Raw genomic sequence first — 394,915 nt, 5'->3', positions numbered from 1 at the left:
GTCTTTTGGCGTTCTTTTTATCCTCTGTCTCTGGAAGAAATGTCATTTGCGTGTTATAATTATCATGATTACTCATAAAAAATCGTCCTTTCTTTTAAATGTTGTGGTGGTAACTTCATTTTAAAAGATCGGACGGTTTTTTTGTGTACTTTTTTTAATAAAAAAATGAAAAAGGGGCGCCAAAAAGTCAGTTATACTGACTTTTTGGACAGCCCCTTATATATTGTTGCATCCTTATGTAATAGAATGGCGTGGTTTTTTAATATTTATTTCAGCAATTATTTTTACAAAGCGCTTTTCTCTCCCTTTTGATTTTGACTATTTATGATCTTCCCGCGTTTCCTTCCCTAATACAGCATATACTGCAGCCTTTATCTCCTGATAAGACGTACAGCGGCAAATATTTGATTGCAGCCATTCTTCAATGACAGCATCATCAGCATCTGGATGCTTCCTTATTAAGCCTTCAATGTTCATAATAAATCCAGGCGTGCAATATCCGCATTGAAAGGCATTATTTTCAATAAATGCTCGTTGAACCGGTGAGCCCCTTAAGCCTTCTACCGTTACAATTTCTCTCCCTGCTGCTTCTAAACCAAGCATGATGCACGATTTCATTGGACAGCCGTCAATAAGTACTGTGCAAGACCCGCAATCACCATTCAAGCACCCTGGTTTCGATCCTGTCAGCCCAAAGTTTTCCCGCAAAACATCAAGAAGCGTATCCGCTGTTCGTATATCCGCATTTTTTGTTTGTCTATTTACTTTTAGTGTAACGGGAATGCGGTTATATTTCATGCTCACTTTTCATCACCTTCCAATGCTGTAAACATCTCCATCAACGTATTTTGAAACACAAATCGACGATATTCAGCTGAAGCTATCCAGTCATTAAGAACAGGCGCCGGCAATCGGTCAACAGCCTCTTTGATTCTTAATTCTTTAGGCATCGATCGATTATTCAAAATAGTTTCAATCGCTTCGGAACGAAACGGAAAAGCACACAGCCCGCTTACAGCGACACGAATATGTTCATCTTTTTTTATAGCGGCCAGCGTTAGCAGCGGATAATCGATAACATCAAGCTTACGTTTTTTTACAGTAAAAAAAGGCAATGACAGTATGCTGCGGTCAGTTAAAAACTGTACAATCCACTCATCTTCAGCCAGCTGCACTTCTTGCTCAAATATATTTGAAATAGGAACGATTCGAGAGCCGTTGCGCCCGGCAATTAAAACCCTGCTGTCCGCGAGCAAAAAAGGCAGCACCGCTTCTCTATAGATAATTTTGCCGCAAATATTCCCGCCGATTGTAATTTTATTGCGAGACGTACGGTCAGCGACTCTTCCGGCTGTTTGGCTTAACAGAGGAAAGTCACGGTCCTCTTCCAAATCGGTTAACGAAATGGATGAACCAATAATAAGGTCTTGTTCCGAATAACCGTAAATCCAAGTGTCTGGTATGCCTTTAATGTCAATGACCGAACCGAAAATGACTTGGTTTAACCGCGCCATTGTAATTAATTCAGTCCCGCCAGAGTAATATACCGGACGTTTCCCCCTTTCCTTAAGCATATGATAAAAATTGACAGCTTCCGCAAGCGTTTTTGGTCTGTAATATTCAAAATCAAAACCAATCATACTTGATCACCTGATTTCGCTCGCCAAATCAGCTCTGGTGTCAGCGGCAGTTGATTAAGCGGCACTCCAGCCGCCCGGGAAAGACTGTTCGCCAGTGCAGCCGGCATGCCAATAACCGCATGTTCGCCAATGCCGCGCAAACCATAAGCTGTTTCACGGGAAGGCGTGACAACAAAATCAACCGTATAATGAGGATTTTCCCCATAACGAAGCACTTTATATGTTCGAAACTGGTTATTCAGAACGACACCGTTTTTATCAAAAACAAACCCTTCACGGCTTGCGAAACTCAGCCCCATATGCATGCCGCCTCTCACTTGACCCCTGGCAAGTTCCGGATTAATGATCGTACCTGCGTCTATAACTGTTGCCGCTCTTAAGATTCGATATGTAAAGTCGCAGGCGTTCCATTCTACTTCTACCGCTTGTGCCCCAACTGTCCAATCCGGGCCCGGCACACCTTTTCCTGTTTCTGGATCTAAGAAGGTCATACCTGTTAAAGTATAATACCCTCTCCCAATCACTTGACCGCCGACGGCATTTCCATTGGGATATACATAACCGTAAGCGAGTTCTTTGAAAGCTAATCTTCGCTTAGGCTCATTTTTCACAAATACATAACCGCCGCTGATATCTAAGTCTTCCCTTGGAACTCGCAGAGCTTGAGAAGCCGTATCTTTCAACTGGCAAACGGCATCGTCGCAGGCTGCCAAGACCGCCCTTCCAGCCATCCAAAGCCCTCTTGAAGCAACAGTTTTCCAATGTTCAGGTGTAACGGAAGTATCTATGTCCATTTTTATAAAAACTTGTTGTGCATCTATTTTTAATCTCTCAGCAGCTATTTGTGCCAAAACTGATCGGCTGCCGGTACCAATTTCAATGACGCCGCAATTTAAGTTAACCGTCCCATCCGCATTAAACGTCAAAATAGCTCCTGATCCTGCATTTGTATCAATATTCGAGTTTTTCCAAAAACAACTAATCCCTTTCGCTCTGATTACATGGGGAGAAACTTCGATTCTATCCCCTTCATCCCAATCTATTAACTCAGCAACCCTTTCAATGCATTTTCTTGTATTGCCGATTTTACTTTCATTTAATACCACTTGCGTCGGGGATGTGTTGCCGGGCCGAATCGCATTTTTGCCGCGGAGTTCAACCGGATCCATAGCTAATTTTTCAGCTAGAACCTCTAGAGTCCGTTCAATGGCCAACGTTAATTCCGGATGACTAAAACCTCTGAAGGAAGTTGCGTACGGGTGGTTAGTATACAGGCAAAGCGAATCGCACCGAACATTGTCAATATGATAAGGCCCTGTACAATTTGTTGCTGCTGCACGGCTCATATCAACTGCTTTATCTGAATAAGCGCCTCCATCGAATAGAAAGATCATTTCAGCAGCTTGCAGAATGCCATTTTTATCAGCGCCGAGTTTCACCCAAGCATCTAAGCCAATATGAACTGGAGAAGTAATAAAATCTTCTTCTCTGGAATTTGTTAATTGGACTTTTTGGCCGCCGACCGCTCGAGATGCTAAGTAGGCAATAAATTCTAGCTGGACGGCTGACTTCCCGCCGTAGGCTCCGCCAACGAGCGGTGTATGCACCGTCATCCGGCCCTGGTCAATCCCAAAAATGTTATTAAATAATTTTTTAATGGTAAAAGGGACTTGTGAAGACGAATAGATAATGATATGGCCGTCTGGTAATACCTCAGCACTGACGCTGCGTGTTTCTATAGCACAATGGTCAGACGGCGGAAATGAGATTTTTGTTTCTGCCGTAACCGCGCTGGCATTCCAGCCTTGCTCCATATTCCCCTTTCTAATTTTAGTCACATTGCATATGTTAGTTCCCGGTATTGGGTATACATCTGCAATCTTTTCATATTGCCCGAGGTTTTCATGAACGAGCGGAGCGTCTTCTTGATAAGCTTGTGAAGGAGAATGAACAACAGGCAACGGGGTATATGACACTTTTATAAGATCTGCCGCACGTTTAGCAATAGCTAAAGTGTCCGCAATAACAACAGCGACAGGTTCACCATTATACCGTACTCGATCAACAGCAAGTATCGGCCGATCCTTAATTTGTTCACCTGTCAGCGTATGCGCCTCTTTGCCGGTTAAAATGGCCTGAACGCCTGTTATTCGAGAGGCAGCCGAAATGTCAATTTTTTTAACCAAGGCATGCGCAAAAGGGCTTGTCACCAGTTTGGCATGCAGGCTGTCAGCGGTTATCAGATCAGCTGTATATTTGGCCGTTCCAGTTACCTTTTCAATGGCATCTTTTCTAATCATACTGCGACCAATATTATACATTTGCCGTCCCCCTCACTCCAAAGATCAAATGAACATCTTATACTCATTTTATTTGCTGATATAGGTTTTATGTTAGAAATAACTACCGTCAAGGGGAACAGAACAGGGATCGCAAATGAATGATGGCGAGACATATTTTTTAAATAAACGGAATATTCATTATGGGTCAATGTACAAAAGAAAAAAGCACTATATGAGTGCTGAGGAGAATCATTTCATAACTATTGTTTTTTTAATGCCGGCGATTTCTTTCTTATTTTCCCAAAATGATTCTTTCAAAACATCAAGGTCCCATTTCAAGTGCTGCAATTGCCCGTCTATTTCTTTAAAATGATTTGACGTTTCTTTCTTAAACTCAACCATCTCGTCTTTGAACTTATACATTTCGTCTTTGAATTCATGCATTTCGCCTTTAAATTCTTTTATATCTGTCCATACAGCCGAAATGGTCTTGTCCAACCTTTCTAAATGCTCGAGAATCTTATCCTCTTTATTCATTTGCCGCCCCTCCTTTCAAATCATTTTATCATGGAAAAGAAAATATAGCTAATCATTTTCAGACCATATTCGACTTATTTTTCAGTACAACTGATATACCATCGTCCTTTTGAGAACGTCCTGGCATTGTATATATTTTCATCTTATTGTAAAAGCTATCTCTATAAGAAATTGCCGGGAGGAAGAAACATTGAACATAGCAAATTGGTTTACAGTTATAGGATTTGTTATCGCTGTCCTAGCGATTGTTGTTACTGGTATCACATTCTTAGTTATGTTTATAAAAGACCGTTCGCAAAATGAACATCCGGTTCTGCGCAATTATCCCGTATTAGGCAGGATGCGTTATTTTCTTGAAAAAGCCGGACCTGAGCTAAGACAGTATTTATATAGCGGCGATACTGAAGGCAAGCCTTTTTCCCGATATGATTATGAGCATATTGTCAAAGGCGCAAAATACAAGCGCGATGTCATCGGCTTTGGCTCTCTTCGCGATTTTGACGAAAAAGGGCTTTATATCCAAAATGCCTTATTTCCAAAGCAGATGGATGAATTGAAAATGGATAGTGAAACAACTTTTAAGGGAAAAAAATACGTTTTAACAAAAGATACACTTTTTACCCAAAGAAAAGAACATCTCGTACCCGAAGAAGATACAGCTTATCTTCTTCACGACGACGATGCGGTTATCATCGGTCCTCATACAAGACAGCCTTTTGTTGTTAAAGGCCTTATCGGCATGTCTGCAATGAGCTTTGGCGCATTGGGCGATCATGCCATCACCGCATTGTCTCATGGTCTAAACATAGCAAAAGGCACATGGATGAATACCGGGGAGGGCGGGCTGTCCCCATATCATTTAAAAGGCGGAGTCGATATTATCATGCAAATCGGCCCCGGTCTATTTGGCGTCAGGGATAAAGAAGGAGAATTTAATTGGGAGGCTTTAAAAGAAAAAAATGAAATCCCGCAAATTAAAGCTTATGAATTAAAACTGGCTCAAGGGGCAAAGGCTCGCGGCGGCCATATTGACGGCGAAAAAGTAACGCCGGAAATCGCAAAAATTCGGTTAGTGGAACCCTATAAATCCATTGATAGTCCAAACCGTTTCCATGAATTCGATAATATACCTGATATGTTTGATTTTATGGATAAAATCCGTGAATTTACAGGTAAGCCTGTTGGCATGAAAGTGGTTATTGGCAGCAATGCGACAGCCATTGAACTTGCAAAATATATGGCCGAGACAGGCAAAGGGCCTGATTTTATTACTGTTGACGGCGGTGAAGGCGGCACAGGGGCAACATTTACAGAACTCGCTGATACCGTAGGCCTGCCAATAAGATCCGCCCTTCCAATTCTTGATATTACTCTGCGAAAGTACGGTGTACGCGATCGCGTGAAAATTTTCGCTTCAGGTAAACTATTTTCGCCAGACCGCATAGCAATTGCGCTTGCCATGGGTGCGGATCTTGTTAATATTGCCCGGGGATTTATGATAACTGTAGGGTGCATTCAGGCGCTTAAATGCCATTCTAATGCTTGCCCTGTCGGTGTAGCAACGACGAATCCCCATCTACAAAAGGCCCTCGTCATTGATGAGAAAAAATACCGTGTTGCGAATTACCTTGTCACCTTACGCAAAGGTATATTCCGCTTAGCGGCTGCGGCCGGGGTTGAATCCCCTATCCATTTTCATCCTAAACACGTTATGTTCAAAGACGTTAATGGCGAAGTCACACCCCTTGAAGAAATATACGCTCGGATCGACAAGAATATTACCCAAGCTATTGAACGCCATGAAAAAAGAAAAGCTCAATAAATCATTAAGAAACCCGGGCAATGGCCGCTCGGGTTTTCAGTACATAAAATGGCCTGCTTAAGGAAAATCTACAAGTAACGAAAATTTTCGATTGCTGCCGTTTTGTCTATTCAAGAAAGGAAGTGAATGTTTTGGCTGACAAAAAAGAAAAAATTGAAGTGGATGAATTAAGACTATACGAGCCGACAAATTATGATGAAGTCATGGCCAATGAGGATCAGGATACAACTGCAAATATCACTGACAGCATGTCTGATCAATTAAACAGCGAGAGCTGAACGCCTCCGCACAAAGCAATCAGATGCCTTTATTTCGTCTGATTGCTTACTTTCTTTTTAGAAAAAATCATGATTGGCGCAATCTTTTTAAATCCTAATTTTAAGTAGAGAGGAAACCCCATCTCGCTGGACGCCAATATTCCTGTAGAAGCTCCCCGTTTTTTAGCTTCAAGAATCATTTTCGTACATAAAGCGGTTGCTGCTCCCTTTCCTCTATGTTTTGGAGCAGTGAAAATATTGTCAAAACAAGCTGTTCCATTAATAATCGAAAAGCGCCCGTGCGCAATAGGACGTCCAAACGACCTCGTGACATAATGATAAAGCTTTTCATCATGAATTTGCGATTCATTAATGGCCCAGCGGCTTAATTTATAATTGATTTGGGCAGCCAGCTTTTTATCTCTCACTTCACGAATTTGATATTTCACTTTTGAATTGAAACAGGCTTTTGTCAGATCAATGAGCATTAAATGTTCCCAGTGGCTAAATGTATAGCCCCTTTCCTCAAAATATGACAAAACAGAAAAGTTATCTGAAAATACGGTCACCATATGATCTAAATGCTGATAGTCTTTATCGTTAAAATAAAAACTATTCAAATGATCCTTTGTTATAAATAATTCATCTGTTCTTCCGCCTACATCCTCTCCGAAATCCACATGGACGTAAGATGGATAATAACAAATTTTTGTTCCTTTCGTTTGCCGGCAGTATATTAAACCTTTAATAAATTGCAACAGCAGTTTATCGTTAAGTTCAGCGCTTATTCTCTCCATCTGTCACACCCGCCCCAGCATCTATCTAATGATTAATGTCTCACTCAATTACCTATTCACGATTCATTGTGAAAAACCTTCTGAAGCTGCATAAAATTCTTATCCCTAAATATTTTTAGCATATTAAGAACACGGAATATATGATGATGTAATATTATTATATGTTTTAGCGGGAGTGACGAGATTTTTCCATTAAAAAAGAGACTGCCCAAAAGGAAGTCTCTTTAACATATTATAGTTTTACAACTTTTGAAGCTTGAGGGCCGCGGTCGCCTTCAGTAATGTCAAATTGAACTTTTTGACCTTCATCTAGAGTTTTAAAGCCGTCGCCTTCAATAGCGCTGAAGTGTACGAATACATCATTGCCTTCTTCAATCTCGATAAATCCAAAGCCTTTTTCTGAATTAAACCATTTTACTGTACCTGTTTTCAAAACGAAAACCTCCTAAAATTATTAAATATGCTAATCATTTATTATAAAATAAAAAATTCACATATTATAAAAAGTACCAAACAAAAGTGATAACCCTTTATAATATGTGAATTATAACCTTTATTTTGAACTATTTATGATAAGATCTATATATTCTCTTGCTTTTGAATATATACCATCATACTACACCAACCAATAAATGTCAAGTTTCTTCTGCCGAAAAAAAACAATAACGGGCATAGCGGTTAAACAAACCACTATGCCCGTCAGCGTGCCTAGGCGTCTGCAAATACACATATTAGTTCTGATTAACGCATGTTCCGGCAATCAGATCGTGCAGGGAACGATTATCGCAGCGAAAAATCATCATGATGATACTGATAATGAAAGCTATGCCAAAGGTCGCTATATAAATGGCAAAGCCGATATAACGCAAAATCATTGTTATGATGCTTACTCTCTTGCCGGACAATCTCTCTATTCGGATGCCAAGCAATCGCTTACCAACAGTATAGCCATTCCATACAATAGGCACAATAATAAGATAAATGACAGCCATTATATCCGAATATAAATTGCCGTGTTTCTTAAAAATACTGTTAATCACCACCGCTAAAACAAGTATGATGGCAATATCTAAAATAAAAGCGGTGACACGCCGCCAAAAACCGGCTGGATTTCTTCTGCTTGAAAAAAACACATCAACACTCCTCAAAAATTTTTATCCTGTTATTTGGAAGATGAATTTTTTTAGTATCAAAAGGTTAACACACTTGAATAGAATACTATTATTAAAAACCGTCAATGGGGTGTGTTGGCAATGACGAAAAAGCTTTTATTATTCACAGACCCTGGGATTGATGACTCTTTTGCGATTATGTATGCCCTGCTTCATCCCGATATTGACCTCGTCGGATTAGTCATCGATTATGGCAACGTTAGTCATAGGGAAGCTTTAGCCAATGCGGCTTATCTTCTTAAATTAGCGGATAGGGAGGATATTCCTCTCATCAAAGGCGCTAAAGGTCCGATAACCGGCATCCCGCCGCTCTATGCTCATGGTATTCATGGAACTGAAGGAATTGGCCCCATTAAAACTATACATATCCAACCGAAGCGTGTCTACTCTTTTCAAAAAGTCTATGAATTAATTTCGGCCTACGGCAAAGAACTGACCATCATCGCTATTAGTCCCCTGACATCTCTTGCCTTTGCTTACCTTGATGCTTCCAGTAATATAGCAGAAATAAAGGAAACCCTTATCATGGGCGGCGCTTTTTTCGTTCCCGGCAATGCTTCGCTTGTCGCAGAAGCTAATATGTACAATGATCCGCAAGCTGCGAAGATTGTATCCAAACATGGAACCCCGCTGACATTTTTCCCGCTCAATATCACTGACCATTTAATCATTCCAAGAAGCATGATCCATCAGATTGCCAATCAACATAAGAACCCGTTTGCACCAATAATTGGCCCTATAATGGATTTTTACAGCGATCAGTACAAGCATATTATGCCGGGCATTAACGGCGCGCCATTACATGACGCATTCCTGCTTTGTTTTTTTATTAATCCGCATTTTTTTGAAGGCATTCATCGCCAAGTATTTATCTTAACAGAAGACATAGCAAAAGGACAGACTATCGCCGATTTTCGTCCGAAGCCGAAAATGAAAAGCGGATACCCTGTCCATCGCATTCTCCTGAAATTCAATTATAATGAAATTATCAATGATTTTTATCGGGTGATGTTAAATCCTATTTTTTAGTCTTGCAACGCTTGATTTAAATCATTAACAAGATCATCGCCATCTTCAATGCCTACTGAGATCCGAATCAGCCCATCAGTTATCCCTAAAGCTTCTCTGCGGTCTTTCGGAATCGAAGCGTGTGTCATTTTTGCCGGCAATGATATCAGACTTTCCACTGCGCCAAGGCTTTCTGCTAATGTAAAATACTTTACGCGGCTTAAGACTTGTTCTGCGAGCTCCAGGCTGCCGACATCAAAGGAGATCATACCGCCGAACCCGCTTGCCTGATTCTTTGCAATATCATGACCAGGATGTTTAGAAAGCCCGGGATAGTAAACTTTCTTCACTTTTGGATGCTCAGTCAAAAAGCTGACAACTTTTTTCGCATTTTGTTCATGGGCTTCCATTCTTAACGCAAGTGTTTTAATGCCTCTCATTAATAGCCAAGCATCTTGGGGGCCCAATATCCCTCCGGTTGAATTTTGGATAAAATGCAATTTATCCTTTAGTTCAGTTGAATTAACAACAACCAAACCGGCAACAACATCACTATGACCGCCAATATATTTGGTTGCGCTGTGCACAACGATATCCGCACCTAAATCAAGCGGCTGCTGCCAATACGGTGTATTAAAAGTATTGTCAACGATAAGCAGCAGGTTATGCGCCTTTGCAATGTCAGATATTTTCCTTAAATCGGTAATTTTTAATAAAGGGTTAGTAGGCGTTTCGATATAAATGGCGCGTGTCTTATCATTTATAGCTGCTGTTACTTGTTCAGGGATGCTTGAATCTACAAAAGTTGATTCAATGTTAAAACGGTCCAATACATGAGACATGACCCGGTAAGTGCCGCCGTACACGTCATCTGTCATAATGACATGATCACCTGATTGAAGAAGCATCATAACAGCCGTAATAGCCGCCATGCCTGATCCGAAAGCAAACCCGGCGACACCATTTTCTAATTCTTTTATCAGCTCTTCCAAGGCAAATCTTGTCGGATTTCCGGTCCGTGAATATTCGTACCCGCGGTGCTTGCCGACTGCTTCCTGTTTATAAGTGCTGACTTGATAAATAGGTACACTAACGGCTCCTGTTAGTTCATCGGTATTAATTCCTGAATGGATCATCTTCGTTTTCGGTTTCATGATTTATATGCCTCCTTGATAGATCTTCTTGCTTAAATAACGGTCGCTGCCATCTGGAAAAATTGTGACAATATGTGTGCCTCTTGAGGCATTTTGTGCTTCGGTAAGCGACGCATAGAATGCAGCCCCTGAAGAACTGCCGACCAATAAACCTTCTTTCCGGGCCAAGTCTTTAACGCATTGAAAAGCATGCTCATCACTGACTGTATAAATGTCATTGATATATGCCTTGTTTAAGAAGTCCGGAATAAATTCCAAACCAATGCCTTCCGTTTTGTGGGGACCAGGCTCGCCGCCATTTAAAATCGAGCCTTCCGGTTCTACAATAACCGTTCTAACATGAGAATTTTGATCTTTTAAATATTTAGCGGTTCCCATAAAAGTCCCCGCTGATCCTGCACCCGCAACAAAAATATCAATTTGGCCATCCAATTGCCCCCAAATTTCCGGCCCAAGCGTTTTATAATAAGTTTCAGGATTGGCCGGATTATTGAATTGTCCGGGGCAATACGAATCAGGGATCTCTTTCAGCAATTCCTCTGCTTTCCTAATGGCCCCAGCCATTCCTTCTTCTGACGGTGTATGAACCACCTCTGCTCCTAACGCACGCATCAGCTCTTGCTTTTCCTCGCTAAACTTCTCAGGGACACAAAAAATGACCCGAATATTTTTGCCGATAGCTGCCAGTGCTAAGCCAATGCCTGTATTCCCTGCCGTCGGCTCGATTAAAGTACCCCCTTCAGGCAATTTTCCCGATTGAAGCGCATCATCTAAAAGCGCTTGGCCTAACCGGTCCTTAACACTTCCACCAGGGTTCAGATACTCAAGCTTTGCAAATAGCCGGACACCTTTCGGCAGGGAAAATGCTGTTATTTCAACCAATGGCGTTTGCCCAATAAGCTCATGTACATTTTTATAAACTTCCATAATTAAACTCCTCAAAAGGTTTGACCCTGCGAAATGGTCGTTATGATGAACATTGTTGATACACTGACTGATAAAAGCAAACTATACTTGGACGGTTAACCTATTGCCACTTTATTCAAGGTGCCGCTTTTTTGCTACCATTAGCCAGACAAAATCATTTAATTGTTTAAAAGAGACTTGAAAACCGTTCTTAGAAAACAATTTTGCCATGGTTTTCTTTAACGGATAATACTCCGTTTTTAAATCTTCGAGAAGATGATAGAATTGATTTTTTTTAGCATCATTAAGGATTTCTTGTTTTTTTACTTCATCTTCGAACATCGTATCCGCAAAAACAATTTTGCCTCCTTCAGGCAATAGTCGGCTGTATTTTGCCAGCGCTTGATCTTTTTCCGCATCCGTCAAATGATGAAAAGCATAGGTGCTGACAATGGTGTGAATCGGTTTATCGAAATCAGGAAAGTTCAAGAAATCACCTTTATAGAAAACTTGATCAGGAAGTTTTTCTTTTGCTTTTTCCATCATTTTAATTGACGGCTCAACCGCATAAACATCATGCCCTTTACTTAGCAGCTGTTTTGTCAAATTGCCGGTTCCCGGTCCAAATTCAAGAACCGTACCTTCACTGTGTTCTGCCACTTCATGCAATATATTCTCATAATTTTGGAAAACAGCCTTATACTCTTTATCTAAACCTACAACTGTTTTGTCATAGGTATGAGCCCAATCATTAAAGTGGTCAATAAATTCTAACCCCAAATTTTATCAACTCCATGATTTATTTCATTAATAATATAACATGTATCTCATTTAATTCATAGTATTATAATATGAATAGTTGGTTTTAAGGTGACAAAAGTTAATAGCTTCATAATGATTTCGGCGAGGAGCGGTGGTTTTGCTGTATTCAGTGTTGATTATCGCTTATCATTTATGAATGACTGATCCCCTTTTTCATTTGCTCTATTAACTCTCATTATCCCTATTCATTCATCATAAGAAACAGCGCTCCCCTCTTAACTGGGGGCAGCGCTTTATTCCGTCATTATTTCTGATACAAAATCGTTTGAGCAATACCGATAAAGTATTCAGATTCATCAATGATATGCTTCATTACCACTTTAGCCGTCGAATTTGTTTTAATGGGTTCACTCTCCTCCGTCAGCTTGCTGCAGAAGGCAATGAAATGTTTGCTCTGCTCAAGGCAATGACTGACAAGCGCCATTAAATCCTGATAAAGATGATAATTAAAGGGACCTTTGGAACGGTTGACTGTTTCAACAAAACGTACGACCCGATGGTGAGTTTCTGTCAGCGCCTTATCCCACTTCTCTAGCGCCTCCATATAGTTAGGCTCTAATCCTTTAACCAGCTCGCGAATGACGACTGTATGTTCTTCCTCTTGCTGCTTCCAAAATTCGCATTCATCCAAAACCCGAAGCGGCATTTGGCTACCATAATAATACTGCACGGTGTTCAGTCCTCCCTGTATTTATGTTCGGCTGTCCAGAACTATATCTTAGCAGCACAGGTGCTGGTTCGGCGAAATTGCCAAGATGCAATTCATCATTCTTTATTATTAATAAGCTTATTGAAAGGCTTGCCTGATCAGAACCTTGTTTCTTATTTTTATAGCTGCTGCTTTATATTTTTTACGTTCAACTAAAAAACCTGCCTCTTGGCAGGTTCTTAGTTTGATAAGTTATCCATGACTTCGTAAATCATATACGCGGCTAATTTAACTGTTTCTCCAGTATGATCTAATGAAGGATTAATTTCGGCTATATCAAAACTTAACACTTTTTTACTCGATAAAACTTCCTTTATAAGACGCCTTACGATTTTTGGGGATAAGCCAAAAGGTGAGGGAGCGCTTACACCAGGGGCATAACTATATCCAAAAACATCGCTGCAAAGCGTCAATATAATATGATCATTTGCATTGATAAAATGTTGAATTTTTTGAATGGATGCGTTAATATCTCCTTCTGTTAAAGCCTCTTCAGAAATATAGCCGCATCCATATGACTTGGCTACATCAAATAAATATTGTGTATTCCCAGATTTTTGGATGCCAATGCAAAAATATTGGGCATTGTGATATTGGTCGAGAATTTGTCTGAACATCGTCCCGGATGAGATCATATCGTCATACGGCCGCATATCAAAATGCGCGTCAATATTAATAATGCCGATATTCTCTTTATTTGAAATATAGCCTTGTGCACCTAGAAAATGTCCGTAAGCCACTTCATGGCCGCCGCCTAAAATGATTGGAAAAATATTAAGAGACAAAAGTTTGCTCACCGCTTCCCCCAACTCTGCTTGCGCTTTTTCCAGCTGTCTGTCGCCGCAGCTTATATTGCCAAAATCGAAAATCTTCATTTGTTTTGGAAAACTATATGGCAACGATGCCAAGCTCTTTCTTATTTCATCCGGTGCATGGCGAGCACCGATTCGCCCTTGGTTTCTCCGAACACCTTCGTCGCTTTTAAAACCGATGAGACCGATAGACAAGTCCGTTTGTTTGTCAGTAAAAGATGATAGATTTTCGGCCTGAATGACTTGATGAAGCCGAAACATTGTTTCATCCGTTTCACTGTCCATCCGTCCGGACCAAATGGATCGATTGGTTGCAGAGTACATTTTAGCCCCTCCATTATTGATGCATCTTATGAGACAAATATTTTTAAACATTCCTCTATTAAAATTATAAATAATTCTATGACTAATGGCTAATTTTTCTCTCAAAAAATACTCGCCGTGGCGGCGAGTTTTTATCCTTTAATTTTATTAAGCAATAAGTTCAGCGTTTCAAGTTCTGAATCTGAGATAACTTCCAACTGCTGGGACATATACTCAGTCTGTTTATCATCCATTTTTTTTATGAGTGCTGTTCCTTTTTCCGTTATTGTCAATTCTACAATACGGCGGTCTTTAGAAGAACGTTCTCTATTGATATAACCTTTATTAAGCAATTTATCTACCACTGTGGTCGCATAGCTTGCGGTAACCTTCATTTTTTTTGATAAGGCTGATACCATTTGCGGTTCTCCATCACTTAAGTGCTTTAGAAACAAAAATTCATGAAACGTAATTTCCTTCCCGAATAATTCACCAAGATCTTTTTGAAACTTTTTTAATAGGAAACGAAAATTCTCTTCAAACTGGTGGATCATTTCAATTCTTTCACTCAATTTCTTCTACCACCTTTATCACACTATAACGTAACTACACCCTTGTCCTCTCCCTTCCTATAAAGACACGGTGCGTTTACTGCATTTTTCATAAATATATTAAGTATAAAACCAACCGGGTTCCCGCTGACAAGGAAAGCGCAAACAACTTGGCAAAAAAATAAATGCATAACGTTAATTGATCGGCTTTATGATAGCAAATGTGCCCAACGAAAAAATATCAGCATTCATAAAAAGGAAGGGAAGAAGCAGTTGATCTCTTCTCCCCTATGAATCAGTAGCAGGACGATGCGCTTTATCATCAACTGCTTTCTTTTGCTGCTCTTTGATATCCGGCGGAACCGCACGCTTAATAAAGAGCGACAGAATCAAACCTAATACAGCGAACCCAGTGGCAACCATAAAGGCATCGTTAATCCCTTGGATCGTTGCCAGTTTGGTGACATTGCCTAACAGAAGGTTTTGAACAAGGCCATGTCCTGCACCTTGAGCCGCTGCACCGCTTGCCTCTAACCCTTGACCCAATGCATTAACCTGATTGTCGAAGTTTACATTGCTTGATGTCATGTTGTTAGAATAGTTTGCGATATGGAAGGTTGTTCTCGTCGACATGACCGTAACTAATAACGCTGTTCCTAATGAGCCGGCAACTTGTCTAACTGTATTGCTCATCGCCGTGCCATGAGCATTTAATCGTCTTGGCAGCGCATTTAACCCTTCAGTCATAATCGGCATCATTAACATAGACATCCCGAACATGCGGGCCATATATATGATTAACATCACATAATAAGGTGTCCGATCTGTTAACTGTGTAAATTGATATGTTGTAATAGCTGTAATGATCAACCCTACGATAGCCAGCGGCCTGGCACCGACTTTGTCAAATAACATGCCTGTAATCGGCGACATAATACCCATGATAATGGCTCCCGGAAGCATTAATAATCCGGACTCCAAAGGCGTAAATCCGCGAATGTTCTGCATATATACAGGTATAAGAATCATAGCCGCATACATGGCCATCGTTACAACAGCGTTAATCAATTGTGTTAAGGAAAATATGCCGTACTTAAAGACTCTAAAGTCAAGCATTGGCGATTTCATGGCTAATTCCCGCCAAATAAAAGCAATCAAACCAATGATGCCGGCGATTAGGGAAATGACAACTTTTGTATCTGACCAACTGTCGTTCCCTGCTTCACTAAAGGCATATAAAATACCTGCAAAACCAATGGTTGAGAAGATAACGCCCCAGATATCCAGTTTTGGATTTTTCAGCTCAAAGACATTTTTGAGGAAGACAAGGGCAAGGATAATATCTAAGATCGCAAACGGCAGGACAACCCAGTATAATAGCCGCCATGTCCAGTGTTCAACAATCCAGCCGGATAACGTCGGGCCAACAGCCGGGGCAAAAATCATGGCAACACCCATCATTCCCATTGCTGCACCGCGTTTTTCAGGCGGGAAGATCGTTAAGAAAACGTTCGTCATGAGCGGCATGATGATACCTGCCCCCATCGCTTGAACGACCCTTCCGACCAGCATAATGCTGAAGGTTGGCGTAATCGCGCAAATTAAAGTGCCGATAGCGAAAAACAGCATCGCACCAACAAACAATGCTCTTGTGGAGAACTTCTCCATAAGAAAAGCTGTAATTGGAACTAACACACCGTTTACAAGCATATAAATGGTCGTTAACCATTGTGCTGTGCTGGTTGTAATATTAAAATCGTTCATAATTTTAGGCAGCGCCACATTCATTAGCGTTTGGTTAAGAATAGCAACGAATGCCCCCATAATCAGAACAAAAATAATCGGTGCGGGTTTAATATCCATGCGCTGTTCTGAATCTTTCTGCTCGGTTACCATTGGCAGGTTCCTTGAGCTGCCTTTATTAAGTTCCTCTTCAGAATAGCTGTCCGTCACGAAGGCTTTGGCATTTCGAGTGACGGCTTGTTGGTGCTTCATTTGTCTTTCTGCCCTAGAATCACCGACATCATTCGCCGTCTCGGGTTGGTTTTTTCGTCTTCGTATCAGGAGGTTCATCCCAATGATAACTAAAATGACGAAGATCACATATCCAACTATGAATGCTGTCATCACTGATCCCTCCTTTCCGTCAAATTAGTTTTAGATGTGTACTTTCACTGTAACATTCATGCCTGGTTTTAATGAGACACCTTTGTAATTATCAATGGAGATTTTAACTGGCACTACTTGAGTAACTTTTTGATAGTTGCCGTCAGCATTAGACTGCGGCATCATTGAAAATGTGCTGGCTGTTGTTTTACCGATTTGTTCAACTCTGCCTGTGAATTTAGTATCTGGATAAGCATCAACATAGATATCTACTTTTTGATCTTTCTTCACATTATCGATATCAGTCTCATCAATATTCGCAGTGACATAAAGGTCGCTTAAATCATAAGCAGTCGCAATTGGCGTACCTGCACCGACAAATGAATTTTTAACAACTTTATTTTGAACGATCGTTGAATGTTCAGGCATTGTAATTGGCAATTTTTGCGTTTTGCCGTCTGGGCCTTGCGCTTCTACTTCACCGACTTTTTCATCTGCATCAAACGTATTGCCGACTTGACCGTCCCACTTGGTGAGTTTACCGGATGTCGGTGCTGCGATTGGAACAGACTGGCCATCAATCGTCGCGTTATCAGTTTTTACATAGTTGGCCGCTTGATCATAGTAATAGTAGCCGATGGCTCCACCGCCAATAAGTACAATAATGACAATGATATTGATGATAATCCCACGTGCTAAGCTGCTCATTTAAAGTTTTCCTCCTTTGGCTTATAAAAAAGATTAATTGTTTTTACATACAAGCTTAACTTTCGGGCTTTCACCTCCCAAAAGAATTAACCACACTATTTTCGCCACAAATAGTTAACCTTGTGAAGTAAAAAACAAACAAAAAAATAACCCTTGGCTCAACACAAATATCCACATGAAACGATGGTACAAGTGTATATTTATGTAAATGAACAAAAGTATTGAATCAAAAACCAAGGTTTATTGTTATCTATAAAAATAGTTAACAAGGTTAATAAATTGCTAACGAAATGTATATTACATCAAAAAAAAATAAAATGCAAGAGCTTTAAATCATTTTTTTGATAAAAGCTGACCGTATAATAAGGTTGGCTATCCCTTTGAAAATTTTATATACTAAATTCAACATTGATTCATTTATTAGAAAAAGAGGTTTTCAGCATGGGAAAGTATAATAGACGCCAACAACGTTTATTAGGCATCTTAATGGCTCTTATTGGCGCTGGGTTATGGGGGTTATCGGGAACCGTTGCCCAGCACCTCTTTCATCATTATCATGTCCCCGTCAATTGGCTCGTCTCGATCCGCTTAACCGTTTCAGGCTTTTTGTTATTAATGTTTGCTTTATCGGGAAAGAAAAGAAGTTATGTTTGGGAGATATGGCGCTTCCGCCAAAGTGTCTTGCAAATGGCGGCCTTTTCGATTTTCGGCATGCTGGGCGTACAATATACATATTTTGCTGCTGTTAATACAGGCAATGCTGCCGTCGCAACGCTGCTTCAATATCTAGCTCCTTTATTTATCGCAATCTATTTAATTATTAAATATTTCAGTTTGCCAAAGTTTTATGAGCTTTTCGCAATGGGATTGGCGCTTTTAGGCACTTTTTTGCTTTTAACAAACGGTTCACTTAACGATATGGCTGTATCTTACCGCGCTGTCATTTGGGGCGTATTATCAGGGATAACATCGGCCTTTTATACACTCGCCTCCGGCCGCTTAATAAAGAAATGGGATTCAGCCGCTGTTATCGGATGGGGAATGATGCTGGGCGGCATAACCCTTTATTTGATTCACCCTGTATGGCATGTCAATACTAATAGTTGGCAGTTATCAACGGTATTGATGATTGGCTTCGTTGTTATTTTTGGCACTTTAATCGGCTTCTATTTATTTATCGAAAGCTTAAAATTTATCTCTGCTAAGGAAGCCAGTCTGCTTGGATGCACAGAACCGCTTGCAGCTGTTTTTTCATCTGTTATCTGGCTTAACATAACCTTTGGACTATATCAAGCCATCGGTACAGTATGCGTCATCATGATGGTTATCATACTATCGATAAAACCTGACACACAAACTAACAAACAAGCAATAGAAAGAGCTAACGAACAATGAAGCCAAAGCGGAAAGCCATTAGAAAGCACCTCCAATTAGACGGTGTCTAACAATTGGGGGTGCAGTTCACAGTTTACGGAAGCGGTGTTTTTTACCTATAGTCCTCTTTCAATTCATTTAAGGAAACGACTTGTTCGTTTTCAGGCTCATCGAGCGGGTAAATTCTGGCTGTTTCATTTTTCTCATCGACGTCTTGAATATAAATGGACTGGCCATTGTAGGTTACATTAGCCATGACCGGCGAAGCGGCAATTTCTTTTGCACGCTGCTTATTCATGATGCGATCTTCCTTTCATACTCGGATTAAGGGAAGCAACCCTGGCGCTGTCTTTGGATTTTTTCGTTATCATGGTTGCCATAAATAACTTCAAATATTCATATCCATTTTTGTGATCTTAATGAAGCAGCTCTTTAGTATGAAAAGGATGAAGTTTTCCATTTACTGCAAAAGAGGCTCGGCCCGTTTCCTCCGAGACAACTAATACGACGGCATCACATACCTCTGATAAGCCAACTGCCGCTCTGTGTCTTGTCCCCAGCTTCTTTTCCCCTGTCTTTATATGTGAGAGCGGCAGTACATTAGCTGCAGAAATAATAGAATCAGATTCAATTAATACAGCGCCGTCATGAAGCGGGCTGCCTGGATAGAAAATCGACTCTAATAAAGAATAAGTAAGCGTGGCTCCGACAGGAATACCCGGATGGATGAATCCTTCAAGAGCATCTTTCCTTTTAATCACGATAAGCGCGCCGTGATGCCGATCAGATAAGTGCTCTACGGCAGCTATAATTGACGGATAGCCGTCCGTGTAAGGAGATAAATACGATTTTAAATAATATGAGGCTGCCTTTTTTTGCAGGTCGCCAATGACCTCTTGAATATGCTCACATTGCTGCAAGATGCAATCTTCATTGCAGTCGACTGATTTAAGGACTGACTGCATATCATCAATCACTTTATGTATATTTTCTTTAAGACATTGTTTCATCGTTGAATTAAGGCCAATTTCTTCCCGATCCATAGAAAATAACCCTCGATTCCTGAAGTTTCTACCGTTACTTTCTCCATTTTAGGCCCGGAGTATTCTGTTAGGCGCGGACAGACGCTTTGGTTCACTTTATATTTTGTTCCTTATTAACCTCTTTCGCAGAATTTGCTGGTGTTTCTTAAAGTATAAAAACGGGAGGCGACGCTAGGCCCCCCAGAATTTTCTTATCACTAATTCCTGTTGCTCCTGTTTCAAATGCAACGTTGCCAGGCTAACAAAAACATACGCTGCCAAAGAAAAGATAATCGGCAGAACAACAGGATTCATATGCAATAAATCAGGCCAAAACTTCTGAATCACAGTGTAAGACATAACACCTGAAATGATTGAAGCCAACGCTCCGTATGTATTGCCTTTTTTCCAATACAACCCTAATACTATCGGCCAAATAAAAGCTGCTTCCAACCCGCCAAAAGCAAATAAATTTAACCAGATTAACAAATGGGGCGGATGAATGGACATCACTAATACGATTATGCCGACAACAGCAGTTACCCACATGCTTAAACGCCTGACTTTTTGCTCTGATGCTTTTGGCTGAATATAATTTAAATAAATGTCTTTCACAAGCGATGAACTGACAAGCAGAAGCAAAGCGTTTACCGTTGACATAATGGCAGCCATAGGTGCGGCCAGGACAACTCCAGCCAGCCATGGCGGCAATACTTTCATCGCAAGCATCGGCATCACTTGATCGCCGATTTTAATTCCCGGCATAACTGCACGGGCAAAAACACCAGATAAGTGCATGCCTAACATAATAACGCCAACGACAATCGTTCCAATAATGACCGCCCTGTGCATCGATTGGGAGTTTCTGTATGACATTGCCCGGACTGTTACTTGCGGCAGGCCAACGACGCCAACACCAACCAGCAGCCAAAATGATGTAATATAGGAGGCCGAATATTGATGGTGCGGGCCATAAGGGGTTATAAGCCCAGGGTCAATAGACTTCAGTTCAGAAATAATATGGGACACACCGCCTCCTGCAACAATCGTTCCTATGAGAATAGTTAATGTCCCGACAAACATAACAATCCCTTGTATGGTGTCTGTAACGGCAACTGCCCGAAAACCGCCGATAGTGACGTAGACAAGGACTGAAACCGCAAAAATAAATAAAGAGGCTGTATAAGATAACCCCGTTAATGATTCAATCAGTCTGCCGCCGCCCACCCATTGAGATGCCATGGACGAAAATAAAAATATAATAATTGTTAGTGCCGATAAGATGACCACCCATTTACTGTTGTAGCGTGCTTTTAAAAAATCTATCAATGTCACAGACTGTGTTTTTCTAGCTATAATCGCAAATTTTTTACCAAGAACCATCAAAACAAAATAGCCCGTGACAACCTGAATCATTGCTAACAGCACCCAGCCAAGCCCGACATTGTAGGCTACTCCCGGTCCGCCGATAAAGCTTGATGCACTGCCGTATGTCGTGACCATTGTCATCGCTAAAATAAAGCCGCCAAGCTGCCGGCTTCCGAGGAAGTATTCTTGCAAGAAGTTATCGGTTCCTTTCATATGCCTTGCCGCATAGGCGCCTGCAATAAATATAACGATCAAAAACACGATCATCGGCAAGGCTACTGACCAATTCACTCGTCATCCCCTACCTTTTTAGTTTCATTATCTAATGGTATATCTTTAAAAATAAACTTAACAAGAATAATCACTAGCACTGTTACAACAACAAAGCCTAAAATGCAGCTGTAAAAAAACCATGCCGGAAACCCCAATATATAATGAAAGCTTTCCACAGGTTTTGAACCAAGACCATAAGCGAAACCGTACCACCAAATAAAATTAATAAGTGCAAGAATAACGCCAAAGAGTGCTTCACGGTTGGCTATTTTATATCTTGGATCTTCCTTAAATGGTTTTCTGTTAAATTGCTGCAACCCATTCACCTCCCTTAGCCTTTTAATATTGACATAATTCGCTATCTTTAACAATAGATCTGCTATTTTTAATCAATCATGGCATTTTCACGCATCCTGATTTGGCCGCCTGTGTTAAAGATGTCGAAAGGCGTCAGCCGGCCAGGTGTTTGAAAAGTTCTGGAAAGGCACGACCAAACAGCAAACTATCAGATGACGCGAATTAAGAAAAACAAAAAAAGAAGGCTTTATGCATCAAGCCTCCTACTAAAATTTCCTCGGCTTCATTTCTTCTTGAAGAACATACCAATTTTGCGTGAACGGCGACCCGAGGACCCAATAGCTGACGCCGCGAAGATGATATTGCACAGCTAAGTCATATTTCGCCTTAATGCTTCTAGCATCCTCAAACCACACTTCATGCTGGGTTCCTTGCTCATCAGTATAGCGGAAAAATGGGGACGCGGCTCTCGTATCATATTGTATTTCCGCATGATACTGCGCTGCACGTCTGACTGCACCATCAGGGCTGATATGTGATGCAAAAGTCCCTTGAACAAACGGCAGTTTCCAATCCCTCCCGTAAAGAGAGATCCCCATCATGATTTTTTCACGAGGAATGACCGTAATCGCATAATCTATGACTTTTTTTATTTCATGAATAGGAGAAATGGCCTGCGGGCTGGCGCCGGCCCACCCCCATTCATAAGTCATTAACACAATAAAATCTACAATTTGTCCTTGAGCAGCATAATCATGGGCTTCATATAATACCCCTTTTTGTTCACTAGAGGTCTTAGGCGCCAATGCCGTTGACACCAAGCAGCCGTACGGATGAAACTTATTAACTGCCCGGCGAAGAAACTGATTATAATGTTCCCTGTCATTCGGATAGATGTATTCAAAGTCAAAATTTACGCCCCTGTAATTTTTGTTCCTTAAAATATCTAAAATATTATTTAAAAGTTTTTCTTGCAGCTCATCACTTGAAAAGATTGCAGCCATTAAATCTGAGCTGAATTGGCCATTTTCCGAATTGGTCAATACCATAATCGGTAAAATTCTTTGCGAACGGGCAATTTGCAGCACGGCATTTTCCTGAGGTTTTTCTAATGTACCGTCGCGTTTGACATTATAACTAAACGGCATGACATAAGTTAAATATTTTCCAATCGTTCTAAGTTCCTGTTGGCCGGACGCACGAAAATTGGTCATATAGGCGTTCACTTCTTTAATTGGCCGTACAAACGGTATAGATAAACGTGTGCCGGGATAGATTCTATTTGGATTGGAAATAGAATTAACACGGGCGATAGCTTGAACGGTTGAATGATATTTTGCCGCAATCTTAAACAGGTTTTCACCACGTTGGACTGTATGTACCGGAATAAACAATGCTTGACCAGCATAAATTTGTGAAGGATCAACAAGATTATTTCTATCAGCTATCATTTCTGAAGTTGTGCCCCAAATGAAAGCTATCCGGGACAAGGTATCTCCGGGCTTGACGATATACTTTGGAAATGGATCTGGAATGATAAGCGCTTGACCGACCACAAGAACATTTGGATCAGACAGACCATTAATTTCAATAAGTGTGGTTATATCAGTTTTATAATGCCTGGAAATCGCAGAAAGTGTTTCCCCCCGTTTAACGACATGAATGTTCATCAAGTCTCCCCTCCCTAAAATTAACTCTTGTGTAAATGTATTAGTCAACGACATCATTTATGAACAGGAGGAAAATGGTTAACTTGACTATTAGCTTCTATTGAAAATAACGGCCAAGAGGAGTTATTCGATTATACCTGTTGCTTAGGTCGAACGGGTTGTGGAGGTCAGATCACCGCTAACGCAGGAAGAACAATATAATTTACTATTTAGAAATAAAAAAGCACCAATGACTTTTATTAAAACAGCCATATCTTTTCAAAAATATTAATCTTTTTCAAACCTTTCCCATGGTATAAATGCAAGTATAAAATGAAAATCATTATAAAGTTAAACCAAATTATCTTTTGCATAAAATTCAAAAGTATAATCAGCCATTTCTAAATATTGCTAGAATAACACAAACAAAGAACCATTTTCTTGGCATTGGGTTTCGCCGCCAAACTCACTCTCTCTTAACTAAAAGGATAAAAAAATATTTAACCTAGCCTGGCAGTATTATAATTTACAGCATTTAACTTGAAATTTCTCAGGCAGCATGTATTAAAAAAAGATAGCTATAACGAAAATAATTTCTAGAAAAAGCATTCCCCCGGCCATAAGCAGACGTTTTTTACGTTCAGATAGATCATCTCTTTTTTGAACGTATGAAGCCAGTTGTCGGACAAAAATATGGGCAGTTATGATTAACCCCAACGTAGAAAATCCTAATAAGAACATCATCTTTATTTATCCCTCCCTAAAAATTTCATATTTTAATACTTGCATATACCTCAATAACAAAAAGAAAAACAAAAAGCCGCAATTTTGGGGCAATAATCTTATTTAAACAATATCAGGGCAACTCTCAATAACTAGTATAAAAAAAGGTGGTGACCCCCAAAAGTTAGATTTTTTACCCTAACTTCCGGGGTGCAGTACCTCGGCTTTCTTCTTTATCAGCGGTTCCGCTAAGTAAACTTATGTCAACTAGCGTAAAAATTTATGCAGCAAAACACGTTAAGGATTTAAAAAGCCTTAACGCATTTTCTAATTTAATTAATATCCTAATATAAACCAGTGCTCTAAATTACTTGAGTTTAGCTACTGTTAATGTTAGATCTTGAAATAAAAAAATGCCCCCACTGAGAAATGAAGCAAAAACAGTATCTCCTTTTTTTAGTCGGACAACTTTAGCAAAATTAGCAAGCTCTAAATCGGAACCACCAGATAATTGAACGTTTCCTAAAAGTTTAGAGTCTACATAAATTGAAAGACTGCTGTTAATGCCTAAAACCCTGCCTGCAAAGTGGACAAGGTAGTCTCCTTCCTCTTCTACAATGATGCCGCCTTTTGGAGAAACACGAACACAATCTGTCAATAAAACACCATTTGTAAGCGGCAAGATGATCGGATTAGATAACATTCCAAATGCAAAGGGACCAACAGTTTTAAAGGCTACTACACCAGCGCATCCCTTTTTATCGTCATGTTTTTCTTTGAATTGACACTCAAGTTCACAATTTTCCTTTTTCAGAAGATTAGGCTTATCGTATACTCTTTCACCTTTTAGTTTTGCAACTGTTAAAGTTCCCTGTAAGATCACCACACCTTGATTGACTAAAACGTATACTTCATCACCTTTTCTGAGATGAACGATTTTAGCGAAATTCACAAAGTTTACACTAGTTGGGTTTCCCATAATCACACTGCCTAAAAATTTAGCGTCCGCAAAAATGGTTAATATGACAGGCGGTCCTCCTGGTGCTAAAACTCCTCGGGCTGAATATTTAACAAGATAATTACCGTCTTCCTCTACAAACAGACCGCCTGTTGGAGAAACATGAACGCAGTCTGTCTTTAAAACAGGGGATAAAAGCAGATCGGTAACAGGAAGGAAACCAAAAGCTGCTGTCGGAGCTAAACCTTTAACGACTCCGGCGCATTCGCTTTCAGATTTTTTTAAAATTGAGTGTTCTGAACAATCATCATCAAAAGCACTTGATTTATGCCCCATTTTATTACCTCCTTTCGTTATTAATTATCTTATTGGTTCTTTTTAATAATGGTATGGTCAAGGGTGGAGCAAAACGTTAAGCAGCACTAACAAACAAACCGATTCCCCAAAAATAAGAGGAACCGGTTTTGCTTTCTTATAAGAACGATTATGTAAACTCCCTCAGTTAGATGCGTTTATCCTCCAAATGCTCACTTATTCGCAGGATTTCAAACCACTTGTAAGAACAATAATCGATAAATGAATGAGTTTTGAACCTTTTGGCTACATGGAGGCATGCGGAAACGGAGGAGATTGAAGGAACCTCCATTCAACTCCATATTTGCGCGCACTCTCCACATTGCCCCTTAAGGCTATCCCTCCCATGTTTCAACGGGTCATAAGCCCTTTTATTCCTTCGTCATGCCTATCCAAGATGTGTATTCGGTATTGCTCGATCCTAACGGGTCTGTACCCTTTGTTTACATCATCCAGTTTGAGTTCCTACGAATAAGCCAACACTCGATGAATAACTAGTAAATGATCAATTATGCTGCGATGGGTGTTAAAAGCTGCATTTTTATAGAATTATAACTATATTTAAAACACCCTATACCGTAATATAGTTTAAGTGATTAAGCTATTTTTACATAAGAGCGCGAAAGTTAAAAATTGCAACAAAATACTCATCCCACCTCGTTGCTTAATAAATCTATTGCCTGATTTTCAGTGATACCCCTAATTAAACCCAGTTCACTTATAAAAATCTCTCTTGCGTTCTCCAGCATCTGCTTTTCACTTGAATTAAGTGATTTATTTTTGTTTATCCTCATTAAATCGCGTACAACTTCAGCCCCTTCTTGCATATTGCCTGTTCTAAGTTTTTCAGTATTAATCTTGTATCTTTCTTTCATTGAAAGAGTTGTATCGGTTAGACCATGATGAAAAATGTATAAAATGTTTTCAAGCGCAGCCATATCGGTAACTAAGCGAATCTGTGATTTGTGTACTTTTGCAGTTGGAATCATAACACGCATTTTATCTTTTAGCATATTTATTATAAAATACTGCTGTTTCTCACCTTGAATTTGCTTTACTTCTATTGCTTCAATAACTCCTACTCCCTGCATAGGATAAACAATGTAATCACCAACTTGAAACAATTGACCACCTCCAAATTTAAGACATCTTAAGTATACCACAAAACATCTAAATAAAAAATTTTATCATTTATTATTAATAATTTCAATAAAATGATCTCCTGAGCCGTTAGCAAAAAATTGGGATGGCCGCATAATGATGCGAAAGCATGATGAAAAGCAAACGAAATTCAAGAAAGCATTCAAATTCCGATTTATTTTTGAAATACAGTATCTTTTTATTTCAAATGTGGTATAATAAAAATTATTATTGTTGTTCGGATATAATTAATGATAGAAGAAATAACTTTTACAAGTCATTATCCTCTTGAATAATTATGTGGGAGCAGGAATAGTACAATATAATGTGTGCTAAGCACCTGGAGGAAAAAACATGAACAAAGGTACAGTTAAATGGTTTAATGCAGAAAAAGGGTTCGGTTTTATCGAGATTGAAGACGGAGAGGACGTATTTGTTCACTTCTCTGCCATTCAAGGCGATGGATTTAAATCATTGGATGAGGGGCAAGTTGTTACTTTTGACGTTGAACAGGGTAACCGCGGACCTCAAGCTGCTAACGTTGTAAAAGCGTAAAGATTGACAAGAAGGTTCTTCCCAAGATTGGGGAGACCTTTTTTAATTTACCCGGCTTTTTTATCGCGGCAGCAGATGCTCATTTAAACCAGCCCTTCTCCTTAAACCGGGAAACAGCTTCAATCCGGTTACTTACATCAAGCTTGTCAAGAATAACTGAAATATAATTTCGGACAGTACCGGTCGTAATATTAAGCTCTCCTGCAATTTCCTTTGTGTTTTTCCCGCCGGCAATAAGCTTAATCACTTGCTCTTCGCGGTCAGTCAGCGGGTTTTCCTCCCCGTAGGCGATATCAACTAGTTCCGGAGCATAAATTCGGCGTCCATCCATAATAATACGGATTGAATTCGCTAAGTCCTCACTAGGGCTGTCTTTGAGTAAATAGCCGCTTACCCCCGCTTTTCGGGCACGTTCGAAATAGCCAGTCCGGGCAAATGTTGTTAAGATAATCACTTTACAAGGATCATTTTTTAATACTTCAGCTGCATCAAGTCCGCTTTTTACTGGCATTTCAATGTCCATAATACAAACATCAGGATTATGCTGCTTTACTAAATTTAAGGCCTCTTCCCCGTTCCTCGCTTCCCCGACAACTTCCATATCTTTTTCCAAATTAAGCAGGGATCTCAGTGCTCCCAGCAACAATCGCTGATCCTCTGCAATTACAATGCGAATCATACCCAATCACCCCTGTTTTGTTTGTTTTATAAAATGAGGCACACGAAAAATAAGTGTCGTTCCATTTTTTGATATGGTCTCTAAGCTGCCGTTGACAAATTCCAGGCGTTCTCTCATACCGCAAAGGCCGTGCCCTTTGCAAGAATCTATTTTATCGGAAATACCCACGCCATTATCATGTACTTCAATAAGCAATTCATCAGCCGATTGCTTCATCTTGACATGGCAGGATGTTGCCTGACTGTGCTTGATCACATTGGTTACAGCTTCTTTCAAACACATGCTTAGTACATTCTCAATGAATAGCGATGTATTGGCGAGCTCTAAATCCCCTTCAACACCGAAATCCATTTGTGCAGCTTCCACAATTTGCCGAACTCGGATGATTTCATCCTTCAGTTTCGTTCCCCTCATATCGGAAACCATCTCACGAACTTCATTTAATGCCGTCTTTGCTGTTTGGTTGATATCGTAAATTTCATTTGCGGCTGTATCAGGATTGACATACATTAATTTCCTTGCCAAATCACTTTTCAATCTAATAAGTGAAAGTTTTTGTCCCAGTGTGTCATGTAAATCACGTGCAATCCGCTGACGTTCTTCGATCACCATCAGTTGAGAAATTCTTTTATTAGCGTCTTCTAATTGTCCTTCTAGTTTTTCTCTGTTGTTTCGATTATACATGTTGAATGGCATTAATATAACGCCTACGACACTGATTATAATAAACGGAAGCTGCGAAAAATACATTTCAGTTTCTATGACAAAACCGGTAGTAATCGCGGCAATTGTAGTAAGGAGATGAACCGCGTACAACAAGAAAAACCCAATTTTATTTTGAATATTGCCGATAAAAAAGGCTAAAAAAAGTGAAAAATAAACATATCCGAAATACAAAGTCATGAAAATGCTTATTGCCATCTCCAGACTCACCCATAAATAAACAAGCCGATTATTCGTAATAAAAGACAGCCGATAGGCGATGAAAAACAACAATATCATCAAAATGCCGAATGTCATTTCAAATAGTGATGAGGATCTAAAAATAAAATAGAAAGGCAAAATACAAAATATAATCCATACATAAGCGCTAAGACCCATACTTTTTGGAAAAATATGATACCAATTCCGCATAGCAGCCCCCTTTGTTGCAAAACATAGATGTCCACAATTTATATTTAAGTGAAAATATACTTTCTATTATAGCAGAATCATGTTTGCGAGTACCCTGCAATAAAAACCCTCCAATACAAATTGAAGGGCTGGGACCCAAATTATGTTTCTTGAATGCTCTGCCTATTTTTGGGTGTTGGCGATTTTGTTTTTCGAAGAAGAGGTTTTATCTCTTTAAAGCTTACAAACGACTTGTTTTCCTCATCAAACAAACGAAAACGTATCGATTTAAAACTAGAAGCAAGCGTAATTGTTGTTACTTGATGCAGCGATGGTGTAGATTGATGAGCTTTTTCAAGATTATAGTTAGGCACTTTTGGGTTCAGGTGATGAACATGATGGAATCCAATACTCCCGGTCATCCATTCAAGAACTTTCGGAAGTTTGTAATACGAGCTCCCGTCTATAGCAGCTTTCACATAATCCCACTCTTCTTCATTCTCAAAATAGGAATCCTCAAACTGATGCTGTACATAAAATAACCAAATTCCAAGCACCCCTGATACGTAAAGGATTGTGCCTTGAATGATAAGAAAAGCTTTCCAGCCGACTATCCATATTAAAACAGCAAAAATGACGGCAACCGAGAAATTGATTAAATACGTGTTCAGACGTTCCTTGCGTCTTGCCCCTTTTCGATTAAAACGGTTCTCTATTAAGAAAAGATAAAACGGCCCTAATCCAAACAAAACAAGCGGATTGCGATAAAGCCGGTAAGACAACCTGACCCAAAAAGAAGCTGAAAGATATTCATCAACTGTCATCACCCATATATCACCAGTGCCGCGTTTATCTAAATTTCCGTTCGTCGCGTGGTGGATGGAATGGCTGCGTTTCCACTTTTCAAAGGCGAAAAGGGTAATAATTCCTGTCATCGTACCAACAGCTTTGTTTGCTTTCCGGCTTTTGAAAAAAGACCGGTGCGTACAGTCATGGAAAATAATAAAGATCCGAACAAGAAACCCTGCTGCAACAATCGCCAATGCAAAGGTTAACCAAAGTGAAATTGATATACTTTGATAAGCAAGAAACCAGAGCAGAAAGTAAGGCAGCATTGTATTTATTAATTGTTTAATACTTGATTTTTTATCTGGATTTTCAAAAGGTGCGATATTTTTTCTTAACTGTGCTTGTTTACGTTCACTCATATTTTCCTCCTTAATGGAATGACTAAGCAAATTGCCATTATCTCTATAATAGAGAAAAGGCTCAAGCTGTAAAAGATATAAGTGTCAGGTAGCAGGTATGACAAATGTCATGTATGCCTGTCCTTTTGTTCTTATAAGAAGCATGATGATGTAAACTAGACCAAAATTTTATTAACATCCTGCTTGGAAGGCCGATCATATAAACGGAATTTATGGTAAATCGCGGATAAATAGCTTATCTATATCCCCGGGAAAAGTTGGGGTTTCTTTACAATTGACAAATTTCGCCGTTAATATATAAAAAATATCTTGTTTTAACAATGTTGTTATAGGTTTATTTTAATAGTTTATGACAATCATTACTTTTATTGTTAACTAATTGTTATATAGTTGTTACCACGGTAAACATAGTCTTTTATATGATTAATATAGAATACTACCTCAAGTCAAAAATCGACAAAGGACGTGATGACCATCAAGGCTAAAGGGTACAATATTGTATCCATCATTTCATTTATTGTTCCTATGGTTCTTTTCTATTTCAGCAATTTCAACCCGTCTGTTACTTGGATTTTGTTGACAACGCCAGTCATAGGCATCATCCTCACCTACTTTGGAAAAAAAGGCCCGTCCCGTGTTATCGCATTCTCCGGCAATCTTATCGCGATTATTATTTGTTCAAGTTCGGCTATCAGATTGATGTTTTTAGGCAAATAAGCAGCCTATTAACCGCCGCTGATATGATCAAAACAAAAGTGATTCGGCGCCATCCTATTTGCCGCCTCTTTCAGGCAACCCCGATATCGGCCCATTTAAAAAGACGTTCGGTAAGTATGCCTTTTCTTAGTTTGGATAATATATAAAATATACTATCCATTTATTGAAAAAACAGGGAAGTGGCATATTTGAACAAAGAGGGGAAAATTTCAACGTTTCAAATGGGATTGATGATGTATTTTATGGTCGGCGGAACATCCACCCTGTTAGTGCCTTCAATTGCCGCAAAGTATGCCGGACGCGATATGTGGCTTTCACCCATTTGGAGTGCCTTAATAGGATTTCTTAATCTATTTATTGCTTGGCAATTGTATAAAATTTATCCAAAGACAACAATCATAGAATCCACTAAAAAGATACTGGGCCGAGTATTGGGGGCTGTCTTCAATTTCTTCTTCTTGTTTCGCCTCATATACGACATGAGCATTATTGTGAGGGAATACGGGGAATTTATCCATGTGTTTCTCACTTATACACCTATCTATATTTTAATGGGAAGCCTTATTTTAGTTTGTTCCTTTGCTGTTTTAAGCGGCATCGAAGTGATAGCCAGGTGCACACAAATTTTTCTTCCTATCGTTATTCTTTTTTTCTTATTAATGGTTATCTTTATTATCCCGGAATTAAATCCAGAAAATATGCTGCCGATAATGGAAAACGGTTTAAAACCGTCATTAAAAAGTGCAGTATTTATAAACGAGTGGTTTGTTGAGTTCATTTATATATCATTTCTGTTTCCATTTTTGCAAAATAAACAAAAGGCCATTCGTTGGGGCAGCGTCTCCGTCTTAACGGTGATGCTGACCATGGTTATCGCGAACTTTGTGTGCCTCTTTTTATTAGGCGATATTACAAAGCAGTTTAATTTCCCGGTATATACGGCGGCCTCGTACATCAGCGTTGCCGACTTTGCTGAACATTTAGATGGCATTGTGATGGCCATATGGATATTGGTTGGATTTTGTCAATTAACCATGTGGCTTTATGCGCTGTCTTTTGGTGTCAGCCAATGGCTGAATCTTTCTGAATATCGGCGGGTTGTATTGCCCCTTGGCTTGCTTATTATTTTATTCAGCATATGGATAGCTCCTCATTTCGAATCATTAACCAGCACTCTTAATACTTCTTTCGTACCCTATACGTATGTGATGATGCTATTTTACCCCATGCTATTATTATGCATCGCATACATAAGAAAACGGCCGTTTCTAAATCAGAAAACCTAAAGTCTCTATTTTATTAAAATAAGCGCATGGTGAACGATAGAAAAAGCGGCAGCTCCCATTCAAAAAGAATGAGAGCTGTATGGCCTTTATTTGCTTAAAACAATAAATCCATATTTTTTAAAGATTTTCTGTGACTGGCCAGCCTGCAAAGCATCATAAAACGTTTTGGCCGCCTTAGGGTGCTTCGTATCTTTTATAATGCCTGCAGGGTAAAAAATGGCTGAATGGTCTGAATGATTTGCGGTTGCATCCATTTTAACTTTTTTAGATGTTAAAGCATCTGTCTTATAAACAATGCCTGCATCAACATTCCCTGTTTCTACATATGACAAAACTTGACGGACGTCCTTAGCCATCACTGTTTTCGGCTGAATGGCTTTCCATATATTTAAATGCTGCAATGTTTCTTTCGCATACTCCCCGGCCGGAACTGTCTGCGGTATGCCAATGGCAATCTTATGTATGTCTTTGTTCTTTAGATTTTTAAAGTTTTTAATCGAAACCTTGCTGTCGGCAGGAGTAATAAGCACAAGGCTATTGGCTAATAAACTTTTGCCTTCCTTAATCAGCCCCTTCTTAGCTAATTGATCATAGTTTTCCCGCGAGGCCGATATGAAAAGATCTGCGGGAGCCCCTTGTTCTATTTGCTTTTGCAAATCACCTGATCCGCCAAAATTGAATTTCAGCTTAACGTTTGGATGAGCTTTTTCAAATGACTTTTGAATATCGTCAAGGGCATCTTTTAGACTGGCTGCCGCTGAAATAGTCAGTGTCACTGATTCACGGTTGTTCTTTGTCTTTGCATCAGCTTGCTTTTCTGATGATTCGCTGTCTGGCGAACATCCAGCTGCGATAAGAATAAACATCCATAATGACAGCAATACGATGAAAATTTTGCGCAACTGCTCCTCCTCCTTTTATGATTAAAAACTATTTATACATCGCCATAACCTATTATAACTTAATATAATGAAATGAATGACAAAAACAATATAAAAATCAGTCATCAATCGATGCTTAACGATTTCGGCGCATTAAAAAATCCCCCTTGTTTTACCTTGAAGTAAAACGAGGGGATTTTTTTCATTTTCCCTTATGCTTTTGCTTAGCCTTTTGCCTTTTCATTTCCCATTTCTTTTCTTTTAATGCTTCACGGTGTTCTTTATGGCGCAATTGGCTTTCCTGTTTTCTCTTCTCAAAATCCGCTTTGATCGCTTCTTGGGCTTTTGTTGAAATGCCTTGCTTTTTCATCTCTTTAGCCACTTGACGCTGCAAGCGCTTAGGGTTTATTTTCTTTTGGGTTTTATTATTGACTTTGACCCCATCCTGTCCGCTGTTTTGAATGATAGACAGCAAACGGGAATTAACAAATTCAAGCACTTCAGCATCGCTCGGCTCCGCTCCGAAGACATGCCTGTAAGCTTTTAACCTGCTGCCTTCGCGGATTTCAATAATACCGACCCAGAACTGACCGTCATAGTAAATCGTCAATATCACAACGATTCCCTCCTCTAAATAAAATCCGTAGAATGATGGACATCCCGAGGAGGGGAAGGTTACTGACATCATAATCATGATGCATCCGGACTACCAACCGGATCGTGTTTTTACATTCTACATGATCATTATAGTCACTCGCTATAAAATTCTCAATATTACAGGTGCACAATATAGAAAAACAATAGGAACGTTTATGAAGCATTCATTTTTTGCATCGCTTTGTGAGGAATTGTACGTTCTTTTACCCTATACCATCCTTTTCCTTCATTCCCTTTGGTATAAATTTTCAAACACATGCCTTTTCTCAGCTTTTTATCCGCGATAACTGTAATTTTTTTATGTTTTCCATTTTTATCATAGCCGTTAAATTGATAGCGATATTGGTTTGCGCTGATCTTTTCTCCCTGATTATCCACCGCAGCAAAGTAATCTTTTGCTTTAACTTTTGAATTAATATTATCTACTGTAGCCTGAAGCCCTTCTGATTTAGAGTGAACATAATAACCGCCGCCCGCAAAAATGACCGTCAAAATGATTAAAACTTCAAATAAGCTTATAAAAAAGCGCCGCATATTAGCTCCCCCTTTTTTTGGTATGTGAGACTCCTTATGTTCTTTTCTAAAGGTTGAACGTCTTTTGATAATTTCAGTTTAATTCAGAGTATGTACGTGTTCCATTTATTTTGATTACAATTTCCGTGACTTATCTTACAAATTTGTAAGAAAAAAAGCACTCTTATTGTTGAGTGCCCTTACAGCATTTTATGAGCGGCTTGATTTAACCTTGCATGATTTAAAAAAAGCCTTCCAAAACTTTCAATCCTTCACTAATTCAAACAATTCAACAACCAAAATCGTCTCATCATTTAAACGAAAGCCATTTTCTGTATAATCTTTCCACGCTTGTCTATGATCCTCCTGAAATTGTTGAATGCTGGTGCCGTATCCTTCCCCTATCACTAGGCGAAGATCGGGGCTGCCAAAAGTCGTTTCAAAAACATCAGTGATTTTAATATTGCATCGGGGTTGGTTGTCTTTGTCATAGACTGTAACGACTTTGCCGGCTGACTTATAAGTTTCTTTTAACTCTCCTTTAGTATAGGCCTCCTTAGGCGCACATGTCGCTGTCTTTTTACCATCAAGGATGCGTCTGATCAGCCTTTCGCCTAACCCGTTGTCGCCGTCCCATCCGAACACCGATTTATACTTGCTTTCCTTGATTTTAGTGCTCAACGCCAATCCCCCCGTATATAGATCGTTCAGACTTCACAGCAAATGCTTTGCTAAAGAGTGTTTACCAAGAAAAATACAGATAATACTCATTTCGACCTATAATGCTAATATCCTTGTGACATTTTAAAATTAAAATCATTTGCCAACTGAAATCTCGCCATACATAAATAAACACCATCCTTTCCGTTATTTACAGAATGAATAGCGTTATTTTCATTTTTGGGGTGGCTTGATGGGCGTGAGGCAATACCTTCTAATCGATCACCTGCTTTTTCTGCCATGGCACACCATTCATTATATGTTTGCGAGATTTTCCTATACATCTGATCAAGACTTTGAAAATTCGGCCTGAATTTCTTTTAAAAATAGATCAGCAGCTGCGGAAAAAGCCTGATGCTTTTTCCAAACAACATTTAAGCCAGATTCGAGCCTCGGCTTTAGCGGTCTAAAACAAAGGCTGCTGTCACTAGACGTATTCACTATTTTATCCAGAACGACTGCATAACCAATCCCCTCTTCAACCATAATGGCGGCATTATATGCAAGATTGTATGTCGTCACTATGTTTAATTTATCAAAGTCTTCACCAAACCAATCGGCAAATTCATTTTTTGAAAAGGTCTGTTTTATAGCCTGGCGTGAACAGATCAACGGAACATTTAATAAATCCTCTGCCCGAATGGCATCTTTGAGAGCAAGAGGGCTGTCTTTCCTCATAACAACGCCCCAAACATCTTTGGTTGGGATATTGATATAATTGTATTTTGATAAATTGGCGGGTTGAATTAAAATACCAAAATCAAGCAATCCCTTGTCAAGCCGTTCAGTCACATCGTCTTCGTTTCCGCTGTAAAGGTGATACCGTATATTTGGATAGCTTAATTGCAGCTCTTTAACTACCCGGGCAATCTGTCTCATGGCGTCTGTCTCCCCGCCGCCTATATAAACATCTCCACTGATTGTTTCTTCCATGCAATTAAATTCTGCCTCTAATTTATCGGCCATATCAATAATTTCTTCTGCCCTCTTTCGAAGGTGCATGCCTTCAACGGTAAGAACGATACTATGACTGCTGCGAATAAATAGTTTCTTCCCCAACTCTTGTTCAAGGTCTTTTAATTGTCTTGACAAGGTTGGCTGTGTAATATGCAAAAAATCAGCAGCACCCGTCATACTTCCTTCTCTTGCAACAGCAAGAAAATATCGCAAAACTCTAAGTTCCATATCACACGCCTCCTTTAATGTTTTAGTATATACATTTTCTAAAATGCCCATCAAGCATATCTTGATATAAGATATAAGTATTTGGCATACGCAAAAGGCGCATCTAGAATAAATAACAAAGGATGAAAACAACAGTAAGAAAGGATGTATGCTAATATGTCTTCTATTCAAGATAAAGTTGTTGTCATTACGGGTGCATCAAGCGGAATTGGCGAAACGCCTGCCATGAAGCTTGCACAAGAAGGAGCAAAACGAGTGATTGCGGCTCGTCGATAAGACAGGAATTTTATGTTCGCGTTCGATCCCTGCACCTGCAAAAAAACGAGACAGCCTAATTTGACACAACTAAGATAGGAGTTGTTATTTTGGCAAAACGAAATCATTTGATTATATTTATATTAGCCATAGGCGTTTTCGGTATCATAAATACTGAAATGGGTATTATTGGGATACTTCCTTCTATTGCTGGCCACTTTGATGTCAGTGTATCAAAGGCAGGTTTGATGGTGAGTCTTTTTGCCCTTATTGTTGCAGTATCAGGTCCAACAATGCCGTTATTGTTTTCGGGCATAAATCGAAAGAAGGTCATGTTGCTCGTACTCGGTGTTTTCGTTTTAGGAAATATTGTTTCCATATTTACAACTAACTTTACTATTGCATTACTTGCCCGTGTCATTCCAGCCTTTTTTCATCCCATTTATTGTTCATTGGCTTTTACCGCAGCGGCCGCCACAGTGAGTGAGGAAGAAGCTCCAAAAGCTGTTTCTAAAGTCATGATTGGCGTATCTGCGGGTATGGTCATCGGTGTACCAATCGCAAGTTTTATTGCTAGTGCAGCTTCTTTGCAAACGGCGATGGCATTCTTTGCAGTTGTCAATGCTCTAGCATTCATTGCTACATTATTATTTATACCATCTATGCCCGTTAAGGAAAGACTTTCTTACGGTGCACAATTATCAGTATTAAAGAAATTACATACTTGGCTTTCCGTTGCGGCTGTCATTTGCATCAATTCAGCGATATTTGGCGTTTATAGTTACCTTGCTGAATATCTGAAAACTGTTACGAAAATATCCCCGAATACCATTAGTTTAATGTTAGTCATATATGGCGGAGCCAATATTATTGGAAACATAGCCGCAGGGAAGCTCCTGACTAAAAGTGCCGTCAAATCTGTAGTGGCGTATCCTTTTGTATTGGGAGCTGTTTACATCATATTATTCCTATTTGGACAGTTTACCGCACCTATGGCAGTCATTACCTTAATTTGGGGAATATCCGCTGGAACAGGGGCTAATATTAATCAATATTGGATGATGTCTGCGGCTCCTGAAGCTCCTGATTTCGCCAATGGGTTATTTTTAACGTCCGCTAACTTAGGAACAACAATTGGTTCAGCTGCAGGCGGATTATTTATATCAGAATTAGGCACACAATATGTCGTATTAGTTGGATTTCTATCGTTAATAGCAGGGTTGGTATTTATTCTGTTAAGAACCTATATCCATAGCCCTGCAAAAACAACTTTCTAGATAAGATTTTTAATGCCATTGCCGTCTTCTAAGCAATGAAATAAGAAATCATAATCAGCATGCCAGATGCCAATCAAATCTTCACACGCCGCGACAATATAAGATCCCGATTAAAGCTTCAATCATTTGTTAAACAGATACAGTTTACTCCCCTTCAAGCAGTCAGATTTTATTTTAATCTGTCTGCCGGAAGGGGAGCATATTAGAATGACTGATTGGTTTGTTTCGTGTTAATGGCTAATGTCAAGTTGGTAATTAATAAAATGCTGAAACACACAAACAATGTGGCCGCGTACTTAACCGCACTGGAATACCAATCATTAACATAAGACCAATAAGGGTTTCCAAAAACCAAACTTGGCAGCCTATAGGCAGTAAGGCAAATCGCAGCGATCAAAATAATGGCAGCAATGATTGTACAATAAGAAAGACCATTTCTAATATATACCCTTTGTTTTTGGTGCATCTGTCTTACTATTGTCACCAGCCGCCATAGCAATAATAAAATCATAGGACAGCAGAAAATCACTGCAATAGTGCTAACTCGATCTGCATAAACAAATTCGTCTTTATATTCTCCAAAGCCTTCCTTGCCGTGTAATATGTTATCGATTCCTTTAGCAATGGCCCTCGTATAAGGAGAGTTTGAATTGGCTAAAACGGCTATCCCGTTTTTGTTCTTCGGTTCCAATAAAATATAGGCTGAATTGTTTGGCAAATTCCCGCTGTGATAAATGATTGATTCATCCGGATCGAACATCCAGCCTGCAAAATAATGAAATTTATTATCATCAGATAAACTTATCAGCTGCAATCCCGGTATCTTAACTAATCCTAAATTAATAGCCATCCACCGTTCCATATCACGGCTGTCTAAAATGATATTCGCCGCCGGCCCTATGCTCTTATCCGCAGGCTTAAAGTATTCCCGCGGCGCCAAGAAGCTGACTTTATATCCTTTAGTCATATGATCGGGATTCGGTGTCGTCCTTACAGATGTATGGTTTAACCCTAAAGGATGAAAAACGGCCTGCCGCATCACATCCTCGTATTTTTTTCCAGTTACTGTCTCAATGATAAGGCCTAAAATATTAAAATTGATGTTCGAGTAAATAAATTTTTCGCCTGGCTGACTGCTTAAATTAATGCCAGCAACATGTTTTACACCCTTTTCAAGAGCATCATCGGCTGTCGAAACAGGTATTCTCAGAATGTCATCAGATGGTATGCCGCTGGACTGTTCCAACAGTTCCTTAACCGTTATCTGTACCGGCTTGCCGTTATAATTAACGTGAAACCAAGAGATATATTCAGATACGCTGTCATTCAGATTTATAAATCCAAGGTTGGCGAGCCTCATGATTTCAAGCCCGGTAAATGCTTTCGTCAAAGAAGCTAACTGAAACTTAGTGCTTCCCGAGACTCTTTTTTTAGATTTCATATCCGCATAGCCATAGCCCTTTTTATATATCGTTTGGCCATTTTTAATAATCACGACTGCTAAGCCGGGTATTTTGCCTTTTTTCATATCGTTAGTAATCAGCTGGTCAATTTTTTTCTGCTGATTTGTTTGTCCGTCTGCCAGACTTTTTCCAGAAACACCAATGATGAAGATGGATAGCGCCAAGAAAAAACATAATATCTTCTGCATATACGTCCCCTCTGCTGATCAATGCTGAATTGAAAAAATAAGCCTGTTTAACCGTTCTTCACGATACATGACATGGCATTTAGATTTTTTCTATCAGGCATACACATTACTTCGACCTTACAAAGCTATTATCCTGTTAAGGGGAGTCATCTTAAGACGCGGCAGCATTTATTGCTGAAATATAAAGGCAGTAAGCTTAGCCTACTGCCTGCTTAAGATTCTATTTTTTGCTTTTCTCGTTTGTTTGACGCCTTTTTTGGTCAAAATTTTTATAATTGCATTCTTCAACGGGACGCGTCGCATTCCCTTGGTCATCTGTACACCACGATTGAGACTGAAAAGCCAAAAACATGCCAACCCACTTGCCAGTCTCTTCAAAGTAAATTAAGACACCGCCGTCTTGCCATGTCCCGTTATCCTGCTGCCATTTCCCCACATTGCCTTGATTCATGTGTATGTCGTGAATGCCGTTGCCGGGCATAAAGTTAAAATATTGATCCGGCTGCCCCATTTCAGGACCCCATCTGTCGCCAAACGCGTAAACAACCGCTTTTTTATTTATAGCTTCTTGAAAATAATGATTAATTTTGTCATTTAAATCGTTATTAGGACCAGGAATATTGGCAGGAAGAGGGATCATTTTCTTTGGATCGAATAATTTTCCGCGTATATAATCCAATGCGATATCCGGATGATTATGATTAATTTCTGTAAAGCCAGTCTCTAGATGAGGCAGTTTTGTAATGTCGCCTGAATTAAAATCTTCGCTGACAAAATATAAAACTTCTGAAGGGGATGATTGCGATTTAATATTTATGGCAATCCGATATTTTGTACCCTGGTCATCCTCTATTAATACTTGGTAATGGGGACTGCTGTCACTGCCTTGCTTTGAGTCAATCGCTTTTCCTTTAAGCACACCATATTTTTTTAAAGGCATAAATTTTACCCTCCTTATAAGATGAATGCCTCCGGAACCATTTGAGCCTATTACAATCAACTAAAACATTGAATGAGGCATCCATGGTTTATTTAATATTTCGAGAACAATAACTTAAAACCCTTTAGTCAAATTGTTCTAAGCCATTGGCCGCACCAGAGGACAAAATCATTGTTATGCTGCTTTCTAGCATTCTTCGGCAAATGGAAAAGGATCACTTATCCAAATATATCATATGTCATTTCTGAAATGATTGATTTATAAAAAGCACGTTTGCAGCCTTTGACGATATCGCTCGAATATTTTCTAAACAAAAAAAAGCGCCTGACAAGACGCTTGAACCGCTTTGAAAAATCATTCATCTATTTTGAACATGAACGGATAAGCCATGCCTTTGCAAAATCAACAGCCTCGCGCTGACGGAATAAATAGGAGCGTGCTGAACCGGCTTTTCCCCGTTTTACAGGAATCACTTTTTCCATTTCATCTCCAATTTCTTGAAAACATTCTTCATCTAATGCAATATCATGGTAGGTGCTCCAAACCCGTTTGCCATTTTCTATTATCGGGGCTCCGGCTTGAATGGCTTTTCTGACGCCTGACCGATACTCGGCAAGATGGAAAGAGGTATTCGTATTATAGCCGGTTCCAAGCATAAGAATCCAACCGTCTTTTTCGTAAATACGGGCAAGAGGCGACCTTTCTCCTAACCCATTATCAAGCGAATGGCTATGGGTGATTGCTTCAGCATCTTTCCCCCACGCTGCAAATGAATAAGCCGGGTGATTGCTTCTATAAACAGACGGAAAAGTCCGGAAAGTTTCTGCAATCACTCCCATTCCTAATGTCGGCGTGATTTCCGATTCAAATGCTGGCATTTCCTTTCTTATTTTTTCATGCCAAGCAGTTGGTACGGGCGGATTTTCCCAGCAAGCAGGATCAGAATAATGGGTGGTCTGCGCCGGCATGACGATCGTTCCTTGCGGCGTAATAACATCCATCAGCGCTTGCACAACAGCAACAGGCCCGCCGCAGACCCATCCAATTGAACTCATCGAGGAGTGGACAATCACGGTCATTCCGGATGCCAAGCCAAGTTTACATAAATCTTCAGCAAGATTCATTCTCGTGCGCGGCTCAGGAGTATTTTCAATAATACTCTTTTCAGCCATTACTATAATCTCCTTTTTTTAGACTTAAAATTACTTTTTCATAATGCCTTTAAGCACAAAAGCAACGTTTGCCGGACGTTCGGCTAAGCGGCGCATGTTATAGCCGTACCAATCATCGCCGTATGGTACATAAATCCGCATATTATAACCTTCTTTAATGATTTCTTCTTGGCGTTCAGGACGAATGCCATATAACATTTGGAATTCAAACTGATCTTTCGGAATATTGTGCCTCTTAACCAATTCTTTGGTAAAACGGATGATCTCATCATCATGGGTAGCAATTGAGGTGAAGCGGCCTCTTAATAAATGGATTTGAATCAAATTTTTGAAATTTTGATCGACGTCTTTTTTATTTGGAAATGCCACTTCTTCCGGTTCTTTGTACGCGCCCTTAACAATCCGAAGCCGCGGTTGGTATTCATCTAGTTCATTAAGATCATCGATGGTCCGATACAGATAAGCTTGAATCACTGTCCCGATGTTATCGTATTCCTGTTTCAATTCTTTAAATACTTCCAATGTGACGCCGCATCGGGAATGGTCTTCCATATCAATTGTAACGAAAACGCCGTGCTGTTTCGCCTTATCCATAATTCGGCGCATGTTTTTCATGCAAAGCTCACGGCTGATATCCAGCCCCATTGATGTGATTTTCAGCGACAATTGCGAATCGAGATTGTGTTTATCTATAAATTCAATGGCCTCAATGCAATGATCCGTCATTTCATTGGCTTCTTTTTCGTTATCAACAAACTCGCCAAGGTGATCGAGCGTTATCGAAAATCCTTTTTTATTTAATTTACGGAGAGCGTCAAGAGAATCCTCAAGCGTTGCTCCAGCTACAAAGCGGCTTGCCCCTAAACTAAGACCGTACTTTTTGGCAAGCTTCGTCATTTTTTTGTTTTCCCCTAAGAACAAAAAGAAATTCCGCATCATTTGTTCAATCATGCTGCACCCTCCTAAAACGCTTTCATAAATTCTACTAGTTAAATATATCACAACATTGCTTCATTTTGGAGAGATTTACAAACAAATTCTGCAAATTTCCTTTTGGCGCAACTTTCTCATTGTCGAAAAATGCAATTATTGATTGCCGATAGAAGAGAAATGATTTCCTCTCCTATCGACAAGTTTCCAGGACTTGATATTAACATGATGGAACCCTTATTTCTTTAAATAGGTCCAGCCTTCTTTTTGGTATACTTTACCTTCTCTCATTAATCTGCCTAAAGCGCGTTTAAAAGCCGCCTTGCTTATGCCAAATCTTTCTTTTATGTCTTCGGGAAGACTTTTATCAGAATAAGGCATTGCTCCGCCGCGCCCTTCCAAGAAACGATATATCCTTTCCGCATCGTCGTCTATGGATTCATGGCTTCTGCCTAATAATGAAACATTTACAGACCCATCTTCCTTAACTTCAATAATTCTTCCTTCGACTTTTTGGCCGAGGCGCGGTTCTTCCTGCCTTTGGGATTTATGAATAAAACCGAGAAATCCTTCCTCAGTCATCATAAAAGAACCTTCCTTGATTAACCGGTAAACATATCCGTGAATATTCTTGTTAAAATCATCTTCTGCTGCGGGATGAGCGATTTCACGCATCACATTTTCCGTCGCCGGCACTGCAAATAAGCGGCCTTTTTTATCATTTTTTAATGTGCAATACAATTTATCTCCTTTGGCTGGCCATAATGTTTCTATTAAAGGCAGGTCATCCTTTGAAATCAGGATATCTTTATTGATGCCGATTGAAACAAAGACCCCTAATTGGCGCTTTGCCCCGGCGACTTCAACCCAGTCATAACTTCCGATTTGAACGGTCGGAATCGTCATCGTCGCTGACAGCCTTCCCTGATGATCCTGGTATAAAAAAACTGTCTGAGGTTCGCTTGCATCAAATCCTTCTTTTAACTCATTGTTATGTAACAGCACATCTTCTTGGCCATTTGATAAAAAGTAGCCAAAAGGCGCCTGGCGTGCAACTTTCAAGGTGTGAATGGTTCCTGCTTGTAATCTTGACATTGATAATCCTCTTTTCCCATATTTTCATTAATATCGTTGCCTTAACGGAAAGGAATCATAACATTTTCCCCTAAATCAGCATTGTATCTTTGCACAAAAAAACCAGCTTTACAGCTGTTTTTTAGACACTATTTAATCAAAATCGACTGAAGGCGTTTCTTCCAAGCCAATCTCGCTTAAATAAACAAGTCATGTCTGCTTTAATTATATGTTTTTTTCTCATTAACAAGATAGCATAATTTTCGCCAAAAGCATATGAGGCGGTCATCGAAATTAAGATCAATTCATCCTCATAGAAAATCCTATGATTATTTGAACCTTAAACAGATAAAGACCGCCGATTAGTCAAATCAATCACTTTTGTTGAAAACCATTGGCAAATGATCGCAAAGATAACAATTTTAAGATCAATAACAAGAGCGGTTAGTAAGAAAATGGATAGGTTAATCCAAAACATCGTCTGCCCCGGCCGCAAATGCCGTGATGAAGAAATTAATAATGCCGGCACAACCATACCGCCGCTTGATGCATCATACTTTATTAAAATGCCGACACCGATGCCAAAGAGTATGCCGCCCAATAGTATGTCCAATGCGATATGCAAATGAGGCATGTCAATGAACAAGCCCGCCCAATGAACGGTTACAGAAGTTACTGTAACTGCATACATCGTCCTTATTGTCCAAGCATAACCAAACCATTTAAACGCAAGAAACAGCATTGAAAAATTATTCAGCCATAATGAAAACCCTAAAGATAAAGGCAATAAATGGTTCATCAGAACAGCTATCCCTGCTGCACCGCCGGATGGAATATGATGCGGGAAAAGAAAAAGGGCCATTCCTAACCCTTGAACAAATCCCCCAATTGTCAGCATCATAAACCTTTTCATTTCTCTATTAAACATCGTCCGCTTAACTCCCGCCGCTAGAAATGGAATAAGGTTATTAAATTATATTTGTCCGCGTCCCGTTTTAGTCATTCAAATTTATGACGGGAGTTAAGCTAATAGAATATGTTTGCGAATGTTCCCCTTGCCATCGTCTTCTGAAAGCCAGTTGTCACTGTTCTCTCTTAATGAACAATAAAGGAAGGCACTTCAAGAAGGATCAGTTCATTATTATCAACATTTATTCTATTCATTTGATTAATATCACCATAATTGACAATAGAAATCAGCCCTCTGATCCACGAACCATGCCCAAAAGCTAACACTTGCTCATATTTCCTATAACATTGAATAAATTGGAAAATTCTATGCTCGAAATCAGCCAAACTTTCCCCTAATATCAGCTTCTTAGGATGAGAGAGCCAGTCTATATGGTTTTGAACGAACGTTTCTTTTTCCGTTCCTTCAAATTCCCCGAAATCCAGTTCATTTAATAAAGGCTCTGCATGAAAGTCAAATCCATAAACTTTAGCTGTTTGTTGAGTTCTTAATAATTCGCTTGCCAGTACACAATCAAACGGCTTAAACTTCTCAAGGATTTTTTTGTTATGACAAATGCCGGCCTTCTGATTTATCAATGACTTTTCATCAATGGCTGTGTTTCTTTTTCCTTGTAAAAGGCCCTTCTCGTTCCATTCAGTCGGCAGATGCCTAATTAACATAAGCCGCATCGGCTTTTTCCTCCATAAAAAAGGTTTCTGAACGAAGACCGAGCCGCTGGGCTTCCAATAATAATACATCATGGATTTTGACATTGCCAAGGTTGGCGTTTGCACCTATTTGATTAATAAAAAACATCTGACTCTTCGCATGCGGCGCTTCAAAAATAACTCTTTTGCAATCAACATTTTGAATCACATCAAAAATTAAGTTTTCTTTAATTTGGCCATTGCTTCGATATATACCGGCTGTTCCTGAATCTCTCCCCTCCGTAATCACATATTGGCAGCCTGCATCCAATAAGGCGGTTAATTCATGATTCCAATCAGGAGCGGCCATCTTTTTTTGAGTATCTTTAGAACCGACCTCGCCAATCACTTTAAAATCCTTCTTTAACCGCTGAACAAGCGCCAAACGTTCTTCAAGCGGAATATCTAAAATCCCGGTCGAGATTTCTATCCAATCTACATTGAGATCCTTTAAATATAACAAGTACTTATCCAATTTATTTTGCGAGTAAAATTTCTCAAAAAGCGTTCCTCCGCAATAAGGAATAACATTAAACGCTTGATATATGTTAATTTTTTCACTGATATGAGGTGTGACATAAGCTGATCCAATGCCGATTTTTGCCATGTCAATATACTCATGATAATCGGATAAAATGTTCTTGAGTTCTCCCAAAGGAATCCCGAAATCAACAATTGAAGTAATGCCGTATGTTCGGTTCTTTTTTGTTCTATAAGGCAATCTTAACTCGCCCAACGACTCAGCACCTCCCCTAAAGTATGCTGTATGTTATGCATCGAAACTAAAAAAGTGCCCATTTGCATATGAATAGAACGCTAAAAATTAGAAATGCTAAAAGAGCATCATTATTAAGGGAGGTGGTATATCTTGTCAAAGCAAAAACCAACAGGTCTGACCATTACAGCTCTTGGATCAATCCCGATGATCTTGGTGTTGGGGAATTCTATGCTGATTCCCATTTTGCCGAAAATGAAAGCCGTCTTAAATCTATCACAGTTCAAAGTAAGCCTGGTTATTACGGCATTTTCAGCTGCAGCGGCTATTTCTATTCCAATTATGGGCTATTTATCAGACCGTTTTTGCCGCAAAGCCGTGATTATCCCTTCTTTAATCCTGTTTGGCGCCGGCGGCATTCTGGCTGGATCTGCCGCGGCATGGTTTGGCGATTATGCTTACATATGGCTGTTAATCGGGCGTGTTATTCAGGGGATTGGCGGCGCTGGCACTGCCTATATTGCCATGGCATTGGCAGGAGACTTATTCAAAGGCGGCGAACAAAGCAAAGTCCTCGGCATCATTGAGGCATCCAACGGTTTTGGAAAAGTCGTCTCACCGATTCTAGGTTCACTCTTGGCATTGATTATTTGGTATGCCATCTTTTTTGCATTTCCTGTGTTTTGTCTTATTTCTATCCTCCTTACTTTATTTTTTGTTAAAGAAAAGGCCAAAAGTACGAAGCCCCTTTCACCGGGCGCATACACAAAAGGATTATTTTCTGTTTTTAAACATGAGGGATTATGGCTAATCGTCACCTATTTTACAGGGACTGCTTGTTTATTAACGTTATTCGGCATTTTATTCTATTTATCTGATATATTGGAAAAAAGATACCACATCAATGGTTTGCTTAAAGGATTCATTCTTGCCGTTCCGCTGCTTTTTATGACAACAACTTCCTATATTACCGGTGCAAAGATCATGAAAAAACTAAAATTGATGAAGATATTGATTGTGGCAGGATTATTATTAATGACGCTTTCATTTGCGATATTAGTCTTTTTCAGCAAATTGATTCCTTTTATTTCAATTCTTGCGGTCAGCAGTATTGGCACCGGCTTGGTTTTGCCATGTATAAACAGCTTTATTACAGGATCCGTTAATAAAGAGCTCCGCGGTTTTGTGACATCATTATACGGCTCTGTGAGATTTATCGGCGTTGCCGCAGGACCGCCGATCTATGGCTGGTTAATGGGCTGGTCAAGGTCAGGCATGTTTCTTTGCACCGCGGCATTAACTTTGCTGTCAGGGATATTGACGCTGCTTTTTATTCATGTCAGCGAAAACCAAACGACGGAAGAAACAACAACATCTTTGTTTCAAAAATTAAAGTTAACGACAAGATAAATCCTTTCCAAACGGCTTAGGTCTCGATAAAGAAGCGGCTATGCTTCCGAGAAGCACAGTCGCCGCAGATTAAGCAAAGGAGGTTGTTTTCATGGAAATTTACTTTTCGCCCGAATTAATCAAACAAGAGGCGCAAATATTAAATATCATTGACCAAGACAGTAAACCGGTCGGATATATGTCTTTTTTATTTGACGATAAGAAATTATACATTCATGGTCACCTTGAGGAAAAAGGCGTCAGCGAAGATTTTAAAGATCTTGTGAAACCCTATATCAAAGGGTTAATCAATTTAAAACCAGATTGTGAAGTTTATTCTTACTTATCGATCGGCGGAGAAAAGCTCGAACTTGAAAGCAGCGACAATCAGAAACAATAAGCAATGAAAAACCGGGCACCATGTCACCGGCCCGGCTTTTAATGCTTACTTGCCTATTTCAGGCAAGACTGTTTTTGCGATTTTCCCGTCCAAATCTTCATAATCATAATGTTTAATCGCCTCATATAATTCTTTCCTTGTTTGCATATCGTCAAGGCAATCTTTTTGCGTGCCCTTCTCCATAATTTCTGTAAAAACTCGTTCATAAGCTTTTGCCGCGACCCGCATTGAAGTGACAGGATAAATCACCATCTGAAAACCCCATGACTCAAATTGTTCCGCTGTATAGTACGGTGTCCGGCCAAACTCTGTCATATTAGCTAAAAGCGGCGCATGAATATTTCTGGAGAATTGGCGAAATTCTTCTTCACTATTCAAGGCTTCCGGGAAAATGCCATCCGCGCCTGCCTCAATATAGCATTTCGCCCGTTCAATTGCCGCATCCATGCCTTCAACGCCCTTGGCATCGGTGCGTGCAATGACAACCAGAGAAGGCGCCACTTCTTTAATCGCTTTAATCTTTTGCATCATTTCTTCGGCTGATACCAGCTGTTTGCCGTTTAAATGACCGCATTTTTTCGGCAGCTGCTGATCTTCAATTTGAACGGCCGCGACCTTTGCTTCAACCATCTCTCTAGCCGTTCTGGCAACGTTTAGCACGCCGCCGAACCCAGTATCAATATCAACCAATACAGGGAGACCCGCAGCCCTTACTAAATCACGCGCCCTGCCGGCAACCTCCTCGGAATGAAGCATCCCCAGATCAGGCAGACCCCGGCTTGCTGTATAGGCACCGCCGGATAAGTAAAGCGCCTCAAACCCAACCTTTCTGGCCATCAAAGCGGCCATGCCGTCGTGGGTGCCGGGAATCTTTAAAATTTCCGGCGACTTCATGCGCCTAAGAAATTGTTCGGCTAATTCAGCTTGGCTCCATACTTTGTCTATTAACCATGACATTTATCTGTTCCTCCAATATCATTCTTTAGATGACAAACAGTTTCATAAATTCATTGACAGGCGTATCTTCAAGACGCTTTTTATCCATTGTCAGTTCCAAAATCTGTTCCGACTTTTGCGACGGAAAGCGCGTCATTAAGTTTTCTTTATACTTTTCCATCAATTTAGGAATCGCTTCGCTGCGGCGTCTGCGGTGGCCGATCGGATACTCGACTTCTACCTCATCGGTTGACGTGCCATCCTTAAAGTAAACTTTAACGGCGTTGGCAATAGAGCGTTTTTCAGGATCAAGGTAATCCTTGCTGTATTGAGGATTTTCTGTAACGACCATTTTATCTCTCAATGCATCAATCCGCGGGTCGCTCGCCGTATCGGCTTCATAATGATCAGCCGTCAAATCGCCGTAAATAAGACCGACAGCCGTTACATATTGGATGCAGTGGTCGCGGTCTGCAGGATTGGTCAGCGGACCTTTTTTGTCAATAATTCTGATAGCGGCCTCATGCGTTGTGATGTCGATTCTATCAATTTCATCAAGACAATTCTTGACAATCGGATGCAATTGAATGGCGCATTCAGCTGCTGTTTGCGCATGGAACTCAGCCGGATAAGCAACTTTCAGCAGCACATTTTCCATAACATAAGAATCAAAAGGCCGTGCCAGCTTAATCTCCTGACCTTTAAATAGAACATCATGAAAACCCCATGTTTTAGCCGACAAGGCCGTTGGATAACCCATTTCGCCGTTGACCGCCATTAAAGCTAAGCGAACTGCCCGGCTCGTTGCATCTCCTGCCGCCCAGGATTTCCGGGATCCGGTATTTGGAGCATGGCGGTAAGTCCGCAAACTGGCGCCGTCAATCCAAGCATTGGACAAAGCGTTAAGCACTTGTTCTCGATTACCGCCCAGCATCGCTGTGACAACGGCTGTTGAAGCCACTTTAACAAACTGCACATGGTCCAGACCGACACGGTTTAAGCTGTTTTCCAAAGCGAGAACCCCTTGGATTTCATGAGCTTTAATCATTGCCGTTAATACATCTTTCATCTTCAGCGGCTGTTTTCCTTCAGCCGCGCGTGTCCGGCTGATATAATCGGCTGCAGCCAAAATCCCGCCTAAATTGTCTGAAGGATGCCCCCACTCTTTGGCAAGCCATGTGTCATTATAATCTAGCCAGCGTATCATGCATCCGATATTAAAAGCGGCGTGAACCGGATCCAATTCAAATTGTGTACCGGGAACACGAGCGCCGTTAGGGACAACTGTCCCCGGCACAATCGGCCCCAAATGCTTCGCGCATTCCGGATAGCGAAGCGCGAGCAGTCCGCAGCCGAGTGTATCTAATAGAACATCATGCGCCGTATCATACGCTTCCTTGCTTTCGATTTGATGATCAATAACATAATGCGCCGTTTCTATTAAAACTTGATCAAAGGCTTCTGATTTTGTTGGGTGTGTTTGTGTAACAGAACGAGTCATCACTTTTTTGCCTCCATTTACAAGATGTCAATATTTTAAATTTAACTAAAAGTTCCGGTTATGGATGAAGATTGCGCGGTCCAGTATAACGAATGCGCGGTCTAAACAAACGGTTATTTTCATGCTGTTCAATAACATGGGCGCTGATGCCAACTGTCCGTGCCGCTAAAAAGACCGGTGTATAAAGATCAATCGGAATATTCAAAAGGTAATACACAGGTGCAGCATAATAGTCCAGGTTCGGATACAGCCCTTTCTCTCGGCGCATCACATCTTCACCGATCTCGCACATTTCATAAAGATCATGGCGGCCTTTCTCTTCAGCCAATTTCAACAATGCCTGTTTCATCAACTGTGCGCGCGGATCCATTTTCTTCATGTATACCCTGTGTCCGAAGCCCATAATCCGTTCTTTATTTTGTAATTTTTTCATGATTAATGGTTCTATTTGATCAACAGTGCCGGCTTCCAGAAGCATTTTCATAACCGCTTCGTTTGCTCCCCCGTGCAATGTTCCCTTTAAGGAAGCGACAGAGCCGGTTAATGCACCATAGATGTCAGATTGTGTCGAAGCAATAACCCTTGCGGCGAATGTTGAATTTGGCATTTCATGCTCACTATAGACCATTAATGACTGATCAAACGCCTGCACTTCGCTTTCCGACGGTTCAGTTCCTGTAATCATATATATAAAATTGGCGCTGTAAGATAAATCTTTTCTCGGTTCAACTGGTGGCCGGCCCATTTTAAGATGATAACTGTTAGCAACAACAGCAGGCACTTTTGCCAAAAGGCGAATGGCTTTATGGCGGTTAGCTTCCTTTGACCGATCATCAAGCTCTGAATCAAAACCGGCTAAAGCAGAAATGCCTGTGCGAAGCGCATCCATGGCATGGGTTTCTTTTGGAAGGGCTTTCAAAATTGTCATAACAGCTTCAGGAATATCGGCATTTTCTTTCAGGTCTTTCTCTATTGCTTGACGCTCCAGATGGCTCGGCAGCTTTCCATCAAGCAATAATCCAACAACATCCAAATAACTGACTTCTTCGGCAAGTTCAATCAAATCATAACCGCGGATCACAATTTCTTCTGCATCAACATCAAGAAATGAAAGACTTGTTTCACTTGCAATGACACCTTCAAGACCCGGGCGATAATCCTGTTCAATAGACATTCAAGTTCCTCCCTTTTGTCAATTCAGAAAATAGGACAATTTAAACCGCTTTCTTCTTAAAAAGTATAATTGTATACAATTATACCGCCTAGTCTAATTGTATACACTTCAAAAATGAGTGTCAATTAAAAAAATTAAAATTAATCTTCCTTTGCGCCATTGGGATGGAAATAATTTCGCAATGTTTTTTTGGTCAATGCCAGGCTCCGCCTGATATGTGCGCGCATAGCCTTTTCCGCCTCTTCCAAATGATGTTCCCGTATGCAATTGTAAATTTCCCGATGTTCTTGAACAGGCAGCATCGGAACATATTGCGGGTTTAAATAACCGCCTAAGCGGCGATAGCGCTCAATTCGCGTGTTTAGCTGCTCCAAAAACCGGAGAGCTGTCTCATTTCTCCCAGCTGTATATAAAATATGATGAAATTCACTGCCGTGACGAATGAGGCTGATGTTCTTGCCTTTTTCCGCCGCCCGTTCCATAACTACAAGCACTTCCTCCAATTTTTCGATTTGTTCTGAGGATATATGTTGAGCGGCCTCTTTTGCGATTAAGCCTTCCAACACTTCGCGAACCTTGAAAACTTCCTCAGCCTCCTCAATAGTTACCGAGGCAACAGCAATTCTTCCGTTTGCCCGCCGGTTAATCAACCCCTCCAGCTCTAACCGATGCAAGGCCTGTCTTAGAGGCGTGCGGCTGATATTCATTTCACCCGTCAGCATCTCTTCGCTCAGCGGCTGATCTGGTTTGTAATCTAAATCAATAATCTTCTGCTTGATGTTATGATAGGCCGCATCGCTGACTGCTTGTCTTTTAAATTTTGTATGAGACATGATCATACGTCCTTCCCATCAATACGCTTTTTTTAAAAAGCATGGCTTTTGTATACATAAATACAAAAGTCCATTATTTATTAGTTTACACGAATCTTAAATTCATCGAAACATTCATTTAGAAGAAAAGGTACGCCAACGGGTTTATAAACAAAAAACTCCCGCTTATTCTTAAATGATGCGGAAGGTCATTGTCAAAGGCATTTCATGCTGAACCTCAATCCCCTGTATTTATTGGAATTTCTTTTTATAATGGGCCAATGCCAGAAGAGGCCAGACATATTCATAACAGTGATAATCGATATAGAATGCGCCTGCCATCCCCCTCCCTTTCGGATAAGAAGCTGTCCAATCCTTCTCTTTATGTTCGATTAGGAACTTTATCCCCCGGTTTATTTCCGGTGTTGCTTTGTTTTCTGCACTGATCAAAGCATCAAGCGCCCAAGCAGTATGGGTTCGTGTGCTTGCCTTTAATGGGACGTATCGTTTTTCGATATCGCTTCTTGAAGACTCTCCCCAGCCCCCGTCCGGATTTTGAATCGCGCAAAGCCATTTCAGACCTTTTTGAACGGAAGGATGCAGCGGTGAAATCCCGACAGCCAGCATTCCCGTAACAGCCGCCCACGTACCGTATATATAGACTCCCCACCTTCCGATCCATGAACCGTCTTTGTTTTGACTGCCTAACAGCCAGTTGACGCCGCGCTGAATTCTTGAATAATGAATATTTAACTGAGTGTCATTTCCGAAAAACTCTAGCGTACGGCCAGTTAAATCGACAGTCGATGGATCGGTAAGCAAATCTTTTGCTCCTTCGACCGGCAGTAAGTTAAGTATTTTTTTATCAACATTTTTTTCAAATGCCGCCCAGCCGCCGTCATTATTCTGCATTGAAATCACCCAGTCAATCCCGCGATCCCATGCCTCCCGGTAATCGGCCTGTTCGATCGCGGCAGTACGAATCGCTCTCAGACTGGCCGTTGTATCGTCATTATCGGGATTGATGGTATTAATATTAGAAAATCCCCACCCGCCCGGCGCTGCGTTTGGATTATGAATGACCCAGTCACCATATTTAACGTGCTGACGGGAAAGCAAGTATTGGTTGGCTTTCCGAATCGCATCTGAAGTGTAAGGAACGCCCGCCTCTTGCAAAGCATAGCTCATTAATGCTGTATTCCAGACCGTTGCCGTTGTATATTGGCAGTGTATGTGTCCATCAATTCGGCAAATCATTGATTTTAACCCTTGAATCGCACGCATAATCAGTGAATCTCTGCTGGAGTACCCCCTGGCCAACAAAGCGAAAATCATGAGAAAAGTTGAACTGAAATAACTGTAAAAAGTGCCGTCCGGCTCGATTCTCTCCAGCATATATTGTTCAGCCCGCTTTAAAGCCATTGCATGCAGATGCTCCGGGAGTCCGATAAGTTTATCAATGCCTTGATTAATTGCATCGACAATCGTATTGAAAACGCCGCGCTCGTCTGCAAAAAACCGTTCCTTTCTATTGCGCTCCTCTCTCCTTAAAAACAAATCTGTCAGATCAGGAGATTGTTCGGTAGTTTTGCTGAACTCGTAATTTGCGAGAATAAGAATCGGTACAATGTTAGCTCTCCCGTATACAGAAAAATCAAATAGGTTAATAGGAAATGAATGGGGCAGAAGCATGAATTCAACTGAAACCGGAAAAAACGGCCACCGATATTGACCCGTCATAGCCAGCATGATTTTCGTAAACATATGAACTTTCGTTATCCCGCCTTTGGAAAGGATAAAGTGTTTGATTTTTTGCATCTGCGGATCTTGCTTATCAAAATACCCTGAGTATAGAAGCGCATAGTACGCTTCAACCGTTGCCGTTAAATTGCCGTCTCCCTCATCATAAAACAGCTTCCATGATCCATTGGACGCTTGCTTAGAAAGAATGCGTTCTGCCAGCTGTTTAATCAAAACTTCATCATCTAATTCTAATGTCCGCAATAAGATAATCATATAACAATCTGTAGAAATGCCTGTTTCAAAAGGGTAATGCCAAGATCCGTCACGTTCTTGTTCCCTTACTAACTGATGGGTCATACGGTTGATTTCAGTGTTTAATTGATGCATCACATCATCAACCCTTTCTTAAAACTTTAAAAAATTGACATTCCATATCAATACATCTTTGTATTCATATTCGCTGTTAAGCGCAAATATTCATAAAGTAATGAAATGGATAAGGCCAATCGCAAAGGGATGATGCCGTTTTTGCTGTATTCATTTTCAGACGTTAAAAAAGAATTAAAGAGGAAAAGTAAAGGAAAGGTTTCGTCCAAACAGGCAATTTCATTATCTGAAGAGGAAAAAAAGCTGATTCACTTTATTAATAAACAGACTGAGAAATATAATCAAAACAACGTCACGCGAACGCATGCCTATTTTAACTTCTACCTCCAGCATCCTGACATCCACTGGGCATTTCTTGGACATATGGTATCGCGCAACGGCGGCTGGAATATGACCGATTTAAAAGGGGAGCTGTTTACGAAGCTGTTGTCCGAAGATGAACAGCGTGTCTTTTTTTCCTTTTTGGAGCGCGGCAACTGGCTGATATTTCAAGATGTTTACCCGCAGTTTTTGTTGTATGAACAGTGCCTTAAACGGAATAAAAAAATGTTTTACCTTCTCCCTTTTTTCGATGTTTCAACCTTTATGGAAACGATGTGGAATTATTTTTGGGAAAATCGCGACCCGTATCCGCTGTGCATTGCAACCATTATTAATGAACAACATTATTTGGAAAAAAGAGTGATGCAGAATAACTATTTTAAAAAAGCTGTTTTAAGCACTGTCGGTTTTAAACTTTATGACTTTTTTCGCTTTAACCATATTCTTTTTCCTTATTATGAAGAAGGAAGCAAAAAAGCTTTGCTTGTCGGCGAAACATCAAGACATTTCACGTCCGTCCACGAGCGGATTTTATTGGGGAAAAGGTTGTACGCCCTTTTATTTCGGCATAAAGACATTCTATCAGGCGCCTATCACTGGGCAAAAGACCATCCGCATACGGGTTCCAGAAAAGACTACTGGCCGCATTTATTTAATGATGTTAATGAGTCATTCCCCCGCGGGCTTTATAGGCGCCGCATTAAAAACTGCCAATTAAGAAAAGGAGCAGAGCGGCTGTACAGTCCGCCTTTAAAATATGCTTGGGCAAATGTTAATCATAAAAAAGCAGAAAGCGGGGATTGGTTTAATGACTGGCATGTGATTGAATACCTTACTGGCAAGGAAGTTGATTCCGATGGAAAGATTTATAATGAATACTGTAAAACGCTTGAAAAAATCGAACTTACGATTATGGCAAAAAAAGCTTTCCTCAGGGAAGAAGAAGAATCAAAATGAACGAAGAGCGCTGTTTGCAACGATCTCCCTTGTTTCTTTAATCGGGACTTATTTGGATTTAATATTCGTCGGCAAAAAAATGTATGCTTTTCCAATAAGACCCCTCCCGGATGTGTTTACTATTAATATAGCTTTTACACTATTCATATTGCCGGCTTTCACAGCGGTATATATACAGATCGCCAAACATTTGCATCCCTTTCTAAGGATCGTATTTATATTGCTGGCAAGTTTATTAGTGAGCCTGATTGAAGCCGTCGCCGAAAAGTGGGGTTTTTTCGCTCATAGTGCCGATTGGAACCATACTTATTCTATTTTCGGCTATGCAGTCTTTCTGTTCTTGATATATCAATTCTATCGTTGGCTTTTATAACAAATAGGACTGATTCAAAAAGGCATTTATAAGCGTCTTTTTGATCAGCCCTTTTTATTGCTTATGGTTTAACAAAGCGCTGCCTATACTTTCAGTTAATCAATTTCAATGGCACACGCGCTTGATGCAAAACTTTCTCCTGTGAAAAAGCCGTGTTCATGGCTATAATCAATTTGTGTTTCTTCGTCCAAATAACGTTTAGTAAATCGATCGATGCGAATTTGAATGCCATCAAATTTAATTATTTCATCGTTTCGGCGCGGTTCATCAAAGACAAGCGTAAAGTTCACGGATAATCCGCATCCGCCTCTAACATCGGCGTCAATCCGCGGAAGTTGTTTTTCTGTCATGATTTGTTCTTTGAGCTTGTTCAATGCTGATTCCGTCAGCTTTATAACCATTGAATCCCACCTTCTTTCAAGGCATTTTTGCCATACACCTTTATTTCAACTTGTCTGCCGACGCCCTCTCCGCTGTTGAAGAGCTTTATTGAACCGGCTATGCCAAAATAACTTTCGTGCACCGGGCTAATGCGCCTTCTTATACATGCGCCGGCTGTTGAAATAATGGATAAGCATCACAAATGGCTTTTGTTGTTGCTTTTGCTTGACTGAGAACATCCTCATCTCCTTTGTTTTTTAAGACATTCGCAATGACTTGCCCGATCTTCACCATGTCATCCTGCTTCATGCCCCGTGTCGTTAAAGCAGCTGTTCCCATGCGGATACCGCTCGTCACAAACGGCTTTTCAGGATCATACGGAATCGTATTTTTATTAACTGTTATGCCGGCTGCTTCTAATAATTTTTCTGCCTCTTTCCCGGTTAAATGCCAAGGGCGCAAATCTAAAAGAACAATATGATTATCCGTTCCGCCTGAGACAAGGGACGCGCCTTCATTTTTTAATGTTTCGCCAAGCGTTGCTGCATTTTCAATAATTTGTTTGGCATAGACCTTAAAGCTCGGCTGCAGGGCTTCGCGAAAGGCAACTGCCTTTGCGGCAATAACATGCATAAGGGGCCCGCCTTGAATCCCCGGAAACACCGCTTTATTTATTTTCTTAATCAATGCCTCATCGTTAGTTAAAATAAAGCCGCCGCGCGGTCCGCGCAAAGTTTTATGTGTTGTACTGGTAACTGCATCAGCGTAAGGCACCGGTGATGGATGAAGACCTGCTGCGACAAGTCCGGCAATATGCGCCATATCGACCATCAATTTAGCGCCGACTTGATCGGCAATGTCTTTAAACCTTTTAAAATCAATCGTTCTTGGATATGCGCTTGTACCTGCGATTATTAATTTCGGCTTTTCCTTTCTCGCAATGCTTTCCAGTTCATCGTAGTCAATCAATTGCGTATCTTTGCGAACCCCGTAAGAGACAATTTCAAACCATTTTCCAGAAATGCTGACAGGACTTCCATGAGTTAAATGGCCGCCATGTGAAAGATTCATTCCCATCACTTTATCCCCCGGCTGAAGCAGCGCATAAAAAACGGCGAGATTGGCTTGAGCGCCTGAATGAGGTTGAACACTGGCATATTTGGCATCAAAGAGCTGAATTAGACGTTCAATAGCTGCCTGTTCTGCGATATCAACAAATTCGCATCCGCCATAGTAGCGCTTTCCCGGATAGCCTTCCGCATATTTATTGGTCAGCACGCTGCCCATTGCTTCTAATACATCCTGGCTGACAATGTTTTCCGATGCAATGAGCTCCAAGGTTTGATGCTGGCGATGATTCTCCTTTTCGATGGCTTCATAAATGATTGAATCATTTTGTTTTAAACTCATTTTTACGCCTCCTCGTATTTTTTTGATAGTCATTAGAATATTCCCGATAATCGACGCAGACTTTCCTCGACTCTGAAAGTCAAGACGCTCCACTGCCTTTATATGCATAAAAAAGGACAGAAAAAGGCAGTGCAGCTTTCTCTACCCTTCTCTGTCCTTTGTACCTGAGAGTTTAACTCTATGATTGATAGAGTTCCCCTTTGGTGGCGTATTTCGCATACGCGCTCTCCAGAGATGCGTCCCGCTGCGGTTCGTCTGCCTGAGAGATTGGTTCCAAGGGTCTTTTTGGAACTTGCTCCTTCGGCGGCTTACTCAATGCACTCTCCCACAACCGTCATCCGCTCATATTAAGTCATTGTTACGTTTAGCATAATTGTTAACATTTAAAATGTCAAGCTATTCCCAAAATTTAAATAGCGGTATTCGATATTCCGAAAATTCCTCTTTGCTTTTAACTGTTTTCCCTTACAAGCTTTGTAAAAGCTGGTCCTTATATTCAAGCAAATTCACCGGTTTGCCATTATCTAATCTTGATTTTTCAGCCGCAAAAGCCATCAAATGACTTTCCACTGATGTACGGGCCGACGTAAGACCTTGATGACCTTGAAAATGGCGCACTTCATGAAGAAAACTTCTTATCAGTGCCGTATCTCCGCCGCCGTGCCCAGATTGCGGTGCATGAACATGGACTTCATTTTCTTCTTTCGTTAAAAAGTCATATACCATAAAACAATTTGTTTCCATATCACCGCGAATTTCACCTTTCGTACCCATCACTTGTATGTTTCGACTGATATTATGAGTTAATCCGCACAAACTAAATGCCGCAGTCGCACCGCCTTTAAATTCTAAATTAACGACTTGATGATCAACGACATTATTATCAGATTGATAGACACATTTTCCATATGGCCCTGTCTTTAACGCTTCAATAATACCTTCACGGGAGGTGTCTTCGGTTATTTTCCTTGCCCAATTGCGGCCTTCATCCAAATAAAATCCCGGTGCATAGAATGGACATTCATGATAAACCTCACAGCCGTCCAAACAATAAGCCGCTGATCCCTTCGGCGCGTTTTCCTTCCGAAAATGATTTAAAGACCCGAACGAGCTGACCCGCAAACACGGTTCGCCAATCAACCACGATAAAATATCCATATCGTGACATGACTTTTGCAAAATCATCGGACTGGTAACATCGGAACGATTCCAATTTCCCCGGACAAAGCTATGAGCCATATGTAAATAACCGACATTTTCATTGAGTTGAATGGAAATAATGCCACCAATTTTCCCCTCATTAATGACTCTCTTCATTGCCGACCAGTACGGTGTATATCTGAGTACATGACAAACGGTCAATAACCGGTTATGCTCTTCCGCCGCTTTCGCCATTTTCATACATTCTTCTGGAACAGGGGACATCGGCTTTTCAAGAAGGACATGATATCCTTTCGCCAAAGCGCGAATGGCCGGTTCAAAATGCAATCGGTCCAAGGTGCAGATCACCATTATATCCGCTAATTTTGGCTGTTCAAAAATATCTTCCCACGAGCTGTAGATCCGTTCCTTAGCTATTCGGTGGGTTTGCGCGAACCTGAAGCTTCTCTCTTCGTTAGGATCACATACAGCAACGAACTGCAATTCATTTGGATAGCTGACAGCATACGGCCCATAAGCATGCGCGCCTCTATCGCCGGCACCTATTAATGCGGCTGTGAGTTTTTTCATTTGCAGACCTCCCTATATCAAAGTTATATCATCTATTTTCCTTTAACTTGCCTCATACCTCTTTCTATTTTAATAAGCACACAATCCCATTGAAAGAATGCGTGCTTTCATGAAGTTTAATCTCTATTTATTCCAACTGCCGCCATTGTCCCAATAGTTATGAATTTCTTCAAGCGACCGTCCTTTTGTTTCAGGTGCAAGGATAAATATGAAGAACCAGGCAGCCAAAGATAGAATCATAAACACAAAGAACGTCCAGCCGCCGCCAAAGGCATGAAGCGCGCTGATGAACACTTGCGCAACAACGAAGTTGGCAATGAGGTCGGCTGTCAATAAAGCCGATGCCCCTGCAGCCCGCAAACGCGCCGGAAAACATTCGGATGCATAAATCCATACGAGGGAACCCATGCCAAAATTAAATCCCATATTGAAAACAAGCACGCTTAAGAAAGCTAAGTATATGCCTGCCCCATCGAAATGGCCTGCAAAAAATAAAACCGCCATTACAAGACTTGACATAACCATCGCTCCAATCCCAGTCAAGAGCGTTGGACGCCTCCCCCAGCGATCTACTAAAAAAAATGAGATGAGTTCTGCCAGAAGTGATGATACTTGTATAATAGCTGCTGATAGAATAGATGTTGAGGTTGCAAGTCCGATGGTTTTAAAAATGATAGGCGCGTAATAGACGATCGCATTAATGCCAGTAATTTGTACAAGAAATCCGAACACAATGACGAAAATCGCTGCCTTTAAAAAGCGTTTTTGAAAAATTTCCCGAAACCGTCCTTCATTCATTTTTAATTCCTCATCAATCTTCGCAAGTTCAGATGCAACATTATCAGGCGGTTCAATTTTTTGCAGCGTTTCTATGCCTTTCTCTCTTCTTCCTTTCATTAAATACCAGCGCGGTGTATCGGGAAACGGGATAAGAGCTAATGTAACAAGAAATGCTGGAATACACGAAATGCCAAGCATTAATTCCCAATTTCCTGAAAAAGAAAATCCGAAATCGATAAAATTGGCTGCGATAATACCGATAGTCTGGGCTATCTGGTAGCTGACTAGAAGGGAACCCCGTATTTTTGCCGGGGCAAACTCAGCAATAAATAGGGGAGCCGCAACCACGGATGCACCAATGCATAATCCTATACAAAAACGAACGGGCAAAAGCCACCATATCCCGACTGGAACAGCACTGAATAACGCAAAGACAGTAAAGCCTAATGCGATCAATAACATCATTTTCTTGCGGCCAATCGTATCCGCAATCCTTCCGCCGAAAACAGCGCCAATAATACTGCCCAAAACTGCTGTTGATGTGACCGCACCCTGCAGAGCCGGCGTTAAATGATATTGCTTGGTCAGAAACGGCAAGGCGCCGCTGATCGAGCCATTATCGTATCCATATATGACACCGACAGTTGCAGCCATAACGGCGACGATGCTGCCGAACTTTGGCGAATAATGCTTTTCTGCCCGAGCGGTTGTTTGTAAGCCCAAGCGTCATTCCCCCTTTTACCTTTTCCAATTTAATCAAAAATGCGCGTGGCACCTTAATCCTGCGCCAATCACCCCTGCATCACCTTTCAAAATACTCAGACAAATACGATCAATAAAACCCTCCTGCCCAGAGGTGAGATATGATCTTAACGCGGCTTTAACAGCGCCAATTAAATCAGGATTGTGATTGATTACGCCCCCTCCCAGGACAAGTCTGTCGGGGTCAAGAATACAGGCTACAGCATAAATGCCATTGGCGAGGCTGTCCGTCACTCTACTCATAACTTCCATAGCATGCGGCTCTTGATTTCTGTATGCCATCAAGATTTCCTTGCAGTTTTTTCTGACAGCGCTTACAGAAGAACTTAAAAAATGTTTGTTTTTATTGGAAGACAGCACTTTTTCGGCCGCTAATCTTTCAATCGCCGGTCCGGAGGCTATTGCTTCCAAACGATCTTCACAGCCCCCGGTTAGCGCGTTTTTTGCCATTGGCAGCATGCCGATTTCTCCAGCGAATCTCGCACCGCCGCGAATGAACGCACCGTTATGAATCGTACAGCAGGAAATACCGGTGCTTATCGTTAAGTAAACAAAAGTTGTTTCGCGCTCTTGCCCTCTCTTCACCCATTCAGCGAAAGCTGCCATATAAACGTCGTTGTCGATCACTGCCTTTTTTATAGGAAATTCTGCTAAAATGCGTTCCTTTAACGGAAAATCGGTCCATTCCAAGTTATTTTGAAAAAGCGCTATGCCCTTTTCAATGTCTACTTTGCCGGGAACGCCAATGCCGATGCCTTCAAATTCTTCGATCGGACAGCCCGATTGGCTGACGATATCGCTGATGCATTGGACGACTTGGCGAAACATTTTTTCTCGGTCCCACGGTATGCTGGGACGCTGGGTTCTAAAACAGCATTTGCCTGTTTCGTCGACTATTCCAGCTGCAATTTTGGTCCCTCCGATATCAACGCCTAAAGCATAAGGCACGAACATCACCTCCTTAGTTAGCCTTGTCTTTAGACTGGCTGTATTTTTTTAATTGTCACTTGATTGACTAATGATGGCAGCGAGCCGCTGTCTATCCTTCCGGTTGTATAGCTTAATGTTGCGGCAGTTCCGAATCCGGCTGACTTCCGTAATATCTCGGGCCATGGGAGCTGGTTGATAAATCCTAAAGCTAGCCCAGCTACAAGTGCATCACCGGCTCCTACTGTTGAGACCGGGTTAACTTTGGGAACACTGACCTTATAAATACACTCTTTCCGGATGGCTAAGAGACCCTTCTCTCCCCTAGATACAACCGCCGCTTTGGCGCCTTTGCGGCATAAATCATACCCGGCTTGAATCATATCGTTTTCTTCTCTTATTGCAGTTCCCATCCAACTTTCCAATTCTTGAACATTCGGTTTAATGACAGTCGGCTTATGATGCAGAAGATCTAATACTCGGCTGTCACTCGTATCAACGATAAAAGGAATATCATGCGAACATAATTCAGCAAATAACTGATCCAGCCATTCATTCGTTAACCCTTTCGGCAAGCTTCCCGATAAGGTTATGCAATCAAACGTTTTCGAGCGCAGCAAGTCTAATAATTTGTCAAGTAAACGGTTTTGCTGTTCTTGTGAAATGACAGGTCCCGGTTCCAACAGCTCTGTCACACTGTTATCCCTTTCATCAACTACGGCGATACAAGTTCTTGTATCCTCGCCAACTTCTACGCTTACTGGATAAATGCCTGACTCTGTCAATTGTTTAGCTATCCACGCACCGCTCGCGCCGCCCAGAAAGCATAGGCTATAAACTTCTTCACCAGCACTTCTTGCAATTCTTGCGACATTATTGCCTTTGCCGCCTGCTGTCTTGACTACTTCATAAGCCCGATTAACATGATGGGTATTAAATGATTTAACACGGCAGACCGTATCGACAGCAGGATTTAAATTAATGGTTAACAGCGGCATGATTCCACCCTAGAAGAGACATTTTTTCTTTTACCGCTTTGACATAAGCTTTGTGTGCCGGTTCAAGAATTTTTCTTGGATCATATTCATCAGGGTTTTCTTTTTGGAAATCTCTAATCGCTTGTGCCCAAGGCGCTTTTAATTCACTTGCGATATTAATCTTGCAAATGCCATAAGCGGTCACTTTTTTTATGTCTTCATCAGGGACACCGGAGGCACCATGTAAAACAAGCGGGACGTCTACTTTTCTATGGATAGATTTCAAGCGTTCAATATCAAGTTTTGGAGTATCCTTGTACAAGCCATGCTGAGTACCGATAGAAACAGCCAATGCGTCTACGTTTGTGATCCGGGCAAATTCACTTGCGTTGTCTGGATGGGTATAGAAAGCATCGCCTCCTTCTCCCGACACCGTGCCGACATGACCTATTTCTGCTTCAACAGACACTCCTTTAGGCCTTGCATAGGCAACAATTTCTTTTGTGCGCTTAACATTTTCTTCATAAGGCAATTTGGAGCCGTCATACATGACTGAACTAAACCCGGCATCTATACAGGCTTTAACACGGTCTATGTCTTTGCCATGATCATAATGAATCACTATAGGTATAGAAGACTTTTCTATAAGCCGCATAGATAGGCTTATCACATTGTCTATACCGCTGTTTTGAAGCGTAGCTTCTGTAATTTGCATAATTAACGGCGCCTGTTGCGATTCAGCCGCTTTGATCAGGTGCGGAATAATGTCCAAATAATGAGCATTAAATGCACCGATTGCTGCCGGCTTATCTTTTAATTCTGTTAAAACATCGTTTAACGTTGCTAATGGCATGGCATTTCCTCCTTACAGCTTAACGACTTGCGTAAGATTCCGCGGGCTGTCAATATTAAGCCCCTTTTGTTCGGCAAGATAGCAGCCCATTAATTGGACGATGACTAAGCCAATCAGACCCGCCTGTTCATTTGTCAAATGACTCACTTCAAAATCAAGTTCTGCATGAAGATTAGTACGATTGTTGCCGCTTGCTGCAATGACCATCGCTTTGCCGTGAAGTTCTTTTATTTCCTTCATTAATTGCAATTCTTCATGACAGGCTTCATGTGAAGCAAATAATGTGACGAACACATCTTTAGAAACAAGCGATTTTGGACCATGCCGATATTCGAATGGATGAAAGGCTTCCGAATTGGAAAGGGTCATTTCTTTCATTTTCAACATCGCTTCATTTGCGAAACCATACAGCATTCCGCTTCCCAAAAAGACAAATGTTTCAATCGGATTATTTTGAATGAACGCGCTTATTTTTTCTTCGCAGCGTTCAATCGTATGTGCAGCCGTTTCGGCAATCTGGCGGTCAATAGTTACGGCGCCCGCCAGCTGTTCTGCAGCATAGACCATTGTGATAAACATTGAAGTAAATGACCGCGTCATGACAATACTTTCTTCATCGGCCTCATTAACAGCTATGGTTATATCACTCATTTGAGCCATAGAACTTGATGCACGGCAAGTCACCGCTGATACAGGATATCCCTTTGCTTTTAGTTTTTTAGCGGCCGCAACCATTTCACTCGTTTCTCCAGACCTTGAAATCAAATGAAAAAGCTTTTTGGAAGGCCCATGCAAATAAGCGTTTTCATGAAATAAAATTTCTGAAGCCGGCAATGCAAACGCTCTCATTTTTAGTTTTTGAGAATAAACAAAAGCTAAGGCTTGGGCAAGGTAATAAGAAGTCCCGCAGCCGATAAAAAAGATTTCGTCGGCATTTTCCTGTTGAAGTTGATTGACAAATCGTTCGACCCTTTCAGGACATTGGCTAATGACCTTCTTCCAAATTTCCGGTTGGCTTTTTATCTCCTTATATGTGATTGTTTCTGAAACTGTCATAGGCGTGCTCCTTTTTAAAATGTTTTATCATTTGTAATTATCCTAAAATTACAATTAGAATATAACACTTATTGGGTTGTTGGGTCAAGTTGAATGTTAGAAAACATATAAGGAAATTCCCCCATTTTATAACAATTCCGTGTAAAACCGGCACCGATCTCCCCTGACGATCGAGCGGCAAAATTCCACAGGTCTACGGTCGGTGTCATAGCCTATCCGATCTAATAAAAGTGCGGGATACCCTGGCTTTACTTGTAAATATTGACTTTCATATTCCCTTATCAGAACCGGTTCGAACATTTCTTTTGCATTGGTGACAATCACACCGTATTCCTTTTGCATATACTCGTAAAGCGAATACTTTTGTATTTTTTCTTTATCTAACTCAGGAATAATGTTTTGCGGAATATAAGAGGTTTCTAAAATGATGGGTTCCTCTCTAGCGCATCTTAGCCTTTCTAAAGTAATAACAGACGCACCCTCCGGCAAATTTAAGTGTTCGGAAATATTTGGATCCGCTTCAGTTGTATTAATGCTGATAATGATATCTTTAGGTTCTAAACCTTTGGCTTCCATAACCTTACTAAAGCTGTAAAAACTTGATAATGATTGATCTAACTTTGGCTTTGCCACAAAGGTGCCTTTGCCTTGAATTCTGTGCAGCAGCCCTTCGGCGACAAGGTCGTCAAGCGCTTTTTTTACTGTATTGCGGCTGATCTTATATTCTTTTTGCAGCTGATTTTCTGAAGGAATCAATTCTCCCGGCCGCCATTGGCTTGATTCAATATTTTCCCTTAAAATTTCTTTAAGCTGATGATATAACGGAATAACGCTTGTATGATCTAACTCTTTCTTCATAAAATTTTTCTCCTCTGCCACATTTAATTTCTTTATAGCGTTTTTTGTCTCAATAATATATCAATAATCCTAGGCCGGAAACAAAGAGATGTCAAGATATTCTGATAAATGGAGAACCGCAAATATAAAAAAACCATAAGACGTTAATCTTATGGTTCATTGAGCTCTATTTACAACACAACGCTGACAATGACTGCTGACAAAACGCTGACTAATGTCGCGCCGTACAGCAATCTCAAACCAAAGGACGCAACGACATTGCCTTGTTTATCGCTGATGCCTTTTGTGGCACCTGCAATATTGCCGATAGATGAGAAGTTAGCAAATGAAACAAGGAATACGGAAATAATGCCGACAGTGCGCGAAGATAAATGCTGTTGAATATGCGTCAGATCAATCATAGCAACAAATTCGTTCGTTACAACCTTTGTGGCCATAATATTGCCGGCTTGTACGGCTTCGTGTGCCGGTACCCCCATAATGAATGCAAGCGGTGAAAAGATATAACCTAAAATTTGCTGGAATGAGATATGAAAGAAATACGTAAAAATATTATTGATTGCCGCCATTAAGGCTACAAAGCCGATGAGCATGGCTGCAATAATAACCGCCATCTTAAATCCGAGTAATATATACTCAGTTAACATTTCAAAGAATGATTCCTTTTTCGCTTCATTGATTTCTAGAATATCTTCCTCTTGGCTTACAGTATATGGATTAATGATATGAATGATAATAAAGCCGCTGAATAGGTTAAGAACAATCGCCGTAACAACGTATTTCGGTTCAATCATTTTCATGTATGAGCCGACAATTGACATAGAGACTGTCGACATTGATGAGGCGCAAAGTGTATATAACCGCTTTTTCGGCAGTTGGCTTAATTGATCCTTTACCGTGATAAATACCTCGCCTTGGCCAACGATGGCTGCCGCTACAGCGTTATACGACTCTAGTTTCCCTAAGCCATTGACTTTGCTTAATAGCCAGCCAATGCCTCTGATGACCAGCGGCAAGATTTTAAAATACTGCAAAATCCCAATGATAATGGCAACAAAAATAATTGGCAGCAAAACGGTTAAGAAAAACGGTGCTTCTCCTTTGTTTGCCAACCCGCCGAATACAAAGTTAATCCCTGCTCCCGCGGTTGCTAATAAACTAGCAAAGAAATCGGATAATCCTTTAGCTATGGCTTCGCCGAATTTTGTACTTAAAAATATATAGCTTAAAATTAATTCAATAATGATCATGACAATAATGGGCCGGTATTTAATCTTTTTTCGATCGCTGCTTACGAGAAGCGCGAGCAAATAAACAACGATTAAGCCCACTATAAATATTAGTATTTTCATTAACGGTCCTCCTAGTAAATAGGCTGTATTGGCTTCTTTCGGATGTCTAATATTATCATTATTTACTGATCAGTTTTTTTTAATAAGTCAATCATGTAGTCAAAAAACTGTTCCGCGCATACATCATATACGAGCTGCGCCGGACGGCCGCTTTCATCCTCTTCCGTCCGTCCTTGGCTCGGGCCGTCCGTATGAACCATGCTGTTCACTGTTTTTTTCTTGACTAATTCCGGCATGCCAATGGAGGCTGTTGTCAGTACATCCCATAGAAAATAGGTCGAATTCGTCACAAAGTAGACAAGCGGCGGCACCATTGCATAACATTGTCCGATAAAATCGATAGCCGGATATTTGCGCAGAGACGCCCAGCGGCCGCGCACTTCATTCGTAAGCGGGACTTGATTTGTGCTTTCCAAAGCAACCATGTCGACTTTAATACTGCTTTCCCATACGCGAGCAACAGCTTCCGGATCCCAAAAGGCATTCCATTCCGCCGTTCCATCATGCTCCGGCTCATGCACATTTCCTTCTTTTAAGAAAGTGCCTCCCATCCACACAAGCTTATCAATTTTTTCTTCAATGTCAGGAGCCTCGTCCAAAGCACGAGCCAAATCAGTCAACGGACCAGTAAATAAAAGCGTTGTTTTGTCTTCATTTTCTCTTATCTTATCAATCATATGTAAATGGGCCGGTTTCACTGCTAACGGCGTTCGAACGTCTTTTGTTTCATTTAAAATAGGAAGCGCATCAACATACCATGCATGCATCCGCCAATCAGCCGGAAACGGATTTTTCCCGCGGGAATCGGATTTCGCTACTTCAATCTGATATTTTCCAAACCGGTCGATTATTTTTCTGCTTGCTGATACGGCCGGAACCAAATAACAATCAGCAGGAATGACAGAAACACCAATAACCCTAATGTCTTCCATCTGCGTTAACATTAATAGTGATACGAGATCATCAACCCCGCCATCGTGATTAAAATATACTTTTTTTGTCAAAAAACCCCTCTCCTTCAAAAATGCTAAGATCAATCTCCCGGCGGCCATTTTCAAAACAATGTCACCAAGGTCTACTATAATGTAACTTTGTCCTTTTATCCATATAAATATGACATTTTCATTTAAAATTCGACATATTTTTAAATTCTGGATTTAAAAAGAAAAAACTCCCAACTTAGAGTTGAGAGAATAAAAGTGTTTATTGATTCTAATTGTCCTTGCTTGATAGTTCGACCTGCTTTTTGCGAACCATTTTGTATACTAATCGCGCTAGAAAAACAGCAACTAACAAAACAGCAATATAACTGAGCGGTTTAAGATACTGCTGCGCCGCTTCCCAATGCTGCCCCAGCTTCCAGCCAAGGAAAGTGATGATTATATTCCATGGGATGCAGCCTAACAATGTAAAAGTTAAAAACCGCTTTACATTCATTTGGGCAATGCCTGCAGGCAACGAGATAAAAGTCCGGATAACCGGTAACATTCTCCCAAAAAAGGCTGCCCAATCTCCGTATTTTGAAAACCACTGGTCAGCGATATCTAAGTGTCTCTGATTGATCAGTACATATCGGCCGTATTTCTCTAGAAGAGACCGGCCGCCCTTTTTCCCAATCCAGAAAGTTAGGACTGATCCAGCTACATTTCCTAAAACGCCTGCCAATACCACAAGCCCAAAAGTCAATTTTCCCTGTGCGGCTAAAAATCCTCCAAAAAGTAAAATGACTTCACTTGGGAGCGGTATACAGGCACTTTCAATAGCCATCCCGATAAAAATTCCCCAATGACCAAATGTCGTTATTAATCCTGTCGCTATTATTCTTAGCCATTCTATCATTTGATGCAGCATATTATTTTTGTCCTTTCCTTTTTAACTATGTAAACCTCTATTTTTTTGGCTATGATTTCGGAACACAAAGCACTTTTGACCAAAGTAATTAGTGGCCGTGTATAATACCGCCCCTAATAATGCGGCTGCGTCATCTCTTGGAAACGCTCGAAAAATCCTTGATGCCCAAGAACTGACAACCATGCTTAAATGATAAGAAAAAATATAGCAAAATCCAACAACTAGAATAAACGCCAAACTGCTTTTAGCCACAGATTTTTCGCTCTTAAAAGTATAAGTTCGATTAAGAATATAACTAACGACAGCCCCAATGCTATTCCCGCAAGCCGCTGCCATCAGGTAAGAAAAACCGAATCCGTGAAGGCATAAAAACATGATTGAGAGCCCAATGATAGTGTTGCATGCCCCAACCAGCAAAAAGCGCAAAAAGGACCGATTCACTTAATCACCGCTTTCTCCCGAAAAAATGCCATGATGCTGGGGTGAATGAACGTTGTGTTTGTATGGCAATAAATCTGTTTCTACAGTATATTTGGGCCGTCTTTTTGTTTCATTGAAAATCTTTCCTATATATTCGCCGATCAGCCCTATTCCCATCAGCTGCAGGCCGCCAATCAGCCAAATTGATATCATCAATGACGTCCATCCCGACTCTGTATGCCCGAGCAGCTCTTGAATGAAGGCATAGCCGGCGGCGCATAAGCTTAACAAAAACGAGAAAGCGCCTATCAAAGTGACCAATCTGATCGGTGCGACACTGAATGATGTAATCCCGTCAAAAGCAAATGACAGCATTTTCTTTAAAGGATATTTAGATGTTCCCGCAAACCGTTCTTTCCGATCATACATGACTTTAGCAGACTTAAAGCCAATAAGAGGAATGACTCCGCGCAGAAAGAGGTTGGTTTCCTTATAATGGCTTAATTCCTCAAGCGCCCGCTTCGACATTAGCCGAAAATCAGCATGATCCGGAATAAGGTTGATGCCTATTTTACGCATCAATCGGTAGAAACCTCTTGCCGATGCCCTTTTAAAAAAAGTATCTGTCTCACGGCTTTTGCGAACACCATAAACAATGTCATAGCCTTCATGAAACTTAATCATAAAATCTTTGATAACCGAAATATCATCTTGCAGATCCGCATCGATAGAAATCACGCAATCAGACATATTCTTTGCTTTTTCAAGTCCTGCCAAAAGAGCATTTTGGTGCCCTACGTTGCGGGAAAGCTTTATCCCCGTGACATAACGGTTTATTTTACTTTCTTCTTCTATTAAAGGCCAAGTCTCGTCAGTGCTGCCGTCATCAACAAAAAGGATTTTACTTTTAGCATCTATAAATGTTTGCTCTTGTAAATTTTCTAAGACGGAAGTCAGCTGTTTGGCCGTTTCTTTGAAAACTTCTTCCTCATTAAAGCAAGGCACGACAATGGTTAATATGGGGTGTTTCATATTCATCACCTCAATATTTATTTCACTTTATAAAGATAAATTTTCCAAGCCGACTGAGAATCGGTAAAAGACTTCATAAACTGAAGGCCATCTTGTCCCGCATTTACAATCGGAACAGCCGAAAAAATATACCTGCCGCCTAATTTCTTAAAGGCGTGCATATCTAACTGCAAATGATAAATTTTCTTGGCAGAACCCTTTTTAAACATCTCATTATTTCCTAATTCGGCTGTAAAGATATAGCATCTGCCGCCCCAATGATCAAAGTAGTCTTTCAATGTACGGTTTTTATCTAATTCCTTGGCAATCACTTTTCGGAACTGATGCTTATACGAAAGCGGGTAAAAGTTATTATAAGTATCAATCGTATAGAAACCGTTATATTGGGCAATGGCTGGATGAAGCCCGATGCTGGCTACACGATAAGAACTTTTTGGTTTTCCAATATAATGATCGATTGTTTCAAATAAGTGCGTTGAGTAAAATTGTTTGACAGATGGATAACCCGCGGCCCTATAACGAATTTCCTCGTTATAACAGAACAGCAAAATCAACTGAAGCGATAGAAAAATCATCGCAGCCTTTTTCCATCCTTTCCGCCTATACCAAAGAAAGCGGCACGCTAACGCAAAAGAAAGATAAATCACCAAAGGATGCAAGAAGTGAAATCTAGAAAAATTAAAGGTATCTAAAAGTGGAAATTTTGCTTTAATCGGCTGCCAGCCTTTATAAAACCAGAAAGCATACCAGACAGATAAAAGAAAGTTCAGCGCCATGAGGCAGATAAAATATTTTTCTTGTTTCCACGATTTTTCTTTAATAATCAAGCATAGAACAAGACATAATACAGGCAGAATAAAATAGGTATGCAGCGTCATCACATGGGTGTGGCCAAACAAAAAATTTTTAAAGGCCAAACGTATCGTATCCCAAAATCCGTTGGTTGACTCCAAAAATTCATTGCGGTTCGTTGGCGGCTGCGGAATTAAAAGCGAATAGACCAATCGATAATCAATCAAAAGATACAGTGCTGTCATATAAGCGATACTGAATAGGAAACGCCATTGCCATTTTCTTTTAACAAATAAATCACGGAGCCAAAAGAAACCCATTGCTGCTAGAAAAAAGAAAAAACCGAGAACAAAACTTGAATATAAAGGCAATAACGTCAGTACAAGCCAGTCCTTCCATGTCGAGCGTCTGGCTCTAATATTGAGAAAAGCCCATAATGCGAGGGGCATGCCTAAGGTGCTTAACATGCCCGACGGCCAAAAAGGCGTTAAGGCAAAAGCCAATGATACGCCGACACGAATAAAAGACAGTTCTTCTTCTTTGACAAAATAAGTTTTCAGCAATAAATACATCCCGATAAAAGCAAATACTCTTGTTATCGTTTGACTTAAAGCATACGCCGTCATTGTAGGAAATAATGCATATAGCCAAACAATACCGCTGAATTGCGAATCAAAAGCGTTACGCGGCAATCCATTGATGATCTGCGGTATGGCTGCATTCACATTTCCAAAAATCTCGCCGCTTCTCGCCAGCACTTTATACCAAGCGATATTAGAATCAAGATTATCGTGAATTCTTATATGTGCATCTTCTCCCAAAATATAGAGCGGCGAAAGATAAATGATAAGAATAAGCACAGCAGACAGGATATATTGCGTTTCTTTATTTAACCTCAACACATAATTCTTCATCTTCAACTCCTGACTTGATTTTCGAAAATTTAGCAGATTTTATTGACTAAAAGTTTGAGGCAGTGATCTAATGGTCCTCAAACCTTTAATCAACTTTCTTATTAAAAAAACAGTCTTTTCAGCTTGTAAGCTAATTTAATCGCAAGACAGACTGTAATATACATCCCTGCCCGACCCCGTTTCTGAAAGATATTGATCAGCTTGTTAAATAACGATAACACGCCTGAAATGATGCTTTCCCTATATTTTCGGTAGAGAAGGAATAAAATTGCAGCAGCCGCCGCAACGGCACAAATGATCAACAGATACTTTTTCGCAGAATTATAATACATATCCCAGCTTGGCCCTATGATTTTCCCAATGGATATGAATGCTCCAGTCCATATAAATGCCCCAATATAAGCATAGGTTGCATAGGTGCGAAATGGAATTTTAGTTATTCCGGAGAAATAACCTGTGAAATGTCTGACACCTGGAATAAAGTAAGCAATAATGATCACTTTGTTCCCAGATCTTCTGAACCAATTTGACATTTTTTCCAGCCGTTGAGAACCAATATGAATACGATCTCCATATTTTTCAAAAAACGGTGTACCCAGTTTATAACCGATCCAATAAGAAAATGTCATACCGGCACAACTGCCAAGTCCTGCCGCTATAATTGTCATTATCCAATTTAAATGCCCTTCGGAAATAAGGACGCCAGAATAACTCATTAGAACTTCAGTCGGCAACGGCAGCGCCAGCAATTCCAGCATTAACGATATAAAAAGAACCATGTATCCATATTGATCCATATAATGAATGACTACATTCACGGGTTGTCCCTCCTTCTTGGTTGAACCGTTCGCCTTGTTTATCTTTAAAAGCTCTTGTTTCAATCTTCATTAATCATAAAAAAGCATTACATGTTAAATGACGAGTTAATCTAAACAAAAGTTCATATGATTTAAGAAAAAAATCACGCATCCAATGGCCGAATGCTAAAAAGTGTTGATAGATCAGCCCTAAAAGTCTGTTACCTTCCTTTTATATTGGAAAGAATAAAAATGATTTTTTTGAACCTCTCACCGCTTCAATACCTTTGCGGTTGTTTGAATTGGGCGCCTTCTGATAAAGTTGTTTTTAAATTGAGTGAGTCAAGGAGTTATAAAATGCCGTTCATAACAGCTTGGATTGAACATTATGGTTATATCGTATTATTTTTATCCCCTATGTTAGAACTGCTTGCTCTCCCATTGCCCGGCGAATTCGCAATGGGCTACGCCGGCGTGCTTGCCTATCAGGGAAAATTAAATTGGATGTTATGTATAGCATTGGCATGTCTGGGGAGCTGCACCGGCATAACGCTTTCTTATTTGATAGGTTATAAATTAGCGCCTTTTTTCAATAAATACGGGCATCGGATTCACATGGGGCCGGAGAAGTTAGAAAAAATGTCCCGCTGGTTTATTCATTTTGGGAACAAGTTTTTAGTCATTGCCTGCTTTATCCCTGGCATTCGCCACTTTACAGGCTACTTTTCAGGCATCACTCGCATTTCTTTTCGAAGCTATGCGCTGTATGCCTATATCGGCGCTTTTCTATGGACGAGTTCTTTTATCTCCCTGGGTAAATTGTTGGGGCCCCAATGGCAGCAGTTTCACCATTCAATAAAAAAATACTTTTTAATAGGCAGTCTGATCATCATTATGATCTTGGCTTTATTCTATATGCTTAGATTTTATAAAATACAGATTAAAGAATTGATCATGTCCTTTCTGGGCAAAGGCGTAAAGCGATTTCGCTCCCTGCGCCGGCTCCGGTTTCTGATTGCCGGAACAATGATTTTACTCATAGGTTTTATCTGTCTCATCGGCAGCCTTACTGAAAATTATTTGAATAATGAATTCAAGCAATTTGACACGATTGCGATAACACTGGTTTCATTAATGTTTAATGAACATTGGGAGCCTGTGATGCATCAATTTCTGTTGCTGACGTCAGTTAAGGTGCTCAGCATTCTTATTATATTCACTCTTTTGTGGATTTTAATTAAAGGCAAAGAGCGAATGATTGAAGTAAGCTTTCTATTTATCATTGTTATTGGCGGAGAAATTTACGAAACATGCATCAGACGTTTATTTCATTATTTGCACCCGGTCCACCAGAATTTAACCCATAAAATCCTTTATCCGTTTCCTAGTGAACAGACATTGACAGGCTTTGTCCTGTACGGCTTGGCGGCCTTTATGCTGGTTCGGCATGCGAAGCGGGCATGGCTTCATACGTTTGCATTGACCGCAATAGTTATCGTATTGATCCTTATCGGATTAAGCCGCGTATACTTTAAAATCCAGTATCCAAGCGATGTCGCTGCCGGTTATGCTTTCGGCGGCGTATGGTTAAGCCTTAATGTTCTGGTCATGGAACTTTTTCGCTTTTCACGAAGATTCCATCAGCTTAGAGGTTAGAGTATTTTAAGGAAAAATGCGAATGATAAAGAGAAGGAGGTGAAATAAATGGCTGAAGCAATAGAACATAAACAAAATCAATATAATTGGTCAGTATGGGTAGGCTGGATTGGAATCGTTGCGGGCATCATTGCTTTTTTTATCGCCCCCATTTGGCTTGGCATTATCGCGATAATCTTAGGCATTGTTGCGATGTTCGGCAAGTCTATTGCTCTGGGGTGGTGGGCAATCGGCATTGGCATTGTCGCAATGATTGTTCGTTGGTGGTTTTTCTAGACCATTATTATCTAAGCTCTGCTGTCCTGCAAGCAGAGCTTTTATCATACAAAAGACACCTGGCACTTTGTGTGCCAGGTGTCTGATATACAGCCTATTAAGCCAAAACGCGGGTTAAATGAGGCACGATTTGTTTTTTCCGTGAAACAACACCTTTTAAAACGGCTTGATTATTTTCTAATGAAACATTAAAAGCTTTTTCGACTGCAGCGGCTTCCTTGCCAAACGCTACAGCGATTGAATCATTATTTAAGATATCAGTTACAACGAATAAAAATAAGTCTAGATTCTTTTCGTCAATGATATGTGTGATTGCCGATTCTAACGCCTCTTGACGGTTAATCACTTCGTTAGTGTCGACCGCATTGACTTGTGCAATTTCTACCTTATGGCTTCCCATTTGAAACTCTTTAGCGTCAAGAGTAATGAGCTGTTCAACTGATTTATCCCGCAAATCAGCTCCAGCCTTTAACATTTCCAGCCCATAGCTTTCAGGGTCTACTTCAGCAATTTTGGCCAATTCGTGCGCTGCGTCAATATCTTCTTGCGTGCATGTCGGCGATTTGAACAAGAGTGAATCAGAAATGATGGCCGAAAGCATTAAACCAGCTATTTCTTTTCGAATGGCTACACCGTTTTCTTTATACAATTTATTTAAAATTGTCGCTGTGCAGCCTACCGGTTCAGCCCGGTAATATAAAGGGCCTTTAGTTTCAAAATTAGAAATGCGGTGATGGTCGATGACCTCAAGCACTTGCACTTTGTCAATGTCATTGGCGCTTTGCTGACGTTCATTATGATCGACCAAAATGACACGGTCCACTTCATCTCCAACAGCTTCCACTAAGCGGGGCATGTCCATATTGAAATGCTTTAATACAAATCGCGTTTCTTCATTGATTTCTCCTAGACGAACAGCTTCTGTATTCCAGCCCAATTGATTTTTGAGTTCCGCATAAGCAATGGCAGAACAAATGGTATCTGTATCAGGGTTTTTGTGTCCAAAAACAAGTACTTTTTCCATCGTTTGTCTCCTTTGAAATTTTGAATGAGTGATTTCTTTTTATTTTTTTCTAGTTGTTATTTTATCGAATATCCACTTCATTGAAAAGCCTAATGACAGCCAGATGACGATAAGAAAAATCACAAACCCGATCAGAGGAAAATTAAAAGTTGACACAATCAGAACTGCACCGGTCAAAAATAATACCCAATCGGGTTTATCGCTCATTCCTTGAATTCGTTCTGTTATCCATTTACTCAATACAGCCATGCCAAGCACTAATGAAATAATGATAAAAAACAGAAGAAGTACAGCGATTGGAATGCCAACAATTGTCATCATTAACAACAGCATGACGGCTAAAATGGCTAGACTGGCAATGGCGCCTGTGGCCATCAGCCGGCCGGCTTGTTTGTTTATAATTTCCGCAGGGTTCAGCCTTTTTCTTAACAAGGTGCCGGCGATAACCGTTATCAGCACGAGCACAACACTCCCTGCCAATCTCAGCAGCCAGCTTCCAAATAATAGTACAGCACCGAGTATCAAGCTGTTTTGCATTTGATTATTTAAATTTAATGACAAGATGTCTTCAGTAACATGAGCGCCGGGCTCCTGCTTAATTTGTCCGCCCGCAACGAGAATAAATCCGCGTACATTCGCGGTGCGTTTAATATCCAAATTGCCGTTTATAACGATGACAGCCGTTCGAACGGAACCGCTAATTTCCGCATCATTGCCAAAAACAATCACATGCTCAACTTTTTGATGCTGCGGAACGATTGTCGTTTTGCTTTTAACGATGCCTTTGTCTTCGGCAAAAGCAGGGTGGATAAGTAATGCGGCTAGGATCACGATTAAGGACAAACCAATAAAATAACGATAAATTTTCATTTCACTCACCTTTTCACCCTGTTGTTTTCGTACCTAACAGACGGCTGACGGACCATCCTGAAATAATAATCAAAATTAAAGTCGTAATAATAAGCGCCCCTGTCAAATAAGGCATATCTAACGCTATGATCATGACAGCATGGGCAATTCTCGCACCGACGTTGAATAAAGTATATAAAACCCTTATGCAGGCATATAGGAAAGGAGATAAAGTCAATAAAACAGAGATAATGACACACATCCCGACAGCAAGAGCGGCCCAAAATTTCCAACTGAAAACTTCCTGCTGTTCTTGCTCTATTGTTTGAATTTTTCTTATGACTGCTTCCTCGAAGCTGATATCGGGAATGTCAATGCCTTGATAAAAAGACTGCATTTGCGCCTTAAGAAAGCGGAGTTCTTCAACTTCTTCTTGGCACTGTTTGCATGTTTTGATATGATCTTCAACTAATCTTCGCTCTTCGCCATTAAGCTCATCATCAATATATGGCGACAGAAGCTCTCCCATATATTCATGCATGTTCATCACCCCTTGTCATTTCTCTCTTTAAACTCGCCCGCGCTATATTTATTCTTGATTTAACGGTTCCGAGCGGGATATTTAATATATCGGCAATTTCACTATATGAATATCCTCTCATATCTCTTAAAATAAGGGCTGTTCGCTGCTCTTCAGATAATTTCTGCAACGCCTCATTGATCGTTAACTTGAGCTGCGTATGTTCCATGTCGGATTTTGGATTAGACAGCTGATGAGGCGCTTCATTCTCTGTTTGAAAAATCATCTTCTTTTTATTTTGCCTTTTCAAACTATCATGGCACAAATTCGTCACAATACGTGTAAGCCATGAAACAAACGCATACTCTTTTCCCAGCTTTGGCAAGTAAAAATAAGCCTTTACAAATGCTTCTTGCGCAATATCTTCAGCCTCCATCCGATCATTAACCATCGCATATGCATGGCGGAAAACCTGTCCTTTATATTTTTTTACTAATTCTGAAAAAGCGTCTTGGTTGCCCCGCTTAGCTTGCTGAATTAATTGGAACAGTTCCTGATCCACACGTATTCATCCTCTGTCTTCGATTCAAGTTCCTAATCTCAAACCGGTTCTAAATAAATAGACATAAAACATACGATAAAAGTTCAATAACATTTTATACTACAAAAAGTATATTTAAAAATAGCCCTTATTCTTTAGAATCTGGTTCTTGAATTCAAAAAAATAATGGTTTGTATAAACTTTTAATGCCGAATCACAGTCTATTTAAGAGGGGATGTTCAAAAAGTCCGGGAAACAGGCATTTCTGTACAAAAACAAAGCCCGGTGCTTGATGCCCATATCGGTCTTGTTTGTCCTCCTAAAAAAGACTATATATGCATTTTCAATGAGAACTGGACATTCAAAATGGTTATTTCAACAGAAATTGCAATCATTGGAGTGAAAGACATGCCAAATAAAATTCTTATACTGACAGGGCATTACGGCGAAGGACATAAGCAAGCTGCCTTAGCTATTAAAAAAGCGATTGATCATAAGCGCACCAATGCCCAAGTCACAATTATCGACCCGGCAAAAGAAACGCATCCTTTCTTAGATTCGGTCAGCCGGCGCTTTTTTATAAACGGCGTCAAAATATTTCCTTCCCTATATCATTATTTTTACGAAAAAACGCGTTATCTCAATTATGCGGGTATGATGTTAAAAGGCTTAAATCGAATCGGGGTTAACCGCGTTTTTGGATTGGTGTCACACATCGACCCCGATGTTATCGTCAGTACATGCCCGATTGCGGCCGGGATTATGTCAACTCTTAAAGAATATGGTTTAATAGATGTTCCAACAGTGACCGTTATAACAGATCATACGGTTCACAGCTATTGGGTCTACCAAAACACCGATATTTATATTGCGGGCTCCGAAGGTGTCCGGCAAGGTTTAAAAAAGCTAGGCATTAACGGAGAAAATATTAAAGTCACAGGGATACCTATTAACCCTAAATTTTCCGATCATTTTAATCGCCGCAGCCTAAAAGAAAAATACGGTTTAAAAGATGCACTGCCTACGATTTTGATCAGCGGAGGAGGATGCGGCATTTTAAAAGGCATCCTTTCCACATTGAAGGTTTTAGAAAAAATCCCCTTCAAAATACAGATGATTATCACCTGCGGACACAACCGCCGTCTTTATCATCGCATTAAACAACAAATGGAGCATTCAAAGCATGATATCTTCGTTACCGGTTTTGTAGATTATATGGAAGAATTGATGGCTGTTTCGGATATTATGATTACAAAGGCCGGCGGATTAACTGTTTCTGAAGCTGTTATGATGGCACTTCCCATGTTGTTGTACAAGCCGATCGGGGGACAAGAAAAGGATAACACAAAATTTTTAGTGAATAGAAAAGCAGCGCTTCTGGCCAACGATGATAAAGATTTATATATAAAAATCATCGAAATGCTGACAAATCCGGATCTGATTTCAACGATCCAGAATAATGTCCAAGCCATACAAACCCGAAAGGATCCAGCATCTCTTGCCGCTCAAGTCATATTAAATGCTTTGCCTAAACCATCTAAAATCTTATATTCGGAGGAATATTTATTATGACGACGCTTTTTGCAGGAAAACATCTCTTGGTTATGCTGATTTTCCTTGCCGTTTATCTATTATAAAATATAGGCCTTAAATGCCCTTTTTCTATCCTTATAACAAAATTGAGGACCATAGATAAACCCAGGGCGGTTACTGTCCTGGGTTTAATGATATTTCCTTTAATTCAGCTGAATCAAGGACTTGCTGCTATTTTTTAACCTTGATCATACCGGAGTACATGCTGTACATAGTCGATATCTCCATAGTTGTTCCATCCGTTTTTTTCGGCCATCATATGGGAGAATGTTGCCGCTACTTCATTAGAATAGCCGCCGTTCTTCTCAGCATACGGAATAAATCCCGGACCAAAATTATAAGATTGTACAGCTAGCTTAATATTTCCATGCGCTTCCTTAAGACGCTCGGCAAACGTTTTGACACCAACTTTAATCGATAGTTTCGGATCTTTAATACACCCGATATAACCGCAGTATGCTTCTGATGACTGCATAACATCTTCCAGCCGCCCGCCGCTTTCTTGCTGGATCATTGCAAGCAGTATCGGGACTTCATGTTCAACGCCGTACTCTTCGGCATACTTTGTGACAAGCGGCCGCCATTGGATCGTGCTTGCAGTGAGATTATTTTTTTGATTGTCTTGTATTTTTAAAGACAGCGGTACAACCTTCTCCAGTTCGGAATCTGATATTTTCAAATGTCGGCCGGCGGTTTTCTTTTCTTTAATGACAGATGCCGATTCTTCAGGGAATTTTATATTTTTTGTATCATATAAAGTCAGATTTGGCAGTTCATAGCCCAATAAACTGCGAATATCGCCTAAACTAAAACGAGGCGAAAATTCGAGAAAGCCAGACGATAGAGAAAGCAAATGGCGGCTATTGGGCAAGTCTGTAGCAAAATACGGATTTTCTTCCCCGAAAATATAGACGAGCTTCTCTATTGGCATATCACTAAACGATCGGTGCAGCGAAAATGAAGCAAAACGGCTTTTTACGAGCGATGACGTTAACAAGCTCAATCCCATAAAGGAAAATACAATTGCAGCAGCCATTATGACTATCATTTTTTTTAAATACAGCACTGAGAAATATTGGGATGAGAATCTCCTAATCATTTTATCACCCTTGTTTGATAATAGGATATTAGAAGACTATGTCCCAACTCTAGCAATTAGAACAGCAAGCAGAAAATCTTCTATAACATTTTTATCAATAACATAAAGGGCGTTCACATTTATTCAAAGACTTGATATTTAACAAGTTATACCCTAGCATTAAAAATATCGACTGAATATACGTGCCGCAAATGATATGAGAATTCGTTTTCAATGGAGTGAATGTTATGTCTAACAGTGAAAAGAGCGAGATACTGATACTAGCAGGACATTACGGAGAAGGACATAAGCAAGCTGCTTTGGCAATTAAAGAAGCTTTTAATCATAAATATACAGATATTCATGTGACTATCATCGATCCGGCAAAAGAAGTTCATCCCATTTTAGAATCTATCAGCCGGAATCTTTTTCTTCGAGGCGTGAAAGTCTTTCCTTCTATCTATAATTACATTTATGAAAAAACCCGTTACCCCAATGATTCAAGAACGCTTCTTAAAGGCATTAACCGCTTGGGAATAGATCATGTGTTTGAAATCATCTCAGATATACAGCCTGAAATCATTGTTTGTACTTGCCCCATTGCTGCAGGGATGATAGCAACCCTTAAAGAATATGGATTGATTGACATTCCTACAGTCACAGTCATTACAGACCATACTGTCCACAGTTACTGGATTTACAAAACAACCGATATTTATCTCGTTGGATCAGCTGTTGTCAGTCAAGGCCTGCAAAAATTAGGGATTGATAAAGAGCGGATTAAAGTCACTGGCATACCTATTAATCCTAAATTTTCAAATCATTTTAATCAGCAGGCTTTGAAGAAAAAACATCAACTTGATGAAAATCTTCCTACTGTTTTAATTAGCGGAGGGGGATACGGTATTATAAAAGATATCATTCCAGCTTTGAAATTAATGGAGCGAATGCCTTTTAAAATACAGTTCATTATCACATGCGGACATAACCATCGACTATATCAGCGAATGAAACAGCAATTGGAATCTTCTAAACACCATCTCGTTATAACCGGATATGTTGACTACATAGAGGAATTGATGGCTGTTTCCGATTTTATGGTGTCAAAAGCAGGCGGATTAACCGTTTCCGAAGCCATCGCTATGAACTTGCCGCTTTTGCTGTATAAATCAATTGGCGGACAAGAGCAGGATAATACCAATTTCGTGATAGACAGAAAAGCGGCCTTGCTGGCAAAAGACGAACACGATCTATATGCGAAAATGATTCAACTGTTAACTCACCCGGAATTAATATCGATGATCCAAAGAAACATCCAAGATTTAAAGCAGCAGCGCAATGCGGCAAGTCTAGCCGTTCAAGTCATACTAAAAGCCATGTCTCATAAATCCGCACTTCGTATACGGCAATTATTTTCCTTTGAATCCATTTAATCATACATAAAGGCAAATAAAGCAATAGAAAACACCTCGGTTCCGGAAACAGCCGAGGTGTTTTCATTATTTTTGTATATGCCGTCTCATACTCATACGATAGATATGCTTCACACCAATAACAAGCAAGAAACACAGCAATGAAAAAGTAATAATCGCTCCGCCTGTGGCGATGCTTAAATAATAAGATAAAACCAAGCCTATTAATACCGCTGCTTCTCCGAAAATAATGGACAGGAAAATGACTGATTTGAAGCTTTTTCCTATAAATATTGCCGTGGCAATCGGCAGCGTCATCATTCCGGTTACAAGCATCACACCCACAGCCTGAACAGATACCGATATTGTCAGCGCCATAAGCACCATAAAAATGGCATCAATCCATTTTTTGCGAATACCCGTGACTTGCGCATATTCGGCATCAAAAGTAATTAACAACAGCGGCCTGTAAAAGATTAACAGAATAATCACAACGATAAAACTGATGATGAGCGTGTTATTTAAATCGCTTTGGTTGACAGCAATCAGGCTGCCAAATAAGTAATTAAAGAAATCGGCATTGAATCCGTGCAGAATGCTGAAAAAAAGCGCGCCAAGACCAGTGCCGAAGCTTAAAATAATCGGAATGCTCATATCAGAAAAATCCCGGAAAACCTTCCTTAATAATTCAACAAGGAAAGCGCCGATAAGAGCAAATATGACACCATAAATCCGGGGATTAATGCCGCTTAAATACGGTACAGCCGAACCGATTGTTGAACCAATCGCAACCCCTGCCAGATTCATTTGCGAGAGCGATTCACTAATATGCGGCAGCCTTCTCGCAAAAATAAAAACACCGATCAGCGGGGTTATCCCGCCTATTAAGATACCTACTAAAAAGGCTGTTTTCATAAATGATAAATTTTGAAAGAACTCAATCACTTGACTTCCCACCAATAATTAAAATTTTACCGTTTCGTCGCTTGAATAACTGACTGGTTTTGAGCGGCTTATTGATTGAACGGTCTTTTTAATAAGCAAAACAATCATAAATAGAACAAAGGCAAGAACAACAATCGTTCCCCCTGTTGACCAGTTAAATTGATAAGAGACCACAAGACCGCCTATAATATCGAATTCGGCAAAGATGATTGAATAAATAAATACTTGCTTAAAACTTTTGGCTAACTGCATGCCTTTTGCGACTGGAATGATCATCATCGCAGACACCAGAAGAACGCCAACAATATTCATCGTGACAGAAACAACAAGAGCGACGATCATCGTAAATAAAATATCTGTCACTTGTTTTCCCCTTTTAGAAACAAGCGATCCTTCTTCATCAAACGTTAAAATCAAAAGCGGTTTGTAACATAAAATCACAAACCCCAGCACAATAACGAGCACAATTAAAACAACCAGAAAATCGGTATGGGAGATTGTAATCAAGCTGCCGAACAAGTAGCCGAACAAATCTTTATTAAAGGCATCAGCCAAACTAATAAAGACAACACTGAGACCGATGGCCGATGCCAGAATAATAGGAATAACAAACTCTCTATAAAAAGGGTACAGCTTCATCAAGGGACGGATGCAAAACGAACCGAGCACTGAAAATAACATGCCGATATAAAATGGATTGATAAAATAAAGAAACGGAAGGTATCTTTGCAAGGCAAGACCTGCCGCTATACCTGATAAAGCCATATGCGACATCCCATCAGCCATCAAGGACATCTTGCGCAAAACAATAAATACACCGATAACCGGACATATTATCCCAATCATTATCCCTGACAAGAAAGCATACCGTAAAAAATCAACTTGTAAAATGTCTTGAAGCATAGCCGTTCACCCTTAATGATGATGCTCAAGCAGTTCAAAATGCTGCCCGTAAGCATCAGTCAAAATTTCTTGCCTGTTCATTTCAAACTGCTTTGGATCTCCATGGTAATGAAGCCGTTTATTAAGACAAAGCACTTTATCTACTTTGGATGTAATCGTGCCGATATCATGAGAAACAAGCAAAATAGCTAACTTTTCTTTATGCATGGATTCTATTAAATCATAAAAGGCATTTTCGGATTTTGCATCAACGCCGACAGTCGGTTCATCAAGAATGAGCAGCTTAGGATTTCTGACGAGCGCCCTGGCAATAAAAACGCGCTGCTGCTGGCCTCCCGACAAACGGCCGATATTTTGTTTGGCGTAATCCTCCATACCGACTTTCTCTAAGGCTTCCCATACCTTCAGCCTTTCTTTTTTTCCAAACCATTTGTAAAATTTCATTTGACTGTATAATCCCATTGACACAACTTCAAAGACCGTCGCAGGAAAGCCCGAATTAAAACTATTGGACTTCTGGGAAACATAGCCTATCCAAGATAGCTTCTTAAACTTTGAAAGCGGCTGGCCGAACAGCCGAACTTCGCCATGATTCGCCTTGAGCAAGCCAAGAATAATTTTAATCAGCGTCGTTTTCCCCGACCCGTTCGGACCGACCAACCCGACGAATTCACCGGGTTCAATGCCAAAGTTAATGTCTTCAAGCACAGGTTTTCTATCATAAGAAAAAGAGACGTTTTCTAGATCAAGCACTGGTGTTTTAATCGTCATTCTAATCACTTCCTAAAGCGGTTTTCAAGCTTTTGAGATTTTCTTTCATGATTGAGAAATAGTCTTCACCTTTCTGTTGCTCCGCTTTGGTTAAATTTTCTATTGGATTTAATGTCAGCGGCTCAGCTCCGATTTTATCCTCAACCATTTTTCCGATTTTCGGATTGACTAATGTTTCGAACATGATATAGCGAACATGATTCTTTTGCGCAAAGTTAATGATTTTCTGGATTTGCTTTGGACTTGGCTCTTCATCTGGAGAAATGCCCGAAATCGCCACTTGTTTCAATCCATATCTATCGGCCAAATAGCCAAACGCCGCATGAGACGTGATAATATCTTTGCGCTTAACATTTTTTAGCGCGTCTTTATATTCTTGATTTAATTGATTGAATTTAGCGGCTAAAGCGTGATAATTTTTCTCGTACGCTTGTTTTCCTTTAGGATCAAGCTTAATTAACTCTTGTTCGATGACTTTTGCCATCTTTTCAGCTCTGACCGGGTCTTGCCAGAAATGAGGATCGGCACTTGTATTCGAATGGCGCTCGCCTTCATCCTCTCCGGCATGAGCCGCATTGGTTTGCTGCAAGGTTAATAAATCAACGTGTTTGCTCATATTCAAAAAATGCACCTTTGGGTTAACCGCATTTTTCGCATCATCAATCCACGATTCTATGCCGCTCCCGTTATAAATAATCAAATCAGCGTTAGCCATCTTCGCCATTTCTTTCGGTGTGGGTTCATAGGCATGCGGTTCAGCACCCGGCGGCAGAAGGTTCGTTACATTCGCCCTGTTTCCCGCAATCTCTTTAGTAAAGTCATAGATCGGGTACGTACTTGTCATAATTGATAATTTTATATTTGAACCTGAGCGCGATTGCTGTGCATGGTTATTTTCTTGGCTGCATCCTGATAAAACGAAACATAAGCTAACCGCCAGCCCAATCATCGCACTTATTATTTTCTTTGACACGGTGTTCCCCCCCCAGTTGTGCTGTTTAAATGATATCTATGTATCAATGTTATCGAACTAAATCGGAAACGTTACGATTTGTAGTTTAAAATTTTTTTGTGGATAAGTCAATATATATTTTTTAAAACGGCGATTCTGCGTGTTCTAAATCATCATCTGCAGTTTGATGCTGATTTTGTTTGTGAACAAATTAAATATTTTAAACATATGGATTGATTATTTATCATGCAACCCATAAAATCAAAGTATCTCCATGTGCTTTTTTTACATAATTTTAGTATGCCACAAACAATTGACGGGGGGATAAAACATGTCTTTTAATGCGCTTATTCATATGCATGGTGATTCATGGGCAATACTTGTGATTTTGTTTTTGCTGAGCGTCATCTTCAAGAAACAGAAAATAACGCTATGGCTGCAACGTTTGTTCTATATTGTTATGATCGTATCAGGCGTGGCAATGCTTGCAAAATTCGGCTGGCCGGGTCTTTTCATTATGAAAGGCATCTTGGCATTGATATTAATCGGATTAATGGAAATGATCGTTGTCCGTACAAAAAAACAAAAACCAGCGGCCGTTTTCTGGATTTTATTTATCATTATTTTAATTATCATTTTGCTCATCGGCTATCAGGTCATTGGCTAAATCAAAGATTGAGAGCTCGCTGCGATTGGCGCACCGGGCTCTTCTTTATTAAAAAGGGATTTTAGAGCATTGTTTTCTTCTGGTTCATCATCTGTATAAAACTTATAGATTTTTACGTCAATCTGCATTTATGCCCAGGGCCCAACCATTCTGCGATTTCTTTTATCATTTGTTCATAATTCATGCACCGCCCGCCGAAGCCTCTAACAAACCTCTCAGCAAGATCGGAAGCGCCGAATGTTAAAATTTGCGGGCAGCAGCATCCCACTTGAAGATCAGGCTCCAATACATAGGACGCCGAAAAAACACTGATCGTTGTATTTAAAAGAAAATCGTAGCAAATACCTTGTGTGACGGCGCCGCCCGCCTGGATTAACCGAAGCAGCCCGCAATGTGCGCAGCAAGCCACTTCTATTTCCCCATCATGTTTGATTAACCGGACACTCAGCCGTTCATCAATGTCCTTGTTGCAATATACACAGCGGTCATGAACAGTTCTTTCCCCTTCCTTTCCATGAGATGAAAGCGATATGCCGCCGAATGTCTTAACAACGATACCTTCATTAATAAGTGTTTGGACGTCACGGTGAATGGTCATTTCTGAAACATTTAACCTTTTGCTGAGTTCAGATATTTTCAAATTCTTTTCTTCGCTAATCCACTTTTTTATCAGTTTTTGCCTCTCAATAGGCAGCATATCCTTCACTCCTTTAATATGTATCTCTATTTATCTAAAAAAGCCTCAGTTTTTACAAAGAAGTGTCATAGCATCTTCACACTTTTCCATTCAGCGCTCGTTAAAGTCATTTAAAATAAAGTTATAGATTGTTATATTTTGTTTGATTATAACATATTGGCTTAACTTATTAGGAGGTGAAATAATGATGCTCTCAAACCGCGCCTTCCATAAACAAGTTTGGGTAAAACTGCTTGCTTGTTTTTTTGTTTTAGCTTTCTTTTTCTTGCCAAGCTTTCATGCGGACGCACATGCGAGCCTTGTCCAAGCCTCGCCTGACGCCAACAGCCAGTTATCGAAAGCGCCTGCGGAAATTAAGTTAACCTTTAATGAAAGGCTGGAAAAAGAACTATACTGGATTAAATTAATCGATCAAAAAGGCCGGGAAATCACTCAAACAAAAACACGCATGTCCAAGGACCAAAGGACACTGTCGTTAAAGGTGCCAAAACTTAAAAAAGGTACATATACCGTCAGCTATCATATTGTGTCTGCAGACGGCCATCCGGTAGAATCATCTTACCTTTTTTCGGTCGGCAACAGTGATTTAGACCAAACCGGGGCTGCCGCCGGCGCTGATCAAGAGCAGCATGTATCTATAGGCAATGCTTTGCTGCGCGCCTTTTATTACTTTCTATTACTTTCTTTAACCGGATGGATCTTCTGGCGGTTAATGATGAGAAAACACGGGTTTCCAAACCGTGAGACAGAGTCGTTTTGGTTCAAATATATCCAAGGGTTCTTTGCGCTTTCGGCTGTCTGTTTAGGATTTGTCCAATTATTCAGCGCCGTTGACTCTTTTAATTTATCATCAATAGGACATGCATTATTTAGCACAACCTTCGGCATTTCAGTGCTGATGCTGTTTTTCTTAGCCGTTTCTGCAATTTGCCTTCGCCGGCTGCCATGGTTTGATGCCTTATGGGTCATCGCGGCTGTTGTTTTTGAAGGATTTAACGGTCATGCACTGTCCCTAAAGCCGGTTGCCGTCAATGTTATTTTAGATATCATTCATCTTTTCGCGGCCAGCCTTTGGACAGGCGGTTTGTTATTGATCATCACCCATTGGCGCAAGGAACAGCTTAAGGACTTCGTACCGGTCTTTTCCAAAGCAGCATTTGTCAGTCTCATTGTCCTTGTCATCAGCGGTCTTTGGACAACGATAAACTTTTTGCCGTCCTTAACAGATTTGTTTGTGACAGCTTGGGGGATTTTGCTTCTTATTAAAACAGGTTGTGTCATTCTTGTTTTTGTTGTCGGAGCTGTTCTCAGAAACCGGTTGAAAAAGCAAGATGCCAAAGGATTTAGGCACTGGTTTAAATACGATTTCACGCTCATGGTCATTATTGTCATTATTGTTGGCGCACTGACCTATTCTAGTCCGCTTCCGAAAAATGAGCCATTCAAGCTTCATTCAAACAAGAACGGCCTGAATATGACAGCCATGATCACACCAAAGAATCCAGGTGTTAACAATACTTTTACGGTTAAAGTAAAGACAAAGCATGACCTCCAATATGTTCAATTGTATCTTAAACATGCTGGAAAGACCGACATTCCGAAAGTTAAGGTGCCGCTTAAAGGAAAGAAAACAAACGGCATTTATACTTATCAGGGGCAAGGTTCTTACTTGTCCGTTCCGGGCCAATGGACTGTCGAAATCAGAATCATGAATGAAAATGATGATGAGACAGTTTGGGATAAACAAATGAAAGTTTATCAAGTCAATCAATAGGAGGGATTATGTTGAAAAAACTATTATCCATACTAACGACGTTGTGTGCCGCAGTGTTTCTAACAGCCAACATTGCCAGCGCACATGTCACTGTATCACCTGATCAAGCGCCATCCAACAGCTATCAAAAGTTCACTTTCAGAGTGCCGACTGAAAAAAATATTCCGACTACAAAACTTAAAATCAGAGTGCCTGAGCAAGTGGACGTGAGTTTAATTGAACCTGTACCGGGCTGGAAATACAGCCTTGAAAAAAATAAAGACGGCAAAGTGACAAACATCACTTGGACAGCAGAAGGAAAAGGCTTGTCATCAACTGAATTTGGTGAATTCAGCGTTATGGGCAAAATTGCGGCAAACGCAAACAAGCTTGAGTGGAAAGCTTATCAAACATATAAAGACGGCAGCGTTGTCAAATGGATTCAAGAAGCCGGAGGAGATAATCCCGCACCGGTCACTAAAGTAGTCAAAGGCAGCGGCGAAGGAGATGATCATAACGCAGCAGCATCTGACAGCCAGGATAATCAGGCAGAGCCGAAAACTGCTGACAGCGGCTGGCCATTGTACCTCTCTATTATAGCGGTGGCAATCAGCATCATTGCCTTTATCATTACCCTGACTAAAAAGAAAAAATAATGATTAGAGCGCCAGAAGATTACCAGCTTCTGGCGCATGCTTTTATTCCGGCAACTCTGAGTCAATTTTACAGCCGGCCCCTCCCTTAAGCAAAAATAGCAGCCTAATGCTAAGGCTGCGAAAAAATCACTATGGCTCACTATTGAATGGGGCTGTCTGTCTATTTTTCTAATGCTGTGCTTACAATTTTCTCTACATGAAGATTGGTCGTATGATACAGCGGTACATTCACATCGTCTTGATGAATAAAATCTCCTTTAGTACAGCCGATCACAATGCTGTCAGCCCCATTATCAACAAGCCTTTGCATGATTTGAAGCGTATCCCGCCTTTCCCTTTCAGACACTTTGCCATGCTTTCGTTCGCTTAATATGATGTCATGAATCAAGTCGCGGTCTTCCTCATCAGGTATCACAACCTGCAGCCCGCGTTCATTTAATTTTTCAATGTAAAAGGTATCCTCCATTGTATATATTGTTCCGACCAGGCCGATTGTTCCGGCCCCTTTCTTTTCGCAAGCTTCAACAAGCGGATCAATAATATGGAGAACCGGTACTGCAATATGATGCTGAACCAAATCCGCCACTTTATGCATCGTATTTGAAGCAATAATGATTAAATCTGCACCGCCTTGTTCCAAAATTTTTGCCGCCTGGGATGTGACGCGCTCGACTTGATCCCATTTGCCCGTTTCAAGGTAATGATTGACATCTTCATAGTTCAAACTATTTATAAGGCACTTTGCAGAATGATTTTTGCCTAATTTCTGATTGACAAGCTGATTTATCCTTTCATAATAGGCAACAGTTGATTCCCAAGTTATGCCGCCAATGATACCGATTGTTTTCATATCACGTCACCTCGAAAGTTGTTTTTAATATAACAGTCTATGCTGCTATTCTCAATTTATCTCTCGGCGAATTGACAAAGATGTTAACAAATCCTTTGCCAGCCGCTTTTTATTTTGAGTTATTATGATGTTCGATGTTATTGGATGAAAACCCTTTATACCCGAGAATATTATTGCGAAAATCAGAACGGGATATCATATAAAGGGAATATTTATGCATTCCCGAAAATGAATCAAATTAAACTATGATTATCTTCATCTCGTTTTATTAGGAACTTACAATTGTTCCCCCGTTAACATGGAGAACTTGACCTGAAACATAAGCTGAATCTTCTGAAGCAAGGTAAACATATGCCGGCGCCAATTCAAACGGCTGGCCCGCCCGCTTCATCGGCGTATTATATCCAAATGTCTTGACATGTTCACTAGAGAAAGACGAAGGAATGAGCGGCGTCCAAATCGGACCGGGTGCCACAGCATTGACACGTATGCCTTTTTCAACCAAAGATAGTGCCAATGAACGCGTGAAGGACACTATCGCTCCCTTTGTCGATGAGTAATCAATTAAATGTTTTTCTCCTTCATATGCGGTTACAGATGAGGTGTTAATAATCGTATCGCCGCGGTTAAGATAAGGGAGCGAAGCTTTTGCCATATAAAAATATGAAAAGATATTCGTTTGGAATGTTGTGATCAACTGCTCAATTGAAATATCGATCAGGCTTTTTCTGGGAAATTGCACAGCGCAGTTATTGACTAAAATATTTAACCGGCCAAATGTCTCTATGGTTTCCTTGACCGCAGAATACGCCATATAAGGATCCCTTAAATCTTTTCTTAACAATAAACAGCGCCTGCCGAATGACTCAATCCGCATTTTGGTCCACTCGGCGTCCTCATCTTCACACAAATAGACGATAACAACATCGGCGCCTTCCTTAGCAAATGCAATGCTTGCGGCACGGCCTATTCCGCTGTCTCCTCCGGTTATAATGGCTACTTTATCCTTTAATTTTCCACTGCCTTTATAATGAGGATTTTCCGCTATTGGCGGCGGATCCATCACATATTCCAGCCCCGGTTGTTTGCTTTGATGCTGCGGCGGAAAAGTTATCGGAATATCAATGCACTCTTCTAATTTACCGTAATATGGATATTCAGGATACATTTGAGGCTCCTTTCCATAGGCCATTGTCTATGGTTAGGATATTCATTTTGAAGAATGATGTTCTAAGGAAATATCAGTTGCCGGTCCCGCCAAATTCTTCAGAAGTTAATGACTCCGCGTGAGTAAAGTCACATTCTTTAAGCGCCACGACCTTTGTTTTCTTAACAAATTTATAAATAAGCCATGTCATGATAAATAAAGGCAAACTAATATAAGAGACTAAAAGCCCCTGCCAGTCGACGGATGAACCAATGAAAGAGGTGTACCCCTGACCGGCAATAATCAACAAACATAGAATGAATGAAAAGATTGGACCAAATGGGTACCCCTTTGCCCGGTAAGGCAAGTTATTAAGATCCTTACCTCTGAAAGATTTCCGGAATTATTCATATTCTCCCTCGTTTTTTGAATTATCTGAAAAACAATGATCTGCTTTTCCTCAATCCTCTTCTCATGTTATGCATATCATTAAAAAAGCATGAGTGCGCCGTTTGCAGCTGAATATATTATATTTTGACAGTATTTCCGCTTGATCCTTTTAATGAAATGAGACGATAAAAGAAAATGAACTTTCTTTTGAAGGAATGATCAGAACAGTTCTTCTTCACCCCTCCTCCTTGAAAGTTTTTTTACTTTTTGGTAGAATGTGATTGAACTAATAAAACTGTTATTGTTTATTTAGTTTCAACCCAGGAGGACTGATATGAAAGATCGTATTATGCACGGATATATTGAAGAGATCAAAGATAAAGGCATGAAATTTACGATGGATGATTTGGCTGGCCGTCTTGGCATCAGCAAGCGAACCCTTTATCAACATTTTTCTTCAAAGGTTGATATCTTGGATGCTATTATTGAACAGACTTTTAATGATGTTGATGAACAAACGAAAAAAATTGTCGAAGATGACAGTTTATCCTTAATGGATAAAATCAAAGGTGTGATTACCGTTGTACCCAATCATGTTGAATTTCTCGACTTAAGAGTGCTTGATCAAATGAAAAAATATTATCCCGAGCAGTGGAGGATTGTCCATGCTGGATTAAATGATTGGGATGAACTCAGGGTACTGATCGAGCAAGGGATTCAAGAAGGCCTTATTAAGGATATGAATGTCGATCTTATCATGAAATTACTTATTGATTCTACAAACGCTACACTCGACCAAACATTTTTTCTAAAAAATAATATCTCCGTTCAAGAAGCATTGTCTTCAATTGTTGATATTTTGTTGCATGGTTTAGCTGTTGAGAATAAAAGTTAATTTTCTTTTATTCTTTTCTTTTAACATATGGAAACTACGAAAACAAAAATAGTTTTTAAAGATTTTGAGGTGACATTGTGTTTTTCAAAAAAACAATAAACCGGCAGCAGATGCTCGGTTTATGCATTGCTCTTTCCATTCTTTTTATGGATACAATGCTTTACAGCTTGATTATTCCGCTGATTCCATATTTAACGAAGACATTAAATGCTTCTTCAACAATGATTGGGTTTCTCGTCAGCAGCTATGCCATCGGTCTTTTAATCGCTACACCGCTGTTCGGCCCCTTATCTGACCGAATCGGGCGAAAAAAACCGATCCTCTTCGGCTTATCTGTTCTGATTATTTCTACGCTGCTCTTTTCGTTTGCGCATACCATGCCGTCTCTAATCATCGCCCGCTTTATCCAAGGGGTTGCCGCTGCCGCGAACGTCACTGCCTCGTTAGCGCTGATTGCTGATCTATTTCCGCAAAAATTGCGCGGGACAATGATGGGGATTGCCGTTACCGGTATATCCATCGGCTTATTATTAGGGGCGCCGATCGGCGGAGCACTGTTTGATGCCGGCGGATACATGATGCCGTTTTTAGTTATCGCAGGAATCGCTTTTTCTGTATTAGTGATTGTGCTCATCACTTTAGTTGAACCGAGTCATTATAAAGAGAAAACGACAAGCGCTATAAAGTTTTTGCGTCATCCTATGGTTCTATTTATTATCCTTGTCGTCCTCTTATCAGAAGCGGCAGTATCTTTATTAGAGCCGGTGCTTCCGGTATTTTTAACTGACCAGCTTCATCTTTCACCTTCAACAGTTGGTCTGTTATTTGGGGCTATGTCCCTGTCATATGGATTGGTTTCTCCATTATCAGGTGCTTTATCAGATAGATTTCATCCATTTATGATTATGATTATCGGTTTATTATGGTCAGCACTGACAATCCCTCTTATGATTGTTGCAAAATCGCTCTGGCAAGAAACCATTGCAATGATTCTCGTCGGCGCCGGCATAGGTTTTGCCTTGTCACCGACGCTTGGTTCTTTAGGGAAAATCGTTGACCGCGATGGAAGCTCTTCATATGGAGCTGCCTATTCCTTATTTAACATTTTTGATTCTATCGGCATGATGCTTGGACCGCTAATCGGCGGAATCCTTGCCGATTTATTACCGATTAAAACATCCATGCTGGTTGTCAGCGTCTCATTGCTTATTTTCGCAGCCTTACTGACAGGTATGCTAAAAATAAGAGAACGAGGCGTCTGAGGATGATAACTTGAAAAATTCTAGAAAGCGAGATGAAAGAATGACCCTCCGGATTTGTGAGGTTAATTCAAACAATTGGCGTGATATCGCCGCATTATCAGTTTCGAAAGATCAGTATGCATTTATTGAAGACAACAGTTATTCCTTAGCTCAATCAAAATACCATCCTGAATGGAAATCCGTCGCCATATATGACAATGAAACACCTATCGGCTATGGTATGTACGGAACTGATTTAAGAACGAACCAGGTTTGGCTTGACCGTTTCATGATAGATCAGCATTACCAAGGAAAAGGCTACGGCAAACGAGCTTTTCCGATGTTGATTGAACTGATCAAAAAAACTTACCAATGCAAACGAATCTATCTAAGCATTCATCCCGAAAATGACGCCGCCCAAAAACTTTATGAATCGTTCGGATTTAAACTTACCGGCGAAATGGATTGCGGTGAAGCGGTTATGATGCTTGATATTTCTCAATCCTTTTAATTTAAAGGCCAAGAAGCGCCCTTGAATTGTTCAAGGGCGCTTTTTTGCCGCCTGGATCATTGCATGGCATGTTATCATTTATATTAATCTCAAAATTGAAAGGGGTTTTCTATGATAATATCAATTATCATTATATTAATTCTTCTTGCTATTTTTTATTTTTTTGGAAAACCGCTAAGGTCAGATCAATATGTTTATCATTTTTTTAAAAAAAGCTGGGTGTACATTCTTCTTTTAATCATTGAAATATTGGCTACTATTCTTTTAAAATCTCTTTTTGGATCCAGTTTTATTGTAGCCATTCCTTATTGCTTATATATCTTTCAATGTCTTTTTCTTGTACTTGAAATGATTCCCGCCATTTTTTTCGATGAACATAAAAATAAACGTGCCGTTTTCCGTCTAATACTATCTTTTCTATTTGTTGTCATTCTAGGAATTGTTAGTTTAATTGCCCTTTTATCAATTACGTCTTGACAATTAGCTAACTTTTTTTTAACGCTTTGTAACACTCATGAAATTGCTCTTCTTTAATACATAGGTAGTTAGTAAACTCATATTCTTTACCCTCAATATCTTTGACAAGAATAGCAGGGCAAGGAATACCGATAATGGAAAAGCTTTTGCTTTTGAATTGAACAGTGGAGATTTCTTTTATAGGAATCGTGTTATTATTTATTGTGACATTATGATCATCAAAATAAATGGATTGGCGTATCCCTCTAAAGAAAAAAGTGATATATGTATATAACATGACAAGTATGCCGGGTACACCAATGATTAAAAATCCTTTGATCATCCACCTTTGGGTAGGATTGGAGATCGTATCGCGGAATATGAACACAAAAATACCTGCCACGGTCAAGAAAATAATAAGAAATAATCTCCAAATGTAAAGTTTTGTATCAAATTTCAAGTGCACTGCAGCCACTCCTTACAAATTATCAATGATTAAGCTATGTGTTCTTTTGTATATTCCGTTTTTACTTGCCATTAGAACGACAAGCACAACTGCCACAGTCGTTATAGGGTCAATTTAATGGCTTGTTAAGATCATTTGTTCAGGAATGATTTAAATAGAGCTAATCTTGGCATTTTATTAAAAAGACGTCCTTTTTCAAAAGACGTCTTTTTAATCGGCCATTCTTTCCTTCTCTTGTTCTGCCTCCGGTTCTAACCGCGGCAAAAAGAACGAAATGATAAATGCAATAATAGATAAAACTAAAACAAGTATAAAGATATCATGAATGGCTGATACAAGCATTTCTTTTAAAGAATGTTCGATAGCGTTTGTGAGCTTGACGGCATTTTGGGGATTAATCAGTTCATTTAGCTGACTGATACTCAGCTTTTCATTATGGGAATGATTATACGAGCTGACGCTTGAGTTAACGATCGAATTGAAATAAGTGCCCATCACCGCAACGCCGACTGTTTGCCCTACATTACGAAAGAACATATTAGAAGCCGTAGATGCCCCGCGCATTTTCCAACTGACCGAAGATTGAACACAAACCGTACAGAGAGTAATAAGCAATCCGCATCCAATACCTTCAATAGCAGTAATTAAATAAAATTGGATTTGGGAACTCGTAACCGACAGCATTGTAAACCACACTGAGCTGATAATAATAATGACCGTACCGATAATCGAAACGAACGTTGCCCCGCGTGTGATTAATAAACGGCTGCATAAGAAAGAACCAAATATCCAAGTTAGTGACATCGGGGTTAAAACAAAGCCCGAATTTGTAGCGCTGTAGCCAAGAATGCCTTGAACCCACATTGGGATATAGACATTAGCGCCCATCAAAATCGCACTCACTAACAGGGCAATGAAGTTAGCAATGATGATCACCCGTTTGCGAAGCAGTTCCAAAGGGATGATCGGATCTTCAGCCTTTCTTTCTATCAATATAAATAACCCGAGGAAAACGGCAAAAATCACATATAAGCTTATCATCCCGGGTGTCAGCCATTGTCTGTCCTCCCCCGCTTTCTGCAGGGCATATAAGAGTGAAAAAATGCTGACAGCAAATGTTGCAGCTCCCAAATAGTCGATGCTTTTCTTTTCTTTTTCCATCGTCTCTTTTAGACCTAAGCTAATCATTAACATCGTGATCAGACCAAAGGGAATATTAATAAAGAAGATCCAATGCCAAGATACTTGATCGACGAAAAAACCGCCGACAAGCGGTCCGGCTACACCGGCAATCCCCCACATCATGCTGATAAGACCGAGCATACTGGCCCGTTTCTTCGGCGGGTATATATCACCGATGATTGTTGTACTCACCGGCATAATCGCACCGGCACCGATGCCTTGAATCGCTCTAAAAAAAATCAACTGTCCCATTGATTGAGACAAGCCGCATAAAGTTGAACCTATTAAAAACAAAATGACACCGATATTAAAAATAGCTTTTCGGCCAAATAAATCCGTTAATTTGCCAAATATCGGTGTTGTTACAGCGGAAACAAGCAGATAAATAGAAAAAACCCAGTTCATGAGTTGAATGCCTTGCAAATCGCTGACAATTTTCGGCATCGCCGTGCTGACGACAGTTCCCTCAATAGCCGTTAAAAAAGTGCCGATCATCAGCCCTGCCATAACGATATTTTTGTTTGTTTTCTCCAACCCCATCCCCCTCTCATAACCATGATATTTAAGCAACAGATTAAATTCTAATCTATATCATTTCTAATATCAATAGAATAAGATCTGCAACAGTCATTTAAAGAAAAGCAAATCTTTATCGGGCGAATTTTGCGCCTATCATCATTTTATTGAATCTGTTAACCTGCCATTTTCCATACAATAAAAAGAACAGACAGCATATGTGCCTCACTGTCTGTTCCAAAATAATCGGAACTTTTATATTAATAAATTAAACAGTTTCTGATCCTTGTTAATTTCCATGTAAGAAAACCCATTTTCCTCCATTCTGCGGATTAACGGCGCATAATCTTCCTTATGTTTTAATTCAATGCCGACAAGCACCGGCCCCTTATCCCGATCATTCTTCTTTGTATATTCGAAGCGCGTAATATCGTCTTCCTCGCCGAGCACTTGGGTGATGAAACTGCGCAATGCGCCGGCGCGCTGGGGAAACTGAACAATAAAGTAGTGTTTGAGCCCTTCATGGATAAGCGAGCGTTCTTTAATCTCTTGCATGCGGTCAATGTCGTTATTTCCGCCGCTGATAATACAAACAACATTTTTCCCTTTAATCTGATCTTTATAGTAGTCAAGCGCAGCGATTGGCAATGCACCGGAAGGCTCCGCAATGATTGCATTTTCATTATACAAATCAAGAATGGCCGTACACACTTTGCCTTCAGGAACAACGATCATATCATCAAGGAGCTCGCGGCAGACATCAAAAGTCAGATTGCCGACTTTTTTTACGGCACAGCCATCGACAAATTTATCAATCTTTTCTAACTCAATAACTTTATCCCCGCCGATTGATCGTTTCATACCGGCAGCTCCCGCAGGTTCTATACCGACTACCTTAATCTCCGGACAGATGCTTTTCATGTAAGAGCCGACGCCGGAAGCCAATCCACCTCCTCCGATAGGGACAAAGACAAAGTCAATGGCATCTTCCATGTCATTGATGATTTCGACGCCGACTGTTCCTTGTCCGGTGATCGTCCGATAATGGTCAAATGGGTGGATAAATGTGCTCTGTTCTTCTTCGCATACTTTCATTGCTTCGTTAAACGAATCATCAAATGTATCTCCGGTTAAAATGACTTTGACAAACGGCTCACCAAAAAATTTAACTTGATTAACCTTTTGTCTTGGCGTTGTTGTCGGCATGAAAATTTTGCCGTAAACGCCTAGAATTTTGCAGCTGTAAGCAACGCCTTGGGCATGATTCCCGGCGCTTGCGCAAACAACACCTTTTTCTAATTCATCTTCAGAAAGGCTTTTCATTAAATTATAGGCGCCCCGTATTTTGAATGAACGAACAACCTGCAAATCTTCCCTTTTTAAATAGACATTGCAATCATACCGTTTAGATAATAATTCATTTCTTTGTAATGGTGTCTTAACGACAACATCTTTCAGTGTTTGATTCGCGATCATAATATCCTCGATGCGGATTTGGCTCAGTAATTTCGTCATGTTAAGATCCCTTTCTTATGTAGTTACTCAAAATCAGCACAAATATATTTAAGAAATATTTTAACATATTGTTTTATTTTGAAAAGACCAGCAAGCGCTAACAAACAAAAAATATTATTCTTTTTTATATTTTCTATCTGTTTTTATAACAAAGGCGAAGCAGCATAACTTCTTCCAAGTAAAAAAGGCTGGCCCGCACCAGCATTTTTCAACTCATGAGGACTATATATTTGCTTAATATTCCAATAATTTCTTTTTTAGGTTACAATTAAATAAACTTATTGTTTGAAGAGGTGTTGAACGTGCAGAGCGAGATTCAAAGAGAGCGAAGGCCTCATTACATGAAAACCTTCATTTCGCCTATTACACAATCGCGGGATTTTACTTTTCTGTGGCTCGGACAGCTGCTTAGTGTTTTCGGCAGTTCTGTAACATTGGTTATCTTGCCGATTATTGTCTATTCTTTAACAGGTTCGACAGTCATTATGGGTACAGTGATGGCGCTTTATATGCTTCCAAATGTTCTTGTACTGGCCTTTTCTGGAATTATTGTTGATCGCCTAAACCGGGTGAAAGTGATGATGTTTACTGATATCGTCCGTTTTATCATTATGATTGCAGCGATGGTTCTTATCCTGACCGGTGCATTGACCATTCAGATTTTATTCTTATTTGTTGCTGTTTACGGTTTAATGGACGGCGTATTTCAACCGGCTTATTCGGCGCTCCGGGCGAAAGTATTCGTACCAAAAATCAGAAATGCCGCAAACGCTTTAACGCAGATATCTAACCAAGGGGCCCGATTGATTGGACCTGCCGTCGGGGGGCTTATTGTCTCAACAGCTTCTTCAGGCATTGGTTTTGGATTAGACGCTTTAACTTATTTATTTTCGTTCGGCTGTCTTATTTTTCTAAGGCACATCACAATGAACAGACCGGAAACATCAGCAGCGCCATTTCATTTAAAAAAAGATTTTACTGAAGGGATTTCAGTACTTAAAAAACATCCTTGGCTGTGGATAACCATCTTAGCCTTTTCTTTCATTAATATTTGTTACGGCGGCGCAACAGCTGTCTTAGTCCCTTGGCTGCTTAATGTTCACTATCAATTTAAACCGTCAGCCTACGGCTTAGCGATGACTTTCTCCGGCATCGGCGCTATGGCAGCTGCTCTTATATTTGGTTCAAAAGATCGGTGGCATCATCGGGGGATGATAGCATACAGCGGCGTCTTGCTAAGCGGGTTGATGCTTTTTTCAATGGCGTTTATATCTTGGAAGCCCTTTCTTGTGTTCATTATGGCTGTTGAAGGCTTTGGCATCATGTTCTTTGGCTTGATCTGGGAAACGAGCTTACAAGAACTTGTGCCAGAGGAAGCCTTCGGACGTGTTGCCAGCCTTGACTTCCTGGGCTCATTTGCGCTAATGCCTGTTGGATATCTGGTTATTGGCTGGTCGGCGGACTGGCTTGGCCAAATTTCAGCGATGATTCTCTTATCTGTCTTAATTATTCTAACCGTTATAGCTGTTCTAACGGTGCCCAGCATTCGCCGGTTTGATTAAAAAAGAATCAGCAGAAGCCGCAGCGGCTTCTGCTTTATCAGCTATTCCTCAAATTTCTTTAATAAATACTTGATTGTTGCCACTGTTCCCATGCCATACAATGCATATCTGATGCCAGTCAACAAAACATGATAACCGATAGAACCGGCCTGAAGCCAGGATAAAAAAACACCTAATCCAAGAGCTATCATCGGGATATAACGATTTTGGATATGCGTTGTCTGATGAATGGCATAGAGAACGAACGCTAAAGCCGCATAGACCCCAAAATGAATGGATAATAAATCATCCATTTCAATCGCTCCCATAAGATTAAGGTTGAGGGTACAAAATGAGGAAGCTGATAATGAATATGAATGGTATAAATGATTTTGCACCCTCAATAAATCATATGCCGGCCTGTTGCAGACGATAGGGCCAAGCTATTAGGAGCAAAGTGGAAATCCGGACATTCTTTAAATAAATATCATAGGCAAACGCACATTTATAAAAAACCGTTATATTTGCTCTATTCAGCATTTGAAGGAGGGACATATGATACAGTATCTTTTTAAAGGAGTTGAATGTCATGGGCTACTTTGGTAAAGGCGTTTATGGTTATCCTGCCGGTTACGGATACGGATGCGGCGGATGCAGAGGTATTGGTTACGGCGGATACGGTTATGGTTATGGATGCGGCTATGGCTGCGGATACGGCGCTAACGGATTCGCGCTCATTGTCGTCCTATTCATCCTTCTCATCATTGTAGGCACTGCTTACGTATACTAAAATGGTTTATTAGGAGGCAAACCGCTTTGCCTCTTTTTTAAAAAAGGCTTTCGATGGCGCTGTTGTCCGTCGAAGGTCTTTCTTAAAGCAAAACCACCGTATTATTTCTTTTGCTTTAGTTTCTTAAACATGACGCCAATAATGATAAATAGCGGAAGCACACATAAGAGTATTAAAAAGTTCGCTATGATTGCCACGATCATGTCTCCTTTTATAAATTTGATCACCTTTATTATATCAAATGAAAATGACGAGAGATCTTCATCATTTGAACAAAAATTGAAAAAGGAATAACCGTTGTCATAAGAAACGGTTATTCCCATTAAAAGTTAATAGGACAATGTTTTCTGCAAGCGGTTAGTTTCAAAAATGACTTTTTCCTCGTCTATGGTTAAGCATTCGCCATTTCGGACAATCTCTTTTCCATTTATATAAACATCAGAGACATCTGACCCCTTTGCAGCATATAGCAAATGAGAGTAAGCTTCACTGAACGGTTGAAGATGAGGCTTATCCTTCGCTGCGATTGTAATGAAATCTGCATATTTCCCTGCTTCAAGAGATCCTGTGTCCTCCATGCCAATAACTTCAGCCCCAAGGCGAGTCGCCATTTGCAATGCTGTCGGCGCCGTCAGTTTTGTCGCGTCCTTATACGTGCCTTTTTGCAGCAGCGCACAGGTTCTTGTTTCTTCAAACATATCGAAATTATTATTTGAAGCGACGCCGTCTGTTGCAATACCGACTTTTATTCCTGCATCAAGCATGCTGCAAACATCGGCTATTCCGGAACCAAGCTTCAAATTACTGATCGGATTATGCGCCACCCTGACATCATACTGCTTCATCAGTTCACGATCTTCATCGTTAAGCACAACACCGTGAGCCATAACAGTCGGCTGGTCAAACAATCCTGAACGGCGAATATGTTCAACTGGACGAACACCATAGCGATTTAATATGTCTTTCACTTCATATTCCGTTTCCGAAATGTGAATGTGCCCCATGATTCCGTTTTCCTTAGCGATTCTGGCGCTTTCTTCCAACGCTTTAGGTGTGCAGGAATAAGGACTGTGCGGAGCCGCCATCGTCGTCAGCCGTCCATCCGCAAAGCTTTTATAATTTTTGGCGAATCGTTCGGCACCGGCTAAATTGGCACGCTGATCCTCTTCTGTGCCAAAGCTGAAAATAGTAAATGAGAAGGCACCGCGGACTCCCGTTTCACCGATGGTATGCATCACCGCGTCCACATCAATGCCATTGGGGTTAAACATATCCGAAAATGTTGTTGTTCCGTTTTTTACCATTTCAAGCAAACCAAGCTGAGTGCTGGTCTGGGCGATTTCCGTCGTAAATTGCGCTTCGAGCGGCCAAATCCTTGTTTCCAGCCACGGCTGCAATAACATATCATCGCCAATCCCGCGTAAAATCGTCATCACAATATGCGAATGGACATTAACGAGACCAGGCATCACCCATTTTCCTGACAAATCAACAATTCGATCGGCCTCTTGACATTTTTCTTCTGTTTTTGGCCCTATATATTTAATTTTTTCTCCTTCAACGAGCATCATCCCGTTTTCAAGGATGTCATTTTCATGATTCATTGTAAAAAAAGTCGCATTGACATACGCTGTCAATTTCATTTAAAAACCCCCAAAAATCAATGATATTTCAACATTATAATACAAAAAAGTATCATAGAGAAGCTATTTTTCATTGGATGATGGGGGGACAGTCCATGAATGCGATAAAAAAAGACTTCGAAAAAAGAAGTCTTTTCAGCCCCTTTATTATTCTTTTTTCTTAGGATCTTTCTCCGCTTTTTCAAGCACATATTTAACCGTTGCGACTGAACCTACACCATATAAGCCGTATTGAATGCCTTTCAATAAAACGTGCGGCGTGACTTCCCCTGCCTCGAACCAGGCAAATAAAAAACCTAAAATAACCGCTGCAATCGGAATATAGCGATTGTGTATCCCCGTTGCCTCATGAATAGCATAGAGAACAAAAGCTAAAGCAATATACGCTCCAAAATGGATTGAAAGCAAATCCGCCATCTTTTTCCTCCCTTTGCCCTCCGTCTTACTATTTGATGGTATGTTTGCCGATGGAACGTTTATGACTTGCGGCAAAGAGAAAAAATAAATTTTTGTTTAAAATGCCATTCATCGGGCAAAATGGGAATAAACACATTTACATAACGCAGATAAAAAGAAACCAGGCTATATCACCTGGTCTGAGAATCTTTATTATTAAATAACGAAGCAAATTGATTATTGCTCATTAAATAATTAAACAAATGCTTACTGATGATTTTACTTCCAAGCGCGTTTGGATGAATCCTGTCCCCCATTAAATTTTTGCTCTGTGCTTCCAAGTAAGAATAGCCAAGCGCACTCTGGTTAGATATATAGCCTGTATGATGCTGGTCTGCGTATTGCCTTAATACCTTTCTATATTGGTCCAGCCGCGTATTATCACCAAGAATAGCGTTAGGGCCGATTAATAATATTTCGGTTTTTTCTTTAATATAAGGATCAAGATAATTTGTTAAATCCTTACGATACCGGTCTGCACTTAAAAAACGCCGATCATTCATGCCTGCATTTAACATTAAAAGTTCAGGGTCGAGCTGTTTCAGCCATTCATCCATCATACGATTGTCAATTAACGCATGCCAGGCTAAACGGTCGCCGCCTTGGCCGATTCGGCTGACTGCAACGCCTTTTTTATTTAAGAATTCTCCCCCAAAGATCGCAACCTTTCCATTAATATGAGAAAACTCCAATTGTCCGTTATAGATGTTTTTCGGAAGATGGATAACCCCCAGACCCAATTTTGGGCTGTTTGTATTTACAGACAGCGCTTTATCGCTTTGTTTGTATCCAACATTAAAATGTCCGCCATGAGGCTGTTTCAAATAGAAAATTTTACCATAAGTCCAATGCCACTTTTTCGGAAACTTAACTGTCATCCAATTTAGCCAGCCTCCGGTCGTATACATGCCTTTCAAATCAAGGCTGTATTGTGACGGATATTGTCCGGGCGGCAAATCATTAATTTGCTTCATGCCGTTAGAAAAGTGGAACTCTCCATGTTCCTGCTTAAAATAAATACTGTCAAACGGAACATAACCCGGTCCGCCGTCTCCGAAATACTTATGCATCCTTGGAATAAAGTCATCAAGATAACGGCTTTTTTCTTTATGATAAATCGGGCCGTTTGTCAGGCTGTCAATTCCTGCTAAAATAAGCATCGGTTTCTGTTCAGTATTATAATGTGTTGAAACATTGTCCGATGATTCAACAGGACTATAGTAAGCCGACTGTATAAAACCAGTAATAATGACGACAACAAATACAAAGACTAGGGGCAAACCGATCTTTTTCATTACTTTCACGATACCACCACACATCTTATTCCATATTTACTGGAACTTCAATTACATAAATTATTTTGCTCAATTTCATTTGTGCCACACGCATTAATTAATACCATTTAAATACTCATTATAATCCCATTTAGTCCAAATGACCATGATAATTGATTAATTTAGCAAAGAAAAATTCACAATTTGCAACAAAACTGTAACACGGCATGTCCTATTATAAATATTCGCTGCAAGAATTTAAATAGATCTGTCCGGCTTTTTTTAAAATAGAATCCATCAAATTTAAACCCCCACACTGCTCTTTAATTAACCGAAACATTAAATAACACCCCCCTTTTAATCCCGAAAAAAGGCATCAGCCGTATCTTATCGGCTGATGCCTTTTTTTCGCAAGGAAAGGTTCAAATGTTCTTTTTTCTTTTAATACCAATAGCCGCCATACCAAGGTCTTGGGCGCCAGTAACCGCCGTACCATGGCCTTGGGCGCCAGTAACCGCCGTACCATGGCCTTGGCCGCCAGTAACCGCCATATCCGCCATAACCTCCATACCCAAGGCCATACCATGGGTAATAAAATGGATACGCTCTTGTATCTCCTGGGTTGACCGCCTCCTGCGGCATGGTTTGATTAGATGGATTTACCCCATATGAAGGACCATCGCTCACATAACCGTATTCATTCAAATTATTCATGTTTCCATATTCATTGTCATATCGGCTGACACTCCCAAAGTCATTCGGATAACCGTAATCTGGATAACTCGGTACATTGCCGAACGAAGGCGGATAACCGGCTATATTGCCAGAATCATTTCCATATGAATTGTCAAATCCATAGTCTGCTCCATCACTGATAGGGATATTTTCCATATCATGACCTCCTCATTAGTTTGAACCCAATTCACTGGTTAATATATGATAATAGGCTGTTAACGGAGCAGGTCCAAATCATTAAATTATAAAATCGGATTTCATCAGTATTGGCCATAACCATACCCGCAATCTCTCCGCCTGCGGCACTGACAATGCGGCAGTTGATGCTTTACCTCTTTTACCAATTCAAATGACGAATGTGCCCATCAGTCCCGAACGATTGTATAGGTTGATGCATAGTCCCCTGCCCTCTGTTCCATTTGCTGTTTTCTGTGAGGCTCGGATATGCGCAAAACATTCTGACCATTTAATAGGGGTGTTTTGGCATGTCGGATATTACTTTGTTGCCCCTTATCATAGTTATAGACTAAGTCAATGTTTTTTAGTTTCCATGAAATGGAGGGGAAATTTTTTGTCACGATCGCAAGAGTTTATCGACATACTGGGACAAATGCAACAGGCCTGGGATCGCGGAGAGGAGACTGCTTTGCTGACGGTCATTGATGTTCGCGGATCCGCGTACAGACAGCCGGGAACAAAGATGATGATGACAATGAACGGGTACATGTACGGCACAATAAGCGGAGGGTGTTTAGAAAATGATCTGTTAGTCTGGGTACAAAAAGCGATTCGTGAAAAAAAACCTGCGGTCATTAAATACGACTTGAGCGATAATGAAATCTGGAGTCTAGGCATTGGATGTAAAGGGACGCTTGAAATATTCATACTCCCAGTCACTAAGGATGAACCTTTTTGGCGTACAACACGACAAATTTTACAATCAGGACGAACGGTTTCCCTCGTTATGGAGGTCTCAAAGGGATGGCATGCGTTAATTGGAAAGGATGGGGCGTGCTGCGGAGAAGCGAAAATATTGCCTGATGCCGTGTATAAACAAGCCATTCATGAGATGAGCCATCAGACTAGAGCGAAGATTATAGAAATAGAAAACCACCGGTTCGTCATTGATGTGCTTCGGCCAAACGAACGTTTAATTGTTGCCGGCGCAGGTCCGGATGCCCAGCCTGTTGCCGCGTTAGCGTCAAAGGTTGGATTTTCCGTCATCGTTGTCGATCCTAGAGAGTATTGGAACAATGCCAAAAGGTTTCCATCGGCTGCTCATGCGGTTAGTGAGCCTGCAGAACTTCACTCAAGAGACGTTGCTCAATCATGGTGGGTCATTATGAATCATCATTTCGAACGAGACCGATCTGCCCTGCAGCTCGCACTGCAAAGCGATCCATATTATATTGGTGTCCTCGGCCCAATGGCGAGAACGAAAGAAATGCTTGATATGATGGGCTGCACCTTCACTAGCGGTCCGATTCATTCGCCAGTCGGTTTGGATCTTGGAGCCGAGACGATTGACGAAGTGGCAATCAGCATCGTTTCCGAATTGCTCTCCGTCAGAAATAATAGAAAGGGCGCCTCTCTACACGGCAAAAAGAAAATTCATGGCTAGCATAGGGGCAATTATTCTAGCGGCGGGAATGTCTAGGCGTATGGGTTTCCCAAAATTATTAGCAGATTTTAATGGAAAGCCGCTATTCCGTTATGCTGTGGAAACAGCTGTACAATCCGCCTTACAGCCGATAGTCCTGGTAGGAGGAGAGCGGGTCAATGCGTTAAGGCAACTTACTTGCGATTTGCCGATGGTACAGGTCATTGATAATCCTGAGTATTCAAAAGGAATGGCATCATCCTTAAAATTGGGGATTGCTAAAGTAACAGGACGTGTAGATGGAGCCATGATTTTCTTGGCCGATCAGCCGCTTGTTCCCGGAGAAGTGATCAGCGAATTGATCAAACAGTACAAAAGTGCACGAAACCAAGGCATTCAGATCATACGGCCAAATTATAATGGCATGCTTGGGCACCCTGTTTTATTCGATTCCCGGCTATTTAAAGCGTTTCATCAAATCAATGGAGATGAAGGCGGCCGATCAATTGTGTCAAACCACAATGATAAACTGCTGATTGTCAACTTTAAGAATCCGTATTGGGGAGCAGACGTAGATACACCGGAAGATCTGGTAAAATTGAAAAATATTCGCCCCTAGCCTTAAAAACAGATGAATCTGCGGTTCGTGCGTTTTAGAATAGAAACGGCCGCAGTGATGTTAATCGCGGGAAATCCCAAAAGTTTCATATTTTCTTTTTTCTATCTTGGCAATAAGCCAACCCCGAAAAGTGCCTTTGCCGCCAAACACTATTTAAAAAGCCCTTTATTTAAATGAAAATCACCCCTCATTTTTAAGCAAAATCATTATTTGTCCTTTACAAAAAAACATGATTTCCATAATATATAGTAAATCTTCAAAGGTGGTGAATGTTCATGGGTTACTGCGGCTGCGGAGGATACGGCGGCGGCTTTGGATACGGCGGCGGTTTTGCCCTCATCGTTGTCCTCTTTATATTGTTGATTATTGTAGGTGCTGCATGGTGCTGGTAAGTGATAAAATAAGTGGCGCTCTTAAAAGCGCCATTTAATTTTAGGTTTTTGATTTATCCTGTGAATAGACTGCAGCCGATGGGGGCAAATGACTCAATGGTTTCATATGAGCCGGATTCAGGCGGCAAAGTATCTTTTTCCACCCATTTTTCCAAATGATTAACAGCAGCCTCAAAGTATGGATGCACCGTTTGCTGTGACCCTTGGTTTGTTTTTAATAAGCCATCAACATGATTCCCCCGCGGAATTTCATAAAGCCGATGGTTTTCAGCAAAGCCTGCTTGTTTGACTAAGTGTTCATAGGCTTTTGCATGATGAATATAAGTAATCAAACAATCCCAATTGCCGGCTACAGATAATAATGGTTTAGTTAAATGCCCGGTATTAGCGAATTTTTCGATATGCTGCTGAAGTATGTCCGCTCTCGCTTGAAAAGGATACAGAAGCGGTGAAGGATCACGGAGCCAATCATTATGCCATTCTTTTTGGAAAGGTTCCCAATCCGAGTCAAGATTTCTGCCGTACAACCAAAGCGAATAAACCCAATAAGTTTTAAAGTACTGATGCCAATACGGTTCAGAGTCTGGATGCAAACCCGCCTCCAATAACTTTCCGTATGCCATAATACGTTCACGATCAGTATGATCCCCGCGCCAATTGGCATAAATCGGGTATTCTTGAACATACACCGGCAGACAGGTCAGCAAATGCCGGCTGTCAGGGTGCCAAAACACACCGGACCATTCGACACCTCCGGCAAATAATTCAGGATAACGTTCAAGCATGATTCTTGTTATATACCCGCCGTTGCTGACACCGGCTATATATGTATACATAGCCTTTCCACCATATACAGACTCCAGCATTTCCTGAGCTTTTAATGTCAATTGATAATAATGCTCTTTCCATTCTGTTATTTGCCTTTTCGGGTTTCTAAGCACCAGCCTTGGCGTTCCTTTGTCGCAAGCGGCAAAAGCGTAACCCTTTTGCAAAACAATATCGCTGAGCAATAAATCCATCGAAAACTCATTTCGCACCGCTGGTGTTGCGGCAATGATAAGCTTTCCATTCCAAATTTCCTTGTCCGGCAGTCTAATAACTGCTTGAGACTGGCCTATTTGACCTGTCCATTCTTTTCCCGGAACCTTTTTTTCAATTCGCGGACATTTCAAAACCAGTGACGCAGCATCAGAGTGAACCCCGATTCCTTTGGTTGTAAGATCCTGTACCGTTCGAAAATCATGATTGGCTGACACAATGCTCCCCTCCGCATAAAAAATTTTTATATTACAATATACCTCTAAACACCGATAATCAAAACATCAAATAACATTTGTGCCAATAAACTTCTGCATCTTCCTCTTGCATTGCATACAAAAAAACACCGCCATAAGACGGTGCTATCCCCTTTGATGTTCATGTTCTTGTATTTTTTTCACTTCAATTCTTTTTATGCTGTGAAGATCAGATTCTATGACCTTAAATTGATAACCAGCATAATTGACAGTCGTCCCCTCTTCAGCTTCCAGCTTTTCAGATAAAATCCAACCGCCGATTGTATCAAGGTCATCTTCTTCAATATTAATATTTAACAGCCGGTTAACTTCAGAAATAAGAACCTTCCCGTCAAGAATAACGGTATCATCATTGACTTCCTGTATCTCCGGTTCTTCATCTATATCATATTCATCACGAATATCTCCGACAATCTCTTCGATAATATCCTCAGCAGTGATTAATCCCGCCGTGCCTCCGTACTCGTCGACAACCACAGCCATATGAATGTTTTCTTTTTGCATTTTTACCAACAGTTCGCGGACCGGGGTCGTTTCAAGCACCGAGACGATCGGCCGAATATATTTATCAAGAGAATGAACCTCTTGATTCAAAAAATCCTCGAAGATATCTTTTATATTAATCATGCCGATAATCCGGTCTTTATCTCCCTCAGCTACAGGGAACCTTGTATATTTTTCATTTTTTAAGACTTGAATGTTATCCTCCATTGTATCATCTATATATAAACAAGCAATTTCTGTTCTGGGCACCATAATTTCTTTCGTCATTTTTTCGTCAAAGTCGAAAATGCGGTTCATATATTGAAGTTCTACCTTATTAATTTCCCCGCCTTTAAAACTCTCGGACAGAATGAGCCGCAATTCTTCCTCGGAATGCGCATTTTCCTGCTCAGAAGCAGGCTTAAACCCGAAGAGCCGCGTCACAATACGGGCAGCGCTGTTAAGAAGCCAAATAAATGGAAATGCAATTCGATTAAACCATATGAGAGGAATAGCCAGCATAAGCGTAATTTTTTCCGCCTTTTGGATGGCGATGCTCTTAGGCGCTAATTCCCCTAAAACGACACTCAGAAACGTAATAATGATAAAACTGATAATTGCGGATACCGACCTCGATGCGGTTTCGCCCAGATTGAAAAATTCAATCGCAGGCTTAAGCAAATGAGAAATAACCGGTTCGCCGACCCACCCTAAAACTAATGAAATAATGGTAATCCCTAATTGGGCCGCTGATAAAAATTCATCTAATTGATTGACTATCTGTTTCGCTGCTTTTGCCCTTTTACTGCCTGATGCAGCCAGCTGATCAAGTTTCGTCGATCTGACTTTAACTATTGAAAATTCAGCAGCGACAAAGAAAGCCGATAAAATAATTAAGATAATGACAGTAAATATACCAACTATGTCCAAATAAGCCCCCTACACGAGTGTGTAAGGGTTTCACCTCCGTTGAACTTTCCTTTTTTATATCTTATTCTACATTACTTTAATTTATTTTTAAAGTAAACGCGGCATTTGCAAAACATGAAACAGAACTTATTCATGTTTGATTCATTTTAATCATAAGATTTAATAAAGCTTGTACAATGGGTGATCTGATGGCGGACAAATTCGTTTCAATGATATTAGGAAGCCTATTTCTTTCTTTAGGCATAGATGGCTTTTTAGTGCCCAATCATTTACTTGACGGCGGGATCATTGGGATTGGGCTCATTTTCAAATATATTTGGGGCTTTAAAGTTGGCCTGACTATTATCTTGCTTAGTCTGCCTATCTATATTTTTGCTTGGTTTTACAATCGGCATTTCTTTTTCAATGGTATCCACGGCTTATTAATATCATCTTTCTTTATGGATTTGTTCTCTCCTGTAAAATCTTTTTTCCATATGCCTGCTTACTTTGCCGCTGTCATTGGCGGATGTCTTGTCGGCATCGGCGCAGGGCTTATGCTCAGAAAAAATTGCAGCACCGGCGGCCTTGATCTGCTTTCACAATTTATCGCAGAAAAGCTGTCTCTTAATGTGGGAGGAATTATTCTCATTTTTGACAGCGTCATTTTGCTGACCGGACACAAGATTATTGGTGTCAATTTCTTTTATTCTGCTGTTGTCATCTTGCTTGTTGCCCTTATGACCGTCTGCTTGACAAAAGAGGGCGCTGCGGGCAAAGCGTTTTTCTAAAACCGAGCGCCTCCTTCACCGATGATTGCCGTTAAGTGGATAAAGATTTAATGTGTTCTTCAACCTTTGTACTGTAGGTGAAATCTCCGTAACAGTATGGGTAGCGAAAATTGTCTTTATTTCCGCCGCAATTATAGACTTTTGGCTCTTTTCGAACTTGGATGATCGAAAATTCTTTAGCCAATTGTTCGGTATGTTTTCCACCATGTTTCTTTACAAAATCAATATAGCCGGCGCCCATATTATATGCTTGGATGACGGTGGGGAAATCCACGTGGTTTTGCTCCCCGTAAATCAGCATTCTCCGAAAGTGCTTGACGCCTTTTTCAATGCTTTGTTTTGGATTTTTAATCTCATTTGGAGACAGGCCCGCCGATTCAGATGCCTGCATCGGATCCCCGCCTTCCCCCCGGCTTTCCTGATGCATTAAAGCCAGAAGGACATTTGTATATTTTTCAAGGCGATATTTTGCCAATTCTTCTTTGATTAATGGCTGATATCTCTTAACATCTGCAAATGGTCCGCTATTCTTTACGGACGTTTTTTCATCGGAATGATTCATCAAGATCAGAGCAGTTAATGCGACGAATAAAAGGATGACAATTGCCAGAGATGCTTTAACCGTTTTCCACATAGCCTTCATGTCTCTCCCAAAAAATCTTTTAATCTCTCTATCATGTAAATATATTCTCTTTCGATGATAAACTAAAAAGCTAACCTATTTTCAAGCAAAAAACTCACGCATCCTCGTTTGCCATTATATGATCAGATTGTTTTCCTTTCACTATTTTAAGACAAAAACAACCATCAGTTATCAGATGTTATGACGAAAATTTATAAGACCTAAGTCCGATTTTTAGTGCAGGTTTTTGAAGGACTCTTGTTATGCATGCAATCTTCAAGTATATTAATCTTAATACCCACACTTTACCAAATTATATTTTCGAAATATTAATATAAGAAAGAAACAAGTGAACTTGGACATATAAAAAGGGGATTTTATATGGAAAATGGCTTGACAGACGCTGAAAAAGAAATTCTATTAAAGATTTATGAAGAAAAAATGCTTATTGAAGATATCTTAGAACGTTACCCATTAAATTATACTCAAAGAGATTTCATATTCAAACAATTAGTTTCAATATATAAAAAGGGGTGGATAGATGGCACACAGTGTTTAATTAAAAATAAAAAATAAACATTAAAATACGACAAAACCCGACTTCTCTTAATGGAAAAAGAAATCGGGTTCTTTTAATTAAATTATCTTGTCTTAGTTCAAGGTCTTGACTGTTGTTTGTTGTTCCCAGTAAAAATCATTTATAGGGAAAACTTTTATTAAAATTTCTCCCTAGTTGACAAAAGGCTTCCAGTAACGCTTTATTACATATCGATCGGTATAAAATGGTTAAATACCCCCAGCGCAACCATTGAATCTTTTTTGGTGGACGTCACATATACGGTAAATAACCCATAATCCTTAGTTGTCGTCTTTGTGTTAAGAGCTTTTTCGCCTACTAAAGTCACAATTCCTTTATCAAGCCGGGTATGCGGGGACTCTATCGCCTTGTCCTTTAGCCAGCTTATATATTCACTTCTCGTCGGATTCGTTGCAATCGCCAGCACCATGAGAACTACAGCAATAAACAGACATACATTTCCTTTTTTCATAAGATCATTCCCTGTTTTTTAGCTTAGCGGTGATTCGTCTTTTGCCAGAGCATACGCAAAGAAGGATTGCCGATTCTCGTCTTTACTTTATTATTTCCGTCAATATTGACCATTATTCTATATATCGCCATACTCCCAGCCTTTTATGCTTTGGCATTTTGTTTTCAAGCTTTTCGCATAATCGAATCCAACTGATCCATACTAATGTTGTACCATTAGAAAGGAGAGAAGCTTTATGCCGCAACAAGGTCAGCAACAGAGAAACAACGCAGGAAACATTTTTCTTCCTTTACTTGCCGCTATTGGTACAGGCGCTGCCACTTACTACAGTCTGAGAAACAATCAAAATGCAGGACAACAAATGCAGCAGCTTGCAGGAATGAACCAAAATAATCAGCAAAACCAATACTCCTAATTTTTTAAAAAAACAGCTCTGAGCCTTTATATGGCAGCAGAGCTGTTTTCAGCTATATTTTTGAGTAAGGACTGGCTCCCCAGCTTTTCTTTCTTTCTTTAAACACTTGAAACCCTGATAAAGAAAATGTTGGAATAGCCGCCATGCCTATAATAAGAAGCCAATCACGCAAATTTAACGGTACTGTGTGAAACACCGGCTGAAGAACAGGAATGTAAATCACGACAATTGTCAGCAATATCGATGATAGAACTGCCAGTACAAGGTATACATTTTCAAACGGATTTCTATGGAGCACCGAACGCTCGCTTCGGCAGTCAAATACATGGATTAATTGCGCCAAAACCAAAGTAGAAAAGGCTATTGTCTGTGCTTTGGCTAATTGATCAGGATATTGCTGGAGCGATACCCAAAAAGCGCCAATGGTGACTAACCCGATTAAAAAGCCGCGTGAAATAATTTTCCAGCCGAGCCCTCGCGAAAAGACGCCTTCGTCAGATTTTCTTGGTTTTCTTGTCATCACATCGTCTTCTGCTTGGTCAACTCCAAGGGCCATGGCCGGCAATCCATCAGTAACGAGATTGACCCAAAGGATCTGGATCGGCAGAAGCGGCAGCGGCAGAGAAAGCAGCATGGCAAACAGCATCACTAGAATTTCCCCTGTGTTGGAAGCGAGCAAGTAGCGGATAAACTTCCTGATATTCTCATATATATTTCTTCCTTCTTCAATAGCCGCACGGATCGTTGCAAAATTATCATCGCTTAATACCAATGATGAAGCTTCCTTGGCAACATCTGTCCCAGTATTCCCCATTGCTATGCCGATATTCGCCGATTTAATGGCCGGTGCGTCATTGACGCCGTCTCCGGTCATCGCTACAACATGCCCCCTTTTCTGCAGAGCCTTAACAATTTTCAGCTTATGCTCAGGTGATACACGTGCATAGACGTAAATATTTTCCGCCTTGCTGACAAGTTCACTCTCAGTCATTTTGGATAATGCAGAACCTTCAATCACTTCGCCGTTGTGCGGCAAAATGTTTAATTGTCTTGCGATGGCGCTTGCTGTGATGGCGTGATCCCCAGTGATCATAACCGTTTTAATGCCAGCCTTCTGACAGTCTCTGATGCTTTCCCTGACTTCAGGTCTTGGCGGATCGATCATGCCTTGCAGACCGATGAATGTCAGCCGGCTTTCGGCTTGTCCGGCATTAGAAATTTCTTGGGAGTTTTTGATAGGTTTATAAGCAATTGCGATGGTACGAAGCGCTTGTCTTCCAAGGTTTGTGATCGCTTCTTTTACTTTTTCAGTATGTTGTTTCTTGATGAGCTGGCGCTGCTTGTCCCATACAATGAAGTCGCACTTATTGAGCAAAACATCCGGCGCGCCTTTGGTCACAACAAATTTTTCTCCTGTTTTTGTTCTGACAATAATGCTCATCATCTTCCTAGAAGAATCAAAAGGAAATTCTTCAATAATATCGGCTTGTTTTAATAAATTTTCTTTGGCTAAGCCGGCTTTGAGTCCGCTGATTAGAAGCGCGCCTTCTGTCGGATCGCCATTTAAAGTGTATTCCTCTTCGCCTTCTTTTGTTATCAGTTCGGCATTGTTGCAGAGAACACCATAGGATAACAGCTGCATCAGCGTCTCCTCTTTTTCAACTTTTACTTGCTTGTTATCTTTAATAAACTCGCCTTTAGCTTTATAGCCGCTCCCTGTAACCTGCCATGTATGCCCGCCGGTCCACAAATGGGTGACTGTCATTTTATTTTGCGTCAGCGTTCCAGTCTTATCTGAACAAATAACCGTTGTACAGCCGAGCGTTTCAACCGACGGCAGCTTCCTGACAATTGCCCGGCGCTTAATCATTTTTTGTACACCGAGCGCCAAAGCAATGGTTACAATGGCCGGCAGCCCTTCAGGAATAGCCGCAACGGCAAGAGATACACCTGATAATACCATCTTATAAAGGTTATGTCCTTCATACACCCCGATGCCGACAACTAACACTGTCAACGCGAGGGAAATGATAATCAAAATCTTTCCAAGCTGCTCTAGCTTTAATTGAAGCGGTGTCATCAGCGTTTCAGCACTTTGGATTAAGTGAGCGATCTTTCCCATTTCTGTGTTCATTCCAGTACCGGTGACAATGCCTATTCCGCTGCCTTGTGTAACCATTGTCCCCATAAATGCCATATTCTCTTGATCACCAAGCGGAAGATCTTTTCCTTTTATAGATGCTGATGTTTTTTGAACAGGAACCGATTCGCCTGTCAGCGCCGATTCTTCAATATACAGCCCTTTGGTTGAAATGAATCTCATATCCGCACTGACTCTGTCCCCGCTTGTGACCTTGACAACATCACCAACAACGATATCCTTGGCTGAAATTGACTGCCATGAACCATCCCGCAGCACATTTGCCGTTGGAGCCGATAATTCCCGTAGTGCGGCAAGCGACTTCTCTGCTTTTATCTCCTGGATAAATCCAAGTATGCCATTGATCATAACGATGATAATAATGGCTGTCGCATCCAAGAATTCGCCAAGCAGTGCCGACAGCACCGTAGCCGCTAATAGAACAAGGACCATAAAATCTTTAAACTGGGAGAAAAACATAAGAAAGGCTGGTGTTTTTTTTCCTTCTCTTAACTGATTATGGCCGTCACGATGTATCCTTCTTTCACACTCTTCTTTTGACAAACCTTTATTAATATGGCTGTTTGTCTTTTTTTCGACTTCCTCATGTGAAAGCTCGTACCAGTTCATTCTCTCACCTCACAAGTTAACTTTTTGTACTATCAGATTATATGTAGGCAAATTCAAAATCATGCTAGATTAATAGCTGTTTTTAAGAGATGTTTTTTTAAAAATGCACTTTACCGAAATCTTTGCTAACATTAAACTATCATTGATACATCACTAAAAAAGACAAAAATAAGGAGATGAGATTTTGGCGCATAAGATTGATGTCAATCAATTATCCGTTGAAATATTAGAGCAAATTAACAAAATTTACGAGGATGAATTTAATCATGCCTTTGAGGAAATGAGAAACGCCCGGGAAGCTGGGCAATCAGGACTCGCAACCCTTCATTTTAAGCAAATAGAAGCTGTCAGACGGCATTGCGAAAGATTTACAATTGAATTGGTCAGCAGGGTGATCGAAGAGATTAAAGATTAAAGGACCAGTAAAGGACCAGTATTTGAGTATACTCATATCGGTGGTATCATCAGGATATAAAAAAACTTCCATTAGCGGCTTTCTCTAAACCGCTAATGGAAGGACTATATTTTTTGCCATTGCTGCGGGAACTAATAGCCTCTCTTTGCAAGAATTAATCCGCTGATCCCGCCAATTAAAGCTAATATAATGAGATAGGAAAATCCTATGGAAAAAGAAATGCCTAAAATATAAGTGCCGATCGCAGCAATGATATTTTGCAATCCATTGAGAAGCCCCGCGCCCATCCCAACACTTTTACTCGGAAACATGCGCTGCAGCGAACTCCATATTGTCGGAAGAACAACCCCGTTCATGGCGCTGGAAATTGAGATAAGAAGCATTGCCAAAACGATATTATCAGCATGCGTGCCAAGAAATAATCCCAAACCGGCTATCAAAGTCCCGGCACCCGCAAAAACTGAACGCTTCATCCATTTATCGCTTAAAAAGGCTGTTAAGATAATGCAGATTGTCATAAGGATATAAGGCATCATATACCAAAATCCGGTCATATGTACAGAAATGCGGCGCACTTCCATTAAGTAAGACGGAAGCCAAAAAAGAATACCGTAAAATACCGTCGCCATGCCAACCCAATTGATCAGCAGCAGCCAAAAATCTGTTTTTCTTAAAACTTGCCCGACTCTCACATTTTCCGCCGCTTCCTCAACGCGTCCTGCCTGAATGTAAGATAACTCTTTCTTAGATACAAACGCACTTTCTTCCGGACGGTCCTTGGCAATTAACCAAACGATCGGCACCATCATGATTAAGCCGATAAGAGCCATCACGATAAAAGGTGTCTTCCAAGTGCCGGAACTAAGAATCATCCATGTGACGAGAGGTCCGGTCATGATTGGTCCCATCGTCAATCCGAATTCCCAAAACATATTCGCGCGCGCACGTTCATGAGATGGAAACCAAGCTTTCACCCATTTTGAATTTAACGGCCAATGCATGCCTTCCCCAAGACCTAATAGGACGCGGGACATGATTAATGAAACCGAGCTCCAGATCAGCCCTGTAAATAATGTCATCACCGACCACCAGATCAATGCAAACAATGCTGTTTTTCGTGCACCAAACCGGTCACTGAAATATCCGCCAAATATGTTTGAAATACCATACATGAACAGGAATAGACTATTAGATAACGCAAGGGCGCCTTGTGTCACAACACCTTCCTTAACCATAAACGGTCCGGCAATTGAAATGTTTGTCCTGTCAATGTAGGAAATTAATAATAAAAACCATAGCGCAACAGCAAACCACCAACGGAAATTCGTTTTTTCGCCTTCCAGGCTGCTTTCATATGATAGATTTCGATTCGAAGACACCATATATTAACCGCTCCTCCCCATTGTATCCGCTTTCAAATCAGTATAAAAAAATTAGTCATACAAATTGTTGTTTCTTATGACGCCTTAAACGTTAAGGTTCATTGATTTTCTGATGTAAAACCAGTATAAACAAAGAAATTCGCTTTGTCTATACAATCTTTAGAATATTTGTATTTGTTTTATTTTATAACAACACTTATAATATGTATTACAAATTATTCAACTGGCTTTGCTGCAAACTTTTTCGAAAGAAAGGTGAAATAAAATGTACGACTATATCATTATAGGCGGCGGAATCGTTGGTTTGTCTGTGGGCTACGTCCTAAGCAAGCGCTATCCTCAAGCAAAGATGCTTGTCATTGAAAAAGAACGCATACTCGCGTCTCACCAAACAGGCCGCAACAGCGGCGTTATCCATTCGGGCATTTATTACAAACCAGGCAGTTTAAAAGCCAAGTTTTCAAAAGAAGGCGGCAAAAAGCTTCGAGACTTTTGCGATCAATACGATATTCCTTATGACATTTGCGGAAAAGTGATTGTGGCGGCAGAGAAAAAGGAATTGCCGTTGCTTGAGAACTTGTATGAACGCGGACGCCAGAACGGCCTTAACATCTCAAAGATCGGTCCCGAACAATTAAAGGATATTGAACCGCACGCTTATGGTCTGAAGGCTCTCCATGTTAAATCAACAGGGGTTGTTAATTATAGGCAGGTTGCGGAAAAGTTTGCCCAAATCATTCAGGAACGAGGAGGAACCATTTTATTAAATACAAAAGCAGAGTCCATCAGCGATGATAAAAACGGCATTACCGTTGAATGTCAAAAACGCAAGTACCACGCCCGTTACTTGATTAATTGCTCCGGTCTTCACTCTGATAGAATAGCCGCCGCTCAAGGAATAAAGACAGATATGAAAATCGTTCCCTTCCGAGGGGAATATTACGAATTAAAACCTGAAAAGCAATATTTAGTCAAAAACCTCATCTATCCTGTGCCCAATCCGAATTTTCCGTTTCTCGGTGTTCATTTGACTCGAATGATCGATGGCCGCGTTCATGCAGGCCCCAACGCTGTTCTAGGTTTTAAGCGGGAAGGTTACCGCAAAAAAGATATTAATGTCAAAGATTTCGCTGAAATCATGACATATCCGGCCTTTTGGAAAATTGCCCGGCAGCATTTAGGCGAAGGATTAAAAGAAACGGTTCGTTCTTTTAGCAAAAAAATGTTTGTACGCAATTTGCAGCGGCTGATTCCTGAAATAAAAGAAAGCGACTTAATCTCTGCGGAAAATGGCGTTCGCGCACAAGCATTGACAAGAGACGGGAAGCTCATTGATGACTTTCTTATCATATCAAACAAGCACGCCATCCATATTTTAAACGCCCCTTCACCGGCTGCGACTGCATCTATTTCGATCGGTGAAGAAATTTGCAGCAGGATACTAGCGCCTGGCCAGTCGATGCAATATACGATTTAAAACATATATTGGTGAGGGGAAACATGGAAAAGAAAGAAAAGATCTCTCAAAAAATTTCCCGTGATTTGCTAGAAAAAATTGAATCCGGCCGCTACCCGCCAGGTTCTAAATTGCCTACTGAAATGGCACTCGCCTCTCAATTCGGTGTCAGCCGGGTTTCTATTCGTGAAGCACTGAGCGTCTTGCGTGCCATGGGAATTGTTTCGTCACAACAAGGCGGAGGCAGTTATGTAGAAGAAACAATCCCTTATGCTTTGTTGCAGCGTTACCAAATTAAAGAAAACGATGCAGAAACTTTAAAGCATCTATTCGAGATGCGGAGAATACTTGAACCGGAAGCCGCTTACTTAGCCGCTTTGAGGCGTACACCGGAAGAATTGGAGCGGATAAGAGAAGTCCTGAAGCAGCTGGAAAGCGATCTCGGTTCTGAGGATAAAACAGGTATGGCGTCTGATTTTCAATTTCACCGTTCGCTTATTTATGCCGCGCATAATCCAGTAATGATTCATATGATGGAAAGTCTATCCTCACTTTATAAAGAGGCACTGTCAATCACTCTTAAACAAAATATCGGACTCAAACGCAGAAGACAAATCGTATATCAAGAGCATAAAGCCATTTTTTGCGCCATTGAAAAGAGTGAACCCGAGCTTGCCAAAGTTCAGTGTTCTATCCATTTGAGGAACGTTGAAAAGAAACTCCTTGTGTTATTAAAAGACTAACTTAAGACAGGGGCAGTCTTTCCTGCCCCTTCACTTAAACTTCCCTATTCGCTTTTCAAATCTATTATTATTCGGATAGGCTTTGATGCTGGATCAGAGGCTGATTACATAGATGGATCACTTATTTTTACAAGCTGCTTGCCAAGATTCTTTCCCTCAAACAGCCCGAGAAAAGCCTTAGGCACATTTTCAAATCCTTCTATCATTGTTTCTTTGTATTTAAGTTTGCCTTGAGATAACCATTCAGCAAGATCTTTAATTCCTTTATCAAAATCCTTGCTGTAATCACCAATAATAAAAGCCTTTATCATTGAACGTGTTTTTAACAGATTAGGCTGGATGCGCGGCCCTAAATCTTCATGTTCGGGAATGTTATAAGAAGAGATGGCGCCGCAAAGCGGTACACGGGCAAAATCATTCAGACAATTTAGCACGGCATCAGAAATGCTGCCCCCCACGTTGTCAAAATAGACATCTACGCCATTAGGACAAGCTTCTTCAACAGCTTTTTGCAAGTTATCGGCTGTTCTGTAATTAATCCCCTTATCGAAGCCAAGTTCCTGCAAATGTCTGATTTTTTCATCTGAACCTGCAATGCCGACCACTCTGGCTCCTTTTATTTTTGCAATTTGCCCAACGATTGATCCGACAGCACCTGCTGCTCCTGAGACAACAACCGTTTCCCCCGCTTTCGGCTGACCAATATCAAGCAAGCCAAAATAAGCCGTTAAGCCCGTCATACCCAGAACACTTAAATAAGCCGATAAAGGCACATCCGTATTTTCTATTTTTCGAACGCTTGCTGCGTCAACAGTATTGTAGAGCTGCCAATTTAATAAGCCCTGTACCTTATCTCCAACCTTTAACTTCTCCGAACGCGATTCAACGACTTCACCGACGACGCCTCCAGATATAGGCTCATTTAATGCAAAAGGTTCGACATAAGACTTTCCAGCACTCATCCGCCCGCGCATATACGGATCGACGGATAAATAGAGCGTTTTAATAACGGCTTGACCGTCTTCCGGATGATCTTTAGGGATATCACGGAATGCAAATGTCTCTTTTGTTGGCATTCCCTCTGGACGTCTTGCCAATAGGATTTGTTGATTTTGTTTATTCATTGCTTTATCCCTCTCCAAAAATCATATTATAGTTTTAAAACTATCAAACAATAAATAAAAAAATAAAGGTTTTTTGGTTTATAGTGTAGCCAAAAAACCAGGTAAAAACTCCCGAAAAGTGTCTTCCTTTATTTTTATAAATTTTTGTTGACCGTCGCGGCCGGCTTCGATCAAGCCAGCTTCAGCTAAAATCTTAAGGTGATAAGAAACATTGGACTTGTTCATTCCAATCGCTGATCCGATATCACCGCATGAATTTTTTGTTTGATTTTCATCATGATAGAGATACCGGATAATTTCAATTCGCTTTACCTCTGCTAAGGCTTTAAAGATCTTGACACGATTTTCATCTAAGTTATATTGTTTGATAGTCATATAACTATCTTAGTTCCGGGATTTATCCTTGTCAAGCGTCAAGTCCAAATATAAGCAAGTCCCTATCCTCCTTATTTCTCATTGCTATTCCAAATATTCATTCGCCAGTTCTTGATTAAGGTACCTTGCCATGCCTGTTTTTGCTCGTTTTAATCCAAGATTCCGATAAAAACCTTCATTTCCGGTTGTTGATATTAAATGCACACAAGAAATATGACTGAGCCGGCTAAGAAGAAAAGTCATGATTTTTTTGGCTATCCCTTGATTTTGAAAATCCCGATGGACAACAACATCGTAGATTGCAGCGTTAAAAACACCGTCTGAAACCGCTCGGCCAAATCCAATTATTCTTCCATTTAACGTCGCAAATGCTAAGACATTGCTCGCTTCAAAAATTTGTTTAATGATGTCGTTTGAATGCTTCGTCCAGCCGACAGAACGATAAACTTCTCTTATTTCATCTAGACTGGCCTGCGAAAAGTCACTATGTATTGTGATATCCATCTATTCATCTCCTTCTATTTAACAGCTTTCTATATCTATATCTTCTAGCTATTTTTATCATTGTCCTTTTCCATCGCACATCCTTAAACAGAGATTTTGAATAACTTTCCAAAAATGATTAAAAACAGATAAAGAACTCATACTATTTTATGGATGTCTTTATATGGGATTAACAAATTTTGTTCTAAAGTTTTCAATGCTTGGCACTCTTTTTTTTAATAAACTATGTTAAACTGATAAACGTTGATAATCGGGTACAAAGAAAAGAGGGAAATCATGCAAAGGGATGTAAAAATCAATAAAAATGTTCAAAATGCCCCTTTAACGATACCGAATCAGACTTTCTCAAAGATTTTATCGCAAACCGTTAAATCTGGAATTATTAAATCAAATTTAATTCCAATGTTTGCTGGATTAACATTGGCCTTATATACTTATCGCATCAGCCTGTTTGATAAACTTCCGGAAATCATCTTTGTCTTGATCGGTTCGATTTTGGTGATAGGCGCAGCCGGGGCTTTTAATAACCTTTATGATCGTGATATCGACTCGATTATGAAGAGAACAAAAAACAGACCGACCGTGACCGGTGCAATACATCCGAAGACTGTCTTATGGCTGGGAATTTCAATGGCCGTTCTTGGTCTGGCAGCCCTTACTTTAGCAACGCCTCTAGCTGGGTTATTAGGATTTTTGGGGCTGTTTTTTTATGTGGTTCCTTACACGATGTGGAGTAAGCGCCGAACCATTTATAATACCGAAATAGGGAGCATTTCAGGAGCAATGCCGCCCCTTATGGGTTGGGCAGCTATACATCAAGACATCACGCATCCTGCTATTCTCGGCCTTTTTGTCATTGCTCTCCTTTGGCAAATGCCCCATTTCTATGCGATCGCTATCCGCAGGGAGGACGAATACAGGGCTGCAAAAGTCCCGATGCTTCCAGTCGTAAAAGGTGTGAAACGAACCTATATACAAACGAATATCTATTTAGTTGTTTTAATTGCCGTCAGCTTTCTATTTGGATCATTAAGCATCGGCATCATGTTGGTTTCACTGATTTTAAGTGCTGCATGGCTTATCTTAAGCATTGTCGGCTATAAAAGAATGGATTCTGAAAAATGGGCAAAAGCGATGTTTATTTTTTCGCTTCTTCACAATGCCATCTTATTTTTGACAATCATTATTCATTCACTTATCGGCATTTTCTTTTTCATGTAAAAATAAGGCGTTCTTAAGTGTTTTTCACTTTTGAACGCCCTTTTTTTATTCTTTGATAATCATATATTTGAATATTTAACCCCAAACACATGAAAAAAGGTTTTATATTGTCCAATGAATAAGCAGTCCGCAATGTGCCAGCCCGCCGCCGAAGCCATATAAAAGAATGTTGTCCCCCGCTTTTAGCTTGCCTTCGCGAACGCCTTTATCTAGGGACAAAGGTATTGTAGCTGATGATGTATTGCCGTAATCAACCAGACTATATAATGTTCGGTCCATCGGAAAGCCGCTCTTTTCACATATAGATTCAATCATTCTCAGGTTAGCGCTGTGAGGAACGAACCAGTTAATATGATTTAATGTTACCTCAGCGTTTTCGATCAATTTATTTATGCCTTTAGGAACTGTTGTGACAGCCCATTTATAGACTTCCCGCCCATTTTGAACAACAAAACCGTGATTCTTTATTTTCTTTTCTTCCATACGGTTTGACAAGTTCGAACAATAGAGATGAATGCCCCCGTATTCAGAATCCCTAATTTCGCTTGTACATGGGAGCAGCACTTGGCGTATGAAAGTCTGGGGTGATTGTACATACGATAACCATATCCAAATCATCTATTTTACCGCCTTATACTTTGCCAATTTTTCTAGCAGCAGCTTTTTTACATTCGGCCATTCGCCTTCCAATATACTGTACACAACAGCATCTCTAACATAACCGTCAGGCAGCTGCCGTTCGCTTCGCAACACACCTTCTTTCACGGCGCCGATGCGTTCAATTGCTCGCTGGGCCTTTAGATTACGAAGATCTGTTTTAATTTGTACACGAATCATGCCAAGCTCTTCAAAGGCATATTTCAATAACAAATACTTGCATTCTGTATTTATACTGGTTCTCTGTACTTTCGGATGGTACCATGTATGCCCCAGTTCAACGGTTTTATTTTCTTTTGATATTTGATATAAGCGTGTGCTGCCAACGATTTCTTTGGTCTTTTGATCTTCAACAACAAACGGGAGCTCAACGCCTTGTTTATACTGGCTTAACGTATAGTTAACATATTGATCCATATCTTTTCGGCTATCCATTTTGGATGTTAAATAAGTCCATACTTCCGGGTGCTCTTCAACAATTTTATATAATAGGTCTGCATCTGTTAAAGACATTAATCGCAATGCTGCGGTTTCGTGCACTATTTTCATAACTGGTCTCCTTTTCTTAAAAAGCTCGTTAACTGATAGCCTTCGATTATCTTAGAATTTGCCGCCATTCACTAATTTTGCGAGCTCATCAATGGCATGGACGATTTCTTCGGAAGTGTTATAGAAATGAGGTGCGATTCTGACGGCATTCTTTCTTGCTGAAACAATTATATTTCTTTCTCTTAAAATCCTTTCAATTTCCCCCGCGTTTTCAGCATAAATGGCAGTAAGGCTTGATCTGTATTCATGATCTTTTGGACCAATGATATGTAAACCTTTTTCCCGTCCATAATGCCAGATCAATTGTGCAAGATCATTTAAATATGAATGAATATGATCTATCCCCACACTAAGCAATAAATTTAGAGCTTCATAACCTGCATAAACGCTAATAAAAGAAGGTGTTCCCGTTTCGAAACGGCGGGCCCCTTCAGCAAATTGGGAATGATGAATATTAAATGCCGACGATTTTTGCTGGCCAAGCCATCCGGTCATCCGTGGTTTAAGCTGCTCGGCCAGCTCTTTTCTTATATATAAAAAAGCTGTGCCAGGAATACCCAGCATATACTTCCGTGTTCCAGCCGCTAATATATCAATCTCCATTTCTTTTACATCAATAGGAATATGTCCTGCCGATTGGTAAGCGTCAACAAATAACAGCGAGCCTTTCTGATGAACAATATTTGCAATTTCTCTAATATCCTGCTTAAAACCGTTTTGATAGGACACATGCGGAATACATGTCAGCAATGTGTCGCCGGTTATTTGCTTTTCGTATTGTTCCGGCTGTATGATCCCATTGTTCGAGCAAATGCAAATGATATTATCTTTAAAATCATCTTGCGCATACCATATATGACCCACTGTAGGGAAATCGATATCGGTAAATACAATTTTATTCATATATTTTTGGCAGGGCAATGATGCCGCAACGGCTGAAACAGCATGAGAAACTGAGGTTAATACAGCTATTTCATCCGTTTCTGCACCAATAAGTTCAGCAAATTTCCCCCTTGCTGCTTCAACTTTTCCCATCGCGTCATGCCAATTGTTTCCTTTGGCAATCAGGCTGTTATGATAGTACTCAATCGCTTTTGAAACTGGAGACGCCAATGCTCCTTGAGAACAGCTTGCTAGATGAATATGAGAAGATAAGCTGGGAAATAACGAACGATAACTATAAACTGGATAACTCATTTGCTGTCCTCCTTATTTTCAATGATGATTTCAGTACAAATAAAAATACTTTTTCATATATACATCTCAAAACTCAATTTCAATACTTTAAACACTTTGATCAATTGACAACAAAACATCACTCACTTTTTTTCACTTTATTAAAGACCATACGAGGAGAGCCCCGGCAATAATAAGAATCACTGTATTTAGTATGATTCTTCTGCGGCTCTTAAGCATTACAACGTTATTTTCTGGTATAGAATGAAGGGAATAACTGAGTGATTGATGACTCTTAAATTTTTTTTGTGTTATTAAAGCCCCGGCTATTTCAATAGCTATCCATACAATCAATATCATTAAGAACCATTTACCGTTTGTATTGAGCAGAGTAAATCCGCAAATCATAAGCACAATCGCTATCGCCATAGATAATATCCCCAAAACTTTACTATTCATAAATACCCTCTTTCTTAACGAGATGAGAACAAACATTTAATTCCATCATTATATTCTTTATCCCTCTTGCTTTCTCCTCTTCGTCTTATTAAGAATAGGCAAAAATGATATCAAACTTCCCTTGACCTTCACGTTACGTAAAGGTTTATGATTGATTTATCAAGGAGGAATGATTCATATGGAATACACCATCGGCAAGCTGGCGCAATTAGCAGGTGTAAGTCCGCGGACACTGCGTTACTATGATGAGATTAACCTGCTCAAACCTGCAAAAGTTAACGGCTCAGGATACCGAATATACGGTCAAGAAGAGGTCGACCGGCTGCAGCAAATTCTTTTCTTTAGAGAATTGGACGTTGACCTGGAAACCATTGTTGCCATTATGAATGATCCGAACTTCGATAAAGAGCAAGCGTTGCAGAAACATCACAGCAAGCTTGTGGAAAAAAGAAACCGCCTTGATAAATTGATTGTAACGGTGGAAAAATCCATCGCTAATTTGAAAGGAGAATACCCAATGGAAAACAAAGAAAAATTTGCGGCGTTTAAAGAGAACTTAATCGCTGAGAATGAACGAAAATACGGAGAAGAAATCCGCAATAAATACGGAAATAAAGTAGTTGATGCATCCAACGCAAAACTTCGAGGCATGTCTGAAGATGACTACGCTGCTATGCAAGCTTTAGAAAAAGAGCTTTTTGACCTGATTAAGCAAGCCTGCCCAACCGGCGATCCTTCCTCTTCACTCGCACAAAAAGCGGCGGAAAAGCACAAAGAATGGCTCATGTATTCATGGCCGGAATATTCCGAAGAAGCTCATGCCGGCCTGGCTGAAATGTATGTAGCCGATGAACGCTTTAAAGCTTACTATGATAAGGTTATTGACGGCGGAGCTGAATTTTTGCGGGATGCTATTTTAATTTTTACTGGGAAAAAGGCCATATAACAAAGAAACCGATTCTCTCTGCTCCGGTTCAGAGGGAATCGGTTTTCCAATAAAAGCCCGTTATATCTTACGCCTTTTTATTTGCTTCTATTGTCGAATCGGTCCTTTAATAGCCATCAAGCCACCTCTTAAACCATTCCTCGGAAAATCTTCCATTACCTGTTCCATTGGGATAATAGAAACGATGACCTCATCGGACACTTGATTCTATACATTGGTTTGTCTGAGCCTTTGGTTAACTGACTGCAACATTCGGAACATCGGGGGCAATAAGACCAGTATTGTCACTAACCGCAAAACCTGCACGGCAACAACAAAAGCCGAATTGGCATGAAGCGTTAACGAAGTCGTAGCCATTTCTGCGACTCCTCCCGGCGCAAAAGCTAAAATACACGTAACCAGCGGAATCCCAGTCATACCAGATACACCAATCGAACATAAAAACATGGTCATAACCAATCCTAAGGAACTCAGTAATCCAACCGTTACGATCTGCTTAGCGCCTCTAAACATCTTTCTATTCAGCCGGGAACCGATGCTGGCGCCAATGAGTATCTGAGCAATAACCATTATCCAGTGCGGCCACCACACCGATAAATTTTTGCCAGTTATAGATGAGATAACGGCTTGGACCAATCCTACCCCTAACATCCCCCCTACCAGCCAAGGGGCTGGAAGCTTCAATTGTTTACCGGCATAATATCCTCCAATAGCGGATGCGGCTAATACAATGGTCCATAGCCCGGACGATAAACTTAAATGCACCGTTGTATTGATGCCGGCTCCTCCGTCTGCAGCGTGCTCTAGACCCAAATTCCAATATGATGCAGTCAGAGGAACCGCACCGACAACCATAATAATACGTATGATCTGAACGATACTGACGACAACCGTGCTGGCCCCTACTTCCTCAGCGATGCTTGGCATTGCCGAAATGCCGCCTGGTGTTGTCGCAAAAAGACTCGTTAATAAATCGGTATTCGTATAACGCCACAGAACGAGACCAGCAAGCAATGCAAATAAAATAGACAGAAAAAGCATAAAAATAATCGTTAAAAAGTTATTTTCAAACGTATTTAAAACAGATAACGTCACCTGTTGGCCTAATGTTATTCCTAAAATACATTGACCCGTATGGCGCCAATAAGGCTGGATGCCTTTTTGTTGTTTGATCAATGCCAGTCTTGGTTTTAAAAGAGACAGAAGGCCAGTGACTATTAATGTCCCCAATAGCCAGCCAATTGACAGACCCGTTAAAGAAAGGAGAAATCCTCCTGCACTGCCTAGTAGAATGAGCCAAATGTTTTGAATCATTGGGATGTCTTTAATCAATAAGCTTTGCTCCTTTCGAGTTTATAACTTCACAGCTTCCTTTATGTTTAAACAGACGATAATCGGAAAGCAAAAGTTCACGGAAAACAACTGCTAAATCAGCCAAAAGCAGAAGTATCTATTAACCACCCCATTTCCGAACCGGACTTTCTTCATTTTAAAAGAGGTTTATTAAATAGCTATTAATCAGTTATTAACGTTTTGTAAATATCATTGCCTCATATGGATAGTCCATAAAACAGTGAAAGATATACAAAAACACTTTAGGGATAACGAATAATATTTTAGAATATTATTTCTATTGGGAAATATAAACATCAAAGAGAAAACTGAGTGTTTTCCCGCGCATGATCAACACATATGATTATGATAGGAGGAGACTTATGGGGTGCCAAACTCAAGCGCAAATCAGTACCTATTTTTCACCAGATGATAATACACAAGAGATCTTCTTAGACTTTATACGGAAAACAAAAAATCATTTACGCATTGCGATCTATTCGTTTGATTTAAAGAATTTAACTGATGATTTGATTCAATTGCATCAATCCGGTGTCGATGTAGCATTGATTTGTGATCATTCGCAAGCCCAAGAGAGCTATGAACGCACTGAAATTGACAAACTGCGCGCAGCAAACATCCCTCTTGTCGAAGGCACAAGCCAAAAGCATAAAATCATGCATCATAAATTTGCTGTAAGGGATCAAATAGATGTGGAATCCGGAAGCTGGAACTACACTTACAGCGCCAGCGATGAGTCCAATTACTTCGATATTATTACATCCCCGGAACGGGCAAAGCTGTTTTTGTCAAAGTGGCAGGAAATTTGGGATTGGATCACAAAAAATGAACCGTCCTATTGATTCATCAGGAGCAATCTCATGAAAAGAGTTTTTCTAGATGAGAAAAGCCGTTAAGGGCAGCAGCCCTTAACGGCTATTTCAGCCGATGCATGAATATAAAATCAGCCGAAGGTCATTAATTATCGGCTGATTTTCACGCATTAAATTGTGTTTTTAGTCACATAAGTTTTTACCGACGGCGGTTCATAGTTGTTCAATTGATCAAGCAAACCGCCCGGCTCTGTATCTACGAGCGCCATAGAACGGTATTTTTCATGGAGGAATTGTTCACCTGTCATATGATTGAATAAAGCTGCCAGAGGATCATAATAATGATTAATATTTAAAAGCCCGCAAGGTTTTTGGTGAAGGCCTAATTGAGCCCATGTAAAAATTTCAAAGAATTCCTCTAATGTTCCCGGACCTCCCGGCAAAGCTATAAATCCATCTGCCAACTCTGCCATTTTAGCTTTTCTTTCATGCATAGAATCCACAATGATCATTTCAGATAAACGCTTGTGTGAAATCTCTCTTTTCTCTAGGAAGCTGGGCATAACACCAATGACTTCTCCGCCCTCTTCTAAAACTGAATCGGCAACGGCTCCCATTACGCCCACACTTGCACCGCCATATACAAGCGCAATATTTCGTTTCACAAGTTCTTTTCCAAATGCTTTGGCACCCTCTATGTAGATATCGGAAGCGCCTCGGCTCGAACCGCAAAATACGGTGATTCTTTTCATATCATATCCCCTCCTGGATTCAGCAACTATTTTTGATTATACAAAACTCCCAGTATTTTGTTAAATTTAAATGATTGATAGCCAACTTACTGAATAACAATGATCAGCAGGGACAAAAAATACCGCAGGCGGATTTTTAGCAAATAGTTTTATGGAAAAAATGACTTTTTAAGCAGCCCAAGTCCTGGATAGAGCGGACTCAGACTAAACGGAAATGCATCGCCCTTAAGTTATTATTTTATAGCTTTGCTTCACTATTCCATGATAGTTAAAAATCGATGGTTCCAAATATTTTCATGATGATTAATGATTTCTTGTGCACTTAAAACTGAACTATCCAATGTACTATGTGTATTTTTATACATGAGATTATTTTGGTAACCCAAACTATAGGCAGCCCGAATAGTTGTATCGAGGCAAAATTCGGTCTGTGCCCCGGCAAAAATAAGCTGTTCTATTTCATTGGCTTTTAAATAGTCCAAAAGTTCCGTTTGATAGAATGCATCCCACTTTGTTTTTCTTATTATTTTATCTGAATCAGAGACTAATAAATTTCTATGAAGCTTCCAGTCATCTTTGCCTTCAAAAAACTCGTCTTGTTCATGCTGGTCTGTATGCTGAATAAAAACGACCGGAATATTTTTTTCATGGGCCTGTTTTATTAACTCGTTAATATTAGTTACTAATTGCTCTTTGTTAAATAAAAAGTTCTCTGGTTTATTAAAGAAAATTTCCTGGACATCAATTACTATTAAAGCCTGTTTCATCCAATCTCACATCCTTTGAGTTCTGTTTAAAATAAATGCGTCAATTCATTTTACACTAAAAATTATTTATTTTGTTTCGTTTACAAAAAATAAAGTGAATAACCGCTTTTAAAAATAACCTGATCACTCCAGTGTCGGCCCTTTACCAATTAAAGTACAATGATAATAAGAATAATAATATTATTCAAGCAAGGAGGTTTTGGGGGGAATAAAATGAATCAACTAATCTTCAAAAAATTTAAAGCAACAGATTTTAAGGATTACTTTCGACTGGTATCGAATGAACATGTTATGGCTCAAATTACAGAACGAGCAATTCCATTAGAAGAGGCTCAAGTAAACTATCAAAAATTATTAGAACACAATAAAAAACATGAGTTATATGGCTCATATAAAGTTTTTGATAGTGTAACGGGTGAATTTATTGGGCTTGGACATATAACGTTAAATGAAAATAAAATCGAAGAAGCTGAAATTGGCTATATGATATTACCTGAGTATTGGGGTAAAGGATATGGTAGTACAATTGCAAAACAATTAATTGAATTAGCAAAACAAGCGAATTTGAGCATTCTAAAGGCGGTTATTGGCCCTGAAAATATCCCCTCTAGAAAAATTTTAATAAAGCAAGGTTTTACATCAGAGAAGATTTGTAAAATCGAAGGGTTGCCTGGAGAAATTTTAAGCAGGATTATATAGGAGAAAATGGAAGGATAAGACACTCTAGGTGCTTATTTTATTGGAGACTTCGGTTTTATTTTTATGGCTAATTGACATAAGCCTTCTTTAAATTTAATGTCTTTTTCGTTTAACCCACAGATCCCTTAAGGTACATGCGTTCGTATTGAAAGGGTGAGGGTTGCATAATTTTTGCAGGTCATACCGGTTACTTGTCGTATAAAAGACGCATGGAGTCCCTCAATCCATCTCTTCAGTTTTGTGCCATAACTTATTATTTTGAGATTTGGGGAGGTACTCCTTTTTTAACGTTCTAAACCTTTTGTCTCAAGGGCTGTTATTTATTAATTATATTAACAGGTGGAAAGGCTGCTTGAAGTTGCTTGGCGTATAGCTCCACTTTAAGTGCTTCCAGCTCGCTTGCCTTTTTCTGAATATCAAAATATGCCAAATTTAGTTTTTGCTTGTTTTTATCAGCGGAATGTCCTTTCCAATCGTTCAGCTGTCCAAAAGTTTGTTTCATTTTAGTTTCTGTTTCTTTTAAAACGCTAATCTCCTCATCTATTCTATAAGCAATTAATCGGCATAGATTTTCCGCTTCACCAAATGACTTTGTTATCATCCTTACACCTTCTTACTTATTCCTCATCCGCTTGATCGAATCGAGAAGCTGCATCTTTCAACATTTGTGACTGTTCCTGTATTTTTTCTGTATGAAAATACTGAACACCTTTAACCGTTTGGATAACGCGTTCCGCAAGCTCTGCTAAATTTAATTCTTTAGCGCCTTCCACACTGAATAGTCCTTCCGCAGCCATAACCACAGAACCGGTCGCAGATTCGACCACACCAATCCTTTGTTCAAGTTCGCTTGCAAGTTCTCGTAATCTATCAGGGGTGACTTCGATCGTTTGACCTCCACTAGTATATCTCGGAGAAGCCATCAGTTGTTCACCTGTTTTTTGATCGAAAACTGGATTAGCTAAGTTACCGTCTTTATCAAACTTATAATCTGTATCTAAATAATGATAACCTGGTCCCGCCACTGATTGACCGTACCATTTAATGTTTGTCACTAAGGCAGAAGGGATATCATACTGCGGAATACCTATTTTTGGGGCTTCAGGTTTTCCCTTATAAGGTGAATTAATGTAATATGTTGATCCCACATGTTGTCTAAATTCTTTTATGTATCCACTGCCAATCCAATCTTTCGGATTAACATAGTTCGTTACTTTACCATTGAACTTGCCTTCTTTTACTTCTTTTTGAAGGTCTTCCGGAAGTGTATTAGTTACATCTGGTGCGTTAAAGGTTACACCTTCAAGATCATGATTAGCAGCCGTATATTGGGCTAACGCACCACCTAAAGAATGTCCAGTTACTGAAATTTTAGCAGAAGGATATTTCTTTTTTACATCCTTTACAAGATTATCTGCTTCTGTAAATTGATCATGTTTAGACTCATAGCTGTCGACAGCGGCCATTGCCTTCCCTACGACAGGGGAATAAGAGTGTTCTTTCATTCTTTCTTGCCTTTTCTTTCTCTCATTAAGAGCCATTTCAGCATCTGTCCGAAGATCACCGATGTCACTTGGACTAGTGCCAGCGAAGGCGATGACGACTTGATTGTCATTTTTAAAAACTTTGGCTTGAAAGCCACTTTTTTTGTCTTTTTGTTCCCATTTTTTTGAATTCACTTGTTTCCAAGTAATTTTATCAACCGGAACTTTTGGCGGAATCTTTTTATTATAAGCAAATCCGGAAAACTGACGAAACGTATGATCAGTAATAGCAATTGAACGTTTAGAATTATTATTCCTTTGCATAACTTCCCACCTCCAATTTGTGACCATTTTTCTCCATTTGAACAACAATCTCCTTATTATTTTTTTTGAAATATCCATATAGCATGAGTGTATGCATAGGCGTAAACTCATAATGTGTAAATTCAACATCTGAATGCTCTTTTTCCTTTATATATTTCTCCGCCACTTTTTCCGATTGCGCCACTAATTCTTTTTCATCATGTTTATGTTTCAAATAGACACCTCCAATTAAAATTACGAAAACTAAAATAATAGCAATAATAGAACTAATAATTATCCATACTTTCTTTTTAATCTTCAACCAACACCTTTTTATTGTGATTAAGTTAATTTTACCATTTGTTCCAATAAGGTTAAAACCATTTTTTTGAATTTAAAAATAACATGATGTTTATAGACAAATAAAAAAGCCCGTATCCAAACGGGTGCGGGGGAAAACTCGGTTAAATACACAATTATAAATTCAAAATCTTAGCAATGTTATTCTCGTACATCCCGTCTTTTTGGTAGTATGGTTATTAAAGTTAATGTATTATTTAAATATAGAATCATTGCATATTGGAGTATTTTTTATTCAACAAAATTCTCATAGTTTGTTCAATTAACGGGGCAGGTTAATGGAACAACACCCGAGAAGGAGAATGGACAATTTTTAGTTAAATAGGAGAGTAGCATATGGAAGATAACGCATTTGAAAAGATGGCAAAAAGATATGATACAGAAGAAAGAATTGAATTAGCTAAAGTTATAGTTAAGGAAGTAAAACCAAAGTTACTAAATAGTAAGTCAAAATCGTTAATAGACTATGGGAGTGGCACGGGTCTAATTAGTTTAGAGTTATCAGATTTAGTTGATTCTATTTTGTTAGTAGATTCATCAAAGGAAATGTTAGAGGTTGCGAAAGCTAAGATTTCACACAAGGGAATTACAAACTCAAAAGTGCTTTATTCAGACTTTACTCAAGAAACCCCTAAACTTAAGGCAGACATTATTCTAATGTCATTAGTCCTACTTCATATTCCAGATACTAAAAAGATTTTACAAGTGCTTTTCAACATTTTAAATAATGGCGGCAAGTTAATTATTGTAGATTTTGACAAAAATAATAAAATAAGCCACCCAAAAGTTCATAACGGTTTTTCGCATGCAGAATTGAAAAAATGGTTATATGAAGTTGGCTTTAAATCAACTGAAATTAAGACATTTTATTATGGAAATCGTATTTTTAAGAATCAAGATGCCTCTATGTTTATATCCACTAGTATAAAGTGATTATGCATATTAGGGATTTTACTGTTTTTAATTTTTCTTATTATATTTTTTGTATAACATGTAAAGACGATTTCACAAACCCAAATCCCCTTAAGTGTTTATTTTGTTAGACCTTACGCATTTAGGGGATTTCTTTTATGTAAATAACCCCCCCGCATCCACACAGATACGGGGGAGTTAATCATTATTGGACAGATTGCACTGTTTTTGCGATAGATGAAACTGATGTGCCAAATTTAGCTGCAATGCCTGACAGTGTATCCCCTCTTTTAACAACCATAAATTTTTGTTGTATGCGAAGGCGTTGAAGGCTTCTGCGTATCAGGAAGTACCGGCTTATCAGGTTTCTTTCTTTTCATTAAATCAAAGAAAGAATCATAGATAATATTTGCATCAACATCGCCGCAAACGCCATCAACTTTTGCTTTGAAGTTATATTGCCACATGACAACGTTTCCTTTCTCTAATTTACCTTGTTTACCATTTTGTTCATAATTGTTAAAAACGCATCTTCATATATCGACTTAAATCAAAATATTTTAAAATAAGGAATAGATACCGTTCTGTTGGCGGCGCTTGGCGCTTATAGGAATATGAACTTGCCAGCGTCTTCCAATAAGGCAAGGTACACATGGAAAGGACGACGCATTGGTTCTAAACTATTGAAGGAGAGAAATAAATGAAAAAATCAAATACACCAACTATCGAAACAGATCGATTCATATTAAGAAAGTTCTCCGATAATGATTTGCAAGATATGTATGAAATCTATCACGATGAAGAAGTCAATAAATATCTTCCGTGGTTCCCGTTTCAGTCCATTGAAGAAACCAAAGAATATCTATATAACAATATATACAAGGAATATGAGCAAGAGATAGCTTACCGCTATGCGATCGAAGAAAAAGCAAGCCATAAAGTCATTGGCTATATCGGTGTTTCTGGAATCAATAAAGAAAAAGGAAGCGCTGAATTAGGTTATGGGCTTATAAAAAGCCGCTGGGGGAAAGGCATTGCGACGGAAGCCGGCAAGGCGCTGCTAGAACGATTGAAACAAAATGGATTTTAGTTCATCATAGCTACCCATGATGTAAACAACGTTGGAAGCGGCAGAGTTTTGGAAAAATTGGGAATGAACTACCGATATTCCTATGATGAACTTTGGCAGCCCAAAAATATTCCTGTGACTTTTAGTTTTTATCGAATTGATTTTTAAGTTTGTTATGGGCAAATGCTTTAACGTTGGCAATTTAATATTGAGATTTTTGCTCTAAGAAGTTTGCATAATCATCAGGAAAGGAAAAGACTCTATCCGTTTATTAGAACATTTCTCCCCTATATGTTCCGTAATATATTCTATTTTTTGTGTTTAATTTCTAAATATTCGAAAATCATATTCCGCTTTTAATGATCATGTTGTAAAATATGAACAAAGATCTTTTTTAGGAGTGGTTTTAAAGATTATGTCAAGAACAACGGCAGTTAGAATAGATGAGTACAGTATCCTGTTTTATGAATTTGAAAGAAAACTGGGACGGACTTTAAATAAGAAAGAAAGAGATTTTGTGCAGTGGCTGGTTAACAAAGTGAAGACTAAAAAAGAAAACGTCATTCACTAACATCCTATATCGGTAAAATGACCGGATATAGGTTTTTTATTGTGCTTGACACTTCATTTTTTTTATTCCAAATGAATGAATCCTCACGTCAATCAACCCATCTTGGACAAGCATCAATTTGGACTTATTTTGTTTATTTTCCCTTTATTTCACACATATTATCAAAGAATGGGTGAAGCCGGCTGACATCTCGTTTTGCCATATTATAAATACGGAATGATTTATTGATGTTTACGAAGGGATGAAGATAAATGAAATGCCCAAATTGTGACTATTCTAATCCGCAAGGGACGAAGCTTTGCTTAACGTGTGGACAGGAATTGTTGAATGGCAACACACCAGAGCAGGATCCTAACAGCCTGTTTTATGAATTTGCACAAATTGTTGATGAGATTCCGAGCGACTTTCGTTCGGTTAAACCTAAATTTCGAAATATCTTTTCGCGCGTGTTCCGAAAACATAGCGAGGTCGAGGCTGAACGGCTTTTTATTGTCGGCACTTCGCTAACAACGCCTGCTATCGATGAAGTAGAGGGGACATGGCCAAAACCATGGCTTTTTGCGAGGATTTTCCTTATTGCGCTTTTCGCTTATTTGGGACTATATATGGGCGTGAATTTTTTCGGAAATATAAACTTTATACCCGGTCTTATTATTGTCGGTTCTTTTGGTGTGCCGATAACGACTCTGGTTTTTTTCTGGGAAATGAACGCTCCTCAGAATATTGCCATTTATAAAATTGTCTATGTCGTCCTTGTCGGGGGTATCCTTGCTCTTTTAGTGGCGCTGGTCTTTTATGATTTACTTAGAAACAACATTAATCCCATTACGATCGGAATCGTTGAGGAGCTGGCCAAAGTTGTCGTTGTTATCTTTTTTGTCCGTGACCTTAAATATAAATATATACTTAATGGACTGTTGCTTGGAGCCGCAGTCGGGGCTGGTTTCGGGGCTTTTGAAACTGCTGGTTATGCATTACGGTCACTCCTCTCCGGCAGCTTCCCTATGCTTTACAATACCATATTGTGGCGAAGTATATTTTCCCCGGGAGGACATGTTGCGTGGGCGGCCTTGACAGGAGCTGCCATGTGCAGGGTCCAAGGCGATTCGAAATTTCAGTTAAATATGCTGATGAAACCGAAATTCATGTTTATATTTATTCTAGTCGTGGCAATGCACGCTCTTTGGGATTCACCTATGCCAGGCATTTATCCATTCGGACAAATTACTCTGACAGTTATATCCTGGATTTTTGTTTTCTGGATGATCCGCATCGGCCTAAATGAAATCAATGAAAAGAAAAGAAGCCTCGCCTTTACATATTATAAGTAAAGGACGGGAACAAACTGCCAAATTAGTTTAAACCAAATAAACAAAGCAGCAGCTAAATGAAGCTAAAGCCATTTAGCTGCTGCTACTTTTACGCGGCTTCCTTTGATAACAGCATGAATCTCATTTAGGTAAAAGGTCAAATACCCTCAGTTTGGAATCAATGGAAATTCACAAATTTCAAATTATTTTCTGGAGATATTCACATTAATCGGCCATTACTGCTTCTATAAGGAAAATCTATCTTCAAAAAAGAGGAATTTTTTGTTATATATATTAACGTAATGTTTTATGTATAGGGGGAGTTAAATTGAGCGGCAAAAAATCAGAAAAGAAAGAGTCAGAGTTAAAAATTTTAGAGAAGAAGATAAAGCTGGCGCATCCGGAAGCCAAGTGGGCAGTAAACACAAAAATCAACAACAGCACGAGAAGCCTTGCTGCAATAACAGACGAAGGCATTATTATTTATGCGCTTAACGATGGCTGTCTAGAAGAAAAAGAACGCTATATATGGCCAGAAAAAAGCAAAGCAAAAGTTGATTTTTTATTTATTCGAACGATTTTCTACTTTGGTTCTGACCGAATTGAATTTGATAGCAACGGTCAAGAGATTAAAAAGTTTTTGGAAGAACAAAAAAGCATTGAATTTGAAAAAGTAGAAAGAAAATGGTACCAAAAGATCATTGGTTTCAGAAGCCAAACACCATGGAAAACCCTTTTGGCTTCTATCGTCTATCTTTCACTTTTAATAGCACTGATAGACGTCTTAACACCAGGCGATCTTTCAAGTACGTACTTCGGCATCGCAACATTAATTTCTTTAATCCTGTTTATCATTGGTCTCATTAACCCATATAAAATCAAACATAAAAAACGATTTTCAGCGGGTCTCATTTATGGCGGATTATGCTTATGGTGTTTTATGATGATCAGTGTTGCTTCCGGTGACACAGATACCCATTCCGATCATTCTAAAACTGAAACAGCAGCGACGCATGTTGAGAAGCACTCATCTCATAAATTCAATGATAATCATTCTAAAGACAATAATTCTGATAATAATCATTCAATTAAAAAAGCTTCAACCGATTCCGTACATAAACCTAAAAAGTCTAGCGTTCCAAAAGACCTTATCCCAGCGGTTGTATCCAAAAATGTTGATGGCGATACCATTCATGTGACGATAAACGGCAAAGATGAAGAAATAAGAATGCTGTTGATTGATACGCCTGAAGATGTTCATCCAAGTAAGCCGGTCGAGCCTTACAGCAGAGAAGCGGCAGCGTATGCAGAAGAAAAACTGCCCGTAGGAAAACATATCTATATCAAAGAAGGTATTGAAAAAAGAGATAAGTATAATAGACTTCTAGCTTATGTGTTTATTACGCCAAACGATATGTATAATGAAGACGTTGTGCGCCAGGGGCTTGCTCGTGTTGGCTATGTATATAATGACACAACTTATCTATCCAAATTAGATGATGCGCAAGATGAAGCAAAAGCTCATAAATTAAATATATGGAGCATACCCAATTATGTTGATGAAAAGAATGACAGATACAACTTGAAAATCGCATGCAAATGGGCATCTGAACATGGGGAATCAACGCGCGGATGTCCGGCGCAAGATAATGATTCGAGTCATCGAGACAATCATGTGACACATCATTCAATATCAGCGAAACCATCACATTCGAGTACAAATATCCAATCTGATGGAGCTGACACTCATAACTATTCAAATCATTCGTCTGATTCATCTGGATCTGACCATCAACCCGGCTGCGACATTAAAGGTTCCCGAAATCACATCTACCACCTTCCAGGGGATGAATATTATGATAGAACAACTCATGTTGTCAGATGGTTTTGTTCTGAAGCTGAAGCGCGGCAAGCCGGCTGGCGGGCATCCAAGAGGTAAATATACTATAAAAGGCGCATTTGCGCCTTTTATCATAGATGCATCCCAATTCTTCCTTAACCTGCTGTTCTTCTTCATATTCAACAAGGGGAATATATCGATTGGCGTTTCCCATGAGAATGGCATTTTTCAGTCCAAGTTTCTAAATGACTTCTTAGTTTTATTAATGCCGCTTTTTATATTTGAAATTTTTCAGAACTAAAGAAAGCATATCAATTAGGATATTTAAGCATTTATGATTTGCTTGATTTGCTCAACGGTTAGATGACTGTTATAACGTTCAGAGATTTTTCTCCATTCACTCAGCATTCTTCTATATCTGTTAAGGGTCGGAAAATGTGTGTTATAGTCGGCAAGTTTTTGCTCCTCGAATCTATTCATATTTTCAATTATAAACCTTGCATACGTCATATGTTCGGTTTCTTCGTTCCCATCAAAACCTTTAAATTTTATATCATCTTTGCTTTCCAAGTTATTGTAAGAGTGTATTATGGAACGATGCATTTGCAAAATATCCCAAACTTCATCACATACTTCACGGGGTACATCATCAAGCAAGAATTCAACAAGCTCATCGTAATTATATGTATAACCATGTTCTAATATTTCTTTATAATATGAATACGGAGCATCCTTAGCGTTCAGTTGTTCAAGAATAGAAAATTGATTAAATAGAATTAGTCTTTCAACTTTTGATAGTTCCATTTTATTCTCCCCTATTTATAAAAATTTTCTCCATATCTCATTTTTTGATCATATCTTTCCATCTCAAGGATAATAAGCCCCATTCTCACCCCCTGTATTATTTATCGGAAGAGAGAGCAAATAATTACACACTCATCGTTCGAAAAATTAAGATAATGATCATCAAGCCATTGCAATAGTTACCAATGCAGCTTAATATTATCTTTGTATTTTTTTCCATCTTTGTCCAAAAAGTAAATAATAGCGTTTAACTTGGTTTTTCCTTTATCGAGTAATGCTGATTTAATTTGATAAAAATCGAGAAAATGTATATACCCCTTACCCGGGTTAAGCCATTGGTTCACAATATGGCTGCCGTCGGCAAAAGCCAATGTTTCTTTTCCCAATTGAATCGTACATTCTTTTAAATATATTGGCTTTGAACTTTTATTAACAATGCCTAAAGAAACCTTCTTTGGTTCATCTGAGACACCATTAATGGTTTCAGCTGTAAAGACAAGGCTTGAAAACACTTTAACTTTAGACTTTTTTCTTCTTTTTTCTAAATACAATACGATCATCAACAAGATTAATAATACAGTTAAAATTAACCAGTACATTTTTTATCCCCCATACCCATTATCGGCATAGAAAAGCATATATTTATGTTGTTATTATTATTTTATTGAATTATTCAAAAATAAAGCAAATATTTTAATGATGAATTTTATGCGGAAACGTTACAGATCGAGACATTCATTTACAAAATAAGGCACTGTTTAACTTATTGATGACATTATCTTTAATCAAAATCAATCTGGTGACAGACGGTGAGGGCGTTAAAAAAATCAAAATTGCAAGTATATCAGGGAAAACACTATGTCTTAAAAGGTATGGCTTTAATTAATTGAGGCATTCATGAAGACTGGAAGGAAGAGCTTTTCTAAGGAACTAAAAAATAAAAATAGCAAAAGATTTGAAGGAAAGAAAACGAACGTTTTTGACCTATTAAGCCGCCATCAACCCCTGTACCATTTTTGACTTGTTTTTAAGTCCCATCTTTGAAAATATTTTATTAAAACTTTTTTCTACTATAACTATGCTTAAAAAATCCCAATACTGCTTATCTTTAATCATTATCATCCTTTTTGGGATCTAAACCATATGATGATATTGTAATAATTTTGCCATTGTCTGTAATGTCTACAAGTGCATCAATATTTCTCTTTTTATCTCCCTTAACATGACCAAATAAATCCATTCCTCCCATTGGAGATACTTCATAATCAGTAATTACAACGTCAAGATTTCTCTTTTCTTTAAAAAACACTTTAACTTTTTTTGCTGCTCTATCTGCTATTTCTCTTTCACCTTGTTTATGCTTCAAATAGACACCTGCTATCAAAATGATGAAAGCTAAAACAACAATACCGATAGTTATCCATAGTTTCTTTTTAATCTTCAATCAACACCTTTTTATTGAGATTAAGTTAATTTTACCATTTGTTCCAATTAGTTAAAACCATTTATTTGAATTTAAAAATAACAGCCGAGGTGTCATTATTGTCATTTTTAAACTTTAGCTTGAATGCCGCTTTCTTTCTCTTTAACAACAAATCTTTTTCTGTTAACAATTTCCACTTTTTTAACTATATCATCTAAACCTTTTGCGTTATAGACACTTTGTGAAAAGTTATAATAGGTTCTTTCAGTGATAGCTCCCATAATCTTCAACCTCCATTCCATAAAATAGTACGTAAACATTTTTATGATTACTTTTTAAATGCCCATATAAAAATAATCCGTGCATTGGTGTAAATTCATAATCTGTAAATTCAACATCTGAATGTTCCTTCTTCTTTATAAATTTCTCCCCTATTTTTTCCGCTTGTGCTACTAATTCTTTTTCATCATGCTTATGTTTTAAATAAACACCCCCAATTAAAATTATGAAAATTAAAATAATAATACCAAGTGTTATCAATAGCTCCTTCATTTGCTCAACACCTTTTTATTGAGATTAAGTTAATTTTACCATTTGTTCCATCCTTTTTTTCGAATTTAAAATAACAGCCGAGGGTGTCATTTCTCGATAGTGCTGATTCATCTTTGAGATAGGTTGATTCGTATGCTTACATAATATGACCCAATCAATCCCTAAAACAAAAAAGCCACCGTTTTTAATAGTGGCTTTTTCCTAGAAAGAAGGGTGTTCCCAATATTCATTTGCTACGTTCGGAATATTTTCAAACATGAAATTTTCCCAATTAATTTTATCTAATGTATCTCTATCAAATGTAGCTTTCATAACAATGTTGTTAGAAGCATTTCCATATTGATCTTGCATAGGAAAAACAATGTTGAATGCTATTTTGTCAAATTTCGTATTATCTTTTAGATCCTTTAATGTTTTAGATATACTCATCCACATGCCTTTTTTTATCATGTTTTTAGATAAATTATCTTTTCCAAAAACCTTTATTAATAAAAAATTGTTATTGTCATTATAATTGATTTCAATAATACTATCCTTTTTATTGAAACTGTTTTTATTCCCAAATCCTTTATGGACGGATTCAGAAATTTCATCTTTAAAAGAGTTTTCTTCATACTCTTTTTGTATTCTCTCTTCCCTAGCCTCATCTTCAGCTATTTCTTCAGCTGTACGTGGTTTGTTTTCAATTTTGTAGGCCGTAATCGTTGGTACGTTTTCGGGAGTTAAACCTAACTTTTTATCTTGATCATTTAAAACTTCTTTTTCCTTTCCTTCATATGTTCCATAAATACGAACCCGCTTATATTGACTTGTACTTTTAAATGAAGGGTCTTCATTCTTAATAATATATTTGTTACTGTCTTTATCACTCAATTTAAATTGGTCGTCTTTCCCTACTTCATCATTATAATTATCTATATCAATCGGAAAAGATTCTCCTTCGATAATTATTTTGGTACCTTTATTAGTATTGGTCAATTTATCATAAGGGACTTTTCTAGCCTTTTCTTTTATATCAGATGCTAAGGCGGTTTCGACATTTGCATTATTTAATTTTACATATGGACGTGGACGTTGTTGCTCTGAATCATCATTATTTATGAAATATCCGAACGTAACATTATAAATAATGAAAAATATTAGTGCTGAAACCCCAAAGGTTAAGGATGATTTTTTTCTAGTCTCTTGTTTTAACGATTTTAGGATGAATTAATCCTAAAATAAAACAAATTATCAAAATAAATGTGATTAGAACAAGAAATAAACCTAAAAGTGCTGCGATCATTTAAAAAAACCCCCTACTTTAGTCCAATCAACAATAGCTTACACAACTGGATTTTTCTCCTCAATACTTTTTTGTAACAGTTTTATGTCAAAACCGCTCGTAAAGGGCTTAATATCAACCGTTTTTTTAAATTACAGTTTTAGGCATGAATAAAGACTGCGATTCAATTTAACCTTAGAACTTCTTTCATTTAAAGCTTTCATTATAAAAAATTTTAAATATTGAAATATTATCGCTCACAAGGCCATACAGACAGCTTTTTTCCAACATCAAAATTATAATTGATAAGTATCATAAAATGGTGGAGAGATAAAACGCTACAGCTTTAAATCAGCTGTCCAACAAGCACTTGGAAAACCTATCATTATCGCGGACAGGTTTCACTTTTGCCGTTATATCTACCGGGCTTTAGATCGCATAAGACGCCAAGTTCAAAAAACACTCGATAAATATGATCGTTGGCTTCGCCTCTGGCTATACAAATGGATATTTGTTAGGTTAAGGAGTAGGGAGCTATTACTACTACCCCAACAATTGACATAGAATCCAAGAAACCGCAAACAAATTAGATGATTAAGCCTTTAAAAAGTTCGTCCCCAACTTAATTATTGTATAAATAAACCATTAAAAAACGCGACCTCTCGATAATAATAGCGAGAAACCGCGTTGGTAACAGATTTATGTATGGTGACCCGTACTGGGCTCGAACCAGTGACCTCCACCCTGTCAAGGTGGCGCTCTCCCAACTGAGCTAACGGATCGTGTTAATTCGTTGTTGTTGATGACTATGTTTAAAATATATACGAATTTTGTCGAAGTGTCAACAGCTTTTTTAAGATTTATTTAAGATTTTATTAAAAACTAAAAATCCGGGTATAGAGCCCCCGGATTTTTAAATGTTTAATATGTCAATTTCTAAATAAATATGCAAACATCAACTAATATCTTCTTGGTCTTCAGGGTTGTAGAGCAAGGTTGTCTTACGTTCTTCTTCATCACGAATGTGATGGGCAAGCCGGCTCGACGCATTGGCGGCAATGCTTGCGACCAGGTCGTCCAAGAATGTGTGAATGCCTTGACCCGTTTTATTATCAAGCTTTTTAATGATGCCGTTTTTTGCTTTATCAAGATAGCCGTAAGTGGTGACGGCTATGCTTCCATATCCGAATACAGCGCCAATGGCTATCGTCTCATCAACGCCAAACAATCCTTCATCTTGTTCTACTATCGATTGCAATGGCTCAGAGAGCTGACCTTTCTCCGCCAATTTATCCAGCTCAACACCTACGAGAATCGCATGCTGCATTTCGCGTTTTTGGAGGACCGCTTCCACACTTTCTATACAAGCGTCCAGCGAAAGCATCGGCGCGTACGGCGACTGCATATCATAAACGATTTCTGCAATATCCTTAATCTCAACCCCTCTTTCTTTAAGAAGGGATTTTGCTGCGTGAGCCACTTCCTTGCTATGAACTCTATCCTTCCTCATCAAACTCCCCCTCTGTATGACAGATTGTCTATCACTCATGATCATACATTCACACAAACATAAGATGAAAACTGATGCTTTTCTAAAATAACCTCAGTGTCTGCTTCTCTTCAGAAACCTTAAGAAGCAAAACAGTTTCATGAAGGAAGTTTCCCTTTATTATATCACTTATGTTAAAATAAGTGTAAATACAGTGATTATTTTCATTATTTGACGGAGGATTAATATGACGCAGCAAAGAGGAACAATAAACGAACACACAATCCAAAGCGAGTATTTAAATCAATCTATCACCTTTATGGTGTATCTCCCGTACAACTACTCTGATTTATATACATATCCCCTTGTTATCGCTCAAGACGGCCGCGACTATTTCCAATTGGGCCGGATTAATAAAGTCGCTGATAAGCTAATCAGCGAAAATGAAATTGAGGATGTCATTATCGCTGGCATTCCTTATGAAAACCCTCAAGTGCGTTGGGGAAAGTATCATCCCGACGGCAGCCTGCACAACGCCTATATCCATTTTCTTGTCTATGAGTTTCTTCCCTATATGAAAAAACATTTTGCTATCGACGATTTGGCAGGCAGCCGGACATTGATCGGCGATTCGCTTGGCGGAACAATATCATTATTAACCGCTTTAAAATACCCGCATACCTTTTCGAATGTTATCATGCAATCGCCATATGTCGATGATCGCATTATCCGAAATGTTCAAGAGGCAAATATGGCGGGCTTTTCAATTTATCACGTCATCGGCAAGCAGGAAACCGCTGTCAAAACGACTAAAGGCGAGATCAGAGACTTTCTGGAGCCTAACCGCAAACTTCATGAGGTTTTGCAAACAAAACCGCTCGCTTACTACTCTTATCATGAATTGGAAGGAAACCATACTTGGAAGACATGGCAGCCCGATGTTGTGACAGCTGTGAGAAAGCTGTTTAAGAAAGCAGGCAATTAGGGTATATATTATACAAAACCATTAAAAACTGTTATAATAGTCATATGCAAGATTCAAAATGGTCTGAATAAGGAGGAATCACTACGCTATGAAATACGGTATTGCAATATTTCCATCAAAGAAACTTCAAGATAAAGTAAATTCACTTAGAAAAAGGTATGACCCGCATTATGCTTTGATTCCGCCGCACATTACACTAAAAACACCTTTTGAGATAGAAGATTCAAAAATATCAGACGTTATTGAACAAATTAAGGCTGTCGCAAAAGAAACAGAACCTATTCATATTAAAGTGGACAAGGTTAGCTCCTTTAAGCCTGTAAACAACGTTGTCTATCTTAAAATCGAACCAAAAGACGTTCTGACAGCCCTTCATGAACGTTTAGAAGAAAAATGCGATGTCGAAGATACTGCAGAATACAGTTTTGTTCCGCATATTACAATTGGACAGCAGCTGTCTGATGAAGAGCATAATGATGTCCTTGGTTCCTTGAAATTGCAAGACTTTGAACACGAAGAGCTGGTCGATCGTTTCCAATTGCTTTATCAATTGGACAACGGCTCTTGGACTGTTTATGAAACTTTCCACTTGGGCAAGGAGAACTAATGAACGTATTGATTGCAGATACAGAAGACCGGTTTAACGATGCTTTGACTGTACGCCATAAGGTTTTTGTAGAAGAGCAGAAGGTTCCGGAAGAAGAAGAAATCGATCAGCACGAAAAAGATGCGGTACATTTTGTGGCTTATGACGGGAAAAACCCTATTGGAGCCGGTCGGATGAGGATTCATGATGACATCGCCAAAGTTGAAAGAATTTGTGTCTTGGATGCCTATCGGGGCAAGCATGTCGGTCAAGCGATCATGAATAAAATTGAAGAAACGGCCAAAGAAAAAGGCTTAAACACTCTTCTTCTCAACGCACAGCTTCATGCTGTTCCATTTTATGAGCGGCTTCATTATAAGGTGACATCTGACGAGTTTATGGATGCGGGTATACCGCATGTTCAAATGAGAAAAAGTCTTTAAAAAGCAAGCGCCTGCTTGCTTTTTTTATTTGCATAAAACCTCTGTTATTCCTTTAACCCTTACTAAAGCCTTTGCATGCATAAAACACGATTAGTCATGTCATATTAAAGGATAATGAGGAGGGTGCGACTTTGAATATTTATTTTTCTGTAACAGTTGAACTTGTGATAGGTTTTATTGGATTATTAATATTAACAAGACTGATGGGCAGAGCGTCAATGGCAGAGGCAACCCCTTTTGATTTTGTTGCAGTTGTTGTATTGGGGGACTTTGTCGGCGCTGCTATCTATGACCCAAAAGCAAAGCTCCCAATTATTATTTTTGCCATTATTATTTGGGGCATCCTGATATTCATAGTGGAATTTATTACGCTTAAATTTAACTTCAGCCGCGGCATTATAGAAAGCAAACCGGCGCTTATTATCGGCAACGGCGTCATCAACCGGAGAGAAATGAAGAAAAATAAATTGGACTTTAACCGCCTGCAAATGATGTTAAGGGAAAAAGATGTATTTTCATTCAGAGAAGTCGAATATGCCATTCTTGAACCCAACGGCAAGGTGTCAGTTATTAGAAAGCCGATGTATGACAATGTTAAAAGAAAAGACCTTGACATGCCGGTTAAATCTTCAACATTACCTGCTGTTGTAATCAGTGATGGTGTCGTCATTAAGAAAAATCTTGAGCAAATTGGAAGAACACAAGAATGGTTAAGAAAAGAACTAAAGAATAGAAATATTAATAAAATGAGAGATGTGCTGCTTGCTGAATGGTGTGAAGAGGACGGACTATTTGTTCAGACCGGCGCCAAAGATTAGATTGATCGGTCAAAGCGCTGTCCGCATCCCGTTAGCATACTATACAAATAACGACTGTTTGATTCAACACCGCTTTTATCTTTCAGCCAAAGACTGACACGATAAACGGGCGGCGTTTTAAATGGCTGCCGAATCTTAGAAAGCCTGTGAACATATACGTGATCGTTTTGAATCTCTGCGGGCAAACGATATCCCATGCCACACAACTCCTTTTTCTTAACTTTACCCGATCATGCCCCATGCCAAACGATAAATTGCAAATCTGAGAGCCGCTGTGTGTGACGCTGTCTCACTTTATAAGTGAAAAAAAAGAGCAACCGCCTGGCTGCTCTTTTCTAAAACCATCCTCTTGGTTGAGGCGGTTGATTTTGGCCTCCGTCTTGATTTTGCGGATTTTGATTATTTTCATCTTGGTTCTGATTTTCTTGTGCTTCTTGCGCGTTTTCCTCAGTCTGTTCTTCTTGTTGCTGTTGCTGCTGCACCGGGAACTGCCGGATCGGAAATCCCCAAAAGTCTCTCGGCATAAATTGCGGAGGCATGCCGGGCTGGCCTTGAACTTGCCCCGGGCCTTGCTGCTGACCTTGCATAGGCCCTTGAACATTTGGCCCCGCCCCTTCTTGAGGATCTTGGTGAAGAATAATTTCGTTAGCTTTAATGTGCAATGTATCTACATGAATCGTTTTTGACTTCTTTTTCTCTTCAGACATTGTTATCCCTCCTGAAAATGGTCTCATGACACTATATGCATAACCGTTGAGATGTGTATGGACCTGAGCCTACAATACCTATTAAATAAAACCTGCACGCTATTTGCATTCACTTGCCGGAATCTATAGCCTGCCTTCAAACTAAACGTTTATTAAAATCTGGTTGACGCTTTTTGCCTTGTAGTCGCTATCCTGAAAATAAACAAAAACCTCCACTGAAACATGATCATAATATTTCATTTCTATCGGAATTTGGAAATCACTTAATGTTAATAATTCATTTGCTTTTGTTTTGACAGAAGATAATGGATGAATCCAAATTTCGCCCCGCTCTTTTGCTTCTTCCGCCCAATCACTCTCAAGGAAAACCCATTGTAATTGCTGATCAGGTTCTTTATATTCCAAGTCTTGCGCGTTCATAATCCGCCCTTTAATCAATGCAGCATCGCCCGGATAAAATCTAAAGCATACCATAGGGGTTCCTAATGTCTGCTCTCCGACATTTTCAATAATAAGATCGCCGCGGATCATACAGCGGTTTTTATCAATGATGATGGCATAGTCAATATAAGGTATGACTTTTATATGAGGTTTTTCAGCCGTATCTTTTTTGTTGAGATCCGGCTTTATCGAAACTTGGAGTTCACCGCCCGCCTTCAAACGTTTCTCAAAAATATTTAAACGTTTTTTATAAACAGCAAGCTCCCTGTCTTTTTCATTTATTTCTTCTTGAACTTCAGATAATAATTGCTCATAGCTTCTAACCCTTTGTTGATAGGTTTCATAGTCAATAGCACCGTCATCTTTTTGATTCTTTCTAAGCTGTTCAGCTTCTTTTTCTAAAGCCGTTAACTTTTGCTCATATTCTTGAACTTCCTGTTGATATTTTTCTTGAAGCTGTTCATATGACTTTTTTATCTCATCAAGTTTATTCGCTTTATCTTCTAATTTTTTCCACTTAGAGCCAATGTCTTTAAGCTGTTGTTCCAGGGAGTTAATTTTTTCCTTAGCAAAAATAAATTCTTTTTCTAACTTTAGGGATTTTTCTTGATAGTATTGCTTCCGATTAACTAATTGTGCATAACTTAGCGCCTCTTTTTGTTCATCCACAGCCAACGCCCCCTAAAGATATATATGGTCTTTTACCATCTTATGAACTAAAGGCGTTAATCTTGCTTGTATATATGGGGAAAAGAGTGAGAAAAAATTCTCACCCTTTTTTTAAACTGGCTTTTTAAATTTTAAGTCTTTAAATGTCACGCAATCCTCAACTTCCAAATCGCCTTCTGCGACATCAACGATACCTGTATCAAAGACAATTTCTCCGGTTCTTTCGTCAATTAACTGAACTTGGAATTGATCTCCGAAGCTCGAGTCAACCAAGGCTAAATTGAAGTCTAGGTGATGTCCTCTGCTGGTGCGCCCTTCACCGCTGACAATTAATTTCAAGCCGCCCTCACACTCACGGCATTCAAGCGAATCTTGGTCAAAGGAAGTGGCATGGAAGTTAAGATTCTTCAATCCGTCTGATGTGTCCTTATCTTCAAAAGTAAATTCAAATGAGCTGTCAACTAAGCTGCAATTTGGACAAATATCAACGAAGATGCCTGCTTCGCCTTCCTCTGTGCAATCTCTTCCTGTTCTGCCGCTCGCTTCTCCGCATGCTGAACATTCACAGTTAGGACGCGGGAAGATATCTGGACATTGTTTTGGAAACTCAACCGGCGGACATTTATTCATTTCAACTTCTTCTGCTTCAATATCATTATTTCTTGGTGAACAGAACTTAGCAAGAACTTCAAGCTTCACCTCTGCTTCAACTTGAACATCGACACAGAATGTAACCTCTACCTTAATTGATGACGGCGCCGGGCAGTTAAGCAGCAATGATCCGCATGACATCCGGCAGAATATCTTAGAAACTCTGCAAAGAAGATCTGTTCCGTCTGGATAGCATAAAACAAACGATTCTAGCGCGCATACATCTGTATGAATTTTTGTGACAATGTTTCCGTGGCGGTCAATCACTTCGAGACAAACATCTGTGGTAAATATGAGATCTACAAGTTGCGCCTCTACAAATTCTCCATTTATCGGTACGGTTACATTCCGCTTTTCACCGACTTGTTCGCAATAAAAACCTTTCTCCTCGCATAATTTCGGGTCACTGTTTGTTAATGGGAACAATGGCGGTGTTTTCGGTGTTTGACAAACAATGCGGAGAGGACGTCTTGATGGATCCTCTAAAGCACATTCTATTTCCTCGAGTTGTTCCCTTGTAAACATAAGATTCTTTGTTACTGTGAGTGTATCGGTAACCCAATCGTATACTTTGGGCACGCGTATGCATTCATCTTGCAAGCTGTTCGCAGCCTTAGGAATATGCCTGTGTTTATGACTGTTACCCATACATACCTTCCTTTCTTCTCAACACCTATCATTGTTGATTGGTTCATTACATAGTATGGATATAAGCCAAGGATTGGCACACTTCCCGCAGCCCAAATTTACAACCTAAAAAGAAGGTGGTATCCGCCAATGATTCCATTGAACATCAATGGCCAAATACGCCGTTATTCCGATAGAAATATCAATAAAATTGCAGCCATTCTACCATATTGGGGATTATTTCTAAATGAACAAAATCAATTGGCGCCATTATTTCCGGATAAAGCTATTCGCATACAAACAGAAAACCGGTCATTATTTCAGTCTGCTAAGGAATATATTAAGCATACGGGGCTATCTCTTATTCATAAACAGGGACAGTCTATAGACTGCGATATTAAATGCCAGTCAGATGAACAGCGCCAGTTATCCATTGAAACAGCAAACACGACCTATCATCTTAAACCGCTGGCCGATCAGCCAACCAGTGTCAGCCGGCTCATTCATAAGCAGGTTTTGCTTCCCATCAAATCTCGGCCGTTTACAATTCTTATCAATAACAACAATATTCAGCAAAGCGCGGAATGGATCGCTTATATTTTACTGCAGCTTGCCAATAGCCAGTCTTTTCCTTCAATATCGCATATATCTATGAGTGATTATCAAACGTTTGTCAACGATATTCTATATCCTGTAAATCCCAAATTGGCTAAGCGCCAAATGTTAGAAGCATTTTTGCCATCATTGCCACTAAAGCCCGGCTCTATAATACAACCTGATAACGAACCTCTCTCAAAAGACGATGCTGATGCTGAAGAACCTGCCGATGATAGCGGCGGCAGCATGAAAAATCTAGCAAACAAAGCTAAAAAAGAAATTGAAAGCCATACCATTCAACCATTTAAGCCAAAGTTAAATCAAGAAAATCTTATGCATGAGCCTGAACCCATTAATCCTTTTAAGAAAAAACATGATCAGAAACCCAAGCAAATTAATCCTTTTAAAAACAAACACCCATAATTTACACAGCTTATCTTATATCTGAATATAATTTATTAGGAATAGATTTTTTATTAATAGCTTTCTCTTTTTATGAAAGAGGTGAAGTCTAATGAAAAAACGCGATCTTCAAAAGCGTTACGAAGAAATACAGGAAAGAAAAAGAAGAGCAGCGAAGAAAAAAACACTTTTTGAACCGAGAAAATCACAAGGCGAATGCCCGACTTGCGGCAAGGTCACTTGGAAACCATACAAACAAAGCTAAAAGCAACATAAAAAACACGCAAGAAAAATTCCTGCGTGTTTTTTATATGCTTATAATATGGAAGCCGCTGTCGACATGTATGTTTTCCCCTGTGATACCTTTGGAGAGATCGCTCATTAGGAACAGCGCTGTGTTTCCAACCTCTTCTTGGTCAACTGAACGGCGAAGCGGCGATTTTTCTTCAATCATTTTAATAACACTGTTAAAATCGGAGATGCCTTTGGCGGAAACGGTCTTGATTGGTCCTGCGGAGATCGCGTTCACGCGAATGCCGTCTTTCCCGAGATCATTGGCTAGATACCTTACACTGGCTTCTAGAGAAGCTTTTGCCGCTCCCATAATATTATAATTTCTAACAACCCTCTCTCCGCCAAGATAAGTTAATGTTATGATGCTGCCGCCTTCTGACATCAATGGGCGTGCGGCTTTGGACACAGCTGTTAATGAATATGAACTGATGTTGTGGGCAAGGAGAAAGCCATCGCGTGTTGTATCCAGAAACTCTCCGCCTAATTCTTCTGTTTTTGCAAAGGCGATGCAATGGGCAAGTCCATGAATAACACCTGCTTCTTCTTTAATCGCAGAAAAAGTCTTTTCAATATCTTCATCACTTGATACATCGCATTGGTAAAACAGACTGTTTTTATTTTCCAATGTTTCGGCTAATTTCTTAATATTAGCTCCGGAACGCTCTCTCGCATATGTAAAAATTAACCTGGCGCCCGCCTTGTCTAATGCTTGGGCGATTCCCCATGCAATGCTTCGTTTATTGGCAACGCCCATGATCACATAAGTACGGCCTTCTAATGACAAATTCATCTCTTAACCTCCTGGATTCTGCTTTTTTCATCAACAAGATATTTTCCATTATATCACGAGTTTAAAGTATAAAGGAAACACCGCTGTATGGGAAGCGTACAGCGAAAGTTTTGCGGCGCTTTAAGGTGCATTAAAAAATCGCGGGCAAAATCGGGCCCGCGATTTTTTTAACTTAAAATGTCTCTCAGTTGATCCACATGTTCTTTTCCGCCGGTAACAATTAATTTATCGCCAATGTTTAACCGCGTATCTCCATGCGGGACAATTGATTCATCATCCCGGAAAATCCTGACGATGATCGTATCGCCAAAGAAAGGAAATTTCCTTAGCGTTGTTCCGGCGTATTCTCTATTATGGACTTCAATTTGGTACAAGCCGTTTTCGCTTGTCGTCAACAAGTTAACAACGCTCGGCGACTCGATAATTGCTTTAAGCATGGCTTTTCTGGAGAAGTATGATGAGAATACTTCAATCCCTAAATCGCGAAGCTCATCGGCATGTTCAGGTGTTTCTATTCTTACAATCACGCGTTCTACACCATGTTCTTTTGCATACCTCGCAATCTTATCATTGGTTTCTTCATTCCCAGTAGTGATCACGAGCGTATCGGCCTTGAAAATATCGGCATTCTTTAAGACATCAATATCATAACTCTCAAGCTCAATCACATCGAAATGTGAATCTTTATCATCATGTTTTTTAAGTTCTGTATGATACATCTTCGTCTCAAAGCGGTCCTGATCCATTTCTAGAGAAAGCGGCAATGTCAGTTCATTGGCACCGACAAAAACCAATTTCTTCTTCATTTTCGAAACCTGCTTCGGAAAAATCTTTTTAAAGACCGGCGGCGTAATTAAGCAAGTGACAACAGCCAGCAATATGAGTGTTGATGACATCTGCTGGTCGATGACGTGAATTTGCACGCCCACTTTTGCAGCGGCGACAACTAATGACAATGTTGACGTGATTAAGAAACCAGCGCCCAAAACTGTTTTCCAATCATACCACTTCTTTAATACCAAGATTGGGACTAACTTAGAAATCAGCAATGCTATGAATAACATTGGAATTAATATCCACACAGATTTATCGCTGAATAAATCCCAAATATTCAAGTCAACGCCAGTCATTACGAAGAAAATTGGAATGAAAAATCCATAGCCAAAGGAATCCAATTGCTGAACCATTTCTTTATTCGGCGAAAGCAGCGATACTAATACTCCGGCTATAAAGGCGCCGAGAATATTTTCTGCCCCTACCGTTTCTGAAACACCTACAAGTAGCAAAATTAAAGCAAATACCGCCCTTGTTCCTATTTGTACAGTCCCTTTGGACAATGTTTCCAAAAATGACATGCGTTTGAATGCCATGCCGATAAAATAAAGAACAGCGCCAGCGCCAAAAAGAATAAAGAGCAGCCAAGTATTCCCGCTGGACGGATCGTGGAATGAAACGAAAACAGCGAGTAAAATCATTGTCGCAAGGTCAGCAATAACCGTTATAAGCAGAATGATTTGGCCAATGCCTGTTTTCATTAATTTATTTTCTTTTAACGTAGGCATAACGACGCCAAGTGAAATGGTTGAAACGACCAAAGTTAAAAAGAAAACATTCTTTGTTAAATTCATCCATACAAAAATTGCAGATAAAATAAATGATATAATTAAGATAAGAATAAATATAAACATTGAAAGCCCGAAACGATTCGGCTCCCGCTTGCCATTCGGCAGAATTTCTCTTTTATTACTGTTAACAAACACTGAAAAGTCAATTTCAACACCGCTGAGAAACATTAAGAAGATAAAGCCAAATGACGACATAATATCAATCCAGGGACCATGGTGAACAATATCCAGTCCGCTCTTCCCGATGATTAACCCGGCTATAATTTCAGCGACAACAACGGGAATGGCTTTAAGCTTTAATCTATTTAAAACAATTGGTGTGAAAAAGGCTGCAATCAACACAACAATTAAAGAAGTAATTGATGATGTGTGCATACTTCCCCTCCCTTAATATCATTATTTTTGCTTCTTCATAATCTAACCGACTTGTTTAAAACTTTCAAGGGAAAAGTTCATTTATTTTATGTTATTTTTATGATGCATGATTATCATGCTTTTTTATTACTTTTCCCCAAAAAAATGTTTTCTTTTACGAAAATAATAAAGGATATATGCTTTCTGTATGAAGAAAATTTAAATGTCTATTAAAATAAAGAAAAAATTCTATGGCCAACTTTGTTTTCTACTGTTTTCAACGAAGCCACTTTAAGATATGATAATAAAGGTGTTAGTACAAATAGTAAGGATCGATTAACTATGAATAATAATAATTCGATATTCCAAAGACTTGATTATACATTAATATTTCTTGTCTTTTTGTTGTTTTGCTGCAGTCTGTTAGCAATTAACGCCGCACCGCCGGATCCCAGTGCGCCAGGCACTAATTATGTAAAAAAACAAATATTTTGGTATGTCTTTAGTGCCATTGTTGGTTTCTTAATCGCTGTTTTGGATTATGAACGTCTGAGAATGGTGCATTGGTTTCTTTATGGATTTGGCATTCTGCTTCTTTTAGGCTTGACCGCAGCCTCGCATGGTGTTCCGGTACCGTTTGCTCACGCTTCTCATGGTGCTTGGAGCTGGTACAGACTGCCTGGTCTTGGTCAAATCCAACCCTCTGAATTTATGAAAGTATTTTTAATCCTTTCATTGGGTCAAGTTGTAACAAGTCATAATGAAACATATACGGTTAAATCGCTTAGAGAAGATTTTCTATTGCTCGGCAAAATTATTCTCGTGTCTGCTGTTCCGCTATTGTTAATTTTAATACAGCCCGACTTAGGGACTGCATTGATTATGATGTCAATTATTGCCGCCATCATTATCGTCTCAGGAATTAACTGGCGAATTATTGTAGGAATCTTCTCGCTGATCGTATTAGGCCTTGGCGGATTTATCGTTTGCTTTCTTTATGCGCCGCACCTTATCAGCTTTATACTCGAATCGCACCAAGTTGATCGTTTCTACGGCTGGCTGTGGCCATATGAGTATTCTAATGAACAAGGCTATCAGTTAATTAACTCATTGAATGCGATTGGATCCGGACAGCTTTTCGGGCATGGCGGCTTGAAATCCAGCGGCATCTATCTTCCTGAAGGACAGAATGACTTTATCTTTGCTTCAATCGCCGGCTCATTTGGTTTCATTGGCGCTGCGATTGTTGTTACACTGCTTTTCTTATTAATTTACCGTATCGTACATGCCGCTATTGCAACAAAAGACCCTTTTGGCAGTTATATTTGTACAGGCATAATCGGCATGATTACCTTCCAAATCTTTGAGAACATTGGCATGACTATACAGGTAATGCCGATTACCGGTATTACGCTGCCGTTTCTCAGTTACGGGGGAAGCTCCTTATTAACCTGTATGGCGTCAATCGGTCTCGTTTTAAGTATTCAAGCAAGGACAAAACTATACATGTTTGATTAAATTGGAATGGGCTGGCTAAAATTTTTTAGCCAGTCCATTTTTGCATCCAGCGATCCAATGCCGCCATATACAATGCATCCTAAAACGAGCCCAAAACTTGTAAGGTTTATTTAATAAACCCCAACGTTATAATAATAAATGAATAAAAGATAAGGATGAGTAGTATGGCTTACGATATCATCGGTGATATTCACGGATGCCTTCATGAACTGAAAAAGTTAATAGCTCAATTAGGGTACCATGAAGAAAGCGGACTTTATGTTCATGATCAAGGACGAAAACTGGTTTTTGTCGGAGATTTGACTGACAGAGGACCGGCATCTGTTAAAACGATAGAATTGGTGTACCGCCTTGTTAAACATCAATTAGCCTTATATGCACCAGGAAATCATTGCAATAAGTTATATCGTTATATGCTTGGCAGACCTGTCCAAATTAAGCACGGCTTAGAAACGACTGTTGCTGAACTGGAGGCGTTAGATCAGCAGCAAAAACAAAAGGTCTATCATGATTTTATGACTCTGTATGATGAAGCTCCTTTATATTTGCAGCTTGATAACGGTAAACTCGTTGTGGCTCATGCCGGAATCAGAGAAAAAGACATCGGGCAAATCAATAAGAGAATCAAATCATTTGTTCTATACGGGGACACAACGGGTGATTTTGATGAGCAAGGGCGCCCAATCCGCCTTGACTGGGCGCGCCATTATAAGGGAGATACATGGGTTGTCTACGGGCATACACCCGTAAAGCGTCCAAGATGGAAAAACCATACTGTCAACATTGATACAGGATGTGTTTTTGGGGGAATGTTAACCGCTTTGCGTTATCCGGAAATGGAGACTGTTTCCGTTCCTTCTGAACAGCCGTATATTGAAGATAAATTTAGAGACTTTGAAGATTAATATTTCCGACCAGCGCTGTAATATCCTTTGGAGGCTTTGCTTGAAAGCAATGCTTTTGATAAGTAAAAGGATGAAGAAAACTTAATTCAAAGCTGTGCAGCGCTTGCCTTTTGATTTTGTCTGTTGATCCGCCGTATAAGTCATCACCTAACAGAGGATGGCCAAGATAGGAAAAATGAACGCGAATTTGGTGCGTGCGTCCTGTTTCAAGCCGAATCGCAGCCAGCGTAAAATCAGAAAATCGCTTAACGACTTGATAATGGGTTCTGGCTGTTTTTCCGTCGGCACAGACGCAGCGTTCAATAATGCTTCCTTCTTTTCTCCCTATCGGCGCATCAATCACACCGTTATCTTTCTCGATGATGCCATGAACAACTGCAAGGTAACGGCGGTGAATATGGTGTTCTTTTTGCATTTTCACAAAGAAGTCATGGGCATGGCGATGTTTGGCAATCAGCAGCAGCCCTGACGTATCCCGATCAAGCCGCGTCACTGTATGAACCGTATAAGCTAAATTTTGTTTTTCTAAATGATATAAGACGCCGTTTGCTATCGTTCCGGTGGAATATTTTTGCGAAGGAATAACTGGAATATCCGCCGGTTTATTAATAACCAGCGCATGCTCATCTTCATAAATGATTTCAAGCGGGATGGGCTCCGGAAAGAGCGTTGGACTTTTTTCTTCAGGAGGAAACATAATTTTAACAATATCTCCAGCCTTTAACTGATAGCGGACCGTTTTGGATTCACCGTTCACTAACAAAAAACCTTCATTAAATTTTATGGCCTTTAAAGCCCGTCTCGATAATTGCTGTTCTTTTAGAAGATAGTCCCTCAAAAGCATGCCATCATGCTTTGAAGTGATTCTTGCTTCTATTGAAAAAGGCTGTTTCATTCTATAATAATCCTTTCAATGTTAAGCTTATCCATAACAAAACTTTATTGTTCTTTAACATGAAATGTTAAACTCGCCAAAAGGCGAGTTCTTTTCTTAATCCATAATAAATGATTCTTTTACTCTTTTCCAAAACGGAAACGGACGAAATCTGGCAAATCGCACCTTTTCATCCGCGACGCGGCACTGAATCGATTTAACATCTTTATGTGTCAGAAATAGATGGTCAATCGTAATATCGAAATTAACATCATTAACAGGCTTCAGTTTACAAGTATGATGCTGCGGCAGTACAAGCGGCGAACCTATCGTCCGGAAAACCCGGTTATTGATTGACGCCATTTCCGCCAGCTGAATAGCCGACAATGAGGGATGAATAATCGCCCCTGACAATGCTTTATTATAGGCGGTGCTGCCTGTCGGTGTTGAAATGCATAATCCATCGCCCCTAAAGGTTTCAAATTTCTCACCCTTAATGACGACATCAATGACAAGTGATCCTTCCATACTTTTTACTGTGCATTCATTTAAAGCCAAGTATCGTTTTTCTTCTTCTTCATGATTAAATCTAATCGTTACTTCAAGCAGCGGATATTCAACAACTTGAAAAGGTGTTTTGGCCAGGTGAATCACAAGCTTTTCAATTTCATCAGGCGTCCAATCCGCATAGAAACCTAAATGGCCTGTATGCACCCCGACAAAAGCCGTATCATGAAGGCGGTGAACATATTGATGAAAGGCATGAAGCAATGTGCCATCCCCGCCGACAGATATGACAATATCAGGTTCGTCCTCATCATAAACAAGATCGAAACCATTTAAATAACGTTTAATTTGATTCTTTAATTTATTAGAGGTCTCATCACCTTTGGACCGAATTGAAAATTTCATAACATCATCCCACTTTATCGCATGCATATTTAAAAGAAAGACATCGCTGTGATCTTATTTCCCGCTATTCTTCCTATTATTTTGTTCAATTTTTTTCTCCATAAAATGCCGGTGCGCTTCTTGGATTTCTTCACGAATTTGCGACATCTCACCATCTAAAAGAAACGCCGCTTCAGCAGCCCTTTGAAGCCGATCCTTTATTTCTTTCGGTATGCGGCCTTCGTATTTATAATTCAATGAGTGTTCAATCGTTGCCCAGAAATTCATCGCCATTGTTCGAACTTGAATTTCAACTAAAATCATTTGCTCCCCGCTTATCGTGTGGACAGGGTAGTTAACGACAAGATGGTAAGATCTGTACCCGCTTTCTTTAACATCAGATATGTAATCCCTTTCCTCTACAACTGTCATATCGGTTCTGTTTTTGATTAATTCAATAACGGTTTTTATGTCTTCCACAAACTGGCATGTTATTCTAACGCCGGCAAGATCTTGCATTTGCAAATGCAGCTGGTTTAAAGGAATATTTTTTCTTCGCGCTTTATCTAAAATGCTCGGTATCGGCTTCACTCTGCCGGTAACAAACTCAATCGGCGAGTGTTCTGATACCTTTTCATATTGTTCCCGGTATCCCCGCAGTTTAATTTTCAATTCATCTACAGCTTGCTTATAAGGCGTTAAAAATAAATCCCAATCCATCTGTTAACCACCACCCGCTGATTAAATACTTTAACTACTCTTCATTTAATATTGATATTTATGTATCCCGTTTAAATTAAACTTGCAGCACTCCAGAACACAAGTCCGGCAGTGCAAAAATAATCTTTAAAACGGGTATTGTGACTCCATTTCCATTATGTCATAATTCTATTAAAACTACCAATGAAGTTGGTGATAATCTCGTGAATCAAGAACTTGAAATTGAATTTAAAAACATGTTAACAAAGGCAGAATTTGAACAGCTTCGGGATCATTTTCATCTCAGCAAGTGTTTTGTCCGCCAAGTTAACCATTACTTTGACACCCGATCATTTGACTTGAAACAAAAAGGCGCCGCGCTAAGAATTCGTGAGAAAAGCAATAAAACGGTTTTAACCTTAAAACAACCCCACCCAGAAGGATTGCTGGAAACGCATCAATCCATAAACCAGCAAGATGCGCAATTAATGATTGAAACCGGACAAATGCCGCATGGGGATGTGAGGCAAGCAATTTCGACACTGGGCATCCATGATCTGCTGCTTCAATATCTTGGGGCGCTAACAACCGATCGCGCGCAAAAGACGTATCATAACGGAGAACTTGTTCTTGATCATAGCCGCTACAATGACACAGAAGACTATGAGCTGGAATACGAAGCAGCCGATGCCGACTCCGGCAGGAAAACCTTTAACCAGCTCCTGTCTCAATTTCAAATCCCTGAGCGAAAAACAGACAACAAAATCAAACGTTTCTTTGATTCTAAAGAAAACTATCCGGCTGATAATTTATAAATTTTAAAAAGCAGAAAAGATAAGGAGGAAAAAATGATCAATCAATATCAATGGATGCAGTCCCTCATGCACGTGAATACATTAAATCGTCTTTATAACGATAATGATCGCGGCATCTTGTTCTCACCGGCAAATTTGTTTGTCGAATGGCTTGAAGCGGCCTTAATGGCAGCTCTATATGAAAATGCCAATCAACAGGCATCTCATGAGACTGACGCATTTTTAATGCAAAAGTTGAACCAGCCTGCAGCTATTCATCCAAAGCCTAAAACAACGGTTAAGAACAGCCAAAATGGACATGCATTAACGCATTCGCCCGAAACCGCCAGAATAGACCAGCATCAAGTCACTGACAGAACAGGGCAACAGCCAAAAACCGTTCGAAAACACCAATATCAAGCAACTGTCCAAAGAACACATCAACATCAAGCAACCGGCCATTCTGGAATAAGGCGAAATAGTAAAATCAATACATATATCATGGAAGCTGCTGAAAAATACAACGTCGATCCTAAACTGATTCAATCAGTCATTAAGCATGAATCGGGCGGAAATGCAAATAGTACAAGCCCGGTCGGCGCACAAGGCCTTATGCAGCTGATGCCTGATACAGCCAAAGCACTCGGCGTAACCAATCCTTATGATCCTAAGCAAAACATTGAAGGCGGGACCAAATATTTGCGAAGCTTGCTTGATCAATTCAACAACAACACTTCCCTTGCAGTAGCCGCTTATAACGCCGGACCAGGGAATGTCCGGAAATTCGGCGGCATACCGCCGTTTAAAGAAACACAAAATTATGTTAAAAATGTCCTTTCAACCTATTATCATGAAATATAAAGTATAGGAAAGCCTGTTGCAAATAACAGGCTTTTTTTATGCTTTCAGACGACCCGTACCGTTCAGGAAGGATTGCCCAGTGCTCCTGCGCTTGACAGCCTGCCGGCCGGCCAGTTTTTTTAAGTTTAGTGTTGAATATTTGCCGATATAATGTTGTCTTGCTACAATAAAATTAAATTAAAGTATAACCTAATTATAATGATTCATTTGCCTATAACTCAATGATAAACGAATATAAAATCAATACGAAATCATAATAATGGAGAATAAAGATGAAATATCAGAATCAATCGCCGTATGAAGCCGTCGGCGGAGCCGAAACAATTGAAAAATTGGTATCAGCATTTTATGCTAGAGTAGCTGAACATCCTGATTTAGCACCGATTTTTCCTGATGATTTAACTGAAACCGCCCGAAAACAAACACAATTTTTAACTCAATTTCTTGGCGGTCCGCCTTTGTATACTGAAGAACATGGTCATCCCAGGCTTCGCGCCAGACATTTGCGTTTCCCTATCGGTCCAAAACAAGAGCGGGCTTGGATAAGCTGCATGAAAGAAGCTATGGAAGAAATTGAGTTCAATAAAGACTGGCGCGATGCCATTTTACAAAGATTGGCCTTAACAGCGCATCATATGGTCAACCAAATTGACGAAAACAGCTAAAGTAAGTGAGGTGATGATCATGAAACACAATCATACAAAATCAATGTGTGAAGGATCATCAGGTAAATATATATGTCATACTCATTCCGAAAATCAGTATAAACCAATTGAACTTTATTCTTTTACAGATCCGCTTTCCCCTGAATGCATGGGCATTGAGCCTATTATAAAAAAACTGATCATAGAATACCGCCAGTATATAACTATTCGCTCTGTTATCGCCTGTCATTCTAATGTTATGGATAAGCGGCAATTTCCTAATCAATTAGCATCTGGGCGAAACAAAACGGATATAAATGAAGACAACAAAGGCAACTGTTTAAATAACATGCCTTCCCCTTACAGCTTATCCATTGCGGTAAAAGCCGCCGAACTGCAAGGGAAAGCTGCCGGAAGACGGTTTCTGCGCAAATTAAGGCATAAGGTTTTCCTGGAAAAAGACAATATAAATGATAAGCATGTTCTTATTGACTGCGCATTGGACGCAGGCTTGGATATTCAAGAATTCACGAAGGATATTTGCTCACAAACACCGATAAAAGCGCTTCAATGCGACCGAAAACTGACATGTGAAATGGAAGTCAAGACATTGCCGACACTCATCTTTTTTAGCGTTGCCGCGGACACTGAGGGGATAAAAGTACCGGGGGTTTATCCTTACGAAGTATACGTGCAAATTCTGTCGGATCTTCTGGGCGAAAAGCCTAAAGCCAACGATCTTCCGCCGATCAGAGAGTTTTTGCGGATTTTTAAAATGGCCGCAACAAAAGAATTATCTATTGTCTATGGTCTAACCGATAAAGAAATCGAAATGGAAATGAAGAAACTTCAATTAAAGCAAATAGTCAAACGCATGTCATATCCGCTCGGCACGTATTGGCGCTATATTGAAAAGTCAGAGGGCTCCAGCTAACTGGTGCCCTTGCTTTATTAATAATGAAAAGTGACATAAAAACAAGCATCTCCCATAAGTATGTATTAACGCGGGGTGAAGGTCTTGAAAAGCTGGATAATCTTTCTGTCATGCTTAGTGACATTTGCTTGTTTCTGCTTCTACTTGCTTGGTTTGATGCACTTGCAGCCTATCATAATAACCGGCCCTATCTTTTTCGGTTCGCTGTTTTTAACGATTCGTTTGATAACAAATCATAACAAAGCCTGAAGGAAAAAATCACCTGAAATATTTCAGGTGATTTTTTGTATGCCGAACTTTCGAGTCCGCTTAGGCGCACGTTTGATTCAGCAATAGAGGCTGTTCCTTAGATTCATAACAAGCGTTTTATTCGAATAATAAATTTTCCATTTCATCTAGAACTGAGCTAAAGACCGCCATCGCTTGTTTAATTGGTTCAGGAGTCGCCATATCAACACCAGCTTTTTTAAGCACTTCGATCGGATAATCGGAGCTTCCGGCTTTCAGGTAGTTTTTATAGCGCTCAACAGCAGGATCTCCTTCCTCAAGGATTTGCTTAGACAATGCCGCTGCGGCGCTGTATCCTGTCGCATATTGATACACGTAGAAATTGTAATAGAAATGCGGGATGCGGGCCCATTCAATGCCAATCTCGTTATCGACAACAAGTTCGCTGCCATAATATTTTTTGTTTAAATCATAGTATACGTTGGTCAGTAATTCAGGCGTCAATGCTTCTCCGGCAGCGGATTTTTCGTGAATCATTTGCTCAAATTCAGCAAACATCGTTTGTCTGAATACAGTTCCTCTGAAACCTTCCAATTGGTTATTGAGTAAATATAACTTTTTCTTCTTATCATCGGTTTCATTAAGAAGATAGTGATTTAACAGCGCTTCATTGCATGTTGAGGCGACTTCCGCAACAAAGATAGAATAGTCTCCGTATGGATACGGCTGATGGCTGCGCGTATAATAACTGTGCATAGAATGCCCTAACTCATGGGCCAGGGTGAATACGTTGTTAATATTGTCTTGCCAATTCAATAAAATGTACGGATGTGTGCCGTAAGTGCCTGATGAGTATGCGCCGCTGCGTTTGCTCTTTGTTTCGCGCACATCAATCCAGCGGCTATTATAGCCTTCTTTAATTGTATTAATATAATCTTCACCAAGCGGCGCTAACCCTTTTAATACAAGTTCTTTGGCTTCTTCATAAGGAACTTCCATTTTTACATCTTTAACAAGCGGTGTATAAAGATCATAGATGTGAAGCTCATCAAGCTTAAGCGCTTTTTTTCTTAATTCGATATAGCGGTGAAGTAAATGGAGATTATCATTAACAGTCTTGACTAAATTATCATAAACCTCTTCAGGAATGTTGTTGTTGGCAAGCGCAGCTTGTCTTGCCGAATCATAGCGGCGAATTTTTGCATAGAAATTATTCTTTTTCACTTGCCCGCTAAGCGTGCTGGCAAAAGTATTTTTAAAAGATTCATACGTATGATGCATCGCGTGAAAAGCATCTTTTCGGACCCTGCGGTCATCGCTTTCCAGAAATTTAGAATAGCGGCCGTGCGTCACTTCAACCTCTTCCCCGTCTTCGTCTTTAATTTCCGGGAATTTCAGATCGGCGTTATTCAGCATTCCGAATGTGTTCGAAGCTGTTCCTAATGCTTCACTTGCCTGTGCAAGCAAAGCTTCCTTTTCTTCATCAAGAACATGCGGACGCATGCGGGTTATTTCTTCAAGGGCATGATCATACAGCTTCAAATCATCATTCTCATTGAGAAAAGACTTCAGCTTCTCCTCATCTATCTCAAGAATTTCCGGGACGATAAAAGCCAGCTTTGCGCCTACGAGAGTTGCCAGACTGCTGGCCCGGTCATTAAGAGCTTGATATGTAGAATTCGCGGTATCCTCATCTGATTTCATATGAGCATACGCAAAAAGTTTACCTAACGCCATCGTTAATTCATCTTGCTTTTGCAAAGCTTGGTACAGCGTATTTGCCGATTCGCCAAGCTTCCCTTTAAAAGCTTCCACCTCTGGGATTAAGCTTTTCACATGTTCAAATGCCTTTTCCCATTCTTGCGTCGAAGAAAATATCGCTTCAAGATCCCATTTCTCTTCCTCAGGTATCTGATCCCTTGTCGGTAAAGATTTCGATTTAGTTTTATCAGACATGATAACACCTCCGGAAATATTTGTTCTTAAATTAATTCCATGAAAGCTAAATTATTCCTTCATCTACTTATTGTATTTTAAATGATTGTTTTCATACAAATAATTCAGCTTAAAGCATGTTTTTTTAAAAGAACGGGTAAAGCCGGCGGGGCGGTCATGAAACTATAAAGATTGGCGAAAGTTATTCAACACCTTGGCAAACCGGAGATGCTTCAAGCTCATCCAATGTTTTTTGATCTTCATCAAGCAACAGTGTGATTGAGGGCCGCTGCCACTTCTCAACGTTCAACACTCGAAAATTGCCCTTATGAGCAGCTTTAACAACATTCAATATGGCTAATTGTTTGAGATAAGTTTGAATCACTTGTTCAATCGAGTGTTTCCCCGCCAATAAAGGGCGGCAATGAAATATCCCTTTATCTATCAACCTCTTAAAGGCTTGAGTGATTGATTTCCCATCTATGAGCTGTCCTTTTTTTCCTTCTATAAAGTTGAGCACAAGCCAGCTTTGCCAAATAACCGGGGGCGTTTCGACATAAAGAAAATGATAATGCGGGAGACCTGCATATGAGGGAAAGAAAGAGAAGTTGATGCGCTTCCGGTAACAAATCGCCTTAATGTAATGTTCCGCTTGACTTTGAAATCGATGGGGATTGGCTCTTTTCATCTTTTTCTCTCTTAGCCATACCTTTTTGAATTCATTAAAGTTCTCTTGATGGATAGGCTGGGTTAAGACATGCAGCGGGGACAATCGCAGCAAGGATGTATGAATATGTGCGGATATTTTGGATGTTGATAGGGGCTGAATATTTGAGAGTTGTATCATGGACTGTTTGTTTTGGCTGTAGAAAAGCAGAAAATACGGGGATGCAAAGGGGTGCGAACCTGCAAATTTCGGATTATATTGAACAGCTTGATAATCCATCGCTGATAAATAAATAACAGAGCCTTTTTGCCGAAGGCGGTTTTCGCCCAAAATCCATATGGGTTTGATATGATGTTTAAAGTAACCAAGTGTTCTTTCATTTAATAACGATGCGGGCATGGCAGCACATTGAAACTCAATGGCAACTGGCAGCGGATTAAGCGGCAAAAATATATCTGGACGTTGTTTTAGTTCTGGGAGATATCTCTCTAATTGAGGTTGAAGACAGTGCTGCAATAACCAATGATATAGATGCTTCTTTCCGAGGAGATGATTCGCGGATTCAGGTTCTTGATCATAGGGACAATGGGCTAAATGATGATGGGAAAAATGCCATTTCTTTTTGTTGCCGAGCTTTAAGAAAACCGGCTTATCACAGGCTGGACAATAAAAACTGCACGTATCTCTAAGCTTTTTCAAGTCATCCAAGGCATGGGAATCAGCCATAGAGATCAATTGATCGTTTTCGGTTCTTGCCACAAGCAATACCTCACCTGCTTTCTTCATTTTATATATCATATCATATAAATCAGATATTCTGATAAAGATCATTTAATAAATATAAAAAAATCGTTAACCGATGATAAAGAAAAAGAGACAGCCAAGGCTGCCTCAAGCTCAAGAAAGAAAATATATTAATAAAATTATAATAGCGGGGATAATAATCTTGATGTTGATTCCACAACTCTTGTAATAATCGGCCGTTTTTTAAATGATTCGTAATCAATTTCAGTTGCATGATCCAGATCATCAATAAAATCAGCCACGAGCTGGATCGTGCTGTCTGTCCGATAAAGAAACGCGTTCACTTCGAAATTAAGATGGAAGCTTCTCATATCCATATTCGATGTCCCGATCGACGCCAGTTCATGATCAACAATGATGACTTTGCTGTGCATGAATCCGTCTCTATACTCATAAATCTTAACGCCTGCTTCAAGCAACTCAGGAAAATAGGAGTGAGAAGCATAGAAAACGATGCGTTTATCGGGGCGGAACGGGACAAGAATTTTAACGTCAATGCCGCTTAAAGCAGCTATCTTCAAGGCGCTTAGTATATCGTCGTCCGGAATAAGGTACGGTGAAGCTATCCAAATGGACCTCTTCGCGGAAACAATCATTGAGAAAAATAAATTTTTAATGACTTCCCATTCACTGTAAGGCGATGAGGCAACCATTTGGCAAGCACCGTGACTCGCCCCTTCTACCGGCTTTACATCAAAATAAACCTCTTCTGTCTTCGCTTCTCCGGTCATAATATACCAATCTTGAAGAAATATCGTTTGCAGACTGCGTACAGCTTCACCCCGAACAAGCAAATGGGTATCCCGCCAAAAGCCAAATGAAGGGTTTTTGCCAAGATACTCATCCCCTATATTAAGACCGCCCATAAATCCCACATTACCGTCAATAACAACAATTTTACGGTGATTCCGGAAATTTACTCTATGGTTGATAATAGGAAACCGAACTGGAAAGAACGGTACCGTTTCAACCCCGGCATTATTTAATTCGCGGACATACTTCTTATTAAGCTTCCAGCTTCCAACAGCGTCGTATAAGAAGCGGACTTCGACGCCTTGTTTGGCCTTTTCAATAAGCAGATCTTTCAGCAAACTGCCAATCTCATCATTACGGACAATATAATATTCCAAATGAATATGGTGCTTAGCTTTTTTTATTTCTTGTAAAATTTCTTTAAAAGTTTGATTCCCGTTAGTAAGCACCTTCGTTTCAGTCCCGAATGAAACAGGATATTGCCCCAATTGTTCCGCTAGACGGATCAAAGTCTGCTGGTGCTCACCCATGAGTTGACGTTCATCCTGTTTAATCGCCTTTGAAGAAGCGGCAATATCATTAAACTGCTGATCATCCAAAAAAGTTCTCTTCATAAAAAGCCTTTGTTTCCGGTAATTTTGTCCGAACACAATATATATGATAAAGCCTACAATCGGAAATAAGGCCAAAACCATTAACCAAGAGATTGTCTTTGAAGGCTGGCGGTTCTCAAAAAAGATCACAATGCCTATCAGAATTACCGTTAAAGATAATCCAATGTTAAAAGTGCCTAACACCCACTTTTGCCAATCCTGTATAAATAATAATAATATGAGAGCAACTAATGTTAGGAAAAAAATTGCAATTGATCTTTTCATGTAAAAAGCGTCTCCTTAAATTTTCTAAGAATAAGGTACTTCTACAGAAAATCCCTATTGTACAATAGCATATTTCTAATGAACTAGTAAAGAAACTTACCGATTGGCAAGCCGTCAGGCGAAGACAGTCTTATTTTGAACTTATCTTAAAAAAGTAAAAAATGGTTTCTCTACAAACGAGAAACCAATTAAGATTGGAGCGGAAAGTGTTTTCTTATTGTTGAAAGAGCCTTTTCGGGGAGAACGATTTTGCCGTATTCTTCAACGAAATGAACCGTTCGATTTGATTCGAAGCCGTATTCAAGGATACAACTTAAGACATTGTCTTGTTTGCGTTCGCTCAGACCGCTTCTAAAGGTGATATTTAAATAATAATGGTTATCAAAAGCATATAGTGCCGTATCAATGGCCGGATGATCTTGAACTTGGTGGCTTAAGGAAACAACATCTTCAAAGTCGCTGAAAGAAATTAAAAATGACAGCTCATCATCAAAATGATTTTCATCAGAATCGTCATTTACCGGCAAATCTTCGTCCTCTTCTCCAGCTTTGTCCAATTGAAAATGCTGATTAATCAATTCCTCTAAACCTTCACTTACAGGAATATCAAGATGCTTATCTTCAGATATAGGCAGCTCCAGCTTGGAACCGTCTTGCGAAAGCTGTGCTCGCGTGACAATGATTTCAATTCCTTTATCTAAAGCTTGAACTTGTATCCATAAGGGGCCATCCATGGAAAATGATTCTTGATAGTAGGCTTCATCCATGATTTCCCAGAAGAATTCTTCTCCTCTTTCCCGGTTGTACCAAATCTCCTCACGATCAAATCCACGGTCTTCAATATCTATATAGCTAATAAAAAATTTTAACGTATACTCATTAACACGCTCTATGTCCATATAAATCTCTCCCTCCGCATAATGTAAACTAACGGGAGCGACCTTCTTTAAAAAAAGGCAACAGCATTTTTATCTCTTAACACCATTGTATGATAAATACTAAAGGAATGAAATAAAAATTACAAGCATTTAAAAATAATCCACAATTATCATGATTCATCCGACTAACTGAACCCGCGCCAAAAAACAAAATATAGGAAACACGATGACAATTCCTTTCTTTCCATCAATATTTCCCCCTGGTTATTAATTTTATGACCCGCGAAGCTTTAATTGAGAAAGTGTATCTTTGCTGGATGCCGCTTATAAATATTGTCTTCAAATTTTGGGAGTGATAACGGCGCCTTGTCATTATTTTGGACAAGACCGCATATGTTGTATCTAGACACGTGAAAGGGGCATTAAAAGTATGGAATCGGAACAGCATCTACTTATCTCTATTATAAACATTATTTTGATTGATCTTATTCTCGGCGGTGATAATGCCGTTGTTATTGCCCTTGCCTGCCGCAGATTACCGGAGAAGCAGAGAAATAAAGCGATCATTCTTGGCACCGGGTTAGCAGTTGTTATACGCATTTCACTGATTGCCATTATGGTTTCATTGCTTAAAATCCCGTATTTGCTTCTTATCGGCGGTATTTTCCTTGTCTATATCGCACTGAAGCTTGTTATCGAAAAAGGCGATGATCTAAATATTAAAGCAGGCCATTCGCTTTTTTCTGCAGTTCGGACAATTGTATTGGCCGATGTTGTGATGGGATTGGACAATGTTCTCGGCATTGCCGGGGCATCGCACGGCAACCTAAGCCTCGTTCTGATTGGAATATTAATCTCGGTACCTATTATTATATGGGGAAGCAAAATAATCTTGACTGCAATGGAATATATGCCGGCATTGATTTATATCGGCAGTGCGGTTCTTGCCTATACAGCCTCAGGCATGGTTCTTGAGGAGCCTAAATTAAGCGGCATTTTGGCAGATTATCCGCAAATCAAAATGCCTCTAACTATTTTTCTGATCGCGGGCGTTCTGCTGGTCGGCTGGCTCGTTAACCGCTCCAAATCAGAAGATGCCAACCATCATATATAGTTTGCTCAACAAATAAAATAAAAGGCACCTTTTCCTATCAGAAAAGGTGCTTTAAAGCATTTAGTTAACCAATCTTTGAGCTTCTTGCAGTTCAAAGTTGCGAACTTTCCTAGGTAAGAAACGACGGATTTCATCATCGTTGTAACCGACTTGAAGTCTTTTCTCATCGATCATAATTGGACGTCTTAAAAGTCCAGGGTTTTTCTTAATAAGTTCATAAAGGTCTTGAAGCGGCATAGCGTCCAATTGTATGTTCAATTCCTGAAAGGCCTTGGAACGTGTTGATATAATTTCATCCGTGCCGTCCTCTGTCATGCGAAGAATGTTTTTAATTTCTTCAATAGACAGCGGTTCTGCAAATATATTACGTTCCTTGAACGCTATGTCATGTTCTTTAAGCCATGCTTTCGCCTTGCGGCAAGATGTACAGCTTGGAGATGTATATAAAGTGACCATTTAATCAACCCCCTTAAAGGAACGTCACTTGAAAAAGCACTTAATCAAATATCAGATGGAGGCTCAAAAATATCCGAAACAAAAATGGCTTTGAAATAATTCGCTGCGCCGCAAATCACATGAGAAACACAAAGGCAAGGCTTATTTCAGCGCAGACGGCTATTCGGCATTAACGCCAGCTTCTCAGCCCTGTTTGCCTCCTTTTTGAACATCATCATATGATTATTATATAATAATATTTCTAATTTGACCAGTGCCTCTTTTATATGGTTCGTTCAACAGACTTATTTATGGGATACCCGTTATAAAAAGTTTATAAACTTCTTTTAATGATTCAACACCTTCTGTACAAACAGAAGTAAGAGGACCTCACCAAGAGATCCTCTTACGCATTACGCAGGAGTTTTGGTTTGTGAAGCCGGTGGTGATTCGGTTTGTTTCGGTTTTGGCTGCCATTGACCCAATTGTTTCTTTAACCATTTTTTTAACGCATGCTTGCGTTTGCGTTTGATTACTTTGGGTTTCATAACACACCGCCTCCTTTTCATAGCACCGGCCGCAAACCGCCATTTTAGAAGTTAATCTTTATTAAATTCAAGTATATTGTCGTCCTTATCGCTGTCTATTGTCAATACCTCGTTCACAGGCTGGTATGATTTGCCATACAACTCTTTATCTTTATAGGTATGAATTTCCTTATAAGTTTTTTTCATCTTTTCCAATATGCTTTCTTCCGTTTCATCAGTCGGCGACCAGTACAGTATTTCCATCTGATTAATCTCATTAGTGGCTAGACTGCGCCGCTTATATCCGATAGAAACCGCATGCTTAAAACCTTCTCTCTTATAAAAACGGAGCCTTTTTTCCGTATCGCTGTCTTCATAGTTAACAGGTTCCACTTCCAAGATAATTGGCTTGCCATGTTGCTTTAGATTTTCTATTAGCTTATGCCCTATGCCTTTACCTCGTGATTTTGCCGAAACATAAAGATAATCAATGAATAAGAAGTCATTGGTTTCTACATACATGAGTACATGATACAGACCTTCGTCTTTATGATACATGTGCGGTTTTTCCTTCAATAACAGCTCCATGTGTTCCTTAGATTTCATTTCTTCGATGGGAAAGTATTCGCTCAACTTTTCGTACCAGTTCATCCCTCGACCTCTCTTTTTTCATTTATTATGCAACAATGTTAATTATAATATTAACAGATGTTGCATATGTTACATTATATTTCACCAATTTGTGAACAATAAACCTGTTTTTGAATGAGAAAAGAAGCCGAGAGGCAGGCAAGCTTACCGGCAAAACCGGCATTCAATTAAGGTAAGGCTTATGCAGATGCAATATTATTTTGATAAAAGATCTCCAGTTACATCATACACTATTTTCTGAAAGTTGTCAATTGACTTGGCCATTTTATAAAGGATAGGAAAATGTTTGTTCCCACGAAATGTTATTGCGGAAGCCAATCATCTATATCTTTTGTTGTAACAATACCTTGAAATGTTTTTATAATCCGGCCGTACGGGTCTATTAAAAATGATGTGGGAATGCCATATACTTGGTAATCTTTTTTCACTTGGCCTTTCGTATCCAAAAGAACCGGAAATGATAAAGGATGTTTCTTTAAGTAATCTTGAACAGTACGAAGCGACGTTTCGTCTGTTGTCATATTCACAGCAAGAATTTGCAATTGGTCATGAGGATACTTTTTACTTATATTTTGCAATGATGCTAAATCGTCTTGACATTCCTTGCACCATGTTGTCCAAACATTCACAAGTACAGACTGGCCGCGGTAATCATGGAGATCAACCATATGATTTTCCTGATCGGGAATGTTAAAAGACGGGGCTTTGGCAAATGCATGATTGTTAAAAATCCCGGCTTTTCCTTCGGCAGTATGCTTGGGTTCAGAATGACCGGCTCCGTTCGTTTGTTGCACAGATCCCTTTGACCCGTTAAGGACTGAAATAACCGCAAAACTAAAAATTAACACAATGATGATAGATATTGTCCATTTGATGTGTTTTCTATTAAAATGTTTGAACACTGCTATCCTTCCTTTATAATAGACCCTGTCCCTAATTTATGAGATTGACCTCTATATTATGACTGTCAGTAGTCCCCCGTTTTATCTGTTTCTAGGAATATGCGAAAGGATGTATAGGATTGTTACATAAACTAAGAGCTATTTTAACTGTTTTGGTCATTCTATTAGTGATTTCGATCTTTAGCCAGTATTTCATCGGCGGGCTCAGCCGTTATATCATTGAAGTCTTATTATGGCTGACCATCATTGTCTATATCATTTATCTCTTCAGCAAAATAAAGGCTAAGAAAAAAGAAGATGATCAAGACAAATAGACAAAGGCCATCCGGGAATACTGCCGGATGGCCTTTGTGATTTTCGGGATTATTTATTTAAACCGCTTTTGTATTCGTCATCATAAAGGTGGCAGGCAACCCAGTGTCCTTCTCTAGCTTCTTGCCATTTAGGCGCCACTTGCGCACATATATCCATAGCGTGCGGACAACGTGTTCTAAAGCGGCAGCCGCTTGGCGGATTGATTGGGCTTGGGACATCGCCTTTCAGAATAATACGTTCGCGGCTTCGTTCAATTTCCGGATCAGCCACAGGGATTGCTGACAACAGGGCTTGTGTATAAGGATGGAGAGCATGATCGTAAAGTTCATCACTCTTCGCAAGCTCTACCATATGTCCGAGATACATAACCCCGACCCGGTCGCTGATATGCTTAACCATAGATAAATCATGGGCAATAAATAAATATGTTAATCCGCGTTTCTCTTGAAGTTCTTGCAATAAGTTAACGACTTGCGCTTGAATGGAAACATCCAGTGCTGAAATTGGTTCATCAGCAATAATGAATTCAGGATCTACAGCCAATGCTCTGGCAATGCCGATTCTTTGCCTTTGCCCGCCGCTGAACTCGTGGGGATAGCGGTTGGCGTGTTCCTTATTCAAGCCGACAGTTTCCAGCAATCTATAGACTTTTTCATTCCGTTCTTTGTTTGATTTGGCCAAATCGTGAATATCAATGCCTTCTGCAATAATATCTTTAACAGTCATTCGCGGATTTAATGAAGCGTACGGATCTTGGAAGATCATTTGCATTTTTCTATTAAACTTCTTCAGTTCTTTCTTTGATTTCTTGCCATGAACGTCTTCGCCGTTAAATAATACTTTACCGTCAGTGGCATCATACAGCCTGATAATGGTGCGGCCTGTTGTTGATTTTCCGCAGCCGGATTCGCCGACGAGCCCTAATGTTTCACCTTTATAAATGTCAAAGCTGACATCATCGACGGCTTTAAGCACATCGTTATGGCTTACTTTAAAATATCTCTTCAGATTCCTTACTTCTAATAGTTTGTCTTCCATTGCTGTCATGACTTGGTCCCCCCTACCCCAATAGTTTCGGGTGGTTCAACTTTAGGTGCCCGATCATCCAGCAGCCAGCATGCTGTTTGATGTGTATCTGACAAATTTGTATAATCCGGCATCATATCAACACATGCTTTCATAGCATATGGACAACGCGGTGCAAACGGGCATCCTTTCGGCGGATTAGATAAATCAGGCGGAGTGCCCGGGATCGCCAAGAGCTTTTCACTATTATTATGAAGCTTTGGCATTGAAGAAAGCAGTCCCCAAGTATACGGATGCTTTGGCTTATAGAAAATTTCATCAACACTTCCTGTTTCAACGATTCTGCCGCCGTACATCACCGCCACACGCTGCGCCATATTGGCAACAACACCTAAGTCGTGAGTGATTAGAATAATTGACGTACTCATCTTATCTTGCAGATCTTTCATAAGTTCCAAAATTTGCGCCTGAATCGTTACATCAAGAGCGGTTGTCGGTTCGTCCGCGATTAAAATTTTCGGGTTGCAGGCCAGGGCAATGGCAATAACGACTCTTTGCCTCATTCCCCCTGAGAATTGGTGCGGATATTGCTTAAGCCTTGCTTCTGGATTTGGTATGCCGACAAGATCAAGCAGCTTCACCACACGTTCATTTGCTTCCTGCTTGTTCATTTTTTGATGTTTTCTTAATCCTTCCGCTATTTGCGCTCCAATGGTCATTGTCGGGTTCAAGGCTGTCATTGGATCTTGGAAAATCATTGAAATCTCTGAACCTCTGATTTTATGCATATCTCTCTCTGAGTATTTGATAAGGTCTTTACCCTCAAACAGGATTTCTCCGGATTTATATTTTCCGGGCGGCTGCGGAATTAATTTCATAACGGCTTTGGATGTCACCGATTTTCCAGATCCTGATTCACCGACGATGGCCAGGGTTTCACCTTTTTTTAAAGTTAAGTTAACGCCTCGGACGGCTTGAACTTCACCGCTGAATGTATCAAATGATATTTTTAAATCTTTAATCTCTAGTATATTTTCCAAATTCTCCGCCTCCCCTATTTTCTTTGCTTCGGATCAAATGCATCGCGCAAGCCGTCGCCAAGTAAGTTAAAGGCAATTAGCAATAAGCTTATAACAACGGCTGGCCACAGCACTTGGAATGGGAATATTTGCAGCGATTGGAACCCGTCATTGATCAGCGTTCCGAGCGATGCTTTTGGTACAGGAATCCCCAAGCCAATGAAACTTAAGAAGGCTTCAAAGAAAATAGCGCTTGGCACGGTAAACATTGTGGTAATAATAATTTGGCCAAGTGAATTTGGCAATAAGTGTTTTAAAATCAGCCTTGAGTGATTGGCGCCCAATGTTCGTGATGCCAACACATACTCTGAACTTTTCAGCTTTAAAATTTGGCTTCGGACAATTCGGGCCATTGTTGTCCAGCCGGTGATAACCATGGCGATAATGATTGAAACAATTCCCGGCTTCAGCACCATAATGGCCAGAATAAGAATAATTAATTGCGGAATGCCGCTCAGCACCTCAATGATCCGCTGCATGACATTATCGACACGCCCGCCGAAATAAGCTGAAATACCCCCGTAGGCAACTCCTATGATTAAATCAATCATTGCCGCCGCAAAGGCGATAAACAAGGAAATTTGCGTTCCTTTCCAGATTCTTGTCCATTGATCACGTCCAAACTTATCTGTGCCTAGCCAAAAGTCTTCTTTGATATTCTTTGCTTTATATTGGTCAATCCCGTTACTGTCCACACCGTCAAACGGAAGCCAATGAATATTTGCAAGAAAAGGAATTTTTGGCGGTAAATTCGCCCGGCTTAAGTCTTGGTCATCATAGCCGTATTTGTTCATCATCGGACCAAATATAGACATAATGATGAGAAAAACAATAACAATCGCACTGACGACAGCTGCTTTATTTTTCACCAGCCGCCGCATCGCATCTTTCCAAAAGCTAGTGCTCTCACCGGCAATTTCTTCGTTTTTGCCTGCGTCTAATTCAGCTGTCTGGAACATATCTTCTGTTAATTCTCGGTTTGAAACAGCCATTATGCTTCACCCCCGGCTAAACGAATCCTTGGATCAATAATGCCGTATAAAATATCAACGATAAAGATAATAAGTATTAACATAGCGCTATACATTATCGTCGTTCCCATAATCATCGGGTAGTCATTTGTAACAATGGATGTAACGAATTGCTCGCCAATGCCCGGGATAGCAAATATTTGTTCAATAACAAGCGAACCTGTGATAATATTAACGGCTAATGGACCTAATATTGTGATAACTGGAATGACCGCATTTCTGATTGAGTGTTTGACAATAATGCTTGTATTATTGATCCCTTTTGCCTTTGCTGTCGTAATATAATCAGATCCCATAACTTCGATCATTTCTGTTCTCATAAATCTTGCCACTGTGGCGATGACTGACATTGATAAGGAAAGAGCAGGCAAAATGTGGTTCTGCGGCCCGTCCCAATATCCGACCGGCAGCCAGCCAAGCTTCACAGCTATCCAATATTGCAAAAGGCCTGCAAAAATAAACGAAGGAATCGAAATACCCAAAATAGCCAGAATACTGGCGCCATAATCCCAGAACGTATTATGTTTTAAGCCTGCCAAAATGCCTAAAAAGACACCGACTATCGCTCCGAAAATCAAAGCCTCTGTACCTAAGGTGCCTGAAACAGGCAGTTTTTCCTTCAATATCTCAGTCACCGGCCGGCCGTCATATTGGAAGGACAGCCCAAGGTCACCTTTCAGCATATTGCCGACATAATCTACAAATTGAACAGCCACCGGTTTATCTAAACCATATTTGTGGTTCATAATTTCAATTTGTTCCGGAGATAGTTTTTGCTGGTTTCTGTATGGTGTCCCCGGCAGCAGCTGCATCGTCAAAAATGTCAGGGCGACTATAACGAAGAACGTTACGAGCATATAACCAAATCGTTGTAACAAATATCGACCCATTCGACAACCCTCCTACACTTATCATAATTAATATTTTCTATTTTAATTTTTGATAAAGCCAATTCATGCCGATAATTAGCAATAGACTTAATTATCAACAAAGGATTATAAAAGGGAGCAAATGTCAATTTGACACACACTCCCTCCTCCTTTTAGCAAAAAATCATTGGGTAATATTTTAATGTTTTAATATTTTTGCATGCAAGAAATCAACTCTCATACCAAAGTTAGGATAATTCAAACCTTTTACATACGGTCTTATTGCATGAGCAGTACCTTCTTGGAACAACGGTGCAATCGCTTGATCTTTTTCTAATAACAGCTTTTCAGCTTCATGCATTTTATCCCAGCGTTTTTGCGGATCTGCACCTAAATTGTCGGCTTCTTCTATCAACTTATCGAACTTAGGATCAGAAAATCCCATGTTGTTTTGCTGATTATTAGTTGTCCACAAATCTAAATAGGTCATTGGATCGTCATAATCTGGTATCCAGCCGCTGTTGCCCAAGTCATATTTGCCGGAATTCAATAGTTTTAAGTAGTTGCCCCATGGTTGTTTGTTAACAGTTACTTTGACACCTGGCAAATTCTTCTCAATTTGGTTGGCGATATACTCATTTATTTTTGCCGAAGTACTAGTATCTTGGGACATTAATTCAAGTTTAAGTGATTTAATGCCTAATTCTTTCTTGCCTTTTTCCCAAAGTTTCTGAGCTTCTTTTGGATTATATCCATTATAGCCATTTGGCGCCGCGCTCCTAAAGTCTTTGCCATCCGGCCCTTTAGCGAATTCTTTTGGAACAATGTAGTTGGCAGCAACTGAACCGTCTTTCAAGAGGACATTAACCATTTGGTTACGGTCAATCGACATGTTAATGGCTTTGCGTACATTAACATTTTTTAATGCTGGCTGACGCTTTTGATTTAAGTAAAGAAAGAAGACACCTGCGTCCTTAAATGTATGGAATTGATCTTTTTTGTTTTTGAATTGATCAATAAAATCTGAAGATAATCCTGTTGCATCTAATTTTCCAGAGTTATACATATTTACTGCTGTTGAATTATCTTTAATGACATGAACGTTAACTTGTTTCAAATAAACGTGCTTAGCATCCCAGTAGTCATTATTCTTTTCCAATGTCCAGCCGGATCCATGATCCCATTTAGTTAGTTTGAACGGACCGTTATAAAGCAGGTTTTGCGGTTCTTGACCTAATTTATCTCCTTGTTTTTCAACAAATGATTGCTTTTGCGGCATAAAATACGCATTAGCTAACATGCTTAAAAAATATGGTGTCGGTTTATCAAGTGTTACTTGCAATGTGTGGTCATTAAGCGCTTTAACGCCTAACTGATCTATTTTACCAAACAATGGATCTTTTTTATTCTCAATTTTTGCCGCGTTTTTAATATTGGCTGAAGCAAAAATAAATGAATATGGCGACGCCGTTTTCGGATCTACCATTTTGCGCCAAGCATATACAAAGTCATTAGCGGTTACCGGCGAACCGTCAGACCATTTGGCATCTTTGCGAAGTTTGAACGTATAGGTCTTTTTATCTTTGCTGATTTCAGGCATGGATGCTGCCATGTCCGGTTGAGGTTCTAATTTGTCATTAAGACGCATCAGGCCTGATGTCACATATTGCAAATATGTAGATGAAGTACTATCAGAAATTTGCGTCCAGTTTAATGAAGGGATATCAGAGCTATCTGCAATATTCAAGACTTGATTATCAGCAAGCTGGTCATTCCCCCCGCTGCCGCTCGTACTGGTGCTTCCGCCCTTGCTGCTGCAAGCTGTGAGAAGCATGCTCATCACTAAGATGAGTGAAAGAAGAATTGGCCATTTCGCTTTATTTCTTCTCATACACATGTGACCTCCCTAATAGATGTGCGATAAAAGTAAATTCTTAAGACGGTTTGCCATTTTCTGAATATTTGCAAGCGCAACCATCTTTATAAATAATTATACAAATAACTAAGTCATATTTCACTGTTTTTTTTAATGTGAAGAAACGAAACCTTGCTATTATTACAAAAACTTAATACAAAATAAGACTTTTTACCTATGGAATTATTCATCTTATTATACTTTGTCGCATTAACGCAGGACTGTTTTACCATTTATTAGGGATATTTGTCGTATTGAGACAACATACAAAAAAGCCATGTTATACTCTTTCACCTTCTAAAATTTGCGGGATTGGTGAAATGTACAACATGGCCGGCTTATCATGCCTATTTAATATCTAGTGTTTCAGCACTTCGGCATGCGTCCAATCTAAGTCAAAGCCGAACGCTGGGTAAGTCAGCCCTTTAACGTATGGTTTTGTTACATATGCAAGACCTTTTTGATATATCGGGACAATCGCTTGATCTTTGTCAAGCAATTGCTTTTCAGCCTCTTGCATTGTTTTCCAGCGCTTATCCGGTTGAGCGCCTTCTGCAACCGCTTCTTTTATTAATTGATCATATTTAGGATCTGAATAGCCCATTTGATTTTGGTTAGGGTTGCCGGTTGTCCATAAATCTAGGAATGTCATTGGATCCAAATAATCTGGTGACCAGCCGCTATTCGCTATTTGGAAGTTGCCCCCTGATGTTAATTTAAGATAGTTGCCCCACGGCTGCTTATTGACAGTCACCTTCATTCCCGGCAAATTCTTTTCCATTTGGTTTGCGATATACTCGAGAATTTTTGAGGAAAGATCGTTATCCTGCCCCATGATATCTAATTTAAGTGTTCTTATGCCCAGCTCTTTCTTAGCCTGATCCCAAAGCTTCTTCGCCTCTGCCGGATTATAGCCGTTAAAGCCGCCCTGAGCATAACTTCTGAAGTCTTTGCCGTCCGATCCTTTTACGAAATTTTTCGGCACAATGTAATCGGCGCCTACAGAGCCGTTGTTTAACAGCAATTTGCTCATATTATTGCGGTCAATGGCCATATTAATCGCCTTGCGAACTTTTACATTTTTTAATGCCGGGACTTTATTTTGATTCAGATAAAGGAAATAAGTACCTGAAAGCAAGGTTGTATGGAAATCTTTGCTGTTTTTGAACTGATTAACGAACTCTGAACTTAGTATAGCCGAATCCAGCTTGCCGGTTTGATACATGTTAACAGCTGTTGATGTATCTTTAATCACATTAACTTTAACTTTCTTAATATGAATATCTTTCGCATCCCAATACTTATCATTTTTCTTAAATGTCCAGCTGTCTCCGTGTTTCCAGCTAGTAAGCACATATGGACCGTTAAATAGCAAATCACTAGCTTCTTGGCCAAGGTTTTGACCTTCTTTTTCAACAAATTCTTTCTTGGCCGGCAAGAAAGACTGATTAGCGACGAGACTGATAAAATAAGGCGTTGGCTTATCCAGCGTGACTTGCAATGTATGATCATCAAGCGCTTTAACGCCCAATTGGTCAACCTTTCCAAACAAAGGACTATTCTTATCTTGAATTTTAGCGGCGTTTTTAATATTAGCGCTTGCGAAGATATAAGCATACTGCGATGCTGTCTTTGGATCATTCATTTTCCGCCATGCGTACACAAAGTCATTTGCGGTTACCGGTGACCCATCAGACCATTCCGCATTTTTTCTGATTTTAAAAGTGTAGACCTTTTTATCTTTGCTGACTTTAGGCATTGCTGCTGCCATATCCGGCTTAGGCTTCAAATGTTGATCTAGGCGCATAAGTCCCGATGTAACCATGCCAATCGCTGTTGATGATGTTGTATCTGTGATCTGTGTCCAATTCAATGAAGGAATATCTGCAGATTCCATAAGGTTAAGTTCTTGTTTGCTGTCTAACTGACCGGTGCTGGTTCCGCTTGTGTCCTTGCTGCCGCTTGAGCATCCTGCCAGCAGCATACCTAGAACCAAAATGACTGAAAGGAACAGTGCCCATTTGACTTTTCTTTTTCCTTTCATACTTTGTACCCCCTTTTTTAAATCCGCCAAAATTTATTCAAATTTTCTGACATTTATTGCAGAAAGTTCTTTGCCGGTATTATATCATATCAAATCCATTTTACAATTATTCAGACTATTTTATCAATAGTAATGTGAAAGAAGATATGATTACAGATCAGCACAATAATAGCGGCTCAGCATGACTCCAGCTGCCGTATGAATGCTTTTCTTTATTATTCCGCACCCGCAATCCAATACCGGGCAGCAAACCGGTGATTAATATTTCAGGCGGCCATCTTAAACACTATAAATATTTTAAAGTAAATCAAATACGATAGGGTCAGCTCTCATAGTCATGTAAGCCCGTTACATAAAAATAGGGAGTTTCGAAGTTGAAGCAAACAAAAAGAGCCGCGCTATCCATTTTCTTTGTGAGTTTTAAACAAACAACACCGTACGAAAAGAATTGAGCAGCGGCTCTTTTTTAGCTATTAATGTTTTAATACTTTAGCGTGTGTCCAATCTAAATCAAAGCCGAATGATGGGTAAATAAGCCCCTTAACATAAGGTTTAGTGACATAAGCATTAGCTCGTTGGTAAAGCGGAATCACCGCGGTATCTTTATCAAGCAGCAGCTTTTCAGCCTCTTGCATTTTTTCCCAGCGTTTTTGCGGCTCTGCGCCCAAATTATTGGCTTCGTCAATCAATTGATCGTATTTCTTATCAGAGTAGCCCATTCTGTTCATAGGATTGCCTGTTGTCCACATATCTAAAAATGTCATTGGGTCTAAGTAATCCGGGGACCAGCCGCTGATTGACATTTGATAATGGCCGGCAGATTCAAGTTTCAAATATTGTCCCCATGGCTGTTTCAAAACGTTTACAGATACGCCCGGCAAGTTTTTCTCAATTTGGTTTGCAACGTATTCGGCAATTTTAACAGACTTGTCTTGGTCTTGTGTCATCAAATCAAGTTTCAAAGATTTAATGCCCAAGTCTGTTTTGGCTTGTTCCCAAAGTTTCTTCGCTTGCTGCTTATCGGCTGCATTGAAACCATTTGGAGATGTGCTTCTGAAGTCCTTATGGTCCGGACCTTTTGCAAATCCTTTTGGCACAATGTATTTTGCCCCTACTGAGCCGTCTTTAATTAAATCTTTCGCCATCGTATCACGGTCAATAGATCCATAGATCGCTTTACGCACTTTTTCATTTTTAAGAGCCGGCACCTTAGCTTGATTTAAACGAATGAAGTATGGTGCAGCCATCAGCGTTGAATGGTAGTCCGGCTTGCCTTTAAATTGATCAACAAATTCTGAATCAATCAATGTTGAGTCTAATTTGCCGGTATTGTATAAGTTAACAGCAGTTGATTTTTGTTTGAGCACCGAAACATTGACTTTTTCTATATGGATATTCTTAGCATTCCAGTAATTTTCGTTTTTCTTAAAGGACCATCCTGAACCGTGATTCCATTTGGTTAAAATATAAGGTCCGTTAGATAATAAATCTTTCGGCTCTTGGCCTAAATTATTTCCTTCTTTTTCAACAAATTCTTTCTTTTGAGGTATAAATGATGCGCTGCACAATGTGCTTAGCAAATAAGGTGTTGGTTTTTCAAGCGTGACTTGCAATGTATGATCATCTAGCGCTTTAACGCCCAATTGATCCACTTTGCCAAACAATGGACTCTTCTTGTCATCAATTTTGGCAGCGTTTTTAATATTGGCTGATGCAAAGATAAATGCATACTGCGAGGCGGTTTTTGGATCTACCATCTTGCGCCATGCAAATACGAAGTCATTAGCTGTAACCGGCGACCCGTCTGACCATTTGGCATCTTTCCGGATTTTGAAAGTGTAGACCTTTTTATCTTTGCTGATTTTTGGCATGCCGTCCGCCATATCCGGCTTCGGTTCCATGTTTTGATCAAAACGCATCAATCCTGAAGTCACCATGCCGATGGTTGTTGAAGAGGTCGTATCAGTAATTTGCGTCCAGTTTAGTGATGGAATATCTACTGGCTCCATCAGGTTAAGGACTTGGTCTTTTGCTAATTCTTCCTTTCCGCTTCCGCCGGCGCTGCCGCTCGTGTCCTTGCTGCCGCTTGAACATGCTGCAAGGAACATACTCAAAACAAGCATGAGCGAAAGGAAAAGTGTCCATTTTACTTTTCTTTTCCCATTCATCTGTGTTTAATGCCCCCTTTTTTAGATGGTCAAATGATGTTTTAAATTTTCTGATATGAAAAAAAACACCATTGACACATATATATGATGCAAGTCCTCATTTATTTTCACACTCTTCACCCTATTTTGTCAATAAAAATTTTAGGTTCCTCTTCTGACTATTTATGGCATCCGTTTTATCTATTGTCCATAAAATAAGCCGCGCGGCTCAAGTCCCTTTTTGCAGGGGATTGAAAAACGGCGGCTTATTGTTTTATTAGTGTTTTAAAACCTTAGCATGCGTCCAGTCCATATCAAAACCGAATGGCGGGTAAATCAATCCTTTTACATATGGTTTGGTCACATAAGCATTAGCTCTTTGATAGAGCGGAACAATGGCTGCATCTTTATCTAACAGCAGCTTTTCAGCTTCCTGCATTTTCTCCCAGCGTTTCTGCGGATCAGCACCTAATTGATTCACCTCTTCAATTAATTTGTCATATTTCGGATCAGAATAATTCATTCTATTCATGTCGCTCTTTGTGGTCCACATATCTAAGAACGTTATCGGATCTAAGTAATCAGGCGACCATCCGCCATTTTCCATTTGATAATTCCCGCTGGACTCAAGCTTTAAGAAATTGCCAAAAGGCTGTTTGTTAATTGTAACCTTCATGCCGGGCAGATTCTTTTCCAGCTGATTAGCTACATATTCATTCATTTTAACTGCACTATCTGCATCCTGTGTCATTAATTCTAATTTTAGAGACTTAATGCCTAGTTCTTTCTTGGCCTCATCCCAAAGTTTTCTTGCCTGCTGTTTATTTGCGGCATCATAGCCAGAAGGCGCTGAACTTCTAAAATCTTTGTCTTCAGGTCCTTTAGCAAAATTCTTCGGCACAAGATACTTTATGCCAGCAGATCCGTTTTTCAACAAATCTTTCGCCATCGTATCACGATCAATAGATCCATAAATCGCTTTGCGAACCTTTTCATTCTTAAACGCCGGCACCTTCTCTTGATTCAGCCTTAAGAAATAGGTAATGGCCACAAGCGTTGTATGATAGTCCGGCTTGCCTTTAAATTGATCAACAAAATCGGAATTAACCGTCGTTGAATCCAGTTTGCCTGTATTGTACATGTTAACGGCTGTCGATACTTGTTTGATCACTTGTACATTCACTTTTTTAATATGAATGTTTTTAGCGTTCCAATATTTATTATTTTTTTCAAATGACCATCCAGAACCATGATTCCATTTCGTTAAAATATAAGGTCCGTTAAATAATAAATTTTGCGGTTCTTGTCCAAGATTCTTCCCTTGTTTTTCGACAAATGTTTTTTTCGCCGGCAAAAAAGAGGCGCTCGGAAGCATACTTAAGAAATACGGCGTCGGTTTTTCAAGCGTTACCTGAAGCGTCTTATCGTCAAGCGCTTTAACGCCTAACTGATTCGTTTTCCCAAATAATGGGCTTTTCTTATCTTCAATCTTGCCTGCGTTTTTAATATTGGCTGATGCAAAGATAAATGCATACTGCGAGGCGGTTTTCGGATCTACCATCTTGCGCCATGCAAATACGAAGTCATTTGCTGTAACCGGCGAACCGTCTGACCATTTGGCGTCTTTCCGGATTTTGAAAGTGTAGACCTTTTTATCTTTGCTGATTTTAGGCATGCCGTCCGCCATATCCGGCTTTGGCTTCATGTTCTGATCAAAGCGCATTAATCCTGAATTGACCATACCGATGGCTGTAGATGATACTGTATCGGTAATTTGTGTCCAATTTAATGAAGGAATATCTTGCGGTTCTGTTAAGTTAAGCACTTGATCTTTCGCCAATTCTTCTTTGCCTTGTCCTTGACTGGCTTCACCGCTCGTATTACTGCTGCTTGAACAAGCTGTCAAAACCAAACTGAGGATTAAGATGAGCGAAAGAATAAGAGACCATTTAGCTTTTCTTTTCATTTATACAACCTCCCAATCAATGTAAGTTTAATGAAGGCGGCCAATGATTCGAAGAACTTTCTGAAAATACACAGCCTGTGCCTTACTTGCCGTTAAACAATCATGCGGCATTTCCGTATTTTAAAAAAGCAAAGTCATAATAAAAGAGCGAGCGCCGCTCATCCTTAAGATGATCAGCACAGCTCTTTTTCGCATTTTAATGTTTTAATACCTCAGCGTGTGTCCAGTCGACGTCAAGTCCGAAGTTAGGATGAAGCAAACCTTTGACATATGGTTTGGTCAGGATGGCATTGCCTGCTTGATATAAAGGGACAATGGCTGCATCATCTTCCAGCAGCACCTTTTCTGCTTCATGGAGCTTTTCCCAGCGTTTTTCAGGCTGGCCGCCTAGATTTTCTGCTTCCTTGATCAATTTATCGTACTTCGGATCATAGAATCCTTCCCTGTTGGATGGGTTGCCCTTTGTCCACATGTCTAAGAAAGTCATAGGGTCTTGATAGTCCGGTACCCAGTTATTGCTTGACATTTGATAGTCTCCTGACTTTTCCTTATTCAAGAAATTTCCTTTTGGCTGTTTGGAGACTGTGACTGTGATCCCCGGGAGATTTTTCTCAATTTGATTCGCAATATATTCGTTATATTTCGTAGAATTATCAGAGTCCTGGCTCATCAGGTCAAGTTTAAGCGTTTTAATGCCTAATTCTTTCTTAGCTTTTTCCCAATACTTCTTCGCATCTTGTTTGCTGCCGATTGGGTAGCCGTCCGGCTTTTCGCTTCTGAAATCTTTGCCGTTCGGTCCTTTTGTAAAGTCTTTAGGCACGATATAAGCCGCAGGCAATGAGCCGTCATTAAGCAATTCTTTCGCCATGCTTTCGCGGTCAATTGACATATAGATGGCTTTGCGCAGATTTTTGTTTTTAAATTCCGGTACTTTTTCTTCGTTAAGCCGCAAGAAATTCACCGGTGCCTGCAATACAGTTTGCAGATCTTTCTTGCCCTTAAATGGGTTGACAAACTCAGATGTAATGGTTGCAGAGTCTAATTTCCCTGTTTTATACATATTTACCGCTGTTGCACCGTCTTTAATGACTTTATAGTTGACTTGCTGGATATGAATATTTTTGGCGTTCCAATACTTATTATTTTTCTTATATGTCCAGCCTGCGCCGTGCTGCCAGCCCGATAGCACATATGGGCCGTTATACAGAATGTTATTGACCTCTTGTCCGTATTTCTTTCCCTGCTTTTCAACAAAGTCTTTTTTTGCCGGGAAGAAAGCGAAAAATGCAGTAAGACTTAAGAAGTAAGGTGTTGGTTTGTCCAATGTCACTTGCAGCGTTTTATCGTCAAGCGCTTTAACGCCTAGCTGATCTACTTTGCCGAACAACGGATCTTTTGGGTCCTGAATTTTTGCGGCGTTTTTAATATTGGCGGCTGGAAAGATATAACCGTATTGCGCCGCTGTTTTCGGATCATTCATTTTCCGCCAAGCATAGACAAAGTCATTAGCAGTTACAGGCGAACCGTCAGACCATTTGGCATCACTTCGAATTTTGAATGTATAGACTTTTTTATCATTGCTGACTTTTGGCATCGCAGCGGCCATATCCGGCTTTGGCTTCAATTCCTGATCCATTCGCATAAGACCTGAGCCAACCATACTTAAAACAGTTAATGAAGTGGTATCAGATGCCTGCGTCCAGTTAAGCGAAGGAATATCTTGCTCAGTCGTCAGGTTAAGCACTTGTCTGCCGCTAAGCTGCCCATCGCCTCCCGCATTCGTTCCGCTTGTATCTTTACTGCCGCTGGAGCACGCGCTTAGAAACAAACTTAACACTAAAATGAATGATAACGCTAATGGCCATTTTGTCTTTTTTCCTTTCATAATCACCAACCTCCCTTAAAAAAATCTAAATATTGTAACTTTAATAATTTTTCGACATGTCTTTGCGATTTCCTTCTTGGCCAAATATTTTTATACGTTTGCATTTACTGAAAGATAAAGGCATATATCAAAGAATATGGTATGATAGTTTTGGAGGGAAGCAGACATGACTACAAAAGAAAGCGGAATCAAGCATTATGCCATTGCTTTTGTTATAGAGTTGTTATTAACGGTTCTTTTCATGGTCATTCGCTATCATCAATTCAACCTGCTGTCATTTGCTAATGCGCTTGCTTTATCAAGCCTTGCTTTATTAATTGTCGGCCTTATTGTCTGGATCATTCAGGGCGGATTCTTTGACGGGTTCATTTTGGGATTTAAATTATTTAAGCGCGCTTCAAGAAAGAGAAGAGCAGCGAAGTTAGGCCTGGATGATGAGGAGGAGGATGTGCGGATTCACCCGCATGCCAAGTGGCCGATGAGTTATCCTTTTATTCTAACAGGCATGGCATTTTTCATTGTTTCTATGTTGTTATCCTATACGGTCATTTGATATTTGCATTTTTGTTTTTCTTTATATATACTAAATGAACAAAATCAATAGTCATTTGCGATGAGAAAGAAGAGTACACAGCTGTTAAGTTTCAAGAGAGTCTGCGGCGGTGGGAAGCAGATAACGGAAAGCTGTGGAATGGGCTTTCGAGCACCAATCTGAACGAGCAGTAGGAATTGGCGTATCCATGCGTTACAATGGAACCGAATTTAATTCGGGCTAAGTGATTTCTATGGCTATGGAAATTATTAGGGTGGCACCGCGGTTCATTCGTCCCTTACGACGAGTGAGCCTTTTTTTGTTTTTTGAAAAAGCTTTGAAAAGAATTTTACTGAGGTGATAAATATGGCAACTATTTTTTCTGGCATTCAACCATCAGGCACACCCACACTTGGGAACTACCTTGGGGCTTTGAAATATTTTCCTGAACTTCAAGACGATAATGACTGTTATTTTTGTATTGTTGACCAGCATGCGATTACAGTTCCTCAGGATCGTTTGAAACTAAGAGAGAACATCCGCAGCCTTGCTGCTTTATATTTGGCATGCGGCATCGATCCCGAAAAATCAACACTATTTATTCAATCAGAAGTTCCTGCTCATGCCCAGCTTGGATGGATACTGCAATGCGTCTCCTACATTGGCGAGCTCGAAAGAATGACGCAGTACAAAGATAAGTCAAAAGGAAAAGAAGGTGTTTCTGCAGGGCTGCTTACCTACCCGCCATTAATGGCCGCCGATATCCTCTTATACGGCACTGACCTCGTTCCGGTTGGCGAAGACCAAAAGCAGCATCTGGAGTTGACACGAAATCTTGCCGAACGGTTTAACAAAAAATACAATGATATCTTTACCATTCCGGAAGTCAGCATTCCTAAAGTCGGCGCAAGGATTATGTCGCTGGTTGACCCGACTAAAAAAATGAGCAAATCCGCTGAAAATCAAAAGTCATTCATTCTTATGACAGACGACGAAAAACAAATCACCAAAAAAATCAAAAGTGCAACAACTGATTCTGAACCAACAATCCGTTTTGACAAGGAAAACAAACCGGGCATCACAAATCTCTTAACCATTTATTCACTGTGCTCCGGCCGATCAATTGAACAGCTTGAAAAAGATTATGAAGGCAAGGGCTATGGAGAATTCAAGACTGACGTTGCCGAAGCCGTTGTCAATACATTGAAGCCTATTCAAGAGAAATATTACAATTTGCTTGAATCTGACAAGCTGGATGACATTCTCGATGAAGGCGCAGCCAAAGCTAACCGCGTTGCTCAAAAAATGCTGAAAAAAGCTGAAAAAGCAATGGGGCTAGGCAGAAAAAGATAAGAGGTCCGGCCCAAAGATCTGCTAATGTGCAAAAAGTACAGGCGCTGAGCTTGTACTTTTCTTTTTTGGCTTTTTTAAATAAAAAACATTTATATCTCCTTTTTAAAATGCTGTCATGATACGCTAAGCAGGTGAGCTTTGTATACTTGAGTCAATTTGCAGTGCATCAATAAACAGCAGCACAAGCATTGCCTGTGCTGCCGTCTAATTTACTTTTGTGCCATGTTCAAGTTCCCAAAGTTTCTCAAAATATGCTTGTCCTTTAATCATCCGCTCGCATACATCATAATGTTTTTTCGACCAGCCGATTTTGACTTCGTTAAAAAGTCGTTCCCACGCTTCATTAAAAGTCAGCTTTTTGCTTTCTTGATATTGTTTCGGGAACCATTCCGTATACCAATACCGCATCTCCTCTAAACTGCCGGAAGTTTGCAAGTGATCTAATGCCATGAATAAAAGCTGTTTCAGTTGTCTTTCCTTTCTGGTTAATCCGGTCATCCAATCCGGGTGCGGCGACATAATGTGATATTCTTTCACCCGATTCTTTTCCTTAGCCGGCAGTTCATAAATAGTCGTTTCCATCTTCTCCGCTTTATCGAGAATGAGCTGTTCTTGTCTCGGAATCATTCTGCTTTTGCGGATTGGAACGTTATATCCTAGCGTGTCAACAACAATATGCCTTTCTCCGTCTGTAGCAATAAAACAATATTCAATGACTTCGCGCTGATTATTTTTTCTTATGTAGCTTTGATTCCTAACGTCTTCCATGAGCTGAGAGGGCAAGTCCCGCAAATCATTTTCAATATATAAGAATAATGATGTCTCAATTTTCAATAATGGGACTTGATCAAGCAATTCGATAAAATCGTGTTTGCGCCATTCATGAAATTCACAAACGTTATAACCATTTTCTTCACCTTCAAACCAATTGACCCATACATCTCCAATCAGTTCCATGCTGTTCGTCCCTCACTTTTTTTACTATGTTCTAGAAAACAGTATGGTCAGCGGTGAGTGAAATTATTCCATGAAGACAATACTTTTTATAATCAGGGAACATTTTACTTTTGGAGCGGAAAATAGATGCTTAGCCAAATAATGAAGACGCCAGTGAAAAAAAGATAAGTTTCTATCCGTTGCGACATAAAGAAAATATATTCAGCAAAGCCATGTCCGGTAGTCATAATATTCAGATATGCAATGATGCTGATACCCCCGGCAACAGCTAGTCCAAATCCTACTAAAAAAATAAAAAATCTAAACAGCATGATTCCGCGCTCCCCTGTGATTGGTGTCCCTCCTTAGCCGTCAGCTTGTCTGAGCTTGTCTATTATAAAAAATATGAGAGTGCTTCTTTAAATATGCCAATAAACCATCTTATGCACAGGGACACAGGGCTTGACTCTTCAAAAGTCAAAAAAACCCCCATTAAAGGGGGTTTCGCCGTTATTATTCTTCATATTTTTTGAAGATCAGGATGGCATTATGGCCGCCGAATCCCAGGGAGTTTGTCATTGCAACGCGCACCGGCTGATGGCGGGATTCGTTTGGCACATAGTCAAGATCACATTCTTCATCAGGTGTTTCGTAATTGATTGTAGGTGGAATAATGCCATCTTCAATGGCTTTAATGCTTATGATTGATTCAACGCCTCCGGCTGCACCAAGCAAGTGGCCGGTCATAGATTTCGTAGAGCTCATAGCCAATTTAAAGGCATGATCACCGAAAGCTGTTTTTACAGCCATTGTTTCATTTTTATCATTTAATTCAGTGCTTGTCCCATGAGCATTAATATATTGAACATCTTCCGGCTTCAATTCAGCATCGTCAAGCGCTTGTCTCATCGCACGAACTGCACCTGCTGCGCCTGGTTCAACGGCAGTAATATGATAAGCGTCGCTTGTAGTCGCATAACCGACAATCTCAGCATAGATGTGGGCACCGCGGTTAATCGCTGATTCAAGCGATTCAAGGACTAATACACCGGCTCCTTCGCCCATAACAAAACCATCACGGTTTTTATCAAATGGACGGCTGGCTGTTTTCGGATCAGGGTTCGTAGACAGAGCTTTCATTGAACCAAATCCCGCAAACGCCATATTCACCAGCGGAGCCTCTGTTCCGCCAGTAATAATGATGTCGTTGTCGCCGCGCTCGATGGCCCTGTAAGCATCGCCAATACAATTCGTACCTGTTGCACAGGCTGTCACCGAACAAGAACTGACGCCTTTAGCGCCTAAATGAATAGACACTTGACCGGACGCCATATTCGGAATCATCATTGGCACGAAAAACGGGCTGACGCGGCGGTAACCTTTATTCATAGCGATTTGTGTTTGACTTTCGAAGGTTTCCATGCCGCCGATGCCTGATCCGATCCATACACCCACGCGCGGTGCAATCGCATCAGTAATGGTTAAATCGGCATCAGCTACTGCCATTGTAGCTGCAGCTATAGCATAGTGTACAAATCGATCCATTTTGCGCACGTCTTTTTTATCTAAGTAATCAAGCGGATCGAAGCCTTTAAGCTCTCCGGCTACTTTTGTATTAAAATCATCCGGATTAATTCTTGTCAATGCATCAATCCCAGACTTACCTGCGACAACATTTTCCCATGTTGTCGCCACATCGTTACCAAGGGGCGTTACTGCTCCTAATCCAGTTACGACAACTCGTCTTTTCATGACATTCCAACTCTCCTTTAACTATTTACCCCATCGAAGCGCCAATGCTCCCCATGTTAAGCCTCCGCCAAAACCGACAAGCACAAGAATATCTCCATCCTTTATTTTGCCGCCTTCTAATGCATCTGCCAATGCCAATGGTATGGAAGAAGAAGAAGTATTCCCGTATTTATGAACTGTTTTGATCATTTTTTCTTCCGGTATATCCAAGCGCTGTCTTGAGGCTTCCATAATGCGAATATTAGCTTGATGGGGGATTAGATAATCAATATCGTCCTTTGTTAAATTAGCTTTTTCAACCACATTAACTGCAGATTCTCCCATTTGGCGAACCGCAAATTTGAAGACTTCCCGTCCATTCATTATAAGGAATGGACCTTCCTGATACAAATGTTTGCCTCCGACACCGTCTGAACCAAGTTCATATGACAAAATGCCTTTGCCGTCAGAAACCGGTCCCATGACAACCGCTGCCGCTGCATCGCCAAATAAAACTGCCGTGCTTCTGTCTTCCCAGTTGGTAATCTTTGAAAGCTTTTCGACACCGACAATAAGCACATGCTTACAGCTTTCAGTGTCAATAAATTGCTTTGCTGTAATCATACCATACATAAAGCCCGCGCATGCAGCGCTAAGATCCATTGACGGTACATTTCTGCATCCAAGTCTGTCTTGTATCATGCAGGCTACCGAAGGAAAAGGGCGGTCAGGTGTAACCGTCGCCACCAAAATCATGTCAATATCTTCTGGTTTGAGCCCTGCATCTTCAATCGCATTTTTAGCAGCGTAATAGGCCATATCTGAAGTATTTGTATGATCATCCGCAATGCGTCTTTCTTGTATTCCGGTTCTTGTTCTGATCCATTCATCAGATGTATCCACTATTTTTTCCAAATCAAAATTAGTCAACACACGTTCTGGAACATATTTTCCAATTCCTAAAACTCCAGCAGCCATTTCCGATGACCCCTTTCAAATTCATTAAATTTGATAAACGTAAGAAACCTCGGCTATTGGCGCAGACAACTGCCTGGTCATCCAGAGTGTTTCACTTACCTTGCCGAAGCCCGCTTGCTCCGCTAATACTTAGAGCATCATGCGGGCTTCCAGCGTCGAACTTTTGTTTTTCTTTCACAACATATAAAAAATGAAATCCTCATTTTATTAATAAATTTTACTATCTATTATTATGACTTGGTACTAATATAATATGAATTTATTAATTTGTCTATGCTTTAGGAGTCTATTTTTCAAAGCTTTAGTCATATAACATGCCAAAAATACACCAAACCCTATTGTCCATCATAAATTATAAATATAACAGATACATTGTTAAAAGGGAGGGAAAACATTGGCCAATACACAAAATAATAATCAGTATCAGCAGCCTAACCGGTTTTATGATCCCTTTACACAATTTATGTTCGGCCTGCCGACGGCACCGCCTCCTTATCAGCCTATGCAGCAAATGCCTATGCAGCAGCCCAAGCAAGTCCAAAGCCAAAGCCAACCCCAACAGACAAACCAGCAACAAAATCCGCCCAGCCAGCCGCCAAATGCCATGCCATTTTTAGATAATAACGGTAATCTAGACTTTGATAAACTAATGTCTGGCGCCAATCAAGTTTTTAATTTAATAAATAAAACTGGACCAATGTTAAAACAAATTTCACCTTTGCTAAATTTGTTTAAAAAATAAATGCTATTAACATGAGCCATCCCGGCCAAACTGATGACTGAAACCGTAAGATTGAATCATAGGCGTTATCTCGCTGACTTCTTTGTTTTCCCCTTTATAAAAATAAACCTGGGAAAACCAGGTTTATTTTTCATTTCTTATAAATGCACTTATTTTATCTAATGGATAGGTCATAACCTTTTCCCGATCAGACTGGTTCATTAAAGATAACATTTCTATAACATGAAATCCAGGCTCCATATGGATCGAGGCATCGAGCACGCGGATTAATGGGGACTCTGCCTGAGGCTTGAGTTTTTGATTTTGGCTTTTTTGTTCACGATCAGAAATTCTAATTACGGCCGCGCGTTCAACAGCAGACTCAGAAAGATTGTCTTCCAGATTTTTTGCGAACAGCGTTTCTAAATCCATTTCCTCATTCCATTGTTCAGCGTTCGCAAGTTCATTTTCTGATAACATGACGAGAGATCTTAAGTCTTTCAATTGTTTGAATAAATTTTCTAAAAGTTTCACAAACCTTTGGTAACTTACATAATATTCTTTTTCTGTCTCTTTGTTGAGGTCCAAGAAAAAAGCGTGACGAATGTCAGAGTGAAGATCGTCTTTCCATAAGTCATCTAAACTGACTTGATGAAACAAGGCATTTCTTCCAATAAACAATTCCCGCTCCTCTTCCTGTTCCCGTTCTGTATCATTACATGCAGAACTTAAGGATAAGACGTTCTGTCCATTTCCGGTTAAATGACTGCAAAGCGCCAAACCTACAGAACTTAACCCGCCGTAAACGAGTGTACAGGCCATGCTACTCCCCCATTATTTTAATAATTTTGACTGGCGAAAATCCTTTTTAAAATCATTCAGCAATTGCCTTAATTCATAGATTCTCAGTTTCCCCTTATACGTTAAATTCCTTGGATCTTGTTTTAATAAAGCTTTTAATTCTTCTTTAGCTTGCGGCATCCATGTCCCTCCCCTGACAAGCACTCTCTTATTTAATTTATGCAAATAAAAATAAAAAAATGAGGAACAGCCACTTAAACAGTTGACTGTCCCTCAAAAGCTACTATAAAGTCATCTATCAGCCGCCGCTGACTGGCGGAATGAGAGCAACGACATCACCTTCGTTAATCACTTGGCCCTCCAAGGCATAAACTTCATTAACAGCGATCATCAGATGATCAATCTCCTCTAGACCGGGTACTGTTCTCTTCAGTTTTTCTTTTAACTCATTGACTGTAAGGGGTGCCTCGTCCCAAGATATTTTACTATGCCCTGTTTTTTCTTTTAAACTTGCAAACAACAAAATCTCAATCATTGCGACTCGCCTCCTGTTGGCCGCCCTTTAGGATAGGATTTCGTTTCCAATTGGTCGCCAACCCAAAATTCCCCGTCTTCCCAATATTCTTTCTTCCAGATTGGGACGATTTCTTTAATTCTTTCAATCGCATAGCGTGAAGCTTGAAATGCGGCATCACGGTGAGGTGTAGATACACAAATAACCACAGCAACATCAGAAATATTAAGCCTGCCTATCCTGTGAGTGATCGCCGTTCGTGACTCGGGCCACTTAGATTTTATTTCACCGCCGATGCGCTTGAGCTGTGCTTCAGCCATCGGAATATAAGCTTCATACTCAAGGTACAGCGTCTTCTTCCCATTGGTCATTTCCCGAACAGTGCCTATAAATGTATTAATTGCTCCTGCATTGGGGTCAATGACTTTATTGATAACATCCTGAACGGCAATCGGGCTGTTGACAATTTCAAATAATTTCCCCATTATGTCTCCCCCCTAACCTGGACAAAACCATAGAAATCAGCTCTTCAAAATCATTTGCTGAAAAGACAGGCAATGATGTTTTTCTCGCAAGCGCTTCAGTCTCCTGATGGGTAACAACCGCTTGGATATGATTCAGCTGTTCGATAAGATGGTCGTCTTCTTCTCCCCGATGAAAGACAATCTTAGGATAATCTGCCTGTTTGAACCCTTCAATAAGTATAACATCATAGCGTCCTGACATTTGATAAAAGGCGACTAAGTCTTTGACGGAAAAAGGCTGGCGGGATACAACGGAAAAGCCTGTTGACAAAGCATAGGCAACCGCATCAGCCCCGCTTTCAAAGTGCTTTCCTGTATCCGTCTCCCCTTTGCATACGGTTTGCAGCGCTTCATGATGGCCATGATGCTTAATTGTTGCAACCCGGCAGCCCGCCATTTTCAGCCGCGGAAGCAGCTGGGTTATAAACGTTGTTTTACCACTGTTATGATAGCCGGCTACTTGCCAAACATTCATAGACAAAAATGCTCCCTGCCCTCACTATTTAAGAGCAATACATTGACCTGATCACCGGATTTGTAGCCTCTGGTCCCTCCCGGGAGCACCATCAGTGCGTTAGCCTCGGCTAGGGAAGTGACAACATTAGACTTGTCTAAACCTACCGGCGAGGATTGCCATTGCCCGTTTGTAAAAGCGGCCCGGCTGCGGACAAATCTATGAAAAGGGTTCGGCTTAGGGAAATCATGAGTTAAAGTCGCTTCCGCAAGACTGAGAAACCTATTTTTCAAACCTTGGCAGCCTTTAATTAAAGGCCCGGCAAACAATTCAAATCCAACAAAACAAGAAGAAGGGTTTCCAGACAATCCAAAAAGAAGCTGGCCCGAATCCGGCAAATATGCAACGGTTGTTACACTGCCGGGGCGCATGCCGACTTTATTAAAAAGCACCTCGGCGCCGAGTTTTTTATAAATATCAGGCAAGTAATCGAAATCTCCCACAGAGACACCGCCGGTAGTAATAAGAATATCGACTTCCGCCAAAGCAGCTTTCACAGCTCGAAAACTATGATCAAAATCATCTTTGAGCTGACCAAAATATTCAGGGATTCCTCCTGCCTCCTTGACTTGCGAGATCATCATATGGGCATTGCTGTTTCGAATCTTTCCCGGAACAAGCGGTTCGCTGACATCCAATAATTCCGAACCAGTGGCAATAATGCCGATCACAGGCTGTTGATAGACTTTAACTTTTGCATAGCCAAATGTCGCTAAAACCGCTTTAACCCCGGGTGTCACTTGTCGGCCTTTTTCTAAAAGCAGCGTTCCCTTTTCTGTATCTTCACCCTTCCACGAAATATTATCAAATGTCTTAATCCGGCGCTTAATTTCTATTTCCTTGCCATTATTTTTTTCATGTACGACTTCAAGCATGACAATGGCATCTGCCCCTTCGGGTAAAGCGGCCCCGGTCATGATTCTGATCGCCTGTCCATGCCCGACAGCTTGCCCAGCAACATCACCTGCCCCAATTTCTTCAATGACCTTGAGTGTTACAGGATTTTCACGCGAAGCATCATTTGTATCTTCGGCGATAATCGCAAATCCATCGTATGGCGAGCGGTTAAATGGCGGAACATCATGATCAGCGTATATATCTTCTGCCAATACTCGCCTGTCACAATCGTCAATTGACACAGTCTCCGCCGGCATAAGGGGCATGTGTGCCATCACTTTCGAAACCGCTTCCTGAACTGTAATCGGTTTTCTTATCTCAACCATGCCGCTCTTCTCCCTTCCCCTATTTATCTTTATGTAAAGGATAACTTTCCAGCCTATCATTTAAATGTGAAAAAACCCCCAACCAAGGGGGGATGAACAATTAGGAAATACCCAATGCAATTTTTGCATATCTGGACATTTTATCTTTTGTCCAAGGCGGATTCCATACAATATTGACATCTACTTCATTAATGCCTTCAATCGAAGATAAGGCCGTTCTCACTTCATGCTGTATAGTCGCGGCCAACGGACAACCCATTGTGGTTAATGTCATTGTCACTAATACATCACCGTTTTCGTCAATATCTACACCGTAAACCAGGCCCAAATTAACGATATCAACGCCTAGCTCAGGGTCAATGACTTCTTCAAGCGCTTCCATCACTTGACTTTCCAATTCACTCTGGGACACTTCAACATCCCCTTTCTAAAAATGTTTTTTTCATTTATAGTATAACCTTTAAAATCATTTCATCAAACCGTTTTGTTCTCATTCTGCCGTATCTATGTTTCATTTTTCGTTTGCTTGAGACTCTTTAACGGCATAAGGACGTTCGGATGGATGAAGATGATTGGCCAGACCTTGAATCGACTTATTCAATTCATCTAACTTACCTTCAATCCGATGAAGAAGGTATAATGTCACGATAATCGGAAAGCCGACATCTTTAATCACGGGTAACCATTCGTCCATGCTCATCCTCCTTTCTTAGGGGCTATTCAATCTTATTAAATGGGAAAAAGGAAGGGGAACCTCCCCCTCCCTTACTGCAGCTGAATGTCAGTTACATTTCTTTCAATGACACGCGCTCCTTTTTTGCTGATGAGGTCACCGCCGGAAGATGTAAATGCTCCCTCCCTAATAATAGTATCCATAGCGGCATTAACCACTAAAGGATTAATCGGATCATTCGGTTCTTCTAAACTGATGCGTGCGGTATCGCCTTTGGCGTTCTTAAACAACAAGTCTATTGTCTTCGCCAGTTTTGACACTTCCTTTCCTATGATTGATTAAAATAGCCACTTAAGCTTGTTCAGATAAATTGACAATATTATGTCTTTCAATAGAAATAAGCGGATAGTGGGTTAGCGGCGCAATCGCTTTTGCAACGTTATAGAGCTGGCTGTCAGTTGCTTTGACTTTAACGTTGCGGAAAGTTTTCTTCTTAATCACCGGCTTTGCTTCTTTGTTAAGCCCGCCGTCTAATGATAAGACAAGCGTTGTGTCAATCAATGTGCTGTTGACCATATCCATCATCGCCTCCTTTCGTATTATAAATAGATCCCTGTATAGAAAAATGGTGAAAGCATTTAAAAAAGGATAAAAAATTTTTCAAAATGAGTTTAGGAGCAGCCTTCAGCAATATGATGACACTGCAGCAAATGGCCAATGAGCATCGCTGTTCGATGATGTATCCAAAATAACAATGATGGCGTCATGTGTTATCGCTTTGTTTATTGCTTGTACATGGCCGGCGGCGGGTTTTTGATGTTTATATACACCTTTCATATCTTTTTAACAGCGGTTGTCATATAATAAAAGCAAGTACGAACATAGCCTAAATAAAGGACTGAAAGCCGATGGAAAAACATCTTATCGCTGTCGACCTTGATGGAACGCTTTTGACAGATAATAAAACCATTTCCCTGCGTACTAAGAAGACATTGCAAAAAGCCGCAGCTTACGGTCATCATGTCGTCATATCAACCGGCCGCCCCTTTCGTTTAAGCATTGAATATTATCATGAGCTTGAATTAAATACACCTATGGTTAATATTAACGGCGCCTATGTTCATCACCCAAAAGACAAATCATGGGGTGAATATCATCAAACATTAAATATTGAAGATGCAAAAAATATTATTAAGGCATGTGAAAACTATCACTTAGCCAATATTCTTGTTGAGGCAAAAGACGATGTATACATAAAGAACCCTGACCCGGAACTCACTCAGATTATCGGGACTGAAAACCCTAAAATCATAACCGGAGATGTCAGCGAGTCTCTGAGATTTGCCCCCACTTGCATTCTGATTCAACCGTTCAAAGAAAATGTCTCACATCTTATCCGCGATTTGGAAAACCAATATGCAGACGCTGTTTATCAGCGTTCATGGGGTGAACCTTGGTACATTATCGAAATGATTAAACGCGGCGTCAATAAAGCTGTCGGATTACGGAAAGTTGCTGATTCCCTCGGGATTCCAAGAGAAAGAATGATTGCCTTTGGCGATGAAAATAATGATTTGGAAATGCTTGCTTATGCGGGGCGCGGCATTGCCATGGGGAATGCTTCGGATCAAGTCAAGCAAATAGCTGATGAAGTGACCGACACGAATGAGAAAGACGGCATTGCCAAGTACATTGAAAAAGTTTTATCGATTTCCTGATTTCGAATAACTGCTTCCTTCTAAGAACAAACTAAGCATTGAGAGCGTTATAAGGGGGCAAATCGTTCACTATGGATAAACGAAAAAATGAAAAGCATAAGCAGCCGCCAGACTCTAAGAAACAAAGCGAAAGAAAAGCAAAGACTCAAGAAAAAATCAGCCGCGGCGGCGCCTAAATAAAGACCGGTTCATATCCGGTCTTTATTTTATGGCCTCTTTTCTAACTGTCCCGTTTTTTTTGTTCACGAGATTGACGAATATCTTCCAAGAAAAGGTCGTGTTATACCATACCCAATACATCTTCTTTTTTGTATACTTAAAGGGGATGGAAAAGGGCATTTTATTTGTTTTGTTTCTAATTCATGGACAATAGGAGTGAATGTTTTGAAGATTTATCAGATTACTGAAGATACAACTGATGCCATAAAGCAGCAAATGGCCGAATTGTTCATGCAGCAAATTTCCGTTACGACCAACGAAGAGTCATTTAGGAAGATCTCTCAAGCTATTGAATTGACAATAAAATCTAACGGGACATCAAGAATTATTATTGCAGAAGAAAATGGCATTGTCCTTGGCCTGGCTCTTCTTAATATCGGAGTTGATTTGCGTACAGGCGGCCATTATTTATGGCTGAACGAGCTTTATGTCCATAATGAATACAGAAATAAAGGGATCGGACGGAAATTATTATTATATATTATTCATATGGCTGAATCGGAAAACATTAAATCCATTGAATTGGAAACCGGTGTAAATAATTCAGTGACCAAACATATGTATAATTCACTTGGATTTTATGAAATTGTATCAAAAAGGTATGGCTTTAGTTTTTAATCTGATATTATAAAATGAGGAAAAACTCAGCTGTTATTTACCACAAACAAGATTTAAATTCCGACTGAATTTAAAGGAGAGATTAGAATGAGTATCGATGTTCGTGCAGACGCGACGCCTAACCCTAATGCGATGAAATTCACAGCCGCAAAAAAGATGTTTGACGGCCGTGTGATTGCAAAGAAAGGCGATCAAGCGGAACATGAGATTGCAGCGAAACTGCTGTCAATTGAAGGTGTCGACAATATTTTCGGTTACGAGGACTTTGTAACTGTCAATAAAACTTTCGATGCGGATTGGGAAGACCTTTTGCCAAAGATTGAAGAAGTCTTTAACAGTTTATAAAAACTCGCCAAACTAGGCGAGTTTTCTTTAATGCTGAAGAAAGATGAACTTTTTAACGGATTAAAGGTTTGATTTTTTTCTGACAGGGTGATCGTTTAGGCCAGCGAAAACTTTCTTCTCAATTTTTTTAAGGCGGACTTTTTCCAGGACCGTACTGTATGCACCGAAACGTTTTCCTTCTCTGCTATGGATTGCGCCGTTTCATCATTGAGAATCGCGCCCTTCACCCATAAGGTTTCGCGATCCGTTAACCCCTTTGTCCAATCCTCCAACCATGCATTTTTAAAATAACTATCCTCTATTCCGCCTGTCATATATTGATCCGCTATTGTTCCTTCATAGAAAAGATGCTTATCTTGAAACCGCTTCTTTTTCTTTAATGCAGTCATCAGCTCCCCTCTAATATAGCTCTTAGCGAAGCTTGGAAAACAGCCTTTGTCCGGATTAAACGCTTGATGGGCCTTCCATAAAGCAATTAAGCCGACTTGAAACATTTCATCATAATCATTGATCAAATGAAAACTGACAAGCGTCTTTTTAATAAGCGGTGCGTAATCTTCCGCAAGCTGCTCAAATGATTGGACTTTATCCATCCAGCTTACCCCTATATGAAGGCATACCTTCGATATTCCGCGGTAGACCTATCATATCGGGAAATAGAGATGCCGGCACATCGCTATTTTGCTGATTTTGCTTGATTGAATCGCAGGAAAACAACAAAAATCTTTAGGCTTTTTTCAAAAACAAAGCGATCTGACCTTCAATTTTCGGGAATAAGCTAATATTTTCTGGATAAAAAAAACATCAGCCTTCTGCTTTTGGCAAAGTAAAGCGAAAAGACGTTTCCTCTTCAGTCGTCGATACCGATATTTCCCCTTCATGCTTTTCTATAATTTGCTTGCAAACGGACAGTCCCAATCCGGTTCCCAGTTCTTTCGTGCTGATAAAGGGTTCAAAAATGCTGTCAATAATGTGAGACGGGATCTTCCTTCCATTGTTAATGATGTCGACATAGATATACTCCCCGTCTAAGCCTGCTTCAACCCTTATTTGCCGATCTCCGCAAAATTCACTTAATTCTTCAACGGCATTGTTCATAATATTGAGGACGACTTGTTTTATCTGTTCCTCAACGCCTTTGACAAATAAATTCTTCTTAATCTCTTGATCAACTTTAATCGATTCGACCACAAAACGCGGATACATGAAATTTATCATTTCTTTAAGCAAAGAAGAGATGTTAAAAATAGTCATATCATCGCCGAGGCCGCGCATTTTTGATAAATAAAGAAATTGTGTCACTTTGTCTTCAAGGCTGTCCATTTCTTTATTAATAATCGAAAAATAATACTTTGATTGTTCGTCTAGCGGCAGCTTGCGTTCTAATAAAGATATAAATCCCTTAATTGACGTTAAAGGATTGCGGAACTCATGAGCAAAGCTTGCCGAGATTTGCCCGAGAATGGATAATCGATCACTGTGCATCTCATTGATGAACATACTCTTCTCATTGATAATTTGATCCTTTTTCTTCGTATAGTTGACGACCGCAAAATACAGGTAAACATCAAAAAATCTGTTCACAACAGTTATGCCATGCAGAACAGTCGCCGGATCACTGATTTTTTCAACGATTAATTCATTTACAACTTCCCTTGCAATATTGATATTTTTTGTGAAGTCCGATAAATCAACATTAGCCTCTATTCGTTCAGAGACAATCTTTTCGGTTAAACGGCTGATTAATTTTTTATTCTGCTTTCTGAAATAAACAGCCAGCAGCCGGGCGGTATAATTCGCATTGTAAATAACATCTTCATAAAATGGATCGGCTTGATTGAACCGGGTTTTTTCTAACCATTTATTAATAAAAATGTCGGGATTTTGCTCCAAAAGCGCAATAATCTGTTCAATTTGTTTAGGATTAAGCTTTGTGTCAACCATAGCTAGATGTCCCTTCTTTAGAAACCTATTACTATTTTAACATTAATTATTCATTTTTTTTAGGAAAAAGATGACAACCCATAAAACTGAACGGCTTCAGCACTCGTCTCTAAGCAGCCCTTAAACGCTTGACCGGTACTTTTCCATCATTTTGAAGACTGTTTTTTTAGTAGTAAAAACAACCGTATTGGTCAATCTAAAATTAAGAGGAGCGTGGAAGCTATGCATACGATGTGGAAAGGATCAATCAGCTTTGGGCTGGTCCATATCCCCATTAAGTTATATGCTGCAACAGAAGAAAAAGATATTAAATTGCGGTATCTTCATGAAAAATGCAGCACACCGATCAAATATCAAAGGTTTTGTCCATCTTGTGAAGAAGAAGTCTCTCATGAAGAGATCATCAGGGGCTATGAATATGAATCCGGTCAATTCGTTCTCATCAAAAAAGAAGACATTGATGAATTAAAAGGCGAAACAAAACGAACGATAGATATCCTTGATTTCGTTGATCTAAAGGAAATTGATCCGATTTATTTTAATAAATCCTACTTTATCGGCCCAAATGAGAACGGTGAGAAGGCCTATGCCCTTCTTAGGCAGGCATTAGACGATTCAAAAAAAATCGGCCTCGCTAAGCTGACACTTCACTCTAAACAGCATCTCGCCGTCGTCCGGGTCTATGAAAAGGGATTATTGCTCGAGACAATTTATTATCCGGATGAAGTGAGAGCGATTGACTATGTTCCGGGCATCGATCAAGTCGGCGAAACGAATGAGAAGGAATTAAAAACCGCTATTCAATTGATTGACCAGTTAACAACACGATTTGAACCTGAAAAATATCAAGATGAATACCGAGAAAGACTGTCCGATCTGATTCAAACAAAAATTGCCGGCCAAGAAGTCAAAAAACCGAAAAAGGCGCCTAAGAAAGAAAATGTTGTCGACCTGCTTTCGGCATTGCAAGCAAGCATTGAAGAAAGCAAACCTAAAGGAAAAAAAGCAGCCAAAAAGACAGCAAGCAAAAAAAGCGCAGCTGGAACAAAGAAAAAGAAAAAAGCATAAAAGCCCGGCGGCAGCCGGGCTAAATGCTTTTTTTATAGCTATTGTCATTTTCTTGATTTTGATTAGGGGAAGGCCATTCCCTTGCATTATTTTTAACGCTTTCTGGAACAGAAACTTTAACTTTATTAATTTGACTGTAGTTCACTTTCAAATTCATGTTCAAATCTGTTTTTTCCATTGAATGTTCCGGATCAGCAATCGTCATATCCAATTTCAAATTCATCGCTTTAGGTGTGAACTTTTCTTTATCAAAGGAATAAGTCAGTGAAACATGATGATATTCAGCGTTTTCCAAAGCTGCTTTTGACTGATTACCTATACCGGCCATTTGATCCCTTGTCATTTTGTTAAGAAATTCCGCAAAATCTTGGCCGTTTCCATTAAACTTTAACACATAAACATGATCTTTTTCGATAAGGTCAAAATGTTTGGATTGGCTTTTAAGACTCTTTAAAAGCCCCTGAATATCTAATGACTGAGGATTAGAACCAGCGAGCTGTTGATTATCAGAATGATTCATTTTTAGCCACATATCAGGTTCTTCAGGGCTTTTCAGGTAAATGCTGTCTTTTGTCATATACATTTTAATGTTGACAGACCGGCCGCTTTCAACCGTTTGGTTAATATACGCAGCCAGCGGCTTTTTCTGGATTTCCGAAGAGCCTTCTGTTCGCAAAACGACACTTTGTCCTTGTTCAGTCGTTTTCATTTCTGAAACGGAATTTTCTTTAAAACTTTGAATATCCTTTGATGCCTTTTCTGCTTTTTCTAACACTTCGCTCGCATTTTTTGGCCCAAAGGAACACGCGCTTAAAGCGACGGCCAAAATCATTCCTAGGAACAGGCACAGAAATTTCTTCATTCTTTTCTTCCCTTCAAAATATTTCCGCTGTGTCATTGAATCAGCAGAGGTGTCCTAACGCCTTTTTAACTATTTATGATTTAAATGCAAGAAGTGTTAATCTTCATGACATTTTATTTGAAAAACAGCGCATGAAAAAAGCTCCTTAAGCTGTCCTTAATGAACAGGATCAGCTTAAAGAGCCTTTATGATCATTTGTTTTTACAGAAACGTCTTCACTTCTCTCAACAATACGGCCTGTTCCCCGGGTCCGGCCTTATTGTTTTAAAACATGCTTGTACTGTGTTTTGGCTGTGTCTTGGCTTTAGGATCGATGTATGTTTTGGCGTTGTTGACAGCTGTCGGCGCTTCTCCAAAGCCGGTGGCGATTAATTTTACTTTACCTTCATAAGTACAAATATCACCCGCTGCGTAAATGCCTTCAATATTCGTTTCCATTTTAGAATTAACAACAATCGAATTCTTGTCTATCTCAAGCCCCCAATCCTTAATAGCGCCAAGAGATGAGACAAACCCATAGCTGACAATGACATCGTCTACTTCCACCGTTTCGGATTGCTCCTTATTCTGAAGCGTGACGCTTGTCAATTTTTCACCGCTGCCCTCGACGCCGGCAACTTGGTAAGGGGTTTTAATTTTAACCGATGATTGTTTCAGCTGTTCAACACTGTGCTCATGGGCACGGAATTTATCGCGGCGGTGGGTTAAATAAACTTCCTTGGCAATCGGTTCGAGCGTCAGCGCCCAATCAACTGCAGAATCTCCGCCGCCGCAAACAAGCACCCGCTTATCTTTAAAGGCTTGAACATCTTTGACAAAATAGTGCAAGTTCTTGCCTTCATACTTTTGGGCTTCCTCAATGCCGAGACCGCGCGGCTGAAAAGCGCCGACGCCTGCTGTAATAATGATTGTCTTGGAATAGTGGCGAGATTTGTCAGTAGACAGAATAAAATGATCTGCCTGTTTCTCGACGTTTTCTACGGATTCACCCAAAACAACCGTTGGATTAAACATCATAGCCTGCTCTTTGAGATTTTTAACGAGGTCTCCGGCAAGCACCTTTGGAAAACCTGCCACATCGTATATATATTTTTCTGGATAGAGTGCTGTGAGCTGTCCGCCTAATTCCGGCAAACTTTCGATAATCTTAACCTTCATTTGCCTTAATCCGCCGTAAAATGCCGCAAATAATCCGGCCGGGCCGCCGCCTATGATTGTAATATCATAAATGTCTGTTGTCATTCTATTCACCACCAATTATGTTATATCAAAAGATTGATTGTATTCATCTTTTTATCTTATCTATATACTACATCATTCGTAAGCTTAGATGAACAATATAAGCTTAATATGTATAACTTTTTACAAAAAATGAACATCTATTTCAATAGAACCTTCCTTAATTGGTAAAGATAAGCTTATTAGATAACAAAATCCGAGTTTATTTGAGGGATAAGGATGAAGATTTTTCGAAGAACAAGACGACCGCGTTCAACTCAAAAAAATCAATCGGTGACAATACCTCCAAAAAATCTGAAGGATTCACCCTTGTCAAAAGATTTAAAGCAGAACTTGCAAATCTTAAAATCCCTTTATACCGATTGTTCGGATGTTATCTTCCATGATTTCGTCATCGGTGAAAAGGAAACGGCCGCTCTAGTCTATATTGACGGTCTGTCAAACATTGAAGAAATTGATGAGCATCTCCTTGAGCCATTAATGAAAGAAAATGCTGATGCCGGCAGCATCACTGCCATAAAAGACCAAATTTCGATTTCCTCGACTAAAAAAATTAATAAAATCAGTGATGTCATCAATGAAATATCTAATGGCAATCCGGTTATTCTGGTTCACAATCTTAATACTGGCCTTGCGGTTGCACTGCCTCACTGGGAAATGCGCTCGATTGAAGATCCCGCCGCTGAATCCGTTGTTCGCGGGCCGCGCGAAGGATTTGTGGAAACCATCAGGGTTAATACTTCCTTAATTAGAAGAAAAATCAAAAGCCCTCAATTAAAAATGAAGTCAATGGTGATTGGAAAATACACCCAAACACAAATTGTGATTACTTATATAGAAGGCATTTGCAACCAAAGGCTGCTTAAAGAAATAGAAAATCGTTTAAATAAAATTAGTATTGACGGGATTCTCGAAAGCGGTTATATCGAAGAGATGATAGAAGATAACCCATATTCACCCTTCCCGCAAGTGTTATCAACTGAACGGCCGGATGTTGTCAGCGCCAATTTATTAGAGGGACGCGCAGCCATTCTTGTGGATGGTTCGCCGTTTGCGCTCATCATGCCTATATCTTTCTGGTCATTGATGCAATCATCGGAAGATTATTATCAAGGGTTTATTGTTGGGACAACCATTCGTTGGTTAAGGTATTTTTTTCTTTGTGTTGCCCTATTGGCGCCGTCCCTGTATGTAGCCATTCTTACCTATCATCAGGAAATGCTGCCGACGACACTCTTGTTAACCATCGCACAATCACGGGAGCAGATACCTTTTCCCGCTCTCGTTGAAGCATTGCTTATGGAACTTACCTTCGAAGCCCTCAGGGAAGCAGGCGTCAGGTTACCGAAACAAGTCGGCGCCGCAGTCAGTATTGTCGGCGCTTTAGTTATCGGCCAAGCGGCTATCCAAGCCGGATTAGCTTCTGCACCAATGGTCATGGTCGTCGCTATTACCGGCATTGCGTCCTTCTTAATCCCTCGCTATTCCATGGCGACTTCGATAAGGCTGCTGCGTTTTCCGATTATGTTCCTGTCGGGTTTTCTTGGTTTGACAGGTTTAATGCTTGGCGTCATTACATTGGTTATTCATCTTTGTTCATTACGGTCATTTGGCGTACCATACTTGGACCCATTGGGACCGACAAAAAAAAGCAGCCTGAAAGACGTTCTGTTCCGGGCTCCGATGTGGTCGCAAACGACACGCCCGCACTTTACCGGGGATGATTGGAACAAAAACCGGCAAGCGCCTGGCCAAAAGCCGCATTTAGGAAAAGGGGATCAATAATGTATGATTGAAAAACGAAAAATCACATCGGCTCAAATGGCCATTATCATGTATACATCAATTACTTCAACCGGTATTCTTCTTTTGCCGTCGGCGGCTTTTCAATATGCCAAGCGGGATATATGGCTGGCGCTTATCATTGGGGCAGCGCTCGGGTTATTCACAGTATTTGCGGCCTGCCGCCTGCACCAATATTTCCCCAAAAAAACATTAATACAATACAGCGAACAGCTTTTGGGGCGATTTGCAGGAAAATTAATAGGATTTATTTATATTTTTTTCGTTATTTATTTAAACAGCTTTATTCTCAGGGAATACAGCGAGTCAATCATCTCTAATTTTCTTTCAAGTACACCATTATTCATTGTCATGGGCAGCATGGTGTTTGTCTGTTCATTGGGTGTTCGCAGCGGGATTGAAGTGTTGGGGCGCTGTGCGCAAATATTCATGCCGGTCATTGTTCTTCTTTTCCTTTTAATCTTAATCCTTCTTATTCCTGAGCTTGAGCCATTGAATATCCTTCCGGTTATGGAGAATGGCATCATACCGCCTATAAAAGGGTCATTAGTTGCCATGATCTGGTTTGGCGAATATATTCTTATTTCTTCATTGCTCCCTTTTGTCAGTGATCCCAATAAAGGGTTAAAGAATGGAATGACCTCAGTTCTTGCCACACTGTCGGCTATCGTGATGGTCAGCTTAGTCATTCTTTCGTTATTTGGACAGCTTATGGGAGACTATCTATTTCCAGTTATTGTTGCTGCGCGCTATATAAGCATCGCTGATTTTGTTGAACATGTTGAAGCTATCATTATGGCTATTTGGGTGCTCGGAGCGTTCATGAAAATTTCACTATTTTACTATGTGACGGTTTTGGAAACCGCCCAATGGTTCAAGCTTTCCGATTATAGACCGTTAGTTTTTCCACTGGGACTTCTTTTAGTTATTTTCTGCCGATGGATATTTCCGAATTTGCAACAATTAATAGAGTCTGTCGGCTTGGCCTTTACCGCATTTTCTGTTTCTATCGAAATCGGCCTGCCCGTACTCCTTTTAATTTCGGCCTTTATCTTTCAAAAGCTTCGTCAAAATAAGGGGAATCAAAGAAATGAATCAGTCTAAAGTATCTGGCAATTTCCTCTTTAACCGTTTAAAAAAGTATATCGTTATGCCGCTAAGCATGAGTTTGTTTTTGCTTGTTTCCAGCGGATGCTGGGACCGCGTAGAAATTAATGACCTGGCGATCGTAACAGGGATAGCGTTAGATGCCGCAAGCCATAACAATATACAGCTTTCCGTCCAATTATTTATGCCGACCGGCGCTGGAGGAGGAACGACGCAGGGCGGCGGAGGCGGAAGCCCCGGAGGCCAGCAGCAGTCATTTGTCATTTCAGCAAATGGTGTGAACATCGCTGATGCTGTAACCAATATTGAGGAGAAAACATCGCGGCGGATCTTCTGGGGACAAAGCGACACCATATTTTTCGGGAAAAAGTTAGCAAAAAAAGGGATCGGTCCATCTATTGACTTTTTAACCCGTTATCCAAAGCCCCGGGAACATGCTTATGTGTTTGTTGCTGAAGGCAAGGGCAAGAAAATATTGGAATATAAGCCGCACCTTGAAAGAAACTCATCAGAGGTCTTAAGAGAATTGGCCAAGAAACAAACCGGAATGAAAGTATCTTTAAAGGATTTGGCACAAATGTTATCCGACCCGTATGAATCTCCGGTTCTCCCATGGGTTAAATATAGAGGCGAGAGAGCCCGGATCAGCGGAATCGCCCTCTTTTCCGGCGACAAAATGGTTGGCCGCATGAATAAACAAACAACCCGCGGTGTGCAATGGTTAAGAAATGAAATTAGGACAGCTACTATAACCGTTAATCCAAAAGGGAAAGGACGCGTCTCCATGTACCTTTTGAGGAGCAAAAGCAAACTTCAACCTGTCATCAAAAACGGCACTTGGGAGATCATTGCCAGAATCGAGGCCGAAGACGACATTGTTCAAAATACGACGAATTTAGATGTAATGGATCCAAAGGTGATTAACAAATTAGAAAAAGATACAGGCTACTTAATCAAAAAACGCATTAATGCGGCAGTTCGCCAGGCCCAAAAAAAGGATCTGGATATATTCGGTTTTTCAGATGCCTTTCATCGCAAATATCCGTCTGTATGGAAAACGTCAAAAGATCGCTGGAAAGACATTTTTCCGGATGTGACCGTAAAAGTAAACACAAAAGTTAAAATTCTGAGACCGGGCGTAACATCCAAAAGCACAAGCAAACCATAAGGAAGTGATAGGAATGAAGCTTATGTATGCAGCGGGAATCACACTTATTGTTGTTTTAATGACGTTATATGAATGGCCGAAGTTGAAACAGGCCAACAAAAAAAAGGAAAAGACCGCCTATACAATCATCACATTAATCGGCTGGGTATGTGCGGTACTGCTCGTCTATTTCCCTGACATGCCCGGACCAACCCAAGTCGTTAACTTCTTTTTCATGCCAATAAGCAAGTGGCTCGGCCTTTGAATGATGCGGGAAATAAACCACAAAAACGCATAGTTTCAAGGAAATGACAGGAAAATAATAAAAGACAATCTTACAGATACGGAGGGCGCTTTTCGTGATTTTTAATGCCAAACATGACAAATTTCTTAACCTGCTGAAACAAATTTCACTCAATCTGAAAGAATCTACCCAGTTTTTTGTTGATTTTCATATTCATCAAACTGAAGATCTGGACAAGTTTTCAACCGTTATGAAAAAATACGAAAATAAAGGGGATGCGTATATTCACGAACTCATTATTAAATTAAACAAAACATTTATAACCCCGCTAGAAAGAGAAGATATTCTTAATTTGGCTTTAAAAATGGATGACGTCCTTGACGGATACGAAGAATGGGCAAAACGCATCGTTGTTTATCAAATAAAAGAATCGGACAAATATATGAAAAAATTTGCCGATTATTTGCTTGAAGCAACAAAGGAAATTGCAAAATCAATGGATCTTTTGTCCCGCAGGAAGTTTTTTGATATTCAAAAACATATTATTAAAATCAATGATTTCGAATCCGAGTGTGACTGCCTGATCGAAGACAGCCTCCGCCACCTTTTTCAAACTGAAAAAGACCCGATAAAAGTCATTCAGCACAAAGAACTTTATGAAATGCTTGAAGAAATTGCCGATAGTTGTGAAGATGTTGCTGATATGTTAGAGACCATCATTATGAAAAATGCTTAATTAATCAGTTATTATCCGCTAAAAACTGTATATCCCCTGTGACATGATGGCCTTTATCTTTAACGATTCCTTTTTCCTCTTTTAAATTAAATATAAAGAGCGTACCTTTTTCCCTTTTATAAGGGCTTATAACTAAAAAAGAACCTGTTTCCTTTTTAATGGGAACTTGTTCTTCTTTATTGTAATGAGATCTATTTGATCGTTCGGAAAAAGCATCGAAATCTTTTAATCTCATCTCGTATTTTTGAGGCTTTTTCTCCCTGGCTTAATGCGCTAAGCCTGCAGGTTCAAATACGCTTCGACTCATACAAGCAAGCGACAAGAGGAATTAGGAATCTAACTTTTTATTATCAGAATTCCCCATTGCTTTTTTGATTCGTTCTGCTAAATATTCTGGAGACCCATAGAGAAACTGCTATAGGTGAAAAACGATGATTATTCCTAGTCAGACTTCCCCCCTTTTTAAATTTGATCTATAGTGTTAAATAGTTTAATCTATTATAAACTGAAAAATAAGCCAATTCATTGTTTTGCACTATTTCGATATAAAAGGAGGCTGGAAATGAATAAAGTCATTACCTTTTTAAGAACATTTTTAGCCTATTTTGTACCGACATTAATTTTAAGTTATTTGATATTTGATGTATTGATAGATTTGCCGACCGTTTTTACTGATTTTGCTACATTAGGTTTTATTGCAGGTATTGTTAGAGCTATTTGGGGCTCATTTAAAAAAGATGCGTCTAATTCCGCCTAAGTTTTTTTATCGGTTACTCTAAAACGAATAAAAGCAATAAAAATCAAAATAACAAAACTGGGGTCCAGTTAAAGGTAAAAAAATTAGTAAAAAGAAAGCTATATAAATCAGGACCTCAAATGTCGTTAACTTGTCTCCTAATGAACGTTTAAAATTTGTTATATATTTATGGTCATTACTCATATTTTTTCAATCCTTTTTTATAAAACGTGCGATTATAGCCCATCCGAAAGCAAAAATTAAAAATACGATAATACCCATTTTATTATTTTCAAAGTAAAGTAACCCATTTAAAGTTAAAAAACATCCAATTATCATAACAAAAAGTAATTGTTTAACCGTCATTTTAAGGGGTTTCCTTCCATTAAAGGTTTAATTTCTATATATAACCAAAACAGGAAATCAGGGCGGTCATGGGGTTTCGTATAAATAGTAGGAGCAGCCGAACAGGCACCATAATGAGCAGCCATAACAGTACACAGCAGGACATTGAAACCAGTTGATGAAAATTTATTATCACTAAACGAAAAAATAAATATCCATATAAGCTAACTAATAGAACAAATTTTTACTTATGTGGAAGTGTAGCTATAGATACTTACGAAGTTTTATATTTAAAAAGAGAGTTAAACATTTATGAAACTGAATATTCATTTATTGTTTCTTTTAGTGGAATAGCTTTTATTCTTGCTGGCATTTTAAACACTTATATCTCTAAAAAAATCCCATCTAAAATCTTATTTTTGATTGGAATAAGTATTTCAAGTTTTTCATATCTTTTATTTTCTCTTGCATGGAATACCTTTATAATTTGTTTATCCTTATTTATACTGGCATTTGGATATACAACTTTTTCAACAGCATTTCTAACCATATGTCAATCGACAATTTCTATTGATAAACAGGGAAGAATTTTTAGTTTCCTAAATCTCCTTCCTCAAGCAGCGATTATGATAACTATTTTGATGGTAAATGTATTTTTGAATATATTTCCAATTAGACTTATATTTATATTGCTCTCTCTTATAACTATATTTGGGTTTATTAGCTCTTTACCAATGTTAAAAAACAATAAAGAAAACGGCACTATGGAAAAAACGAGCGAAGCGATTAAACAACGATGAGCCGACCCTCACTATATGCTTATAGTCAATAAATTATCATAAGCATATGAAAACAGCCTCGCTATATGTAATTTTTAACCAAAAGACTGTTTGTGTTAAGTAAGCCAAAAATAAATGGACTAGAAAACATTCATCTCATCGTCCCCTATAAAAATGTCGATGTAGAAATCCTTCTATCTTAAAAACCGAATTGATTCTGTAAGGGAAATGGTGTTTATAAGATTTGTCTCCCTTTTGGAAAGACAATAACAGTAAAACTATGCGTTAGGGACAGTCATTGTTCATAAGGGACTATCCATATATTGTGCAGCAAAAAAAGAATTTTGTTTTTATTGCCAAGGAAATGGTGAGACCATCCTTAAAACCAAAAGGCGGACTTAAAAAACCAATCATTGGCTGCCCATGTAAGCAATAACTCGTACAGATAAGCTGATTTTTGGTCCTATGCAAATATATAGCATTCATTCAAAAAGGCATTCCTCCGGTGACATATTAACAAAAGCTTGAATACTCGGTTGCCTAAGATGCTTGTCTTTTGTCCATTCTATAAATTTAATTTTGACGGTGATTCGCGGTTCAAGCCAAATGGCCTCCTTTATTCTCAAAGGTTTATTGATAAAAGGACAATGGTTTATCATTAATGGCTTCACTCGTTCTGTCAGCTCTTTCCACTCTGCTTTTTTTAATTTACCTGTACCAGCGTGTCCAACGTACATGAGCCGGCCATCTTCATTATACAAACCAAGGATAAGAGCATTAACAACGCCTTGGCGCATTGTTGCTCCGCCTGCCACAGCAATAATGTCCCGATAATTTTTTTTCTTTTGCCAGCGGTTATCTTTGCCGTTAATCAAATATTTACTATTTAAATCTTTAATGACAATGCCTTCTAGTTCTTGCTGCTTAATCACTTCAAATAAAGTATTTCCATCTGATTGTGAAGGGACTATTTGGATATGTTCATTCGGGATAATGATTTGTTTGAGTAAATCAAGCCTGTCTTTTAAAGCAAGATCATTTTTCCATTCATCCTTACAATATATAACATCAAAGATCATATAAGAGACAGGCACTTCTTTCCTTAATTCATTGATCCGTTCTAACTTTCGAATCCCATCACGCCTCATTACTTCATGAAATGACGGCTTTCCGTCATCTCCTAAGGCGATCACCTCTCCATCCAAGATAACAGACTTTTCTTTGCAATATGATTTAATAGCTAATAATTCAGGGTAATGAAAAGTGCGTTCATTAAGCTTTCGATTAAATAAACGTACGTTTTTTCCATCAGAGTATGTAAGAATGCGAACACCGTCCCACTTAACCTGTGAAATCCATTGATCACCTTCAGGAATTTCATCTGTTCTGACGGGTTCAAAAGGAATGAAAGGCTTAATATTCATCATGTAACTCCCTTTTTTTCAATAGTTTAGGCAGAACATATTGAAAATATAGGGCGTTTTGATGAACACATTAATCAATCCGATTTATTCAACAATTTCCCAATTAACCCCAATATCTATCCCATTCCCTTACCTTTTTCATACACCTAACATATTTATAACTCATTAAACCAAAATATAAAGTAATAAATGATACAGGAGGAAATCGTGATGGGAAATAATACGGACAGGCATGCTGTTTCGGTAGACGGCGAGCAAGTCACCCTAACCAGCCTTTCAAAACCTTTGTGGCCTGACAAAGGATTAACAAAAGCTGATTATCTCAATTATCTCACCCGAATGGCCCCCTTTATGCTGCCGTTCTTAAAAAACCGCGCATTAACAGTTATTCGCTATCCTCATGGCGCAGGCGGTGAATCTTTCTTCCAAAAAAATTGTCCGGACTATGTTCCTGATTTTGTTAAAACAAAAATAATCGATGACATCAATTATATTGTCTGTTCCGACTTGCCAACGCTCATTTGGCTTGGAAACCAATTGGCTTTTGAACTCCATGTCCCTTTTCAAACCATTGATACAGATAAGCCGGCAGAAATTGTTCTTGATCTTGACCCCCCTTCAAGAGATGCCTTTCAATTGGCTGTGACTGCTGCACTGCTTATTAAAGAAATCACCGATAAGCTGCACCTTACTTCTTTTGTGAAAACTTCCGGAAATAAAGGGCTGCAAGTCTATATTCCATTGCCTGATAACCGCTATACTTATGAAGAAACAAGATTATTCACTTCTTTTGCCGCTGAATTTCTTAAAGAAAAGGAGCCAAAACTTTTTACAACTGAACGACTAAAAAAGAAACGGGGAAACAAACTATATATTGATGTTGTTCAACATGCCGAAGGAAAAACCATTATCGCGCCGTATTCAGTAAGAGGAAATCAAGAGGCGCTTGTTGCGGCGCCATTGTTTTGGGATGAGGTCAATTCTTCTCTGCGGCCTGAACACTATCCTTTAGACCTTATCGAAAAACGTCTGCAAACAAAAGGCGATCCTTTTTCAACCTTTCACAAAGCTAAACATAAACAGTCTTTTGAGCCAATTGTTACATGGCTTAAAGAACGTCAAAAAAAGGGGTGAATCGCAAACTGTGACTAATGTCATATTAAAAATTGTCCTTACGCCTGTCATCATTATTATTGCGGACTTGTTCAGCAATGTGCAAATTAATTATGGAACGGCTTATGAAGCGGTGATTATCGGAGTTATTGTCGGTCTTATTAATTTTGCCGTCGAATTATTGCTATTTAGAAGGGGCACATTCTGGATAACAACCATTGCTGATTTTGTCATTACAATGTTCGTGATCTTCTTCGGATCAAATGTATTTAGAGATGCCTATATAGGCGCATTAGGAGCCTTCACTTTAAGCTTAATCATCACTGTTCTGGAATATTTTATACATTTTTACGTATTAAAAGGAAAGTGGCAAACAAAAGCGGTCCTGCACTAGCAAAACCTCTAACACCCTCTCGTTGGAGGTTTTTTGGTTTTTAATAAAAAACATATTTACAGAAATAGGATTTAGCATTAAAATATATCTTAAGGCATAGGCCTAAAGACTTACTATTTGTTAGACTTTTTTTAAAAAGTCATTGCCTAACCGGCCCTTTCAAAATATAATATTCATATTAAAGCAGTAGATAGGTTAATCAAACTTCGTCCATAAAGGCAACGCTCTTGTTAGCTATCTGTTAAACTATAAACAAAAGGAGCACTGAAAATGGAACGAAATGAATTTGAAACAGAATCAAGAACTTCATATAAAAGATCGCAGATGAAACCTAAAAAGCGCCGCAGCGTCTTGCGCACAAGCCTCTTAGTTTTCTTTGCTTTAATTCTTTGTGCAACAGGCGCCGGCGCTTATGGGCTTCATAAATTAAGCCCGTCAAATCACTTCAATCATTTAACTGCCATTGGGAACCCGGACGGCAATTATAAGCAAAAATCAGGTGTTTTCAATATCCTGTTAATAGGATCCGACGCTAGAAAAGGAGATTCAGTCGGGCATACAGACTCAATGATTCTCGTTCATGCCGATTTAAACAACCATAAATATAACGTGATGAGCATTCCCCGGGACACGCGTGTCTATGTACCTGGGGAAGGATATACAAAACTGACAAGCGTTCAGTATATATCTCAAATCAAACACGGTCCAAAACAAGGGATTATTGATACCGTGAAGGCGGTTTCTAACCTGACCGGGGTTCCGATTAACTATTATGCCGAAACGAACTATCAAGGCCTTCAAAACATGGTCGATGCCATCGGCGGAATTGAAATGAACGTACCATTTAATGTGACCTTTACACATCCATGGTATAAAGAAGACAAAAACATGACAATTACAGCTGGAACCCATCAGCTTAACGGAAAAATGGCCACCGAAATTGTTCACGAACGCGACTCAGTACCCGGCACCGATTTTGGACGTCAGAAAATGCAAGCCCAAGCCTTAATTGCTATTGCCAAAAAAGTCATGGAGCCGGCTAATATCACAAAACTTCCAGCGCTGGCCGATTCGATGTCTAAGTTTCTAGTCGCAACCAATATGACTACCGAAGATATGGTAAGCATTGGCTTAGGGGTCAAAAATGATTTCCATCCCGACAAACAAATCCATTACTTTCAAGCCAAAGGTACAGGGCAAGTGATGTACGATGATGTGCTCAAAGCGAACAACGATGAATTTATCCTTGATCCTCACCAGTTGAATGATATTGTTCAAAAGTACTTTAAAAGCTAAATCTTAAATAAATCCCGAAAACAGCATCGTTTTGCTTGTTTTCGGGATTATTATTTTTGAAATTATTAGCGGCGGACTGCCATCAATAATACATTCAATACCTATAACATATTCTGATTCACCTTAAGAATTTGTTATCGCCTTCCTTAATGATACTTTTTTCTTTTAGTTTATTATGTCTTCTATTCTCAAAGCGCTGTTTCTTACTTTGTCCTAAATATGGATACATTTTTTTTAGATCTTGTTCATGTTTTAAGATATAAATATATTTATGAACAAAAGTAGTCATAATAAATCCAACTATAATAAACAATTGAAGCCCTATGATTAAGGATAGCGTTTCAAAGTCAATATTTGTAAAAAAAGTGCTGCCTACTTGGCTAGATAGATAAGCTATTCCAACAGCAATGATAATAATTGTAACGTTTATCGAATTTGACGTTTTCACATAATAATCATTTTTTAATGCCCAAATGTGAAAAATATAAAATCCAAAGCCAACAATGAGCAACAATACTATATCTATATATGTTATAAGCTTATTGGTAAAACCTAGTTCTCCGATAATTAGCGACTGACTCGTAGCAAAACAATTTATGATGGCGAAAAAGCCATACAAGCCCAAATACAGTAAAAACTCTCTCTCAAATTTGTAAGGTGCAACAATAAAAATTAATCCTAATAAGTCTCCTACTAGCATCGTAATTAAATTCATATCATAATATAGTTCATTTACATGATAAATTAGCCCCATAATACTGCTTAAATTTAAACACAATAAAAAAGCAATAACCCCTCGTCTTATCTTATTTCCGTTTATCAATTTTAGATAATGTTTATGACTGTCTTTACTTAATTTCAAAAAATCACCCCGATGCCTCATAAGCCCCTAAATGAACTTGTACAACTAAGAGCCATTTATAATTTTAAAAAACGCCTTACAGCATAACCTACTACTACTTCTATCAAAAGACTCATGAAATTTGTTACGAATGTCCTATTAAATCAATTAATACAATTAAAGAATCTTCAATGTGAATTTCCAGTTACATTTTCGACCCAAATTTTCTAAAACGTTCCTTTTTTGTCATCCCTAAGTCGGGTTCCTTTTCAATTAATTCCTTTTTGTGTTGAAGCATATAAAAATATTTATGAATACAGGTACTAATTAAAAGGCCGCCGACTGACCATGCTTCTAGTGCAATAATTAAAGAAATGTCTTCAACATTAACATTATGAAATAAAACTGTAAAAACTTGTGTACTTAAATATCCAATTCCAGTTACAATTGAAATTAATGGGAAACTGACTACGCTGGAAGTATTAGCATAATAATCATTATACAACGCCCGAAAATGGAAAATATACATTAACACTCCAGAGATTATTAACAATAGTAGATTTATGATTGGTATCCATTGATCCCTTAATTTTAAATCATGAATCATTAACACTTGACTACATGAAAAACAAGTAAGAGAACTAAAGACACCGAATAACCCAGTATAAAGAACAAAAAGCAATTCATATTTATATGGAGCTATAATGAATAATAATCCAAAAAGATCGCCAAGTATCATTGGTATAATGCTAAGATAAAAATAAAAAGCGCTTGGACTATAAATTAGGCTTAGCAAACCAGTCAAGTTTAATAATAAAAGAGAGGCAAGTGTTCCATTACGAATCATTCCTCCAGGTACTATACGTAAATAAAATTCATGACTTTTTTCACTTAATTTCATATTTAGGAGACTCGCTTTCACCTTCCTTGATGAACAAAACTGTAAAGAGTAGGATATTCCCCGTTAGTTAACCTGATTCATTATCACTTTTTGTGATTTTGACACAAAAAGGAAAACACTTTAGAATTCCCGGCAATAATGTTAGCACCACACAAACATTAAAGAGGTTTTCAAGTGTTTTCCGTGTTACTAGAGTTGCCAGAGTACGAAGTTGTTAATCAAGAAATTTATTCTTCACACAATATTATGTATGTTGATAAAAGAACAGATGAGGAACGATGCCCTCATTGTGGATTTCTTTCATCGCTTATCTATGACAAAAGGACAAGAAAATAAGGGACCTACCTTTTCTTAATAAACTATTTTTCTTATTGTTTTGTGTTAAAGATAGGCTCTAAGAAAAAGAAGGGAATAGCGTTGCCCCAGCTTGCAATCTCAGGGCTTTCCAGTAATCATGAATTCCGTCTCTTTTTTTTAGATCTAAAATTTTTTTGTCGTTCCTTTTTAGTTAATCCTAAATCAGGATGCAATTTTTTGAGATCGTCTTTATGCTTAACCATATAAAAATATTTGTGTATACATACACTTATTAATAAGCCGCATACAACAAAAAGCTCAAGGCAAAACAAATATGAAATGGTTTCTATATTGATATTATGGAAAACAACTATTGCAACTTGTGACGTAAGATAACCAGCCCCCGTTACAATGGAGATTATAGGGAAACTAACCGCAGTTGAAACATTTTCAAAATAACCGTTAACAAGCGCTCTAAAATGAAAAATATATACGGAAACCCCTGCAATTAACAATAACAGTATATTAGTAACTAGCACCCAATGATTTCTTATATTTAAATCATGAATCATTATAGATTGACTGCTGGCAAAACTGATAAGAGAACTGCACAGTCCAAAAAAACCTGTAAATAAAACAAACAACAATTCAAATCTGTACGGAGCAAAGATAAATATTAAACCGAACAAATCACATAAAATCATGGGAATTAAGCTCAAATAAAAATAAAAAGAATTAACATTATAAAATAAACTCGGAGCACTAAATACATTTATAACAATAAGAAACGCAATTGTTCCGTTTCGAACATAATCTGGAGGCGCAATGTTCAAATAAAATTGATGGGTTTTCTCACTTAAATTCATTTTATCACCTCAGCAAAGAACCAATTTTATGAAGACCTTTTGAAGTCTCTTTTTTTACAATATCAGATAGGCTATCTTTTTTACCATCATGATCAATATCATATATTTTCATATTTTCAATATAAGAAAGTCCCTTAGAAATCCCGTATCCAACTAACGCTCCGGCCAATGTCCCTGCAGGTCCACCAATAAATGTTCCTATAGCTGCTCCTGCCCAAACACCGCCACCTGTTGATATAGCCGAGTTTGCTAAACCCAAGGCTGCATCGCCAATAGAATTACCAGCAATAGTACTTGCTTTTTGATTATGCCTTACACCATAGGTTATATCCTGTGCCACGTTTAATCCAATACCAAGGTATGTAAAAGCGCCTGCGCTTTTAAATTTCCAGCCGTTCCTTGTTATTTTTAAATTCTCCTTAACTGCAGTTTTTGGGTCCACCCACTTATAAAGTTTTTTATAATTTGTTGCATTCGTTTGACTGTATGTTTTTTTATTAAAGCCTTCAACATGAGGATTGCTTACTGCCACTCTTAAACGCCTTTCACCTTTTGCAGTTACATAAAAGCCTTTAGCTACTCCAAATCCCTTTCGATATCTTAGATACGCTTTACTTAAAGTATAGGCGCTCCTGCTATTGCCAATTATTGAATTGGCAGTTGGAATGGCATTATCTTCAAATTCATTTATCTTATTTTTAAGACTCGCTCCTGTACCCGTTAATGCTCCTGATGAATCAATCGGATAACACATTTTTACATTTTGTTGTTTTACTCTTGGCTGACTTGCTAAAGAACCGTAAACGTAACTCCGTCCTAATTCACTTGACCCCAAAGCCTTAAGATTAATCGGCATATTATCAGCATCTAAAAATATATTTAATTTTCTATTAAGGTATTGAGACAGGTTATTCGTATTATTCTCAACTTGGCTGCCTTGGCTGTTTAATTGAGAAATCATTGCATGTATTTGCGAGCTGATTTTTGGCTCGATTGTTAATGATTGAAGGGCATTTCGATAATATTGTTGAGTGGATGAATGGTTATCTGCAAACGAAAGTAATTGATGATTAAATAGTTGTAATGCCTCCGGATCGACCATAATTCTGCCCATTTTATTAACAACTCCTTTAATTTAACCATTTATTTCTTATTGATATTATGTAAAGGTGGAATTTAAAAGAGTATAGTGCTTATTTAGTTCCACAGAAGGCTTTTTCCTCCTGAAACCGCTCTGTCAATAACAGATATGTATTCTTTCGTCATACCTATCAAATCAACCTGTTCTGCTTCCAAATATTCTTTATTGTTAATATTAACCATTTTAAAACCCCAATTATTTACCGGTGAGAAAAGGGTAATAAGCCCTTCAACAGACCACTGATCATGATGGTAGAAGAAGAACATCATCCCCCGGAACCGGTCAGCCTTGTCAAGCGACTTTTTGAGGTCTTTCCATAGCTTTCTGCCCTGTTCAGTTTTATTTAATTGATTTATTTGATTAACAAGCGATTCTGGTATTCTATTAATCTTGCAAAAATCGTTAACGAAATGACCTGGCAGTAGTAGCCGTCCTTTTTTACTAATTGATAATTGATCGATACCTAGTTTAGGCAAAATAACATGTTGGAAAGTTTCACTTGGCGATCCCCGCCTCGATAATTTATACAAGTTATGATTTATTTGTTCACATTCAACCGTGTACTCCTCAGTAAAATAAAAGATGGATAACGGCAATTGTTCATCTGGTGAATCAATTTGCAGAACAACGTTTGTATTTGCCATAATTGACATATAAATAATGAGATCTTCATCAATCCATGCACTCTCGTTATCTATACCAATAAAGCCTTTTTCAATTAATCCAGAAACGGTATTTTTCCATTCTTCTTCAATTTCTTTTCCCAATAACCCAAGGAAGGGATTTTCCATTCCGATAATTACTGGAGCTTCAATCATGCTTTGTAATACGTAAATCTCTTTATTGGTTAATATGATATATTCATTCATAAATATGCCCCCGGTTTTATTGTAATCTTGCACTGTTTTAACTATTAAATGTCTTTCTCACCAACATCTTGTTTTCCCATATCACCGGTTTCCCCCTTATCATCACTCAATGCCATCCCGCCGGCGATTATCAATAATATGCCGGATATCAGGAAGAAAAAGATATTAATAATAAGAGAGAGAATGCCAATTGCCAGGAGCCAAGAACCGGCTAATTTATTATTCTTTCTAATTTTTTCTTTTGTCCCGCATAGAATATGTGCGGCAATGGCAAAGCCTAGAAACATAAGCGAGAAGACAACGGCTACCACGACGCCAATGTTGCTGCCGACATCATAACCAATGCTGAAGCCAATCACATCACCAATGCCAATGTTAGTAAAAAACGCAAATATAAATGTTGTGTAAATATAGATAAAGCCTATTAAACTCAATATGAATTCAGGTGTTCTGGTCTTCATTGAAATGACCCTTTCTATGTTTTTATGAAATGAACCTATTTATAGGAACAGGCTGCACAGATGGCAGCCTGTTAAATTTTATTTTTGACTTTGATTAGTGTTTGTGATGTCTTGACTTTTTTGTGTTTCCTGAGCCTGATTATCTTGTGTTTTGGTGCTGTCTTGTTGTTCAGTTTCGGTGCTGTTTTGGTTTACTTGATCTTGTGAATTCTTTTGTTGGCTTTGATTGTCTTGATTATCCTGATTTCGCGTTCCTTGATTATTCTCGTCCCGGCTATTTTTAGATTCTGGCATTTGCGTATTCTTGTGATTGTCATTTTGAGAATCTTGCTCCTTGCTTTGTGTTTTTCTGGTTTCTTGGCTGCTGTTGTTATCGTTAACAGCATGAGCAGCTTTTTTGTTCATGTCTTTTAAGGCTTGGCTTGCTTCCGCTTTTAGATTGGCTAATGGGCCGATATCCGGTGTTTTCTTAATTAGTGTTTCATAGTAGCGTGCGGCCAATTTAGGATTGCTGTCTTTGATTTTATTTGCTTCATTGATTAAAGCTTGCGATCTATTAACCAATGGATCTTTTGCAAGTGAATGAGTGATATCATTTTCATAGGCTTGTCCGAGATAGTATACAGCAACTTCATTTGAAACATTTTTGTCAATGCCTTTATTGTAACTGTCAATGGCTTCCTGACCCGCTAACGCTTGTTTGACTTTGTCTTCCGGCATGCCGACAGCGCTTGTAATCGTCCGGTAGCCTTTTTGTTTTTCGCTTAAATCACTGGATGCACTGGCTTCTTTTAATAAAGCGACGGCGGCTTGTGACATCGTATCCTTATTATCGCCTTTCATTTCTGGATACATGCGGTTAGATTCGCTGGCATAAAGGACGGCATCTGCGAATTTTCCGTTATCAATCAACTGTTTGGCATATTTTGAATAAGAAACAGCTAATTTTCTTTTTGCCGCTTCTTTGGCAATATTCTTATCGATCACTGGACGGGTACTTAAAATTTCATAAGCTTGCTCTTGCTTATCTGGGCTTAAGCTTGGCGCTTTTTCTAAAAGGCGGCTCGATAAGGCATCCAGTATGGCTTTTGCACCTGGCGTATGATTCCCCTTATCGACCGAAGCGGAAGCTAGAATGACCGCTTTAGTTAAATCTTTGTCAGCGTCTTTTTCTGCTTGAGCCGCCAGCCTGTAAAGATATAGCTGTTCGGCCGCTTCTTTGGCAATGTCTTTAGGGACGCCGGAATCCTCAGCAAGCACTCTATATTGGTTAATGATTTGGGATTGCTTGTCTTTATTAGTGTAAGCATCATTGTCATTCATTAATTGATTGGTTTCTTCCAAAAGCTTTTGGCTGGATTTTTCTATGATTTTGGCAATGCCGTCATCTTTTGCTAGCGGGCCCCCTTGTTCAATCACACGGACATGGTCGCCATCTTGCTGAATTTTATCCAGCGCTTCCGCTTTATTTCCTTTAAGATCTTTATAATGTTTTTTATGGCGTTTTCCTAAATCATCCAGCAAGTCCATGGTTTTGCTGTTTTCTAACTCTTCATCATATTGAGGTTCATTAGGTGCAAATTGATGTGCAATCTCATATTTATTGAGTGATTCAATAATTTTGTTTGTATCCTTTTCATCAGCTTGCTGATTGGCGGCATCTACTAAATGTTGAGCAGCATCGTTGGCAGCGCCAGAGTGAATTGGCTTATTAAACAAATCGTTATATTTTCCTGCATAATAAACGATGTCTTTTGCGTTATCGCCGTTTGGATCATCAGCATGCTGGTGAACGTAGACATCCATTTCATCTTCTACAAATCGCTTAAACAATTCTTTGCGTATATTTTCTTGAGCATTTTTCACATCTTGATTATCGATATTCAACGAACTGATTAATTGCTTCGTTGCATCATCGTCCGAATGAGCCAACCGTTGAGTAATCGAATCCACAAGCATGTCGGTGACTTGTTTTTGCATCCATTCATTCGATGATGTGAAGTCTTGACCATAAAATAAGACGTTATAATAGTTTCCGGCATGATAAAAGTATTGAATTTTCTCGTAGAGAGATTCCGGAACAACTAAAGCTATGTCGTGATGCCCCTGATCGCTGCCATGATTGCCCTGATCTCCCCCATTGCCTGATCCGCTGCCGCCTGATGAGGTGCCGCCCTGACCGTCATGGCCTCCATGATGGCCTTGATCTCCGTGATCACCTTGATTGCCTTGATTGCCTTGATTACCTTGATTACCTTGATTGCCTTGATCTCCGTGATCGCCTTGATTATTCTGATTGCCTTGATTTCCGGTTCCTTCTGAAGAACCGCCGTTATGGCTGCCGTTGCCTTCTGAACCAGGCGGTATAGATGGCGGCGGATTGTTTCCATTTTCGTCAGTTGTTTCATTTTCACCATTCTGATTGCCATTCTGAGGGTCATTAGGATCGGCTTGATCTTCGTCATTACCCCCTGGATTATCGTTAGAATTTCCTGATATTACGACCTCGCCCCCGGATTGCTGATCTCCTGGCACCGGAATAACAGCTGAATCATTATTGTCTTCAGACTCATCAATATCACTGCCGCCATGGATAGGCTGAAATGGCGACACATTTCCAGACCCGCCATTGTCATTATTTGAAACATTAACAATTGGCAATGTCGTTTTTGGTTTTGGCGTTGGCAATTTAACTTTATCTGAGTCTACAGATAAGGCAACGACCGGGTTGTCAGACTTGCCTGATGTGTCAACTAGATAGGCTTGATCATCAGAATCATTGGTGTTCAGCGCCAGGCTGTGCGAAGTGTCTAATCCAGCGTTTTTTGCCAGCTGATTTGTGTCATTTGGGTTCAATTGATCATTTTTAACGGGATTTTTATCTGTGTTTAGCTGAATGCCATGGTGCTTATTTTTGAGCTGACTGCCGCTTTTAAAGTGATTGCCCCAAGTGCTTTTTTGGTGCAGTTGCTCACCGCTGACTTTACTGTTTACGGAATCAGAATCATTGGCCAGCCATTCATAAGCTGCGGCCCCCCAGCCTAATACAACAAGGGCACCCACAGATGTTGATAATATCACTTTGCGCATTTTTGATTGGCCTTTATTCTCTCTGTTTTCGTCTGCCATAAAAGATGCCTCCTTTATTTGAGTAATTTTTTATCTTTCATTTCTTTAATGCGGTTCTTGGCAATGGATACTTCTGATGAATTTTGATTCAAGTCGATGACTTTTTCGAATAGCTTTGCAGCATCTTTATATTTGTGCTGTTCGATTTTAAATAGCCCGTAAGTGAAATAGGCATGTCCGAAGTCCGGATAAGTGCGAATGACTTTTTGATAATTTTTATCAGCCTTGCCTTTTTGATTAAGCTTTTCATATAAAATGCTCATATTAAGAAGAACGTTTTGATTTTTTATCCCTAAATCAACAATTTGCTTATAGGATTGCAGCGACTGTTCGTAAAGGTTTTTGCTTTTTGGATTCTTTTTATCTTCATAATAAGAACCGAAATCGTAATAGAGCTGCCCCAGACGGTTTAAATAATCAACATTGGAAAAGTCATTTTTTAGCAAATCGTTCATTAATGATATCGCTTGCTGGTACGTGGCCACCTTCGTCTTATCATCAACAGCATCTGTTTTGTTTACTTTTAAATACATATCGACTAAGTTCTCAACATACCGTTCGCTGCCGCCTTCAAGGTCGACAGCCAGCTTATATTGATTAATCGCTTCTTCGTCTTTTCCTTGCAATTCATAGAGCTCGCCCTTTAGATTCTCTACAAATGCCTTAGATGTTTGGCTGTCTCCTTTTAGTTGAACAACCCGTTCATTGGCTTTATTGTATTCATGATTGTTAGCATAGCTGATCACCAAATCTCTAATAACATCTTGCTGGTATATGCTTTTTTTGGCTTTACGCGCTTTTTCATAATATTTGATGGCATTTTTATAATCTTTCATCAGAAAATAAGAGCGTCCGATTAAGTAATAGGCTTCTTGATTCTTTTTGGACAGCTTGTCATTAAGAAAGAGATCATTTAAATATTGAATGGCCTCATCATATTTCCCTTGGCTAATATAAATGGTTGCCAGTTTAGTATAAAGAGATTGTGTTGGCTTTTGGTCAATGGCCTTTTTGATATAATGTGCCGCCTGGTCATACTTTTGATCGTTAAAAGCGGCCGTCCCTTGAGCAATCAATGCCTCCCGCTTCTTCTCTTTTGAATGGTGAATGCCCCATGCCAGTACTATAAAACCTAAAATAATAATAAATGCAGCCAGCAGCATATACCTTCTTTTAACAGCAAATGTCTTGCATTTCTCAAAAAAGCCGGGTCCTTCATTGATGGGTTGCCGCGGCAAGGGCTTGAAATCTGAACGGGATTGTTCTTGCTCCCTCTGCTCTTTTAAAATTTTTTCCAGAGTGGCTTCGGTTGACTCCCGCTTGTTTTCCTCGCGAATTTTTTCCTGAAGGTTATCTTGGATAATATCCAGTTCTTCTTTTGTTGCAAAGTCCAAGAATGGCAGCTGTTTTGCTCTTTCATAAAATAGAACAGCTGTCTTTAACTCTCCGATTTTTTCAAAATAGCTGGCCGCTTCGAGATAGTCTTTTAGCTCGGGCTCCTCAGATTCAAGAGCTGATGCGGCACTTTTAAGCATTAACTCTATTTCTTCAACAACATTTTTCGACTCTGGGTAACTGTCAATAATATGCTTATATTCTTTTTGAGCGGCTTCTTTGTTCCCTATCCCCTCAAAAGCCGAAGCAATTTTTAGCAATGATTCTATTTTGATAGATGATTGATCATGATGCTTCTCTTTCTTTTCTAATAAAGCGTTTTCCTGTTGAGCAACCTTTTCCCTTATTTCTTTAGGAAACTGCGCCCACCACTCCGAAAAAGACGGACATTCTTCAAGTTTGGAACTGTTCCAAGCTTGCTTAAATAACTTTTCCGCTCCTTTACCAAGTGTTTGTTTGAGGGCTTTTGACACAGCGCGGTATCTTTCCGTTTTTTCTTGCAGCTCATCCGGATGGAACACATTCATATCCTCGGCCTTCAGCTTGCGAATATCTTCAAGATGCCATGTCAGCATTTCGCCTAAAAGAACGGCTCCGGAAAATCGGTCAGCCTGCCGATTCCAAACCCCTTCCTTTACATACTTGGCCGCATAGCCCGGCGAACCTCCTGGAAGCGCTCTTGGCTTTTGCAACTCAGGTGCGTAAAGTTCCTCGATATCGATTAATTCTACATCTGAAAAAGACTGGGATGTTCTCTCTTGGCTAAGAAACGGAATCATCACATTGCTTGATGATAAGTCGCAGTGAGCAAGCTGGGATTCTTCCATTTGTTTCAAAACAAAGGCAAAATAGCAAGCGATATAAAGACAATCTTCTTTAGACAGTGCTTGTTCATCCAAAAGAATATCCGACCAAGTCGGCCCGTCTATCCACGGCATCGTTAAAGCATACTGTAAGTCTTCATGCTTTTTGATCAGCTGCCGGTGATTGCTTTCGTCAATCACGGCCCTCCGGCAAGCGGATAAGCCGGGTTTCACGGCATATTTTTTAATAATATTTGCGATTTCCGTTTGCCGTTTATTTTTAAAGCGATTTCGAAAAACCTTTAAAGCAATATAACGATTAGCTGAGCCTCTCGCCGCTTCCAGCTGATAAACAGTTCCCTGCCTGCCTTCTTGGCCATACGGCATATCGAGCCCAACGACCGCTGGATGCTTCGTGAATATATATTTTTTCCCAAAAAGGATAATCGCTTCTCTAACTTCTGGTTGAAAGCTCATTTCATTGACCTCTATTCATGATACTTGGGTTAAAAACATTTTCGAGAAAGTATCATCCATTTTTGCTCTTTCTCACGATGTTATAAAAAGGGTTATAGCGTAATATTGACGCGATCATTAATATAGAAATCTATAACATTTTTATTGCGTTTAATACTAGAAATCTATTATGTATCTGTATTATAAATCTCTTTGAATCAATATTATTTTTGCTTATAAATTTTAATCATTCTGTATATAACGTTATAAACAAATAATGGAACTAGAAAAGATGCGATCGTACTTGCCGCTTTATCACACAGTGACTATTGTAGGAAAAACCAAGTTTGACAGTTAAAGTAAATAACTGTAGCAAAATATACACATATTATGATATTTCTTACCGTCTTCAAAGACATTGATTCCACACCTATATCAAATTAAATAAATCCAATTTTTAAGCACACAACAGATCTGGATCTGAGTCAATTTTTTGGACACAAAAAAGTTAATTTCCAATTAAGTGCCTGCCCATTAAGAAGGTAGGAAGGCAATGTCGCTTGACATGGAGCCTCTGCGGGCATGATTCTCCTGCCGAGAAGCCAGATGTCTAAAACATCGGCATCGCCAAACAAGGCTATCATGCCCGCCACTCCATATAAAGCGGGTGCACAATCACAAGTTAGTGTTTAGGCAATATGCCGAATACAGTCTTCTATCTCTTGAGGCGTTTTATAACCAATGCTGCTGTGAATTCTTTTTCGGTTGTACCATCCTTCAATATATTGAAATAAAGCTTTTTTGGCTGTCGGATAATCTATATATTTAACGTTGTTGATTTCTTCTTTCTTCAAAATGGCATGGAAAGACTCAATACACGCATTATCATATGGGCAACCTTTGCGACTGAATGACTGTTTCATGCCTTTTGACTGAACATATCCTTTGAATTCTTCACTCGTATATTGAGTACCTAAGTCGGTATGAATAACAAGACCTTCTTTTGGAGATTGAATGGCGTACGCGTTATCTAGTGCTTTTATTACCAAATCAGTTGTCATCGTTCGTGAAAAGGAATAGCCAATAACCTTTTTAGAATGCAAACCCATAACAGAAGCTAAATAGCACCAACCGTTTTTAATAGTATGGATATAAGTAATGTCCGCCACCCATTTTTCGTTGATAGAGCTTGTCGAAAAATCCTGCTCTAGCAAATTTTCCTGTTCTTCCACTTTTTGTTTACTTGAATATGGACGGTATTTTTTTGATATGATAGAGCGAATGCCAGCTTTTTTCATTAAACGTTGTACTCTTTTTAAACTCACCATATAGCCTTCTTTTTGAAGAATGAAATGGATCTTTGGAGCACCATAACGCTGTTTGCTTTCTGTATGAATTTCCATGATCTTTTTGGTTAGTTCTTTGTTTTCCTGATCACGATTAGATTCAACATGTTGTAGAGATCGATAGTACGTACTTCTAGGTATCTTTAATATTTTGCAAAGTGTTTGGATTGAATATTGATTTTTATGTTGATCAATAACGGAAACGAGCTCGTTGCGACTTACTTTCTTGCGAATATGGCCATAGCCTTTTTTAAGATTTCGTTTTCCTCCTGAAGGCGGCGAATCTGTTTTTGTAGCTTGTTATAATCATCAGAAGTGACTGAACTCCCGTCTTCCAAGCTGATTGGGGAATATTTCTTGACCCAACTATAGATGGATACATCCGATACGCCATACTCACTACTTAAGTCTTTTACGGAGCTGCCGGTATTATAAAGATCAACAATCATTTTTTTGAAGTCTTCATTAAACTTTTTGCCAGTCTTTTGGTTACCCATAAGGACACATCCTTTCGTTTTCAGTATAGTCAATCATTTAAAAATTTAACTTAGACGTGTCCATGAATTTATACTAGCATCAAGAGTTATAGAGTAATATTAACCTAAATAATATAGAAATATATAATTGATCAGTTACTTGCCCTTAGATCCCTTTGATTTATCATAAATTGCTGTATTAGTAGCATAGACGACTCGGAATAAAAACGGAAATACGATACCACCAAAAACAGCTGAAAGCAAAGGCTTATATGCTTGTGATAAATCAATAAAGGCTAGAATTAGAAACTGTAACAAGAAAATAAAGATGGCTAGAAAGTATACTGTTACAGCAAACCAGTAATAGAACCGAAATGCTTTTGATTCGTGAGGTTTGCCAAAAACTTTTGTAATCATTTTCTTCATCTTAAAACTCCTTAACATTTCTCAATTATTTCTTTTACAACTTACCTAAATCCATTTTCTTTTGATCATATACAATCTCAAAATTAAACATTACTTAAACCTTATTTCTGATTGGAAATTAATTAAAAAAGAAATCAAATAATAAGGTTATAAAAATCTTTTAGTTTATTGTAAGATTTATCTCCACTATATAATTCCTTTAATTAGAATGTTTATTAAGTTCTAAATGAAGTTCTACTAGTTTACGTCTTAATTGAATTTCTGATTCTGTTTCATATCCTTTAAAAATAACTTTAAGAATTTGATTATGATCAAAAAAAATATTATAGTCCTTTGAAATATTTCCTTGCGGGTATGGACAACCAACATAATCCCAAATTTTACTTTCATTTTCTCTTTTTTGTTTTCTACCATAAATCATTACTTCTTGCTTATCTATATCTTTTAAATAAACAACTGAACCTATAGGAAGTAAATAATCTAAATCATCCATTCCAGTTCTCCTTTCAATTCGGTAACTTTTTAATTTTTGGTAAAATGTTTAATATATGCTTCAATAAATTTATATATAACAGTAAAAACAAATATCGGAATCAAAACATAACCTACTGAAAGAATAAGTCTCTCATAAGGCAAATATGATTCATTAGATGTCCACAAGCTAATTAATGAACAAATAACTGTTAAAAAGTAGGCAAACACTACTATTCTTTTAAGCCATTTAAGTAAAACTGACATCATTAAAAGCACCTTTCGGTTTTAAATTTTATTCTATCTTTAATTTTACTCCAAGTCCTAGGCCTAGACCAACATCTAATTCACTCTCTGTACCAATACTTGCTTCAACCCCTAAACTTCCCCAAGCAGCATCGCCACCAATAACTAAACTTTTTTCAGTAAAAGGCAAACCGATTTTAACTTCTCCTTCCGCTTTTGCAGCATCAAGTTTTGCCCCTGCCTTAACCATATGGTAATTTGCTTTAAACACTGCTTCTCCGTATCCACATTTTACATCAGTATTAAATGGTCCCATTCCCGCACCATAGTCTACAAATGCTGCTTTAGCACTTGCATTAAATCCTGATTTGACCTGTAAAACTGCCTGAGCGGTTCCAACTTTCTCATAAACTTTAAATCTTCCATAATTGGCGCCAACATTAGCTAAGGATGCATTGGCTTGACCACCAATTTTACTACCAGATAATGCATCTGTAATTAGTGTATTTATATTTTTCGGTATCCTAACATCAACTTCTCCAGACAATGTTTCTGCATATAAACCATTTTTCTTAGAATTACCCGCCATTGATAAACGGTCCGAAGGTTTAAAGACATAATGATTATGTTTGTAAATTTTTTGATACTCGGCATCGTAAGCTTTTATTTTGTTTAATAAATTATTAGAGTTTTTATTTGCTGGTTGATCCTGACTTTTTATATTCCCTCTTTTAAATTCCGTACTCGGGGTTCTATACTCATTTATAATATCATTTTCAAAAAATACCCCTTTTGCATCCCCACCAAGTTGTTCATTTAGAGGAGAGGTATTTAAAGATGCATTGGTATGATTTACACCGAAATTTGCTCCGTTGAATAATCCTTTTTTATTAAATCCATTTTCCTTAGAAACTATTCCCGTAAAACCCGGCACCGTTTGTAATAGAATAGAATCTATCCGATTATCAGCTTGTTCAAATTTTATTGCTGTTTCAGATAATGTCCTTTCCATATCAGAAATTTTACTTATAACGCTATTAAGAGAGAGGTCATTATAACCTACCGGAACATTTGCTAATGCGCTTGCAATGCTGGCATTAATTGAATTTGCAAAATCTCTAGCACTAGCTAACCTTAAAGCTCCTGTTTTTAATTCAGATGGCTTAATATCAATTTGATTATTCCCCATCATCTTTCTCCTTCTTAATGATGATCGTTAAGTCTTGCTAATTTTTCTTTATGCTGGGCATCCCTTGCTAAATCAGCCGTTTGACGAATATATGCGATTTGATTATGTAAAGATTCAATAGCTATTGATATTTCGGTTATTAACTGCTTATGTTCATTAATAAATTTATCTTTAGAATTTGATTTCCAATCGTTAGATAAGGATTGGACAATCCCTGTTACCTGGGAATCTAATAATCTTAAGTCGGAAATTGACTTTTCTAAAGCTGCAGCGGAACTCTCTAAATGATTTGGATAAATTTTCAACAAATGATCTATTTTAAAAGGAATAAACATGGCAATAACAAAACTACAAAAGACCAGTCAATATACATATGACTAGTCTTTTGCATGAGAACTTCTTCAATAATTACTGAGCATCCGCAGTACGGAAGCGGTTGGCAATAGCGCGAAGTTCTTGATCAATAGATTCAAGAAGCTGCACATACGCTTCCATGTGTTGGCGTGATTCATTGAATTGATTGAAGAAGCGTTGTTTTGTGTTGCCGTCCCATTTGCCATCAAGGGATTGAAGGGCTTGGTAAAGGTGTTGTGTTTGTTGACGGCCGTTTTCAGCACCGTTTTTAAATTGTTGAGCGATGCCATCAAGTTCTTCCGGAGTTACGAGAATTCTCATTGACATGAAAAATCATCTCCCTCAGTTTTTTTCTTCCAGTCCAATATATAACACTTTTTCCTCTATGTGAATAACATGGCTAATTTATGAGCCTATGGAACTATGATTAAATAGCGATTTTTATTAAAATGACTAATAAGTTTATATTTTCATTGAATAGGATAAATTAATTTAACGTGAACAGCCCTGAAATAAGGTATAAAGACCTTGGTACAAAGACCCTGTAATGTACAAGTTTTTAAACACTTATTTAAAACAGGACTTTTATCACATGATTAACGTTTGTTAGTGCCGGCAGCATATTTCTTATAAATCCGATTTAACCATTCATTTCTCGAATCCGGATGACCAAACGGCATCGCGATTTTAACTTTGGTTTCCCTGCCTTTAATCATATAACCGTCGCCTGCAGGCAATTCTTTGTCCGTTTCGGAGTGCGGCAGCCTTATATTAAAGAAATACAAATCACTGTTCAGCGTTGAGCCCAGCAAAAAGCCGACGTATTTTTTCTTAATATTCATAAACCATGGGTCGCTTGTATTTATGCTTGAAAGTGTGCCCGCTATTAAGAAATGAACATTTTTAAGCCGCGCCTGTTTTGTCAATTTATCGAGATGATCTTTCATTTCAAAGTCCATATTCATTTGCTGCATCAAGTTATCAACATCATCAATGACAATAACGAGCGGTGCGTAAGTCTCCTCATCATCATCAAATCCCGGCATGTTCCCGAAGGCGAGGCTTGATTGCTTGCGTTCATCAACGATTTTCGCCAGATTGGCGATTAATTCTTTAGCCTGAGACAGATCATTGGCACAGCCTTTAACATGCGGCAATTTAGCCAATGTCATCAGTCCTTTTAATTTTGGTTCCAATTCAATAAAGTAGAGATCTATCCCGTCCGGTGAATATTGATAGGCTAATGACAGCACCAATGTCTGCAGCAGTGATGTTTTGCCCGACTCCACTCTGCCAGTCACAAAGACATGGTCAGCCTCATCTAATTGAATCGTTTGGCATTCAAGGTCTTCAACATCAAGGCCAAACGGCAGCTCCTTCGTTTCTTCCGGCGGAAATTGGCTCATAAGCTGGTCTAAGCTTATCTCTTTTGGCAGCATAGCGATTTCCTTTGCCGGTTCTCCATGCCATTCCTCGGCCATTTTCTCAGACCATCTTCTGATGAATGCCACTCTTTCAAGCTCATTGACCCCGTCATATGGCAGCATGGCTTGAAAGACTTGAGGCGGATTTTGGCCTTTGACAAAACCACGGCCTTCCGGAAGATTCTCTGTTGAGATATCCGGCCGTCCGACGGCGTAATAATAATCAGTATGATCTGCCAGCTCAAATGAAACGGCTGAAACAAAATTGCTGCGGTAGCGTTCAAATATATCATTGGTTTGATTGACAGTCACTAAGACGATCAGCCCGTAGGTCGCGCCTTCCCTTAGCAATATTTCAAGCTGTTCATTTTCAGTTTGAAAACTTGTTTTAAACCTTTGATAGCCGTCAATCATCAAAATCAGCGCCGGCATGTCCGCACCAGATACGCTTCTGTAAGTTTTTAACGAGCCAACGCCCTCACTCGCAAATAATTCTTTTCGTCTGCTGAGTTCTTTTAGGAAAAACTTTAGCATCCGCTGCATCTTTTCTGTTTCATCTTCATGTACAACAGACCCGACATGAGGAAACTTAGCAAATTCTCTCATTTGCCGGCTGAAGTCGATTATATATACATGCAAGTCCCTGGGTGCATGATTAAAGAACAGAGACATTAATATGGATTGCAAAAAGGTTGTCTTTCCTGAGCCCGGCATACCGTAAATGATCAGATGCCCTTCATTTAAATCAAGCTTCAGTGGATATTGCGCTTGATTTTTCACATCATCAATTATGCCGGCATTAGGCTCCAGCCAATCCTTTTCTTCTTCCCATGCTGCCGGAGTCCAGCTGTCGATAGAAACGATCTTAGAAAGTGGGAGCTGTTCAGGAAGCGGTTCCTGCCAAGGGCCCGGCAGCGGCTTAATATTGTGTTTCTCTGCTTCTTCTTTTATATAATCAATCAGCACTTGTATTTGTTTCAAATGCGATTCTTCACCGTCATCTATTTTTTGTTTTTGAGTTGTTGAACCATCAAGATTCACTTCGGCAATAACAATTTCTTCAGACTCTGTTTCGTCTTTAGGTTGGTAATCGGCACCGCTCCATGCGGATTGGAAATATTCCAGCACTTCATTATTGCCCACTTGGAAATAACCGCGTCCGGGAACATTGATTCTTGAAGCGTTCGGGATTTGAATCATCTCCCGGCTGTCATTATCATCCTGCACGCGCAAGCAAATGCGGAAGCGCGAGTTGCTCCAGATTTTTTCATCGACAACCCCGGCAGGCTTTTGTGTGGCTAATAATAAGTGAACACCCAGTGTACGCCCGATCGCCGCAATACTGATCAGTTCATCCATAAATTCCGGCTGGTCTTTCTTTAACTGGGCAAATTCATCAATAATGATAAATAAATGAGGCAGCGGTTCTTTTTTGCGCCATTCCGATTGGAAATACTCGTCAATATGTTGAATATTTCCCGCCATATTAAAGAGTTTCTGTCTTCTTTCCAGTTCCGCTCTCAAAGACGTCTTCGCTCTCGAGATTAATTGAGGGTCTTCAAGGTTCGTTATTGTGGCAATGACATGCGGAAGACCCTGGAATGTATTTGACATCCCGCCGCCTTTATAGTCAATCAGCATAAAGGCCATCTCATGCGGATGATAATTTACAGCAAGCGATAAAATTAATGATTGAATGACTTCACTCTTGCCTGAACCTGTGGTCCCCGCCATTAAACCGTGCGGGCCCTGGCCTTTCTTTTCAATTTTATCGTGAATGTTTAATGTCACTTCTTTTCTGCCTTCGCGAACCCCTATTGGCACAGGCAATGTCAAAGGACAGCGGTTCTTGTTCCACTTAGATATGACGTCCAGTTCTTCAACGCGGTTGACATGGTACATTTCAAGGAATGTCAACACCTTTGGTATAATGCCGGCAATTGATTGTTTCACGCGCAGCGGTGCGATTTCTCTTGCCATCGCTTTTGCATCCACTAATGAGAAATGATCTAGAGCTACCTTTTCCAGCCCTGTAAATTTAATTTCATCGTCTGTTGAGAAAGTTTCGTACAGCTGGGCAACACCGTCTTGGACCTCAATAATTAATTCACATTCCATCGGCAAGTCTTCTTTTTTCTTTGCCATGATAAATGTGCACGCGCCAACGTTTTCCCCTTCATTAAGAATAAGCGGAAGGATACCGTCATCCTCAAGCATGGACACATTAGGCAGAAGGAAAATATACTCAGGTATGTTTGTTTTCCGGTCTTTTTTTGATCCCTTTTCCAGCTTGCGAATATTTAATGTACTGTACAGTTTTTCAAACAGCTTCCGGGCCATGGCATCTCCCTCTGCTATAAATCGCGATTCGCGATTTTCATCCCAAATATGCGGAAGCCATCTCATCCAATGCCATTCTTCTTTTTCTTGTTCCTCGTAAGCTGCTGCTAATTTCACTTCTTCCGGGGAATGATGTGTGACAAGCTGGAGGATCAGGACACGAGCCAGTTCAAGAATGTCTTGACGGTCACCGACAAGACCGACCACCCTTTTTTCTTTTAGCGGAATAGTTACAGGCACCTTCGCCAAGGAACGATAATCAGACTTCAGCTTTTGCGCTTCAGCGATGAGCGGGTTAACATCGTAGCCGTCTTGTTCCGGGACACGAATATTAATTTGAAAAGGCCGCGTGCCCAGCCCGATGCGAAGATTTAGAAAGTCTTCTGTGTTAGGGGTCCTCTCCCATAAAGCACTGTCCCGCTCATGAATTCTTTGTACGCAATCATCCGGATTCGGATTCATTTCACGCAAAAAACGAACTTGTCTGTCGCGTATTTCTTCAATCTCTTCACGGTGGCGGTCAATTTGCTGAAGATATTCGTTTTGAAGTTTGGCGACTTCTTTCTTATGTACTTTTTTCTTTCGGAAGAACATGCCGATTGTCGCAATGTATGAACCTAACATCGGAATGCTCATCGCCATCATAAACAGTGCATAGTATCCGCTTTTAAATAGCGTTTTTGATAAATAATACATAATAAGCACTGTTGCGATCGTTAAAAAAATAGGAATGACCATCGTTTCAAAACTAAATTTGGGCGCCATTGGCTCCCTTTTCGGGTTATGTACGATGATCTTTCCTGTCGGCAATGTTAATTTAAGCCGCGGAGACCGTTTAAAGTATGGTGATTTTCGCATATATCATCCCTCGTTAATCTATGATTTTCCACGCATGGCCTGTATGATTGTGATCATCGCCATTTTCTCCCGCATGATCTAAAAAGGCATAGCCATGTTTTTCAACATCCTTTTCTGTCCGCAATGAAGAAACAGCTTCTTTGCTCAACCGCAAAAAAGCGCCGTCCCAAATTCCTGCACTTTCAAAGGTTTGATGTTTTTCTAGGCGGAACCAGTGCTTAAGGTCAAATGAGTATTCCAAGTCATGAATGCCGCCGGTCCGGCTGTGCCCATGACCAAGCCATTCATGTAAAGCCATTGCGATAGACTGACTTTCAATATGATTCGGCAAGGATAAGTCTATTTCTCTATCATAATGAATAAAGGTTACAATAATAGATGACATCTTTCTCACTCTCCCTACCATAAAAGTTCTAAAAAGGAAATATCGTCGCTTGCGGGTGAATCTAATGATTTTGACATATAATATGGAAGGAACTCGGCAGACGGTATAGTCTTAAACTGATCAATGACCTGAAAGCCATCGGAGTAAACGGCTAAATGGTCAATACAGTTGTCAACATCGGATGAAACAAACGTTTGGAGGCCTCCGTTTACCAAACCTCTCTTTGTTGACCAGCGTTGATTGCTATTCAAATCATGCCCTAAGAGATTAGTGATTTCTTCTTCCTGATCCCATAAGCGGATGCGGGAATCTCCGGCCCAAGCCAAAAATACATTTGCTTCATTGGCTACCGGACTGAGCATATCCACTCTGCCGCAAACAAACATAGCCTCGCTGCCTTGCTTTCTTTTTTCCTCTAAAACATCTTTTAATAATACAGGCATAGACGGCGGCAGCGTTTTTTTATCCACCAGCTCAGTCGCTTCGTCAACAATATCATGAAGATACGCCTCAAGCCGCTCTTTCATCACATCTTTATCCTGCAAGTCTTTTAAATGAAAAACTTTCAGCCAATCCATTAATTTATGTGACAAGAACCTCGCAGCAATGTCCCCGCAAAAGGATAAGCTGACACCATCACAAAGCACAAAGGCACACGACCGGTCGTCAATTTTAAAAATCAAATAATCTTGTCCAACATCATTATGCTGCTGCGTTTCATTGGATCTGGCATAGCCGTACAAACAAAAAAACGGATCTTCATATAAGCGGTTTATAGGTGTTTCAGACCTTTGATCGCATAAAAATGAAAACATATACTCACTCCTAATCTATCGAACGGGTGTGGCTGCTGACATCTGAAACCCGAGCGATACCAAATCGCCGTTTGTTCCCGGCAGCATCATCAAAGCACCAGGTTCTATTTGATATCCCGTTTCAACCATCATTTCCCGATAACTTTCAGGCAAAGGACTGGAAAGCCTTTTCAGTTTCATGCCGTATTCATCATTCAGCCTGGTATCCGGCATAATGCCCGGCCATCTTTTCGGATCAGCAATCGGTTCAGCCATTATTTCATCAGAAATGAAAATGTTTTCTACCAAAACACGGCCGTCAGGAACTTTTAGCTCCATAATCCGCTTAACGACCGGCTCGGGATCTTCGCCTGTATAGGCACCGTCAGTCATGTGGCAAACTAGAGGCGCCGGACAATCTTGCAATCCCGGAAGTTCTTTGAGCAAAATTTTTTCCACCGATGCAAAAGCCTTTGCTGTATCCGTTAAACGCTGTGTTTTAATATTCTCAAGCGGTTTCATTCTCGCCACTTCATCTATGCTTTTGATGCCGCCAAGAACATCAAAAACACGATCGCTGTATGCCAAAATTGAAATTTTGTATCGCGGACTTAATCTGGAGCCTTTCGTGGAACGGAAAACCATCTGGCGGATAGCAGAATTCAATGCTGCGGTCACAACATCCATCCGCCTTTTTTGTTCCCCTCCGGCATCCATTAATTGATCCATTGATGCACTGATGTCCAGCAAATAAATAATATAAGCCGGTGTTTGTTGTGTCGCTTGAATTCGATAATCCATACGTTTCTACTCCTAAATGTCATAGTTCAATATTCTTTAAGGTTAATTAATTTTATTGTAAGAAAAAAATAAGGAAAAGTGTAGATATAAGTGAATTTTCTTCTGTAACTAGGACAAAATAACCATTTTCCGGTTATTTTACATATCGTGGCCTTTTTGAAGGATTTTGTGGTATAGTGTAGATAATTATCTCATTTAATCTAAGAAAGGAGACTATTGATGGATGTTGGAAATACCGCAATAACTGAACAATACGCTGGAGATGCAAACAAACACGCGGGTTTTTGGATACGCTTTCTGGCCGTCATTTTAGATGGTATTTTTGTGTTTTTTGCTATATTCGTCCTTGTCTTCATCGGCGAACTGATATCGGCCTTAACCGAAACCGCCAGCATTGGCATAATTTTTATCATCATTGCATACATCGGTGCGATTTTATATCAAGTTGTTTTGCCGGCAACCCAACTTCAGGGGACGCTGGGAAAATATATTCTTGGTTTGAAAATTATTCACCAAAACGGAAATAGGATTGGCATCGGCAGATCGATTTGCCGCAGTCTATCCTGTACGTTATCCGGCATGATTCTATACATAGGCTACATGATGGCTGGATTTACAAAAGAAAAAACAGCCTTGCATGATATGATTTGCAGCACTTATGTCGTTTATAAAAATAAATAAGCTTCATTCCCTGCGAACAGCCAAGAAAATATATAAATGTGCAAAAGTTCAAAAAACTATGAGCCGTTTTGCTTTCTAGCTAGAATCTGTTTATGGCTTAAGCATTAAAAATTCTCTTATATTAAGATGTCCTTATCATTGCACAGCATCGAAAGGACATCTATTTTTATGTTTCAAACAACTCACATATTGATCCCCCTATCGCCATATGTATAAACATAAATATTAAGATGGATGGGGGTTAGACCTTGCCACATACCAGCGATGTCAAAATCACCGAAAGTATGGTTAAAAGATTTCATGAATTAAATTTAAAAGCAAAAGAAATTGAAGATGAACTTTCGGAACTGAAAAAGAAGTTTAATCATTATTTTGATCACACACTTGGAGAAAATGCTAAGGGTGAATGGGCGTTCGGCCATTTAAAGCTGCAGCGGCAAATAAGGAAATCCGAAAAGTTTAACGAAGAAAAAACAGTTAAAAAACTAGAGGAATTAAACTTGCTTGACTGCATCGAAACTGTAAAGAAGCCTAATAAAGAAAAAATTAACGCTGCGGTCACATTAGGTTTGCTCTCTCCTTATGATCTTGAAGAATGCCTGATTAAAAGGGTTTCAAAGGTCATTGTCGTACGAAAACAAGAATAACTTTCCCTCTTCCCGATTGTTTGCAGCAATCGGGCTCCCTTTTTCTTCGCCTTGGCTGCCTTATTTTTGTCCGGGACTTTTTTACTATTATCGACACTTATCATTCTCCTTATATTTTTTTCGTGTATAATTACATACAAATCTAGCTTATATAAGGTTTGATTTGCTTTAGGCAGACGCTATTAATGCCGGCTTTTCAGCGAATGCAAAGATGAACAAAAGGGATGGTGACATTTTGAAGCTGGAATACTTAAACCCTGAGGAATATGAAGAAGCGGCCAGAATCATTGAGCAAAACATTGATGAACTTCGGGTGGTTGACCAAAGAGTTCAATCCATTGTCTCCTCTTTGGAAGATTGGCAAACATCAGAAAAACAAACTTTTATTGATGACCATAAGAGACTGATAAGTATGATCAGCCGGCAAATTGAATTCTTACATAACAAAAGCAGGGAACTAAGAATCTTAGCTGAGCACATTAGACAAGAAAAGATACGAGCAAGGATGACGAAACATGGACAATTTGAAAATTATTCCCGCCCAATTAAAAGAAGCGGCTGGCAGAATTGAACTTGAAAACATTGCTGTACAAAATATCAGCCGACAAGTCAATGCTTCACTTAACCATCTGCCAATCGGCGGAGAAAATATCCCTTTTGATAACATTTCAGTTATTTTATCCAGTATGAGCGACGTTCTTAATCGGACGGCTCAGGCTTTTGAGGATGCTGATAAGCCGCTAAGCGGCGGGACAAACTCTGGATTGCCACCTGTTTCAAAAGAACAGGATTAAGCCAATTCAGCGGTGAATCATTGGATACGCTTCCTAATATCGATGTTCAATCCAGGTGATAAAATGCTTTTTTTATCACATTCAAATACAGATTGTCAAATTATTTCGCAAACGGTGAGCGTTTGCTTTTTTTGTTAAAGCTCTTACCATATGATTGGCGCATATAAATAATGTCTGGAGCTGAAATGATAAAGGATGCATCTTCCCGCCTTATTTAATATATAGATAAAAGTAATCAAAATATGCGATGAAGTGAGAAAGAGGTGCAAATCTCCTCTGAATGAATGCTTCTTCAGCCAAAAAAGGAATGAGCCTTTAGCGCCCTTTTTTCATACAATTGTATTACCATCGTTTCCCTTCTCAAATACAGGATATATTTTCCCTTTTTTCGGGTATGTTATCATTAGCCAATATTTTAAAAAGCCATAATTGATTTTTTTATGATGAGAAAAGGAGAAATTACAAATGTGGTTAAGGCGGTTGGCATTAACATTATGGAATATTGTTGATCCTATTTATTATTCTTTCTCACACTTAAACGATATTGGAAAAAATGAAAGAAAAAGCAATATATTCAGGGTAAAATTAACGCGCTATAAAGGGCGAGACGTCACTTTTCCCGATGGAACCGAAATCAGAAAGAATGACCTTGTTGTCAAAATCCACTTGCATAATGCTAAATTATTAATGGAAATGCACGTACTAAAAAATGATATTCAGCGAATCCTCCACTTATATAAACAAATTAAGGGGTCTTTGCCGGGAGTTGCGAAATTTGTTAATGAACACCCGCTGAATGCGCATATTAAAGGTATTGTAGGCATTACCATGCTTAACAGCCGCTGTGAAAAATTAAGCTTTGTGAAAGTTGAAATATCAAGTAAATGCTATAAAATATTTAAATACTTGGCCTTTTTACCTATTCATTTATTATCAACGTCAAAAATCTCCATATCGAAACTTAAAAAACATCCTCCCGCTTATTTATTTATGACGAAACAGACATTGCTGGAAAGATATTTAGTAAAAAGCAAAAAACTGTATAACCTCGAAAAGAATCCTGCTTTCATGTCAGAAGCAAATAATGAGCAGGTACCGGAACTCGGTGAAATATAACAACGAGGGAACTTGCCCTCGTTGTTTTTATCAGCTGGAATCACTTGCAATGCCTTGAAAACAGCTCGTTAAATATCTGAAAATTTCATATTGACACAAAAATGAGTGTCCCATATAATTAGGACTAATATCTTATATTCTCGAGAGGAGCGATGTCATGACATTAACAACTCAAATCAATGATTTAGTCAACAGTGTTAAACAAGACGTGATTCAATGGAGGAGACATCTCCATCAAAATCCTGAATTATCTTTTGAAGAGAAAGAAACATCACAATTTGTTTATGAAAAACTGCTGTCATTTGGGCATTTAGAAGTTTACCGTCCCACTGAAACAAGCGTCGTCGCCCGCCTGATTGGAAAATCACCGGGAAAAGTAATCGCCATGCGCGCAGACATGGATGCTTTGCCTATTATAGAAGAAAATGATTTTGAATTCGCTTCCAAAAATAAAGGCATCATGCATGCGTGCGGCCATGATGGACACACTGCCATGCTTTTGGGCGCAGCGAAAATTCTCTCGCAATTGAAAAATGACATTAACGGCGAAGTAAGATTTATATTCCAGCATGCCGAAGAGCTTCCTCCCGGGGGCGCTCGGGAAATGGTTGAAGCCGGTGTCATGGATGATGTTGATGAAATCATTGGGCTGCATTTAATGTCGCCGCTCCCAAAAGGAAAAATAGGTATAGGCTATGGCCCGATTACAGCCAATGCAGATACTTTTGAAATAAAAATCCATGGCAAGGGCAGCCATGCTTCTCAGCCGGAAAATGCCGTTGATCCGATTGCAATTGGTTCGCAGGTTGTCAATAACTTGCAGCATATTGTTTCCCGCAATATTGATCCGATTGAACAGCTTGTTATTTCCGTGACTCAATTCCATGGCGGCACAGCAAATAACATCATCCCTCAATCAATTAACTTGGGCGGAACTGTGCGAAGCTTTAATCCTGAGGTCCGCAGCCAAGCGCCAAAATTAATGGAGAAAATCATTAAAGGAATCACCGACGCCCACGGCGCTTCCTATGAGTTTGACTATCATTTCGGATATGCCAGCGTTATAAATGATGAAAGAGTGACAGCAAAAATGGAAGAATTGATTGAGGAGGAGTTTGGAAAGGAATATATCGAATACCCGCCAGCCATAATGGGCGGAGAAGATTTCTCAGCTTTCTTAACTAAAGCTCCCGGATGCTTTATTCCAGTTGGAGCCGGCAATATTAAAAAGGGCATCACGGCCCCGCATCATCATCCCAAATTTACCGTAGATGAGGATGCGTTGGAAGACGGCGTTAAAATCTTGGTTAACGTACCGTTTAAACTGCTTAAATAACTTTTTAGGAATTAATGAGTTTTTGACGGAGCGGACGACAACCATAATTCATTTGTCTCTAAAAAGAGAATATTAGCATGATTTAAGGAGGAATCGAATGTTACATGATCCTACTGTAGCAACAGCGATTATTTTATGTATCATCGTTGTTGGAGAAATTATCTCTATCGCCACGCGGGCAAAAATCCCGATGCTGCTTATCGCGCTTCTTGGTTATCTTACTCTCACTTGGACAGGAATATTGCCGAAAAAAACGATTATAGATTCCACATTCGTTCAAGTCGGCGCTGTGCTTGGCTCAGCGCCGATTATTGTTCATATGGGAACTTTAATCCCCATTAAAACAATGAAGGTTCAATGGAGAGCCGCATTCATCGCACTCTTTGGCATTATCATTTCCAGTTTCCTTATCCTCACGATTGTCACATTTGTGTTCGATTATAAAACGGCTGTTTCAGGGGTCGGACCTCTAACAGGCGGTATCATTGCCTTCCTGATTACCTCTCAGAAATTAAAAGCCTTAGGTTTGACCAGTTTAATGGCTATTCCCGTTTTGATCCTGTCATTTCAGAGCTTATTTGGAATGCCGCTAACTGCAAATTTACTTAGGAAACACGCGCTTAAGCTGCGTGAATCTATGGAAAACGGCAATTATGTGGCTGCTGCAATAGCGGATGACGCTTCAAATTTTGAAGCAAAAGCAAAAACATGGATTCCAGAAAGGTATCAAACAACGACTATTTTATTTTTTCAAGTTATTATCGGCGGTGCTTTAGCGGTTATTCTAGGCCATTATACTCATATTTCATACAGCTTGTGGGCGCTTGCAATTGGCATTATAGGCAGATATGCCGGTTTTTACCCTGATCGGGTCATGGAGCGGGCAAACGCATTTACTGCCGGCATGATCGGCCTTATATTCATGGTGACCGTCTCATTAAATGACATTACACCTATGATGTTTTTTAAAACATTGCCGCAAATGCTCCTCATTATCATTATTGGTATTACAGGTATTGTTATTGGAGGGTATATAGCATCCAAAATTGTCGGATGGGATCCATTTAAGGGCATTCCCGTAGCTTTAACTGCGACGTTCGGTTTCCCCGGAGATTACTTAATCAGTGAGGAAATCAGCCGAAGTGTGAGCCGAAATAAAGAAGAGGAAAAGGCTATTTTCGACGAAATATTAACCCCAATGTTAATCGGCGGCTTTACCACCGTAACAATTGGCTCCGTTGTTATTGCGAGCATATTAATGGGAACGCTATGATTAATGATTGAAAGGCTTCCCTCTAATAAAATAAAAAGTCACTTTTCCGAAATAGAAAAGTGACTTTCTGTTGTGTTAAACATCTCATGCAGTCCTCGCCTTTGCCTTCCCATTAAAACCTATCAACCAATATTTACTTCAGCCTCTTCGTCTATTTGCACGCTTCTGCTCTTCTTAGTTACCAGGCTGACAACGGCCATCACAACAATATTGACAACCATGGCCACAACGCCGATATTTAGATCTTTAAAGGCTTGCGGCAAACTTGGAAACAGACTGGCAATTGCAGCGCCTGAAATGGTCGTATAGGCAACAACTGCTATTCCGGCAATGATACCGCAAGCTGCACCCGCTTTAGTGATTGGATTGCGTTTCAGCAAGCTAAACGCAACGGATGGGAAAAGCTGCGTCACTAAGCTGTATCCCATCAGCAGAAGAGGCACAAGAGCGGTTCCGCCTTTTAGCGTCGCAAACACGGTTATTAATGCAATAAACGGCACCAGGTACTTTGCCAGCTTTGAAACGGTTTGGTCCGGCACTTTAGGTGCAAGCACTTGAACAACGTTTTTGGATAACATGACAGCTGAAGTCATTAATATTAATGAACCCGGAACGATGGCTGTCAACAATCCCGCAGCACCAATTAATCCAATGAACCATGGATCAAAAGTCTTTTCCGATAACCGCAGCAATGAAAGATCGCCGTTTTTCAAACCGGGAACTTGCAGAACAGCCGCAAAGCCCACTAAAAATACAAACATTAAAATCAATTGATACAAAGGCATGAAAATGGCATTTTTTCTAAATACATTTGGACTTTTGGCTGAAAAAGACGCCCCAAGCGTGTGCGGCCACATATAAGCGCCCAGAGAGGTCAACAAAACGGTAGATATAAACCATGAAGTGCTCAATCCTTTATCCTGAAGAGCAGTAAACCCCGGCTTTGCCTCATTAATCGCTTTAAACATCGGCTCAAAACCGCCGTAATAATGAAATGGCAAATAAATGCCTAGAAAGATGCACACAGCCAGAATCATAAAGTCCTTAAGAACTGCTGTCCAGGCAGAACCATGAATGCCCGAAACCATGACGTAAACAGTAACCGAAATCGCTCCAATCCATACAGCCAGCGTTGGGGAAATGATGCCATAAGAAGCTTCGGATACGATGATGCCCAGCCCCTGAAATTGAGTAACAAGATAAGGAATCATCGCAATAACGCCTACAAGCGCAACTAACACGCCAAGGTATGGACTGTTATATTTTTTTGTAAAATAATCAGATTGCGACATAAGCCGGTGCTTATTGGCATATTTCCAAATGGGAGGAAGAAGATAATACGAAATCACATACATCAGCGCCCCATAGCCGAGAATATAAAAGGCTGCACCGCCTTTACTGTATGCCCAGCCGCTCCCTCCCAAAAATGTAAAGGTTGTGTAGATTTCACCGGCCATTAAAAGAAAAATGAATATGCTGCCAAAACCCCTCCCGCCAACAGTCCACTGTTCAAGGTCCATATCCCTGCCTTTTTTTGCTTGAATGCCGAGAAAAATAGTGATCAATAAAAAGACGGCCATAATGATCAGTGCGCTATTCATTGGCGGTTTCCTCCTCTTTATTTTGAGGATCAAACTTGTAGACAATGGCTAGAGTAATAGAAGTTAAAAAGAGCCACAAAAGCAGCCAAAAGATCATAAAAGGCAGTCCCAGAACATAGGGCGTTACCCTGTTTGCAAAAATAATTCCAACTAATATGCCCAGAAAAGGCAATATGGAGAGCAGATGGATATATTTCATCACAGATTTCCTTCCTTTCTATTAACTTTGATAGCTTCCTCAAAAAACTTCAAATCTGTCCCTTACACAATGTCACATCCTTTCGTAAGCATGCCTCTATTATTGTTCAACACAGATCATGATACGGAATGGTTTGAAATTCTTCTTGGGCCGCAATGGCAAAAATAAAGGATGCCTGGTTATTACACTATCTTTATCGAATTTAAATTTAAAAGTTTTCAATGTTAACAGATAAATCGCGGCAGCTGCCCCCATTTGTCAGATGATTCAGTATTTTTAAAAGAGAGCTTTTGCCATTCCCATATAACTAAGTCTATTCAATGTTTAAAATTGCAGCGGCATGGGCCAGAAAGCCGCCGCCTAATGATTACTTTTAGTATATTATCTTTATTGCTCTTCTCTTTGAGTATTGTGTTTATTACAAATCGCTTCATCACTAAAAAGAATAATAAGACGGTACATGAGATGACAAAACAATAGCATCTGTTAAATATGAATAACATGTGTTATATGAACAGACTTAAAATATTTCCAAATATATAAAACTATAAGTAAATGAATCTTATCACGACTATCTTTTCCTTTCAAGAATAATGTAAATGTCTTAGAAGAAAAGTTTTTATGAAGAAGTGAAAACAAACCAACGGATGCTTCCCGAAAAACATTGATGGGGATGCTTCGCGGGTTGTTAAACTGACAACTTTAATGGACATGGATCTCCTTTGAAAATAATAGCTGAATTAGGTTCATGGGAAAGACATTCCGATGAAGAAATAAATCACATGCTGACGTATTTAAAAAAATTACGAGATCAAGGAAAATACGTCATATACGATTAATTCTAAAATTGATAAAGTCTTGACGTAAGAGATCCAAAAAACAACTTTTACAACGGTTTTCGTTTCCGGCGCCGAAGCACGCCAAGATGTGTAATAGCCAGACCTTGAGTTTTCCTCCTTCTATCATCATTTCTTATTTTTTATCATGGATTTAATACATGCCTCATTCATCTTTAAGTCATTATGATCCCCCCTTGTTATAAAAGTTTGACACCAATGTTTTACCGCATTTTTCATACAAGTAAAAAATGGCAATGATTATTCGAAAAGACAAAAAAATGTGAGCATCTGACTTGCAGATGCTCACGTTAACAGCTCAATTTTACTGTTCTTCCCCATTTAAAGTACGGGGCTAAAACGGTTTTTCTCTTAAACCTTTAATCATATTTTTTGACAAAATCAAAATCAAACTCGCATTCTTGTAAAGGTACAACCTTGGTTTTCTTTATCCACTTGTATCCGAACCATAAACAAAGGAAAAGCGGTATGCCCATATAAGCGGCAATGAGGCTGCCCCAATCGATATGGTCAGATAAAAACGCTTGGTAATCTTGAGCTAAAATAACGATTAATCCGATAACAATCGAAAAAATAGGTCCAAACGGATACCATTTGGCACGGTACGGCAGCTTGTCCAGTGAGTGGCCTTGAGCTCTAAAGGCTTTGCGGAATCGATAGTGGCTGATGGAAATGCCAAGCCAGAAAATAAAGCCTGTGATGCCGACTGAATTCATCAGCCATACGTAAACCTTGCCGTCACCGAAAATGGATGCAAAAAAGGCAAGCATACCGACAATGGTTGTTAGAACCATTGCTGCTACCGGGACGCCGCGTTTATTAAGCTTGGCGAAAATGCGCGGAGCCTGTCCAACCTTCGCCATTGAATACAACATTCGTGTTGATGCATAAAGACTTGAGTTGCCGGCGGATAGCACCGCTGTCAGAATAACCGCGTTCATAACTGAAGCGGCAAAGGCAAGCCCTGCCTTTTTAAATACTAATGTGAATGGGCTGACCATCACATTATCGCTTTGCAAATGGTGATTCGTATAAGGAATGATAAGGCCGATCACAAGTATCGCCAACACATAAAAGAGCAGGATTCTCCAGAAAATACTTTTGACGGCTTTCGGGACATTTTTGGCCGGGTCTTCGCTTTCACCGGCTGCGACACCGACAATTTCCGATCCTTGAAAAGAAAAACCTGCGGCAATAAAAATGCTGAAGACGCCTATAAAGCCGCCTGAAAAAGGCGCTTTTCCAACGGTAAAGTTTTTAAAGCCTATCGCTTCGCCGCCCATAATGCCGAAAATCATTAATGTACCGACAATTATAAAAATAATAACTGTGGCTACTTTAATAAAAGAAAACCAATACTCGCCTTCGCCATATCCTTTAACGGACAAGTAATTCAAAAAGAAAATGATCAATAGAAACAATAAACTCCAGAGCAATGACGGGCTGTGCGGAAACCAAAATTTCATGACCATGGTTGAAGCTGTCAGTTCGGCGGCAATGGTCATTGCCCAGCTGTACCAGTAGTTCCAGCCTAAGGCGAAGCCAAACGCCGGATCAACGAATTTTGTCCCATAGGTGCTGAAAGCCCCGCTTGTCGGCATAAATGCAGACATTTCGCCCAAGCTTGTCATGACAAAAAAGACCATTGTTCCAATCAGTGCATAGGCAAGCACTGCACCGCCCGGGCCGGCTGTGCTTATCGCCGCACCGCTTCCAAGAAAGAGGCCTGTGCCTATAGCTCCTCCTATAGAAATCATTGTTAAATGGCGTGATTTCAGGCCTCGTTTTAATTTTTGTTCCGTTTGTTCAGACTGTTGTAAGCCTTTCTTCTCTAGCTGTACTGTCATCCTTTTTTCAGTCCTTCCTTTTTTGTATGACTGCTTATAAAATTAGAAATATTTTAAAGGAATAGCCGTGTTAAGCGCTTACAAATTTTGTGTGATTTTCTTGTTTAATAAATAGCCATACTTCTAAAAAGTGTTGTTTTTCCAAAAACACAATTTAAACCGCTTCTTTTTATAATTTATGCAAATTTCATGCCAATGTTTGAAATGCTGTCAATTAACAAAATAATTCAACAATAGGCGATTTGCTGTTAAAATATTTTGCATCATCTGCAATAAAAATAGCAGCAACGCAAAATGATTTTGCGGTTTCAATTCTTGCCTGAGACAGACGCCTGCCGCCGGATGAACATCTATGTTAATGAGACGAAAGACGCCCTTCCTATAGGCGTCTTTCTAACATTCTTCTATTTTGACATGGTATTCTTCCAGCCAGTAATTCATTTGTGCCAAATGGGCAATTAATTGCGGACCGGACATTAACTGTCCAAACCACGGAACCTTGAAAGCCGCTCCGCCAGAATCCGCAATTTCCTGAACGCGATTCTTGTCAACAAGCTCTAAAAGCGGTGCGGATGGATCATTAATAATATCTTTCAGCCATTTTGTCACTGCTTCTGTATACTTAGGATGATAAGTTTTCGGGTAAGGACTCTTCTTCCGGTAGAGCACCTCTTCGGGAAGCATGCCTTCAAGCGCTTTGCGCAATATGCCTTTTTCCCTGCCGTTGAGCATTTTCATTTCCCATGGTATATTCCATACATACTCTACCAGCCTATGGTCAGCAAATGGGACGCGAACTTCCAGGCTTGCCCCCATGCTCATTCTGTCTTTTCGATCTAAAAGAGCGGTCATAAACCAAATCATATTTAGATAAAATAGTTCTCTTCTGCTGGCATCGATCCCGGTTTCTCCTTCAAGCCTTGGGGTTTCTTTAATCGTTTCTTCAAAACGTCCAAGAGAATACTCTTTGAGTTTCAAACGGTTTTGCCATTTATCATTAAGCAAGGCCTGGCGCGCTTCGGTGGATCGCATCCATGGAAATCCCTCTTTGGCTGATGTTTCCGGACTATGAAACCATGGATATCCGCCAAAAATCTCATCAGCGCATTCGCCTGACAAAGCAACCGTTGCCCCGCGTTTAATGCCCTCACAGAACCAAAGCAATGATGCATCGACATCCGCATATCCCGGCATGTCGCGGATATGAATCGCTTTTTTCAAATAATTAACAAGCGATTCGTTATCAATCACTAAATTATGATGTGATGTCCCTAAGAACTGTGAAGCCATTCGAATATAAGCGCCGTCAGCATTGGGCAAAAACTTATCGCTTTTGAAATATTTATCGTTTTCTTGATAATCTATTGAATAAGTATCAAGCGGCCATTGGTCTTTTTGCCTAAAGACGCTTGCCGCAACCGACGTAATCGCGCTTGAATCTACCCCTCCCGATAAAAAGGTTGCCACCGGTACGTCCGCATATAGCTGTCTTGTTACCGCATCAGTGAATAACGCCTTTACATAGGCGACAGTTTCGTCAATATCTTCCAAATGCTCACGACTTTGCACATTCCAATAACGCCATACTTTCAAGCCATTCTTAGTATAGATCAATGCATGAGCAGGCCTTAGGTCATTAATGCCTTTATAAACACCGTGCCCCGGCGTTTTAGAAGGGCCTAAGCCGAAGACCTCTGATAATCCTTCTCGATCAACGACAGCCTCAACATCCGGGTGAGTTAATATGGCTTTTAATTCAGAACCAAATAATAGACTGCCGTTGGATTCTCTGTAAAAAAACGGTTTAACGCCTAAACGGTCGCGTGCTGCAAATAACTTTTGTTTTGTTTCATCCCAAATCGCAAAGGCAAAAATGCCGTTAAATTTCTCTAAGCAGTCTTCACCCCATTCAATATATGATGACAGCAGAACTTCAGTATCCGAATGACCTTTAAACGTATGTCCTAACTCAAGCAAGGTTCGTCTAATATCTTCTGTGTTGTAAAGCTCGCCATTATAAACCATTGTATAAGTCTGACCGTTCATGGACTTTTGCATCGGCTGCATTCCGCCGTTAGGGTCAACCACGATCAATCTGGTGTGTCCAAAGGCCGCCCGCGGAGACACCCATGTATTAAGATCATCAGGTCCGCGATGCTCAATGCTCTTCGCCATCTGATGGATAGTTTCCGACTCATACCTTAAGTCTTTGCTCCAGTCAATCCATCCTGTTATTCCGCACATCTTGGCTCATCCTCTCTCTTTGAAACTGCTCGTAGCCTCTCTTTAGATTATGAAGGCGACTGTCTCTATGTGATTAACTCAAAAGTTTAGAGCTTAACATTCTTTCAAGTTTTTTCCTCATATTTATCATATAAAAAAACAGACCGTTGGATGACTGAACGGTCTGTACTTATTTAAAATACACAAGCTCAAATCAACGCTCCGCCGCTTATTTATTAACAAGGAGCCGGTGAGGGATTTGCTAGAATTGAAGCATGGCTTATTAAATCATCTTCCAAAAAAACACCCCAAAGGTTAGATTGTTACTCTAACTTTTGGGGTGCAGTACAAAAAGGGACGTTTTCTAAAGCTCTACTGTCCAATTAAGAATGTCTTCTTCCTTTCCCAATTGAATATTTGTAATCGCTTCGTACAGGCGCATTGATAAATCGCCTATTTGATTGCCGTTAACAATGATATGTTCATCTTTCCATTTTAATTCGCCAACTGGTGAAATAACAGCCGCAGTACCTGCTCCGAAGACTTCTTCCAGTTCGCCGTTGTGATAAGCATTAAATACGTCTTCAACAGATATGCGTTCTTCTCGAACCGGGATGCCCCAATGTTTGAGCAGCTGAATAACCGAATCCCTCGTAATGCCGCCAAGGATGCTGCCATTCAGTTCAGGCGTAATCACTTCGCCTTTCACCTTGAAAAAGATATTCATGCTTCCCACTTCTTCAATATATTTCTTTTCAATCGCATCCAGCCAAAGCACTTGATCATAGCCTTGTTCTTCTGCTTCTTCCTGGGCTTTTAAGCTGGCCGCGTAGTTGCCGGAAGTTTTGACATAGCCTACGCCGCCGGGCACCGCACGGACATATTTGTCTTCTACGTAGATTTTAGTCGGTGTTAATTGTCCGGAATAATAAGAGCCTACCGGAGACAGGATAACCATCAATTTATATTGTTCTGAAGGTCTGACACCCAAATAAGGTTCCGTTGCGATAATAAAAGGCCGAATATATAAAGATGTCCCTTCTTCATCAGGAATCCAGTCTTTCTCCAAATCTACTAATTGTTTGATGGCTTCTAACACCACATCTTCGTCAAGCGGCGGAATGCTTATTCTTTCACATGATAAATTCAGCCTTCTTATATTTTTGTCCGGTCTAAATAACAGAACTTTTCCTTCCTTGGTCTTATAAGCTTTTAAACCTTCAAAAATCGCCTGTCCATAATGAAAAACCATTGATGACGGTTCAAGCACCAGAGGTTCATAAGGGGTAATCTTCGGTCCATGCCAGCCTTTATCTTTTGTATAATCCATAACAAACATGTAATCTGTAAAATATTTTCCGAACCCTAATGATCCAACAGAAGGCTTGCTTTTCTTCTCATTGGTTTTGACTAATTCGATCACTTGATTCACTCTTAGCATCCCTTTCCTATTTGTCTGACTCTCTATATTTCATTAGATTATATCAAGCGCCTGATGAAATGTACATCTGAAAGTTTTATTTTTTAAAAAGAATTTTTCAGTTTGCTGATCACAGCCTCAGTGACTTCTTTTGTTGTTGCCTTGCCGCCTAAATCAGGCGTTTTGATACCTGATTCAAGCACACTTTCCATGGCGGAAAGCAATTGATCGCCGAGTTCATTCTCGCCAAAATGGTCAAGCATCATTTTAGCTGTCCACATTTGTCCGATCGGGTTGGCGATCCCCTTCCCGGCAATATCTGGCGCTGATCCATGAACCGGCTCAAACATTGACGGATATTTGCCGTTTAAATTGATATTGGCGGACGGTGCAATGCCGATGCTCCCCATGATTGCTGCACCAATATCAGTTAATATATCTCCAAATAAATTGCTGGCAACAATCACATCGAACGCTTCAGGCTGAGAGACAAGAAAAGCCGCTAACGCATCAATATGTACTTTTCTTGTATTGATATGAGGATAATCTTGGGCGGTTTCTTGAAAAACCTCGTCCCAAAAAGGCATTGAATGGACGATGCCGTTTGATTTTGTTGCGCTTGTAACATGACGGCGCCTCTTTTCCGCTAACATAAACGCATAATCCATTGCCCGGCGCGTGCCTTTTTTCGTAAAAACAGCATTTTGGACAGCTATCTGATCACCGCCTTGATGAATACGCCCGCCCGACTCGCTGTATTCACCTTCGCTGTTCTCTCTGACCACAATAAAGTCAAAGTCCTTTGGATCACGAAGCGGCGAACGCACGCCTTTGATATGTTTTGCCGGACGAATGTTTACGACTTGTTCAAATGATCGGCGAATATGAATTAACAATCCCCATAAAGAAATATGATCTGGCACCTTATTCGGATCACCGACAGCTCCAAGGAAAATGGCATCGTGTGTCTTTAGCCGATCAAGACCATCTTCCGGCATCATCACACCATGTTCCAAATAATAATCACAGTTCCACGGATAATGTGTAAAATGAAAAGTTAATCCTCCATGAAGTTCAGCGGCTGTTTCCAAAACCCTTACAGCCTCAGAAACGACTTCTTTGCCTATTCCGTCTCCTGGTATGACTGCTATATTGAAGTCCTTCATTTCTACACCCCCTTAATATGATGAAACATTATAAATATTCTAATATCATCTTATCACAAAATCATCTGTATAGGAAAAGATCATTTCAAAAACAGCCGGGGAACCCCGGCTGTTTTTAGATGCTTTTTACGTTTCACCCTCAGTTATAAGAGACACGAATCATCCCTCTGAATCATATTTCCATTCATTTATCCCAAGAACAACAGGCAAGCATCTGTCATGTCTATTAAAACGCCCAGTTGCCGCTGCGGAAAATCGGCTCACGCGTGCCATCTGCCAATATGCCGTCAATATCCATTTCTTCAGAGCCTATCATAAAGTCGACATGCGTAATACTGATGTTTAAGCCGTTTTCCTTTAGCTCCTCTTCATCCATTTGTTTCCCGCCTTCTATACAAAACGCATAGGCGCTGCCGATGGCTAAGTGGTTTGAAGCATTTTCGTCGAATAACGTGTTGTAGAATAAAATATTTGATTGGGAGATAGGCGATTGATGCGGGACTAGAGCAGCTTCGCCGATGTAGCGGGAACCTTCATCGGATTCTACCAGCTTTCTTAAAATGGCTTCTCCCTGTTCCGCCTTCACATCAACAATGCGCCCATTTTCAAAAGTTATGGTGAAATTATCGATGATATTGCCGCCGTAACTCAACGGTTTTGTATTGGTCACATAACCGTCAATACCATCTTTTTGCGGTGCGGTAAAGACTTCCTCTGTCGGCATATTTGCCATAAATGGTACACCCTGCTCATTTTCACTTCCTGCCCCGACCCAGACATGCTTCTCAGGCAGTTTAATCGTCAAATCCGTCCCAGGCGCTTTGTAGTGAAGCTTTTGATATTTTTTGCGGTTTAACAGATCGACTTTGCGGTGCAATGTTTGATTGTGATCTTTCCAAGCTTGCACAGGGTCTTCCCTGTCAATCCGGGTGGCTGTAAAAATGGCTTCCCACAGCTTTTCAACACATTGCTCATCATTTGGAAAAACTTTTTTGGCCCAAGCTTCAGATGCTGCAGCAACAACTGTCCAGCTTATTTTATCCGACTGTATATATTGTCTAAACTTATTGAGCGCTTTTCCTGAAGCTTTTTGGAAATTAGAAATACGTTCCGGATCGATCCCTTTGAGCAAATCCGGGTTGTTGGAAACGATGGAAATAAAAGCCGCCCCTTTCTCTGCAAGCTGCTCTTTTTCCTTGACTTTCCATTCAGGAACTTCTTTAAAAACTTCTTCATCGGCTTTTTCATATTTGAGCCGGGTGGTATGATCATCCGTCCAATCAATATGGACATTCTTCGCCCCTGAATCATAAGCATGTTTTGTCACGAGACGCGTCAATGGCGCCGACTCTATGCTTGATGATATTAATACCTCTTGACCTTTTTGAACGTTGACGCCTACCTTGACAATAAGCTCCGCGTATTTATCCAGCTTTTCTTGAAAAATAGCCATATGTATTCTCCTTTACCATCATTTATCTTTATTTTATCAAAGCAGCTGTTTGAATAGCCATCTTTACAGCGGAAAGCGCCGCCGATGCTGTATGGATAAACACCGGCGGCCTTATATTAATGTCTTAATAGTCTATTACATTTTGGAAGATTTAAATCATCAGTGAAACGTATTTCGTTTCTAAATATTCTTCAATGCCTTCGGCGCCGCCTTCGCTTCCTAGACCGCTTTGCTTAATGCCGCCGAACGGCGCTTGCGCAGTTGACGGCAGTCCATCATTCCAGCCGACAATCCCATACTGCAGTTCTTCAGAAATTTTTGTGCCGCGCGACACGCTTTCCGTAAAGAAGTAAGCAGCAAGACCGAATGGTGTATCATTGGCCAAACGAATCGCTTCTTCATCTGTTTCGAATTTTTGTATAGGCGCAACCGGGCCAAATGTTTCAATATGCATAATTTCCATATCCGGCGTTACATCTTTTAATACTGTCGGTTCAAAGAAATAGATGCCGTTTTCCGCTCTGCCGCGGCCGCCGGCAACACATGTTGCGCCTTTTTCAATGGCATCCTTCACTTGATGTTCAACCTTTTCATAGCCTGATTTATCGATAAGCGGCCCTAGGTCGACGCCTTCTTCCATTCCGTTGCCGACTTTAAGTTCTTTTACTTTCGCTGCGAATTTGTCGACAAATTCATCGTAAACGCTTGAATGAACATATAGACGGTTAGCGCAAACACAAGTTTGGCCGCTGTTGCGATACTTGCTGGCAACAGCCATGCTTACCGCTTTATCTAAATCTGCGTCTTCGCAAACGATGACCGGTGCATGTCCGCCAAGCTCCATGGACATTTTCTTGACTGTTTTGGCGCCCTGTTCCATTAATAAGCGGCCAACCTCGGTTGAACCGGTAAATGTGATTTTGCGCACTCTCTCATCTTCCATGAAGGCATTTGTAATCTCTTTTGAATTTCCGCAAACAACATTAACAACGCCTTTAGGAATGCCTGCTTGCTCACAGTATTCAGCAAGCTTAAGCGCAGTTAACGGCGTTTGTTTCGGCGGTTTGACGATAAACGTACAGCCGGCAGCAAGCGCTGGTGCAAGCTTGCGCGTAATCATTGCCGCAGGGAAATTCCAAGGCGTAATAGCTGCAACAACACCAACAGGCTGTTTCAGCACTTTAATGCGGTGGCTTTCATTTTTGCCTGGAACGGTTCGGCCGTAGATCCGTTTTGCTTCCTCCGCAAACCATTCCATAAATGAAGCGGCATAGGCGACTTCGCCCGTCGATTCTTTCAGCGGCTTGCCGTTTTCAAGCGTCATTATTTCGGCAAGTTCTTTTTCATTCTCAAGCATAAGGTCGCGGACTTTCATAAGAAGGCCGGCGCGTTCAGCAGCCGTCTTTTTCGACCATTCAGGAAGGGATTGATGCGCAGCTTCTATGGCCTGATTGGTTTCTTTATATCCTGCTAATGGCACTGTGCCGACTAATTCGCCAGTTGCGGGGTTAGTCACTTCGATTTTTTCAAGTTCTTTTCCTGTCCATTGTCCATCAATGTAGTTGAGCATATCCAGTCGTTTCACTTGGAAACCTCCCTATGTCATTTTTTATGTCTATATACCTTTATTCATGATCAGAAAACTTTTTTCCTGCTGATATTGATAATTTCTTAGAAACAATGTCGATTTATAAAGCATTATTTCAGTCAGTGAATAAATATCGGGATGGTGACAAACCTTAAAAGATAACCAAATATCATAAAGAAATGAATATTTTGACCTGGCATTCTATAATATGAAGGAGGTCCGGCAGTGGAGAAGCTGGATAAATTAAATTATATTAATGGAGAATGGGTCGGAGAAAATCAACAAAAATTTGAGATTAAAAATCCGGCTACCGGTGAAGTCGTCGGAACGATGCCGGAGGGGACGAAAGAAGATGTCGAAGCGGCGATTGATGCCGCAGACAATGCCTTTCCCGAATGGGCAAATCTTTCAGCCGAAAAGCGGGCGGATTATTTAAAAAAGCTATTCAATATCATGTTGGAAAAAAAAGAAGAACTAGCAACGATCATGACCCTAGAAAGCGGGAAGCCATTGAAAGAATCCCGCAATGAAGTCGATTATGCCGCATCGTTCATTGAATGGTTCGCGGAAGAAGCCAGACGTGCTTACGGCAAGATTATTCCTGGAAAAACAGCAGATCAGCGCATTCAAGTCATTAAACAGCCCGTTGGCGTCGTTGCGGCGATTACCCCATGGAACTTCCCGGCAGCCATGATAACACGAAAAATGGGACCGGCGCTTGCTGCCGGATGTACTTTTATTGTCAAACCGCCAAAAGAAACCCCGTTGTCAGCCATTAAGTTAATGGAATACTGCGAACAAGCCGGCATTCCAAAAGGTGTTGTCAATCACGTCGTTTGTCCGGATGAAATTTTCAGCAATACAATCAAAGACAGTACAAAGGTTCGCAAGCTGACTTTTACCGGGTCAACGGAAGTTGGTGTACTGTTAATGAAGCAATGCGCCGAACATATTAAAAAGGTATCATTAGAACTTGGCGGACAAGCGCCGTTCATAGTGCTTGATGATGCTGATTTGGATAAAGCCGTTAAGGGGACGATTGCTTCAAAGTTCCGCAATTCGGGTCAAACTTGTATTTGCGCAAACCGATTTTACGTCCAATCGAAAGTCTATGATGCATTTATTGAAAAACTGGAAAAAGAAGTGAGCAAGCTGAAAGTTGGCAACGGACTTGACGAAGGCGTTGACATCGGGCCGCTCATTAACAAAGATGGCTACGAAAAGGTCGAGCATCATGTACAAGATGCTGTTGATAAAGGGGCAAAAGTCGTCATCGGCGGAAAAGGGCAAATAAAAAATAACGCCGCTTATTTCTTTGAACCAACTATCTTAAGAGATTGCAGCGAACATATGGTTTGTATGCAGCAGGAAACCTTCGGGCCGATTATTCCTGTGCAAAAAATTGAAACAGATGAAGAAGCGATCGGCGCAGCTAACCATACGCGATACGGACTGGCCGGCTACTTCTTCACCGAAAACGTAACACGGGGAACAAAAATGCTTGAAGCTCTTCAATATGGCATCATCGGCTGGAATCACGGCGCCCCGTCAGCTGCCCAAGCGCCGTTTGGCGGCATGAAAGAAAGCGGACTTGGCCGTGAAGGGGGCGTAGAAGGCTTTGACGAGTACCTTGAAACGAAATATATTTCTTTTGGATTATAAAGAAAACATAACGATACATTTACAAAAGCAGCAGCGGCAACTCTTCCATTCAGTTTTCTATCGGGAAATCGCGTTGCTTCTCATGTGTTGAATTTATTTCATTATGAAGCAGAGGAGAGTGTCAGCAGCTCTCCTCTTTCGTTTTTCGCATTATCGTTACTTTTTTTTCACATTTATCGGCTAAATATGATAATCGTCTTTTTTACACTTAGTCATTCTATTTACGTTGCAAATGCCGTGTTTGGAAACTTCTTTCTTTATAGCGTCTCCAAACGCACCCTGCTGCCCTTTCCAGACGGCTCGGCAGGCTCCACATATAATTTCCGCGGCATTCTTTCCCTTAAATCAGGCACGTGACTGATAATACCGATAGATAATTGATTCATATGAAGTTTCTCAAGCGACGTGACGACCGTTTCGAGCAATTCCTGGTCAAGCGTCCCAAATCCTTCATCCAGGAAGAAAAATTGCAGCGGAACGTCTCCGCGCAATTGAATTTGTGCAGAAAGTGACAAAGCAAGAGCTAAAGAAGTTAAAAACGTTTCCCCTCCAGAAAGCGAAGAGACTGGACGCCGAATACCGCCGTTTGCGTCATCTCTTATAACGAAACCTAACGATGCATCCACTTCGAGCGCATAACGCTGTCTTGTTAAATCACCGAGCCGTTTTGATGCGTCTATGCAGACCTGGTTCAATTGTTCTTCAGCAACAAACTCGACAAAACTGTTGCCGCGGAAAACTTGCTGAAGTTTCTGCAATTGGCTTGCTTTTACTAAATAACTTTCTTTTTCCTTTTCAAGTCTTTCATAGCGTTCGTGCTTTTCTTCTAAAATTGATAGTGTCTGATATAAACTCGCTTTCTTTTCGAGCAGCCGCTCGTATCCGTTCTTTAATTGCTGAAATGCATTTCTCTCCTCGTCGAACATTTCTTTCGTCAGCCATTCGCCGTCCAAACGATCTTTTAACTTTTTCATGTCATTTGTGACTTGGTTCAATGCTGCATCATAATCCTGGATACTTTTTCTGATCTTGGCTTTCTCTTCATCTTCAAGATGAGCTTCAAGAACAGCTTGTTCATCGGCAAAGTCAGTATTTTGTCTGGCATTTTCCCAATTCACTTTAGCTCTATCCAGTCGTTCGGCGGCATTCTGGTGATTATTTTCCGCATTAGAATAGGCCTTCTCAACTGAAAAACGTGATGCTTGCGCTTGCTGCCAACTTGTATAAGACTTTTCTTCGCGCGTCTTAAGCTCGGTTAATTCTTTTTCCAGATCTTCAAGATGCTGATCAATTGTCCGATCCTCTTCTAACCCCAGTTGTTTAAGCTTCTGCAGCTGAGCTTCAATAGATTGAGATAATAATTGAAGCATGCTGCTGTTTTCAGCCTGCTGTGATTTTATCATCGCCGCCCTGTCGCGCAGCTCGTCAATCTGTTTGCCGGCTTCCTCTTTATCTTTCAAAAGCTGATGATAAGCCTTTTGAAGCTGTTCCGCTTGTTGATCTTTCCGCTGAATTTTTTTCAATTCATTGACCGCTTCGTCATAAGCAATTTCAGAGTAAGTTTTCTGCCATTGATCTTTCCGGGATTGTATCGTATCTTTCAGCTTGTCCGCTTTAACTTCAATCTCTGTTTGCCGTTCGTTGTACAAGTCAATTTTCGTCTGCATGGATGATAACTGCTGCTTTAACGATTGCGCTTCTTTTAATTTTTTATCTGTTTCTTCACTTAATGCTAGAATATCTTGATTGATAGCCTTGACTTGATTTCCAATCAAATGAATATCTTGGCGGTCACCCAGATCGGGCCATTCATCATGATTATTTTCCGAAACGGGGAAGGGCTTATCAGGAAAGTATTCTAAAAGTCTTTGAGATTCATTCTCTAACCTCATCTTTAAAGCTTCAATCGTATTGACCCATTTGTGCAATGCTTGAATATGTTCACGATATTGTGCGGCTTTTAACTCCAAATCATGTTCTTGAAGGTCTTCATCCGCTGCTGTCGGTTTAGGATGATGGGTAGATCCGCAGACTGGACAGGGCTCACCGGCTTTAAGATCATTCGAGAGTTTAAGAGAAAGTTTTTGCTTATACGCCGTTTTTAGAAGCTTTTCGGCTTTTGCTTCCTCTTGTTCAAGAAACCTCATGGTCACTTGAGCCTGTCTTTCACATGCAGCTGTCTGATCATAGACTTTGTCGTATTTTTTGACGAGAGACTCTAGCTGATTAATAACAACTTTATGTTTTTCATGAGTTTCTTCTAGATCTTTCTCTATTTGCAAATACCCGCCGCGGTTTCTCTTCCATTCCTCGCGCAGCTCCAACAGTTGCTGATCCAGAGCAGCTATAGATTGCTTATCCGTTATGGCTTTGCCGACAGTTTCCCTATATTCAGGCGAAATTTTCACGGCTTGCAGCTTTTCTTGAATGCTTTCAAGCTCGTGGTTTATTTTTTGATAGATGGATTGCCGGCTCTTCAGCTCCCGTTCTTTTTCCTCAGCCTCAATAGCTAATTCTCGATTAATTCTTTTCTTTTCCTGATAATCTCTCTGTTTTTGGTCAAGCTCTTTTTGAATATCTTTCGCTTGCTGCCATTTTGAACGCTTCTCTAATAAAATGGGTTCTTTTTTCCTTCGCCGCTCCTTAGCTTTTTCATAAGATGCGTAAAGGGCTTCCTCTTGACCCGCGGCTTTTTCAAATTGGTCTTTTGTCTCCTTCAATTTTCGTTTCGTTTCTTCATAATGTTTCCCGGCATTCAGCCATTCTTCGAGTGCAGGCATTACTTTTTCCGCCATCTCTGCTTGTTTAAGAGAATTGCTCGCTTCAGTTATCTCTGTTTGTTGTTCCAACAGCTTTTGATATTGTTTTTTATGGTGCTCTAGCTCAACCTGCCACTCCCAGCGCTGTTTTATTTTCTCAAATGCCGTTTCCTTCTTGCTAAGCTCTTCTTTGCTGTTATGAACAGCTGTTGATGTTTCAGCATACTGATTTTTAATGTCTTGCAACGTTTCTTTTGAAGCATCCCCAAGGCCTTGCTGTTCAGCTGATATTTCGTTAATGCGCTGGTTAACGCCTGTCAGGCGAATTTTTATTTTATCATTTAGTTTATCGCCGTACTTTTCTAAATGAAAAAGACGTTGCAGCATCTTGCGGCGATCGGCGCCTTTCAACGTTAGAAACTCAGCGAATTTTCCCTGGGGCAGCACAACCGCCCGGGTAAAATCTTCGTGCGTTAATCCTAAAATATCCTGAATCCCTTGAGTGACATCCCGCTCTTTATCTGCCAGCACTTCCGTCTTCAGGCCGTCAATCTTTAATAAACGGCAGCTGCCGATTTTCATGCCGTTATCTTTTGTCCGTTTATAGCTTCTTTCGACGCAATATCTTATTGGCCTTTGACCGGTTAACTCAAATGTAAAAGCGGCAGACAGCTGATTTTCAGCATGATTCATAATGCCTTGCGTATTTTTCTTAGCTCTTTCTACTTTGCCGAAAAGAGCAAGGGTCATAGCATCAAGAAGGGAGGATTTGCCGCTGCCGGTCGGACCGAATATGCCAAAAACGCCGCCCTCGCAAAGCTTTTCAAAATCGACGGTTTGCTGCTCTCGAAAACTGTGCAAGCCCGATACAGTCAGTTTAATAGGCCGCATGAAGCTCCGCCTCCTTTTCCGAAGCGTCTTCTTCACCTTCATTAATTAAATCTAAAAATAGTTGTACCAGCTCATCTTCAGGCTGAGCGCCGTTTGTTTGCCGCCCGTAAAAACGGGTAAATAATTCATCTATCGGCAGATCTGAAACTTGTTTCTTTGCTTCCTCTTCTTCCTCTAACAGATAAACAGGTTTGATATGAATCAGACCTTGATGCTTCTTTCTCAGCTTCTGTATATCTTGAATAGATAAAGCTTCCTTTAAATGAATTTCAAGATCAATCCAGGCATTGGCATCACGGCCTTCTTCAAGCCAATGATGAACTTCGCTTAAGCCATGCCTTGCCCGCCATTTAACAAGCGGTCTGCCGGCAGACAAATAAATTTCTTGAATAGAAGCCGGCTTCTGAGGTTCGATATCGATAACAGTCACTGACTTGGGCTGATTAGCTTCAGAAAAGCTGTAAGCCAATGGCGAACCGGAATATCTCGCCGGCGCAGGCGCCCGATGAATCGTTTGCGGGCGATGCAAATGGCCTAAAGCAATATATTGGGCTTCTTTAGGCAATGATTTCGGCGATACTGTATAGGCGCCGCCCACTTGGATAGGCCGTTCTGAGTCAGACTCCCGGCTGCCGGCAATAAACAAGTGGCTCATCATAATATTAACGGTATCTCTGCTAAATGCCTTGGCATGTTCTATAAATAATTGGGCCAGACGCTGATCATAAGCCGCTTGAATGTCTTTTTCCTCGTTCATCACGCTTAAAACTTCGTTTAACCGAGATTCGGAAGGATAAGGAATCGCGCTGACTATCATATCTAAATCTGCCCTGGGGACAGGAATGCGCAATGGTCTGGCAATCGGTTTGCCGACTAAAGTGATCCCTTGTTCGCTTGCAAGCGGCCCGGATGCCTGCAAGCGATCCGGACTGTCATGATTTCCCGAGATAATGATAACCGGGCGCATACCGTTATTCGATAAACGATGAATTGTTTCATAAAACAGCGCCTCCGAAGCTGCCGGCGGGTTAACCGTATCAAAAGCGTCCCCCGCCATGAGAACCGCGTCAATATTTTCTTCTTCGGCAATCCTGCAAATTTCATCCATAACAGCCTCTTGTTCAGCCTGCCGCGAGCGCCCTTCCAGCGTTCTTCCTAAGTGCCAATCTGCTGTATGAAGACATCTCATCCTATTCCTCCTCTCCGATTTCAATGAAACGTCCAATATCAAAAGACCAAAGCCCAACCGTTTGAACTTTCCGCTTCCAAATTTGTTCAATCGCAGTTTTATACAGAGCCATTTGCTTTTTATATCGGTGTTTCAATTGTTGTTCTGCTTCTTCAATCGTCGGATACCGATCAGCCACTTGGTCTGTTTTATAATCGATAAGCGTCAGTCCTTCTTCATCTTCAATCAGACAATCAATGACCCCTTGGACAAGAATCTGCTCATTCTCTTCATCTTGCCAATCAGAGTATATGTCATTGGTGTCCAACACTAAACTAAAAGGACATTCCCTTACGACTCTTGCTGCATTGATCACCCGCTGCCCTATTTGCGATTCAAAAAATCGAAGAATCGCTTGATAATCCAGGCTTTTTTCTTGTTCAGGGGTCATCAATTCATTAGCCAGGCAGGCGGCGCCTTGTTCTTTTAGTGAAGCTAGAGATATTTCTCGGGAAATATCGACATGCTGCATCATCATGTGCATTGCGGTTCCCTTTTCTGTCGCGGACAACAGCTCTTTTTGCAAGAAGCGCGGCCTGTCGCCGATCGGCTGCCGGAAATGACTAAGCATGGCCTGATCGAAACCTTCATTAAAATAATCCTGCTGCCTCTTTATTTCTGTTACTGTTTGTTTAGCCATAAAGCTTGCCGCTTTATGATAAGGGTACTGCCAAGTTAACCGCTCATTAATTTCCTTAATATGTTCTCCGCTTGTTTGAACCGGTTCCCATTGGGTTATTTGCTGCCATTTTTGATCTTTTTCATCAGAGGCGCTTTCGTCGGACAGCAATTCATTTGCTTGAACCACTTGTGTAACCCATGATGATCGATCTAAGGAAATCGTTGTTTTATCGGGCTGATCCTGAGCTATTTCATGTAGAGCATTTGCTTGATGATGGCGAATAACAGCAGGGGCGATCCAATCGAGATATGATTTGCCTTGACGCCGGTTAAACGCCGGCAATAACCGAGAATATTCGCGGATGAACGATCCCCATTTTTTATTGATGGCCTTCTCCGCGTCATTAACCGTTCCGATCAAGTATAGTTTTTCTTTTGCGCGAGTCAGCGCAACATATAATACCCTCATCTCTTCAGCTAACAATTCTTCCGACAATCTCTGCTTAATCGCCAAAAACGGCAGGGTCGGCAAACTAAGCCTTTGCTCCGGGTTAATATTTCTTGTCCCAAATCCTAAATTTTTATGGAGCAGGGCTTTCTCGCGAAGATCGCTTTCATTAAATTGTTTATTTAGGCCAGCAACAAAAACAACTGGGTATTCAAGCCCTTTGCTTTTATGAATCGTCATTATTCGTACAACGTCTTCTTGTTCGCTGAGCGCCCTGGCCTCGCCAAAATCGCTGCCGCGTTCCCGCATGCGTTCAATAAACCGCAGAAATCTAAATAACCCCCGGAATGATGTTCTCTCGTATTGGCGGGCCCGGTCATACAAAGCTTTCAAATTAGCTTGTCTTTGATTGCCGCCTGCTTGGCCGACTACATAATCATAATAGCCGGTCTCCCGGTAAATTTGCCATATAAGATCGGCAAGCGCTCCGGAACGCGCCCTGCTTCGCCATGATTGCAACTGTTCTAGGAAAAGCTTGACCTTATCTGCTAATGAATCATGGTGATCTCTTAAATACGCTTTTAACGCATCATAATAAGGCTTTTTTGCTTCTTTGAGCCGAATTTTCGCAAGTTCATCTCCATTAAGACCAACGATAGGAGATCTAAGGACGCTTGCTAATGGAATATCCTGGTACGGGTTATCAATCACTTTCAGCAAGGACATCATAACGGATACTTCAACCGCATCAAAGTAGCCTGTTGAAAGTTCAGCATACGCCGGTATCCCCTGCTGTTTTAAAATATCAATCATGACCGGCGCCCAGTCTTTAGCTGAACGAATTAAAATGACAATGTCACGAAATTGTATCGGCCGGTTCCGCTTCAAATCTTTATCGTAAACGTGCATCGCTTCATCAGGCGTTTTGCCGATTAATTCTTTGATTTTCTCAGCAATATGACAGGCCTCAAGCTCAGCTGCTTTCCAATCCTCTGTACCGCCGTTATCCGCCTCTTCACTGTTATTTTTCCGATTAATAATGACTAATTCGGCAGGATGCTGCGCCTCCGGGTAAGATGCGCCAAGCTTAAGTTCAGCCTGCTCATCATAATCAATCTCGCCAACTTCTTCGTCCATGATTTGCTTAAAAATAAAGTTCGTCCCATCAATGACTTCTTGCCTGCTTCTAAAATTTTTGGCTAAGTCTATCTTACATCCCGCTCCACGCTGAGTGCCGAATTGTTTATATTTAGTTAAAAACAAGCCAGGCTCAGCTAAGCGGAAGCGATAAATGCTTTGCTTGACGTCTCCCACCATAAATAAGTTTCCGCCAAGCGCTTGATCCCTGCTGATCAGTTGGAGAATTGTTTCTTGGACTAAGTTCGTATCTTGATATTCATCAACCAAAACTTCCTCAAATTGAGCACGATACTGTTCGGCAACGGATGAGGGAAGCTCTTCACTTGGAGATGCCGACTTGTCTCGTAAAATATTCAGGCAATAATGTTCCAGATCGGAGAAATCAACAACGCCTTTTTCTAATTTCGCTAAACGGTAGCGGTCTGAAAACTCTTTAACCAAATGAATCAACTCGTCAACATACGGGGCCATTTCCTGCAAATCTTGCAAATAGGCTTCCGGGGAACGTTTGAACCAGTTTTCCTGGATTTTCGTCACTTGGTCTTTGACTGATTTCCTTAAAAGACTCACCCGGTCTTTTAATCCTTCAATAAAATCCTCGCCTTTACAGGACTTTAATCTCTTAAACTTGATATTTTGAAACGCCTTATAACAGGCTTCCCAATTTTGACTGCTGACATCGGCTAACCTTTGGATAAGTTCCCTGTCTTCTCTGATATTATCTAAATAAGGGGTTGGTCCGCCGGGTTCATTGCAAAGCGCTTCCGCCTGATCTAATACCTTTAATAGACTTAGTAACTGCCTTTTAATAGCCGCTTTAATGTCTTTCGTCCACGTCAATTCTTCAATGCTTGACAATCCTTCTGCGTGATAAGCGCTGCCTATTTCATCCAGCCATTGTTCCGGCCATGGATGGCTTCCAGAAAAATGATAAATCTTTAATATTAACTCTTGTAAATCAGAATCATTTCGATCATTGGAATAGCGGTCTACAAGTCCGTAAAATAACTCGTGATCTTCCCTGCTGTAATAATCCTCAAATAAGCTTTCCATCACCTCTTCGCGAAGCAATTCGCCTTCAGTTTCATCGATAATCCTAAATGATGGGTCCAGGTCAAGCAAATAATAGTAGCGTTTAACAACTGACAGACAAAAGGCATGGCATGTCATAATGGATGCTTTATTTAATAAGGATAACTGTCTTCTTAAGAATAATGAACCAGGGTTTTCACTTAACGCTTTTTCCAAAGCCTTTCCTATTCTTGAACGCATTTCGGCAGCCGCTGCATTTGAAAAGGTAACAATTAATAGGCGATCGATATCGATCGGATTTTCAGGATCCGTTATTTTACGGATAATCCTTTCAACAAGGACTGCTGTCTTACCAGAACCTGCCGCGGCAGCGACTAAGATATCTTGCCCCGTTTCAGTAATCGCCTGCCATTGTTCATCTGTCCATTGGCTGTTGGCCGGTTTACTCTTTTGCATCTCCACCATTAACACCTCTATCCACCATTATTTTTAAGATGTCTTCGTCATTCTCCTTTTTTAACAACCTGTAATTGTTATCGTTTTGAGACTGGTCAAATTGGCAGACTGATTTAAATGAACAATATTGACAAGCGGTTTGGCCTTTGAACTTATAAGGAGAAATTTGGATATTTCCTTCGGTAATTCTGACGCCGGCGTCTTTGATAACTTGCCGGACGTATTTTCTTAAAGCTTGAAAAGACTCGTTATCAGCAACAGATGAGTATTTCGTAAATCCGCCGTCTTTCTTTATCTGTACGGGCACTATATCTGATTTGGAGGCAAATGTTTGATCCATTAACTTCACAACATCTTCATCCGCCAGAATAAGTCCTTTCATTTTAAATTCTTTTATTAATTTCTGTTCCAAATCGCTTTCTGTCAGTTTCTCAGTTTCGTTAAGCATTGGATTATGCACGTGGAAATATAGAACTCCCGCCGGCGTTGCTTCTGTACCGAGCCAATCTTTTGCAAAAGTTAAGACAACGTCTAAATAGGTAAGCATTTGCAAGGCCAGCCCATAATATATATCAGTCAAATTGAGATCTTTTTTGCTGGATTTATAATCAATAATCCGAAGCAAGAGGCCATCCTTGCCCTCTCCTTTATCCACACGGTCAATCCTTCCCGCCAATTCCATTTTGCAGCCATTTTCTAGCTCAAATGTTAAAGGCGGAATCGGCTGATTGGGACCGAACGGAAGCTCCAGCCCAACCGGAGAGAATCCGCTTGCTTGAGCATGCTTTCGCATCACTTTTGCAGCTCGGATGATAATTTGCTCGAGCTTATGCTGCAAATATTGGTGGCGATGCGAGCTTAATAGAATCTCTCTTTGCAGCTTTGGCGCCAGCTGATTAACAGTTTCAGCAGCCATCGTTTCACATTCGCTGACAGAAACGTCAGCCCAAGATTTTTTGCCTTTCATTAATGTTTCTGTCATATGCTTTATAGCAGAATGGAACAATTCACCGATATCCGGCGCCTCTAAACGATAAGTTTCTCTTTCTTTGAGACGAAGCCCGTAAGATGCAAAGTGCTTAAAAGGACATTCATTGAACCTTTCCATTCTAGAAACACTCGCCCGAATGGAAGTTCCGTATAATTGCTTGGCATGATCAGGATGAAGCCTTTCTTGATTTTGATAGAATAAACTGCCAAGTATTTTCCGTCCTTTTCCAGACCATTGATCGCTTTTGGTATACCAGTTGTATACATCCCACCATAACTTGGCAATCGGGTAGCCTTTATCCCATTGCCGTATTTGCGAGGCGAGCCTTCCCACGGTTTTACCCGGTGTCGTTACAAACATCAGCTGCTGTTCTTCCGGAGCTTCATGGGGCTCAGCAGTAATAAACCGTACATTAATATCAGGAAACATTAACTTCAATCTGGCAATGAGCGGAGAAGGCATTAAAGAATTCCCATCTTCCGCCGCTAATGGATAGGAAATAAATAACTTGTCACTTGCACTCGTTAAAGCCCGATAAATCAGGAATTCTTCATCAAGAATTTGTGAACGGGCGCCTTCAGCAAGGTGAATGCCATAGTCTTCAAGCAATGCCCGGTCTTCATCAGAAAACACATGGTCCTCGACAGGCTTAGCCGGCAAAATCCCTTCATTGGCGCCGAGGACAAATACGGCTTTTGTATTCGATAAGCGCGTTCTGTCTATGCTTCCTACCAGAACTTGGTCAAGCGCAGGAGGCACTAATGCAAAATAAAGCGAGTCCAAGCCAGTATCCAACACTTTGGAAAATATATCTAAAGACATCTCTTCCGTACCGGCCGCTTCAACAAATTGATCCAAACAATTCATCACCGCTTCCCATACTTGGTCATGCTCTCTCGCCTCATCAAGCCGGCCTTGGGCTTCGGCTTCATTCCTTAAGCGTTCAACCTTTTCCGGGATCGACAACTCGATAAGGAAATCATATAAAACCGTACATTGATCAAGAATCGTTTTCGCACTTTTCATGTTTGTTTCAAATGCCAAGAGCGGTTTGCCGACAAGGGTGCGAAGCTGATTAATCTCTTTTTGAAAAGCCAGCTCGCCGGCTGTTTGTTTCGCATCCTTTTCCCTTAATCCCTTGTACTCCCGGTATATCCAAGGTTTGTCTTGCTTCCAGGCCTTCCCGTAAATGCCATGGGAGATACAATAATTCTCTAGTAAATCCATTCGTTCTCTCATTGCCGGAAGATCCGAATCAAAAGGGAAAAGCAAATCTGTTTTTACACAGCGAAAAACAGGTTCATAGCGCCAATTTTGTTGAATAACATCTAACGCTGAGCGAATGAACTCAATTAACGGGTGATGCCTCATCGGACGCTTCTGGTCAATAAATACAGGAATCTGATAATCTTTAAAAATGGTCTCAATTAATTCGCGGTAAACAGATAAGTCACGAACAAGAAGGGCTATGTCACGAAACCTTAAGCCTTCATCCCTCGCTAATGCAAGGACATCTCTGGCTGCCTGTTCGATTTCTTCCCTGCGATTCACCGCTTCAGACAAATAAACGGCTTGTCCGGAATATGACTCTACTGCAGGCCGGGTTTCATAATGCTTCTCTAAATGGCTGAGCGCGGGCTCGTTAAACCTCACAGTTTCATTCAAGATGACAGGATTTTGAATATCAATGACATGTTCCTTTGCCGCCTCTTTAATTTGGCGGTAGGTTTGGCCAGTTTTTCTAAATAATGAAAGCTCCCCTGGATAATAACTGTCATAAGCTTGATCAACAGTTAACGTGATTGTCACTTGATTCGCTTGCTTCATCAGTTGAACAAGGGCCTCAATTTCGTGGGGGGTAAAGCTGTCAAAACCGTCCACCCATACCTCAGCATCTTGGAAAAACGTAGTTTGTCCAGCTTTTTCTATGAACAGCCTAAGGTAATCCTCTGAATCAATATATTTGTTTAGCAGCGCCTGATCCAGCTGTGTGTAAATGAACTGCATGTCATAAAGTTTGTCTTTTAAAAGCGTCTCTCCTGAATCTCCGGCTTCCTTTTCCAGCCTCTGATACTTTCGAAATAAATCGCCGGGCGTCAGACAATATTGCTTAAATTCCGTGATAGCCGTATGCAGCACATCATAAAAGCCTTTCTGTTCCGAAGCCTTTTGGAACACACGCAGTTCGTCTTTGTGATGTTCAATAATCTTGCGAATCAGCATCATCATACCCGTTTGATTTAAGTGGTACCTGGTCATGCCGCCTGCTTGCTGGAGAACCCGCATCGCCAATCGTGAAAAACTATAAACATGAAAACGTGTCATGCCTTTTAGACCAGGTGTTTTCGCCATTGCATATTCCGTATCAAAAGTCATTTGGTCAGGAACTAAATAGATGAGGGGAGGTCCGTCGGGATTTTTTTTCAAAGTGTTTCTTGCCTCTTCAAAACAAAGTTTTGTTTTTCCTGCACCCGCTCGACCGAGTATAAACCGTAAAGACATACCTGCCTATACCTCCGTCCAAAGAAATATTATTCTTATATTATCTCATCTTTCCCCAGCTAGGAACAGCCACAGGAATTGATAGATAAGAATAATCCTTCCAATCTATTTTTAAATGATATCACAAAAACAAGAATATACATTCGCACTCGCAAGGAAAGCGAATGATAAATGCAAAAATTTAATATTTATTGATAATTGGAACAGTCATATAGTATAATTTTGTAGAACTTATGAACTAATTTCAATTGGTGGAGAAAAGGGGGATCGGTTTTATATGGAGACTCAGCCAAAAGTCCCGTTAAAAAAGGGATTTGCCGGGTTAAAAGCACTGATTTGGACTATCGTGGCTTTAGCCGGCGGAATGAGCTTATCTGTTATCGCTTTGGCCCGGCACGAACAGATTAATGCAGTATGGTTTGTCGTCGCATCTCTTTGTACGTATGCATTTGCCTACCGTTTTTATTCTAGATTTATTTCCAAGAAAGTTTTTGGTTTAAACAAGAATAATGCAACGCCTGCTGAACGTTACAAAGACGGCAAAGACTTTGTTCCTACAAATAAATGGGTCTTATACGGGCATCATTTTGCAGCGATTGCCGGCGCAGGGCCGCTTGTCGGACCAACGCTTGCAGCGCAAATGGGCTATCTTCCGGGGACGATCTGGATCATCGCGGGCGCCGTACTTGGCGGTGCGGTTCAAGATTTCGTTATTCTTATTATTTCTATGCGTCGCAAAGGAAAATCGCTTGGCGAAATCGCTAAGGAAGAAATCGGGCCGTTCGGAGGTTTTCTGTCACTCGTCGGAATCTTTGCAATAATGGTTATTTTAATCGCTGTATTAGCCATGGTTGTTGTAAACGCCTTAACCGGAAGCCCCTGGGGAACATTCACCATTGCCATGACAATCCCTATTGCTCTTCTTATGGGGATTTATATGCGATTTATACGCCCTGGTCATGTCGGCGAAGCATCTATTATCGGATTTATCTTGTTAATGTCAGCCCTTTTCGGTGGGCAATGGGTCGCAGATTCAGCATTATTAGCGCCGCTTTTTACTCTCAGCGGCAAAACAATTGCCGTTATGATGATTATTTACGGCTTTCTCGCTTCAGTTTTGCCGGTATGGCTTTTGCTTGCACCGCGAGATTATTTGAGTACGTTTCTAAAAGTTGGCGTCATCGGCCTGTTAGCCATTGGCATTATTATAGTATTGCCGGAAATTCAAATGCCGGCCCTTACAAAATTCGTTGATGGAACCGGTCCGGTATTCTCGGGAAATCTCTTTCCGTTCTTATTTATTACCATTGCATGCGGTGCCGTTTCCGGTTTTCATGCTTTGATTTCTTCAGGAACATCACCGAAGATGATCGCCAGAGAAACACATGCGCCGCTGATCGGTTACGCCAGCATGCTCACTGAATCTTTTGTAGCGATTATGGCTATGGTTGCCGCCGCATTGCTGTCGCCAGGCATCTACTTTGCCATTAACTCGCCGGCTGCAGCTATTGGCGCCGATATTCATCATGCTGCTCAAACGATTTCATCATGGGGTTTTACCATATCAGCAGCCGATATTAATCAAATAGCTCACCATGTCGATGAACAGTCAATTTTATCTCGTACGGGAGGCGCGCCTTCACTCGCTGTCGGCATGTCTCAAATCTTCTCAAAAATTATTGGCGGTCATGGATTAATGGCGTTTTGGTATCATTTTGCTATATTGTTCGAAGCGGTCTTTATTTTAACGACTATTGACGCAGGAACAAGGGTCGGCCGGTTTATGCTTCAAGATCTGCTTGGACATGTATGGAAACCTATGGGCCGTACAGACTGGCTTCCGGCAGGGTTAGTAGCCAGCGCAATTGTTGTGGCTTGTTGGGGCTACTTCCTTATTGCAGGCGTAACAGATCCGCTTGGAGGAATTAATACCTTATGGCCTTTATTCGGGATTACGAACCAAATGCTTTCGGTGATTGCCTTAATTGTCGCGACGACGGTCATTATAAAAATGGGCAAAACAAAATTCTGCTGGGTAACGGTTATCCCGATGATTTGGTTAATAGCTGTCACATTTGCCGCAGGATGGCAAAAGCTTTTCTCTAAAGTGCCGAGCGTCGGCTTTCTAAAACAAGCAAGCGTGACCAAACAAGCGCTTGAAAGCGGCCGCTTGCCGGCTAATATTCCGTCGGAAGCCGCAGCCAAGCAGGTGATTTTTAACAACCAGTTAAATTCTGTGCTGACAGCCTTATTTATGCTATTGATTATTGGTGTCTTAATAGATGCCATACGGATTTGGCATAAAGTCCTTGTTAGCAAAAAACAAATCAAAACAGCCGAAGAGCCTTTTGTTCAAACCCAGCTTAATGAGGTGTAGCATGATGGGGGATTTATTTAACAGCATAAAAAAAGGCGCATGTATTTTACGTCAAATTGGTAAAGGCGTTTCTCATTTGCCGGATTACGAAGCGTATGTGGAACATTTAAAAACACATCATCCGGATGTGACACCGCCGTCCAAAAAAGAGTTTTTCAAGAACCATTTAAATGACAAATACGGCGCCTCGGCGACACGATGTTGATAACCGCCTTAAAGTGCAGGGTGCACTTTCACCGAAAAGATGAGCACGATGCCGTGCTCATCTTTTCTTTTTTATCATATTCACCTTTTTTTAAACGGCTAGTAACCTTCGATAATTAAACGCTTACAGTTTATTTTGCTTCAACAGGATTTTCACTGTATGAGATCCAGTCGCTCCAACTGCCCGGATACAGCTTAACATTTGTTAGGCCCGCTTCATAGAGGGCTAATATATTTGTGCAAGCTGTTACCCCTGATCCGCAGTAAACCGTGATTGACTTTTTATCCTTAAGGGGTGCAAATCTTTCTTTCAGTTCCTCAGCAGATTTCCATTTGCCGCCTTGAGCGATATTATCTTTCCAAAACCAATTTTCCGCCCCGGGAATATGACCGGCTTTTTTATCCATCGGCTCTACCTTGCCTGAATAACGTTCTTCTCCACGAGCATCAATCAAAACCCAGCCATCATCCGGATTTTTTATTTGCTCTCGAACTTCGCTTTGCTTGATGACCATTTCCTCGCGAACATGCGGTATAAATTGCGTTGGCGTTTTGATAGATTTTTTATCATCTGTCGGATAACCCTTTTCAACCCAAGACGAAAATCCCTCATCCATAACATATACCTTGTCATGCCCCATATATTTTAGCAGCCACCAAAAACGGGCCGCCGAGATGGAACTGTTTTCGTCATCATAAGCAACCACTGTTTTATTATGGTCAATACCAACATCGCCTAATTTAAACGCTAATTGTGTAGTATCTGGGAGCGGATGACGCCCGCCGTGCTTTCTGACAGGACCGGATAAATCCCTTTCAAGGTCAAAATAGACTGCGCCCTTAATATGCGACGCCTTATACTCGTGATAACCTTTGTTTGGATCCTGCAAATGGAAACGACAATCGACAATAACAACATTTTCATCATTTAAATGTTCTCTTACCCATTCCATACTGACAATTGTATTCATCTTTATCTCACCCCATTCATCTTCATCATTTCTTGCTTTACGTGGTGTTTTCCTGCTTTTTTGCTAGAATATTTTTACCGGTTATATATTCATAATTATACAAATTAAATAAATATTATAATAATTGATTGGATACAAAAGCCCTCATCAAAAGGCTTTTAAAACTTGCCCACTTTATAAATCTTTATCCCGCTTCGTAAAAACGAGCCATGAAAACACTCGGCGCGATAATAGAAAAGCTTGGCGTCGTGCCGGCAAACAGGAGTCGGCTTCCCGTAAGCTAAAAGAGTATCTGCCGCAGCATAAATACTATCATAGGTATGGTTAAAGGCAAACAAATATCGCCCTAAAAGTTAATGACCAAACATATATTAACAAAATGACTGCCGCGCCAATACTTTTTATAATTGAAACTGTTAATGGGATCAATGAGATTTTGTATGAAAATGGCATCTCATGCTATTAACTATGAAGATTAAAAGCTTTGGAAAAAGCAAAGCCTTTCATAGGAAATGAAAATACTAATCACTAAGGGTGAAAAAATGACTAATAAATATCATAACAATAAGGAGGAAAACTTGGATAAAATCTCAAAAAGAATACTAGAAATGTGGATGGCTATTCCGAGATCCTTCAGAATTTTAGCTTTGTGGGTGATTATTTTTACCATTGCAATCATGGGATGGATAAGATTGTTGTAAAGAGGAGAACTAGCTAAAGTCTAAATTTTTGGCAGCATCATGATATTAGGCGCTGCCGCAAGAGCATGACAATCGTTTAAGTGCGCAAAGGAAGACTGCAAACAGAGTGAGTCAGCGAGGCTTGCGCTCTAGAGCCCCAGCCTTATGCAGGCCCCCTTTTAGACTTTTCAATCGAAGTTTTATTGATGACGTTTAAACACTAAACGCTCCTGCATTTTTCGCAGAAGCGTTGCCAGTGATGGTTATTCGTTTTATTCATCCCAAACTTTTACTTCGGACATCACATCGCCGTTTTTCATTTTCAGGACTGTGTCCATACCTTCTGTTACTTGTCCAAATACCGTATGTACACCGTCAAGATGCGGCTGCGGTTCATGAACAATAAAGAATTGGCAGCTGCCCGTATCTTTTCCTGCATGCGCCATTGATAAAGCGCCTTGCTGATGCTTATGCGGATTGCCTTCTGTCTCGCACTTAATCGTATAGCCGGCATCCCCGGTTCCGTTGCCTCTTGGGCATCCGCCTTGGGATACGAAGCCAGGTATAACGCGATGGAAAGTTAATCCATTATAAAAGCCTTCATTTGCTAACTTTTCAAAATTAGCAACTGTATTCGGCGCTTCTTCAGGATAAAATTCAATAAGAATTTTATCGCCATTTTCCATTGTAATGGAGCCTTTTTTCATATGAAACTCCTCCTAAATATATTCATCAGATTCTTTTATTTTACTATAATGGCGGTCATCAAGCAAAAATATACTAAAATACTTCAAAGCAGGAATTCTCACATTTCATTACTTTAACTTTGGCTATAACTTAAAAAACTTCTTTCTTTCACTGGAAATCCAGTTTTGCAAGTTTTCCCTGCTCTGCTCAACTAATCGGTTCACAAGCACATCATGCCAAATATAATTTTCTAATAATGAGACATGAACAACATCATCTGTATAAAAAGCATTCCCGTTCCGTTCTACTGGATGACCGTAAATCATTTCCCTCCCGTCAATCGAAATAATAAACCATTTGTTTTCGCCAATATTGTCTATGTAATCAGTTTGACGATGAACCACCAGATCTGGCAATGGATTCTCAACTTGAAAGACAATGCCTTTAAGGCTGCAGTTTTCTTGTTTCATTCGCAAATCATCTGCAAGATGTTCGTACATGGCATCCCAGATAGACACTATTATTCTATGTTTAGCCCGGCGAAGCAAAGTACGGCAAAATGAAAGAATATTTTCGCCGCCTTTAATCGTTGTCACACGAGGATCAGCTTTTAGATCTTGTTTCTCAAAACGTTTTAATTCTTTTTTTACAGATGAATAGGTTTCTTCCCATTGCTGTTTAATGGATTCTAAGAAAACATCAACCGGCAAAGGAGAATATTGTACCGTACCGTTGACTTCCTCCTTTATGACAACACCTTTTTGTTCTAGCCCTTCCAGCACTTCGTAAATTCGGGATCTGGGAACACCGGATTGTTTGCTGACTTGGTAAGCGCTGGATGTTCCTAAATAAACTAAAGCTAAATATGTTTTTGACTGATATTGGTTGAAACCTAATAACTGAAGTGCTTCTGAAATATCATTCACATAAATTCCCTTCCTTTACAAAAAAAATCATACCTTAAAGCCTGTAAATCATGATTTTTATATATTTTAAACGTCTCTAAAGGACTTGTCTAATAAATGTCGTATAATGTCTCATTTCATCCTATATTCTTTATTCACAAATTCAAATTAGTTTGATAATATTGATGCATAGTCACCACTGAAGTGAACACTACTTAATAGAATGTTCATTATCTTGCTGTTGAAACCTCCAAATATTGCGGTCCAGCAGCTGATTTTATACTGGAGGAAGATATATGGAAGATATTAACACGTATACCTTAGGTTTCTTAGTGCTTTCTGGTTTTTTATCTGCTTTCGTTGATTCAGTGGTAGGCGGAGGAGGATTAATTTCAATACCCGCTTTAATGTTTGCGGGACTGCCGCCTTCGACTGCTATTGCCACTAATAAATTAGCCAGTTCAATGGGGTCTCTGACAAGCACAATTTCCTTTATGCGATCTGGAAAAGTCAATTTTTCACTCGTATCTAAGCTTTTCCCATTAACAGCTGCTGCTTCTTTCCTTGGCGCATATGTTGTTAAGCATATATCCTCAGAGATATTGAAACCATTGGTTTTATTTTTATTAATTGCTGTTGCCGGCTATACCCTATTAAAGAAAGATTGGGGAAAGGTTTCGCGATACAAAGGAATGAGTTGGAGAAGAAGCATCCTTTTTTCGTTCGCGATCTTTAGTATTGGCTTTTATGACGGATTTTTCGGAGCCGGCACTGGGTCCTTTTTGCTATTTTCTTTTTTGATGATTGGCTTTGATTTTGTCCAATCAGCGGGCAACGCAAAAGTTCTTAACTTTGCCAGCAATATTGCAGCGCTTATCATGTTTTTGCATTTAGGCGTTATTCATTTTTCTTACGGTATCCCGATGGGCATCGCCATGATCTTAGGCGCTTTAGTCGGGTCAAACTTTGCAATCAAAAAAGGCGTATCATATGTCAGAGTTTTGTTTATCGCAGTAACAATTTTTCTTATTGGAAAAAACATTTTTGATTATATGAGTCATATCTAAACAAAAAAGTTCCGAAAGAAGATGTTATGATTGATTGAATTAATAACCTTTGCGGATCGTTATCAATTAGTCATTACGAAGAAAAAATTAACCATAATTAATAAAGAACAGCAGGAAAACGATATGTCATCTTACTCATTGGCGGATATAGAATGTCTTGAAATACGAAAGCCTTTTTTTATAGCTAAAGGTTACGCCAGCATATGGTTAAAATCAAATAAAAAATTCCCTATATTCACCATATTCTTATCAAAAAAAGAGTATCAAACCTTAATATTATTGCAGAAGTTTTTACTAAAGTGGGGCAATGGGATAAGGATCCATGCTAAGTAATAAATCATTTACATAGAACTAATCCGGTTTTACTTAAAGGGACAATACCAAGCGTTCGATCAATCACCTGCCATAATGCACCGTTATTCATATTTTTAACTATTGCGGGAATGAATTTTGAATCTCTTTCAAAACCTATGACTAAAAGGAGGAAACAGATTATGGCTAAACGAAAAATGACTGATTCAGCTGTTTCAAACCAAGACGAAAATCTTATCAAGCAAGATCATCACGCTATCCCCGATGATGTTCGGAATAAAATCCTCGATATGAACCGGAACGAAAAGGCAAAACGCATGACTAAACGGCCGCAATAAAGAAGACATTCGGCTGGAACACAGACTTAATGTTTTGTCTATCCAGCTGAAGATGAAGATCACACGCTTAGAAAACGATTCAACGAAGACAAGCCCCCTCTCGACGCAAAACGGCAAAGAAGTTTTTTAATCTGTACTGTATGACAGCATAAAAAAAGACCTCTAAGTATCAACTGTCTTTCAGTTCATACTTTAGCAGGTCTTCTTTTTTTTATTTATAAGCATCAGAATAATTTACAGTATTCCTATGATCTTCATCGCCCGCGGAGTCAGCCCACACATATTTGTTTCGTCCCGCGCCAATGCCGGAGATAAGCATGATGACGCTTGTAATAACCAGGAAGGATAGCGGCATGACCCAAGTATGCGTTAAGTCCCGCAGAAATCCAAACAAAAAGGGACCAACGGCAGCCAGCAAATAGCCAATAGACTGAGCCATACCGGAAAGTTCTGATGCTTGTTGGGCATTTTGCGTCCTCAGCCCAAATAATAATAGCGCTAAGCTGATTGCGGATCCTTGGCCAAGGCCAATTAAAACAACCCATACTAGAACTAATGATGTGGAGCTGATCATTAATCCTCCAAACCCAAAAATATAAAAGCAACTTGTTATAGCTGCCAGCCATTTTTGATGAGGCAGGCGGTCAGCGATGATCGGCATCAGGAAGTTAGCCGGCACGCTGATAAATTGCAGCAGCGACAGCATCCATCCCGCGGTTGTTACACTCAGACCCCTGTCATGAAGAATAACCGGCAGCCAAGCGACCGTGACATAAAAACCTAATGATTGCAGCCCCATAAATAATGTGACTTGCCAAGCGAGCGGTGAGCGCCATAATCCTCCGGCTTCACCTCTATTTGTTGTTTTTTGATTAGGCTTATCATGATTTCGCAGCTGCGGCATCCAGATGATTGCAGTCACTGCGGCTAATACAGTCCAGCAGACGAGCGAGCCTCTCCAGCCAAATCCTAACCCATGCGCTAGCGGAACGCTGACTCCCGATGCCAGAGCCGCAAAACATCCCATTGCTGTCGTATATATGCCTGTCATCAGTCCGACTTTTTCAGAAAATTGCTGCTTAATCAAGCCCGGCAATAATACATTACAAACAGCAATCGCAAGTCCAAGTACAGCCGTGCCGATAAACAACAAGCTGCTGGATGCCGACGAACGAACTAATAAACCAAGAATTAAGAAGATAAGTGCTGCAAATAATGCCCGTTCATTTCCAAATTTCTTGCCCAGCTTCGGCGCCAGCGGTGACATTACGGCAAATGCAATCAGCGGCAGTGTTGTAATCAAACCTGCGGCACTATTGGATAAATGCAAATCGCCGCGTATACTGCTGACTAAAGGTCCGACTGATGTCAGTGCAGGGCGCAAGTTAGCCGCAAGAAGCATAATCCCCAATATTATCAATATATGCTTACGCTTAAATGACGCAGCTTTCTTTGTCTGATTATGGTTCATGTTCATATTTGGCCTTCTTTCTGTTCTTTTTGCAATGCAACTTGGGACGCGGTTTCTATATGGGTGCGCACAGCCTCCACTGAAGCGGCTGGATCTTGATTAATAATAGCTTCGACAAGTTTATGATGAGCTTGGTTATTTTGTTCACATAATTTGGCGTCACCATACATTGTACTGCTGATCGATGTTTGTATCGTCTTTGACATGTATTTATAAAGATCAATAAGAACACTGTTATGGGATGCTGCCACAACGGCATTATGAAATTCTATATCTGCTTTCACTTGTTCTTCGAGATTATCGCTTTTCTCAAAAATTTCATCCCTCTTTGCCAAACTGTCGCGCAGATCTTGAATGTCTTCTCGTGTTCGTCTTAAGGAAGCCAGCCTTGCCGCTTCTCTTTCCAGGCAGGAACGGACCTCCATCGTTTCAAGCACATTGGATTTCTGCAAACGGCGCTCCATGGCAGCCCCGAAATCGGTTTGAGCACGTACATATGTACCATCGCCTTGGCGGGCTTCCAGCATGCCTGTATATATTAAAGCGCGTACTGCTTCCCTAACCGTATTTCTGCTGACACCAAGCTGTTCAACCAATTCAGGTTCAGGGGGGATTTTTTCGCCAAGCGGCCATTGGCCTGATTCTATTAACGATCCCAATTGGCTGACTACCTGATCAACCAGAGATGAACGTGCGGCTTTTTTTAGCGGCATAAATAAACCTCCAAACATCGGATGATTGGGAAATTCTATACGAATTTTATCAGAGAAAAAATGGATAGTCAAATAATTGAAAACAGCCGGCTGCACGGCAGAAAATATACTATTGGGACGCGCCCGTAAATAGAAAACACCCTTTAAGCTTACAAAGAACTTAAAGGGTGCGGCCGCTTTTCTTATTCATAAGCAAGAAACGCCCGAAGCATCCAGACATGCTTCTCATATTTTCCTTGCAATTCATTAAAAAGGTCAGCAGTAGGCTGATCATTTTCTTCTTCAGCTAATTTAACGCCTGTATCTTTTATTTCATTGATGATTTGGACATAGTCCTCGCAAAGCTGCTTCATCATTTCTTCTTCTTTATCGTCAGCAGTTGCTTCTTTCAAGGTGGCTTCCTTAAGATACTTTTCCATCGTAGCGAGCGGTTTTCCGCCGATTGACAAAATTCTTTCAGCCACTTCATCGAGATCATCCGCTATTTCCTCATAAAGATCCTCAAATAACTGATGCAAACCGTAAAAATGTTTTCCTTGAATAAACCAATGGTAACGATGGAGCTTCACATACATCACATGTAAGTTAGACAATTCTTGATTCAAAAAATTAATGAGCTTTTGGTTACTCTGCATAAGTCCAAACCCTTCCCTTCTTTTCTTGACATTATTTTCTGATGAAAGGTTTGGTTTTATGCACCTAATGCTCTATTGCTCTTTCCTTTTCATATTTTTTCACGATCATTGTCATCATAATCAGCCAGATCCCTCCAGCTGTATAACCGGCGGCTATATCACTAAAATAATGAACACCGAGAATCGGACGGCTAAGGCCAATCAATAGAATAAGCAGCATAAAAATGACAGCGGCGGCCCATTTAAGTGTTTGATTTTTTAAAATCCTGTAAAGGACATAGGCAATAATCCCATATACCCCGATCGCATTCATTGTATGTCCGCTCGGAAAACTGTATCCGGATGCCTCAACATAGTGATGTCCCGATGGCCGCTCGCGCATAAAAACCCCTTTTAACACAATATTTAATAAGCGAACACCGAAAAAGCCGAATAATACAGCCACAGCACTCACTGAGCGCCGTAAAAATAACAGAAATATAATAGCGATGACAACAACCGGGAAGATCACTTTTGTAGATCCCATCAAGGTCATAAATTTAAAAAAATCAATAACGGCTGGGAATCTTACGCCATTTAACAGATTTAAAAGCTGTTTGTCAAAATCAATAAACCAAGATACTGTTGTTAAATAGCCCAACACGCAAAAAACAATAACTAAACAGAGACATGAAATGATGCTTTTTCTCATATCAGCAGTATTCAAACGAAACAACCTTTCCAGAACAATTTATGCGATCATATCATAAAACATCCGTTAATGGATAAAAAATGAGGCAGCACCATAGGCAATTGCGGCAATGGCGGCTCCAATCAGACCCGCTTTCAATTTATATTTCGCATAAGACACAACTTCAAGATCCAAAATGCCCGCCATTGTGTTTGTGTCGTCGCTTATCGGCGACGAAAACGTTCCGAAGCCGCCGCTGGCAAAGACAGCCCCGATGACGAGCGGAAGCGAAGCCCCCGAAACGTGTGCCAAGGAAACGCCAAGCGGCATTAAAATGCCCCAAGTGCCGAGCGATGATCCAATAAAATAGGCGATGGCTGCCCCCAGCACAAATAATACAGGCGGAACAAAAGATTTGGGTATCCAGCTGACATGATGGCTAACGAAACTTGAAAAGCCAAGCTCATCAGTGACTAGTGATAAAGCCCAAATCACTGATAGTAAAATCACAACATTCATGAGTTCATTGCCGCCGTTAATAAAATCTTTAAGAAGATTATCAAGCTTAAACTTTTGAAACATAAACAGAATAAACGAGACAATAATGGTCACAATCAATGCCACGAGCATTTCATCTAAAACATCGGCTTTAATAAATGCTTTAAAAAAGTTATGGTATCCCTTGGCGTAGCCGCTGTACCAAGTCAGCACTAAAGTGAGGCCGATAACCAGAATAAGCGGTATAACCAGATTAAGCGGCTTTTCAGGCAGATCTTTTGCTACGACAGGATGGCAATCCTGCCACCCTTTCGCTTCCGCTTGTTTTAAGTTTTGCGGATCTTTATTTTTTTCCACTTTCTTCTTAGAGTGGTGAAAAAAACTTAAGAAAATCCCAATGAAAATGATGGAAAAAGCAAAAAAATTAAACGGGATGCTCCTAATATATAGCATATAAGGATCTTGATGTATATGCTGATATTTCAGCGCTTGATTAATAATGGATGTATTATATCCAACAAATGCCGTCGCAATTGGAATCAGGGCAATAACATTGGTGCCGGTCAAATCAATGATAAACCCTAATTCCTTGGCGCTCATCTTGATTTTATCAAGCAGGGCCCGCATAATTGGCCCAACGGTAACCATTCTGAAGCTTGGCGCGCTAAATGTGGCAAGTGTTGACAACCATGTGATTATCAGCGCTCCACGCTTTGTTTTAATGCGGTCACTGACCCATCTGACAAACCCTTTGATTCCGCCGGCATGTTTGATGACACCTACAAGTGCAGTAAAAAGATATAGAAACGCCGCGACCTTAAGATTGTTCTGATCGCCGAGAGCCTTTGCAAGGTGGTCAATAACAGCTTGCATACCGCCAACCACATGCGGTTGAAGCAAATAGCCGCCGACAATTAATCCAATAAACAAAGAAGTTAAGACGCGTTTCGTGAAAATCACCAATATAATCACAACAATAAACGGAATGATTGAGACCCAATGATCCATGACAAACCACCTCTGAAATGATCTGTTCATAGCTTGTTGCAAATTGGGGAAAATATGCTTAGTTCAACCTCTTTAAAAGATGTTCAAAAAGAAATTTCTTGCAAAATAAATAAGGTGGTTAATTGTGAAAAAAAAGATGCCATTCAATCCCTCTCTAGGCCTTGCCCTTCTATTTGTTGCAACTATTGTGCTTGGGACAATCTTATTAAAACTGCCTTTCTCAACCCATCGTTCAATCAGCTGGCTGACGGCGTTCTTTACGGCAACATCATCCATCACTTCATCAGGATTAGCGGTTATTGATCTCCCGAAAACTTTTACGCCATTTGGCTTAACCATCATTGCTTGCCTTATTCAAATTGGCGGCATCGGCGTCATGACCTTTGCTGTCGTCATTTATATATTGATTGGAAAAAAACTCAGCATCGAACAATTGATGCTGATCCAAGAGGCTTTAAACCAAAATTCTTTACGAGGACTTTTAAAGCTTGCCCGGCGTTTGTTTTTCTTTTCTATTTTTTTCGAGGGATTCTTTTGTATTCTATTATGCTTTCGTCTGATACCTCGATTAGGCTTCGGGAAAGGCATCATCAACGGAGTCTTTTTGTCAATATCCGCCTTTAACAACGCGGGCATCACGCTGACCAGCGATAACTTAATGGCCTATGCCGGCGATCCTGTTATCAATATTTTAATCTCTGCTTCATTTATCATCGGCGGCATCGGTTTTGTCGTGATAAGCGATATTTGGGATAAGAAAAGATGGCATGAATTTATCTTACATACTAAATTAATAATTATCAGTACAGCAGTGATCAATATCATCGCATTTGTTATTATTCTTAGCCTGGAATATAGCAACCCAAAGACACTTGGGCCTTTAACTCACGGGGAAAAGTTTTTGGCGGGGTACTTTCAAGCCGTGACACCGCGGAGCGCCGGTTTTAATACATTAAATACGGGTGATTTGCAGCCGGCGACGCTATTTTTTATGATGATATTAATGTTTATCGGAGCCGGAAGCATTTCCACCGGCGGCGGGATTAAACTGTCTACTTTCGCCAGTTTGTTAGTCATGATGGTCGGTTATATCAGAAAGAAGAATGAAGCCGTTCTTTTGGAAAGAACCATCCATGACAATCAAATCTTTAAGGCGATGACCTTGTCGCTTCTCAGCATTGTTACTATTTTTATTGCAGTTTTTGCCCTTTTAATTTCGGAACGTCAATTCAGCTTTTTGCAAATTGCCTTTGAAACCGTCTCAGCTTTTGGCACTGTTGGTTTATCAACCGGCATTACACCCCAGCTTTCAAGCTTTGGCCAATGCGTCATCGCCTTGATCATGATTCTTGGCAAGCTGGGGCCGCTGACCATTGTTCTTTCCTTAACCAACCGTGAAAAGAGCAAAATCCGTTATCCGGACGGGAAAATTTTTATCGGTTAATTTTTTCTTTTGAATGAAGCCTGATGTTCTTTTTGCCATGCGGTTTGTGGTTATTTAATTTTTTCTCTATGGTTTTGCCGATGACCCATAAGAGCGCAATCGCAATAATGACAATGACTAGCTCAACAGGATTCGTTAAAAGGGATTTCCAGTCGTTGCCTATAAATGTGATCATCCCGATCATAATCATTTTCCCAAGCATCGTTGCCAAATAAAATGTGCGGGGATGTAAATTTGACAGCCCAGCAAGGACATTAATCACAGACGATGGCGTAAATGGAATAGACAGAACAATAAACAGCGGACCAAAACCTACCTTCTCCACCCACAGCATCATTGAGCGGAGTTTCCTATGCTTATAAATCCATTTTTTCACCGGTCTGCGGACCACTTTCCGGCAAAACCAAAATACAATAAAAGCGCCGAGACAGGAACCGGCCCACGATAATAAAAAGCCAACAAAGAAGCCGTAGGCAGCCGCATTGGCAAGAACAAAAACAATCAAAGGCAAAATAGGCAAAAAGGCTTCCAGCATGGGCAGGGCAATCCCCACGAATATGCCTGTCCCTTTATAGCCTTGTAAAATATGTTCAACGCTTTTTAACGTGATGTGCGTATCAATAAAGTGTTGACAACTTTCAAAAAAGTTCATGTGAGACAATTGCTCCTTTTGTTAAACATCCAACAATATATACCTTCCTATTATATCATATGAACTAGGATTTATAGCCTTTGTCATATTTGTTAAATATTCAAGCGTTTCTTGTCTTATAATGGCATTAAAAGCAAATTGGAGGGTTAAATATGAGCGAATTCACTTTTTCTTTTAACGGCGAATGGAAAGGCGGCCGATCCGGCTATGGCCATATTTGTACAAAGGGTCTAGATCAAACGGTTTCAATCGGCGCAGAAATGAACGGACCCGGCCAAGGAACAAATCCAGATGAATTACTGATCAGCGCTGTTGCAACATGCTATATGATGACATTAGGCATCGCCCTGGATAAGCGCCGGCTGCCATACGAAAAAATTGTGATCACCTCAAAGGGCACCGTCACTGACGACAGCGGCTTGCATTTTAAAGAAATCATTCATTTTCCGACAGCCATCATTAAGAAAGATACTGATAAGGATATAAAAGAAAAGATTCTTCAAGCCATGGCACAAGCGGAAAAAGACTGCATGATAGCTAAAGCATTGAAAGGGAATGTGGAAATATCTGTTAAACCGCAGCTGAAAGCCCGAGAAGACTGATCCTTTTCAATAAAAAGCAAAAACATCTGCTAGCTGGCAGATGTTTTGGTTAACTTTTCTTTAATGTTTTTAAATGAACGGGTGACCGTCGTTTTCAATGATTGGGTTTCGCTTGCGATATTTTGAATATCGTTTTTCTTATGATTCATATCATCTTGCAATTGTTTCAGTTTGTCATTCAATTTTTCTTGCTCTTTTACAATGCCTTCCATTCTTTCCCTTAAATTCTCTGCAGTCTTGCCGACATTCACCAGGGTGCTTTTCATATCTTTTATGACCTTAAATGCTGCGATTCCGAAACAGATAATCGCAATAACAACAAGCGCTATGCTTAACCAGACAATGATCAAAAGAAAACCTCCTTTCTATTTAGTGAACGATGTAGGTTTTTTCTTAATCATAATATACCCTATTATGCACTGGTGCGATCAGTTGATTTTTCAAGTTTTTTTTCTCGAAATAATTGCTCTAAAATAATCGCTATTACCACGCCGATGACGAGCCCGTTAGTTAATAAAGAAGAAACGGTGCTCGGGAGGATGCTTAAAGCCTCTTTCGGTATAAGCATCATACCTGCTCCGGCCATAAAAGCGATGCTCATAACGGTGAGTTTTGTTTCACTGTCAACAGATGCTTTGAATGTTTTAAATCCTAAACCGCCGATACTGGCTATGGATACAAACATTGTGCCGTAGCCGATGGCATCCGGCAATGAAGCAAAAAGATTCATGACTATCGGAAAGAAGCTCATCACAAGAATGATTCCCGAACCAATCAGAAAGGGGAGCCTTTCTTTAATCCGAGTCGTCAGAATAAAGCCCGCAGAACCGGAAATCGCTACACTGCCGACTGCAGAAAATAAACCGGCAATGATTTGGTTAATTCCTATCATAAATCCCGTCCTGTTGAGATGAATGTTCTTTGTGGACTGCGTTACCTCTTTGACCGCGTCAATGCTTGCTAAAAGATTGGCCAATAATAAAAGTGTCGTTAACATTGAAGTGATAAAAATGCTTAAATTAAAGGTCGGCCATCCCCAGGCGAAAATTTCAGGCATAGAAAAAGCTTTAGAAACATGCGGTGCATTTGTCTTTAAACCAACGAGATGGTATAAAAGCCAGCCAATTGCCAGACTCAATAGAATTGAGTAATTTTTGAGGAAGCGGCTGTTGGACCGGGAAAACACAATCGACAAAAGCATCGTTAATACGGCAACAATCATCACTTTCCAATTTAGTTTGTCGCCTTCAATACCCAGAATGCCCTGAATAAACGGCCCGCTTAACTGAACGGTAAGCAAAACAAGATAAATGCCTGTAATCGTTGGCGTAAATAACCTCCTGACATATTTAATTAAATTAAAGATGCTTAACAGGATGAATAAAACACCTGATGCGAGCAAACCCATTTCAAGACTTGTCAATGTTACCTGGATAGATTCGTGAGAGGATGTTGCAATCCCGGCATATGTAAGAAAAACTCCCCACCACAAACCAGCCGGACCTTCCATTAACGGCAGCTTATGGCCAAATAAGCCCTGCAAGAGCGAAGAAGCCCCGACTATGAAAAAGGTCCGCTGCAATAATGCTGACGTTTCTTCAGGAGTAAAGTGGAAAGCTGCTGCTACAGATATAGGCGTAATGATGGCCCCGGCCAATATAAAGACCGCCCACTGTATTGATGATAGTACATTTCTCTCCATTATATCTTCCCCTACAACTATTATTTCACTCTATTGATTTCTAATGGAACAGTTGTTATTTTAACATTTTTAAGAAATGATGTCTTGAAACAAAAAATTTTAAATCATTCATATGTTATGATTAGTAAATAATTAAACCAAAGAGGGGGAATTTTTTGCTGGGCATTTCATTGTTTGAATGGCTGTTATATATTTGCTTTAGTATCCTTAGCGGCAGTCTGTTCCATCATAATAAAATGGCCGTCCCTAAAAAGTTTGTTCTCTCTGCGGCTGCGGGAACCGCCTTGTTTTCTGCCGCGCCTCTAATCAATCAAATCGCAGCACTCAGCGGCGATATCGGGTTTGGAACAGCCGTCAAAAACGTCTTGATTGATTTTGACATGGGAAGAGCCTGGTTCATTTTAGTGGTTATTGCCGGATTACTGTTCTGTTTAATAGCATTTAATCATCTTAGCAATGATCCATTTTTAACAAAAATAGCCTTGATTTTAGTTATCATATTGATCGGCGTATACACTTACATCAGTTTATCTTCAGGAATATTTCTTTGGCTCCCATTTATTTTTCGTTTCTTTTATTTATTAAGCCTTTCCTGCTTTGGGGGGCTGCTATTAGCCAGCAGGTCTCAATCCCCAAGCGCCGCGCTTTCTAAAATCGTTTGTCTCATCATGGCTTTTATTTCTTGTGCTTTAATGGCATTGGCAGGCTTGTGGACGGCGCCGTTCCATCAACTCATTCATCAATTTAAACAAAGTTTAATGGTCAATAGCGGACAAGCCGCGGTTATTCTTAATTTATTGTTATTGACATCATTATGGTGCACGCTTATTTGTTTCATTTTTAAAAGAGCTGACCGGACAGTAAACCTTATCTTATTTTTATTTATTCTGGGTGCGACCAGCTTTTTAAATCAGCAGGCGGCGCCACTTGATATATCAGCATTAATAAAGGCTGGACAGATAAGCCCGTTATTTCAAGCCTTTTATCATAAACCGGCCGCTTCTGAGACTGTCATACCTTTCACATGGCATGCCGTTTCAGTTGGCATGATAACCGCAAGCTGCCTTTGTTTATTTCTAATAGGGATCAGCCTGATTAAGAAATGGCCTGAATGGCTATCTGTTGTTTTCTCGTTTTTATTTATTGTATCCGGTTATCTGACAGTCATGTCTATGATCTTATCGATTTAATTCCATTCGAACGACAGGTTTGATATATTTAAGTTATTATATTGTCGAGGTGTTTAACATGAATGAAAAGGTCGTATTAATCACTGGAGGAACAAGGGGAATTGGCAAAGCCATTGCTGAAAAATTTGCAAAAGAAGGCTGCAATCTTGTTCTTAACTATATGAGAAAGAGAAAAGCCGCTGAAGAAACAAAAGAAGAGCTGGAACAGAAGTATCAAATAAAAGTACATACTGTTAAAGCAAATATCGGGGAAATTGAGCAAATTCGTTCATTATTTACCGAAATAGAGGAGACATTTGGGCGGCTCGATGTGTTTGTCAGCAACGCTGCCTCCGGCGTGCAAAGACCGGTAATGGAAATTGAGGAAAAGCATTGGGATTGGACACAAAGCATTAACGCTAAAGCCTACTTCTTTTCCGCCCAAGAAGCTGCTAAAATGATGGAAAAAAACGGCGGCGGGCACATTGTTGCTATATCAAGCCTCGGATCAATCCGCGCTTTAAAAAATTATACTGCTGTCGGCGTATCAAAAGCGTCATTGGAAGCAATTACAAGATACTTGGCGGTTGAACTGGCGCCAAAAGGCATTGTCGTCAATGCTGTTTCCGGCGGTGCGGTAGATACTGATGCTTTAAAGCATTTTCCGAATCGGGAAGAAATACTTGAAGCCGCTGAGAAAAAGAATCCAGCCGGCCGGCTGGTGCAGCCCGAGGACATGGCTGAAGCCGCTTATTTCCTCTGTACCAAATCAGCTGATATGATTCGCGGCCAAACAATCATTGTCGATGGCGGTCTGTCATTATTAAGCGAAATGTAAGGGTCCTAATAGCTAGGACCCTTTATTTTTATCCTTTAAAGTGCAAAAGAGCCATTGCATCCCAATTATTCCTTTACAAAGACCGCGTTTTCTTTATGGCACTTCATCATAAGCCTTGTATATTCTTGTACGAAATGAGGCTCATTTTTCATTTTAAAAAAAGGAATCGCTTCATTCTCCAAATACTTATACAGCATCATTCCAAAACCGTCTGTAAGCTGATGATATAATATTTGAAAGTGGTAAGTATAATCGATAAGCTCATGACGCCGGGCATATTGCAGCCCTGCGTCGCACCATTTCAACGCCTCTTTGTGCTTTCCGGCCGATATTAGCGTTTTCGTGATTTCAAATGAAGTCTCGGCTCTTGCCAAATATTCTCCTATATCGATCAACTGCAAGCTTTTTTTATAATAGTTAATTGCCTTTCTTGATTTTCCTTCTATTGAATACAGATCCCCTAAATGATGATATGACGTATGTATTAACTGCCTATTGGAAGTATATTTTGCAAGCGTTACTGCTTGCAGGTAATGATGTTCACTGACAGCTGCTTTCCCCTTTTTCTGGTAATTAACACCTAAGATGACTTTGCATTTGGCAGCACATTCTAAATATTTTTCCTTTTTGAAAGCGGACAATGCCAGCCTGGCAGCATATATGGAACGGTCTATTTTATAACATCGACTTAGGGAAAGCCCATAATGATAGTAAAAATCTGCTTTCTCAACATTCGTTAACGACTTGAGAAAGGGTATAAAAGCTTCTGCTTTTTGATAAAAACGGATAGCGCCGGCATCGTTTTTTTTAAACTTATGGCAGCAGAGGCCTCTGAAAAATAGAAAATAGAAATAGTATAAGGATGTTTTTTTATGAGTACGGTTAGCAATACATTCATGAAGAATTTGTTTGCTTTTCTTAAATTGATTCAACAGCAGGGTATATCTTAAATGGAATAATTTATAAAAGCCGGCTATTTGGCCATCATATTTTGAATGTAATTCGCTTTCAATTTCTCTTTTTATTAAAAATGCTTTGGCATGTTCAGGCTTTATCATCGCATGGTGCCATTGCCTAAATTTATCGATAAATATATTTGCGGTTGGCTGACCGCGCAATCGCAAGACCTCCCTTCTCTTTCTTCGCCTTACTAGGTTGTCATTCAATGAGCTATATCTGGCGCTAATTCATCTCGTTCAATCTTTGTTGTACGTGGTCAATTTTTTCATGCAAATATTTCGTGGCATGATCTAAATAACTGACTGCCTGTTCAGGGTCGCTTAATCTCATGTAAGCACTTAGAACTTGGTCGCCCAGAGAAGTGTCACCGGCTCCCTGAATAACCTCCAATACCAAGCGCCCTACTTTATCCGGTTCCTGGTCCATTAATATCGCTGTCTTAAACTCCCTGATGATTTCCGTTAAAATTTGCAACCGCTCAAGTTCATTCAATTTCCCTAACCCTCGCTTATTCAAGTTTCCTGGTATTATAAAAAAATTCTCAGCAACTTAGACGAAGATTCATCTCAGCCCGCTTTATTTCTGCCTCTGCATCGGCAGTTTTTTCTTTAATAAATATAACATATATCCCTCACTCATTCATAATTAATGCAAAATTAAAGCGCCTCACTTATCGTGAAGCGCACGTATTATTTTATGACCCCGCACATCACTCGATTGCCTGATTTTCCAACCGGATTTGATTTAAGGTCATCACCATTTTCATCGATAATCAAAGCTGAGCCGTCAGCGTCTCTTAGTGAATTTTTTTCGCCTTTTTTAAGGGTTACTCTTGGATTAACGATCGTTGTTTTAACTGTGCCGCTCGTATCTGCAAAAATGTTGCGCATATCACCGGCATGGGGACCATTCGGTTTTTCAAGCCCATGTTCTTTATTGAATGGATTAAAGCGGCTGCCTGATGATGTGAATCCCGGCGGTTCGCAGACACCTTTTTCATGAAAGTGTACAGCGTGTATTCCCGGTTTTAAACCAAAGGCATTTATATGGACATTAACCCCTTTTTCATTTTCTGTTAAAACAGCTTGTCCAGCTTGCTGTCCATTTGAATTTTTTAGAGGAATAACTAATTTAGGTGATGTCTGCTTGTGCTCACTCGCTTGTGCCAAAAACGGAAAATCGTACCTAATGAATACAAAAACGGCTATAACAATACCGCAAAAGACATATAGCCCATTCTTCATTCATTTCCCTCCTTCGTTTGTTAGTGTGCGCAAAAATTTTTGGTAAATACACCAAACCATTCAATTTATAAAAAACGGAATTGCATTTGAAATGACAAGCGTCTTCACGTATTATTGGGAGTTGAGGTGATTTCATGTTCAAAGGATTTAAGGAATTTGTAGCGCGAGGAAATGTCGTCGATTTAGCGGTCGCTGTTATTGTCGGGGGAGCATTTGGAAAAATTGTGACATCTCTCGTTAATGATATTATCATGCCGCCAATCGGCTTATTGCTCGGCAAAGTAGATTTCAGCAATTTGTATATTAATTTATCCGGCAAACATTACTCCAGTTTGTCTGCTGCTCAAAAAGCGGGCGCACCGACAATTAATTACGGACTTTTCATTAATACAGTCATCAACTTTCTCATCATTGCTTTTGTTATATATTCAGCGCTTAGAATTATTGAGAAGCTTAAGAGGGAAAAGCCTGAGGAAATTTCAACAAAAGCCTGTCCTTATTGCTTAACCGACATTCCCTTGGAAGCTGTAAAGTGCCAGCATTGCACCGCAGACCTGGCAGTGGAAATCAGCCGGCCTATCGAAGAATCGCGCAGAGAAAATATCTAATCTGAAAAAACTCGCCATAATCGGCGAGTTTTTTAATCGAACCATCGCTGTTTGATGGCATAAAGGGCTGCTTTTGTTCTATCATGAAGGTTTAATTTGCCCAGAATATTGCTGACATGCGTTTTAACTGTTTTTTCTGTAATAAACAGCGCTTCTGCAATTTCTTTGTTGCCTTTTCCAAGCGACATTTGTTTCAGCACTTCTTTTTCGCGGGGCGTCAGTGATTCAAATAGTTTTTTCGAATCCTCATTTTCTTTCTTTTCAGAGGCAACGTGCGTTAACAGCATTTGCGTGGCTTGCTGATGAAGTTTCGTTTCCCCGCGGTGAACATCCATAATCGTTTGGACCAGATCATCAGGTTCAATATCTTTAAGTTGATAGCCATTTGCGCCTGCCTTTAACGCAGGCAAAACATGCTCTTGATCAGAAAAGCTTGTCAGAATAATAATTTTAATATCCGGGAGGCTGGCGCGAATTCTCTTAGTTGCTTCAATGCCATCCATGCCGGGCATAGCCAGATCCATTAAAATGATATCAGGGTGGGCGGTTTCAGCTAATTTGACAACCTCTTGTCCAGAAGCAGCCTCGCCGACGATTTCAATGTTATCTTGAATATTAAGAAAAAAACGCAGACCCTTTAATACCATTGGGTGATCATCCGCAAGCAATACTTTTATTGTTTCCAGTTGCCATCCCCTCCTTATTCGATCATTTGCAGAGGAATTTGAAAAGTGATGACTGCCCCCTCGCCGGGACGCGCCTCAATGTTAAACTCCCCATTAAGACCTTCAATTCTCTCACGCATTGTTTTAAGCCCCAGCGTCGAGTTTTTTCTTAGCTTCTCATTTAAATCAAATCCGATACCATGATCCGCCACACGAACAAAAAGGTCTGATTCTTGAGCTTTAATAACGATCTCGGCCTGATCTGATTGACTGTGCTTGCTAATATTATTAAGCGCTTCTTGGAGAACGCGCCATACCGTTTCTTTGACGGCGGCAGGCAATTGGCCAAGATGTTCACTTGTTACAGTGAGCCTCAATCCCAGTGCCTCACCGTAAGTTTCCGCGGCCGACAGCAGCCCGTTTTCTAAACCGTGCGGACGCAGCTGCCAAATCATCGCTTTCATTTCTCCCATCGCTTCTTTGGCAAGCGTTCGGATATCATCCAGAGCTTCGGCCAGCATTTCCTCATGAGAATCTTTAATTTTCAGCGCCCCTTTTGCCGTTAATGATAAGGAGAACAGCTTTTGACTGACAGCGTCATGCAAATCTCTTGCCAAGCGGTTTCTTTCCTCGATAATTTGAATGTGCTGATTCTTTTCTTGAAGACGAAAATTTCCTATCGCCAATCCGATGTGTTCGGCAAATGCTTTTAAAACTTCCGGAGTGACATCTATATCTTTGTCCAATGCTAAATAACCGTATAATGCTGAACCTGCTAAAATAGGAACATAATAAGAAGGATTTTGGATGGGAAAATGATCGTCGTTTTCAACTTTGGCTTTATACACGCCCAATGTCTTAATATCGGCAAAAAGTGAAGATTTAACACTGAATCCGGGCTTATCCTTTTGCTTTCCATTATCATAATAAGCGGCCAATTCCATTCGGCTGTTTTTTTCGATGAGCAGCGCACATTGCCTAAATCCAAAGATTTTAACGGCATGGCTTACCGTCCTTTTATAGAGCTCATCTATATTGGCTGATTCCCAAATCGCTCTGCTGGCTTCATCAAGCTTGGCATAGTCTTCCGCACGTTTTTGCTCTGCCTCGAACAGCTTCATTTTTTTAATGGCGGTGCCGATTTGATAAGCGACAGACTGAAGTAAATTCAATTCATACTGGTCAAAGGTATCCCGGAAAGGCGCGGTAACATTTAATATACCGAAATGCTCTCCGCCCGCAAGTATCGGGACGGTCGCATGATGGGTAATGCCCCCTGTATCTCCCGCATGACTCTTCTCAGCATCTTCAATCCGTTTGCAATTAATAATATTCACCGCTTGTGTTAATTTCTGATCCCAGTATTGCGACAAACAAAAGCATTTTCCCGAACACATCGGCTTATAGTGATCTTTAGACAGGGCTTGGGGCAGATTCTCCCCGGCGACAAATTGATAATCCGGCTCTTCGCCGGCAATAAAAATCCATCCTGTTGACAGACCGGTTATTTCCAAAAGCTTTTCAAGAACATGCTGAAGCATCTGCTTCATATCATTTGATCTATTTAAAGTCTCAGCAATCACTTTTAGAAGGTTCACTTCATCCACGAATGACTTCATTGAATCACCAGCTTTTCCTTTAGTGCCAGGGTACAGTCACCTGATTGAATCAAACAATCAGATTTGGTTTCATTTATTTATATATTAATGGTTCGCCGTGCTGTTTCGGTCTTTTGGCTTACTTGAAATGAAGATATGATCAAATTTATCAATCTCCTTATGCTTAATATGCATGCGGCCTATCCCTTGATTTAATTTTAAAACACCGGCATTTTTCTTTTGGCCGTTCGCGATATACCATACTTGATATTCATTGCCCCGCATAGGTTTTAAACCATCAACATAGATAGTGGTTTCCCGGGCCTTTCGATTGATTAAGGCATAGCTGTCCACTTGACTGTTGTGATCGGGGACGGCTTTCGTACTGATATTTCTTAAAACAGCCTGCTGTCCATTAAATATGCCGGTTTTGGAGGCAAATGAATGAATTTCTGTCTTATCAAGAATAAGCGAAAAAAGAATAAAGCAGAGGAATCCTGTGGCCATTGCCCACGGCTTTTGCAGCAAAGCGTCCCGTTTTCCGCTTGGGCCTTTAGAATGTTTGGCCGTCCATTTTATCCGCCATTTGACTTTTGCAGAAGGCTTAAAGCTCTCATATGAATCATCGCTTAAAACTTTCTGCCACTCAACAATTTTTCTTTGGCATGACTCGCAGAATTGTAAATGTTCTTTCAGTCTTTGGCCGTTTTCCAAGTTTCCGAGAACATAATCAACCAGTTCCTCCTCCGGCCAATGACAGTCAGCTCTCATGATTATGATCATCCCTTAGCGTTTCTTTTGCCTTGCCGGCAACAAGCTGTTTTTTTAAATTATTCAATCCGTATCGAATTAAAGACTTTATTGTTCCTAAAGGCTTATCCATTTCAACGGCAATTTCTTTCTGAGTCAGGCAGCCAAAATACTTTCTGTCAAGCGCATATTTCTGCGCCTTTGGCAATTGTTTAATCGCATTCTTAAGCATTTCTCTGTCAAGCTTGGTTATAATTGTATCTTCAAGAGCGGTTGTTGAAGTTGATCGTTCCGGCTGCATCCCGCCATATATTATACGGTTCGCTCTTCTTTTTCGATCTAAAAACCTGCTTTTTGTTTTAACGGCAAGCCAAGCTTTGACACTTCCCCTTTCAGCATCATAGCTATTCGCCCGATAAAAAACTTCGACGAATACATCATGGCACAAGTCTTCCGCTTCAGACTTGTCTTTCGTTAACGTTAATGCTGTTTGGTAAACGAACGAGGCATATTGTTCATAGAATTGATCGAAGGCAGCCGCCTCTCCTGAACTCATCCGCTGTAAAAGCTTTTCGGGATCATTGTTCTCCATCCCTTTCACCACCTAACTGTCCCAACAAATCATCTTTCATTATGCCCCCAAATCAAAAGATTGTCTAACGAATTTAGCGTATAAATTATTGTACTTTTATTAAAATTGACCTATAATTTATTTCTAATTGATATAAAAGCGACTGGCAAAACGAACTGAAAATATCAAGCAATTGCTGCCTAAGGGGAGTGAAATGATGTCTATCAGCATCCTGGCCTGCATTTTAATTGGAGCGATCCTCATCATTATTGGAGGCCTCATTTATATAAAAAAACAGCTCAGCTTTATAAATAATGAGAAACCGGTGATAGAAAAAGGAACAGCACGACTTGTTAGAACGATTGGTATTGTGATCGCCATAATAGGGATATTCACATTATTTGCCCCGCTGTTAATCTATGTTATCGGCACTGATTATTGGGTTATTTATGTCGCGATGGGAATCGTTATTATCTTGCTCATAACGATCGCCAGATTAAAATAAACACCGGGCATTTTTGTCCAGTGTTTATTTTACAACTATGATTTTAAATGATCCGGGAGCAAATCGTACAGATGTCTCCTTAATAACTTTTTTGAAGCGTTTCTTGGCAATCCATCAACAAAAAAGATATGCTTGGGCGTTTTATAGCCGGCCAAATGCCCTTTGCAAAATTCAATAATCTCCTCTTCTGTTACAGCATACTCTGGATCCTTTAGCTTGACAAAAGCGGCCGGCACTTGTCCCCATCGGGCATGGCTGACGCCTATGACGCCTGACTCAGCAATTTCTTGATGCTGCAACAAAACCGCCTCGACTTCAGCCGGATAAACATTTTCGCCGCCTGAGATAATTAAATCCTTCCTGCGGTCAAGCACATATAAAAATCCGTCTTCGTCCAAATAACCGATATCTCCAGTATACAGCCAGCCATCTCTAATGGCTTCTCTCGTTGCCTCAGAACGATTAAGGTAGCCTCTTGCCACATTCGGTCCTTTGACAACAATTTCTCCTTCCTCATTCGGACCCGCCGCCTTATGATCTTTCATAATTCTAATTTCGCAAGGAAACAGCGGTTTGCCTGCGGAACCAAGCTTTTCAAACATGTATTCTGGAGACAAGGTGACAATTTGCGAACCTGTTTCAGACAAGCCGTATGATTGAAAGACAGGTATCCCTTTATCTTTGCACGCTTCGAGAATAACCCTTGGTGCAGGCCCTCCGCCTAAGAGCATACATCTTAACGTATTGGGATAGGATCCATCTCCCAATTTTTCAATCATTTGTGTCAGCATGGCTGTCACAACGGATACCATTGTCACACCGTCTTTGATAATGGCTTGATTGACCGCTTCAGGATCAAAAGAAGAATGTATAACAACCGGAACGCCATAAATGACGTTTTTCATTAGCATGGATAAACCGCTGACATGAAAAAATGGAACAACCGCTAACCACTTATCATTATTTTCAATCCCTAAATTTAACGCTGAACCAATGGCACTCCACCAATGATTATTGTATGAGAGCATGACTCCCTTCGGATGCCCTGTCGTTCCTGATGTATATATAATGGTATGAAGATCATCCATATTGACATGAGCATGCAGTGTCCAGCTTGCTTCTGCCTGGCTTTCCAATTCGCGCATCGACATCATATTAAGCTTTGGGTTAAGTTTCTTTATTTCTTGAGCGCGTTGACGGTAGGCTTCATCATAAATTAAGATGGCTGCCCCGCTGTCTTCTAATTGCCATTTTTGTTCTTCTGCAGACAATCGTGTATTCAGCGGAACAGCAACAGTCCCTAAATACGGCATAGTATGGTATAGCCTCACCATATCAAGCCCGTTATTAAATAGCAAGGCAATTTTGTCCTGTTTATCTATGCCTATTCCCGACAACTTGAGAGATAAAGATCTCACTTGCCGATTTAGTTTGCCGTAGGTGACCGTCTCTTCTTTTGTGCAAAACGCAATTCTGTCTGGCGTTAAAAAAGCTCTTTGCTTAAGCCAGTTGGGCATTTTTTGGTCAATCATCACAAGAACTCCTTAAATACTTAAAATGTAAAACAAAAGCTTGATGTAACATCAAGCTTTTGTTTGTGCAGCCTATTCGGATAATGTTCAAAAAGCTGGAGAAAAAACCCTGTTTGTCTTCTTGAACAATCTGGCTTTACGGCTTATGGGAAACGCGGGAACTTCGAGAAGTCCGGATTCCTTTTTTCTTTAAAGGCGTCGCGGCCTTCTTTTGCTTCATCCGTAGTGTAATACAATAACGTTGCGTCGCCGCCCAGCTGCTGCAAGCCGGCAAGTCCATCAGTATCCGCATTAAAGGATGCTTTGAGGAAACGGATGGCTGTAGAACTTTTTTCTAGAATTTCGTTACACCATTGTACTGTTTCTTCTTCAAGTTTTTCTAATGGTACAACCGTATTGACAAGACCCATTTCTAGAGCCTCTTGCGCTGAATATTGGCGGCATAGATACCAAATTTCACGGGCTTTCTTATGACCGACAATTCTTGCCAAATAATTGTTGCCGTAGCCGGCGTCAAAGCTGCCGACTTTTGGTCCGGTTTGTCCAAAGACAGCATTGTCTGCGGCAATAGTTAAGTCACAAACAACATGAAGAACGTGACCGCCGCCGATAGCGTATCCGGCAACCATCGCAATGACCGGTTTTGGAATCGCGCGGATTAGCCGCTGTAAGTCAAGAACGTTAAGGCGAGGGATATTGTCATCTCCTACATATCCGCCGTGGCCGCGAACTTTTTGGTCGCCGCCGGAACAAAACGCTTTATCTCCAGCTCCCGTTAAAATAATGACGCCTACCTCGCTGTCATCGCGCGCTCTTGAAAAAGCGTCAATCATTTCAGCAACTGTCTTCGGCGTAAAGGCATTATGAACATGCGGGCGATTCATCGTAATTTTGGCAATGCCATTGTATTTTTCGAATAAAATCTCATCATATGTACGGACCGTTTGCCAATCGTATCCCATTCATTCTTCCTTCCCTTCCTAGGTTTTTTGCAGAGATCATTTCACTGATTGCTCACGTGCTGCCAGCGATCTCTATAAAGTGGATTTAAAATCATCCATTACTATTTTATCAAAAATTTGCGGTTGTTCCACATGTATTGCATGACCAGCATCTGGAACAATATGAAATGCGGCATTTGGCATCCTTTGAGCCATCGCTTGACCAATGTCCACAAATTTTTTGTCCAAACTGCCGACAACAAGCGACACACGGCTTGATATTGTCCTAATATCATTCCACAGCGGCGGCTGAACGCCGGTCCCCATGCCGCGCAAACTGTTTGCCAAGCCTTTTGCCGTTTGGTTAAGACGCTCCTGCCGTATCTTTTTCCGAACAGATTCAGGAAGCGTCTCTTGGGTTTTAAAAAGGGGTATTTTTTCCCATTCGTTGATAAAATTCTCAACTCCGTCAGCTTCAATCCGGTCAGCCAACTCGTCATCGCGCTGCTTGCGGCCGGCGCGATCCCGTTCTGTGCCGAGCCCGGGCGAACTGCTTTCCAGCAATAGCCTGCCTGTTTGCTCCGGGTAATAGATTTTGATAAATAAAGCCAGCCTGCCGCCCATTGAGTAGCCTAATAAATGGGTTTTCTTAATGTTCAATTGATCCAAAAGCGCCATAATTGAAGCGGCCTCATGTTCCATTTTATAGCAGCTGACATCATCCGGCGCAATGGTTTGACCGTGTCCAACGATGTCTATCGCAATCACTTTAAAGCTTTTTGACCACTTTTCCACAAACGGCTCCCATGTCCCCATCGAACCGGTGAAGCCGTGCAATAATAATAAAGGTTCGCCATCTCCTGTTACCCGAACCGCGTGCTTAACGCCTAATGTTTCAATGTGTTCAATCATCTTGATCAGCCTTATTCATCATATTGCGGACAGCTGCTGTCATGCGTTCCCATAATTGCTGATGTTTTTCCGTATTATCCGCACGATCCGTTTGCACTTCGATCATTTTTAAGCCTTTGGTCAATAATGCATCCTTACACGCTTTTCGAAAGGCTGGCCATGAGTCGGCTTTTTGATATGACATATTGTACAGTTTTGCCACGAGTTCAAAGTCTAAATCGGTCGGTGTGCCAAATAATTGTTCAAAGTCGTTCGCCTCTTTTGCTTGAGGCAGAAATGAGAAAATCCCGCCGCCGTTATTATTCATCACGATAATCGTTGCATTTAACTGATGAAGCTTTCCGGCAAGCAGTCCATTCATATCATGATAGAGGGACAAATCACCGATAATGAGAAAAAGGTTTTCTGCGGCGGTGCTGGCGCCAAGCGCTGTTGAAACAACGCCATCAATGCCGTTCGCGCCGCGATTTGCCATCGTCATTATTTTTTGCGGTTGATTTAACAAGAACGTATCCAAATCTCTGACGGGCATACTATTCCCAACAAAAACAGCGGCATCCTTCTCTTTTATGCTGGCCAGCAATTCTGAAACAGCTTGTCCTTCAAACCAATGGGCTTTATCAATAAAATCCAAAACTTCCTGCTTGGCCGCTTGGTTGATGTTTCTCCAAAGACAAAGCCATGAATTCTCTTCCCGGAAAGCGGTTATCTTGTCCAGCAAAGCATCGCACAATCGCTTTGGCTCCGCATAAACCATATCTGTGGCCAAATGAGTCGGTTCGCGCCATTCCGGGCTTTCATCGACAACCATATAATATTCCGGCTGCATTGTTTTTAAATATATTAAAAAGGATTTAGCGACAGGCATGGCCCCAAACCGAATCACAACTTCCGGTTGAAGCCTTTTAATGATTGTGCTGTCACGCAAGAAAGCATCATAACAATCAATGATGTTTTCCTTCGAATGGCTGCCTGAACGAAGCTGGGAAAGCGGATCAGCTAAAACCGGATAGCCTAAGCGTTCACTAAGCGAAACGATATTTTCGGCTAATCGGTCATCTGCCTGCGGGCCAACGACAATCAAACCTTTTCTGCGGCTTTGGATGATATTCAAAAGCGCTTCTATTTGATTATCATCTAACTGATAAGAACCCGGTGTCCGCAAAAAATGTCCTTCGCGGATCAATCCGCTGTCCCAAAGACGCTCTATTGTCAAATCAGGAATCAGCGGTTCACGGAAAGGAAAATTCAAGTGGACAGGCCCGGATGGCTGAACTTGGGCAGTCATCACGGCACGTCTCGCTGAAACTCTGGCATATCTCAGCATCTCCTCATTGTCGCTTGGCAGCGGCATTTCTTGAAACCATTTCACGTGGTCACCGTACAATTTGATTTGGTCAATCGCTTGAGGCGCACCGACATCTCGAAGTTCATGGGGCCGATCTGTTGTCAAGACAATTAAAGGCACCCTCGATAATTTCGCTTCCGTAATCGCCGGGTAATAGTTCGCTGCAGCCGTCCCTGATGTGCATAACAAAGCCGCCGGCTCACCCGCTTTACTCATTCCTAACGCAAAGAAAGCCGCCGAACGTTCATCGATATTCATCCATACTTTTATTGAGGGATGACTATTTAATAGGATAGCGAGCGGTGTTGAACGGGAGCCGGGACTGACAACGACATGTTTGACGCCGGCCCGGTTCAGCTCATCAACAAAAGCCGCACAGAACCTCGTCAATTGTTCTTGATGACTCATTATTCAAATCCTCCTAGTGCTGTTATCATCGGGCGGGCTTTCATTTTCGTTTCATTCAGTTCACTTAACGGATCAGAATCGGCAACAATACCGCAGCCGACAAATAGAGTCGCAGTATTTCCTTTTACGAGGGCTGAGCGAATCGCAACGCTGAATTCACCGTCTCCCCGGCTGTCAACCCAGCCCAGCGGCGAGCCGTACCAGCCGCGCTCATAAGTTTCATTTTCTCTAATCCATTTCACGGCTTTTTCCTTAGGTTCACCGCCCAGAGCCGGAGTCGGGTGAAGTTTATCGACAAAGGCGAACAAGGTGATATCGTCATTTGCTTCAGCCGAGATGGGTGTGTAAAGGTGCTGGACATCTTTTACTTTATATAGAGCGGGCGCCGGCGGCTTGTAAACTGATCGGCACAGCCTTTCCATGACATCCGATATCATATTGACAACCGTTTGATGTTCAGCGAGATTCTTCTCATCATTTAACAGCGCTTCACCAAGCTTCTTGTCTTCTTCCATTGTTTTTCCACGGGCAATGGATCCCGCTAAACACATGGTTTTAATTTGATTCCCTGACTTTTTAATTAATCGCTCAGGCGTGGCGCCAATAAATGCACTGTCCCCCCGCTCAACCGCAAATATAAAACTGTGGGACTGTTTTTCTTGAAGCCTTTCAAGCACTTCTGTTGTGTCAAACGGCGTTTCACGGGTAACGGTTAATGTTCGAGACAAAACGACTTTCTCCATAGCCTGCCTTTTTATATCTGTAACCGCTTTTTCTACAATATCAAGCCAGCGTTCTTTTTCATTTTCTGTAATGTTAAGCGACTCTTCTATATGGGCATCTGATCTTTCTTGACATTTGGAAGTTAATTCATTATATTTTTCTATCATTTGCCTATATAGCCGATCAATATCTGTTTGTTCATTAACTAATGCGCTAAACGTCAAGTAATAGTTATTTTGCTTCTTTGTCAACAAGAACTGCGGGACGATACATTCATTTTGACGGAAGTTGTTCCATAATGAAGTTTTTTCCCGCCATGGGTCAAAAGAAAAGCCGCCCATCAGTACAGGACCTGTACCGCGTACTTGTTTGTCTCCAAATATAAGCGCATCTTCCAATGTCTCTTTCCAAGCTGTTTCCACAGCAAGCGTTCGGTTATCTATACCGGCAGCATATGTTGCCGCCGCACCCGCTCCAGCCAATACCATGTCCTGGCCATCAGACCAATACATTCGAGACCCTCGGAACGTATGTCTGCCGTTTTCAAAAAAGTCAAGAGGGGTGACTGTTTCCTGCAAGCGTTTCGTAAAGCTGACTAAAATTTGTTTTGACAGCTTTTGCGCTTTTTGACAACCTTCTTTAAGACAATCTAACCATTCAAGTTGTTTTTCAATAATCATCAAATCAACTCCGTCACATTGGAAAACGACCGGTATCGGCCGGTCTCACTTTTTAAGAATACACTTGTTATTTTTGGGGTGTCAATCATCCGGCATTCCCCATAAAATGGTACATTGCGGGACGTATTCATAACTGGAAATTCAATTTAATATCATTTTAATTAGTGAATGTCAATATTATTGCATTTATTTTTTTATCAATAAGTTGACACTTGAGCACTATTTTCATAAACTTGAAGAGGTTATGAGATGAAGTTCAAAAAGTCCGGGAAACAGGTTCTTCTTTTTGAACGCGCATTAAAAGTATAGATGTCATACAGGAGAGAAAAATATGAAAAAAACTGAAAAAGTCAGTAAAAACACTGGCTGGAAGAAATGGTGGCATATGCTGCGTCCGCATACATTAAATGCCTCTTTCGTCCCTGTAACTTTGGGAACGGCCATCGCCCTTCCTGTCAGCGGCTTTCGCATATCCCTTTTTATCGCCATGCTGGCCGCCTCAATGCTTATCCAAATTGCTACAAACCTTTTTAACGAATACTTCGATTTCAAAAGGGGTTTGGATACCGAGGAGTCAGTCGGCATCGGCGGGACGATTGTCCGCGATGGCGTAAAACCAAAGACTGTGTTGAATCTCGCCTACACTTTTTGCTTTATCGCCATTCTTATCGGTGTCTATATCTGCATGGAAAGCAGCTGGTGGCTGGCAGTGATTGGTTTGGTTTGCATGATGGTTGCCTATTTTTATTCGGGCGGTCCTTATCCTATCGCCTACACACCGCTGGGAGAACTCGCCGCGGGACTGTTCATGGGCTTTATTATTATTTTAATTTCCTTCTATATTCAAACAGGCACTGTCACTCTAAATTGTATTTTAATTGCTGTTCCTGTCGGGCTGTTAGTCGGCGGCATTAATATGGCTAATAATATCCGCGATTTAGAAGGCGATAAAGAAAAAGGCAGACACACATTGCCGATCCTTTTAGGAAGAAAAAGAGCGATTATGTTGCTTGCCGGTCTTTTTGTTTTATCATACCTTTGGATTATCGGATTAATGATTTTCAAAATAGAATCGGCATGGATGATGATAGTTTTTGCCAGCTTGCCTAAAGCCATTCAAGCAACAAAATTATTTATCGGCAAAACAAAATCAATCCAGCTGATGCCTGCTATGAAAGCAACTGCGCAAATGCAAACCCTTTTCGGCTTTTTGCTGGCTATCGGCTTAGTTTTGGATTACTTTGTATAAAGCATAAGACTCTCCTTATCATTAGGAGAGTCTTTATTTGGGCTAAGATATCCGGCAATGATCATCTTTACATTTGCCAACAGGAAACAAATGTCTTCTTTTTGCAATAAAGTCATATAATTGATGACCAACGCCTAAAAAGATCGCTATTTGAATAAAAGGAACAGCTATCCAATAGGCAGGGATCTGTTTCGCAATTTCACGAACTGTATAAATTCCTGTGAAATCGCGCCTCTTCTTAGTGTCGATGGCATAAATCCTTTCCTCAGGGTGCTTGTCTTTGAGGCGATATGCCTTCATCACCATTGGATTTCTGAAAGACATCCATGCAATCCGCTTCTTCTTGTCCCGCTTTTTTAACATCCGCATCGCAGCTGTGCAAAGCCTGCAATCGCCATCATAAAAAACAAGCAGTCTTTGAGACAATGTGATCACCCTCACTGATTTAATCTAAAGGAAGGCCTTTGCTTTGCAGAAATTGTTTCATATACATACGGGTTGGATGCGAAACCTTCGACGCTATTTGCTCTGTCCAGCGATCGGCCCTTTTCCCGCCTGTCCGTTCTTTATAGTATGCCGCAATATCATGATTGTATTGTTTTAATTGTTCTTTTAATGCTTCATCGTCTTGAACATATGCCTCTTGATGATAAATATTTTCAAAAGGCAGACGCTGCTTTTGGGCGGCTGCTTTTGCCGGATAGCCGACACAAAGCCCAAATAACGGAATGACTCGGTCAGGCGTTTTTAAAAGTTTAGTGACTTCATGGAGATTATTTCTGATTCCGCCAATATAACAAATGCCAAGACCCATTGATTCAGCCGCAATGACCGCATTTTGCGCCGCTAATGCCGCATCGATGCAGCTGACCATGAACATTTCTGTTGATTCAATGGATGTCAAAATATCCTCTGTCTCTAATCCTTCTATTTCGGCTGCAAGCTTGTGGCGATGAAGATCTGAGCAAAATACAAAAAGGTGTCCGTTTTCCGCTACATAGCGCTGATGCCCAGCGAGTTCAGCCAGTTTTTCTTTCTTTTCCCGATCGGTAATCCCAATAATCGTATAAGCTTGGATGAAACTTGAGGTTGAGGCAGCCTGCGCACTTTTTACGATAACTTCAATTTGTTCGCCGGTGAGTTTCTTATCTTCAAATGATCTTATTGAGCGATGATTTAAAATTGTTTGAATGGTTTCGTTCAACACTAATCTCCCCTTTTTGAGATATGAAAGAAAAAGCCGTTATCGTTATCTATATTTTAGCCTATTATGCTATTTAGTTTTAGAGTAGCACATTCGACTAAGAAGAAAAAATGATATGCAAAGAGGCCGCCGAAGTTGACCCCGACAGCCTCATAGATTATTTTACCAGTCCTTTCAGCGCTTGAAGAGCGCTGAGTTTTCCTTTTTCTTTGCAAACCGCCCACTTTGAAGCCAGCGCCTTTAACAGCAAATCTTCTAATACGATCCGATCATATATCACTTCATTTATCGTTTCAGGCGTTATTTCTTTACGAAGACATTCATAAATGAGACTGCCGATAAAAGCCTCCTCTCCTGCACCGATAGGATTGACCGTTTCTAAAAGGTAATCAATGTGGCCCCGTTCTCTTCTAGTGACATAAGTCAGCCCTTGCTTTCCTTTTTTTATTATTAACAGTTTGGTTTTCCCGGTAAAAAGCTGTTTCGCAGCGGCATATTCATCCGTTTTGTTTGTCAGAAAACGGCATTCGTCTTCATCTAAAATGAGAATATGCGAGTGAGGAATAAAATGGAGAATCGTTTCCCGCGTAATGGTCTCATTTGGCCAGTGTTTTACAGATAACCGCGGAGCAAATGTAATCATGCATCCATTTCTTCCTGCCAGATTAATAGCCGTTTCGAGCGCTGCTCTCGATGTATTTTTGATTAATGGCATAGAACTGAAAAAGAGAACATCACCTTTCTCAAACCAATGGGAATGAATATCTTCAGATTTTAGCAGCATGTCTGCAGAAGACTCTCTAAAAAAAATAGTTTCCCGATCATCAGCAGAAATAAAGCTGACACTTGTATTTGCTTTTGGCGTTTGTGAAAAATAATTGACATCCACACCATTAGATTTAAGCGTTTCGATGAGGAACTCGCCAAAAGCATCGTTGCCGGTTTTGCCGACCATTTGGCATTTTGCGCCCATGACAGCGACAGCCGCCGCAGTTAAAGCGGCCACGCCGGAAGCCTCCCGCTCATAATGCTGTGCATCTTTTAATCCATTCTTTTCATCAACAGGTATAAATTCAACCGCCGCATCGCCGATTGAAATGCATTTGTTTGTTAAGGTCATGATACACCGTCCTTTACATGTCAATCTCTTAATTATAATTTTTCGGAAAGACTTTGGTGTTTTTCACTATCGAATCCATATCATCATCCAGAAGTTTAATATTTTAGCATGAGTTTTCTTTAACTTATTTATTTGGTATAATACATCTTTGTACGCAAGGAAAATATCATTTAGGTACATCGCATTAGGGCGCAGTGCCAGCGATTTTTTTCTGCAACTGTGAGGGTTCGAAATTCCCGCCCCTCATTAAACAAAACTAGGGAGCGTAAATAAATAGTCTATTCTTCCCCGCTTTTTAGGAAGAAATTATATATTTTCGCTCTCCCCGTATACGCTTCATATGTTTGAATGCGTGTTTGAAAAAATTTTCAAGGGAGATTTTTTTTATGTTTGAAATACCTCATAAGGTCCAAAAAATTGACGTTGATATCAAACGCCATCAATTAAAATATCATCACAAACGCGTCGCTGTGACCAAACAATTCACCTTTGATGCGGCCCATCATCTACACTGTTATGAAGGAAAATGCAAAAGTATGCATGGCCATACTTACAAATTAATGATTACAATCAGCGGCTTTTTAAATGATATAGGTATTGCTGTAGACTTTGGCGACATCAAAACGCTTTTCAAAAAAGCGATAGAAGAAAAACTCGATCACCGCTACCTTAATGAAGTTTTGCCTCCAATGAATACCACTGCGGAAAATATGGTTGTCTGGATGTGGGAAGCTTTAGATAAAGAAATGGAAGCGATAGGGCTAAAAGAAGCGGGCCATCGTCTGGAAGAACTGACATTGTTCGAAACCCCAACGAGCTCTGCAACGATAAAAAGAGAATGGATGATGGCAGATGATGAGTAAAACAAACTGGACACTGCCGTCAAGAGAGGAATACGGCCAATGGACATTGCCGATGGTAGAGATTTTTGAAACCGTTGAAGGCGAAGGGATGGGACAAGGTTTTCCAACCGTTTTTGTCCGTGTCTTCCATTGTAATTTAAGATGCACATGGTGTGATACGCCGTACAGCTATGCGCCTGAAAAACCCGCTTTTGAAGCGGCCATTGATGAAATCATTGAAAAGATTTCATCGTATTCAAGCCGGCGGATTTGTTTCACAGGCGGCGAACCGCTGATTCATCGAATAAAATCGGCGGCCCTTATTCAAGCGATGGCCGATATGGATCAGATCGTTGATATTCATATTGAAACAAATGGCGCCATTGATCTGGAACCGTTCGAAAAACTTCGCCGGAACCATCCGCAATGGATGAATAAAGTCCGGTATGTCATGGACTATAAGCTGCCTGATTCCGGAGAAACAAAGAAAATGATTCACTCAAATTTTGATTGCCTAAGACCGCAAGATGAAGTGAAATTTGTCATCGGCAGCGACGAAGATTTTTCCTTTGCAAAAAAAGTGATTAATGAATATCACAAAGAAGGCCAGATTCTTCTCAGTCCGGTTTGGGAGACGATGCCGCCTCAACGGCTTGTCGAAAAAATCCTGGAAGAACCGATGCCTCATGCCAAACTCAGCATGCAGCTGCACAAAATCATTTGGGATCCAAATCAAAGAGGTGTATAAAATGACGAAGAAAGCTGTTATTGTATTAAGCGGCGGTCTGGACAGCACGACATGTATGGGAATAGCGAAAAATGAAGGCTATGACCTTTACCCGATGACCTTCAGCTATGGCCAGCGCCATGATCGCGAAGTTGAACAAGCGAAGAAAGTAGCTGAACATTATCAAGTAAAAGATCACCGGATTGTTGATATCCAATTCTTTAATCAAATTGGCGGCAGCGCCCTCACGGATAAAACGATTAAAGTGCCGGAAGCAAATGGCGAAGAAGGGATTCCTGTCACTTATGTCCCGGCCCGCAACATGATTTTCTTATCTTTGGCGAGCGCCTATGCGGAAGTGATTGGCGCCGAAGCCATTTACATCGGCGTTTCATCAGTTGATTACAGCGGCTACCCTGACTGCCGCCCAGAATTTATTAACAGCATGAATGAAACGATTAATCTGGCAACTAAAGCCGGCGTTACAGATCATCGCATCGACATTAAAGCACCGCTTATGCATCTCAACAAAGCCGAAACCGTAAAAGCCGGCACAAAGCTCAATGTTCCTTATGAACTGACAACGTCTTGCTATAACGGCGAAGAAGCAGCTTGCGGTGTCTGCGACAGCTGTCAATTAAGGATTAAAGGATTTAAGGAAGCCGGCGCAAAGGATCCTATTCCCTATAAAATTGATATTGATTGGTAAAGTCATCGAGGCGGCCTTTTTATTTATGAGGCCTGCCTCTTTTTTCCGTCTAATATAGGAACGGATTTGTCTCTGCGGTGCTATTGCTGAAGAACATCATCGTGTGCTTTGACGGCGTCTCCCTCTTTCTCCGAGAGCAATAAAAAAGGCTCCCAAAAATCAGTTGCCTAACTTTTGGAACAGCCTCTCTTAACGGTGGATATTTATTTAAAAAAATCTTTATTCAACTGAATAAATTTTTGTTCTTCAACCGGCACTTCATCATCAGCGTAAATCGCTTCAACCGGACATACGGCTTCACAAGCCCCGCAGTCGATGCACGAATCGGGGTCGATATAATACATGTCATCTCCCTCATGGATACAATCAACTGGACAAGTTTCAACGCATTCCGCGGCTTTCTCATCTTTACAAGGCGAGGTTATGACAAAAGCCATGATGGTTCCTCCTTTTCTCTCCTTAACAAGTTTAAGAAAACAAACGCTTTCAGATCCATATCGTGGACCCGATGAATAGGCTTCTAACGTTTGGACATTTCTACCGGCAATGCTTTTAAACCATAGACAAATCCGCTGATAATAGGTTCTAATTCACACGGCACCAGCTGGAATTCCGCAAATCGTTCAAACAGCGCTTCAAACGCAATTTTGGCTTCTAAACGTGCTAGATGAGCGCCAATACAAAAATGAATGCCCTTTCCAAACGCAAGGTGCTGATGAGGCGTTCGATGTATATCGAATTGTTCCGGATCGGCAAACACCCGCTCATCTCGATTAGCCGATCCTATCCAAACATTTACTTGCTCGCCCGCCTGTAAAAGCCGGCCTGCAAATTCAGTGTCCTGCTTAACTATTCGGCTGGTCGCTTGAACCGGCGAATAGTACCTGAGAACCTCTTCAAGAGCAGGGGGAATCAAACGAAAATCCTGCTGTATTTCATTAAGTGCTGCCGGGTGTTCAAGAAAACATCGACAAGCATTTGTAATCAAATTTGTTGTGGTTTCATTGCCTGCAGCCAACAGCAATATAGAAAAATTTATAATTTCTTGCACGGTCAAATGACAGCCGTTAATTTCTGCCGCTATTAATGCGCTTATGAGATCTTCACGCGGTTCTTTCCTGCGCTGTTCAATAACGCCGGCAAAATATTCTTCCAGCTCCATTCGCCCTTGTAACTTGCGTTGTTTTAAACGCTGAATGGTTTCTGGATTCATGTCCCTTGGTCCTTCCACGAGCAAATCAGACCAGCGTTTGAATTGTTCACGGTCTTCAGAAGGCACCCCCAGGAGTTCCGCGATGATAATGACCGGTAAGGGATAAGCCAAATCTTTGACAATGTCCATTTGGTGCTGATTTTCTACACTATCAAGCAATTCGCTGGCAATTTCCTGAATCCGCGGTTCTAAATCTGATATGGCTTTTGGGGTAAAAGCGCGACTAATAATCCCGCGCAATTCGGTATGTCTTGGCCTGTCCATACTTAATATACTGGATTTTTCCATTTCCTCCGGTCGACGGACCGATGAAAACGTATCGTGGTCACGCAAGATTTTAATGGCTTCATCATACGTGAAGATATCCCACGTAACTTGCGCTTCATTAAAGAAGACCGGCGACTCTTGGCGCATTTTTTTATACCATGGAAAAGGGTTAAGACGTTCTTCTTTCTCAATCGGGCCTTTTATTATCCTCATTTTCAAATCCTCTCCTTTACGCTTTTCCTGTTATGCTTTTTAGAATCCTTAAAAGTAACATGATGATCATACAGCTCACCCCGATTTAATATTCTTTTTCCGTTTTAAGCCTTGGTTCTCTGAGAATACTGCCGTTATAGCATGCATTCCTTACGGATATCGTTCCCAGACAAGTTAAGGTGACTGCAAAAACGCTCTATTTCCGTCTGCCTATGGATTGAATTCTCAATCTGTCTTTCTCTATCAGGAGATAGATTTAAAATGATATGATACATGGTAAAATATATCCACATAACCAGACTTGCTTAAGGAACCGGGGCAGCCGAAAAAAACATATTGGGGCGGGCGCCAGATAGTCAATATGCGGCACTTAGCGGAGCCATTAGCTCATAATAAACGTTTTTTATCTTTTTTAGCTTAATGCCTCTATCCAAACTATAACAGCTATAACCATTTCCATCGTCTATCTGCAGATTGATTTGTTACGCTTAAATATATCTATAGATAGAGGGAAAGGGCATCCTTTGTTTGATACAATAACCAGGCAAAAACGACAATCCGTATTGATTTTCGGGAGGAGGTGATAATTTTGTCTTTTGATGTAGATGTCCGGTTGATTAGAATCATCGGAACGATCGCTCTCGTATTCATTTATTACCGCGAATATACAGACCAAGATATTGCAGTCATTGTTGGATGCTCGTTGGTTCTGTTTCTGTATATCGTTTTGCTTTGGGTTCGGGAAACATGGTGGAACGGAATAAAGTACGCCGCAATTTCATTAATGATTATTGCTGCGGCGCTAGTCCTGCATATTATGTACAGCGTATCTGATCCCGTTCTGCTATGGCCATTAGTCTGGATTTTGGCGACGGTTTACGGCAAATACAGCCGTCTATCTATTGCCCTCGCCTCAATCACAATTGCAGTCATTCTTTTCATTTCATACCCGTTTTCCTTCAAAACACTGTTTATTTTGGTAGGTGTATTCGTGGGAATACTCATTTACATGATTCGACAGGACGCCTATCGAATGAATCAATTGCGGCTGCAAGAATTGAACAAAGCACATAAAGAATTACAGGAAGCACACGCTGAACTTCAAGAAGCGGCCGTCCATTCTATGAGATATGCGGCCTTGGAGGAGCGAACTCGGCTCTCCCGCGAAATTCATGATGGCCTTGGACACCAGCTGACCTCTCTTATTGTTCAGCTGCAAGCACTTGAAATCATGCTTCCTGACGATCCAAAAAAAGCTTCTGAAACCATCTCACAGCTGCTTCAAATAGCGCGGCAGGCAATGGCTGAGGTGCGGACGGCGGTCAGGGAATGGTCAAACGATGAAATGGGTCTTGGACTCGTAGCGTTAAAAGGACTTGTATCACAAATCCAAGGACGTTCGTCCATAAAGTTCGATTTTGTTCAAGACTCTGAAATGACAGAATGGCCTATTGAAATCAGTATTGTTCTGTACCGGGTTCTCCAGGAATCATTAACCAATATTCTCCGCCATTCAAACGCAACGTCGGTTACGGTGCGCATTAAAGAAAATGATGATCAAATTTTTCTGACGATAGCAGATAATGGCAACTATACAGAAAATGCACCATTGACACCCGGTTTTGGATTACAAGGGATGATGGAGCGCTGCCGCTTATATGGAGGGAATTGTACGTTTTCCCAGGAGGAACCGCACGGTCTTCGTATTGAAGCGACGCTCCCCATGACCCCGAATCCGACTGACGAAATGACAAGTTAAGTTAGACTTTACTCATGGAGGAACTGCAAATGGATGTCAATCAAAAAATACGCGTTGTGCTTGCAGATGATCAACCGATTGTCCGTCAAGGTCTAAAATACATTATTGATGCGCAGCCTGACATGGCGGTGGTTGGGGAAGCTTCTGATGGGGATGAAGCCGTAAAAATAACAAAAGCTTCCCGCCCAGAAGTTGTGTTAATGGACATACAAATGCCAAATCAGACCGGGATAGAGGCAGCTTCCGCTATTCTACAATCAATGCCGAATATAAAGGTGGTATTGCTGACTACATTCGATATTCAAGAATATGTCTTTGATGGGATTCGTGCAGGTGCTGCCGGATATTTGCTTAAAGATACGGATACTAAAGAGCTTCTCGACGGCATTCGATGGGTTTACGAGGGTCAAGCCATTTACCGAACAGCAACAGCCAGCAAAGCGCTTGCGCAAGTGATGGCCGATAAAAAGGGCATTGAATCCAGCACTGAACGGATTGAACTTCCCGAACCTTTAACTGAACGCGAGATTGATGTACTTCAGCAAATGGCTTACGGACGGCAGAATTCGGAAATTGCGGATATTCTCCATATTTCACAAGGCACCGTCAAAACACATGTACACCGCATCATTCAAAAATTAAATGTTGAGGACCGTACCCAGGCTGTTGTGTTTGCATTGCGTCAAGGCATCGTTAAATGATCACACCAGGAATCATCCGAAAACATGAAGGCAGGCATATTCATGTCATCGGATTAGATATCGTTCAAACGGTTCTTTAGACTCAAATCACCGCCTTTCGGAAAGGAACAGCAATATGAATGATTTAAGTTTAATCATCCTTATGATTATCATTATTCTCCAATTAAAAGAGAGGGAATTAAAACTAGCAAACATATGGATTTTGCCTGTTATTGTATTCTGCCTGCTTATAAACATATTTCTAACGAGACAATTTACCCTGGTAATGATTTTAATATTTATTGGATTATTCATTTTTGGCGGTGTTGTCGGGTCGGTCCGTGCTTTAACAACCACTTTGCGGCTGGATGCAGATCATAACAAAATATATTCAAGAGGTTCTTATCTCGTTTTAATCCCCTGGATAGTAGTTTTTATTCTTCGTTTAATGGTTGAATACAGCTTTGGAGGTTCAATACAACAAACATTAAACCATATATCAGACAGCATCTTATTTTTAATAGCAGGAAATTTATGTGCAGGCAGAGGCATACTGCTTTTAAAAGCAAAAAAATTGTTAAGTCAAAACGCTTAATTTGCTTAAAAAGCTGATCATTTGAAAAAGAAAAGCCGTTTCCCTTAATAAGTAAGAGGAAACGGCTTTCACATTGTGATAAGATTTTTGCTAATGAGTGCTTATATTATCCTTATTTTTTGATCATCTTTAGTAAATAATAAAGCATACGCCTTAAAAGTCACACAAAGGATAAGATGACATGCTTGAAAAAGGAAAGATTTCAGCGCTGCAGTTAGCGATTCTTCTGTTTGAGCTTCAAACCGCAACAGGCGTCATTTCTTTGCCTGGCTCCACTTATAAATACGCTAAACAGGATCTTTGGGTTTCTTATCTTTTTGCTTCGTTTATTTTTTTAATTTTTATTTACATATACTTCTATTTAAATAAGCATTATCCTAAAAAAACTTTAATCGAATATAGCACGAGCCTTCTTGGAACATTAGGTGGAAAAGCCATTGGTTTGATCTGCCTGTTTTATATCTTTTATGTATCATTATTCAATCTAGCAGAATACGGTAATTTGTTAACAGTTAACTTCTTCCCTCACACGCCCAAAATTGTAACGATAGGCAGTTTGGTTATTGTATGTTCTTTTGCTGTTTTGAGCGGTATTGAAGTCATTGGACGCTGCGCTCAGATTTTCTTCCCAGTAATCGTTGTACTTTTTCTTTTTATGCTTATCCTTATTTTATCTGAGGCTAACATGCAAAACTTATTTCCAGTTTTGGAAAATGGCTTCATTCCCCCATTAAAAGGAGGAATCGTAGCTTCAGCATGGTTTGGAGACAGCTTTATTCTTACTTTTTTGCTGCCTTTTGTCAGTGAATCAAAAAAAACGGCGGTCAAATCTGTCATCATCTCTCTCTTAATGTCGACTCTGACATTAACAACAGTCAGCCTGACTATTGTTTTTGTCCTCGGAGAAATAACAGACAAGTTTCTTTATCCTTTTATTATGGTTGCCCGCTATATAAGCGTTGCAAACTTTTTAGAACATGTGGAAGCAGCTGTTATGGCGATCTGGATTCTAGGCATGTTTATTAAGATGACTTTATTCATATATGTATTGGCGCTGGGGACTTCCCAATGGCTAAAGCTGAATGATTACCGCCCCTTGGTTTTGCCTATTGGATTTTCATTAGCCTTTTTGGAAGTTTGGGTTGCACCTAACCTTATGACTCTGATTAAAAGTTTTACTTCAGATCATATTTTTGGCATGTTCCCCAAGTATATTTTTCCGGCGTGCCTTTTTATCATAGCTTTAATCCGCCATAGATTTGTTCATAACCAAAATAATATTAAAAATGTGAAATAGGGGCCGGCAGAGTATTCAGGGAAACGCCATTATCACCCACGGCTGGCGTTATTCCGCGAAAAATCTGCTTGCCCCGTGTCCAGACTTGCATCTCCTGTACAAGTTAAAACTCTCAAAAGCTGACCTTTAAACCCATTTAATGAAAGACGCCAACAGCCCTTTCCGGATCAGCCGGCCCTTTGTTTGCTAAAGCATCTAATACAAATTTATCGACGTGAGGATCATAAGGGATGAACTGATGCTCAAATTTATCTGAAGGATAGTAGTCTTGCAAGGCAATATTGCTGACTTGTTGTTTTGAACCTTTCAGAAAAGCTGACGTATAAGGCACAACAACCTCATCATTGCGAGTGGCAATCACTGTATATGACACCTTCCCAGGGGTTTCATTACCTTTATTCAGCTTGTTGAGAAACTCTGAACCAGTCTTCTGCTGTTTGCAGGCTGCACAAGAAAGAAGATCAGCGGTCGTCCAGGTCGGATCAGGAAGTCCTGCAAAACCTTTCGTTCCGTGATTGGAAGGCACTATACCGACCAGATCATCAACCTTTTTATCCCCGCCAAGAAATTTAATATAATAGCGCGGCATCATTCCCCCTTGGCTATGACCGACAATAGAGACTTTGTCCGCCCCTGTAAGTTTAAGGACATTGTCGATAAACGCTTTCAATTCCTTTGCTGAATCTTCAATCGGTCCTGTAGAATAACCCGCTTTGCTGTAGCCATAATTTAAGGAATAAACACAATAGCCTTTTGACTTCAGTACCGGTGAAAGACCATTCCAATTAAGATCCATTCTCTCGAAAGTGCCTGGAACGAGTATCACCGGTTCAGGATGTTCCTTAGTTGGTTTGCAAGAAGGTTGATTAGCTCCCAAAGGGGGTTTTCCCTCTTTTGATAAAAAGCCGCCCGGCGTTTCCGCTTTGCCGGCCCAAGGTATTAAGGTAAGCGCTAACAAAAAAACAATGAATGCTGTTGTCCATTTTTTCATACGATAGACCTCCTATATATTTAATCAACTTCTGAAGCGGTTCATTAAAAAAAACCACACAAATTGCCCTGTTATACAGGAAATTCATGTGGTTTCTCAAAATCTCACACACTTCAGACTATTAACTTAATTAAATTGAATCATTATTAACAAGGAATGTCAATACCTTATTTGCATTAATCTTTCTTTAAAAGCCTTAAATTAGCAACATACAGCGCCATAACTAGAATGAAGATAGCCCCGGCATATAATAATGTTTCAAAAGGCTTATCATGAGACACAATAATTAAGCGAATAAGGGCCGTAATGCCAATATAAATAAAATAGCGCAGCGGAAAATGGTAATTTGATTTAAAGTATTTCACAATTAATGCAATGAATTCGAAGTATAAAAAATAAACAATGATACGCTCAGTCAGTTTATAAGAGGAATGCTTTGTATCCCAAAATATATATTTAATAAATGAAAGTGTTTCTTCTATTAAAAAGATAGATAAAACAAAAGCTAAGAGAATAAGTACGACATTCAATACCCCTTGCAATACAGAAGAAATATATGTATCGAATTTATTAAAACGTTTCAATGGATTTGCCCCTCTCTAAGATAGCTAAAAAATCATTCCCTATTATAAATTACCATATATGCCACGTCTGGCAAAGAGAGGAATCAAAATAACAGAATATCAGTCATACCGATAGAACCGCCTCCCACTCCCGCACTTCTTAAAAAAGGCACTGTCCAATCACCTTTTCTTTTCTATTAAGTGTTAAACACCCTTACCCTTGTCTCCTTGATTTCATAGATTACTTGTAAAGTATGAATGATAGGAGTGTCGGAATTGTTTGGATTTTCTATGGTGAAACTCGTTCGGGAGTTTGGGCATTGTCTTGACCGAGAATTAAGGAATCAGCTTGTTCATTTATACCGCCCGTTCAAATTTACCCCTTGTTTTTTGCATAAAAAACTTGAGTCCCATCTTAAAAAAACTAAGAAGATTCCTGTTATTATCGAATTTCACGATGAAAAATGTTTTCTAAAAGGCATCGATGGGGTCAACAAAATTGTTCAGACTCACAAAAAATGTAAGATTAAAAACCATTACTCGAGAATCTCTTGCTGCAGCGCTGAATTAACGCCTCTGTCTATCGAAAAACTGCTTCATTCTTGTGACAGCATTAAAAAGATCCATTTTGACAGGGAAGTTCACGCACTGTTAAATGTTGCTGTTCCAACCATCCACGCCAAAAACATTAAAAAGAATAATACAACACTAACTGGTAAAGGTGTTAATATCGCGATTGTTGATACAGGGATTTATCCGCACAAAGATTTGGAAGGCCGGATTATTGAGTTTAAAGATTTTGTTGGCAACAAGACAAAACCTTATGACGATAACGGTCACGGAACACATTGTGCAGGCGACGCCGCAGGCAGCGGCGCTTCTTCCAACGGCAAATACGCGGGGCCGGCTCCGGAAGCAAACCTCATCGGCGTTAAAGTGCTGAATAAATTAGGGTCAGGCTCTCTTTCAACTATTATTGACGGTGTTCAATGGTGTATAGATTATAACGAAGATGATCATCCCGAACATAGAATTGATATCATATCCATGTCGTTAGGCGGTTCACCGCAAAAAATGGATAAGGAAGAATCCGATCCTTTGGTACGCATCGTCGACAAAGCTTGGGACAGCGGTATTGTCGTCTGTGTGGCAGCAGGAAACGAAGGCCCTGATGCTAAGACAATCTCAAGTCCCGGACTTAGCCGGAAAGTCATTACTGTGGGCGCAATGGATGATAAAAACACCGATAACACTAATGATGATATCATAGCCAAATTTTCAAGCAGAGGACCGACCATTTACGGTCTTAACAAGCCCGATATTGTCGCGCCGGGAGTAGATATTATTTCTCTTCGTTCACCATCCTCATTCCTTGATAAAACACAAAAATCCAGCAGGGTTGACAAGCATTATCTTTCATTATCAGGCACATCTATGGCCACCCCCATTTGCGCCGGATCAGTTGCGCTCTTGCTTGAATGCCAATCCAGTTTAACCCCTGATGAAGCTAAAGAATTATTAATGAAAGGCGCAAAAAAACTTGGTGATAATCCGAACATCTACGGAGCGGGGTATGTCGATATCGAACAAACAGTCAAATAAGGCTATGCAAAAAACTCGCCGGGACGGCGAGTTTTTTTATCCAAATATTGTTTGAACTAACAAAAATAAATTCAGCAAAATAACAAGTACAGCGACAATCCAAGACGCGATTGTTGTCCATTTATGATTGACCAGTTCACCCATAATCTTTTTATTGCTTGTAAACATGATCAGCGGTACAAGCGCAAAAGCAATGCCGAATGATAAGACAACTTGGCTCATGACTAACGCATAAGTGGTATTCACGCCAAAAACAATAATGGCGAGCGGAGGTATCATAGTAATTAATCTCCGCACGTAAATAGGAATGCGTTTCTTAATAAAGCCTTGCATAACCACATCGCCGGACATCGTTCCAACCGATGAACTTGATAAACCGGCAATCAAAAGACCCAAGCCAAACAAAATGGCAGAAACAGGGCCGACTAATTGCCCGAATTTAACATAAGCAACGTCTAAATCGCTGACAAGCAAGCCATGTTTATGAAAAAGCGCCGCTCCAACAATAAGCATGCTCATGTTGATAGCTCCTGCAATAAGCATGGCAATGACAATGTCGATAAATTCAAATTTAAAAATTTGCCGTTTTTCTTTTTCATTTCGGCCGACAACACGATTTTGCGTGAGGTGGGAATGAAGATAGATAGCATGCGGCATCACTGTTGCCCCAAGGATGCCCGTCGCAAGCAGCACCGTTTGTACACCATCGAACCTTGGAATTAGAGCCCCTTCAAGAACTGACATGGCATCAGGTTTGGCGAGAACAACCTGGCAGACGAACGCTAATACGACAATAAATACCATCGTTGTTATACCCGCTTCTAAAGGGCGGTAACCTTTTCTTTGTAATTCCAGCAATGCGAAAGACGCAATCGCTGTAATGACAGCGGCCGCAATCATCGGAATATGAAATAACAGATAAACCCCAAGCGCCGCTCCTATAAATTCAGCTAAGTCTGTGGCCATTATAACCAGTTCGCTTTGAATCCAAAGAAAAATCCGAACGCCTTTTGGAAATCTTTCTCTGGCAACTTCCGGCAAGTTTTTTCCTGTAGCGATTCCTAATTTGGCAGATAATGATTGAATAAGGACGGCCATTAAGTTGGATACTACAATCACCCACAAAAGCAGGTAGCCGTATTGCGATCCTGCAGTAATATTAGTGGCGAAGTTTCCCGGGTCAATGTAAGCCACCGATGCAATAAAAGCCGGGCCAAGAAACGGCAGAAGCCTCTTAATCCCTTTAACATCCCCTCTTAATACAGCCATCGCTGATCGATTATTCTTATGTCTTTTTTCCTTTTCGTTATCTTCGTTATCCACTTTTTCATTCGATACATCGTAATTCTGCGACAATGTTTTACTGCTCATAAAAAGTTTCCTCCCCACCTAAAAATAATCCATGAACAAAAAAGTTGCCTTAGGGAAAAACCGTTATATTAATAATGTATTCAATAATGTTTCATTAGTCAACAGTTTTGACATTATTTTCTCCAATTCTCCTTTCTTAATCATAAAAATAAATGGTAAAAATACCTTGTTTAAAAGCCATGCAAAAAGATTGTCATTATGTTTAAACATCATATATAATATTATTGAATTTAATATTGAAGATGTTCCTTCAGGGCAGGGTGAAATTCCCGACCGGCGGTGATGAGGCCTACCTCTAAGTCCGCGAGCCGTTAAGGCAGGATCTAGTGAGAATCTAGAACCGACAGTAAAGTCTGGATGGGAGAAGGATGATACGTATGGTAAGATGATGAGCTGAGTTATTTTTATGTCTGCTCACCTTATTTAGCTGTGCTATTATAAAATACCGCCCGGGGAATTTATGCCTCAGGCGGTATTTTTTGATGGGTGCCAACGTTATCATCAGACTCTTGATCTAAAATTAATGAGGTGATCTGATGAATCAAACGTCTTTAAAAAAAACAGTAGCCATTTCATTGCTGTCAGCTATTGCTGTTTTAATTCAAGCCATTGCTTTTCCTTTGCCTATTTTTCCAGCTTTCTTGCAAATGGATTTCAGCGATATTCCTGCACTGATCGGAGGAATTTTATTGGGTCCGGCAGCGGGGGTATTAATTGAAGCTTTGAAAAACTTTTTGCATTATTTGATTTTAGGATCATTAACAGGCGTGCCAGTTGGCGAATTTTCCAACTTTATCGCTGGTTCGTTGTTTATCATAGCGGGGACTTGGTTTTATAAAAAGAAAAAGAACGCATCTTCTCTAATATACGGCCTTATCTTTGCAACAATATTTGTGTCTGTCATCATGACATTTGCCAATTACTTCATTATATTCCCAAGCTACGCTCTGTTCCTTGGATTTACAACCGATCAAGCCATTGCCATGAGCCAAAGCATTAACCATAAAATTCACAGTTTATTCACGCTGGTTGTCTTTGCCGTGCTGCCGTTTAATTTACTTAAAGGCATGGTTTTAACCATCATTACTGTACCCATTTATTCCAAACTTAAGTCACGGCTTAAAACTTTTGTCCCGGCGGAAAAATAAAAATAAGCCTTCGCTCATCAAAGCGAAGGCTTTTTATAGATTTATTGACGGGCGCTGATTACCAAACGTAAGCAGTGCCGACAATAATTAATAAGATAAACAAAACAACGATTAACGCGAAGCCAGCACCGTATCCAGCATATCCATCCATATCGTCAATCGCTCCTTTACACAAGTTTGAGATAGCTTCTTGCTCCTCACAGTACATACTATGCTTCCCCAGAAAAAATGATTGGACATTGGCGGAATTTTTGTGTTTATTAAATACCCGAAGAAAAAAGATCTCCATTTTTTTCTAATGAAGATCTTTTCCTCGGATCAATTATGATACCACACGTTTTAAGAAATGCGAGACGAAACGGCCGCTGTCTACATCCAGGCAAACTTTAATATGGCCATTTTCCGTTTCTTCACCGATGGTTTGGCCCTTCTCTTTGCTTTCTGTTTTAACATGAACGGCCATCGGCTTTGTCTTTACAAATCCCGGGTTGATCGCTGCACCAACAGTAAGCGGATCGTGAAGCGGACAGCCATTTAATTTCGGGTTTTCTTTAGCATACGCATCCATATAAAAGCCGCACATATGGGCTAAAGAACGTGAAAGAAGCGTATCTTTTTCCTTCCATTCATCGATAACAGAACGTTTGAGCAAAGTCTTTAATGTCACATCCAATCCGACAAGAGTCATGGGTATGCCGGATTGAAAAACAAATTGCGCCGCTTCGGCATCATGATAAATATTTGCTTCCGCATATGGCGTAATATTCCCCGGTACGGTAACAGCGCCTCCCATGACAATCACATCTGTCACCAATTGAACAATTTCAGGATCTTTTTCAATCGCTCTGGCTAAATTGCCTAGGTTTGCGGTTGTTAAAATAGACATATCGTTGGGGTGTTCATGGACTGCTGAAATGATAAAATCATGAGCCGGCATATCCCCGGCCTGTTTGTCAGCGGCAGGCAGCACAGCTTCGCCAATGCCATTTTCCCCATGAATCCAAGTCGCTCTATCCGCCGGTTCATGCCCTGCAAAAGTTTTTTCAGCGCCCGGGAAGACAGGAATATCGTCAGCGCCAAGCACTTGCAGCAGATCAAGCGTATTTCTGGTTGCTCCAGGAACGGATGTATTGCCGAATGTTGTTGTAATGCCTAAAATATTCAACTCCGGCGAATTTGCAGCATACGCAATGGCCAGTGCATCATCAATACCAGTATCTACATCTAAAATAATGTTTTTCATTACGGACGACTCCTTATTGATGAATTTCGCTAAAGAAAAACGCTCTGAATTAACTCCGTTTCTCGTCACCCAGTATATTCAAGAAGCTGCTTCACTTCACCGGTTGTCTTACTTTTAAACATTGTTTTAAAGAAAGACGCCGCAGATGGCAGCCGATAAAATAGAAGCGAGCGTTGAGCCTAAGAGCAATTTTCCGCCGAACTTTGCCACAACGTCCCCTTTTTCAGGATTGAGCGCTTTAACGCATCCGGTAATAATTCCGATGGAACTGAAGTTGGCAAAGCTGACAAGGAAGACAGAAACAATACCGACTGTTCTGTTCGTTAAATGATGGGCAATTTCCCTTAAGTCTGTCATAGCAACAAATTCATTTGTTACTAATTTCGTAGCCATAATACTTCCGGCTTGGACAATATCCTGCTTAGGCACACCCATGATGAAAGCAACAGGCGCAAAAATATAACCGATTAATTTTTGGAATGATATATGAAAAATAAATGTAAATATATCATTGATAAAATAAATTAATGCCATAAAGCCAATTAACATAGCCGCGACAGTAACGGCAACCTTAAAACCATCCATAATGCTGTCACTGACCATTTGAAAGAAAGCAGGCTTTTCACCGGTATCATCAGTGATTAGTTTATCCTCTTCTTTATCCAGTTCATACGGGTTAACGATGTTCGCAATCACCAATGCAGATAAAATATTAATGACGACGGCGACAACGACATATTTTGGCTGGATAATTTGCATGTATGAACCAACTATCGTCATGCTGACAGCACTCATAGATGACGTACATAACGTATACAATCGTTTCTTTGAAAGATAGCCCAGTTGTTTCTTTGTTGTCAGCCACACTTCAGACTGTCCGATGACAGCGGCAGTTATGGCATAGTAATTTTCGAGTTTTCCCATACCATTGATCTTGCTTAGTATAAAACCAATAAAGCGAATAATTAATGGAAGCACTTTAATATAATTGAGTATGCCGATTAATATTGAAATGAAAATAATCGGCAATAAAACATTTAAGAAGAAAGTCGCGCCGGGCTTGTTCTCCATACCGCCGAATACAAAATTAACACCTTGAACGGCCGTCCCCATTAATGCACCGAACCAGTCGGAAATAACGTGAATAATCCCGATGCCTACTTTCGTATTTAACAAAATCCACGATAGAATAAACTCCAAAACAATCATGATTATAATTGGTCTTGCTTTAATTTTCTTTCGATCACTGCTGAATATAAATCCAATGATGAAAACAAGCAAAAAACTTAATATTAAATAGACAATTTTCATCAATTAGCCCCCTATTGAATAATAAAGAAAACACGGCTGGTACAAACCTTAAAACAATGATTAGCTGCAAGCGGTGCGTATTCTATTAAGAACAGGCCCTAATGGAATCCCGAAGCTTGACTATAACAACCTATCCTGTAATCGGTTACACACATATCTAAAGTGTGCTGCATCATATCTATTTCGCCTATGGCTATGACGACTGTGACGAAAATCATAGATACTTTTCACTAGACGATTGCGGATATGACAAACAGTTTATCTGGTAACCGCTTACACCTCGCTTTTAACAATAATGATTATAGTACAAAACGCTCATTTTGAAAATAGCTTTTTACATGTTTACAAATGGTAAAAAAAGCAAAAACTCGCCAGCTGGCGAGTTTTTATGCTTGAAAAATAAAATATATCAGAAATAGTGCAGCTATGATATAAAGTGTCACAGCAACCTCTTTGGCTTTTCCTTTGGCTATTTTTAAAATCGGATAAGCAATAAATCCTAATGCGATCCCATCTACAATACTTGATGTCAGCGGAATGCACGCAATAATTAAAAATGAAGGAAATCCTTCAGTAAAATCAGCAAAGTTAATATTCTTTGTACCGCTGATCATCAGTCCGCCGATAAGAATAAGCACTGGAGCAACGGCAGTGTCAGGTATGATTTTAATAAACGGGATGAATAACAAAGAACCTAAAAATAAGACACCCGTTGTAATCGTCGTCAATCCAGTCCTTCCGCCCGAGGCAATACCCGATGCGCTTTCGACTGTGGAAACGCTCGGACTTGTTCCAAACAATCCGCAAGTGATAACGGATAGCGCTGTCGCTTGCAGTGACCTATCATACTTCTCAGGTTGATCAATCATTTTTATAAAACCATGAGTTAATCCAATATTTTCAAACAAAGTCACAAGGGTTAACGAAAAGACAGCCATCCAAAAAGTGAATGACGTGATATGCTTAAAGGACAAACCGGCAAAAACGGATTGATAGTCCTTTAAGGAAAAAGCCGATTGACCGAGTTTATGAAGGTCGGTTTGACCAAATAATATTGAAAGAACGGTTCCGGAAATGATTCCGATCAGCAAATTCCCAGGGACGTTGCGCGCAAAAAGAATCAGCGTCAATATTAAGGTCACAATCGTTAACAGAACATGCGGATCACCAAAATGCCCTAATTGGACAAACATTGATTGACTCGGGACCACGATGCCGCCTTTTTGCAATCCGATAAACGCCAGAAACAATCCGATGCCTACCCCGATGGATTCCTTTAAAGAATGGGGAATCGCATTGGAAATGATTCTTGATAAGGACGTAAAGGCAATAATTGCAAACAAAATCCCTGAGATAAAAACAGCGGCCAATGCTTCTTTCCAGCTCAATCCCATTGATTGAACGATCGTATAAGTGAATAATGCATTAATCCCCATCCCTGGAACAAGGAGCATAGGCGCATTAGCCCAAAACCCCATTAACATGGAACCGACAAACGCAACGAGAATGGTCGCAACAATCCCCGCGCTCATCGGAATACCCGCGTCACTCAGTATGGAAGCATTAACAGCAATGATATAAACGATCGTGAAAAAGGAAACAAGTCCTGCCATTAACTCGGTTTTGACTGATGACTGATTTTCTTTTAAACGAAATAGTCTGTTAAACACCTTCCTTATTTGCCTTCTTTCGTTATAACCCCTCAGCCCGCCCTATTGCATACTTACAAATCATACAATGAGCATTATTATTTTTCAAGCACTTGCAGGCAGGGATTTTTAAAGATTATTTTGCCCAAAAAGCAAATAATCATTTACCTATCATAACGCCGGCGATATGCTATATTATAATTACGCTGTTGCAGGAATCCCATCATTAATATAGGAGGATAAACGGTTGTTATCAGTCACTTTGGCCTTGTTGATTTTTTTCTTAACATTAATTTTCATTATCTGGAAGCCAAGAGGATTAGGCATTGGCTGGACGGCATGCGGCGGTGCCATCCTTGCCCTTATTGCCGGCGTTGTTCATTTTCGTGATGTCATCGTTGTTACCGGGATTGTTTGGGATGCGACGTTAACTTTTGCAGCTATTATTATGATTTCGCTTATTCTCGATGAAATTGGTTTCTTTGAATGGGCGGCTCTTCATATGGCACAAGCGGCAAAAGGCAAAGGGATCAGGATGTTTATTTATATGTCGACTCTCGGAGCGCTTGTATCTGCCTTTTTCGCTAACGACGGCGGCGCGCTGATTTTAACCCCTATTGTGTTATCAATGGTACGGGCTTTGAAGTTTAGCAAGAAAATGATTCTCCCCTATATCATGACTTGCGGTTTTATTGCCGATACCACTTCACTGCCGCTGATTGTCAGCAACTTAGTGAATATTGTTTCAGCCGATTTCTTCCATATTAGTTTTGGCGAATATGTTTCTCGCATGATTATACCGAATATTTTCTCTTTTGGGGCAAGCATTCTCGTTTTATATCTCTTTTTCAGAAAAAGCCTGCCTGAAAATTACGATCTCAGCCAATTAAAAAAACCGGCAAAAGTCATTAAGGATCAAAGAATGTTCCGCCTCTCTTGGGCTGTTTTGGCATTGCTCTTAATCGGCTACTTTTTCGGCGAGGCTTATCACATTCCGGTTTCTTTTATTGCCGGTATCATTGCTGTCTTCTTTTTAATCATGGCAAAAACAAGCCCCGCTGTCTCAACAAGACAAGTCATTAAAGACGCCCCATGGAACATTGTTTTCTTTTCTATCGGCATGTATGTTGTCGTTTATGGTCTAAAAAATGTTGGATTAACAAACGGGTTATCCCACCTTATTCAAGATCTTGCGGATCACGGCCTGTTTATCGGAACCGTTTCAATGGGATTTATTGCAGCGATCTTGTCATCAATCATGAACAACTTGCCGACGGTCATGATAGACGCCTTAGCCATCGCGCAAACCCATACAACCGGCATTGTTAAAGACGGGCTTGTCTATGCTAATGTTATCGGCTCAGATTTGGGTCCAAAAATGACCCCGATTGGTTCTCTGGCCACTTTATTATGGCTGCACGTATTGTCCAAAAAAGGAATTAAAATGTCTTGGGGCTATTATTTTAGAACCGGCATGATTTTAACTATCCCAACATTATTTGTCACTTTAATAGGTTTATACCTGTGCCTGCGATTCCTATAATATGTTCAGCCCGCCTGCCGGCGGGTTTTTCTTTTTGCATACTTATTCAAGTCATAGCAAAAACTAACATCCAGATAAAAGAAAACTTACCGATTGTCCAGCCAAAGGTGCAGACAGAGGCTAGAGATATCATGATCGAAGCTTCATATTGGCCGATGCGCCGAATAGGCTGTATTTCGCCAATTCAAAAGACAAATTGAGGGGTTTCGCTGTGGTTGAATTTTCAAATGGAGTTAAAATCCATCGCAAACATAAAAAGAAAAAGATTTTACAGGAATATGAAAGATTAAAAATCAATGAAATCAAAGAAAGCGTTAATAAAGACCTTGAAAAAAACCTTTCTATAGTAGAGCAAATTACTGGGAAGAGCAGCGATGTCATTATCCGCAGATTTACGATCGGCAAGCAATCCGTCCATAAAGCAGCCATTGTATATATTGAAGGGCTCGTCAACGACCAAACCATCAACAACTTTATTTTAAAATCAGCAATGATCGAGACCCGTAAAGTAGACTTGCCTGAAAATGAAAATCAAGCCCGTTTTTTAGATATTCTAAAAAAATACGATTTAAATGTCGGTGAAATTAATGAGGATAAAAAATTCAAATCACTGATGCATTCTGTTTTGTCGGGACAAACTGCCATTTTTGTAGAAGGGATAAACTATGCCTTAATTATGGATACACGCATGTGGCAAATGCGATCTATTGAAAGTCCTGAAAACGAAACAACGATCAGGGGGCCTAGAGAAGGTTTTATTGAAACACTTGTTGTTAATACGGCATTAATCCGCCGAAAGTTAAGGGATCCGGATTTGAGGATTAAATTTTATCAAATTGGCGAACGGACCCAGACGGATGTTGCCGTTGTTTATATAGAAGGGCTGGCCAATGAGAAAATCATAGCAGAAGTGAATCGCCGCATGGATCAAATCAAAACAGACGGCATATTAGACAGCGGATATATAGAGCAGTTTATCGAGGATTCGACATGGTCGCCATTCTCACAAATTCAAGATACTGAACGTCCCGATAAGACGGTTGGACACCTTCTTGAAGGAAAAGTCATTATTTTGGCGGACGGATCACCCTTTGCATTAATTGTCCCGACTGTTTTCTCATCTTTCTTCCAAAGTCCGGAAGATTACTATGAAAGAGTCTGGATTATGTCATTTTTACGGTTCATTCGCTTTATCAGTTTATTTTTCTCGCTGTTCGCACCATCGCTTTATATTGCTTTTTCAACATTTCATCCGGAAATGATTCCGCCGAATCTGTTGTATGCGATGGCGGCTGGACGATCAGCGGTGCCGTTTCCGACTATTATCGAAGCCATGCTTATGGAAATCACGATTGAAATATTAAGAGAGGCGAGCGTTCGGCTGCCGGGTAAAGTCGGGCAGACGATCGGCATTGTTGGTGCCCTTGTTGTCGGTGAAGCATCTGTTACTGCAGGTCTTGTCAGTCCGCTTATGGTTATCGTTGTCTCAATTACCGCAATTTGTTCATTTACGGCACCGAGCTATAACGGGGCCATTGCCATCCGTTTGATTCGTTTTCCAATGATGTTAATCGCTGCTTTCCTTGGTCTTTATGGCATTATGCTGTTTACTTTGGTCGTCATACTTCACCTTAACTCTTTAAAATCATTCGGTGTGCCTTATTTCGCGCCTTTTAGTCCTTTGCATTTGTCAGCGTTTAAGGACGTTGTATTCCGCGCCCCGTTAACATGGATGATTAAGCGGCCCATTTTTTTAAAGCCTCATGATAAACATAGGGATCAGAAAGATGTGAAAACCAATGACAAATCAGAAGCAAAATCAAAAGCAAAATCAGAATCAAACGAGTCAGGCCAGTCAAAATCGGCAGCTAAAAAATAATTTGGCAAGCAAAGACGTCATTTCCCCTTATCAATCCATGATTTTAATTTCCAGTACGCAAATCGCAACCGGTATGCTGACAATGCCGCGGCTTGCATCATCAACAGCCCATGAAACAGCTTGGCTGCCGGTTCTGATCGGCACACTTATTTCGCTCATCGCCGTTTTTATTATCACAACGCTGACTTTGCGTTTTCCTAACTATACTTTTATTGACTTTATTCCAACCGTATTATTTGGTTCAAACAAAAAACGTTTATATAAAATCGTATCAATCATTTTTATATTGCCTTATCTTGCTATGTGGATGGGCTTTGTCATTATCTCTTCACGGATATTTTCGGAACTTATCCGAATCGCTATATTTCCGCATACACCGGTTATCGTTATTTTAATTGCTTTAATGTTAGGCGTTTTATTTATGATATGGTTTGAACTTGAGGTCATTGCCCGGTTTAATGAGACGGTCTTTCCGATCATGTTAATTTCATTAATCATTATCGTAGCAATATCGTGGCAAAATGCCGAACTGACCAACCTTCTTCCTTTGTTTCATTTTAATTGGAAAGAAGTTTTGAAAACCAGCTGCTTTAATATCTTCTATTCATTTGAAGGGTTCTCAATTATTTTCCTGACAATGGCCTATACGAGAAAAGATAAGAAGTCAAAAATTTATGCGGCTAATCTGTCAGGCGCCGCTATCACCGGGCTTCTTTATACCAGCCTTGTTACTGTAACCATTGCCGTTTTCGGATATGAACTCGTCCAAAATGAAATGTGGCCCACCTATGATTTAGCAAAGACGGCCACGATACCCGGAGCTGTTATCGAGAGGTTAGATCCGGCCTTTATCAGCATATGGGTGGCGGCTATTTTTACGACTGTCGGCAATAGTTATTACTTTACTTGCTTTTCCATTATTCAATGGTTTAATTTTAAGAATCCTAATAAAGCCCGCAGATGGTTAGGAATATGCGCTTTTCCAATTGTCATTTATGTGACATTAATGTCGGAAAATATTTTCACTTTTAATAGATGGGAAATCATTATTGGCGTTATCGGTTTATTTACAGAAATCTTTATTCCTATTGTTCTTTTGCTCCTTGCCGTTTTAACTAAACGTAAGGGAGGAACTAAAAATGATAAAGAAAACTTGCCGTCCGGCAAACCGCAAAAGGCATAGACAAAGACATTGTTTCCATTGGCGTACGAAAGCCATTCAGAGATTATGCCCGTACAAAGCGAAGCTGTTTTGCTGCCGATTAAAGCGCTTCTTACATTTAAAAGCAAAGTTCCTCCTTAGTCTTCTGCTATTATTGGCTCTTATCACTATAAGCGGCTGTTGGGATGCAAAGGATCTTGAAAAGCGAGCCATGGTCGTAGCCATCGGTGTTGACAAAGGCAAAAAATATCCTTTAAAAGTAACAATTGAAATTCCATTTCCGAAAAACCTTGGAAACGGCAGCGGCAGCAGCCAATCGCAAGGCGGAGGAAAACCTTTTAAAGTGATTTCTACCGAGGCCAATTCATTAGCCCAAGCCCTTGTTGATTTACAATGGAAAGCGGAACAAAGCTTGTTTTTCGGAGATGTTAGAGTCTTAATTGTCAGTGAACCCTTGGTGAAAAAACCAGCACCTTCTTTATTTGATTCTTTCTTTAGATTGGCGGTCATTAGAAAAAATCAAATTTGGCCTCTGATCATTAAAAACGAAACGGCGGAAAAATTATTAAAGACATTTGAGCCGCCGGAAGAGCAAGTTCCCAAAATTTATTTGCGGGAAATGATAACAAGTGATGAACAAATTCAATATATCCCGTCGAATACGTTCGCAAACGTTCAAATGGACCGGATCAATTCAGCAAAAGAGCCTTTTATGCTTGCCATTAAACAAATTAATGACTCCGATGTAAAAATTGTCGGACTCGGGACATTTACGGGAGGAAGAAGAACACATCTCGCCGGGTTTTTAAATATATACGACATGGCTCAGTGGCAAAGAGCGGCTTTGGGCCAAAATGCCGGTGAAATGTTCATTCCTATGGGAAAAGGCAAACAAATGACATTGCAGCCTTCTAAAGTCAAAAGAAAACACCATATTTCTTTTCGCGGCCATCAAATAAAAGATACGATTGATGTTTACGTTGACGGTGAAGTGATAGAAACCACGCCTAAAATTAATTTAGTGAACAATAAAAATAGATATAATGCGGAAAAAAGAGTTGAATATGTCATGGAAAAAAGATCAGATAAAATGGTTCATAAGCTGCAAACATTCAATTCCGACATTCTCGGTATTCGTACATTGGTCAGATCGTATTATCCTTCAATGTATAACAAAATTGATTGGAAGACAGCCTTTAAACAAGCTGATATTACAGTAAAGTATCATGTCTCAATTAAAAGGGTTGGAATGGAAACAAGCTGATCTCAGTATCCGCAATTGACCTCCAAAAAAAGCGGTGAACCGACAACATGAGACGGTTCACCGCTTTTTTGTTCTATTATTTGCTGTTTCTACTTCTCCCACGGCTTTTTAACTGAAAACGTTTCTGCAAAACGCTTGCTGTCTTCTCTTCTTACCCTGCGAGCTTCTCTTCTCTTAGGCGCACTTTCATGGAGCATTTTCTCTTCTTCAGTTTGCGGAATCACTTTCGGCACTTGGGCCGGTTTGCCATTCTCATCAAGTGCAACAAAAGTTAGAAAAGACGTTGTGCAAAGCTCTCGTTTGCCTGTCAGCAAATCTTCTGTAATCACTTTAACGAAGACTTCCATTGAGGTATTATGGGTGTATGTGACAAAAGCTTCCAGACAAACTGACGCCCCTTCTTTAATCGGCGTCAGAAAATCTACAGAATCTGTTGAAGCCGTAACACAGGGTTTTCTGGCATGGCGAATGGCCGCGATGGCCGCTATATCATCAATATATGACATTAATTTACCGCCAAACATCGTACCATGATTGTTGGTATCCGGCGGTAAAACATGCGATGATTTTACAGCTCTTGACTCGTTGACATATTTTGCTTCCATATCTTCACTCCTTACGCAGGATCCATCCTTTAAAGTCCACTTTTAGTATACTCAATTCTCCTTTTTATAATCAAAGAACTAGCCTTTATAGATAAGGTGTACAATTTGGTTCAATATTCACAATTTTATAAAATTATGTTGATTGTTACAAAACTGTAACCTTCCTAAAACATTCGTGTGATGTTCACCCTTTACAATGCACTTGTACGAAACAGAGTCTTGGAACTCAAGGAGGTCATTTTTTTATGAAACTATTTAAGCAACTAGCAGCTGTAACTTCATTTGCAGCATGCGTAGGCATTGCAGCTCCAAGCATCAGTCACGCATCAGAACCAAATCACACACTTTATCCTGGAACAAAAAACAAAAACGTCGCAGAACTTCAAGATACACTTAAAGAAAAAGGCTACTTCAAAAACTCTGATGTTACCGGCTATTACGGCACAATTACCGAAAATGCCGTAAAAGCATTTCAGAAAGATCATCACATAAGCGTTGACGGCATTGCCGGTCCAAATACTTACAAAGCATTAAATGTCAATGTTAAAGAAGCTGCTAATGACTTAGGGAAAGAATTGCTTGCCAAAGGCAGCAGAGGACAATATGTATCATTGCTTCAGGAAAAACTGCAGCGCCTTGGTTTCTATAAAGGCCATGTTGACGGCATCTTCGGTACATTAACTGAAACAGCAGTTAAAGCTTTCCAAAGTGCTCACAACCTTGCCGCTGATGGCATTGTAGGTCCAAACACTAAGGCTGCGCTTCTCAATGGTCAAGCGCCAGTTCAACCAAAAACAAGCACTGCAGCACCTGTTAATAATGTTCACAAAGAAACTGCTCAGCCTAAGCAAGCTGCTCAACCTCAGCAGCCAGCTCAGCCGAAAGAAGTAGCACAACCAAAACAAGCTGCTCAGCCTGTTGAAAATGTAAAGAAAGCTGATGACAACGTTCAAGCTGAAACTGCAAAACCAGCTCAAAAAGTTGCCCCAGCTAAACAAGAAAATCAAAATAATAACCAAAACCAAGCGGTTAAACAAAACACTCAACAACAAGAGCAAACAACTGCACAAAATACAGTTAATACTCAAAAAGAAACTGTAAAAGCAGAAACAAATAAAACACAAGTTAAAGAACAAACAAACAATAATGTTCAAAATCATAAACAAACTGTAAATGCGAATGCTAACCAAAACAATCAAAACAATAATGCCGCTGACAGCAGCAACGATTCCGGAAAAACAATTTCAGTTGAAGCAACTGCATACAGCTTATCCGGTACAACTGCTAACGGTACACAATTGAATTCAAATTCTAAAGTTATTGCTGTTGACCCTAACGTTATTCCGCTGGGATCTAAAGTATACATTCCTGGTTATGGTACAGCTGTTGCTGCCGATACAGGCGGCGCTATTAAAGGCAACCGCATTGATGTATACATTCCTAATGATCAGCAAGCTAAAAACTTTGGACGCAAAAATGTTCAAATTAAAGTTATAAAATAGTTTTATGAATCACAGCAAGTCTATCCTTGCTGTGATTTTTTTCTTTGTACTTTTCTTTTTCTTTACTATATATATACCTGAAAAAAGGCAGAATAAAACTGCCTTTTCAAATATTTTTTAATATAATTCGTCTTTGCTTTCTTGAGCAATGCTGCTTAATATTTGCTTATCCTGGCTGTTTGATTGATTAACTTTGCTTTGTCCAGCCCCCTGGCCTTGATTGCGGGTTCTGTTCATTAATCCAAGGGCAGCGGCACCAAGTCCTGCACCGGCAATCACTGACATCATTGTTCTTGTCCCATTTCTCATCACTTTCACCACCTGTATTTTTTTCGCCTTACATTATTAGTTTTGATTAATGGCTGAAAAAAATACGTAGCAACGTTTTATAATGATGTCATATTTAACTAAGATGTTTTTCCGCATTTACTTCGTTCAACCTTTCAAGAACCCTTCGTTTTTTATACAGCATCTGCCCCGTTTCGGCAACCTTTTCTATCATTCCTTTATTCATCGTTGATCCTATAAGGGTTCCAGCTAAAGGTACGGTTTGAAATAATTTTTTCCAAGTCATATGTTCACGGTATGTATTGAATACTTCCCGCCAACCTTGGAGCTGCGATATCACTTGTTCATTTGACTTTTCCGTTTGAAAATCCCGCAATTCTCTTAAAACCGATCGTTTTCCTACAGACATAGAAAAAGCAAGTTGAAGACATTTGATCATATAAATGCGTTCAGAAGCATCATTAGGATCATATCCATAAATTAAAGCCATTTCTTGGAGAACTTTTAAAGAGGTGCCCAGCAGAATCGGAATATCAGCAACTAAAGTGAACATGCCGCCAAAGCCGGTCGTTGCACCTTGAATTTGAGCAAACCGGACCCTTTTTTCCATTAATATACGCGCTTTTTTATCCATTTCTGTTATCGGCTGATTTTGAATTTCCGCTAATGAGCTGACATGATAAAGCTGACAGATCTTTTTTTCGTCAACCAAATAGCGGCCGCCATACTCAATAAATCGGGAAACTTCGCCAATTAATTGATTTAATCTTCTTTGAATAAATGCAGGCGTCATCCGGTCTAAAATCCAAAATGGCAATCGGCCAATTTTTTCCCAAGTATTTGAGCGTTCTTGATCTCTTTCCCATATATTGATTTTTTTTAATTCCTGACTCAGCTGAGTTACCGATTCCATCATCCATCCTCCTTCTTCCGTTATAGTTTGCCTATTTTTCGGAAAAATATAATGGACAGCCTTGGGCCGGGCTGTCCATCTTAGGAGGCATGACATGGCTAACGATGACCATAAACAGCGAGGAGGTATGGGTTGGAACATGATCTTTTTTGTCATGTCCAATATTAATATATTCAAAAGCAGATTGCATGTAAAAGACAATGGTGGAATTCTCAAGAAAACTTGGCTGGTGCCACGCCTTAAAAGGGAACTGCTTCGCGCTGCATAAAAAAGTTAATTATTCAAGTCTATACCTTATTCTTTTCTTCCTTTGATGGCGTTCAATGCCCAACCGAATCAGTTTATCTATAAGCTCCGAATAATCTACGCCTGTATGCTTCCATAAAAGAGGAAACATGCTGTACGGTGTAAACCCCGGCATTGTGTTGATTTCATTAATCAAAACCGCTTGGTCAGATGCTCTCATAAAGAAATCAACTCTCGCTAACCCCTTGCAATCCAAACAATGAAAGGCCTGTTTTGCTGTTTGTTCAATTTCCGCCTTTTTTTGTTCATTAAGATCCGCTGGGATAATCAGCGATGTATCACCATCATGATATTTAGATTGATAATCATAATAATCAGCGTTTGTTTTAATTTCGCCAGGGACAGATACCGATAGCTCATCATTGCCGATAACGCCAATCTCAATTTCACGGCCAGCGATTTTCTCTTCAATAATGACTTTTTCATCATAATAAAAGGCTTCGTCAACAGCTTTTTCAATCTCATCCCAAGTTTTGCACTGATTAATGCCAATGCTGGAGCCGTTATTCGCAGGTTTAATAAAACAGGGTATCCCGATATTTTTGTCAATTTTTTTAAGCATTTGTTGTTTATGATGCTGCCACTCATATTTCGTCACCGATACATAGAGCGGCTGATTAAGGCCATGGGATTTAAAGATATCTTTCATAATAACCTTATCCATTCCGGCTGCTGAACCCACAACCCCGGAACCAACATAGGCAATATCAAGAAGTTCAAGCAGTCCCTGAACAGTGCCGTCTTCGCCGTTTGGACCATGCAATAAAGGAAAGGCAATGTCAGGCTTTTGAATTTGTGTATTAATGCCTGCCGGCGTTAACCATTTATTAGAATACGATTGATGGCTGTTCTCGTCCAAAAGCAATTGTTCTTTATAATCAAGCTGCTGAGTTATTTCATGTCCCTCAATCCAGCGTCCGCTGTTCGTTATATGAACCGGGATGAGATTATAATGCTCCTTATTCATGGCATTAATAACTGAAAAAGCAGTTTGCAGCGATACATCGTATTCAGCTGACTTCCCGCCGTATATAACAGCTACTGTTAACTTCTTCGGCACCCTAATCCCCCCTAAATTGTCTACACACAATATATGCTTTTCACTTACCGGTTAATCACTTTAACTTTGTCATGATCTGCGGCCAAAACTTGATCGCAAATATTTATAAACAAACCATTTTCGACAACCCCCGGCAAAGCATTAAGCCACCCGGCAAGGGCTTTCGCATCATCAATTGCTTTGGCATGACAATCAAGAATATAGTTCTTGCTGTCTGTCAAAAACGGTTCTTCACCATTCATGCGCAGCTTTGGATGAAGCCCTTTCTCTTCCATAGCGCGAAACATATGCCGCCAGCCAAAACGCAACACCTCAACCGGCAACGGAAATGCGCCTAACTGGTTAACGGCTTTGCTTGCATCGGCGACCCAAATATTTCTGTCTGAAGCTTGAGCGACAATTTTTTCAAATAAAAGCGCTCCGCCCCCGCCCTTTATACCGTTTAACTCTGGATCAAACTCATCACAGCCATCAATCGTCAAATCAATTTTTTGGACATCGTTGAGATCTAACAAAGAAATGCCCAGCGATTCCGCTAACTTCGATGTTGCATGTGACGTTGAAACAGCTTGAATAGATAAATTTTCGGCTTTTATTCTGTCGGCAAGTTTTTTAGTTGTAAAGGCAACTGTCGAACCTGTTCCCAAACCAACAATCATACCATCCTTAATATATTCCGCTGCTTTTTCTCCGACCATTTTTTTTTCATATGTTTGTTGATCCATTTTATTGCTCTCCTTTAAAAATATTGTTATATGTAGATGCCGCAATAAGGCTTTCATCGTTAAATCCTTATATTTTTAGTTTATCATAATTTTTGAAATGGACGGCTTAAAAATATATTGAACTGAATGTATAAAGACATTTCACTTCTGAATGAAAGCTTAAATTCCGGCCACTCTAAAATAAAGAGGTGATTTTAATGGCTATTTACCCCAGCCAAAAAAGCAAGCTAACATTAGCAGGCACAGATATTGAGAAGGTTAAACGGCTGAACAGTCAATCTGGAATGTCTTATAATGAAGCCAAAGCTTTTATTGCTAAAACGACTGGCGGCCATCACACAGACATATACAGTGATACAGATGCCGAGGAAGTTAAAAGAAAGATCAAATCCTCTGGAAATCCTTAATCTTAGCCAGGCATTATACATTAAAAATAAGGTGTCTTTCCTTGTATCAGGAAGGACACCTTATGTCATTTCATGCTATTCTCGCCATTCTATTTGCTTTATCAATTGAAACCCAAACAAACCAAGGACAAACGCTGTATAAGAATCCCGACGAACAATCACTTGAAAGGAATGATCACCAAGTGTGTAAAATAGCACATCCGTAAGGACTTTATCACTTTCAAAAAATTTCCTGACTTCATGCAGCTTATTAAACGCTTTCTCATTTTTTGTTTCAATGATAAATTCAATATCTTGATCGTTTGGTTTTTCTTCAATCGCTGCCAGCGAATCAAACACTTTGTAATGGACTTTCAAAAGGCTCCCTCCATTCTTTAAATGCATTCACATTTTCCACAAATTCACAGAGGCAGACCCCTATAAATAACGTAAATAGATATATCCCATAGAGATAGCGACCGTGATCAGCATGATTGGCAGACCGACAGCCATAAATTTAATAAAGGAAATTTTGTATCCTTCTTTTCCGGCTAATCCTGCAACAATGACGTTTGCACTGGCCCCAATCAGCGTTCCATTTCCGCCGAGACATGCGCCAAGAGCTAAACTCCACCATAACGGATTCAAATCATTGATGCCCATCTCGCCCATTTGCTGAATTAACGGGATCATCGTTGCAACAAAAGGAATATTATCAACGAATGCCGAAGCAATGGCGCTCAACCATAAGACAAGAAATGCGCTGGCGGTGACGTTTCCTCCTGTTAAATCAATAGCATTTGCCGCTAACTGTTTAATTACTCCCGTTTCGACAAGACCGGAAACAAGAACAAACAAACCAATGAAAAAGAAAATGGTTGTCCATTCAACTTTGCTTAAGGCATTTTCAAGATGATGCTCTCCAGCCAAAAGCAGCAATAAAAAGGCTCCGGCAAGCGCGACCGTTGCTGACTCTATCCCTGCTATTTGATGCAAGAAAAAGCCAATAATAGTTAATAGCAAAACAATAATCGATTTTATCATAAGCGGTTTATCTGTAATTTCATCTTTTTCATTAAGATTCATCATTCTATTTCGCGCTTCTTCAGTTGTATGAATGTTTTTTCGGTAATAAAAAGCCATTATTGCCATAATCACAATGATAATGACCAAAACAACCGGGGCTAAGTTCGTAATAAAGTCCATAAATGACAGTTCTTTAACGGCGCTGCCAATCATAATATTTGGCGGATCGCCTATCATTGTTGCCGTTCCCCCAATGTTGGACATCAGTATTTCTGTGATAAGAAACGGAATCGGTGAAATATTAAGCTGCCGGGTAATACTGAATGTTACCGGAACCATAAGCAGAACTGTCGTGACATTGTCGAGAAAGGCTGATCCGACAGCAGTGATCAGAGACAAAACAATAAGGATGGCAAGCGGCCGGCCTTTGACTTTTTTGGCGGACCAAATCGCAATATATTTAAACAATCCGGTTTCAGCTGTTATTGACACGATAATCATCATGCCTGTTAACAGTCCGATTGTATTAAAATCAATGTGATGCAATGCCGTCTCCTGATCGACCATCCCAAATGCAACCATTAAGATGCCGCCAATCATGGCAACAATGGTACGATGAATTTTCTCGGAAATAATAAATGCATACGTGATAAGAAAAATACCGATGGCTATAATAGCTTCGTTTGTCAAAATCATCCGCCTCCTAATCTTTTAATGTTCGATATTCTGGCCTTGTTTATTCAAAACATACTCATTTCAAAGGAGCACCTCCCTGACTCATAAAATGGATTAATTTGGAATTCCATAAAGACAAAAAAGGAGTCTGCATTGTGACAGACTCCTCCTAAATCACGCATATTTATTTTTACAGATCACTTTCCTTTATTCTAACAAGCGGTTATTTTTTTATCAAGCGTTTTATTGATCATCATATTTAACATTAAGATGACCGGCATTATACAACTGTATTTTTGCTTCATTGTACGCCGTTGTATAATGGTTGAATGTGTCTCTGAGTTTAGAAATTTCTTCTGACTTTTTATTGATTTCATCGATTTGATTCTTATAGGCCGATTGATCCAAATTTTTTTCATGCAGCAGCGTATAAAGGTTTTTATTTAGATTGATGTTATCAATATAAGCGCGATACAACCGGCCAAACATTTCATAGCGGCGAGAAGCGGTTTTTGAGACGTTATCCGCTTTAGCCTTAAGGTCATCCTTATCTAAATGGTTCAATAAGGGTTCGGCTTTTTTGTAATATTCATATGATCTGTCAATCATTTTCTTCTCTTCTTTAAGGATCTCTTCACATTTGTCATTCAGCTTATCTGCCTGATTTGAAAGAGATTCAATTTGATTCCCGTCACCCAGTTTGAGATTAAGAATTTTATTATAAATGTTATTTTCTTTTTTTTGATTATTAATCAGCACTTTTTGCATATCATTCAAGTTTTGTTCAATGTTTGCGCTCTTTTCAAGATAACCATAGATTTTTTTTACATCTTTGTCGGCAAATCCGCACCCCGATAGAACGAAAATGCCTAAGGCAATAAATGAAACGGGCGCTATATATCTTTTTATCAGTACAAACATAAATATGTCCCCTTTTTAAAACAACGAACATTAACAGCCTTGTGGATTTTTTTGATTCCCGTCTTGATTATCACGTTCAGGCAAATCGAGATGGCTCCTCAATTCATCGGAGACGCTATTTAATTCATCATTAGGGATATCATAATACCACACACCGTTAATGATTTTCTCTTCTCCTTTTAAATGCAGCGTTTGAATATTTTTTGAGACACTTTTATTATCTTTTATAATCATTTCTAAATCATTAAGAGTAAGATTAGTTTTAACGTTGCTGCCTAATGCGCCTAATATATTTGGTAAATTTTTCAGCCCTGAAAGGTTTATTTCTTTTTTCGCAACCGCTGCAATAACTTTTCGCTGGCGTTCTTCACGTCCAAAATCGCCATTAGGATCTTGTTTTCTCATTCTTATAAAGGCAAGCGCTTTGTCCCCTGTGTTAAGGTTCACCATCCCCTTTTTGAAATGATAGCCGCCAAAGCTGAACGGTAAATCGTTGCTGACTGTAACGCCGCCGATAGCATCGATAAGATCTTTAAAACCGTCCATATTGAGCTTTATATAGTAGTCAATGGGTATTTTAAGCATCCTTTCAACTGTTTTGACAGACAACTCGACACCGCCGTAAGCATAAGCGGCATTAATCTTATCTTGCTTGTGCCCGGGAATAGCTGTCAGTGTGTCCCGGGGGATGCTTAACATTTTCATTGATTTTTGCTTCGGGTTAACGGTGACGACAACCATCGTATCCGTTCTGCCCGAATCGCTTTGGCGCTCATCTCCCCCTAACAACAGGAAGGAGACAGGCTTATCCTCTTGAAGATTTTTTCCTAAATCTTTATTAAAGCGTTGATTTTTTAATGGATCATTGCTTTCTTTTTTGATGGCATTATGCACAGAATGATAAACATAAAAAGCATAACCAGTTGTCCCGCAAAACAATATAATCAAGATGACAGCTCCGATAGTCGCTGCTTTTTTCACATAAAACTTCCTTTCTTGATGTCTTCATAAAAAGAAGAATGGTTATGTATGAGCATTTTTATCTGTTTGATTTATGCTTTTGGCTGTATGCATAACAGCGGTTATGACACTGAAAGGTTACTGGTTTCATAGAATCATCGAGGCTTTTCATCTTGTAATGATGCTGTTTTAGATAGCTTAACAGTTCCGGCAAATACTTAAGTGTGGCACTGTTTTCATGATCATGCAATAAAATGACAGGGGTTCTTCCCGCCTTTTCTATACTGTTTAAGCTATTGATGACCTTTGGAACATACTGCCTGCTTTTTAACTCCCAGTCTTCGCTGTCAATATCCCAGTCCCAAATTTTAAATCCGTGTGATTCCATCAAACTGCGGTCAGATTCGCGCAAATATGGAAAACTGCCGTAAGGCGTCCGAACCATATGTGTTTTGATGCCCGTTATGTCCTCTAAAACTTTCTGATCCTGCTCCATTTCATGCAAAGCGCTCTTCCCTGAACGATAGAATTTATTTGGATCGTGTGTAACACCGTGAAGTCCGAGGCCGAAACCTTCTTTCGCCATTCTTTTAACCGCTTCAGGATGCTTTTTAATATTAGGCGCCAACATGAAAAATGTTGCTTTCGCATGATACTTATTTAAAGTATCCATTAACTTGTTGACATCCGGCGACGGGCCGTCATCAAACGTTAAGTAAACCACTTTTTCATGTGCTTGTTTACTGGCCTTTTCATCGATAGAACGGCCGAGATTGGAACCTTTAATTTGCTTTTTCAGTTCAGACGCCTGCTCTAAAGCCACTGCCTTTTTTGGCGGGCCCATATTTTTAGCTTCAGCGGATACATCTCTATCGCCAAAATTTGCGAAACCGACAATAAAAATCACAAGCGCAGCGACTGTTAATATAGCGACTTCGCGCCATTTCAGCATTTTTCTCCCTTTCCCCATATGAATCTCCTTTTCTCGAATCATTAAGTTTAGTTTAATGCATTTATTGGTAAAAAGGGTAACAAAAAAGGAACAAATATCAACATTTATGAGAGAAGAATGATTAACTGCCGAATAGAATTTTATCAGATATCAATCAATTTATGAATAAAAATAGTCCTGATGTGCAATAAAAGTCAGGCACCAATTGATACCTGACCTGTTGCGATTTAAATCAATCTTTATGATGATTCGTCTTATGGTGTTTAATCGGATAATGCTCAATAAATTCTATTCTTTCAAGGGTTGTCGGATGATCATAATTAAAAAATTTAACTAGCGCTGGAGGGTTCACATCGCTGAGACCGTTAACTGTTAACTTTTGAAAAGCGGTGACACCCGCTTCTTTATCTTGAGTCATTTTAATGGCATATTGATCGGCTTGATGTTCATAATGCCGGGAAACCGCTGATTCAAGCGGTGAACCGATAAAATTAAGCAGAGAGAAAATCAACAGTAAAATGGGTAATGAAGCGATATCGCCGGGGTTTTTAATGCCAAGGGCGGCCCCCCAATGCGAAACGGCGCCTCTAAACAGTTTTGATGTTAAGTAAAGACCCGCAAGCGATAAGAATATCGTTCCGATCATACTTAGAAACAGATGGTTCATGACATAATGCCCCATTTCATGAGCCATGATAAACAGGACTTCACGATGATTCAGCCGATGAACCGTCGTATCCCAAAGTACAATCCGCAAGTTCGAACCGATGCCGTTTACATAGGCATTTAAAGCGTTTGTTTTCTTCGACATATCAACTTCATAGACATTGTGCGCAGGAATATCCGCTTTATCGGCTAAATGTAAAATTTCATTTTTTAATGTCCCATCAGGCAGCGGGTGAAAATGATTGTACAAAGGATCAATGACAACCGGCTGAATATACATGAGGAAAACAACAAACGGAATAGACAATAGCCAAACCGGCAGCCACCATTTATTTGGAAACTTTTTTATAAAACAATAAATAACAATAATTGACACAAATGTAATAATCCAATTCACCCAAAAGCTTGTGATATTATCCCTGAGCCAACTCGAAAAGCCCTGGACAGATATACCATAGTGAACTGACACTTGGTGAGCCAAATAATCGCCTGGAAATGCGATTAACCAAGCTAAAATCGATAAAGTCAAAAAATAAACGGCCATATGAAAAAATGAAAATCGCGTGACTTCATGCGACCGGTTCCTTAACCACGCCGAAAAACCAAAAACAAGAACAAAAATATATATGCCCCAATCTAAAGGAATGGTTGCAAAGTTAATCCAATCTTGAATTCTTGTATAATCTTGGCTTAATACGACTTGCTTATGCGTCATGAAAACATTAGGATCAGCTGCTGTACCTTTAAATTGCGGAGGCACCCCCGGCGACGTCCAGACAAAAAAGTATAAAGCTATAAGAATCAGATAAATGATATATATGCCTAAGAACCACCATGCAACTTTTTTCAAACTGCCCCCTCCTTCTGGACACCTGTTTAAAAGATGTTCAAAAAGTCCGGGAGATGATGAGCGCTTTTTGAACATACATACTATAGTTTAGTCTTGATGCAAGAATTTTAGAACAAGCTGTTATTTTTTATGAAAAAAAGCCTCCCTCAATAAGGAGACTTTTGAATAAGTCAATCACAAGGTATAAAGTTTTAGATATTTTTCTTACGATTTATTTTGAAAGAACTCCCTTAAGAAGTCTATAAATGCATCACCTATATTATATCCTTGAAAAATAACCAGCAATGCTGCTGTTACTGAAAAGAATGTTGAAATAATATAACCAATCCAGCGAATCCACATAGTCATCATCCTTTTAACAAAAAATTAAGGTATAAAAATATATTTATTTTAAATATGTTATAAAAATAACCGTCATTATTGAGAAACTATGTTCAAATGCCCCTTAGGAATATAAGACACTATACCCTTTCCAACCATGCTCTAAACCAACTGAGACAACTTTTTGTTTCCCTAAAAAGGCTGCTGGCAATTGTTAACCATAAGCCTGTACAAATTCCCGGCTGCCATAAGGCAAGACAACTAGTCCAACCTTAAATGCTGAATGTACCTCCCCCTTTTCACATGTCGGGTGTGCCATCTGTATCGGTTTGCACCGAAAGTTATAAGAACGGTCTTCATCTGTTTTCAATGCAATCCCAAATAGGACAGAACATTCAAAAAATATTAAAAATCTTCCATCGTTTCATCTGACATGTGTGTTGACTGGAAAATACCCTTTGCATTTGAATCAATCCCCGTAAGCCTCAGCCATTTCAGATTCAGGCCTATTTTCGCATCACTCAAGCCCGCTATGGTATTTTCATATTGTATGCTATATTTTTCGAAATTTCAAGTTATTTTAACTAATATTTTTTTATTTTTTATCCGCTGTTTTCGCTTGAAAGAATTGATCGATAGGCGCATCTATAAAGTCATTATCAATGATTTGATTAATTGTATAATCGGTATGGTTATTAGTCATTGTCCCTAGTCCGGCGTTTTCTTTGTGATAAGCATGCCAAGCATTTTGCCGGTTATTCCCCATTGTTACCGTGGCATTATCATGAAGACTATTCACATTGATTTCATTAAAAGCAATATTTTGTTCCGATATGATCATATTGTCATCATTAAGTTCCTCCGCCTCATCATTTTCTTTTTGAAAATAATTATATTGCTTTTCAACAACAGGCATATCTATATGGTCGTTGTCAAATATAATTTGAACCGTTTCCTTGTTGCTCCCATTGGACATATACCCGAAACCATGGTTGCTTTTATCTGTATAGTGCCAGCCGTTAGCTTGATTATTGCCAATAAAAATACCAGAATTATTATCAATATGATTAACTGTTAAATGGTCAAAACAAACGTCGACAATTTTGGATAACTTCACCGTATTCTGCCTCCTTTACAATGTTTGATTTTGATTAGAAGGAATGCCGTCTTGATCATTAACCGGATCATCGACGATATCGTTGTCAATAATATTGTTCATGGAATTTGTTGTGAAATTCATACCATAAAAGAATCCATTTCCAATGTTTTGTTTACCATGGGCTGACCATCCTGTTTGATTATTTTCCCCTACGGAAACAGTCCCGTCACGAGTCATCGCATTGACATTGATAGCTCCAAAATTTATGTTAACGGCCATAATGAGACCTCCCGCTTCTATTCCCTCTGCATATTATATGGGTGCAAGCCATTGTCCTGTGCCATATCCAGCCAGAAAATAATCATTAAGAACCCGCACGGAGATATGTTCATATATTAATCATATTAAAGTTTGTATAAAGGAGTGAATCCATTGGCCAATAATGAAGAATATAAGACTTGCGTCAGGTGCGGGAATGTCTGCAATGCCAAAGACAGATACTGTATTAAATGTGGTGCACCCCTTGTCAACCGATGTTCGGATGAGCCTGGATTAGTGCATAAAGGCTGCAGGCATGTTAATGATCCGGAAGCCGCTTATTGTGCCAGATGCGGAGAGGAAACGATCTTTCATAAACACGGTCTAGCTACCCCTTATCAATCATCCCCGCAGCCTCAAGGGCCGCCAATTCAAATCAGACACTAAATAAAAGAACATCCCCGCTTAGCTCAGCTTCACGCGGGGATGTTTAATGATTAAAAAACTATTATTCATAAATAGTAATAGATAATACTTTTCTGAGCGGCAATACATATCTGATATGTTTGACATAGGGGGCATGACTGTACAATACGGCCCGGCTAAAAATGGCTAGGATGCTTTTCGTATGTGTCAAGGGCCTTGTGCACGTTATGGCTCTCATATATTTTTGGTTCCTGCAATTCAGGATATCTTTCAGCATGTGATGAACTTGGAAAGATCGCATGAGAAAATAACTCGTGATGTTAAAATAGAACCATTCTTATTTTAAATTCACAAGCATGAGCTCTGGGTTCTCAAGTTGTTCAATAATCCGGTTAGTAAAGGCGATCGCTTTTCCGCCGTCGGCCACCCGATGATCAAACGTCATAGACAGATTCATCATTGAACGAATCACAATTTCATCATTGTCATTAACGACCGGCATTTTCTTTGTTTTGTGAAATGCCATCAAAGCAACTTCCGGATAATTAATAATCGGTGTAGCTCCTGTACTTCCAAGCGGTCCAACATTGCTGATGGTAAATGTGCTGCCGGACATATCTTCATGTCTCAGTTTGTTGTCCCTAGCTTTTTGAATCAGTGCTTTCATTTCTTTATGAATCGTCATCATTGACTTCTCTTCAACATGTTTAATGACCGGGACAATGAGCCCTTCCTCTGTATCCGTTGCAAGCCCGATATGAACGGCTTTTTCCATGCGGATGACTTGCTTTTCTTCATCCAGCTTAGCGTTAAAAATCGGAAACTCTTGTAACGCGTTCGCAATAGCTTTTATAAAAAAGGCGGCAAGGGAAACATTGCAGCCTTTTGTCTGCTTGGCATCCAGCGTCTTCAAAGTATTTTTTAACGTTAATAGCTGAGTGATATCAGCCTCATCAAAATGAGTGACATGCGGAATTGTAAAAAGCGATTGAGACATTTTATTAGCAATAGCTTTCCGTCGTCCTTTAAATGGCATCTCATGATATTCGGATACAGGCGCCGGGGCTTCCTGCTTCGCTGCATCGTAATCTGCCGGCTGCTCCTTTAAGGCATTCGCATAACGTTCCACATCTTCATCCGTAATACGCCCTAATCTGCCTGTGCCTTTAATATCTTCAATATTAACCTGAAGCATTCTGGCTAACTTTCGGGTATGAGGCGCCGCTAAAATGCGCTTAGGTGCGCTTGCATCAAAATGATCCAGTTTAAATACCTTTTTCTTTTCCAGCGAATCGATTCTAAGTTCGTTTGCCGGTTTTTTTTCGGCTTTTTGGGTTTCGCCGAGCATTTCTTCGCCATTGTCAATGACAACCATTGTTGAACCGACTTCAATCACATCACCGCGGTTCACCAGTATTTCTTTCACCGTTCCTTCTGCCGGAGAAGGAAGTTCAGCCGTTACTTTATCTGTCTGTACTTCTACAAGCGGCTGGTCCACCTTAACTTGATCGCCGACTTTAACAAATAAATGAATAACTTCTCCTTCTGTCATACCCTCGCCGATATCATGTAACTTCACATCTACCATAGCGGTCCTCCTCTCTAATAATAGAAGACTCGTTCAATTTTTTGCTTAATCTCTTGAACATGAGGCAAATAATCATCTTCAAGCGAAAACATCGGAACGGGAACATCATAGCCTGTGACTCTTTCAATCGGTGCTTTCAATGATAGAAACGCAGTTTCGGTATCGTTGATAAGAGAAATAATATCTCCGCTGACGCCTCCCGTTTGATGCGCTTCATGAATGATGACCACACGTCCCGTTTTTTCTACAGAAGCTTTAATCAATGTTTTATCGAGCGGATAGAGCGTTCTTAGATCAATCACTTCACAATGAATGCCTTTCTCGCTTTCTATCTCATCGGCCGCTTTTAAAGCAAGCGGGATCATCGCGCCCCAAGCAAATATGGAAACATCTTCGCCGTCTTTTAAAACGTTCCCTTTCCCCAGCGGAACGGTGTACTTCTCTTCAGGAACTTCTTTGCGCCCTGCACGGTACAGTTTCATAGGTTCCAGAAAGAGAACAGGATCTGGATCCTCAACGCTTGAAATTAATAACCCCTTGGCATCATAAGGGTTTGACGGTACCACGACCTTTATCCCCGGCATATGTGTAAAAAGAGCTTCCATGCTGTCAGAATGAATTTCAGGCGCGCGGACACCCGCTCCATACGGCGTACGAATGACCATCGGAACGGTATAACGGCCGAGCGTCCGGCTTCTGATTCGAGAAGCGTGGGTCATAATTTGATTGAAACCGGGATAAATAAAACCAAAAAATTGGATTTCAGCAATGGGCCTTATGCCGTTAACAGCCATGCCGATTGATGTACCGATAATTCCCGATTCAGCAAGCGGCGTATCAATGACACGATCTTCGCCGAACTTTTCGTATAGCCCTTCTGTCGCCCGAAAAACACCGCCGTTTTTCCCAACATCCTGCCCAAGAATAAGCACATCTTCGTTTTCTTCTAAAATGATCCGAAGGGCATCATTAATTGATTGAATGAGCGTTAATTGCTTTACGGAAGTCGCCGTCTTCATTCGTTATTCCCTCCTTGTAATTGCAGAAACCGTTCCTTCTGCTCGCTAATCGGCCATGGTGTGCGCTCAAAGACATGATCGAATAAGTGATTTCGGTCAACAGGCGGCGCGCTTTCCATCTCTTTAACTGCCGTTTCAATTTCTTTTGATGCTGTTTGTTCCAACTCTTCCATGGATTCGTCCCACATGCCGTTATTTTTCATAAATCTTTCAATACGGGCAACAGGGTCAAATTTCTCCCGGCGGATGTCGTTTTCCGATTGGTCGCGGTATTTTGACGGATCATCAGATGTAGTGTGAGCGCCATAACGCCATGTCACTGCCTCAATGAGTGTTGGACCGTGACCGCGGCGCGCCTTTTCAATCGCGTTCAATGTCGTAAAATAAACAGCAAAAATATCATTGCCGTCAATGCGAACGCCTTCAATATCATAAGCTAATGCTTTTTGCGCAATGGTTTTGCTGTGCATTTGCCGCGACATTGGGACACTGATGGCGAATCCATTATTTTGATTAAAAAAGACAACAGGCGCTTGGAAAACACTGGCGAAATTCAGCCCTTCATGGAAATCCCCCTCCGATGTCGCGCCATCGCCAAAATAGACGATGGCAACTCGGTCTGTTCCTTTTTTCTTTTCTGCGATTGCAGCCCCGGTTGCATGAAGAAGCTGGGAAGCAATGGGTACGGCCGGAGGGAAAATCTTCTTGTCCTTTGGCGGAAGCACGCCTTCATACCTGCCTTGCCAATACAAGAGGAGATTAACCATTGTCGCACCAAATGTGAGCGTTGCACCATGATCCCTATATGTTGGGAACATCCAGTCATCCTCAGCTAAGGCAAGAGCACTCCCCACTTGCGCGGCCTCCTGTCCTTCAAACGGCACATAAGTTCCGATTCGCCCTTGACGCTGGAGATTGACGCATTTTCTATCAAACATCCGGGCAAACAGCATTTTTTTATAAACTTTATGGACAAAATCTTTCGTTAAATGATCTTTATACGTTTCATCAATAAGATTGCCTTTTCCATCAACAATTTGCTTGATAGGGAATGATGTATCCATAAAATGCTCCTTCCATATAAACGAATTTCTATTTATATTTCCTTTGGCGCTTTTATACAGTAAACGCTTACATTTTAAGCTGGAAGATTTAGGCCAGCTTAGCGGCAATATCATTTTTATTTAAAATAAATTGAGTGACTTCGCCTCTGCCTATCAATTCTTTCGTGTTATAGACTTCCACAGCGGTAATGACAGCCTTCCCTTTCAGCCCTGTCAACGTTGCTGTGGCTGAAATCTCATCGCCTTCTGTTGTCGGCGCTACATGTTTGACGGAGACAGCACCGCCGATGCCTTCTTCATGCTCTTCAAGATATGGCAAAATAATTTGCCTTGCCGCCCACTCCATATAGTAAACCATGGAAACAGTTGAAAGGGCACGATGAACGACTTTCCCTTCGAATTGTGCAAACATATCTGGGGTAACAGTGGCTTTAACGGTTGCAGTTTGGCCAATTTTCATTCCCGGTTTCATCGGACTCCTCCTTCAAAAGAAAACTTGGTCAGCGGTCACGCCAATAAGGCGCTGGCAACGCCCCAGCGGCTAACCTGTATCTTTTTTGCAGAATATATTTCTGATCATAAAAAAATAAATTTTTTGAATCTAAAAAATATAACGTTTATTTAACGATATCATACCATCTCGTTAAACAAACGTCAAATAAAACTGAAAATTCCTTATATAAAAAGGGCATTTGATTTCTCATTTAAAGGATATTGATATTACATATTTTGTGCTGACGTTTAAATAATGTGATGCTTTTAAGCGGTAAAGGGATGAATCTATAACAATTGAGCGCCTTCACTTAGAATCCTTTTCGCATCGGCAACCATATTTAAAATGAGTTCTTCAACGCTTGGCATGTCTTTGATCAGCCCTGCGATCTGTCCGCTGTTGATATAACCTTTGTCTAGATTGCCTTTAACAGCGCCTAAAATATGGCGGTCTTCATTTGTCATCTTAAGATATTCTGCTGTATTGTTTTCCTGTTCTATATTTAATAATTTATCCGCATAATCACCTTTCATAATCCGGCGAATCCGCTGAAATTTACGGCCAACAATCGTTGTTGCCTCGTCATTTGCTTCAAGTATCTTTTCTTTATAGATCCGATGATACGGCGCCTCCTTTGTCGCTATAAATCTCGTTCCCATTTGAACGCCTTGAGCGCCGAGAGACAGTGCAGCAGCAAGTCCCCTTCCATCAGCAATGCCGCCGGCCGCCGCAACCGGAATATTGACAGCATCGGCAATTTGCGGGACAAGCGTCATCGTTGTTGTTTCTAGATGCGAATTGAGTCCGGCAGCTTCATAGCCTTCACAAACAATGATATCTGCTCCTGCGGCTTCCGCTTTTTTCGCCTGATGAACAGAAGCCGTGACACAAATCACTTTCATGCCATGATCATGAAAAATGGGTATATACGGCTGCGGATTTCCCGCTGACAATGAGACGACAGGCACTTTGGATTCAATGACTGTTTTGATAATATCTTTCACTTCTGGATGAACAGAAAGCGGAATATTGACGCAGCACGGCAAATTTGTCCCAGCCACCATCTGTTCCAGCCTTTCTGAGAATAGTTTGACAGGCATCGTGCCGGCGCCAATCGTCCCCAATCCCCCGGCGTTTGAAACAGCAGCCGCTAAGCGGCCGTCGCTGATATTCCCCATACCGCCTTGAAAAATCGGATATTTAATGCCTAATAATTTTGTAATCTGATTAGTCACGCAAAACACTTCCATTCATGTTATAATTTTTTAAGAAATATTTTTATTTTAAAAAGGGGTTATGACTATGCTGATTCGGTTTCAATCACACTTTCCAAACGTACATGAAAGCGTATACATAGCTGACGGCGCAAAAATTATCGGCGATGTCACTATCGGCAAGGAAACAAGCATATGGTTCAATGCTGTCATCCGCGGCGATGAGGCGCCGATTACAATCGGAGAACGGTGCAGCATCCAAGATAATGCCACCTTGCATTTATATGAGGACAAGCCGCTTGTTATCGAAGATGACGTTACCGTCGGCCATAATGTCATTCTTCACGGCTGTACCGTCCGCAAAGGCGCTTTGGTCGGCATGGGAGCAACTGTGCTCGACGGCGCAGATATCGGCGAAGAGGCGTTTATAGCCGCTCATGCACTCGTCCCGCCGGGAAAAAAGATTCCTCCCCGGACAATGGTTATGGGATCGCCATGCAAAATCGTTCGCGAACTGACGAACGAAGAATTGCAAAATATGAAAAAAGGCGTACAAATCTACGTTAATAAAGGGAAAATATTTAAAGCCAGCCAAGATTAAAGAGGATGCAAGAAATACGATACCGCAATTGAACTGGCATTCAGCAAGCGGTGAAGAGGCGTTTCAGCTGCTATTCTGTTGAAGCAGCTGCGTTGATGCCTTTTCATTAGGAAAAGGCATCAACTTAATCAATGATTAATGGATGGTCAAGAACATCATACGCTTCACTTTTTTGCGCATGGGCATTATCATCAAAAAATACTTTTTCGAAAAACCGATTAGCCGGCTTGGCAAGCGCCCGATAATAATCTCCGAACAGTGAAGCTGCATATTCGCCAAGCCATTTTTCCGGAAGCAATTCCTGCGGAAGGCCGGGATCAACAAATAAAAATTTCCGGTATTCATGGACCAGCTTTGTTCTTTCAACAAAGCAGTCTTTATCGCTCATAATTCCTTTTTCAATCTTGCTTTTATCTACAACATACTTCTCGCTGTAATGTTTAATAAATTGATCATACCGCTTGTTAATGTCGTCGATATCCCAGCAGTCATAGACTAATTTTTGATTCATCTGAGGACCTTTATTTTCCGCAATAAAAAAGTTAACATACGAAGCAATCTCGTACTTTTGGATGATTTCTGCCACTTGCTTTTCTAAATCATTCGGCGTTATCCAACAGCTGTTAGAAAGCATCCCAAAGCCGCTCCAAACTAATTCCCTGCGCAGCTCATCACGAATGCTGCGTTTCTCCTCGGGTATCGTATACATAAACATCCGCCAACGGCCGTCCCAATTAGAAGGGGTTAGTTTAAAAATCCGTTTTGCGGCTTCATCCATCCTCTTAATGCCCCGGTCAGTCAGCGAATAGAAACTTTTATTTCTTTCCCTTCGGTTAGTGATCCAGCCTTGCTTGTTCATTCGCGAGATAGCTGCCCGCACTGATTGTTCATTATGCCCAAAGGGTTCAAGCAGACGAATTAAACTGCCTATCCAGATTTCACTATTGTAATGCCTGATATAGTCGCCATATAATGTAAAAATCATTGATCGTGTATTTAAAGTATTTCTCATTTATCTTCATCCTTTAAGCTGTACAAAAATACGCCCGATTAGCAGCCAAGCGGCATGCTTTACTCTCCTTTAAATCTTGGTTTGCGCTTTTCGTTAAAAGCGGCCAACGCTTCCAAACGGTCTTTTGTCGGAATGGTCAATTCATAAGCTTTTGATTCAATTTCTAAGCCTGTCGCAAGGTCGGTATTCATACCGTTTTTAATAGCAAACTTGGCTTGCTGAAGAGCAATAGGGCCGTTTTTTAACATGTCTTGCGCAAAACGTTCACAGGCAGCCATTAAGTCGCTGTCTTCAACAGCCTCATTAAGAATGCCGCAGCGTTCCGCTTCTTCTGCCGAAATCCTCTTGGCCGTTAAAATCATTTCCATAGCTTTGGCTTCTCCAATTAAACGCGGCAGCCGCTGTGTCCCGCCGGCGCCTGGAATAATGGCCATGCTCGTTTCAGTTAAACCCATTTTAGCAGTTTTTGCGGCGATGCGAAAATCACATGCCAGCGCAAGCTCAAATCCTCCTCCAAAAGCATAGCCATTTATCGCCGCTATTGTCGGCTGAGGCAGACCGGCAACTTGCGAAAAGACATCCCGTATCTTCTTAACATTCCGTTTGACTTCCTGAGCATTCAAATGCTGTCTTTCTTTTAAATCAGCGCCAGCGCTAAAAGCCTTTTCCCCGGCGCCAGTAAAAATAACAACTCTGGCATCCTTGCTTGTATAGAGGCTTTGGACTGCTTCTTCCAATGATAACAGCGTTTGATAGTCAAAACAGTTCAATACTTCCGGACGGTTAATTGTAACATAAGCGATATGATCTTTAGCGGCTAATTCTACTGTTGGCATGATTTGATATCCTCCTTTTTTTTCAGAGATGAGAGATTAAAAGTCAAGGGGTTCGTCTCACAACACCTATATACAATATCAACGATTGTACGCTCATCCTTTATCATTCAATATTTTCAACGACCGTCGCGATTCCTTGGCCAACGCCAATGCACATGGCTGCTAATCCGCGTTTGGCTTTTCGTTTTTTCATTTCATGAACGAGAGTTGTTAAAATTCTGGCACCGCTTGCCCCTAATGGGTGACCCAACGCTATAGCGCCGCCGTTGACATTTACACGTTCAGGATCCAGCTCAAGCTGCCTTATGCACTCCAGCGATTGTGAGGCAAACGCTTCATTGAGTTCAACAAGGTCAATATCATTAGTGCTAAGTCCGGCCCTCCTTAAAGCTTTTCTTGACGCTTCAATAGGCCCTAAGCCCATAATCGCCGGTTCCAATCCGGCCGTTCCGCAAGATACAAACCGGACCATCGGTTTAATCCCCAGTTGCTCAGCTTTTCTCCCACTCATTATCAGAACAGCCGAGGCACCGTCATTGATGCCCGAAGCATTGCCGGCAGTCACTGTTCCATCTTTAAAAATCGGCTTTAATTGACTCAGCTTGCTGAGCGTGGTATTTGGACGCGGGTGTTCATCTTCATCTACCGTGCACGCATTGCCTTTTCTGTCATAATAAGTTACCGGAACGAGCTCATCAGCAAAACGGTTCGATGCCATTGCCTGTTTCGCCCGCATTTGGCTTGTGTAAGCAAATCGGTCTTGAGCTTCGCGGGTAATTCCGAATCTTTTAGCGACATTCTCCGCCGTTTGGGGCATGCTGTCTGTTCCATACTTTTCCTCAAGCTTACTATTGATAAACCGCCAGCCAATGGTCGTATCAAATAGTTCCTGATTGCCCCTTGGATAATCTGCTTCGGGCTTTGCCATAACAAATGGTGCACGTGTCATGCTTTCAGTACCGCCGGCAATATAAATATCACCGTCACCAACCATAATCGCCCTGGCTGCCGTGTTAAAAGCATCAAGCCCCGAACCGCACAGCCGGTTGACGGTAACTCCTGACACATGCAGCGGGAGATCCGCTAATAAGGCCGCCATTCTCGCAACGTTCCGGTTTTCTTCACCGGCACCGTTGGCATTGCCCAAAATGACCTCTTCTATCTCATCAACCGGCAAATTCGGCTGCCTTTCAACTAAAGCCTTAATGACAATCGCTGCTAAATCGTCTGGTCTAACTGATTTCAGTGCACCGCGGTACCGTCCGATCGGCGTTCTGACCGCATCAACAATAACAACGTCTTCCATTAGCTTCGAACCCCTTCTTTTTTCGAATAATGATAAACGCCCATCCCTGTTTTCCTGCCTAACCGGCCCGCTTTAACATATTTCTCTAATAGCGGTGCAGGCCGAAATCTTTCGCCCAATTTTTCATGCAAGTAACGTAAATTATTTAACCGGGCATCCAGCCCAACAAGATCTGCTAATTCCAGCGGCCCCATCGGAAAGTTCAGCCCGAACTTAATTGCTTTATCGATATCTTCCGCCGATGCAACACCTTCTTGCAGCATATAAAAGGCTTCATTGCCGATCAGTGCGCTCATCCTGCTGGTTACAAAGCCGGGGAATTCATTGACAATCACCGTTTCTTTTCCCATCTTTTTAGCGGCCTTTTCGACATACGCTGCCGTCTCGTCGCTTGTTTCTAATCCTCTAATGATTTCCACAAGACGCATTTTATGTACCGGGTTAAAAAAATGCATGGCTATGACAGAGGCTGGACGTTTTGTAAAAGAGCCAATTTCTGTTGGACTCATTGTTGATGTATTCGTTGCCAAAATACAGTGTTCAGGCGCATGGGCGTCAATCGTTTCAAAAACTGACTTTTTAATGTCTATTTTTTCCGGAACAGCTTCAATCACAATATCCGCATGTTTCACACAAGACGCCAAATCCGTGTCATAGGCTATTTTTTCTTTGGCGCAAGCCGCTTCTAATTCGGTTAATTTTTGGCGTTCTATTCCTTGTTCAAGCAGTGTGTTAATATTTGCTTTAGCGCTGTCTAACGCTTCTTCTGAAACATCGACCAAACCGACTTGATAGCCGCCTAAAGCACTCACATAAGCAATGCCGCGGCCCATAACGCCGGAACCGACAACAACAACTTTTTCACTCATGATCATTCTCCTCCCGGTTCTTTAGAGCACATTCTGTTATAAAAGGCGAACATGGAAAGTTCGCCTCACTCAAAATAAAACATTTCAGCCTATAGGGTCTTGACCGATCTGTTTCTTTAATCATGGGAATGTCTCGCTCTTATTTGCCTTTAAACACCGGCTTTTGTTTATTTAAAAAGGCTTGGACGCCTGCTTCGTGATCTTCGGTCTTTCCTGCCGCGCCTTGGGCATAGGCTTCATATTCAAGCATTTGGCTGAGATTTGTCTCATAACTTTGCTGCATATACCGCTTGATGAAGCCGACAGCCTTCGTCGGCATTTTGGCTAAACGCTCAGCAAAGGCTTGAACACCTTGTTCAAATTCTTCTTGCGGAAAGACTTTTGTCACAAGCCCAAGTTCTTTCGCCTGGTCTGCATTAATTTTTTCCCCTAATATCGCCAGCTCCATTGCTTTGGCATAACCGACGATCCGCGGCAAGTAGTAAAGGTTTCCCGAATCAGGAACTAGCCCAACATGAATAAAAGCCTCAAGGAAAGAAGCTTTATCTGAAGCAATTCGGAAATCGCACGCCAATGCCAAACTGAGACCTGCCCCGGCCGCAGCACCGTCAATAGCAGCAACGACCGGTTTTTCAAGGTAAGCCAATCGTTTTACCATCGGATTGTATCTTTCCCGAAGCACATCGCCAAAATCTGTATCTGTGTTGACACTGCTTAAATCTTCTCCAGCGCAAAAAGCCCTTCCCGCGCCGCGAATGACAACCGCTCTGACATCATCGTTTTTTTCAATTTGTTTGATAACTTGAACAATCTCTTTATTCATTTGCTCATTAAAAGCGTTAAGTTTTTCCGGCCTATTTAACGTTAACCAGCCAATCTGATTGCTGACTTCAAATAAAATGGTTTCCAATGATCTCCCTCTCTTCATTGACCGCGAAATGCTGCGGGTCTTTTTTCAACAAAAGCTTCCATGCCTTCCTTCTGATCGCTGGAGGCAAATAGCAAGTAAAAGTTCTTCCGCTCGTATTGCATCGCTTCATAAACATTGGCATCAACGGCTTTATTAACCGTATCTTTAATAAGTCTGAGCGACAGCGGCGGTTTTTCTGCCAGCTTTTTGGCAAATCGTTCAGCTTCTTCAAAAAGCAGTTCTTCCGGAACAAGCCGGGTTATCAGCCCATAATGATTGGCGGCAGAGGCTTCCATCTGTTCGCCGGTGCACAGCCATTCGAGCGCCTTCGTCCTGCCCATCGCTTTGGTTAAACGTACGGTTCCGCCGGCTCCCGGCATGACGCCAAGATTCACTTCAGGAAAACCGAACCGGGCATTTTCTGCTGCGAAAATAAAGTCACAGCTTAAAGCCAGTTCGAAACCGCCGCCCAATGCAAAACCGTGAACCGCCGCAATCACCGGCTTTTTGATCAGGCTGATTCGGTCCCACTCAGCAAATTGGTTTAATAATTCAAGCTGTACCGGCGTATCATGAGCCATTTCGTCAATATCCGCCCCTGCAGCAAAAGCCCGCCCGCTGCCTTTGATTAAAATCACCCTGATATCATGATTATGGTCAAATTCAGCGAGCGCTGAGACGATTTCAGAAACCATTTGCCGATTAAGCGCATTTAAAACTTTAGGACGGTTAAGTTCAATATATCCAATTCCATTTTCTTGCCAAAAGTTAATGAACGACGGTTTACTCATCAACTTCCTCACCAATCATCATCGTAACGATATCGCCGGCAAATGACATGACATCTTTCGCAGAAGCCTTTGCTTCTTCCGTTTTCATAGCCTTTTTCAAAGCTTCGTGGCTTTCATAATACATTTCACAAAGCAAATAATATTCGCTTTCCCCCATTGGAGACCCCGTAATTTTTGTGACTTTCATTTTTTTAAGCCCGGGAATTTTCTTAGTAATCGGCGTGTGTACATTTTTGTAGTGCTCATCAAAAGCTTCCTTATCCTTCGGCTGTTTATAAAGTGCAATCATTTTGACCATCTTTCCTCAATTCCTTTCGTTTTAAGTTTAGAAGAATACCCCTAAATCCCGTACTAATATGAAATTTTAGTTAATTCCGACGGCAACAGGCTTCATTGCCTCAAAAGGGTTTTTGCAGTTTTTGCAATATAAAATGCTGCGGCAGGCAGTTGGCCCAAAAATGTTTTCCATCGTGACATAGGTTGAGCCGCAATATGGACAATCAATCTCCCACGGATCTCCTTCACGATGATGAGCCGGCGGAGGAGAAATCCCATAAGCTTTGAGTTTTTCGCGTCCCTCCGGACTAATTCTGTCTGTGGTCCACGGCGGATTAAAGACAAACTGGACATTGACGGTTTGAACACTATCAATCTTCGACAAAGCATCCTTAACTTCCTGTTCAATGATGTTTAAAGCAGGGCACCCGCTGAATGTCGGCAGAAGATGAATCGTTGCATGCCCCTCATTAATATCAATCTCCCCCAACACCCCTAATTCTGCAATGCTGATCGCCGGGAGTTCTGGATCCTTGACTGACTCTAAGACGCGGCGAATCTCTTCTATTAAATGATTCACTTGCTGTTCTTTAGCCAAGCTTTCACCTTCTTTCTTTTCCGCCGAGCCGTCTTTTGCATTACCAGCCTGCCGCTTCGGCGTCCGAAACATAAACTTCGCTTAAGGTGCTTAAGGCGTGCTCGAGATCCGGCGTATGGACACCGGCTCTTCCGTCTCCGCGCTTCATTTGCGGCTCTGTTACAAGTTTAAAATCAACAGATTGAAAATACTTTTGCATCCGTTCAGTAAAACGGGTCTTTAAGACTTCCTCATCTTCGATTAATCCGGCCTTAACCATTTCATCGCCGTACGGACCGAGCGTCAGCACGCCGCCGAAATCATCCCAAACTTTGAAAATAGCGGCCTCCATTTTCTTTCTGGCTTTCGCTGTGCTTGTCATTAACTGTTTAAACCAGACTTCCCAATGCATTAAGTGATAATATTGTTCTGTTAATATTTTTCTTGCGGCTTCAGACAGCGGCTCATAAGATGATTGTTTCAAAGATTCTAATCGAATCTTTTTTGAAACATCATAGAAAAAGTGCCTAATCACTGTAAAAGCCCAATCATATTGAGGAGACTCCAAATATTCGCCGGATCCGTTTCTTTCTTCTAAAATAATCGCGTTTCTATACTGCTCCGGTTTTCTTCTATGCGACAGGTCATCTGCTTTGCCCTCTCCCAAATCTTCAAGGAGTTTATAGTACATGGCGGCATGGCCCATTGTATCTTGATTAATCGACGAAAAAGCGACATCTTCTTCAATGTGCGGGGCAAGCCCAAGCCACTCCGACCCGCGATGGGCATGAATAAAATCATCGTCGGCCAATTGATATAAAAGTTCGGTCATTGCTTTGTTTTTTTCAGAAAAACTCATGCCTCCTTTTCCCCCTTCAGCCATTCATCTTTGCCTTTTTCTTTAAAAGCCCGCCACCTTCTGTTAAGGTCGGCATATCCTTTAGTTTCCCGGTAAGGTTTATCAAGCTTTTTCAATGCTTCTTTTTCGCTTTGCGCTAATTTTCTAATATTTGAGCGTTTGACAACCCATATATCAACAGCGGGCTCACGGCGGAAAAAGTTTTCCTTTGCCATAATGAGAGCCATTTCTTCATTCGGCGCAAGCAAACTGAATTGATGCTGAATAGGTGATCCATCCTTCTTTTTGCTGAACACTTCAAATTCCTCATAAAATGCGTCTGATTCATGATGATCCTTTTTCATGGTCAACCGCCTTTCGTTTCTTTCGTTTTATCCAACAGCTGCCGAACTAATATGGCCAAGCGCCTCTCTTACCCATTCATTTTGTTCATAGGAGCTTTGTCTTAAATGCAGCCGTTCATTCGTTTTCGGACCATTTCCGGAAACAATTTTCTTAAATTCGTTCCAATCAGGCTCCTTATAAATCCACTCTTGCTTGTCTTCATCAAAGCGAATCGTTTTATCAGGAATGTCCAGACCAATTAATTTCATCTTAGGGACATACTTTGTTAAAAATTCTTGCCTCAGCTGCTCATTCGTTTTCGTTCTTAACTTATATTTAATATTTTTATCAACATTGGAATGGCCGGTTTCGTTTTTCGATTTCGGCCCAAAGAACATTAATAAGGCATCCCACCAACGGTTAACGGCTTCTTGAAGCATTTGTTTTTGCTTATCGGTGCCTTCTGCCAGAGACAATACAAGGCTTTCGCCGTGCTTGGCATGAAACGATTCCTCTTGGCAAATCCGCTTTAATGCTCTTCCGTAAGGACCATAAGAAGTATCGAGCATCATCGTCTGCGATAGAATAGCCGCCCCGTCGACAAGCCAAGCAATAACAGCTGCATCCCCCCACGTCGGTGAAGGCATATGGAAAACATTATGAAACTTCAGCCGCTTTGAAAACAGATCCTGCATAATATTATCCCGGTTCTTCCCAAGCGGCTTCATAAGATCTTCAGCCACTCTTAAAAGCAGCTGCCCATGCCCCATCTCATCTTGAACTTTTGCCATAATGGCCAGCTTGCGGTTCAACGTCGGCGCTTTTGGGACCCATTCCTTCTCTGGAAGCGCACCCATAATTTCGCTGATCCCATGCATGGAAATCAAGCGAATCAGCGCCTGACGATAATCATCCGGCATCCAATCGTCCGCTTCAATTTTTTCACCGCGATTAATCCGTTCCATAAAATGTTGATATTTTTGCTCGTCATTCAATACGTCAAAAGTCAATTGTTCAATCAATTGATACACCACCCATATGACGTTAGTTTAACGTCATTATATTATAATGTTATATATTTTTCAAACGTTGAAGCTTTTTAGAATTTTTATGATATTTTCATCCACTCATTTTATTAAACTCTCCCGTCAGCAAGATCTTTTTTTCTTAGATCCGCAATTCTGACTGCCTTTCCCTCAGATCTAGGTATTGAACCAGGTTCCAATATATTCACATTAATCGAAATCAGGCATTTGCTTTTTAATAAATGGCAAACACGTCTTTTCAAATGAATAACAGCATCATGATTCAAATGATGCCCGATAGCTTGATAGACTTCGGGGCGAATTTCAACATTAAGCGATAATTCATCCAGCCGGCCCTTTTTAGACAGCTCTAACTGGTAATGAGGCTGCAATTCTTTAACCGTTAAGAGTACGTTCTCAATCTCAGATGGAAAAACATTCACGCCTCTTATAATAAGCATATCGTCGATGCGTCCCTTAACTCTGGACATCTTTGTTGTTGTTCTGCCGCAAGAACACTGTCCCTTTTTGATAGAGGCTATATCACCGGTACGGTAGCGAATCACTGGCATCGCTTCCTTCGTTAAGCTTGTGAAGACAAGTTCTCCGGTTTGGCCGTCCGGTACAGGTTCAAGGGTATCTGAATCAATCACTTCAACATAAAAAAGATCGTCCATTATATGTAAGCCATTTTGCTCTTGATAGCACTCAATAGCGACGCCGGGCCCCATCACTTCACTGAGTCCATAGATATCGACAGCTTTTATAGCAAGCTTTTCCTCCAGTTCATGCCTCATTTCTTCCGACCACGGTTCGGCACCGAAAATGCCGTATTTTAAGCTTGCTTTCCGCGGATCCTTTCCCATCCGTTCCATCGTATCGATGATATTTAGGATATAAGATGGCGTTCCGGTAATCACCGTCGGTTTAAAATCCTCAATCAACATAATCTGTCTTTCTGTGTTTCCGCCCGAAACAGGCACCGTGGCCATGCCAAGTTTTTCAGAACCGTAATGAATGCCGAGTCCTCCGGTAAACAAACCGTATCCGTAAGCATTGTGAAGCACCTCTCCCGGTTTTCCCCCGGCAGCAGCAATCGCCCTTGCCGCCGCTTCTGACCAATTTTCAATATCGCGGCGAGTATAACCTACAACTGTCGGTTTGCCGCTGGTCCCTGATGAAGCATGCAGCCGGATAATCTCTTTCTGGTCAACCGCAAATAGCCCGAACGGATACTGCTCCCGCAAATCTTTCTTTACAGTAAAAGGGAGCCGGGTGATATCCTCAAGCGACTGGATATCATCTGGAACAACGCGATGTTTTTCAAATGATTCACGATAAAAAGGCACTTTCTGATATGCTGTGCGAACCGTTTCTTTCAGCTTTTTCAATTGAAGCGCTTTCATCTCATTATGTGCCATTGTCTCCGCTTCTTTATTAAAAATCACACTGTCCACCTCTTTTATAAAATAAATCATTAATTATATATAACGTAAAATAATCGGTGGTTATATATCGTGTAATATATATATTAATCATAAAATTCTGCATAATAATTGTCAAGTTGTTCCGAATATTCATTAGTGTATGCGCCTCGTCCCTCATTCTTCTGGGGATGACAGTAAATAAATATGCCGATTCAAGAAAAAAAGGCCGCTCACATACAGGAGCAGCCTTCTATTGAAGCTCATAACGTTTTAAAACAGCATATTTACAAATTCTTCTTTGCTTATTTTTCCTAGATAATATGAAGCATCTATATCTGTTAACGCGTCCATCAAATCTTCACGTTTATACTTGACACCGACGAGCCGCTTCTCAATATCATGAATATCGCCCACTGCAAAAAAGTCCCCGAAGATGGCTGCTTGTTCTATCAAGCCTTTTTTTACTTCTAAGCGAACATCAACTTTTCCGGATGGAAAACGTTTGGTTTGTTTTACGTTAAATTCAGGCGATTTGCCGTATACCCAATCCCAATTGCGGTAACGCTTTTCAGCGATTTCCATAATTCTTTTCCAATCCTTTTCCGTCAGTTTATACTCCGGAATACCTTTCTCGCCTTCGAAAATGTATTGTAAAAGCATCTCTTTAAACTGATGAATGTCCATATCCTCTTTTAGATGGTCCCTAATATTAGTGACCCTGCTTCTCACCGATTTTATCCCTTTTGATAAATATTTCTCCGGATCAGGATTCAGCGCCTTCGCCACATTGTCTAAATTAACATCAAACATGAGCGTACCGTGGCTGAACATGCGGCCTCTTGTAGAGAATTGCGCGTTGCCGGATATTTTCTTGCCATCGACCAATAAATCATTTCGCCCTAAAAGCTCGGCGTTGACCCCCATATTGCGAAGAGCACGGACAACGGGTTCAGTAAACTTCTTATAATTATTAAAGCTGCTGCCGTCATCTTTTGTAATAAAGCTGAAGCTTAAGTCTCCCTCGTCATTATAAACCGCACCGCCGCCTGATAACCGGCGGCAAACCGTGACATTATTTTCCCTCACGTAATCCATGTTAATCTCTTCAACCGTATTTTGGTTCTTCCCGACGATAACCGTTGGCGTCATACTGTAAAATAACAGATAAGTTTCGTTAATATCAAGCTCGGTTAACGCGTATTCCTCGATGGCAAAGTTAATCGTGATATCCATAATATCCTGGTTATTAATATATTTCAAAAAGAAGCCCTCCTAAACCGATGAACACCAGCTAATAAATCAACTGAATAAAATCGTCCTTGGATATATCCCCAAAGTAATGCTTAACTTCAATATCATTCAATGCTTTGTCAATATCAGCCTTAGCATATTTTACACCTGTTAACCGTTCCTCAATATCACTGACTTCCCCGACGCCAAAAAAATCGCCGTAAATTTTGCAGCTTCGGATCACACCTCTTTCAACTTTTAAACGAACATCAATTTGTCCGACCGGGAACCGGTGCGAATGTTGAATATTTGAAGACGGCGATCTCCCGTAATTCCAGTCCCAATTTTTATAGCGTTTATTGGAAATGTCGTTAATGATTTTCCAATCTTTTTCTGTTAATCGATATTCTTGAACCTCTTGTCCGCCATAAATGCCTTCCAATATTTTTTCTTTAAACACTTCAATCGTCATTGGCTCGTCCAAATAATCCTTAATATTTGCAACACGATTGCGGATAGATTTAATGCCTTTCGATTCGATTTTCTCCATCTTTACGTTTAAGGCACGGACAACGTCTTCAATATTGGAGTCAAACATTAAAGTCCCATGGCTGAACATGCGTCCCTTAGAAGCAAATTGGGCATTGCCGCTTATTTTCTTTCCATCAGCCATAAGGTCATTACGGCCGGACAGTTCAGCATTAACCCCCATATCCCTTAAAGCGCTAACAACCGGATCTGTAAACCTCTTGAAATTATGAAAGTTGTCGCCGTCATCTTTCGTAATGAAACTGAAATTCAAATTGCCGCGATCATGGTAAACGGCACCGCCGCCTGAAAGCCTTCTGATCACATAAATGTTTTCGCGCTCAACAACATCGGTATTAATTTCTTCGATTGTGTTTTGATTTTTGCCAATAATAATTGAAGGATCATTAATATAGAACAGCAAGTATGTTTCATTTTGGTCAAGATAACGCAAAATAAATTCTTCTATCGCTAAGTTTACACTCGGGTCATGAATGTTTTGATTATCAATATAAATCATTTTTCCCCCTCCTATGAAGGAATAAATCATGGCTTAACAAGTCATAATATGACAGTATTTATATTATATATTTTGATCGGATGGCAGCAGCGCGAATTTAATCGTTTTTTCATGATTCATTATACCTAATCCAAAGCATTTAACGTCGAAAAAACTCGAAAAATATTAATTCTGACAGCTTTTAATCTTCCAACATTATGTGTTTTCGGGGACAGCGTTTACACAACGTGATAAAATACTTAACTGTGGACAATTTTCGACATCTCGGAGGTGATGACATGCAGAACAATATGAAGCGAAATATCGGCGCTTTCGCTCTTACCATGACCGGCATTGGTTCAATTATTGGCTCCGGCTGGTTATTTGGTGCTTGGAAAGCCGCAAAGCTTGCCGGCCCGGCAGCCATTTATGCGTGGATTATCGGAACAATTCTTATTTTATTTATAGGATTATCATTTGCAGAACTCGGGGGCATGTTCCCTGAAGCAGGCGGTATGGTTAGATACGGCCAATTCTCACACGGTTCTCTTGTCGGCTATCTGTCCGGATGGGCAAACTGGATAGCCATTGTTTCAGTTATTCCTGTAGAAGCTGAAGCCTCGACACAATATATCAGTTCTTGGCCTTTTGAATGGGCCCATTCTCTCTATGATGGCAAGGAATTGACAATCACCGGGCTATTCATATCAGCCTTGCTTGTCATTGTTTATTTCTTATTAAATTACTTTACAGTTTCCTTATTTGCTCGTGTAAATACCGTTATAACGATATTTAAATTTGTTATTCCGGCATGTGTTATTATCGGTTTAATTGTGACTAGTTTCAATGGACAAAATTTTACACATTACGGCGGCTTTATGCCAAACGGCTGGTCCGGCGTGCTCACAGCTGTATCGATTTCGGGCATCGTTTTTTCATTCAACGGCTTCCAGAGCCCGATCAATATGGCTGGTGAAGCAAAGAATCCTAACCGCAACGTTCCTTTAGCGGTTGTTTTATCAATTTTAATAGCAGGTGTTATCTACCTTTTATTACAAGTTACATTTACAGGCGGTGTGACGCCTGATATGCTTAAACATGGCTGGGCAAATATTAATTTGAACTCTCCTTTTGCGGATCTTGCAATGGCTTGGGGATTAAACTGGCTAGTCCTTTTGTTGTTTGCTGATGCTGTGGTATCGCCGTCTGGTACAGGTGTTACATATACTGCAACGACTGCACGAATGATTTACGGCATGAACCAAAATGGTTATTTCCCAAGCATTTTTGGCAAAGTAGACAAAAAATCAGGAATCCCTCGTCCTGCGATGTGGTTTAACATTTTCGTATCTTTCATTTTCCTGCTGCTGTTCAGAGGCTGGGGGCAATTGTCTTCGATCATTTCAATTGCGACTTTGATCTCTTATATGACAGGGCCTGTCTCAGTGATGGTTTTCCGCAGGCATAGAGAGTATCTCAAATCCCCGCTTAAAATTAAAGGGATGCCAATCATTGCACCGCTTGGATTTATTGCTTCTGCCTTGATCTTTTACTGGGGGTCTTGGCCGCTGACGGGTAAAGTAACCATGATTATTATTATCGGTCTGCCTGTCTACTTTTATTATCAATATAAAAACGACTTTGCAGGTTTTAAAAGGGACTTTAAAGCAGGTCTTTGGTTCATTTTCTTCCTCATTTGGATGATCTTCATTTCTTATATTGGAAGTGAAAAATTCGGCGGACTTAATATCATACCTTTTGGATGGGATTTCTTGGTAATTGGTGTTTCTGCTCTTATCTTTTATTTTTGGGGCGTACGAAGCGGCTGGGTTACAGAAGCCCTCAAACGAGGTAATGAACAAAACGATTCAACCGCTCCTAAAAATAATTAAATATCATCGCCAAACAACCCCTTTTGTATGAACGCAAAAGGGGTTGCTGCTTATTATAATACAAATGACTTTACCTCACAAGCATCCATTTCTCATAATTTTTCCCTAAATTCTGTATAAAGGACATGTTAATGCCGCAAACTGAACATAAACTTTTTTTCAGAGGTGATAACGATGGGCCTTATTAATGCTTATTCCAATTGGAAAACGAAAAGATATGAAAAACATCTAACCAAAATGCAGTCTTTAGGCAAATGCCCTGATTGCAATGGCAGAGGGTATATGACCATATTCGATTATGAATACGCAGCTCCTTACAATTGCTATGGCTGCAATGGAAGCGGTTTATATACTGATTGGGAAGAAAAAGAGACAGAATAATCATGTGCTATACCTCATATTAAACGTGATATGATTCCGATGTCATGCCATCTATAAGCTGCCGCCGTTAATTCACATCCAGAAAATTCAATCATTTTTCTGCCGCTGCTTTTCCCCCTAAGGCTTCATAAAAACGGCGGGATTGATTATCCTGCAAAACCCAAACAATCATCGAATGAAAACCTGCCTTTTTCAGTTTCTCTGCAACTGATTTGAACAGCATCCTGCCGATTCCTTTTCCTTGATATTCTTTCAAGATATAAATGGCATATAACTTACCGGTGCCATCTTCATATTTTCCTGTTCTTTCTTTTCCACCGTCCGCAAATCCTATAACCTGACCGCATGTATTTTCGGCAATAAAAGTGATATGATTTTCATGAGTTAGAATATCCCTCCACTTTTTTCTTCTCTTTTCCTCAGTTAATTGATTTAAATAACTGGCTGGAATAATATTTTGATAAGTTGTCCTCCAGCTGTTTATGTGAACTATAGCCATTGCTGCAGCATCTTTCGGCGAAGCCTTTCTTATTTTCATAAACCTCTCCCCCCTTTTTGCCGTTTATGATAATAATAAATCATACTATATTTTCAAAACAAAAATAACGCCCCGGATAAACATCCGAGGCGTCAAAATTCAATTCTTAAACGGCCATATTCTCTTGACCTTCAGCTTCGTTCTTTCTGAGTTTCCGATTGTGCAGCGTAAAGAAAACAATGCTTGCGGCCAACATCACAATTAGGAAAACAGCCAAGATAAGCGCGTTATGCTTCAGCATGTCTGTTTGATGACCAGCGATAATGTTTCTAAATCCTGCAATACTGTAGTTCATCGGCAGCCATTGCGGAATGCTTTGCAATGGTTTTGGTATTAATTGGACTGGATATGTGCCGCCTGTTGTTGTCAATTGCAAAATCAGAATGATGATGATGCAGAAGCGTCCCGGGTTGCCGAACGCGCCGGCGAAGAACTGAATCAATGCCATAAATGTTAAGCTTGCTAAAATACTAAATAAAATAAATATCATCGGCTGATCGACTTTCAGTCCTAAACCAAATAAGACAATGACGTCAGCAATAAGGGCTTGCACAATACCCATAACAGCCATCACGAAATATTTTCCTAGAGCCCAGCTGATGCCTGTTCTTGGTTTTAGAGCAGGTTCCCTTAAGTCGTAGATAATAGTTAACATGACCGCCCCAACAAATAATCCTAGCGACAAGAAGTAAGGAGCCAGACCGTATCCGTAATTATTGACATTTGAATGTGTTTTGTTGTGCAAGTCAATAGGTTTGGCAAACATATCTGCATGCTCATTATTTTTTGGTATACTTTCAGTTTGCTTATGCGCATCGCCAAGTTGAGTGTGCAAGTCTTCATTGCCCTTATGGAGATCAGAAACACCGTTGGCTAATTCTGATGTTCCGCTGCCAATTTGATTGGTGCCGTTAGTTAAGGCCGACATACCGTTAGACAGCTGTCCGATACTGTCATTCAGTTTCTTGCTGCCGTCTATTAATTGGTTCTCGCTGCTGTTTAACTTCTTGATGCTGGAAGTTAGCGTTGACCAATTTTGTTTAAGAGAATTTGTGCCGTCAGCAAGTGTTTTAGCCCCTTGCGATAGTTGTCCAGTTGAGTCCGGCAGTTGATTAACTTTCTTTTGGAACTGCTCCATGCCGGAAACGACTTGATTTTGTGCATCTTCCAGCTTTTTAAAGCCATTCACTAATTCATTCTGTGCTGATGCCAGCTGGCTTGCATTTGAAACCAATTGTTTGACTTTGTCGCTGACTCCCGGCTGTTGAATGTCAGCAAGCGCTTGCTTCGTTTTATCTCTGACTTGATTGATAACGCCATTTTCATTCTGGCCCGCTTGCATGATCTTTTGGAAATCCGGATCTTTAGCAATATCAGGATGATTTTTTGCGTAATTCTGTATCGCAGCCGCAAGTTGATCGCTGTTATCTTTTGCTTGGCCAACACCGTTAACAATCTGGGTTAATTGCTGCATGTTATCGCCAAGTTTATTAATGATCGGCTGTGCTTGAGCAACGCCATTTTGGAAAGCTTGAACCGCTTGTTGTTCTTTTTCAAGTCCAGCGCCGATTTTCTCCATATTGGCTTTAATTTGTTCTGAACCGTTTGTCAGCTGCGAGTGAGACTCTGATAACTGATTCATCCCTTGATTTAATTCTTGCAGTTTGCTGGATAGCGTGTTTGCCCCATCAGCAAGCTTTTGTATTTCATTTGTTTTGGACTGGGTTTGTGAATAAAGTTCTTGCGTGCCGTTTGATAGAGCCGTTAAGCCTTGATGCAATTGGCCTGATCCTTGAGCAATTTGGTTCGTGCCGTTTGATAATTGCTCACTGGCGCTTGCTAAATCAGACACGTGCTTTCTCAGAGCATTGATGCCTTTTTCAGCATCACTGCTGCCATCTGCCAATTTGCCGGCGCCTTTGCTTGCTTTATTAAGTCCATCTGAAAGTTCGTCTAATTGGCGATACATCACTTTGGCAAATGTTTCTGTGATTTCATTTCCCGCTTTATTTTTAACCTCTTTGGCGCCTGATTCACTCATGATAGAAGCAATATAGTTATAATCCGAATTTAATTGATAGTTGAGCGGCAATTTTTTTACTTTATCATCATTAATCGTTGTAGCGTTTTTGGAGAATTTCTCCGGTATCGTAATGATCATAAAATATTTATTATCTTTAAAGCCTTTGTCCGCTTTATCACCATCAACAAAATGCCAATCAAAACTCTTATTGCTCTTTAATTGATCGACTAAATCATGGCCGATATTGACACGTTCACCTGCCAGCATGGCGCCTTTATCATTATTAACGACAGCAACCGGCAAATCCTGAGTATTTGAATACGGATCCCAAAAAGCCCATAAAAACATACCGCAATAAATAATAGGTATTAAAGCAACGCCAATCATCGCAATTAATATTTTGGGCTTTTTACCAATAGATGCGAGTTCGGAAATAAAAAGACGAATCGCATGCACTTGCACCACCACCTTAATAAGGATTATTGACCAATATAGTCATTTAGTCAGTTTGGCTGCAAATATACCCCCTATTTCTGCCAAGGGGATTTTACTTACACTTTAAATTATGGCTGAGCAGTAAAGCAACATCTATATGAAAAGCTTTAATGCAGCTTTAAAAAGATAAAAATAAACATCGGTGCACGGGCCCTTCTCTTCAAATATGCGGGCCGATCTCAACACGTTTTTTTATTTTTTTCAAGACCATTCGCAAAGTACAGATCAAACAAGCTGGCAATTTCCTCTTTATCTAAAGGTTCGTGCCGCTGTTCCCACTCAAAAACGATCGCAATATAAAGCCTCAGCATGACAAACGCAGTTAATTTCGGATCACACTTGACAAGCTCCCCCTTATCGATCGCTAACTGAATATGTTTTTCTAAAAAAGATAGGATGGCATCTTCAAATTTGCCTAAAGCTTGTTTTGCCGGCAAGGTTCCAAACTCTTTGACTTCTTGGGTTATTTTAATTGTAAATTGATGTTCTTTACGAAAAGATAAGATTTCGTAAAGTGCACGGTGCAAATTAACAAAAAAGGGGTCATTTTCGTCAATAGCTGCTTCGGCAATGACTTTCATACGTTGAATAAATTGATCAATGATTTCATTAAATAATTCCTCTTTATTTTTGAAAAAGGTATAAATCGTCCCCTTGCCGACATTGGCAATTTTGGCCACTTGATCCATTGTTGTTCCTTTATATCCAAAAAGCGCAAACGACCTTTCTGCTGCTTTTAGAATACTTTCTTTTCGCCCGCTCATCAAAGACCCACCTTTATGACTAAATGAACATTTTGGTCAATTCGTTCTGCAAGTAATAATATATCATGAAACAAACCGGTAAACAATAAATGATTACCGGTTAAATTTTAATTTTGCTTAGAGAATGAATAACTTGAGTGGATGCCTCTTTGCCTTGTTTGATACAGTCAGGCAATCCGACACCTTCGTATGATGCACCAGCTAAATAAACGTTTGGGTAATCGCTTTGCAAGCGCCCCCTTATATCGTTCAGCCATCGCATATGCCCCACTGGATATTGAGGCATAGCTTTCTCCCAGCGGCTGACGACAGAAAAATGAGGCTGCCTTTTAATATTAACCACCGTCTTTAAATTGTCTAAAGCTGTCCTAACCATCTCTTCATCAGAAAGGTGAATGATCTTATCGTCGCCTGCTTTGCCGAGATAACATCTTATCAAAGCTTTGCCTTCGGGAGCAGTGTGCGGCCATTTCATATGTGTCCAGGTTGAGGCTGTAATGGATATGGGTTCCCTTCTTGAAACGACAAATCCTGTACCTTCTTTGTCCATCTGAACATCCTTTTGATCAAAGGCCATTGCAATCGTTGCGACTGACGTATTCGGATCCGCTTCGTCATTTTCCAAATAAGGCGCTTTAAGCAGTTCTGCTGTTATTTCATGAGGTATGGCAAAAATAACGGCATCCGCCCAAAGGTTTTGGCCGTTGGATAATCGCAATGAATAGTGTTGATCTTGCTTATCGAAGCCAACAACTTTGACGCCTGTTATGAGAGCCGTTTGAGTTAAAGAGGCTGCGAGCTTATCAATTAAACGGCTTAAACCGCTCTTTAACGTCGCAAACTTGCTTTCATTTGTTTTTTTCGGCGCCTTAAGACCTGCAATCAAGCTGCGCAATTCTTTTTCTGCTTTAATAAATTGCGGCTGGGTAGCTTGCAGGCTTAATTTGTATATATCACCGGCATATATGCCTGATAATAATGGACTAATAATATGGTCTACCATCTCTTCCCCTAGACGATATTTAAAAAACTCTCCGACAGAGATATCATCAAATGCCGGCATTCTCGGCAAAATCAAATCATTAAGGGCTCTTATTTTTCCGTCATCGGACAGCAGTGTCGTTTCCATAAGCGTTCGAATGCTCGTCGGCACACCCATAACAGACCCTTCCGGAATCGGGTGAAGCCCGCCGTCTTTTAAAATATAAGACTTCCCCGTATGATTCGAAACAACATCATCTTCCAAGCCCAAATCCTTAATCAATTCAAGCGCTTCTTTTTTTCTTTTTAGAAATGAATCCGGTCCTCGTTCGATAACAAATCCGTCTTGATAAACAGTTTGTAATTTTCCGCCAAGTGTATCGTTGGCTTCTACAAGTGTTATGTTAAGCGTTTTATCTTGTTTTTGAAGATAATAAGCGGCTGACAGCCCTGTCAAACCGCCCCCCGCGACAACAACGCGTTTCCCCATTATTATTCACTTCTTTCAGCCATTTTTTTCAGTACGACTGTTGCCAGCGCATCTATAAATTTGGGATGAGCATTAGGCATCTCTGGACGATAATAGCGGGCGCCTAATTCATCTGTCACGGCTTTGCATTCGTAATCATTATCATAAAGCACTTCGAGATGTTCCGCGACGAATCCAACCGGGCAATAAATGAATATCTTGTACCCCTCATGTTCATATAAATCTCTGGTTAAATCTTGAACATCTGGACCTATCCATGGATCAGGCGTATTACCCGCGCTTTGCCATCCGAGAGCCCAATGCTTGATATGTGCTTTTTCACTAATCAGTTTCGCTGTTTCTTCTAATTGCGCCGGATACGGATCATCTTGATTAATCATTTTTTCCGGAAGGCTGTGTGCAGAGAAAATGACAACAGCCTGTTCCTGTTCACTTTCAGGAATGTCTTTAAAAGTATGATGAATTTGATCCGCCCAAAATTGGATAAACTTTGGTTCTTTATACCAGCTTTCAATAGAGATGATTTCCGGTCCGCCGATTTTTTCTGCAGTCTCTTTCGCCCTTTGATTATAGGATTGAACGCTGAATTTGGAAAAATGCGGAGCGAGAACAAGGCTGACCGCCTTTTTAATGCCATCTTCATGCATGCTTTTCACAGCATCCTCAATAAATGGATGGATATGCTTTAAACCGATGTAGACTTTAAATTCATAATCACTCTGGCATTCATTTAAACGTCTTTCTAGTCCTTCCGCTTGATCTTTTGTAATCTTCGCCAAAGGCGATGTGCCGCCGATTGACTGATAACGCTGCTTCAAATCTTCGAGATGCTCGTCAGAAGGCCGCCTGCCATGGCGAATGTGTGTATAGTAAGGTTCAATATCCTCCGGCTTATAAGGCGTTCCATAAGCCATAACCAGTAATCCTATACGCTGTCTGTTCAATGTCAACACTCCTGTTAATTTTTGCTCGTATAATCATGGACAAAATCAGTTAATTTTTTTAATGTATCAACACTTGCAGATGGAAAAATGCCATGTCCAAGATTAAAAATATACCCCGGCCGGCTGATCCCTTGGTCAATGACTTTTTTGGCGCGTTCTTTCAATAATTCAAAAGGAGCCAAAAGCAAAGAAGGATCGAGATTGCCTTGCAGCGGCTTGTCTATTCCCAATGCCCTCACTTTATCAAGTGAAATTCGCCAATCAATGGACAAAACATCAGCCGGCAGCTTGTTCCATTCCTCAAGCAAGTGGCTCGAACCGCTGCCGAAATAAATGGACGGTACGTTGGTGTTTTCCTTTAACGTCTTAAAAATACGCGTCATTGTAGGTGCTATATATTCTTTATAGTCTTCGGCACTTAACGCTCCCACCCAAGAATCAAAGACTTGAACAGCTTGCGCGCCTGAATGAATCTGCGCTTGCAAATAAGACACTGTCACTTCCGCAAGCTTATCCATCAAAGCTTGCCATTCCTTCGGTTTAGAGTACATAAATCCTTTTGTTTTGTGGTACCCCTTTGACGGTCCGCCTTCTATTAAATAGCTGGCCAGAGTGAACGGCGCCCCGGAAAAACCGATCAATGGGACATCCAACTGGTTTCTTAAGAGTTTAATGGTGTCCAGTATATATGGGACATCCTCCTCAGGCTTCAAATCTTTTAGTTTTCCGATATCTTGCAAAGATGAAATTGGATTATCAATGACCGGGCCAATGCCTTCTACAATATCAACATGAACACCAATTGGCTTTAAAGGTGTCATAATATCGGCAAATAAAATGGCCGCGTCAACACCAAGCTGCTCAACCGGCAATCGAGTCACTTCAGCACAAACTTCGGGATTTTCATTAATTTCAAAAAAGGAGTATTTTTCCCTAATGGCTCGATATTCCGGCTGATAACGTCCCGCTTGTCTCATATACCAAACAGGAACATGCGGCACCTCTTCCTTTCGGCAAGCCTTTAAAAACGTATCATTAAATTTTTTACCCATAAAACACCCTTCCTCATCCAATACAATACGACGCGCTTAAAAAGGGGCCGAAAAACTTCTTCATGAACAATCTGCCCGCTTCCCCTTTTTAAACAACCTCTTTACATTCAATATCCATTTTATCTGAAAGTCCTTAACCATGCATTTGATAAACATAGGTATTTATTGAAAAATGATAAAGATGTTCATAAAATAGACCTGTTTTTTCCTTAAATTCCCTTAATTAATCTCTTTTAAATCATCATACCAACCTTATTGTAGGCATCGGATAATGTTTCAATGCGTTTACGCAACAAAAAGACTAGTTCTTTTGTATTATTACAGCGTTTTCTATCGGTTTATTAGTCCATTATCACTATTTCTTGTTCTCCATTAATTGGTGTATGATGGTAATATATTCAGACTATTTTAAAAATGGGTGAAGGGGGGATAAATGATAGATTTTAATCATTTAACAGATTTGCTTTATTTTTCAAGAAGGTCTGATTTAAATTATGATTTGAGAGGTGAACACCGGTGAAGAAAATAACAAATAAAGTGTTGTCGGTTGTTGCTGCCGGAACACTGCTGCTCGGTGCTGCGCCATCTCTTGCATCCGCTCATACATCAAAAGTTCAGTCTATCCCGCAAGGCACTGGCTCAGCAGTACTTCAAAATGCAAACTATTTTGGCGATCTTGATCCAAACACAAAAATGACCGTTGATATCATAATGAAACTGCACAATAAAAAAGCACTTCAGCATTATATTAATGAAACAGTTACGCCTGGCGCCCATAAGTACCGAAAGTATTTAAATACTCATCAATTTAAGGCAAAGTATGGGGCCCATCCCAATGAAGTTAAAGCTGTAACCCATTATCTCCGCAAATTCGGCATTTCCAGTAAAGTATATGATAATAATCTCGTTATTACTGCTACCGGAACCGTTGACCAATTTAATAAAGCTTTCAGCGTCGATATCAAAAAAGCAAAATTCAATGGAAAACGCTTCCACGCAACAAAGAAACAGCCTAAAGCACCTCAGGAAGTGGCCGATCATATTCTCGCAATTTTGGGGCTGAGCGATTATTCGGACTTTAAATCACTCGCTGTTAAAAGGCCTGTATCTATTAAACAAAAAGGCCATTCTCCAAAAGGGCCTCTTAGTTTGGAACCAAAAGATTTAATTAAGCACTACAATGTACAGCCGCTGTACGATAAAGGCGCTAAAGGACAAGGACAAACCATCGGTATCGTTACGCTGGCTGATTTTAATCCTGAAGATGCTTATTCGTTCTGGAAAAAAGAAGGCATTAAAGTTAAACCAAACCGCATTAAAGTAACCGATGTTGACGGCGGGTCCGATTGGAACGGTTATGATGAAACAACGCTTGATGTTGAACAATCCGGGGCGCTTGCTCCTATGTCGAACATTAATGTCTATGTCGGTCCAAATACTGATCCTGGATTTGTCGACGCATACGCAAAAGCTATTAACGATAATAAGGCTAAACAAATTTCTGTCAGCTGGGGACTCAGTGAAACCGCCATTATTGATTCGGTTAAGCAGAAGGTAGAATCGCCTGAGTACGCTGAAGTCTTCAATCAACTTTACATGCAGGCTGCTGCCCAAGGCATATCCATGTTCGCAGCAGCAGGGGATGCGGCTGCTTATGATGCGACCAGAACCCCCGGCACTTTTCAGCTGTCTGTCGATAATCCAGCCGACAGCCCATATGTAACTGCTGCCGGCGGAACAACATTGCCATGGCATACAACAACAAATACCGGAGTTAAGGTTTCTGTCGATAAAGAACGTGCATGGGGCTGGGACTATCTGTATAAATACTTTGATTCATTAGGCTATAATAACCCAGAGGGCTGGGCGAAAAAATACTTTTCCGGCGGAGGCGGCGGTTTCAGCACCTTCTTTGCTACGCCTGACTATCAGAAAGGCGTACCCGGCGTTAATTCGTACACGGCTGTTAAACAATGGGAACCAAGCAGTGATTACACATCTGTTAACCGGGTAACGCCAAAAATTGTTAAAGGCACTGGAAAAGGAAGAAACATGCCTGACGTTTCAATGAATGCTGACCCATATTCGGGATATAAAGTATATGTGAGCGATCCGGGCAAACCTGGCTCAAACAGTAAATGGGCCGTATACGGCGGGACAAGCTTCGTGTCGCCGCAGCTTAACGGATTAACCGCATTAATCAACAGCGCTTACCATACTCAGGTCGGTTTTTGGAACCCGCAAATCTATCAATTTGCTAAAGAAAAAGATTCACCGTTTAAACCGTTAAATACAACCGGATTAACAAACGACAATCTATTCTATACAGGTACCAAAGGCACTGTTTATAATCAAGCGACAGGGCTCGGTGTGCCGGATGTTGCTTCATTAGCTGACCACTTTGCACACCAATGGGCCAAACCAGGACCAATGCACCGTTAGTCAAAATATCCACAATAAGCAGCATCAATGAAAATGAGAACCAATCAGCATCGCCAACTCAGCGCTAATTAAATATTCTATCATATAAAGCCTCCGGAACCCGGGGGTTTTATATTTTATATATAAATAATGTTAGTATATATATGAAAGGCTTATATTTAGGAACAATAGCTTTCCCTAAACTGGCGCCGAAACGAGAAGAACGAGAGATTTTTTGAATATCTTTGGCAAAGGCCTCTTGTACGGCAAGCATTTCGAACATCATCTAATAGGAGATTAAATGATGCTGACAAGAAAAACACCAAAAGAAAAAAAACATCATAAAGGGATTACAGCGCTAAAAAAAATAACCATCGGCGGAGCCGATCAATGGATATTGATGCGCGGCGCTAACCGCTCAAATCCTATCCTGCTCTTTGTGCACGGCGGTCCCGGAGCTGCGCAAATTGGATTTGCCCGCCCTTTTCAAAGCGATCTTGAAAAACATTTCATTGTCGTTAACTGGGATCAGCGCGGTGCCGGATTATCCTATTCTAAACATTTAACGGCAGCTTCGATGACCATTAATCAATTTGTCTCAGACTTATTGGAAATTGTCCAATGGCTGCTTAAAACATTTAAGCATGAAAAAGTTTATCTAGTCGGCCATTCTTGGGGTTCAATCATTGGCATGTTAGCCGTTCAAAAACGCCCGGAATGGTTCTACGCCTATTTTGGCGTCGGTCAAGTTGCGGATATAAACAAAGGCGACTTTATTTCTTATAAATATACATTGCGCTGCGCTGAAGAAAGCCAAAATAAAAAGGCTATTTGCGAGCTTCAATCCATTGGCGAACCGCCTTGGCATCAAGTTAAACACGAACGCATTCACCAAAAATGGCTTAAAAAATTCGGCGGTCTCTATAAGCAAAAACAATTAATGGCTAAATTTTCAAAACATATGCTTTTTAATCCTGAATATCATTTGACCGACCTTTTCAAACATATTAAAGGCCAGAAATTCAGCATGAGCCATATGTACAAGGAAATGAGCACGATTAATCTTGCTGAACAAGTGACAGAAGTGCAAGTGCCGGTCTTTTTTTGCATCGGCAGACACGATTATCTCACGCCGTTTGAGTTGGCTGAAGCCTATTTTAAAGTCCTTAAAGCGCCGCAAAAGGGTTATATTTGGTTTGAACATTCCGCTCACTCGCCTCACTTTGAGGAATACGAAAAATTTAATGATTTTTTAATCAAACATGCTGTCTATCATTAAAAAATCCGATTTCCAGCTTGTAAGCAGAAATCGGATTTTTTTATTATCATTTTTTTAAAATATGTTTTCCAATTTTATTACCCTCGCAAAAACTTTGGCACCCAATCTACTTTTTCTTTAGAAGATGGTTTTCCTTCATGCTTCGTTTGCGGATTATATGGCACCACTTCAAATGAACCTGAATGCAGAGGATTAATATAGTCGGCAACAAATTCACCCTTACCTGTTACCTCGCCAATCTGAGTTTTCGTTCCATCTTTCATTTGATAAATATGATAAACAACGCGATCATCCTTAAGAGGCGTCCAAGTCAGCTTGACCGCCGGCAGCCCCATATGGCCAATCGTGCCGTCAGCCCTTAAGTCCGTTATTTTCCCTAACCGGATCGGTGTATCCAAACTGTCCACACCCGATGGTTTATGGAATGAGAGATTTTGTTGGTCAGGCAAATCGTTAATAATATCTTTAAATAACATCGCCGCATCTCCGCTTCCGCCTGTTAAATATTGTTCTTTCGTTGTTTTATCATATCCAATCCATACAGCGCCGACAGCCCGCGGTGTGTAGCCGGCAAACCACGCGTTTCCCAGACCTTTTGTTCCATAAGCTGTCGATCCCGTCTTTCCTGCAAGCGCGGTATTGACATGCCCTTGTTTTCCGGTTCCGTTTTTAACGACATTTCTAAGCATTTCCGTCATATACCAAGCTGTCTGCTTGCGAAAGACTTTCGTTGTATCCGTTTTAGCATGGGCAACTAAGTCGCCATTGCTGTCATAAATGGCCTGAATAAAATAGGGCTTCACCTTAGTTCCGTTATTTGGAAATGAACTGAAAGCTTCCGTCAATTGCAGCGGCGTTACACCTTCTTTGAGACCGCCAAGTGCAATCGCAAGACCCCGGTCAGGAATTCTTAATCCCAACTTGTCAAGATATTGTTTGCTGTAATCTACACCCATTTGATTTAACAACCATACGGCCGGTGCATTAGCAGAAATCGTCAAAGCATCATACATCGTCATTTTTCCGGTGTACACATGATTATAATTTGTCGGTGTATAGTCGTGATATTTGTGATACGTTATTTTTTTATCGGTTAAAAGCGAGTATGGCTGATATTTTCCTGAATCGAGCGCTGGCCCGTATACAGCCAAAGGTTTGAAGGTTGATGCGGGCTGTCTTTTGATATCCACACGATTCAGCCCTTTTCTGACATAATCCCGTCCGCCTTGAACAGCCATGACTCCGCCTGTTTTTGGATCCATTAAGACGAAAGCGCCCTGCGGAGACTGATGAGGGTTTGACCCGCGAAAATACTTGTTATCTTTAAAGCGTTCATAAGAAGCTTTTTGAGCCTCGATATCCATCGGTACAACAATTTTATATCCGCCTGTTAAAACTTCTCTATTAGAAAGATGATATTTCTTTTTAGCCTCATCCAAAACCATATCAATATAAGTGTAATATTCCGGCTGGTCGGTTTTCTTTTCAATATTCAGCCCAAGCGTCTTCCCTTTCAGCCTTACTGCTTCTTGAGGCGAAATATAGCCTTGTTTAGCCATTAACGATAGAATTAAATTTCTGCGCTCCAATGATTGTTTTGGATGAGCAACCGGAGAATACTGCACCGGCGATTTCATTAAAGCTGCAAGCGTCGCTCCTTCTTCAACCGTCAAATCACTGACATCTTTATTAAAAAAGTATTTTGACGCGGCTTGAATGCCGTAAGCCCCTTCCCCGAAATAGGCTTGGTTAAGATACATCTCCAAAATTTGCGGCTTGCTGTAGCGCCTTTCAAGCGTGAGCGCAATAATCATCTCTTTTACCTTTCTAAACACCGATTTCTGGCTCGTTAAAAACACCCGTTTCGCTAATTGCTGGGTAATTGTGCTTCCCCCTTGCGCTTTACTTCCTGTTAAAATATCTTTTCCAAGCGCCCGGAAAATGCCTCTGACATCAATCCCATGATGTTTATAAAAGCGTGTATCTTCAGCCGAAACAAAAGCTTCTTGAACGTGTTTTGGAATTTGGTCGATAGAGACAGGCTTTCGGTTTTCTATAAATAAACTCGAAATCGTATGACCGTTTTCATCGACAATTTTCGATGCAGTATCCATCACAAGGTCTTGTTTGTTAATCATTAAGTCTCCGGCAAAAATGATAACAATATAGCCAAAAATTCCTAAGATAAAGACCCCTAAAATCAGTTCAAAAGCAATCAGAACTTTTTTCAGCAAACCTTCACCTCCCTAAAAAAACGATCTATTTCCTTTATTTTCTTCAATAGTCTCCAAAACATGAATTTAAATCCAATCGAATTTTGACGTATAATTTATTATTAACGCGGCTATCTTAAAAATGTCAACGATGGGATATAGCCAAGCGGTAAGGCAACGGACTTTGACTCCGTTATGCGCAGGTTCGAATCCTGCTATCCCAGTAAAAAACGCCGGGGGTGCGTCAAACGCTCCCTTTTATATTCGACATATACTATCGCTTTTTTAGTGCAGACAATATATTATTGAGGAGCCAAAATTTTGTGTTTTTTGGTTCTTTTTTAAAGAAAAATGGCTATTTTGAGGTTACAAATGATGAAAATGCAAACCAACCACCGGCCGTACCCTTTGCCCATTCGCCCTTGGATAATGACGCAAACATGGAATGATGTGTTTTTTATCCACTGGCCAGTAGATTTCGATGATATAAGAGATAAAGTGCCAAAGCCATTATACATTGACACATTTAACGGACGGGCATGGATCGGCATCGTCCCCTTTCATATTACAGATTTCAAAGTTAGAGACATATTCTCAATTCCTTTTTCCAGCGCATTCCCTGAAATCAATGTCCGGACTTACGTTACATATAATAATAAACCGGGTGTTTACTTTTTCAGCCTTGATGCAGGTCATTGGATGGCATCTGTTGCTGCGCGAACAGCTGCCCGGCTGCCTTATTTTTTTTCAAAAATAGATGTCGCTAAAAAGAATGGCATCATCACTTATAAAAGCAGCCGTCAAGATACAAATCGTTTAGATGGCGAGTTTGAGGGATCATTTTCTTCAGATCATACAACTTACAAATCGGAAAAAGGCTCACTGGATGAATGGCTGACGGAGCGGTACTGCTTCTATACGACATATAGAAATAAACTGTACCGATGCGATATTCATCATGAAAAGTGGGAACTGCAAAAAGCCGAAGGGGAAATTTTAACGAATACACTCGTTTCTTCACAAGGAATCACATTGCCTGATGATAAGCCGGTATTTCATTATGCTTCGCGCAAAAAAGCGCTTATTTGGCCATTAATTCAAGTGAGGAAGTAATTGATCAGGAACTACTGCAGCATAAGATTGGTAACTGAATAACCTTTTGGTTCTCAGAATAGTTCAAGCAGATAAAAAGAGAAAGATCTTTTTATCTGCTTGGCTTTTTTGAGACAGATGTTTAAGGTTTATGATTCACTTTTCGGCATTCACTTAAGCGGTTTGACGATATCGTTTGACCTTATCATTGGTTCTTTTTCCTAACAAAAGCACCGCAATGATCATAATTATAATAAGAATCCATTTCATTAGCGGCAAATCGCTAAAAAATTGATCGATAAGCGGTTCGCTCGTCAACATCTTGCCGGCGGTAAAAGCAAGGATAGCTGATCCTGCATAAATAATCCAAGAATACCGATTCATTAATTTAAGAAAAATTGTGCTGCCTCCCATGATCATTGGCACACTTATAATGAGCCCTAAAATGACTAACAAATAGCTGCCGTGAGCGGCACCGGCCACTGCCAACACATTATCAAGCCCCATTAGCGCATCGGCAATGATGATCGTTCGAACCGCGCCTAATAAACTGTTTTCTGCTTTTATATGACTATGATCTTTGTCGTCTGCTAACAGCTTATAAGCGATCCAAACTAATAGCAAACCGCCGATGAAATGCAGTCCAGGCACTTTTAACAGCCAGACAACAACTAAGGTAGCTAAAGCCCGAACAGCAACAGCGCCCATACTTCCCCACAAAATGGCTTTCTTTTGCTGATTTTTCGGTACACGTCTCGCTGCTAAGGCAATAACAATCGCATTATCTCCTGCAAGAATTAAATCAATGCCGACAATCAGCAACAATCCCGTCCAAAAATCAATTGACATTAAAAATTCCATTTTACATCTCCTTTGTTTATCAAAATAAAAATGGCGGTGCAAAATCTTAAAAAGATAAACTGACAGTAAAAAAAACAGCCCCTACCGCATGGTAAAGGCTGTTTTCCTTAAAAAATATAAAAACCTTTACCATATAGGCATGGCAAAGGTCTTGCTAACAACGTCCGTTGCCAACAAAGGCCGAGGATAACATCCCGAATTGACGACCTAAGTTGTACAGCTACTCCCCTTTGAGAAGCTATTCTATTTAGAATAATCATAATTAATAAGCGCCCATTTGTCAACGCTTAACAAAGATATTTTTATTTCCGACAGATTATCATCATTTCCCCGGAAATATGAGACATTTTATTTCATAAAACTCCCCTAATATCATTAGGCGATTATCACGCTCATTTAGGCAATCGCATAATTTATTGACATAAACTTAAAGCATCACAGGGGGCTGAGCGTATGGGCATTGAGTTATCAGCTGTTCATTGGGTTTATGTGGTGTTTATCTTATTCATTATCGGGTTTATGATTTTCAAACGCGATACGACCCTTATTTGTATATTAGGTATTTTTATTATCGGATTGATAGCAACATCTTCTTTTACAACAGCTGTCAGCAGTGTTTTTAACAGTCTCATATATGCGATCACACAGTTATTAAGCACCATTTTAGTAATATCAATTATTGTCGCACTAAGTCATGTTATGACGAAAACAGGGATTAATGATGTCATGATAGCGCCGTTTACCAAATTGATCAAAAATCCAACACTGGCTTTCTGGATTACTGGCCTTGTGATGATGACTGTTTCCTTTTTCTTTTGGCCTTCGCCTGCTATTGCTTTATTAGGTGTTGTATTGCTTCCGGCTGCTGCACGCGCCGGCCTTCCCGCCATAGGAGCGGCTATTGCTATGAACCTCTTCGGCCACGGCATTGCCCTCTCCGGGGATTATATTATTCAGGGTGCGCCTAAATTAACAGCCGACGCCGCCGGTATCCCCGTATCTGAGGTCATGAAAGCAAGCGTCCCCCTTGTTATTGTAATGGGAGCGGTAACAACAGTGACCGCCTTTTTCTTGCTCAAACGCGATATGCGGCTTGGCCGGATCGTTGTCAGTCAATCTGATATTGAAAAAGCAAATGGAAAAACGGCAAATCAGCAATTATTAGCCAATCATAGCCGAATTTTCTTTGCTGTCCTTATACCCATTCTATTAATGCTTGATGTTGCGGGAATGATCGCTTTTCATCTGGAAGGCAGTGATGCCACAGCTTTGATCGGCGGCACTATTATATTCCTGCTTATGATGATATCAATCAATGCTTATAAAAATGACGGGCTAGAAAAAATAACCTCTTATTTTATTGAGGGGCTTCAATTTGGATTCAAAGTTTTTGGTCCAGTGATCCCTATTGCGGCCTTCTTCTATATTGGCGGCGATGGATTTAAGGCTGTATTTGGGCAAAGTCTCCCCCATTCGATGGGTATAGTCAATGATCTCGGCAGCGCTTTAGCTCATACAGTTCCAGTTAACAGTGAAATCGCTTCCGGGACATTAACGATTGTCGGTGCGATTACTGGACTTGATGGATCAGGCTTCTCAGGCATTTCACTTGCCGGTTCAGTCGCTCACTTATTTGCCGGCGCTCTCGGGCATGGCATAGCAACATTAACAGCAATGGGGCAAATTGCTGCCATTTGGGTCGGCGGCGGTACAATTATCCCTTGGGCACTCATTCCGGCAGCAGCCATCTGTCGTGTTGATGCCTTTGAATTAGCGAGGAGAAACCTTATTCCCGTATTATTTGGATTGGCAGTGACAACCATTGTCGCTATGTTTCTTGTATAAGGGACAGATTATTAAGCGCCTTTCTGAATAGCATCCTTTTAACTGGCCATTCTTATTTCTCAGTCCTGTACATCTTCTCAATGCATGCCAAACAAACGTGTAAAAAATAATAAAACAGGGAAAATAATCATCATCATGCAGTACGAGAGGAAGTTGTCTATGGATAAAGTTTCCGTCATCGTTAACCCAAATGCAGGCCAGAAAAAAATCAAAAATCATTTGGACAGTATAAAAAATATTCTTTCAGACGGTTTCAAACAAGTCTCTTTCTATGAAACCCGAAAGAAAGGAGACGGCACATCATATGCCAAAAAACTGGCAAATAGTTCAGATGTCATCATTGCCGCCGGAGGAGACGGCACAGTTTATGAAGTGTTAAACGGCCTTTCGCCTTTAAATGACCGTCCCGCATTTGCGATTATTCCGGGAGGCACCTGCAATGACTTTTCGCGGGCTTTAGGCATGAGCCAAAATCCAGCAAAGGCTGCCGAACAGATCGTTCAACAAAACATTCAAGATATTGACGTTGGCTTTGACGGCTGCCAATATTTCCTTAATTTTTGGGGAATCGGCCTTATCACCGCGGTATCCAGTCAAATTGAAGAAGATATTAAATCAACGTTCGGACGTCTTTCTTATTACTTAAGCACGATACAAAATATAAAAGAAAATGACACTTTTCACTATGAGATTTCCAGTTCCGACTATTATTATTCGGGAAAAGCAGAAATGATTATTATTGCTAACGGGCCATTTACAGGAGGGATAAAACCCTTTTTGCCTGAAGTTAATATTCAAGACGGCATGCTTGACGTACTAGTCCTAAGAGAAGCGAACTTATCTTCCCTTTTTTCCATCTTAAAAAAGAGGACTGGTATGTTGGCATCAATAGACGAAAATATCATCCATTTTCAAACGCCGCAATTAACGTTAAAAACATCGCCAAAAAAACTGATAGATTGTGACGGTGAAAGGCATCTTAAGACACCCGCAGAAGCTACAATCAGAGCGCTGCCAAACCATTTAAAAATGCTGGCGGGGAAATTTTAAAAAACGATCTATTAAAAAAGAGGTTTAACTTTTTGCTGTAAGGGTAAATATTAAATAGATCATAGTTGGAAAGGATGAATCATTCATGGATCAAGAAATGAAAGAACTTATCGATGGATTAAACGAAGATTTGGCTGCGGAATATTCTGCCGCCATCCAATACACATATTACGCATCTGCAGTCCAAGGTTTATATTATCAAATTTTAAAGCCGGTATTTGAAAACGAAATTCCTGATGAACAAGGCCACGCGCTATACTTATCTGAGAAAATTATTAACCTTGGCGGCCAGCCGACTACGAAACCAGTTGAAGTTAAGCCGGTTACTGATGCCAAAGATATGCTTCAGGAAGCTTATAAAGCGGAAAAAGATACAATCGAACGCTATAAAAAGCGCCGTGAACAAGCTGATAAGCTAGGTTTGGTTGAATTGGTTGTTAAATTGGAAGATATGATCGCTGATGAAACAAAACATATGGAAGAAATGCAGCGGCTGCTTAATGATCCACGCTTTTCTTAAAAAGCGTGCCTATAAAGCAAAAAAGCGCACCTAAACAGGTGTGCTTTTTATCTTGGCGCGAACATAACCTAAAGTGAAAACAGCATTCAGAGCAAGAGATAATATGAGTAAAATGATAAATGAAATGAAAGAACCGACAGCAACAGCTCCAGCAATACTCAGCAAAACCCCTTGGATTACGAGCAAGCTGAATAAAATTTGCAAGTAGTTTTGCTGCTTAATCTGTTCATGAATCGGATATAAATCAGCCAGCGCTTGTGGTGTTATATGGCGCCAAAGCGTTAACAGCTGAACTGCAGAAATATACATCACAGCGAGCAAAATAAAATATGTACTGTACCCATTCGTCAAGAATAACTCAATCACCATGCCGGCCACTGTCAGCCTGATAAACATTCCAAAGTATTCATGTGAACGAATAAATGTTTTTGCATAAAACATTTTAAAAACAGACGGCTGTCCATAAGTAAATTGGGTCAACGCATTTAACCAAAAGCGCGGCTTGACTTTCCCTTTAAGCTGCGGAACATCCGTAAACAAGTTTGCAAATCTATACAGAATCATGAGCTGTTTGTTCTCCATTTCTAACAGCCGGTCCCATTTTAAAAGTCTCTGATTGGCCAGGCGCCGGGATATCAATGAGATTATCGCCATCACGCATATGAGGATAAGCACAAGGAAAATCAGCCTTCCATTGACCACTGCGTAAACAAAACCAAATGAAACAACAGCTCTAACCAATTTAATCATAAACGGCTGCGGTATATACTGCTCCTGCCACTTACAGTCAATATTCCACCACTTCGCTGCAAAAATTAAAATTGCTGACGCCGCTAATGCGAGGAAGCTGTGATTAATCATCCTGAAATAAAGCGGTGAAAACAGCACGAGCAGGACGATAATCGTGACGCACTGCAGCTGAAAACTGTACAGGCGGCTTTTTTTAAAGTATATCTCTAACTGAGTTTCAAGCGGCAGCAGAAATACAAGATCAGCTGACTCGATAAAGGTTCTTATAGGCGACCGAATGACAAAAATACCCACAGCCAAAGCAATCAACAAAGCGCTTGGGAAAGAAGGCGTCAGCGTGTCCAACCATTTTTTATAATAAATGCTTCCGACAATCAATATGACATAAAGCACAAACGTCAGACCGCTGTTCATAGTTATCAGTTTCCAATACCGGGAAGCCATTTTCCAATATTCCGAACGCCTGCGGTTCCAAAGGGCTTCTATCTTATCCATGATGTTTCACCCCTGGCCACAGCTACATAAATATCATGAAGGGAAGCGCGAGTATCGCCGTATTTTTCCTTAATCTCATCAATCGTCCCCTGAATAGCAATTTTCCCATCGTGAAGAATAATAAACCTATCACAATACTGTTCAGCGGTCGAAAGAATATGCGTCGACATTAAAATGGCCGCACCGTCCTCCTTCATTTCTTTCATTAAATCAAGAAACGATTGAATGCCGATCGGATCAAGCCCTACAAACGGCTCATCAACAACATAGAGATTCGGCTGCACTAGAAAAGCGCACATGATCATGACTTTTTGCTTCATACCTTTAGAAAAATGCCCCGGAAACCATTTCAATTTATTTTCCATCCGAAACATTTCCAATAATCGGTTCATCCGTTTCTGAAAATCTTTTTCATCAATTTGATAAGCCATCGCCGAAAGTTCTAAATGCTCTTTCAAGGTTAATTGTTCATATAGATCCGGCGTTTCCGGAATATATGCCATTTGGCTCCGGTAAAACATTTTATCCTCTTTGATCGTCTTGCCATTGACACGAATGGCACCCTCGAAAGGTTCCAATAATCCAAGAATATGCTTAATGGTTGTGCTCTTTCCCGCACCATTTAAGCCGACAAGCCCTACTAATTCACCTTTATTCACATGAAAGTTAAGATTATGAAGAACCGGCTGATTAATAGAATAACCGCCTTTTAAATGACTGACATCTAATACTTTTTCCATCTATTATAATTCCTCTCCTAAGGATTAAGTTTCCTGTCTGTCAAAAATATATCTTTCCGTTCGGCTTAGATCGTGATTTATCCCGAAGACCTCTACCGGCCAGCGGCTTCGCCTTAAGGGCCGGCACTAGCCGATATCTTCAGTTTATCAAAGATTGCCGCAAGTCTCTAACTAGGATGCGAACGTTCTTATTATTATGATAAAATAAATTAAGTCAAAAATCCGTATAAATGATGAATGAAAGGATGAATCACTATGGCCCACGATCCAAATTGTATTTTTTGCAAAATCATTAAAGGAGAAATTCCAAGCGCAAAAGTGTTTGAAAATGATGATGTCTTAGCTTTCCTAGATATCAGCCAGAATACAAAAGGACATACGCTTGTTATTCCAAAGGATCACCAGCAAGATATATTCAGCTTAAAATCAGAAACTGCCGCAAAATTGTTTTCAGTTGTCCCGCAAATCGCCCAAGGCATTAAAGATGCTTTTAACCCAATCGGCATGAATTTGCTGAATAACAACGGCGAATTCGCTGGCCAAACGGTCTTCCATTACCATATACATATCTTGCCTCGTTACGGAAAAGGCGATGGTTTCGGCGCCGTTTGGCATTCACACGAAAGTGAATACAGCGAGCAGGACCGCCAAGACATAGCTGACAAAATTGCCAATGCTATTAAAGGGGCATAATCTGCCATAGCAGTCAGCTTTTCAGCTTAACCGTTTTATAGTATATTATATTTAACTAAAGATAGATTTTCAAAAACGGCCTAACCTTGCAATAAACCACAGGGTATTATTGGAGGTTAAGACGAGATGAGATGAGGAGAGATGAGATATGAAGCTTCACAAGCTTTTGTTAATTGCTATTTTCCTTGGTATTGGAACGATTTTTCACACATTAATACCAGGCATCATTTTTGGAATGAAACCTGATATGCTGCTGACGATGATGTTTATTGCCATCTTCCTGTTTGCCGACAGAAGCAATATTTTCATAGTTGGTTTGGCTGCTGGCATTCTTTCCGGATTTACTTCCACTATTCCCGGCGGATTCATTCCAAATATCATTGATAAACTGATCACTTCCTTAGTGATTTTCGCTCTTTATTGCCTATTAATCCGCATGATGAAGCATAAGGCTGCAGCCCTTGTTTCAACTGCGGCAGGGACAGCTGTCAGCGGTGCCGTATTCCTTTCAGCTTTAACGGTTCTCGGTGCCTTGCCTGTAAAAACAAGCTTTATGGCCATGTTTATTGCGGCCGTGCTCCCTGCTGTCGTTATTAACACGATTTTTGCAGCTATCATTTACCCTATCATTGTAAAAATAATGAGGCAGTCGCGAAAGAGCCTATTAGCAACCCATATTGCAAAACGCGGTTAATAAAGAACGCAAAATAATGCCCCGCATCATTTTTAGATGCGGGGACATTTATTGATGTTAATTCATTTACTTTTATTTATTTTTATTAATTTCTATAATCTTTTCGACCTTTTGCTTAGTATCAGGAACTGGACTAAAGACGACAATCCCAATATGAGAAAAAGGCGGCAGGATAAGGTAAAATCCCGCCGCCCATATGGCCCGCATCACTCGAATTATCCTGTTGCCCACCTAAATCATTTTCTGCCACTCGTTAAGCTACAATGTGATAACCCATTTTATGCTTTATTTTGTATATAAAGATTTTCCGGTACTTCTGAAATAAACCGGCTCGGTTGTCCGACAAAAAACAGATGCAATTCATGCATTGCTCTTGTACATGCCGTATAAAACAATTGACGTTCACTTTCCTTGCCGTATTGCTCATCTGATGCATTATAAATGATAACAGCATCAAATTCGACACCTTTGGCTAAATAAGAAGGAATGACAAGAATTCCTGTCTCAAATGCAGCCGTATCTTTATCAATTAAACGCACCGGAACTTCATTTTGCAAGGCTTTAACGGCCTTTTGGCATTCTTTATAAGTCTTACATATCACTGCAATGGTCCGTTGCTCTTGAGCCTTGAGATCACGTATTAACCCGGCTAATTTCAAATGAAGATCTTCCTCGTTAACAGCCTGATTTAACACCGGCTTGTTCCCTGCCCTATTAAACGGGATAATGTCTTTTCCGCCTTCTATTAAATGCCTTGTAAATTCGACAATAGGGCGCGTTGAACGATAACTGCGCTTTAAAATGATTGTATCGGCCGCTTCGTCCCCATACAAAGAAGACAGCATAGAAAGACAGGTATTTTCAGCATGAGCGTAAATGGCTTGATTCATATCGCCAAGAACGGTCATTTTGCTAAAAGGGAACAGCCGCTTAATAAATTCAAATTGGAAAGGCGAATAATCCTGTGCTTCATCAATAAATACATGGCGAACCGATGTATTCGTTTTGAAGCCTTCGATCCGTTCTTTTAAATAAAGAAAAGGGGTTGCATCTTCATAAGTTAATATTTTGTTGTCTAAACGGCTTACCGTTTGTCTAGAAATCTCTGGCCAATTTTCCGGCAATTTATTTTTAGCGACGAATGTGCCGGCCAATTCAGGATCGCTGAATAATTGCCGATATATCGCCTGAATATCAATAAACTTTAGGTTTTTAACCTGTTTTCTTAGCTTTTTAAAATGTTCATTAACCACGTAAGCAGAGAGGAGCTTCTCTTCTCGCTCAAAGTCATCAAATGTATCTTCAGTATATTGATTTTTATTGCGAAGCAGCTGGTAAAAATGCGCATATTCCTCTTTATCAAGAAATTGGATTTCTTCTTTCACCCACGGCTTAGACCTTTCTTTTACAGCCAAATTTTTTAATTCTTTCAGCAGCCGCTCGCTGACAAGCTTCATTCTGTTCGGTATAGGCAGCGAGGTGTCCAGTTTGTAAAAATAGTTTGCGATTTGCTGCTGGGAGATAATGACTTCGCCGCGGAATTTAATATTTTTAAATAGGAGGCCTTTTTGCCCTAAGTATTTTAGATATTGTTCAATAACTTCCATAAAATCCAGGCCTGCTTTATAGCGGATTCCCTTTAACCGAATGTCATCATCCGCGCCTCCCTCAGCGGCCAGCACATGCTCCATTTGAGTAAATGGATCTTCAAGGTCAAACGATTCGCTTAGATGGCTTTGCAAAAACTCCTGAAAGGTTGCCTGCTGCATATTTTCTTCGCCAAGCTCAGGTAAAACAGTTGAGATATAACTGTTAAACAAAGGGTTGGGAGAAAACAAAACAATATCATCTGCACTGAGCGTGTCACGATATCTGTACAGCAGATAGGCAACTCGCTGCAAAGCGGCTGAAGTCTTTCCGCTTCCGGCAGCCCCCTGAACGATCAGTAACCGGCTTTTTTCGTTGCGAATAATTTGATTTTGTTCCTTTTGAATCGTTGCAACGATGCTTTTCATTTGGGAACTTGAAGGATTGCCAAGCACTTCTTGAAGCAGTTCATCACCAATCGTTATCCCCGTATCAAACATGCTTTTAATCTTAGCGTCGCGGATAATAAACTGGCGCTTAAGCTCCATTGTTCCCGTAATCGTACTGTCCGGCGCATTGTATTCAGCACGTCCTAGCGAATAATCGTAATAAAGGCTCGATATTGGTGCACGCCAATCATAAATAAGAAATTCTTCATTTTCTTTATCATAGAATGAACCGATGCCTAAATAAATGCATTCAGCTTCATCTTCTCCGTCTTCTAAAAAGTCGATTCTTCCAAAATAAGGAGATTGTTTGAGCCGTTTTAGAATATCTAATTGATGTTCCGCGTGTCTATGGCTTCGTTCTCTTTCTGACAGCAATTTGGCTTGCTGTATTATACTTGCATAAGTTTCAGCCGCTTCATCAGGGTTATCAAAGTTAATCCTTACATCATCCCAAAAATTTTTGCGAATATGGGACATGTCAGATTTAACGACGCCTGCCTGTTCTTCAAGCTGATCAATATGTTTATCGATTTTACTTGTCACTTGATGAACGCGTTTTTGTTCCATCTTAAATTCCTGCTCCCATTTGCTCATAGGCCATCTCCTTTATATCAGGATTTTCTGTAGAAAGTATTTGACAGCAGCGATATTTTATTGTAAAATTAAAATTGGGTATTAATACATATGTATTAGAATGAATGTTGGTATAACCGTTCATGATTTTAACACACAATACATGATCGTTCAATAACTGATTTTGCATTTGAATATACTTTGATTAAAATAATCTGGTCTGCAGTTCGTCAGGGCCGGATTTTTTATTTATATCCAAAAATAAAGGCATAGAACTCTGCTTAAACTGCACAATAATACGAGAAAGGAGAAGATAAGTCATGGCAAAAGAAAAACGAAAGGCAGAAGATTTTTATACTGCCGACCAAGTTGAAGAACTAGCAGGCGGATATAAAAATACTGATAACATCATGCCTGCAGATTATGATCTCTCCGATGCAGGAGAACGCGATGAAATGGCTGAAAACCAAGCAGAACGTACAAAATAGCCCGTCTGCCAAGGCGGGCTGTTTTTCTCTTCAATATTTTATGTGCGATAAATGAACCACGCCACGATAATCAACAATATCCCAACGACAGTTGAAATGATTGAGAGATTTTTTTCCTTAGCGATTTTCTTATTTTTAAACGCAAAACGCCTCTGCGTTGTCCATTTGCTGAAAGAATAAGAAAGACAACCGATACCTAAAATAAAAAATAAGCCTATTATGACGTATACCATATGACCGCCCCCGCCTTTCTTAATGATAAGGTATGCGGTTTGTATTATAATAATGTCATAAACCATCATAGAGGGGTGAGATTAATGGGAAAAGCCAAATCTTACATATGCGGTTTTGCTGCCGGGAGCGTCATTGCCGGAATGACCGTATTGCTGAGCACACCTAAATCAGGCCGTGAAATTCGCGGTGAAATGAAAGAAAAAGTTCAACAGGCTAAAGAACCTATGAATGATGTGAAAAATCAAATAGTCAGACTAAAGGACCAAGTCAATTCATTGAGCAAAGAAAGCCTGCCGGTTATTAAATCAACGCTTGGCGACATTGAGGATTTAGTCAACACATGGAACCAAGCGGTAAAACCTCACATTCATAATATTAAAGAAAACCTCAGCCAATTAGAACAAGCAAAAAAACAGTTTGAAAGGTCACAAAATGAACCGACTTCTTAATGAAGCCGGTTCATTTTAAAATTGATAGCGCTGAGGGGTTAATGCCTAACGCCTTAGCAATTTCCGTATAGGTCATGTCTTTATTTAATTTTAAATCTGCGACCTCTTCAGGACTTTTCCCTGAGACTTCCGATAAGACAAAGACATATGACATGTCGTTAATATCCAAACCCTCCTCCAGCAATTTACAAACATCACTTTTGTTATAATCAGCCAGAACTTTGACAGCTAATTCGGCTTGATCTATTTTGCTCATATTTATGGGTTGGTTAATTAACTCTCCGGAAGAAAAATGGGCAGCTTGTGAAAAGTGATGAGCAACATTCACCAGTTTTTCTTGAACCTCGCGATTAGGTGCTTCGTTAATTAATTGCTTAACTGTTTTATGTAAGTAATTCTTGTAATCGCCGAACACTTTATTAATATAAATCTTATAAGATTGATCACTCAATTGACCTTGTTTATGCATGTGTATTAACTTTTTGAGATCCGATAACTTCCCTTCAGCCAGAGAAGCGATCACGCTTAATTTCTTATCTTCATTAATCGTCAGCCCCATCCGCAAAGCATTAAGATCATTATCTAAATCATAGAGCCACTCATTTTCAGGCGTAATGCTCAAATTCAAAATTTCCGGATGTCCAAAATCAGCATCAGCGGGTTTGGCGGACACGTCCGCCGGCATTAAGAAGGAAAAAACAAAACCACATGCAGCAGTTAAGGCGACGATTGCTCTTTTTATTTGTTTCATCGAATGCCCCCTTTACCATATACCGAAATCCTTTTCCTTAGCCCTGCCCTCAATCCAAATCAAGAGAATTTCATTTTCCTTATATTTCCCCAATTGAAGAAAAATTAAAAGCATCCTAATAAAGAAAGGCAAATTTTAAAAAATGTACACAAGATTTTTTATAAGAAAGGGTTGATTTTCAATAAAAAAGACAGTAAAGTATGGAAAGAAAAACATCATGCGAAATGATAAAAGAAAAATTTTGAATCATGTTGCGGGGTGGGACCTATGAATTGTTGGAAAACATTCAACATCGGAAAAGACTTTGGAACAATTCGTTTGAATGTTCTTTCTCTCATGGGAATGATTATTTTCTTTATTGTCTACTATTTGCTGTTTATCGATTTAACCCATGTTGAAAGACTCTCATCCTTTAATCCTATTATATTTCTCATAACCATCATTTTTATCTTGCCTGTTCATAAACTGATCCATTGCCTGTCAGCGAGGGTGGTTGGAAAGAAAGCAACCCTTTCATTTGGATGGTTCAATTATGAAATCATTCCGTCTATCCACTGCAATATTCCGGGTACATTATCCAAGCGGCGATCTCTATTAGTTATCGCCAGCCCGGCCGTTGTCATAACATTGGGCATGGTTATATTGACAATCGTATATCCGCAGCATCTTCATTATTTTTCTTTGATTAGCGCTATAAATTTTGGCATCAGCATCAGTGACTTTGTTTATTTAAATAACCTGATTAAAGCCCCGGCTAATGCTTTTATCGAAGATGGTCCGGATGGATGCAGAATACTAGTCAAACAATCGTAAAAATGTGCAGGAAAGCTTCTTTGCGGCTTTCCTGCACATTTTTGATAACAGTATCAAGATTTTTGATGCAGCTCAAAAATGATCTTATTGCTGCTTAACTGAATTTGTTTAGCCTTTAAATAAAAGTCAATATCTTTATTTAAAGGAATCTTCGTGACATTGATATAAATTTGCCTTTTATCAGGCTGGACAATAACCCAGTCCGGCAATTTAGTCCCAAAGTTAATAAACTTCAATACTTGCTTATCAGGTAAATTAAATTTGCCTAATTTGACCGTTTTTTCTTTCAATATCACATCGCCATTTTCAACGACGGGGTTAAAGGCGATTGAAAAAGGCATAGAAGTTCCCAGCACGCCCAAGGAACCATTCACTCTTACATCATTATCCATATTTACGGAATAATTTAAATTACCGGTTTGATGCCTTTGTATTTCGTTATTAATCAAATGATCTAATTGTTCTTTATCCGCTTGAACGGTAAATATCGGCTGGCTGTTGTTTTTTACGTCATTGGGTATGTTTTGTGTTTTGCCGCCAATTGCTAGAAAACTGAAAAAGAATACTCCCGTAAGGACCAGTACAATCACTACAATGCCCAGCAGCGTGAAAAACGCCATTTTCCACTTATTTTTCATTTCTCATCACCTCGATATTATTAGACTATCATTTTTTATTGGGTTTTGATAATCTAATCATATATATTGTCATCATACATGTTCAAAGAGGCGTTCATTGTCCTCTATGAACTTGCGCGAACACCCCCGGAAGCTGTGTGAAAGCATACAAATGATCTGATATGTCTTTATTGTATCAGCAATTGCCGTACTATTTCTTGTTGTTTTCCTTTTATCATGCTGCATTTGATTAGACCTTTTTCAAGTATAAATTATACTTCAAAACAAATACTAAATAAAAATTTTAAATACATAAAGAGATACAAAATCCATATAAAAAGATGTGATTTTTCACATGTTCTCGACAGCACAGTTTATATAAGTTAGAATATTTTTATTGACAATTGATTATTAGGAGTGACAATATGAAGAAATTAATGCTACTATGCGCTGTTATGCTGGGGTTAGCCGGCGTTCTTTCAGCATGCGGCTCAAGCGCTGTCGTTAAAACCAAAGGCGGCGATATCACGAATGATGAATTCTATAAAGAATTGAAAAATCAAGCCGGCAACCAAGTCTTGCAGGAAATGGTTTACGAAAAATTACTCAATGCTAACTACAAAGTTTCCGATAAGGAAATTGATCAGAAAGTCAATGAAGTCAAGAAGAAATTCCCAAGCGATGAAGCCTTCAAACAAGCGCTTCAACAAAGCAACCTAACTGAAAAGCAATTCAGAGATAATGTGAAACAACAGCTCCTTCTCTTTAAAGCGCAAACTGACGGCGTTAAAGTGACTGAGAAAGAGATGAAGGATTATTATGATAAAAATAAAGACAAGCTGACTGAAGTTAAAGCAAGCCATATTCTCGTTAAAGATAAGAAAACAGCTGATAAGATCGAACAAAAGCTGAAAAAAGGCGAAGATTTCTCTAAATTGGCCAAAGAAAATACAACTGATACAGCTACAAAAGATAGCGGCGGCGACCTCGGCTGGTTCAAAAAAGGAGAAATGGATCCAGCGTTCGAAAAAGCTGCATTTAAACTTAAAGTCGGACAAGTCAGTGATCCTGTAAAAACCCAGTATGGTTATCACATTATTAAATTAACAGGCAAAAAAGACAGCTATAAAGAATTGAAACCTGAAGTAAAACAAGCGGTGCTTCAGAAAAAAGCAAAACCTGCGCAAGAAGTGCTGCAAAACCTTGTGAAAAAAGGCGATGTGAAAATTAAAGACAAGCAATTTAAAGATCTCTTTAATCAGCCGCAGCAGCCAACTTTACCGCCAGGCGCTTCGCCTCAAGGATAAAAAGTTAGGTTTCAAACATAAAAAGCGGGCTTGTCTGATAAGTCCTTAAAATGAAGCAAGTGGAGAAAAACAAATTGTTTTTCTCCACTTGCTTTTATATTTTTTCGATTTTTCTTCGAAAGCAGCTGGCGGATGCCGGCTGCTTTCAGTATGTTGTGGGCTAATGCCACAATCCCAAACTCGACATGAACCTTGTCGAGACCCCGCAATGAAAATCTGCGGAACGACCGATTGCCCTTGATGTGACCGAACACACTTTCTACCTCAATTTTTCGTTGAGCGTAGATTGTGGATTTTTCTTCACATTCAAGGGCTGCTTTTGCTTTCGCCTTCATTTCCTCGAAGACGGTATTCCAGTGAACTTGACGATTCCCTTTTGCTTTTGTGCATTGCGATTTCAATGGGCAATCTGTGCAATCTTCACATTCGTATATTTTGAAGCTTTGCTCATAACCAGACCGATTCTTTTTGGTTTGGTATTTTTTAAACGTCACCTTCCTTCCATTCGGGCAAATAAAACAATCGTCTTGTTCCAGATAGGTCCAATTTTTCGCGTTTTTGATGTCCTTTTTATATTTGCGTGTTTTCTCCTTAAGATAAGTGCCATAAGGAATAAGAAAATCAAATCG

Annotated in this window: 395 protein-coding genes, 2 tRNA genes, 6 pseudogenes, 3 riboswitches and 1 other annotated feature; of the genes and pseudogenes, 131 read left to right on the top strand and 272 right to left on the bottom strand. The window is 40.2% G+C overall.

The window, feature by feature from the left end; genetic code table 11:
• Positions 1-318: 318 nt before the first annotated feature.
• The 4 genes from JOD45_RS02000 to JOD45_RS01985 form a co-directional block, all read right to left on the bottom strand.
• A complete protein-coding gene (locus JOD45_RS02000) occupies positions 319-798 on the bottom strand; it encodes a (2Fe-2S)-binding protein (RefSeq protein ID WP_205002199.1) in 480 nt (159 codons plus the stop codon).
• A 2-nt stretch (positions 799-800) separates the two neighbouring features.
• Positions 801-1,640 (bottom strand): FAD binding domain-containing protein, encoded by an 840-nt coding sequence (locus tag JOD45_RS01995; protein WP_205002161.1) that lies wholly within the window; start codon positions 1,638-1,640, stop codon positions 801-803.
• The gene (locus JOD45_RS01990; protein ID WP_205002160.1) at positions 1,637-3,961 is read right to left on the bottom strand and encodes a xanthine dehydrogenase family protein molybdopterin-binding subunit; all 2,325 of its coding nucleotides are present in this window, start codon (positions 3,959-3,961) and stop codon (positions 1,637-1,639) included. Before JOD45_RS01990 ends, JOD45_RS01995 begins: the two co-directional genes overlap by 4 nt.
• 210 nt (positions 3,962-4,171) lie before the next feature.
• Entirely contained in the window at positions 4,172-4,459 is a 288-nt protein-coding gene (locus tag JOD45_RS01985) for a hypothetical protein (protein WP_205002159.1), read from the bottom strand.
• A gap of 190 nt (positions 4,460-4,649) precedes the next feature.
• On the opposite strand from JOD45_RS01985, the gene JOD45_RS01980 reads away from it, so the two are divergent.
• Both JOD45_RS01980 and JOD45_RS01975 read left to right on the top strand, forming a co-directional pair.
• Complete coding sequence (locus JOD45_RS01980; protein WP_205002158.1) at positions 4,650-6,281, top strand: FMN-binding glutamate synthase family protein; 1,632 nt, start codon at positions 4,650-4,652, stop codon at positions 6,279-6,281.
• A gap of 131 nt (positions 6,282-6,412) precedes the next feature.
• Positions 6,413-6,559, top strand: a complete 147-nt coding sequence (locus tag JOD45_RS01975) for a hypothetical protein (protein ID WP_205002157.1) — start codon at positions 6,413-6,415, stop codon at positions 6,557-6,559.
• Positions 6,560-6,588: 29 nt separating this feature from the next.
• On the opposite strand, the gene JOD45_RS01970 is transcribed toward JOD45_RS01975, so the two are convergent.
• From JOD45_RS01970 to JOD45_RS01960, 3 genes are all read right to left on the bottom strand, one after another.
• Positions 6,589-7,335: a GNAT family N-acetyltransferase gene (locus JOD45_RS01970; protein WP_205002156.1), complete on the bottom strand. Its 747-nt coding sequence runs from the start codon at positions 7,333-7,335 to the stop codon at positions 6,589-6,591.
• Positions 7,336-7,567: 232 nt separating this feature from the next.
• The gene (locus tag JOD45_RS01965; protein WP_205002155.1) at positions 7,568-7,768 is read right to left on the bottom strand and encodes a cold-shock protein; all 201 of its coding nucleotides are present in this window, start codon (positions 7,766-7,768) and stop codon (positions 7,568-7,570) included.
• Between the two features lie 298 nt (positions 7,769-8,066).
• Positions 8,067-8,468 carry an RDD family protein gene (locus JOD45_RS01960; protein ID WP_205002154.1) on the bottom strand — a complete coding sequence of 134 codons (402 nt, stop codon included), beginning with the start codon at positions 8,466-8,468 and terminating at the stop codon, positions 8,067-8,069.
• Positions 8,469-8,588: 120 nt separating this feature from the next.
• Here JOD45_RS01960 and JOD45_RS01955 point away from each other — a divergent pair, with 120 nt between their 5' ends.
• The gene (locus JOD45_RS01955) at positions 8,589-9,536 is read left to right on the top strand and encodes a nucleoside hydrolase (protein ID WP_205002153.1); all 948 of its coding nucleotides are present in this window, start codon (positions 8,589-8,591) and stop codon (positions 9,534-9,536) included.
• Here JOD45_RS01955 and JOD45_RS01950 read toward each other — a convergent pair.
• From JOD45_RS01950 to JOD45_RS01915, 8 genes are all read right to left on the bottom strand, one after another.
• Positions 9,533-10,669 (bottom strand): bifunctional cystathionine gamma-lyase/homocysteine desulfhydrase, encoded by a 1,137-nt coding sequence (locus tag JOD45_RS01950; RefSeq protein ID WP_205002152.1) that lies wholly within the window; start codon positions 10,667-10,669, stop codon positions 9,533-9,535. The genes JOD45_RS01955 and JOD45_RS01950 overlap by 4 nt on opposite strands.
• A 3-nt stretch (positions 10,670-10,672) precedes the next feature.
• Positions 10,673-11,596, bottom strand: coding sequence for a PLP-dependent cysteine synthase family protein (locus tag JOD45_RS01945; protein ID WP_205002151.1), 924 nt, complete (start codon positions 11,594-11,596; stop codon positions 10,673-10,675).
• A 111-nt stretch (positions 11,597-11,707) separates the two neighbouring features.
• Positions 11,708-12,355 (bottom strand): class I SAM-dependent DNA methyltransferase, encoded by a 648-nt coding sequence (locus JOD45_RS01940; protein ID WP_205002150.1) that lies wholly within the window; start codon positions 12,353-12,355, stop codon positions 11,708-11,710.
• A gap of 286 nt (positions 12,356-12,641) precedes the next feature.
• Positions 12,642-13,067, bottom strand: coding sequence for a DUF2935 domain-containing protein (locus tag JOD45_RS01935; RefSeq protein WP_205002149.1), 426 nt, complete (start codon positions 13,065-13,067; stop codon positions 12,642-12,644).
• A gap of 218 nt (positions 13,068-13,285) precedes the next feature.
• Positions 13,286-14,242 (bottom strand): formimidoylglutamase, encoded by a 957-nt coding sequence (gene hutG / locus JOD45_RS01930; protein ID WP_205002148.1) that lies wholly within the window; start codon positions 14,240-14,242, stop codon positions 13,286-13,288.
• A gap of 131 nt (positions 14,243-14,373) precedes the next feature.
• On the bottom strand, positions 14,374-14,793 hold the full coding sequence (locus JOD45_RS01925) for a MarR family winged helix-turn-helix transcriptional regulator (protein ID WP_205002147.1): 420 nt from the start codon (positions 14,791-14,793) through the stop codon (positions 14,374-14,376).
• A gap of 267 nt (positions 14,794-15,060) precedes the next feature.
• Positions 15,061-16,899, bottom strand: a complete 1,839-nt coding sequence (locus JOD45_RS01920; RefSeq protein WP_205002146.1) for a DHA2 family efflux MFS transporter permease subunit — start codon at positions 16,897-16,899, stop codon at positions 15,061-15,063.
• A 30-nt stretch (positions 16,900-16,929) separates the two neighbouring features.
• Complete coding sequence (locus JOD45_RS01915; RefSeq protein WP_205002145.1) at positions 16,930-17,586, bottom strand: HlyD family secretion protein; 657 nt, start codon at positions 17,584-17,586, stop codon at positions 16,930-16,932.
• A gap of 441 nt (positions 17,587-18,027) precedes the next feature.
• Between JOD45_RS01915 and JOD45_RS01910 the strand changes: the two genes are divergently transcribed.
• A complete protein-coding gene (locus JOD45_RS01910; protein WP_205002144.1) occupies positions 18,028-18,981 on the top strand; it encodes a DMT family transporter in 954 nt (317 codons plus the stop codon).
• 91 nt (positions 18,982-19,072) lie between these two features.
• Here the strand turns inward: JOD45_RS01910 and JOD45_RS01905 are convergent, their stop codons facing one another.
• The 7 genes from JOD45_RS01905 to JOD45_RS01875 all read right to left on the bottom strand — a co-directional run bounded on the left by JOD45_RS01905 (position 19,073) and on the right by JOD45_RS01875 (position 26,728).
• A complete protein-coding gene (locus JOD45_RS01905) occupies positions 19,073-19,258 on the bottom strand; it encodes a small acid-soluble spore protein H (RefSeq protein WP_205002143.1) in 186 nt (61 codons plus the stop codon).
• 118 nt (positions 19,259-19,376) lie between these two features.
• Positions 19,377-20,003 carry a sporulation-specific diadenylate cyclase CdaS gene (gene cdaS, locus JOD45_RS01900; RefSeq protein ID WP_205002142.1) on the bottom strand — a complete coding sequence of 209 codons (627 nt, stop codon included), beginning with the start codon at positions 20,001-20,003 and terminating at the stop codon, positions 19,377-19,379.
• A gap of 171 nt (positions 20,004-20,174) precedes the next feature.
• On the bottom strand, positions 20,175-21,641 hold the full coding sequence (gene panF / locus JOD45_RS01895; RefSeq protein ID WP_205002141.1) for a sodium/pantothenate symporter: 1,467 nt from the start codon (positions 21,639-21,641) through the stop codon (positions 20,175-20,177).
• On the bottom strand, positions 21,638-21,940 hold the full coding sequence (locus JOD45_RS01890) for a YhdT family protein (RefSeq protein ID WP_205002140.1): 303 nt from the start codon (positions 21,938-21,940) through the stop codon (positions 21,638-21,640). Before JOD45_RS01890 ends, panF begins: the two co-directional genes overlap by 4 nt.
• 246 nt (positions 21,941-22,186) lie before the next feature.
• Complete coding sequence (locus JOD45_RS01885; protein ID WP_205002139.1) at positions 22,187-23,590, bottom strand: glycoside hydrolase family 18 protein; 1,404 nt, start codon at positions 23,588-23,590, stop codon at positions 22,187-22,189.
• Between the two features lie 1,069 nt (positions 23,591-24,659).
• The gene (locus tag JOD45_RS01880) at positions 24,660-25,586 is read right to left on the bottom strand and encodes a hypothetical protein (protein WP_205002138.1); all 927 of its coding nucleotides are present in this window, start codon (positions 25,584-25,586) and stop codon (positions 24,660-24,662) included.
• A gap of 665 nt (positions 25,587-26,251) precedes the next feature.
• On the bottom strand, positions 26,252-26,728 hold the full coding sequence (locus JOD45_RS01875; RefSeq protein WP_205002137.1) for a CarD family transcriptional regulator: 477 nt from the start codon (positions 26,726-26,728) through the stop codon (positions 26,252-26,254).
• Between the two features lie 370 nt (positions 26,729-27,098).
• On the opposite strand from JOD45_RS01875, the gene JOD45_RS01870 reads away from it, so the two are divergent.
• A complete protein-coding gene (locus JOD45_RS01870) occupies positions 27,099-27,299 on the top strand; it encodes a cold-shock protein (RefSeq protein WP_205002136.1) in 201 nt (66 codons plus the stop codon).
• Between the two features lie 79 nt (positions 27,300-27,378).
• Here JOD45_RS01870 and JOD45_RS01865 read toward each other — a convergent pair whose 3' ends face one another.
• The 3 genes from JOD45_RS01865 to desA all read right to left on the bottom strand — a co-directional run bounded on the left by JOD45_RS01865 (position 27,379) and on the right by desA (position 30,299).
• Complete coding sequence (locus JOD45_RS01865) at positions 27,379-27,978, bottom strand: response regulator transcription factor (protein ID WP_205002135.1); 600 nt, start codon at positions 27,976-27,978, stop codon at positions 27,379-27,381.
• 6 nt (positions 27,979-27,984) lie between these two features.
• Positions 27,985-29,112, bottom strand: a complete 1,128-nt coding sequence (locus JOD45_RS01860) for a sensor histidine kinase (RefSeq protein ID WP_205002134.1) — start codon at positions 29,110-29,112, stop codon at positions 27,985-27,987.
• 140 nt (positions 29,113-29,252) lie between these two features.
• Positions 29,253-30,299, bottom strand: a complete 1,047-nt coding sequence (gene desA / locus JOD45_RS01855; RefSeq protein WP_205002133.1) for a Delta(5) desaturase DesA — start codon at positions 30,297-30,299, stop codon at positions 29,253-29,255.
• 468 nt (positions 30,300-30,767) lie between these two features.
• On the opposite strand from desA, the gene JOD45_RS01850 reads away from it, so the two are divergent.
• Complete coding sequence (locus tag JOD45_RS01850) at positions 30,768-31,016, top strand: hypothetical protein (protein ID WP_205002132.1); 249 nt, start codon at positions 30,768-30,770, stop codon at positions 31,014-31,016.
• A gap of 179 nt (positions 31,017-31,195) precedes the next feature.
• Entirely contained in the window at positions 31,196-32,302 is a 1,107-nt protein-coding gene (locus tag JOD45_RS01845; protein ID WP_338056009.1) for a GerAB/ArcD/ProY family transporter, read from the top strand.
• Between the two features lie 86 nt (positions 32,303-32,388).
• Here the strand turns inward: JOD45_RS01845 and modA are convergent, their stop codons facing one another.
• The 6 genes from modA to JOD45_RS01815 all read right to left on the bottom strand — a co-directional run bounded on the left by modA (position 32,389) and on the right by JOD45_RS01815 (position 36,258).
• Positions 32,389-33,168 (bottom strand): molybdate ABC transporter substrate-binding protein, encoded by a 780-nt coding sequence (gene modA, locus JOD45_RS01840; protein ID WP_205002198.1) that lies wholly within the window; start codon positions 33,166-33,168, stop codon positions 32,389-32,391.
• A gap of 217 nt (positions 33,169-33,385) precedes the next feature.
• Positions 33,386-33,799, bottom strand: a complete 414-nt coding sequence (locus tag JOD45_RS01835; protein ID WP_338056008.1) for a YjdF family protein — start codon at positions 33,797-33,799, stop codon at positions 33,386-33,388.
• 194 nt (positions 33,800-33,993) lie between these two features.
• Entirely contained in the window at positions 33,994-34,374 is a 381-nt protein-coding gene (locus JOD45_RS01830; RefSeq protein ID WP_205002129.1) for a YxeA family protein, read from the bottom strand.
• Between the two features lie 243 nt (positions 34,375-34,617).
• Positions 34,618-35,022 (bottom strand): ASCH domain-containing protein, encoded by a 405-nt coding sequence (locus JOD45_RS01825; protein ID WP_205002197.1) that lies wholly within the window; start codon positions 35,020-35,022, stop codon positions 34,618-34,620.
• A 116-nt stretch (positions 35,023-35,138) separates the two neighbouring features.
• Positions 35,139-35,315 (bottom strand): hypothetical protein, encoded by a 177-nt coding sequence (locus JOD45_RS01820; RefSeq protein WP_205002128.1) that lies wholly within the window; start codon positions 35,313-35,315, stop codon positions 35,139-35,141.
• Between the two features lie 46 nt (positions 35,316-35,361).
• Positions 35,362-36,258 (bottom strand): LysR family transcriptional regulator, encoded by an 897-nt coding sequence (locus tag JOD45_RS01815; RefSeq protein ID WP_205002127.1) that lies wholly within the window; start codon positions 36,256-36,258, stop codon positions 35,362-35,364.
• 156 nt (positions 36,259-36,414) lie between these two features.
• On the opposite strand from JOD45_RS01815, the pseudogene JOD45_RS01810 reads away from it, so the two are divergent.
• Positions 36,415-36,531 (top strand): annotated as a pseudogene (locus JOD45_RS01810) (SDR family NAD(P)-dependent oxidoreductase); the annotation flags it as partial.
• 92 nt (positions 36,532-36,623) lie between these two features.
• Positions 36,624-37,790, top strand: coding sequence for an MFS transporter (locus JOD45_RS01805; protein WP_205002125.1), 1,167 nt, complete (start codon positions 36,624-36,626; stop codon positions 37,788-37,790).
• A gap of 202 nt (positions 37,791-37,992) precedes the next feature.
• On the opposite strand, the gene JOD45_RS01800 is transcribed toward JOD45_RS01805, so the two are convergent.
• From JOD45_RS01800 to JOD45_RS01765, 8 genes are all read right to left on the bottom strand, one after another.
• Entirely contained in the window at positions 37,993-39,441 is a 1,449-nt protein-coding gene (locus tag JOD45_RS01800; RefSeq protein WP_205002124.1) for a serine hydrolase domain-containing protein, read from the bottom strand.
• Positions 39,442-39,661: 220 nt separating this feature from the next.
• Positions 39,662-40,381: a YukJ family protein gene (locus JOD45_RS01795; protein ID WP_205002123.1), complete on the bottom strand. Its 720-nt coding sequence runs from the start codon at positions 40,379-40,381 to the stop codon at positions 39,662-39,664.
• A gap of 362 nt (positions 40,382-40,743) precedes the next feature.
• Complete coding sequence (locus JOD45_RS01790; RefSeq protein WP_205002122.1) at positions 40,744-41,553, bottom strand: AAC(3) family N-acetyltransferase; 810 nt, start codon at positions 41,551-41,553, stop codon at positions 40,744-40,746.
• Between the two features lie 30 nt (positions 41,554-41,583).
• Entirely contained in the window at positions 41,584-42,501 is a 918-nt protein-coding gene (locus JOD45_RS01785; protein WP_205002196.1) for a proline dehydrogenase family protein, read from the bottom strand.
• 219 nt (positions 42,502-42,720) lie between these two features.
• Positions 42,721-43,578, bottom strand: coding sequence for a CvfB family protein (locus JOD45_RS01780; RefSeq protein WP_205002121.1), 858 nt, complete (start codon positions 43,576-43,578; stop codon positions 42,721-42,723).
• Positions 43,579-43,897: 319 nt separating this feature from the next.
• Entirely contained in the window at positions 43,898-44,485 is a 588-nt protein-coding gene (locus JOD45_RS01775; RefSeq protein WP_239548992.1) for a YitT family protein, read from the bottom strand.
• Positions 44,486-44,652: 167 nt separating this feature from the next.
• On the bottom strand, positions 44,653-45,198 hold the full coding sequence (locus tag JOD45_RS01770) for a histidine phosphatase family protein (RefSeq protein WP_205002120.1): 546 nt from the start codon (positions 45,196-45,198) through the stop codon (positions 44,653-44,655).
• Positions 45,179-45,952 (bottom strand): phosphosulfolactate synthase, encoded by a 774-nt coding sequence (locus JOD45_RS01765; RefSeq protein WP_205002119.1) that lies wholly within the window; start codon positions 45,950-45,952, stop codon positions 45,179-45,181. The genes JOD45_RS01770 and JOD45_RS01765 overlap by 20 nt, the downstream gene beginning before the upstream one ends.
• 129 nt (positions 45,953-46,081) lie before the next feature.
• Between JOD45_RS01765 and JOD45_RS01760 the strand changes: the two genes are divergently transcribed.
• Together JOD45_RS01760 and JOD45_RS01755 are read left to right on the top strand one after the other, a co-directional pair.
• The gene (locus JOD45_RS01760; RefSeq protein ID WP_338056011.1) at positions 46,082-47,341 is read left to right on the top strand and encodes an MFS transporter; all 1,260 of its coding nucleotides are present in this window, start codon (positions 46,082-46,084) and stop codon (positions 47,339-47,341) included.
• 91 nt (positions 47,342-47,432) lie between these two features.
• A complete protein-coding gene (locus JOD45_RS01755; RefSeq protein WP_205002117.1) occupies positions 47,433-47,720 on the top strand; it encodes a hypothetical protein in 288 nt (95 codons plus the stop codon).
• Between the two features lie 45 nt (positions 47,721-47,765).
• On the opposite strand, the gene prpB is transcribed toward JOD45_RS01755, so the two are convergent.
• The 5 genes from prpB to shc all read right to left on the bottom strand — a co-directional run bounded on the left by prpB (position 47,766) and on the right by shc (position 54,273).
• Positions 47,766-48,677 (bottom strand): methylisocitrate lyase, encoded by a 912-nt coding sequence (gene prpB / locus JOD45_RS01750; protein ID WP_205002116.1) that lies wholly within the window; start codon positions 48,675-48,677, stop codon positions 47,766-47,768.
• A gap of 25 nt (positions 48,678-48,702) precedes the next feature.
• Complete coding sequence (locus JOD45_RS01745; RefSeq protein WP_205002115.1) at positions 48,703-50,157, bottom strand: bifunctional 2-methylcitrate dehydratase/aconitate hydratase; 1,455 nt, start codon at positions 50,155-50,157, stop codon at positions 48,703-48,705.
• A 58-nt stretch (positions 50,158-50,215) separates the two neighbouring features.
• Entirely contained in the window at positions 50,216-51,331 is a 1,116-nt protein-coding gene (mmgD, locus tag JOD45_RS01740; RefSeq protein ID WP_205002114.1) for a citrate synthase, read from the bottom strand.
• Positions 51,332-51,471: 140 nt separating this feature from the next.
• Positions 51,472-52,164 carry a GntR family transcriptional regulator gene (locus JOD45_RS01735; RefSeq protein ID WP_205002113.1) on the bottom strand — a complete coding sequence of 231 codons (693 nt, stop codon included), beginning with the start codon at positions 52,162-52,164 and terminating at the stop codon, positions 51,472-51,474.
• Positions 52,165-52,395: 231 nt separating this feature from the next.
• Positions 52,396-54,273 carry a squalene--hopene cyclase gene (gene shc, locus JOD45_RS01730; protein WP_205002112.1) on the bottom strand — a complete coding sequence of 626 codons (1,878 nt, stop codon included), beginning with the start codon at positions 54,271-54,273 and terminating at the stop codon, positions 52,396-52,398.
• A gap of 105 nt (positions 54,274-54,378) precedes the next feature.
• Here shc and JOD45_RS01725 point away from each other — a divergent pair, with 105 nt between their 5' ends.
• Both JOD45_RS01725 and JOD45_RS01720 read left to right on the top strand, forming a co-directional pair.
• On the top strand, positions 54,379-55,551 hold the full coding sequence (locus JOD45_RS01725; protein ID WP_239548991.1) for a DUF2515 domain-containing protein: 1,173 nt from the start codon (positions 54,379-54,381) through the stop codon (positions 55,549-55,551).
• Complete coding sequence (locus JOD45_RS01720; RefSeq protein ID WP_239548990.1) at positions 55,451-55,924, top strand: CBO0543 family protein; 474 nt, start codon at positions 55,451-55,453, stop codon at positions 55,922-55,924. The genes JOD45_RS01725 and JOD45_RS01720 overlap by 101 nt, the downstream gene beginning before the upstream one ends.
• 95 nt (positions 55,925-56,019) lie before the next feature.
• Here JOD45_RS01720 and JOD45_RS01715 read toward each other — a convergent pair whose 3' ends face one another.
• The 17 genes from JOD45_RS01715 to JOD45_RS01640 form a co-directional block, all read right to left on the bottom strand.
• Positions 56,020-56,325, bottom strand: a complete 306-nt coding sequence (locus tag JOD45_RS01715) for an iron-sulfur cluster biosynthesis family protein (protein ID WP_205002111.1) — start codon at positions 56,323-56,325, stop codon at positions 56,020-56,022.
• Positions 56,316-56,447, bottom strand: coding sequence for a hypothetical protein (locus tag JOD45_RS16715; protein ID WP_275583904.1), 132 nt, complete (start codon positions 56,445-56,447; stop codon positions 56,316-56,318). The genes JOD45_RS01715 and JOD45_RS16715 overlap by 10 nt, the downstream gene beginning before the upstream one ends.
• A gap of 17 nt (positions 56,448-56,464) precedes the next feature.
• Complete coding sequence (glyA, locus tag JOD45_RS01710; protein WP_205002110.1) at positions 56,465-57,715, bottom strand: serine hydroxymethyltransferase; 1,251 nt, start codon at positions 57,713-57,715, stop codon at positions 56,465-56,467.
• 141 nt (positions 57,716-57,856) lie between these two features.
• Positions 57,857-57,952, bottom strand: a riboswitch (glycine riboswitch).
• Positions 57,953-58,053: riboswitch (glycine riboswitch) on the bottom strand.
• A gap of 127 nt (positions 58,054-58,180) precedes the next feature.
• The gene (locus tag JOD45_RS01705) at positions 58,181-59,446 is read right to left on the bottom strand and encodes a Gfo/Idh/MocA family protein (RefSeq protein WP_205002109.1); all 1,266 of its coding nucleotides are present in this window, start codon (positions 59,444-59,446) and stop codon (positions 58,181-58,183) included.
• 123 nt (positions 59,447-59,569) lie between these two features.
• Complete coding sequence (locus JOD45_RS01700; protein WP_205002108.1) at positions 59,570-60,949, bottom strand: sugar porter family MFS transporter; 1,380 nt, start codon at positions 60,947-60,949, stop codon at positions 59,570-59,572.
• A 33-nt stretch (positions 60,950-60,982) separates the two neighbouring features.
• A complete protein-coding gene (locus tag JOD45_RS01695) occupies positions 60,983-61,936 on the bottom strand; it encodes an ROK family protein (protein WP_205002107.1) in 954 nt (317 codons plus the stop codon).
• A gap of 29 nt (positions 61,937-61,965) precedes the next feature.
• The gene (locus JOD45_RS01690) at positions 61,966-62,913 is read right to left on the bottom strand and encodes a 1-phosphofructokinase family hexose kinase (RefSeq protein WP_205002106.1); all 948 of its coding nucleotides are present in this window, start codon (positions 62,911-62,913) and stop codon (positions 61,966-61,968) included.
• A complete protein-coding gene (locus JOD45_RS01685) occupies positions 62,894-63,745 on the bottom strand; it encodes a class II fructose-bisphosphate aldolase (RefSeq protein ID WP_205002105.1) in 852 nt (283 codons plus the stop codon). The genes JOD45_RS01690 and JOD45_RS01685 overlap by 20 nt, the downstream gene beginning before the upstream one ends.
• Before the next feature lie 12 nt (positions 63,746-63,757).
• Complete coding sequence (locus JOD45_RS01680; RefSeq protein ID WP_205002104.1) at positions 63,758-64,801, bottom strand: SIS domain-containing protein; 1,044 nt, start codon at positions 64,799-64,801, stop codon at positions 63,758-63,760.
• A gap of 126 nt (positions 64,802-64,927) precedes the next feature.
• On the bottom strand, positions 64,928-65,659 hold the full coding sequence (locus JOD45_RS01675; protein WP_205002103.1) for a GntR family transcriptional regulator: 732 nt from the start codon (positions 65,657-65,659) through the stop codon (positions 64,928-64,930).
• A gap of 170 nt (positions 65,660-65,829) precedes the next feature.
• A complete protein-coding gene (locus tag JOD45_RS01670; RefSeq protein ID WP_205002102.1) occupies positions 65,830-67,011 on the bottom strand; it encodes a NupC/NupG family nucleoside CNT transporter in 1,182 nt (393 codons plus the stop codon).
• Between the two features lie 62 nt (positions 67,012-67,073).
• Positions 67,074-68,063, bottom strand: a complete 990-nt coding sequence (locus JOD45_RS01665; protein ID WP_205002192.1) for a nucleoside hydrolase — start codon at positions 68,061-68,063, stop codon at positions 67,074-67,076.
• Positions 68,064-68,223: 160 nt separating this feature from the next.
• Positions 68,224-68,862 carry a DedA family protein gene (locus JOD45_RS01660; RefSeq protein ID WP_205002101.1) on the bottom strand — a complete coding sequence of 213 codons (639 nt, stop codon included), beginning with the start codon at positions 68,860-68,862 and terminating at the stop codon, positions 68,224-68,226.
• A 21-nt stretch (positions 68,863-68,883) separates the two neighbouring features.
• On the bottom strand, positions 68,884-69,303 hold the full coding sequence (locus tag JOD45_RS01655; protein ID WP_205002100.1) for a GtrA family protein: 420 nt from the start codon (positions 69,301-69,303) through the stop codon (positions 68,884-68,886).
• The gene (locus tag JOD45_RS01650; protein WP_205002099.1) at positions 69,304-70,314 is read right to left on the bottom strand and encodes a glycosyltransferase family 2 protein; all 1,011 of its coding nucleotides are present in this window, start codon (positions 70,312-70,314) and stop codon (positions 69,304-69,306) included.
• Positions 70,315-70,331: 17 nt separating this feature from the next.
• Positions 70,332-72,020 carry a DUF6044 family protein gene (locus JOD45_RS01645; RefSeq protein ID WP_205002098.1) on the bottom strand — a complete coding sequence of 563 codons (1,689 nt, stop codon included), beginning with the start codon at positions 72,018-72,020 and terminating at the stop codon, positions 70,332-70,334.
• Between the two features lie 101 nt (positions 72,021-72,121).
• Complete coding sequence (locus tag JOD45_RS01640; RefSeq protein ID WP_205002097.1) at positions 72,122-72,838, bottom strand: VTT domain-containing protein; 717 nt, start codon at positions 72,836-72,838, stop codon at positions 72,122-72,124.
• Between the two features lie 336 nt (positions 72,839-73,174).
• On the opposite strand from JOD45_RS01640, the gene JOD45_RS01635 reads away from it, so the two are divergent.
• Together JOD45_RS01635 and JOD45_RS01630 are read left to right on the top strand one after the other, a co-directional pair.
• Positions 73,175-74,473, top strand: a complete 1,299-nt coding sequence (locus JOD45_RS01635) for a VTT domain-containing protein (protein ID WP_205002096.1) — start codon at positions 73,175-73,177, stop codon at positions 74,471-74,473.
• 48 nt (positions 74,474-74,521) lie between these two features.
• Positions 74,522-74,749 (top strand): hypothetical protein, encoded by a 228-nt coding sequence (locus JOD45_RS01630; protein WP_205002095.1) that lies wholly within the window; start codon positions 74,522-74,524, stop codon positions 74,747-74,749.
• A 97-nt stretch (positions 74,750-74,846) separates the two neighbouring features.
• Here JOD45_RS01630 and JOD45_RS01625 read toward each other — a convergent pair whose 3' ends face one another.
• The 4 genes from JOD45_RS01625 to JOD45_RS01610 are packed head-to-tail and all read right to left on the bottom strand — an operon-like array spanning position 74,847 to position 77,704.
• Entirely contained in the window at positions 74,847-75,773 is a 927-nt protein-coding gene (locus JOD45_RS01625; protein WP_205002094.1) for a manganese-dependent inorganic pyrophosphatase, read from the bottom strand.
• A 39-nt stretch (positions 75,774-75,812) separates the two neighbouring features.
• Positions 75,813-76,652 (bottom strand): hypothetical protein, encoded by an 840-nt coding sequence (locus JOD45_RS01620; protein WP_205002093.1) that lies wholly within the window; start codon positions 76,650-76,652, stop codon positions 75,813-75,815.
• 4 nt (positions 76,653-76,656) lie between these two features.
• Positions 76,657-77,163 carry an anti-sigma factor family protein gene (locus tag JOD45_RS01615; protein WP_205002092.1) on the bottom strand — a complete coding sequence of 169 codons (507 nt, stop codon included), beginning with the start codon at positions 77,161-77,163 and terminating at the stop codon, positions 76,657-76,659.
• Complete coding sequence (locus JOD45_RS01610; RefSeq protein ID WP_205002091.1) at positions 77,156-77,704, bottom strand: sigma-70 family RNA polymerase sigma factor; 549 nt, start codon at positions 77,702-77,704, stop codon at positions 77,156-77,158. The genes JOD45_RS01615 and JOD45_RS01610 overlap by 8 nt, the downstream gene beginning before the upstream one ends.
• A gap of 264 nt (positions 77,705-77,968) precedes the next feature.
• Between JOD45_RS01610 and JOD45_RS01605 the strand changes: the two genes are divergently transcribed.
• Positions 77,969-79,255: an MGDG synthase family glycosyltransferase gene (locus JOD45_RS01605; RefSeq protein ID WP_205002090.1), complete on the top strand. Its 1,287-nt coding sequence runs from the start codon at positions 77,969-77,971 to the stop codon at positions 79,253-79,255.
• 199 nt (positions 79,256-79,454) lie between these two features.
• Here JOD45_RS01605 and JOD45_RS01600 read toward each other — a convergent pair whose 3' ends face one another.
• Positions 79,455-80,324 carry a lysozyme family protein gene (locus tag JOD45_RS01600; RefSeq protein WP_205002089.1) on the bottom strand — a complete coding sequence of 290 codons (870 nt, stop codon included), beginning with the start codon at positions 80,322-80,324 and terminating at the stop codon, positions 79,455-79,457.
• A 278-nt stretch (positions 80,325-80,602) separates the two neighbouring features.
• Here JOD45_RS01600 and JOD45_RS01595 point away from each other — a divergent pair, with 278 nt between their 5' ends.
• On the top strand, positions 80,603-81,787 hold the full coding sequence (locus JOD45_RS01595; RefSeq protein ID WP_205002088.1) for an MGDG synthase family glycosyltransferase: 1,185 nt from the start codon (positions 80,603-80,605) through the stop codon (positions 81,785-81,787).
• A 66-nt stretch (positions 81,788-81,853) separates the two neighbouring features.
• On the opposite strand, the gene JOD45_RS01590 is transcribed toward JOD45_RS01595, so the two are convergent.
• From JOD45_RS01590 to JOD45_RS01575, 4 genes are read right to left on the bottom strand one after another with little or no spacing between them, the layout of a single operon-like run.
• Positions 81,854-82,711: an iron chelate uptake ABC transporter family permease subunit gene (locus JOD45_RS01590; RefSeq protein ID WP_205002087.1), complete on the bottom strand. Its 858-nt coding sequence runs from the start codon at positions 82,709-82,711 to the stop codon at positions 81,854-81,856.
• 18 nt (positions 82,712-82,729) lie between these two features.
• A complete protein-coding gene (locus JOD45_RS01585; protein ID WP_205002086.1) occupies positions 82,730-83,614 on the bottom strand; it encodes a metal ABC transporter permease in 885 nt (294 codons plus the stop codon).
• 12 nt (positions 83,615-83,626) lie between these two features.
• Positions 83,627-84,385, bottom strand: coding sequence for a metal ABC transporter ATP-binding protein (locus tag JOD45_RS01580; protein ID WP_205002085.1), 759 nt, complete (start codon positions 84,383-84,385; stop codon positions 83,627-83,629).
• A gap of 1 nt (position 84,386) precedes the next feature.
• Positions 84,387-85,358, bottom strand: coding sequence for a metal ABC transporter solute-binding protein, Zn/Mn family (locus JOD45_RS01575; RefSeq protein WP_205002084.1), 972 nt, complete (start codon positions 85,356-85,358; stop codon positions 84,387-84,389).
• Positions 85,359-85,668: 310 nt separating this feature from the next.
• On the opposite strand from JOD45_RS01575, the gene JOD45_RS01570 reads away from it, so the two are divergent.
• Complete coding sequence (locus JOD45_RS01570) at positions 85,669-86,004, top strand: DUF1516 family protein (protein ID WP_205002083.1); 336 nt, start codon at positions 85,669-85,671, stop codon at positions 86,002-86,004.
• Between the two features lie 112 nt (positions 86,005-86,116).
• On the opposite strand, the gene JOD45_RS01565 is transcribed toward JOD45_RS01570, so the two are convergent.
• Positions 86,117-86,701 carry a DeoR family transcriptional regulator gene (locus tag JOD45_RS01565; RefSeq protein WP_205002082.1) on the bottom strand — a complete coding sequence of 195 codons (585 nt, stop codon included), beginning with the start codon at positions 86,699-86,701 and terminating at the stop codon, positions 86,117-86,119.
• Positions 86,702-86,885: 184 nt separating this feature from the next.
• On the opposite strand from JOD45_RS01565, the gene JOD45_RS01560 reads away from it, so the two are divergent.
• Positions 86,886-88,475 (top strand): copper resistance CopC/CopD family protein, encoded by a 1,590-nt coding sequence (locus JOD45_RS01560; RefSeq protein ID WP_205002081.1) that lies wholly within the window; start codon positions 86,886-86,888, stop codon positions 88,473-88,475.
• A gap of 8 nt (positions 88,476-88,483) precedes the next feature.
• Entirely contained in the window at positions 88,484-89,110 is a 627-nt protein-coding gene (locus JOD45_RS01555; protein ID WP_205002080.1) for a YcnI family copper-binding membrane protein, read from the top strand.
• 160 nt (positions 89,111-89,270) lie between these two features.
• On the opposite strand, the gene JOD45_RS01550 is transcribed toward JOD45_RS01555, so the two are convergent.
• The 3 genes and pseudogenes from JOD45_RS01550 to JOD45_RS01540 all read right to left on the bottom strand — a co-directional run.
• Positions 89,271-89,960, bottom strand: a complete 690-nt coding sequence (locus JOD45_RS01550) for an aspartate/glutamate racemase family protein (RefSeq protein WP_205002079.1) — start codon at positions 89,958-89,960, stop codon at positions 89,271-89,273.
• A gap of 268 nt (positions 89,961-90,228) precedes the next feature.
• Positions 90,229-91,128 (bottom strand): SDR family oxidoreductase, encoded by a 900-nt coding sequence (locus JOD45_RS01545; RefSeq protein WP_205002078.1) that lies wholly within the window; start codon positions 91,126-91,128, stop codon positions 90,229-90,231.
• Between the two features lie 73 nt (positions 91,129-91,201).
• Positions 91,202-91,510 (bottom strand): annotated as a pseudogene (locus tag JOD45_RS01540) (hypothetical protein); the annotation flags it as partial.
• Positions 91,511-91,831: 321 nt separating this feature from the next.
• Between JOD45_RS01540 and JOD45_RS01535 the strand changes: the two are divergent.
• The 3 genes from JOD45_RS01535 (at position 91,832) to JOD45_RS01525 (ending at position 94,144) form a co-directional block, all read left to right on the top strand.
• A complete protein-coding gene (locus tag JOD45_RS01535) occupies positions 91,832-92,392 on the top strand; it encodes a TetR/AcrR family transcriptional regulator (RefSeq protein ID WP_205002076.1) in 561 nt (186 codons plus the stop codon).
• A gap of 77 nt (positions 92,393-92,469) precedes the next feature.
• Entirely contained in the window at positions 92,470-93,654 is a 1,185-nt protein-coding gene (locus JOD45_RS01530; RefSeq protein WP_338056007.1) for an MFS transporter, read from the top strand.
• Between the two features lie 10 nt (positions 93,655-93,664).
• Positions 93,665-94,144, top strand: a complete 480-nt coding sequence (locus tag JOD45_RS01525) for a GNAT family N-acetyltransferase (RefSeq protein ID WP_239548988.1) — start codon at positions 93,665-93,667, stop codon at positions 94,142-94,144.
• Positions 94,145-94,628: 484 nt separating this feature from the next.
• Here the strand turns inward: JOD45_RS01525 and JOD45_RS01520 are convergent, their stop codons facing one another.
• From JOD45_RS01520 to ilvA, 3 genes are all read right to left on the bottom strand, one after another.
• The gene (locus JOD45_RS01520) at positions 94,629-95,066 is read right to left on the bottom strand and encodes a DUF5381 family protein (RefSeq protein ID WP_205002074.1); all 438 of its coding nucleotides are present in this window, start codon (positions 95,064-95,066) and stop codon (positions 94,629-94,631) included.
• Between the two features lie 210 nt (positions 95,067-95,276).
• Complete coding sequence (locus JOD45_RS01515) at positions 95,277-96,788, bottom strand: MDR family MFS transporter (RefSeq protein WP_205002073.1); 1,512 nt, start codon at positions 96,786-96,788, stop codon at positions 95,277-95,279.
• A 231-nt stretch (positions 96,789-97,019) separates the two neighbouring features.
• Positions 97,020-98,279 (bottom strand): threonine ammonia-lyase IlvA, encoded by a 1,260-nt coding sequence (gene ilvA, locus JOD45_RS01510; RefSeq protein ID WP_205002072.1) that lies wholly within the window; start codon positions 98,277-98,279, stop codon positions 97,020-97,022.
• A 302-nt stretch (positions 98,280-98,581) separates the two neighbouring features.
• Between ilvA and JOD45_RS01505 the strand changes: the two genes are divergently transcribed.
• Entirely contained in the window at positions 98,582-99,841 is a 1,260-nt protein-coding gene (locus tag JOD45_RS01505) for an MFS transporter (RefSeq protein WP_338056006.1), read from the top strand.
• A 41-nt stretch (positions 99,842-99,882) separates the two neighbouring features.
• Here JOD45_RS01505 and JOD45_RS01500 read toward each other — a convergent pair whose 3' ends face one another.
• Positions 99,883-100,134, bottom strand: a complete 252-nt coding sequence (locus tag JOD45_RS01500; protein WP_205002071.1) for a phage holin family protein — start codon at positions 100,132-100,134, stop codon at positions 99,883-99,885.
• 395 nt (positions 100,135-100,529) lie between these two features.
• On the opposite strand from JOD45_RS01500, the pseudogene JOD45_RS16465 reads away from it, so the two are divergent.
• Positions 100,530-100,610: pseudogene (locus tag JOD45_RS16465) on the top strand (YjcZ family sporulation protein); the annotation flags it as partial.
• 329 nt (positions 100,611-100,939) lie between these two features.
• Here JOD45_RS16465 and JOD45_RS01490 read toward each other — a convergent pair.
• The 4 genes from JOD45_RS01490 to JOD45_RS01475 all read right to left on the bottom strand — a co-directional run bounded on the left by JOD45_RS01490 (position 100,940) and on the right by JOD45_RS01475 (position 104,874).
• Positions 100,940-102,253 (bottom strand): amidohydrolase family protein, encoded by a 1,314-nt coding sequence (locus JOD45_RS01490; protein ID WP_205002070.1) that lies wholly within the window; start codon positions 102,251-102,253, stop codon positions 100,940-100,942.
• 147 nt (positions 102,254-102,400) lie between these two features.
• A complete protein-coding gene (locus JOD45_RS01485; protein WP_205002069.1) occupies positions 102,401-102,670 on the bottom strand; it encodes a hypothetical protein in 270 nt (89 codons plus the stop codon).
• A 170-nt stretch (positions 102,671-102,840) separates the two neighbouring features.
• Positions 102,841-104,004: an SGNH/GDSL hydrolase family protein gene (locus JOD45_RS01480; RefSeq protein WP_239549010.1), complete on the bottom strand. Its 1,164-nt coding sequence runs from the start codon at positions 104,002-104,004 to the stop codon at positions 102,841-102,843.
• Positions 104,005-104,424: 420 nt separating this feature from the next.
• Entirely contained in the window at positions 104,425-104,874 is a 450-nt protein-coding gene (locus JOD45_RS01475; RefSeq protein WP_205002067.1) for a hypothetical protein, read from the bottom strand.
• 415 nt (positions 104,875-105,289) lie between these two features.
• Between JOD45_RS01475 and JOD45_RS01470 the strand changes: the two genes are divergently transcribed.
• From JOD45_RS01470 to JOD45_RS01460, 3 genes are all read left to right on the top strand, one after another.
• Positions 105,290-106,339, top strand: a complete 1,050-nt coding sequence (locus JOD45_RS01470; RefSeq protein ID WP_205002066.1) for an XdhC family protein — start codon at positions 105,290-105,292, stop codon at positions 106,337-106,339.
• The gene (locus JOD45_RS01465; RefSeq protein ID WP_205002065.1) at positions 106,332-106,937 is read left to right on the top strand and encodes a nucleotidyltransferase family protein; all 606 of its coding nucleotides are present in this window, start codon (positions 106,332-106,334) and stop codon (positions 106,935-106,937) included. The genes JOD45_RS01470 and JOD45_RS01465 overlap by 8 nt, the downstream gene beginning before the upstream one ends.
• A gap of 275 nt (positions 106,938-107,212) precedes the next feature.
• Entirely contained in the window at positions 107,213-107,329 is a 117-nt protein-coding gene (locus JOD45_RS01460; protein ID WP_205002064.1) for a YjcZ family sporulation protein, read from the top strand.
• A 53-nt stretch (positions 107,330-107,382) separates the two neighbouring features.
• Here the strand turns inward: JOD45_RS01460 and JOD45_RS01455 are convergent, their stop codons facing one another.
• Complete coding sequence (locus JOD45_RS01455; RefSeq protein WP_205002063.1) at positions 107,383-108,585, bottom strand: 3-hydroxybutyrate oligomer hydrolase family protein; 1,203 nt, start codon at positions 108,583-108,585, stop codon at positions 107,383-107,385.
• 144 nt (positions 108,586-108,729) lie between these two features.
• Positions 108,730-110,037, bottom strand: coding sequence for a hemolysin family protein (locus JOD45_RS01450; RefSeq protein WP_205002062.1), 1,308 nt, complete (start codon positions 110,035-110,037; stop codon positions 108,730-108,732).
• Between the two features lie 176 nt (positions 110,038-110,213).
• Here JOD45_RS01450 and JOD45_RS01445 point away from each other — a divergent pair, with 176 nt between their 5' ends.
• Positions 110,214-110,807, top strand: a complete 594-nt coding sequence (locus tag JOD45_RS01445; RefSeq protein WP_239548987.1) for a YitT family protein — start codon at positions 110,214-110,216, stop codon at positions 110,805-110,807.
• Positions 110,808-110,838: 31 nt separating this feature from the next.
• Here the strand turns inward: JOD45_RS01445 and JOD45_RS01440 are convergent, their stop codons facing one another.
• On the bottom strand, positions 110,839-111,441 hold the full coding sequence (locus JOD45_RS01440; RefSeq protein WP_205002061.1) for a lysozyme family protein: 603 nt from the start codon (positions 111,439-111,441) through the stop codon (positions 110,839-110,841).
• Positions 111,442-111,810: 369 nt separating this feature from the next.
• Between JOD45_RS01440 and JOD45_RS01435 the strand changes: the two genes are divergently transcribed.
• On the top strand, positions 111,811-112,005 hold the full coding sequence (locus JOD45_RS01435; protein ID WP_205002060.1) for a hypothetical protein: 195 nt from the start codon (positions 111,811-111,813) through the stop codon (positions 112,003-112,005).
• Between the two features lie 185 nt (positions 112,006-112,190).
• Here JOD45_RS01435 and JOD45_RS01430 read toward each other — a convergent pair whose 3' ends face one another.
• The gene (locus tag JOD45_RS01430) at positions 112,191-112,478 is read right to left on the bottom strand and encodes a hypothetical protein (protein ID WP_205002059.1); all 288 of its coding nucleotides are present in this window, start codon (positions 112,476-112,478) and stop codon (positions 112,191-112,193) included.
• Positions 112,479-112,713: 235 nt separating this feature from the next.
• On the opposite strand from JOD45_RS01430, the gene JOD45_RS01425 reads away from it, so the two are divergent.
• Positions 112,714-112,893: a hypothetical protein gene (locus JOD45_RS01425; protein WP_205002058.1), complete on the top strand. Its 180-nt coding sequence runs from the start codon at positions 112,714-112,716 to the stop codon at positions 112,891-112,893.
• A gap of 52 nt (positions 112,894-112,945) precedes the next feature.
• Here JOD45_RS01425 and JOD45_RS01420 read toward each other — a convergent pair whose 3' ends face one another.
• Positions 112,946-115,663, bottom strand: coding sequence for a calcium-translocating P-type ATPase, SERCA-type (locus JOD45_RS01420; protein WP_205002057.1), 2,718 nt, complete (start codon positions 115,661-115,663; stop codon positions 112,946-112,948).
• Between the two features lie 184 nt (positions 115,664-115,847).
• Between JOD45_RS01420 and JOD45_RS01415 the strand changes: the two genes are divergently transcribed.
• A complete protein-coding gene (locus tag JOD45_RS01415; protein ID WP_205002056.1) occupies positions 115,848-116,078 on the top strand; it encodes a hypothetical protein in 231 nt (76 codons plus the stop codon).
• Positions 116,079-116,209: 131 nt separating this feature from the next.
• Here the strand turns inward: JOD45_RS01415 and JOD45_RS01410 are convergent, their stop codons facing one another.
• Positions 116,210-117,460, bottom strand: a complete 1,251-nt coding sequence (locus JOD45_RS01410) for an MFS transporter (protein ID WP_205002055.1) — start codon at positions 117,458-117,460, stop codon at positions 116,210-116,212.
• A 265-nt stretch (positions 117,461-117,725) separates the two neighbouring features.
• Here JOD45_RS01410 and lhgO point away from each other — a divergent pair, with 265 nt between their 5' ends.
• Complete coding sequence (lhgO, locus tag JOD45_RS01405) at positions 117,726-118,937, top strand: L-2-hydroxyglutarate oxidase (RefSeq protein ID WP_205002054.1); 1,212 nt, start codon at positions 117,726-117,728, stop codon at positions 118,935-118,937.
• A gap of 23 nt (positions 118,938-118,960) precedes the next feature.
• A complete protein-coding gene (locus JOD45_RS01400; RefSeq protein WP_205002053.1) occupies positions 118,961-119,659 on the top strand; it encodes a FadR/GntR family transcriptional regulator in 699 nt (232 codons plus the stop codon).
• A 104-nt stretch (positions 119,660-119,763) separates the two neighbouring features.
• Here JOD45_RS01400 and JOD45_RS01395 read toward each other — a convergent pair whose 3' ends face one another.
• The 3 genes from JOD45_RS01395 to JOD45_RS01385 form a co-directional block, all read right to left on the bottom strand.
• Entirely contained in the window at positions 119,764-120,783 is a 1,020-nt protein-coding gene (locus tag JOD45_RS01395; protein ID WP_205002052.1) for an NADP-dependent oxidoreductase, read from the bottom strand.
• A 78-nt stretch (positions 120,784-120,861) separates the two neighbouring features.
• Positions 120,862-121,158, bottom strand: a complete 297-nt coding sequence (locus tag JOD45_RS01390) for an ArsR/SmtB family transcription factor (RefSeq protein WP_205002051.1) — start codon at positions 121,156-121,158, stop codon at positions 120,862-120,864.
• A gap of 84 nt (positions 121,159-121,242) precedes the next feature.
• Positions 121,243-121,662, bottom strand: a complete 420-nt coding sequence (locus JOD45_RS01385; RefSeq protein WP_205002050.1) for a GNAT family N-acetyltransferase — start codon at positions 121,660-121,662, stop codon at positions 121,243-121,245.
• A gap of 276 nt (positions 121,663-121,938) precedes the next feature.
• On the opposite strand from JOD45_RS01385, the gene cyoE reads away from it, so the two are divergent.
• Positions 121,939-122,883, top strand: coding sequence for a heme o synthase (gene cyoE, locus JOD45_RS01380; protein ID WP_205002049.1), 945 nt, complete (start codon positions 121,939-121,941; stop codon positions 122,881-122,883).
• Positions 122,884-122,985: 102 nt separating this feature from the next.
• On the opposite strand, the pseudogene JOD45_RS01375 reads toward cyoE, so the two are convergent.
• From JOD45_RS01375 to JOD45_RS01360, 4 genes and pseudogenes are all read right to left on the bottom strand, one after another.
• A pseudogene (locus JOD45_RS01375) lies at positions 122,986-123,405 on the bottom strand (3-oxoacyl-[acyl-carrier-protein] synthase III C-terminal domain-containing protein); the annotation flags it as partial.
• 96 nt (positions 123,406-123,501) lie between these two features.
• Positions 123,502-124,089 carry a GNAT family N-acetyltransferase gene (locus JOD45_RS01370; protein ID WP_205002047.1) on the bottom strand — a complete coding sequence of 196 codons (588 nt, stop codon included), beginning with the start codon at positions 124,087-124,089 and terminating at the stop codon, positions 123,502-123,504.
• A 51-nt stretch (positions 124,090-124,140) separates the two neighbouring features.
• Positions 124,141-125,286, bottom strand: coding sequence for an aminotransferase class V-fold PLP-dependent enzyme (locus JOD45_RS01365; RefSeq protein ID WP_205002046.1), 1,146 nt, complete (start codon positions 125,284-125,286; stop codon positions 124,141-124,143).
• Between the two features lie 132 nt (positions 125,287-125,418).
• Entirely contained in the window at positions 125,419-125,724 is a 306-nt protein-coding gene (locus tag JOD45_RS01360) for a hypothetical protein (protein WP_205002045.1), read from the bottom strand.
• Positions 125,725-125,902: 178 nt separating this feature from the next.
• Here JOD45_RS01360 and JOD45_RS01355 point away from each other — a divergent pair, with 178 nt between their 5' ends.
• Entirely contained in the window at positions 125,903-126,670 is a 768-nt protein-coding gene (locus tag JOD45_RS01355; RefSeq protein WP_205002044.1) for a MerR family transcriptional regulator, read from the top strand.
• A gap of 207 nt (positions 126,671-126,877) precedes the next feature.
• Here JOD45_RS01355 and JOD45_RS01350 read toward each other — a convergent pair whose 3' ends face one another.
• Positions 126,878-128,002: an AbrB family transcriptional regulator gene (locus JOD45_RS01350; RefSeq protein WP_239548986.1), complete on the bottom strand. Its 1,125-nt coding sequence runs from the start codon at positions 128,000-128,002 to the stop codon at positions 126,878-126,880.
• A gap of 383 nt (positions 128,003-128,385) precedes the next feature.
• Here JOD45_RS01350 and JOD45_RS01345 point away from each other — a divergent pair, with 383 nt between their 5' ends.
• Positions 128,386-128,865, top strand: a complete 480-nt coding sequence (locus JOD45_RS01345) for a phospholipase D-like domain-containing protein (protein ID WP_205002043.1) — start codon at positions 128,386-128,388, stop codon at positions 128,863-128,865.
• Positions 128,866-129,005: 140 nt separating this feature from the next.
• Here JOD45_RS01345 and JOD45_RS01340 read toward each other — a convergent pair whose 3' ends face one another.
• Both JOD45_RS01340 and JOD45_RS01335 read right to left on the bottom strand, forming a co-directional pair.
• Positions 129,006-129,587: an LOG family protein gene (locus tag JOD45_RS01340; RefSeq protein ID WP_205002042.1), complete on the bottom strand. Its 582-nt coding sequence runs from the start codon at positions 129,585-129,587 to the stop codon at positions 129,006-129,008.
• Positions 129,588-129,841: 254 nt separating this feature from the next.
• Positions 129,842-130,354 carry a cysteine hydrolase family protein gene (locus tag JOD45_RS01335; RefSeq protein WP_205002041.1) on the bottom strand — a complete coding sequence of 171 codons (513 nt, stop codon included), beginning with the start codon at positions 130,352-130,354 and terminating at the stop codon, positions 129,842-129,844.
• A gap of 213 nt (positions 130,355-130,567) precedes the next feature.
• On the opposite strand from JOD45_RS01335, the gene JOD45_RS01330 reads away from it, so the two are divergent.
• Positions 130,568-131,053, top strand: a complete 486-nt coding sequence (locus JOD45_RS01330; RefSeq protein ID WP_205002040.1) for a GNAT family N-acetyltransferase — start codon at positions 130,568-130,570, stop codon at positions 131,051-131,053.
• A gap of 316 nt (positions 131,054-131,369) precedes the next feature.
• Here JOD45_RS01330 and JOD45_RS01325 read toward each other — a convergent pair whose 3' ends face one another.
• From JOD45_RS01325 to JOD45_RS01315, 3 genes are read right to left on the bottom strand one after another with little or no spacing between them, the layout of a single operon-like run.
• Positions 131,370-131,654, bottom strand: a complete 285-nt coding sequence (locus tag JOD45_RS01325; protein ID WP_205002039.1) for a hypothetical protein — start codon at positions 131,652-131,654, stop codon at positions 131,370-131,372.
• A gap of 16 nt (positions 131,655-131,670) precedes the next feature.
• Complete coding sequence (locus JOD45_RS01320; RefSeq protein WP_205002038.1) at positions 131,671-132,861, bottom strand: Tle-like phospholipase domain-containing protein; 1,191 nt, start codon at positions 132,859-132,861, stop codon at positions 131,671-131,673.
• Positions 132,848-133,162, bottom strand: a complete 315-nt coding sequence (locus JOD45_RS01315; RefSeq protein WP_205002037.1) for a hypothetical protein — start codon at positions 133,160-133,162, stop codon at positions 132,848-132,850. The genes JOD45_RS01320 and JOD45_RS01315 overlap by 14 nt, the downstream gene beginning before the upstream one ends.
• A gap of 374 nt (positions 133,163-133,536) precedes the next feature.
• Here JOD45_RS01315 and JOD45_RS01310 point away from each other — a divergent pair, with 374 nt between their 5' ends.
• Positions 133,537-134,133 (top strand): class I SAM-dependent methyltransferase, encoded by a 597-nt coding sequence (locus JOD45_RS01310; RefSeq protein WP_205002036.1) that lies wholly within the window; start codon positions 133,537-133,539, stop codon positions 134,131-134,133.
• A gap of 184 nt (positions 134,134-134,317) precedes the next feature.
• Here JOD45_RS01310 and JOD45_RS01305 read toward each other — a convergent pair whose 3' ends face one another.
• Entirely contained in the window at positions 134,318-134,413 is a 96-nt protein-coding gene (locus tag JOD45_RS01305) for a LysM peptidoglycan-binding domain-containing protein (protein WP_205002035.1), read from the bottom strand.
• Positions 134,403-134,579, bottom strand: coding sequence for a hypothetical protein (locus tag JOD45_RS01300; protein WP_205002034.1), 177 nt, complete (start codon positions 134,577-134,579; stop codon positions 134,403-134,405). The genes JOD45_RS01305 and JOD45_RS01300 overlap by 11 nt, the downstream gene beginning before the upstream one ends.
• Before the next feature lie 233 nt (positions 134,580-134,812).
• On the opposite strand from JOD45_RS01300, the gene JOD45_RS01295 reads away from it, so the two are divergent.
• The 4 genes from JOD45_RS01295 to JOD45_RS01280 all read left to right on the top strand — a co-directional run bounded on the left by JOD45_RS01295 (position 134,813) and on the right by JOD45_RS01280 (position 139,001).
• Positions 134,813-135,202, top strand: a complete 390-nt coding sequence (locus JOD45_RS01295; protein ID WP_205002033.1) for a GNAT family N-acetyltransferase — start codon at positions 134,813-134,815, stop codon at positions 135,200-135,202.
• Between the two features lie 394 nt (positions 135,203-135,596).
• On the top strand, positions 135,597-135,752 hold the full coding sequence (locus tag JOD45_RS01290; protein ID WP_205002032.1) for a hypothetical protein: 156 nt from the start codon (positions 135,597-135,599) through the stop codon (positions 135,750-135,752).
• A 251-nt stretch (positions 135,753-136,003) separates the two neighbouring features.
• On the top strand, positions 136,004-137,083 hold the full coding sequence (locus tag JOD45_RS01285) for a PrsW family glutamic-type intramembrane protease (protein ID WP_205002031.1): 1,080 nt from the start codon (positions 136,004-136,006) through the stop codon (positions 137,081-137,083).
• Positions 137,084-137,390: 307 nt separating this feature from the next.
• Positions 137,391-139,001 (top strand): thermonuclease family protein, encoded by a 1,611-nt coding sequence (locus JOD45_RS01280; protein ID WP_205002030.1) that lies wholly within the window; start codon positions 137,391-137,393, stop codon positions 138,999-139,001.
• A gap of 225 nt (positions 139,002-139,226) precedes the next feature.
• Here JOD45_RS01280 and JOD45_RS01275 read toward each other — a convergent pair whose 3' ends face one another.
• The 6 genes from JOD45_RS01275 to JOD45_RS01250 all read right to left on the bottom strand — a co-directional run bounded on the left by JOD45_RS01275 (position 139,227) and on the right by JOD45_RS01250 (position 142,659).
• On the bottom strand, positions 139,227-139,706 hold the full coding sequence (locus JOD45_RS01275; protein ID WP_205002029.1) for a YfbU family protein: 480 nt from the start codon (positions 139,704-139,706) through the stop codon (positions 139,227-139,229).
• Positions 139,707-139,885: 179 nt separating this feature from the next.
• Positions 139,886-140,305, bottom strand: coding sequence for a hypothetical protein (locus tag JOD45_RS01270; protein WP_205002028.1), 420 nt, complete (start codon positions 140,303-140,305; stop codon positions 139,886-139,888).
• A gap of 509 nt (positions 140,306-140,814) precedes the next feature.
• Complete coding sequence (locus JOD45_RS01265; protein ID WP_205002027.1) at positions 140,815-141,150, bottom strand: hypothetical protein; 336 nt, start codon at positions 141,148-141,150, stop codon at positions 140,815-140,817.
• A 107-nt stretch (positions 141,151-141,257) separates the two neighbouring features.
• Complete coding sequence (locus tag JOD45_RS01260; RefSeq protein WP_205002026.1) at positions 141,258-141,410, bottom strand: hypothetical protein; 153 nt, start codon at positions 141,408-141,410, stop codon at positions 141,258-141,260.
• Entirely contained in the window at positions 141,394-141,681 is a 288-nt protein-coding gene (locus JOD45_RS01255; RefSeq protein WP_205002025.1) for a hypothetical protein, read from the bottom strand. Before JOD45_RS01255 ends, JOD45_RS01260 begins: the two co-directional genes overlap by 17 nt.
• Before the next feature lie 201 nt (positions 141,682-141,882).
• Entirely contained in the window at positions 141,883-142,659 is a 777-nt protein-coding gene (locus JOD45_RS01250; protein WP_205002024.1) for a hypothetical protein, read from the bottom strand.
• Positions 142,660-143,284: 625 nt separating this feature from the next.
• Between JOD45_RS01250 and JOD45_RS16710 the strand changes: the two are divergent.
• A pseudogene (locus JOD45_RS16710) lies at positions 143,285-143,509 on the top strand (transposase); the annotation flags it as partial.
• Positions 143,510-143,651: 142 nt separating this feature from the next.
• Here the strand turns inward: JOD45_RS16710 and JOD45_RS01240 are convergent.
• Together JOD45_RS01240 and JOD45_RS01235 are read right to left on the bottom strand one after the other, a co-directional pair.
• Positions 143,652-143,727 (bottom strand) — tRNA-Val (locus tag JOD45_RS01240).
• A gap of 173 nt (positions 143,728-143,900) precedes the next feature.
• Positions 143,901-144,455, bottom strand: coding sequence for a phosphatidylglycerophosphatase A family protein (locus tag JOD45_RS01235; RefSeq protein WP_205002023.1), 555 nt, complete (start codon positions 144,453-144,455; stop codon positions 143,901-143,903).
• 226 nt (positions 144,456-144,681) lie between these two features.
• Between JOD45_RS01235 and JOD45_RS01230 the strand changes: the two genes are divergently transcribed.
• From JOD45_RS01230 to JOD45_RS01215, 4 genes are all read left to right on the top strand, one after another.
• The gene (locus JOD45_RS01230) at positions 144,682-145,419 is read left to right on the top strand and encodes an alpha/beta hydrolase (protein WP_205002022.1); all 738 of its coding nucleotides are present in this window, start codon (positions 144,682-144,684) and stop codon (positions 145,417-145,419) included.
• Between the two features lie 88 nt (positions 145,420-145,507).
• Positions 145,508-146,026 carry a YjcG family protein gene (locus JOD45_RS01225; protein ID WP_205002021.1) on the top strand — a complete coding sequence of 173 codons (519 nt, stop codon included), beginning with the start codon at positions 145,508-145,510 and terminating at the stop codon, positions 146,024-146,026.
• Positions 146,026-146,448 (top strand): GNAT family N-acetyltransferase, encoded by a 423-nt coding sequence (locus tag JOD45_RS01220; RefSeq protein ID WP_205002020.1) that lies wholly within the window; start codon positions 146,026-146,028, stop codon positions 146,446-146,448. The genes JOD45_RS01225 and JOD45_RS01220 overlap by 1 nt, the downstream gene beginning before the upstream one ends.
• A gap of 131 nt (positions 146,449-146,579) precedes the next feature.
• Positions 146,580-147,266: a DUF421 domain-containing protein gene (locus JOD45_RS01215; RefSeq protein ID WP_239548985.1), complete on the top strand. Its 687-nt coding sequence runs from the start codon at positions 146,580-146,582 to the stop codon at positions 147,264-147,266.
• Here the strand turns inward: JOD45_RS01215 and JOD45_RS01210 are convergent.
• The 4 genes from JOD45_RS01210 to JOD45_RS01195 all read right to left on the bottom strand — a co-directional run bounded on the left by JOD45_RS01210 (position 147,263) and on the right by JOD45_RS01195 (position 150,382).
• Complete coding sequence (locus JOD45_RS01210; RefSeq protein ID WP_205002019.1) at positions 147,263-147,463, bottom strand: hypothetical protein; 201 nt, start codon at positions 147,461-147,463, stop codon at positions 147,263-147,265. The genes JOD45_RS01215 and JOD45_RS01210 overlap by 4 nt on opposite strands.
• Before the next feature lie 138 nt (positions 147,464-147,601).
• The gene (locus JOD45_RS01205) at positions 147,602-147,973 is read right to left on the bottom strand and encodes a hypothetical protein (RefSeq protein ID WP_205002018.1); all 372 of its coding nucleotides are present in this window, start codon (positions 147,971-147,973) and stop codon (positions 147,602-147,604) included.
• Between the two features lie 141 nt (positions 147,974-148,114).
• Positions 148,115-149,083: an AAA family ATPase gene (locus JOD45_RS01200; protein WP_205002017.1), complete on the bottom strand. Its 969-nt coding sequence runs from the start codon at positions 149,081-149,083 to the stop codon at positions 148,115-148,117.
• A 111-nt stretch (positions 149,084-149,194) separates the two neighbouring features.
• Positions 149,195-150,382 carry a BMQ_0737 family morphogenetic spore coat protein gene (locus JOD45_RS01195; RefSeq protein ID WP_205002016.1) on the bottom strand — a complete coding sequence of 396 codons (1,188 nt, stop codon included), beginning with the start codon at positions 150,380-150,382 and terminating at the stop codon, positions 149,195-149,197.
• Positions 150,383-150,511: 129 nt separating this feature from the next.
• Here JOD45_RS01195 and JOD45_RS01190 point away from each other — a divergent pair, with 129 nt between their 5' ends.
• Together JOD45_RS01190 and JOD45_RS01185 are read left to right on the top strand one after the other, a co-directional pair.
• A complete protein-coding gene (locus JOD45_RS01190; protein ID WP_205002015.1) occupies positions 150,512-151,381 on the top strand; it encodes a hypothetical protein in 870 nt (289 codons plus the stop codon).
• 91 nt (positions 151,382-151,472) lie between these two features.
• Entirely contained in the window at positions 151,473-151,625 is a 153-nt protein-coding gene (locus tag JOD45_RS01185) for a hypothetical protein (protein WP_205002014.1), read from the top strand.
• 42 nt (positions 151,626-151,667) lie between these two features.
• Here the strand turns inward: JOD45_RS01185 and fabI are convergent, their stop codons facing one another.
• Together fabI and JOD45_RS01175 are read right to left on the bottom strand one after the other, a co-directional pair.
• Positions 151,668-152,444: an enoyl-ACP reductase FabI gene (fabI, locus tag JOD45_RS01180; RefSeq protein ID WP_205002013.1), complete on the bottom strand. Its 777-nt coding sequence runs from the start codon at positions 152,442-152,444 to the stop codon at positions 151,668-151,670.
• A gap of 167 nt (positions 152,445-152,611) precedes the next feature.
• Positions 152,612-154,444 (bottom strand): monovalent cation:proton antiporter family protein, encoded by a 1,833-nt coding sequence (locus JOD45_RS01175; RefSeq protein WP_205002012.1) that lies wholly within the window; start codon positions 154,442-154,444, stop codon positions 152,612-152,614.
• Positions 154,445-154,765: 321 nt separating this feature from the next.
• On the opposite strand from JOD45_RS01175, the gene JOD45_RS01170 reads away from it, so the two are divergent.
• Positions 154,766-155,941 (top strand): FtsW/RodA/SpoVE family cell cycle protein, encoded by a 1,176-nt coding sequence (locus tag JOD45_RS01170; RefSeq protein WP_205002011.1) that lies wholly within the window; start codon positions 154,766-154,768, stop codon positions 155,939-155,941.
• A gap of 164 nt (positions 155,942-156,105) precedes the next feature.
• A complete protein-coding gene (prpE, locus tag JOD45_RS01165; RefSeq protein ID WP_205002010.1) occupies positions 156,106-156,846 on the top strand; it encodes a bis(5'-nucleosyl)-tetraphosphatase PrpE in 741 nt (246 codons plus the stop codon).
• Here the strand turns inward: prpE and JOD45_RS01160 are convergent.
• The 3 genes from JOD45_RS01160 to yjbM all read right to left on the bottom strand — a co-directional run bounded on the left by JOD45_RS01160 (position 156,827) and on the right by yjbM (position 159,331).
• On the bottom strand, positions 156,827-157,741 hold the full coding sequence (locus JOD45_RS01160) for an RluA family pseudouridine synthase (RefSeq protein ID WP_205002009.1): 915 nt from the start codon (positions 157,739-157,741) through the stop codon (positions 156,827-156,829). The genes prpE and JOD45_RS01160 overlap by 20 nt on opposite strands.
• Before the next feature lie 96 nt (positions 157,742-157,837).
• Complete coding sequence (locus tag JOD45_RS01155; protein WP_205002008.1) at positions 157,838-158,632, bottom strand: NAD kinase; 795 nt, start codon at positions 158,630-158,632, stop codon at positions 157,838-157,840.
• 54 nt (positions 158,633-158,686) lie between these two features.
• The gene (yjbM, locus tag JOD45_RS01150) at positions 158,687-159,331 is read right to left on the bottom strand and encodes a GTP diphosphokinase (protein ID WP_205002007.1); all 645 of its coding nucleotides are present in this window, start codon (positions 159,329-159,331) and stop codon (positions 158,687-158,689) included.
• Positions 159,332-159,534: 203 nt separating this feature from the next.
• Here yjbM and JOD45_RS01145 point away from each other — a divergent pair, with 203 nt between their 5' ends.
• The 4 genes from JOD45_RS01145 to JOD45_RS01130 all read left to right on the top strand — a co-directional run bounded on the left by JOD45_RS01145 (position 159,535) and on the right by JOD45_RS01130 (position 162,543).
• Entirely contained in the window at positions 159,535-160,125 is a 591-nt protein-coding gene (locus JOD45_RS01145; RefSeq protein WP_205002006.1) for a CYTH domain-containing protein, read from the top strand.
• 225 nt (positions 160,126-160,350) lie between these two features.
• Positions 160,351-160,965, top strand: coding sequence for a lytic transglycosylase domain-containing protein (locus JOD45_RS01140; protein WP_205002185.1), 615 nt, complete (start codon positions 160,351-160,353; stop codon positions 160,963-160,965).
• A gap of 272 nt (positions 160,966-161,237) precedes the next feature.
• Positions 161,238-161,630 (top strand): globin domain-containing protein, encoded by a 393-nt coding sequence (locus JOD45_RS01135; protein ID WP_205002005.1) that lies wholly within the window; start codon positions 161,238-161,240, stop codon positions 161,628-161,630.
• A gap of 19 nt (positions 161,631-161,649) precedes the next feature.
• A complete protein-coding gene (locus JOD45_RS01130) occupies positions 161,650-162,543 on the top strand; it encodes a DsbA family protein (RefSeq protein WP_205002004.1) in 894 nt (297 codons plus the stop codon).
• 366 nt (positions 162,544-162,909) lie between these two features.
• Here JOD45_RS01130 and pepF read toward each other — a convergent pair whose 3' ends face one another.
• The 4 genes from pepF to mecA all read right to left on the bottom strand — a co-directional run bounded on the left by pepF (position 162,910) and on the right by mecA (position 168,707).
• Entirely contained in the window at positions 162,910-164,727 is a 1,818-nt protein-coding gene (pepF, locus tag JOD45_RS01125; RefSeq protein WP_205002003.1) for an oligoendopeptidase F, read from the bottom strand.
• Positions 164,728-164,908: 181 nt separating this feature from the next.
• Positions 164,909-166,132 (bottom strand): competence protein CoiA family protein, encoded by a 1,224-nt coding sequence (locus JOD45_RS01120; protein WP_205002002.1) that lies wholly within the window; start codon positions 166,130-166,132, stop codon positions 164,909-164,911.
• 164 nt (positions 166,133-166,296) lie between these two features.
• Positions 166,297-167,808, bottom strand: coding sequence for a cardiolipin synthase (gene cls / locus JOD45_RS01115; RefSeq protein WP_205002001.1), 1,512 nt, complete (start codon positions 167,806-167,808; stop codon positions 166,297-166,299).
• A gap of 188 nt (positions 167,809-167,996) precedes the next feature.
• Positions 167,997-168,707 (bottom strand): adaptor protein MecA, encoded by a 711-nt coding sequence (mecA, locus tag JOD45_RS01110; protein WP_205002000.1) that lies wholly within the window; start codon positions 168,705-168,707, stop codon positions 167,997-167,999.
• A gap of 409 nt (positions 168,708-169,116) precedes the next feature.
• On the opposite strand from mecA, the gene JOD45_RS01105 reads away from it, so the two are divergent.
• The gene (locus tag JOD45_RS01105; protein ID WP_205001999.1) at positions 169,117-169,800 is read left to right on the top strand and encodes a TerC family protein; all 684 of its coding nucleotides are present in this window, start codon (positions 169,117-169,119) and stop codon (positions 169,798-169,800) included.
• A 60-nt stretch (positions 169,801-169,860) separates the two neighbouring features.
• Here the strand turns inward: JOD45_RS01105 and spxA are convergent, their stop codons facing one another.
• The 4 genes from spxA to JOD45_RS16460 form a co-directional block, all read right to left on the bottom strand.
• Entirely contained in the window at positions 169,861-170,256 is a 396-nt protein-coding gene (gene spxA / locus JOD45_RS01100) for a transcriptional regulator SpxA (RefSeq protein WP_205001998.1), read from the bottom strand.
• Between the two features lie 392 nt (positions 170,257-170,648).
• A complete protein-coding gene (locus JOD45_RS16705; RefSeq protein WP_275583901.1) occupies positions 170,649-170,783 on the bottom strand; it encodes a hypothetical protein in 135 nt (44 codons plus the stop codon).
• 51 nt (positions 170,784-170,834) lie between these two features.
• Positions 170,835-171,413, bottom strand: coding sequence for a GNAT family N-acetyltransferase (locus JOD45_RS01095; RefSeq protein WP_205001997.1), 579 nt, complete (start codon positions 171,411-171,413; stop codon positions 170,835-170,837).
• 302 nt (positions 171,414-171,715) lie between these two features.
• Complete coding sequence (locus tag JOD45_RS16460) at positions 171,716-172,315, bottom strand: redoxin domain-containing protein (RefSeq protein ID WP_205001996.1); 600 nt, start codon at positions 172,313-172,315, stop codon at positions 171,716-171,718.
• 119 nt (positions 172,316-172,434) lie between these two features.
• Between JOD45_RS16460 and JOD45_RS01085 the strand changes: the two genes are divergently transcribed.
• The gene (locus JOD45_RS01085; protein WP_205001995.1) at positions 172,435-172,629 is read left to right on the top strand and encodes a hypothetical protein; all 195 of its coding nucleotides are present in this window, start codon (positions 172,435-172,437) and stop codon (positions 172,627-172,629) included.
• Positions 172,630-172,678: 49 nt separating this feature from the next.
• On the opposite strand, the gene JOD45_RS01080 is transcribed toward JOD45_RS01085, so the two are convergent.
• From JOD45_RS01080 to JOD45_RS01040, 9 genes are all read right to left on the bottom strand, one after another.
• Entirely contained in the window at positions 172,679-173,677 is a 999-nt protein-coding gene (locus JOD45_RS01080) for an ABC transporter ATP-binding protein (protein WP_275583900.1), read from the bottom strand.
• Positions 173,674-174,696, bottom strand: a complete 1,023-nt coding sequence (locus JOD45_RS01075) for an ABC transporter ATP-binding protein (protein ID WP_205001994.1) — start codon at positions 174,694-174,696, stop codon at positions 173,674-173,676. Before JOD45_RS01075 ends, JOD45_RS01080 begins: the two co-directional genes overlap by 4 nt.
• A 14-nt stretch (positions 174,697-174,710) precedes the next feature.
• Entirely contained in the window at positions 174,711-175,727 is a 1,017-nt protein-coding gene (opp3C, locus tag JOD45_RS01070; RefSeq protein WP_205001993.1) for an oligopeptide ABC transporter permease, read from the bottom strand.
• Entirely contained in the window at positions 175,727-176,656 is a 930-nt protein-coding gene (gene opp3b, locus JOD45_RS01065; protein WP_205001992.1) for an oligopeptide ABC transporter permease, read from the bottom strand. The genes opp3C and opp3b overlap by 1 nt, the downstream gene beginning before the upstream one ends.
• Positions 176,657-176,834: 178 nt before the next feature.
• Entirely contained in the window at positions 176,835-178,526 is a 1,692-nt protein-coding gene (locus JOD45_RS01060) for a peptide ABC transporter substrate-binding protein (protein WP_205001991.1), read from the bottom strand.
• A gap of 382 nt (positions 178,527-178,908) precedes the next feature.
• Entirely contained in the window at positions 178,909-180,594 is a 1,686-nt protein-coding gene (locus tag JOD45_RS01055) for a peptide ABC transporter substrate-binding protein (protein WP_205001990.1), read from the bottom strand.
• A 473-nt stretch (positions 180,595-181,067) separates the two neighbouring features.
• Positions 181,068-182,762, bottom strand: a complete 1,695-nt coding sequence (locus tag JOD45_RS01050; protein ID WP_205001989.1) for a peptide ABC transporter substrate-binding protein — start codon at positions 182,760-182,762, stop codon at positions 181,068-181,070.
• Between the two features lie 256 nt (positions 182,763-183,018).
• Positions 183,019-184,707: a peptide ABC transporter substrate-binding protein gene (locus JOD45_RS01045; RefSeq protein WP_205001988.1), complete on the bottom strand. Its 1,689-nt coding sequence runs from the start codon at positions 184,705-184,707 to the stop codon at positions 183,019-183,021.
• A gap of 196 nt (positions 184,708-184,903) precedes the next feature.
• Complete coding sequence (locus tag JOD45_RS01040; RefSeq protein ID WP_205001987.1) at positions 184,904-186,592, bottom strand: peptide ABC transporter substrate-binding protein; 1,689 nt, start codon at positions 186,590-186,592, stop codon at positions 184,904-184,906.
• A gap of 166 nt (positions 186,593-186,758) precedes the next feature.
• Between JOD45_RS01040 and JOD45_RS01035 the strand changes: the two genes are divergently transcribed.
• Both JOD45_RS01035 and trpS read left to right on the top strand, forming a co-directional pair.
• Positions 186,759-187,145 carry a DUF3899 domain-containing protein gene (locus JOD45_RS01035; RefSeq protein WP_205001986.1) on the top strand — a complete coding sequence of 129 codons (387 nt, stop codon included), beginning with the start codon at positions 186,759-186,761 and terminating at the stop codon, positions 187,143-187,145.
• A gap of 51 nt (positions 187,146-187,196) precedes the next feature.
• Positions 187,197-187,426 (top strand) — a binding site (T-box leader).
• 64 nt (positions 187,427-187,490) lie between these two features.
• The gene (trpS, locus tag JOD45_RS01030; RefSeq protein ID WP_205001985.1) at positions 187,491-188,477 is read left to right on the top strand and encodes a tryptophan--tRNA ligase; all 987 of its coding nucleotides are present in this window, start codon (positions 187,491-187,493) and stop codon (positions 188,475-188,477) included.
• A gap of 204 nt (positions 188,478-188,681) precedes the next feature.
• Here trpS and JOD45_RS01025 read toward each other — a convergent pair whose 3' ends face one another.
• The 4 genes from JOD45_RS01025 to JOD45_RS01010 form a co-directional block, all read right to left on the bottom strand.
• The gene (locus JOD45_RS01025; RefSeq protein ID WP_205001984.1) at positions 188,682-189,434 is read right to left on the bottom strand and encodes a DUF3603 family protein; all 753 of its coding nucleotides are present in this window, start codon (positions 189,432-189,434) and stop codon (positions 188,682-188,684) included.
• A gap of 104 nt (positions 189,435-189,538) precedes the next feature.
• Positions 189,539-189,745 (bottom strand): YuzI family membrane protein, encoded by a 207-nt coding sequence (locus tag JOD45_RS01020; RefSeq protein WP_205001983.1) that lies wholly within the window; start codon positions 189,743-189,745, stop codon positions 189,539-189,541.
• 181 nt (positions 189,746-189,926) lie between these two features.
• Positions 189,927-191,165 carry a beta-ketoacyl-ACP synthase II gene (gene fabF / locus JOD45_RS01015; RefSeq protein WP_205001982.1) on the bottom strand — a complete coding sequence of 413 codons (1,239 nt, stop codon included), beginning with the start codon at positions 191,163-191,165 and terminating at the stop codon, positions 189,927-189,929.
• 21 nt (positions 191,166-191,186) lie between these two features.
• A complete protein-coding gene (locus JOD45_RS01010) occupies positions 191,187-192,122 on the bottom strand; it encodes a beta-ketoacyl-ACP synthase III (RefSeq protein ID WP_205001981.1) in 936 nt (311 codons plus the stop codon).
• A gap of 394 nt (positions 192,123-192,516) precedes the next feature.
• Here JOD45_RS01010 and JOD45_RS01005 point away from each other — a divergent pair, with 394 nt between their 5' ends.
• Positions 192,517-192,864, top strand: a complete 348-nt coding sequence (locus JOD45_RS01005; protein WP_205001980.1) for a YppG family protein — start codon at positions 192,517-192,519, stop codon at positions 192,862-192,864.
• A 123-nt stretch (positions 192,865-192,987) separates the two neighbouring features.
• On the opposite strand, the gene JOD45_RS01000 is transcribed toward JOD45_RS01005, so the two are convergent.
• The 11 genes from JOD45_RS01000 to JOD45_RS00950 all read right to left on the bottom strand — a co-directional run bounded on the left by JOD45_RS01000 (position 192,988) and on the right by JOD45_RS00950 (position 197,929).
• Positions 192,988-193,665 carry a hypothetical protein gene (locus tag JOD45_RS01000; protein WP_205001979.1) on the bottom strand — a complete coding sequence of 226 codons (678 nt, stop codon included), beginning with the start codon at positions 193,663-193,665 and terminating at the stop codon, positions 192,988-192,990.
• Between the two features lie 12 nt (positions 193,666-193,677).
• Positions 193,678-193,824, bottom strand: a complete 147-nt coding sequence (locus JOD45_RS00995) for a hypothetical protein (RefSeq protein WP_205001978.1) — start codon at positions 193,822-193,824, stop codon at positions 193,678-193,680.
• A gap of 118 nt (positions 193,825-193,942) precedes the next feature.
• Positions 193,943-194,179 carry a molybdopterin converting factor subunit 1 gene (gene moaD / locus JOD45_RS00990; RefSeq protein WP_205001977.1) on the bottom strand — a complete coding sequence of 79 codons (237 nt, stop codon included), beginning with the start codon at positions 194,177-194,179 and terminating at the stop codon, positions 193,943-193,945.
• The gene (locus JOD45_RS00985) at positions 194,176-194,643 is read right to left on the bottom strand and encodes a molybdenum cofactor biosynthesis protein MoaE (RefSeq protein ID WP_205001976.1); all 468 of its coding nucleotides are present in this window, start codon (positions 194,641-194,643) and stop codon (positions 194,176-194,178) included. Before JOD45_RS00985 ends, moaD begins: the two co-directional genes overlap by 4 nt.
• Entirely contained in the window at positions 194,627-195,157 is a 531-nt protein-coding gene (mobB, locus tag JOD45_RS00980) for a molybdopterin-guanine dinucleotide biosynthesis protein B (RefSeq protein WP_205001975.1), read from the bottom strand. Before mobB ends, JOD45_RS00985 begins: the two co-directional genes overlap by 17 nt.
• Positions 195,154-196,419, bottom strand: a complete 1,266-nt coding sequence (locus JOD45_RS00975; RefSeq protein ID WP_205001974.1) for a molybdopterin molybdotransferase MoeA — start codon at positions 196,417-196,419, stop codon at positions 195,154-195,156. The genes mobB and JOD45_RS00975 overlap by 4 nt, the downstream gene beginning before the upstream one ends.
• Before the next feature lie 100 nt (positions 196,420-196,519).
• The gene (locus tag JOD45_RS00970; RefSeq protein ID WP_205002183.1) at positions 196,520-196,801 is read right to left on the bottom strand and encodes a metal-sulfur cluster assembly factor; all 282 of its coding nucleotides are present in this window, start codon (positions 196,799-196,801) and stop codon (positions 196,520-196,522) included.
• Between the two features lie 129 nt (positions 196,802-196,930).
• Entirely contained in the window at positions 196,931-197,113 is a 183-nt protein-coding gene (locus JOD45_RS00965; protein WP_205001973.1) for a YvrJ family protein, read from the bottom strand.
• Positions 197,114-197,184: 71 nt separating this feature from the next.
• Positions 197,185-197,412 carry a DUF2922 domain-containing protein gene (locus JOD45_RS00960; RefSeq protein WP_338056005.1) on the bottom strand — a complete coding sequence of 76 codons (228 nt, stop codon included), beginning with the start codon at positions 197,410-197,412 and terminating at the stop codon, positions 197,185-197,187.
• 31 nt (positions 197,413-197,443) lie between these two features.
• Positions 197,444-197,674 (bottom strand): DUF1659 domain-containing protein, encoded by a 231-nt coding sequence (locus JOD45_RS00955; RefSeq protein ID WP_205001972.1) that lies wholly within the window; start codon positions 197,672-197,674, stop codon positions 197,444-197,446.
• 102 nt (positions 197,675-197,776) lie between these two features.
• The gene (locus JOD45_RS00950; RefSeq protein ID WP_205001971.1) at positions 197,777-197,929 is read right to left on the bottom strand and encodes a hypothetical protein; all 153 of its coding nucleotides are present in this window, start codon (positions 197,927-197,929) and stop codon (positions 197,777-197,779) included.
• A 71-nt stretch (positions 197,930-198,000) separates the two neighbouring features.
• Between JOD45_RS00950 and JOD45_RS00945 the strand changes: the two genes are divergently transcribed.
• The 3 genes from JOD45_RS00945 to JOD45_RS00935 all read left to right on the top strand — a co-directional run bounded on the left by JOD45_RS00945 (position 198,001) and on the right by JOD45_RS00935 (position 199,992).
• Complete coding sequence (locus JOD45_RS00945) at positions 198,001-198,810, top strand: Cof-type HAD-IIB family hydrolase (RefSeq protein WP_205001970.1); 810 nt, start codon at positions 198,001-198,003, stop codon at positions 198,808-198,810.
• Between the two features lie 384 nt (positions 198,811-199,194).
• Positions 199,195-199,647 (top strand): GNAT family N-acetyltransferase, encoded by a 453-nt coding sequence (locus tag JOD45_RS00940; protein WP_239548983.1) that lies wholly within the window; start codon positions 199,195-199,197, stop codon positions 199,645-199,647.
• Between the two features lie 87 nt (positions 199,648-199,734).
• A complete protein-coding gene (locus JOD45_RS00935; RefSeq protein ID WP_205001969.1) occupies positions 199,735-199,992 on the top strand; it encodes a NifU N-terminal domain-containing protein in 258 nt (85 codons plus the stop codon).
• Positions 199,993-200,087: 95 nt separating this feature from the next.
• Here the strand turns inward: JOD45_RS00935 and JOD45_RS00930 are convergent, their stop codons facing one another.
• Entirely contained in the window at positions 200,088-200,585 is a 498-nt protein-coding gene (locus JOD45_RS00930; protein ID WP_205001968.1) for a sigma-70 family RNA polymerase sigma factor, read from the bottom strand.
• A gap of 211 nt (positions 200,586-200,796) precedes the next feature.
• Entirely contained in the window at positions 200,797-201,936 is a 1,140-nt protein-coding gene (locus tag JOD45_RS00925; RefSeq protein WP_205001967.1) for an ATP-binding protein, read from the bottom strand.
• A gap of 222 nt (positions 201,937-202,158) precedes the next feature.
• Here JOD45_RS00925 and ku point away from each other — a divergent pair, with 222 nt between their 5' ends.
• Complete coding sequence (gene ku / locus JOD45_RS00920) at positions 202,159-203,004, top strand: non-homologous end joining protein Ku (protein ID WP_205001966.1); 846 nt, start codon at positions 202,159-202,161, stop codon at positions 203,002-203,004.
• Positions 203,005-203,023: 19 nt separating this feature from the next.
• Here ku and JOD45_RS00915 read toward each other — a convergent pair whose 3' ends face one another.
• Together JOD45_RS00915 and JOD45_RS00910 are read right to left on the bottom strand one after the other, a co-directional pair.
• Positions 203,024-203,866, bottom strand: a complete 843-nt coding sequence (locus tag JOD45_RS00915) for a DUF6612 family protein (RefSeq protein ID WP_205001965.1) — start codon at positions 203,864-203,866, stop codon at positions 203,024-203,026.
• Positions 203,867-204,130: 264 nt separating this feature from the next.
• On the bottom strand, positions 204,131-205,108 hold the full coding sequence (locus tag JOD45_RS00910; RefSeq protein ID WP_205001964.1) for an NAD(P)/FAD-dependent oxidoreductase: 978 nt from the start codon (positions 205,106-205,108) through the stop codon (positions 204,131-204,133).
• A 216-nt stretch (positions 205,109-205,324) separates the two neighbouring features.
• Between JOD45_RS00910 and JOD45_RS00905 the strand changes: the two genes are divergently transcribed.
• The 5 genes from JOD45_RS00905 (at position 205,325) to JOD45_RS00885 (ending at position 210,142) form a co-directional block, all read left to right on the top strand.
• Entirely contained in the window at positions 205,325-206,890 is a 1,566-nt protein-coding gene (locus JOD45_RS00905) for a spore germination protein (protein WP_205001963.1), read from the top strand.
• A gap of 3 nt (positions 206,891-206,893) precedes the next feature.
• Positions 206,894-208,012, top strand: a complete 1,119-nt coding sequence (locus tag JOD45_RS00900; protein WP_205001962.1) for a GerAB/ArcD/ProY family transporter — start codon at positions 206,894-206,896, stop codon at positions 208,010-208,012.
• Positions 207,999-209,183, top strand: coding sequence for a Ger(x)C family spore germination protein (locus JOD45_RS00895; RefSeq protein ID WP_205001961.1), 1,185 nt, complete (start codon positions 207,999-208,001; stop codon positions 209,181-209,183). Before JOD45_RS00900 ends, JOD45_RS00895 begins: the two co-directional genes overlap by 14 nt.
• 13 nt (positions 209,184-209,196) lie before the next feature.
• On the top strand, positions 209,197-209,427 hold the full coding sequence (locus JOD45_RS00890) for a hypothetical protein (RefSeq protein ID WP_205001960.1): 231 nt from the start codon (positions 209,197-209,199) through the stop codon (positions 209,425-209,427).
• Positions 209,428-209,521: 94 nt separating this feature from the next.
• Positions 209,522-210,142: a DUF47 family protein gene (locus JOD45_RS00885; protein ID WP_205001959.1), complete on the top strand. Its 621-nt coding sequence runs from the start codon at positions 209,522-209,524 to the stop codon at positions 210,140-210,142.
• 4 nt (positions 210,143-210,146) lie between these two features.
• Here the strand turns inward: JOD45_RS00885 and JOD45_RS00880 are convergent, their stop codons facing one another.
• Positions 210,147-210,377, bottom strand: a complete 231-nt coding sequence (locus JOD45_RS00880; RefSeq protein ID WP_205001958.1) for a hypothetical protein — start codon at positions 210,375-210,377, stop codon at positions 210,147-210,149.
• Positions 210,378-210,704: 327 nt separating this feature from the next.
• Between JOD45_RS00880 and JOD45_RS00875 the strand changes: the two genes are divergently transcribed.
• Together JOD45_RS00875 and JOD45_RS16920 are read left to right on the top strand one after the other, a co-directional pair.
• Positions 210,705-210,899 carry a hypothetical protein gene (locus JOD45_RS00875; protein ID WP_205001957.1) on the top strand — a complete coding sequence of 65 codons (195 nt, stop codon included), beginning with the start codon at positions 210,705-210,707 and terminating at the stop codon, positions 210,897-210,899.
• Between the two features lie 512 nt (positions 210,900-211,411).
• Positions 211,412-212,023 (top strand): MFS transporter, encoded by a 612-nt coding sequence (locus tag JOD45_RS16920; protein WP_205002180.1) that lies wholly within the window; start codon positions 211,412-211,414, stop codon positions 212,021-212,023.
• Between the two features lie 461 nt (positions 212,024-212,484).
• On the opposite strand, the gene JOD45_RS00865 is transcribed toward JOD45_RS16920, so the two are convergent.
• Positions 212,485-213,426, bottom strand: coding sequence for an ATP-dependent DNA ligase (locus JOD45_RS00865; protein WP_205001955.1), 942 nt, complete (start codon positions 213,424-213,426; stop codon positions 212,485-212,487).
• 210 nt (positions 213,427-213,636) lie between these two features.
• Here JOD45_RS00865 and ligD point away from each other — a divergent pair, with 210 nt between their 5' ends.
• The 3 genes from ligD to JOD45_RS00850 all read left to right on the top strand — a co-directional run bounded on the left by ligD (position 213,637) and on the right by JOD45_RS00850 (position 216,229).
• On the top strand, positions 213,637-214,560 hold the full coding sequence (ligD, locus tag JOD45_RS00860; protein WP_239548981.1) for a non-homologous end-joining DNA ligase: 924 nt from the start codon (positions 213,637-213,639) through the stop codon (positions 214,558-214,560).
• A gap of 10 nt (positions 214,561-214,570) precedes the next feature.
• Positions 214,571-214,933, top strand: a complete 363-nt coding sequence (locus JOD45_RS00855) for a DUF2512 family protein (RefSeq protein WP_205001951.1) — start codon at positions 214,571-214,573, stop codon at positions 214,931-214,933.
• A 270-nt stretch (positions 214,934-215,203) separates the two neighbouring features.
• Positions 215,204-216,229 (top strand): LCP family protein, encoded by a 1,026-nt coding sequence (locus tag JOD45_RS00850; protein ID WP_239548980.1) that lies wholly within the window; start codon positions 215,204-215,206, stop codon positions 216,227-216,229.
• 118 nt (positions 216,230-216,347) lie between these two features.
• On the opposite strand, the gene JOD45_RS00845 is transcribed toward JOD45_RS00850, so the two are convergent.
• The 18 genes from JOD45_RS00845 to JOD45_RS00760 form a co-directional block, all read right to left on the bottom strand.
• Complete coding sequence (locus JOD45_RS00845) at positions 216,348-217,091, bottom strand: hypothetical protein (RefSeq protein ID WP_205001949.1); 744 nt, start codon at positions 217,089-217,091, stop codon at positions 216,348-216,350.
• Positions 217,092-217,275: 184 nt separating this feature from the next.
• On the bottom strand, positions 217,276-217,971 hold the full coding sequence (locus JOD45_RS00840; protein WP_205001948.1) for a hypothetical protein: 696 nt from the start codon (positions 217,969-217,971) through the stop codon (positions 217,276-217,278).
• 452 nt (positions 217,972-218,423) lie between these two features.
• Positions 218,424-219,134, bottom strand: coding sequence for a hypothetical protein (locus tag JOD45_RS00835; protein ID WP_205001946.1), 711 nt, complete (start codon positions 219,132-219,134; stop codon positions 218,424-218,426).
• 4 nt (positions 219,135-219,138) lie between these two features.
• Positions 219,139-220,248 carry a hypothetical protein gene (locus JOD45_RS00830; RefSeq protein WP_205001944.1) on the bottom strand — a complete coding sequence of 370 codons (1,110 nt, stop codon included), beginning with the start codon at positions 220,246-220,248 and terminating at the stop codon, positions 219,139-219,141.
• Between the two features lie 83 nt (positions 220,249-220,331).
• A complete protein-coding gene (locus tag JOD45_RS00825; protein WP_205001942.1) occupies positions 220,332-221,144 on the bottom strand; it encodes a hypothetical protein in 813 nt (270 codons plus the stop codon).
• A 44-nt stretch (positions 221,145-221,188) separates the two neighbouring features.
• On the bottom strand, positions 221,189-221,605 hold the full coding sequence (locus JOD45_RS00820) for a hypothetical protein (RefSeq protein WP_205001940.1): 417 nt from the start codon (positions 221,603-221,605) through the stop codon (positions 221,189-221,191).
• Positions 221,606-221,683: 78 nt separating this feature from the next.
• Positions 221,684-224,734 (bottom strand): hypothetical protein, encoded by a 3,051-nt coding sequence (locus JOD45_RS00815; protein WP_205001938.1) that lies wholly within the window; start codon positions 224,732-224,734, stop codon positions 221,684-221,686.
• A 14-nt stretch (positions 224,735-224,748) separates the two neighbouring features.
• Positions 224,749-227,409 carry a tetratricopeptide repeat protein gene (locus JOD45_RS00810; RefSeq protein WP_205001936.1) on the bottom strand — a complete coding sequence of 887 codons (2,661 nt, stop codon included), beginning with the start codon at positions 227,407-227,409 and terminating at the stop codon, positions 224,749-224,751.
• Positions 227,410-228,077: 668 nt separating this feature from the next.
• Positions 228,078-229,231, bottom strand: a protein-coding gene (locus JOD45_RS00805; RefSeq protein WP_380897480.1) for an IS3 family transposase whose coding sequence is annotated in 2 segments (ribosomal slippage) — positions 228,078-228,991 and positions 228,991-229,231 — 1,155 coding nt in all. Because the reading frame shifts where the segments join, the coding sequence is not laid out codon by codon here.
• Between the two features lie 135 nt (positions 229,232-229,366).
• The gene (locus tag JOD45_RS00800) at positions 229,367-229,636 is read right to left on the bottom strand and encodes a hypothetical protein (protein ID WP_205001932.1); all 270 of its coding nucleotides are present in this window, start codon (positions 229,634-229,636) and stop codon (positions 229,367-229,369) included.
• Positions 229,637-229,835: 199 nt separating this feature from the next.
• Positions 229,836-230,129 (bottom strand): DUF4176 domain-containing protein, encoded by a 294-nt coding sequence (locus JOD45_RS00795; protein ID WP_205001930.1) that lies wholly within the window; start codon positions 230,127-230,129, stop codon positions 229,836-229,838.
• Between the two features lie 273 nt (positions 230,130-230,402).
• Positions 230,403-231,542, bottom strand: a complete 1,140-nt coding sequence (locus JOD45_RS00790) for a hypothetical protein (RefSeq protein ID WP_205001928.1) — start codon at positions 231,540-231,542, stop codon at positions 230,403-230,405.
• Positions 231,543-231,556: 14 nt separating this feature from the next.
• Positions 231,557-231,877, bottom strand: coding sequence for a WXG100 family type VII secretion target (locus JOD45_RS00785; protein WP_205001926.1), 321 nt, complete (start codon positions 231,875-231,877; stop codon positions 231,557-231,559).
• Positions 231,878-231,950: 73 nt separating this feature from the next.
• A complete protein-coding gene (locus JOD45_RS00780) occupies positions 231,951-232,223 on the bottom strand; it encodes a WXG100 family type VII secretion target (RefSeq protein ID WP_205001924.1) in 273 nt (90 codons plus the stop codon).
• 269 nt (positions 232,224-232,492) lie between these two features.
• A complete protein-coding gene (gene essC, locus JOD45_RS00775; RefSeq protein WP_205001922.1) occupies positions 232,493-236,518 on the bottom strand; it encodes a type VII secretion protein EssC in 4,026 nt (1,341 codons plus the stop codon).
• 13 nt (positions 236,519-236,531) lie between these two features.
• Positions 236,532-236,903 (bottom strand): ubiquitin family protein, encoded by a 372-nt coding sequence (locus JOD45_RS00770; RefSeq protein ID WP_205001920.1) that lies wholly within the window; start codon positions 236,901-236,903, stop codon positions 236,532-236,534.
• 14 nt (positions 236,904-236,917) lie between these two features.
• Complete coding sequence (locus JOD45_RS00765) at positions 236,918-237,718, bottom strand: protein phosphatase 2C domain-containing protein (RefSeq protein ID WP_205001918.1); 801 nt, start codon at positions 237,716-237,718, stop codon at positions 236,918-236,920.
• 15 nt (positions 237,719-237,733) lie between these two features.
• Entirely contained in the window at positions 237,734-238,498 is a 765-nt protein-coding gene (locus tag JOD45_RS00760; protein ID WP_205001916.1) for a vWA domain-containing protein, read from the bottom strand.
• A gap of 219 nt (positions 238,499-238,717) precedes the next feature.
• Between JOD45_RS00760 and JOD45_RS00755 the strand changes: the two genes are divergently transcribed.
• From JOD45_RS00755 to JOD45_RS00725, 7 genes are all read left to right on the top strand, one after another.
• Positions 238,718-239,179: an RDD family protein gene (locus tag JOD45_RS00755; RefSeq protein WP_205001914.1), complete on the top strand. Its 462-nt coding sequence runs from the start codon at positions 238,718-238,720 to the stop codon at positions 239,177-239,179.
• A 248-nt stretch (positions 239,180-239,427) separates the two neighbouring features.
• Positions 239,428-239,826, top strand: coding sequence for a hypothetical protein (locus tag JOD45_RS00750; RefSeq protein WP_239548979.1), 399 nt, complete (start codon positions 239,428-239,430; stop codon positions 239,824-239,826).
• Between the two features lie 211 nt (positions 239,827-240,037).
• Positions 240,038-240,397: a hypothetical protein gene (locus JOD45_RS00745; protein ID WP_205001912.1), complete on the top strand. Its 360-nt coding sequence runs from the start codon at positions 240,038-240,040 to the stop codon at positions 240,395-240,397.
• Positions 240,342-240,620 carry a hypothetical protein gene (locus tag JOD45_RS00740; protein ID WP_205001910.1) on the top strand — a complete coding sequence of 93 codons (279 nt, stop codon included), beginning with the start codon at positions 240,342-240,344 and terminating at the stop codon, positions 240,618-240,620. The genes JOD45_RS00745 and JOD45_RS00740 overlap by 56 nt, the downstream gene beginning before the upstream one ends.
• Before the next feature lie 465 nt (positions 240,621-241,085).
• Complete coding sequence (locus tag JOD45_RS00735; protein WP_205001908.1) at positions 241,086-241,736, top strand: YkoP family protein; 651 nt, start codon at positions 241,086-241,088, stop codon at positions 241,734-241,736.
• A gap of 157 nt (positions 241,737-241,893) precedes the next feature.
• Positions 241,894-243,072 carry a M20 family metallopeptidase gene (locus JOD45_RS00730; protein ID WP_239548978.1) on the top strand — a complete coding sequence of 393 codons (1,179 nt, stop codon included), beginning with the start codon at positions 241,894-241,896 and terminating at the stop codon, positions 243,070-243,072.
• A gap of 97 nt (positions 243,073-243,169) precedes the next feature.
• Entirely contained in the window at positions 243,170-244,345 is a 1,176-nt protein-coding gene (locus JOD45_RS00725) for a hypothetical protein (protein WP_205001907.1), read from the top strand.
• A gap of 122 nt (positions 244,346-244,467) precedes the next feature.
• Here JOD45_RS00725 and JOD45_RS00720 read toward each other — a convergent pair whose 3' ends face one another.
• Together JOD45_RS00720 and JOD45_RS00715 are read right to left on the bottom strand one after the other, a co-directional pair.
• The gene (locus tag JOD45_RS00720) at positions 244,468-245,946 is read right to left on the bottom strand and encodes a sodium:solute symporter family protein (protein WP_205001905.1); all 1,479 of its coding nucleotides are present in this window, start codon (positions 245,944-245,946) and stop codon (positions 244,468-244,470) included.
• Complete coding sequence (locus JOD45_RS00715; RefSeq protein WP_205002176.1) at positions 245,939-246,145, bottom strand: DUF3311 domain-containing protein; 207 nt, start codon at positions 246,143-246,145, stop codon at positions 245,939-245,941. The genes JOD45_RS00720 and JOD45_RS00715 overlap by 8 nt, the downstream gene beginning before the upstream one ends.
• Before the next feature lie 719 nt (positions 246,146-246,864).
• On the opposite strand from JOD45_RS00715, the pseudogene JOD45_RS00710 reads away from it, so the two are divergent.
• Positions 246,865-246,984: pseudogene (locus JOD45_RS00710) on the top strand (NAD(+)--rifampin ADP-ribosyltransferase); the annotation flags it as partial.
• Positions 246,985-247,361: 377 nt separating this feature from the next.
• On the opposite strand, the gene JOD45_RS00705 reads toward JOD45_RS00710, so the two are convergent.
• The 6 genes from JOD45_RS00705 to JOD45_RS00680 all read right to left on the bottom strand — a co-directional run bounded on the left by JOD45_RS00705 (position 247,362) and on the right by JOD45_RS00680 (position 256,687).
• Entirely contained in the window at positions 247,362-248,849 is a 1,488-nt protein-coding gene (locus JOD45_RS00705; protein ID WP_205001903.1) for an amino acid permease, read from the bottom strand.
• A gap of 393 nt (positions 248,850-249,242) precedes the next feature.
• A complete protein-coding gene (gene asnB / locus JOD45_RS00700; protein WP_205001901.1) occupies positions 249,243-251,093 on the bottom strand; it encodes an asparagine synthase (glutamine-hydrolyzing) in 1,851 nt (616 codons plus the stop codon).
• 343 nt (positions 251,094-251,436) lie between these two features.
• Entirely contained in the window at positions 251,437-252,504 is a 1,068-nt protein-coding gene (locus JOD45_RS00695; protein ID WP_205001899.1) for a branched-chain amino acid aminotransferase, read from the bottom strand.
• A gap of 92 nt (positions 252,505-252,596) precedes the next feature.
• The gene (locus tag JOD45_RS00690) at positions 252,597-253,658 is read right to left on the bottom strand and encodes a tartrate dehydrogenase (RefSeq protein WP_205001897.1); all 1,062 of its coding nucleotides are present in this window, start codon (positions 253,656-253,658) and stop codon (positions 252,597-252,599) included.
• Between the two features lie 226 nt (positions 253,659-253,884).
• Positions 253,885-255,111 carry an aminopeptidase gene (locus JOD45_RS00685; protein ID WP_205001895.1) on the bottom strand — a complete coding sequence of 409 codons (1,227 nt, stop codon included), beginning with the start codon at positions 255,109-255,111 and terminating at the stop codon, positions 253,885-253,887.
• A gap of 151 nt (positions 255,112-255,262) precedes the next feature.
• A complete protein-coding gene (locus JOD45_RS00680; RefSeq protein ID WP_275583910.1) occupies positions 255,263-256,687 on the bottom strand; it encodes an NAD-dependent succinate-semialdehyde dehydrogenase in 1,425 nt (474 codons plus the stop codon).
• 246 nt (positions 256,688-256,933) lie between these two features.
• Here JOD45_RS00680 and JOD45_RS00675 point away from each other — a divergent pair, with 246 nt between their 5' ends.
• Positions 256,934-258,361, top strand: a complete 1,428-nt coding sequence (locus JOD45_RS00675; RefSeq protein WP_205002174.1) for an NAD-dependent succinate-semialdehyde dehydrogenase — start codon at positions 256,934-256,936, stop codon at positions 258,359-258,361.
• Positions 258,362-258,618: 257 nt separating this feature from the next.
• On the opposite strand, the gene JOD45_RS00670 is transcribed toward JOD45_RS00675, so the two are convergent.
• The 4 genes from JOD45_RS00670 to addB are packed head-to-tail and all read right to left on the bottom strand — an operon-like array spanning position 258,619 to position 270,429.
• Positions 258,619-262,011 carry an AAA family ATPase gene (locus tag JOD45_RS00670; RefSeq protein WP_205001893.1) on the bottom strand — a complete coding sequence of 1,131 codons (3,393 nt, stop codon included), beginning with the start codon at positions 262,009-262,011 and terminating at the stop codon, positions 258,619-258,621.
• A complete protein-coding gene (locus JOD45_RS00665) occupies positions 261,998-263,200 on the bottom strand; it encodes an exonuclease SbcCD subunit D (RefSeq protein ID WP_205001890.1) in 1,203 nt (400 codons plus the stop codon). The genes JOD45_RS00670 and JOD45_RS00665 overlap by 14 nt, the downstream gene beginning before the upstream one ends.
• Position 263,201: 1 nt before the next feature.
• Positions 263,202-266,945 carry a helicase-exonuclease AddAB subunit AddA gene (gene addA / locus JOD45_RS00660; RefSeq protein ID WP_380897456.1) on the bottom strand — a complete coding sequence of 1,248 codons (3,744 nt, stop codon included), beginning with the start codon at positions 266,943-266,945 and terminating at the stop codon, positions 263,202-263,204.
• Positions 266,923-270,429, bottom strand: coding sequence for a helicase-exonuclease AddAB subunit AddB (gene addB / locus JOD45_RS00655; protein WP_205001887.1), 3,507 nt, complete (start codon positions 270,427-270,429; stop codon positions 266,923-266,925). The genes addA and addB overlap by 23 nt, the downstream gene beginning before the upstream one ends.
• 277 nt (positions 270,430-270,706) lie before the next feature.
• Between addB and JOD45_RS00650 the strand changes: the two genes are divergently transcribed.
• Both JOD45_RS00650 and JOD45_RS00645 read left to right on the top strand, forming a co-directional pair.
• Entirely contained in the window at positions 270,707-272,806 is a 2,100-nt protein-coding gene (locus tag JOD45_RS00650) for a carbon starvation CstA family protein (protein WP_205001885.1), read from the top strand.
• Positions 272,807-272,810: 4 nt separating this feature from the next.
• Positions 272,811-273,011 (top strand): YbdD/YjiX family protein, encoded by a 201-nt coding sequence (locus tag JOD45_RS00645; protein WP_205001883.1) that lies wholly within the window; start codon positions 272,811-272,813, stop codon positions 273,009-273,011.
• Between the two features lie 130 nt (positions 273,012-273,141).
• Here the strand turns inward: JOD45_RS00645 and JOD45_RS00640 are convergent, their stop codons facing one another.
• Positions 273,142-273,981 (bottom strand): sulfurtransferase, encoded by an 840-nt coding sequence (locus JOD45_RS00640; RefSeq protein WP_205001881.1) that lies wholly within the window; start codon positions 273,979-273,981, stop codon positions 273,142-273,144.
• A gap of 578 nt (positions 273,982-274,559) precedes the next feature.
• Between JOD45_RS00640 and JOD45_RS16700 the strand changes: the two genes are divergently transcribed.
• Positions 274,560-274,682 carry a hypothetical protein gene (locus tag JOD45_RS16700; RefSeq protein WP_275583898.1) on the top strand — a complete coding sequence of 41 codons (123 nt, stop codon included), beginning with the start codon at positions 274,560-274,562 and terminating at the stop codon, positions 274,680-274,682.
• A gap of 251 nt (positions 274,683-274,933) precedes the next feature.
• On the opposite strand, the gene JOD45_RS00635 is transcribed toward JOD45_RS16700, so the two are convergent.
• On the bottom strand, positions 274,934-275,368 hold the full coding sequence (locus JOD45_RS00635; protein ID WP_205001879.1) for a peptidylprolyl isomerase: 435 nt from the start codon (positions 275,366-275,368) through the stop codon (positions 274,934-274,936).
• Between the two features lie 123 nt (positions 275,369-275,491).
• Positions 275,492-276,274: a TrmB family transcriptional regulator gene (locus JOD45_RS00630; protein ID WP_205001877.1), complete on the bottom strand. Its 783-nt coding sequence runs from the start codon at positions 276,272-276,274 to the stop codon at positions 275,492-275,494.
• Positions 276,275-276,549: 275 nt separating this feature from the next.
• On the opposite strand from JOD45_RS00630, the gene JOD45_RS00625 reads away from it, so the two are divergent.
• The 3 genes from JOD45_RS00625 to JOD45_RS00615 all read left to right on the top strand — a co-directional run bounded on the left by JOD45_RS00625 (position 276,550) and on the right by JOD45_RS00615 (position 277,970).
• Positions 276,550-277,320: a TSUP family transporter gene (locus JOD45_RS00625; RefSeq protein ID WP_205001875.1), complete on the top strand. Its 771-nt coding sequence runs from the start codon at positions 276,550-276,552 to the stop codon at positions 277,318-277,320.
• A gap of 30 nt (positions 277,321-277,350) precedes the next feature.
• Complete coding sequence (locus JOD45_RS00620; RefSeq protein ID WP_205001874.1) at positions 277,351-277,653, top strand: hypothetical protein; 303 nt, start codon at positions 277,351-277,353, stop codon at positions 277,651-277,653.
• Positions 277,654-277,814: 161 nt separating this feature from the next.
• On the top strand, positions 277,815-277,970 hold the full coding sequence (locus JOD45_RS00615) for a hypothetical protein (RefSeq protein ID WP_205001872.1): 156 nt from the start codon (positions 277,815-277,817) through the stop codon (positions 277,968-277,970).
• A gap of 211 nt (positions 277,971-278,181) precedes the next feature.
• Here JOD45_RS00615 and JOD45_RS00610 read toward each other — a convergent pair whose 3' ends face one another.
• The 5 genes from JOD45_RS00610 to JOD45_RS00590 all read right to left on the bottom strand — a co-directional run bounded on the left by JOD45_RS00610 (position 278,182) and on the right by JOD45_RS00590 (position 282,965).
• Complete coding sequence (locus tag JOD45_RS00610; RefSeq protein WP_205002173.1) at positions 278,182-279,441, bottom strand: CynX/NimT family MFS transporter; 1,260 nt, start codon at positions 279,439-279,441, stop codon at positions 278,182-278,184.
• A gap of 2 nt (positions 279,442-279,443) precedes the next feature.
• Positions 279,444-280,154 carry a FadR/GntR family transcriptional regulator gene (locus JOD45_RS00605; RefSeq protein WP_205001870.1) on the bottom strand — a complete coding sequence of 237 codons (711 nt, stop codon included), beginning with the start codon at positions 280,152-280,154 and terminating at the stop codon, positions 279,444-279,446.
• Between the two features lie 182 nt (positions 280,155-280,336).
• The gene (locus JOD45_RS00600) at positions 280,337-280,789 is read right to left on the bottom strand and encodes a Dps family protein (RefSeq protein ID WP_205001868.1); all 453 of its coding nucleotides are present in this window, start codon (positions 280,787-280,789) and stop codon (positions 280,337-280,339) included.
• 64 nt (positions 280,790-280,853) lie between these two features.
• Entirely contained in the window at positions 280,854-281,495 is a 642-nt protein-coding gene (locus JOD45_RS00595; RefSeq protein WP_205001866.1) for a phosphatase PAP2 family protein, read from the bottom strand.
• A 51-nt stretch (positions 281,496-281,546) separates the two neighbouring features.
• The gene (locus tag JOD45_RS00590) at positions 281,547-282,965 is read right to left on the bottom strand and encodes a Na+/H+ antiporter NhaC family protein (protein WP_205001864.1); all 1,419 of its coding nucleotides are present in this window, start codon (positions 282,963-282,965) and stop codon (positions 281,547-281,549) included.
• 124 nt (positions 282,966-283,089) lie between these two features.
• Between JOD45_RS00590 and JOD45_RS00585 the strand changes: the two genes are divergently transcribed.
• Entirely contained in the window at positions 283,090-284,409 is a 1,320-nt protein-coding gene (locus JOD45_RS00585) for a TrkH family potassium uptake protein (protein WP_338056004.1), read from the top strand.
• On the opposite strand, the gene JOD45_RS00580 is transcribed toward JOD45_RS00585, so the two are convergent.
• Positions 284,399-285,061, bottom strand: a complete 663-nt coding sequence (locus JOD45_RS00580) for a TVP38/TMEM64 family protein (protein ID WP_205001862.1) — start codon at positions 285,059-285,061, stop codon at positions 284,399-284,401. The genes JOD45_RS00585 and JOD45_RS00580 overlap by 11 nt on opposite strands.
• A 152-nt stretch (positions 285,062-285,213) precedes the next feature.
• On the opposite strand from JOD45_RS00580, the gene JOD45_RS00575 reads away from it, so the two are divergent.
• Positions 285,214-285,663, top strand: a complete 450-nt coding sequence (locus JOD45_RS00575; RefSeq protein WP_205001860.1) for an OsmC family protein — start codon at positions 285,214-285,216, stop codon at positions 285,661-285,663.
• Positions 285,664-285,692: 29 nt separating this feature from the next.
• On the opposite strand, the gene JOD45_RS00570 is transcribed toward JOD45_RS00575, so the two are convergent.
• Together JOD45_RS00570 and JOD45_RS00565 are read right to left on the bottom strand one after the other, a co-directional pair.
• Positions 285,693-286,013, bottom strand: a complete 321-nt coding sequence (locus tag JOD45_RS00570) for a DUF948 domain-containing protein (RefSeq protein WP_205001858.1) — start codon at positions 286,011-286,013, stop codon at positions 285,693-285,695.
• 62 nt (positions 286,014-286,075) lie between these two features.
• Positions 286,076-287,365 (bottom strand): purine/pyrimidine permease, encoded by a 1,290-nt coding sequence (locus JOD45_RS00565; protein WP_205001856.1) that lies wholly within the window; start codon positions 287,363-287,365, stop codon positions 286,076-286,078.
• Between the two features lie 155 nt (positions 287,366-287,520).
• Here JOD45_RS00565 and JOD45_RS00560 point away from each other — a divergent pair, with 155 nt between their 5' ends.
• Together JOD45_RS00560 and fabL are read left to right on the top strand one after the other, a co-directional pair.
• On the top strand, positions 287,521-288,555 hold the full coding sequence (locus JOD45_RS00560; RefSeq protein WP_205001853.1) for a hypothetical protein: 1,035 nt from the start codon (positions 287,521-287,523) through the stop codon (positions 288,553-288,555).
• Positions 288,556-288,613: 58 nt separating this feature from the next.
• Complete coding sequence (gene fabL, locus JOD45_RS00555; RefSeq protein WP_205001852.1) at positions 288,614-289,372, top strand: enoyl-[acyl-carrier-protein] reductase FabL; 759 nt, start codon at positions 288,614-288,616, stop codon at positions 289,370-289,372.
• Positions 289,373-289,437: 65 nt separating this feature from the next.
• On the opposite strand, the gene JOD45_RS00550 is transcribed toward fabL, so the two are convergent.
• From JOD45_RS00550 to JOD45_RS00540, 3 genes are all read right to left on the bottom strand, one after another.
• On the bottom strand, positions 289,438-290,490 hold the full coding sequence (locus JOD45_RS00550) for a tetratricopeptide repeat protein (protein ID WP_205001850.1): 1,053 nt from the start codon (positions 290,488-290,490) through the stop codon (positions 289,438-289,440).
• Positions 290,491-290,554: 64 nt separating this feature from the next.
• Positions 290,555-290,824, bottom strand: coding sequence for a hypothetical protein (locus tag JOD45_RS00545; RefSeq protein WP_205001849.1), 270 nt, complete (start codon positions 290,822-290,824; stop codon positions 290,555-290,557).
• Between the two features lie 197 nt (positions 290,825-291,021).
• Positions 291,022-291,576: a superoxide dismutase family protein gene (locus tag JOD45_RS00540; RefSeq protein WP_205001848.1), complete on the bottom strand. Its 555-nt coding sequence runs from the start codon at positions 291,574-291,576 to the stop codon at positions 291,022-291,024.
• A 134-nt stretch (positions 291,577-291,710) separates the two neighbouring features.
• Here JOD45_RS00540 and mscL point away from each other — a divergent pair, with 134 nt between their 5' ends.
• On the top strand, positions 291,711-292,184 hold the full coding sequence (gene mscL / locus JOD45_RS00535) for a large conductance mechanosensitive channel protein MscL (protein WP_205001847.1): 474 nt from the start codon (positions 291,711-291,713) through the stop codon (positions 292,182-292,184).
• A gap of 32 nt (positions 292,185-292,216) precedes the next feature.
• On the opposite strand, the gene JOD45_RS00530 is transcribed toward mscL, so the two are convergent.
• The 4 genes from JOD45_RS00530 to JOD45_RS00515 all read right to left on the bottom strand — a co-directional run bounded on the left by JOD45_RS00530 (position 292,217) and on the right by JOD45_RS00515 (position 295,789).
• Positions 292,217-292,861 (bottom strand): response regulator, encoded by a 645-nt coding sequence (locus JOD45_RS00530; RefSeq protein WP_205002171.1) that lies wholly within the window; start codon positions 292,859-292,861, stop codon positions 292,217-292,219.
• A gap of 23 nt (positions 292,862-292,884) precedes the next feature.
• Entirely contained in the window at positions 292,885-294,468 is a 1,584-nt protein-coding gene (locus tag JOD45_RS00525) for a sensor histidine kinase (protein ID WP_205001846.1), read from the bottom strand.
• An 84-nt stretch (positions 294,469-294,552) separates the two neighbouring features.
• On the bottom strand, positions 294,553-295,218 hold the full coding sequence (locus tag JOD45_RS00520) for a zf-HC2 domain-containing protein (RefSeq protein WP_205001845.1): 666 nt from the start codon (positions 295,216-295,218) through the stop codon (positions 294,553-294,555).
• A complete protein-coding gene (locus JOD45_RS00515) occupies positions 295,208-295,789 on the bottom strand; it encodes an RNA polymerase sigma factor (RefSeq protein WP_205001844.1) in 582 nt (193 codons plus the stop codon). Before JOD45_RS00515 ends, JOD45_RS00520 begins: the two co-directional genes overlap by 11 nt.
• A 196-nt stretch (positions 295,790-295,985) precedes the next feature.
• On the opposite strand from JOD45_RS00515, the gene JOD45_RS00510 reads away from it, so the two are divergent.
• Positions 295,986-296,273 carry a hypothetical protein gene (locus JOD45_RS00510; protein WP_239548975.1) on the top strand — a complete coding sequence of 96 codons (288 nt, stop codon included), beginning with the start codon at positions 295,986-295,988 and terminating at the stop codon, positions 296,271-296,273.
• Between the two features lie 35 nt (positions 296,274-296,308).
• Here the strand turns inward: JOD45_RS00510 and JOD45_RS00505 are convergent, their stop codons facing one another.
• The 5 genes from JOD45_RS00505 to JOD45_RS00485 all read right to left on the bottom strand — a co-directional run bounded on the left by JOD45_RS00505 (position 296,309) and on the right by JOD45_RS00485 (position 302,817).
• Entirely contained in the window at positions 296,309-297,805 is a 1,497-nt protein-coding gene (locus tag JOD45_RS00505) for an o-succinylbenzoate--CoA ligase (protein ID WP_239548974.1), read from the bottom strand.
• A 143-nt stretch (positions 297,806-297,948) separates the two neighbouring features.
• Complete coding sequence (menB, locus tag JOD45_RS00500) at positions 297,949-298,767, bottom strand: 1,4-dihydroxy-2-naphthoyl-CoA synthase (RefSeq protein ID WP_205001843.1); 819 nt, start codon at positions 298,765-298,767, stop codon at positions 297,949-297,951.
• Between the two features lie 72 nt (positions 298,768-298,839).
• Entirely contained in the window at positions 298,840-299,658 is an 819-nt protein-coding gene (menH, locus tag JOD45_RS00495; RefSeq protein ID WP_205001842.1) for a 2-succinyl-6-hydroxy-2,4-cyclohexadiene-1-carboxylate synthase, read from the bottom strand.
• A complete protein-coding gene (menD, locus tag JOD45_RS00490; RefSeq protein WP_205001841.1) occupies positions 299,651-301,414 on the bottom strand; it encodes a 2-succinyl-5-enolpyruvyl-6-hydroxy-3-cyclohexene-1-carboxylic-acid synthase in 1,764 nt (587 codons plus the stop codon). Before menD ends, menH begins: the two co-directional genes overlap by 8 nt.
• Positions 301,414-302,817: an isochorismate synthase gene (locus tag JOD45_RS00485; RefSeq protein WP_205001840.1), complete on the bottom strand. Its 1,404-nt coding sequence runs from the start codon at positions 302,815-302,817 to the stop codon at positions 301,414-301,416. The genes menD and JOD45_RS00485 overlap by 1 nt, the downstream gene beginning before the upstream one ends.
• Positions 302,818-303,148: 331 nt before the next feature.
• On the opposite strand from JOD45_RS00485, the gene JOD45_RS00480 reads away from it, so the two are divergent.
• Positions 303,149-304,066: a 1,4-dihydroxy-2-naphthoate polyprenyltransferase gene (locus tag JOD45_RS00480; protein WP_205001839.1), complete on the top strand. Its 918-nt coding sequence runs from the start codon at positions 303,149-303,151 to the stop codon at positions 304,064-304,066.
• A gap of 42 nt (positions 304,067-304,108) precedes the next feature.
• Here JOD45_RS00480 and JOD45_RS00475 read toward each other — a convergent pair whose 3' ends face one another.
• From JOD45_RS00475 to JOD45_RS00465, 3 genes are all read right to left on the bottom strand, one after another.
• A complete protein-coding gene (locus tag JOD45_RS00475; RefSeq protein WP_205001838.1) occupies positions 304,109-304,501 on the bottom strand; it encodes a DCC1-like thiol-disulfide oxidoreductase family protein in 393 nt (130 codons plus the stop codon).
• A 10-nt stretch (positions 304,502-304,511) separates the two neighbouring features.
• Positions 304,512-305,270, bottom strand: coding sequence for an oxygen-insensitive NADPH nitroreductase (gene nfsA, locus JOD45_RS00470; protein WP_205001837.1), 759 nt, complete (start codon positions 305,268-305,270; stop codon positions 304,512-304,514).
• Positions 305,271-305,427: 157 nt separating this feature from the next.
• Positions 305,428-306,390, bottom strand: coding sequence for a carbohydrate kinase family protein (locus JOD45_RS00465; RefSeq protein ID WP_205001836.1), 963 nt, complete (start codon positions 306,388-306,390; stop codon positions 305,428-305,430).
• A gap of 386 nt (positions 306,391-306,776) precedes the next feature.
• Here JOD45_RS00465 and queD point away from each other — a divergent pair, with 386 nt between their 5' ends.
• The 3 genes from queD to queC are packed head-to-tail and all read left to right on the top strand — an operon-like array spanning position 306,777 to position 308,668.
• A complete protein-coding gene (gene queD / locus JOD45_RS00460; RefSeq protein ID WP_205001835.1) occupies positions 306,777-307,253 on the top strand; it encodes a 6-carboxytetrahydropterin synthase QueD in 477 nt (158 codons plus the stop codon).
• Complete coding sequence (locus JOD45_RS00455) at positions 307,243-307,980, top strand: 7-carboxy-7-deazaguanine synthase QueE (RefSeq protein WP_205001833.1); 738 nt, start codon at positions 307,243-307,245, stop codon at positions 307,978-307,980. Before queD ends, JOD45_RS00455 begins: the two co-directional genes overlap by 11 nt.
• A gap of 1 nt (position 307,981) precedes the next feature.
• On the top strand, positions 307,982-308,668 hold the full coding sequence (queC, locus tag JOD45_RS00450; protein WP_205001832.1) for a 7-cyano-7-deazaguanine synthase QueC: 687 nt from the start codon (positions 307,982-307,984) through the stop codon (positions 308,666-308,668).
• A 203-nt stretch (positions 308,669-308,871) separates the two neighbouring features.
• Here queC and JOD45_RS00445 read toward each other — a convergent pair whose 3' ends face one another.
• Both JOD45_RS00445 and JOD45_RS00440 read right to left on the bottom strand, forming a co-directional pair.
• Complete coding sequence (locus tag JOD45_RS00445) at positions 308,872-309,105, bottom strand: indolepyruvate ferredoxin oxidoreductase subunit alpha (protein WP_205001831.1); 234 nt, start codon at positions 309,103-309,105, stop codon at positions 308,872-308,874.
• 83 nt (positions 309,106-309,188) lie between these two features.
• Positions 309,189-310,361, bottom strand: coding sequence for a cytochrome P450 (locus JOD45_RS00440; protein WP_205001830.1), 1,173 nt, complete (start codon positions 310,359-310,361; stop codon positions 309,189-309,191).
• 580 nt (positions 310,362-310,941) lie between these two features.
• On the opposite strand from JOD45_RS00440, the gene JOD45_RS00435 reads away from it, so the two are divergent.
• The 4 genes from JOD45_RS00435 to JOD45_RS00420 all read left to right on the top strand — a co-directional run bounded on the left by JOD45_RS00435 (position 310,942) and on the right by JOD45_RS00420 (position 314,692).
• Positions 310,942-312,120, top strand: coding sequence for a sensor histidine kinase (locus JOD45_RS00435; protein ID WP_205001829.1), 1,179 nt, complete (start codon positions 310,942-310,944; stop codon positions 312,118-312,120).
• 29 nt (positions 312,121-312,149) lie between these two features.
• Positions 312,150-312,821 (top strand): response regulator transcription factor, encoded by a 672-nt coding sequence (locus JOD45_RS00430; RefSeq protein ID WP_205001828.1) that lies wholly within the window; start codon positions 312,150-312,152, stop codon positions 312,819-312,821.
• Positions 312,822-312,936: 115 nt separating this feature from the next.
• Entirely contained in the window at positions 312,937-313,395 is a 459-nt protein-coding gene (locus JOD45_RS00425) for a DUF1453 family protein (protein WP_205001827.1), read from the top strand.
• Positions 313,396-313,576: 181 nt separating this feature from the next.
• Positions 313,577-314,692, top strand: a complete 1,116-nt coding sequence (locus JOD45_RS00420; RefSeq protein WP_205001826.1) for a GerAB/ArcD/ProY family transporter — start codon at positions 313,577-313,579, stop codon at positions 314,690-314,692.
• 136 nt (positions 314,693-314,828) lie between these two features.
• Here JOD45_RS00420 and JOD45_RS00415 read toward each other — a convergent pair whose 3' ends face one another.
• Both JOD45_RS00415 and psiE read right to left on the bottom strand, forming a co-directional pair.
• The gene (locus JOD45_RS00415) at positions 314,829-315,683 is read right to left on the bottom strand and encodes an esterase/lipase family protein (RefSeq protein WP_205001825.1); all 855 of its coding nucleotides are present in this window, start codon (positions 315,681-315,683) and stop codon (positions 314,829-314,831) included.
• A 176-nt stretch (positions 315,684-315,859) separates the two neighbouring features.
• A complete protein-coding gene (gene psiE, locus JOD45_RS00410) occupies positions 315,860-316,267 on the bottom strand; it encodes a phosphate-starvation-inducible protein PsiE (protein WP_205001824.1) in 408 nt (135 codons plus the stop codon).
• 255 nt (positions 316,268-316,522) lie between these two features.
• On the opposite strand from psiE, the gene JOD45_RS00405 reads away from it, so the two are divergent.
• Positions 316,523-317,848, top strand: coding sequence for a S8 family peptidase (locus tag JOD45_RS00405; RefSeq protein ID WP_205001823.1), 1,326 nt, complete (start codon positions 316,523-316,525; stop codon positions 317,846-317,848).
• Positions 317,849-317,884: 36 nt separating this feature from the next.
• Here JOD45_RS00405 and JOD45_RS00400 read toward each other — a convergent pair whose 3' ends face one another.
• Entirely contained in the window at positions 317,885-319,219 is a 1,335-nt protein-coding gene (locus JOD45_RS00400) for an Nramp family divalent metal transporter (protein WP_205001822.1), read from the bottom strand.
• Between the two features lie 31 nt (positions 319,220-319,250).
• Here JOD45_RS00400 and JOD45_RS00395 point away from each other — a divergent pair, with 31 nt between their 5' ends.
• Positions 319,251-319,502, top strand: coding sequence for a hypothetical protein (locus tag JOD45_RS00395; protein WP_205001821.1), 252 nt, complete (start codon positions 319,251-319,253; stop codon positions 319,500-319,502).
• A riboswitch (FMN riboswitch) is annotated at positions 319,462-319,592 on the top strand. (Overlaps the previous gene by 41 nt.)
• A gap of 160 nt (positions 319,593-319,752) precedes the next feature.
• On the top strand, positions 319,753-320,367 hold the full coding sequence (locus JOD45_RS00390; protein ID WP_205002168.1) for an ECF transporter S component: 615 nt from the start codon (positions 319,753-319,755) through the stop codon (positions 320,365-320,367).
• Between the two features lie 58 nt (positions 320,368-320,425).
• Here the strand turns inward: JOD45_RS00390 and JOD45_RS16915 are convergent, their stop codons facing one another.
• The 4 genes from JOD45_RS16915 to JOD45_RS00370 all read right to left on the bottom strand — a co-directional run bounded on the left by JOD45_RS16915 (position 320,426) and on the right by JOD45_RS00370 (position 324,600).
• Positions 320,426-320,518, bottom strand: coding sequence for a YjcZ family sporulation protein (locus tag JOD45_RS16915; protein ID WP_205002167.1), 93 nt, complete (start codon positions 320,516-320,518; stop codon positions 320,426-320,428).
• Between the two features lie 171 nt (positions 320,519-320,689).
• Positions 320,690-321,610, bottom strand: a complete 921-nt coding sequence (locus JOD45_RS00380; protein ID WP_205001820.1) for a nucleoside hydrolase — start codon at positions 321,608-321,610, stop codon at positions 320,690-320,692.
• Positions 321,611-321,736: 126 nt separating this feature from the next.
• Positions 321,737-322,921, bottom strand: a complete 1,185-nt coding sequence (locus JOD45_RS00375) for a NupC/NupG family nucleoside CNT transporter (protein ID WP_205001819.1) — start codon at positions 322,919-322,921, stop codon at positions 321,737-321,739.
• A gap of 386 nt (positions 322,922-323,307) precedes the next feature.
• Positions 323,308-324,600 carry an NCS2 family permease gene (locus JOD45_RS00370; protein WP_338056010.1) on the bottom strand — a complete coding sequence of 431 codons (1,293 nt, stop codon included), beginning with the start codon at positions 324,598-324,600 and terminating at the stop codon, positions 323,308-323,310.
• Positions 324,601-324,817: 217 nt separating this feature from the next.
• Here JOD45_RS00370 and JOD45_RS00365 point away from each other — a divergent pair, with 217 nt between their 5' ends.
• From JOD45_RS00365 to JOD45_RS00350, 4 genes are all read left to right on the top strand, one after another.
• On the top strand, positions 324,818-326,113 hold the full coding sequence (locus JOD45_RS00365; protein ID WP_205001818.1) for an arsenic transporter: 1,296 nt from the start codon (positions 324,818-324,820) through the stop codon (positions 326,111-326,113).
• A gap of 211 nt (positions 326,114-326,324) precedes the next feature.
• Entirely contained in the window at positions 326,325-327,992 is a 1,668-nt protein-coding gene (locus tag JOD45_RS00360; protein ID WP_338056000.1) for a spore germination protein, read from the top strand.
• Positions 327,913-329,175, top strand: a complete 1,263-nt coding sequence (locus JOD45_RS00355; protein ID WP_205001817.1) for a GerAB/ArcD/ProY family transporter — start codon at positions 327,913-327,915, stop codon at positions 329,173-329,175. The genes JOD45_RS00360 and JOD45_RS00355 overlap by 80 nt, the downstream gene beginning before the upstream one ends.
• Positions 329,132-330,418 carry a Ger(x)C family spore germination protein gene (locus JOD45_RS00350; RefSeq protein ID WP_205001816.1) on the top strand — a complete coding sequence of 429 codons (1,287 nt, stop codon included), beginning with the start codon at positions 329,132-329,134 and terminating at the stop codon, positions 330,416-330,418. The genes JOD45_RS00355 and JOD45_RS00350 overlap by 44 nt, the downstream gene beginning before the upstream one ends.
• Positions 330,419-330,507: 89 nt before the next feature.
• Here JOD45_RS00350 and JOD45_RS00345 read toward each other — a convergent pair whose 3' ends face one another.
• On the bottom strand, positions 330,508-331,023 hold the full coding sequence (locus JOD45_RS00345; protein WP_205001815.1) for an acyl-CoA thioesterase: 516 nt from the start codon (positions 331,021-331,023) through the stop codon (positions 330,508-330,510).
• Positions 331,024-331,268: 245 nt separating this feature from the next.
• On the opposite strand from JOD45_RS00345, the gene JOD45_RS00340 reads away from it, so the two are divergent.
• The gene (locus JOD45_RS00340; protein WP_205001814.1) at positions 331,269-332,525 is read left to right on the top strand and encodes a peptidoglycan-binding protein; all 1,257 of its coding nucleotides are present in this window, start codon (positions 331,269-331,271) and stop codon (positions 332,523-332,525) included.
• A 117-nt stretch (positions 332,526-332,642) separates the two neighbouring features.
• Here JOD45_RS00340 and JOD45_RS00335 read toward each other — a convergent pair whose 3' ends face one another.
• Both JOD45_RS00335 and JOD45_RS00330 read right to left on the bottom strand, forming a co-directional pair.
• Positions 332,643-332,834 (bottom strand): hypothetical protein, encoded by a 192-nt coding sequence (locus JOD45_RS00335; protein ID WP_205001813.1) that lies wholly within the window; start codon positions 332,832-332,834, stop codon positions 332,643-332,645.
• 94 nt (positions 332,835-332,928) lie between these two features.
• On the bottom strand, positions 332,929-333,726 hold the full coding sequence (locus tag JOD45_RS00330) for an EcsC family protein (RefSeq protein WP_205001812.1): 798 nt from the start codon (positions 333,724-333,726) through the stop codon (positions 332,929-332,931).
• Between the two features lie 94 nt (positions 333,727-333,820).
• On the opposite strand from JOD45_RS00330, the gene JOD45_RS00325 reads away from it, so the two are divergent.
• Positions 333,821-333,994 carry a hypothetical protein gene (locus JOD45_RS00325; RefSeq protein WP_205001811.1) on the top strand — a complete coding sequence of 58 codons (174 nt, stop codon included), beginning with the start codon at positions 333,821-333,823 and terminating at the stop codon, positions 333,992-333,994.
• Positions 333,995-334,003: 9 nt separating this feature from the next.
• On the opposite strand, the gene JOD45_RS00320 is transcribed toward JOD45_RS00325, so the two are convergent.
• Positions 334,004-335,092: a D-alanine--D-alanine ligase gene (locus JOD45_RS00320; RefSeq protein ID WP_205001810.1), complete on the bottom strand. Its 1,089-nt coding sequence runs from the start codon at positions 335,090-335,092 to the stop codon at positions 334,004-334,006.
• A 44-nt stretch (positions 335,093-335,136) separates the two neighbouring features.
• Entirely contained in the window at positions 335,137-335,817 is a 681-nt protein-coding gene (rpiA, locus tag JOD45_RS00315) for a ribose-5-phosphate isomerase RpiA (RefSeq protein WP_205001809.1), read from the bottom strand.
• Between the two features lie 197 nt (positions 335,818-336,014).
• On the opposite strand from rpiA, the gene JOD45_RS00310 reads away from it, so the two are divergent.
• A complete protein-coding gene (locus JOD45_RS00310) occupies positions 336,015-336,224 on the top strand; it encodes a gamma-type small acid-soluble spore protein (protein WP_205001808.1) in 210 nt (69 codons plus the stop codon).
• A 75-nt stretch (positions 336,225-336,299) separates the two neighbouring features.
• Here the strand turns inward: JOD45_RS00310 and JOD45_RS00305 are convergent, their stop codons facing one another.
• The 9 genes from JOD45_RS00305 to JOD45_RS00265 all read right to left on the bottom strand — a co-directional run bounded on the left by JOD45_RS00305 (position 336,300) and on the right by JOD45_RS00265 (position 343,952).
• Positions 336,300-336,581, bottom strand: coding sequence for a hypothetical protein (locus JOD45_RS00305; RefSeq protein ID WP_239548970.1), 282 nt, complete (start codon positions 336,579-336,581; stop codon positions 336,300-336,302).
• 60 nt (positions 336,582-336,641) lie between these two features.
• Entirely contained in the window at positions 336,642-337,919 is a 1,278-nt protein-coding gene (locus JOD45_RS00300; protein ID WP_205001807.1) for an ArsB/NhaD family transporter, read from the bottom strand.
• A gap of 228 nt (positions 337,920-338,147) precedes the next feature.
• The gene (locus JOD45_RS00295) at positions 338,148-338,825 is read right to left on the bottom strand and encodes a YkyA family protein (protein WP_205001806.1); all 678 of its coding nucleotides are present in this window, start codon (positions 338,823-338,825) and stop codon (positions 338,148-338,150) included.
• Between the two features lie 30 nt (positions 338,826-338,855).
• The gene (locus JOD45_RS00290) at positions 338,856-339,806 is read right to left on the bottom strand and encodes an LCP family glycopolymer transferase (protein WP_205001805.1); all 951 of its coding nucleotides are present in this window, start codon (positions 339,804-339,806) and stop codon (positions 338,856-338,858) included.
• Between the two features lie 58 nt (positions 339,807-339,864).
• Positions 339,865-340,779 carry a polysaccharide deacetylase family protein gene (locus tag JOD45_RS00285; RefSeq protein ID WP_205001804.1) on the bottom strand — a complete coding sequence of 305 codons (915 nt, stop codon included), beginning with the start codon at positions 340,777-340,779 and terminating at the stop codon, positions 339,865-339,867.
• A 190-nt stretch (positions 340,780-340,969) separates the two neighbouring features.
• Positions 340,970-342,253 carry a M48 family metallopeptidase gene (locus JOD45_RS00280; RefSeq protein ID WP_239548969.1) on the bottom strand — a complete coding sequence of 428 codons (1,284 nt, stop codon included), beginning with the start codon at positions 342,251-342,253 and terminating at the stop codon, positions 340,970-340,972.
• A gap of 204 nt (positions 342,254-342,457) precedes the next feature.
• Positions 342,458-342,595, bottom strand: a complete 138-nt coding sequence (locus JOD45_RS00275) for a hypothetical protein (protein ID WP_205001802.1) — start codon at positions 342,593-342,595, stop codon at positions 342,458-342,460.
• 574 nt (positions 342,596-343,169) lie between these two features.
• Positions 343,170-343,691: a hypothetical protein gene (locus tag JOD45_RS00270; RefSeq protein WP_205001801.1), complete on the bottom strand. Its 522-nt coding sequence runs from the start codon at positions 343,689-343,691 to the stop codon at positions 343,170-343,172.
• Between the two features lie 15 nt (positions 343,692-343,706).
• Positions 343,707-343,952, bottom strand: a complete 246-nt coding sequence (locus tag JOD45_RS00265) for a spore germination protein (RefSeq protein ID WP_205001800.1) — start codon at positions 343,950-343,952, stop codon at positions 343,707-343,709.
• Between the two features lie 153 nt (positions 343,953-344,105).
• Here JOD45_RS00265 and JOD45_RS00260 point away from each other — a divergent pair, with 153 nt between their 5' ends.
• Complete coding sequence (locus JOD45_RS00260; protein WP_205001799.1) at positions 344,106-344,378, top strand: hypothetical protein; 273 nt, start codon at positions 344,106-344,108, stop codon at positions 344,376-344,378.
• A gap of 316 nt (positions 344,379-344,694) precedes the next feature.
• On the opposite strand, the gene JOD45_RS00255 is transcribed toward JOD45_RS00260, so the two are convergent.
• From JOD45_RS00255 to JOD45_RS00235, 5 genes are all read right to left on the bottom strand, one after another.
• On the bottom strand, positions 344,695-345,945 hold the full coding sequence (locus JOD45_RS00255; RefSeq protein ID WP_205001798.1) for a dihydrolipoamide acetyltransferase family protein: 1,251 nt from the start codon (positions 345,943-345,945) through the stop codon (positions 344,695-344,697).
• A 14-nt stretch (positions 345,946-345,959) separates the two neighbouring features.
• Positions 345,960-346,964, bottom strand: a complete 1,005-nt coding sequence (locus JOD45_RS00250) for an alpha-ketoacid dehydrogenase subunit beta (RefSeq protein ID WP_205001797.1) — start codon at positions 346,962-346,964, stop codon at positions 345,960-345,962.
• Complete coding sequence (gene pdhA, locus JOD45_RS00245) at positions 346,961-348,028, bottom strand: pyruvate dehydrogenase (acetyl-transferring) E1 component subunit alpha (protein WP_205001796.1); 1,068 nt, start codon at positions 348,026-348,028, stop codon at positions 346,961-346,963. The genes JOD45_RS00250 and pdhA overlap by 4 nt, the downstream gene beginning before the upstream one ends.
• Positions 348,029-348,116: 88 nt before the next feature.
• Positions 348,117-348,500, bottom strand: coding sequence for a thioesterase family protein (locus JOD45_RS00240; RefSeq protein ID WP_205001795.1), 384 nt, complete (start codon positions 348,498-348,500; stop codon positions 348,117-348,119).
• Positions 348,501-348,808: 308 nt separating this feature from the next.
• Positions 348,809-349,756, bottom strand: a complete 948-nt coding sequence (locus JOD45_RS00235; RefSeq protein WP_338055999.1) for an NAD(P)H-dependent flavin oxidoreductase — start codon at positions 349,754-349,756, stop codon at positions 348,809-348,811.
• 67 nt (positions 349,757-349,823) lie between these two features.
• Between JOD45_RS00235 and JOD45_RS00230 the strand changes: the two genes are divergently transcribed.
• A complete protein-coding gene (locus tag JOD45_RS00230; RefSeq protein WP_205001793.1) occupies positions 349,824-350,336 on the top strand; it encodes a gamma carbonic anhydrase family protein in 513 nt (170 codons plus the stop codon).
• Between the two features lie 124 nt (positions 350,337-350,460).
• Here JOD45_RS00230 and paaX read toward each other — a convergent pair whose 3' ends face one another.
• The 14 genes from paaX to JOD45_RS00160 form a co-directional block, all read right to left on the bottom strand.
• Positions 350,461-351,348 (bottom strand): phenylacetic acid degradation operon negative regulatory protein PaaX, encoded by an 888-nt coding sequence (gene paaX, locus JOD45_RS00225; protein ID WP_205001792.1) that lies wholly within the window; start codon positions 351,346-351,348, stop codon positions 350,461-350,463.
• 59 nt (positions 351,349-351,407) lie between these two features.
• A complete protein-coding gene (locus JOD45_RS00220; RefSeq protein WP_205001791.1) occupies positions 351,408-352,184 on the bottom strand; it encodes an enoyl-CoA hydratase-related protein in 777 nt (258 codons plus the stop codon).
• 103 nt (positions 352,185-352,287) lie between these two features.
• Positions 352,288-353,490: a thiolase family protein gene (locus JOD45_RS00215; RefSeq protein WP_205001790.1), complete on the bottom strand. Its 1,203-nt coding sequence runs from the start codon at positions 353,488-353,490 to the stop codon at positions 352,288-352,290.
• Positions 353,490-354,359 (bottom strand): 3-hydroxyacyl-CoA dehydrogenase, encoded by an 870-nt coding sequence (locus JOD45_RS00210; RefSeq protein WP_205001789.1) that lies wholly within the window; start codon positions 354,357-354,359, stop codon positions 353,490-353,492. Before JOD45_RS00210 ends, JOD45_RS00215 begins: the two co-directional genes overlap by 1 nt.
• A 139-nt stretch (positions 354,360-354,498) precedes the next feature.
• Positions 354,499-355,269 carry an enoyl-CoA hydratase-related protein gene (locus JOD45_RS00205; RefSeq protein ID WP_239548968.1) on the bottom strand — a complete coding sequence of 257 codons (771 nt, stop codon included), beginning with the start codon at positions 355,267-355,269 and terminating at the stop codon, positions 354,499-354,501.
• A gap of 14 nt (positions 355,270-355,283) precedes the next feature.
• The gene (locus JOD45_RS00200) at positions 355,284-356,060 is read right to left on the bottom strand and encodes an enoyl-CoA hydratase/isomerase family protein (RefSeq protein WP_205001787.1); all 777 of its coding nucleotides are present in this window, start codon (positions 356,058-356,060) and stop codon (positions 355,284-355,286) included.
• A complete protein-coding gene (locus tag JOD45_RS00195) occupies positions 356,053-356,358 on the bottom strand; it encodes an EthD family reductase (protein WP_205001786.1) in 306 nt (101 codons plus the stop codon). The genes JOD45_RS00200 and JOD45_RS00195 overlap by 8 nt, the downstream gene beginning before the upstream one ends.
• 66 nt (positions 356,359-356,424) lie before the next feature.
• On the bottom strand, positions 356,425-357,006 hold the full coding sequence (gene paaD, locus JOD45_RS00190) for a 1,2-phenylacetyl-CoA epoxidase subunit PaaD (RefSeq protein WP_205001785.1): 582 nt from the start codon (positions 357,004-357,006) through the stop codon (positions 356,425-356,427).
• Positions 356,975-357,772 (bottom strand): 1,2-phenylacetyl-CoA epoxidase subunit PaaC, encoded by a 798-nt coding sequence (gene paaC / locus JOD45_RS00185; protein WP_205001784.1) that lies wholly within the window; start codon positions 357,770-357,772, stop codon positions 356,975-356,977. Before paaC ends, paaD begins: the two co-directional genes overlap by 32 nt.
• On the bottom strand, positions 357,769-358,116 hold the full coding sequence (gene paaB / locus JOD45_RS00180) for a 1,2-phenylacetyl-CoA epoxidase subunit PaaB (RefSeq protein WP_205001783.1): 348 nt from the start codon (positions 358,114-358,116) through the stop codon (positions 357,769-357,771). The genes paaC and paaB overlap by 4 nt, the downstream gene beginning before the upstream one ends.
• Before the next feature lie 27 nt (positions 358,117-358,143).
• Positions 358,144-359,118 (bottom strand): 1,2-phenylacetyl-CoA epoxidase subunit PaaA, encoded by a 975-nt coding sequence (paaA, locus tag JOD45_RS00175; protein WP_205001782.1) that lies wholly within the window; start codon positions 359,116-359,118, stop codon positions 358,144-358,146.
• 113 nt (positions 359,119-359,231) lie between these two features.
• A complete protein-coding gene (gene paaK / locus JOD45_RS00170) occupies positions 359,232-360,566 on the bottom strand; it encodes a phenylacetate--CoA ligase PaaK (protein ID WP_380897638.1) in 1,335 nt (444 codons plus the stop codon).
• 252 nt (positions 360,567-360,818) lie between these two features.
• Positions 360,819-361,808 (bottom strand): lipoate--protein ligase, encoded by a 990-nt coding sequence (locus tag JOD45_RS00165; RefSeq protein ID WP_205001780.1) that lies wholly within the window; start codon positions 361,806-361,808, stop codon positions 360,819-360,821.
• Between the two features lie 31 nt (positions 361,809-361,839).
• Complete coding sequence (locus tag JOD45_RS00160) at positions 361,840-362,826, bottom strand: lipoate--protein ligase (protein WP_205001779.1); 987 nt, start codon at positions 362,824-362,826, stop codon at positions 361,840-361,842.
• 278 nt (positions 362,827-363,104) lie between these two features.
• Here JOD45_RS00160 and JOD45_RS00155 point away from each other — a divergent pair, with 278 nt between their 5' ends.
• The gene (locus JOD45_RS00155) at positions 363,105-364,697 is read left to right on the top strand and encodes an APC family permease (RefSeq protein ID WP_205001778.1); all 1,593 of its coding nucleotides are present in this window, start codon (positions 363,105-363,107) and stop codon (positions 364,695-364,697) included.
• Between the two features lie 174 nt (positions 364,698-364,871).
• A complete protein-coding gene (locus tag JOD45_RS00150; RefSeq protein WP_205001777.1) occupies positions 364,872-365,078 on the top strand; it encodes a methionine aminopeptidase in 207 nt (68 codons plus the stop codon).
• A gap of 91 nt (positions 365,079-365,169) precedes the next feature.
• Here the strand turns inward: JOD45_RS00150 and JOD45_RS00145 are convergent, their stop codons facing one another.
• From JOD45_RS00145 to hemE, 6 genes are all read right to left on the bottom strand, one after another.
• The gene (locus JOD45_RS00145; protein WP_205001776.1) at positions 365,170-365,616 is read right to left on the bottom strand and encodes a GNAT family N-acetyltransferase; all 447 of its coding nucleotides are present in this window, start codon (positions 365,614-365,616) and stop codon (positions 365,170-365,172) included.
• Between the two features lie 106 nt (positions 365,617-365,722).
• On the bottom strand, positions 365,723-368,095 hold the full coding sequence (locus tag JOD45_RS00140) for a YhgE/Pip family protein (RefSeq protein WP_205001775.1): 2,373 nt from the start codon (positions 368,093-368,095) through the stop codon (positions 365,723-365,725).
• Positions 368,096-368,313: 218 nt separating this feature from the next.
• Positions 368,314-368,901: a TetR/AcrR family transcriptional regulator gene (locus JOD45_RS00135; protein ID WP_205001774.1), complete on the bottom strand. Its 588-nt coding sequence runs from the start codon at positions 368,899-368,901 to the stop codon at positions 368,314-368,316.
• A gap of 97 nt (positions 368,902-368,998) precedes the next feature.
• Positions 368,999-370,369: a protoporphyrinogen oxidase gene (gene hemY / locus JOD45_RS00130; protein ID WP_205001773.1), complete on the bottom strand. Its 1,371-nt coding sequence runs from the start codon at positions 370,367-370,369 to the stop codon at positions 368,999-369,001.
• Between the two features lie 2 nt (positions 370,370-370,371).
• Positions 370,372-371,313 (bottom strand): ferrochelatase, encoded by a 942-nt coding sequence (gene hemH, locus JOD45_RS00125; protein WP_205001772.1) that lies wholly within the window; start codon positions 371,311-371,313, stop codon positions 370,372-370,374.
• A gap of 14 nt (positions 371,314-371,327) precedes the next feature.
• Positions 371,328-372,365 (bottom strand): uroporphyrinogen decarboxylase, encoded by a 1,038-nt coding sequence (gene hemE, locus JOD45_RS00120; protein ID WP_205001771.1) that lies wholly within the window; start codon positions 372,363-372,365, stop codon positions 371,328-371,330.
• Between the two features lie 516 nt (positions 372,366-372,881).
• On the opposite strand from hemE, the gene JOD45_RS00115 reads away from it, so the two are divergent.
• On the top strand, positions 372,882-374,807 hold the full coding sequence (locus tag JOD45_RS00115) for a protease pro-enzyme activation domain-containing protein (RefSeq protein ID WP_205001770.1): 1,926 nt from the start codon (positions 372,882-372,884) through the stop codon (positions 374,805-374,807).
• Between the two features lie 283 nt (positions 374,808-375,090).
• Complete coding sequence (locus tag JOD45_RS00110) at positions 375,091-376,065, top strand: alpha/beta fold hydrolase (protein WP_205001769.1); 975 nt, start codon at positions 375,091-375,093, stop codon at positions 376,063-376,065.
• Positions 376,066-376,142: 77 nt separating this feature from the next.
• Here the strand turns inward: JOD45_RS00110 and JOD45_RS00105 are convergent, their stop codons facing one another.
• On the bottom strand, positions 376,143-378,299 hold the full coding sequence (locus JOD45_RS00105) for a transglycosylase domain-containing protein (protein ID WP_239548967.1): 2,157 nt from the start codon (positions 378,297-378,299) through the stop codon (positions 376,143-376,145).
• A gap of 131 nt (positions 378,300-378,430) precedes the next feature.
• Between JOD45_RS00105 and JOD45_RS00100 the strand changes: the two genes are divergently transcribed.
• Both JOD45_RS00100 and JOD45_RS00095 read left to right on the top strand, forming a co-directional pair.
• Positions 378,431-378,502 (top strand) — tRNA-Gln (locus tag JOD45_RS00100).
• A 148-nt stretch (positions 378,503-378,650) separates the two neighbouring features.
• The gene (locus tag JOD45_RS00095) at positions 378,651-379,391 is read left to right on the top strand and encodes a YqjF family protein (RefSeq protein ID WP_239548966.1); all 741 of its coding nucleotides are present in this window, start codon (positions 378,651-378,653) and stop codon (positions 379,389-379,391) included.
• Positions 379,392-379,544: 153 nt separating this feature from the next.
• Here JOD45_RS00095 and JOD45_RS00090 read toward each other — a convergent pair whose 3' ends face one another.
• The gene (locus JOD45_RS00090) at positions 379,545-380,231 is read right to left on the bottom strand and encodes a TerC family protein (protein ID WP_205001768.1); all 687 of its coding nucleotides are present in this window, start codon (positions 380,229-380,231) and stop codon (positions 379,545-379,547) included.
• Positions 380,232-380,684: 453 nt separating this feature from the next.
• Here JOD45_RS00090 and JOD45_RS00085 point away from each other — a divergent pair, with 453 nt between their 5' ends.
• From JOD45_RS00085 to JOD45_RS00075, 3 genes are all read left to right on the top strand, one after another.
• Entirely contained in the window at positions 380,685-382,076 is a 1,392-nt protein-coding gene (locus JOD45_RS00085; RefSeq protein ID WP_205001767.1) for a hypothetical protein, read from the top strand.
• 159 nt (positions 382,077-382,235) lie between these two features.
• Complete coding sequence (locus tag JOD45_RS00080; RefSeq protein ID WP_205001766.1) at positions 382,236-383,126, top strand: diacylglycerol/lipid kinase family protein; 891 nt, start codon at positions 382,236-382,238, stop codon at positions 383,124-383,126.
• An 85-nt stretch (positions 383,127-383,211) separates the two neighbouring features.
• A complete protein-coding gene (locus JOD45_RS00075; protein WP_205001765.1) occupies positions 383,212-383,646 on the top strand; it encodes a ferritin-like domain-containing protein in 435 nt (144 codons plus the stop codon).
• 30 nt (positions 383,647-383,676) lie between these two features.
• Here JOD45_RS00075 and JOD45_RS00070 read toward each other — a convergent pair whose 3' ends face one another.
• Both JOD45_RS00070 and JOD45_RS00065 read right to left on the bottom strand, forming a co-directional pair.
• On the bottom strand, positions 383,677-384,891 hold the full coding sequence (locus JOD45_RS00070) for an ABC transporter permease (protein WP_205001764.1): 1,215 nt from the start codon (positions 384,889-384,891) through the stop codon (positions 383,677-383,679).
• Positions 384,879-385,631 carry an ABC transporter ATP-binding protein gene (locus tag JOD45_RS00065; protein WP_205001763.1) on the bottom strand — a complete coding sequence of 251 codons (753 nt, stop codon included), beginning with the start codon at positions 385,629-385,631 and terminating at the stop codon, positions 384,879-384,881. Before JOD45_RS00065 ends, JOD45_RS00070 begins: the two co-directional genes overlap by 13 nt.
• 255 nt (positions 385,632-385,886) lie before the next feature.
• Between JOD45_RS00065 and JOD45_RS00060 the strand changes: the two genes are divergently transcribed.
• Together JOD45_RS00060 and JOD45_RS00055 are read left to right on the top strand one after the other, a co-directional pair.
• Complete coding sequence (locus tag JOD45_RS00060) at positions 385,887-386,324, top strand: HIT family protein (RefSeq protein ID WP_205001762.1); 438 nt, start codon at positions 385,887-385,889, stop codon at positions 386,322-386,324.
• Positions 386,325-386,472: 148 nt separating this feature from the next.
• Positions 386,473-387,018 carry a tryptophan transporter gene (locus tag JOD45_RS00055; protein WP_205001761.1) on the top strand — a complete coding sequence of 182 codons (546 nt, stop codon included), beginning with the start codon at positions 386,473-386,475 and terminating at the stop codon, positions 387,016-387,018.
• A gap of 72 nt (positions 387,019-387,090) precedes the next feature.
• Here JOD45_RS00055 and JOD45_RS00050 read toward each other — a convergent pair whose 3' ends face one another.
• Positions 387,091-387,228: a hypothetical protein gene (locus JOD45_RS00050; protein ID WP_205001760.1), complete on the bottom strand. Its 138-nt coding sequence runs from the start codon at positions 387,226-387,228 to the stop codon at positions 387,091-387,093.
• A gap of 68 nt (positions 387,229-387,296) precedes the next feature.
• Positions 387,297-389,648: an RNA polymerase recycling motor HelD gene (gene helD / locus JOD45_RS00045; protein ID WP_205001759.1), complete on the bottom strand. Its 2,352-nt coding sequence runs from the start codon at positions 389,646-389,648 to the stop codon at positions 387,297-387,299.
• Positions 389,649-389,947: 299 nt separating this feature from the next.
• On the opposite strand from helD, the gene JOD45_RS00040 reads away from it, so the two are divergent.
• A complete protein-coding gene (locus tag JOD45_RS00040; protein ID WP_205001758.1) occupies positions 389,948-390,115 on the top strand; it encodes a hypothetical protein in 168 nt (55 codons plus the stop codon).
• A 38-nt stretch (positions 390,116-390,153) separates the two neighbouring features.
• On the opposite strand, the gene JOD45_RS00035 is transcribed toward JOD45_RS00040, so the two are convergent.
• Positions 390,154-390,348 carry a hypothetical protein gene (locus JOD45_RS00035; protein WP_205001757.1) on the bottom strand — a complete coding sequence of 65 codons (195 nt, stop codon included), beginning with the start codon at positions 390,346-390,348 and terminating at the stop codon, positions 390,154-390,156.
• An 84-nt stretch (positions 390,349-390,432) separates the two neighbouring features.
• Here JOD45_RS00035 and JOD45_RS00030 point away from each other — a divergent pair, with 84 nt between their 5' ends.
• Positions 390,433-390,798 carry a YtxH domain-containing protein gene (locus JOD45_RS00030; protein WP_205001756.1) on the top strand — a complete coding sequence of 122 codons (366 nt, stop codon included), beginning with the start codon at positions 390,433-390,435 and terminating at the stop codon, positions 390,796-390,798.
• 10 nt (positions 390,799-390,808) lie between these two features.
• Here the strand turns inward: JOD45_RS00030 and JOD45_RS00025 are convergent, their stop codons facing one another.
• The gene (locus tag JOD45_RS00025) at positions 390,809-391,549 is read right to left on the bottom strand and encodes a hypothetical protein (protein ID WP_205001755.1); all 741 of its coding nucleotides are present in this window, start codon (positions 391,547-391,549) and stop codon (positions 390,809-390,811) included.
• Between the two features lie 267 nt (positions 391,550-391,816).
• Between JOD45_RS00025 and JOD45_RS00020 the strand changes: the two genes are divergently transcribed.
• Positions 391,817-392,362: a DUF3267 domain-containing protein gene (locus tag JOD45_RS00020; RefSeq protein ID WP_205001754.1), complete on the top strand. Its 546-nt coding sequence runs from the start codon at positions 391,817-391,819 to the stop codon at positions 392,360-392,362.
• A 53-nt stretch (positions 392,363-392,415) separates the two neighbouring features.
• Here the strand turns inward: JOD45_RS00020 and JOD45_RS00015 are convergent, their stop codons facing one another.
• The gene (locus tag JOD45_RS00015; protein ID WP_205001753.1) at positions 392,416-393,000 is read right to left on the bottom strand and encodes a YpmS family protein; all 585 of its coding nucleotides are present in this window, start codon (positions 392,998-393,000) and stop codon (positions 392,416-392,418) included.
• A 404-nt stretch (positions 393,001-393,404) separates the two neighbouring features.
• Between JOD45_RS00015 and JOD45_RS00010 the strand changes: the two genes are divergently transcribed.
• Entirely contained in the window at positions 393,405-394,286 is an 882-nt protein-coding gene (locus JOD45_RS00010; RefSeq protein WP_205001752.1) for a peptidylprolyl isomerase, read from the top strand.
• 11 nt (positions 394,287-394,297) lie between these two features.
• Here JOD45_RS00010 and JOD45_RS00005 read toward each other — a convergent pair.
• Positions 394,298-394,915: transposase (locus tag JOD45_RS00005; RefSeq protein WP_205001751.1), on the bottom strand; the 618-nt coding region annotated here is incomplete at its 5' end.

It is taken from the genome of Scopulibacillus daqui, assembly GCF_016908855.1.
Classification (GTDB): Bacteria; Bacillota; Bacilli; order Bacillales; family Sporolactobacillaceae; genus Scopulibacillus_A; species Scopulibacillus_A daqui.
This window is presented reverse-complemented; position numbering and strand designations above follow the sequence as displayed.

Coding starts and splice junctions, on each gene's coding strand:
- JOD45_RS01645 (WP_205002098.1), bottom strand. CDS start 72,020: ATGAAGAATTATGTGTTGAGGTTAAATAAAGAAACGCAATATATCCTG.
- JOD45_RS00790 (WP_205001928.1), bottom strand. CDS start 231,542: ATGGGGAATAATCAAATTGATATTAAGCCATCTGAATTAAAAACAGGA.
- JOD45_RS01860 (WP_205002134.1), bottom strand. CDS start 29,112: ATGCGGAATTGGTATCATATTTTTCCAAAAAGTATGGGTCTTAGCGCT.
- JOD45_RS01725 (WP_239548991.1), top strand. CDS start 54,379: ATGGATAAGGCCAATCGCAAAGGGATGATGCCGTTTTTGCTGTATTCA.
- JOD45_RS00600 (WP_205001868.1), bottom strand. CDS start 280,789: ATGCAGAGTAACCAAAAGCTCATTAATTTTTTGAATCAAGAATTGTCT.
- JOD45_RS01885 (WP_205002139.1), bottom strand. CDS start 23,590: ATGAACATTCATGTCGTTAAACGGGGGGAAACACTTTCTGCGATTTCC.
- fabL (WP_205001852.1), top strand. CDS start 288,614: ATGAATGAAAAGGTCGTATTAATCACTGGAGGAACAAGGGGAATTGGC.
- JOD45_RS00355 (WP_205001817.1), top strand. CDS start 327,913: ATGACAAATCAGAAGCAAAATCAAAAGCAAAATCAGAATCAAACGAGT.
- JOD45_RS00705 (WP_205001903.1), bottom strand. CDS start 248,849: ATGACAGTACAGCTAGAGAAGAAAGGCTTACAACAGTCTGAACAAACG.
- JOD45_RS00815 (WP_205001938.1), bottom strand. CDS start 224,734: ATGGCAGACGAAAACAGAGAGAATAAAGGCCAATCAAAAATGCGCAAA.
- paaB (WP_205001783.1), bottom strand. CDS start 358,116: ATGAAAAAGGATCATCATGAATCAGACGCATTTTATGAGGAATTTGAA.
- JOD45_RS01950 (WP_205002152.1), bottom strand. CDS start 10,669: ATGAAACCGAAAACGAAGATGATCCATTCAGGAATTAATACCGATGAA.
- JOD45_RS00240 (WP_205001795.1), bottom strand. CDS start 348,500: ATGAAACCGGGAATGAAAATTGGCCAAACTGCAACCGTTAAAGCCACT.
- queD (WP_205001835.1), top strand. CDS start 306,777: ATGTTTGAAATACCTCATAAGGTCCAAAAAATTGACGTTGATATCAAA.
- JOD45_RS01270 (WP_205002028.1), bottom strand. CDS start 140,305: ATGTACTGGTTAATTTTAACTGTATTATTAATCTTGTTGATGATCGTA.
- JOD45_RS00850 (WP_239548980.1), top strand. CDS start 215,204: ATGGAACGAAATGAATTTGAAACAGAATCAAGAACTTCATATAAAAGA.
- JOD45_RS00615 (WP_205001872.1), top strand. CDS start 277,815: ATGGCTAAACGAAAAATGACTGATTCAGCTGTTTCAAACCAAGACGAA.
- rpiA (WP_205001809.1), bottom strand. CDS start 335,817: ATGGATCAACAAACATATGAAAAAAAAATGGTCGGAGAAAAAGCAGCG.
- JOD45_RS00085 (WP_205001767.1), top strand. CDS start 380,685: ATGGGCATTGAGTTATCAGCTGTTCATTGGGTTTATGTGGTGTTTATC.
- JOD45_RS01285 (WP_205002031.1), top strand. CDS start 136,004: ATGAAATGCCCAAATTGTGACTATTCTAATCCGCAAGGGACGAAGCTT.
- JOD45_RS00220 (WP_205001791.1), bottom strand. CDS start 352,184: ATGCCAACAGTAGAATTAGCCGCTAAAGATCATATCGCTTATGTTACA.
- JOD45_RS00910 (WP_205001964.1), bottom strand. CDS start 205,108: ATGACAACAGACATTTATGATATTACAATCATAGGCGGCGGCCCGGCC.
- JOD45_RS01910 (WP_205002144.1), top strand. CDS start 18,028: ATGGGAAAGTATAATAGACGCCAACAACGTTTATTAGGCATCTTAATG.
- JOD45_RS00055 (WP_205001761.1), top strand. CDS start 386,473: ATGAAGCTTCACAAGCTTTTGTTAATTGCTATTTTCCTTGGTATTGGA.
- JOD45_RS00075 (WP_205001765.1), top strand. CDS start 383,212: ATGGATCAAGAAATGAAAGAACTTATCGATGGATTAAACGAAGATTTG.
- pepF (WP_205002003.1), bottom strand. CDS start 164,727: ATGTCTGATAAAACTAAATCGAAATCTTTACCGACAAGGGATCAGATA.
- JOD45_RS01685 (WP_205002105.1), bottom strand. CDS start 63,745: ATGCCATTAGCAACGTTAAACGATGTTTTAACAGAATTAAAAGATAAG.
- JOD45_RS00310 (WP_205001808.1), top strand. CDS start 336,015: ATGGCTATTTACCCCAGCCAAAAAAGCAAGCTAACATTAGCAGGCACA.
- JOD45_RS00745 (WP_205001912.1), top strand. CDS start 240,038: ATGAACAAAAGGGATGGTGACATTTTGAAGCTGGAATACTTAAACCCT.
- JOD45_RS00425 (WP_205001827.1), top strand. CDS start 312,937: ATGAATGATTTAAGTTTAATCATCCTTATGATTATCATTATTCTCCAA.
- JOD45_RS01915 (WP_205002145.1), bottom strand. CDS start 17,586: ATGAGCAGCTTAGCACGTGGGATTATCATCAATATCATTGTCATTATT.
- glyA (WP_205002110.1), bottom strand. CDS start 57,715: ATGAGTTTAAAACAAAATGATTCAATCATTTATGAAGCCATCGAAAAG.
- JOD45_RS00640 (WP_205001881.1), bottom strand. CDS start 273,981: ATGAATACAATTGTCAGTATGGAATGGGTAAGAGAACATTTAAATGAT.
- JOD45_RS01395 (WP_205002052.1), bottom strand. CDS start 120,783: ATGAATAAACAAAATCAACAAATCCTATTGGCAAGACGTCCAGAGGGA.
- JOD45_RS01230 (WP_205002022.1), top strand. CDS start 144,682: ATGACGCAGCAAAGAGGAACAATAAACGAACACACAATCCAAAGCGAG.
- JOD45_RS00800 (WP_205001932.1), bottom strand. CDS start 229,636: ATGAAGAAAATGATTACAAAAGTTTTTGGCAAACCTCACGAATCAAAA.
- JOD45_RS00415 (WP_205001825.1), bottom strand. CDS start 315,683: ATGAAAAAATGGACAACAGCATTCATTGTTTTTTTGTTAGCGCTTACC.
- JOD45_RS00090 (WP_205001768.1), bottom strand. CDS start 380,231: ATGGAATTTTTAATGTCAATTGATTTTTGGACGGGATTGTTGCTGATT.
- JOD45_RS01040 (WP_205001987.1), bottom strand. CDS start 186,592: ATGAAAGGAAAAAAGACAAAATGGCCATTAGCGTTATCATTCATTTTA.
- JOD45_RS00440 (WP_205001830.1), bottom strand. CDS start 310,361: ATGAGGATAATAAAAGGCCCGATTGAGAAAGAAGAACGTCTTAACCCT.
- JOD45_RS01430 (WP_205002059.1), bottom strand. CDS start 112,478: ATGAAAAAAGGAAATGTATGTCTGTTTATTGCTGTAGTTCTCATGGTG.
- JOD45_RS01195 (WP_205002016.1), bottom strand. CDS start 150,382: ATGGGTAACAGTCATAAACACAGGCATATTCCTAAGGCTGCGAACAGC.
- JOD45_RS00690 (WP_205001897.1), bottom strand. CDS start 253,658: ATGAAGGACTTCAATATAGCAGTCATACCAGGAGACGGAATAGGCAAA.
- JOD45_RS00715 (WP_205002176.1), bottom strand. CDS start 246,145: ATGAAATATATCCATCTGCTCTCCATATTGCCTTTTCTGGGCATATTA.
- JOD45_RS01475 (WP_205002067.1), bottom strand. CDS start 104,874: ATGGAAAATATCCCTATCAGTGATGGAGCAGACTATGGATTTGACAAT.
- JOD45_RS01560 (WP_205002081.1), top strand. CDS start 86,886: ATGATGCTCTCAAACCGCGCCTTCCATAAACAAGTTTGGGTAAAACTG.
- JOD45_RS00110 (WP_205001769.1), top strand. CDS start 375,091: ATGCTGACAAGAAAAACACCAAAAGAAAAAAAACATCATAAAGGGATT.
- JOD45_RS01485 (WP_205002069.1), bottom strand. CDS start 102,670: ATGGCGGATTTGCTTTCAATCCATTTTGGAGCGTATATTGCTTTAGCT.
- JOD45_RS00155 (WP_205001778.1), top strand. CDS start 363,105: ATGCAGAACAATATGAAGCGAAATATCGGCGCTTTCGCTCTTACCATG.
- JOD45_RS01235 (WP_205002023.1), bottom strand. CDS start 144,455: ATGAGGAAGGATAGAGTTCATAGCAAGGAAGTGGCTCACGCAGCAAAA.
- JOD45_RS01155 (WP_205002008.1), bottom strand. CDS start 158,632: ATGAAATTTTCAATTCGGTCCAAAGGTGATGAGACCTCTAATAAATTA.
- JOD45_RS01970 (WP_205002156.1), bottom strand. CDS start 7,335: ATGGAGAGAATAAGCGCTGAACTTAACGATAAACTGCTGTTGCAATTT.
- JOD45_RS01355 (WP_205002044.1), top strand. CDS start 125,903: ATGGAATACACCATCGGCAAGCTGGCGCAATTAGCAGGTGTAAGTCCG.
- JOD45_RS00605 (WP_205001870.1), bottom strand. CDS start 280,154: ATGCCGCTAAAAAAAGCCGCACGTTCATCTCTGGTTGATCAGGTAGTC.
- JOD45_RS00485 (WP_205001840.1), bottom strand. CDS start 302,817: ATGATTATTGAAAAACAACTTGAATGGTTAGATTGTCTTAAAGAAGGT.
- JOD45_RS00520 (WP_205001845.1), bottom strand. CDS start 295,218: ATGAGAGCTGACTGTCATTGGCCGGAGGAGGAACTGGTTGATTATGTT.
- JOD45_RS00820 (WP_205001940.1), bottom strand. CDS start 221,605: ATGAAGACCAGAACACCTGAATTCATATTGAGTTTAATAGGCTTTATC.
- JOD45_RS01630 (WP_205002095.1), top strand. CDS start 74,522: ATGGCTGAAGCAATAGAACATAAACAAAATCAATATAATTGGTCAGTA.
- addA (WP_380897456.1), bottom strand. CDS start 266,945: ATGGTGGAGATGCAAAAGAGTAAACCGGCCAACAGCCAATGGACAGAT.
- JOD45_RS01945 (WP_205002151.1), bottom strand. CDS start 11,596: ATGGAAGTTTATAAAAATGTACATGAGCTTATTGGGCAAACGCCATTG.
- JOD45_RS01335 (WP_205002041.1), bottom strand. CDS start 130,354: ATGAAACAGGCTTTAATAGTAATTGATGTCCAGGAAATTTTCTTTAAT.
- JOD45_RS01625 (WP_205002094.1), bottom strand. CDS start 75,773: ATGGAAAAAGTACTTGTTTTTGGACACAAAAACCCTGATACAGATACC.
- prpE (WP_205002010.1), top strand. CDS start 156,106: ATGGCTTACGATATCATCGGTGATATTCACGGATGCCTTCATGAACTG.
- JOD45_RS00380 (WP_205001820.1), bottom strand. CDS start 321,610: ATGAAAAACATTATTTTAGATGTAGATACTGGTATTGATGATGCACTG.
- JOD45_RS00420 (WP_205001826.1), top strand. CDS start 313,577: ATGCTTGAAAAAGGAAAGATTTCAGCGCTGCAGTTAGCGATTCTTCTG.
- JOD45_RS01690 (WP_205002106.1), bottom strand. CDS start 62,913: ATGCCGCTGTTAACCATTAATTTAAATCCTGCTGTCGATACGGTCTGC.
- JOD45_RS00295 (WP_205001806.1), bottom strand. CDS start 338,825: ATGTTTGTACTGATAAAAAGATATATAGCGCCCGTTTCATTTATTGCC.
- JOD45_RS01290 (WP_205002032.1), top strand. CDS start 135,597: ATGTCAAGAACAACGGCAGTTAGAATAGATGAGTACAGTATCCTGTTT.
- JOD45_RS01995 (WP_205002161.1), bottom strand. CDS start 1,640: ATGATTGGTTTTGATTTTGAATATTACAGACCAAAAACGCTTGCGGAA.
- JOD45_RS00735 (WP_205001908.1), top strand. CDS start 241,086: ATGTGGTTAAGGCGGTTGGCATTAACATTATGGAATATTGTTGATCCT.
- JOD45_RS01780 (WP_205002121.1), bottom strand. CDS start 43,578: ATGTCAAGATTACAAGCAGGAACCATTCACACCTTGAAAGTTGCACGC.
- JOD45_RS01080 (WP_275583900.1), bottom strand. CDS start 173,677: ATGACAGCAATGGAAGACAAACTATTAGAAGTAAGGAATCTGAAGAGA.
- JOD45_RS01600 (WP_205002089.1), bottom strand. CDS start 80,324: ATGATAGTCATAATGGCTGCTGCAATTGTATTTTCCTTTATGGGATTG.
- JOD45_RS01055 (WP_205001990.1), bottom strand. CDS start 180,594: ATGAAAGGAAAAAGAAAAGTCAAATGGGCACTGTTCCTTTCAGTCATT.
- JOD45_RS01880 (WP_205002138.1), bottom strand. CDS start 25,586: ATGGGGCATAAATCAAGTGCTTTTGATGATGATTGTTCAGAACACTCA.
- JOD45_RS01300 (WP_205002034.1), bottom strand. CDS start 134,579: ATGTGGCAATATAACTTCAAAGCAAAAGTTGATGGCGTTTGCGGCGAT.
- pdhA (WP_205001796.1), bottom strand. CDS start 348,028: ATGGATACATCATTCCCTATCAAGCAAATTGTTGATGGAAAAGGCAAT.
- JOD45_RS00400 (WP_205001822.1), bottom strand. CDS start 319,219: ATGAGCAGTAAAACATTGTCGCAGAATTACGATGTATCGAATGAAAAA.
- JOD45_RS00755 (WP_205001914.1), top strand. CDS start 238,718: ATGGATGTTGGAAATACCGCAATAACTGAACAATACGCTGGAGATGCA.
- JOD45_RS00375 (WP_205001819.1), bottom strand. CDS start 322,921: ATGAAAATTGTCTATTTAATATTAAGTTTTTTGCTTGTTTTCATCATT.
- JOD45_RS00795 (WP_205001930.1), bottom strand. CDS start 230,129: ATGGATGATTTAGATTATTTACTTCCTATAGGTTCAGTTGTTTATTTA.
- JOD45_RS00215 (WP_205001790.1), bottom strand. CDS start 353,490: ATGGAAGACGTTGTTATTGTTGATGCGGTCAGAACGCCGATCGGACGG.
- mobB (WP_205001975.1), bottom strand. CDS start 195,157: ATGAATGTTTGGCAAGTAGCCGGCTATCATAACAGTGGTAAAACAACG.
- JOD45_RS00720 (WP_205001905.1), bottom strand. CDS start 245,946: ATGAATAGCGCACTGATCATTATGGCCGTCTTTTTATTGATCACTATT.
- JOD45_RS01920 (WP_205002146.1), bottom strand. CDS start 16,899: ATGACAGCATTCATAGTTGGATATGTGATCTTCGTCATTTTAGTTATC.
- JOD45_RS00580 (WP_205001862.1), bottom strand. CDS start 285,061: ATGAACTTTTTTGAAAGTTGTCAACACTTTATTGATACGCACATCACG.
- JOD45_RS00015 (WP_205001753.1), bottom strand. CDS start 393,000: ATGAAAAATAAGTGGAAAATGGCGTTTTTCACGCTGCTGGGCATTGTA.
- JOD45_RS01440 (WP_205002061.1), bottom strand. CDS start 111,441: ATGTGGAAAACGGTTAAAGCATCTCTGGCAATTGTCATCCTTTTATTC.
- JOD45_RS01580 (WP_205002085.1), bottom strand. CDS start 84,385: ATGACGATTAAAACACCAGTGCTTGATCTAGAAAACGTCTCTTTTTCT.
- JOD45_RS01370 (WP_205002047.1), bottom strand. CDS start 124,089: ATGAAAATAGTGCACGAAACCGCAGCATTGCGATTAATGTCTTTAACA.
- JOD45_RS01815 (WP_205002127.1), bottom strand. CDS start 36,258: ATGGAACTTAGAGTTTTGCGATATTTTCTTGCTGTTGCAAGAGAAGGA.
- addB (WP_205001887.1), bottom strand. CDS start 270,429: ATGTCTTTACGGTTTATACTCGGTCGAGCGGGTGCAGGAAAAACAAAA.
- JOD45_RS01850 (WP_205002132.1), top strand. CDS start 30,768: ATGACCATCAAGGCTAAAGGGTACAATATTGTATCCATCATTTCATTT.
- JOD45_RS00670 (WP_205001893.1), bottom strand. CDS start 262,011: ATGCGGCCTATTAAACTGACTGTATCGGGCTTGCACAGTTTTCGAGAG.
- JOD45_RS01955 (WP_205002153.1), top strand. CDS start 8,589: ATGACGAAAAAGCTTTTATTATTCACAGACCCTGGGATTGATGACTCT.
- JOD45_RS01255 (WP_205002025.1), bottom strand. CDS start 141,681: ATGAAGGAGCTATTGATAACACTTGGTATTATTATTTTAATTTTCATA.
- JOD45_RS01660 (WP_205002101.1), bottom strand. CDS start 68,862: ATGCTGCATCAAATGATAGAATGGCTAAGAATAATAGCGACAGGATTA.
- JOD45_RS01360 (WP_205002045.1), bottom strand. CDS start 125,724: ATGAATAGTAAAGTTTTGGGGATATTATCTATGGCGATAGCGATTGTG.
- JOD45_RS00780 (WP_205001924.1), bottom strand. CDS start 232,223: ATGTCAATGAGAATTCTCGTAACTCCGGAAGAACTTGATGGCATCGCT.
- JOD45_RS01545 (WP_205002078.1), bottom strand. CDS start 91,128: ATGTATCCTGAATATCCATATTACGGTAAATTAGAAGAGTGCATTGAT.
- yjbM (WP_205002007.1), bottom strand. CDS start 159,331: ATGGATTGGGATTTATTTTTAACGCCTTATAAGCAAGCTGTAGATGAA.
- JOD45_RS00835 (WP_205001946.1), bottom strand. CDS start 219,134: ATGAATTTAAGTGAGAAAACCCATCAATTTTATTTGAACATTGCGCCT.
- JOD45_RS01175 (WP_205002012.1), bottom strand. CDS start 154,444: ATGCACACATCATCAATTACTTCTTTAATTGTTGTGTTGATTGCAGCC.
- JOD45_RS01665 (WP_205002192.1), bottom strand. CDS start 68,063: ATGGCCGCCGGGAGATTGATCTTAGCATTTTTGAAGGAGAGGGGTTTT.
- opp3C (WP_205001993.1), bottom strand. CDS start 175,727: ATGGCTGTTTCAAACCGAGAATTAACAGAAGATATGTTCCAGACAGCT.
- mscL (WP_205001847.1), top strand. CDS start 291,711: ATGTTCAAAGGATTTAAGGAATTTGTAGCGCGAGGAAATGTCGTCGAT.
- JOD45_RS00255 (WP_205001798.1), bottom strand. CDS start 345,945: ATGGTAGATGTGAAGTTACATGATATCGGCGAGGGTATGACAGAAGGA.
- JOD45_RS01755 (WP_205002117.1), top strand. CDS start 47,433: ATGGAAATTTACTTTTCGCCCGAATTAATCAAACAAGAGGCGCAAATA.
- JOD45_RS01615 (WP_205002092.1), bottom strand. CDS start 77,163: ATGCATGAATATATGGGAGAGCTTCTGTCGCCATATATTGATGATGAG.
- JOD45_RS01790 (WP_205002122.1), bottom strand. CDS start 41,553: ATGGCTGAAAAGAGTATTATTGAAAATACTCCTGAGCCGCGCACGAGA.
- JOD45_RS00955 (WP_205001972.1), bottom strand. CDS start 197,674: ATGGATATGGTCAACAGCACATTGATTGACACAACGCTTGTCTTATCA.
- JOD45_RS00725 (WP_205001907.1), top strand. CDS start 243,170: ATGTTACATGATCCTACTGTAGCAACAGCGATTATTTTATGTATCATC.
- JOD45_RS01720 (WP_239548990.1), top strand. CDS start 55,451: ATGGAAAGATTTATAATGAATACTGTAAAACGCTTGAAAAAATCGAAC.
- JOD45_RS01365 (WP_205002046.1), bottom strand. CDS start 125,286: ATGAGTTATCCAGTTTATAGTTATCGTTCGTTATTTCCCAGCTTATCT.
- JOD45_RS01460 (WP_205002064.1), top strand. CDS start 107,213: ATGGGTTACTGCGGCTGCGGAGGATACGGCGGCGGCTTTGGATACGGC.
- JOD45_RS01480 (WP_239549010.1), bottom strand. CDS start 104,004: ATGAAAAAGATCGGTTTGCCCCTAGTCTTTGTATTTGTTGTCGTCATT.
- JOD45_RS00925 (WP_205001967.1), bottom strand. CDS start 201,936: ATGGTTGACACAAAGCTTAATCCTAAACAAATTGAACAGATTATTGCG.
- JOD45_RS00230 (WP_205001793.1), top strand. CDS start 349,824: ATGCTGATTCGGTTTCAATCACACTTTCCAAACGTACATGAAAGCGTA.
- JOD45_RS00830 (WP_205001944.1), bottom strand. CDS start 220,248: ATGGGCAGAATTATGGTCGATCCGGAGGCATTACAACTATTTAATCAT.
- shc (WP_205002112.1), bottom strand. CDS start 54,273: ATGCATCAATTAAACACTGAAATCAACCGTATGACCCATCAGTTAGTA.
- JOD45_RS01735 (WP_205002113.1), bottom strand. CDS start 52,164: ATGTCTCATACAAAATTTAAAAGACAAGCAGTCAGCGATGCGGCCTAT.
- JOD45_RS00095 (WP_239548966.1), top strand. CDS start 378,651: ATGATGAAAATGCAAACCAACCACCGGCCGTACCCTTTGCCCATTCGC.
- JOD45_RS00975 (WP_205001974.1), bottom strand. CDS start 196,419: ATGGTTGAGATAAGAAAACCGATTACAGTTCAGGAAGCGGTTTCGAAA.
- JOD45_RS00965 (WP_205001973.1), bottom strand. CDS start 197,113: ATGGACGAATGGTTACCCGTGATTAAAGATGTCGGCTTTCCGATTATC.
- JOD45_RS01310 (WP_205002036.1), top strand. CDS start 133,537: ATGGAAGATAACGCATTTGAAAAGATGGCAAAAAGATATGATACAGAA.
- JOD45_RS01135 (WP_205002005.1), top strand. CDS start 161,238: ATGAAATATCAGAATCAATCGCCGTATGAAGCCGTCGGCGGAGCCGAA.
- JOD45_RS01865 (WP_205002135.1), bottom strand. CDS start 27,978: ATGATTCGCATTGTAATTGCAGAGGATCAGCGATTGTTGCTGGGAGCA.
- ku (WP_205001966.1), top strand. CDS start 202,159: ATGCATACGATGTGGAAAGGATCAATCAGCTTTGGGCTGGTCCATATC.
- essC (WP_205001922.1), bottom strand. CDS start 236,518: ATGCGAAAATCACCATACTTTAAACGGTCTCCGCGGCTTAAATTAACA.
- JOD45_RS00395 (WP_205001821.1), top strand. CDS start 319,251: ATGAACAAAAAAGTTGCCTTAGGGAAAAACCGTTATATTAATAATGTA.
- JOD45_RS01870 (WP_205002136.1), top strand. CDS start 27,099: ATGAACAAAGGTACAGTTAAATGGTTTAATGCAGAAAAAGGGTTCGGT.
- JOD45_RS01565 (WP_205002082.1), bottom strand. CDS start 86,701: ATGCTGCCTATTGAGAGGCAAAAACTGATAAAAAAGTGGATTAGCGAA.
- JOD45_RS01390 (WP_205002051.1), bottom strand. CDS start 121,158: ATGACTATCAAACAATATAACTTAGATGAAAATCGTGTCAAGATCTTT.
- queC (WP_205001832.1), top strand. CDS start 307,982: ATGACGAAGAAAGCTGTTATTGTATTAAGCGGCGGTCTGGACAGCACG.
- JOD45_RS01515 (WP_205002073.1), bottom strand. CDS start 96,788: ATGGGGTTGGAGAAAACAAACAAAAATATCGTTATGGCAGGGCTGATG.
- JOD45_RS00035 (WP_205001757.1), bottom strand. CDS start 390,348: ATGGTATACGTCATAATAGGCTTATTTTTTATTTTAGGTATCGGTTGT.
- JOD45_RS01445 (WP_239548987.1), top strand. CDS start 110,214: ATGGGTGATCTGATGGCGGACAAATTCGTTTCAATGATATTAGGAAGC.
- JOD45_RS01340 (WP_205002042.1), bottom strand. CDS start 129,587: ATGAAAAGAATCACCGTATTTTGCGGTTCGAGCCGAGGCGCTTCCGAT.
- JOD45_RS01330 (WP_205002040.1), top strand. CDS start 130,568: ATGAATCAACTAATCTTCAAAAAATTTAAAGCAACAGATTTTAAGGAT.
- JOD45_RS00465 (WP_205001836.1), bottom strand. CDS start 306,390: ATGACCTTAACAAACAAATGCATTTCAATCGGCGATGCGGCGGTTGAA.
- modA (WP_205002198.1), bottom strand. CDS start 33,168: ATGTTTATTCTTATCGCAGCTGGATGTTCGCCAGACAGCGAATCATCA.
- JOD45_RS00325 (WP_205001811.1), top strand. CDS start 333,821: ATGGCTAACGATGACCATAAACAGCGAGGAGGTATGGGTTGGAACATG.
- JOD45_RS01385 (WP_205002050.1), bottom strand. CDS start 121,662: ATGGATATCACAATACATAGTGACTTTTCGCAGGCCAGTCTAGATGAA.
- JOD45_RS01275 (WP_205002029.1), bottom strand. CDS start 139,706: ATGGAACTATCAAAAGTTGAAAGACTAATTCTATTTAATCAATTTTCT.
- JOD45_RS00145 (WP_205001776.1), bottom strand. CDS start 365,616: ATGAAAATAAGAAAGGCTTCGCCGAAAGATGCTGCAGCAATGGCTATA.
- JOD45_RS00080 (WP_205001766.1), top strand. CDS start 382,236: ATGGATAAAGTTTCCGTCATCGTTAACCCAAATGCAGGCCAGAAAAAA.
- JOD45_RS00285 (WP_205001804.1), bottom strand. CDS start 340,779: ATGATTCGAGAAAAGGAGATTCATATGGGGAAAGGGAGAAAAATGCTG.
- JOD45_RS01050 (WP_205001989.1), bottom strand. CDS start 182,762: ATGAATGGGAAAAGAAAAGTAAAATGGACACTTTTCCTTTCGCTCATG.
- JOD45_RS00625 (WP_205001875.1), top strand. CDS start 276,550: ATGGAAGATATTAACACGTATACCTTAGGTTTCTTAGTGCTTTCTGGT.
- JOD45_RS00950 (WP_205001971.1), bottom strand. CDS start 197,929: ATGAAAGGTGTATATAAACATCAAAAACCCGCCGCCGGCCATGTACAA.
- JOD45_RS00930 (WP_205001968.1), bottom strand. CDS start 200,585: ATGGATAAAGTCCAATCATTTGAGCAGCTTGCGGAAGATTACGCACCG.
- JOD45_RS01410 (WP_205002055.1), bottom strand. CDS start 117,460: ATGGTGTCTTCGAATCGAAATCTATCATATGAAAGCAGCCTGGAAGGC.
- JOD45_RS00915 (WP_205001965.1), bottom strand. CDS start 203,866: ATGAAGAAATTTCTGTGCCTGTTCCTAGGAATGATTTTGGCCGTCGCT.
- JOD45_RS01130 (WP_205002004.1), top strand. CDS start 161,650: ATGAAACACAATCATACAAAATCAATGTGTGAAGGATCATCAGGTAAA.
- JOD45_RS01185 (WP_205002014.1), top strand. CDS start 151,473: ATGAAAAAACGCGATCTTCAAAAGCGTTACGAAGAAATACAGGAAAGA.
- mecA (WP_205002000.1), bottom strand. CDS start 168,707: ATGGACATAGAGCGTGTTAATGAGTATACGTTAAAATTTTTTATTAGC.
- ligD (WP_239548981.1), top strand. CDS start 213,637: ATGGGAAATAATACGGACAGGCATGCTGTTTCGGTAGACGGCGAGCAA.
- JOD45_RS01305 (WP_205002035.1), bottom strand. CDS start 134,413: ATGGTTGTTAAAAGAGGGGATACACTGTCAGGCATTGCAGCTAAATTT.
- JOD45_RS00250 (WP_205001797.1), bottom strand. CDS start 346,964: ATGAAGACGGCGACTTCCGTAAAGCAATTAACGCTCATTCAATCAATT.
- JOD45_RS00430 (WP_205001828.1), top strand. CDS start 312,150: ATGGATGTCAATCAAAAAATACGCGTTGTGCTTGCAGATGATCAACCG.
- JOD45_RS01220 (WP_205002020.1), top strand. CDS start 146,026: ATGAACGTATTGATTGCAGATACAGAAGACCGGTTTAACGATGCTTTG.
- JOD45_RS01095 (WP_205001997.1), bottom strand. CDS start 171,413: ATGAACTGGTACGAAAAGTTGAGCGAATACTTTCCCATCGAAGAAATG.
- JOD45_RS01585 (WP_205002086.1), bottom strand. CDS start 83,614: ATGCTTCAAGACATTTTACAAGTTGATTTTTTACGGTATGCTTTCTTG.
- JOD45_RS00905 (WP_205001963.1), top strand. CDS start 205,325: ATGAAGATTTTTCGAAGAACAAGACGACCGCGTTCAACTCAAAAAAAT.
- JOD45_RS00865 (WP_205001955.1), bottom strand. CDS start 213,426: ATGAATATTAAGCCTTTCATTCCTTTTGAACCCGTCAGAACAGATGAA.
- JOD45_RS01325 (WP_205002039.1), bottom strand. CDS start 131,654: ATGATAACAAAGTCATTTGGTGAAGCGGAAAATCTATGCCGATTAATT.
- JOD45_RS01465 (WP_205002065.1), top strand. CDS start 106,332: ATGGCTAGCATAGGGGCAATTATTCTAGCGGCGGGAATGTCTAGGCGT.
- JOD45_RS00150 (WP_205001777.1), top strand. CDS start 364,872: ATGGGCCTTATTAATGCTTATTCCAATTGGAAAACGAAAAGATATGAA.
- moaD (WP_205001977.1), bottom strand. CDS start 194,179: ATGATTGAGATTTTGTTGTTTGCAAGTTTAAAAGAAAAAACAGGGCAT.
- asnB (WP_205001901.1), bottom strand. CDS start 251,093: ATGTGCGGAATAACAGGATGGATTGACTGGAGCAAAGACTTAAGGTAT.
- JOD45_RS01675 (WP_205002103.1), bottom strand. CDS start 65,659: ATGAAGAAAGAGTTAGATCATACAAGCGTTATTCCGTTATATCATCAG.
- JOD45_RS00685 (WP_205001895.1), bottom strand. CDS start 255,111: ATGGCTATTTTTCAAGAAAAGCTGGATAAATACGCGGAGCTTATTGTC.
- JOD45_RS01800 (WP_205002124.1), bottom strand. CDS start 39,441: ATGCAGAAGATATTATGTTTTTTCTTGGCGCTATCCATCTTCATCATT.
- JOD45_RS00340 (WP_205001814.1), top strand. CDS start 331,269: ATGAAACTATTTAAGCAACTAGCAGCTGTAACTTCATTTGCAGCATGC.
- JOD45_RS00505 (WP_239548974.1), bottom strand. CDS start 297,805: ATGATTGACCAAAAAATGCCCAACTGGCTTAAGCAAAGAGCTTTTTTA.
- menD (WP_205001841.1), bottom strand. CDS start 301,414: ATGAGTCATCAAGAACAATTGACGAGGTTCTGTGCGGCTTTTGTTGAT.
- paaX (WP_205001792.1), bottom strand. CDS start 351,348: ATGAGAAATACTTTAAATACACGATCAATGATTTTTACATTATATGGC.
- JOD45_RS00970 (WP_205002183.1), bottom strand. CDS start 196,801: ATGGAAGCGCTTGAAGAAGTCATTGACCCTGAGCTAGGCGTTGATATC.
- paaC (WP_205001784.1), bottom strand. CDS start 357,772: ATGAGTTTTTCTGAAAAAAACAAAGCAATGACCGAACTTTTATATCAA.
- JOD45_RS00330 (WP_205001812.1), bottom strand. CDS start 333,726: ATGGAATCGGTAACTCAGCTGAGTCAGGAATTAAAAAAAATCAATATA.
- JOD45_RS01705 (WP_205002109.1), bottom strand. CDS start 59,446: ATGAAAAAACTCACAGCCGCATTAATAGGTGCCGGCGATAGAGGCGCG.
- JOD45_RS00195 (WP_205001786.1), bottom strand. CDS start 356,358: ATGGTCAAAATGATTGCACTTTATAAACAGCCGAAGGATAAGGAAGCT.
- JOD45_RS00265 (WP_205001800.1), bottom strand. CDS start 343,952: ATGGCCGTTAACATAAATTTTGGAGCTATCAATGTCAATGCGATGACT.
- JOD45_RS01715 (WP_205002111.1), bottom strand. CDS start 56,325: ATGGTTATAAAGCTGACGGAATCAGCATTGAACAAGCTCAAAGAACAA.
- JOD45_RS00540 (WP_205001848.1), bottom strand. CDS start 291,576: ATGAAGAATGGGCTATATGTCTTTTGCGGTATTGTTATAGCCGTTTTT.
- cyoE (WP_205002049.1), top strand. CDS start 121,939: ATGCAAAGGGATGTAAAAATCAATAAAAATGTTCAAAATGCCCCTTTA.
- JOD45_RS00210 (WP_205001789.1), bottom strand. CDS start 354,359: ATGAGTGAAAAAGTTGTTGTTGTCGGTTCCGGCGTTATGGGCCGCGGC.
- JOD45_RS00510 (WP_239548975.1), top strand. CDS start 295,986: ATGTCTATCAGCATCCTGGCCTGCATTTTAATTGGAGCGATCCTCATC.
- JOD45_RS00770 (WP_205001920.1), bottom strand. CDS start 236,903: ATGTCATCTATTATTGTAACCTTTATTCATTATGATAGAGAAATAGAC.
- menH (WP_205001842.1), bottom strand. CDS start 299,658: ATGATTGAACACATTGAAACATTAGGCGTTAAGCACGCGGTTCGGGTA.
- JOD45_RS00810 (WP_205001936.1), bottom strand. CDS start 227,409: ATGAGCTTTCAACCAGAAGTTAGAGAAGCGATTATCCTTTTTGGGAAA.
- lhgO (WP_205002054.1), top strand. CDS start 117,726: ATGTACGACTATATCATTATAGGCGGCGGAATCGTTGGTTTGTCTGTG.
- JOD45_RS00665 (WP_205001890.1), bottom strand. CDS start 263,200: ATGAGATGTCTTCATACAGCAGATTGGCACTTAGGAAGAACGCTGGAA.
- JOD45_RS01000 (WP_205001979.1), bottom strand. CDS start 193,665: ATGGCCTGTACACTCGTTTACGGCGGGTTAAGTTCTGTAGGTTTGGCG.
- JOD45_RS01210 (WP_205002019.1), bottom strand. CDS start 147,463: ATGGGATATCGTTTGCCCGCAGAGATTCAAAACGATCACGTATATGTT.
- JOD45_RS01905 (WP_205002143.1), bottom strand. CDS start 19,258: ATGAATAAGCAGCGTGCAAAAGAAATTGCCGCTTCGCCGGTCATGGCT.
- JOD45_RS01010 (WP_205001981.1), bottom strand. CDS start 192,122: ATGGCTGCTGGAGTTTTAGGAATTGGAAAATATGTTCCAGAACGTGTG.
- JOD45_RS01500 (WP_205002071.1), bottom strand. CDS start 100,134: ATGGATGATTTATTATCCATTCATTTTGGGGTCTATGCGGCTTTAGCG.
- JOD45_RS00350 (WP_205001816.1), top strand. CDS start 329,132: ATGATAAAGAAAACTTGCCGTCCGGCAAACCGCAAAAGGCATAGACAA.
- JOD45_RS01635 (WP_205002096.1), top strand. CDS start 73,175: ATGCCGTTCATAACAGCTTGGATTGAACATTATGGTTATATCGTATTA.
- JOD45_RS00010 (WP_205001752.1), top strand. CDS start 393,405: ATGAAGAAATTAATGCTACTATGCGCTGTTATGCTGGGGTTAGCCGGC.
- cdaS (WP_205002142.1), bottom strand. CDS start 20,003: ATGGATCGGGAAGAAATTGGCCTTAATTCAACGATGAAACAATGTCTT.
- JOD45_RS01205 (WP_205002018.1), bottom strand. CDS start 147,973: ATGTCTGAAGAGAAAAAGAAGTCAAAAACGATTCATGTAGATACATTG.
- JOD45_RS00880 (WP_205001958.1), bottom strand. CDS start 210,377: ATGAGATTAAAAGATTTCGATGCTTTTTCCGAACGATCAAATAGATCT.
- JOD45_RS00040 (WP_205001758.1), top strand. CDS start 389,948: ATGGCAAAAGAAAAACGAAAGGCAGAAGATTTTTATACTGCCGACCAA.
- helD (WP_205001759.1), bottom strand. CDS start 389,648: ATGAGCAAATGGGAGCAGGAATTTAAGATGGAACAAAAACGCGTTCAT.
- JOD45_RS01435 (WP_205002060.1), top strand. CDS start 111,811: ATGGAAAATGGCTTGACAGACGCTGAAAAAGAAATTCTATTAAAGATT.
- JOD45_RS16915 (WP_205002167.1), bottom strand. CDS start 320,518: ATGGATGGATATGCTGGATACGGTGCTGGCTTCGCGTTAATCGTTGTT.
- JOD45_RS00995 (WP_205001978.1), bottom strand. CDS start 193,824: ATGCCGCAAGCTAAAGAAGAATTAAAAGCTTTATTAAAACAAGATCCA.
- JOD45_RS00890 (WP_205001960.1), top strand. CDS start 209,197: ATGAAGCTTATGTATGCAGCGGGAATCACACTTATTGTTGTTTTAATG.
- hemY (WP_205001773.1), bottom strand. CDS start 370,369: ATGGGGAAACGCGTTGTTGTCGCGGGGGGCGGTTTGACAGGGCTGTCA.
- JOD45_RS01535 (WP_205002076.1), top strand. CDS start 91,832: ATGAAAGATCGTATTATGCACGGATATATTGAAGAGATCAAAGATAAA.
- JOD45_RS01595 (WP_205002088.1), top strand. CDS start 80,603: ATGTCTAACAGTGAAAAGAGCGAGATACTGATACTAGCAGGACATTAC.
- JOD45_RS01140 (WP_205002185.1), top strand. CDS start 160,351: ATGCAAAAGTTGAACCAGCCTGCAGCTATTCATCCAAAGCCTAAAACA.
- JOD45_RS01830 (WP_205002129.1), bottom strand. CDS start 34,374: ATGCGGCGCTTTTTTATAAGCTTATTTGAAGTTTTAATCATTTTGACG.
- JOD45_RS00730 (WP_239548978.1), top strand. CDS start 241,894: ATGACATTAACAACTCAAATCAATGATTTAGTCAACAGTGTTAAACAA.
- JOD45_RS01035 (WP_205001986.1), top strand. CDS start 186,759: ATGACTACAAAAGAAAGCGGAATCAAGCATTATGCCATTGCTTTTGTT.
- JOD45_RS00760 (WP_205001916.1), bottom strand. CDS start 238,498: ATGGATTATCGAATTCAAGCGACACAACAAACACCGGCTTATATTATT.
- JOD45_RS00025 (WP_205001755.1), bottom strand. CDS start 391,549: ATGAAACAAATAAAAAGAGCAATCGTCGCCTTAACTGCTGCATGTGGT.
- JOD45_RS01570 (WP_205002083.1), top strand. CDS start 85,669: ATGTCTTTTAATGCGCTTATTCATATGCATGGTGATTCATGGGCAATA.
- trpS (WP_205001985.1), top strand. CDS start 187,491: ATGGCAACTATTTTTTCTGGCATTCAACCATCAGGCACACCCACACTT.
- JOD45_RS01105 (WP_205001999.1), top strand. CDS start 169,117: ATGGAATCGGAACAGCATCTACTTATCTCTATTATAAACATTATTTTG.
- JOD45_RS01295 (WP_205002033.1), top strand. CDS start 134,813: ATGAAAAAATCAAATACACCAACTATCGAAACAGATCGATTCATATTA.
- ilvA (WP_205002072.1), bottom strand. CDS start 98,279: ATGACGAAATTACTGAGCCAAATCCGCATCGAGGATATTATGATCGCG.
- JOD45_RS01045 (WP_205001988.1), bottom strand. CDS start 184,707: ATGAAAAGAAAAGCTAAATGGTCTCTTATTCTTTCGCTCATCTTAATC.
- JOD45_RS00445 (WP_205001831.1), bottom strand. CDS start 309,105: ATGGCTTTTGTCATAACCTCGCCTTGTAAAGATGAGAAAGCCGCGGAA.
- JOD45_RS16705 (WP_275583901.1), bottom strand. CDS start 170,783: ATGAAACCCAAAGTAATCAAACGCAAACGCAAGCATGCGTTAAAAAAA.
- JOD45_RS00070 (WP_205001764.1), bottom strand. CDS start 384,891: ATGGATAAGATAGAAGCCCTTTGGAACCGCAGGCGTTCGGAATATTGG.
- JOD45_RS00060 (WP_205001762.1), top strand. CDS start 385,887: ATGGCCCACGATCCAAATTGTATTTTTTGCAAAATCATTAAAGGAGAA.
- JOD45_RS01820 (WP_205002128.1), bottom strand. CDS start 35,315: ATGGCAGAAAAAGCAGGTGATCGATTAGAAGGTATTGCCTCACGCCCA.
- JOD45_RS00650 (WP_205001885.1), top strand. CDS start 270,707: ATGGAGACTCAGCCAAAAGTCCCGTTAAAAAAGGGATTTGCCGGGTTA.
- JOD45_RS01990 (WP_205002160.1), bottom strand. CDS start 3,961: ATGTATAATATTGGTCGCAGTATGATTAGAAAAGATGCCATTGAAAAG.
- JOD45_RS00455 (WP_205001833.1), top strand. CDS start 307,243: ATGATGAGTAAAACAAACTGGACACTGCCGTCAAGAGAGGAATACGGC.
- JOD45_RS01320 (WP_205002038.1), bottom strand. CDS start 132,861: ATGCAAAGGAATAATAATTCTAAACGTTCAATTGCTATTACTGATCAT.
- JOD45_RS00335 (WP_205001813.1), bottom strand. CDS start 332,834: ATGAGAAATGGGACAAGAACAATGATGTCAGTGATTGCCGGTGCAGGA.
- JOD45_RS00740 (WP_205001910.1), top strand. CDS start 240,342: ATGGACAATTTGAAAATTATTCCCGCCCAATTAAAAGAAGCGGCTGGC.
- JOD45_RS01060 (WP_205001991.1), bottom strand. CDS start 178,526: ATGAGAAGAAATAAAGCGAAATGGCCAATTCTTCTTTCACTCATCTTA.
- spxA (WP_205001998.1), bottom strand. CDS start 170,256: ATGGTCACTTTATATACATCTCCAAGCTGTACATCTTGCCGCAAGGCG.
- JOD45_RS01745 (WP_205002115.1), bottom strand. CDS start 50,157: ATGACTCGTTCTGTTACACAAACACACCCAACAAAATCAGAAGCCTTT.
- JOD45_RS00765 (WP_205001918.1), bottom strand. CDS start 237,718: ATGTTTTCATTTTTATGCGATCAAAGGTCTGAAACACCTATAAACCGC.
- JOD45_RS01550 (WP_205002079.1), bottom strand. CDS start 89,960: ATGAAAACAATCGGTATCATTGGCGGCATAACTTGGGAATCAACTGTT.
- JOD45_RS00840 (WP_205001948.1), bottom strand. CDS start 217,971: ATGAAATTAAGTGAAAAAAGTCATGAATTTTATTTACGTATAGTACCT.
- JOD45_RS01170 (WP_205002011.1), top strand. CDS start 154,766: ATGAATAATAATAATTCGATATTCCAAAGACTTGATTATACATTAATA.
- JOD45_RS01680 (WP_205002104.1), bottom strand. CDS start 64,801: ATGACAGTTTCAGAAACAATCACATATAAGGAGATAAAAAGCCAACCG.
- JOD45_RS01400 (WP_205002053.1), top strand. CDS start 118,961: ATGGAAAAGAAAGAAAAGATCTCTCAAAAAATTTCCCGTGATTTGCTA.
- desA (WP_205002133.1), bottom strand. CDS start 30,299: ATGAGTGAACGTAAACAAGCACAGTTAAGAAAAAATATCGCACCTTTT.
- JOD45_RS00065 (WP_205001763.1), bottom strand. CDS start 385,631: ATGGAAAAAGTATTAGATGTCAGTCATTTAAAAGGCGGTTATTCTATT.
- JOD45_RS00200 (WP_205001787.1), bottom strand. CDS start 356,060: ATGAGTAAACCGTCGTTCATTAACTTTTGGCAAGAAAATGGAATTGGA.
- JOD45_RS00020 (WP_205001754.1), top strand. CDS start 391,817: ATGAATTGTTGGAAAACATTCAACATCGGAAAAGACTTTGGAACAATT.
- JOD45_RS01490 (WP_205002070.1), bottom strand. CDS start 102,253: ATGAAATTGACAGCGTATGTCAATGCGACTTTTTTTACAATGAATCAT.
- JOD45_RS01425 (WP_205002058.1), top strand. CDS start 112,714: ATGCCGCAACAAGGTCAGCAACAGAGAAACAACGCAGGAAACATTTTT.
- mmgD (WP_205002114.1), bottom strand. CDS start 51,331: ATGTCTATTGAACAGGATTATCGCCCGGGTCTTGAAGGTGTCATTGCA.
- JOD45_RS01650 (WP_205002099.1), bottom strand. CDS start 70,314: ATGAAACACCCCATATTAACCATTGTCGTGCCTTGCTTTAATGAGGAA.
- JOD45_RS01775 (WP_239548992.1), bottom strand. CDS start 44,485: ATGTTTAATAGAGAAATGAAAAGGTTTATGATGCTGACAATTGGGGGA.
- JOD45_RS00785 (WP_205001926.1), bottom strand. CDS start 231,877: ATGTTTATTCCTTTTAAAATAGATCATTTGTTGAAAATTTATCCAAAT.
- prpB (WP_205002116.1), bottom strand. CDS start 48,677: ATGTCATGGTTAATAGACAAAGTATGGAGCCAAGCTGAATTAGCCGAA.
- JOD45_RS00645 (WP_205001883.1), top strand. CDS start 272,811: ATGGGGGATTTATTTAACAGCATAAAAAAAGGCGCATGTATTTTACGT.
- JOD45_RS01190 (WP_205002015.1), top strand. CDS start 150,512: ATGATTCCATTGAACATCAATGGCCAAATACGCCGTTATTCCGATAGA.
- JOD45_RS00160 (WP_205001779.1), bottom strand. CDS start 362,826: ATGATTTATATTGATAATCAAAACATTCATGACCCGAGTGTAAACTTA.
- JOD45_RS01225 (WP_205002021.1), top strand. CDS start 145,508: ATGAAATACGGTATTGCAATATTTCCATCAAAGAAACTTCAAGATAAA.
- JOD45_RS01020 (WP_205001983.1), bottom strand. CDS start 189,745: ATGCTGTTTAGATTTTTTATTTTTTTAGTAGGATTTGGACTAGCTGTT.
- JOD45_RS00515 (WP_205001844.1), bottom strand. CDS start 295,789: ATGGAGAACAATGATCCCGAAAAGCTTTTACAGCGGATGAGTTCAGGA.
- JOD45_RS00590 (WP_205001864.1), bottom strand. CDS start 282,965: ATGGATCATTGGGTCTCAATCATTCCGTTTATTGTTGTGATTATATTG.
- JOD45_RS00610 (WP_205002173.1), bottom strand. CDS start 279,441: ATGAACCATAATCAGACAAAGAAAGCTGCGTCATTTAAGCGTAAGCAT.
- paaD (WP_205001785.1), bottom strand. CDS start 357,006: ATGTTTCGGACGCCGAAGCGGCAGGCTGGTAATGCAAAAGACGGCTCG.
- JOD45_RS01345 (WP_205002043.1), top strand. CDS start 128,386: ATGGGGTGCCAAACTCAAGCGCAAATCAGTACCTATTTTTCACCAGAT.
- JOD45_RS00275 (WP_205001802.1), bottom strand. CDS start 342,595: ATGTGGATTCGCTGGATTGGTTATATTATTTCAACATTCTTTTCAGTA.
- JOD45_RS01160 (WP_205002009.1), bottom strand. CDS start 157,741: ATGAAACAGCCTTTTTCAATAGAAGCAAGAATCACTTCAAAGCATGAT.
- JOD45_RS00945 (WP_205001970.1), top strand. CDS start 198,001: ATGGAAAAACATCTTATCGCTGTCGACCTTGATGGAACGCTTTTGACA.
- JOD45_RS00935 (WP_205001969.1), top strand. CDS start 199,735: ATGAGTATCGATGTTCGTGCAGACGCGACGCCTAACCCTAATGCGATG.
- JOD45_RS01260 (WP_205002026.1), bottom strand. CDS start 141,410: ATGGGAGCTATCACTGAAAGAACCTATTATAACTTTTCACAAAGTGTC.
- hutG (WP_205002148.1), bottom strand. CDS start 14,242: ATGTACTCTGCAACCAATCGATCCATTTGGTCCGGACGGATGGACAGT.
- JOD45_RS00575 (WP_205001860.1), top strand. CDS start 285,214: ATGAGCGAATTCACTTTTTCTTTTAACGGCGAATGGAAAGGCGGCCGA.
- JOD45_RS00565 (WP_205001856.1), bottom strand. CDS start 287,365: ATGGAGAGAAATGTACTATCATCAATACAGTGGGCGGTCTTTATATTG.
- JOD45_RS01420 (WP_205002057.1), bottom strand. CDS start 115,663: ATGAACTGGTACGAGCTTTCACATGAGGAAGTCGAAAAAAAGACAAAC.
- fabF (WP_205001982.1), bottom strand. CDS start 191,165: ATGAAAAGACGAGTTGTCGTAACTGGATTAGGAGCAGTAACGCCCCTT.
- JOD45_RS01555 (WP_205002080.1), top strand. CDS start 88,484: ATGTTGAAAAAACTATTATCCATACTAACGACGTTGTGTGCCGCAGTG.
- JOD45_RS00480 (WP_205001839.1), top strand. CDS start 303,149: ATGAAAAAAACTGAAAAAGTCAGTAAAAACACTGGCTGGAAGAAATGG.
- JOD45_RS00525 (WP_205001846.1), bottom strand. CDS start 294,468: ATGAAGTCATTCGTGGATGAAGTGAACCTTCTAAAAGTGATTGCTGAG.
- JOD45_RS01025 (WP_205001984.1), bottom strand. CDS start 189,434: ATGGAACTGATTGGAGATGTATGGGTCAATTGGTTTGAAGGTGAAGAA.
- JOD45_RS01670 (WP_205002102.1), bottom strand. CDS start 67,011: ATGAAAATACTAATATTTATAGTGGGCTTAATCGTTGTTTATTTGCTC.
- JOD45_RS01770 (WP_205002120.1), bottom strand. CDS start 45,198: ATGCGGCTTATGTTAATTAGGCATCTGCCGACTGAATGGAACGAGAAG.
- JOD45_RS00030 (WP_205001756.1), top strand. CDS start 390,433: ATGGGAAAAGCCAAATCTTACATATGCGGTTTTGCTGCCGGGAGCGTC.
- JOD45_RS01795 (WP_205002123.1), bottom strand. CDS start 40,381: ATGCCTTTAAAAAAATATGGTGTGCTTAAAGGAAAAGCGATTGACTCA.
- menB (WP_205001843.1), bottom strand. CDS start 298,767: ATGGGATACGATTGGCAAACGGTCCGTACATATGATGAGATTTTATTC.
- fabI (WP_205002013.1), bottom strand. CDS start 152,444: ATGAATTTGTCATTAGAAGGCCGTACTTATGTGATCATGGGCGTTGCC.
- JOD45_RS00635 (WP_205001879.1), bottom strand. CDS start 275,368: ATGAAAAAAGGCTCCATTACAATGGAAAATGGCGATAAAATTCTTATT.
- hemE (WP_205001771.1), bottom strand. CDS start 372,365: ATGGGTAAAAAATTTAATGATACGTTTTTAAAGGCTTGCCGAAAGGAA.
- opp3b (WP_205001992.1), bottom strand. CDS start 176,656: ATGGGTCGATATTTGTTACAACGATTTGGTTATATGCTCGTAACGTTC.
- JOD45_RS00985 (WP_205001976.1), bottom strand. CDS start 194,643: ATGGGGAAATTATTTGAAATTGTCAACAGCCCGATTGCCGTTCAGGAT.
- cls (WP_205002001.1), bottom strand. CDS start 167,808: ATGAAAAGATCAATTGCAATTTTTTTCCTAACATTAGTTGCTCTCATA.
- JOD45_RS00875 (WP_205001957.1), top strand. CDS start 210,705: ATGAATAAAGTCATTACCTTTTTAAGAACATTTTTAGCCTATTTTGTA.
- JOD45_RS00900 (WP_205001962.1), top strand. CDS start 206,894: ATGATTGAAAAACGAAAAATCACATCGGCTCAAATGGCCATTATCATG.
- JOD45_RS00895 (WP_205001961.1), top strand. CDS start 207,999: ATGAATCAGTCTAAAGTATCTGGCAATTTCCTCTTTAACCGTTTAAAA.
- JOD45_RS01985 (WP_205002159.1), bottom strand. CDS start 4,459: ATGAATAAAGAGGATAAGATTCTCGAGCATTTAGAAAGGTTGGACAAG.
- JOD45_RS00825 (WP_205001942.1), bottom strand. CDS start 221,144: ATGAATGAATATATCATATTAACCAATAAAGAGATTTACGTATTACAA.
- JOD45_RS00345 (WP_205001815.1), bottom strand. CDS start 331,023: ATGGAAGCAAAATATGTCAACGAGTCAAGAGCTGTAAAATCATCGCAT.
- JOD45_RS02000 (WP_205002199.1), bottom strand. CDS start 798: ATGAAATATAACCGCATTCCCGTTACACTAAAAGTAAATAGACAAACA.